Genomic DNA, 395545 nt, shown 5'->3' with positions numbered 1-395545 from the left:
AGGTAATAAAGGTTAAGGACTAAATATATTAACTTAATCTTTTGAAAAATAACAATAAATAATAAAATGTTGGATCAGGATTTTACTTGGTTAAGATCTGATTCTTAATAACTCGTAGATCAACTTTATACTAACTATTTTTTTTAATCACAGTTTATGTACAGGTTGTGCAGGTCGTTATTCATCTATTCAGTACTTTGGATCAATATGTTACTTACTAAATAGAGTTAAGTTGATTGGATCTTAATCCTTTTGAAGCATTTATGTACATTAAGATCAGATCTTTACTTAGCTAAGATCTGATCTGTACTAAGATGATGTTCGGTTATGCACAGTACTAATCTTAAATGACCCAAATAGACTTATTTGGATCATCATAATACTAACTCAAGTACTAAAAATAATTAAATTAGGTACGTTTATCTGCCTAATAAGGCTTTTCGCTTGTAAAAAAGAGCAATAACTTAGTAAAAAAGTGATCTGAAAACGTGACCTTAGTTAAATATTGATCTCAGTAGCTATTAAATCATCTTTGCATAATTAACTTAGTATACAGTTGATCTATGATCTTTTTTAATGACAGATCACTTTTATACTAACTTTAATAATTAACTTTTTGATGAGAATGTGTTGTTATAACTCGTCATAAAAAACTATACGGAAAAAACAATGTCGAGCAAGGTTAAGATTTCAGTTGAGAATCTTCCAGATACGCTAAGGGGCCAAATTCATGGTGTAGAAAGCGCCAATGATAATGAAAGCCTAGCGCTATTTACTGATAATAAAGATGTCAGAGTTCCAATTGAAAATTCTAGCCACGCGTTACGTGCTTATTCAAATACATTTAATCATTATGATTTATGGGGTCGGTTCGTCCGATCTGGACATAAGAAGTTGCCTGTAGAAGAAGCACCGAAAAGAACAATTGTAACAAGACGAATTTCTGAAAAAATTGACGGCATACAATACGACGGTGAAATAAAAATTACTCCTGCGGTTGTAAGCTCCCGCGAAGATGGCGAAGAACGAGAGTTTTTAGTTTGGCCTTCTGATCGAGAAGAAAAAGTAGAAAGGGCGTTAATCCGTTTGGCATCAAAAGGTAAAATTGTAAAAATCAATTTTAAGTCGGGTATCCAATACGCTGTTGTTTTTTCGATGAATGAGTTAGCACAAGAACTGAAAGGTGTTGGTCAGTCGATGCCTTTTCCACAAATAAAAGAATCTCTTGAAGCATTGCAAGGTTCTAAGCTTTCATTCAAATACTCTGCCACCGATACAAAAAATACGAATGTAGATGATTCATTTTACGAATCAAATATGAATTTTTTATCTTCGTTACACTTTAGTGGTAAAAAAGGCCAAGGCGGGAATGTCAAATGTGTGGCGTGCTTAAATGCATTTGTTCATAACATGATCGATAATTTAGATTATAAAGGTTATTACTTTAATCGAGCACAAGAATTAAAACGCGGTTTATCCCGTTGGATGATGCTTCGTCTTTATCACTTATGGCGATATGCGGCACCAGGTAAGACTCATCATTTCCGTTTACTTTCTATTATGGAAAAATATGGTTCGATATACGCGAATGATGAAATTACAGAGAATAAGTTAAAAGCACTTCGCCGTGATATGACGACTACAATGAAAGATTTAATCAACAAGGGTGTGATATCAGATTACACGATTGTAAATGTTAAAGATGATAAAACAGGTATTATTATTGATTACACTTATGAAATGCACCCATCTGATCAGTTTTGTGAAGAAATACTGACTCTAAACAAGCAAAATAAACGTTTAGAAATTCAAAGCGGTAAACGTATTGTAGAAGAGGCGCTTACTATTGATGGTGATCAGTTAGACGAAATTGTTTCTAAGTAAGCTATTGTTTGTATCGTGTAAAAAAGCAGTAATTTAACATAATTACTGCTTTTTTCGTTAATAGCGTTGTAAGAATAATCGTTCAACTAAGCTCTCTCGTTTGATTGTCCTTGGATCTGTTTCCTTTTTATAATAATCCGTTAAATGGCCTAATTTAACATCTTCGCTCGGATTGATTAAAATAAATGGTAACGCAGCACTGACGTGATACCTATTTTTTGCATCAAACCTGACATTAACTTGAGGACTAACCGGAGTAGGCCTGCGTATCCTCAGTTTTTCTTTATCAGATAATGATGACACACGAAGCAACTCTTTATTAACAAGCGCTCGCCAAGCTTCGGCATTAATTTTGTTTGTAACGCCATAATTCTCAGAGTTTTTTAACAGCGTAATGGCTTCAGCTTTAGTAAAAGTTTTAATTGAGTGTTTGTGCATCCAGGTAAAGCGAACAGAAAAGGGCTTATTTTGTTCAAAGTGGATTTGACGATATACCGCTAACGTTAACACATTAGGAATAGCATTATGAACAGCTTCAAATCTAGAGTCGTTATTTCCAATCTTTAAAATCATATTTTTAAATGCAAGCTTGGCTTGGTTTATCTGATTAATCCGATTAATTAAGTCGCTAGGATTCTGGGTATTAACAGCGATAATGCCTGGGTAGCGATTCAAAACACGACCGCTATGTTCATGTTCACGATAAACATGGGTTAAAGATTGGCAGCATTGATTAAAAGCATGATCTGCGAAATAGGGTTTAATAATAATTTCGTTACGGATTGTTTGCTCATCTTTAGTGAGTACTGGCGGTATGTGATAAAAGCTACAATACGGTGACTCTAATTGTTTTAATTCTTCTATTAATTCATTGGTCATCAACATGATCGAATCAAATTGACTACGAAGGTTAAATTTGTAACCCATAAGAACACATCATACTAAATCATTTTATTTGTATCTTACCTGAGGCATTTTACTTGTCTACTTTTTTTATTTTTTTCTCGATGCTGAGTATATCTTAATTAAATTAAAAGTATGATGTGTTCTTAATTGGGCTATCTTATCTAATTGTATTTGGTACAATCATCGAAATTTATTTATGGATATTAAGCATTGCAGAATACGGCTATATACTCACTTACCTTCTTGTTTTGTCTGACTCTATATTTGGCCGCTTTTAACGGAGGTCTTCACATTCCAACTATCTCAATTTTTGAGATGAGTGAACTAGAAAAAACGATAGTTTTAGAACTACGCCTACCAAAAATAATCACCGCAATTTTAGTAGGGATCTCACTAAGTATTGCCGGACATTTGTACCAATTATTACTGAGTAACCCTTTAGCAGAACCGAGCTTATTAGGGGTGAGTAGCTTATGTTCTTTATTTATAATACTCGGTGCTGCGGTTTTCACTTATTACAACTTTAAGTATGATGTGTTCTTTTTGTTTTTATTTGGCTGCATAGGCAGTGCTTTTGCTTTATTCAGTGTTTTTAAGATAGCGAAGAGATTAGGGAATTATTCAGGCTCGTCATTGATCTTAAGTGGAATATGTATCACGACAATGGCATCAGCAGTGATCAGTTGGATAATTTATTACTCTAATAATGAACAATTGCGACAATTTAGTATGTGGATGCTAGGAAGTTTTGAACACGTAAATTATTCGCTGCTTTGTTTAGTCGGTATTTTTGTAGTATTAATTACAACGTATATAGTTTCGAAACGTCACCATCTTGATCTTATCTATTTAGGTGATAAAAATGCGCGCTTATATGGCCTCAACACTCTTAAATGTCGTCGCAATAACTTAATATTAGCCAGTATTTTAACGGCATGTGCAGTGACGCTTGGAGGCATGATTACCTTTATCGGTTTACTCGTCCCTCACGCGACACGATTGATATTTGGGCACAGTAACAAACGACTTGTTCCTTTATTAATTGTTAATGGCGCTATGATTATGCTGTTAATTGAGTGGTTATCAAGAACGCTTACAATTTATCAATTGCCAATTTCTCTTATCACCACATGTATTGGCGGACCCATCTTCCTCGGCGTATTATTCTCAAATTTCAAAAATAGAGCAGGCTATGCTTAATATTGAACAAGTTGAATACACAATAAATCGTGACTTTAAAATAGGTCCAATCTCTTTGACATTGTCCACTGGGTTTTACCACTTATTAGGCCCTAATGGTTCAGGTAAAACGACTCTGTTAGATATTATATCAGGCTTAATTCCGGCTAAAAAAGGCATAATCAGCATTAGTGAAGAGCCTGTCACTTTGTTCAATACTATTAATATCAGTCAATTAAGACGTTATTTGACTCAGCAACAAGACATTCATTTTTCTCTGTCTGTAAAAGAAATGCTTTTTATCGCGCACAATGATTTAAATATACAGTCTAAAACAAATCATATAATTTTAGCGGGCCTTGATTTACTCCCATTACTGGATAAAAAGATTTGCAATTTATCTGGCGGAGAGCAACAAAGGGCACATCTAGCGCGCGTTTTACTTAATATAGACTCGCACTCACCTCAGTTACTTTTATTTGATGAGCCATACACAGGATTAGATGTAAAACATAAATACTGGTTAAATCATTATTTAAAACAACAGGCTGCGGATCACTGCATCATAATATGTCATCATGAACTTAACTTAGCACTAAATTGCAATCAAAGTGCAATAATCATGAATAAAGGGGCTATACACACTGTAGTAACTGATGCTTCAACTATTAAAAAAGATACTTTAATGCGGGTATTTTCCTTGCCTGAGGGCTCTATTAATACTTTAAATGACTCTAAGGTACAAATAATTGGTATTTAGCGACGTTTATACCTTGAAATTTGTCACCAGACCTGTAAATTCAAGGCTGAGGTAATCGGAATGAGGAAATTAACGTGGAACCTTGGAACCCAAATAGTTGGAGACAAAAACCAATTGTTCAGCAGCCAGAATACCCTGATGCTGCACAATTAGCTGAAGTTGAAAAACAACTCAATAGCGCCCCCCCTTTAGTGTTTGCTGAAGAAACACGCAGCCTTTATAAAGAGCTAGCGGCTGTTTGTGAAGGAAAAGCCTTTTTACTACAAGGTGGAGATTGCGCAGAGTCATTTTCTGATTTTAACGCTGCCAATATTCGCGATACATTTAAAACAATCATGCAAATGGCCGTTGTTTTGACGTATGGCGGGAAATGTCCTGTCGTTAAAATCGCGCGTATGGCAGGGCAATATGCCAAGCCACGTTCAACAGATTATGAAACGATTGATGGCGTTAGTTTGCCTTCGTACCGTGGCGATATCATCAATAATTTCGAATTCACGCCAGAGGCTCGAATCCCTGATCCGCAACGTTTAATGACGGCCTATCACCATAGTGCTGCAACATTAAACTTGTTACGTGCGTTTGCACAAGGTGGTTTAGCTGATTTACATCAAGTAAATCGTTGGAATATGAGTTTCGTTGCAGCGAACCCGCTTAAAGATAAATACCAACGTCTTGCTGATCGTATTCAAGACTCATTAGAGTTTATGGAAGTGTGTGGCATTAATTCAACTAATGCACCATCTTTACGTGAAACGGATTTATATACGTCTCATGAAGCACTTTTATTAGGTTATGAAGAAGCACTCACAAGACGCGATCACCTCTCTGGTGATTGGTATGATTGTTCAGCTCACTTTGTTTGGATTGGTGAACGTACTCGACAATTGGACCATGCTCATATTGAGTTTTTCCGTGGGATTAAAAACCCGATTGGTGTCAAAGTCGGCCCGGGTATGGACCCTGATGAATTAATTCGTTTAATTGATGCAGTCAACCCTGAAAACATTCCTGGTCGTTTAACGCTAATAACCCGTATGGGCGCAGATGTGCTACCTGAAAAACTGCCTGCTTTAGTCAGACGCGTGCAAGAAGAGGGACGTAAAGTAGTCTGGAGTTCAGATCCGATGCACGGTAATACCGAAAAAGCCAATACAGGCTATAAAACTCGTAGCTTTAACAATATATTACGCGAAATTAGCCAATTTTTTGCGGTGCACAAGTCTGAAGGCTCATACCCTGGTGGCATTCATTTAGAAATGACGGGTCAACATGTTACTGAGTGTACCGGTGGTGCTTATGGTTTATCTGAGCACGATCTAGCACAACGATATCGTACTCAATGTGATCCGCGCTTAAACGCAGATCAAGTATTAGAGCTCGGGTTTTTAGTTGCTGATTTATTAAAAGACGCTCGAAAAAAATCTTAACAACGAAAAAGCACCATAAGGTGCTTTTTTTAATATTTTCGCCTTTCTAAACCCGTTTCAGCTAAAATTTTTGCAGAGATCTCTTCAACGGAATAATGCGTCGAGCTTAAATAAGGAATTTTATTATTCTTATAAAGCATTTCCACTTCACGTATCTCTAAACGGCATTGACGCAGTGATGCATAACGCGAGTTGGCCATCCGTTCATGCCTAATAGCGGCTAAACGCTCAGGCTCAATCGTCAAACCAAATAATTTTTTGCGATAGGGGATTAAGGCTTTAGGTAACCTCAATTCGTCCATATCATCTTCAGTGAAAGGATAGTTGGCAGCCTTAATCCCATACTGAAGCGCTAAATAAAGGCTTGTCGGAGTTTTACCACATCGGCTTACGCCAACAAGAATAATGTCAGCTTCATCATAATCTTTTAAGTTAGAGCCATCGTCATTAGCCAGCGCGTAATTTACAGCATCAATCCTAAAGTCATAATTTTTTTCGTGGATGCTATGAGTACGATGTGTCCTCGGTACCGGCGCAACCTTCAATTCACTTTGCACTTTATCACTGATTGTGGTTAAAAAATCATACGTGATCGCATCGGCTTCATTGAGAATATCGCTCAATTCAGGGTTAACAAACGTATAAAATACCAATGGACGCTCACCTGAAATTTTTGAGCAGGCATTAATTTGAGCTTTAATTTCTAAAGCTTTTTCGACGGTTTCAACAAATGGGATGGTAATATGTTTGAATTCAACAGGGAATAAAGACAAGGTTGCATGCCCAAATACCTCTGCGGTAATCGCTGTTCCATCTGAAATATAAAAAGCAGATCGCATTTTAACTCCTAAAAATTCAACAAACATGCATGTTTATTGTTGCCAAACAAGATTAAGCAACATCGTGTGTTTACGTCGCTATGCCGCACAGTGTAGAATTAACGAGACATTTACGAAAGACATTTTTAAACGGTGTAACTCACCCATTATAAAGTGGTAAGTGTCGGTTCATGACTTATAATTTCTGTATTAACCCCGTTCAAAAACAAGGGCATGTTTAAAATGGTTGCACAAGCACGTAAATTATTTTGAGCCCCCTAACTATATAGTGAAATATATTAAATGATTTCAAATAGTAACAAACTCTCACAAGAATATATCCTCTGGTATCAAGACTTAGGCATGCATGATGTTCCACGCGTAGGTGGTAAAAATGCATCTTTAGGTGAAATGATTTCTAATTTAGCGACTGCAGGTGTACAAGTTCCTGGTGGTTTTGCAACCACTTCTGAAGCATTTAATGACTTCTTAGAGCAGTCAGGTCTCAATGCAAAAATTTATGCAGTACTCGATCACCTTGATGTTGATGATGTAAATAAGCTTGCGAAAGTTGGCGCCGATATCCGTCAATGGATTATTGATACTCCATTTCAAGCAGACTTAGATAGTGCAATTCGTCAAGCTTATAGCTCCTTGCATGGTGACGAAACTGCAGATGTCTCTTTTGCTGTACGTTCATCTGCTACAGCAGAAGACATGCCTGATGCATCATTCGCGGGTCAGCAAGAAACATTCTTAAATGTACGTGGTATCGATGCCGTCATGACGGCGATTAAACATGTATTTGCGTCATTATTTAATGACCGAGCCATTTCGTATCGCGTACACCAAGGCTACGATCATCGTGGAGTCGCGTTATCAGCCGGTATTCAGCGTATGGTTCGCTCAGATAAAGCCTCATCTGGGGTCATGTTCAGTATTGATACCGAATCTGGTTTTGAAGACGTTGTGTTTGTTACATCAAGCTACGGTCTTGGTGAAATGGTGGTACAAGGTGCGGTTAACCCAGATGAATTTTATGTCCACAAACCAACACTTGCAAAAAATTGCCCGTCAGTTGTACGTCGTAATTTAGGCTCTAAAGCCATTGAAATGGTGTATTCATCAGATTTGAGTCATGGAAAACAAGTCGAAATCATAGATATTGAGCCTGCTCGTTCTAATCAGTTTTCAATCACTGATGAAGAAGTCATGGAGCTTGCAAAACAAGCGGTTATTATCGAAAAGCATTATGGTCGCCCAATGGATATTGAGTGGGCAAAAGATGGTAACGACGGCAAGTTGTATATTGTTCAAGCTCGCCCTGAAACCGTACGCTCTAACGAAGATGCCAATGTCATGGAGCGTTATCAGTTAAATGAAACCTCAACGGTGATTGCTGAAGGACGCGCGATAGGGCACAAAATAGGTTCAGGTGTTGTGCGAGTGCTCAACGATATTTCTGAAATGGATCAAGTTCAAGTTGGTGATGTTTTAGTCACAGATATGACAGATCCTGATTGGGAACCTATCATGAAGCGTGCTGCAGCCATTGTTACTAACCGAGGTGGACGTACCTGCCACGCTGCAATCATTGCCCGCGAATTAGGTATTCCTGCCGTTGTTGGCTGTGGCAACGCAACTGATTTAATCAAAGCGAACCAACATGTGACTGTTTCGTGCGCCGAAGGTGACACAGGGTATATTTACCAAGGTGAACTAAAACACGAAGTGATCACATCTCGCATAGATGAAATGCCTTCTCTACCAATGAAAATCATGATGAATGTCGGTAATCCTGATCGTGCATTTGATTTCGCTCGTTTACCTCATGCTGGTGTGGGCCTTGCCCGCCTTGAATTCATAATTAACCGTATGATTGGTGTGCATCCTAAAGCATTAATTAATTATGATGCTCAATCTGATTCGGTAAAATCTGAAATCAATGACATGATTGCAGGCTACGAATCACCTGTCGAATTCTATATCGCCAAATTAGTGGAAGGCATAGCAACACTAGGCTGTGCATTTGCACCGGAACGAGTGATTGTTCGGATGTCTGACTTTAAGTCAAACGAATATGCAAACCTCGTTGGGGGTCGTCAATACGAGCCTGAAGAAGAAAACCCAATGATTGGTTTTAGAGGCGCTGCTCGTTATATCTCTGAAGACTTCCGTGATTGTTTTGCTCTAGAATGTGAAGCGATTAAACGAGTCAGAAATCAAATGGATTTAACAAATGTAGAAATCATGATTCCATTTGTTAGAACACTTGAAGAAGGTAAACGTGTTATTGAATTACTTGAAGAGCATGGCCTTAAACGCGGTGAAAATGGTCTAAAAGTCATTATGATGTGTGAACTACCATCAAACGCGTTACTAGCTGATGAGTTCTTAGAGTATTTTGATGGTTTCTCAATTGGGTCGAATGACTTAACACAATTAACACTTGGCCTAGATCGCGATTCTGGTTTAATTGCTCATTTATTTGATGAACGTAATCCTGCGATTAAAAAGTTATTATCAATGGCAATTCAAAGTGCAAAAGCCAAAGGCAAGTATGTCGGAATTTGTGGTCAGGGCCCATCTGATCATGAAGATTTCGCAGCTTGGTTGGTCGAACAAGGCATCGATTCTGTCTCGTTAAACCCAGATACGGTATTAGAAACTTGGTTGTACCTAGCTAAGCAACTGGCTAAATAAGAAAACAATAAAAAGGAGCTTCGGCTCCTTTTTTAACGCTTAAAAAATTTATCTAATTGTTGGCATGACACTTTAAGTAAACGTTGGCAATGACTTAAATAATCTCGCGCCTTTGGATAATAAAAAGAAAGTAAAAATAAACCAGCAATAAAAAAAATCAAAGATGGCCCTGGTACGATCACAAACATCAAGCCAAGACAAAAACACAATCCCGCCACAACAATAAAAAAATATTTTTTCATAATTATTCACTCCTTGATTGGGGTTGTTTCTTTCGTGTTTAAATTTTGTGCGAGATAAAAGCGTTTTTATCGCGGCGAGCAGTGTGTAGCCTAGTCATTCTAAGCAAATACTGCTCAACAAAGATAAATACGCTTTTAGCCGACCCCTTCGGGCAGCGTTTGTTGGGTATTTTTACTGCGTTATTGCTTTTTCGTGTAGCTCGCTATACCACAAAAGCGCTTCCTTGTATAAATGCCCAACAATTCGCTGCAAAAATCATCACGAAAGATCAACAGCCCCTAGAGTATAACCAATTAGTCATTTCCAATTGTTAAATGTTGTTACAAAACATCAATAGCTCAATTTTCATTAAATATTAACGTGATATAATAGAAAAAAATCTCAGCAACTAAACCGTCATGATTGCAAAAATAAGTCAGCAGCACCTCTTACCTCCATTGGTTTATGAGTTCATCTCTCAATTAAAAAATTCTCCTTTTACTGGTGATATCGATCACTCCTATGCGACGCGAATTGTTAATGCAACAGACAACAGTATTTACCAACAATTGCCTCAAGCAGTATTATTTCCAAAAACGTCGGCTGACATAAATACGATATTGGCTTTAGCTAATAATGAGGCTTTCCACTCAATTAAATTTGGTCCAAGAGGCGGCGGAACCGGCACCAATGGACAATCTCTCACCCCAGGTGTGGTCATTGATCTGTCTAGACACATGCGAAAAATACTCGAAATTAATGTAGAAGAAAAATGGGTTCGAGTGCAAACCGGTGTTATAAAAGATCAGCTTAATGATTTCCTAAAGCCCTATGGTTTTTTCTTTTCTCCTGATCTGTCGACCAGTAATAGAGCCACAATTGGTGGCATGATTAATACAGATGCTTCAGGGCAAGGCTCCCTCGTATACGGTAAAACAAGTGATCATGTTTTAGGTTTAAAAACATCGTTGATGAATGGAACTGAAATCAACACATACGCAATGCCAACAAAACAGGCACAAGCAATTGCTGAGCAAAGCAATCTTGAGGGGGAAATATACCGAACAGTTCTCGATATCGGGCTGTCTAAAAGAAATGAAATTATTGCAAAGTTTCCACGCCTAAACCGCTTTTTGACTGGCTATGATCTTGAACATATTTTGAGTGATGACCTAGATACATTTGATTTATCCCGGATCATTACAGGCTCAGAAGGTTCATTAGGGATTGTGACTGAAGCAAAACTAAATTTAACTCCCATTGCGCCTTTTAAAACGCTGATTAATATCAAGTACGACAGTTTTGATTCTGCATTACGAAACTCACCATTTTTAGTCGCTGCAAATGCAACGTCAGTAGAAACTGTAGATAGTAAAGTCCTTAATTTAGCTAAAGAAGATTTAATCTGGCACTCAGTATCGGACTTAATAACAGATATCCCCAATAAACAAATGCTCGGCTTAAATATGGTCGAATTTAATGCAGAGCAACAAACTGACATAGATGAAAAAGTCACTTTGTTGTGTGACAAGCTCGATGCGCTAATACAGAACGAAGAAGCAGGAGTCATTGGCTATCAGGTTTTGACTGATAAAGCTGATATTTTAAAAATTTATGCCATGCGTAAAAAGTCGGTTGGTTTATTAGGGAATACAAAAGGGCAACAAAAGCCTCTTGCGTTTGCTGAAGATACCGCCGTACCACCAGAAAATCTCGCTGATTTTATTGTTGAATTTAGAACCTTACTCGACAGACATAATTTGAGTTATGGCATGTTCGGCCATGTCGATGCGGGGGTGCTTCATGTTCGCCCGGCTTTAGATATGTGTGATCCTATTCAAGAAAAACTATTAAGAACAATTTCAGATGAGGTCGTAAAATTAACCGCCAAATACGGCGGCTTAATGTGGGGTGAACACGGGAAAGGTTATAGAAGCGAATATGGCCCAGAGTTTTTTGGCGAAGATCTGTATCTACAATTAAGAAAAATTAAAACCATCTTTGACCCAAAAAACCGGATTAACCCTGGTAAAATTTGTACGCCTCTATCATCAAATGAGCAGTTAGTGAGTGTCGATGATCAAAAACGCGCTTGGCTCGATAAACAAATTCCAACCGAAGTGAAGGCCGATTTTTCTAACGCCATGAATTGCAATGGAAATGGATTATGTTTTAATTATGATGAAAACTCTCCGATGTGCCCATCTTACAAAGTCACTGGTGATAGGCGGTTTTCGCCAAAAGGCCGAGCAAGTCTTATGCGAGAATGGTTGCGGTTGCAAAACGAACAAGACATCGATTTACTCAATACAGAGCACCAATTAGTAAACGGGCAATCACTTTCATGGTTCCAAAAATTTCAAAATAATATCGATAAAAAAGCAAACGTCTATGACTTTAATCACGAAGTGAAACAGTCAATGGATGAATGCTTAGCCTGTAAAGCTTGTACAACAGCGTGCCCAATTAAAGTCGATGTCCCAACATTCCGATCACGGTTTTTAAATTTTTATCATGCTATATATGGTCGCCCATTAAAAGATTATGTGGTCGCGAACATTGAAAAAACAGCCCCATTAATGTCTCGTGTTAATTGGCTGATTAATCCTTTTTTGAAAAACCAATTGATACAAAATCTAATCAAAAAAACCATAGGCTATGTAGATACACCGATTTTAAGTCAACCTGATTTAAAAAGTAGATTAAGTCAATCACATGTATTTAATATGTCTTCCTTGCAAGCGTTAAGTGATGAAGAAAAATCAAATACAGTCTTAATCGTTCAAGATCCCTTTACTAGTTTTTACGAAGCTGAATTAGTGACTGCTTTTATCACAGTACTTGAAAAGTTAGGTAAAAAAGTACAAGTGCTCCCATTCAAACCTAATGGTAAAGCCCAGCACGTGAAAGGTTTTTTAGAAGAGTTTAATGCCACCGCGACGACTGCAGCTCAATTTTTAAATCAAGTAAGCCAATTAAATATTCCGTTAGTCGGACTCGATGCTTCATTAGTCATGTGTTACCGCGATGAATATGTGTCTGTTTTAAAAGATCAGCGTGGAGATTTTAATGTCCTGCTGGCACATGAGTATTTACAAAACTGTCAGTTCCAAGATTTAAATAAACGCATTGGTAAACAAATAACGTTATTAAGTCACTGCACAGAAACAACCGCTTTACCTGGTGCAACAACAATTTGGAAAAATATTTTTGCCGATGTTGGTATCGAATTAAACACTCCTCAAATTGGCTGTTGTGGCATGGCCGGAACCTATGGTCATGAAAAACAAAATCAATTAAATTCAAAAACACTCTACGAGATGAGTTGGAAACAACATATTGAAAATAAGCCGATTGAAGATATTGTCGCTACCGGTTTTTCCTGCCGCAGCCAAGTAAAACGGTTTGAGAAAACTAAACCAAAACATCCAATAGAATATTTAGCGACTTATTTATAAATGAAAAGCTGAGTCTCACTCAGCTTTTTTTTGCTTGAACAGTTTGATAATAGGTTGAGTGGATAAACCATGAATTACAACACTTAATAAAATGACCGTGAAACAAATGCTCACTAAAAATTCTTTATTTGCGATTTCAGATTGATATAACATTAGCGCAAAGACTATCGATGCCATTCCTCTTGGGCCAAACCAGCCAAAAGTTATTTTTTCTTTTACACTTAACTGAGTAAAGTATAAAGAAAAAATGACAGGCAACATACGTAAAAACGTCAAAGACAATAATGCATAACAGATAATCGCAACACTAATCGTGTTAACTAATAAATTGAATGCCGTAAATCCAAAAAAACACCAAATGATGGCCGACATAAAATCAGATAGTTGCTCGGAATCTTTTACAAATTTATTTTTAGCCTGACCTTTATAAAACCAATCAAAAATCAAACCTGATATAAACACGGCTATAAATCCGCTGCCTTCAATCGCCTGTGTAAAACTATAAATAAATACCGCAATAGCAGTAAACAAAAACGGGCTAGATTTATTGATAAAATAATGTTTGTTTTCACAATAGTGAACCATTAACAGCACTATGGCCATCGAGATAAAAGCCACAAAAATTGCAATTCCAATTTCTCGAGATAATAATTCAACCGCAAGTGTTAATGGTTTACTATTCGTCTGATGTGTTGCTGCGGCTAATAAAAACAGAAAAATTGGTACACAGAGCCCATCGTTCAAACCACTTTCAGTATTAATTCCTTCACGTAAAGTAATAGGAACAGACTCTGCTTTTAAAAATGAGCGACTTAACGCAGCATCAGTCGGGGTAATAATTATTGCCACCAAGGCGGATGACAAAAAAGGCAGTGAAGTAAAAAATATATTCATCGTCAATGCAGAGAAAATAAACGTCAACGGGAGTGCAACTATTAACAGTAAAAGAGGGTAGGTGTAATTGCGTCGTAATATTTTCAAATCAGCATTAGCAGCATCGACAAACAAAACACTTGCCAGCGTTAACTCTATAATTAATTGCATTGATGAACTAAGAAAATTGATATCAATGACAGGATCAACCCACGTTAGTAGAAAACCTAACAGTACAAAAAACATGGGTCCAGTGATTTCATTATGCTCAAGTTGTCTCAAAGTGACTGAATAAACAAAAGCGGCAAAAGCGATGAATGCTAGATTTAGATATTCCACTAAATTTTCCTTGTTATTCCTGACTTAGCTCGTTCTTTTACGTTGGTTTGAATATAAATTTGGTCAGTGGTTGCGAGTTTTGCATGACCCAAATCTTCAGACAAATGTTTTAATGGCCGCGATTGTGCATCATGGGTTGCACCAGTATGTCGTAACCAATGAGCTGTCGCTGAACACAGTTGATCCGCATCATCAATGAATCCATCTTTTCTTAATGATTTTTCTGCTAAATCAAAACTTTGCTGAACGAGCCTGCGAATTTGTCGAACTTCCATGCCACCTTGTCCTCGCAATTTATGAATAATTGCATGAGGTTCATCTACTGTCGGTAAACTTGGCAAGCCTCTATAACGGCGATAACGTTTAAGATACTCTAAAAAATCGGATGATAATGTGACATCACGTAACTTATTTCCTTTACCCATTACACGTAAAAACCAAAAACCATCATTATCTTGCCAAAAATGGGACATAACAGGGGACCACTGAGGTCGTTCTGATAATTCAGAAATTCGAAGATATAAACCTTTTAAGCACGCCAATGTGAACAAGTTGCGTTCTAAGTTTGGATTTTCAGTAGCTAAATCTTTGGTTATACCAAATACATATTCCCACTGAATATCACTTAAAGTATCGGGTTGATTAATCTGAGATTGGGTAATCAAGTAGGGGCAATTTTTTTTGACTACAGGAACAAAATTAGCAAACGTTTTTTCTTCTAAAATCGCAAACTTATAAAAAACATTTAACGCAGTAAACATAGATGAAATGGTTTGTTGACTGATACGGTGAGTTTTCACCATAAATGGTCGCCATTTATCATTCGCAATCCGTTGACCATTTATATCTTTATAACGCCATTGTACAGAATCACTTATCCATGCATTATCTGGTTCAATCACAAATTCCACATAAGATTCAATGTCTTCACGTTTTAGATCAAAAACAGATTTTTCAGCAATTAACCAAGCCCATAGATGAAATCGTTCGATTTCGTTCCTAAAACGATTGAAAGTAGATTCTGACTTTCGGCCATATACATACAAAAATAAATATAAGAACTTTAATTCAGTCAAAACGGTAGGAACGGTGGAAGTTAATGATCGCAAAAATTCATTCAGTTGAGGGTATTCTGAATGTAACGTCTCATCATCTAAATGAGCTATTTGGTATCGTAACTGTTTTAAGGTATCAACGAGAGAAATGAACATAATAATCAACTGAATTTATTACTATTATCCGCTTAAAGTCCGATACTGTCTAGTATTGGACATAAATTTATATATAAAACTGTTAATACACTGCAAAGATGATCATAAAAATGCAGGCGAGATTTAAATTAGCAGGGACTTTATCATGCTAGTTTTAAATAATAGCTTATTTAACATAATCTTAATTATAAGATGTTAATATTCTATTTGAAGTGACCAACAAGCTCTCCTGTTAGTGAACCATTTGTTTGATGTGCTTTTAGGGTCAAATTAAAAAGTGAGTCTTGCCAAATAATTTCATCTTCAAAATGCTCAATTCTTTTCTCTGACAACTCAATCTTTGTTTTATATGTATCGATATGGTTAGATTTCTCAATAACAAAATTGAAATCGACTAAATTGTTTATCTTTTCAATCGTCATGGACAAGTAAAAGTTTTGAATTTTCATTATTCCATCTTGCCAATATAACACTTCGAATTCTTGATTATATTTATTAATACCTTGCTTTATATTATAGAAATTTAACCGTGGCAATACCCAACTATCGTAATCAGTGTTGATATTATTAACACCGTAATTGACCGAAATGATTGAGTACTGTCTTTCAAACTTAGATATTGGATAATAAAGTAGATATTCACTTTTAAATAAACCATTGTTTTTAAATTGATTCTTCCCATCCAGGACAACAAGTTCATCATGCTGATGAGTATCCACAATTCTAAGCTCACTAGACTGCTGTTCAATAAAAAATAATTTAGGAACAATGTATTCTTGATAAGAATAATAAAATATAGACATACTCACTAAAAAAGAAATCGCATACACATATATAAAGTTAACTGAATATACTGCGCCTTGTTTTGGTTTTCTGGCTGAATTGGTACTTGGTAAATAAACTTCAAACACGTTCACTTTTTCTGTGATCCCTTTTAGTTTATAAAAACCATGATCTTTCCAGGCGAGATTTGATTGTGATTTTAACCAACCGCTTGCACTGTCAAATACCGAATAACTCATCAAAATTTGGTCACCCTGAGCTAAATTTTCAATACGGGATGCTCTATTGACATGCCGACCAAAAATATCAAGTTGTACATCATTTTCGACGGATACCTGTCCCACATGCAAGCCAATCCGAATTGATAATGCTTTATCATCCACAGTCAGTTGCTTAATTTGCTGCTGTATAGCAATGGCCGTTTCGACTCCAACAGAAGGCTCTGCAAATATGGCCATCACTGAGTCACCTATAAATTTTATAACTAAACCACTGTATTGTTTTTCAATAATATCGCTCAATAGCTGGTCATGCTCTTGATGGATGAGACTTGAAAACTGATCCCCTTTTTTTTCGGTAATTTCAGTAAAGCCGACAATATCCGTAAACATAATCGTTAATACAGCGGCATTATGACTTTTGATATAATCAATAATATGATCATTTTCTTGCGATGATATCGGCACTGGTGCGTTAAAGTTTGGCTTCATAGATATTCGCAAAATTAAACAAGATGGTATTTAGTTTAGGATAAAATCCTGTGCGGACAATAAATACTCTCTCAATCCAATAAATGGCGTGAATTAACCTTGCTTATCTAATGTCAAAAACCTATGATCTTCGACAATTTTATTTTAGGTTTTCAACATGTCAAAGTTTGTGCTTACACCTCGCGTTTGCCACTCTACTATTCGTATTTTAGAAGATGTAGTAAACAAGCAACTTGCTTTAGATAAGGCATATTCATATCAATTTCAGAATATGGAATTGACTAGTCAAGAACACGCTGACATCACCCAAGTAGTAGGCAGTATCATACGCAAGTTAAATCTTTATTTAACAATACTTGAAATTACTTCTGATAAACTTATTGAAAATCAAGCATCTTTGTTTGTTGTCTGGTCTATTTTAAACGATTTAGCAACTCCGTCTCACATACAGCATACCGAGCAACAAGTGAGAGAATTTAACAGTCGTATTGATAGTTTAACAACAAATGTGGTGTTACAAGACGGATGCCCTGATTGGTTAGATACGCTTGGTCATGAACAATTAGCTGAACAATGGCCTGCAGAACGAGCCGCCCTTTCACTCCCACCAAAGCGCTATATTCGAGTTAATACACTTAAAGGTGACCAAGCAACACTCAAGAATCAATTGCAAGCTGAAGGTATCACCGCCATTGATGTGCCTAACTTAGCCAACGTGTTAGAAATCACCTCGAATTCTAGCTTATTCAAAAGTACTGCCTTTCAAAATGGACTTTTTGAACAGCAAGATCCAGGCTCTGTGTTAATTCTTAATGCGCTTGATGTAAAACCCGGTCACAAAGTCATTGATGCATGTGCCGGTGCAGGTGGTAAGTCATTAGGATTGGCTTCTCAAATGAAACGTAAAGGGCGTTTATTAGCGATGGATATAGAGCAACATAAGCTTGATACACTCAAAGTGCGAGCCAAAAGAGCCAGTGCAGATAATATTGAAACTCGGTTAATAACTTCAAGCAAAACAATCAAGCGTTTAAAACTAAGTACAGACAGGCTGTTACTCGATGTCCCTTGCTCAGGACTAGGTGTGCTAAAAAGAAATCCGGATGCTAAATGGCATCGGGATATGTCAGTCACCCTACCCGATTTACTTGCTTTACAAGCAGACATTTTGACTCGATACACAAAAATGTTAAAAGTTGGTGGCGAGGTTGTTTATGCAACTTGTTCTATTTTACCTTGCGAAAATCAAGATCAAATCGACAAATTTCTGGCTGAAAACCAAAACTTTGAATTACTAGCATCTGAAACTATTTCACCAGCCAATACCGGTTTTGATGGTTTTTATTGGGCTAAGTTACGTCGTATTACTGAATAACACGCATAAAAAAACCGACATGAAATGTCGGTTTTTTTATCTCTAGTGCTTTAAATAGCGACTTTGTCTGCATAACGTTTTACAAAACGTGTAATCGACTCACCATTGCATTTAATTTGTTTTGCATCGGTCTTAGATTTTACGACTGCTAAACCTTCTTTTGCTGCTGCAACACATATATTTGATTCATGTTTTTCATCTGCAGCAAATAAGCTCACTTGCTTTACTTCTGATTGAGCTTGCGAGGCGACGCGGGTGAAATTAGCTGAAAACTCATTGATACGTTGACCGTTGCAATAAAAATTTGGGTTGTAACGGCTAATATACTGGCCATTCTCACTTGCAAAATCTCGCGCTGCATTAAAACCTTGTTTAGCTGCAACAATACAGATTTGAGTATCAACAGACTCATTCATTGCAATGAAATCATGTTGGTTTGAAGCGACAACTTGTGTTGATGCTAATAATGCAGATACTGTAATTAGAGACTTAAACATTTGGAACCCTTCTGAACAGATGAACAATTTTCGACCGCATTATAGAGGTTGAAATTTAACCGTCAACTACATTGTTTAGTTATATTTATAATATTTGTTGCATTAAATAACCAATAACACCGGCGCTACATAATTTACATATTTAATACAGAATGCTCGCTTTTAAAGCCAAACAATCATCGATGTGTTGAGATTAGTTTACTTACACGATTCGATAGTAAACCTCATCTTCGTAGCTAACCTTTGATTGGTTACACATAGACCCTAGTAATTGCAACTAGGAAAATATCTTACTTGCTTTTAATTATTAACCCTGTATAGTGCGCACCTACTCCGACAGGTGCTTGTTTATTTTTTAAACGATTATTTAAGCCAAGGTCGGTATCATTTTAGAAAAAATGATAAAATAGCCGAGGTTTAAAGAGCCTGATGCACGTATTAGATAATTGATACGTTGCCATATCAAGACTGAGATTACGCATTTATAGAATGAGCATTTTGCTTAATTCATGGTGAGAAGTGCGACTGTTGATAGGTCAAGGGGATGTCTTTTAAGGGCTTTTGCCTCGTTCAATAATGAGAACGTTTACGTTTTCAATACTATAAGAGACATACATGACAGATACGACACAAGTTCGCTTTGACCAATTAAACCTACTTTCTCCAGTACTTCAAGCTATTACAGATATGGGCTACACGAGTCCTACTCCTATACAAGCAAAAGCAATTCCGTCTTTATTAGCAGGTAAAGATGTGCTCGGCGAAGCGCAAACAGGTACTGGTAAAACAGCGGCTTTTGGTCTGCCTTTATTATCACGTTTAGACGCTGATTTAAAACAACCACAAATGCTAGTTGTGTGCCCAACACGTGAGCTTGCAATTCAGGTAGCAGAAGCCCTAACTGATTTCTCTAAGCATATCCGCGGTTTATTTGTTGCAACCGTTTACGGTGGCCAATCTTATACACCACAATTACGTGATTTAGCCCGTGGCCCGCAAATAGTTGTTGGTACACCTGGCCGTATGATGGATCACATCAAAAAAGGTCGTTTAAAGTTAGATAACCTTAAAGCATGTGTTTTAGATGAAGCTGATGAAATGCTCAACATGGGCTTCCTAGAAGACATCGAGTGGATCCTTAAACAAATTCCAGAACAAACGCAAATGGCATTTTTCTCAGCAACAATGCCTGCTCCAATCAAGAAAATTACAAATCAATTCTTAACTGATCCTGTTCACGTTAAAATTGAAATCGTTAAATCTGATAAACCAAAGATTACTCAAAAATCGTGGTTAGTAAGCCGTATTGGTAAAACAACTGGCTTAGAGCGTATTGCTGAAGTTGTTGATTATGATGCGATGATTGTATTCGTTCGTACACGTAACGATACATTAGTATTAGCTGAACATTTAGTCAGCAAAGGCTTTAAAGCATCTGCACTTAATGGTGATATGCAACAGCAAGATCGTGAGCGTATTGTTGACCAATTAAAAACTGGCCGAATCAATATTTTAATTGCGACAGATGTTGTTGCACGTGGTCTAGACGTTCCGCGTATCACACATGTAATCAATTACGATTTACCACATGACTCAGAGTCGTATGTTCACCGTATTGGTCGTACAGGTCGTGCTGGTCGTGAAGGCGAAGCTATTTTGTTTGCATCACATCGTGAAGTCCGCAGTTTACACCGCTTAGAGCGTATCACAGACGGTAAGATTGAAACATTCAACATGCCAACAGCAGAAGAATTAGGTCAATCACGTATCGAACGTACTCAAGCTGCATTAACTAAATCAGTTGCTGAAAATGATTTAGAAAAATTCCAAGCTATCGTGAGTAAAATGGCTGAAGAGTCGAGTTTGACACCGCTTGAATTAGCCAGTGCTTTACTGTTTGAAAGCCAAATTGCGTTACCATTCCACCCTAAAGCTGACCCAGCTGAGCGTGAATTTAACCGCAATGATCGTTCTCGTGACCGTGATAATAGAGGTGAGCGTGGTGAGCGCCGCGAACGTGCGCCACGTCCACGTCGTGATAACGCAGATTTTGATACGTACCGTTTTGACGTAGGCCGTACACATGGTGTGCGTCCTGGTGATATCGTCGGCGCTGTTGCGAACGAGATTAAAATTGACTCAAATGATATCGGCCAAATCCGTTTATTTGATGGTCATACTCATGTTGACTTACCAAAGAATATGCCTAAACCGGCTTTTGATAAATTACAGCAAGTACTTATTCGTAAACGTAAAATATCACCAAGCTTAGTGACAGCAGAACAAGCTGCAGCAGCTGATGCCGAGTTCCGCCAACGTGCACCTCGTCAAGATCGCTCAGATCGTCCTCGTCGTGATTCTCAACCACGTCGTCGCAATGATCGTGGTGATAAAAAGCCAGTCCGCAGCTTTAAAGCTGGTGCAGAGCAAAGAAGCCGTCCAAGCTTCGAATCATAATCTCAGTGTTATAAAAAAAGCAGCGTGAAGCTGCTTTTTTTTATGCCGAAATCCACGTATTTCTAATCACTTTGATTAGATTTTTTCTTTTGTGATAAAGTAATTTTATTTGGATTGAGGGAGATAATTTGCGTTTTACTGATTCTATGACGATAAATTTCACGTAAATAATGAATCGCATTTTTCACGCAATCAACCGACAAGCGGATATCATTAATCGACGTAAATTGGTTAGGTTGATTGATTAATTCACGATATTTCTTTTCATACATAGGTTTGATCGCAAACCAATTGGTATCTAGAATTTTGGCTGGATTTTCAAAATCTTCTAACATAGCTTCGAGTTTAGAGGCATCAAAATCAGGCTCTTGAATAAAATCAATAATGGCATTGTCTAACGTATCATCAAAGCGGTAATCATTTTTAGCAAAGCAACGCTTAATATACGACACAATTAATGTCAGAAAATCATCACTTAAACAGGGGCTTTTGGCAATCAAGGTGGTCATAGACAGATTAGCCGATGCTCCAATAACTAATGCATAGCGTTTCAGCGTTGTATTTGGGAATAAATTATTCAGGTGCATTTTTAATTTATTTAAGTCCAGATACGATAATTTGTAATCTTTAGGCAATGACACAATAGAGACGACAGATGAACAGTTTTTAAAGAAATGTAATTCTTTTAAATTCTCTGCTTTATAACCAGATTCCAAATACTGCTTTAACTCTTCTTTATAATTTTGCGCCTCTACAGGTAATAAGCTGATCCCTTCAATGGCTTGAGTTTGCTTATTGAAATGTGGTAAATCGATAGACCTAAAAAATAAATCATCAATATCTAACGAGCCTTTCCCTCCATCACCTTTATTCTTAGTCTCATCGTGGACATTGTCTTCTACCACAGATTCCCCATATGCGATGGCGACAGGTCCCGCTAAACTCATAAATAAATCATTGGCATCAAGGCGGATTGTTTCCCCAATATCAATACCTGCACGTCTAAAATAATCTTGATCATAATCAGTCGTAACAGATTGCGCCGTTAAGATATTAAAAATTTGTTGGCTAATGTACTGATTTGCATGTTTTTCCATTGAGTTAACATCAATGTATTGCATTTCACTTGTGGCATCATTTTGCTCGGCATAACGCATAATGTCGTTTGAAATCAACATCATCGCATTCCAAGGACGCAAGCGGTTTTTAACTGCAGCTTGACTGTCATCAGCGTGCATATCATATGAGAAACACCACTCTTCAGCTAAATATTTACACAATAATCGACCCGCATTGATATGTAATGCCTCAGACATTTCTTTATGATCAGAAATATTCGGTAAAATACAAATCCCACTGGTAAAAATAGGTTCAAATACAAAAGCTTGGCTTTGAGATATTGCCTCTTTATATATTTTTGTATCGAAGGTTTTATTAATGTAAGAATATTGCTGAGCTAAGCCAAACTCTGACGCCATTCCAGAGCCTGTACCACCACCGGCACTAAATATATAAAAATAAAGACGTGATTGATTTGCTTTAATGCCACAAGAGTCAATTAAATAGGAATGGATTGACTTCCACTCTGCATTATTAAAATCTTCTGTTTGTTTGTTAAGAATTATTTTCGCTAAATATTGGCCAAGGATAGGCGCATTACCCGCACCACCGGCATGCACCTCTGATAAATCCATAATGCGTAGCTTATTATAGCTATTTAAAAACCCGTTTTGACTCCCTTTAGATGAAAAACGGATCCGCCCTTCGATGTCTTTATCTAAATCACCCAGCATGACTAACGGTTCAATTAAAAATACGGGCCGAAACACTTTGGCTGCTTGTAGGCGAATACTGCGTTGGATCCATTTAAGAGGTTTGTTTTCAGCTTCTTTTATTTTTGATAGATCATCATGATATTGATCTAAATAGTAATCTCGCGCATCGTGTACCAATGATGCAACATCTAGTGCAATATTAGAGCCACAGCGACCAAGACCAATTAAACACACAGAAGGAAAATTTGGGGGTAATTCAGTACTGTCTTCAGACACTTGATGGTCAGGATAGATGGCATTACGGAGTTGGTCGAGATTACGTAAAATTTTATTGATGTCTTTTTCTGTAAAATAACGTTGTACTTCATCTTCTGATCCTGTTGATTTTCCAGGATCTTTGACAATGATATCGAAATCATCACTAGCAGTTGATTGAGTGGGCGTACTTATTGGCTTTGCTGTTCTTGAAGATTTATTTAACAGAGGATTAATCGGTTTGTTTGTTGCCATAAAGTGCCACCTATTAGATTCAATTCCGTATATGAGTATTGAATATAGTTCACTTTAAGCAATAATGAGAATGTTACCAATTAATTGAGAAAAACAGCGGTTTATAACAAAAAAGGAAAGCTCAACGCTCTCCTTTTTGATCATTTACCCTTTAGGGCGAAATTTCAAACACAAGCCAGTTAAGAAATTACGCATAAATTGGTCGCCACATGGTTTAAAGTTTCGACTGCCACGTTTACGGAATAAGCCACCTAACTCAGCTTTTGTCACTCTAAAATCTGCGAACTTCATCACCTCAAGCATATCCTCTTCGCGTAACTCGAGTGCAACTCGGATTTTTTTAAGAATAATGTTGTTATTCAGTCGTACGCGTTCAGTACTCGGTACTGTTGTGGTATCGGGCTGCTCTTCTCTAACACCACGTTTATCAATAATGAGCCCATCTAAAAACTTTTCCAATACAACATCTGTACATTCTATGTACCCTTCTTCATCTTCTTTTTTAAGTAAGCAGCTAATAGAGAATGGCTTGATTTTATGTCCTGCAAGTAAAAATAAGGCTTGCATGCTGTCTTCACGAAGATTTAAGGCGTAACGTAAACGACGAAGTACTAAATTATTGATCATATAAAGCTCCAGATTTAAGGGCGCTTATTCTAGCATATACTAATTAATAATCCTCATCACAAAGCTGGCTCGTAGAAAATAATATCTGTAAAAATTCGTCTGTGTGTTGGCGCTACGATTTTTTACAAATTGCCTACATTTATAAACCTACGGTTCAGTTTAATCAGTTAGAATTAACGTATATTTAAATGACTCCTGAGTTGTATGCGCCTTATAAAATTACCGCACATAATGTGTTTTGGACTGTGCTTAGCCATTAATGGTTGTGCATCGATGCAATTTGGTGACTTATTTTCAACTTATAGCCAACAATTAACGCCCACACGGCAATTAATTAATGCCAATCAACCACAACAAGCACTCACTACACTTTCGCAGCATACTAAAGGTTCAAACAATTATCTTGTGTCGTTACTTGAACACGCTAAAACAGCGCACTTTGCAAAAAACTACGCTCACAGCGAGACTGTGTTTGCTGAAGTTATCGACATACTGAAACAAGAAGAGTTAAAAGCAGCGATTCAAATTAGCAATACCACACAGCACATTAGTGCTTTGGTGACGAATGATACCGCTCTTGAGTATACGCTCCCTTATTACGAACAAGTGATGGTGCACCATTACCAAGCATTAAATTACTTGTACATGAACAACATTGAGTCTGCAGTGATTGAAGCCCGAAAAGCTTATCAAGTACAGCAGCGGGCACTCAAAGATCAGGAACTCGATTTAGTTAATCAACAACTCACGCAATCCGTTACCTTAGATTCATTATCCAATACCTACGCTGAATTAGACCGCATAATAGGAAATGACCTTAAAGGGATCGATAACCCCTATACAGCCGTACTTTCAGCGATTTTACTCGAAAGTGCTGATGAGGCTAATAATGCTTATATTTCCTATCAATCAGCACTCGCACTTAATCCAACTAACGCTTATTTACAACAGCAAGTCGAGCGTTTGTCTTCACAGTTAGGGATCGAAGAGCATTCAACTCTTGGCAATAAGGGCATCCATGATTCAGACAATCAATTAATCGTTCTAATCGAACAATCACTGATCCCAAAAAAACAAGAACAAAACATTAATTTACCCATATACACAAGCCAAGGTGAGATGCGATTTTACAGTGTGGCATTACCTTCTTACTCACAAGCTCAACCGAGTGTTCCTATCAGTATTTCACTCAATGGATCAAACCTGAATAGCCAGCCATTAGTTGATTTTCAAGCATTGGCTGCAGCCAATTTAAAACAAATAATGCCGACTCTCATTGCCCGTCAAACCGCTCGATTGATTGCAAAAGAACAAGTTAGAAAAAAACTGGCTAAAGAAGGCGGTGACGTAGGAAATGTATTAGCAACTCTGTACAACATCGCCTCTGAACGTGCAGATACACGAAGCTGGTTAACTTTACCTGCTAACGCACAAATAATTACCAGCCCGTTGTCTGATAATACAGACGAGTTGTTGGTTCATTACCGTGGCCACAGCCATGCTGTTGCTATTAATCCAAAACATCAAGGGGTGACGTTAGTGACTATTTATACCGCCGATCAACTCTTTAATGTTGAAACTAGTTATTTATAAGGATTTTGAATGAAACTCTCTCAGCATATATTGCTCGCGACCTTTTGCGTTATCAGCTTAGGCTGTGTGCATAATCCAATCACGACTGGAGTGGGTACATCACTGATCCCCGCAACCACAAAATCATTAGATCAAGAGCAATTAAAGCAATACATCTCAATCGACAATTCAGCATTAGCCAATCGATTGCATTTAACACAGTCCTTAGCACGCTATCATAATGATTATCTACAAGTGAACGTCTCTGTGAAAAGTGATTATCATAAATCGCAAAAACTACAATATCAGTTTAGTTGGTTTGATAGCGCAGGATTTGAAATCGATGCAACCAAGCAAAATTGGCAAGCTATTGATCTTCATGGTGGACAACATACCCAATTAACTGGTTTAGCTAAAAACAAACAAGCTACACATTTTAAACTTTATATTCGTGAAGTGGCCACACAACTTCAACGCTTTTAAAAAAGGAAATTCAGATGAAACATACATACTTAATTAGCGCGCTTGCAATCAGTGTTCTAACACTATCGGGTTGTGCAAACCGTGCCGTTGTCAGTTACGGTGATGCCAATGCCGTCGAAACAACCGACATCAGTTTTGGTTCCACTGATTTACAAAAAATGGCGAATGAAATGACCGATTCAATGCTGCTTTCTCCTGTCGTCGGCACCTTAACTCAAAACAACCGCCCTGTTGTATTTGTTGAGCGAATTAAAAATAAAACCAGCGAACACATCGATACTGAATCTGTGACAGACTCTATCTCGACTAAATTGCTTCGTTCAGGAAAGTTTCGCTTTGTAGACATGACTCGTGTCGATGCAGTCAAAGCGCAACTCAATTTTCAAAACGATTCTGGAATGGTAGATCAAAATAAAGCCGTGTCGTTTGGTAAACAAACCGGTGCGCAATACATGCTGTATGGGAACCTATCAAGCATAGTGAAAACCAACAAAGATGTTGCCGATGTCTATTACAAATTCACCTTACGTTTACTCGATTTAGAAAGCGGACTCATTGAGTGGGCAGATGAAACAGAGATCCGCAAAACTCGTCAAAAAGCCAAGATTGGCTGGTAATAGGAGGAGACAATGTCTCGCGCATTGACAATCACGTTTTCATTTTTGATATGTTTGATACCAACACTGCTTGCCGCTCACCCTTATGAGCGCAACAAAGCAGTGCCAGTTGAAAAAGTATTATTTGGTTCAATTAATAGCGTTAAACACCTAACAGAACAAGAGATCCGGTATGACAAAGATAACGGCTGGCATCGATTCGGCGGAGCCTTGATTGGCGGGGCAATCGGTAATCAGTTTGGTGATGGCAGTGGACAGGTAGCTGCCACCATTTTAGGCGCAATGATTGGCAGTAATATGTCAAAGAGCCACACCCGTTCAGGACAAATTATTCAGCATCAATTGGTCGAATTGTTAATTACAACAGAACAAGATGAACAGTTTATGGTGCTACAAGATTATGATAATCGAATGGTGTTCAAAAATGGTGATAAAGTGCGTTTGGTTTATCTTACCAATGGCCTAGTGAGGGTCGATATAGCCTACTAAATAACCATCAAAATTATTAGGGGCTGTGCAACAGAGCTGTTATTCTATCGGGCTATGCGAAAGCATCTCCTTTTTACTTTAGAAAGTTAATTAAATGAAAATTTTAGTACGTAACCTTGCAAAATCTGTCACAGAAAACGAATTAACCGCCCTTTTTAGTCAATACGGAGCGGTTCAATCGTGTTCGCTGGTACTTGATTCACAAACAGGCCAATCTAAGGGGTTTGGTTTTATTACTCTACCTAAAGTGGGTGAAGCGAAAGTGGCCATTAAAGAATTAAATGGCATCAATTTATCAGGTTCTGTGATCAGAGTTAAAAAAGCAGAAGATAAACCAACTGAATAAGTTAGCCCTGACGTAGTTTTTTTGCTAAATCCTGGGTGATCATCGCCTCTACGGCATTTTTCATCGCAGGATTACGTTTTAGTAAATCTTGCAGTATATCTTGTGGCCAATACAAAATTCGTGTGGGCACTGACACGATAACATCCGCATTGGCTGCTTGCTCCAACGTGAAGCTCATTTCCCCAACAAAATAGCCATCTCGAAGTTGTACAATGGTTTTGCCATCGACGACAACATTCACCTCACCATTATAAATGAAATACAAAGCCGGGACTTTTTTACCTTGCTTAGTTAATACATCTTCTGGTTCAAAAGTTTGCCATTTACCTACTTTGATTAATTTATAAAATTCAAATGGACTAAAACGAGAAAAGATCGTTGCGTATAGCTCCTTTTCTTCTTCACTAAAGCGGATTGATTTCTCCCGATACCATAGAAGCGCAATCATCGCAGCATTAATGACCACCAACGCCCCTTCAGAGAAGATATCAAGCCAAAGGGGATCAGCCGGGATAATATAATAATAAACAACAAAGCACGCAGACGAAAAAATAGTTAATACACGTAACCAAAAAATAGAACTACAGCCAAATGCGCCTAAAGCGGCGATGTAAGCAATAAAATAAATCGTGTAACCAAACCAGTCTTGTAAAAATGCATCAAATGACATTGTGATTCCGTTTCGCAGTTGTGATTGAGTCTATATGCAAGGAAAGTTTGGTACTCAAACCCAACTAAATCCAATTTTAAATAATAAAATCAGCAATAAAAAATAAAACGTTTGTGTCCCTATCAACAAGGCTAGACATTGTAATGAATAAAAGGCATGGTAAGTTTTTCGGTTTAAAGCGTGAATGAGTATGAGCAAAAATCAGCAAACCTTTGAGCAGTTTTATCAATTCTACTTGTCGCAACACCAAAATCGAGTATGTCGTTGGTTGCATTTCATCGGCACACTTTTGCTTATTTTACTGACGGTCTTTAGCCTTTATACAACTCAATATACGCTATTATGGCTGCTACCATGCATCGGCTACGGGTTTGCTTGGATTGGTCACTTTGTGTTTGAGCAAAACAAACCGGCGACATTTAAAGCCCCGGTTAGAAGTTTACTTGCTGATTTTAGACTCTTTTTTGATATGCTCTGTGGACACTATCATTAACAGCTAGGTTTGATTTTCGACAATTCCAGCTTGCTGTTCAATGGTACTTTTTAACTCTTTAAACAAACCAAGTAAAAACAGCATTTCAGCAATAACAAATAACGGACCAATTACCAATCCCATTAAATCATCGACAAAAGCTGGTTTTTTACCTTCAAAGTAATGCCCTACAAATTGAAACACCCACCCAATGACAAATAGCGCGATACCAAGTAACAATGCATGCTCAAAGTCACTGATTACCGATGCAACCAGGCATAGTAGTGCCATAAATAACGTCATGATTACACCCAGTTTAATATCGAGTTTTATATAAAATCCACAAGTAATTACTGCGATAACCACGCCCAACTTCATGGTTAAGCCTAAAAGTGGCAACATGATTAAATTAAGTAACACTATGATGCTAAGAACGATGAGAGGGATACCAATAAAGTGCGTGTTGATATTTCGGGGATCGCGGTGATAGCGGGCATAATTAATTAAATGTTGCTGCAATGATTTCATATTTATCTACTTTAGAGTATTGATATAAATACAATAGCATTGTCTAAAAGCAGACACTGTCAGTTAGCTGACATTTAACAATAAAGTTGCCGATATTTTATGTTGAAAGGCGCATTAACGCAGGCCAGTCGAGTACTTCAATATGCTGGTAGTTGAGTTTGATAATATGCAAAGCAGCCAATTTTTTAAGACTCTGATTGCACGTTTGCCGTGATGTTGCCGCTAACTGCGAGAGTATTAATTGATTAATTGGTAATCGTGTTGTCGAGACCGTTTGTTCAGTATAATTACGTCCTAACATGAGCAACTGGCGGATCACACGCTCATGAGCTGGTAATGTTTGTAGCACTTCATAAGCACTGAAAATAAGACGTAACTTATTACTGACGAGCTGCGCAATATGCTGCCAATAAACCGGATTATCAGCAAGAAATTGGCGTAAACACAATGATGGAACGTGCAGTAGACGGCACTCGGTGATACAACGTGCGTCATGTGTGCGAGGCGCCCCATCAATTAAAGACACTTCCCCAAACCAAATCCCTTTATTAAGTACCGCTAATATCGCTTCTTCACCCTCTAAATTGATATTTGAAATGCAGATCAAACCCTCTAGCAGCACAAACAAGCCGTTGTCAGCTTCACCATTTCGAAAGACATATTCATTCATGCCCAAGGTTGTGCATTGCCCAGAACTCAATAAAAAATGTGCAAATTCTTCAGGTAAACTTGCAAACCAAGGATCTGTTTTCAGTAATGTATGCACAAATAAAAGTAGCTTCTATAAAACAAAGCCTAAGACTGTCGCAATTAACGTTATCATTCAACTGATTTATTATTTTCCAACTAAAACTAACATCAACTATCAGATGACCTTCAATACAATGACATGAGAAAAAGCTTCACAGTTAATGATCAGAGACTGGCTTAATTGGGATAGGTAAACCAAAAAAACCATTCACCTCAATTAATTTTGCTTCTTTATTCGCTTTACCAAAATCAGTTCCCTCTATTAAAGTTGTGCCATGACTACTAATACGCCAATTAAAGCGAAACACCGAACCGCGTTCGGTTGTGCGGCTATCTATTTGACTGATTAACTGAGCTGAAATAGGCCAGATATTTTCAAACCTCATCTGTGCATGAAAATCGTCAATCCATTGATTGAGCCTCTTCGCAGAATTAATTGTCACTTGCTGAGTGGTTGGATCATCGTAATAAAATGGGTCAGTAACAAGTGACTCTAGAATTATTAAGCGCTGCGCACTATCGATCATTTGCCACGATTCAACATAACGTTTTAGGTTGTCATTCAACTCTTTAGCCGCAGCTGTAGAAGAAACACACATTAAAAAAAATACACACAGAATCCGATACATAGTTATCCTAAATAAGCCACATTAGCCAGTGCAATTAAACCATTCCGATTCGGTGTTACTGTCCGTCTCGCACTAAAACGACAATAAAAAACCCAGCAAAGCTGGGTTGTTTCATAGCAAGAGTCAATTAGTGGCTTTCGATAATTCTAAGCATGCGACGAAGCGGCTCAGCTGCGCCCCACAATAACTGATCGCCAACAGTAAACGCACTGATATATTGTGGACCCATCGCTAGTTTACGAATTCGTCCAACCGGGATTGAAAGTGTCCCAGTGACGTTAACAGGCGATAAATCTTGCACGCTTTGCGCTCGGTCATTATGAATGACTTTCACCCATTCATTATGCTGCGCTAAGATTTGCTCAATTTTTTCGACCGAAATATCTTCACGTAATTTAATGGTCATCGCTTGCGAATGACAACGCATCGCACCAATTCGCACACATAAGCCATCAACAGGGATCGGCTGCTTTGAAGTACCTAATATTTTGTTCGCTTCAACTTGTGCTTTCCATTCTTCTTTTGATTGACCTGATGGCATCGGCACATCAATCCAAGGAATTAAGCTACCAGCCAAAGGCGCACCAAATTGTGACGTTGGTAAATCATCCCCAGCAATGGTTTCACTGACAATTTTATCAATTTCTAAAATGGCTGAATTGGGATCGTCCACCAGCTCAGCAACCGATTGATGAATAGCCCCCATTTGAGCGATCAACTCTTTCATATTACGCGCACCAGCACCAGAGGCTGCTTGGTACGTCATTGGGCTGACCCATTCAATTAAATCTTGCTCGAATAAACCACCAAGTGCCAATAACATCAGTGAAACAGTACAGTTACCGCCAACAAAGGTTTTCACCCCTTGTTCTAACCCTTGAGTGATCACATCTTTGTTCACTGGATCTAATACAATGATGCTGTCATCTTCCATTCGAAGCGCTGACGCAGCATCAATCCAAAAACCATTCCAGCCGCTGCCACGTAGATCTGGATAAACACTTTTAGTGTAATCACCGCCTTGGCAGGTAATAATAATATCCATTTGTGCTAAAGATGCGACGTCAGTCGCGCTGAGCAGTGGCTTAGCATCACCCGCAAGATCGGGACCGAGTTGACCCGCCTGCGAAGTGGTAAAAAATGTTACGTCAAATTGCGCAAAATCATTTTCTTGTTGCATGCGCTCCATCAATACCGAACCGACCATGCCGCGCCAACCGACTAATCCTAATTTTTTCATAATATGTCATACCCTAAAAACGAAATAATAAAACCAATTCCCGAATTGCGTGAGTTTTTAGGTAAATTGGTAAAACCAAGGTTAAGAATCTAGCATTGCACACATTATAAAACTAGGGCTTTTAAGTTAACTTTAAATTATTTCATAGAGAGTTTATTTATATCTAGCCATAGCTTTTTATATTAATGCACAAAAAAGCCCTACCGATTGGTAGGGCTAAGAAACTGCATTAGTTTTGAATGCTTCCTTGCTAAAACGAATTAGAATTCATAGCTATAGCTTAAGCTGAACTCTGTCCCTTCTTCTTTTTGCCAAAGGACTAAGCCTTCTTGTTCAATCTCTTTATCTTGGCCTAAGATATTCTTAATCTTGAATTTAACCGCTGAGTTAAAATCAGGAAAATACGAATACACTAAATCAAGTGAGTGAAACGGCTTTTCTTCCGCGTCTTCGTTACCACGTGTTCCTGGGACTATAATGCGAGGACCAGAGACGTTGTAAACTAACGACGTTGAGTGTAAGCCATTGGCTGAGTCATAACCCATCTGTAAGTTTGCCACCCACTCAGAGTGACCCACCAAACGGCGTTCGTTATTTGTAACAATGTTTGACACAGTGTCAGCTTCAAGTGCGGCTTTTAATTGCTGCTCAAAAAGTGAGTCTTGACCGTCCGTATCATCAATCCCTAAATTCACCGATGAATCAGATAACGTTAAGTTACCCGATAAAAATACCGCGGCTAGTTCATCATTGATAAAACTAAAATCGGTGAGGAAATCAAACTCGATACCAGTTAATTCACCTGATTGTGCATTGGCCGTTAACAACTGTGGTGCTGCGCCACCAACACCCGCCAATTCAACCATTTCGATGGGATTGGTAATGTCTTTATAGAATAACGCCACAGACACGTTATTACCTGTTGGCATGTACCATTCAAATCTGAAATCAACATTTTTAAGCTTAGAGCTTTCAAGAGTTGGCGAACCACGTACTAAAAACTCTGTTAATGGATCGATAAAGAAAGTCGAGCTAACATCACGCATATCCGGACGAATTGTGGTTTCGCTTAGGTTTAAACGAAATTGCATTTCTTCATCCATGATGTAGGTCACAGCTAAAGAAGGATAAAAATCATCTTCTTTAATGGCAACTTCTTGAATTTCTTCACTTGTCGCATCGAACAAATTGCTGTGCGCTTTAAACGGAACCGATACTTGAGCAAAATCTTCGTAGCGAACACCACCGGTAAAACGCCAAGTGTTATCTAAAAAGTAATCAGCCATCATGTAATACGCGTTCAACTTATGTGCGGCTGAGTATTTATCACCATCCGTTGTGCGGTCGTCGAAGATACCCGCACCTGTAGCACTGGTATAAAACCCAGCATTATCGATGTTCTGCTGTGCAAAAATGCTGTCTATACGTGAACCATAACTAAATTCATCGCTGATAGCACGGTGAGCAATACCAAATTTGGTGTTACTGGCATCACGTGTTTTCTCAGAAAAATCACCGCCCACTTTAAGTTCTAGCTCGTAGCCTTCACCATAAATCGGCAGGCCCGCATTCCAACCCCAAGTATCGACATCATCGTGAAGTTCTTGAAATTCACGGGTCACATTCGTTGCTGAGACATCTTGTAATTGCTCTGAGACAAAGACACCATCTTCATAATTACGTTGGAAGATGACATCCATTGCACCTGGAGCATTTCGGTTTGCGCGGCTTGTGCCTGCATACCAATCAACGAACAAACTGTTGAAATCAACAAAGTTATGCGTGCCTTTTATTTGGCTTGAGAACATTTCACGCTCTTCATAAGACACATCCACACGACGAAGATCACGTACACCTTCTTCAGTTTCATTGGCATCATAAAAGTCACGATTACGAACGCGGTCACGCATATCATGTAATGCGATATTTTTAAGCTCAACTTTATGGTTTGAATTGAATTCATACCCTAAATTAAGTGAGCCACTCCAACGTACATTTTGTTCCGTTGACACGCCATCGTAATACTGGGCAAAACATTTGTCTTCGCAGCCTAAACTACCTAAGTTAGTCCCACTTTTTTCTTTGTTGACTTCCCATTCGTTCTCATACGAAACAGCCGCTAACACACCAAATGTGCCAATTTCGCTTTCAAACCTATCACCCAATGAGATTGCAAAATCAAAACCAGGATCAACGTCTTTTTCATCTGGCCCCACTTGCCAATCAAGCGCACCCATCAGTGCTTGGCGTTCAGCTAACGTGGTATTGCTATCACCTTCAATGCCGCCATTCGCAAAGGCATTAATGAATGCTTGCGGTAAAGCGCGGGTGCCATCATCACGACCCATCCAATCATCATCGCCACCGTCATAAAAGTAACCCGTTGTTGAATTACTAGTGTTGTATTTAGCACCAACAGAGACTTTAAATAACGAATCACTTGGGATTGATTTGGTGCGAATATTCACATTACCGCCACCAAAGTGAGCTGGCATGTCTGGTGAAAATGACTTTTGCACACTCAAACTTTCAATGATATCTGATGGAAATAAATCTAGTGGTACCACTGAGCGAGTAGGATCCGGGCTTGGTACATACATGCCGTTAAGCTGTGTACTTGAATAACGCTCACCTAAGCCACGAACATAGATAAACTTACCGTCGACCAAGGTTAAACCTGTGATACGACGAAGAGCAGAAGCGGCATCACCATCACCAGTGCGCGAGATTTGATCCGCACCCATAATATCGGCTACGAAAGCTTGGTTCTGACGCTCTTGAAGAACGGCCCCTGCACTGCCTTTTAAACGCTGACCGACAGCAACCACTTCTTCTATTTCTTGCTCTGTCGCTTCTTCGGCGATAACGGCGCTTGTTGATAAACCCAGTAATGCATACGCAATAGCATGATTTAATTTAGTGCGAACAAGGCGTGGGGTTTTAAAAGAATTCATTAATTTACTCCGAAACATGAACTGAGAATAAAGGCCAAGGAGAACCCTTGGCCTCATCTAACGTTGGGTTACTTAAGACCTACTTTTACCCAACCTGCAGTCCAATCCGTGTTTGAATCCATCGCACCGATGTAATCAACTTTATCAAAGAATGTATTCAACGTTGATGCATCAAAACCTGTACCTAACAAGGCTGAATCCGATGCTGGCATATAGCCGTTTGACGATAAACCAAGCTCAGATGCCATTTTCACGCTATTGCCTTGCTGACCTTCAAACCAAGATTGTACATTCCCTGCGCCAATTGCTTGGCTACCAAAGTTGTTAGCCGTTTCACACGCAACCACTGAATGGCTAATCGTTAAGCTACCATCTTCAGCGCGAGGTGCCGAATCAGAACCAACACGTAGACAGTTTTTGTAGCCTTCGCCACCAGTTACTAACACGTTTTTAAGCATACCGGCAGTACCTGCACGTAAGCGGATACCGTTTGTGCCTGACGCGCCAAGAATGGTTACGTTCGCAATAGTTGGTGTGGTAAGTGGCGATGCGTTTGAGTCAAACTCAGAGTTATCCGCTTCGATACCGTTATCACCTTCAGATGAATCTTGTTTGATTAACACGTATTGAGCGTTACCTGTCCAACCGAAAGACCAATCCAAAGAGTCATCACCGATGCTTGTAAGCACTAAGTGACTGATACTTGCTGTACCACCGAAGAACTCCACACCATCGTCCAGGTTTTCATGGACGTGAATATAATCAAGCTCTGTTTTGCTACCCACACCCGCCAGTGAAATACCGTTTAGCTCATCGCCATTACCCAGTGCTTTACCCGCTTGTTTAACAACAACGTACTTCAATGTTCCTGAGTTATCTTCAGGTTGGTTACCACCAAATTGGCCTGCATCACCTTCTGCAGCCACGCCACAGTTAGCCAGTTCATCAGCAGTTGCTTCACCTGTTTGGTCGCCACATGAGTTAGCAGGAGCATTACCTAAAATAACCACACCACCCCATTGACCGATTGTTGTTTCGCCACCAATCACGTCTTGAATTGAAGTCATTACGATAGGCTGTGTTGCTGTACCGACTGCTTCGATTTTTGAACCACGACGAACCACTAAGAAGTCATCACCGTTTTCACCAATTAAGGTAGTACCAAATTGAACATGCAGTGTGGCACTATCTGTGCGGTCACCACCGACTGCTGTACGACCTTTTAAAATCCAGTGAGCGTCATTTGTTAGCGTGACATCTTGCTTAAACACCGTATCAGCAGCTAATTGATACACTGGCTTATCAGTGATCATCGGGAAGCTTGATGATACATCTGTTGCCAAACCTTGCTCTTTAGCATTGGTGATATTGGTTGGGAAATTAGGCTTGATTGCCACAGTCCAACCTTGCATCCAGTTGTTATCGCCATCAAACGCACCGATATAGTTAGTTTTAGCGAAGAATGGGTCTAAGTCAGATGCATCAACACCATTCCCTAATAAAGGAGAGCTTGATTTTGGGGTAAATCCATCCGTGCCAAGATTTAGTGCTAATGCAGACAGTGTTTGGTTGCCTGTTTGGCCTTCAAACCAAGTTTGTACATTGCCACCAGCAATCGCTTCAGAACCAAAGTTGTTATCTGTGTTACACGCAACAACTGAGTGTTCTATCGACAACTCACCCGATTCAGCATTGGCAACAGAATCAGAACCCACACGTAGACAGTTTTTGTAGCTATCAGGACCGGTTACAACAACATTGCGAAGGATACCAGCTGTACCTGCACGTAGACGAATACCGTTTGCACCATCTGCGCCGACAATCGTCACATTCGAGATAAGTGGTTTAGTCAGCGGCGTTGCATTTGAGTCAAACTCAGAGTTATCGGCTTCAATACCGTTATCGCCTTCAACAGAGCTTTGTTGGATATAGATATTTTGTGCACGTCCTGTCCAACCAAATGACCAATCCAGTGAGTCATCACCAATGTCAGTCAGTACAATATTACGCACATTAACGGTACCACCGAAGAACTCCACACCATCATCTAGATTTTGATGCACTTGGATGTATTCAACTTTAGTTTTTGAACCCACACCAGCAAATGAAATACCGTTTAATTCATCACCATTACCCAGTGCTTTACCAGCATGTTTTACAAGTACATAACGTAGCACACCTGAGTTATCTTCTGGTTGGTCGCCACCAAACTGACCTGCATCACCTTCAGCAGAGACACCACAGTTTGCCAGTTCATCCGCCGTCGCTTCACCCGTTTGGTCACCACATGAGTTAGCCGGTGCATTACCCAGTAATACTACGCCGCCCCACTGACCAATTGTTGTTTCTGAACCTAACACATCTTGAATAGATGTCATGGTGATTGGCGCGTTGGCATTACCATTGGCAATAATTTGAGAACCACGACGAACCACTAAGAAGTCATCACCGGTTTCACCAATTAATGTAGTACCCGCTTGAACATAAAGCTTAGTATTGTTTTGACGATCTCCACCTACAGCTGTGCGACCATTTAAAATCCAATGTGCATCATTAGTAAGTGTCACATCAGTCACAAACGTGGTGTTTTCAAGCAATCTATACACAGGTTTATCTGTAATAGTCGGGAATTCATTTGAAACATCGACCGCTAAACCTTGTGCTGATGCATTGGCGATATCAGTAGGGAAGCCACCATTAATAGCAACAGTCCAACCTTCCATCCAGTTATTCGTTTCACTAAATGCACCGATTTGTTTGCCATCAGCGACTAACGGAGAACCCGCTAATGGTAAATAACCATTGTCATCAAGCATTAAATCACCTGGTGACAGCGTGCTATTGCCTGCTTGGCCTTCAAACCAAGATTGTACATTGCCACCATTGATTGCTTCAGAGCCAAAGTTGTTACTTGGCGTTTCACATGCAACGACAGAATTAGTGATGCTTAATAAGCCTGATTCTGCGTTTGCAACCGAGTCAGAGCCTACACGTAAACAATTTTTATATGTTGCAGGGCCTGTTACCAATACATTTTTTAACATACCCGCAGTACCCGCACGAAGACGAATACCGTTTGTGCCATTTGCACCAACAATCGTGACATTTTCAATCGTTGGGTTAGTGAGCGGTGTTGCATTAGAATCAAATTCTGAGTTATCCGCTTCAATTGCGTTGTCACCTTCGCCTTCAGCTTGTTGGATATAGACATTTTTTGCTGAACCTGTCCAACCAAATGACCAATCAAGTGAATCATCACCAATGCTTGTCAGTACTAAGTTAGAGATACTTGCTGTACCACCGAAGAACTCCACACCATCGTCAAGATTTTCGTGAATTTGAATATAATCTAATGTGGTATTAGAACCCACACCTGCAAATGAAATACCGTTTAGCTCATCGCCATTACCCAGTGCTTTACCTGCATGTTTAACCACTAAATACTTAAGTGTACCTGAGTTATCTTCTGGTTGGTCGCCACCAAATTGACCTGCATCACCTTCTGCAGCTACACCACAGTTTGCAAGCTCATCCGCTGTCGCTTCACCTGTTTGGTCGCCACAAGAGTTGGCTGGTGCGTTACCTAGTAACACCACGCCGCCCCATTGGCCAACACTGGTTTCTTGTGCTGTTACATCTTGAATCGAGGTCATAGTAATAGGTTGAGAAGCAGTCCCCACTGACTCTACGCGTGAACCACGACGAACCACTAAAAAGTCATCGCCCGTCTCACCAATAATGGTGGTGCCTTGCTGAATATATAAGACAGCGTTATCAGCGCGGTCATTACCAACCGCTGTGCGGCCATTTAAAATCCAGTGTGCATCGTTGGTTAATGATGTATTCACCGTAAAAGTAGTGTTTTCTTTTAGACGATAAACAGGCTTATCTTTAATTGAGGGAAATTCGCTAGACACATCATCTGCTAGCTCTTTAACAAATGCGTTATCAACATCAACAGGGAAGCCAGTGGTCGCATTTTGAGAATCATCACGATCGGAAGTCTCACCCGTGCCTGTACCTGGGTTGGTAATGACATTGGTGATTGTATCGCCTTCGTTAATGGTTGTTTCACCTTCTTTAACGACTAAATCACCACCACAACCCGCTAAAGAAACGGCTGTAGCAACAAGGCTTACTCTGAATAAGTCAGATAATCTCATTTTTAACTCCATAATATAATTTTAATTTGTTAGCGCAATTTAACTGAGATACAAGGTAAGGGTTTAATGTGACGTTTGGGTTACATTTAATTAAAAGTAAGATGACAATTTTAAGTCTTTATAATTAAACTAGGGCAATAAAAAACCACCCGAAGGTGGTTTTTGGTTACGATTGTTGTTAGAACTATTATAATGCTGTTATGGTTATACTAGCTACAAACAATGACAGTATTAAGACAAACTATAAATAAGCTGTTTTTAATAATTCAGCGTTTGTTTTTTCACGTTTGACGTATTTAATCCATTGTTTGGCCAGGTTTTCAGATTTTTTGTATTTTTCCGCACGTTCGAACGCTAAAATAGATGCGTCGTAATTGGTGAGATTATATTGCGCCATCCCAAGAGCAATATACGCATTGGATTCAAGATCTAATCCACCTTTATCTAAAGCCGCACGTGCTGCATCAGCGGCTTCATCAAATAATTCTAAATTGAGATACACTTCAGCTAAACGTTGATCAAATTTACCATGGCGCTCTACCTCAGCTGCGGCAATAAAGTGGCTAATAGCGGCGCGCTCTTCTTTTGCTTGCACAAGAGCTTCTGCGATAAATGCATTGTTTTTACTATCATTTTCAATAGTGCCTGTTTTCATTCCTTGTTTCATCAACTGTGCAGACTTGTAAGCTAAGCCATTGAGCAAATACACTTGAGATAAACTACGAACGTCACTTTTTGATGTAATAAAACCACGCTGATAGGCTGTTTCTAAAGTTGAAAGTTGTTTTTTATCTTCTCCAACTTCGCCATACATTCCGCCTAATTGGACCCAATAAGCTGGTTTGTCATACAGTGCAATCATTTTCTCTAATACAGTGACAACTTGCTTAGGTTGATTCATTGAATAATAAAGGGCACGCTGTAAAACCAACCAGTTTTCTTTAGGCACTAAATTATCATTTTCAGCCAAAGCAATCGCCATGTTAATATTTTCAAGCGCTGACTTATACTCTTTTGATTGATAAAGCGCTTGCGCTTTTAGTACATAATAACTGTCTTTTTTAGGTGCGGTATTCACATCATCCCATTGATTTAAATACGCGACAACTTTGTCATATTGGCCATTCGCTAATGCAAGCTGTGCTAAACTGAACAAAGTATTTAATTTTAATGACTCTGGGATGGCATTTTGATTAACAACCGCTTCAAAAGAAGTAATCGCTTTATCTAAGTCATTTTGATTGTAATAGATGAAGCCATAAAAATTATGCATCATCGCCACTTCATACTCATTCATACTACTGGCGCGTTCTTTAATTGAATCTAAAGCAGCTAAACCAGCTGCAACATCGCCATCGTCCGCTAATTTCTGTGCGCGTGCCAATTGGCTATACACTTTTTCACGTAAGGCAGGAACGCGTACTGTCTTTCTTTCTGCCTCAGCGGCGTGTACGTGGTTGATACTGATCCCAGGCACAACCGAGACTATTGAAGGTAACCCAACACCCGCTAAAACCATTGAACAATAAAAGGCACTTAGTTTTAATGCTTTCATCTTAAAATCCTCTAACAATCGTATTTTGTTGATTAATTTAACCTATTGATAACAGCGACTGATCAGCCGCTGATTTCAAAAGTAATTCTGTTTTGTACACCGGCCACTTCAACGGCTTCACCATTGACAACCCGAGGTTTGTATTTGAACTTCATCACCGCATCTTTTGCAGCTTGATTAAAAATACTTTCTGGCTCAGCTTTCACTACTTGTGGCTCACGCACCGTGCCACTTTTTGTTACAACAAATTCAACAATCACGTATCCCTCGATGCCACGAGATAACGCACGGCGTGGGTAAACAGGTTGAACTTTTACAATCGGTAAATATTCACCATCACCAGAATCAAGGGCTAAACCACTGCCTAAATTGACATCAGCGTCCACATTAGCGGAAAAGTCGAACCCAGCAGAATCACTCGCAGCTTGGCTGTTATCCATTTGCGGTGATTCCATTGGAGGTGGCGGCTCTTTAGGCGCAGGTGGTTTTTGCGGCTTACGTTCTTTTTTCTGTACTGTTTCTTCTTTTTTCAGGCGGACAAAATCCAACACATTGCCTTTGGCTGGTTCTGTCATCGCACCTTCACCGGTTTGAATAAGGGCCTGCATACCAAAAAACAGTGCAAACGTAATGGCTGCTGCTATGACTAACGCGAGTAAATAACGCATCGGTTTCTCCACTAGTTATGACTAAGCTTCTTGAGCTGCAATCGATACATCAAACACACCCGCAGCACGTGATGCATCCATCACTTTAATTAACGTATCTGTGGTGGCTTTTTTGTCAGCTTGGATCACCACACTGCCTTGTGGGTTTTCAGCTTTTAAGCGTTCAATATTGGCTTGTACAGCGCGAATATCGATTTGACGTTTGTTGATCCAAATTTCGCCTTTATCAGAAATCGCCACTAAAATGTTGGCGCGTTCTTTTTTAACTGCTGTGGCCGCCTCTGGGCGATTCACGTCAATGCCCGCTTCTTTTACAAATGATGCGGTTACAATGAAGAAAATAAGCATGATAAAGACCACGTCTAACATCGGGGTCATGTTGATTTCTTCTGCTTCTTCTTCTTGAAAAATTTGTGCAAGTGGTGCTCTCATTGTTTTTTCCTTGATTGGCCAGTAGTAAAACTGGCCTAAAAATTCTGTAAATTTAAAGTCTTAGTGGTCAAGGACCATGCTATCTTCGAGTAATTCAGCTTCACGTTTTGTTTTACGCTGCAAGTATGTAGAAGCAAACACTCCAGATAACGCACCGACCATGCCAGCCATCGTTGGGATTGTTGCTTTACTCACACCTGATGCCATCGAACGCGCACTGCCAGTCCCGGTAATGGCCATCACATCAAATACTTCTATCATGCCGGTTACGGTACCGAGTAAGCCAAGAAGTGGACATACCGCGACCATCACATTGATAAAAGCCAAATTGTGATTAAGCTTTTGCTTAGTGCGTGATATCAATGCTTGGCGTATTTGCTCTGCATTCCAGCTATTACGCTCAGTACGATTAAACCAAGTAGCTTTGATGTGCTTTTTGTATTGACGATACCCACCAAACACAAACAGCAAACGTTCAAGAATCAATAACCACATCGCGAAGATTAAGACACCGATGACCAACAACACTTGGCCACCTGTGTCGAGGAACTCACGGATCGCATTGATTGCATCAATCAATATGACCATGATTACGCTCCTTTTTCGCTTCGCTCAGCGATGATCCCTGCGCTTTGCTCTTGCAAAATCAACAGTAAGTTTTTCGAACGTGTATTTAAAATGGTGTATAAGAATACCGTTGGGATAGCGACCACTAAGCCTAATACTGTGGTAACAAGTGCTTGCGAAATACCACCCGCCATCAGCTTAGGATCACCGGTACCAAACAAAGTAATCGCTTGGAAGGTGTTGATCATGCCTGTTACTGTCCCAAGTAGACCCAATAATGGTGCGACTACTGAGATAATCTTAATAAAGGTTAAGTTACGGGTAATTTTTGGCATTTCACGTAAAATTGCTTCAGACAATTTCAATTCAAGTGTGTCGTACGCCACATGTGGGAATTGCTCTTTGACTTTCATCACACGGCCAAGAGGATTGTCTTCGCGGATAACATCTGATTTAAGCTGGCGACGCATTTTGCCACCAATAATAAACAAGGCGATAAAACGCTCGATAGAAATTAATAAACCAATTAGTCCGACAGCTAAAATCACATACCCGACCGTACCACCTTGGTGTACTTGCTCGCTGGTATCAGGCGCTTGCACTAATAAACCTAAAATCGAACCACCTGTAGGGTCAAGGGCAAAGTCTACAAAGCCTGAATCTGCGTTTTGTAGGTTAGCCGCACTTGTTAAGTAACGGGCGACCGGCTGACGTGAGAGCTCAGAAAGTGTATCTGTAAATGCATTGTACTCAAGGTATTTACCGTTTGAGATAAGGTTAAATGCCCCAACGCGAACCACGTCTTGCTTAACTTTATCACCACCACTGACAATGACATCGGTCGTGAAATGTTTCACTTTGCCTTGTTCAGTCATTTCACGTTGTAGTTCGTACCACACAGTTTCAATGTCTTCGATAGAAGCAAGTTTTGAGCTTGAACCCATTTTTTGTGCTAATTGATCCATAAACTCACCACGGCCCGGGAGTTCTGCAGAAACAATTGAGGTTGCGAATTTATTTTTTGTATCCCCTGAAACTTGTTGTAACACACCAAACAGTTCTTTCAGTGAACCCATTCGCTTTGACAATAATTCAGTTGCATTCGCTAATTCGATTTCATTTTGTTCAAATTGGCCTTCTAAACGCTGTGAATTGCTGATCATCTCATCACGACGGGCGCGGGTTTGGCTAAGAAGTGCAGCTTGCTCAGATTGACGTGCAATGAAATCAGCTTCACGTTGTTGATTTTGAGCTGATTGCTTTGCTTGGCCTGCTTCGAGGGTTTTTAATAAGCTATCAAGATCAAGCGTAGTGTCGGCCATAACCAATGAGGAGGCGCTTAAGGTAATTGTAGCCAATGTGGTTGTCAGAATTTTTTTAATAAACATGATTTATTTCCTTACTCTGCAGCTTGAACTGGCAGGGTTAACATATCTGGGGCAAGTTGCTTACGTGCAATGCGTAATGCTTTATTGATTTGGCTAATATTTGAATCAGGTAAATCTTGGAACTGCTTGGTTTCTTTGTTCCAAATACCGGCTTGTTTGCCATCACGTGTTAAATAAATCAGGTCAAGGCGTCCAACACGCAAGAAGTCGACTTCACGCTCTTTGCCAGCGACTTCTAATAAGCTAGTGTAAGCTTCGATTGTGCGCCCGTAGTCAACTTCGACTTGGTAAGCTTCTAAAACGCGGCGAAACTTTTCGCTCGAGGCAATATCAGCACGATCCATCATGCTTTTAAGTGTCGCGACGCGTTGGCTGCGTTCATCAGCGAGGAAAGGAACATCCAATGCAACAAATTGCTCAAGACCTGCAATCATACGTAACATCAAAGGGGTGATTTGACGTTCAATAATCGCAACATCGTCCATTGATTTCGCTAGGTTATCGAGTTCGGTTAATTGATTGTTTACTTGTTTTGAAAGCTGATTATTATAAATTGCTAAACCATCAATTTCTTTATTTAGGGTTTTGTACTGCTGTAAACGAGTCTGCATGGTATCGGCAATGCCATCGATTTTTTGTTGCGATGCCGAAGCTGATTGGTTGATTTTGTCACTAGAGAGTAACACTTTATTTAATTCATCAGCCTGCACAAACATGCTCGAAGCAATGGCGCTGGCTAAAAGGAGTGGCTTTACGCACTTCATAATATCTACCCTATAAATTTGCAAAAACGTTTGCGAATGTAATTTCTGATGCGGATATTAAAGGTGTTTAATTACACTGATGTTGCGTAAAAGCTACAGTTTGATTACAGATGTCATGGAACAGACATATATTTCACGTTATTTTGCACATTGAGACAAGCAAATTTGCTCATTAGGAAGTAAGCGGTTGTAATTTTTACACTTATTTTGTGTCTCTTTTGCCACTAAAAATTATAAAACATTCATGGTTTGGACATACTTTTGCCATTTTAAATCGTTAACACACCTCATATTGGCTGTTTGTCATAAAAATTTATTACGCTAAGAGTTTCTGCGCTGTTGTTTACCCACCTGTTCAAATATTGGCTACACTTGATGACAATATTGAAAAAAAGAGAAAGCAACACTATGAAAATACGCCTGTTTACCTTGGTTTTATCGAGTCTAATTTTAGCCGCTTGCTCCAAAGCTCCACCAGTACCTAGTAGCGAGTGTGATAAAGTAGTTGCTCATGCTAAAAAGGTACTCGGAGCACAAGCTCCCAGTAACAGTGAAATGACCCAGCAATGTAAAGCGGCGACAGATGAAGCCCGTGGTTGCGTTATGCAAGCTGACAAACCAATGAAAATATTAAAATGTGACTTGTAATTATCTTCATGCTTCACATGCAACAAAGCCCGCATTTGCGGGCTTTGTTTATTATAAAATCAATCTATTAGACTTTAAATTTCAGTACCATTGCTTCAAGTTGGTCAAACTGATGCTTCAATTGAGTACATTCTGACAACGTATTATTCAGGTTGCCCTGACCTTGCGAGTTTAGTTCACTAATATAGTGAATATCTTTATCTAAGGATTGAATGGTTTGGTTTTGTTCAATCGTTGCATTGGCCACAGTATGGTTAGCTTGATCAATTTGCTTAATTGATTGTCCGACCGCCTCCACTTGTACACCCGCTTGTTGCGCAGAGATAACACTGCTTTGTGAATCTTTTTGGCTTTGCGTCATAATGGCGACGGCTTCTTGTGAACCTTGTTGCAACTGGACAATTGTATTTTCAATCTCTTGTGCTGATTGCTGAGTACGCTGCGCCAATTGGCGCACTTCATCTGCGACGACCGCAAAACCTCGGCCTGCATCTCCAGCTCGTGCAGCTTCGATTGCAGCATTTAAAGCAAGTAGATTCGTTTGCTCACTGACGCCTTTGATCACTTCAAGAATTTGGCCAATATTAACTGTGTGTTTGTTAAGCGCATCAATCGATTGCTGTGCATTTTGCATTTTGCTCGATAAATCTTCGATGGCCGCGATATTTTCACCTAAGGTTTCATGACTTTGGCTCGCTTGCTGATTTGCATCTGATGCCAGTTTAGATGCATTTTCCGCACTGCCTGCAATCTCGACCGCACTGGAAGATAATTGGTTAATCGCCGTTGCGACATTATCAGTTGATTTAGTTTGCTCACTGTACATATTAAGGGTCGATTCTGTGGATTGGATCAGTGTCTCTACGGAATGCTCTAATGAAATCGTGGTATCACGCACTTGGGTAATTGAACCATGGATTTTATCTATAAACGCATTAAAGTAGCGCGATAGCTCGCCAAATTCATCATTGTTTTCAACGGTAATGCGCTGAGTTAAATCGCCTTCGCCTTCTGCTATGTCTTTAATTGCTGCGGTCACATTGGCCATAGGACGCATCAAGTAACGCAATACAAACTGCATCATTAAAACTATCGCTACAATACCCATGACCATATACAACGTGGCCATCAACCGAAATGAGTCAACCGATGAATAAGCAATGTCTTTATCAATCACTACACCTAAGTACCAATTGACATTATTGATGCCTTTTATTTTGACAAAAGAGATCAGTTTGTCGGTTCCTTCCACTGAATGTTCGACAAACTTTGTTTGCAGTGGGATGCTCTGCCCCACTAAGTCACTGAGTGACTTGTCATTAAAACGTGTTTGAGGGTGAATAAGAATTTTATTCTCATCATTGACTAAAAATGCGTAACCATATCCCAAAAAGTCGACACTATTGACGATTTCAGTGATTTTATCTAATTGAATATCCCCTCCGGCCACACCCGAAAAGCGACTTGATTTATACACAGGCACCACTGCGGAGATTATCAAAGCATTCGTCGTTGCATCAATATAGGGCGCAGTGAACGCTGTATTGCTTTGATTAGCGACTAACTGATACCAAGGGCGTTGGCGGGGATCAAAATCAGCAGGTAATTGTAGCGTTGGATCATCTAAAATAAATTGCCCTTGAGTGGTACCAACATAACTATTTTTGAATCCACCGGCACGATTAGCCTGCACCAATTGTTTAATCGTATCGTCAGTTTCTGAGCCAGGTTGGTAGGCTAAGGCGATGGATTCAACAATCTCTAATTTTGAATTCAGCCAATTGGCAATATTATTGGACACTGATTGCGAAATTTCTTGCAGTACTTTTTCGAGTTGCACCTCTGTTTGCGAGCGCATGGATAGAAAGTTGTTAATGGTAAAAAGCCCTAGCACCAGCACTAACACCAAAGAAGCGGCGAGTGTGACCTTGGTAGTAAATTTAAATTGTTGAAACATAAGCACCCTGATTTAAAACATTATTATTATGATTGAACCGATTTAATCCTATCTAAGTATTGAGGAAGGTCAATCTATATGGGAAATAAGCATTGATAAATCGTTTTCTCTATCATAATTGTCGGTAGATGTATAAAAATCTTTAGTTTTTTAATCATTTATACACCATAACAGCAATCAGTATTTGCACTGACTCACAAATCAATACTATTATCTTATCGATAAAAATAACTTGTTGGACTCGATTGGCGTATTTAATTCTAATGCGCAAAAATATACTGCTAAAATAGCAATAAATCACGCGTCTAACGCCGATATAATTAAGGATTGAAATGAATAAAACCACTGCGATTGAACAAGTTCGCGCAAGCTACAATGTACGCCATTGGAGTCAAGGTTATTACGGTATTAATGATCAAGGTGAAGTGTATGTTGCACCCAATGCAGCACAACCTGATCAAACGGTGTCGTTGGCCTCTATTGCTGAACAAATTCAACAGCAAGGGTTATCACTGCCAGCATTGGTAAGATTTCCACAAATTCTCCATAACCGTGTACATAATTTATGTGCTGCCTTTAATGAAGCAATTGCTGCTTATAATTACCCTGAAAAATACTTATTGGTATACCCAATCAAAGTTAATCAACAACGTGAAGTCGTTGAAGAAATTTTAGCTAGCCAAGCCAATCAAGAAGTGAAGCAATTAGGCTTAGAAGCAGGCAGTAAAGGTGAATTATTAGCCGTCTTAGCGATGGCACAAAAAGCCAGCTCTGTGATTGTGTGTAATGGCTATAAAGACAGTGAATATATTCGTTTAGCGTTGATCGGTGAAAAACTCGGTCATAAAGTTAACATTGTATTAGAAAAGCTTTCTGAGCTTGATATGGTGTTAGCTGAAGCGAAAAAATTGAATGTATCACCTCGTCTTGGCCTACGTGTACGTTTAGCGTCACAAGGCAAAGGCAAATGGCAAGCAAGTGGTGGTGAAAAGTCTAAATTTGGTCTGTCTGCATCACAAGTATTAAGCGTCTTGAATAAACTCAAAGCGCTAGGGATGACTGACACTTTGCAACTTGTGCATTTCCACTTAGGTTCACAGATGGCCAATATCCGTGACGTGCGCACAGGTGTAAGTGAAGCAGCCCGTTTTTATTGTGAATTACGCCGTTTGGGCGCGCAATTAGTCTGTATGGATGTCGGCGGTGGTTTGGCCATTGATTATGATGGTACGCGCAGTCAATCAAGCAACTCAATGAACTATTCACTTGCAGAGTACGCTAACAATATCGTCTACACCATTGGCGACATTTGTAAGCAGTACGAACAACCTATGCCGATGATTATTTCAGAGTCTGGTCGTGCGTTAACTGCTCATCACGCGGTGTTGATTTCAAATGTGATTGGCACTGAGTCCTATAAAGCAGAAGACATTACAGAACCAAGTAGTGATGCGCCAATTTTACTTAAAAACATGTGGCACTCATGGGTACAATTAAATAATCGCATTGATGATCGTGCTTTAATTGAGATTTTCCACGATTGTTTAAGCGACCTTGCAGAAGTCCACAGCCAATTTGGTATGGGCTTATTGGGTCTTGAACAACGTGCATGGGCTGAACAAGTCAGCTTACGTGTCAGTTATGAACTGAGCCAACTCATGGATAGCAAAAACCGTTTTCATCGCCCCATTATTGATGAATTGAATGAGAAACTAGCCGATAAGTTTTTTGTAAACTTCTCGTTGTTCCAATCGTTACCAGACGCATGGGGCATTGACCAGGTGTTTCCTGTGTTGCCGTTATCAGGATTAACTGAAGTGCCAAAACGTCGTGCCGTTTTGTTGGATATTACTTGTGATTCCGATGGTACAGTTGATCAATATGTTGATGGACAAGGAATAGAAACCACTTTACCTGTACCAGAATGGTCGCCAGAATCCCCATATTTATTGGGCTTTTTCTTAGTCGGTGCTTATCAAGAAATCTTAGGTGATATGCACAACTTATTTGGTGATACACACAGCACAGTTATTAACATGGATGAAAACGGCCAAGCCCATATCAGCGAAATCAACGAAGGCGACACTGTTGAAGATATGCTGCGTTATGTTCACTTAGACCCAGATTCATTCCGCGCGGCGTATGCCGAATTGGCCGAAAGTAAATTGCCAGAAGATGAGCGTGAATCAGTTTTAGCTGAATTAGATTTAGGCCTAAAAGGCTACACATACTTAGAAGATATTTAACGCTTAGGAGCGGATGATTAAATGAGCCAACTGTTTCAACGTGAAGAAACGTCGTTATTCAGTAACCCTATGACTTTTTTGCGTCAGCCATTAGTGCAAAACCCACTCAATGCTGATGCCGATATTGTCGTGTTAGGATTACCGTTTGATATGGCCACATCAGGTCGCTCTGGTGCCCGTATGGGCCCAGATGCGATCAGAAGAGCGTCGGTTAATTTGGCGTGGGAAGGTAAACGTTTTCCATGGCCGTTTTCGCTCACGGAGCATTGTAAAATCATTGATGCGGGCGACTTAATCTATGCCCCAGGTGACTGTGAAGGATTTACCGAACTGGTTGAACAAGCGGCGACTGCTCTGCTTGACCAAGGTAAAACGATGCTTAGTTTAGGTGGGGATCACTTTGTTACCTTACCTTTACTGCGTGCACATGCTAAGAAGTTTGGAAAAATGGCGTTGATCCATTTTGATGCGCACACAGATACTTACAGCAACGGCAGCCGTTATGATCACGGTACCATGTTCTATCATGCTCCAAATGAAGGGATCATTGATAAGCACCATTCAGTGCAAATTGGTATTCGTACTGATTACACTGAACAAGAACATGGCTTCAATGTGATCAACGCCATGCAAGCGAATGATTTAACACCTGAACAAATTGTTGCACAAATCAAACAAACTATTGGTGATTTACCTGTGTATCTCACTTTTGATATTGATTGTTTAGATCCTGCGTTTGCTCCAGGTACAGGCACGCCAGTATGTGGTGGATTAACAACTGATAAAGTATTGAAAGTGCTTAGGTTATTAACTGACATCAATATTGTCGGCATGGATGTTGTTGAAGTTGCACCGGCTTATGATCATGCAGAGTTAACGGCACTAGCAGGTGCATCAATTGCATTAGAATTAATGCATTTGTGGGCTTTGCAGAATAAAGATATCAAATAACGCAATCCAACAAGCAAAGATGTATTGTTGAATACTATAAAAAAACCGCCGCTTGGCGGTTTTTTTTATAAAATGTGTTGCTGATATTGCTGCCAACTACTGTTTAAGATCAGTTTATTCGAATCCGCGAATGTTTGCCAAGACCACTTAATATTATCGTGTGGATTTAGTTGCTCATTAATGACTGGCAATGAAATATGCGGGTGTTGTTTAATTAACCAGTCGAAATAAAATGCCGTTGTTTTATAACCAGCATCATAATGACCGCCTGCTTTACGATGACTGACATCAATATATCCCGCTTGCATCCTAACGACGTCTGCAATGCCTTCAATGACCGGGCCAATCTCGGCGTAATTATGATCATCAAGTTGATAAGCATGCGCTATTTCATGATATAAAATGCCAACTATCTCATCGACTAGTGCTGCTTGATGATGAGATTTCTCAAATTTTGCAAGATAACCACGACTGATTTTAATCGTAGCCCCATTAAAATCTCCCTCTTTGAACGCGACACCCTCAAACTCACTTAGAATAATCCCTAAGCTTGGAAGTTGAGGGGCTGACTCAACTTTATCATAGAGCAATCGGGCCACATTAAAACTTATCTGTTTAATCAACGGCACAGTCAATGATTGCCAGATAGGATGATTGGCTTCTGTCTGATTTTTAATTTCCACATTAGGTAACTGATACCCTATCCAGCCAATATCAGATTGAAATGAGAGCGGTTTTAGCGTGATCTGCTCGCTATGACTCGCAGTTGATGTCATTAAAGCTGTAGCAAGAACAGTCAATTTTAAACACGCCAGTGACTTAATTGTTACTCTCATAATAGTGTACTCAGAGAAGGTGGACGGTTGCTAGGGGCATGACCCCATGCTTTATTTGGCTTATCACTCATCACAAAAGTCAGTTGCCCGCCGGCCATTATTTGTTGATGTGTGATAAAACTTTGCGTTAACGGCTTACCGTTCAGTGTCGCCGTTTGAATGTATTGGTGCGTATTACTTAAGTTTTTCGCTTCGACAGTAAAAACCTGTTTGTTGGGCAGCTTAAGTGAAATTTTTGGCAATTGCGGTGCACCAATGGCATAACTTAAATCACCTGGTGCCACAGGATAAAAACCCATTGCCGAGAAAATATACCAAGCAGACATCTGCCCGACATCATCATTACCGGCTAATCCATCTGGCTTATCAGATGACAAGGTATCCATAATTTGTCGGATGCGCTCTTGAGTTCGCCATGGTTTTCCTGCGTAGTTATACAAATACGCTATATGATGACTTGGTTCATTGCCATGTGCATAGTTGCCAATTAAACCGGCGATATCTTCATGCTCTTTAATCATTTCATCAGATAAATGCGTGTCAAATAATGCATCTAAGCGCTGTTCGAATTTAGTGTCACCACCGATTAAATCAATCAAACCTTGTACATCATGTGGTACATAAAATGTGTATTGATTAGCGTTTCCTTCGGTAAATGGCCCCATATATTTCGCCTCTTCTGGGTTAAATTCTGGATCCCATTGGCCTTTACTATCGCGCCCTCGCATATATCCTGTTTGCTTATCAAAGACATTTTTATATGACAACGCACGTTGGTAGTACACGTTGGCATCATTAGGTTTACCCATCGCTTCTAAGAGTCGTGCAATTGTAAAATCGTCGTATGCATATTCAAGCGTGATAGAAACTGACTCAGGCAACACATCCATTGGCACATAACCAAACTGTTTATATTCTGCTGTTGCATCATAAATCGGGCTATTGGCGGTGGCTAATACGGCTTCCAGTGCCAATTCAGTATTAAAATTACGGATCCCTTTTAAATAAGCATCTGCAATCACCGACACAGCATGATAACCAATCATGGTCCAAGTCTCGTGGCCATGAAATGACCAAATCGGCAGCATGTCATCATAACTTTGCTGATAATGGTCGAGCATAGATTGCACCATATCACCCACTCGCTGCGGATCGACATAAGTGAGCAATGGATGCAATGCGCGATAGGTATCCCACAATGAAAACAAAGTATAGTGAGTATGATCTTTGCCTTGATGGATTTCTCCATCCACACCACGATATTGGCCATTAACATCTTGATAAATTGAGGGCGCTTGCAGTGCATGATAGAGCGAGGTATAAAACTGGCGTTTTTGAGCTTCGCTGCCTTGCGCTTCAAATTTACTTAAATAGTGATGCCATTTTTGCGCTGCGTTATCCCGTACGGCTGTAAAATTCCAATCTGGAATTTCTGTTTGTAAGTTTTCAAGTGCATTTGATTTACTGACCGCAGATAAACCGACTTTGATTTTAATTGGTTGTTTAGTCGGGTTATTAAAGCTGGCGACAAACTTAATCGCTTTACCCGCAGCTTCTTTAACTTGTTTGTTTTCGATTGTTGAGTGTTTTTCTTTACCTAAACAATCCATACAACGATACCGGTTATCATCAAGATTAATAAACTGGTAGTTATCAATCGGCTGAGAGAACTCAATCGCAAAATACATCTGTCGATTGTTTGCCCAGCCATTGGTTGCTCGGTAGGCAACTAAAGTACGATTGTTAATTTTACGGATGTCACTCCAAATAACTTTATTTTTGAAGTTGTAAATGGCGCTGGTCAAATCAAGCATAATATGAGCTTGTTGTCCTTTACTGAAGGTGTATTGGTGCATACCCGCTCGCTCCGAGGTCGTAAGCTCTGCTTTAATACCACTATCGAGTAGTTCAACGCCATAATAGCCGGGGCTCGCCCATTCTTGATCATGAGAAAATCGTGAGCGATAGCCTGCATCTGGGTTATCTGCTGAACCAGGCTCAATCTGAACAGTATCAATCATCGGCATGATCAATAAGTCACCTAAGTCTGAATGCCCTGTGCCACTAAAGTGAGTATGTGAAAAACCAACAATGGTATGATCATCATAATGGTATCCTGCGCAGCGCTTATAAATTTCGGGTTGAGGATCCACACCCCGCATGACGGTATCTGTATCGGGACTCAACTGCATCATACCAAATGGTACAACTGCACCCGGAAACGTATGGCCATCTCCGCCTGTGCCAATGAAAGGATCAACCCATTGATTATTTGTGTTAGCTATCAGTGAGGACGAAAAGAAAATCGTGCCAATTGCTGCTGGTATTAAAACATGTGTTATTTTCATTTTAATTATTTAGACCGTTCCAATTTATTTAATAGTAACGTGTTTATGAATACGTATTCAATACGTAAAGTAAAAAAAGGGAACTGGAATGGGGTAACTTGGATGTAATTTGTTTTTTTTCAGTGGGTTAAATAAAAAAGAGTGCAAAGGCACTCTTTTTTATGCAAATTAATTTAACAAAATCCGACTTATTTTGTTGCTTGCCATGTCTGTTGTAACTTAGTCACATTAAACGCAAACCATAAAATGAACACATAACAGACAGCTGGGATCAAAAAGCTTATCTGGATATTGGCAGCATCAGCAACAAACCCTTGAATTAATGGAACAATGGCGCCACCTACAATTGCTAAACATAACCAGCCCGATCCTTTACTCGTTTGTGAATCTAAGCCTTCAATTGACAAGGTAAAAATTGTTGGAAACATAATTGAATTAAATAAGCCTATCGCAAGTACCGAATACATAGCAAGATTGCCGCTGGTGTTCACCGTTAGAAGTAATAAGCCAATCACCATCGCACTATTAAAGACTAATACTTTCCATGGCTTAACTGTTTGCATCAGGTAAGCACCAACAAAGCGACCAATCATCGCCCCGCCCCAATAGTAGCTAATTAACTTCGCGGCGGCGTGCTCTTCTAAGCCTGCAATACTTGGATCTGCAAAATAGTTTACTAAGAAACTACCGATGGACACTTCTGCACCTACGTAACAGAAAATACCAATGACACCCATTAATAAATGTTTGGCTTCACGCAAAGGTCGCTCTGCGACAACGTCAGTCTCATCGCCATGATGTTCATGTAGCTCAGGTAATTTTAAAAAAGCAAACACAATAGCAATCGTCAGTAACGCGCCAGCAATCATCAAATAAGGCACTTTAACCGAATCAGCTTGTGCTGCTTCGTTAATTAACGCACCTGTGCCACCAAAAAATAAAGCCGCCCCAACTATCGGGCCAATCGTCGTCCCTAATGAATTTAACGCTTGTGCTAAATTTAAACGACTTGAAGCGGTTTCGACTGGGCCAAGTGCTGCAACATAAGGGTTAGCAGAGACTTGTAAAATGGTGATACCACCAGCAAGAATAAATAAAGCCGCTAAAAACAGGCTGTATTGATGCACAGCTGCTGCGGGGTAAAACAAACAACAACCAAGTGCTGCGACCGTCAAACCAATAATCACTCCTTTACGATAGCCAACTTTACGAACCAACATGCCTGCTGGTAACGAGACAATAAAGTAAGCACCAAAGAAACAAAATTGGATCAACATCGCTTCGGTATAACTTAAATCAAAAACGGCTTTTAAACGAGGAATTAACACGTCATTTAAAACAGTTATAAATCCCCATAAAAAAAACAAAGTGGTCATTGCTGTTAGTGGTAACAGGTAATTTTTATTATTTTGAGTCTCGCCAGTTGAGAAAGACTGGTTTAAATTCACTTCACTCACATTTAACTCTCCATTAACGTAGTGACTTGATTGTACACAGCAAGGATTTAAAATCACAATAATTTTATTGGAGCGTTCCAATTAAAAGGTAAAGTAGGTATAGTTCGCCCAATTAGATGTTAATAGGGCTACTCATGCCAGACTTTCAATCCATTAAATTTTTACGCCAACATATCCAAGCAACGATGGCATTTTATGACCCTCGTAGCCTTGATCAACAAGGTGGCTTTTATCATTTTTATAAAGATGATGGCACTGTTTACAATGCACGCACCCGGCATTTAGTGTCGAGTACTCGCTTTGTGTTTAACAATGCGATGGCCTATCGCGAATTTAATCAAGATAGTTATCAATCCCGAGTTAGCCATGGCTTGAGTTACCTCAACCAGCACCACCGCCAAGCAAATGGCGGCTATGCTTGGCTACTTGAAGACAACCGTGTCACTGATGGCACAAACCATTGTTATGGCTTAGCATTTGTATTGTTAGCCAATGCCGTTGCCATTCAAGCGGGCGTTAATGATGCTATCAATGAGTTAACTGCCACTTGGGACTTACTTGAGCATCATTACTGGCAGCCAAGTCATGGTTTGTATTTAGATGAAATCAGTGATGATTTTTGTCAAACAAGTCCGTACCGTGGCCAAAATGCCAATATGCATTTATGCGAGGCGCTAATAACCTGTTATGAAGCAACAGACAATGCTGAGTATCTTGAACGAGCATTGTTACTTGCACACAACATCACTGTGCGACAAGCTCACTTAGCGGGTGGTTTAATCTGGGAGCATTATGATCAGCATTGGCAAGTTGACTGGATGTACAATATCGATAATCCGAAACATTTATTTCGCCCGTGGGGATTTCAACCAGGGCATTTAACTGAATGGGCTAAATTGTTACTCATTTTAAACCGTCATCGTCCTGCTCCTTGGTTAATCGAACGCGCTGAAGCATTATTTTTAGCTGCTCTCGATAATGCATGGGATCATGAACATGGTGGGATTTATTATGGTTTTGCCCCTGACAAATCAATTTGCGATGACGATAAATATTTTTGGGTGCAAGCTGAATCATTCGCAGCTGCGGCATTACTGGCCATTGAAACAGGCAAAGATATTTATTGGCAATGGTATGAGAAAATTTGGCAGTACGCTTGGGAGCATATGATTGATCACTGCCATGGTGGTTGGTACCGGATTTTAACCCGAGATAATCGTGCATATAGCGATGAAAAAAGTCCCGCTGGTAAAACAGATTATCATACAATGGGCGCCTGTTATGAAGTGATCCGTGCACTGAGATTAAAGGAGGCATGTTGATGAGTGTGATTTGTTTTGGTGAAGTGCTGGTTGATTTTTTATCTGATGGACAAACACCTGAATCATTTACTAAGTATGCAGGTGGTGCACCCGCCAATGTTGCTGTTGGGATCAGTAAACTCGGTGGAAAAAGTTCATTTTGCGGTATGTTAGGGAATGACATGTTTGGTGATTTTTTACATCAAGAGCTCAGAGACTTCGGAGTGAATGTCGATTATTGCGTCGCGACATCAGTGGCAAAAACAGCCCTTGCATTTGTATCACTTGATGAGCAAGGCGAACGGTCATTTAGTTTTTATCGCCCCCCAGCTGCCGATCTGCTGTTTAAAGCCGAACAATTCGATCAGCAGATGTTTGCCTCTCATGGCTACTTTCATTTTTGTAGTAACAGCCTAACAGAAAAAAGCATTCATCAGGCAACCATGGCTGGAGTTGAACTCGCCAAACAGCATGGTCTGATCATTAGTTTCGACATGAACTTAAGATTAAATTTATGGCCTCATCAACGCTATACCGCTGAACGTATCTGGCAGTGCCTATCGCAGTCTCACATTGTTAAACTCGCCAAAGAAGAATTAACTTTCTTATCGAAAAATAGTCATAAAAGTATTTCGGATGAGCAAACAATTACACGTTGTTTAGGCTTAGGTGTTAAACACCTGATCATTACCGATGGTGATCGACCCATCACCATTCATAGCCAAGATCAAATCTCTCAAATTAATGTTTCCCCTGTTGCTGCGTGTGATACCACCGCAGCCGGTGACTCCTTTATGGCGGGTGTTTTGTATTACTTAGATAAACAGGCAATTGATCACACACAGTTAAATACAACTGAGATTATTAATGCCGCAGAGTTCGGTGCAAAATGTGCAGCAGTCACTGTGACGCGCTATGGCTCATTTTCGGCGCTCCCTTCAACAAACGATCTCTAACCTCTATTTGTCATAGCCTATTGAATGTAGGCTTTTTTCATACTCAGATCTGGTGTTTGACAGCAGTTTGGGGTTTACTAAGGGTGTATTGGTTTAAACGGATTTAAATTAGCCAATTGCTAAGTCTTCAAGGAACCAAGTCCGCGTTTAAGAGCCGCGCGTTATCGCATCCCACTTTTAGTCAGTAGGTAATAAATGAAACAATATGACTATGCCAAGCAGGCATTACAATTAATTGATCTCACTAGTTTAAATGATTCAGATACTGAACAAAATATTATTGAATTATGCCACCAAGCACACACCAACGGGCTTCACGTTGCAGCGTTATGTGTTTACCCTCAGTTTATTTCATTAGCGAAAACCACCTTAGCGCAACTCGCTTTATCTCAGGTATTGATTGCGACTGTGGTCAATTTTCCAAGCGGCAATGATCCGTTAGACATGGTGATCGCTCAAACCAAACAGGCTCTTGATAATGGCGCGGATGAAATAGATTGTGTTATGCCCTATCAGGCACTGATGAATGGGGATGAGGAAAAAGTGCTCACGCTGATCCAAGCGGTGAAAAACGAGTGTGGTCAACGTACACTCAAAGTGATTATAGAATCTGGCCTGTTAGCCGATGAGACACTCATTAAACGAGCCAGTGAACTCGCCATTGAGGCTGGTGCGGATTTTATCAAAACAAGTACAGGTAAAGTGCCTATCAATGCAACGCTTTTGGCTGCCTCTGTCATGCTCAATGTGATTAAACAAAGTAATCAATCTGTTGGCTTCAAAGCCGCTGGAGGAGTTAAAACACTCGAACAAGCATGCGAGTATCTCAACTTAGCAACTGAAATTATGGGCCCGCAATGGATAAACCCTGAACATTTTAGATTTGGAGCTTCGGGATTACTGCACAATTTACAACTTGTTTTAACTGAGCGTGCCCCTGAAATCACCCAGACACCTGCAGGCGATTACTAATTAACGCCTGTCTTAACGTCTCAACGTAAAAGACCACTATTAAGTGGTCTTATTTGCTTACTTTTGTAATGTCACTGAGCACAATTTTGTTATTTGCATCGCGACTTTGCCGGATTAAATCATCACCATCAACAATGTCATCAGACTTGGCAAGGCGATCATACAAAAGGACATTCACCGTTGCCGCCAAATTCATACACCCTTTTGTAGGGATATAAACAACGTCATCACACCAAGCAAGTACGTCTTTACTTAGCGAGCCATCTTCTGGCCCAAAAATATAAAATGCTTCGTCAGGATGAGTAAATTGAGGTAAAGAAGTCGCACCTTCTATTAATTCCACCGCTACCACTTTACAGCTTGGGGTTAGAGCAAGCTTTAAATCCTCAACTCCCACTAACGGAATTGCATCGGTAATATTTTTTGTATCGGTATGAAATTTTCGCGCCCTATCAAAGCGAGTGCCAGTGTAATAAACTTCATTAACACCGTAACAACCCGCTGCGCGCATCACCGCGCCAACATTGGTCGGGCTTTTTGGATTGATCAATCCGATTGAAACATGTTTATCTGTGACCATGCTTGTTAATCCTTATCAAAGGTCGGCCAAGTGGCAATGTAATCCTGAAAATTATCCAGGTTCACTTCGTTATCTTTCACCACTTTGTCTTTGACGCTGATCCCTGCATCATGCATCGCTGTTTTGTCACCATTATGATTAAGCGGATGCCAACTTGCTAAACCTCGGCCTTCATGCAAACGACGATAGCTACAACTCTGAGGCATAAAAAATATGTCTTTTAAATTATCTTTGGTGAGTTTGACACAACTAGGGACAAGGCGTTGCCTATTTTCATAATTCGTACAGCTACATGCCGAAGAATCAAGGTATTGACATGCAATATTGGTAAAGATGATTTCTTCACCATCACGTAAGGTATCGGTAGGCGCAAATTCATCCTCTTCATCCTCGCTGTCGATAAACGAATTGAGGCAGCATTTGCCACAACCATCGCAAATGGCTTCCCATTCTTGTTGTGTCATTTCTGACAAACGTTTCTGTTGCCAGAAATTATCTTGTAACATACTGCTTAAACCTAATCGCCCCGATAAGGCGGGCATTTTAGCCCAAAGCCTTATACGGCGCAAAAATGATTGTCAGGATATGAATTAAATCTTTGGATAACCGATTTGATCGGATAAAAAACCCACAGAAGTCGCAAAATAATACGAACGATTCCAATGCATTAATGCTTTATAATTATCATACGCTAAATACATTCGACCATTCATATCATCAGGCATAACCAATGCAGCGGTAACGGACACATTGGGTAAATCAGTGCCATCGACTCGTCGCACACCTAAGGCTTGCCATTGGCTTAAGTCGCGCTCTGACACTTTCCATTCAGTTAACCACTCTTTACGTGAGCGTGTGCCACGTTTTAGCACGTATTGGTTAGCAAAAGACTCCGGTAGCTGTACTTGCCTTCCCCAGGTCAGTGAATCATTCCATCCTGCTTGTTTTAGATAATTCGCAATCGATGCAAATGCATCTAACTGATTCTGCCAAATATCTTTTTTCCCGTCTTTATCATAATCAACAGCGTAAGCCATGAACGATGTCGGCATAAACTGGGTTTGCCCCATAGCCCCAGCCCATGAACCTTTAAAGTTTTCAATATCAATATGACCCTGCTTGAGGATATCTAACGCAGCCCAGAGTTGATTTTTGTACATGGTCTCACGACGGCCATCAAAAGCTAACGTCACCAAGGATGAGATAACAGGAAAAGACCCCTGTATTTTGCCAAAATTACTCTCAAGCCCCCACAAAGCGACAATAAAGCGAGCTTGAACTCCAAACTCTTTGGCTATTTTTTCAAGATCTGTCTTATTTTCTGCGTATAATTTACGAGCTCGGTCAACTTTCCATTTCGGGACACGTTTTGGTAAATAAGTTTCCAGTGTTTCTTTTACTTCGGGCTGGTTTTTATCCGCTTTCAGTACTTTCTTTTTAAACTTAACGGTCGCGAAAGCTTGATCAATTAAAGCTTGGTCATATCCTTTTTCTAACGCTTGTGCTTTTAATTCAACAACATATTGATTAAATTTTTCTTGTTGTTCATCTGCGTTAACTGCACTTGTCAAACATAAACCTGCAGCACTAAAGACTAAGAACGCAATTTTTTTTATCACTGGTTGTTTGCTCCATTTTCTTTTCTAAGTTGGTCTAGCAGATTGTCAGTTGGCGGCGGGATTTGCAAGTAAAACCCTTTATCTGCTAATTGTTCACGCACTTTTTCGACATCAGCCACACCGAGCGCTTTTCGATCGCGAATATTGATGATCATGACTAAGATGGGTTTGCCAAATGTAGCTATTAATGCCTCAGGGACCTTCGAAAAATCATCTTTTCTTTCTACATACAGATAAGTGTCAATTTTTTTGCTACTTTTATAGACTGCCGTTAACATTCTATGCCTTTTTCGTCTTGCTTATAGGTGGTCGACACTATACCATGGAAGAATTAAAAAGTGAGAGAATTTGCGGCCGACGCGAGCGTTATATAACGATTTAATAATAAAGGTACGCAGATCATTAGAGCCCCTATGTCAGAACAAATATTCGAATTAAAAGGCAATTTATTTACCCTATCGGTATTACATTTGTATCAAAACGATAGCGCCTTACTTGCCAAACAATTAGATGAAAAAATTTCACAAGCACCAAAATTCTTTTATGGCGCACCCATCGTCATTAACTTGCAATCAGTCCAAGAGCAAACTCTCGATTTTACTGCACTTAAACAAATTTTATTGGATTTAAGACTCAACCCCGTTGGTGTCTGTAATGGCAGTGAGCAACAAAATGTCCACGCCAAAGAGGCCATGTTATCAGTGCTCAATTACGCACAAGATAACAAACCAGCAGCGCCGGTGACTTCATCCAATGCAATCGTCGAAAAAGAAGTGTACTTACCACCACAAGTGATTCAAGGCACAGTGCGCTCGGGTCAACAAGTGTATGCAAAAAACCGCGATTTAATCGTTCAAGGCTCAGTGAGTCATGGAGCTGAAGTCATCGCAGATGGCAATGTTCACATTTACGGCACGCTCAGAGGGCGTGCTATAGCTGGCGCGCAAGGATACCGTGACGCACAAATATTCTGTCAAAAATTAGAGGCAGAGCTTGTTTCAGTCAATGGAAATTACTGGTTAAGTGAATCACTCCAAGGTGCTCACTGGGGTTTACCAGCCTGTGTGCAATTAAAACAAGAAACTTTAGAAATTACCGCATTGGTTAAAGGATAACACTCATGGCAAAAGTTATTGTCGTTACTTCAGGTAAAGGTGGTGTAGGCAAAACTACATCAAGTGCAGCAATTGGCACTGGCCTAGCTTTAAAAGGGTATAAAACCGTTATTATCGATTTCGATATTGGTTTACGAAATCTAGACTTAATAATGGGCTGTGAGCGTCGTGTCGTTTATGACTTTGTCAATGTCATTAACGGTGAAGCAAACCTTAATCAAGCTTTAATCAAAGATAAACGTGTTGAAAAATTATTTTTACTTCCCGCTTCACAAACCCGTGATAAAGATGCGCTAACCAAAGATGGCGTTGAAAAAGTACTAAATGAGTTAAAAGAAACCTTCGATTTTATCGTTTGTGACTCACCAGCGGGTATTGAAGCAGGCGCGATGATGGCGCTTTATTTTGCCGATGAAGCGATTGTAACCACAAACCCTGAAGTGTCTTCGGTACGCGATTCAGACCGAATTTTAGGTATTTTACAGAGTAAATCAAAACGTGCCGAAGAAGGCCGAGAGCCAATAAAAGAACATTTATTATTAACACGTTATAATCCAGAACGGGTTGAACGTGGTGAAATGCTCTCTGTCGAAGATGTGCAAGAAATCTTAGCGATTGATTTGCTGGGTGTCATTCCAGAATCTCAAGCGGTACTCAATGCATCAAACTCAGGTCAGCCTGTGATACTCGATGGTCAATCTGATGCTGGTCAAGCATACCAAGATGCCATTGAACGTCTACTGGGTGAAGTGATTGACTTTCGCTTCCTAAGTGTTGAGAAAAAAGGTATTTTCAAACGGATTTTCGGAGGATAGCGTGGCATTATTAGATTATTTTCGCTCACCTAAAAAAGCAACGGCATCCGTTGCAAAAGAGCGCTTACAAATCATCGTAGCACATGAGCGTTCGCAACGAGGGACACCTGATTATTTGCCGCAGCTTAAGCAAGATATTCTTGATGTGATCCGTAAGTATGTCTCAATCAGCTCTGATCAAGTTCAAGTTCAATTTGAGCAAAACGAAGATGATTTGTCAGTATTAGAGCTTAACGTCACGTTGCCTGACGAACGTAAATAACCAATTATTGATAAAAAAGGGGTTGCGTAAAGCAACCCTTTTTTATTTGTCCCAATCAGCTAAACAATCCCCTAAAATCTGTTTACGCCAGCCAGTCATTAAATCCGGCATTAACGCTGTTTGTTTATCAGCTTCAGATAATTTCCAATGCCAAGACAAAAATTGATTGATTTGTTTTTTACTCGCAATCACATCCAAAGGAATGTTTGAACTATCAGCTACTTTTGCAAGCTTGTGCTTAATCAGTTTTGCAAAACGTTTATATTGTGGAAAATCGATAAGTCGTTTTATTTTTTCTGGGTAGTCCGCAGCAGGTACAGCTGACCCTCTGCTGACACAGGCAATAATTTCTTTCCCTGACTTATTGACTTCCATCGCTTCAATATCGGGTACATTACGTAATTGTGTTAATGATTGAGGGTTGCGCTTGGCTATCTCAAACATAGTATGTTCTTTTAAAATAAAGCCCAGCGCCAAGTTCTTCGTGCGTGCTTTTTCTCTGCGCCACATGGCAAGTTCCCTTAAGATAGCTAATTCTGAAGGGGCTAATTGCCAAGCATTTTTGATATCTTGATATAAGATTTGGTCAGGTGTTTGGTACGCGCGTTTACATACCAGCAATTCACTTTCACCGAGTACGACATCCAACAAATCTCGTGCGAGTATTTGCTGATAAATGAGCTCAAAACACGGCATCAAATAAAATACATCCCCTGCCGCATACTCAAGTTGTTTAGGAGTAAGTGGCCGTTGTAGCCAGTTTGTACGCGACTCACTTTTGTCTATTTCTAAACTAAGCAACTTTTCGACCATCGACGCAAACCCCACACAATTGGGCTCACCGAGTAGTGATAGTGCAAACTGAGTATCAAACATCGGACTGGGTACACATTGGCCATGTTTAATGCACACTTCAACATCTTCTGAAGGAGAGTGGAACACTTTTAGAATTGACTGTTCAGTCATCAGTTGCCAAAACTGGCTTAAGTCTAATTCACAACACGGATCAATCAGTGCCAGATGTTCACCATCAAACACTTGGATCAGGGCAATTTCTGGATAAAGCGTACGACGGCGCATGAATTCGGTATCAATTGCAAGAATCGGTTTTTTGGAAATGAGCTCGAGATACTGATCGAGTTGAGACTGTTCTGTGATGATTTGATATTGCAACGGTTCGCCCTTTTATGAAAAAGCCGGCATACGCCGGCTTTTCTTAACTTGCTTCTTTTAAGGCACGCCTTAAAATTTTACCGACATTCGTTTTAGGGAGTTCATCCCTAAATTCAACAAATTTCGGAACTTTGTAGTTAGTTAGATTTTTTCGACAATGGGCTATTATATCTTTTTCTGTTAAAGATTGGTCTTTTTTAACAACAAAAATCTTAACTTGCTCACCACTTATCTCATGAGGCACGCCCACAGCAGCAACTTCAAGGATCCCTTGATTCATCATGCAGACTTCTTCGATTTCATTTGGAAACACATTAAAGCCAGACACTATGATCATGTCTTTCTTACGGTCAACAATAAAGAAAAAACCTTCATCATCGTAAGTAGCAATGTCCCCTGTTGCAAACCAGCCGTCTTTTAAGCATTCAGCAGTGGCTTCAGGTCGTTTATAATACCCTTGCATCACTTGTGGACCTTTCACCCACAACTCGCCTGCTTCACCTTTAGCGACTTCTTGGCCATCTTCGCCCATGATTCTAATATCAGTGCTCGGTGCAGGTAAGCCAATCGAGCCATTATAGGCTTGCAAGTCGTAAGGGCTAATTGTAACCAGTGGCGCACACTCAGTTAAACCATAACCTTCAACAAGACGGCTCTTAGTAACTGTTTGCCATCGTTCTGCAACGGGGCGTTGTACTGCCATACCACCGCCTAACGATAATTTAAGGTTTGAAAAATCCAATTGTTCAAAGCCTGGCGTGTTCAATAAACCATTAAATAACGTGTTCACACCTGTAATGGCTGTAAATTTGTTATTTTTAAGTTCTTTAACAAATCCTGGCATATCACGCGGGTTAGTTATCAGTAAATTAAGCCCACCATATTTCATAAAGGTGAGGCAATTAGCTGTTAGAGCGAAAATATGGTAAAGCGGCAGTGCTGTGACAACCACTTCTTGACCTCGGTCGAGTACCTTATCAAGACAACCTGAAACTTGTTCTAAATTCGCAACCATGTTGCCATGGCTTAACATTGCACCTTTTGATACACCCGTTGTCCCACCTGTGTATTGTAAAAATGCGAGATCTTCGTGATGTAAATCTGGGCGTTGATATTTCCCTTCATCTGCATCAGCCATTAACTGATTAAACGCGATTGGCTTAGGTAATTTAAAAGGCGGCACCATTTTTTTGATGTGCTTCACCACAAAATTAACTAAATGTTTTTTAAACCCACCACACATATCACCAATTTCACTGAGCACGATATGCTTAACTTGTGTCTCAGCCAGCACTTCTTCTAAGGTGTGGGCAAAGTTCGCTAAAATCACGATAGCTTGGCTATCTGAGTCATTCAGTTGATGTGCTAATTCACGTGCAGTGTAGAGTGGATTAACATTCACTACCGTACACCCGGCACGAAGCGTGCCTAAAATAGCAATCGGAGTTTGCAATAAATTTGGCATCATAACAGCCACTTTATCGCCTTTTTTCAAGCCAAGATCATTTTGTAAATACGAAGCAAATTTCTTTGTCGCCAGATCTAATTCTTGGTAAGACATTTTTTTGCCCATGTTTGCAAATGCAGGTAACTGAGCATAGTCTGCGAAACTTATTTCAAATAGGTCTAGCAGGGAGTTGTAGTGTCTTGGATCTATTTGTTCAGGCATGCCCTCGGGATACCTTTTAAACCAGATTTTATCCACCGTTAGCCCCTCTTATTTTTATTCATTATGTGTAACCTTAAAACAACTAAGGCGATTAAACAATTGAGTATTTACTCTAAATGGTCGCATATCATCACACATTTGCATTCAAGTTACAATTAGCTCACGTTCACGTATCTATTATCCCTTGTAAGACTTGCGCTACAGCGATCGGATTATCCATATGACAATGATGCCCACCTTCAATATGAAATACATTTAATTCTTTAAATTCAGAGCCATACAGTTCGAGAGCTGTTTTCATTTGCTCAAGACCTGACTCTGCAAGAATCAGATTAACCGGCATTTGAACCTCCCTACACACAGCTTGACTTTGCGCTTGGTCAAATCTAAATCCTGAATGATGTTTTAATTTTGGGTCAATGGTCAACTTTACGCCAGTACTATCAATAAGAGAATTACGTTCCATTAATAATCGACATGATTCGAATGACAGATCACTCACTTGCATTCGTTTATTAATCAATTCAGTTAAATTTGCGAACACTCTATGTTTACTTTCTTTCGCACGGGTGCGCGCTCTCATTAAGATCGCATGACGTAACTGTGATGTGGTCTCTTGAGCAGGAGTGGTCACAAAACCAATCCCATCAATGAGCGTCAACGATTTCACCAGCGACGGGAAACATGCCGCAAAAAGGGTGATCACCATCGCTCCCATAGAATGACCAACGAGATGAATGGGTTGTTGATAGTTCATTGAAATTACTTGATATAAGTCGTCGACATAATCAATAAAATAGTAATGAGCTTGTGCATCGCGCCAATCTGATTGCCCATGACCAGGTAAGTCCAGTGCAATACAGTTGATGCCTTCGAGTGCGGAAAATAGAGGTATAAAACTGGCGCTATTGTCTTGCCAACCATGCACTGCGAGTAATGTTTCTCTCCCTTGTGCACCACATTGTTGTGCGCTGATTCTAAGATCTGAAGTGTAAAATGTGTGTTGCTGGATTCTCACGCTATTTCCTTTCATAATTTGACCAGTATTTTGAGTGTTCTAGCGATTTTTAGTTTTTATTCTTAAGGATACACCCTAAAATGCCCTGTCATTAAACAAAAAGAACATACTATGAAATACATCATTTCCCTAGGCGCGATTAGTTTATTTTCAAGCGCACTTTATGCCAATACGCCCAAAAACATTATTTATATGATTGGTGATGGGATGGGCCCAGCTTACACCAGCGCATATCGCTATTATTCGGACGATCCTGCGACTAAAGATGTCGAAACAACCATTTTTGATCATTTACTCACTGGGATGGCACGAACCTTCCCTGACGATCACACCTATGTCACTGACAGTGCTGCAGGTGCCACAGCACTTAGTACCGGTCATAAAAGTTATAATGGTGCAATTGCGGTCGATACACATAAAAAACCTCTTTTGACCATGCTTGAAATTGCCAAGCAAAAAAACATGACAACAGCCTTGGTTGCCACCTCGCAAATTAACCATGCAACTCCAGCCAGCTTTGCAGCGCATAATAGTCATCGCAAAAATTACAACGAGATTGCTGACGATTACATAGACAACAAAATCAATGCGCAATTTCCTGTCGACCTTTTGTTAGGGGGGGGTCAGAAGTATTTTATCCGAGAAGACCGCGATTTAATCGCTGAGTTTAAATCAGCTGGGTATGTATACAAAAATCAATTAGCAACACTCGACAGTCTCAATCAAATCCCAGCGATAGGCTTATTTGCAGATATTGCGTTACCGTATGTTGTTGATTCAGGCGAAAACCACCTCACCTTAATGACGAAAAAAACCTTAGAATTATTAGACAATCATAATCAAGAAGGCTTTTTTGCCATGATTGAAGGCAGCCAGATTGACTGGTGTGGACATGCAAATGATATTCGTTGTGCCATGGGTGAAATGAATGATTTTGCACAAGCCGTTACATTAGCGAAACAGTTTGTTGATAGCCACCCTGATACCTTGCTGGTTATAACAGCCGATCATTCGACCGGAGGATTAACTTTAGGCTCATTAGGTGAATATAAATGGGAAACCGAGATCATTAAAGACGTCAGTGTCAGTGCCAGTAAATTAGCAACTGAATTGGCTACCGCGCCTGATATTAACGCAACGTGGAAACAATTTGTAAAGTGGCCATTAAGCAAAGAGCAATTAGATGCGTTAAAAAAGGCAAAACAAATTGATGGTGATGCATTATTTACCGCTGTGCGAAAAGTGATTAATGACAAAAGCTATACAGGTTGGACAACTGGTGGGCACACAGCAATCGATGTGCCTGTTTTTGCCTACGGCATGGGCAGTGAGCAATTAAGAGGCCATCTCAACAATACAGATATTGCTCAAACACTGATTGACTATATTAAGCAGTAGATAATGAGGAGGGAGTTCCCTCCTCTACTTTATGCATATATATCAACGCCCACCAATTGCTCAATCTCTTCTCTACGTTCCAAATTAGCAAACGTTTTATAAAGACTAATCGCGGCATTCATCTTTTGATTAGGTTGATCATAAATAGTTGATTGTGGCTCATTAAATGGGTTTTTCTTGGCTAAGTCTAAGAGTGTATCTGAGTCAGATTTAATGTAACTTGGGCGCTCTGCCGCTGTGCTGTGTAGCAGTCGTGATTGCGGCTCAGCCTGCACTTTTTTGGGTGACGGCTGATATAATCGAACTGAATCAATATTTGAATTTACAATCAAACTCACTTTGTTTCCTCAAAGAAAGTAGGCGACTGTTTGAGTATAAATCACAATCAAACCTTGTACACCACAAAAGATTAATTACTCTCGACCAGGTAATTTCTTCCATGTTACGGTATCGCGCACATAAACAGGTTGGGCTTCTTCAGCAGATGTCACCCTACCTTGTTCAAACTGAGTGTGAGCTAAAGCAAGCATATACTGACTATTGGGCAGTAAAATTTGCTCGTCAAAAGTAATCAATTGACTCGTAATTACCTCTGGGTAGGCTTGCCAGCCAGTCCCCACAGCAATGCCTGTTACTTCAGAAAGTACAAGCTCATTTGGCTTAAGCACCCTTTCGTCATCCACAAGCGCTGCTTGACCATGTTCATCGCGTTTATAATGGGCAAAGTATATTTCTGACATGCGGGCATCAATCGCGACAAAAACATTATCAACAGCATGTTTTTCGAGCGCTTGTTGTGCCATCACTTGCATGGTTGAAATACCAACAACAGGAATGTTCGCTGAATAGGCAAGCCCTTGTGCAATTGACACACCAATGCGTACCCCCGTAAAGCTGCCTGGGCCACGGCCAAATGCAATCACATCAATATCGTGCAAACTTAAACCCGCTTGCGACAATGTTGCTTTAATGGTGGGCAGAATTTTTTGACTATGCTGCTGAGGGCATTCTTCGAAATGAACAATCATCTTTTCGCCTTGAACGGCAACAGATAAGGCTTCGGTGGATGCGTCAAACGCTAAAATATTTTGGCTCATATTACTCTATTAATGTTAAAAATTGTGCGGCTTTGTCTAAATCCCGAGTTCTGCTCATCGGTGGCAAACTTGCTAAAAATAAACCACCATACTGCTTAGTCACTAAACGATTATCGCAAATGACCAATACGCCTTTGTCTTGCTGATCGCGAATTAAGCGACCGACGCCTTGTTTTAAAGTGATCACCGCTTGTGGAAGCTGAATGTGTGAAAACGGCTCACCACCTTGCGCTTTACAGTCTCGCATTTTCGCTTGCAATAAAGGATCATCTGGTGCGACAAACGGCAGTTTATCAATAATAACACAACTTAGGCTACTGCCACGCACATCGACGCCTTCCCAGAATGAAGCTGTCCCCAGTAAAACGGCATTACCATGGCGTTGATATTTTTCTAACAAAATACGTTTTGACGTTTGTCCTTGTACAAATATCGGGTACTCAACCAAAGAACTCAACCCTTGGGCAACCAAATTCATCACACGATAGCTGGTAAATAAAACAAAACAGCGCCCTTTGGCAGCATTGATCATCGCAAGCGACACCTTCACCAAAGCATGAGCCATTTCAGGCGAATTAGCTTCAGGTAAGTAACGCGGCAAACACAGCAGTGCTTGATTCGCGTAATCAAAAGGGCTCTCAACGATAAAACTCTCAACAGGTGTTAACCCTAATGCTTGATTAAAGTGATGCAGCTCACCACTGACTGACAAAGTGGCAGACGTAAAAATCCAACCCGCATTTGAGTTTTCAATTAACTGAGCGAATTTTTCAGATATGTTAAGCGGAGTGACATGAAAGCTAACATTGCGCCGCGTTGTTTCATACCAATAACTAAAGCCGACTTCTTTTGTATCAAACATGGTTTCTAGCAAATTACGTAAACTGACACAACGATCGAATAAGTGATTAATGGAGTCAGTTCGCTCTAGGGCTAACTTAGTCACTTGATATAAAAAAGTAATATCATTGACTATCCGTTCGACTGCCCGAGTAATATTGGGGTTTTTTATTGCTTCACGCCAATCGCCTCGAATGCTATCGATTGGAAATTGGAGTCTAAAATCGGCGACACTCGACTCTAATTTATCAAGCGCTTTGCCAAGTTGGATCATGTCAAACAGTTCAGTCCGATACAATAAACGTAAATCTTTAATTAGGTCAAACAAAGACTTGGTACTGACAGTCTGGCCAAAGTATTGGCTCGCAATCTCAGATAATTGATGGGCTTCGTCAAAAATATAGGCATCCGCTGTTGGAATGAGTTCACCAAAGCCCCCCTCTTTAACTGCCATGTCAGCAAAAAATAAATGATGATTAACCACCACTAACTCCGCATCAATGGCTTTTAATCTCGCTTTTTTGATATAACAATTTTCGTATTCAGGACATTCTTTGCCTAAACAATTTTCGGCCGTTGACGTGACATATGGCAGCACTTTGGCATCTTCTTCAATGCCAATGCAATCAGCCATGTCACCGGATTGAGTTTCGGTTGCAAATTTAGCCACCATGGCTAATTCATGCATGATATCATTGTCATCTGTGGGCACATGACTCACATGTTGATTGAGTCGATGAGGGCATAAGTAATTTGCCCGCCCTTTTAATAATGCCGTCTTTTTGCCTTTGGTCAGGACGTTTAATAATTTGGGCAGATCACGGTGATAAAGTTGTTCTTGTAACGCTTTTGAACCGGTCGAAATAATGACTTTTTTGTCACTCAATAATGCAGGCGCAAGATACGCAAAAGTTTTACCTGTTCCCGTTCCTGCTTCGACAACCAATTGATGCTGTTTTAATATCGCCTTCTCAACAGCCATCGCCATATCAATTTGCGCTTGGCGAGGTTGGTACCCTTTGATTTGCAATGCCATCGGGCCAGATGCACTGAATATATCGGTTAAATTCGCCATTAAAAAGATAAGTTAGATCTTATGAAAACGCGATAGTACGTGACTCTGTTCGAGATAACCAGCTCAAAATCGATTATGCCCACGTATCTAGCTGACTGCCCTTTTCATCATCCTCTTGCTCAATTTCGCTTTTATCATCAGTTAGTTCTTTCTTTTTTAAGTCCAACTGTTTTAGTTCTTTTGACAGTTTTCTAATTTTTGCATCTTGCACACCCGCGACGATAATCGAGCGACGTTCGAGTGGCGTCACGTAAGCGATTCTGGGCAAAAAAGGTAAAATAGCATCCATAAACACACTCCTTAATACGCAATTTGTACCTTAACTATATTATCGACAGTTATAACATATTCTTTAAAGTACGTATTTTTATATTGCATAGGGAAGAAAATCATGGTTTTCTATATAGCAAGTAAACAATACTTAAACATTTATTAACAAGAGTAGATACAATGACTTTCAACCTGAACACTATTCATCATCACCATCATTCATCGGAATAGCCTTTCAGGTCTTTCGCTGAGGGGTTATTCCTTAAAAGGAACCTCCAGCGACTTGTAAAAACCAAATCATTTCGCCCCGAGGTTTCCCCTCGGGGTTTTTAGTTTTACTAATTAGGAAATGAGAAAATGACAGATTCAACACGCTTACGCATCGCAATACAAAAATCCGGCCGTTTATCAAAAGATTGCCAAGATCTCCTCAAACAGCTCGGTGTTAAACTTGAGTTACGAGAGCAACGCCTCATTGCACACGCAACCAATATGCCAATCGATGTACTCCGAGTTCGTGATGACGATATCCCAGGTTTAGTCATGGACGGGGTGTGTGATTTAGGCATTGTGGGTGAAAACGTATTAGTCGAAGCTCAAGCAGAGCGAGCTCGCCAATCTTTACCCAGTGACGTCAACAAACTTGCTAAGTTAGATTTCGGTTATTGCCGTCTGGCACTTGCTTGGCCACAAGAACTTGGCGCGCAATCAAAGCAATGGTTCGAAGGAAAGCGTATTGCCACGACTTACCCTGAAATACTGTCGCAATATTTAGCCCGTGAAAATATTAAAGCCAGTGTCGTCATGTTAACCGGTTCAGTTGAAGTAGCGCCGCGTGCAGGATTGGCAGATGCAATTTGTGATCTTGTCTCCACTGGCGCAACCCTCGAAGCGAATGGTTTAATGCAAGGCGAAACAATTTTAGAATCAAACGCATGCTTAATTCAAAATCCAGCTTTACAAGACGATGCCAAATTATCCCTCATTAATAAACTCCTGCCTCGCTTACGTGGTGTTAAACAAGCGAAAGAAAGTAAGTACATCATGTTACACGCGCCAAAAGCCCGATTAGATGAAATATGTGCATTACTGCCAGGCACTGGCCAACCAACCGTTTTAGCCTTAGCGGGCTCTGAAGAGTTAGTTGCGCTGCACATGGTCAGCTCAGAAACACTCTTTTGGGAAACAATGGAATCACTTAAAACGTTAGGTGCTAGCTCCATTTTAGTGATGCCAATTGAAAAAATGATGGAGTAAGACCCATGATACTGTGGAATGAGGTGTCTTTAACTGAGCAAGCGGCGTTATTAACGCGCCCTGCTGTAAGCCAATCAGAGGTAATTCTGGATGCAACCCAACAGATTATTACCCGTGTAAAGGAAAATGGCGATCAAGCTTTACGCGAACTTGCAGCGCAATTTGATCAACGTGATAGTGCTCGTTTGCAAGTCCCTGTCGATGAAATCAAGCAATCGGGCTCACTGCTGTCTGCACAATTAAAGTCAGCAATCGAGCAAGCTTATGCCAACATTTTAGCGTTTCACACTGCGCAGCAGCCAACAGATATTAAGCTTGAAACAACACCAGGTGTCATCTGCGAATTGAAATACCAAGCGATTGATGCAGTGGGCATTTATGTACCAGGAGGAAGCGCTCCCTTGCCTTCCTCAGTGTTAATGCAAGGTGTCCTTGCGCAGTTAAGTGGTGCAACTACGGTTGTTTTAGCCACACCAGTAAAAGGCCAAACGCCGATCAGCCCTGCTATCTTATATGCAGCTAACTTATGCGGCATTGAGACCATCATTGAAGCTGGTGGCGCAGGCGCGATTGCAGCCATGGCTTATGGCACTGAAACCGTACCAAAGGTGTATAAAATTTTCGGACCCGGCAATAGCTTTGTCACTATGGCCAAACAACTGGTATCGCAGCAAGTGCCAGGGCTTGCGATAGATATGCCAGCAGGACCTTCAGAAGTGTTAGTGATTGCTGATGAACGTGCTGATGCACAGTTTATTGCTGCTGATTTGTTATCACAGGCCGAACACGGTGCTGACTCGCAAGTTATCTTACTGTGCAATTGTGCCAAGATCATCGCGCAAACAGAGCAAGCAATTGAAGAGCAACTCACACGCTTGACCCGTGCCGATACAGCCAAAGCTGCATTAGCCAATTCGGCGTTTATATTAGTGGACTCTATTGAACAAGCATTCGAGGTCTCGGCGAAATATGGTCCTGAACACCTTATTTTACAAATTGACGATGCCGCTCGGTATGTAGCATTAGTTAAAAATGCAGGCTCAGTGTTTGTGGGTGATTATACCCCTGAATCGGCGGGTGATTATGCGTCGGGAACAAACCATGTTTTACCCACTTACGGCTATAGTCAAGTCTATTCAAGTTTGAACTTATTAGACTTTTATCGTACTTACACCGTACAAACAATCAGTAAAACTGGACTAAAAACATTATCAAACGCTATTTTGCCACTTGCAGAAGCTGAAGGGTTAGACGCTCATGCGCGTGCTGTTAGCATTCGGTTGGAGAGATTAAATAATGAATAATATGATTGAACAATTATTGCCAGACAATATTGCCAATTTAAAAGCGTATAGCTCAGCTAAAAGTGAAAAAATAACTGGTACCACGTGGTTAAATGCCAATGAGAGTCCTTTTTCACGCACAATCAATCTGTCTCTGGATTCTCTAAATCGCTACCCAGAGCCACAGCCTGAGGCTGTGATCCAAGGCTATGCTGATTATGCACAGCTCTCAACACAGAACGTGTTAATGACCCGCGGAGCTGATGAAGGGATTGAATTATTAATTCGTACATTTTGCCAACCGAAACAAGACAGCATCACAATATTCTTACCCACATATGGAATGTATAAAGTCACCGCAGACAGCCATGATGTGAAAATAAATGCGCTGACTCAACTAGAGCTACAAACCGGTTCGGTTGCGGCACTGGTTAAAGAAATTGGCTCAAGTAAATTGGTGTTCATTTGTAACCCTAACAATCCAACAGGCGAAATGGTATCAATCGAGCGCATCAAAGCAATCAGCGCGCAATTAGGCTCAAAAACATTGTTAGTGGTTGATGAAGCCTACATTGAATTTTGCCCTGAGCAAAGTGCCGTCAGCCTTATCGATGAACTGTCTAATGTCATTGTATTAAGAACCTTATCAAAAGCGTTTGCGCTGGCAGGTCTGCGCTGTGGATTCACCTTGAGTCGTCCAGAAATACTAGCCCCTATTCGCAAAGTCATTGCTCCTTACCCAGTATCAAGCGTAGTGGCAAACATTGCTGAGCAGGCATTACAACCACAAGCAATCAACACCATGCGTGAGCAAGTAAGTGAGCTCAATCAGCTCAAGCAAGACCTCGTATCACGTTGCCAACAATCAAGGGCTATTGAACGAGTGTTATCTGGCGAAGGTAATTTTGTCACAGTGAAATTAGCTAAACGCAGTGTTCTATCCATTGCTCAAGAAATGGGTTTAATCATGCGCCCATTCACTTTGTTTGGCCAAGACGACTGGTTAAGGATCAGTATTGGCAGTCAAGCCGAACTAAACCAAGTCACTATTTGGCTAGATGCCATCAATCAACAATAAGAGACGTAGTAATGAGTTTTCCATATTTATTTATTGACCGAGATGGCACCTTAATATTTGAACCCATTGAAGATAAACAAGTCGATAGTGTCGCCAAAGTAAAATTAGAGCCCGGTGTCATCCCTGCTCTATTACAATTACAAGCAGCCGGTTACCGCTTAGTGATAGTGTCTAACCAAGATGGCTTAGGAACAACGTCGTTCCCTGAAGACGATTATCTTGTGGCGCAAAACCATATGATGGATATTTTTACAAGCCAAGGCGTGCAATTTGAAGACGTGCTTATTTGCCCACACTTTACTGAAGATAACTGCCAATGTCGCAAGCCAAAAACAGGCCTAATGACCGATTATTTACGCTCAGGAAAAGTGGATTTAGCGCGCTCTTTTGTCATTGGTGATCGCCAAACCGATATTGGGCTGGCAGAAAACATCGGCTGCGAAGGGATTTTATATCAAGGGGATTGGCAAAGTATTACGACGCGCCTATTAACCCCCAACCGCAGCGCATCGATTGTCAGAAACACCAAAGAAACGCAAATAGCATTAGCTTTGAACCTCGACAGCCCCGCTAAAGGCTGCATTGAAACTGGGTTAGGCTTTTTTGATCACATGCTGGATCAAATTCGTACTCATGCCAATATTGAACTCGATATTAAAGCCAGTGGCGATCTGTATATTGATGAGCATCACTTAGTGGAAGATATCGGTATTGCACTCGGCCAAGCGATTAAAGCAGCACTTGGCACTAAGTCACAAATTGCACGTTATGGCTTTGCCCTGCCAATGGATGAATGTAAAGCAGAGGCCCAAATCGACTTATCAGGGCGTGCATCTTGTGTACTTAATGCCAATTTCAGCCGTGAAAAAGTCGGCGATATGGATGTGCAAATGGTTGAGCATTTTTTCAAAAGTTTGACCGATAACGCAGCATTAAGCCTTATTTTGTCAGTCAGCGATGGTAATTGCCATCACCAAGTTGAAGGGTTATTTAAAGCATTTTCACGTGCGTTAAGAATGGCTATCGCAAAAGATGCAACGCAAATACTTGCCAGCTCGAAGGGAATGTTATGATAGCAATTATTAATACTGGCTGTGCCAATATCAATTCTGTGCGCTTTGCATTTGAGCGACTCAACTGTGCAACCGAGGTCATTAATCGCCCTGAACAATTGAGCCAGTTTGATCGCGCAATTTTACCCGGAGTCGGCCATGCAAGTGTCGCCATGAAGCGGCTCATTGATGGTGGTTGGCAAGCTGCGATATCTGAATTCGAAAAGCCACTGATGGGTATTTGCCTTGGAATGCAACTATTATGTGAATCTACCGAGGAAGGCCACATCGATACCTTAGGGTTAATTCCTGGCAAAGTATCATTACTTGATACTGATAAGTTGACCTCGCCACATATGGGCTGGAATAGCTTAACGGTTGAACGGCCTCATGCATTAACAAAAGGTTTGTCAGATCAAGATCAAGTGTATTTTGTTCACAGCTTTGCTCATCGCTGCAATGAGGCAACATTAGTCAGTGGCGAATACGGCAATCGCTTTTCAGCCATTGTTACGCAAGATAATTTCGCCGGCATGCAATTTCACCCCGAACGTTCGGCCAAAGTGGGTGCTAAATTATTAACCAATTTTATTGAATGGCGCATATAAGCGACCACAACTAAAAGAGACGTAAACTGTGATCATTCCAGCATTAGATGTTTTACAAAATCGAATTGTTCGACTATACCAAGGCAAGTACGATACTGCGCAATTTTACCCGTTTGAGCTAAGTGCTCGTTTAGCCGAGTACGCAGGAAGCGGCGCATCTAAATTACACTTAGTAGACTTAGAAGGCGCTCGTGATCCGAGCAAAAAACAATGGCAACACATTCAAAAAGCATTAGAAGGGCTCAAAGTACCCTTTCAAATCGGCGGCGGCATTCGAAGCGGATCAGACATCAGCACTTGGCTAGCAGCCGGCGCGAAGCAAGTAGTGATTGGCTCGATGGCGATAGAGAAACGCGAGATAGTCAAATCTTGGATCAGCCAATTTGGCCCAGAAAAATTTGTCATCGCACTCGATGTGAACAAGACGAATGATGGCTGGCTTCCAGCTACGCATGGTTGGATCAACGATGCTGAATACGGATTATTTGAACTGGTCGCTTTTTATAAAAAGTTAGGTGTTAACGAATTTTTATGCACGGACATCAGTAAAGATGGCACTATGTCTGGGCCTTCGTTCCCTTTGTATCAAGATTTACTCAATGAATTTCCCGATATTAACGTGCAAGCATCTGGCGGTGTCAGTTCGCTTGATGATATTGCAAAACTAAAAGCACTCGGTGTAAGTGGAATTATTTTAGGTAAATCCTTATTAGATAACGCTTTTAGTGTTGAGGAGGCCATAGCATGCTCTCCAAACGCATAATCCCCTGTTTAGATGTTAAAAATGGCCAAGTCGTTAAGGGGGTCAAATTTAAACAACACGAAATTATCGGCGATATTTTGCCACTTGCCCAAGCCTACAGCGAAGCTGGTGCAGATGAACTGGTCTTTTATGAGATCAGCGCCAGTGTCGAAAAACGATTGTTAGATTTATCATGGGTTGAAAATATCGCACGACACATCGATATCCCTTTTTGTGTCGCCGGAGGTATAAAATCTGTCAGCGATGCAGGTCGTGTATTAGAGCAAGGCGCAGATAAAATAAGTATTAACAGCCCAGCCATTGCAAATCCAAATTTAATCAAAGAATTACATGATGAATTTGGTAAACAATGTGTGGTTGTGGGCATTGATAGCTTTTACGATAAAGACACCAACCAATACTTGGTCTATCAGTTAACCGGTGATCCTAATGCCTCATCTCGTACCCGCTATACCACCCATGAATGGGTTAAACGAGTGCAAGATTTAGGCGCAGGTGAAATAGTATTGAACTGTATGAACCAAGATGGTGTCAGGAACGGCTATGATATCGAGCAATTAAATATCATCCGTGAGATGTGTCATGTGCCGCTTATTGCCTCTGGTGGTGCTGGCACAATGCAAGACTTTGTTGATGTATTCCAACAAGCAAACGTAGATGGTGCACTCGCAGCAAGCGTTTTTCACAAAAATATTATTGATATTCCCGAACTCAAACAGTTCTTAGTAAACAATCAGGTAGCGGCCAGACTATGAAAATCGACTTAAGTAATTATCAAACAATCGACTTTGAAAAAAGTGATCTTATACCTGCTATTGTACAAGACTCTGCAACAGGCGTTATCCTCATGCAAGGCTTTATGAACCAAGCAGCCTTACAAAAAAGCCTGACTGACGATAAAGTCACCTTTTTTAGTCGTTCAAAACAGCGTTTGTGGACAAAAGGTGAGAGTTCGCAACATTATCTGCACGTAAATAGCATTCACACAGATTGCGATCGCGATTCAATACTCGTTTTAGCAACACCTGATGGGCCAACCTGCCACCTCGGCACACAAAGCTGTTTTGCGCAAGCGGCTCCTGATTTCGCTTTTCTTGGTCAGCTTAACCGAGTGATTGAATCACGTAAAACGGCCTCTGCAGACACCAGTTACACCGCATCTCTATTCGCCAAAGACATCAGTCGCAGTGCACAAAAAGTAGGCGAAGAAGGCGTTGAAGTGGCACTTGCTGCAGTTAAACGTGACCGAGAAGAGCTGATCAACGAATCAGCTGATTTATTATTTCATTTACTCGTCTTGTTACAAAAAGCCGATGTGCCAGTGACACAAGTTATCGAGAACTTACAACAACGCCATAAATAAGCAATTATCACCTGTTAGAACGAATTTTCAGCGATAACACAATGACAATTCGTTCTTTTTTAATTGAGGCAATAGCTTTTAGGCAGTGAGTTCGTTATCCTTTTAGAAAATTCCTATGGACAGTTGATTTATGCTACGTTTTATACCATTGCTTAGTTCACTTTTTATTTTAAGTGCGTGTAACGCGACTTTAACACCTGAACAACAAGCTGAAGTCGAGAAACTTTCAGCCTGTGATAAAATTAATGCATTAGTCAAAGGCTACAGTAATGAGTTTAATGGCCTTAAATCACAAAAAGTAACCAATAAATACGCCGATATTTGGCAAGCTAAATATCAATTAGTCGGTGACCAATGCCAAATCAGTCAATTTTCAGGACAACAACTCGCTTATCAATGTCAAAAAGGTTTTAATAATCAAGTAGATGCACTGGAAAGTTACAAAGAAGCCGTTGCTTTCACACAAGCTTGTTTAAGTCCTGATAATTGGAAAATGGAACAAGTTAGCAATGGGCAATCTGTACGGACTAATTTTCACCTTGAAAACTTCCCAATAATCTCCATTCATTCTGGGAAAACATTGGCTAAAATGAATAATACGTGGTCAACCAGTTTTCAAGTCGGCGCACAACCGACTAGCTACGCTAAATAAACAAATAACGACTTAATAAAAAAGGGCATCTTGCCCTTTTTTATTGTTCCATCACATAATCGGGTGCCTTCCCTTCAATCCAATATGTAAACAACTTATCAAACGTGCTGTTTCTTTGTTTCATCAAAATCCAATTTCGCATAAAAAGTTCAAAAGCAGGATCATGACTCGAAATAGGAAACGCAATTGCAACGGGTGGCAACGCAGGTTTTGGTGTCACAACGGTATATTCCGGATACAGTAACGTCCATGCTGATGCACTCGCCGCGCCAAAAATCATCGCATCGATATGCTGATAATCTTCACGGAAAAATAAACGTGGCGAACTTATTTCCCACACTTTACCTGCTTTAAAGTTTTTACTGATGATACTTTGATAAAAGAATGACTCCGGAACACCAATAATAAAATCTTTACGCTCACGAATGCTAAGCCAATCAATAAAATCACCACGACGAATATCTCTTGTCAAAATGGCTAATGATTGCTCTGTATAAGGTGTTGTTAGAGTATATTTTTGCATATTATCTGGGATAAGTGGGATCCCAGTGACAATATCAAGATATCCCTGTTCTAGCAGTGAGGCTGTTTCTTTTCGGTAAATTTTAACAAATTCTGCTTTAACGCCCAGATCAGCAGCTAAAATCGACAATACCTCAATATCAAAACCAACTAACTTGCCTTGTTTGTTATGAAATGCATAAGGTAAATCATCACGATAATAACCAATCCTTAACACACCTCTTTGTTGGATACGTTTTAAGGTATCGGTCTGTTTTGAGACAGGGATCGTTTTTGGTAATGACTTAACCTCTTGATGACTTGATTGATTATATAAAAAATCACGGTCAATAAATGCGTCATATCCTTCATAACGATGTGATAAGGCATCAAGAACAAAGCTAAGTGCATATAAAAACAAACCCGTGATGAGCGGGATAATTACCATCGCTTTAAAAAATGCCCGCCATTTAAATGTGATTCTTTTGACCAACGCCGCCGTGATCAATAAGGTCAACGACACAGTAAACATCACCGACAATAAAGCACCTAAACGACCCACTATTAAATTATCACTAACAATAAATAGCTCAAACATACTGCCTGAAATATTAAATAAATCGAGCAGTTGCGGCATAGCAACGGTCGTCGAACCAAACAACTGTATTAAACCAGAGATAATCAAGGTGTTGTAATCTGTGACTAAGATCTGCTCACCAGAAAACCAGGCCGCAAATAAAATGAACACGATGGATAACAACTTACCACCTGTCGGTAGGCTAAAGCTCATCGGCACGATAATCTCAGGGATCAGCGCTATGTCAGGTTGATCTTTCGAGTAATCTTCAATGTATTGTTTAAGCTGGCTGGTAATTACCGGCAAGACACCAAAAAAGCTGCCTGTTGCAAACGCTGTAATCATCGCTTCTTGAGAGATCCGCAAAACATGCTTATAACGAGCAGGGGTGAGAGTGGCTACCGCAGCAGGCAAAACGATAAATGTAGTAATAAACACCACGACACAGACAACCGAAATATAGACAACTAAGCCAGATACTACTTCTGCCTCAAGCGTAGATGCCGCTTTTTGGGCTATGCAAAAAACCCCTAACGGGGCGGTTTTCATCACTAATGAACTGATATTACCGACAGCGCTTTGTAGATCATTGAGCACCTCAATGGTACGGGTTTTATTGGGTAAATTGATTAATCCTATACCCATAAAAACACTGAACAGCACCACACTTGGGATCACCGTATTAGCAAAAGCTGCAAACGGGTTACTAGGAATAAACAATCTCACATAATCAACACTTTCAGTAGTTTTAGTGATAGTGGCACTATAAAAGGATGAATTGACCCAATCCGGAAACGCCAAAGGTGCCAGCATTATAAAACTAAGGGTTAACAGCAATAAACCGATTAATACCCAGCTGCCGTATTTCAAAATCGCCAACCCTTGAGGTTTAGATAATGAACCGATACCACTGATCAGCGACAGGGCGACAAAAGGCAGGGCTGTCATTTGTAAAAGCAATACAAATGCTTGCGATACCGTATCAGTACCAGGCAAAGGCGCCGTAGTAAAAGAGCCAATAATTAAACCAAGCCCCATCGAAATTAATATTTTATTGGCCAGAGTTAATGAACTTAACCAGTTAAACTTTTGAAAAATAAGATTAGATTTTAAATGCATTGACTAAATTAACTTTATTCGTTTGTTGGGTTTTTCTGCAGACATTTCAATCACAGCACCTTTTCTGAGTAATTTAAAAGGAATACGTTCGCCTCCTTTTAATGAATTCAAGTACTGCACAATACGTTCATAGTTTGATTCTTCACCAGTAATTGTAATAGGTCCAATCGCTAAGATTACATCACCACCAATTACAATGGTTTGATTTTGGATCGTCACTTCAACCACGCCCCCTTTGATACCAACTTGATCAGCAAAACTCTGTTTGGCTACTTTTTCAACTAGCAACCCTGAATCTTGCGGGAGATTAAATGCCGCAGCCATTCCAGATGACAACACCGAAAATTCCATACCAAACCAAATTAAAGGCTGATCAATTAATATGCGTTTGACCATATTACTACTGGCCGCAAAACCAAGCCCTTCATTCCCCCCTGATTGTGTTTCAATATAACTCACCACACCAATCAGTTCGCCCTTCGAATTAAACAAAGGCCCGCCAGAGTTACCTTGATTGATTGCCGCATCGGTTTGCAAAAACTCAAGTTCTCGATTTCCAAGACCAGTGTGAGTCCGTTTTCCGCTTAGGTGACCCACAGTTAAGGTATGACCTAACCCGTAAGGCGTGCCAATAACAAAGACCTCTTCGCCAATATCAGTTTGATCAGAGTCTGCGACTGTTACCGCTTTAAAATCTTCTTTGGTCGTCAATAACTTGACCAAGGCTATATCGGCACCTTGGTAAGTCGATAGGACTTTTGCCTTAAATTTGCCTCTATTTTTAACATCAACAGTGATCTCATCTGCACTATTAACAACATGAGCAGCCGTTAAAATTAAACCCTCATTATTTATCAGCGTGCCTGTACCTAAACTGCTCGAAGTCAGAGTTACTAACTCTTGTTGACCCGCCGCTGCACGTATTGCTTTTGAATCGGAATAAATAATCACAACGGAAGGATCGAGCTGTTTATACAATCCACTAAAATCTTTGGCTATTGCGGCTGTGCTAATCAATGAGATAACTAAAATTATAAAGCGCATGCTTAATCCTTTTCGTAATGAGATGAAAATGGTATCAGTTAGCTTTTGCTTTTAATAGTCAGTTCTCTAGTATGTACAGCATTACGGATTTAAAAAGAATTAAAATGAGCAATAAAAAAACAGTTGAACTCAAAACGGCTTGTATTGGTCAGTGTCACCGTTTAAAAGGCTACTGCACAGGCTGTGGGCGAACAGAAGATGAAATTTATGATTGGATTTTGCTGACACAAAAAGAACGGGATGAGATATTAAAAATGCCACGCGCCGATCAAGAAACAAACGCAATACGTGATGAGAATTAATCACGTATTGCGTATACGCACACTTATTTAATGAGCGAGTGCCCTATCCAGGCTTTGTAAAGCGCTTTTTGTTGTTCAGTCGGATCCGTCACAACTTGTACTACTTTGTCTTTATCTGATTTTTCAGCAAAAGTAAGAGTGGTTGACATCAGTGTATCGCGTCTAAAGAAATCAACTTTGACGGTTTCACCTGCTTGGTATTGAGTAAAATACCCTTTCAAATCTGCTGGTGCCTTTTGCCCATTAATTGCAACAATCATGTCATCCGTTGTGAGCCCAGCTTGCCACGCCGCGCCATTTCTCTGGACTGCGGTTAACGTACTTAATTCACTGCCTGATTTAAAACTCATTTGCGGATCAGCTACCATTGAGTGTCCTTTGGGATACACTAATTCTAGACCTATCTCGTTTAATAGAAGATCAAAGTCAATTTGAGCAGGTTCAGTAATATGAGCTTGCCACCAAGTGGAATAATCGGCTCCTGTTAACGAATTTAAAATATCGATAACGTCGTGTTCAGTAAATCCTTTAGGTAGAGCGAAATTTTTATATAACAACTGATGAACATCGCGATAACTCTTTTTACCATTTGTGCGTTTTAAAATATCAATGTCTAACGCAAACGAGACTAACGCCCCTTCCGAATAGATGTTAGTGCTGTAGTTTCGACCGTGATCGCCTCCTTGATTGATCCATTTATCAAAGCTGGTTTCGGCTGCCGATTGAATCGTTCGACCAGGAGTCGCCAAATGGCGATTAATTGATTTTGACATTTGCTTGAACATTTCTTGTTGCGTCATAATCTCAGCACGAAGTAATAAATGCTCTTCTAAATAACTGGTCGAACCCTCTGCAAGCCAAAGCAGTTTAGTGTAGTTTGGATTGATGTAGTCGTACGGCACCATTCCAGCAGGGCGATACGCTTTAACATTCCAAGTATGAATAAACTCGTGTGCAGCTGTTGAAATAAACCCTAAATAATCATCCCGCTTCTCAAAGCTCTCTCTGTGTCGTTGAATAATCGTGGAATTTAAATGCTCAGTTGCCCCTCGAGCACCTGATGTCGCGTGAACCATAAACACATAACGTTCATAAGGATAGGCATGCCAAATCTCAGTGCCCGTTTTGACTAGTTTTTTAAGATCAGACAGCATTAACTCAACGTCATAATTGCCATGCCCCCATATGACTAACTCATACTGGCGACCATCGACTTCAAATTCGTGCCACTGATTAATCCCTGTTTCGATTGGTGAGTCCACTAAGACATCATAATTGGCAGCGACAAATTGATGAGCTGAGCGACCTGAGTTCATACCTGACACACTTCGCCATTTTTTCGGGACAGACAAGTTAACTGTTACAGGTTCTTGGCGAAAACTTTCGCTGTACATAAAAAAGCCTGACGCATCTATGAACGCATGGCTGTCATCAATATGTCTTGAGCGATAACCCAGTTCATTCGCATAAACTTGATAATTCAGCGACACTTCAGTGGGTTGATCTAAATGTATTCGCCAGGTACTTTTTTCTATTTTTTCCCATTTGAGTGAGTGACCATTCTTATCATTAGCATTAAATAAACGCACACCGTTAGCCATATCAAGAATTTCATATCTGCCTGTACGCCATGCCGGTAATTTAACATCTAAGAATGATTGAGCGGTGGCAGGAAATTCTACGCGGATATCAGATAAATGATGCTCTGGTTGTGTAATCGTCATTTGATAATTGACATCAGCCATCGAATAGGCGCCAAACAACAATAAAGACACACCGCAAATTGAATGTAATTTAACCACTTTAAATTCCTGTAATTTTTATATCAAACTAGGGTATCAAGCCAATTTTCAATTTACTAGCTTGATCCACCTGCTTAATAATGAATGTGTCATGTTTTTACCTCCATTTATTCACCCAAAGCATGGAGTTCTGACTCTTTTTGCATATAATGTAAGAAGTATAAAATTATCAGCTGTAATAAAGGATTAATTTCATCAGTGGCGAATCAAACCGAGTTAGAGTCTTTACAAAAAAAATTGCGTTCTGCGGTTAAAAACCGTGAAGTAGTCGAACAAGCGCGTCAAAGCCAAGTCAGTTCTCTTGTGCAATTTGTTGCTAAACTATCTTTAACCTGCAAAGGGTTAGACCTCGAACTCGATAACCGTTTAGCTAAGTTCCGTGCAGCCATTAATAAAGGGATTGATTTTGAAATATTAAAACCGCTATTAGATGAAATTACCCTTTTACTTGCACAGCAAGAATTGCGTCAATCTGCCAATATCCGAGAGCTCCATCAAACAGTCAATGATGCGGGTAAACGTTTACAACAATCACAAGGTGTACCCGATGCACTCAGACGCAGCTTACGAAATCTTCTTACCACTGAATTAGATGATATTAAAGCCACCCAAGATTTTGTTCCGGTCCTTTCGCGTCTCGTTGATATTTATCATCAAGTACTTAATAACAAACATGGCGATATACAAGCAGCACCGCAAAGCCTTGCGCCGGAACTAGCGCAAGAATTACTCAACTTAACTAGCCAGTTGGCCTTTGAAGGCAATAATGCGCAAGAGATTGACCGCATTAAACACAAAATAGCCAGTAACAACCAACTGTCCGTTTTATTAGATTGCTGCATTAGTATTATCAGGCTCATTGTTGCGACTATTTCTCAAGAAAGGCAATCCGCGCAAACGTTTTTATTGGCCATCAATGAAACATTAGCTCTTTTGCATCAATCGTTATTAGACTCTGTTAATCGCTCCCGTGATGTCGGTCATCGTATGGCTGAATTAAATCAACAAATTGATGAAAAAATCACTCTGCTCAATAACGAAACACAAGCTGCTACCTCAGTCACTGAACTCAAAAAACTCGTCGGTCAAAAACTCGAAGCGCTGACTCTTGATATTAAATTAAAAGAAGAACTCGAAATTCAAGAAAGAGAGTCAATCAGCCAATCTCTCCATGTCATGCAAAAACGGATTGATATACTTGAAAAAGAAACAAAAACTTACCGAGACCGTTTAGCCGAACAGAAATTTAAAAGCCTGCAAGATTCACTCACTAAGTTACCCAATCGAGCAGCATTTGATGAGCGTTTACAATTTGAATACCAAAGCTTTAAACGAACTAATAAAAACCTTTGCTTAGTTGTCATTGATGTCGACCACTTTAAAAGTATTAATGATAATTATGGTCATAGTGCCGGCGATAAAACCTTACAGGTCATCGCCAGTGCGTTAAAGAAAACAATCAGAACGACTGATTTTATCGCTCGTTTTGGGGGGGAAGAATTTACTTTAATCATGCCAGATTCTGATTTAAACCAAATTATTCAACCGCTTGAAAAAATTAGAAAAAGCATTAAATCTATTCCATTTAAGTTTAAAAACACTAACGTTCAAATTACAATCTCAATTGGCGCTACGCAATTTTTGCCAACCGATAACCCACAAGAAGTATTCGATCGTGCTGATGAAGCTCTGTATTCAGCAAAGAATTCCGGTCGCGATCAACTGGTTATCAAAAAATAAACTTTACCTTCTATTGTAAGAAAACTATATTTAAATTAATTAGTTATTAAGCGATAGAAGGAAATATCCATGTTAGTACAGCTTAATCCCATCGGTAGTTTAGATTTACTTTCTCAAGTCGAAGTCGATTCTTTAACTCGCTCTTCAACCTCAGAGTTATATCGTTTATTCCGCAATTGCTCGTTAGCCGTATTGAATGTTGGTAGCCATACTGATTCGAGTGAAGAAATTTATAATAAGTATCGTGATTTTGATATCAACTTACTAAGCCGTGAGCGAGGTATCAAAATTGAACTGATCAACCCGCCAGAGTCTGCATTTGTTGATGGACAAATTATCCGAGGGATCCATGAACATTTATTTTCTGTGATCCGTGACATTTTATTTATTAACAGTAAATACGATTCTCCAAAAGCGCACATCAAAGATTCAGAGCATACCACTCATATCGTGTTTGATATGTTACGCAATGCCAATGCCCTACCAGTCAATACTGATCCGAATATGATCGTTTGCTGGGGCGGCCATTCTATCAATGAAAATGAATACCGTTACACTAAGGAAGTCGGTTACCAATTAGGTTTACGAGGGCTTAATATTTGTACTGGCTGTGGCCCTGGCGCAATGAAAGGGCCAATGAAAGGCGCCACTATTGGTCATGCAAAACAACGGATCACAGATAACCGGTATTTGGGGCTAACAGAACCAAGTATCATTGCTGCTGAGCCACCCAACCCGATAGTCAATGAACTGGTTATATTTCCAGATATTGAAAAACGGTTAGAAGCCTTTATCCGTGTAGCCCATGGCATTATTATTTTTCCAGGTGGCGCAGGTACAGCAGAAGAGCTTTTATATCTGTTAGGTATTTTATTGCATCCAGATAATGAAAAGCAGCACCTTCCCGTTATCCTTACAGGACCAAAAGAAAGCCGAGCTTACTTTGATGAGATTTGTCGTTTTGTTGAAAAAACCTTAGGAAAAGTGGCCTTAGAAAAGTTTGAAGTCATTGTCGGTGATCCGCAAGCCGTTGCAAAAACCTTAAAACAGGGTATGCAAAAAGTACGCGATTATCGAAAAGAACAAGGCGATGCGTATCATTTTAATTGGACATTAAAAATAGATAATGCATTTCAGCACCCGTTTGCCCCGACTCATGAAAATATGGCTTCACTTGACCTCCATTTGGATCAAGCTCCACAAGCATTAGCTGCAAACCTGCGCCGGGCATTTTCAGGTATTGTTGCGGGCAATGTAAAAGATGAGGGGATCAGAGAAATTAAGCAACATGGGCCTTTTTCATTGTCAGGCGATCCAAGTTTAATGAAGGACATGGATCTATTACTGCAAGCCTTCGTTGAACAAGGTAGAATGAAGCTACCTGGTAGCAAATACATACCTTGTTATAAAATAAAGACATAATGAAACAAAAATTATTAATTATTGATGCGCTGAATCTCATTCGGCGCATTTTTGCAGTAGACAGTGTACAAAATCCCGACCCAAACTTAGCGATAAAAAACTCATGTAGCCGTGTTGCACGTGCCAGCGAAAAATTAGTGAAACTGACACAAGCCACTCATGCGATAGCCGTATTTGATGGCGAGACGAGCTGGCGTCATCATTTCTACCCTCAATATAAATCATCACGGGAACCAATGCCTGCCATATTGAAGGCATCGTTAGATGAGTTTCGCCAAAGTTTCAACCAAGCCGGTATTATCAGTTTTACACCCGATAACGATGAAGCTGACGATGTAATTGCCACACTTGCTAATAAAGCGGCTCTGCAACACATTGATAGTATTATTGTCTCAACCGATAAAGGCTTTATCCCGCATTTGGCAGAGCATATTCATATCTATGATTACTTTGCAGGACACTTCCTCCATCCTGATATTTCACAAAGCAAATTTGGCGTTCAACAACAACATTTAACAGAGTTATGGGGCCTTGCGGGTGATAAAACTAACGATATCCCAGGTGTGAAGGGCATAGGAAAAAAAACAGCGCAACAAATAATTAACCAGTTTGGAGGGGTTGCCCAAGCATTAACAGACAAAACACTTGAAACACGATATTTGAGTAAACTAGAAGCTCACTTACAAGAGTTTGTTATTTCTAAACAATTAGCCACACTTAGATGTGATATTCACTTAGGCTTTAACCTTAAATCTATTCGAATTCAAAGACACTAGGGGCTGTTAATCTTTCGTGGTTAAATTTTGTTCGAGATAAAAGCGTTTTTATCGCCCCGAGCAGTGTGTAGCCTAGTCATTCTAAGCAAATACTGCTCAACAAAGAGAAATACGCTTTTAGCCGACCCCTTCGGGCAGCGTTTGTTGGCTATTTCTACTGCGTTATCGCTTTTTCGTGTAGCTCGCTACACCACAAAAGCGCTGCCTTGTAAAAGTACCCAACAATTCGCTGCAAAAATCATCACGAAAGATCAACAGCCCCTAAACTTAACTGAGAAATTGATATATCATATCCATATTGTTTATATGTTTGACACAATCAAGCGATCATCACAGGTTTTTTGAATGACCAAAAAAATCATTCGTTATATATTATTGGGTATTGGCCTTTACGTGATTTTGGCCACATTAGTAATAGTATTTTATCAAGATGATCCTGCGTCTATGAATTGGCGAGATAGGGAATCGTTCAATAATCGCTTTATCAGTAAGTTAGATTTAAAATCGGCCACGTCAATCGATCTTGTGTTTGATAAATTAGGCTCTCCAGACCTCACATTTGCTAAAAACTCGCAAGATAATACCTATCAAATTGTCTTTTACCGTACCCAACATGTCAAATCTGACGGGATCACCACTCAAGATGAGTGCACTGGGATTTTATTTAAAAATGGAATACTCCTTGCTTGGGGATTAGGTGCCTTAGCGACTTATGAAAATGGAGCAATATGACATCTTTTAATGCGACGGAATTACAACAGCTCGTCAATTCTACGCATAATGTATTACGCTTATACTATCAAAAAAATAAATGGCCAAAATTATTCCCATTACTCAGTCAGTTAGCCGAACAATATGATCAAGCCTATCAGCAAAACCCCAGAGCAATGCAATCCCAATTGTTGTTTTATATTGCTAAACAAGGTTACACAACTAACCTCATTATTAACCAAACAATTATCTGTACCGCCATCAGCAATTCTCTCGGTTATGATCCAGAAACACGCTATAGCTTAATTGGCTCTAATTTAGTTCAGTTAATATGCGCACAAAAAGAATCAAATTTATTAGCCAATCAAGAAGTTTTAACGCTACAAAGTCAGAAACTGTGGCATCAGCGTTTCAATTTAGCCATTAAACTATTAAATGCTGGGCATGTTAACAATACACTTATTTATGAAGTCTTAGCGAATTTAAGTGCCACGCAACAAAAGCTATCGAAAAATGAACTGTCTCATCTCGACAATCAATACACACAAATTATTGCACTCAGTCATTGGCTTGCCAAAAAAATTACTCCAACTAAAACAACAAAAGGCCAGTCGCTGAATGCTGTTTTACAATACGCGTACCTTCACTTCCAGAGCTCTTTTTTACGTTCTGTTATTTTATCGTTAAGCGCACATCTTCCTGATGTGCTTCCAGGCACATGTTTTAAATGGGAAGATTCATTACTCATGTATGTGTGCCAGCTCCCTAAAGGACGACACCTCACTTTTAAATTCAATAAAAATGCAATCACAGCCGATGGCAAGTGGCACCCGATCACCACTATTCCAAACCAATGCTTATCTCAACAAAGCTGTCACGACCCAAGGTTACTCTTTGCGTTATGGTTTAAACCACTCGCTCAAGTAGTCGAGCGATTTATCCAACCACAAAGCCACGCTTTAGTCGATAACAGTAATGGTCATAATATAATTGAGCAGCTTCAGACTCGCGCGCATTGGCAAACTGACACACTGTTATCTGTTTTAGCTGCTGATCCATTTACCTCACGTAGTTTATGTGAATTTGCAACCCAACAAACAACACAAACTATCAGTGAATTAAAACATGCTGTTTTGCTGTTAGGCCCAAATCGCATCCCTTTAGTTGTACATAAACTCGCTTTATTAAACCGTTTAAGTGCGATTAAATTTCCCAATTGCGATAATTTGCAGGCTCGAATTCTCAGTGCTGTTTTATTGATTGAGTCAATTGCACTACAAGGCTACGATGATTTTATTGAGTATGCCAGTATCACGTTGCTCGAAGTGGTCATTGCCCAACTAACTGGGCACCATAATCAAATTATTGGTCATACCAGTCAGGCTTCAACCTGTAGTGGACTACAACGTCTTGATATCAGCGCATTATTAATGATTGAACCTCGCTTACCTATATCAGAAAATATTGTGCTACCCAGCAATATTCCTCGTAGCTGGCAACACGCTGTGAATCACCTTGCGGACATAAAAACGGTTAAGCCCTCATCCATGTCAACCGAACTTGCTTGTTTAGTTTTAGCGATATCACAAATAAATCAGTTGTTTAGTATTCGCGTCGAGCCCTGTGCGTTAAGCAATGCGTTAGTCAATCGTGCTAATGACTTACTTAAGACCCAACTGACTGCTCAGCAATTATTATCAGAACAACAAAATGATTATGTCCTGAGCACCTCAGCCTGCTGCGTGCTATAAAATGCTTTATTTCTAAGCAATTGGTGCTATTTATCACGTTAAATCTGGAAAGTTAGCGTCAAAATTGCTATAAAGTGCGATTGAATAGTAATTCGATCAGGTTGTATATCAATTCTGATTGTCCCTTATTTCTAAAGGAAATTTAAATGGCTAAGCAAACTATTACCGTAATTAAAGGTGACGGCATCGGCCCGAGTATTATTGATTCTGCAATTGAAATTTTAACTGCAGCTGGCTGTGATTTTGACTATGAATTTGTTGATGCTGGTCTGGCTGCATTAGAAAAAACTGGTGAACTTCTACCACAAGACACGTTAGACATCATTGAAAAAAATAAAATTACACTTAAAGGCCCACTAACGACTCCTGTAGGTGAAGGCTTTACTTCTATTAATGTCACTCTTAGAAAACAATTTGGCTTGTACGCCAATGTTCGCCCGGTCAAGTCTTTTGAAGGTACTAAAGCTCGCTACGATAATATCGACATCATCACAGTACGCGAAAACACGCAAGGTATGTATTCTGGATTAGGTCAAGTCGTATCAGAAGATGGTAATGAAGCAGAAGCGATGAGTAAAATCACTCGTAATGGCGCTGAGAAAATCGTAAAGTTTGCTTACGAACTCGCTCGTCGTGAAGGGCGCAAAAAAGTAACTGCAGTACATAAAGCGAATATTTTAAAATCAACTTCAGGTTTGTTCTTAAAAGTAGCACGTGAAGTTGCTGAGCAATACCCTGATATCGAATCAGCAGAAATGATTGTTGATGCAACTTGTATGAAACTGGTTATGACTCCTGAAGAGTTTGATGTCATTGTGACTACCAACCTGTTTGGTGACATCTTATCCGACTTATGTGCCGGTCTAGTCGGTGGCTTAGGTATGGCACCTGGTGCCAACATTGGTGAAAATGCCGCAATTTTTGAAGCTGTCCACGGCAGTGCACCGGATATCGCGGGTAAAAATTTAGCCAATCCAACATCTGTCATTTTAGCTTCTATCCAAATGCTAGAATACCTCGATATGGGTGACACTGCGGAACGTATCCGCTCTGCTGTGGCTGATGTGATTAAATCAGGTGATAGAACCACACGTGATTTAGGTGGCAGTCATGGTACAACTGATTTCACACAAGCTGTTATAGACCGTTTATAATTGTCTTATATAAAAAAACCCACTTCGGTGGGTTTTTTTATACCTAAAATTCATTTCTGTAACTGGCCCGATCTTTCATTAACAACCGCCCTTAAAGATAAACCCTCCTTATTTTAAAGTAAAAATAGATAAATTATGTAAAAATACAATTTAAACCCTTTTATTTAGAATTTTTATTCTTGACCTGACTTTATTTTCGCCCTTGACATCAGAGACAAAAATCAATAAAACTACATCTGTTAATAATTAATTAAAAAATAATTACATGAATTTTAATACTGTTGCTTTAGTTTTACTCGTCGTACTGGTCACTGTGGTGAAACCAGCGGGTTAACTTGAGCAATAAATTTATCTCAAAAAACCCCGCTCAATCAGACGGGGTTTTTTTTTGCATACTACTGAGGAATGAGGATGGAAGAAAATAGCATGTCAGGAGCCGCACTCGTTGTGCGATCCTTAAAAGAGCTTGATGTAAAGTACGTATTTGGTTACCCAGGAGGCTCAGTACTCGATATCTATGATGCGCTGTTCGTGCAAGATGATGTCCAGCATATTTTAGTCCGTCATGAGCAAGCTGCAACGCATATGGCTGATGGATATTCAAGAGCAACGGGTGAAGTGGGTGTCGTCCTCGCAACCTCTGGACCTGGGGCAACAAACTGTGTTACTGGCATTGCGACAGCGTATATGGATTCAATTCCGATGGTGGTTTTAGCAGGGCAAGTGCCTAGTAACTTAATCGGTGATGATGCATTCCAAGAAACAGATATTGTTGGCTGTTCTAGGCCAATCGTTAAACATAGTTTTAACTGCCGTAATGCAGAAGAAATTCCCGCTGTACTCGCAAAAGCGTTTTACATAGCCAAAACTGGCCGTCCAGGTCCCGTGGTCGTAGAACTACCCAAAGATATCCTTAACCCTGCCCTGCTCTTTGATTTTGTTATGCCTGATGATATTGCGCTGAGATCCTACAATCCGAGTAAAAAAGGACACACAAAGCAAATTAAAAAAGCAGTGGCTGCAATCTTATCTGCCAAGAAACTCGTTGTGTATTCTGGCGGAGGGATTATTTTATCTGACACATCAGAACAACTCACTCAATTAGTCGAGTCATTAAATGCCCCCATTACCAATACATTAATGGGTCTTGGGGGAATTTCAGGTGTTCACCCAAACTTTATAGGTATGCTTGGGATGCACGGAAGTCTTGAAGCTAATAAAGCGATGGCAAATGCAGATGTAATTTTGGCTTTAGGCGCACGTTTTGATGATCGTGTCACAAACAATGTGAAGAAATTTTGTCCTAATGCAACCATTGTCCATGTTGATGTCGATCCAACTTCTATCTCTAAGACAATTGCGGCTCATATTCCAGTGGTGGGTGATTTACAAACTGTCTTATCACAATTGCAACATGCCCTTGATACAAGTCCTCTGTCTATTGATAGAGCTGCTCAAGAAGATTGGTGGCGAACAATTAATAACTGGCGTGAGCAGCAATGCCTAAATTACACCAAATCAGAGGGAAAAATAAAACCGCAAACGGTCATTGAAACACTTTACAAAGTCACCAATGGTGAAGCTTATATTAGTTCCGATGTCGGGCAACACCAGATGTTTGCCGCGCAATATTACCCATTTGATAAACCACGACAGTGGATTAATAGTGGTGGCCTTGGCACCATGGGGTTCGGTTTACCTGCTGCGATGGGTGTTAAATTAGCATTTCCCGAAAAAGAATCGGTCTGTGTGACTGGTGATGGTTCGATTCAAATGAATATACAAGAGTTATCGACCTGTATGCAGTATGGTTTGGCCGTAAAGATTATCTCCTTAAACAACCGCTCTTTAGGCATGGTAAGGCAATGGCAAGATATGATTTATTCTGGTCGTCATTCATCCTCCTACATGGAATCACTTCCAGACTTTGTCAAATTAGCAGAAAGTTATGGCCACGTTGGGATCCGCGTTGATCATCCTGATCAGCTTGAGGATGCACTTGCAACGGCCATGGCTATCACTGACAGATTAGTCTTTGTAGATATATGTGTCGACGAAACAGAGCATGTCTACCCTATGCAAATTCGTCTTGGTGCAATTGATGATATGTGGTTGAAAAAAGGAGTAAAAGCATAATGAGACGCGTCTTATCTATTTTATTAGAAAACGAGCCGGGTTCACTCTCTAGGATTGTCGGGTTATTTTCACAGCGGGCTTATAATATCGACAGCTTAACAGTCGGAACCACCGACGATAACTCGCTATCGCGTATCACTATCACAACGGTTGGGGATGATCGCATTATTGAACAAATTACCAAGCAAGTGAATAAGTTAGTTGATGTACTTAAAGTAATCGATCTCACTCAAAGTAATCACATCGAAAAAGAGCTTTTACTTATTAAAGTCCGAGCTGGGGATGAAACAACAAGAGCTGGCGTAACACGCATAGTCGATATCTTTGGTGGCGCAATCCTTGATATGGGGAAAACCTGTTATTCATTACAACTAGTTGGTAGTTCAGAAAAGCTGGCTTCTTTTATTGATACACTTCGAAATGAAACAGAGATAGTTGAAGTCGTCCGCTCCGGTGCAGTTGGAATAATGCGTGGCGATAAAGCCTTACGAGCTTAAACAAATAAAAAAGGGACTCTCGAGTCCCTTTTTTATTTAACTGCTAAACGTATAATTATACGTTAACGCTATCTTTTAAGCCTTTACCTGCTTTAAAAGAAGGGATGTTAGCAGCAGAAATTTGAATTTCAGCGCCAGTTTGTGGGTTACGGCCTGTACGCGCAGCACGGGCTTTCACTGAAAAAGTTCCAAAACCAACTAAAGCAACTGAATTGCCTTCTTTTAGAGAGTTAGAAACAGCACCGGTAAATGCATCAAGAGCACGGCTAGCAGCGGCTTTTGAAATCTCAGCATCTGTGGCGATTTTTTCAACTAATTGAGCTTTGTTCATTTCTAGATTCCTATTCTTTATTATTGTGCCTTCGCAGCCCTTATAGTTATGCATTTTTATAGCATTGGCAACCGCTATTTTCGATTTTTTAGATTTTTAGCTGTGTTTTTTTTACAAAAATGTAAAAATTTACGAACGGCTCTCTCAGCGTTACTAAAAAAGGAGCAAAGTGTATGCAAACAAGCTGAATTCATTGCAATAATAATGTATTTTTAATTCTAGCGGTCGATTTTTTTAGGTAATTTTCAGGCGTTTTATTGATCACCACCAGAATAAAATTCACAAATATGTAACATAGGTACATACTAAACACTGGCGAAAGGAGCATAAAAAATATTGCAATATCAGAAGTCATAATACCAATACATTCAAATGGGTTTAATCATTAGTCGTCTGGGATGACAAAAAGGTTGTAAAGATTACACCTTCCACTGATATTTTTTTAAGTCGACTCTATCGTTACGAAAAATAATCCCCTCTTTTTGTAAACAATTGAGCTGTTTAAGATACTTTTCGGAATCTTTTGCAAAGCTAATCTTTCCTTGGCTGTTGATTATTCGATACCAAGGTAATGTAGAGCCTTCCGGCAGATCTTTTAAACAACGTCCAACAAAACGTGCATATCCGGGTAAACCGGCTAATTTCGCGACCTGACCATAACTCGCAACAGTGCCCGCTGGTACAGCGCCAACCACTGTCCAAATGTGCGCTTGTTTAGATTCCAACTCATTACGTTCTTCTTTTTGTCGAGCCATAATAGTAGTTCTGATTATCGTACTTGATTCGATTAAGGATCACACCCGAAACGGTGGTCTCTGATTGAGTGAGTAATTCAATATCGTGATTAAATTTAGCTAAAGATGTTTTTTGTACATCTACAACCAGCGTTAACCCCCCTACATGCTTGCTAACCATTAGCGCATCACTTACCGACAAAATGGGCGGACACTCCAAAATAATCCGGTCATACTTTTTTTGTAAGGCAGTCAGCAAGTTTTCGAATCGTTTCATAGATAAAAATAACAATGGGTTCATTGGCCTTAATCCCGACGGCAGTACGTCGGCATTGATTTGTTCATTATGAAAGGTACATTGCTCAAAGTTATGCGTTTTAGCCAACAGATTCGTCAAACCGGGTCGATGCCGAGACTCGCCAAGAGCAACCGCAATGGATGGATCGCGTAAATCTGCATCAATAATAATAACGTTTTCTAATTCAGAAAATGACTTGGCTAATTGTAAACACGTCGATGATTTACCTTCGTTCGGCGTAAGGGAAGTCACGGCAATAATTTTTTGATCGCCAAGTTCTTTATCTAATGAGATTTTTGTTCGAATTGAGCGAATTGACTCTTGATAAATTTCAAACTGTTTGCCTGTTCCTATTAAGATTGGCTGACTTTTGTCTTTATTTTTATTACGAATTTTTGGCAGTTCGCCTAACACTTTATAACCATAGTGGTGCGCAATTTGACGGTAACGACGCTGGGCATCGGCAAAAAAATGGATCACTATCACCAAGATAATTGACAATACCATGCCCATCACTAACGAAATGGCTGCAATAAGCGCTTTTTTTGGTTTAATTGGAGACGAAGGTATCATCGCGGGATCGATAACGATGATATCTGTTGAATCATTAATATCTTTTAATAATTCCGTTTCCTTCTGTTTTGAGCTTAAGGATTCTAATAGTTTTAAATTCGCATCCACTGTGCGCTGTAATTTCTTAAATGCTTGCTCTTGCATAATCGCCGATTCAAGCTCAGCGTTTGCATCACGCTGCTTTTCTTCTAATTCGGTAATTTGCAGCGCTAAGTCGACTTTATTCTTAGCCATGGCTTCAATAAAAGCATTCACCTCTATCTCAAGCTGTTTATCTGTTTCACTGATTTTTAAAGCCATTGACTTGTAAACAGGGTGTTTTTCTAAATAACGCAATTTGATTTGTGATAATTGCGCACGCTGCAGCGCTTGTTGTTGAATCAGTTCTTTAATCAGTGGGGAGTTAGCCACTTCATTGATTAATAACAATTGCTCCAAATCATCATTGATCACAGCAACCTTAGTTTCAAAGCGCTCAAGCATGTCACGCTGAGTATTAAGTTCACGGATCTCCCGATAGAGTAACGCAATTTCTTGTTTTGCTATGGCGACACTGCTGCTGATATCAATCACATTGTGTGACTGGCGAAATTGATTTAATTTAGTTTCTTCAACCAAAAGTGCATCTTTCACAGCTTGTATTTTACTGTTAATCCAGTCATCGTTTTTTTCAGTGTGGGGCTGCATTAACTGGGTCTGATATTGCATGAAAGTTTGCGCCACTTGATTGGCAACCGTCGCTGTAAACGCTGCGTCCTGACTTTCAAAACTGATTTCGAGCAAGTTGGTTTTAGTGACCACCTGAATAGATAAGTGGTTTAATAAATCATCGCTGTCCCACTTTAAATGAGACGCAAATTGGTGCAGTTCCGTGGGGACGACTAATGATTCAACAATAGATTCTGCAAATTGAGCAGATTTTAGTAATTTTATCGTTGTATCAAGATCGTCACTGCTCGAAGCCATGCCGGGTACAAGTGACTGCAGAGGGTTGCTGCCTTTTGTGCCCTTTACCATCACTGTGGTGGTCGCTTTATAAATATTGGGCATGCGATCAACAATGCTAAGCCCAATAGCAAAGACCATGCTAGTTACAAGTAAAATAAACCATTTTTTAATCCAAAATAAAGAGATGAGATCAGCTAAATCAATCTCTTCTTCACTTGGTTTAAATGTCCCGGTTACCTGAGTCATCGATTAAAAAAAGCTCTTCTCAATTTTGATCACATCTCCTGGTAAAATAATAGTGTCAGCCTGAGCTAAAAATGTCGCTTTTTGTTGTCCTCGTTGAATTTGCCATTGTGTACGAGACGCCCGATCTTTCAGCCCACCAGATAAAGCGATGACTTGCTCTAAAGTAATATCAGGTTGATAGGTGTAACTCCCCGGGTTGCGCACTTCGCCATAGATGAAAAATGGCCGATAGCTTGATACTCTGATTGATACACTTGGTGACACAAGATAACCATCTTTTAACAGTGCTTCGATATGTGATTTGGCTTGCTGTTGAGTAAACCCAGATAACTGAATACTCCCTAACAAAGGAAAATCAACTTTCCCTTGCTGACTAATTTGACCAGAAAAAGCTAAGTCTGATTCTTGATAAACAGTGATGTTAACTGAATCACCCGCCCCGAGCTGATAAGCCTGATTAAACTCTGACGCTGCAACGTGTCCGATTAATAGAACAAATATTATTAGGATGACATTTGTGTAATTCACCATACATACTCCAAATTGAGATCCCATCTATTTTGTACTTTGTCGGCAAGTAGGTAATTATCTTTAGTTTTCAGTTGATTAAATGATAACTTAGCAATGATATCTTGCAATATTTGCCATTGCCAGCGAAGCTGCCACTGCCAAGAACGGTTCATTCTCGATGTGTTATCTAACTCGATTGTTTGATAATTGATTGTCGCATTTAAACTATGCTGCTGGCTGATCGCTAATTGATAGAAGACTTCCGCGCGTGTCCTCAGCTGTGTCAAAGCCTTTACAGACGTCGCAACCTCGGAGCGCTGTGACGTTAAAAAGCGCAATTGATGAAGTTCATTGATTAACCAATTGTCTTCTAATTGCCAATAAAAACCTTTGCTCTTGGAATCACCGCTTCGCTCGAACCAGCCTGTCACAAGTTTAAATTGGTGAGTACTGCCAAAATCGGTCTTAAAACCAAGCCCCATTTCATAAAGCATGCTATTGAGTGCTAAACGTTGTTCGTTTTGATAAGTTCCATGAAGTAACCAATCTGTATCTTCTGTCAATTGGTGACCATAAAGGCTATTGATATAATTTGTTTGAATATCAGTGAAAATTCCATTTGATTGAGTTTGCTTTCGAGTACTCTGACCCAGATCAAAATTCAAAAACTGAAGTTGCTGTGCTCGTCCTAACGATAATGACAGTTGGGCACTATTAAATGTTTCATCTAAGAAACGACTAGTTAAAAATTCAGCTTGTGAATCGCCATTGATTTTTAGTACATCATGGTGTCGAATGATGAAATCTATCTCTGTGCTCTCACTCAAAAATACATGTAACTGAGGCTCAAACACCACATCGTTATTATTTAACTCACTGTCATAACTGACTTGTCGGCTTGATATCGAAGCAGGCAGATACAGACCATACCCATCAAAAAGTCTTAACGTGTTTAACTGTGCCTGAGCGCTCAATAACGTTGATTGGCGTGGCTGAATTGTTGTGTTGTATAAGTTATCGTTCAGCTCTACTGCTACAGATGTCCTAAACTGATTGATTTCCTTATCCCAAACCACGTTGGCTTGACAAAAATGTGTAGACATTAAAAGCAAACAACTTACAGCAAATAAATACTTCAAAAAAAATACTCGCAGATGTTTTGTTGATTACGCTTAATTACTTGTAATAAAAATGTAATATAAACTATTTATTAATTTGGGACATTATGCGACTAAATGCTCTTATAAAACAAGTTATCAATTCTTATTTTTTCAATCAATTAAGTAGCTTAAAATAATAAAGAAGCCGAAAACTGATTGTGTCCCTATTAAATCATCCAATAAACAGTAAGTTAACAATTAGCCAATTAATAACTTTTGTACTTAAAGGATTTGGCTTAAATACAATCATTGCGCATGTAAATTTTGCAATAACTGCCAAAGCGATGTTGCCACCGCACCGTGTTCGCGATTTTTATTACGAAACACACGGATCTCAACACAGATAGCGTCATCATAATCATCGAGTAACACTTCAAATAAAACGCCCGAATCAAGTAAATGTTGGCAGGCTTTTCGGCTCATCATCGCCCAACCTGCACCGGCAACTACTAATCGAGTCAACATTGCCAGATCATCTGTTTTGATTAACTGAGAGCCTTCGACAATGTTGAGGTGCTCACTGTCAAATTCAAAGTTACTCTCTTTCAAACTCAAGGAACAATATTGTGCCAAATCACGAGAATGAGTCACGAGCCCCTGTACAAACAAACTCGGTGCAGCAACAATAACCAGCTCTAATTGACCAATAGCAAAACTATCGTATTGGCCTGTTGCTTGAAAAATATGAAACCAAGGGCCAATTCCAAGCTCGACAGATTGCTGTTTAACCTGATTAATGGCATTAAATCGACTGCCGCTATTGATCAAAAACTCTGTCGAAGGATACTGATTAAATAACTGCGTCAAACATTGATCGATATTGGCATCAACACAGCCTTCGTCATAACAAATACGATATTTGGCTTCATAACCTTGTGCTAAGCGCTTACCTAATACTCGTAACTGATTAGCATCATTTAATAATGATCGAGCTTGGCGAAAAAACAAAGCACCATGCTCTGTTAGGCAAAGCCGATACTGACTGCGGTCTAACAATAAAAAACCCAGTTCGTTTTCTAGCTTTTGAATAGACATACTCAGTGCAGGTTGTGTTTTGTGTAATATCTCGGCGGCCTTTTTAACACTGCCATAATCAACGACAGCTGCGAGGATCTTAATTTGCTCTAACGTCATAAATAATACTTATACAGATTATAATTTTATATAAATTTAATTTTACACCTTTTCACACTACTATTGCCGCTAAATTAACTATAAGTGAAATAAAAACCTATAGTTGTCATTACACTGTCCGACCTACTTGCTCCAAGGCAACGAAAATGCATATTAAAAAACAGCTTCTACTTCTTTTATTAACCATTTTTATCAGTGCGTGCAAAGATGAGCCTACCACCAGCGCAGCCCCATTGATCCGTCCTGTTAAATTATTTGAAGTTAAAAATCAAAACCAAGAAACGATGCGCAGCTTTCCAGCCGAAGTGGAGGCAAATCAAGGCTCATATTTAGCATTTAGGGTCAATGGAGAGCTAACAACCTTGCCTATTCTAGCAGGACAAGCTGTCGAAAAAGGTCAACTACTAGCAAAACTAGAACCTACTGACTTTTTATTGCAAGTGGATGATAGACAAGCTCGTTATGAACTAGCCGTCTCACAATTAGACCGGACCGCGTCTTTACTAGCTAAAGGGATTGCCAGTCAATCGGAATATGACCAAGCCAAGGCCAATAAACAAGTGGCCGAATCAGCTTTGCGTAAAGCACAAACAGATTACGAATACTCGCAATTAAAAGCGCCTTTCAGTGGCACTATCGCCAAAGTGTTTGTTAAAAATTATGAAAATATTCAGGCCAAGCAAAATATATTACGGCTAGAAACTCGTGATCTAATGGATGTCACAATACAAGTGCCTGAAAAGGTCGTTGCCAGAGTTGATAAAACACAAGACTATCAACCAAAAGTGATTTTTGATGGCTATCCAAACCAAGCTTATGATCTCACCGTCAAAGAATGGGACACGCAAGCAGATCCAAATACATTAACTTACCGGGTCGTATTTTCGTTGCCAGTACCAGACGATTTTAACTTATTGGCCGGTATGACGGGTAATGTCTATATCGACTTAGCGAAAATTACCAAAGGCCAACACGCTTATTTTTTGGTTCCTGTTGAAGCTGTCTTTTCAGAAGTAAACCCAAACACTAAAAAAGTCGAAAATGCTATCTGGCGATATGATCCTACTAGCAACCAAGTGAATAAGGTGATTGTTCAAACCGCTGAATTACATCGCAATGGCATCGAAGTCACTGGTGGATTAAATTTAGGCGACTTCATTGTCAGCGCTGGCGTGCATTCTCTGAATGAAAATCAAACAGTGCGCCCATGGCAACGTGAAAAAGGGCTGTGAGAATGAGCATTGCAAAACTGTCAATTGAGAAATCAGTCATTTCATGGATGCTCACATTACTGTTAGTAATAGGAGGGACTTTCTCGTATTTAGGATTAGGACAACTTGAAGATCCAGAATTTACTTTAAAAAAAGCCATGGTGATCACCGCCTACCCTGGTGCTTCGCCGCAGCAGGTTGAAGAAGAGGTCACCTACCCTATTGAAAATGTCATTCAGCAACTTCCTTATGTTGATTATGTGACTTCAATTTCGTCACCGGGTATGTCGCAGATCTCTGTCGAGATGAAAAGTACATACCGTAAAGAGCAGCTCAGACAAATTTGGGATGAGCTTAGACGTAAAATTAATGATTTATCGCCCTCTCTGCCACAAGGTGTTATGCCATCAAAAGTGATGGATGACTTTGGCGATGTCTACGGTGTGATGTTTGCCATCACAGGTGATGGCTATTCGTATGATGAATTACGAGACTATGCCGACTATTTACGCCGCGAATTAGTACTGGTTGATGGTGTTGGCAAAGTGGTTATGGCTGGAGAACAACAACCACAAGTATTGGTCGAGATATCGACCCATAAATTGGCTAACTTAGGCATCTCTGCCAACCAAATATTCAGTCTATTACAAAACCAAAACACCGTCTCTAATGCTGGGAAAATAAAAGTAGGCAGTGAATCGATTCGCTTACACCCCACCGGAGAGTTTAAGAATGTCAAAGAGTTAGAAAACTTGCTTATCTCGAGCCCCGGCGCATCTGAACTGATTTATTTAGGCGATGTTGCAACCGTTAGCAGAGGGTATGCAGAAGTGCCAACCAATAGAATGCATTATGGTGCGGAGCAAGCGTTAGTCCTCGGCGTGTCATTTAGTAGCGGTGTCAATGTGGTCGAAGTAGGTCAACGATTAGCGGAACACCTTAATCAATTAGAGTACCAACGCCCCCATGGGATGGACGTGCATACTATCTATAACCAACCTGTCGAGGTCGAACAGTCAGTCAATGATTTTATCGTGTCATTACTCGAAGCGGTCGCAATCGTTATTATTGTTTTATTGGTTTTTATGGGTGTGAAAAGTGGTTTGTTGATTGGGCTGATTTTGTTGATCACAGTCCTTGGTACTTTTATATTCATGAAATTATTTGCCATAGACTTACAGCGAATTTCTTTGGGCGCCTTAATCATCGCACTCGGTATGTTGGTCGATAACGCGATAGTCATCACTGAAGGGATCTTAATTGGGATACAAAAAGGACGCACTAGACTGCAAGCCGCTGTTGATATTGTCGAGCAAACAAAGTGGCCACTACTCGGTGCAACGGTAATTGCGATTACGGCATTCGCCCCGATTGGTTTAAGTGCCGATGCAACTGGCGAATTTGCCGGTAGCCTGTTTAGTGTGCTCCTAATTTCATTATTATTAAGCTGGTTCACAGCGATTACATTAACGCCTTTTTTCGCCCATTTATTATTTCGAGATACAGTAACCAGTCAACAATCAGCAGATCCGTACCAAGGGTTTATTTATGATATTTATAAACGTGTGTTACACACGAGTTTACATTATCGTAAAACCACCTTATTGGTTATGTTACTCGCCTTAGTTGTTTCGGTGGTTGGCTTTGGAAAAATCAAACAGTCTTTTTTCCCGGCATCGAATACTCCTATGTTTTATTTGGATTATTGGCGTTTTCAAGGCTCTGATATTCGTCAAACAGAGGCTGACGTAACTAAGATTGAACGATACTTGCTCGATAAACCAGAAGTCGTTGATGTGACGAGCACTATCGGCCAAGGCGCACCGCGCTTTATGCTGACCTACTCGCCAGAAAAATCGTATTCGGCGTATGCACAATTAATCATTCGCGTTCAACATGCCGAGCAACTTGAACCACTGATAGCGGACTTAAGGGCCTATAGCCAAGCGCAGTTATTAGATGCGCAAGTAAAGCTAAAACGCATGGAAATTGGCCCATCAACAGATGCTAAAATTGAAGCGCGCTTTTCTGGCCCCGATCCGATCATCCTCAGAGAATTAGCCGCTCAAGCTAAAGCTGTGTTAGCGAATGATGCGGGGGCTATGAATATCAAAGATGACTGGCGCGCACGCACAAAAGTGATCCGCCCACAATTTAATGAACAAAAAGCACGCCGTTTAGGAATAAGCAAAGCAGATTTAGATCAGCTATTACTGACCAGCTTATCAGGAAAACAGGTCGGTGTTTATCGTGAAGGCACGCAAACCTTACCCATAATCGCGCGCTCGCCGGCGAATGAACGATTACATGTTGATAGTTTGAATGACTTGCAAATTTATAGCCCGGCCCTTCAGGTGTATATTCCAATTAGTCAAATTGTTGATGGGTTTGAAACCCATTCTGAAGACAGTTTAGTGATGCGCCGAGACCGAAAGCGCACCATTACCGTTATGGCCGATCACGATATTCTCGGCAATGAGACGGCCGCAAAATTATTTGCGCGAATCAAAAGCCCAATTGAAGCCATACAGTTACCTCATGGTTACCAACTTGAATGGGGGGGCGAGTTTGAGTCTTCTTCCAAAGCAAAAACAGCTATCTTTGGTTCGTTGCCGCTAGGCTATATCGCAATGTTTGCGATTACGGTTTTATTATTTAATAGCGTTAAAAAGCCACTGGTGATCTGGGCTACTGTGCCACTTGCGATGATTGGTGTGAGCGCTGGTTTATTTGTTACGGCAAGCCCTTTTAGCTTTATGGCGTTACTTGGCTTGCTGAGCTTATCTGGCATGTTAATCAAAAATGGCATTGTGCTAGTTGATCAAATCAATCTAGAGCTCAGCCAAGGCGCCTCTCCTTATCATGCTATTTTTGATTCTGCCGTCTCTCGGGTACGTCCTGTGGCAATGGCTGCCATTACCACTATTTTAGGTATGATCCCGTTATTATTTGATGTGTTTTTCAAATCCATGGCTGTCACTATTATGTTTGGATTAGGTTTTGCGACAATTTTAACCCTAATCGTAGTGCCTGTTTTGTACGCGATGATTTTCAAAATAAAATCAGATGACATTTAGCACAAATTAACCTTTAATCGATTGAACAAATAAGTGAGTCACTGCGACTCACTTATTATTCTATAAAAAATAGACACAGCTTACTCTTATTCGCTTATCAAGCGACCTCGCTTTAACACCCCATCACTTTTAAAACAAACATTCTGGATCTGCTCAGCATTAAAAATGCGCATTACTTATCTTCAACATAGTTTTTAATATCTTCATTTATAAAACGCCCAAAACGTACCATTGGCATAATTTTAGGGATAAAAGGCGAGTTTGATGCCTTCAATGCAGCTATATCATAAATACTTTCAACCACGTGAGAGTAAAAATGCCGTAAAAGAGATGAACTATCCCGCTTTCTGCTCATTCATTCACCTTTAGGTTAATTCCACCTTAAATTATCAATAATTCACTTTTAAAACGCACTAAATCAGCACTTGTTAGATAAATACTTCAAACTGGCTTGTTAATACCTAATCAAAAAAGCAACAAAAATTTAAAAAAACCTTTGCAATTAACGCTTGAGTAACATAGGATTCTCAACTTGAAATATATTGTATACAATATATTTCAAAACACTCTGGGAATAAGGACTCATTATGACAACCAACAATAAGAACAACTTTAGACTTAAAGCCACCGCAGCAGCCATCGCCTGTATGCTCGGTACAATTTCATTGCCATCTGTTGCAAATGACTCATTTAACGGTGTTGTTAAAGGCACGATTAGTACCACTAACAATATCAATGCAGCTGGTGCCACAATAACAGTAAAACACAAAGAAAAAGGCATCACACGGACAGTCACCGCAGATGAAAATGGCCAGTACACACTTAGAAAGCTCCCGATCGGATTATATTCGATGACGATTTCAAAGCCTGGCTTTGAAACCGTTGAAGAGTTTGACTTAGATGTAAAGCTTGGCTCAGCGATTGTGTACAATGGCGTATTGATCAACGAAGGCAGTGATATAGAGCGTATTTCTGTCAATGCCAATGCAATTGCTCGTATCGATACAGCATCGTCAACAGCAGGTGTTGTTGTCACGGACTCTGAACTGGCTTTACTTCCGGTAGAATCAGGTTTTAATAGTGCGGTGTTACTTGCACCTGGTACGAACGCGACCAATGGTGGAAACTTTAACGGCTCTCCATCAATTGGTGGCAGTTCTTCAGCAGAAAACGGTTATTACCTAAACGGATTAAATGTCACCACGCTTAAAACTGGTTTAGGTTCAATTTCGCTACCTTGGGAAGCAATCTCACAAACAGAGGTTCAAACCGGTGGGGTTTCTGCTGAATTTGGCAGCGCAATTGGCGGTATTGTTAATGCCGTATCTAAGTCAGGTTCGAATGATTTTAACTTTGGTGTTGAGGCTCGAATCGATCCTGAATCATTAAACAGCCATCATGATGATCTATTTTATCGTAACGGCGATATTTACTCGAATTCTTCAGATGATGAAGCCACATTCAAACGTTTATCGGTATGGGCTAGCGGCGCGTTAGTTGAAGATCAAGTGTTTGTATATGCCCTTTTCGCACCACAACGTAATGATTACATTGCTGCAGGCAGTAACTCTTTATCTGATGGACGTTCAGAGTCTGATCGTTGGTTTGCCAAATTAGACTGGTTTATTAATGAAAATCATTCGATTGAATTCACTAGCATCAACTTTGAAAATAAAAATACCTACAAAACTTACGATTACGATTGGCAAACAGATGAGCGTGATGGTGAAGGCACCTTAGGTACAACTAAAACCGGTGGTGATGTTTTAGGTCTTAAATACAGTGGTTTAATCAGCGATGATGTATCGATTGAAGTAATTGCAGGGCGTGTAACTGACCAAACCTTTAATACCGCAGCCGATGCCCTGCCTTGGGTTGGCTCTTATTTATATGATGGCTATCGTCAATTATCAAATCATACTTCGTCAACCATCACCGAAAGTGAATTCACTCGTGACCAATTTAGAGCGGATCTCATGTGGAGCTTGGACGACCATTCATTCAAATTTGGTGTGGATTACTACGATACGCATATCGATCATCAATCAACTCAAAATGGTGAAGGCAGCGCACAAGGTTGGTGGTATGTTGAAACAGCAACAGGCTCTGACAAATCTGGTTTAGCTGCTGGGACGCCTTATATTGACCAACGCATTCGTCGTGATTTTTCAGACTCGCATGTTAAGTCGTTATCTTTTTATGCCCAAGATTCATGGCAAGCGACCGATCAGTTAGTGTTAAATCTTGGCGTTCGTTATAGCCAATTTACCAATGAAATGTCCGATGGCCAAAGCTATGTCGACGTTGACAACCAAATTGCTCCACGTCTGCAAGCGATTTATGACTTAAATGGGGATGGAGAAAGTAAATTATTTGCCACATTTGGCCGTTATTTCCAACCTGTTTCAGCCAATATGAATATTGTACAAGGTGGCTCGCGTCGTGATGAGCACTGGTACTACAACACCGATGCACTGGACATCGATGGTCATCCAGTGATCAACGCAGATGGTTCACCCAGCCGTGGTGAGCAAGTGAATTATTTCTTAGCTCAATCGGGTGAAGGTGCGCCGGGCTCTAAAGCCTCAGCAAACTTAAAATCAATGTTCTCAGATGAGTTCACGGCAGGTTATCAAACTGAAGTGTTTGAAGGGGACATGACCTTTGGTGTACGGGGTATTTATCGTGAGCTCAAACGCTCTATTGAAGATGCCGATCTGCAAACCGTCTTGCAAAATTGGTATAAAAAGCAAGGTATTGAATCTAATGGCTGGATTGATGGCTGGATTTTATTTAACCCCGGCAGTGGCTTAGATGTTAATTACGACTTCAACGGCGATGGCAATATCGATCATATTGTGTTGTCTGCTGATGAAGTGGCACAACCTCAATCTGAACGTAAATATGCGGCTCTAGAATTCACCTTAGACGGTGCAGTTAACGATCAAATCAATATAAATGCATCCTATACCTGGTCGCACCTTTGGGGAAATACAGCAGGACTTGTTAATGATGATGATGATCAGGCCGATCCGGGTTGGACTGTATCCTATGACTATGCAGGGCTTCAAGATCATGCTGCGGGTAACTTACCAAGCGATCGCCGCCATGCTTTCAAGTTATTTGGTAGCTACCAAGTAACCGATGATTTAGTGATCGGTTTAAACAGTACACTAATTGACGGTAAGCCAATTAACAAAATGGGGATCCACCCATTTGGGGTCGACTCTTGCGCCGCTGGTATGCCATGGGAATCATGCCCAAGTAATACTGAACGTGGTCATGGTGCTTCGTTTTATGACGAAAATGGCAATCCATCACCACGTGGAACCGCGGGTACAACTGATTGGGTCGCGCAGTTTGACTTATCAGCCAGTTATACATTGGATTTGTTTGAAAATAATCTGGTCTTAAAAGGCACAGTTTACAACCTATTTAATAGTGATACACAAACCACTGTCTATCAAAATGGAACTACGACAAATGATAATGGTGATGTTGTTGCCAATCCTAACTGGGGCATGACCACAGGCCGTCAAGGCGCACGTTATGTTTCTTTAACCGCTCGTTATGAGTTTTAGGGAGTAATTTAACTAAACTTACTGCCTAATTTTGTCTAGTATCGTTTCGAACCATAAGCACGTTAAAACGGTAAAAGTTGGGCAGTGAGTTTGTTTTTGGAGTGTCAGTACTAAAGAAGGGTTACAGGATGTAATGTGTTCATTTCGTGTCATGACACAACTCTTCTTTACCGCTTTCATTTGAAAGTTCCCTGAATATTACCAAGCTACTTAATTCTGAGTGGCTTTTTTATCTCTGTGTTTTATTTAATTCTTATTTGTCAGACATAAAAAAACGCAGATACACTCTGCGTTTTAAGAATTATAAACTCATTAATCTGAATTTTGATTAGTTACTGATGCTTGCCCATAGGTCATATTCATCTGAATGCTCAATTAGGCCTTTTACCACATCACCTGGCTTCAAATTCGTCTCGCCATTTAAGTACACAACACCATCGATTTCAGGGGCATCGGCAAAGGTTCGGCCAATTGCACCTTCTTCATCGACTTCATCAATCAGAATGTCCATCGTCTGACCAACGCGCTGAGCTAAACGGTTTTTACTGATAGCTTGTTGCTTAATCATAAAACGCTCAAAACGATCTTGCATTATCTCTTCAGGAACAGGCTCTGCTAATTCATTCGCTTTAGCCCCTTCGATTGGTGAATATTTGAAACAACCAACTCGGTCCAACTGTGCTTCTTCAAGCCAGTCGAGCAGAATTTGAAAGTCTTCTTCGGTTTCACCCGGAAAACCAACAATAAAGGTTGAGCGAATAACCAGTTCAGGGCAAAGCTCTCGCCATTTTTTAATTCGATCTAAAGTACGCTCAGCTTGACCCGGGCGCTTCATCATTTTCAAGACTCGCGGGCTTGCATGTTGAAATGGAATATCTAAATACGGCAGTAATTTGCCTTCAGCCATCAACGGAATAATGTTATCTACATGCGGATACGGATAGACATAATGTAAACGCACCCAAATACCCAGTTTATTCAATGCCTGACATAAATTAAGCATATCTGTTTTAACCGGCATGCCGTTCCAAAAACCTGTTTTGCCTTTAACATCAACCCCATAAGCACTGGTATCTTGGCTGATGACTAATAGCTCTTTCACGCCTGCTTGCTTTAGACGCTCAGCTTCTTGAAGTACATCACCAATAGGCCTAGAGACTAAATCACCACGCATTGACGGGATAATGCAAAAAGTACAGCGGTGGTTACAACCCTCTGATATTTTTAAGTAGGCATAGTGCTTAGGTGTCAATTTAACACCTTGATCTGGCACTAAACTCATCAACGGATTCATCGGTGGTTGAGGCGCAAACTCATGCACATGTTCCATCACATTTTCATAGGCATGCGGGCCGGTAATACCCAGTACATTTGGGTGAACTTCTCGGATTTCATCTTCTCGTGCGCCAAGACATCCCGTCACAATGACTTTGCCATTTTCTTTGAGGGCTTCACCTATGGTATCTAACGACTCTTGCACCGCGCTATCGATAAAACCACAGGTATTGACGATGACCACATCAGAATCGTGGTAGCTACTGACCACTTCGTACCCTTCAGTTCTTAATTGCGTTAAAATTCGTTCAGAATCAACTAAGTTCTTAGGACAACCTAAACTCACAAAGCCTACCTTAGAACCCGCTTTAGCCTCAATTTTAGCTGAAGACGCCTCTTGGGCAGCCAATGTTTTAGCAGGTGTTTCTAGGGTGGTGGTTTGTTTGGGATTAAAGGTTTCTACTGTCATGGTTTACCTGTTATGTGTGACGCGCAAATGCTGGGGGCGAATTATAGCCTAAACATTGCCATCAAGTAAGCTACTCTCATCAATTTGTCATCATTCCTCACTGAAGGCTGACACCACTTTAAATTGAACTTTATTTATCTATGACTCGTATCTGACAGTATGTTTTAACAATATTGAATTTGATTATGCAATTGGGTGTATTTCCTTTACCTATCTTTTTACTTCCAGGTGGCGTCACTCGCCTGAGGATTTTTGAACCTCGTTACATACGTTTGGTAAAAGAAGCAATCACCCAACAAGGCTTTGCTTTATCAACTTACAACAATGAGCCGCCATACAACAGCTCTGAACATGCTGCTTGGGTTGACATTATCGACTTCTCAACCTTAGAAGATGGTTTGTTGTCTATTGATGTCAAAGCAAAGAGCTTAGTGAGCTTACGTGACTTTACAATCGAGAAAGATCAGCTTAAAAAAGCAACCGCAAAGCAAATTGAACACTGGTCTGCAAAAGAGAACTGTGACAAATCAGCAGCGCTCGCTCAAGAGCTTGAGTCTATTTTTAATGCGAACCCAGATTTTTCTGCGCTCTATCAACAGCATGAATATGACAACCCGAATTGGGTGTGCGCGCGGTTTATAGAGATTTTGCCCTTATCAATACAAAAAAAATACGAATTTATTCAACCAAATAGCTATGGACTCTGCCTAGATTTCTTGCATACTTTGATTATCGGTGAAAAATAGGTGATCTCACTTAACGTTTATACCGTATAGGTAATTATCTAAACTAAACATGTGATTATTATGCAACTGTCTGTCGCAAACGAGGGTCAAGCAACCCCTCGTAAAAAAAGAAATCAAACAATGAGTCCAGAAGAATCACAGCAACTTAAAGATTGGCTAAGTGACATCGCTGTTCATCGCGATAAAGCAGCGTTTTCTCACATCTTTAAGTGGTTTGCGCCAAAAATTATCCGTTTCGGAATTAAGCAGCTCAACACGGAAGCTGCGGCTAACGAGCTGTTACAAGATACAATGAGCAACGTTTGGAGAAAATCCCATTTGTTTGACTCAGACAAAGGCGCAGCGACTACTTGGGTTTACACTATTATGCGTAATGTCTCTTTTGATATGTTACGAAAAGTGCGCTCGCAAAGAGAAGACTTCTTAAGTGATGATATTTGGCCAATTGTTGAAGCGGAAAATGTTGAAGAAGAAGTCTTCAATGACCACTTAATGGAAGGTCAAATAGCTCAATATTTAGAGTTACTTCCAGAGGCACAAAAACAAGTCATTCAAGGGGTTTACTTTCAAGAATTATCCCAAGAGCAGCTTGCTGAACAGCTCAATATTCCCTTAGGCACAGTAAAATCCAGACTTAGGTTAGCTTTAAACAAACTTAAACAGCAACTAGGAGACATCCAATGATTACTTTTCATCCAGAGCATGACCTCCTTTGCCAGTTTGTGGCCGCTGAGTTACCCGCTTCATTAAGCGCCGCTATTTCTATGCATGCAGAGCTTTGTCCGAAGTGTGCAAAAGAAATAGAACAACTTACTTTTCTTGCTTCTGAGCAATTTAGTCAGGTAGATACACAAGAAGACACTTCAATTTCACAAACGGACTACTCAGACCTCAATATTGACGACATGATCAATGCAATTTGCTCTGATATTGCCACAGATACACCTGTTGTTAGTGAATTGCCGCAGGTTGAAATTAAAGGTCAAGTCTATTCATTACCTAGGGCACTGCGTTCAACATCGATGTCTGGCTGGTATAAAATGGGCAAACTGAGCCGCGCTCGGATTGATTTAAACGAAGGGGCCCTTCATGCCAGTTTACTGCACATAGATAAAGAAGGCTCAGTACCACAGCATACTCATAAAGGCTTCGAGCTGACTTTATTATTAGAAGGCAGTTTTAAAGATGAGATGGGCACGTATGTGAAAGGCGATTTTATTATGCTGGATGGTGAACACACTCATAATCCCATTACTGAAAAGGGCTGTTTATGTTTTACAGTGGCGGACGATGCTCTACACTTTACACAAGGATTTTCAAAACTTCTGAATCCGCTTGGTAGTTTTATTTATTAGGATATTCTATGAAAAAGCCCCAATCTGAGATTGTTATAGGAATTAGTGCCTGCGTAGAAGGTCAGCAGGTTCGATTTGATAGAGGGCATAAGAAGTCAGACTTTTGTGTTGATGAACTAGGCAAGCACGTTAAATACCGTGCTTTTTGCCCAGAAGTGGCAATTGGTTTGCCTATTCCGCGCCCGACTATCAGACAAATAAAAAAAGGTGATTTAATTGCTGTCAGTCGCCCTGATGGATCTGGTGATGTCTCTGATTCTTTAACTGCGTATGGTCAAAAAACCGCTCAAGAGATCAGTGAGCTGAGTGGTTTTATTTTCTGCCAAAAAAGTCCAAGTTGTGGCATGGAGCGGGTAAAAGTCTACTACGAACACGGTAAGAGTTCAGAATCCACCGGAGTAGGCCTGTTCGCCAAGGAGATTATGGCGGCAAACCCATTGCTACCATGCGAAGAGAACGGTCGCTTAAACGACTTAGGCTTACGTGAAAACTTTGTGATGCGAGTCTTTACTTATAAACACTGGCAAGATCTTGTCGCTTCTGGTTTAACCAAACACAAAATGATGACTTTTCACAGCGAACATAAATACTTGTTGATGAGCCATCACCTCCCAACCTACAAGTCCCTCGGCCAACTTTTAGCGCGTGCTGATTTAACCGTGGAAGAGATGGCGGATGCATACATTACAGGTTTAATGTTGGGACTCAAACACATTGCGACGCGTAAAACTCATAGCAATACGTTGCAGCATTTACAAGGATATTTCAAGAAACAGCTTGATAAAATGCAAAAGCAAGAATTAGTACAACAGATAGATGATTACAGAGCAGGACTCGTGCCACTACTGGTACCGCTGACACTGATCAATCATTATCTCAAGCAACATCCTAAGGAATATTTAGCTGCGCAGGTGTATTTATCGCCATACCCTCAGGATTTAAAACTGAGGTATGGTTATTGATGAATGTCATTTGGTTTCGCCGCGATTTACGCATTGACGATAATCCGGCTTTAGCTGCAGCAATCCAATCTGGGCCGACACGGGCCCTTTTTATCGCCACGCCTGATCAGTGGCTACAACACGATATGGCGCCCATTCAAGTCGACTTTATCGAACGTCACCTCAATTTACTCGCTAAGCAACTGAGTCAATACAACATCCACTTAGATGTGTTAGTTTCGACGGATTTTAATCAACAAACAGCTGTTTTAAAACAATATTGTTTAGAGCATCAAGTGGAGAATCTTTTTGCTAACGAAGAGCTTGAACTCAATGAACGTCTTCGAGATAAGTCAGTTACAGACTCTGGCATATCACTTCACTTGTTTGAAGCCGATGTGATTGTTCCAAAAGGACAAGTGGTCAATGGCAAAAACGAGATGTATAAGGTCTTCACACCGTTTCGAAATGCATGGTTAAACCAACTGAGAAATCTTGGCATTGGGTTAGCGCCGCACCCAGCAAGTTTGCTAACAAATACTGATGAACCAACGGTGCAGCCAATGATTGAGCTAACTGCTAATAAACAATGCTCAAAAAAATGGCCGTTAGCCGATGTGGTATTAAAAAAAGTCCTGCCGGATTTTATTGAAACAAAACATGCAGATTACAAACAGTACCGAGACTTTCCGGCGCAAAAAGGCACATCAGGATTATCCCCCTATTTAGCCATTGGCGCTATCAGTCCAAAACGATTAGTGATTGAAGTATTACAACACAACCCACATCTGCTTGAAGATCCCAAAGCTGAGTTATTTTGTTGGTTAAATGAACTGGCTTGGCGTGATTTCTACAAACATTTATTGTTTCATGAACCAAACTTAATCAAACATCGTAATTTTCAAGATAAATATGATGCCTTAAACTGGCCAAATAACCCTGATTACTTTGAAGCATGGTGTCAAGGCAAAACAGGCTATCCATTGGTTGATGCTGCAATGCGCCAGTTAACCACAACGGGCTGGATGCATAATCGATTACGTATGGTCGTAGCAAGTTTCCTGACTAAGCACCTATTGGTTGATTGGCGGTTGGGTGAGCAATTTTTTATGCAACACCTGATTGATGGCGATTTTTCAGCGAACAATGGTGGTTGGCAATGGGCAGCGGGTACTGGGTGTGATGCCCAGCCATACTTTCGGGTATTTAACCCAATCACACAAAGCGAAAAATTTGATCCTGATGGCTCTTTCATCCGTAAATATTTACCAGAACTCAATGATATACCAATCAAACATATCCACTTGCCGCAATCATATCTTGCAGCAACCGGTCAGCTAAATTGTTACTGGGACGTCATTGTTGAGCATAAACAAGCCAGAGCAACTGCGCTTGATTTTTATAAGCATCAGCTGGGAAGTACTTAATGGGACAAACCACATCAATTACACTTGAAGCTACCGATAATTCATCATGGTTAGATGAATTTGTCGATGTTTATCAACGCTTAAATAAAGATAACCTTGCCCTACTGACCCGTATTTATCATTTTAATGTTGTATTTGAAGATCCTTTGCATCGTGTTACTGGTCGCAGTGCTTTAACTGAATATTTCGAACACATGTATGCCAATGTTACCAGCATTGAATTTGATATTACCGACCGATTTGTGTCAGGCAATAAAGCGGCTCTGTATTGGACTATGACTTATCAACATAGCCGATTAAATGGAGGTTGCCCAATACGTGTATTAGGTCATTCTCGATTAGAAATGATGGACAAAAAAGTCATCGCCCATCGGGATTACTTTGATTTGGGGCAGTTGTTGTATGAGCACATCCCTTTATATGGCACGACTGTGCGCTGGTTGAAAAAGAAGGCATCCCAATGAAAACTGTGCTCATTACAGGCGCCTCATCTGGTATTGGCCAAGCCTTGTGTGTCGAATACGCATCACTCGGTTATCAAGTCTTTGGAGGTGGTCGAAATCAAGAGCGTTTAGAGGCATTGGCGCAGTCATACCCAAATGTTGTGCCCTTGATTTGTGATTTAACCGATTTAGCAAAGATTCAATCTGCGTCTCAAGAGTTACCAGCGCTAGATTTATTGATTTTAAATGCCGGGAATTGCGAATACATCGATGATCCAATTAATTTTGATGCCCAATTATTTAACCGCGTGATCCAAGCAAACCTTATTTCTGTCGCAAACAGCCTAAGTGTGTGGCTTAAATTAGTTAAACAAGGTGGCACTGTGGCGTTTAATAGCTCAAGTGCGACTTTTTTACCGCTTCCCCGTGCTGAAGCCTACGGCGCATCAAAGGCCGCGGTCAGTTATTTAGCCAACACATTGCGCATCGATTTAAAAAGCAAAGGGATTCATGTGTCCCTTATCCATCCTGGATTTGTTGAAACGCCGTTAACTGAAAAAAACACTTTCCCGATGCCGAGTATCGTCACGGCCGAACAAGCTGCAGTGATAATCCGAAGAGGGCTGGATAAAAACAAAAACGAAATTAATTTTCCCCGCGCATTTATTTTTATAATGAAGCTGATGGCTCATTTACCTAATGTCGTGTGGCAAAAAATTGCATTAAGGATGATTTGAAAATGAAAAATATCGCCATCATCGGCAGCGGAATATCAGGCTTAACCAGCGCTTACCTTTTAAGCAAAGAGCACCAGGTAACCGTTTTCGAAAAAAATGACTATATCGGTGGTCATACTGCCACAAAAGACATCGAGTTAGAGGGCAAACAGTACGCAATTGACACTGGCTTTATTGTTTGTAACGACCGCACTTATCCGAATTTTTTAAAGCTTTTAAGTCAACTTGACGTGCCGTTACAGCCTACTGAAATGAGCTTTAGTGTCATGAACTCAGTCAATGGACTCGAATACAACGGCAACAATCTCAACAGCTTATTCGCTCAACGTCGAAATGTGTTGCGCCCGCAATTTTGGTCACTGATTAATGAAATTCTGAAATTTAACAAACAATGTAAGTCTTTATACGCCAGTAATGACATTGCCCCCCAACTCACTCTTGGCGACTTTTTGACACAACACCAATTTAGCGATTATTTTTGTCAAAATTATATTTTACCGATGGGCGCTGCTATTTGGTCAACCAGCTTAGTTGAAATGAAAGCCTTTCAACTCAGGTTTTTCGTCCAGTTTTTTTATAATCATGGCTTATTAAATGTCAATGATAGACCGCAGTGGTATGTGATACCGGGTGGCTCTCGAGAATATATTTCGCCATTGATTCGACGTTTTAAAGATAACATTGAGTTAAATAGCCAGCTTAACAGTGTTACTCGGGAAAAAGACGGCATCAGGTTAGCATTTAAAGACGGCTCATTACGCCAATTCGACGAAGTGGTGTTTGCTTGTCATTCTGACGAAGCTCTCGCGCTGTTAGCTGATGCGACAGAGGTTGAAAAAAGTGTGTTAGGCGATATTCCTTACAGTAAAAATACCGTTACACTTCACACCGATACAAGCTTATTACCTGTTCGCAAACTCGCATGGGCAAGTTGGAATTATCAGATTAATGAGCATCTTAATCGCCCAGCTTGTGTGACTTATAACATGAATATTTTACAAGGCCTGACTGCTGATCACACATTTTGTGTCACCCTTAATCAATCAGAAGAAATAGACCCGAGTAAAGTCCTCGGTGAATTTATTTACCACCACCCTGTATTTAATCATCAAAGCCTGAGCGCTCAACAGCGCCGTGCTGAAATATGCGGCAGGAATCACACTCATTTTACGGGTGCATATTGGCATAACGGTTTTCATGAAGATGGCGTTCGCAGTGCTGTCGAAATGGCCGAACGATTTGGTATCGCGCTATGATCTTGAACAGTGGTGTGTACAAAGGGCCAATCCGCCACAGGCGCTTTAGCCCAACAGCACACCAATTTAGCTATCAATTATCTATGTTTGTTATTGACTTAGATGAATTGCCCACTTTAAGTGACGCTCACCCATTATTTGGCACTTGTTGGTATCACCCGATTCGTTTTAGAGAAAAAGATTATCTTAAAAATGAACCTGGACAGTTAAAGCAACGTATAGTTAACAAAGTAACTCAATTGGGTGGTCAATGGGATGGGCATAAAGTGGTAATGATTGCACAGTGCCGTAGCCTTGGTCTTTATTTCAGCCCAATAAACTTATTTTATTGTTATGACATTGATGGTTCATGTACTTGGATGCTAGCAGAAGTCAGCAATACACCTTGGAATCAACGTCACTATTATTTGGTTAGCATTAACAGCGATAAGTTAACTGACAAAACATTCCATGTATCGCCATTTATGGCAATGCAAATGAAATACAAGTGGGTGGTGAGTTTACCGACAAGCCGGTTAAACGTTCATATTGAAAATCACCCAGATGATGAAACACACGCAAAAGTATTTGATGCGACGATGGCCTTAACCAAGCAACCATTTGATTGTTTAGCATCGGTACGAACTTGGCTTAGTTTGCCTTTCATGACACTCAAGGTGGTGAGCGGTATTTATTGGCAAGCACTCAAGTTATTTTTAAAACGTGTGCCTTTTGTCCCTTATCAACATCGTTGAGGTAACTATGGAACAAACACAACAACTTGCACTCAATAGCAACATCAGCTGGTTTAATAACAAATGCCGTAAGATTGTATTTGAATTACTCAATCAGTTAGACAATGCGGCCATCGAAATCCATGAAGGGGCTAATTGCCATGTGTTTGGTAACACACGTGCCAACCTCAAAGGTCAAATGCATATCCACGATGTGACCTGTTATATCGACTTCATCAAAGGCGGCAGTATTGCAGCAGCCGAGGGCTACTTAGCTAAAAAATGGACCACTCCTGATTTAACGTCTTTGGTTCGGGTCTTTGCTCGTAGTCAGAAACAACTCGATGAACTCGAACAAAAAGCCGGCGTTGTCGCGAAAATAAAAAATGCGCTGTTGAACTTTAAAAACGCCAACACCCAAAGCGGTTCAAAAAAGAACATTTTAGCGCATTATGATCTTGGCAATGACTTATATACCCGCTTCCTTGATAACTCGATGATGTATTCGTGTGCGTTTTATAAACACCCCGATGATTCATTAGCCCAAGCACAAACAAATAAATTAGCTGCAATCTGTGACAAGCTAGATTTGCAATCAGACGATCATTTAATTGAAATTGGCACTGGCTGGGGAGGCCTCGCCATTTATGCAGCGACCCATTATGGCTGCAAAGTGACCACGACGACGATTTCTGATGCTCAATATGAGTTCGCACAACAAAAAGTTAATGACCTTGGATTAAGTGACAAAATTACCTTGCTTAAAAAAGATTATCGTTTACTGGAAGGTCAGTATGACAAATTAGTCTCAATTGAAATGATTGAAGCGGTTGGCCATTCATTTTTACCGAGTTTTTTCAGTAAGTGTAATTCTCTTCTAAAAGATAACGGAAAAATGCTGATTCAAGCAATCACCATCGCAGATCAACGTTATGATCAATACCGTAAAAGCGTCGACTTTATTCAAAAGTATATTTTTCCAGGCGGATGTTTACCTTCCATTGCGGTGATGAGTGAGCATATTGCTAATCAAACAAATATGATGATCGACAATATCGAGGATATTGGCCTACATTACGCGCGCACCTTATTTGATTGGCGCCAACAGTTCGATAAAAACTGGGAACAAATCCAGCCATTTGGCTATGACGAGCAGTTTAAACGTTTATGGCACTATTACCTATGTTACTGCGAAGGTGCCTTTATTGAGCGGGTCATTAGTACTCATCATATTGTTGCACGCAAACCTAGTTATAAAGACGCTCACGATGAAACCGTTCTTAGTTATTAACTTTATTTTTTTTCAAGTAAGTTGGCTATTGAGTGCCAACTTTACTGACGAAGCAACTGCATTTCTGCTTTTACTTCTTTTATCTCATTTTATTATAAGTCCAAGTAAATTGGCCGATTTAAAAGTGTTAGCTATTGCTGTTATTGGTTGCTTAGTCGATCAAGGATTAATATACGCTCAGGTTATCAATGTTGGCAGTACCGCCATCCCTGCCTGGCTTATTTTACTGTGGTGTTGCTTTGCTGTTTCACTGAATCACTCATTTGCGTGGATGCAAAAATTAGCTGTTCCTTATCTTGTTTGTATTGGCGCGATAAGTGGCCCTGCAAGTTACTACGCTGCCTTATCGCTCCAAGCATTCGATACATCTGTTGCAACAAGCTATTTTTTGATTACATTTGCCATCGCATGGGCCGTATTACTGCCCATGGCCGTCAATTTTAGTCGGGTAAGCACTATGAAAATGATTAAAGAAAATAAGGAGGCATCATGCGTTTAGTTTATTGCTTATTTTCCCTGCTAATTACCTTCCCTCTCTATGCTTCTCCAACGGAGCCGTTGGTTAAAATCGGCGAAGGCGAAATGTCAGTGTTGTTTTGGTCTTTATACAAAGCAGAATTGTATGGTGCATCATCTTCATTTAATCAAAAGGAGCGTCCTTTGGCACTTAAGATTACCTACTTAAGAGACATTAAAAGAGATGATTTAATAGAGGCGACCGAAGAGCAATGGAAAAAAATTGAGCTTACTCATTCGAATATAAAAATATGGTTACAGCAATTAAAAACCATTTGGCCAGACATTAAAAAAAATGATGTACTCACGATTAGAGTCGAAGACAATTTAAGTCATTTTTATCAACAAGACAAATTGATTGGTACCGTCAATGACGCTGATTTTGGACCGGCCTTTATGGCAATTTGGCTATCAGATAACACAACTCGACCTGATTTACGTAGACAACTACTAGGAGCGACATTATGACTCGTTTCATTCGCTTTTTTGTAATTATAGTGTTCCTCAGTGGCTGTAGTAGTCAAACCCTGTCGGATTACCGAACTACCTCACCAAATCTAAGCTTAGAAGCATTTTTTGACGGTGATTTAGTTGCTTACGGGATAGTGCTAGATCGTAGCGGCACCATGATCCGTCGATTTGAAGTGGACCTAAAAGCAAGCTGGAAGGGAAATAAAGGCGAAATAAAAGAATGGTTCACTTTTGATGACGGCGAAAAAACGACCCGTATTTGGCAACTCGAAGCGCTAGGCAATGGCCAATACAAAGGTACTGCAAACGATGTCGTTGGAACTGCTTCAGGCCAAACATCAGGTTCAGCTTTGTATTGGCGTTATGATTTACTGATACCTGTAGATGGCACTGAATATCAAATCACCCTCGATGATTGGATGTATCTCATTGATGAACACCGTCTGTTTAATAAAACTGAACTGACGAAGTTCGGTTTTAAAGTCGGTGAAGTCATTCTTTACATCGAAAAGAGATAATTCATAATGAATGATTGAGTAACAAGCGCGTTAGGTTTCAGGTTGCTCAATCTCATAAATAGATTCACCAATAAGCTCAATTTTCTGCTCTATGATAGTCCGCGCATCATGTAAGCCTTGGTTGTAATAAACCGCACCAAACTCTTGACTGATGAAGTCGAGTAAAAAATCAGCATCAAATTGGCCTAAGTCATAATCAAGCTCTCGTTCAAAATATTTTTGAATTTTATCAATCAGTTGTAATTTTTTATCTTCACTCAGTGTTATTTTCGCCATACGAGCACCTCCCTGGAATAAGCGATTTGTAAAATTGTTCAGCTCTTATTTGCGTTTTAAGGTCAAAGTGCCTTTTTTGGGCTCGCGGATGACCTGACTTTTATCTAGCTTAGCGGACCTATGTTTCGTTTCAGGTGCCTCAGATTGCAGAGGCTTAGTTGATTTTTTAAAATCTGTGCGTTTATTTGGATCGACTGAACGTTCTTCTGTTTTACCCGAATCTTCTATTGCGTCATTGATCAAGGCCATTTCTTTATCGGTTAAATCTCGCCATTGACCAGGACGAAGACCTTTCAAAGTGATATTCATAATACGAGTGCGTTGTAATGTCACCACTTCATAACCAAGAAACTCACACATCCGTCTGATCTGACGATTAAGACCTTGGGTCAAGATAATACTAAATTGGCGCTCACCCGTTTGTTTGACCTTACAACGTTTCGTAACTGTGCCTAAAATTGGAATACCACCCGCCATTTTCTTGATAAACTGGCTATTGATTGGTTTATCAACTTGGACAACATACTCTTTTTCATGGTTATTTCCGGCTCTTAGAATTTTATTAACCATATCCCCTTCATTGGTTAAAAAAATCAAACCTTCAGATGGGCGATCTAATCGGCCAATCGGAAAAATTCTTTCTGAGTGATTGACCGCACGAATAATATTACTTTGAATTTTTCGCTCTGTTGTACACGTTATTCCAACAGGCTTGTTATAGGCAATAAAGACAAATTTCGGTTTATTGTTAAGAGGTCGGCCATCAATCATAACCGTATCATCAGCAGTCACTTTAGTGCCCATTTCTGGCTTGATGCCATTGACCGTCACACGCCCTTCTTCTATATATTTATCAGCTTCACGACGAGAACAAAAACCAGTATCACTGATAAATTTATTTAAGCGGGTCGTTTGACTCATGATGCACTCTCATTACTAGGATAAAAAACCACGCTATTGTAAACGAGCCTTGCCTAAAAGGCTTTATATGCGTCCAAATAATTCCAATAAATCTCTACTAAATCACTTTTAAATCAAAACAACTCAGATATTTATGTGCTAAAACGAGTATTCATCACTAACCTATATAAATAGTAATCACAAATCCCGACTAAAAGGTAATTATGTTTGATATAGACGAGAATGTACTGTCAGATTTAAAAAAAGGATTCAACCTACCGCCTAAACCTGAGTTATTAACCCAGTTACAACAGGCGATTTCGGAACAAGAGCCAAATCTTAATCATATTGCTGATATCGTTAACGGTGACGTAGCAATTGCTGCTGCGGTCATTAAAGTCATTAATTCACCTTTTTATGGCTTAGCTCGAACCGTTACAGATATTAAACAAGCGGTCATGTTCTTAGGACTTGATAGCATCAATCATTTAGTGACAGGATTTTTAATCAAACAAGCGTTTAACCAGTCACAATGCTGTATATCATTAGAACGCTTTTGGGACAGTGCCACTGAAATTGCACATATCGCAACTGTGATCGGTAAAAAAATAAAGTCACGGGTCCCGATTGAGAATTTACATTTAGTGGGCTTATTTCATGACGCTGGGATCCCTGCTATGGCCCTTAAATACCCCGATTACATTCATATTTTAGTAGCATCAAATCGGGACTATCATACTTCTTTAATAGAAAGAGAAGAGAATACCTATCAAACAAACCATGCGGTTATCGGTTATTATTTAGCAACTTCGTGGAATTTACCTACAGATATCTGCCAAATAATCCTGCGACACCATGATCACTCATACCTTACTGGCAATTGTCAGAGCATAAACGAGCTCACGTTCGCAACCTTAAAAATGGCCGAAAATCTGGTTCATATCCAAAAACGATTTGTTGCTTCACCAGATTGGCCATTTGTAAAAGAGGCAGTATTAAAGACTCTAGAGTTAGATGAAAGTGACTACTTAGATATAAAAGAAGACACTGAAGAGTTTTTAAATTGACCAAAATGAAGGTTAATTTAAAAACTAAGAACTGACAATCGTCATAATGCCAGATTGGTACCCGGGCATATCACAAAGAATATCGATACGTTCTGATTTAGGCTTTGCGTATAAAATCTCAAGTTTTGCAAACGATTTAGGCACAAAACTGACACACTTTAAACGTAAATTTTTCCTTGTTTTGCGATCTAAAAAGGCAAAAGCACTACTGTGCATCACTTGTTCACAACCATCTAATATATGCTTACTGATCATTTTATTTGTTAAGTAGTGATCTATCTTTTGAGCCGATAATTCATTTTTTAGCCCACCGAATAAACAGGTAGCGCGAATATCTAAGATAGCAACAGCGCGCACTTTTTGGGTTTCGAGATCTTCAAATAAGGCTAATAAAGCAGGTACTTTCTCATGACTGAATTTTTGAACCGGCAGTTCAGTTAAACTAATTTCTTCATGTAAAAAGCGATGTAACACTTTTTCTAACTGTGAGAGTTTTGGTAACACTAAGGCGCTGCTTTTACTGGTTTGTGTATTGAGGATTTCTTCAGTTTCAAATGCACCTTGCATCAAAGGTAATAAGGCTTTATGTAACGCCGCATCTTCAAATGGTTTACTTAATACAAAACTGGCCCCTTGCTCTAAAGCCAGTTCAATGCGCTCTTCATCACAAACCGTTGTCACAATGCCTATTTTGATTGGTAATTCACGCTTTTTGACTTCAATTAACAACTCTAAACCAGACATATTTGGCATATGCCAATCACTTAACACAATATCGGGCTGCCATTGACCAATGGATTCCAGTGCTTCGATACCATCATTCGCTTGTTTTATTTTGAGTTGTTTATAACCGAACTGTTCAAGCCCTCGGCGAACAATGGCTTGCATGGCAACACTGTCATCAACGATCAGAATTTTCACTTAACACCTACTCCTACCAGGATCAGCGACATAAATTGTACTGATTTATGATTATAGGCACTATTTTGTAATCCAGCTAAACTAAAGTTCAGTACAAACAGTTAATTATGACCGTTTCAGATATTAAGCGCGGAGAAACTATGCTACCAGATAAAGTACTCGAGATTTTAGCATTCGATTTAGGCCTCCTCATAATGAGTGGTTGGTTTTTGATATTATTATTCATGTTTAGAGAATTTCGCTTTGTCACCAGTGCTGTAAATCGCCTAACGGGTCAGTTTCCTGAAAATAACCAACAGATTGCGTTATGCCAACAATCAGTGAATGAAGCCCTTGATTCTGTTAATAGCCACACAGAGACGCTCAATCAATTGACCAATGTCCATGAAATTCTTGAAGCGCAACTAAGAGACTTACACCAAAGTCAATCGGTGAATAACAATAAAGAGGATGAAGAGAAAATCGTAAAACTCGAAAAAGAACTCGATCGTTCAAATGCACTGATAAAAAAATTAAAAGGTGAATTAATCAGCAGTAAAAAGCGCTTAGAACATACTAAAACCAAACTCTATCAGCAATATGATGCTGTCGAAGCGTTGCAACGAGAAAACAAACAATTTATGAGCGAAAACGATCAGCTTGTCGCACAAATAGAGAACGATGAAGAAAAATTGCAACTCGAAAAACAAATCAATCGTTATTCAAGTCAACAAACGCAGTTGGTGGAATTAGCCAGTGATTATAAAGCAAAACTTGCCAAACAAAGCAAAGAGCTCAATTATTTACGTCAAAAGAATCAACAACTTTCTAATGTTAACAATGTTGAAAGCACAGCAAAACTTGATGAAAAAATCATTCAATTAGAGCAACAAGTCAGAGCAGCACAAGACAAAGCGACTCAAATTGAAACAGAAAAACAATTTTTAGAAAGTAAATTTATCGAAGCCGTCACTGAACTTGATAAACTAAGAAGTTAAGCGGGCAACTTAGTGTTAATTACCCGCGAAGTCCCGATAGATTAAATCAATGCAGCTAACATTTCTTCACTATATGGTGTCAGCTCTTGTTGCTGCTTTACACGTTCAACATAATCAGGGTTTGCGATTAATGGACGGCCAATGGCCACTAAATCAAAGTCATTGTTTCCAATTGCAGCGGCAGCAGATTGGGGGGTAAATCCACCGACACCGACTAACGCACCGGTGTAATTGTCACGTAAATAACGAGAAATACGCCCGCCTAAATAATCAAACTCCATCGCGTCATCAAAAATGCCACCGTGTAAATAAGCCAAATTTCGTATTGATAACTGTGCAAGCAGATAATCAAATACATTGCGATCCCGAGCATCTGCTTCCATATTAAAGTATGCACCAGGGGAGACTCTGATAGCAGTCCGTTCGGCACCAATTGCCGTGATCACAGCATCAACAACCGCTAATGGGAATCGCGACATGTTACTTGGCGTTTGTCCATACTCATCAGTTCGATGATTACTCGAGTAATGCAAAAATTGGTCTATCAAATAGCCATTGGCGCCATGCAGCTCTACACCGTCAAAGCCAGCTTCAATAGCATTTTCTGCGGCTTTAGCATAATCATAGATAAGAGAATCAATGTCACTCTGGGTCACAGCTTTAGGTGTTTGATAAGTCAGCTCTCGCATTCTTGGTACTGATCCTTCAATGCCAATCGCAGAAGGTGCTAACACATCCCCTCCCCCAAAAAAATGGGGATGAGCAACTCGTCCAACATGCCACAACTGCGCAAAAATTTTACCACCATTGTTATGGACTGCCTCAGTGACCTTGCGCCAGCCTTGTATTTGCTTCGATGTAAACAAGCCCGGTGTATTTGGGTAACCTTGTCCATCAGGACGGATAATAATTGCCTCAGAGATAATCAAACCTGTACCAGCTCGTTTTTGGTAATAATCGGCCATCGCTTGTGTTGGCACTAAGTTATCGTCGGCCATACAACGTGTTAAAGGTGCCATCAGAATGCGATTTTTGAGTGTTAGACCTGAGCTTAGGGTAAAAGGAGTAAATAAAATATCTTGCATGTTGACTGTCCTATTTTGAATGTTCATTCAAGATACTTATTATTGAATGATCATTCAAGTACTTTTTTGAACGTTTATTCAATTTGAGGTATAGTCACACTGCTAACATAAGAGATCCACTGATGCGTAATGCCGAATTTGATAAACAAGCTGTATTAAGACATGCCATGAATACCTTTATGGAATATGGCTATGCTAAAACGAGTATGCAAAAGCTCACGCAGGCAACCGGACTCCACCCTGGTTCGATTTACTGCGCATTTGGTAATAAACAAGGGCTGCTTTTACAAGCCATTGCTCAGTACCAACAGGATAAGAATGAAGAGTTTTTAAGTTTTTTTACCAACACTGCCACCGTTATTGACAACTTGTCAGCCTATTTGCATCACATTGTTGAGCAATGCACTCGGTGTGATACGTCCAAAGTGTGTTTATTATCAAAAACACTGAGCGAAGTATCCGGTCACGATCCGACTATCATGTCTGTTCTCACCGATAATATTGAGATTTATCAACAAGCCTTAACAGCTCAGTTTTCACAAGCAATAGATAATAAAGAAATCACTTCTGATAAATCTGCGCAAGAATTGGCGCAATTTTTTGCGATGGGCATTTATGGGCTTCGTACCTATTCACAAAGTCACCCTGATCCAGAGGTGCTTGCTAGGCTTGCACAACAATTATTGGCCTGTGTCTGCCAGCGTTGATGAGTTACCCCACAATCCTCTGTAGAGAGACAACGAAGCTTGGTCTATGCTTGACTGTAATGGAAATAAGGCAAGTTCAACATGGCAAATAACGCGTTTAATGAATCAAGTTACATAAAAACACTGAAGCAAATCATAACTGCAATTCACAATAACAGCACACTTGAAGATTCTATTTATCATCAAGCTATTAATTATTTCAACACTCAAGAAGACGCCTCAGACCAACTTCACCAACGCCATCAAGCGTTGAATGAGGCACTGAGTAAAAAAGAGCAAGCGGCGAAAACCACAAAAAATGCCGAAACGGCAATAAAACAGGCCAAACAAGCACTCAAAAAGCAGCAAAAGATTCAAAGTGAAGCACGACTACAACGCTTAGCGCAGCTAAAACAGGTCGCATTGAATATTATCGATTTATGCTATGGTGATTCGTTATCAGATACCAATACACGCTTTGCAAAATGTTTAGGTGCGCAATTACTTTTAGTCCCAACACAACGAAAACAGGCAGTCCGATATAACCACCTCAGTAAGCACCTTTATCGAGCTGTGCTGAGTTTAAAGCTGTTTGATCAATTACTGGCTGAAGGGTTTATCAAAAACAAGTTTGTACTGGAATGCTACCAACACTCATTAGAACAAGGCAGCAATCAATTTAAAGAGTGTATCCAAATACCCTTAGTCATGGTCTCTTTATTACTTGATGTGGGTAATTTTCATCCTGAATCCATCACCATTTTAAAAGGACCAGAAGGCAAGCTTGATGAGTTACGCGCGCTTGACAATGAAGAACGTATCGCCCTGCTAAAAATAAATTATCAACAAACCATCAATTATTTAATTGAAGGACTTGGCGCCGATCAATACATAGGGAACTCTAAAGCAGAAAAAGCAGAGTTTGATGAATTAGAGCAACAGAAAATCATTTTTATCAAAGATTTACTCTTAAAGGCGGTCAACCCGCAACAAGGGATTGGTAATGTGATTAAAATCCCTCAAGTTTACACATCTATTGTTATGTCGAGTAAACTCAACTTTGCTTATACCACAGTGCCTAAAGCTTTTTTAATACTCGATAAAGGGGTGGAGCATGGCAGCCACAGTCAAATAGCCGTTAATACATTATTGAAAATTACAGGTATCTATCCGCAAGGTTTTGGGATCACGTATATTCCCAAAGATGATACTGGTTACGATTTGCCAAGATATGAGTATGCGATTGTTAATCGCTTATATCCTGAGGATCCCCACGTTCCTATTTGCCGAATTGTGACACGTAATCTTACTTTTATTTCATCTGGGGATGATACTGCCGTGCCAGCGACACAAAATCTCTATTATCCAGCCAACAGAAAAAAACTAGAAAAAATATCACCGCAGCGATTAAAAGAAATATTAAGTCAGCTTTGGTCTAACTTTGAGCAACGCCAAGAAGAAATGGAACTTGTGCCGCAGTGTTGGCAACCTCATGAATATTTCAGTTATGCTAAGCACCAGAATTTATGGAATAAAACAGTCCTGTAGGACTGTTCCCTCCCAAGCAAGTCTCGGTGATGATTTCAGTCCACCTCTAGCCCAGCAGCAGAACTTGCCTTGGGCTATTCAATGGTTAACCCAGATAATAATGCCATCCGCATTGATACTTATTGCCTACCCATTGAAATTCTTTAACTCTGCCATCGTGAAACTAGCCACTGACACGAGCTTTATTATCCAGCATTTAATTTATATGCATCCACATTAATCAAAATCACAGTGGTCCATAGCAGGCAACAAACTTTTTGAGCCAGCAAAAAGCTCACTGGCAATAATTGCCCGATAAGACACTGAGCCTAACATAACTTGGTTAAGCCAAGAGTGGTAATGAGCAATCCGTGTAAAGGATTGATGTTCATCAGCGCTTAATTGTGTGTTGGTGAGTCCAACTAACCGTGCACCTTTTGGATCATCAGTAAATAATAATCGCAGTGCGTTTGAGTCAGTTAAACTCTTAAATACAAGGGATTGGTCATTGTGGATTGTCAATAACCCCCCATCAATTAACAGGGGTTGATCCAGTTGGTAGTAGTGATTATTGTTGCTTGATTGCGTGTCAGTGTGCCCTGCATAAAGGTAGGTGATAAGAGCGTGCTCTTTTTTACGCTGCTGAAGAATCACGGGGGTTTGCGTTTTATTTTTTTCGGTTAATTCAATTAGAGCAATGTCATGACCGCGTTTATGCTGAAAATCAGGCTCTAAATATATCTGCTTAATATTCATGGTTTGTTGATTGAGAGTCAAAGCCGATTGGGGTGTTAAACATTGTGCCATGCTCGCCGTTGTGACTACCCATTGCTCCTCAATTAATACGCCCACTACATTTTTTTGCGCTAAACGCACCAATGCCTGTTCAATGTAATTATTGCTTAATTGATCGTTTGATGGCACCAATACCGAAGTCGCAGCCGATGTATAACCAACAAAGAGTAATAAAAAAAAACTTAATTTATTCATAACAAACCAAAAATGTAGATCAATGAATACTGAGCATAACAAGGAACGCTTTCAATAAAAGCGATATACGACGAAAAGAAGGCTCAACGGATATGTTGAGCCTGATATTTACTTGTAAAGACGGTTTATATAGTCATTGGCACTGTCAAACCAACTAAAACGTGTGGCTTTAGCTTTTTCAACCATCTGTTGCCACTTATTAGGCTGTTCTGAAAAAGTTGTTAAGGCGAGATTAAATACTGCTTTGAGCTGCGCAGTTTGGGCACCTAATGAATCACCATTAAATACAAAGCCATTTTCCATATGTGTAATGGTATCTTTGAGCCCGCCGACACCATTGACTAAACAAGGCTGTCCCGCTCGAAGGGCTAGCATTTGGCTGATCCCACACGGTTCAAACGAACTAGGCATCAAAAATAAATCGCCGATTGGGTATAAGCTATCGCTTAACGATTGACCATAACCATTCAGGAACACGATATTAGTGTGTTGACCCATTAATCGCATAAATTCATTTTCAATCTGGCTGTCACCACTTCCCAAAATAATCATCCGACCATTAACGTCAGCTAAATCATCAAGTAGTTCATCCATTACAGAATGACCATGGGTGCGTTGTCGTAATAACAACACCTTTTGATCGGTTAACCGCCCGATTGATGTCACTAATGGGCCCACTTGAGTACCCGCTTCAAGCCATTGTTTGATAAGCTCATTGGCCAAGTAATGTACTGTTTTTAGCTGAGCGTCGCGGCTCAACCAGCGCAAAACATGTTGCTGAGCATCAATTAAAAACGAAACTAACTCAGTTTTATCAGCAGCCGGTAAATCATATTCGCATCCATTAATAATCCCAATTAAACGACCTTGATGTTCAGCCTCGTTTAAATCACTTTCTAAACCTTCGCCACCAAAATAACCTTGTTGGTGGTTACTCGGCTGCAAGATTTCTTTGGCATAGGTATCGGATACAACATGTACTTTATCGGCTAAGTTAATTGCAGCCCGCATCGGATTAAAACAATGTTGATAACGGGGATCGCAAATAACTTGGCCATCGTAACTCAGAGATGGAAACCACGTTTCAAGGGATGAGTCATCATGAGCAAAAGGTCGAATGCCTTGCAAAGCAATATTATGAACAGTAAAGACTTGTTTAATATGCTGAAGACTTTGATAACGTTCGCTAAAACGTATCAATACGCTCGTCACCGCACTGTGCCAATCATGCAAATGCAACACATCTGGGATTGCCAACTGACCTAACTTTAAAGCCTCAGCAACAGCGGCATTAAACAACGCATATTTACTGGCATCGCGCGCAAAAGGGCGATTATCATTGTCATTGAGGTAAACACCTCCTCCTTGATTAAACAACGGATGGCAGAGCACGTACTGGGTTACACCGAAATCATCAACATCAAGCTTGTTCAACACCACCTGTTCTAGACGCCCTTGAAATGGCACGTTAAACGTTTGGCTTAAAATGATTGGGTAGTGATCACTAAAATAATTGTAATCAGGGATCACCACGCTTACTTGTAGACCTTGTTTGACTAACGCACGAGGTGCATCACGAACAACATCAGCAACCCCGCCTACTTTTGCGCCCTTAATAGCGTCATTTTCAGACGCTATCATTAATATCTGCATTACGTTACGACTTCCTTTTACGTTAAATTACTTCTGCTTGCTTATGTTCTGACACTTGATATTGCTCAGCTTGTTTTTGTTTAGTCGCTAAAGCCGACAACATATCACGTGTTACCAGCACGATCCCTTTTTTAGAGACTCTAAAACCATTGGCGATATCTTGCTCAACATCATAGCCAATGCACATATCGGCAGGTATTTCGCAACTACGGTCAATAATCGCACGGCGAATACGACTGTTTCTGCCTACAATCACTCCTGGCAATAACACAGCTTCTTCAATTGTGCAGTACGAATGAACATGAACCTTTGAAAATAATAATGATTTTCGCACCGTAGAACCAGAAATAATACACCCACCTGACACCGTAGAGTCAACAGCCATGCCACGTCGCTCATCGTTATCAAACACAAATTTTGCCGGAGCAAGTTGCTCTTGATAGGTCCAAATAGGCCAAGATGCATCGTATAAATCCAATTGCGGCTCTGGTGTCACTAATTCCATATTCGCTTCCCAAAAAGAGTCCAATGTCCCAACATCACGCCAATAAGGCTGTCCATGCTGGCTGGGATCACTAAAGGGAAATGCAAATACATTGTGCTCTTCAATGATGGCAGGAATGATGTCATGACCAAAATCACGCCCAGATCCTTCACGCTCGGCATCATTTTTTAGCTGCTCAAACAAAAACTCAGTATTAAATACATAATTGCCCATTGAGGCTAAACACTGATCCGGTTTACCTGGAATAGCCGAAGGCTCTTGAGGTTTTTCATCAAAGCGTTTGACACGGTTGTCGCCATCAACTGTCATCACCCCAAAGGTACCCGCAGCTTCTTCACGCGGCACTTCAATGCAACAAACTGTCATGTCCGCGCCTGTTTCTACATGCTTGGCAAGCAGCGCACCATAATCCATACGATACACATGATCCCCTGATAAAATCATCACATATTTAGGGAGCTCATGCCGGATAATATCCATATTTTGGAACACCGCATCGGCTGTACCACAATACCACTCATCACCATAACGTTGAGATGCAGGTAAAATCTCGACCGATTCACCGAGCTCTTTTTTAAAATGTCCCCATGCACGATTGACATGGCGAATTAATGAGTGTGATTTATATTGTGTTGCGATCCCGACACGACGGATCCCAGAATTAATACAGTTAGAAAGTGGAAAATCGATAATTCTGAATTTCCCCCCAAAATACACCGCGGGTTTAGCGCGCCAGTCGGTTAGCTCATGTAAGCGAGAACCGCGTCCACCGGCCAAAATTAACGCATAGGTTTCACGCGTTAAATTACTAATATAACGATTTGCATAACTAGGCATAAAAACTTCTCCATAAGTGGTAGTGCAGTGACATTACTGTTGCGCTAATTGCCAGATTTCCTGACTGTATTGTAAGATAGTGCGATCGCTTGAAAACTCACCGCTTGCGGCCGTATTCAAAATACTCAATCGTGTCCAATATTCTTTGTCTTGATAGGCTAATTCGACTTTTTGCTGGGCTTCAATGTAGCTTTCAAAATCATAGGCGACTAACCATTGGTCGTGTGGATCTCTGATTGAATCGATGATCGGTTGGAATAACCCCGGTTCAAATAAGTTAAAATGTCCGCTTTCCAGTAGCTCCATTACTTCTTGCAGCGCCGGGTTAGATTGGATGATCTGATTTGGATTATAGGTGCTGCGAATAGCAGCTAATTCATCGCTTTTTGCACCAAACAAGAAGAAGTTCTCAACACCTACGGCGTCTCTGATCTCAATATTGGCACCATCTAAGGTGCCGATTGTGACAGCTCCATTCATCATGAATTTCATGTTGCCGGTACCCGATGCTTCTTTACCTGTTGTGGATATTTGCTCAGACAAATCAGTGGCAGGGCAAATCACTTCCATTGCGCTGACATTATAATTAGGCAAAAACGCGACCCTTAAATAGGGTTTGGCGAGCGGATCATTATTGATGGCCTCTGCGACATTATTAAACAGCTTGATAATTAATTTGGCCATAAAATAGCCCGGTGCCGCTTTGCCACCGAGTAACACACAACGTGGAGTTAGATTGGCCGTATCGCCTTTTCGAATCCGTTCGTACAAGTAAATAACATGAAGGATATTCAGTAATTGACGCTTATATTCGTGTATCCGTTTGACTTGCACATCAAACATCATCGCGACATCAAACTCAACGCCACAGGCCTCTTTCACTAAGTCGACCAACTTCTGTTTATTGTGTTGTTTAACGCTCAGCCACTGTGTTTGAAACGCTTTATCGTCGTAATAACGTCTGATTTTTTCGATATCTGCAAAATGTGCAACCCATTGGTCGCCAATTTTTGACCCGATTAACTTTGCCAGCTCAGGGTTACAATGGGCAAGCCAACGTCTGGGTGTCACGCCATTGGTTTTGTTATTAAACTTATGAGGCCACAGTTGATAAAACTCATTGAAAAGTCCACCCGTTAACAGCTCTGTATGCAAGGCCGCGACACCATTGACCGAAAAGCTGCCGACAATGGCTAAATACGCCATACGAACCTGAGGGTGTGCCCCTTCTTCAATCAATGACATCGAGCGTTGTTTTTGCATATCACCCGGCCATTGACAGGCCACTTCGGTCAAAAAGCGGGCATTGATTTCATAAATGATTTCAAGCAACCGTGGTAAGAGACGCGAAAATAAACTGACTGACCACTTTTCAAGTGCCTCAGGCAATAACGTATGATTGGTATACGCCATGGTGCGCGTGGTGATATGCCAAGCTGCGTCCCAATCTAAATCATGCTCATCGACCAACAAACGCATCAGCTCTGCCACTGCAATGCTCGGGTGGGTATCGTTTAACTGAAATACATTATATTGTGCGAATTCACTAAAATCCTCGCCATGACCCGCTACCCAATTTGCCAATAAGTCTTGTAAACTGGCCGATGATAAAAAGTATTGTTGACGCAGTCGCAGCTCTTTACCATTTTCACTCGAATCATTTGGGTATAACACCATAGTGATTTGTTCTGCTAAGTTTTTACGAGCGACGGCTTCGGTATAACTACCCGCATTAAACTCAGACAAATTAAACTCATCTGTGGCCTCTGACTTCCATAATCTCAGTGTATTGACCACTTCATTTTTGTAACCGGGCACTGGGACATCATAAGGTACAGCCAGCACATCTTGGGTATTGACCCATTGGTGGTGTTTACGACCGTGTTTGTCTTGATAGACTTCAACATGACCAAAGAACTTAATCCGGCGGGTATTTTCAGGAGCTGTGATCTCCCAAGGATGCCCTTCACGTAACCAGTTATCAGGGTGTTCGACTTGGTGACCTTGCTCAATGCTTTGATTAAACATGCCGTATTCATAACGGATCCCATAGCCAATTACGGGTAAACCGAGGGTTGCGCAACTATCTAAAAAACAAGCTGCTAGTCGACCTAAACCACCATTACCAAGACCGGCATCGTGTTCGGCTTCGGCGACTTCTTCTAAGGTGGTGCAGTATTCTTGTACTGCGTGACGCACGTTCTCTTCTAAATCCAAATTAAGGACTGCATTACCCAGCGCTCTTCCCATTAAAAACTCTAGCGACAAATAAGCGACTTGTCGGGTTGGGCTTAATTGGCGCTGTTGACGAGTTGTACGACAGCGGGCGACTAACCGGTCGCGGATCGTTAATGCTAACGCATGATATAAATATAATCGCGATTCGCCGACCATATCTCGGCCAAGGGTATAATAAAAATGCCGAGTGAGATCTTCTTGCAGTGTGCTTTCGTCAATAAGTGGCCCTTCTTGCCAACTCTTCACTGTGCAAACTTTATTTTCAGATTGTGCCATCGACGTGCTCCTGTATAACAGCAGACAAAACCCAACAGCTTTTAGCTGCGACCGCGATTGTGTCAGATGAGGTAAAATCAGCGCGCAATTCTTTTACAGCAGTTGTGGTACACAATAGCTGCCATGATTGGATAGAATCGCGTGCTGGTAAGTGAAAAAAATGTGTGTCATTGGCTGCATTAAACAAAATCAATAATGCATCTTGTTGTTTGATTGATGCCCGTGGCTCAATCAAATAACCCAATTGTTGATTCGATTCGTTGGTCCAATCCCCGGCTTTCATTGCTTCACCATGAGCACTTAGCCACGTGAGCGCAAAATCAGGGTCGTTATGATGTAAAAAATCTTGTTTTTTATACACTAAAAACCGCGAACGGATTGCCACTAATTGCTTGATAAATGCATGTAATGGATGAGCATAATGGTGATTATCAAATGTGAGCCAATTGAGTTTGTTATCTTGACAATAAGCATTATTATTCCCGTGCTGGGAGTGCGCCATTTCTGATCCCGCGCATACCATCGGGATCCCTTGTGATAACAAAAGCGTTAACAGTAAATTTTTCTGCTGCTGTAATCGCATCGCTGTTATATCGATATCGTGGCAAGGTCCTTCTTGGCCATAATTTGCAGAATAATTTTCGCTGTGGCCATCTTTGTTATCTTCGCCGTTATCGAGATTATGTTTATTTTCGTACGTGACTAAATCGGCCAAAGTAAAGCCATCATGGGCGGTAATGAAGTTAATACTGGCACTCGGCCCGCGGCCATTGTGTTCAAATAAATCATTAGAGCCATGTAAACGCTGTGCAAACTCGGGCAACAACCCCGAATCCCCACGCCAAAAACGGCGCATTGTATCGCGGTATTTATCATTCCATTCTCGCCATGCAATTGGAAATCCACCGAGTTGGTAGCCTCCAGGGCCAATATCCCACGGCTCAGCAATCAATTTGACCTGACTTAAAATCGGGTCTTGATTGATGGCTTGGAAAAAGGCATGACGAGTTTTAAAACCAGAATACTGACGCCCTAAGATAGGTGCCAGATCAAAGCGAAACCCATCCACGCCCATGATCTGCACCCAATAACGCAAACTATCGAGGATCAACTGCAATACACGGGGATGATTGATATTAATCGTATTGCCACAACCGGTATCATTGATGTAATTTCGAGGGTTTTGGGTATCAAGGCGGTAGTAATTACTGTTATCGAGCCCTCGGTAACATAATGTGGGCCCAAAGCTATTCCCTTCAGCGGTGTGGTTATACACCACATCAATAATGACTTCGATGTCATGTTGATGCAGTATTTTAACCATTGATTGGAATTCACTCACATCATTATCAACCAAGTATTCACGGTGCGGAGTAAAAAAGTTAAGCGTGTTGTAACCCCAATAATTGCTGAGCCCTTTATCAACTAAAAAACGCTCACTAATAAATTCATGGCAGGGCAATAACTCAATGGTTGTCACCCCCAATGACTTGAGGTGTTCAATAAACACAGGTTCAGCGAGACCTAAAAACTTGCCACGATTAACCGAGCTAATTAAAGGATGTTGGAGCGTGGCACCACGAACATGACATTCATAAATCACGGTCTCTTGCCACGAAATCGCGGGCTTAATGCCATCGTAAGGTGTCAGTCCGATAACTTTAGATTTAGGCGTATCGGATGCACTGTCGAGCTCACGCACGGATGAGCTGTCGACTAACGACTCAGGTAACTCAACACAATGCAGATTTGACCAATTAAACTCACCTTGTAAGGAGCGTGCATAGGGATCAATTAATAATTTTTGCGGATTAAATCGATGACCAAGCTCGGGCATATACGGGCCATGGACACGGTAACCATACAGTAACCCAGCTTTTGCACCCAACACTAAACCGTGCCAAATATGCTGCTCACCTTTGATTAAAGGCAAGCGCGCGATTTCACTGTGACCGCTTGCGTCAAATAAACACAATTCGACCCGTGTTGCATGGGCTGAAAAAACAGCGAAATTAACCCCTTGTGGACTAAGTGTCGAGCCTAAGGGGTAAGGCTTACCCGCAGTAAATTCAAACACATTACTCATCACGCTTCCTTAATTAAGTAAACGCTCGCCAAAGGAGGTAGATCTATTTCAATACTGCACTGATGACCTTGCCATGCCTTATTTGTTGTCGAGTAAACGGTACTTTTAGCAAAACCTGAACCACCAAACTCGACATTATCGGTATCAAGTAACACCGCGTACTGCCCCGCTTCTGGCACACCAATCCGATATGTCTTGTAGCTCGCAGGTGTCATGTTACTTACCACAATGACCGGCGATTGGCTCAGTTTCCCATAACGGATAAAACTAAAAATACTCTGCTCGCTATTGTGTCCATCTAACCAAGCAAATCCACTGGGGTGATTGTCTTTTTCGTATAACGCAGGTGTAGCACGATAAATTCGGTTTAAACGCGCAATTAATTGTTGCATCCCTTTATGCGGGGCAAAATCGAGTAAGTGCCAATCTAACGAGGAATCATGATCCCACTCGTTATATTGTGCAAATTCACCGCCCATAAATAACAATTTTTTACCCGGATGGCTCCACATATAGGCATAAAAAGCGCGTAAATTGGCAAATTTTTGCCAATCGTCTCCTGGCATTTTATTGATTAATGACCCTTTACCATGCACCACTTCATCATGGCTTAGCGGTAAGACATAATTTTCGCTAAATGCATACACCAACGAAAAAGTCATTTCATTATGATGATGCTTTCGATAGAGCGGATCCCGTTGCATATAATGAAGTGAATCATTCATCCAGCCCATGTTCCATTTATAACCAAAACCCAATCCACCATGCTCTGTAAACTGGGTGACTCCAGGCCACGCTGTTGATTCTTCTGCGACCATCATGATGCCGGGATGACGCTGATAACTGCGCTGATTGACTTGTTTTAGCACCTCAATGGCACCTAAATTTTCACGACCTCCATGGTGATTTGGGATCCATTCACCCTCTTGGCGGCTGTAATCAAGGTACAGCATGGAAGCAACAGCATCGACACGTAACCCATCGATAGAAAAATTATCAAACCAATACATGGCGTTCGATAATAAAAAGCTTTGCACTTCGGCACGATCATAGTTGTAAATATGGGTATGCCAATCAGGGTGGTAACCTTGGCGTTTATCCGCATGTTCAAATAAATGTGAGCCATCAAACTTAGCCAAACCATGGGCATCACTTGGAAAATGCCCGGGCACCCAATCAATTAATAAACCGATGTGTTCTTTATGGCACGCATCGACAAAGTGCGCAAAATCAGCCAATGTGCCAAAACGGCTGGTTGGTGCAAACAAGCCTACAGGTTGATAGCCCCATGAACCATCAAATGGAAACTCGCTAATTGGCATAAGTTGGATGTGCGTAAACCCGAGTGATTTCACATAAGGGATCAGCTTGTGCGCTAATTCTTGATAGCTTAAATAGCGATTATTCTCTTCAGGTACACGCATCCACGAACCTGCATGCACTTCATAAATACTGATAGGTGCATCAATGGCGTTGCGCAGCTGCTTTCGCGCTTGCTCTTGTAATCGTTGTTTATCCGTTTTGGCTGCTCTGAACATGCCTTTATGAGGAATAATTGAGGCCGTTTGCGGAGGAACTTCCATGGCAAAGGCAAACGGATCGGCTTTTTCTAAACGATCCCCTTGCGCTGTTACCACACTAAACTTATAGGCTTGACCCGCTTGTAGCTGCGAAATGAAAATTTCCCATACACCCGATGCGGGGTGTTTACGCATAAAGTGACGGCAAACTTGCCAATCGTTAAATTCACCAATCACACTGACACTTTGTGCATTCGGTGCCCAAACCGTAAAACGCACCCCTTCAGTCTTTGCATTACAAGTATGCCAGTGCGCACCTAGATGCAAATACGCCTGCTCCAGTGAGCCCTCGTTAAATAAATACATGGCCTGTAAATCTAATGTGCTACTGAAACTATACTCATCAGCTTGTGTGATAGTCGCAAGCGGATACTCAATTTTCAGCTGATAATCAGACTGAAAATCGTTCACAGCTAAATCTAAGATAAATAACGCACTGCCCGCTATTTGGGTATATTGATAACTACCACTTTTAGCCACATAGTGGACTGTGATTGCACCAGGAAGGTAGACACGCAGCTGATACGCATCCGCGGATACTTGATGTGGGCCTAAAAATGAAAACGGATCATGAAACAGCCCATGTGATAATGCCTCAATTTGTTGGGCAAATTGTGCGTGCTTGACTGGTGTCTTAGCGATAGTTGCTTCTTTCATTTATAAATCCCTTAACTTTGGCAATGACGCTAAAAGTTGGTTGTTATTTAAAAGTTGATGAATGTCGAGCTGTAAACGTCTGCGCCAATTTGGGTATTCTTTATCAGTACCAGGAATATTGACTGGTAAATCGCAGTTATCGAGATCATCCAATTGAATTGTAAAAAGCTGCACAGGCGATTGGGCCAATAACCTCACCAGCTTGCTGTAAATGGTTTGGTGATCATCCTCTAGAGATACAGTGATTTGCGGATCTTCGGCCCTTAGCCATGCGATTAGCCGCTGGCGTTCTTCATCTCGTGCTTGCTCCGCCTGCTGTTGTGAGGTGGCTGAATCAAATAATCCTAAACGTGCCCGCAGTGCCAAGTCATCATAGTGCCACCATGCCCGAAATGTTGGGACATCATGATTGGCAATCATTAATAGTGCATGAGGTTTTAAATCTTGCCGACGAGAAAACTGCCCTTGGTGGTCTTTTTCAAAATAAAACAAGATGTTCGAATAAACTTGACCATTACGCAGCGCGTGAGAAATTTCGGGTGGGACTATGCCTAAATCCTCTCCTATCACTGCGCAGCTGTTTAATTGACTTTCCAATTTTAAAATGGCCAGTAATTGCTCGAATGGGTAATAGACATAACAGCCTTTGCCTTGGTGTTCTCCGTCTAAAATACACCACCACAAACGCAATAAACTCATTACATGGTCAATTCTGAGTGCACCACAATGGCGCATATTGGCCCGTATTAACGCGATGAAGTGCTGATATTGACTCCCTTTAAGCTGCTTAGGATCCATAGGAGGTAACCCCCAATTTTGTCCTTGTTCAGCCCAAGGATCAGGGGGCGCGCCAATACTCACCGCTTGATTAAACAGTGACGATTGACTGAGTGCCTCATTGCCATCTGCTGCGCATCCGACGGCTAAATCACGGATCAAACCTATGCTCATTCCTAGGTCTTTGCATAATTGCTGAGCCTGTTCAAGCTGCGAAGAGGCCAGCCATTGCAAGTAAAATGAAAAATCATCATCTTGATACGCAGGATCGGAGATATTTTGCTTTTGCCAGTTCGCATAACGCTGTAAAGCTGTTTGATGGGTTTGACAAAATTGCATAAATGCTTGTTGGCGAATTGCACAAGCCTGCTGCAAAAACTGAGCATACATCAATTTAAACAACGTTGTTTTAGCGCTCGCAACAGCGTGATAGTTAATATAAGTCGCGGCTTTTTCTTGCTGTAAAGCCTGTTGAAAGTCTTCACTTGTGTACAACGCTTGCGCTTGTTCATTATGGGTGAAATCTTCACAGCTGAGCACATCAATATAAAGCGGGTTTAAACACAATCTATCATTAGGACTGTAAGGACTGGCCCTGTCGACATCATTATCAAACAACGCATGTAAAGGGTTGAGTAAAATGTACCCAGCGCCCATAGCTGCAACCTGTTTGATAATGTGCGTTAAATCATGAAAATCTCCAATTCCGAGATTTTGCTCACTGCGCACACTATAAAGCTGTAATGACAGCCCCCAGTATTTCGCCTCTTCTTGATTAAAGGCCGTCTCAGGATAAACAATTAATTGAGCAGTCGCCTCTTGATTCAAACATTGAACCTGTAATTGGAAATACCCAAACGGTAATTTGCCCAAACAAATCTCATGAGCAGTATAGCGGCGCTCTTGATAAACATAATCACCACACACAGATGTTTCTGTACAGAGTGCCTCGCCAGAGGCCATCACACCTTGATCGTTATCAAATACCTGCCAATAAAGAGGTTGCCCTAAGGATTGAGGAGACAACTTAACCGTCACTAACCCTGTGTGTTGCTGACAAAAAACTGTTTTATCGATCAGCTCAAACCAAGGAGCCACATCCAATTGATGATTTAAATCAGCCAGTGGTGGAGTATTATCCGTTAACATTGTGCCAAGTACCGCTTCTCTGAGCGGTTGCTCAAATGTTATTTCTTCACCACTGTAGCCATTGTATTTAAGACCAATACCGTGCAGGTATAAAGATTGCTCAATCACATCCATAGATTATCTCTACCTGCAAATTAGCATTGCACAGTCGACACAACGCTGTTTTCGCTACCAAATGAGTTGGGCAAATATGCGTCTGCTTGATGATCATTTTCCCATGTTTCTTCGTTGATCAGGTATCGAAAATGAAATTGTTGCTCAAGGGGTAAGCGTACTTTGGTACGGTAGACTTTTTCTTTTTTGACAAATTTCATTGGCAGAGGCTGCCAATCATTAAACTCAGCCACCAAGGCGACTTGTTTTGCATCTGAGGCACTTAATTCAAAGGTGACTTCTGCTTTTGTTTTGAAAAAACGCTTAGTTAACATTGTCAGGCTCCTAATAGACAAACAGCTTAATTCCTTGCTACAAAAACCATTCTGATACTACAACACGCCAGGCTGATGTAAGCAAAATAACCGCGAGATGATTAACGTTATCTAACCACAACATTATTTACGGATCATGACAGTGCATGAAAATGTGTGCACGCACCATGTTAGTGCGTAAAGTGTTAAAAAAACCGTTAAATCAATAGCTCAATAAGCAGTGAGCAATTTTTGAACCAAGAATGTAGCCCTATATAGGTACAATGTAAATCTGATCGTCTATGCTAAATTCATCTAATAAATAATATTTATCAAAACATTTAATTATTTAATGTAATGCCTGCAATAATGTTTTTACACTTGTTACTGGTTTGTTCTGAAATGAGTCCTCTGACAAAAAATAACTTAAAAAATAGACATTAAATCAGTCATCTCTATCTAAGTGATCCGTTACATGTGTTTTTTTCAGTAACGCAACAATGAAAAAAACATAACAATCATATTTGAAAAATTAACGCTTAAATTTTGTTTCTAAAATCACTGATGAGTTCGTTCGCTCTACCCCATCCAAGTTTCCAATGTCGTCTAAGATTTTGCTTAATTGTTCAAGAGATTGAGCTTGCACAATGGCAATTAAATCGTGTTCGCCACTAATGGCATAAAGCGCCGTTATTTGGCTCAATTGTTTGAGTTCTAAATTTGTTTTGGTGGTTAATTTTTGTTTGACCTTAATGGAGACATGAGCAGCCACTTGCTCGCTGAGGTATTGGTTCCCGTATTCTAAAACATAGCCATTTATCACACCTGTTTGCTCCAGTCGGCTGATGCGATTTTGTACAGTTGAACGAGACACCCCAAGCGCTCGCGCTAAGTCAGAAATGCTCATCCGCGCATTCGTTCGTAATAAAGAAAGGAGAGTTTGATCTTGTTCACTTATCATAATGAAACCTAAGATGGTTATTTTGATAAATAATACTAGCAAAACTCACAATTTAACACTGCACTTTGACATTACTAGGGATGATAATGAATAAATAACAAAAATGATGTGCTTGAGGTTTGTCCTGCAACTATGTGTGAACACTAATTGCACCACCTCAACTTTCTCTTAGACAACAAAAAGGTAATGAAAATGCAAGTCACTCGCTCACTATTTGATGATGTTATGGTGCCAAATTATGCCCCTTCGGCTGTTATTCCAGTAAAAGGTAGCGGCTCACGTGTTTGGGATCAAAACGGTCAAGAATTTATCGATTTTGCTGGTGGCATTGCCGTCAACTGTTTAGGTCATTGTCACCCTGCTCTGGTTACTGCATTAAAAGAGCAAAGCGAAAAGTTATGGCACTTATCGAATGTAATGACTAATGAGCCTGCACTTCGTTTAGCAAAAAAAATGACTGATGCAACCTTTGCAGATAAAGTCTATTTTGCCAACTCAGGCGCAGAAGCCAACGAAGCAGCGTTAAAACTTGCTCGTCGTTATGCACTTGATGTTTATGGCGCAGACAAAACGGGCATCATTGCATTTAATAAAGGGTTTCACGGTCGTACATTCTTTACCGTAACTGTCGGTGGGCAAGCAGCTTACTCTGACGGCTTTGGTCCAAAACCAGCTGACATCTCACATTGTGACTATAACGATTTAGCGGCTTTTGAAGCCTTGATCAATGATAAAACCTGCGCGGTAATGATGGAGCCACTACAAGGTGAGGGTGGCATCATTTCTCCAACGGCTGAATTTGTACAAGCAGTGCGCGAGCTTTGTACCAAACATAATGCTTTACTTATTTTTGATGAAGTACAAACGGGTGTGGGCCGTACTGGCGACTTATACGCTTATCAAGGATTAGCAACCACACCTGACATTTTGACAACAGCAAAAGCCTTAGGTGGCGGTTTCCCAATTGGTGCAATGATCACAACTAAAGACATTGCAGAACATTTAAAAGTGGGCACTCATGGTTCGACCTATGGTGGTAACCCATTAGCATGTGCAGTTGCAGAAGCAGCCTTTGATACCGTCAATACACCAGAAGTATTAGCAGGTGTCAAAGAGCGCGAGCAAATGTTCCGTGATGGTTTAGCCAACATCAACGCAAAATACAATGTATTTAGCGAAGTGCGTGGCAAAGGATTACTGTTAGGTGCCGTGTTAAATACTGACTATGCTGGACGTGCACGCGATTTCCTTGTTGCATCTACTGAACAAGGCTTAATGAGCCTAGTCGCAGGTATGGACGTGATCCGTTTTACCCCTTCATTGGTGATCCCTAAAGAAGACATTATCGAAGGCTTAGCACGTTTTGAAAAAGCGGTTGCGCACGTGGTAAATGGCTAATCGTGTGGGTGGCGTCACGCCACCCATTTTTATAAGAGTCAAATAATGCAAGTAATTCGCCCTATACAACAGTCTGATTTTGCAGCTTTAAAGCAAATCGCCATCGATTCAGGCCATGGATTTACCTCGCTGCCTGTGAACGACGAAATCCTGTTAAATAAAATCACTCGCTCAGAGCAGAGCTTCAAACAAGCCGTGACACAGCCAGGTGATCAAGGTTATCTTTTTGTACTAGAAGATTGCCAAACTAAAAAAATCATCGGAACCACCGCCATCGAAGCCTCGGTTGGTTTATCTGTCCCGCTTTATCATTATCACCGTGGTAAAACAGTTCATCATTCGCCAACGTTGAATGTTTACAATACAGTGGAAACACTGACAATGTGTAATGATTACACAGGTGCAAGCGAAATTTGTACGCTCTTTCTTCACGAAGATCACCGTAAAGGGCACGCTGGGCGCTTGCTGTCTCGTATCCGCTTTTTGTTTATGGCTGAACATCCTGAGCGTTTTTCAGATACTGTCATTGCTGAGATGCGGGGCGTTTCCGATAAACACGGTCATTCCCCTTTTTGGCAATGGTTACAAGAGCATTTTTTCAGTATCGATTTTCCAACCGCAGATCATTTAATTGGAGTAGGAAATAAAGTGTTTATTTCTGAGTTGATGCCGAAATTTCCAATTTACGCTAATTTGCTCAGTCAAGAAGCTCAAGCGGTTATTGGCCAAGTTCACACCAAAACAAAGCCAGCGTTAAGATTGCTGGAAAAAGAAGGCTTTGAGCACCGCGGCTATGTCGACCTGTTTGATGCCGGCCCGACTGTCGAAGCGAAGATCAATAATATCAAAACAGTCAGAGATTCTCTCGTCGCTCCCATTGAAATTGCAGAAGTCGAAACTGAACATGCCTTTGCGGTGTGTAATCATGAGATAGCGCAATTTCGAGCCACAGTCAGCAATAATGTGCAGTACGATGCCAGCGCACAGACGCTTTTTGTATCACAAGCGATTGCTGATGCATTGAATCTTTCATCAGGCGATCTCGTTCGCTTTTGCAAATTTAACTAGGATCCAGTTATGAGTTTTCCTGTTCAGTTTATCAACAACCAATGGATTGAAGGCTTAGGGCCACAGTTTCAATCACTCAATCCTGCTAATGGCGAAGTCCTTTGGCAAGGTGCAGGCGCTAACGCAGAGCAAGTTAATCAAGCAATTTTGGCAGCGCGCGCTGCTTTTTATGAATGGGCTGATCGCTCATTCGAACAACGCATTGCTGTGTTAGAAGCATTTGCTGAGCAATTAAAGGCCAACACTCAGTCATTAGCGATTATTATTGCCAAAGAAACAGGCAAGCCCCTTTGGGAAACACGCACCGAAGTGGCTGCAATGATTGGTAAAGTGGCCATTTCCATTAAAGCAAATCAAGAACGTACCGGTGTGGTCGAAAATCCGATGCCTGGTGCAAAAGCATTTATTCGCCATAAACCACATGGCGTCGTTGCTGTTTTTGGTCCTTATAATTTCCCTGGTCACCTTCCTAACGGTCATATTGTGCCTGCGCTATTAGCGGGTAACACGGTGGTTTTTAAACCATCAGAAATGACCCCTATGGTTGCTGAGTTTACTGTGCAACTTTGGCAAAAAGCAGGACTGCCTGCTGGGGTACTCAACCTAGTACAAGGTGAACTAGAAACCGGCAAAGCACTTGCTGGAAACTCTGAAATTGACGGGTTATTCTTTACTGGTAGTTCAAATACTGGTCACTTGCTTCATCGTCAATTTGCTGGTCACCCTGGCAAAATCCTCGCTTTAGAAATGGGAGGCAATAACCCACTTATCGTGAAAGATGTTGCGGATGTGTCTGCTGCAGTCCATGACATTATTCAATCGGCTTTTGTTACCTCTGGACAACGCTGTACTTGTTCACGCCGTATTTTTATTGCTAATGATGCCAATGGCGATGCGATTTTAGACAAATTGATCAGCGCTACAAACGACATAATGATTGGTGATTCATTTGCTGAGCCTCAGCCTTTTATGGGATCAATGATATCTGAGCAAGCAGCGCTTGGCATGCTTACAGCTCAAAAAGAAATACAATCGCTAGGTGGAAAGTCGATCATCGAAATGCGTCATCTGCAAGCTGGAACAGGCTTTGTTTCACCTGGGATCATTGATGTCACGGCTATTTCTGAACTTCCTGATGAAGAGCACTTCGGGCCTTTATTAAAAGTTTACCGTTATAGTGATTTTGATCGTGCAATCGACGAAGCGAACAATACATCATTTGGTTTATCTGCAGGCTTATTAGCCGATTCAGAATCTGATTATAACCACTTTTTTAAACGTATTCGTGCCGGAATTGTTAATTGGAATCGCCCAATTACAGGTGCATCTAGTGCGGCCCCATTTGGTGGCATTGGAGCCAGTGGCAACCACCGAGCGAGTGCTTTTTATGCTGCAGACTATTGTGCTTATCCGGTTTCATCGGTCGAAGCGCCCTCTGTCAGTTTACCGACTAACCTTGCGCCGGGTTTAACACTAGAATAATAGCGATGCTATTAAGTTATTAACAATCAGGTAGGGATGCCCTGCCTTATTAAAAGGTTTTATACTATGCATAACGATGTAAATGCTTTATTTGACAATCTTTGGCAAAACTATTTAGCTGTCACCCCTTCAGCTGTCAAAGTACATGAGTTACTCGGCTCTACGCAGCAAGATGACATCATTAATGATCATATTGCGCTGCGTACATTCAACATTGAAAAAGTCGGTTTAGAAAAACTAGCCGCTCATTTTTTAGCTGTGGGTTACAAAGAGTGCGGTGAATACCATTTTGAAGCAAAAAAACTCTATGCCAAGCATTTCGAACATAGTGATCCAAAGCAACCTAAAGTATTTATCTCTGAGTTACTGATTGACCAATGCTCACCTGAACTACAAGCCATTGTTCACAACATGGTGGATCAAATTGATCAACAAGCCGTGACTGCAGATAACTTTTTATATTCAGGTACACATTGGCAAGTTGATTCAGAGACGTACAAATCATTATTGGCAGAAAGTGAATACGCTGCATGGATGTCTGCATGGGGTTACCGCGCAAATCACTTCACGGTTAACATTAATGAATTAACTAATTTTTCTACCATAGAAACGGTGAATGACACCCTAAAAGAAGCGGGTTTCGCACTCAATACATCAGGTGGAGAAATTAAAGGCTCGCCAGAGGTGTTATTAGAGCAATCTTCTACACTGGCTGATGATTGTGACGTGCAATTTAGCGACCAAACAATGTCTGTTCCTAGCTGTTTTTACGAGTTTGCCTTACGTTACCCGATGGCTAATGGCGAATTATACACTGGGTTTGTTGCTGCATCTGCCGATAAAATATTTGAGAGCACCAACGCTCGATAAACGACTTCAAATATACTTCCCTTGAAGCAATCAAAATAGCGCCAAATTCTGTCAGGCGCTATTTTTTTATCTTTAAAATTATAGGATTGGGTTATAAGCAGCCTCGCCCCAACCGACCAACTCCCCATCTTTAAACACTAATGGCGTACATTCATCTTTGGTCATTTTACCATCAGAATGAATGCTGTGCGTGGCATAAAAAAGCACTTGGTAATGAGTGTTATCTTTGGTGACAAACTCCGAAAAATTCGGTGTGCCCATGGTATTTAAAACAGCTTGGTATGATTGGCTCAACTGTAAATTAGCGATTTTATCGCGGTTTTGTTTATGTTCTTTTTGCCAAGAACTAGCACTTGAAGTCGCCCACTGGCTATCAACTTCGCCATCAGAAACAGCAACAACACAACCCGTTAATAAAGTAGAAGCGGCCAATGCGCTAAGAAGTAATCGTACTTTCATTTATCATTTTTCCATAAGTAGACGTTAAAACTTAGACTAGTCTAGCAAAGGTGATGCCATTATTTATAATCTTTATAAACATACACTTAGAGTTAACGGTGTTTGATGCAGCTTTAGAATGTAGTCAAAATCACTATTAATTGAGTTATTTCACTAGGGGCTGCTATTCTTTCGTGGTTAAATTTTGTTCGAGATACAGCGTTTTTATCGCCCCGAGCAGTGTGTAGCTTAGTCATTCTAAGCAAATACTGCTCAACAAATCATAGATTCACTGACCGTTAGTCGACAAGAAGGGAAGAAGTAAAATTTAAGGCCAATGCAGTGAGCATTGGCCTAAGTAGAAAATGACTTGTTTAAAAATTAGCTGTAAGGGTAATTGTAGCGGTGCGTGGCCCACCTATAAAAAAGGTTTCTCCAGTCCCGGTACCTGTCGATAGATAACGTTTATCAAAAAGATTATTGACTACAAAGGCAATATCTACTGATTCAAACATCGCATCTTCAAGGGATTGGCTGTATCCAAGATTGAAATCAACCACAGTGTAACTTTCAGCAGCTCCTCTTTCGCCAGTGTATTTTGCCGATAAACCTGAGCGTAGATTTCCTTGAGTGTAGTCTGTCGATATAACAAACATATCATCTACAGAATCAATGACTTTGTCTCCAGCGTTAAACCCTGGAGCATTCCCTATATAAGTCGAATCATTCATTGTATATGAACTATAAACACTCAAGTTCTGATCCACCTGATATTTCGCACTCAGCTCTAAACCTTGTGACTCAATGCCACCGACATTGATATACTGCCCATTTGTTCCAACGGTATAGTCAATTCCACCAGTGTCGCTTCCAGGGGCGATAAAGGTGATGCGATTATCAAATTCGATTGAATAAACTGTTGCACTCACTTGCCAATCTAAGTTACTAAAACGTACTCCTAAGTCTATATTTTCAGCTGTTTCTGGGACTATGTCAGTGAGTGTTGATGCGTCTCTTTCGAGCACTTCATTTTTAATTGCAGCAAAATTTTCACTGAACCCAGCAAACAATTCCAGCTCATGGGATAGTTGATAAACGGCTCCCGCGCTCAATAACACATCAGAATCACTGTTTACTCGAGTAGACGGCGTTAAGCCAAATTGGTCATGTTTTTCAATATCAACCATGTATTTTTGCGCCCCTAAATTAAGCGTAAAATCAGAAAAGTTAATACTATCTTGCACATACAATTTCAATGTATCGGTGTTGAACACATTTTTATATTGTGTCCAATAAGGAGTCTGATCAAAATGATGGTACACTCGCGCATCAATCACTTTATGCCAATCGCGCGATTCGGTGCGTTCATCATCTTCGTACCACAATCCCACTTTGATATCATGGTTTTGTAACATTACTTGGTAATCCGCTAAGACACCAAAACGGTCTTTTTTATAATGAGTATGGCGATAAGACATCACAGGCACTGCATCTGCAGGGTAACACGCACTATGCAATAAATTACCTGACTCCCACGGCCATGAATAACTTGACTCACACCCTTGTGAAGGGGATAACGCGTTCCCCGCAAGATCGATAAATCCATATTTGCTTTGCACACTGCCACCTTGATGAGTTGGCAGTCCATTTTCATCAACGGCCTTGACTAAATAAGGTGGGATCCAATCACCACGGCCGCTATTTTTGTGTAAATAAGGAGTAAACGTTAATGATGATGTGCTTGATAAGGCATAGTCAAATTTGAGATACCCTAAGGTATTTTCACGAAGTGTTGACCAACCTTCTGCGAACATCTGGTCAAAATGCGGCACACCTGTCCAGTTCCACGTCAATTGATCCCAATCTGGGGTCTGTTTAAATTGCGCTATTGAGACACTGTTATAGTTATCTTCTTCAACATCATCGAAAGATAATCGGCCTGTGATACTCAGCTGTTCAAAATCAGAAATGAACTTAAACTCAGCATGCTGTTTCGTTGTTCCTCCGTTGCTTCCTTCGCCAATCCAACGGCTAGTATCTGTTTGAGAATAACTGATATACGCGCGGGTATGACCCAATACTTGTCCTGTTTGATGACGGACAAAGTAGCGACTGGCATCATGATCGCCTGTCGTATAGGCAATGGTTGTTTGTTTTTCTGAAGAAGGATCAATACTGACAAAATTAAATGTTCCACCCAATGCTTCAAGTGACGCTGACGCTAAATCAGCAGTTCCTTGACCCACTTCGACCGTCGCCAAATTTTCAGTTTCGAGGTAACGATTAGCTTTTGCACCTCCACCATAATTTGACCCCCCGTTTGGGATCCCATCGACCGTCATACCCAGCTGCTGCTGGTTTCCATCAATAGAAAAACCACGCATAGTGATAGAAGTCGACCAATCATCGCCACCAAATGCATCGCCTTCATTAATACTAATACCTGGCAGGTTATCCATTAAGCCTAACACGCTACTGACCGTGTTTTGTTGCTGAGTCATTGATGTATCTATTTGATGATTCGCATACGATATTTTTTTGGCTATAACCGATACTTCTTCAATTTCATCTGAAGAGGCCAGCACGGCGTGTGAAGATAGAATCAATGCTATCGAGAGAGGTAACGGACGGATTTTTGGCATGCAGGCCATGAATATTTCCTTTTTAAATAGAAGGTTAGCTTTTTCAATGGCAACGATGCTAGACGCTGACTGTGACTTTTAAGTGACAAAATATTGATATTTAGATGAATCGCTCTAACCTTTAGCATTGGTAAAGCAGAAAAAAATCAGCGTGTTGTAAATGTGATGCGTCCTAAAAACCAATCAAAACAGCTGGCAGAATTTTCTCTCTTCGCATTCTGTCTGGGTATTTTTCTTGATATACTGCTTAGGAATTTATCTGGACTCTATGCATGATTTCTAAAAATCAACTTAAGCTCATCCGCTCTCTAGCGCAAAAAAAATACCGTAAACAGCATCAATTATTTTTAGTACAAGGCGAAAAGAATGTACTGGAACTCTTTGATACGCCTTTAGTGATCCATTCTCTTTTTGTCACAGAAGCATTTGCGACGTTACATCAAGCTAAGCTCGCAAATTTAACCTACACCCTGACTGATGACGCTAATCTTGCTAAAGCAAGTACTATCGTCAGCAATAATGCGGCACTCGCGGTCGTTAACATTCCACCCGCTGAATTACCCAACGACTCCCAATGGCTTATTGCTCTGGATGGCGTATCAGATCCGGGGAATTTAGGCACCATTATTCGTGTCGCTGATTGGTATGGCATTAAGCATATTATTGCCAGCGAAGCTTGTGCCGATCCGTATAATCCAAAAACAATTAGCGCCACGATGGGCTCTTTTGCCAGAGTGAGTGTGACACAAGTTGATTTACCCGTTTATTTAGCCAATAGCCGCCAACCAATATATGGCGCCTATTTAGGAGGCGAAAATGTCCATCGCACTCAATTTAGTCAAACGGGAATTTTGCTGATGGGCAGTGAATCTCATGGCATTGGAAAAGAAGCAGGCGAGCATGTGACCAACAAAATCACTATTCCTGCGTTTGGTCATGCTGAATCTCTCAATGTCGCCATGGCCACGGGAATTATTTTAGATAATATATTCAGAACATAAGCAAAGTATTGAGTCTGTTATTTATGTTTCTATCAGGTGGATTTTGTTTTTAACGCCATTCCAATCGTCAGCATCTTCGGGTGCTGATTTTACTTCTGTAATATTTGGCCATATTTCGGCAAGCTCAGCATTGAGCTCAATGAATTCTTTTTGATCTTCAGGCACCGCATCTTCTTGAAATATTGCATCAGCAGGACATTCAGGCTCGCATAGACCGCAATCGATACAAATAATTGGGCTGATCGCCAAAAAATTTGGTCCTTCAAAAAATGCATCCACAGGACAAACAGCAACACAATCTGTGTATTTACATTTAATACAGTTATCGCCTACGATAAATGCCATATTATTTTTGCCTTCACTCACGTTTAAACAGCGGACGATCATACTGATCCCGGTTAAAAATACAATAGCGCACTCCCCCTCTGTTGTAGTGTTTTTACTGATAAAACACTCAACATCCATGACAGCTGTAACGACTTCACGTAAAATAGCGGGTTATTGTGAGCGTAAACACTTTTACGCTAAGACACCATTAATGAATGAGACTTTATGATCCGCTTAACTGAAATCAAACTCCCGCTCGATCACGATGATAGCGCGCTCCCCCTTGCTATTATCAATAAACTCGATATTGAAGAATCTGCATTACATAACTTTACCGTGTTCAAACGTGGTTATGATGCCCGTAAAAAGTCCAATATTTTACTTATCTACACACTGGATATCGACGTTGATAATGAAGCTCAGTTATTAGAAAAGTTTCATAAAGACCCTCATGTCAAAATTGCCCCCGATACAGCTTATAAATTTGTCGCGACGGCCCCTGATAACCTTACTGAACGCCCAGTCGTGATCGGATTTGGCCCTTGCGGGTTATTTGCTGGGTTATTACTTGCTCAAATGGGTTTCAAACCCATCATTCTTGAACGCGGTAAAGCGGTCAGAGAACGCACAAAAGATACCTTTGGTTTTTGGCGTAAACGGACCCTTGATGTTGAATCAAACGTACAGTTTGGTGAAGGGGGCGCGGGCACTTTTTCGGATGGTAAATTGTACAGCCAAGTCAAAGATCCAAAACATTATGGCCGAAAAGTCATTAACGAATTTGTTGCCGCTGGTGCTCCTGAAGAAATTCTCTATGTAAGCAAGCCACATATTGGTACCTTTAAATTAGTGAATATGATCGAAAAAATGCGCGCTGAAATCACCGCACTGGGTGGTGAGATCCGCTTTAGCACCCGTGTTGACGACATAGAGCTGACTGATAATCAAATTACCGCTCTCAAGCTATCAAATGGTGAGACCCTTCATAGCAAACATGTTGTGTTAGCGGTTGGACACAGTGCTCGTGATACGTTCGAAATGCTCTATAACCGTGATGTGTATATGGAAGCAAAACCTTTTTCTGTCGGATTCAGAATCGAGCACAAGCAATCGATGATTGATGAGTGTCGATTTGGTGACAATGCTGGCAACCCTATTTTAGGTGCCGCTGATTACAAACTGGTTCACCATTGTGATAATGGTCGGACAGTTTACAGTTTTTGCATGTGCCCTGGCGGAACAGTGGTTGCTGCAACATCAGAACTGGGGCAAGTCGTTACCAATGGCATGAGTCAGTATTCACGCAATGAACGTAATGCCAACAGCGCCATTGTGGTTGGAATATCGCCTGATGAAGATTATCCAGGGCATCCACTTGCGGGGATTGAGCTTCAACGTCAGCTCGAAAAACAAGCTTTCACTTTAGGCGGCAGCGACTATAACGCCCCCGCACAAAAAATTGGCGATTTTCTAAAAGGACGCACGTCGGCTGAATTAGGCGATGTACAACCTTCTTATACCCCTGGCATTACATTGACTGATCTATCACATGTCTTGCCTGATTATGCCATTGCAGCTTTACGTGAAGCGATCCCTGCTTTTAATAAACAAATAAAGGGCTTTGCAAGCTCGGATGGATTATTGACAGGTGTTGAAACGCGTACGTCATCACCAGTGTGTATTAAACGAGATAAAGCTTATCAAAGCATCAATGTTAAAGGCCTGTTCCCTGCAGGTGAAGGTGCAGGTTATGCTGGGGGGATTTTATCTGCTGGTATTGATGGTATTAAAGTGGCAGAAGCCGTAGCGTTATCTATTTTAAGCAGCAGTTCGCAGGCCTAGTTCTATCTGATAGGGCACTGATAAATAGAATAAAGGGCTGATAATTTTACGTTCGTAACGTTTTTCATCTATCCTTTTTATATGATTTATCATTGAGCCCAATTGTGAAACGGATAGCACTCATTGTTTTTATTGTATTTTCAAGCGCTGCAAATGCGCTTGAAAGACAGCTTATCACTTTGTACGCATATCATTTAAAGCCGCCGTTTATAGTGGATATCGCTAACGAAAAAGGGCTTTATTATGATCTTGCAACTTATCTTAATATCAAACAAAAAAAGTATGAATTTCGTACGGTTTTTGTACCACGAAAACGCTTAGACCGTTACTTATCCAACAAAAAATTAGATGGCTTAGTGATTGGTGTCAGCCCGATGTGGTTTAATGATAAAAACGAAACTGTATACTTGTGGTCTGACTCTTTTTACCAAGACCGAGATTTAGTCATTTCATCAACAAAAAAACCAATCGATTATCAAGAGCCTAATTCACTTCTTAATACCCGTATAGCTGGGGTTAGAGGCTTTAAATATTTTGGGATAGATCCGTTAGTAAATTCTGGAAAAGTTGTCCGTGAAGATACCGTAGGTGAATATGAAGTCGTCGAAATGGTCTTAAAAAATCGTGCCGATGCAGGGATTGTCAGTGAATCCACTCTATTATATTTAAATGCACGCAATGACTGGCAAGGACAACTTTTTTATGCCACTAACCCTCATGATCAATATACGAGAAGAATTTTAATTCCTGAAAAATTTAGTGATGTCTTAAGCACTATTAACCCTTTAGTTAAAGACATTCAAACTGACTCACTCTGGCTTTCTTTTTTGGATAACTACTACAGCCAGCAAAATTTGAACTAATTTAATAAGTACGCAATAAAATGTTTTTTGTCCATACTTAACATGAATTTTTCAGCTTGATGGAAAAGCAATTAAGTCATGGATAATATTAACAAACTATACATGTGAGCCCTATATGAACCTTAAAGTATCTCAGTCACTTTACCTTGGATTTGGGTCAATAGTTGCCATTACCCTTATTCTTGCCTTGATAGTTTGGTCAATCGTCACTGAATCTGCGAAAATCGCTCAAGAAATCGCAAAAGATGATGTGCCAGGTGTGTTAGCCTACCTAAACGTGTCTGACAAAATTAGCACGATTCAAACGAATGCACTCGAATACTTAAATGGTGAAGAAGATGAAAAAATCTCCTTTGCTCAAAACAAACAAGCTTTTACTCAAGCGTTTGCGGAATTAGTACCATTGGAATCCTCCAAGCAATCTGATCGTGACAAAATGGCAAAAATAGAATCATTGGCAAACAGTTACATCAAACAATTAGACTCTGAAGTATTTATTAAATATTCGCCCCTTCGAGAACAAACAGCGATAAAACGAATCCGAGATCTCACTAAAAATGTTGGCCTGCCGCTGGAAAATCTTCTTGATCAATTGAAAGAAGAAGAATTTAATGATGCTTATAAAACCACAGATCTTCAAGAGTCATTAAATGATGATTTACCTGGCGTACGTTACTACCTTGAATTAGTAGATGAAGCAGGTGATATGATTTCATCATTAAATGCTTACATTGCTGGCGATCCTGATGCGAAAATTGCGTTTAAAAATGACTCTGAATCCTTTCAATCCTATTTAACTTTAATTAAACCACTTGAACAAAAACCGAATGAATTAGTTAATATCCAGAAAATTGAAGATTACTACTCAGAAATTAAAGTGACGGCACAGGAAGTTTTTGGGAAATATGACCCAAAACATAAAGCCGCTGCTATTGCATTAATAGATACACTTGAACATGAGTTAGTGACCCCATTACAAAAAATTCTCCAAGACTCAGCCAAAGAAGAAGAAGTCGATGCAACATCTGCTCTCACCTCTTTAAATAATAATGTCGACAATGTCATTTTATGGTTACTAATAAACGCAGCTGTTGTGCTAGCAGTGGGCTCTACCATAGCCTGGAAAATTTCAAGTATGATCAAATTCAGACTCGATGTTATTTCAGCCAAAGCAAAATCGATTGCAAATGGTGACTTAACGTCTGAGCTCATTAATGATAGCCGTACAGATGAATTAGGTGGCTTATCCCGCTCCATTGATGAAATGCAACGCTCACTCAAAGATCTCATTAAGCAAATTTCTAACGTTGCGAATCAAGTAGCGACCAGTACTGCACAAGTTGAAGAGTCCAGCTCTCAAGTCGTTCAAGGCAGCCAATCTCAGGCTGATAAGGCACATCTTATTGCTGCTGCGGTTGAACAAATGAGCATTACAGTCAAAGAAGTGGCCGCGCAAAGTGCAGATGCTGCAAATACTTCGCAAAAGGCAGGTGAAGAAGCCCAAGAAGGTGGCCGATTAATGCAAGAAACGGTCAATGGGATTAATCGTATCGCTGAGGTTGTCAATGAAACCGCTAGCACTGTAGATAGTTTAGGTCGTCGAGGTGAAGAAATTGGCGATGTAATTAAAGTCATTAATGACATCGCAGAGCAGACAAACCTTCTCGCCCTTAATGCAGCAATCGAAGCGGCCAGAGCGGGTGAATTAGGTCGCGGGTTTGCCGTTGTAGCCGATGAAGTAAGAGGGTTAGCTGAGCGCACATCTAAGGCAACAAAAGAGGTCGGCACTTTGATTAGCTCTATCCAAAATGAAACACGCCAAGCTGTGTCTCGGATGGGTGATGGTACAGAATTAGTGGCTGCTGGTGTACAACTGGCTAATGAAGCTGGTGAAGCATTATCTAAAATTGTTCAACGAACTATTGATGCTAATACAATGATCCACGCTATTGCCACAGCCAGTGATGAGCAATCATATGCTACACAAGAGATTTCACGTGACATTACCGCTATCAGTGATATTGCTAATGATTCAGTCGCTCAAACAAAAATCGGATCAAGTTCAGCCAAAGAGTTAGACGAAAAAGTCTCAGAACTTGAACAATTGGTGGCCCGCTTCAAAGTGAATTAACCTGCACTATTTTGATATCCATAAAAATGCCTGTTATCAGGCATTTTTATTTTTCTCTGCCGATAACCCAAGTCAAAGGCATAACCCAAAACAACACCTGAGAGACTGGTTGTAGTCAAAACTGATTACCTTGGCCCTGACCGTTTTCTAGCTGCTGTATATTTAGAATTAATAAATCAAACATATACTTGATATCAACTCGTTTAAGAATATTTTTTATTTGAGTCGGGTTGTTGACCTGTTTTAAATAGCTGTAATTTTTCTAGACAAATTCTAATTGAATATTTTGGTCTATTTTAAGAATATTTTTAATCAGTTTACGTTGTTGATAGCTTTGATCATTAGTCCGTATAATCAAAAATTTATCTTTATTTTTTTTGAGTAATTTTACTATTTGATAAATGAATAACTCTGCACTTAAGTCAAGTATTTCAATCACACTCATATCAAGAGTAAACATGCTTACATGTTCTCTGCTTAAGTATTGTAGTAGCGAATGTACAGCCTTTTGCTGAGAAATACTTGATAATCGACACTCTGCATTAAACACAATTCTGTTATTATTTTTATCAAACTGAAAGTTCAAATCAACTATTTCCATCAACTTAACCTTCGAATACTTAAGAAACTAATATCACTTGCAAAGTCACTAAACCAAGGCTGCTCACCAAACTGCTCAAGAAGTTGTTGAGCTGTTTTATTTCGTAATTCACTTGCTTGGATCAGTTCTAAGCCGTTTTTGAAGTCTTGCGATCGATTGGTAAGTTTCAATAGAGCTTGCCTAAAACCTGATGAATAGAGAAGCAAATGTGTATCACTTTGCAACTTAATAAGGTGGTCTTTTAATTCTATTTTATTGTTTATTCCCAAAACGAAATTATCCGGGTATAACTCGATTTCTTTGACACTGCCTTGGTTAAACAAAATAGGATCTTCGCATTGACCCCATACCTTGAGCTGCTCTTTTTCAAATTGAATGGCTTGCAGTTTTACCAAAAACTGTGACTTTAACAATTTGCTCTGCTCAACCACCATTTGATTCACGCCGCGAAGCCTACTTTCGATATTACCACTTTGATATTGCAATAAACTTTGAATCTGCAAAGTAAGGGAAGCTGTCTCTAACCCTCCTCCAGAAACTTGTCCAAAAAAGAGTAATTTTTGACCTTCTTTATCCGTTACTATTTGCCAAAAATCCCCCGCTACACTGCGAGATGCTAAGTGATTTAAACTTAATTCATAATCACCTATTCTTAGTTGGCTATTTATATGCGGCATAAATTTTTGCCGTAAAACTAATAAATTATCAACTTCGGCACCTAAATGCTTATTCTCAGCACTAAGCATACTATTTAATTGCTGTACTTTTTCATTTGCCTTAGTAAGCTGAGCAGTACGCTCAGCAACAATCGCCTCAAGATCACTGGTGAACTCACCCAAAGTTTGGCTGACTTGATTGAGTGTATTGGCTAATACCCCAAATTCATCATTACTTTTAATGATAACGCGGTGATTAAAGTCTTGTTTTGATAGCTGCTCAGCACCAGATTTTAACTTAGTTAATGGGATAGACACCCAAGCGGTAATAATGCCCGTGATTAAAAATGCGAGGGCTAAAGAGACCGCAAATGCAGTCCAACTAATGCGCTTTTGTTTTTCAATACGGTCTTGAAAAGCACCAACATCATAATCGATCCCCAAAATAGAAATGACCTCACCATTGTCTGACTTTATTGGTACCACAGCCGTTAATACTGTACCAAATTCATCGGTATACCAGTTATCTGCAACACCTATTTGGCCTTTGAATGGCAGAGTAAAAAATGCAGGGGCTTTATAGAGGTTTCCGATTGGATTGCCTCCTTCAGAGAAGTTATCTTTTTCATAATTAGAGTCGGCTAAAAAGATTAACGCCTGCTCAGGAGCCACATTAGGCACTTTAACCATCAGATACGCCCAAGCTGCTCTTGATGGGTTATCATCTAACACATTAGTTTGTGGCAACAACTGAAGAGAGCGAATTCTATTTCGACTCCCTTCTTGCACTCGGCGTAGTAACTGCACAATGTACTGAAAATCAAGCGTATTATGGAGATTTTGAGATTGCTGCTCTGTGAGAAGTAGCTCTGTTGAGCCTTCTTCTAATAAGCTAAATTGATTCACAGCCTCCAGGTAGTTTTCGGACAATTCATCATGAAGCTGCTGCTTCAATGAATGAATAATATCGCGCTCTTCTTCTTTAAAAATAAATGCTGACGTACGGGTCACATCGCCAATCGACTGTTTTAGATCATTGTGTAACGTTTGCAACGAATATTGATAAAAGTACACTAAAATGCTGCCAACTAAAGCAGTCATTAATACAATCATTAAAATACCCAGTTTAACCGCAAAAGAGACTTTCATATTCGTTCCTATAAGAAGCTAAGCCATGATCAGTAATTTAATTTGACTTGGGACCAGGCTCATACCAAACGCGCCTGGACTGACACCATTTTGCCCTGATGGACTGAGCATTTTAGTGGCTGGTAAGCCCCCGATTAACGTTTTGACACTACCAAACAAATTTCGTTGTGGCCCCATAACCATGCCTGATAAAGGGTTCATCATCAGCCCAGCATTGTCGCCGTTACTCATTGGTGTAATGGTCATTAAATTGTGATTTGGCATACACATAGTCAAGACTTTAAATTGACTAGGAATTGCTGTCATTGGCACAGCAATATTTGGGTAAGGAATGGGGGTTGGAATAGGCCCTACTGGACTTGGGATAGGTGTTAAACACACATCAGGAAACGCAAAATCCATTCCTCCCATTTGAGTCTTTGCAAACATTACTTACCCCATGTGTATCCGTTGTGCATCCACTTTGACATCTTCTTTAGCGGTGATGATTGTTTGGCGGCTACGCGCATTCCATGTGTGCTTGATGGATTGAACAAGATTGCCAATATGTGCCGTTTCGATGGTCTCAACCCATCTCATTACTTGATCGGCTTTTTGATAAACTCTACCAATAAAACAATGGCACTGCTGTGCATGTACTTGTGCTTCTTTAGTCGACATAGCAGCTTTTAAGGTTGATAGATTAAATTGTTCTGCGGTTATTGAGTGATGCTGTGAAGTTTGTTCTAGTTTTTTTGCTGACTGCTGGAGGGTGCTCTCAGTCATCAGATTCAGATCTGCACGAGCACTGATCGATACTTGACCTTTCACGCTGATATCTAAATCTCCCGAAATAGCAATTTTTGCGTTCTCAGTTGCTTGTTGCAAAATTGACAGCACAAATGTGCTATCTGAGTTTTTACAAATTAACACTAAATCGCCAATCGCAGGGGTTAACAAGCAACTTGCAGCAACCTCGGCATGATGTATTCCTTGGTCACTTTGTAATACGCAATGAGTATTTTGTATAAACTTGATCCGTGCCGTTTCAAGATTCGTCCCACTTGATTGAATTGACACGACATTATGTTGCTCATTCATTTGTACCTACCTTAAGCCTTAAATGATTCGGCCTGTGCTTTTTTAGTATCAGTTTCCAGCGCAGCTGTTCGGTTTGCTTGTTGCCAATCGGTATGGTTTTCGATGACTGCGTGCAAATTACATCGAAACAGTTCAGCTTTTTTAAAATGACTATTAGACAAGTCTGCATGAGAAAAATCTGCATACATCAGGTTTGCACCTTCAAAATTACTGCCTTTTATTTGCGCTTTGACTAATTGAGCTTGCTTTAAATTTGCACCAATAAATTTGGCTTCATTGAGTTTAGCTTCATTAAAGAGAGCCTGCTCTAAATGTGTCCAACTAAAATCACATTGAGTTAAGTTCGCCTTGATAAAAAGGGTGTTATTTAGTACTGCTTGATTAAAGTTAGCCGATGTAAGCTCAGCTTCCATAAAGCCTGTTTGTGTTAAATCACATTGAGAAAAATTACACTGCTCTAATTTTGATTCTCTAAACTGACATATCTTAAAATTCACTTTAGTAAAATCAAATGCGGTAAATATGGCATTTTGGAAAAGTACTAATTCAAGAATCGCACTATTTAAGCGAATATCAGAAAAAATAATATTGATAAAGTTAGTTCTAAAGTGCGTCGATGATTCAAGGTTTGCAGCAGAAAAATCACTATCGACAAAATTCGACTCTTTAAAATTTGCACCGGTAAAATTAGTTGAATTAAATAGACTCTTCACACAATTAATTTGGCAAAACGTCGCATAACTAAAGTTGGCATGACTCACATCACTTTCAATAAAATTAGTCTGCTTAATTGAAAGCTCGCTTAACTGTGCGTCGTTGAAAATACAGCGCATAAAATTTGTTTCATCAAGGCGTGTATTATTCAATATTGCTTGGCTGAAATCGCAATCAACAAAACTCGCCTGTGACAAATTGCTCCCAGAAAAATCTGCCCCCATAAACTCTGACTTTGAAAATACGCCGCCAGATAAATCGACATTCGATAAATCTTGCCGTTTAAAAGACTGACTATCAATCATCGGGGGAACGTCTGCTTTTCCCTTAATTTGTTTTTCAAGTAAGTGTTTATTCAAAAATGGGCCTCCAATTTTCAAACAATGTTTTTTCTAAATTAGCACCGCCAAAATCGGTTTTGGCGACAGTGGCATTTAAAAAATTGACGTTATACATATTGGCATTGTTAAAACGGCTATCTCTTAAATCTGCATTCATCAGGTTTGCTTCAAATAAGTCAGCCTTAGTGAAATTACACTGACGCAGCTTGGTTTCACAAAACTGGCTTTGCTTTGCAATACTATGATGAAAGTTCACATGATTTAAAAGTGAGCCACCAAAGTCCGAGGACGAGACATCACTTTGAACAAAGGTTGTCGCGGTTAAATCGCATTCTCTTAAATTACTCCCATGAACGGTCGCCCCATTAAAATTACAATGCTGCATTTGGCACCCACCAACAAACCGCGTATTGGTTAACATCGACTGAGTAAAACTGACGTTATCTAACTGCCCCATTACGACATTCACGCTATCTAAACAGCATTGTTTAAACATGCTATGGCTTAAAATGGGTTTGATAAAATTACTCTCAGTTAAATCACATTCTATGAACTCACATTCGGGTGAATTTAACTCTATAAATTGTTGTTTTTTGAGAGTGCAATGAACAAATCGGCAACCAATCAGCTGTGTTTCTAACCACGCATCTTGGCGTTCACTAAAGGTGCATTCAGTGAAAGTACACTGTCTAAACACAGACTTAGCAAAGGTCACCTCATCAAATTGGATTTGATTAAAATGACATGAGTCATACACTCCTGCGCCTAAATTGACTGAAGTCATTAAACACGCGGTAAAAAAAGAATGTTTGAGCTTACTATTTGCAAAATTCACAAATCGAAGATCTGTCTGTTCAAATACAAGTGATTCCAGATTGGAAAACTCAAAGTAAGCAGCAACTAGGCTGATTTGCTTAAAGCTAAGCCCTTTTATTGTGCAAAAAGCGTAGTCATAATCAGTCAGTGGCAGCTGTTCATTTAAAGCATTCACTAGGCTGTGTACTTTTTTATGTTCTTGTTGTGGATGAGGGGAGCGAGCGCGGTTGATGAAATGCGCCCCCGTTAAATAACTGTCTTTTATAAAATCGAATGCATCACTGAGTTTATTGTCAATATCTGGCGAATTCACTTTGTCTTGCAGTGTGCTCAGTTTATCTTTTTGTTCATCCGAGAGCCCAATGACTGCTGTTTGACGATTAGCGAGCATCTCAGCCATTGGCTGAGATGCTTGTTGGATGCTTGCTCTTATATTTGCTAAATCTTGCTTATTAACCCTTGGCAGTACAGGTGGTAGAGTTAATTCTTCTAGAATATTTTCAAGCTGAGCAATTGATGATTGAATACCAGGAACAAAGGCTGCCTCTTTTTTCAACCGGGCAATTTGCTGTGTCAGTTCGTCAATGGCTGCTTGTTTTTTCTGCTTTGCCATATCGACCATGGCGTTATTCATATCTTCCATTGCATCCATATTCAATGACGTCAGGTCGATATTTTGCGCGGTGATTTTTCCATCTTTTGCACCGGGCAATATTTTATCGGCTATTGCCGCGAGTTTAACCGCTTCTGCAGGAAGCGGCTGGGAATTCTTTTTAGCCCCTGTGGCATTTTTTAATTGCTCAGCTTCATCGTTTTTGCCTAATTGCCTTAATTCTTGTTCTTGCTGCTCAATTGCTTGCGCGGCTTTAAGCTCAGCGGCATCTTTTTGTCCACCAGCAAATGTCGACATATTATCGGCTAACGAAGCCTCATTTGGGATATTCTCTTGGAAAGCTTGAAAACCACATTGAATATTAATCGGCAATAAAGAGCGAGAATCAAGTAGATATTTGTAACTCAACGCCGGGTTTGTACGGTTGCAGTAGTCATCAAAGTAAAATTGCTGCGGTTTATCTTTCTCTGTTAAACCTTGATGAGCTAACAGGAGTCCTTCGATATCTTGCCCTTGTGGATGACTTACTTGCGTCGAACCCCGATGAATAACCACACCTAAATTATCATTAGGAAAAAATAAAACCGTGTCTAACTTAAATTCTAATTCTTCAAACTGTGTGATATCTGGGGGGGAGTACTGATCGATAAGCTCGATTGCTTCAATTTTTTCGTGTGGCTTTCGAACAATAAACCCACGCGGCTTAACCTTTGGTAGCACGCCTTTTAAAAGGCCTTTTTGATGGTGCATACCACTAATCGCAAAGGGTTCATCTCCATGAAGGTAACCGTCAAACCGTTGATCCTGAGCGGCCACATTAAAAAAACGCCAATCAATATCAGGAGCTAAACCGGGCATATGATTTTGCAGATACTCATCATCATATGTACCGCATAGCGCTTGTTGCATCGGCCACGACTGATCAAGAGGCAAAAATGAAGCCGGTTGATAATCATTGGCTTTAGATGTCACCGGATGATTTGCGTGTTCAATATTAGCCAGCCAATGTAAGCAAATATTATTTTTTTCTATCTCGGCGCAGCCTAACCCTTCAGTATTATAATGTTCAGTCTCACCACCAAAGGCATGTTGGTAATCAATTGGCATTGTAGTAAATGGAGTCGGCTCAGATGGGTAACTAAATGCTCCAGCGCCTTTCCAATAACGGTCGCCATAAACAACTAAGTGCTTTTTCAACCCAGCAAACTCGACCACAACATCAAGTTGCCCAGTGGGACGCTCCTGTAGCGATTGCGCTGAGCCAAAGACTAAATACTCAGCTTGATCTTTCGGCATGGCCTGATCGAGCAAGGTATTTTTACCTAAAGATTCACCAATTGCTTGCCAGAGATCTTGCTCGAGTACGGCCTCGCCAGAATCTAGCCGAAATCCCCATAAAGAAGAAAGGACAAAAAAATGTTTATGATTGTATTGAAACGTTTTATTCAATAAAGACGCTTGCAATGATTTAATTATTTTCATTCATCAATTCAATATTGTCAGTAAAGATGATGCTAAACGTAATTGACTATTGGTGAGGTCAGCATTGTGACTGGCAAGCGTTAATTGGCGATTAAGCAAATACATGACTTCTTTTTCCATTTTAATTCCTTCTTCGGCTTTGAGTTTCAGTGCCCGAGCTTCCATTTCTGTTTTTAATGGTCCGATCCAGGCTTTAATCTCTAAACCATCATCCCCTGTTTTTATTTCAGTTTCTAATGGGCAAGCAGATAACTCGATCGTGTTTGTCATGATGGCGCCTGAAATACTGACCTCATTTTTCATGCCTAACGCTTCTATCTCCACCGTATTACTCATCCCCCCGATATGGGTTGATATCTCAGTTGCGCCGACATCAATTTCCATTTTCATTTCAATTGTCGGTAAGCCATCCCCTTTGAAACTAAAAGTAGCGCCTGGCGCGGGCTCTCTGACTATTTCATACGAGACTGGAGCGCCATACGCATACACATTTGTGGTCGTCACTTTACCAACACCTGATACATCAGAAATCGTTTCTTCTTTAAAATCGCCATCTGGGGTTTGTTCTATTTCAGTACAGACGCCATTTTTCTTGTGTTCAGAGCCAACTAATTTGCCATCTTTTGTATAGGTCGCTTCATACTTCTCTCCACCATAACTATGCTCTTCTTCATCACAAATATAGCTGACAGACACACTTTTTCCATGGCTGTATTCATATGAATTTCCAATACTTTTCTCAACTCCCGTACTGCCGCCATCTAATTTTACATACACCCCATTTATCGCACCGACTTCGACCAAATGTGGATTATCTTCACTCGCTTTAGGTATCGCTAAATCATAGGGCCAATCTGTTTTATTGATCGCATTAACAGGCATGCCATCGTCGTCGGTTTCAACATGGCTTTCGGCATAACCATTACCAAATTCATAATCACAGGTATCGCCCCAAGCGTAGTTATTACCATTTTGATAAGAGAATGTGTCCGACCATACTTTCTCAATTTGGTGATCGCCCGGCTCAAACCGTTGGGCGCCGGGGATTGTTTTATTATACGAACGTGACCACGAGCCATCTTCTTGTTGTTCAAATACTTCGCCACTATCACCTAAGATATTAAACACTTCATCACTGTGGACACCACCATTGTTTCCTTCGCGCCAGTGAGCCTCTTCGTAGCCATTACCAAAGCCATATACATCTCCACCACCGTAAACGTGCTCATTACCGTCAGTAAAGATATATTTAGGGCCACAACGGCGCTCAATTAAGTAATCTCCAGATATTTCCATCTGCGTTGTGAGTGTCTCCACGGATTGACCTGCGTGATCGATCACTTGAAATTGATGTATATCTGAATAATCAGTGGCTTGACCCTGTGAAGTAAGAGTGTAGGAACTTGTGGCACTTTCTCCTAGCACTTGGGTGGTTAAACGCTGCCCACCTTGTATGTCTTTTCGCTCGATGCCTTGGGTTAACAGCACAAATCCAGAACCATCATGATTAGGCGCACCTAAGTGCATATAAGTTTGATTGGTTGGACATTCTAGCTTGATGCGGTTCTTCCCTTGTTTGTCTTCTATTTCTATTTTGTTTCCGCCAGCTGTTTTTATCATCGAATTGGTCGAGTTTTCTGCACGCACTAACGAGCTTTGTTCGCCTAAATCGGAAATAGTGCCCGCTATAACGGGCTTATCGGGATCACCGCCAATAAAACTCAATAAAACGCGGGTTCCTTTTCTAAGGGGAAAGTGCATTCCTTCATTTGTTCCGCCGTAAGGCTGAATCATTCTGATCCAATGAGATGCTTTGCCACCCTCGCGATCTTTTCGATCAAAAGGAAGTTTTATTTTGTAACGGCCATACTCGTCCAGTTCTGCATACTCTCCATCGGTCTCCGAGTCGATAATGCCATTTAATGTTCCATTAATTTCAGGTTTAGAGGCCTGTTTTAACGGCACATAATCAAATTGGTTCGAGCAAGCCGTGACCGTATTTTGATAACCAACAGGCAACGATGTTGACTCAACACTTTGGAATGCATGTAAGTTCGCCCCTTCATGACTGATTGTTTCGATTAAATACAACGGATTATTAAATACGAGCCGTGGATGGCATTGTAATGAAAACAGCAAGCCGCTCCCCATTGTTGCCAGTTCACTTTGTAAAATATATTGCTCTTTGTGGCAGCGATAAGCATTTGCATGAATTTGGCATAATTGATCCCCTTCTTCTGGCGTGAGGATATTCAATCCATAAATATTAATTTCACCGATCCCCTGACTGTCTACTTCGATTTCACCTCTAACATCGAGTGAAGGAAGGGCTTCATTGAAATCCCGTAAAATCACTTTTTTGGGAATACTCTGTTGGCGACAAATAAAAGAAGACACATAGTCAATATGATCGGTCAGCCTCATATTCGCAGGCTGATAAATAAGGGGGGCTGCTTGAACTGTTTGATGGCTTTGTAAATTATCACAAAACACTAATACAGCATTTTCTTCTTTGGCATCAAAGTAATAATATATCCCTTCTCGTTCGATGATTCGCTGCAAAAAATTCAGATGAGTCTCGCTATATTGCAGCCTAAAGGGCCAACTTCGATAGTGTTGTTTCAGATCAAACCTAAACTCAGACGCAGTTAATCCTACTTCTTCTAAAATTGTGGTAATGGTTTGCTCGACAGTTTGATCTAAATAGACCTCATTAGATTCAAATGCGCTTAAGCACCATGCCTTTGGTACTAACTTTGCTTTAAATAACACACCATCGACTACATATTGGCTTTCTTCGAACTGATTAATCACACCTTGAATAACTCTGAGTGGTTGATTATTGAAATAGAAAGTGAACTGGGCTGTTTGGTTAACTAAGACATTTGAGTCAAAATTGACGTCTGCGCATTTAAGATCAATATCAAAATGAAACAATTGCGACAGACCTTCCTGACCTTGAAAATACTGAACCTCAAAAAGGTCCGCAGCATGTCCCGTCACTTCAAATGTAAAATAATAATTGTTCATTTTCCGTCTCCCGCAATATCGCTGCGCAACTAAGTATAGTGCTAAGTATTTAAAATAATTATTTTTTCGAAAATGTTACTCCATTTGGCTAGGCTATTAAGTTCAGCATCGCTGAGGTTAATTTGAGATCTCCTGATCCTATCTCAAGAGCTTTTCGCTCAATTTCCATTTGTTTTAACACGATTGCGATGGTGTCGTTATGTAGCTTAATAGCATCTTCTTTTTTAATATCGAGTGCTTTTTGAGATAAATAAGTCCCGATAGCTTCTCCTCCTATTTCTGCTTTAGCTGTCATGCCACCGATGCCAATTTTTACATTGGTTTCTAACACTGTTTCTGAGATTTTTACTGTGTTTGCCATCAGCGTGCCATCAATTTTAATAGCGTTACTCATGCCCATTGCCTCAATTGAGACACTATTGCTCATCACACCTAAATGGGTTGCAATACTCGTCGAACCAACATCAATCACTAAAGAGGTGCTAAACGTCGGCAAACCATCTCCTTTAAATGAAAAAGCGGTACCGGGAGCAGGTTTATTGACTATTTCGTATGAAACGGGTGCTTCATACGCATAGACGCGGTCTTCCGTTTTTTTGCCAGCTCCTGACAAGTCTGTTTTTGAATAGGTGGCGAAATTTCCATCTGGAGTACTCATCCATTCTTCTGAAATTCCTCCCCCGGATTTACTTTCAAATACTTTGACCCCTTTGCCATTAAATTTTAGCTCGTGACTGGCACAACCATGGCTTATCTCGAGTGTTTTGCATTTATGGTTGACCTCTATCGACTCTTTTTCAAATGTATATTCATAGGACTTACCACTAAACGTTTTTTCAACCCACACATTGTCCACATAACGCCAATTCATCGAAGGTTTGCTGACATGTGAAAAGTCATCAGCAGGGTTTGTCATTGTGCCCCAGTAAGGCCCGCCAACCTTGAGTAAATCATGATCTTTGATTTCATTTATCTTGGTCGTTTGCGACATGTGATTTTCTGTATAGGAATTGCCTAAGTTATAATTCCAATAGCCACCAAAGTCATAAATATTGCCTTTTTGTATATTCAATGAGTCATGATGAGCCACTCGGACACGCGAATAACTTAAGTACCGCTGCCAAATAGCCATGACCTTTAAGGCATTAGCCACCCGCTCTTTCGTTTTATCCTTTAATTTTGTCAACATGGCATTGGATGACTCTAAAATAGATTCAGTAGAACGCCAGCCTGAACGAAGAAAATATTTCTCACCTATATATTGATGGAGATGATCTTGCGCCATTGTTTGAGCCATTTTTGACGCTTTAGTGGTTAACTCTTTTTTTAACGTGTACTTTTCTTCGTCAATACTGATGTGCTTTCCTTCAAGTATTCGCGCATTGAGGTCGGCTTCTTTCGCTAAAATTGGATCTAACCACTGCTGCTTGATGGTATTGTAAAAGGCAGATTCTGCTTCGGATCTTGAACTGTAAAGAGGGGTTGATTCAATCTGTTGAAACGTAGATAGGAGAGTTTGATTATAGTTATCAAATCTTTCATTATTGATAATTGTTTGAGCTGCAGCTGCTAGTTGTTGATTTCTTGCAGTTTCAGCTGCATCAACTTGCATGATTGCTTCTGAATCATAATCAATAATATTAGCCACAAAGAGATTCATTGTTTCATCAATAAGTTCCTCGGGGCTCTTACCTCGCAGCGTCGTTTGTGAACTATCGTAGTAATAATACGCACAATGCACAGCCCAATTGGTGCCAAAATTAAAATGTTTGTTTTGATTACTGGGCTCTGTTAATCCAGTTTGACCAAGGCCAGTTGCGAAATAATTAAACTGGTTACCTTGTGACCAATTATATTGATTACCTTGCGTGCGTGAAACAATATACGCCCCATCAAGTTCCTTTGAATAAGACAATTTAACTGGAGGGGTTGCGGTATCGACCAGTTTGCCATTGCTATCTTGTTCATAAAACAAAAATGCTGGCACATAACCGATATAATTTTGCCAATCACTCGCCTGTGTTAACGGTGAAGCCGCAGTAGTTTGATTAACTAAGCATTTGTATGGTTTTCCATTAAAATTGACCAAATCACCTGCTTGGTATGACTTAGCGCTGTTGTATAACTCGGAAGAATCGGTATTGGTTGCGCCACTATAGGCACTGGTTTGAATCGAAACATTACTGCCTCCTTTAATCACTTTACGCTGCACACCATTAGTGACCATCACATAACCTGAACCATCGTGATTGGGTGCACCTAAATGAAGATAGGTATTATTGGTCGGGGACTCTAATTTGATTCTATTTTTGCCTTGTTTATCTTCAAACTCAATTTTGTTACCACTGGGAGTTTTAATGACACTATTGGTTTGATTAGCATCTTTAACGATACTGATTTGCTCTGCACTATCAGAAATTGCCCCCGTAATATAGGGGCGATCGGGATCACCACCAATAAAGCTGATCAGTACGCGAGTCCCTTTTCTAAGTGGAAAATGCATCCCTTCATTGGTTCCACCGTAAGGCTGCATCATACGTAACCAGTAGGAGGCCTTCCCTCCTTCGCGATCTTTTCTATCAAAAGGAAACTTCACTCTATAGCGTCCAAATGAATCAAGCTCAGCGTATTCACCACTTGATTCTGCATCAATAACCGCATTCAGTGTGCCTTTAATTTCTGGCTTACAATCAACATAATGCGGCGCATATTCAAACTGCTTTGATAACGCAATAAAGGAGTTGCTATAGATATTTTGCTGATCATCACTGTGATTCAACATCATCCCATTAATCCCATGATGAGTGACTTGTTCAATGAGGTAATGCTCTTCATTCAATGCCGCTCTGGGGTGATGACAAAGATCAAAACTCAAACCCGGACACATTAATGCATCTTCGCCTTCACCAATATATTCTTTTTTTCGGCATTTAAACGCATTCGCATGGATGGTGGCCAACGCTTCGCCTTCTTCAGGGCTGAGTATATTGAGGCCAAATATATTAATATCGCCAATCCCGTTGCTATCTATCTCAACTTCACCGCGTACATCTAATGAAGGTGACTCTTCATTAAAATCTCTTAATGTGACTTTTTTTGGCAGGCTGTTTCGTTTGCAAATTAGATTATGGCATCGATTAAATTGTGTTGATGCATCCAAAGAAGTAGCTGGCTGGAAATTAAGTGGACTATGCTCGAGTGTTTTCAACGACTGAAGATTATCGGTAAATACGATCACCGAATGACTCTGGTTATTCTCAAAATAAAAATAGATGCCCTCCCGCAAAATAATCCGTTGAATAAAACTAAGGTGGGTTTCTTTATACTGTAGTCGAAAGGGCCATTTTCTGTATTCTCTCGATAAATCAAATCGATAATGCGTTGCTAATATGCCCGCATCTTCCATTATCATGGCAATTGTTTCTTTAATTGTTTGATCTAAGTAAATTTCGTTGGTTTCAAATTTCGCTAATGTCCAAGCTGTTGGGACTAAAGTGGCTTTATAAAGTGTTTTATCAACTAAATATTCTGTTTCTTCAAAACAACTCAGCAGCCCATTTACTTGTCTTATTTCTTGCCCATTAAAATAGATTATTAAAGTCGCGTCTTTGTTGATTGCAACGTCAGCATCGAGTTCTAAATTTGTTGAGCTAAGCGTCAGATTAAATTGAAATAACTGTGACAACGCCTCTATGCCCTCAAAGGCGTGAAGATCAAATGAATCAGTCGCAAACCCCTGACATTGAAATGAAAACGTATATCGTGACATTAATCCCTCATTGAAGTCTCAGCTGCGCTTCTATCAGTACTTGTTCTTCTTTAGCGCTCAACCAGGTATTTCGACCGAGTTGAATGTTTTTTGAATTTGATAAGCTCAACTCATAATTGCGCGAATTTTCTGTTTTTATTCTTAGTTCAACAACAAAGGGTTGAATCAAAAAGTATCGGATCAGGTATTGTAGACTTTGCCAATGTTGATCGTGATTAACCCAGTGATCAAACTGTTTTTCAGAAAGTGGCGAAATCACTATCAACAATTTTGATTGTTTTTCTTTGAGTTTATGACCAAGCAATGCACATCCACCTAAACTCAATGAATCAACACCGAGCTGACTACGTTGCACGATAGGTAAGAGTAAGGTTCTTTGCTGACATTGTTTAATTTCAACAGTTGCATTATCAAACAGCCGACTTAATAAACTTTTCAAACCGCTGACCGTGCCTTTTTGATGACGAAATAAATTAATATTGTTAATGATAAAGGCAGGATCTGGAAAATAACGTAACCATTGCTCACCTTTAAAACCAATCATGGAAAACATAAACTCATACAATTGATGTTGTACAGATTGTTGCAAGTGACCGGAGTATTTTGTTTTAGCTTCGAAATACAACTGGTATAGCCTTTGATGAATGACATCAATAAAAATACGGCTGGCGTGTAACTCTTTTTTTTGCGCTTGAATAATCTCCTCGGTAAAAAACTTTGGTAATGGCGAATTTTGTCCGTATAACCCCATTAAATTTACTTCAAGAAAGTAGATAAACTCGCTTTCATTTTGCATTTCTTTAACAATCGCAACTACTTCAGAGCGTGCGTATGACATCGCCAAATTAGGTCTGATCCGGACTTTTTTCGCTGCATCGAGCTTTTGTACCGTCGCCAATTCACATAGTTGTTTATAGGCTTGAATAAACGAATATCGACTCGCGTGCTCAATTAACTGTGTTTCACGCTCTATTACAGTGAGCCCATTAGCATTGGCCATTGCATTTGCTCCCCAGTTCTTAAATCGATGGTAACTAATTGGCAAAAGCTATTTAAAGGTGTTTGTAGGGCAAACAATTGATTAAGGACCGCAGAAAAAAGAAATTGATCGCCTATATTACTAAAATGCTCACCATTAAACCCTACTTGAATTTCTTTACCTCGGGTGATCACCCCCTGATAAAAATGATCTTTTGCGCTCACTTGCACACTTTCGATTGCTGCTATGCGAAATAAATTAGTTTTTTGTTTTGCTGATAGTTTCGTTTGCTTTGGAATGTGATGAGATAAGATTTTTTTCAACTGCTCTGCATCTTTAATTGCATTTAAACTGAGCGCTTGATCAGAAATCACTTGCCACGCGGTATGAGTGGCTACTTGGGCATGCTGAAATTCACTGCATACGGTGATATTTTCAAAATGCACTAATTCAGGGCTACTGCTGGTTGGTTTGCGTAATTGTCCGAGTGTGACTTGCTCAGCCAAGCGCCCTTGAGAACACTTTACTTTTGCCCGAAGGATTTCATCTTGCTCTAAAGGATATTTACTTGAAAAGCTAAGTCCTAGCCACGTGGACGTAATGCCATCTTGCGGGCCAAACTTGCGGTAAAAGTGATAGCCTGGTTTATCTGAATTGAGTTTTTTAGGTCGTAAGACATTTTCAAATTTTCGATTTGTTTGCCTATTTTGTTTTACGCCTTCCACTGATAATACATCCACTATCTCAAGATTAAGATCTCCTGATAGCGCATCAAATTTTGAGTAAATAGGAAATTCATGTTGAGACTCAGATAATGTTAAAGGCTCTGCAAAATGTTCAAACTCATTAACAACTGGTGATGTATAAAGATGAAAATGGCTAACGTCAATCTCAGGTAACGCCCAGTTAGGTTGATCAAATTCTACCGTTATAGAAAAAGCAACGCCCGCTCGTTGTTGCCAGCTCTGTATATCTAACTCGACACACATAAATTTTTCTGGAAACGTGAAATACTCTTGCAATAATTGATGAAGCGGAGCTGCATCATCATATTGAAAAAGCTTAGCGTCAGTATCAAAACCGATTAATTTAACCTTTTGGGCACTCAAAAGATGTTCCCCGATATCATCTTTTATAACGATCCCATTGACGTTTCGGGCAAACATTAATAACCATAAACTGGCATCGGGTAAGGCTTGGTTTAAATGAAGCCTCAGTTTACCAAACTCATAATTTGCAATATCGTTGCGACTGGCATCAAAGTCAAACTTCAAATGGATAACACGTTGGTTTTGCGAGTCATGAAGTTTATCGGCTAATTTTGTTGTCACCGTGTTCAGTTCGATGGGGAGCACTTCAATGGGCCAACTGTTTGTAAAACGACAATGTTGTTTGGAAGTGTTGTAACCCACAGGTTCAGAATCGAAACACTTTCCAGCTTCAATTAGCATGGGTTTGAGCAGATTAGTCTTTGGTTTAAACGAAAGGATTGCAGCACTGGGCAAAGGCTGCATAAGCGTCGGAGTTAACACTTGTGATAAAGATTGTATCGCTTGAGGAAATGCATTATCCACCTCTTGCTTAAACTGCGCACTTAAATACGCAACCCCTTGTAGAATCATTTCCACATCAGGGTCATTACTTTGCCTCGCTAAATGTTCAGTTAATGCAGGGTGTTGCTCACTAAATACTTGCGCCGAGCTTTTTAGTAGTTTCAATTCTTTTTGATATAGCTTATCTAATGAACTCATAGTAGCGAGACCTCAACTGTATTATCGAGCCTGACTTTAATTTGGCATTTAAACGTCGATAAATCATAGCACTGTATTTTAGCGGTAAACGCCACCAAAGCATTGCTGATAGTGTTTGATATACTGATGGTTTCAAATTGCTTTATTCTTAATTCACCCTCTAGCACCTGATTTTTGATGTAAGCAATTAACTCATCAGAGTGCCTCCCTGCCGTACTTAAATTCATTATTGGCATGCCAACATGAGGCGTAATTGCCACACTGCCTGTTCGGGTATTGAGAATATTAGCTAAATAATGACATATCGATTGTTCTATCAATAATGGTTGATCATCAGACATATCATGCTGTGAGTCTAAAAAGTTAAGTCTTTCAGTTAAACGAAGCATTATGAGTCATTCCGCCAATCGGTTTCGAATGTGATATCGCCGTGGGGACCCCAATCCCATTTTATTTTTTGATAAGCAATTGTGACTGTTTCCATAAACCTTGTTGTGTCACTGCTTGCGTTATTAGGGTTGGGCATAAAAGGTGAAATAGCCGTCAAATGCGCATGGGTCAGGATGACTTTGTAATAGAGTTCTTCGACCCCTCGCTCATTAAATCGGTACCAATGAAACTCTATATCCAATTCTTCTTTTTCTACTAGAGCTTGATAGAGTTTTGGCGTGCTTTTATCAATCTCTTTTAAAATATCAATTGGCTTATGAACAACAGAGCCATTACTAATGTTTTTATGTGTTTGAAACGGAGCACTTACGCAGTGCGAAAATGAATATAGATTGATTTTATTTTCACGTTTATTCCTTAAAGACGAACCATCAATCTGACCTTGATTCTTACCACTGACAACCATATACCCAGAGCATTCCATCATAGCTCCTTATGAGAAATATTAAGTTGTGCATCAAGGGTCACCGTTTCATTTAGAAACTTAAAATGCGGCGTAAGCACAATGTCAACATCATACCAATTCATATCCGTCGCCTCTCTCACCGTCACTGATGCATCTTTCAAAGGTCTCTGAGCCTGAACCGCTTGAGTCGGTAAGGCGACATCTGAAACAAACTGACGAAGCCAATTATTGATAAAACTATTGAGCTCCAATTTAGTATTAAATGATCCGATATTCTCTCGCGTTAATATTTTTAAACAATGAATGATCCGCAAGACAATAAATAAATACTGTAATTGAGCTTCAGCCATCGTAGTCGCGGTTTGATTCTCAAATGATTGACTGACATGATACCAAGCGACTGAATTGGCACTTTGATAGAGTAATTGCCCTGAGTAATATCGACTACAGATTGGATTAAAACCCAAACTAACCAGTTCAGCTTCTTTGGTTTCGGATAACACTAATTCGACTGGCAATGACGAAGTTGGGCAAGTTTGAAGGGGTAATGTTATTTCGCCGCCTTCAAGCCCAACCAATGCGCTACAAAAGCCGTGTGTTATAAAGCTTTTAATCAAATTATGTGTAAAAGCAAAAGCAGCATTCGTCCACAAGCAGCTCTCTAAGTTTTCACCCACTTGTTCTTTATACCAATCTAGAGTTGTTACTTCTTGAGAATACGGTCGTCTAATCATAATTCGAGGTAAGGTCAAACAAACATAGCGCGCACTTAAAGATTGTGAAAAGCTACGCCATTTTATATACAGAGGTGAGGAAAACAGTTCAGTTAAATTCGAGTGCTCGGTTATATCCTGATATTGATTGGCTCCGAACAAGCTTGCTGATGCACCGCTTATAAGTGGGACATGCGCTAATGCACATACCTCACTGATTTTTTTTAAAAAATCAATATCTGTCCCATTACGTGAAAAAGCATAATCTAGCAAAACACACCCATAGGGGATCCCACCAAACTGACCAAGACTGTCTCTATAAAGTAGTTGATATAAATCACTGTCATTTGCAGTTGAGCTATCACAGACATCTTCACGCAATTGTTCAAGGTTAAATGAGATGCAATCTATCTGACAATTATCTTCAGCTGAAGAGGCTTGAGTTAACCAAGCAACCCCTCGCCATGCAGACTCCATTTTCTGCCATTTAGGATGGTGTAAAATAGTATCTAAAATCTCGGATAAAACAGATTCTAGCTCACATACTAAGCATTCTAATTCAGCTCTTTTGACTTCAACCTGATTAAATAGTGACAATTTTAGTTGTGAGCAATGAAACTGCTTTGCATAAAAATGAAAATGAGATTGCTGTAACGCACTGCGTATCTGAGCGATCAAGTCATGTATTTCTGCTAAGTTTGGCTCATTCGTAATAATTGAATATGGCGAAAAGTCACTGAGCTTATTAATATCAAACTCTATTGTGAAATACTGGTTTTCAACATTATACAATTGACATAAACGCGATATTTCCAAATCTAAAGTAATCGAGATGTCTAAACTTGCCATCACCTTCGAAAAGCTTTCCTCTGAAATTTCAAATGGAATAAGCTGATAATCACTCTCTCTTTCAGTTAAAAGCGGAGCAATAACGAGCACCCGAAAAGGTAAGTTACCCTCAGTATTATGGATGAAAGAAATATCCTGATATTTATCCATTCATTATTTCCAACATTGAGCGATAAATTTAGGTGGCTGTGGTGGCTGCTGATTAAGTGATGATAATAGCTTGCCTGCTCCTTCTAAGATAAAACTGGCATCCAGATAGCGAATTTTGAACTGATCTAGCACATAAAATGACTCTGGAAATTCTTCTAGCTCGAAACGTTTTTTGCCCGATTTGAAATCTTCCATAAAGTGAGTAAGTCCATCTTGACCGGGATACTCTTTTACTATTTTTTTGTTCCCGATAGTGAACGATAAAGAAACCGGTCCACAGCTTTGATCCCAGGCAAAGTGTTTTTTAATAATAAAATTATTATTCACTAATGATTGTGGCCCAGAGGCACAATTGAGAACCAAGTCCGTTTGGCTCACATATAAAAGAGCACTTGGATTCAAGCTCGTCGGATTAGCTGTAATGTCGAGGCTAAACGACTCAAATTTCTGTCTCATCCCAAAATCTTTAACACGAGTCAGATAATTTAAAAAGGCGGGAGTTAGCGCAACGTAATTATCTCCTACGCGCTTGTGGCTATATCCTCCCCCTTGTTTTGCGCGTAAAAACGGTGCGATATTGCTGTCGACCATTCCCCATAAAACACCCGTCTCTCCATAGGCGTAACTATCTAATTTATAATCAGGAACACCATCAATCTCAAACAGGAACTTTTCTTGCCAAAGATCATTCAATTTACACGCTGTTTCTTGTGTCATAAAAGACTCAAGTAATTGGACGGGTCCTTTATACACTTTCCAAAAAGGTGCGGTATCAAGCCCTTCTTTGCCTATTAAACCTTGTAGGGTTGCTAAACTCGTTTGCACCGCAGCCAGAGATGTTCCGGCAGACATCGGGTTATCACTGTTCGAATAAAGCCCACTTATACTTGTATAGGACGACTGTTTTAGCTCAACGCTAAATACTATTTCAGCTAATTTTGCTTTGTAATTATCAAGCTCAGTCGCCGCTTTTTGAAGGTTTAGCTCTCTTTCTGAAGGGCCTGGGCCTGAACCATTGGCTTTATCGAGCTTTTTCTGTGTTTTCAAGCCACTTTTTGCTGATTTTGAAATAGCTTTGCCTACGGCACCTGTTTTACCAATGACTTTCAAAGCTAGCTTAGTTAAAACAGCATTTTTCTTTTTATTATTATTTACTTGGTCGTCACTCAGCGCCAACATGTCTTGGTAATAAAGTGAAAACTCCATCCATTTAGGTACATCTGCATCATCTTTGAATGCTGCTAATTGAAAGTCCACATCGTTCAATAATTTGAAATAAATATTACGGCTTGTGGTGAGGTTATTAATGACTTTTAACCATTGCGTGCGATCAGCTAGGGTGAATTGACCTTGTTCAAATTCAGATAAAAAATACCCCCAATTAGCTAAATAATTTACCCGATAATCTTGAACAAATAACGGTTTGTACTTAAGTAAATAATCATTATCTTGGCCCAGCGCTTGAGTGATATCATTAAAGAAATTATCAATGACTTCTTTCCCTGCCACGGTATACGCTTTTTGTACCTCAATCCCTGAAGTATTTGGTAACGTGCCTTGCCAGTAGCTTTGTAACGTCACATTTTTTATTGATTGATTTTCGTTAACCCAATCGACTAACCACTCCATATTGTCATTTGTTTGGCTTAATAAATTAACGACTTGTTTTTGATAATTCTGCTTTTCAGTCTCAAGGCTGGCTGAATGTCGTGAATTTAAAGAAGATGAGATAAGCGAAAAACGCAGAAGATAAACCTGATTAATATCATCTAAAATTTCATTTGGAATATCGCTGATATATCCAGAATCATAGGGCTGCGGCATCAAGGCTAATTCGTCATTATTTGCACCACTTTGCGCCGCTTTTATCAAATTGATTCTTCTCGATAAAATATTGATATAATCGACTCGTTTATCAAGTGACAATTCACTTCCTTGCATGTTGGAAGCAAACTTTTCATCAAGAGGCGAAATAATCCCATTTTCAATTTTATTGATTACATTGGCTCGCATCAGATTCAACTTAAGCGGATCGTTTCCAGTCGGTAACCAGTGGCTGATATTCAGTGAATTTAGCTGCTCAATAATTGAATAACGAAGCGTAATGTCAGACAAAAGCCCTGATTGTGAATCTAAATTCAGCTGCTGACTTTTATAATCTTCGAACACAGCATCCAGTGTGGTGATGTTTCGCTCAAATGTAAGAAAAATCAAACCAACTAAAAAAGCACTGGCACCTGCATAAGTGATATACCTTTTACGCTTCACTATATCCGATTGTGTTATCACCTTATTTTTGACTGCATCACTCCAAGTGAAGGCGCAACCCTCAAGTAAGCCATCAACAAAACAATCATCTGTGTGCTCTCGCATCACAATAAAAAGGCCATTGCACTTCGGTGCCGATTGAAAAGAGTTGTTTGCAAATAAGCGATTTAAGCACCGGGACAATGACTGCTCTATCTCATTTGCCTTAGCAGGAAGTTGAGCTGCTTCAACAGAAAACCCCTCATTAACAAGATGTGATAAAGCCCCTTGATTGAAGATTACTTTTAATTCAGCAAAATGCTCTTTGACTAACTGCTCAATTGGGATTTGATTTTCATTGATAGACCCAAACATTTTTTGCTTGAGAAATGGATCCAAATTAGCTAGCCAAGAATCAATGCCACTTAATTGCTCTAAACCAACCAACACAATATTAATTTTTATCTCTACACCGCAGTATGTTTTGATGTCTTCATATTGAGTTCTGATTAAATCAGCAAGCTTTTGCTGCTCAATGATGGTTTCAATAGCACTGACATTAATTGAGACTAATAAAGAGTCGATTGGAAACACTCTTTTAGTGCCTGCCAGACCATTTAATAATTGCAACCATTCACTTTTGGCTGCGGGATTATCTTGAGAAATCAAATATGCATCGACATCAAGCATCATAAAGTCATTAAATATATGCCAATCGATGTAGGGGTATTCGGTTAACGTGCTGTCTTTGATTTTTGGTCTATTAATTGACGAGGCTTTAACCCAGTTACCATCAGAATTATCGACTTTTAAGTGCATCACCCATTTAATGGAGTGAGCTGAGCTGATATCACTGCGTTTAATAAATGCCTGCAGTTTATTGAGGTGTTTATCGATATCTTTTTTGAATAAAAATTGAAAAGAGGAAAGAGTTTTTTTAGATGAACTACTGGAGCCTATATTAATGAGTTTTTCAACTCTATTTTTAGCCGCTACCCGTTTGAAGAAGTAGATAATTAACTTTATGCCATACCAAGTTGCGAACACCGCAACAAATGCCCAAATACCCAGCATAAGTTCAAGTTCAAGTAATACCGTTGTGGTAATACAAATACCTAATACAATGAGCCAAATAAACATCACCAACATAAACTTTAAGAAACTTTTCATTTTAAAAAACCTTGGCTTATAGCTGATTGATTAACTGAGATAATGAAGTTAAATACTCACTTCTAAACAACAAATAACTGATTAAAACAAAAGCAATGGGACCCCATACCCATACTTCATCTTTAAACTGACTAAATAGCAGGTTGTCGTCCAAGAGTTGCCTTTTTTGTGGCACTTTGTGGCAAAATAAACTCAACTCTGATTGTGTATTTAAGAGTTTAAAGTTTGCATGAATAATTTCGTCTAAACGGCTCCGCTGACCCACATCAAAATAACAACCTGTAAAACCAAAGGCTAAACAGTACAAATAAACCTCACGAATATTTTGCTCGACTTCATTAAACTCATTTAGCTGATCTAATGTTTCAAAAAAAACAGTCCCTGCAGTTTGACTCTTAAAATATTGTTTCTGGAGTGTGTTTTTAGCCCAACGTTCACGAGAGGCCCATTGTGAGTTCATTACTTTTTCATCAATAAGGGCACATAATGCAAATAAGGCTTTATCAAAATCGTCAATCTCAAAGCCTTCAGCCAACAAAGTGTTTTTGCTATGGGCTATCTGTTGAGACAATTGATCTGATAACATCTCGATATCCAAAGATGAGTCTTCTTCGAGCTTCTGATCAAGAGTGGACAGTTCTGAAAAAATAGGAATAAATGCGTCGATTAATTTCATACATTACCCCTTGACCGCAATAATTTCTATTTGAAGATCATTTGGACCATCAGGCCAAATCAAACCAACACGAGTAGTTTCTAATACCTTCTGCCACTCAAAACTATGCGTATCAAATGAAAAATAATAGCTATTGGGTGCACTGGCGACACCTAAAGGTTTTCTTGATAAATAGTGAAGTTTAACCCCAGGCAAGGCCCTTTTAATGTAAATATCAACTTGGCCATCAGCACCCATTTTTGAGTATTCCAAAATCTCATCAACTCGTGTCTCGAGGTTATCTTTACTTCTTAATCTTAGATAAAACCGGTTTGTATGAGATAAAAACTCAGGTGGTAAAGTCGCTACAAATTTCGATTCACCTTGTTGTGTTAATTCAATGAGTAATTCAGGATCAATGGTTAATTCATCGAGCAACTTACTCGCCATTTTAAAAGCTCTAGAAAAACAAGCTGTGAGGTTATTTTGATTGAATGGAATAATGGAATGCCCTTCATCAGCACTTTCTCCAAGTACAGAAATATTCCTAGAAAATAAACTTAACTGAGCAATAAGTTGACGTAACAGCATGTAAAACTGTTGTGGAGATTGCTCTTTACACTCTTCAAAATGGGCGACTTGAGGTATAAAGCCCGCAACTATATTCAGTGCCATCAATGTCGATAAACTAGCACTTGAAAGTTCAGTATGCTGACCACCTTTTAGGGAACTAAAACTTTCAAGCTGTTCAAAGCGAGCTAACAAACTTTGTTTGAGCCCTTTAATGTTATCTTGTAAAACAACCGAAGACGCGATGGATATTACGGGTGGGATGAAATCTGTATCTAAGCAAAACACGCCAGATTGGCTCGATATTGCGGCAATTTTTATGCATGCACAATGGTTATATTTGGCAAGCTCATTCTCACTGATAAGTGCCGTATCAATGTTGAGGGTTGTCAGTTGTGTTGACTCTTCTGTATCAAATAAATCAATCACTTCAGCTGCTTCATTTTCGACATACCGAGCAATACCACGATTAGGGTGACTTAAATTATTGCTATCGATTGAGATAGGGCAAACTGCGATATAAATCGATATAAGATTATTTTTGTCCGCTAAATCGGCAGTAATTGATAAAGAGTTTAATGAGCAGTTACCTGGAAATACTAATAAGGTTCCATCAGGTAAAACAGCCTCTAGTTTATGAATTTGTACTACACCATTTTGCAACGAAGGAATATCAATATTAAGGCTTGCGATCCCTGAGACTATTCCTGTTTTGATAGAGCTATACGCGTGTGCTTGAGCCAAAGTTTGCAAAGATAAATGTTGGAAATGCTGTGGTTTTAGAAATAAGCCTTGATTCCAGAACAAGGATTTTAAAGGATCCATCTGAGATCACTCCTATGATTAAAATGCTTTAGCTACAAACTTCTCAAATTCGTTTTCACCTAATTTACTGTCAATTTTAAGTTTTGCTGGTCGTATTATGTCTGGTTCTGGCTCTGAGTCCTCTGAAAACAAACCAAAAGTGAGAGTATCAAACCACGATTTTTCTACCTCTGGGGGACTGATAGTAATCACTGGTATCGTAATTATTCTGACCGATTGCTGCGGCTGCGATTGAGCAAATCCAGCAACAAGAGCAATAAATTTTGCATCTTGCTGACGCGCAAGCTCAATGGTGTATGTTTGGTTTGGCGCTAAATTAACAGTATCGATAGATATAGCATTGGGCAGCATTTCTAAAGGTTCAACCATCGCAGTTCGCACCCCATCTTGAGTTTTTAGTAACGTCGTTAAGCCTGTGATATCACTTAGTTGGATCACTCTAATTTGTGTCATATGAGCGAGATCATTAAAACTATTGAGTTCACTGCTTGCAGATAAAGTAATAATGAGTGCAGCTTCATTATATACCCATTCAACCAATTGATTATTCGGATGATTTATGTCCCAGTTCCGCCAAGCCTTAGCATTTTCAAGCCAATGGTCTTTTTGGGTTGGATCCGCGTAAGCAACAGTTTGGCTTACATTACCTGCAGCTGCATCATCACCAAAAAAAGGAATGCTACTGCAACCAGTTAACGAAACAATCATCAACAAAAGTAATATAAGCCGTTGCAAACTCAATAGTTTAATTATCATGTTGGTTTATTCACCTTCACCTGACCAATCATCAATTGCTGTAGTACCACACACAACATGATCCGCTTGGATTTGACCATAGGTAAAAATGACATTTTCAAACGGCATTAATCCATCATTTTCAGGAATCAAGATATTTGGTGAAATCGTATTGATACTAACAATTTTCGCACGCTGTAGAGTAATATTGTAATACTCTACAGGCTCACCCGCGCTCGTTTCATCAGGCGTTCTAAAAAATCTCAGAATTACTTCGAGCTCAGAGGGAGAAGTAACAGAGTTTAATAATAGCGGTGAGCTTTTATCTATAAACTTGGTAACTTCAAGGTATTCGTGCTTTCGCGTCCCAGTTACTTGACCTGTTAGGGAGTTAGTAGGCACTGACACTTTATGATTGTAAGCAAGCACTAATGCTTCTTCCTCATGATCTGATTTAAAAAATGACCCTATGCTTTCTTTAGAGCAAGACTCTTCTGTTAGACATCCTTCAGGATCATTGATAGTCATATAAATTTCTGTAGGCATTGCAAATTCCTCTAATATCGTTACAAATGTATCGAATACATTTAGTTAATTAACCACGCTCAAGCATACTGGTTAGCGACAAGGTAAAGTTCGCGCCCATGAACTTAAAGTGAGGCGTCACTTCCATTGAAACTTCATACCAGCCAGCTTCAGTATCAACTTCAGTAACTGTTAACAAAGCCTTTCTGAGTGGTCGTTGGCTACGGGTTGCAGGGGAAGGATTGTCTTGATCTGCAACGTATTGGCGTATCCATTTATTAAGTTCCATTTCTAGGTCGCTTCGACTTTTCCAGCTTCCTAAATTTTCCCTTTGCAATACTTTGATGTAGTGAGCTAAGCGATTGACAATAAATAAATACGGCAATTGTGTGCCCAGTTTGTAATTGAGTTCGGCTTGTCTACCTTCATCATCATTACTAAACTTCTTCGGCATTTGTACCGAATTAGACGAGAAAAACACTGCACTATCTGAATCTTTTCGAAGTGTAAAAGGAATAAAGCCAAGCTCTGATAATTCAAATTCTTTGCGATCGGATAATTGAACTTCAACCGGCCCGACGACTTTTGCTGTGCCGCTGTCATCAACTAAGTTGATAGACAAATCTTTTACTTCACCACCCGATTGAGGGCCGATAATATTTGGACACCAACGGTAACGTGCAAAGCTGTCGGTTAGCTTAGTCGCATATGCAAAGGCCGCATTGCCCCAAAGGTATTGATTTTGACTTGTAATACCTTCGTGATAATTAAAACTTCTTACGGGTATATTTTCGCCATAAGTTGGTCTGAGCATAAATCTTGGCATCGCCAAACCCACATTTCGTGCATCATCAGAATCTCTAAATTGGCGCCATTTAATGTATTGCGGCCCTTCAAACATAGCCTCAATTTGCTTTAAATCAGGAATTTCAGCGTAATCTTTGATACAAAAAAAGCTCGGATCAGCGGCAGCAATAAAGGGTGCGTGATTCATCGCTGCGAGGCTTGCCAGATGGCTCATCAGTGTGACATCACTATTACCATGCGTTAGGCTGTAGTCGCCTATAATGACTCCATATGGATTACCACCAAATTGTCCAAATGCGTCTGTGTACACTTTGCGATATAAACCACTTTCGGTGATATCTGCGGCGTCTTCAAAATCAGTTAAGAGTTCTTCCTGATCGACAGAGAGGATCTCGACTTTAATGTTTTCACCAAACTCAGTGCGGTCAATAAGAAATTTTAAACTTCGCCAAGGGGCTTCAAGTGACTGAAATGTCTGATGATGGAGTATTTCATCCATTTGCAGACTTAGCTTTCGATCGAGCTCATCAATCAATTGCTCTACATATCGTTTGTCTACGCGTAATTCACTGGTATCGGATTCTTGCTCAAAAATGCGGGTTAATAATGAGTGCATGCCAGTTGAAGCGATTGAATAACTGATTTCGTCATCTGGAATTTTGCTAAACGCGAGTATCCCATCAATCAGTGACGAATTTGTTGCCGTTGCTGTTGTTGCCATAACATTGTTCCTGCCAATCTGAATTTATTGAACTAAGCCAATTTCTTTTTTTAGCTCATTTCGCGACGATTCATCGGCCAACAGACGTTGAATTTGACGACGCATTTGAGGAGAGTTACCAAGAGGCCCTTTGAGAGACTTTAAGGCTTCTCTTAATTCGAGGATTTTTTTTAACTCATCTACCTGCTCAATAATCTGATCCGGTTCAAAGTCTTTTAATTTATTGATATCAAGCGAGATTTCTATCACTTCATCTGAGTCTGAAATCATCTTGTTTGGTACACTGAAATTGACCTTGAGGTTTAACTCTTCCATGACATCGTCAAAATTGTGGCTGTTAACATTAATCAGCTTACGTGATTCTGTGGTTTCTGAATCTTTGGTTTGAGTAAAATCCCCCAGAACAAGTACTTTAAAGGGAAGTTCGATGCCTTCCTTTGCAGCACCTGTCGCTGGTCGATAAGATATGTTAATTCGCTCTTTTGGAGCAACTGAACCAACACCTTTAGAACGAGATGCCATAAACGCCTCCGTGATATTAAAGACAATAAACACGACCGTTAATATGAATATACGGCCCATAAAGTTGACCGATTGTTCATTCTAAACTAGTAATGTCTAACACTATTTCGAATAGTTAAAGTTGAATTAATCATAGATAGTGGTTTTCTATTTTCCTTCCCTAATTGTAGGGGGGGCAAGAATCCAAAGGTCGAAGAATGAAAAAGATTTTAATTATTGAAGATAATCTTTCTGAATTATCCAGAGTTAATGATGCCTTACATTTTTCATACTCAGAAATCAGCATTATTCATTTCTCTAGCTTTATAGGTGTAAATAAGGTTTTAAAAAACAACGTTTTTGACATTATATTATTTAGCTTTTCCCAAGTATCGTCCACTAAATTGAATAAGATTAACTTAATAAAATCTTACCAACCCAGTGCAATATTAATTGTATTAAGTATTTTTGATAATTCTGAAACCATCACTGAAATGCTATCACTTGGCGCTGATGGTTATATTTTACAAAATGAGAGTTACAATCATTTAGTTAGGTTATTTAGAGATCTTGAGCTTGGTATTCCGGCAATGTCACCTCAAGTTTTGAAAAATCTAATTGCCTCACTTAGAAATAAACCAAATAAAGTGCTCTCAGATAACCTTACAAAAAGGGAAAATGACGTTTTAATTCAAGTTACTAAGGGTTTATCAAATAAAGAAATTGCACGAATACTGAATATTTCGTCATTCACTGTCGCCGACCATATCAAATCGCTATTTTGTAAATTGCAACTATCATCAAGAGGCGCAGTGATTGCTTATGGTCTAAATAAACAGCAACAAATTCATTAAGGGTCTTATGACTATGTATGATTATGAGACAGCAACAACCGCACAAAAAGTTGTACCGGACATATTAAAGCAAACAGATTTATTACTTCCTCCACCTCGGCCTGATGGTGAAGGATGGGAACTTATTCAAGTAGTTAAAATAGAACTAAACGAGTTATATTTACAGTTTTTTTGGCAGCGCTATATCGAAGTAACAGCCAAGAATAAAGGGACTAAAGAGGTAAAGCTGTTCCCTTCAAATATCAAATTTAATCACCAATAAAAATTTGGGCGAATTTAATATAACAGAGCTATATTTTTCAAAATTAGTTGAGATTTTGTTCTTGTTAATGTTTTTTATATAGAGTTATTAATAATATAAGGTAATAATATTATATGGAAACAACACAGTTAAAAGGAAAAGAGTATAGAATATTTCCTTTATTCGAAGCCCTTTTCATTGGATTTTCTGTCTTTTTTGCAATCTTTTTTACTACCTATTTTATCTATCATCACGCATTAAATGCGCAAAAAGGCGAAATTAAAGAAGGGTTATTACGTACAGCTCAGGTGGTTGCTACATTTATTGATGGCGATCAACACAAACTCTTTACCGATCCAAATCAAGAACACACTGATTCTTATAAAACCTCTATTCGCCCCTTTGAAGCGGCGCTCAAAGCAGATCGTTCAATTAAGTATTTATATACCGCAATTATCCGAGACAACAAAGTGTACTTCATTCTCGACCCGACTCCCGAAGGAGATGCTGATGGCGATGGTGTCGATGACAAGGCGCATATTATGGATGAATACACCGAAGCGAGTGCAGAAATAATACAAGCACTCAAACACCAGAAAGTTGTTGTATCAGAGCAGCCATATTCTGACCGATGGGGCTCGTTTGTGAGCGGTTATATCCCATTTTATGATTCTAAAGGGGATTTTTCAGGCGTACTCGGTATTGATATTGAAGCTAAAAACTATTTTGAGCGGCTTGCACCTATCAAGCGTGCAACAACCCGTACCATGGTTGCTGGTTTTTTTATTGCTTTTTTAATTGGTTCTGTCGTTTGGTTTACTCGAAACTTTGGCTTAGTTGTCAATGAAAAGCGCCTTGCAGCTTATGAGAAATTTATGGCGGAACAAAATGAAAAATCAGAATAAGTGCCGCAGTCGTGCCACTCAAAACGATTTGATAGGAAAACCCAATGTATTTATCTGATAAACTGATCGATTTTGCTTCGCAGGACATTGCGACTCCCGCTCTCATTGTTGATTTGGACATTGTGGAACGCCAGTACCTTAAGCTTTATTCTGCTTTATCATTTGTACATTGTTATTATTCAGTAAAATCTAACCCAGCAATTGAACTACTTAAAAGATTAGTCAAACTTGGTAGTAAATTTGAGGCCGCGAGTATTAATGAAATTATCTATTGCCTTGAAGCAGGAGCTGATCCTAAAAATATCCACTTCGGTAATACCATAAAAAAAACTGAGGACATCGCACGTGCCCATGCCCTAGGAATTACCAGTTTTGCATTTGATTGCGAGCAGGAATTGCTAAAAATTGCCGAACATGCCCCCCATTCAAACGTAGTGTGTCGTTTAAAAAACGATGGTAAAGGTGCTCATTGGGGTTTATGCAATAAATTTGGCTGTTCACCAGCACAATCGTTTGAATTACTGGTGTTAGCGCAATCGCTGAATATTAATCCATATGGTTTATCGTTTCATGTTGGTTCCCAACAAAAAGATCCTCAAGCATGGTCAAGAGCTCTTGAGGACGTCAAGTCTATTTTCTCAGATCTGCAACAAGTGGGGATTGAATTAGCTTTGGTTAATTTGGGAGGCGGATATCCAGCATCGGGCTATTTAACGGACGACGATCAATCCATAAATTATGATTTTGATGCATTTGCCCAAGAAATCAAAGACGCCATCGACGCTCTTTTTACAACGAGTAAAACAAAACTTAAATTTATGTGCGAGCCAGGGCGCTTTATCGTTGCGCAGGCAGGTGTGGTAAAAACAAAAATCATCTTACGCTCTACCCGCCTACTCAACGATCAAGAATTAACTTGGTTATATATGGATGTTGGTAAGTTTAATGGCCTGTTTGAAGCGACAGACATTAAATATCCGCTGTATGAATTTCAAAGCACTTGCAGTGAGCGCGTCCCCACGATTTTAACCGGACCAACTTGCGACAGTAGTGACATGCTCACTTACAAAAACCATATTCATCATTTAAGTAATCAATTAGATATTGGCCAGAGCATTTTGTTTTGCTGTGCTGGCGCCTACAGTAATAGCTATGTCTGCCGAGGGTTTAATGGGTTCGAACCTCTATCAGAATTTTATATATAAGGATTGGTGATGACAGATCAAGCAGCGACAATCACACAAACGACACAACAATCTTTTGGATTAAGCCTTTTTTCCAACGTTGCCAGCTCATTTATAGCAAGTACAGCAATGGGTATGCTCGCGATACTCGTGCCTGTTCATTTAGCAAATTTGAGTTTTTCTGACTCAACTATCGGTAATGCGCTAGCATTTGAAACCATTGCATCATTAATGATTTGCTTGCTTTTACCAAATATGTTGAGGCGACTCGGGCTCACTGTCGGTTTGTTACTTTCAGGACTAATAAGAGTACCTACAATTATTATTTTTCCTTATTTTTCAACACTGGATATATTAATTCCGACAGTTTTTTTGCATGGCATAGGCTGCTATGCATTGCTTATATTATTACAAACTTGGGTTAACTCGATTCCATTTAAAAAGAATAAGGGATTAATGATTGCCATTTACAGCACGTCGATTTCTGTTGGATTGGCGCTTGGGCCCGTGATTGTTAACTTTTTAAAAGAAAACCCAGACATACTCGCTAATTTTTCGACAAGCGTTCTCAATATAGCTTCTCCTTTAATTGGTCACGAACCGGTTGTTGATAATGCTTCAGAATTTGTAGTTGCAGCGCTATTAAGTGCAATAGCGTTATTACCCACATTGTTTCTGATCCATGTTATTCCTACCGTTGGCTTTTCTGGTAATGCAACAATCTGGCAAACCATAGTCAATTGTAAAGGTGCTATGTACTCAATCGCTATGGCTGGAGTGTCACAATTTGGTGTGGCTGCATTTATAACAATCTATGGCATGAAAAATGGCTTAAGTTTGCATGATGCCAGTTTATTATTAACCTCTTTCATGATCGGCTCATTAGTTTTAGAAGTGCCGATCGCTTGGCTTTCCGATTATTTTGACCGTCGATATTTTATTGTCTGGTGCTCATTTGCCAGTATGGTCTGCGCTGTTTATTTACCGATTGCTATCTACACTCCTTTACAGGCTTGGATCTTAGTCTTTATTTGGGGTGGGGTTATTGCTGGGATATATTCAGTGTCTCTGGCACTGGTTGGTGAAAAGTACCCAGATGATGATGAAGCTGTTGCAGCTAATGCGGGCTATTCACTCATGGAAAGCATAGGTGGAACTTTGGGCATTGTTGCTATTGGTTTTTCGATGGAAAAACTCGGCACCGATGGAATGCCGTATGTGATTATGTTTGCGAGTATTTTGTATTTTTCTTTTGCCTTAACACGATACCGAATTGAGTAATCATTACAGGCTTTTCTGGGGGGCTATTTGCCCCTTTTTGTCTTTTTACGTCATGCTGGTTCGACCTGTTTATATTTATGTCATATTGTTTGTTCAAAATATCGGGATAAATAAAATAGGTAACAACTATGACAACAATAAACCGTCGCGATTTTATCAAAGCCTCATTAATGGGATTTGGTGTGGTATCAACTACTTCACTTTTAAGTGGGTGTAATAATGATGATGTAAATGAGCAACTCAGCATCAATGACTTTGAAACATATTTTAACCACGGTGTTGCCAGTGGCGATCCATTAGCTGATCGGGCAATTTTATGGACAAGAGTCACGCCAGAAGGTAGTCCATCATCAGTGCTCGTCAGCCTAGACATTGCCACTGATGCAGATTTTAACACCATAGTGATACAAGAAGTACTCACTGCGTTAGCTTCTTCGGATTACACCCTCAAACTAGATGCAATTGGCCTAGAAGCTGGCACTCGCTATTATTATCGTTTTAAAACCAATACGGCCACCTCCGTAACAGGTCAATTCTCAACTCTTGCCGTCGGTGCGCTTAATCAAGCAAAGTTTGCCGTTGTGTCTTGTGCTAATTACCCTGCTGGGCATTTTAATGTCTATGCAGATATTGCCGTGCAAACTGATCTTGATGCAGTAATCCACTTAGGTGACTATATTTACGAATATGGTATGGGTGGGTATGCCACTGACAATGCCCAAGAGATAGGACGCAGTTTAGCCCAGGATAATGAAGGTGAGCTTTTCTCTTTAGAAGATTACCGTAAGCGTTATGCCCATTATCGCACTGATAACGCACTGCAAGCTTTACATCAGCAGCTCCCTTTCATTGCTATTTGGGATGATCATGAAGTTGCTAATGATGCTCATCAGCAAGGTGCTGAAAATCATAATGAAGGAGAAGGCGATTTTCACACTCGTAAATTGGCCGCCTTGCAGGCTTATTTTGAATGGATGCCCATTAGACCATTTGTTCAAAATGAGACTGAATCGTTATACCGACAGTTTCAATTTGGTGATTTGCTCTCGCTTTATATGCTCGATACACGGCTTGAAGCACGCAGCCCACAACTTGAATACAGTGATTATATCGACCCTGTTACAGGTCAAATTGATCAAGCTGGCTTTATAGCGGATTTATCTAATCCCAATCGTGCGCTCCTTGGCACAACACAATTGAGCTGGTTACAAAGCCAAATCGTCCAATCTGAATCAACATGGCAGGTATTAGGGCAACAAGTCCTGATGACTCGTATGGCAATTCCTGCTGAATTATTAGCTAGCCTTGCAAGCCCAAGTCCAATGATTGCTCAGCAGTTTCAACAATTAGCAGACTTGAGAGTTCGTCAGCTCAGCCAAGATCCTAGCTTAACCGAATTCGATTTAGCCCGAATTAATACACGTGCACCCTATAATTTAGACGCGTGGGATGGCTACCCAATTGAAAGAGAAATGATTTTAGCAACAGCAAAAGCCTATAACAAAAATCTTATCGTCTTAGCGGGTGATACCCATAATGCATGGGCCGGTGATTTAACTGATAGTCAAGGAGATAAAGTTGGTTTTGAATTTGCTACACCTTCGGTATCGTCCCCTGGACTTGAAAGCTACCTTAGCCTAGATGAGCCCAGTGCGCTTGCGTTTGAAAAAGGCTTAAACTTTCTGGTTGATGACTTACGTTTTTGTAATATTCGCCAACGAGGGTATATGACTTTAACTTTCACTAAGGAACTCGTAAATACTCAATGGGTGTTTGTTGATAACGTGCTCAGTAATGATTATCAGGTTAATACCAATCAAGCTGGCTACCGTGTGAAAGGTTAACCCCGACGCATTTTCAAGGTCGAGTAATAAATCATCACCTAACCATTTTTATCGTTGTTAGCCGTAAGTCCATCGTATTTTTCTCGAACTTACGGCTTATAAGTGATAGATTTCGCTAATTTTTTGAATTTAGGCGCTGATTTATGGCTGTTACTACTCCTCAACCAGCACAAAAAAATGGTGGTTTGTTTAACCGTTTTTTGGCAACCGTTGAATATTTGGGCAATATGCTGCCCCACCCCATTACCTTATTTGCAATGTTTTGTGTTGCTATCATTGTTTTTAGTGGAATCGCAGATTGGTTTGGCTTAAGCGCCATTGATCCACGTCCTGAAGGAGCTAAAGGCCGAGATCCAGATGGTGTTATTGAAGTCGTTAGTTTATTAAGCGCAGAAGGTTTACAAAAAATAGTCACAGGTTTAGTTACAAACTTCACTGGCTTTGCACCACTTGGCACTGTGCTTGTTGCTCTGCTAGGTGTCAGTGTTGCTGAGCATTCTGGTTTATTATCCGCCGCAATGCGCGGCATGGTAATGGGCGCTTCAAAACGGCTAGTCACCTTCATGGTTGTGTTTGCGGCAATTTTATCAAATACCGCGTCTGAACTCGGTTATGTCGTCCTCATTCCGCTCGCTGCAATGATTTTCCATAGCCTAGGTCGTCATCCTCTAGCTGGTTTAGCCGCTGCGTTTGCTGGGGTATCTGGTGGTTATAGTGCGAATTTATTACTCGGCACGATTGACCCATTACTCGCCGGGATCACCACCCCTGCAGCACAAATGATTGATCCAACCTACCAAGTAAGCCCTGAGGCAAACTGGTATTTCATGATGATTTCAACGTTCCTCATTGCTATTTTGGGCACACTTGTCACCGAAAAAATTGTTGAACCTAGGCTGGGCAAATACAACGAAAATGAAGCAAGTGAACCACTCGAAACGAATATCGAACACCTAAGCCCTCTAGAAAAGAAAGGTCTGATCAGTGCCGGTATCGCATTGTTATTTATGGTTATCTTACTCGCATGGACAGTTGTGCCAGATGATGGCATCTTGCTCAACCCTGAAACTGGACTGATGAAAGGTTCACCGTTTCTAAAAGGGATTGTTGTCTTCATCTTTATTACTTTTGGTATTCCTGGCTTTGTATACGGAAAAGTTGTCGGGACCATGAAAAATGATGTTGATGTGATCAATGCCATGAGTAAGAGCATGAGCTCAATGGGCATGTATATTGTGTTGGTCTTTTTTGCCGCGCAGTTTGTTGCGTTTTTTAAATGGACAAACTTAGGCACAATTTTAGCCATTAATGGCGCGGCCATGTTGCAAGCGCTTAACTTAACAGGTCCGGAAGTCTTTGTATTGTTCATCTTCATGTGTGCACTTGTTAACTTAACATTGGGATCTTCATCTGCACAATGGGCCGTGACCGCCCCCATTTTTGTCCCGATGCTAATGTTAATTGGTTATGCACCAGAGACCATTCAAGCGGCTTATCGTATCGGTGATTCAGTAACCAATCTAATTACACCTATGATGAGTTATTTTGGCTTGATACTCGCAGTGGCGACCAAGTACAAAAAAGATATGGGGATTGGCACATTAGTGGCCACCATGTTGCCTTATAGTATTGTGTTTTTCTTTGGCTGGGTGCTGCTATTTTATATTTGGGTATTCGCTGCAGGATTACCTGTTGGGCCTAATTCCCCTATTTATTACCAACCTTAAATATTTAAATGCCAGTTTTAACTGGCATTTTTTTTACGTGTTAATTTAAATTCAACTAAACATTCTTCTATGGATTGTATTGTGCATATCAGCTATGCCTATCTTTTGATTATCGCTTTGTATTCATTCCCTGTTTATTCAACGCAGTATGTTAAACAGCAGCTCGAAACACTCTACGCCACAAGTCATTTACTCACTCAACGTGATGCTGTCACTATCAGTTATGGCCACTTTGATCCACTAGAAATAATTAATCCAACTTTTAAACTCGTAAATGCTTATAACCACAAGGTTTGCATATCATCAATGGGGTGAAAGCTAAGTTTGATTTAGGTTACATTATAAATATGCAACCTGCTTTTTATCTTAAAGCCCAACGTGTGGCTTTGGCAGCTGACAGTAAAGCAGCGTTTGATGTCGATCACTTTTATAAATATGGGATCAGGGTGTTATTTGATGTCAGTCCCTATACAACGTGGTTTACTAATTTAGCGATTGGTCTCAATATTCACACAGGTAGTGTACTCGCAGGTGGCAGTATTGTGTTTTATATCGATGAATTTTAATCCACACTACTTCACAAAGTACATTTGTAAAGTAGTGTGGGCTTTTTTACATTTGCCAAGCGTAACTAAATTTTGTAAAAAACGTTCGTTGATCTTTTTCTAAATGGCGTAATGAATCATCTTGATAACCGGCATCTGAATATCCCAGATAAAACAGTGTCTGCGAATTAATTTTATATGAATAAACTAATTGAGAACCATATTCACGATTACGCTTATCAACAGGAAAATAATAGGCTGCTTGCTCACGGTCAATATCTTCAAACTGTAACACCAGTTTTAGCATACTACGCATATTAAATTTATAATACGCACGTAAATCAGTGACATTGGCGGTAAAGACACGCTGATTATCAGTCTCTAATTTGCTATATTGATGAGACAAAATAAGCTGAAGATGATCACTCACATCCCAGGTGATTGCAGGCTCAAATTCAAAAGAATCACCAAGCTCTGCATTGGTGTAATCGATTTTATTACCCACACTGGAATATAAGGTTAATTTTAAATCTTTTGTTGGGGATAACCCCGCTTGTACATAAGCAATATTTTGTAAAAAGAAATCATTAAAATAAAACTCATCGCGATGGATCAGTCCGACTCGCAAATAAGATTGAAGTTGGGATTTCAATAACACCGAGAGCTCGACTTCTTCTTCTAATGTATCACCATTTTGCGCATAGGTTTTATCCCAATCAGTTTCATATTCCCAAGAAGTCAGCAGACTGTTTTCATCTCCATACCAAGTTTGACCACCCCCAACCAAATATTTTTTATAATCACTTTTAGTGACGAATCCAAGATCCGCTCGAAAATCTTTACCCACTTCTTCGACACTCGCAAATAGCTCATAATCACGATTCTCTCGATAAAACTCCACTTTATAGGCGGTGTCGCTTTGTTGTTCATCTAAGTTAAAGGTATCTTGTAAAAACAGTGAGTTAGAGGTGTTACTGTGGGTTAACTGATATTGAACACTGTCGGTTTGATTGAACCAATACGCCCCACCTAGTGACAAAACTGAATTCTGATAATCATCAGTTTCACGGTGTGTGGCCATTAATCCTAACGAATGTTGATTACCTATATCGAGTTGATAACTACCAATCGCAACTTTTGATTCATCGTTTAGATTAACTAGTAGAGAGCCCTGATTTGAAGGCAAAATAAGGCTGGTATTTTTATCATCACTCAACATTAAGCCATAACTGTGTACATCGGTTTTTCCGGTTATTTTTACCCCAACATCCGGATCCGCAATGTTACGGGTGTACACTAAATCAAAATGGTTGTTATTAAAAAACGAAGCCCCATCTAGAAAAAACGCACGGCGTTCAGCATAAAATAATGAATAATTAGTATTAATATCAAGCTGAGCTGAATCGGCTTCAACGGTTGAAAAATCAGGGTTTAGGGTCGCATTAAGGACGGCATCTTGCGTAATACCCCAGCGCAAATCAAGGCCCAATTCGTTATCAATATCCCCTTGCTGCCACGGCCCCGGGACTGACTGTTTTTCATCATGACGCAAAGCGGTAAAAGTAGGGGTAAGTTGCAAATTACGACTGGGTGTAACGTTTTCTAAGCCTGTTATTTTGTCGAATTGGCACAAGCTACAGACTACATTCCAGTCAAAGCCTACATTCGAAGTTTGATATAACACATCACGAGGGTAATTTCGCCATACTGCGATACTCCAAGTTTGCGCTTGCTGACTCTTAGGAAAACGTAACGCAGTAAAAGGGATCCGCATTTCAACAAAATAACCTTCAGAGGTAATGGTAGCTGCACTATCCCAAATCGCATTCCACGAATCATCCTCAGCCCAACCATTGATATCTGTCATGCGCATATCACCTTGCGCCCCTAATGGATTGACATAAAATTCGTAACCTGTGCGCTCATCATTAAATGTATCGATCATCAGTGCCACATTATCATCAGCCCAGAGATCATCCCGGTCACGCAACGCAGCTCTTATTTTAGTCGGATCTGGATCATAGGCTTTAAATGCTACATATAAATATTCACCGTCTTCAAACAAATACGCATCCGTTTTAACTGGGGGGGTGCCACGCTCATTTGGCTCATTTTGATAAATCAGCGGAATATATGTGGCATGAGACCATTCAGCTTCTGATACATGCCCATCGAGGCTGATATCTGCTGATTGATGAACTAATTCAAAATGCTGCTTAGTAATACTCCCATGAGCATTGAACATGAAATTGGAAATGAAGAGAGAAAAAATAACGGCTGTCTTTGCATTAAAAAACATAAATTTCCATATAAATAGTAAGTTACGAAAAAACTGCCGCAATTCTAAATGGATTTATCTATTTTTGGAACGTTTGATCCTCGAAAATTCAACAATATATTAACCTTTAATACTTAAGGATTAAAAAAGCCCCTTGCGGGGCTGATTCATTATTGAGCACTAAGATTATTTTTTCAAAGTGAGTTTCGTTTTTTTGACCGCTGAACGAACACTCGAGATTTTCTTCCGGTTTTTAATCCGCGCTTCACCTTGCTCTTGACCACCAGGGCTATTCACCCGAGCTTTTCTGCGTCGATGAGCCGGCGTACTGTTAATGTTCTTAATGAGTGCATCGCGGTTGCTGACCTCAAAGCCAGGATAGTAAATCCGACGGATTTGATTACCAATCAGTGCTTCAATGTTTGCAAGTGTGTGCTCTTCTTCACGGCTAACAAATGACACCGCTTGACCTGATTTACCCGCACGCCCAGTACGACCGATGCGATGGACATAATCTTCAGCTAAGAAAGGTAAATCAACATTAATGACACGTTCTAACCCTTCAATATCAAGACCTCGTGCAGCGACTTCTGTGGCCACTAATACACGGACTTTTCCTTCTTTAAACTCACGCAATGCACGTCGTCTTGCACCTTGAGTTTTATCACCATGGCACATTGCCGCAGTGATCCCGTATTGATTTAGCTCTTCAACTACACTTGAAGCCGTATCGCGCATATTGACAAACACAAGGACTTGATGCCAATTTTTACGCCCTATTAATTCACTCAGAAGTTCGTTTTTACGGCGCTCTTCAACAGGGTAAACCACGTGCTGAACGGTTTCTGCGGTGGTATTATCTTTGGTCGCCTGTACAATTTTGGGTTGCTTTAATACTGAGGCTGAAAACTTCTTCATCGCACTTGGGTACGTTGCAGAAAAAAGCAGCGTTTGGCGTTCATCATTGACGGCTGCCATCAATTGTTTGATATCGTTGATAAAACCCATATCTAACATACGGTCAGCTTCATCTAGAACTAAAAAGTTAACGTGAGACAGTGACACATTACACATTTGGATGTGTTCAAGAAGACGACCCGGTGTGGCCACGATGATATCCGCGCCATCTTTGAGCTTATTAGCTTGACCTTTATGGCTCACACCGCCATAAATTGCCGCAACTTTTATGTCTAAATATTGGCCGTAACGCTCAAAGCTATTCGCGATTTGTTCAGCCAATTCGCGAGTTGGGGCCAGTACTAATACTTTTGCATTTGAGGCGATACGCTCGCTAGGATTATCAATCAGTTTTTGTAAGATAGGTAAGGCAAATGCAGCTGTTTTACCGGTTCCAGTTTGTGCATTGGCTAACACGTCATGGCCACGACGAATATGCGGAATAGCCAATTGTTGGATTGGGCTTAACTCGGTATAACCACATTCATCAATTGCTCGTAATATTTCAGGAGCAAAACTAAAAGACTTAAAATTCATTGTGTATTCCTAACGCAGTATTTCACCGCAAAGATGAAAATTTGGCCGCAAATTATACTTGAATAATAAGTCTATGTCCCAAGTTATCTTTTATAAAACGCTGTTATTGGTTAATTGACCATTTTTTTGATGGTTGGGGCATAGCCCCAAAACTCTATGCTGACAGGATAAAATTGGCTTGTTTGAGTATGGTTGCGCGAGTACCGACTAATTGCTCCGCGGCAAACCCGTTTAGCAGCGACAAACCTTGCTCAATCTGTACATCACTTAACGGCACATAAGGCAATCGAAATACAGGTTTAACTGCTGATGTCATCATTAAAGCAGTGTTAATCGCAATGGGGTTAGGTTCACAAAACAACCACGACATGAGCGACTGGCATTGTTGATTCAGCTCATCATTGCGTTCATCCATCAGGCGTCTCATCACCGCGGGAATAATGTTTGATGTGACAGAAATCACTCCATGAGAACCGTGCAGATGGCGGCTATCGTGTGATTCATCATCATTGCCTGACCAACAGGCAATGCCTTGTTGTTCATATTCTGCGATGCGTTCATTCCCTGCACATTCTTTGATGCCGATAAAATGGCGATGCTGGCTCAAAGGGACAAGTAAATCAGGCGTTAAGTCTTGCCCTGTTCGACCTGGAACGTTGTAGATAAACGCAGGTCCAATATCGAGTAAACGAGTTAAATGCTCTGTTACGCCAGTCAGTGATGAACGACCATAATAAGGATTAATTTGTAAAGCGGCATCCATTCCAGTAGCAAAACCATACTCAGTCGCTTTTATCGCTTCACGTGTATTATTACTGCCAGTATTACCTACAATAATAATCCGCGATGAAAACTGAGCGACACTGTGGGCGATAAGCATTAAATGCTCTTCCCAGTTCATTAACTGCCCTTCACCTGTTGTGCCACCGACAACAATACCATCCACTCCTGCGCTGATTTGACTTTCGACTAACGCATCGTACGTTGGAAGGTCTATCTCACCATTTTCTAAGTAAGGTGTTTTAATTGCTGTGATGAGTGACGCATTTTTAAGTTGTTCGATTGAGCGCATGATTAATATTCTATCCAAGTAAAAACTGCACACGTTTTACCATAATTCACTTTTATTTCCGAGCCCTTGAACAAATAAAGTGGGTTAATTCAGTAAATAAAATGTCAATTGAGATAAATAGAGGTTGTAAAAATCAGTAGCCTTTGCCAAAATAAATACTGTATATAAAAACAGTATTTATTATTGAGTACAATATGAGTTTATTTGAATATCTTTCTAATTATTATTTTGATCAATCAGCTTTATTACAAAGCTGTCAGATTGATGAAGACACGCTGATCAATTGGCAAGACAAGGGCTTATTCCCTAAACCGGCATATAGACTTAAGAGTCAGATTGAGTGTAGTTCTTACTATGGGCTACATCAGTGCACTGAATACTGGGATTATTACCCAAGAGGTTATGTTAAGTGGGCAAAAGTACTCAATAGCAAACCTGAACTCACTTCATCACAAGCATTTGAGCTGTTTTTTACCCAATACGGCCAGCACCTAAGTACACTGGCGCAACAAGGCATGAGCTGCTCGGATGAATCTTTCAATGAAGAGTTCGCTGAGCATGTACAAAATCAATGGCAATATTTTCTAAATGGTAAATTTGGCTTACTGACACAAAATGGGTTTATTGAAGAAATTGTCGAAATGGAAGTTGCGATCAGCCTTATCTCAGACATTACTCAGTTACACACTAAGCCAGAGTTAGATTCAGATGAAAAACAGATTATTCGCACAGCCGTCAAAAAGCTGAATAAATCTTTAAGCCATTTCGCACCTCATGAACGAGATACCAGTTATCGTAAACGATTTATCGATGACACGATAAAATTATATAACTTAAAAGCTTAGTGGCTGTGTTCAAAACGGCCGCGGCTAATTTCAAATGCCTGAAGTATTTTTTTATCTAAATCAGATAGATTATCTAACCACGCATCAACCATATCATCGTCATCATTTTCGCTCATAGATTGATAGTGCGCTAATAAGTTAATTAAATTTTCAGCTGAAATATTAGCTTCATTGATTTGAGCAAATACATCGAGCTTTTCATCTTGGGCTTTAATTGCAGCTAAACAAGTCGAGTTAAGTTCTGTACTTTGTTTGTTCATCTCACATGCTCCTTAACAAGTGTTACTTATCTTGTTATACCAGTGTTACATGAATTAGCCAGTCTAATTTCGCTTTAGACACACTGTTTGCTGCTAAAGTAAACACTTTTATAATTCTTCTGCATTTGAAATCAACCAAACAAACATAGAAACACCAAACTAGGGCGTGTTGGGCGATACGATTAATCTATTTTATGGCAGCATCCTTTGCTCGATTTATAAGGTAACTCAGTCTTTTTACATATTTATGAAAATGATATTGATTCTCATTAATAAGTAACTTATAGTTATGTTATCTTGTAACAATATAGAGCAGCACTATGAAACCCAATATTCACCCTGCTTATCAGCAAGTGGCATTTCATGATACCGCCATTGATAAATACTTTATCGTAGGATCAACAATAGCAACAGATCGCACAATTGATATCGATGGCGTGACATACCCGTACTATCCAATTGATGTGTCTAGTGAATCACACCCTTTTTATACTGGTAAACAAAAGCTCACTAAATCAGATGGCCGAGTGGCTCAGTTTAATCGTCGTTTTAAGAATATAGTGAGTTAAGAATATGAAAGTATTAAGTTCGCTTAAAAGTGCTAAATCTCGCCATAGAGATTGCCAAGTGGTAAAACGTAAAGGTCGAGTTTACGTGATCTGTAAAACGGAGCCTCGTTTTAAAGCAGTGCAAGGGAAAAAAAAGAAGCGCTGATCAACAATAAATAGTAGGCATAATTGCGTGCCTACTACTGACCAAACAATAAATCCCAAAAACTTGGCTCATGAAGCTTATGGTATTTTTTCCGCAATTTATCAATCGGTTTAAGATGTAAAATAGCTTTATCAAACTCTCCTGCTTGATTAAACGCTTGAGCTTGTTTGACAATATTCGCAACTTTTTTAAGACCTTCCAAAGAGGCTTCTTTTTTATCGTTAAAGCTAAATTGCTCACTTTGTTTGAGATAACCGAGCATATCAATTAAATGGGTTTCTAATGATTCGGGATCTGTCGCTTGAATTGCATTTTTATAACTCAGTCCCATATTTTTCATTGTTAATGACAAATCATTGTTCTGAGCGACCAGCGATTGGCTCACCAGTATCAAGACTAAAATCAAATATTTCATACATCCCCTCATGATTGAGCGGCAATTATAAGCTAAGGCAAGCAGACAACCAAGTGTAAAGCCCCTTTACATAATCAAAAAAGCCTCACCAAAGTGGCGAGGCTTGAAATAAATAACGCTATGCAATTCTCATCGACAACCATAGCGTTCAATCATTGTTGAAATGTATTACTGGTTCGCTACTTTTAACTCAGAGTGTTCAGCTAAAATATTGAGATCATAATCATATTCATCGACGCGAATTGCGCGCTCACGCTTAAGATTGTAATCGACTAACTTTTTGTGCTCATCAGCATTGATCACATTAGCAGCTAAGGCATTTTCTAGGGTTTGTGAAAAACGAACCCCTGCCTGTATTGTTTTGCTGCGTAATGCCTTTTTAACTGTTTTAAGTAAGTCTAAACAATCAAGTTTCGCTTTATATGCTTGCTCATTGATGTAATGACCGTCACCAGGAACAGATTTAACTAAATGTGTTAGTTTTTTCTTAAAACGTGTATCAAGCTGCGCTTGCTCAGCAAGCTCACGAATTAAATCATCTGATATTTTTGGCATTTTTGCACTGTAAGTCACTGTAATTAAGCGCATAAACTTACGTGTAGCACCTGATGGGAAGTTATCCAAAAACGCCAGTAAAGCGTTTTCTGCATTCATCAACGCCCAACGTGTTGCGTAATGAAAATACGGTGCAGCTTGAGCTCGCTCTTCAGCATCTACTTTTTGCTCGTAAAAACGAATACACGCCATCGCTGCATACAAGTAACTCATAACATCACCTAAACGTGCAGAAAGTAACTCTGCCTGCTTAAGCTTGCCACCGAGTACCAACAAAGAGAAATCTGCATACACCGCCAATTTGGACGCTAATTGCTGCACTGATTTTTCATATGGTTTGACTTCAGCTAATGCTGACGTTGCACCGGCAGAAAATGGTAATAAGCCTAAACGGAACGATCGTAGGCTGTTTGAAACGCTGTATCCCACTGTCTTTCTGAAGATTTTGTTAAATTCTTTATCTGCATTTTTATCATCGCTGTGAATTGCTTCAACCATAGATTGCAGATAAGGATGACAACGCATTACACCTTGACCAAAAATCATCAAATTACGCGTTAAGATATTGGCACCTTCAACAGTGATTGCTATTGGTTGCGCCACATACCCTTTTGCAAGAGTATTTTGAGGACCACACTGAATTGCCTTACCTGCTTGGATATCCATTGCAGAATCAAGGGTATCACGGCCTATTTCTGTCATGTGGTATTTAGCTATCGCGGTAACAACTGACGGTTTCAAACCTAACCCTAGCCCTTCAGTCGTCAAAACACGCATCGATTCTTGTAAAAATGTTTTGCCTGCAATGTCTGCAAGTTTTTCTTGGATACCTTCAAATTGACCAATTGATAAACCAAATTGCTCTCGCACCGCTGCATATTCACTGGCAGATTTTAATGCCACGTGGCTTGTTGAGCATCCTAAGGCCGGTAACGAAATACCACGTCCCGCACCCAAACAACTCACTAGCATTTGCCAACCACGACCGATATTCTTTTGGCCACCGATGATAAATTCCATCGGAATAAATACATTATTTCCACGAGTTGTTCCGTTATAAAAACGGATCCCCATCGGATCATGACGGTTGCCTAATTCAACACCAGGATGTTGTTTAGGGATAAGAGCACAGGTAATTCCGAGATCTTGTTTGTCACCAAGTAAACCATCTGGGTCACGCACTTTAAACGCAAGGCCTAATACCGTCGCAATTGGCGCAAGTGTAATATAACGTTTGTCCCAAGTAACATTTAAGCCAAGGACTTCTTTACCTTCATACATGCCTTTTGTGACCACACCAATATCAGGAATGCCACCAGCATCTGAACCCGCTTCAGGGCTTGTTAATGCAAAACAAGGTATATCGGTGCCGTTTGATAAACGAGGCAACCAAAATGCACGCTGCTCATCAGTACCGTAGTGCATAAGTAGCTCACCAGGGCCTAATGAGTTTGGTACCATTACAGTTACCGCAACACCTGAACTTTTCGTTGCGATTGTTGCAACTATGGTCGAATTTGCATACGGACTAAATTCACGGCCACCAAATTCTTTTGGAATGATTAATGAGAAGAAACGCTCTTTTTTCAAAAAATCTAAAATATAATCAGGTAAGTGTTTACCATTTTGGATTTCAGTATCATCAATTAGCTCTAATAGCTCAGCGACTGGGCCATCCAAAAAAGCTTGCTCTTCAGCAGACAGCTCAGCTTTTGGTACAGCGCGTAACGCAGAAAAATCAGGTTTACCCTGATAAATAGATCCTTCTAACCAAACATCGCCCGCATCAAGTGCTTCTTGCTCTGTAATAGAGATACTTGGTAATACTTTTTTTAATGTAGTTCTTAAGCTCATAATCAACTCATCCGACCAGATTTAATTAACACTATTACGTCATAATTTTGTGATTAGATCAATTACTCTAAATAATTTTTTTTACATTTAATTTAATTAAATGTAATCTAAATGAGCATTTGTTATTTATATCAGTATGTTAGCTAACTAAGATTGACTGTATTTTATTACTTGATTCTGCTTTCAATACGGTAAAATCAACTCGACTTCACTTAATGAGAGTACAAATGACCAACTACAAACACTTGTTTATTATTCTTTCCAGCATGTTTTTGGCTTTTTTCGTACAAGCAAATACTGATAAAGATGAAATAATATCGATCATGACAGCGCAAGAAACGGCGTGGAATAAGGGGCAATTAGAGCAGTATATGGCAGGGTATTGGCAATCAGAAAAGCTTCAGTTTGTTGGTAAAAATGGCATTAAATATGGATGGCAAGCGACGTTAGATAACTACAAACTCAGTTATCCGACAAAAGAGGCAATGGGTCAGCTTAAATTTGAAATATTATCTGTTGAGACAACTGAAAAAACAGCGTTTGTACTTGGAAAATGGACTCTTTACAAAGAAACACAAGATGTTTCAGGCTTTTATACTTTGTTGTGGAAAAAAATTGATGGCCAATGGAAAATTATTATAGATCACAGTAGTTAAAAATAACTGAGTCAATAAGATTGCAATTATTGACTCAGTCGATTGCTTTAACCCGGTGTACCTGCACTCATTTGAGATTGGATATAATTAGCGATGCCAATTTTATCTATTAATCCAAGATGTTGCTCTAACCAATATATATGATCTGTCTCTGTATCATTTAAGAGTGCTTGCAACATATCACGGGTCACATAATCTTGTTGCTGCTCACACACTGTCATAATATTTCTTAAACTTTCAGCGACAACTTGCTCTGCTGCTAAATCATTTTTGAGCATTTGCTCGACATTATCTCCGACATGAATCGGTGCTCGCGATGCCGTATCTGGCTTCCCTTCAAGAAACAAAATGCGCTCAATGATTTGCTTTGCATGATCGAGCTCTTCTTCGTATTCGTGACTAAGTTGCTGATGGAGTTTTTCAATACCCCAATCTTCATACAATTTACTATGAGCCAAATACTGATCCATCGATGTTAATTCGAGTGTTAGCTGCTTATTCAGTAAATCGATTATATTTTGATGGCCTTTCATGTTATTCCTCCATCATACTTTGTAAGTAATTCGCTAAGCCGATATTGTGAATTAAGGATTGCTGTGTTTCTATCCAATCAACATGCTCTTCTTCATATTCCAGAATATCATTCAATAATTCTCGACTAACATAGTCTTGTTCTTGCTCTGCCAGCGCAATAGCTGAGCGTAACAAGGTAATTTGATCGGTTTGAAAATCAAGATCACATTGCAGCATTTCTGCTGTTTCTTCTCCGATTAATAACTTTCCGAGTTGTTGAAGATTTGGTAAGCCTTCAAGAAATAAAATTCGCTCAATTAAGTCATCGGCTTGTTTCATATCTTTAATGGATTTTTTATAAGATTTTTCATTCAACTCGTCTAAGCCCCAGTTCTTATACATTCGAGCATGTAAAAAATACTGGTTGATAGACGTTAGTTCAGATGTAAGCACCTGATTTAACATAGATAGTATTGTTGGTGAACCTTTCATGATAACCCCATACATTAGAAGACGCGCTATTTATTTGTCTTAACAGCTTAGCAGTTATCTGTTTGTTTTAAATGAATTTGTTAGAACGTTTAGCAGTAAAAAGTACGATAAGCAGAGTTTATAAAATAAGCAAGTAAAGATAGAAATAGAAGTAATTACCATTAAGACATAGAGCCAAAAAAGGCTCTATAATTAGAATTATTTTTGTTTGTTTTTCCAGCTATTAAATTTGCTGTGCACGCCGCGCGTTAAAGAGGCAAAATATTCTTCCATCACATCCACACCATAAAGAATTGCCACAACCAACACAGATATTTTGATTGCTGTTAGTTCACCAGCAACATAAATCGAGACTCCAATCGCAGCGAGGACCCAGATAGTGGCTGCAGATGTGACCCCTACCACAATACCATCTTTTGCAAGCATCACACCCGCCCCTAAAAATCCAACTCCTGTCACGACCTGGCCAATGATCCGAGAGGTGTCTGTCATATCATTATTTAAAGAATTTGATGCAGCGATAAACAAATATGTGCCTAACACAATGAGAGCGGAGGTTCGAATTCCAACAGGTTTCCCCCTCAGTTGCCTTTCTAAACCAACAATCAGCCCACATAAAATCGCACTGCCCACTTTACTCCAATGAAATGGCGCGATAGATAATAACTCGAAAATTTGCACATCTACTCCAGTTTAAGATTTAACACGCTGAACTTAGGTCAATCTCACCTTCGATTCAAGCTAAATCAGATTAAAAACCGGAATCTTTACTCTATTGCACAGAACGCTTCGTCAATCATCTCGCGACACAAACCTTGCAATCAGGCACTTTGAAAATCACTCAAATTGAACAGCACAACTAGGAAGTAAAGTTACTATTAACTTTCTACCGACACCTTGGTCTCAGTGCCACTCTATTTTTGCATGAGTACATGCATTTAAATATTTGATGTTACCCAAATTGAAGCTACCAATACCGTTATGGTAGAAGCCGCTACATTTTTAGATAATAATTCCAGTGAGCTCAATTTGTCGTACACTGCTTGACGCTCACCCCAGTAAAATAAGGTGCAAGCAATCATATTTTTTGCATTTTAATCAGCAACTAGATTTCTTAATTTCAATTAATAGATAGTAGTTCTATTTGTTGCTCAATTAAGTTCAGCTGCTGCTTGAGTAAGCTTAATTTGACCTTGTTTGGCTTTTGTCTGGCTTGGATCAAAGAATACAAGCTTCGCTTTGCTAACCCAAATTCTGATGCAACATCTGAAATTAAACGTTTGTTCACGAGCACTTCGTTGATTGCTGCTTGTTGTTGCTCTATCGACACACTCATCTTTTTTCACCTTGAGCATCTTCTTTAACACCATCTTCACCAACAGGCCATTGGCTGATGTCGATTGAATACAAAGTATAAAAGTAGTCATAAATTAAGTGGGGGATATCTGACCATAGCTTCATAACGATTCTCCTAACTAAAACCATTAATAAACAACTTTTATGCCACAGCAAATAAAATATTTAATCGATTGTTTTTATTGAATTAAATATCTTTTAATTCTCGTATAAATCCATTTTAATGTTCATATAAGTGCAAATTTGACCCAAAATGAGGCAGTGATATACATATTTGTTATTGTGTTATCGCTTTAAATTATCAGCCGCTTAAATTTCTATACTAGACTTTAGTCTTAGGTGCTATTTGATTGTCGGTGGGGTGATTATTATGAAAACATCACAAGCACATTTGATTTTTAAGCTAACGGGGATTTCTTTTCTAACACTGTTTTCTTTACATTTACTCAGTTCTGAATATACCGATTGGACTCAAAAATTAGCCTGCCAAGCCAAATGTGATTCTCTAGGTTTTGGCAAGTGTGTTTACCTTAGTCACTCTCAAACTCAGCACAAAGAAGAGCAATGTCGTTGCCAAGCCAAAGAAGTGGTTTTTTTAGTGTTAAATTAGGAGGCTGTTTCAAAACAGCTCATTCACTGACAGCTATCGATACTTAGCTGAAATACTTAGTGATTACTCGCAACGGCATGCAATTGAGTCCCTTTATTTAATCTCAATTGTAATAATTCATCATCTAAGTATTCAAATATATCACTGAGCTCTGTGTATCGAGTAATGGTGGTTGAAACAATATTGATGTTTATCCAATTATAGGTTTCATAGCGACTGGATAAATTTATTTTATTCAATTTGGCAACTAAATCATTCGCGGCATGTTGATTGGTGTTGGGGCAATGGACGAGATATTGATATCCATTGCGATAAGCAAGCACCTGATCACAATCGAGCACTTGGGACAATTTGTACAATACTTCTATACCGACTTGCTCTGTTGCAGCTAAGCCAAGCTCATTTTTTGACGACTCTAAGCCATCAATATCAATCAGTAAAAAAGAACAAGGGTAATCGGATTGGCACTTCATTTTCACCACCAAACGCTCTAATGCGCGTTGGTTGGGCAATTGTGTAATGGGATCAACCATCGCAAGCTCTTCACAATACAAAGACATCAACTTCGTATCTTGCCAGCGACGGTACGCAAAAATAGCAAAAAAGAACACCATTAAGAAGATGGCTGAAAATACTTCATCTAGCTCAAGAAACTCAAACTGGCGAGAGTATGAGTAAATAGATTCTAAAAAATCAAATTGGGCAAATATTAAGAAGCATATAATAAACATGGCCCCTAATGCGATTAAATCCATTTTTGTCCGCTTGATAAGCTTTGTTTTTACAATTTCTAACAAGTAACCTCCAAAAAAATGACAGCGCTGACAATTGATAGTACTACGTTACTTTGACACTGCAAATTTTTATTTCATAAAACTCAATAGAACCAAAACTCAAATAAAAAGCAAAAAAAAGCAAAAAAAAGCGCTGATAAATCAGCGCTTTTCAAAAAACAATCGTGTTACTTAGTTAAATCATCAAAAAACTTTTTCACACCATCAAAAAAGCCCTGTTGCTTAGGTCGGTTTTTTGCACTATCACCGCCCATACTTTCTTCTAACTCACGCAATAATTCTTTCTGGCGTTCGTTTAGATTAACAGGTGTTTCGATCACAACTTTACAAATTAAATCACCTACCGAGCCACTTCGAACAGACTTCACTCCTTTTGCTCGTAAACGGAACATTTTGTCGGTCTGACACTCAGAAGGTATTTTGAGTTTTGCGCGCCCGTCTAATGTGGGCACTTCGACATCACCGCCAAGCGCCGCAGTCGTAAAGCTGATTGGCACTTCGCAATATAAATTATTGCCATCGCGCACAAAAATAGCATGTTCACGAACAGACACTTGAACATACAAATCACCAGCAGGCGCGCCGTTAAGTCCAGCTTCACCTTCACCTGATAATCGAATACGATCGCCTGTATCGACGCCAGCAGGAATTTTTACAGACAGGGTTTTGGTTTTCTCAACTCGGCCTTGGCCATGACATTTGTTACATGGATCAGAAATAATCTGCCCGCGTCCGTTACACGTTGGACACGTTTGCTGCACGGCAAAAAAGCCCTGACGCATTTGAACTTGACCAGAACCATGACACGTGCCACAAGTTGTCGGTTTAGAACCCGCTTTTGCACCGCTGCCATCGCATGGATCACACGAAACCCATGTTGGTACTTTAATTTCGACACTCTTGCCACGAACAGCTTCTTCTAAGCTCAACTCCATGTTGTAACGTAAATCTGCGCCACGTTGCTGGCGCGATTGGCGTCGCCCGCCTCCGCCACCAAAGATGTCACCGAATACATCGCCAAATATATCACCAAAGTCACCTTGACCGCCGCCAAAGCCACCATGACCGCCACCTTGTTCAAAAGCAGCATGGCCGTATTGATCGTAAGTTTGACGTTTTTGACTATCAGTTAAGATCTCATACGCTTCTTTTACTTCTTTAAATTTAGCTTCTAAGTCTTTATCACCTGCAGTACGATCTGGATGGTATTTCATCGCTAAACGTTTGTAGGCTTTTTTGATGTCACGTTCGCTGGCGTCTTTTGCTACACCGAGTACTTCGTAATAATCGCGTTTTGACATAATTTACAACTCTACCCTTTCTCAGCCCGAGGGCATTTGGCTATTTCGATGCCTCATTACCCAAGCTAGATGCGGGTAAAAACAGCCCTTCAATCTCAAATTTTACATAGACTAAGGGCGCGTTAGATCCTCAGACCTGCGCGCCCTTCGAAAAACGATTTATTTCTTGTCGTCTTTCACTTCTTCAAACTCAGCATCAACAACATCATCATCTTGCTTAGCTGATGATTGTGCCTGCTCGCCTTCTTGTGGTTGGCCAGCTTGTGCTTTAGCTTGAGCAATTTCCATTAATTTTTGTGACTTTTCCATCAAGGCCTGAGTTTTAGCTTCGATTTCTTCTTTATTGTCACTCTTAATGGCAGCTTCTAATTCAACTACAGCCGCTTCGATTGCTTCTTTATCTTCAGCAGGTAAGTCATCACCGGCTTCTTCAACTTGCTTACGTGTACCATGTACCATCGCATCGGCTTGGTTACGAATCGCCACTAACTCTTCGAATTTTTTATCTGATTCAGCATTTGCTTCTGCATCACGGATCATCGCTTCAACTTCATCATCTGATAAACCTGAATTAGCTTGAATGGTGATTTTTTGCTCTTTACCTGTATCTTTATCTTTTGCTGATACATGTAAGATACCATCTGCATCCACATCAAATGTTACTTCGATTTGTGGTGCACCACGTTGCGCAGGACGAATACCTTCTAGGTTAAATTGACCTAAAGACTTATTATCGCTTGAACGCTTACGCTCACCTTGAAGTACATGAATCGTTACCGCAGACTGGTTATCTTCAGCTGTAGAGAACGTTTGTGATTTCTTCGTTGGAATAGTAGTGTTTTTCTCGATTAATGCAGTCATTACCTGACCCATTGTTTCGATACCAAGTGATAAAGGACACACGTCTAGTAATAGTACGTCTTTTACGTCACCCGCTAATACACCACCTTGAACTGCTGCACCCATCGCAACGGCTTCATCTGGGTTAACATCTTTACGTGGTTCTTTACCAAAGAAGTCAGCCACCGCTTTTTGTACCATTGGCATACGTGTTTGACCACCCACAAGGATAATGTCATTCACATCGCTTACTGATAAATCAGAGTCTGCAAGGGCTTTTTTAAGTGGCTCAAGTGATTTCAATACTAAATCTTCAACTAAAGATTCTAGTTTTGCACGAGATAACTTCACGTTCATGTGCTTAGGACCCGTCGCATCAGCAGTCACGTACGGTAAGTTTACTTCGGTCGATTGCGCTGAAGATAATTCAATCTTCGCTTTTTCTGCCGCTTCTTTTACACGTTGCATGGCTAAAGGATCTGTTTTTAAATCGATACCTTGGTCTTTTTTGAACTCACTAACTAAGTAATTGATAACGCGGTTATCGAAATCTTCACCACCTAAATGCGTGTCACCATTAGTTGCAAGTACTTCAAATGTTTGCTCGCCTTCAACATCATCAATTTCAATGATTGAGATATCAAATGTACCACCACCTAAGTCGTAAACAGCAACAACATTGTCACCTTGCTTACGCTCAATACCGTATGCAAGTGCAGCGGCTGTTGGCTCATTGATGATACGTTTTACTTCAAGACCCGCAATACGGCCAGCATCTTTCGTTGCTTGACGTTGTGAATCGTTAAAATAAGCAGGTACTGTGATGACCGCTTCAGTCACAGGCTCACCTAAGTAGTCTTCTGCTGTTTTCTTCATTTTTTTCAGCACTTCAGCTGAAATTTGAGGAGCTGCGCGTTTTTCACCACGAGCTTCTACCCATGCATCGCCATTATCAGCTTTAACGATTTTAAACGGCATAATACCGATATCACGTTGTACTTCTTCATCTTCAAAACGACGACCAATTAAACGCTTGATTGCGAATAATGTGTTTTGAGGGTTGGTCACTGCTTGGCGCTTTGCCGGTTGACCTACTAATGTTTCACCATCAGCTGTATAAGCGATGATTGAAGGAGTGGTACGATCGCCTTCCGCATTTTCGATTACGCGTGGCTTACCACCTTCTAATACTGATACACACGAGTTCGTCGTACCTAAATCGATTCCAATAATTTTACCCATGAATCTTCTCCTACATCTAAAAACTTTGTTAATTCGGTTGTTGACTAGTTAATAGGGGTGGCTGGAGTTGAATTCAATAGAAGAAACTAAATTTTTTTTAAAAAAGTGGTGTTTTTTATCAAAACAGTCTTTTTCGTGTATTTTTACAGCAATGAAAAGCTCAAACGAGTAAAAATACACCACTCAAAGTGGTCTGACCATAAGTCTTTGTGTTATAAAATGCCTTCTTATATTAATTTTGAAGATCGTTAGCTATGAATTTTGATCAATTATTAGCGCAAACTGCTACTGACTCTGCCACTCCCCTTACGTTTCCAACTAGCTGGTGCCAAGGCCGAACGGCATTTGGTGGGATCTCCGCTGCCATGTTGTTAGCCGCCGCGCAGCGCAAAGTCAGTCATGAGTTTCGTTTGTTATCTATGAGCACCAACTTTATCGGGCCTTTATTAGCAGACACCGACTTTCACATTGAGATAGAAGTGCTCAGACAAGGAAAAAGTAGCTGCCAAATATTGGCCCGTGCTATTCAGCAGTCGCAAACGTGTGTCATGGCACAAATTTGTTTTGCCAAACACCGTCCGTCTGATCTTTCGGTTGAAAATAATCAGCAATGTGACTTACGCCCTGTCGACCCTTCGTTTGTGATCCCTTATCACTCTGGCGTGAGTCCGGAGTTTTTTCAGCATATTGATCTCAGCCCTCAGCAAGGGGCCATGCCTTTTACCGGCGCTGACACCTCACACTTAGGTGGGTGGATGAAATTTAAAATACCACCAACCCAGTTCAGTGTCGCTCACGTGTTGGCATTAACCGATGCATGGCCACCCACTATGCTGCAAATGTTCAAACAAGCCGCCCCCGCAAGTTCAATGTCTTGGTATATTGAGTTTTTAAGTGAGCCGCAATTGGAGCGCACACAGTGGTTAGGTTTTGAAGCAATTACTCACCATAGTTCAGATGGGTATGCGATTGAAGATGCTAAAATTTGGAGTGAAGCAGGGCAACTAGTGGCACTCTCACGTCAAACAGTGGCCATTTTTGCGTAAAAGGTTCTCTTATTAATAAGACACTGCCTTAAAGATAAAAAAACAGCCCACCGAATGCGTGGGCTGTTTTTTAATACTTAGTAACGACGTTTAATAGCACATGCCATTAGCATGACAATGAACCAATACAAGGTCCCACCTGACGATTCTTCCTTTTTAGGAGGCACGACAATTGGAGGCTCAATCACTTTGACGTCATCATTTTCAATACTCACGATCAGCACTTGTGGCTCAGTACTTAAATAATCACTGAACAAGGTGATACTGAACTGACGAGTACCATCCACAACCGAATTATCTAGAATATTAATCGTGTAACTATGGCTCACGACACCATTTTGCAACTCTGTAGCTGTCTCAAGTAACTCATAATCAACACCAGCTTTTGCGCTACCATCGATGGTTTTGATTGAATAAGCTAGGGTATCATCTGCACCATTGACACGCTTAATCTCGACATTCATGGTTTGTTGATTTTCATTCACGACCATTGCAGTGGTATTAAATTCAATGGTGCCTCTGATTTCGTTATCGGTAATCGTCACAATTAACTCTTTTTGCTCACCGATATTCTCACCTGTTAACAACAATTTGAATTGTCGGCTGCCATCTACCGTCTGGTTATCAATTAACGAAACAGTGACCGTTTTCGTCAGTTGCCCTTCATCAAATTGATAATTGACAGGCCCGATTGCAACAAAGTCTACATTTTCTTGAGCATCCATCGCTTCTGTATGGAGCACAAAATCCCGATTGTTCGCGTCAATAATATTTCTTGTCACGGTGATTTCAAACGAATCCATCGCTTCTGATTGCGACACTGCATTATTTGAAAACTCAATCGCTAACGGTGCAGGCTCTTTTGTAAAGGATAATTCTGTTAGGTAATTCGTTAAGATCACGCCTCTTAACGAAGCCGGTATTTCAGAGAATCTCGCTGTCGAGGCTATTACTGAACCCAATTCAATTTGGTTACTTAGCGTGACGTCCACGTCTAATTGGTCGACGTGCCAGATAGGCTTTGCCTTTGGATCCAAAGAAGTTAAATGAGTATAGAGAATATAATCGTTTTTATATTCTGGTGTATAAGAAAGCCCAAACTGCTCACTTCCTTCATGACCAATCAGTGAAGCTGAGTCTTGACTCCAGTTATCACCATAGCTGATACCTATCTGAGCGGTGAAATCTGTAAACTCTGGTGTCGATGTCCAAAACCATTCAAAATTCTCATAATACACATGACCGCCAGATCTTATATAACTTAATATATGCTCATTTTGCGTTGCAGTGAGGGCACTTTGCGATGTGTTATCAATAAATACCACAGGAGTATCCGTTGCTTGCAACGCGGGCACATCGGTCAGTGAGAGTGAATTATAACCTAATTGCAGTAACGTTTGGCTAATAGCCAAAGCACTCTCTCGCGATTGTAGACTCACAACTAATGGAATTGCTTCGGTTGGGAATTGATAGACTGTCAACTGAGCCACATTCATCGTTTGTGCATGGGTATAAACATTGACTTGCACTTGATTTTCGCCAGATGTCAAACCCGAGTACGGCAGTGAGAACTCAAACGGTGCATTGTTATCTTCTTGAATTAATTCACCATTGATATACAACGCAACCTTCGCTAAGTCCAGTTCAGATTGAACTGTAATTGGCTGTGTCTGTCTGATGATTTGCTGTTCTGTGATCCCTAACACACTAAATACAGGTAAAGACGAAATTTCGGCCTTAATCTTACTCGACTGTTCAGTAATCACCATGGAGCTGATTGAAACAGATTCAGTCGCAGCTTGATACCCTAAGCTACTCGGCGTTGTGCCTGATGCGAATGTTTGCCCTGTCTGAAAATAATCATCCGCGTCGGCTCCGAGCAATTGCTCTATTTCTTCTAAACCGTCCGCTTCAACTAAACGAATTAATTTTTGTTCGGTGTAACTATTATTATTGCTGAAACCATACTCGTTAGCCTTGGCATCAACATGCCAAATAAGTAAGCCTGTATTGTACATGTGGGAATCATTACCTTGTCTATCCCTATGTTGTACAACATAATATTCACTCAACGCATCGTTGAGCGTCAAATTAGGCATAATGATCAGTGCGTCTTTACTTTGGCTGCTGGGCGCTAATTCAATATCGTGGCTACTAGAGCCCACAACTTGTGGTGTGATCCAACCTAGCATGAACTTCGAAAATGCACCGTGATCACCCAACGTGGCATCCATCATATCTAAGCCGCCCGTACCGCCTTGTGGCCCCACAGTATCATCATAATCGTAGAAATCAGGAAGCCCTAGGCCATGCCCTGTTTCGTGGATAAGCGTTAAAGGATCGAATTCATCTGTTGCATTATTACCACTTAGCCACTGCCAAGAAAAAGCCGCAAGCTGCTTACCAGATAATGTGTATTCCGGTTCATTAAAACTGCTTTGCCAACCCCACCAAAGGGATGACCATTCACCGATCTCTCCAGTCCACACCACAGAAAAGTAATCGATATATCCGTCACCATCATTGTCATATTGGCTGAAATCATGGCCTTGTTGCTCAAGTGCCGTCAGCGCCTCTTTGATCATCTCGCGTGCATCATCTTGCTCTGCTCTGGGCTTTGATAATCGATACCAGCCCACGACATCACCTGTAATGGTCAATTGATCATAAGATGAGCGTTGATAAAAATTCTTTAGACTTTCATAAGGATATCGTTCAGGTAACCCTTCACCATAAATATGATTATAAAGTACCTCTTTGCTTTGATGACTCGGTGCTGGGGCATCCGAGAAATCAATCAACAGCGTAAATGTCTTCACTGTTCCTGTGGTTGGTAAACCTAAATGTCCAGGAATAGCAGACAATTGCGCATTCGTATTTTGTAAAGGATGCGTTAAGTACTGATTAAGAACTTGCCGAGAGCGCTGTAGTAATTGAGGCGCAATAATATGATTGCCCTTAGATTTCGCGTCGTCGATTCGCTTGGCAAGTGAGCCATCTTGCTTATATTTTTCAAGTTGTTTTTTAGTAGGGGGTTGCATTGCACTTGAATGAGTTGCAGCAAAGAAGCAAAACAGCATCCCAAGAAGAATAAATGTTTTCATAACGTGTGACCTAAACTTTAAGTGCCGATAATTTTGACAGTCAATGGAATCGATCACAATTGATAAATCTACATTATGTTAACTGATGTAAACATTCCGGTTTAAATTAAAGGTGAAGAAGCTAGATAGGAACAATGGACTTCCCAGCTCTCACTAGACAGTCTGTTGTTTCAAAAAATACGCTTCTTCGAATTTAGCAGGTGATATACCGCCTGTATGCGAGTGGCGTTTTTTTGGATTGTAAAACATTTCTATAAAGTTAAATATCTCTGTCTTCGCTTCGACTCTGGTCGAATATATCTTCTTTCTGATCACGCGCTTTTTAAACGTAGCAAAAAAGCTCTCAGCAACCGCATTATCATGACAGTTTCCTCTGCGGCTCATGGAAGGAATAAGATTATGCTCTTTCATAAACGCTAAATAATCTGCACTGCCATACTGACTGCCTTGATCGCTATGTACCAACACAGATTGTTCTGGCCGACGTTGGTAAACGGCCATTAATAATGCCCGGATAACCAAATGCTTATCCATGTTTTTATCCATCGACCAACCGACAACGCGTCGTGAGAACAAGTCGATAACTGTCGCTAAGTACAGAAAACCCTCATACGTTCGCACATACGTGATGTCACTCACCCACGCAGTATTAGGTGAGTCTGGGGCAAAATCACGCTCCAATACGTTATCTGCAATCCGTGATGGCTTAACGCCTTTGATGTATTTGCGCTTGTAACCAATCTGCGCTCTAAGGTTGTTCAGTCGCATAATTTTAGCAACACGGTGCACGCTACAAGACTCGCCCGCTTCACGAAGATCACGATGTATCCAAGGGCTACCATATGTTCCGCCGCTGGCAATATAGAACTCTTTTATCCGCTTGAGCAGGCGATTATCTTCAATCGCTCTCGTGCTCAACGGCTGTTTAAGCCATGCATAAAAGCCACTGCGATTGATTTTTAATACACGGCACATGGATAACACAGAGAACTGCTTCTGGTGATCTCGGATAAAGGCGTACTTTACTCTAGCTGGCTTGCAAAGTACCTTGCGGCCTTTTTTAAGATGTCCCTTTCCTCCGTGACCCGCTTCAACTCTGCCTCTAACTTAGCAATTCGAACCGAATCATCAGATGACTGGCGAACGGCTTTATTGCCACTTAACTGGCTTCGCCAGTGATAGAGGGATTTAGTTGAAATACCAAGCCGATCAGCAACTTCCTGAACTGAATAACCACGCTCAGTAATTTGCTTGACTGCTTCTATCTTAAACTCTTCGGTATACCGTTTGCCTTTGCTCATAAACACCTCTATTTGAAGTTACATTGTAACTGTTAAAAGTGTCTAGCAAAGTCTGGGAAGTCCACAAGGAGGTATAAACAAGGAGCAGACTTGCTCCTTGTTCAGTATGTTCGTTTACTTAAACGAGCGGCGGATCAGCTCAAACTCCTTCGCTTGGCTTTCAATTTTAATGTTTTCCAATTGAAGTAGTTCTGCTTGCGATAGGTTATTCTGAGACAACTCGCTGATATTAATTATATTTTGACTTATTTCGTTGGCGACCATGCTTTGCTCTTCTGACGCAGTAGAGATTTGAGTGGCTAAATCTGAAATATCCGTAATTGATTCATAAACAGAATCGATCACTTGTTGAGTTTGGCGTGTTTCTTCCACACAGAGTTCAGCAGATTGTTTACCTTCTGCCATCACTTTTGACCAAGACAATAACGTACTCTGAATTTCTTTAATTGAGGTATGAATTTGCTCTGTCGCACTGCGAGTTCTGCTTGATAATGCTCTAACTTCATCTGCAACAACAGAAAATCCACGTCCATGCTCACCCGCTCTTGCAGCTTCAATGGCAGCATTCAGTGCCAGTAAGTTTGTTTGATCGGCAATGCCTTGGATCTCTTGCATAATCCCACCAATTTTTTCAGCTTCATCTGACAATTGATGCGCTGAATTAGCAGAATTAGCAACTTCAACCGCTAATTCTGACACTTGTCCCATGGTGCGAGTCATGGCAGTTTTAGCTTTATTACACGCTTCTTGAGCGGAACGAGAACGCTCTGCCGTAGTCACGGTATTGCCTGCAACTTCTGTGATAGTCGCCACCATTTCTTCCACAGCTGTCGATACTTGATGAAGTTGGTCTGACTCCTCTTGAACCCCAGTGATAGTCGAGTTGGCCGCTTGTTCAAGGGTGAGAGTGGCCGTGCGTAATTTAGCCGCATTATCTTCAAGGCGCCCTAAAATTGTATTGACTTTGGCTTCATTGATTTTGATATGAAAATCAGCAAAGCTATGGGCCTTTTCACCACTAAAGACCTGCCGAGACACACTGTCATACTGACTGGATAATTGATGAAAGTACTGAGGTGTTTTAAAGAGTTCTTGTTGATAAATGAGCGCAAATAGACAAGGCAAGATCAGAGCAATAAAAGGATTTTGCAACACACCATAAAAAATAATCAGTGAAAGCGTAATCATCAATATATGCTTATGCATTACGGTTAAGGTTGGAAACAACGACCCTTTATTTTGATTGATAGCTGCATATAACTGCTCAGCGTTACGCTTGAACTCAGGTTTTAATACTGTTCTAACCGATTGAAAACCTGTTAATTTGTTATTTTCGTATAACGGAGTCACAAAAGCATCAACCCAATAGTATCGCCCATCTTTACAGCGGTTTTTTACCGCCCCACGCCAAGGTTTTTCTGATTTTAAACAATCCCATAAATCTTTAAATGCCGCTTTAGGCATATCAGGGTGGCGAACAATATTATGATTTTTACCGACTAATTCATCTTCTGTGTACCCTGCAACTCGACAAAATCCGTCGTTTGCATAAGTAATGATCCCACGAGGATCGGTGATTGAAATCAACTGCTCTGAGGCATTAAAAACAACTTCTTCATTGATTGTTGTTTGATTACGACGCATGGGGAAACCTTGAAATAATAAAAAATAATGCGCTTTCATAGTGATAATTCAGAGCCGTTTATTACTGAAACTGGCTTTTTATCACTAGATGGCATCATATTAGGCACATTTGCCACGAAAAACAAAGAGAGAGTATGGGAGAAAAATTCAAAAAAAACAATAAGACAAACAGGTGGTCAATTACGGTAACAAGCTGATCTTAAGATGAATAACTTTATTTTTTTAGCTTAGCTTTTCACATCAAACAACATTTTGATTTTTTTAGTTAAGGCCATAATATCATTCGTACGAACGGGTAAAATCATCACACTATCATCACCGGCAATAGCAGCGAGGATATGAAACTTTTTACTTTGCTTCTCAAGTACGCGAGACACAATATCCGCGCTACCAGGCAAGGTTTCGACCACCACCAACGCTTCATTAGCATGCACCCCAACCACCAATTCATTCACTTGTGTATCTAAGGTCGGCATGATCAGTTCACGTTTTAACACATAAACCGCCTGTCCCTGTGAATTTTTAAGGTTTACAGCCCCTATTTGATTCAGAATACGGGATATCTGTGGCTGACTGACATTTTCAAAACCCCGCTCATCCAAAAAATAAGCCAGTTCATAATGACTGCGAATTTGCTCAGTCTTTAACAGCTCTTTAATTGTTTGGATAAGCGGGCTTTGTTTTTTCATCTTATCGATTCATGGCATCGATAAGAAAAGCCGACAATGCAGCGCCTTCTTTTAGGGTTGTTTCTGAGCTCACTTTTCCTTGTAATGAACTATCAGTAAACGGCGCAATCTCCATCATATCCGCCCCAGTGATTGGGAAGTGTTTATTGAGTTCTGTTAGGATCAACATCGATTCATCTGGTGTCATGCCGTCGTATTCAGGCGTGCCCGTTGCAGATGCATATTTTGCATCCAGTGCATCAATGTCAAAGCTGACATACAATTCATCGACCTGATCGGCTTTGAGTTGAGCAATCACCTCATCGACAATTGCCTGCGCGCCTTTTTCGCGGATTTCATGAGCCCAATGTTGTTTCACGCCAAATGTTGATTCCCAATGAGACTTAGGTTTACCACTTGAGCGGATACCAAACTGAATCAAATGATGTGGAGCAGGTAAAAATTCGAGTATATGTGTACACCAAGAACCAAAACATAAATCAATGCCTAGACGCTCAACCAATAAATCAGTGTGGGCATCGAAGTGAATAATCGCGGTGCGAATACCACGCTCACGTTTGGCTTTTAGGTAAGACTTGGTCAGTGGATAGCTGATTGAGTGGTCGCCACCGATCCCAAAAATACCTTTATCTGGAAATTGTGCATAGAAGTCATCACATACATCTTCAGTAATCGATAATGGGCTGACAAAATAGGCTGAATCTTGGTTTTGATACAAGGCTTTTTGGCAATTGGCGATTGTCCCTTCGTTAAGGTATTTATCATGTAATAAATGAGGAATGACACGGACATCACCTAAATCAAAGCAGGTCGTTGACGGTTGTTGCTCTATCAAGGCACTTCTTAGGAATAAAGGCCCCCAGTTTGCGCCGCGTAAAATACCGCCACCGCAATCAGAGCTAATCCCAAGAATTGCAGCTTTATGTTCACTTGCAGGTAATTGATCTAAAGACGCTTGCCATAACACATCGATATTATCTGTTTGGCCGTATAATTTTTGATGCAAGGCCGCTTTTCTTTCCTGTGCAGTATTGACGGTAAATACGCCATTTCCAGGTGGGCATAAACACTGTGAGAATTTACTTTTTGTATCTAACCAATCATGACTCATAACTTGCTCCAATTTGAGGCGTATAGTTTTATATTAACTGTACGAACTAACCTGACTATTTATGCAAAAGAAAAAGAATTAAAAAAATGTGTGTTTCACACATGATTGACAAAGACACCACCTCACATCAGTAAAAGACATATCGCTAAACAATAAAAATAAGCATATATATCAGCTTGTTAAAATCAGATTATTGACGAAATGGTATATTTAGGTAATCAAAACACTTTGCATAAATACCTATTGAGTTAGCAATATACCGGATTAGGGCGCAAGTCAAACCAAGGCATATTTGTCCAACGCCGTATAATGACTGTCTATGCGCTTGCGCTGCATAAATGTTTGAATGGATAATCACAGACGCTAAAAAAGGTTCGGAATGTATTGAATCACTAAGGTTTAATTATTAATAAGATAATTGTGACCTTTACATACCTGAAGTTTAATCTGTGATTAGTGACAATTTAATCGAACTAAAACTCGTATTCGAGTGCAATACGAAAACTGTGATCTTTCCCCCTATGGCTCACCTCTGTGATAAATCCAGCTTCCCATTTTAACTGTTTTTGCCCATCAAACCGCTGCAGTCCCATAAATCCAGGTCCTATGCCAACGAAATCCTCGCCAATAAAAAGCTCAATTGATGGCTGGACTTGCGGTAACCAGCGATAGCGATATTGTGCTCTAAACTCGGTTTCAAGTTCATTGTCGATGGTATTACCCCATTCATAAACGACAAATAAATTCATTGTTAAGCTAGTACGATTAATTTCTTTTTCAAAAATCAACCCTGATGTCAGTTCCCAGATATCAACTTGGTGTTGTTTTTCTATTTCAACCAAAGCGCCCCAGTCAGCCCAGTACTGTCCTTGTTCAACGAGTTGCCAACGAGCTTCAATTTCATAGGCGTGTAAACCATAATCATCACTATTATCACGTTGACCAATTAAATACCCTTCTACAGCAAAAGTATCACTGAGCGCTTTACCATAACCAATTCGTTGAAAAAGATAGTTTTTATCCTCAATTTGACGTGAAAGAAGTCGCCACTCAAACTCTTGCTCATAGGGGAGAACATAAGGGTGATAGACTTTATCTACCACCATACCATCCGCATTGGCGACGGTATGCATCATCATCGTAAACCCTAAAAACGTGAACAATTTATAATTCATAGCGTTTCCTTAGCTTTATGCGGCTTTTGACTGATATGATAAAAATAACTTGCCATTGGTACGCCTGTTAAAAATAAAAATAACATCAGCTCCCACAACATAGGTGTTGCTTCATAACCAAACAAAGCACGCATTAAACGACCGACTTCGGAGCTTTCATCAATCACGTTATTTATGTTCCAAAGTGCCTGTTGTGCAGGAATATAATCAATTTGTACCAGTACATTTACAACGGGGATGATCTGACCAACTAAATAAAGAGTCAGTAACAGAGTAATCAACCATGGGATCCGTAAGCTCAACTGATAAAGTAAAAAGTAATACAAAATACTAAAGCTTAAACACACACCTAACCCTAGGGTTGCACCAACAATGAGCGCGTTCGTATTATCTGACTGGCTCCAATAACCGAGTATGTATATTAAAAAGTCACTGCCATTTAGAATCAAAGCCGCACACAAACCTAGCATCAAAAAGTTAAATCGACTTCGTATTGACCAATTAAACGCAATTATACTCAACACACAGGCCACATACAGTAAGCAGCGCAAGGCAATCGTCATCCACTCAAGTCCATTAAAGTCAAACCATTCACTAATTTGCGCGCTTTGTTGGACATAAAATACCGCTCCAATTAATCCAAAACCAATTGTTCCCCCCACCTTCAATACTGGCCTTGTGAATGATGCTGTTTGAGCAAGCGAAGCTAAATGATTTTGCCAAAATAGCAATAACAAAACACATAAGATGAAAATCGGCAAGGCATCACTTAAGGCGATAATAACGGTATTAAGTAACATTATGGTTGCTCTTCTTTAGACTCAACCGCAATCACAACCCCTTGTGCTGTATTTGGAGAATATTCGCCAAAAAAATGATATTCGCCTGGCTGCAAAGGCCCGATAAAAATAGAGGCCACACGATTAGCAAAAATAACTTTTTCACGATTTAAGTCAAAACTATCAAATTCTTCAGGGGTATTATCTTGATTTCGAATGATCAATTTGATCTTTTTATATGCAGGCACTTCTATCTGTGCAGGATAAAACAAGTGATCTTTCAGAATAACTTCTACCTCGTGTTTAGCATAGGCCCACAGCGGTAGAAATAACCCACTAAATACGACGGAGTAAGTTATCAAACGCCTTTTAATCACCTTTAACCTCCTCAACTAATTGGGAGTTTTTAAAACAAACGGTAATCGCTAACCCACCTAAATCACTTTCATCTAATGTAATCTGTGCATGATATAATGTAATAATATGTTTCACGATGGCGAGCCCTAAGCCGCAACCGATCACGTTCGAGTGATGCCCATCACCACCCACACGATAGAACCGGTCAAAAATACGAGTGCGTTCTTCTGTGGGGATCCCAGGCCCTGAGTCTTCGATTTTTAGCGTCACCCTTTGCGTGGTCTGTTTCAAACTAATGTGGATTTGACCGTTATCGGGGGTATATTTAATCGCATTACCAATTAAGTTTTGTAATAACGTCATAATGGTAAACTGATCAACAGGTAAAACAACATCATCCCCCTCAAAACTAAGATCATGGTTTTTTTCTAAAACCTGATTGTAAAGTGACTCTACAGCATCTTGTATCACGCCTTTTAATGCAATAAGTTGAAATTGATTTTTGAACTGTTCAGGGTGAGTGCGATTTAATAACATCATTTGCTCGACCACGTGAGACATCCGCTGAACACCTTGCTCTAATGCTTGGAGATTCTCTTTGGGATCTCCTTGCTCACTCATAAGATTGTGCATTGAAATTTTTAAAATACTTAATGGCGTGCGCAATTCGTGAGCAGCGTCAGACGCAAAATGTTTTTCACGTAAAAAAGCCCCTTGAACCCGCTCCAACAATCTGTTTAATGTCTCGACAACGGGCCTCAGTTCAAAAGAGTCCCGACTAAGCGTCACTGCAGAAAAATCATCTGCTTGTTTAGTCTGTAATTTATCTGCTAAGCGAATGAGTGGGTTTAAGCTGTGTTTCACCAAAATACTGATCATTAACGCTAATAACGGCATGCTTAAAATAAGGGGAGTGACCGCTGCAAGAGTCATATTTTCGGCTAATTCAAACCGATAGCGTTGTGGTTGAGCAACTAAGATCCAAGCATTGTCTTGATGGTGGCTAAAGGTACGCCAACGCTGGCCGGCAAAGTTTGAATGTGCGAAACCCGCTTTAAAAGCAACAATCGGCTTTTTATGTTGGCTAGCGGGCACGAGATTGAGCATTAGCTTTTCGTTCACCCAAATCTGAATCGCATAATTATTAAATTGAACCGATGCTTGCTCTAGCATAGGTCCATGCACACTGCCAACTAATGGGTTCATCGCACGAGCTAATGAGACCAACTCTTGGTCAAACAGTTCATCAGCCTGTTGCATACTCGACTTATAACCAGCAATAGCGGCACCGAAACAAACCAGTACAATACTCGCCAGCAACACCATAATTAAATGGGCTCGTAAGGACATTAGGCTTTGCCAACAATATAACCGATGCCACGCACTGTTTTGATAAAGCTATCAGGCAATTTCTTTCGTAAATGATGGATATGCACTTCGACCGCATTCGAGCTGACCTCTTCCCCCCACTGATAAAGTTTTGTTTCAAGTTGCTCTCGCGATTGGATCCGCCCAGGGTTTTCCATCAATGCTTTTAACACCATATATTCTTTTCGGGGCAATTCTAATTGCTCTTCCCTAACAGCCACAGTATTGGCGGCCAAATTAAGTACCACATCGCCAATGACTAATTGCGAGCTGGCAAATTGACCGTTACGACGCGTCATCACTCGTAAACGCGCTAATAATTCAGAGACTTCAAACGGTTTTACTAAATAATCATCAGCCCCTAAATCAAGTCCTTTAATTTTATCATCGGTGCTATCTCTCGCTGTCAAGACTAACACCGGCAACATGGCTTGGCGTTTTCGAATATGTTTGAGAATATCAATACCATCCATATCTGGTAACCCTAAATCTAGAATGACCAGATCAGATTCAGCCATATCGATTGCGATTAATGCTGAGCGCCCATTGGCACAATGATCAGCCGTGTAACCTTCATGGCGCAATGTTTTCAATAAGCCTTGTGCCAGCAGTTGATCATCTTCAACTATCAGTATTCTCATTATTTCTTCTTCAGTTTTTTATTCACTTTTACCAATAGTTGATCAATTTCTTGATGACGATACTGATCTGCTAATGGCCGCTCAGCTCTTGGAGGTGCTTGATTGGCAATTTCTAAATATATTTTAGCGTCGGAATATTTTTTTTCATCATAAAGATATTGGCCATAAAAGTAATTAGGATCAATGCCTTTTGAGTTTATTTTTATGGCTGTGCTTAATAGTTCAGCGGCTTTTTCATCATCACCAAACCCTATTGGCCAGCCTGGCACTTTACTATAAAGAGTCCCTAAACTGGTATACGCTGATCCATCCAGTGCAGTTGCATCTAACAGCAGTGCTTTTTCAAGGGCGCTCTTGGCTTCTTTGGCAAGCCCAAGTGCACCCAAGCCCCCTTTTGCTCCGGCATAGCTTGATTTAATAATGCCAAGCCAAATATACCCCTCAGCTTTATCCGAGTATGTCTGCTGAAATTGTGTTATTTCGGTGACTAACTGCTCAAACCCTTTTTGTTGGGCTTTATCAGTGAGTTCATAATTGACTGTGACCCACTGGTGCTGAATGTCGAGTAATTCACTGTGCATATCGGCTACTACATTAAATGAATAACTGGCGCAGCTGGCCAACAACAAAGAGATAACGGCTAATTTTTTCATCATCATGTCCTCAATTAAGTTCGTTTAATACACGTTTCATCACGATCAATTTTTTGGCTATCGCACTATCAATTAATGATGGAAAGAGGCCGTTTAATTTCACAAACAGCTTTTCTGGAAAACCTATCACATTGCGAGATTCGCCTGTTTTTAATTGTTTAATTAATAGTTGAGCCACCTTGTCTGGTGAATCCATCTGATTACCTAACGCAGAATTAATCGCTCGTTCAGTCCTGCCATTAATGTCGGTATCCGTTGCGCGAGGTGCGATATACAACACTTCTAATGCTTGATCACTGAGCTCTCGTTTTAGGGCTTCAGTAAACCCTCTTAAACCAAATTTACTCGCACAATAGCTACTGTGATAAGGAAACCCGATACTGCCAAATGCACTGCCAACATTGACTAACTTAGCATGGGATTTATTACGCATTTGTGGCAAAAATGCATGAGTAATTAGCATCGGAACCAATAAATTAACTTCGAGTGTTTTTGAAATATCAAGCGTCGATTGCTCGCAAAAAGCGGTGAATGCATTCACTCCTGCATTGTTAATCAACACATCTGCACCACCTAGTTGTTCAGCCAAGCTCACCAAGTCATGTCGTCCTTGCTCAGTAGTGAGATCAGCGACTAAGTGGCCATGCAGACTGCCTAATTGATTATTGAGTTGCTTGAGCTTGATTTCGTTACGACCCACCAGCAATAATCGAAACCCCTCTTTAGCCAGTGCGTTTGCCATGGCATGGCCAAGCCCACCACTCGCCCCCGTTAACACACACAGTGCAGGGTTGCTCATGCTGCACCTTCCATTGATTGAGTCTGCTCAAGAACCGTAAGCCCATGATCAGGACTTAATGCACGAAACATATCGCCATATAAACGATAAAAACGTTTCGCACTGTTAATGATTAATTGCTGCTCGTCGCTGTCAGTTATTTTATCCATCAAACTAATAAAAAACTTAACATGCTCTTGATCTAGGGATCCATGTGAACGCAAATAGCTAAATGCTTTCTCAGGTAAACCCAGCTTACCTTGTACTTTTGCTGCTGCATTATCCGCCAGAGCAATGCTTGTTCCTTCTAATACATGCACCATGCCAAAGAAACACAGCGGGTTAATTCGTGCAATAGCATCATAGGCATAAGACACCATCAACTCAGTTGCAAATAATGGCTCTGAACCACGCGCTTGCTCTTTATCATAGCCACACGCTGCAATATCATTTAATACCCATTCTTGGTGGCCTAGTTCTTCTTCAATATATTCAGCGACGGCATTACGTAACCATTCTTGCGACTCGGGTAAACGGCTGCCTACAGACATTAACAAAGGGGTGGTATGTTTAACGTGATGATAGGCTTGCTGTAAGAATGCTACATAATCATCGAGTTCGAACTGATCTGTCATACAACGTTCGATGATCGGCGCTGAAAGTAAGTACTGTTGCTCTGCGGTGGTCTGCGCCACTAATTGTTGATAAAAGCTCATAATAATTCCTCCACACATGTCTGTGGGTTACTAGATAAATAGGATGGATGATAAAGCGCATCAATTTTCTCAGAATAATAGTGCGCTATTTCTGTACGCTTAGGCCGATTATTGAGGGTATAGAGTCCCTGTTCAGCCGTCATGTCATGGGCTAAAATCAGCCGCTGTTTGAGTTGTGCATAATCGGGTAATGACAGATTGATTTTACTTAACAATTGGTCAACCTGTTCTGGGGTCACGCCTGGGTAAATCACTAATAAGACGCAACAAAAAGGTCGGCTATCGCCTATAATGACCGCTTGTTTTATTAAGCCACTTGATAGTAGTAATGCTTCAGGCCATTCTGGTTGAATATTACGACCAAAACTTGAAATAATGACGTTTTTCTTACGGCCTAACAAAGTTAACGTCCCATTGACTACCTTACCAAGGTCGCCGGTCTTAATCACTTCGGGATACCAAGAGGCGGGGTCATTTTGGTAGCCTAATTGACAATTGCCCTGAATGACTAATTCTCCCTCTTCTTCAACCACTGTGCAGTGGGGTAAAATATGCCCTGCGCTACCTAATTGATCGTTTCCAGGCGTATTGAGGCTCACAACTGAACCGCATTCAGATAATCCATACCCTTGGTACACAGGTAACCCTAGCTGGTGCGCGCAATGCAACAATGCCTCTGGAACATGGGCGCCACCCACGGCGATAAATTTCAATGATCGCGGAACCACCCAACCACTTTGCGCCGCACGTACCAATAGCATCAACAGTTCCGGGACCAATATCAGAGAATCTGGTTGATGATCAGACACGGCCTGTAGTAGCTTTTCAGGCTGAATTAATTGCGAACCGGTAAAACCAAGCGTTTCTAAACCAATCACGGTGACTGTGCCGCCAGCAAGTAAAGGTGCATAAACACCGGCGATGTTTTCGAGTAACACCGATAATGGCAGTAAGCAAAGGTGACGTGGTTTATTAATATCAAGCACGTTCGCCAAAGACTGAGCAACCCGCCATTGGTTTTCTATTGATAAACAGACTCCCTTTGGCATGCCCGTAGAACCCGATGTAAACGTCACTTTTTGGGTCTCTTTTGGACGAGCACCCAATGAAGATGAAGCGATTCGATAAAACACGAGCTCACTATTTTGTGAAAATTTAAGCTGAGTGATCGCTGCGAAAAAATGGGCATCGGTTGTTAGTAGATAATCACAAGCAGACTGATTGAGAACATGTTCACGTTGATCGTCACTAAAAAATGTCGGCATAGGCACCACAGTAATCTGTAACTGCTGTGCAGCTAAATCAAATAAAATCCATTCAAGACAATTATCTAACGCTATCGCTAAACAATGAATGTGGTGCAGCTTTAAAAACGCAACACGTTTATCTACTTCTTCTAACATCATCTGATAGGTAAGCATCACATTGTGATCACACAACGCAATATCATCTAACACATGTCGGTTCGATGTAATAATAGGGTTCATAAATTCACCAATTCTTTACAAAGTTGCGCGATTTGATCCGTTAACTTAGCCATGATTTTTAAATGAAATGGATGAGTCTCAATTAAATGCATCACATCATTCAAATCCAAGACACATACTTGCGGCAGGTTATGATAATAAGTGCCCCAGAGTGCTGCTTGTTCCCCTAGAGCACCAGAACGAGCTTGTGCGATTACAGTGAATGGCACAGCATATTTGGCCAAAATTTCACGAACTTGCGCCGTACCACAAAAGCTTAAATAGCGAAAACCGCGCTTGTATAGGCTCACCGCACTGATCATAAAAAGTGGCACAGTCATATGCCGTGCATTTGAAAATAAATTACCTAGCTCTGCTATTTGTTCACGTGCAACTGCCTTTGGTAAATATGTTTCAATGGGCAGAGGCAGATATTGCTCAATAAACAGCGCTGTTTTGGCTGAACTTAAACCCAAAGCGGCGCCTTGATTCACTTGCCCCAAATGCACTAATAAGGGTAAAAAATGGCTGATAGATGCGCCATATGCCTTATAAAAACCTTGCGCTATGAAATGCTCAACAGATTGACGTGGTGGCTGCCCATTTAATGCAACCGTAAAGCCAACTAAAGGTGAATGCTGGACTTGAACCTCGTGGTTTTTTTCTAATAAAGATTGCATCGTTTGACCCCTTCTAAACAGCGTTGATAGAAAGATAAACCGTCAAACTTAAAGGAATCTTAAGAAACAAAAAAATTGTGAAACAACACGAAAAGAAAAATTTTCTTTAAAGTTTACTATGTTGTTAACAAGCAGGACATTGGTCCTGTACGAGTGTCATCATAAATTTTAACAATAGGTACTTATTTACGTTCATTCGATATTATTAAATTGGATGTGGTACTCAGTCGCTTTATCAAAACAAATACAATTAACACTCAAGGGGATGTTATGAAAACGGTTTTTCACTTAGGCCTTAATAAATCGGATGTACAAGGCGCTACACTTGCGATTGTTCCTGGTTGTCCTGATCGTGCCTATCGGATTGCACAACAAACCGACAATGCAACGTGTTTAGTCAAAACCCGAGAGTTTCATGTTTACCTTGGCAAACTTTCTGGAAATAATATTATTATTTGTTCAACAGGCATTGGTGGACCGTCGACTTCAATCGCCGTGGAAGAACTAGCTCAGTTGGGGATTACGACTTTTCTACGTATCGGTACAACTGGCGCAATTCAACCTCATATTAATGAAGGCGATATTTTAATATCCAATGCATCGGTCAGATTAGACGGTGCCAGTCAACATTTTGCTCCCCTTTGCTACCCAGCAGTCTCTGATTTTTTCACCACCCAAGCACTCGTCAAGGCATGTAATACACAAAACATCCCTTTCCATATTGGAATAACTGCTTCATCAGATACTTTTTATCCCGGTCAAGAGCGCTACGATACCCATTCAGGCTACGTCACAAAATCATTACAAGGCAGTTTTGAGGAATGGCAAAAATTAGGCGTAATGAATTATGAAATGGAATCGGCGACGTTATTTACCATGTGCGCATCACTGGGTTTAAAAGCAGCTTGTGTTGCAGGCGTGCTGGTTAATCGTACACGCCAAGAAATCCCGACTGTTGATCATCAAGCCATCGAAACAAAGAGTATTGCTGTTGTCATAGCTGCCGCCAAGCTGATTTTTTCAGAGTAACGGCTTCATTTAAGTCTATACTCATTAACAAATACCTTGCGTTTGGGATAGTTAATGAGTCGATGGCTACTTCATGGCATTGTTTGGACTGCAATGCTGATCATTTTTGTTACGTTAATTCAGCTGGATGCCTCTTGGGCTGACTGTGAAGAAGTCATCTGGTTTGGCATTTATTTATCTTTCTTTATTGAAATATGCAGTTGTGTTAAAAAGCCTTTCTTTGTATTTTCTTTTGCTTTTTTTAGTCTAGGGTTACTGCTCGATATTCTCGATTCATACTTCGCAAGTAGTTTCCCGATAATTAATGTTCTCGACACCCCCATTAAACATATTGGCTTAATTTTAATTTGTTATTGTCTATTAAGAATCGCCAAGAGTCGGCTTAGCAAAATAGAGCAATTGCGAGTCGAAATTGAACGGCGTATCACACTTGAAAAAGACTTACGATTTTTAGCTTACCACGATGAACTGACAGGATTATTTAACCGACGTGCTTTTTTTGAGCATTTCGAGCAACAACATTTCGATCAAGCCTACCTTTATTACTTTGACTTAAACAATTTCAAAAATGCCAACGACAAATATGGCCACCACATTGGTGATGAATTATTAGCGACCTTTTCTCATTCCCTTAGTAGGCTTTATCCCAATGATAAAGCCTATCGTTTAGGAGGCGATGAATTTGTCTTAATTTGTAGTGAATTAATCGATGACATCGAGTTGTTTAAGCAGCAACTTGACCAACCTTTAGTGAAATATATGGTTTCTGTTAGTGTTGGTATGCAATGCCTGAAATCAGGAGACGATCCTGACCATGCATTGCATTTAGCCGATCAAAAAATGTATATCGATAAAGAGGCTAATCGTAGTCGCTTTATCGTTAATATGTTTGATTTTCAACCTTAAACGCCTGATTTTAAAGCCACTAAATGTAGCGGCACACTAAAATCGTAGCTATCAAGCACGGCTTTTGCGACACCTGTTTGGTTTTCTTGCCCTTTCATCTGGGCTAAATAGACCGCTTTTATGGTTGCTTGATTAAAGTCTTTGCCAGCTAATATCAGTTGGCTGATAGCGCTTTGCAGCGGTGACAAACTTGGGCTGTAAGCGGCGTTTTCGGCATAACGCCCGTAAAACTTACTGCCATCGTGACAAACTATCATACTACTTGCAAAATTGTCTGTATAAGGGACGTAACTGTGCTCAGCGTGCTGGACTAATTGAGAGACTTTAAAGCTTGCGTCATCTAATGTAAGATTTGCCCGTTGATGGGACATTAAAGCCGTCGGATTATCTAACTCTTTAGGGCCAAATGGCATAGGTAAAAATTCACTAAAGGCATGATGCTCGCCATTTAAGCTAATGATTAATGTCTCTGCATCTGCCAGCTCATTCATAAATTGCCGACAATAACCGCACGGTGCATCAGTTATGGCAAGCTTAGTTATTTTCCTTGCCCCATTTAACCACGCATTATTAATTGCAGCTTGTTCAGCATGTACAACAAGACTGAGAGCTTGTGAAGGAAACTCTAAATTCGCCCCAAAGTAAAAGTCACAATATCCCTCTTCGTTAGCATCCCCAACAGCGATTGCACCAACATTAAATTGCGAAATCGGCGCTCGAGAAAAACTAGCAGCAACCGGAAGCAATGCTTCCATTAGCTCGTCTTGACTACCATAGAGCTGCACGGCCCAATGTGCAACTTGGTCAGCGCACAGGACGCCTTTATTTGCTTTAACTTGCGAGAGAATCTCAGAAAATTGTTGTTCAGATAAGAATGATTCTGACGTTATTTGTTCTTTACACATATTGTTGTTGTCATTTTTAAAATGGCCAGACAGTCTATGTGATTTTCATCCGTATTTAAACTAATTATGCCGCTTTTTCTAACCAGTTTTTCGCTTTTTTGAAACATTCGAAGTTTTCTGCATTTAACGAAAAGCGCTTGGCATTTTGTATCAATAAATCGTGCAAATAACCATCAAATCCTACAACTCGTGCAACAGCATAGCCAGCCAGTTTATCTTTAATGGCTAAAATAACATCGATGACTTCGACGGCCGCATAACGATGACGAAGCTCAGTGACATCAATCAATAATTTTTGGCATTGGCGCGCATGTGCATAACGTGTAATCACATCGTAATTGCGGATCACGTCTGTGGATGATGCTGTGCCGGTTAACTTGACCAACACAAGGTGTAATGATTCATCGTAACTAATACTGGTAATTATATCTGACATAATTTGCTTAAAACCTCTAAAGCTAGAAAAAGGTGAACGGCAAATTCAAAGAAGAGAAGGAAACACTATTGCTTGGTAGCCCAGCTATCTTAGGTTTCCCCTTAGATCTGAAGCTTTGCGTGAGTATTTTTTCAAATACCTTGCCTTTGACTTGCGAGGACATGATACAGGCAACGATTTTAGAGTCAATACTCAAATTCCTTGCCTGCACTGGTGTTCTGAGCCTGTGGCACTGGCGCTTACACAGTTATAAAAAAATCAACCACCTTTAAAAAGCTTAGCAAACACCTAGCAAACAGTTAGTTAGCTTTTAGTGGCACTCTTGTTAGGCTGAGATAAAGCTCATCGAAATCGAATTAACACAATGGCGAATATTTTTATCTGTCAGCCCCTCACCTTCGAACACATGCCCCAAATGCCCATCACAATTAGCGCAAACAATCTCTATTCGTCGACCATCGGCATCAGGGACTCGTTTCACCGCCCCTGCGATTTCATCATCAAAACTTGGCCAGCCGCAATGTGACAGAAATTTATGCTCAGAGGTGTACAAAGGCGCTTCACACCGTTTACAGATGTAGAGCCCTTGCGCCATTAAATCTGTATATTGGCCAGTAAACGGACGTTCTGTCCCTTTTTGCTCAATCACATACTGCTCTTGTGGTGTTAGTTGTTTATATTGACTCATTTTTACCTTTTAACCTCGCGACTGCCCGATGAACAGGCAGCAAATATATTGTGATCTCATACTTACTCTATTAACCGGTATTGCGCATGCCTGCCGCGATACCAGCCATAGTGATCATTAATGCCTGATTAAGGACGCTATCATCCAAATGGGACTCCTCCCGAGAACGGCGCAGCAACTCAACTTGTAACACGTTAAGCGGATCCGTATAGGGGTTACGTAATTCAATCGACTGTTGCACCCAAGGTTGAGCGGCCAGTAAAGTCTGATTTTCGCAGTATCCTTTTACCCATTCGATTGCTTGAATTAATTCGGTTCTCAATCGTTGACCTAACACTCTCAGCTGTGGGCTGACGAGATGCTGATCATAATGTTCACTCAGCCAAGGATCAGCTTTACAAAATACCATTTCAAGCATTTCTATACGAGTACGAAAGAAAGGCCAATCACGGTTCATTGCTTCTAAAGTTTCTTTACCAAAGCGATTTTCCGCAGCTTGTAACCCACTTAGCGCACCAAGCCAGGCTGGCAACATAAGTCGATTTTGGCTCCAAGCAAATATCCAAGGGATCGCGCGTAAACTCTCTACCCCTCCATCCACTTTTCGCTTTGCAGGCCTTGAACCTAAAGGCAGTTGCGCTAATTCTTGTTCTGGCGTCGCACTTCTAAAATAAGGCACAAATGACGGCTCTTCATTAACAATGCTGCGATAATGGGCGCATGAACGTTCGCTGATCAGCGCCATCACATCTTGCCAAATCGCCTGCGGCTTTGGCGGAGGCAGCAAATTATTTTCAAGCACCGCACCTGCATACAAGGCTAAACTTTGCTCTGCCACTTGGGGTAAACCAAATTTGAAGCGGATCATTTCACCTTGTTCTGTTACTCGTAAGCCTGACTTTAGTGAACCCGGTGGTTGCGAACGAAGCGCTTGTGCCGCAGGCGCACCACCGCGACCGACTGTGCCACCGCGCCCATGAAATAAAATTAAATCGATAGCATGTTTTTGGGTAAATTTAACCATTTTATCCATGGCTTCATACTGTGCCCAACCCGCAGCCATCATGCCTGCGTCTTTGGCTGAGTCAGAATAACCTATCATCACATACTGCTGATTATTAACTTGTTGTTGATACCATGGCAGGCTAAACAATTGCGCAATTACATCAGGCCCCGCATTAAGATCATCCAATGTTTCAAACAAAGGGGCAACTGGTAACACATACGGACAACCCGACTCTTTAAGCAATAAATGGACAGCTAATACATCTGAAACCGTTCTGGCCATGGAAATAATATAAATACCAAAACGTTGGCGGTCGGTGTTAGCAATCACTTTACAGGTATCGAGCACCTCCTGCACAGGTGCACTCGGTTGCCAATTTCTTGGGATTAATGGCCGCTTAGATTGTAATTCGCTCAATAAGAACTGCTGTTTTTGTGCTTCAGACCAAGCGTTGTAATCCCCTAAGTCCAAAAATGCCGTTAACTCAGCCAAAGCATCGCTGTGTCGCTCTGAATCTTGTCGGATATCTAATTTACTTAGATATAGTCCAAAGCAATGAATTCTGCGCATCACATCAAGCAGTAACCCATCGGCTATTTGGCCCATTTTACTGCCATGTAATGAGCGGTAACATGCTTCGATAGGGCCTTGGAGCTGTGCAATATCGGTAATTAAATCACGGGCATCACTTTGGTGCCCTTTCACTTTTGCGGTTAAATGATGTTCTGTTTCACGTAGTTGCTCTCTGAGCTTGCCTAACACATACCGATAAGGTTCGTGCGCGCCTTGGCTTAAAGACTTAAGTGCGTCATCACATCGATTCATGGATAATTCACTGCTGAGCTTTTCTATATCTCGTAAATATAGGTTTATCGCCATCCAACGGCCTAAATCGAGCACTTCTTCAGTGACTTTGGCAGTTACAAATGGATTACCATCACGATCCCCCCCCATCCATGATGTGAACTGCACCGGGCTGTAATCAAGAGGCAAAGAAAAAGAGAAGGTTCGATCAACTTGAGCTGTGAAATCACGAATAAAATCAGGTACTGCCTGCCACAAGCTGTTTTCAATTACCGCAAACCCCCATTTAGCTTCATCCACGGGCGTTGGGCGTTGCTGACGAATTTCATTAGTGTGCCAAGCCTGGCAAATTAACTGCTCAATGCGGTTAACTAGATAGGTTTGCTCCGATGGTAATAAGCTATCTAGCTCAAGTGCGCCTAAGCATTCATTCATCTCACGATGCTTGTGCACAAGTGTTCTGCGAGTAATTTCAGTTGGATGTGCCGTTAGTACTAAATCGATGTTTAAGTTCAAGATCGCATCTTGTACTTCTTTTGCGGCTAAATTGGCGGACTTTATCTGGTGTAAGGATTCGATTAATGGGTGATTATTTTTATCATTTTGTCGAGAAATCGTGTGAAATTGCTCGGCCACATTAGCTAAATTCAAAAATTGATTAAAGGCGCGTGCTACAGGTAATAACTCATCATCGGTTAATTGATGCAATACTTCGATGAGTTCATCGCGACTGCTTCCCTCTTCATTTCGAGAGGCTTTAGATAACGCTCGGATCTGCTCAACCTTCGCTAAGACCGCCTCTCCTTGCGCCTCCTTAATCGTCTTACCCAAGAGTTGGCCCAATAAATTAACGTTTGACTTTAATGCACTGTAATCACTCATTCCGTATTCCTAAACAATAAAGATACAACTGAAAGTACAGAGCTTTATCTTCAGTGACAAGATATTTTATTGAATAAGAAAGATCGATTTTGTAGTTCAATCGTAGTGGTTACAGTAACGAATACTTCAGCGAGGTTTAATGAAACAGTTTACTATTTTTTATGATGGGACGTGCCCATTATGTGTGGCAGAAATGACGAAACTCGCTCGCTACAACCACCAACAATCCCTTGTTTTTGCAGACATCTATCAAGAAGATTTTCAGCAACGTTATCCACACATTGATCCTGAGCAAGCAAACACCATCTTGCATGGGCAATGGACTAACGAGCAAGTGATACTTGGATTGGATGTCACCGTGACTGCGTGGAAATTAGTCAACAAACATAATTGGTTAGTTGTTTTGCGTTGGCCATTGGTGCGATACATTGCAGATTGGTGTTATTTATTTTTTGCTAAGCACCGTTACCGTATTTCATTTTTGTTGCTTGGCCAGCGCCGTTGTCAAAGCGGGCAATGTCAACTACCCGCAACAAAATCATCAAGGAAAAATACATGACAAGTCAAAGCAATACACACAGACAGGTATTGGTGATTGGCGCATCAAGTGCCATTGCAAAGGCGTTAATCGATACTTTGCTAGATGATGAAACGGTCAGCCATATTTATGGGGTCTCTGGGCAGGCACAAACCATTAAACACTATCGTTACACGGCAATACAGACAGATTATTGCGAACAAAATATCAAAAAAATTACCAGCGATTTGAAAGAATTGCCCGGCTATTTTTCCGACGTGTTTATTTGCAATGGTGTATTGCACTCTGATCAATTCATGCCAGAAAAAAAACTAGAAGATATCAATCAAAATCAATTGAGCCAGCTTTTAACATCAAACACTGTCATCCCCATGTTATGGATTCAACATTTAATTACCCTGTGTAAATCTGAGCACACTTGTCACATCGTGGTGCTTTCTGCACGCGTGGGCAGTATTAGCGATAATCGTCTTGGGGGCTGGTACAGCTACAGAATGTCGAAAGCAGCCTTGAACATGGGATTAAAAACGGCAGCGATTGAATATGCGCGCCGAGCAAAAAACATTAAATTAGTGGCCTTTCATCCCGGCACAACTGATACCCCCCTATCCAAACCGTTCCAAAACAATCTGGCTGAGGGTCAATTATTTACACCCAGTTTTGTTGCTCGCTCATTACTCACTATCCTCAGTAATACCCGACCAGATGGCACTTTATCTTACATAGATTGGGCAGGAAAACCGATCCACTGGTAAAGATGCACCTATTATTACTACTTTTATGAAAGACTTCCCTTATGATGATAAATAAAACGCAACGCTCACAGCTAGACTCTCGCTATCGTGCCATGTTGGTTAACTCGCTATCGGGTTTTAAAAGTGCCAACTTACTCGGCACGTGTAACTTAGATGGGCACACCAATTTGGCAATTATTAGCTCTGTGTTTCACTTAGGTGCCGATCCTGCCTTAGTGGGCTTTATTATGCGCCCGCATACAGTACAACGGGATAGCTTAGAAAATATTCTAGCAACCGGTGTTTATACCTTAAATCATGTGAATGCGGATATTTGGCAACAAAGCCATCAAACATCAGCTCGCTACGATGCTAACCAATCTGAGTTCGACGAAGTTGGGCTAACAGCGCATTATCTCAATGAATGTAACGCCCCTTTTGTTAAACAAAGCCGGATTAAATATTCCGTTGAGCTGCAAAGCAGCCAAGAGCTCGTCAACGGCACTCAGCTGGTCATTGGTGAAATTATCGATATTCATGTCAATGAGGAGCTTATAAAACCTGATGGCTATATTGATATTGAAGCGGCACAAACTGTTGCTATATCAGGGCTAGATGGTTATCACACAACCAAGCAACTTGGGCGACTATGTTACGCAAAACCAAATATAGACCCTCAATTACTCGATGACAGTCACAATGATCAGGCTTAACAAAGGCTTGATCTGTTTCAAAATTGGCGTAACGTTATCACCATGAACCATTTAACAGTTCCACACGATGACTCCTGCCATTAAACAACTCGATAGCGCAAAATGCGCCTATCAAACTCATCAATATGAACATGACAGCCACCACTCATCCTATGGATTAGAAGCCGCTGAAAAACTTAAACTAGCTGCAAATCAAGTGTTTAAAACCTTAGTCGTCGAGCTCGACTCCCATCAATTGGCCGTGGCAATTTTACCAGTTTGTCAGCAATTGAATTTAAAGCGTATGGCTAAAGCGTGTGGAGTCAAAAAAGCGGCCATGGCTTCTCCTGACAAAGTTCAGCGCACAACAGGTTATGTGTTAGGCGGAGTCAGTCCACTTGGGCAAAAAAAACGCCTTCAAACAGTGATTGATGAAAGTGCTCAGCATTTTGCGCACATTTATATCAGTGGTGGGCGCAGAGGATTAGAAATTAGTTTATCGGCGTCAGATTTATCACAATTAACCTCAGCTAGCTTTGCGCAACTCACCGAATAATTAACTTAAAAACAAATAACTACAGCTACTTTGGGATTCTCCCGTACGAGTTGACTGTTAAATCACCATGCAAATTGATTTTAGCTCGGAGCGATAAAAACGCTTTTATCTCGAACAAAATTTAATCGTAAAAGGTCAGCAGCCCCTAAATAAATCAATATTATTAACAACTTTTAAAAGCGCGATATTAGCTTTAGACTACTGCATCGTTGAATAACCCTTAAGACAACTCATGAGCAATGAATACGCCCTAGCTGGAATGACCGTCATTAAACATCATTTCACTTTACCACTGGATTATCAAAAACCGAAAAGCAACACGATTACCGTCTTTGCTCGAGAATTACGCGCCAATGAACCAGAAGCTGAGCATCGACCTTTTTTAGTCTATTTTCAAGGCGGTCCGGGTTTTGCTGCGCAGCGACCCATCGACAATTCTGGTTGGATTAAACGAGCACTCAAAGAGTTTCGGGTATTACTGCTTGATCAACGTGGCACAGGGTTGTCATCGGCTATTAATTACGTCGCACTTGCCCACTTGTCTCCTCGTCAACAAGCTGATTATTTAGCTCATTTTCGGGCCGATAACATTATTAACGATGCCAGTGCAATCAAGGCTATTCTCAGCCCGAAAGAAAAGTGGAGTATTTTGGGTCAATCATTCGGTGGGTTTTGTGTCTTTCGTTACCTTAGCAGTGCACCTAATGAGCTAAAACAGGCATTTATTACCGGTGGGATCCCGCCGATTTTGGCCAATCCAAAAGAAGTGTATCAGCATACTTTTGCCAGAGTAAAAGCTAAAAATGAGCAGTTTTTTAATCGTTTTCCAGATGCGCTGCACCTTGTTTCGCAACTCGCTGAGCACATCACTCGCCACCCAGTAATTTTATCCAGTGGTGAAAAACTGAGTATAGAAATGCTGCAAAGCCTTGGGATCCATTTAGGCATGCAAGAAGGCCCTGAAAACCTCTATTACTTGCTCGAGCAAGCATTCATTGAGACACCAGCTGGCAGGCAAATAAATCCATGGTTTTTATCTCAGTTCACTCAATACCTTGATTATAATGATCAGCCTTTGTTCGCTTTATTACATGAGTCTATTTATTGCCAGCAGCACGCTTCAAACTGGGCTGCTGAACAAGTTCGCCAAGATAAACCGGAGTTTGCATATCAAAGTGATCAGCCATTTTTATTTACTGGCGAAATGATTTTTCCATGGTTCTTCGAGCAGTTTAATAACTTAATGCCTTTAAAAGGCTGTGCTGATTTATTAGCAGCTAAAAGTGATTGGCCAGCCCTGTATGATTTAGACGTATTGCAAAATAATCAGGTGCCCATTAGTGCAGCAATTTACAGTGAAGATATGTATGTCGATATGACCTTAAGCTTAACCAGTGTCAGCAAAGTGGCTAACTTGACCTACTGGCTCACCTCTGAATATGAACATAACGGCATAAAAATGGCGGGTGAGATTATCCTCGACAAACTCATTGCCCTCAACAAAGGTAATCAATTGCGTTAGGCTAAATTATTCATTGGCTTGATGGGCTAAAGTGTGGGCATTTTTCCCCCAATTTTGCCCATCAAACGGAGCAATATTCACATCATTAAGTGAAATATTCTCGAGCATTTTTAAGGCGTTTTCACACTAAGATACGGATTAGGATGACAAATTTCCATCAACTTATCTGTATTACTGACCGTTTCAAAACCAAACTGCTGATATAATCCATGTGCGTCACGAGTACACAACATAAACCGCCGTAACCCTTGTAACTTAGGATGAGACCTCACCTGTGCGAGTAATTGTTTGCTAAATCCCTGCCCACGGCATTCTTCTAAAACAAACACATCGGCTAAATATGCAAAGGTGGTAAAGTCGCTAATAATGCGGGCAAAAGCGACCTGCTTGCCATTTAAAAAGCCACCAAGACACAAAGATCCAGCCATTGATTGTTGCACTGTTTCTATTGATATTCCTTGAGCCCAATAAGAATGGGTTAAGAAGCCATGTATGACCTCGATTTGCATGTCACTGGTTTTATCGCTCACTTCAAACGCACTTTGTTTATTGGTTGTCACTATATTGAGTGTCCTTATAAATGCCTTATCCTCAGGGCTGTTTAATCGTAAAATAACATCAGCACAGTCAATATGGTTAAACCTGCTAAAAGATGATTAAACCGTTGTTTTGCAATTTCTGTCGCCAATTTCCGGTTGATCCACACACCTACCAATGTCCAAACAATATTGGCACAAAGCCCAGCTAAGCTGAAAATCACACACGCCTGAACAACCGATGCCCAATACAAAGGTGTTGGTAAACTAAATGCACTGATACACGTCATCACCATTAATAGCGATTTAGGATTGACAAACTGTGCGACTAAACCCCGCCAAAAACTAAGATTGACGGGCCCTGTGATTGCTTGTTTTTGTTTATTTTGGATCAAGGTATACGCCAACCAACACATATACGCTGCTCCGATGAATTTCATTACCACTAAAGCATTTAGCTCTAACACTAATAAACCTGCGATACCGCTGGCCATTACCACAAACAACGCAATAATCCCCACCCGAATACCCATGATAAACGGTACCGCACTTTTAAAACCCATATTGGCACCTTGCAAAGTCAGCAATAAATTATTTGGCCCAGGACTTAGGGTGGCTAACAAGCCAAATAATAACAGCGGCACCCATAAATTAATTAACTCTGTCATCTAACCCCACAATTGCACCCATACAATATCGCAAACCAAGTTCAATAAAGAATAAATTGATGGTATGTTTATAATACAATTACCACAATGAAATTATTGTACTCATGACAATTTTGGATACTCTGATCTTAGATGGCCGCCAAGCAAAATACCTGCAAGTCGCCACAGCCATTGAAGACGCGATTACAGTAGGTCAACTCTCTGCGGGTGAAAAGTTACCACCACAACGGATCTTATCGTATAAGTTAGGTGTCACAGTTGGCACCATTACTCGTGCCTATCATGAATTAGAACGAAGAGGCTGTGTGAATGCAAAAATTGGCAGCGGTACATTTGTTAAATCTGACCAAGCTCACCCAGCATTATTAACAAGCCCTTGCGAAACGCATTTTGATTTACGCAGTGCCAATGCCCCGATGCTGAACCAAATAGAATTAATGCAAACTGGGCTCAATGAGTTATTACAACAAACACCTATTCTTGCCCAGTGCTTAAGCTATCAGTCAGAAATCGCCTTTGAGTCACAACGTACTCGTTTAGCAACATGGTTATCGCACTCGAATATCCACTGTGATGAATCACAGGTTTTATTTACCTACGGTGGGCAGCACGCAATTCAGTTAACATTACAGACACTGTGTTTAGCAGGTGATACCGTATTGTGTGAAGGGCTAACATTTGCAGGCTTTAGCGCATGTTGCCAACTGCTACAGCTCAAAGCCATAGGACTGGAGATGGATCATGATGGGATCACAATAAATTCGTTAAAAGCGGCCATTAAACAAAGCCACCCAAGGGCATTATATTTAACCCCGCAGGTACAAAACCCAACATGTGTGCAGCTATCTGTGGAGCGTCGACACGCGATTGTTGCTCTATGCCGAGAAAATAACATCATGATTATCGAAGATGATGTTCAATACCTTGCACCTGAGTGCAAATTGGCGTCGTTTTACCAGTTAGCACCTGAGATTACCGTGTATATCAGTAGTTTTTCGAAAACTTTTTCTGGCGGACTGCGCATTGGGTATTTGATTGCACAATCAAGCTTGCGCGAAAAAATGCGTTTAACACTCAAAGCAAATTGTTGGACAGTACCTACATTGCAAATTGAACTAATTTGCCGATGGTTAGAACACGATAAAGTCACGCAACTTGCCGATGCAATTGCACTGGAAATGAAACAACGCCATCAAATTTTAGAAGAAGTGTTAAGTGAGTTTTCAATGATTTCTCAGCACAGTGGCTATAATGCTTGGCTCATTTTGCCGCCTCACTGGCGAGCGGTCGATTTTGAACGTTTTGCCTTACACAATAAAGTCTTGATCCGTGCTGCTGAATCTTTTGCGATTGGCCGCTTTCCAGCCCCACAAGCAATCCGCATTAGTTTATGCGCTTCAAAAAACCATCACGAGCTGCGTCTCGCGCTTGAGGCATTAAAGACATGTTTACATAGCCAGATCTCTCATCACGATATCGCCATTTAACGGATCTGATCACGCTTTTTTATCGGCGAGTATTCACGTAAACCTATGATCATCAACAAATGAGGATGTGCCAAAACGGTAGTTAAATAGACTATTGTCGATCTGTTCCAAACAACGTTTATTTCTGCATTAACGAGTAACTTGTTTAGCTCGGTAATCTTTTGGCGCACAACCATACCAACGCTTAAATGCGCGGTTGAATGAGCTTTGTTCATTGAACCCCAATAACGCGGCGATGGTGCCTAAACTATGCTGATTCATTAATAACTCGTAACGCCTTTTACGCTCCTCATCGCGTAAATCCGCAAACGAACATTGCTCATGTTTGAGTTTACGTTGTAAGGTGCGCGGTGTTAAATTCAGTGCTTGTGCGACACGCTCTTGGTTAACCCCCTGCAAATCATGCTTGCTCATCAAAATACTCAACACCCGTTGCGACACAGATTGTACCGCTTGAATATCGGCTAATTGTTTTTGCGATAATTGCGTCAGTGCTTGATGCATAAATGGGTTATCACTGGAAAATTGCACTTGTAAATAATCATGGGGGAAATCAATTTGATTAACCGTTGCCCCAGCGATCACTTGACAACCAAACCATTCACTCAGCCGCTCTTGCTCCTGCGCACTAAAGTTGTGAACAAACAATAAACGACTCGGTGTTAAGCTCGGATCTAATAAGCGCCGTACCACAGCCACCCATGCAGTCATGTTACGCAGTACTACTTGCTCAGAGCACAGCTGGTTCGGAGTCCAACAAATGGAGGCGGTGTCGCCCTCACTACTAAATTGTGCAGTGCCAATATCCGCAACTAACGAATCATACTGCAATAAGGTATCGATGGCGGCGGCGAGATCGCAACTGGACTCGATTAAATAACCCAGCACTCCGTAATCTGCCGTTCGGATATCTTGACCAAGGTGAAATCCAAATAACGAATCTTGGCAACGCTGTTTACCTAGCTCTAATATCGCATGATAATAGCGAAATGGGATCCGTGTCCCTTTAGGTAACGCACTAAATTGTGCAAAATCAATCTGCTCTAAACAAAATTGCTTACTCAATCCTAATGCTTCTAAGTAATGCAGCACACTCGCAAAATAAATATCTGAAGTTGTATTCATTAATTGTCGCCTAAAGACAAAATTGTGTCGTTTTGCCACAAGTCTGCCAGCTCTATTCACTTTATGCTAGTCCCTTAATCGGTTTATCTTTTGAGTGAATAATTAATGGCTATCGACATTGTGGTGACCCAATCGTTTGCGTGCGAGCCCGAGATTGTTTTAAACACATTATCTGAACATCAACATCTAGATCGTTTTTTTAATGCATCGTTCACCGTATTGCCCTCGCACGCACATTACACTCGTCGCCAAGTATCGATGCTTGGCTACCGTTTTATCGAGCGTGTCGAACAAGTAGACCCTTTTACACTCAATTACCATATCGAAGGAGATGGGCCGGTCAATCATCATTGTGCATCTATCAACGTAACTCCTTCAGAAACTGGCTGTCTGTTAGTTTATTCAATCCATTGCCAAGCAAAATGGTGGCAACCGAGTTGGTTACTACAAGCCATCATTCGCCATGATTTAACCCAAGCACTTCACAAACTAAAGGAGCTGTGCGATGCCTGTTGAATTACTATTATTAGCACTGAGCCCTGTATTTTTTACTTTTATTCTGTATGAGTTTTTAAAATACAAGCAGCACTACGAGCTAAAAGATTCATTCGCGAATGTGGTATTGGCGTTAATGCATCAATTTGCCGACGCCTTAGCACTGGTTGTTTTAATGCCTTTTTTCTATTGGTTACATCAATTTGCATTTTTTGAGATTGAGCTTGATGTGGCCACTGTACTGATAGCGTTTATTCTACAAGACTTTCTGTATTATTGGTTTCATCGTGCATCTCATCATATTCACTGGTTTTGGGCTGCTCATGTTGTTCATCACAGTTCAAAGAAAATGAATTTTACCACCGCATTTAGACAGAGCTTTTTTTATCCTTTAGTGGGCATGTGGCTTTTTTGGTTACCAATGATTGTGCTTGGTTTTGACCCAAAATTTGTCTTTGCAGTTGTTGCAATCAACCTCGGCTTTCAATTTTTTGTGCATACCCAAATCGTCGATAAATTAGGTGTAGTAGAATACTTGTTTAATACTCCATCCCACCACCGAGTGCACCATTCGATCAATAAAGGTTACATAGATAAAAACTTCGCTGGAGTCTTAATTATTTGGGACAAATTGTTTGGTACCTTTGCCCAAGAGCAAGACAAATCACATAACCGTTATGGAATAATTGGAGCATGTGACAGCACTCACCCTTGGACAATTAGTGTGATGCAATGGCGATTGATGAAAGAACAATTGCGTACAGCGCCAAATCTACAAAGCAAACTGAGTGTTTTGTTTGGTTATCCAAGCCACCAGCTACCACAGTTCAGTACTAAGCATGCCAATACACACAACACTTCTGATAGTACCAATGCGACTGAGGACTTGTCATAACCAAGGGCGCACTCGCTGGCAATATTGATTATATTGTTCGCCAAACATTTGTTTTAACAATCGCTGCTCCGGATTAATTTGAAAAAGCTGAATGTAGACCACAAACACTACACAGCCAGTTAGCGCTGCTAACTGGCCTAACCAACAAACCTGCGCCAATAATAAAAGTAGAAAACCTAAGTACATTGGGTTTCGGGTGTGAGCATACAGCCCGTGAGTGACTAACTGTTGGCTTTTGTTTGGCTGTGAGGGATCAACTGTGGTTGCCACACGATTAAATTGCCAAACTCCAATGGCAGGTAAACCTAACCCGCAGATCAACAACCCAGGCCACAGTTTTTCAAGCAATACAATGTCTGTATGCAGAGGCAACACCCAAACTATTAATTGATTTAATAATAAGCAAACCAGCAATACCGCCAAAGGATATACTTTTAATTCTAACCCTCTCATAAATTCACACTTCTCCTTTATACTGCCTACACTTATAAATTAAGGAACGATTGTATGTAGGGCAATTCATGCGTTTGTTGTTATTTATCTTTTTCAGTGCCACAACCTTTGCACAACCGTTAAAAATTAATATCGTTTCTGATGTGATTCAAGCAAAGGATATCAGTGATCTTGATATGAGCTTTGAATTACTTTTGCAACTTACAGAGCCTCTGATTGCGAGTAATGCAATCGAGATTGAATTTATTCCTGCCAGCCGCTTAAGAGAATGGCGAGAATTAACGAATCAATCCAATGTCTGTTTATACAATAAAGTAAAAACACCTGAACGTGAACACTTTGGTATTTTTACCGACTATCCCATCACGGCCTTTCCGCCAAATCGGCTGGCAGTACATAGCCATTTACCTCTACCTGAACAATTATCCTTACCTCAAACGATGAACGATTTTGGTTTAACCATCGGCGCAATTGAAGGCCGTGCGTATGGCCAACATATCGATCAATTCTTACTGGACAATCACGATCGGATAATCTGGATTTCAGGTAAAGATTCAGCTAAACGGCTCAGAAAGATGCTGATTCGCAAAAAAGTGGATGCTATCATTGAATTTACAGCCACCTTTTCAACTGAAAGTGAAGCTGACTTAGCAGCTTTGACTTTTCACAAGCTTGATGAAGCCTCAGAAAGTATTTTTGGTTATATCGCGTGTGCGCGCTCTTCGGTCGGACAACAAGCAATTGATTTGTTCAATGGGCAACTTGCTCTGCCCAGTAATCAAAAAATTATTATCGATGCACATTACGCCTCTTTCTTTAATCAAGAGGCCCAGTACATCGCTGAAGATATCAAAAAGAAATTCGACCAGCCTTCATCCCGTTAATCTAAATACGGGATATTATGTGCCGTGAAGTAACGCTCAAGGTTTTGAGTATGCTCAGAAAAATTCCGCCAACGGCCAATCGCTTTATTGTTGAGCGGTTCACGAACTTGGACTTTACTCGCAGTTGATACTGGCGCTTGATTTAAATGAAAATCAACACATGCATCCTGCCAAGGAAGCTCACAATAATCGAGTAAAGCACGAATTTGTTCCTCTGGATGTGCGACCAGCTGTTCATAGTGAACAAGTTTAATGGCATCTTGATGAAGGGTTTGCCAATGTAACATCAATTGATAAAACTGCTGGTAAAAGCGCCCAGTGTCGAGTAAATCAAGGGAATAGGCGTAATAAGGGTTATTAATGGTAAATAATTGGCGATAATTGCCAATACAGGTGTCCATTGGGTCGCGCAGCAAGCAAATTATTTTCGCATTTGGTAGTGATTTTCTAATTAAATCAACGTAATAAAAATTAAACGGCAGTTTATCGACAAAGTGTGCACTGTGACCGGTTACCACACGCGTTGCAGATAAATATTGTTGCCCTACTTGTGCCATATCCAATTGATAAGCTTCAGTAATAGTCTCGGTGTCCAACACTGATGGGCTTTTAGTCCCTGTCATGCGTTTTATGGTTAAGCCAAAATCTTGTAATTCGCCCGCTGAGCTCACATCTGAATGGCTTGAGAGGATACGTTCAACTAAGGTGGTGCCAGAGCGCGGCATCCCTAATACAAATATAGGTTCGCTTGTGGTGGCTCCCTGATTTTCAGTATTCCGATGTTGCTCGCTACATTGTTGAATATGAGCAAATAATTGCGTTGCACGTGTCATGTCAAAAGGGTGTTGTTTTAATTTCGCGGCTTTTGCGTTTTGTAACGCGAAAAAAGCAGCGTCATATTGACCCATATCTTGATATTCTTTAGCTAACGCATGGCCCAAATGAAGCTTGGCATCAGGATGAGATACTTGTTCAAAAGCATGATGTAAACGCGCTGTATGGTTATTTTGTTCAGTCACTTTCAACAGATCAGCTAGTGCAAAATGCGCCTGATGATGAATAGGCTCCAGTTTAATCGCTCGTTCAAAGGCCGTTTCTGCTTGCGTAAACAGCCCTAAAAACTTGGCACACACGCCTAAATTATAAAAAAAGGTCCCATTGTTATTATTGAGTTGCACCGCTTTTTCAAAAAAGAGCATCGCCTGCTCATATAAACCAATATGACTCAATGACACCCCAATAGTATCGGCAACGAGCCCAGAATCAATGTGATTGACATCAATGGCCAATGCAATCTCTTTTACCCGTCGGTACTCCCCTTTTAATGCCAGACATTTGGCCAAATAAGCGTTGTATTCAATCGAGTGATGCAAGGTTAAGGCTTTTTCAATCAGACTAATTGCTTTATTAATTTGCCCAACTTTTACATTTACCATGGCCATTAAAAAATAGCCATCAGCGTGATTAGGTTGCAAGGTAATCAGCTTAACCAGTAATGCATGCGCTTGTTTTATATCATTGATTTTGAGCGCATCAAGTGCTTGTTGATGCAATTGTGTCTGTATTGATGCCATGAAGTAGTCTACTTAAAAAAACAGCCCAATCGTTGGGCTGTTAGCTTATTATGATGATAGTTTAAAGTTCAAATTGATAATTGAACTTAATCCCCACTGTTAAAGGTCGGTTAATATAATGACCGTAGTTGCGTTGAATTTGCGCGCCATTTGTCGAAGTAATATCACCAACATCACGGCGAACCGATGTATATGTATATTTATCAAACATATTATCAACATACACTGTGGCTGACCATGCATCAGCTGTGAGCTTGGCAGAAATATTACTTAGCCCATAACCCGGCAACGTTTCACCATTGGCATGTAAGCCCACTTTAGAGATTGAATCACTTTGCGCTGTTAAACCGTAGTTGATATCAAGCGTTTTATCATTAAGCACTTCAGTTTGGTAGTTCACTCCGAGTGAGAACTGCTGTTCAGGTGAACCAGGTAAGCGATCGCCTTTTTTACCGCCATCTGTACCATCTGAGTTAAACAAGAATGGCGCATCAGAAGTCAGCTCAACTTTCGTATAAGCATAAGTGGCATAGGCCGTAAGCGAATCGGTGAGCATCGCACGAGATGATAACTCTAAGCCTTTAGAATTCGCCGTTCCTGCATTTGAGGTGTAAGGCAATTGCCCAACCACTGTGGCACCGGCAATTTGTGCATCTTCCCAATCAACATTAAACACCGCGGCATTAAAATGAAGTCGGTTGCGCATCCAGGTACTTTTTAAGCCCAGCTCATAATTGGTAGTCGTGTCTGCGGTATATAACATTTCATCTGGTTGACCACAGCCTGATTGTTTGTCCGGTAACGGATCTGGACAAGGTGCTAAACCGTTAGAGCCGCCAATTCTAAATCCTTCACTCACCGTCACATACGCCATAACGGTATCGTTAAATTGATAGTTTGCATTAAACTTGAATAAACTTCCGTCGTCTTCGGCAAAAGTATCCTCAAAATTAAGAGTAATGTCATTGGGTCCTGCACCATAAAAGAGCGTATTTAAGAGCGGGAAATCAACAGCAGATTCGGCTGATACTTCATATTCATAAAATCGAGCCCCGACAGTGACGGTCAAATCATCATTAATTTGATAACCTAACTCACCAAAAATAGCTTGTTCAGTGACTTCACTGCGATCAATAGAATAATACTCTAGATTATCAGGGCGGGTTTGCGCTGCCCCCCAATTTTCAACCGCATACTCGCCAAAGCCTGGCGTGAATTCTTTACTTGACCCATCAGTTTCGAGCTTGTTGTAAAAAACACCCGCAATCCAGTTCAAGGCGCTATCGTTTTGCGACACTAAACGAAGCTCTTGGGTGAACGTTTCTTGATGGCTTTCTTCACGAGTAAATGCTGAAAACGCTGGAAACTCTTCATAGCCATAATCTAAGCGAATCAATAAATCGGTTTGATCCCGTTGCCCAACCGCATCAAATTCAGAAAATCCAGTCGCAGACACAAGTTCAGCGAAGCCTAAATCAGCTTTTAATTCTAAACTTAATAATGAATCTTCTTTATCGCGCGGCTCTTCGTAGCGGTAAGCCGATTCATACTCGCTAATGATGTTATTTAGCCCATTATCTGGGTTAAGCGCATTATGATGGACAATCGAACGCCCTTCAGAGGCTTGTTTTTGATAAAAATAATTTAATGTCCCATCGAACCAATCAACTGGTTGCCAACGGACTGACACTCTACCTGTGGTGGTCGTTTCGCCATTTGCATCTGCGACTTGTTTAAGGTTTTGCTGGATGGCATTTTGATCTGCCCAATCTGGGTCAGGTAAAGATACCCCACCTTGTTTCACTACATAGTTGTAATCGACAAAACCCGGATCATCAAAACGATTGAAGCTGGCACGCAGCGCTAACGTCTCTTCAATAAGCGGTAGGTTAAATACAAAACCAGCTTCACTACCCAAATTATCACTTTGCGAACCTTGGAATGCATCGCCATGAATATCCAATGTCGTTAAATCCAAATCAGGCGCTTTGAGCATATAGCGAATTGCACCACCCAATGTTCCCGCGCCGTACAAAGTACCTTGTGGCCCAATAAGCACCTCAACCTGTTCAACATCGGTCAGGCGCATATCAATGGCAACTGGTATCTCATTGATGTAAGTTGCCACGGTTCCGCCATCAGAGCCTGGGCCTGATGAGTTTGTATTTAAACCACGAACAATAATAGGCGAACCAGAGCGCCCCCCTTGGTCAGTGATAGTCAGGCCTGGCACCCAACGGGCAATGTCTGCCAGCTCACTGATATTTTGTGCTTGCATTAAATCAGCATCAAGCGCAGTCACATTTAAAGGCGCATCTTGTACTGAGCCACTGCGTCTTGTTGCGGTGATTTGAATGACCTCTAATGATTTTTCATCAACGACCCCACTTTGCTCATCACTGATAGCAAGCGGTGAAGTTAACGCGGCTGTAACGGCCAAGGTCAATATACTTGGTTTGAACATAATATACGCATCCCCGTATGGATATAATTGTTGTGTTTTTGTGAATGTAGAAAACCATGAATAAATATAAATAACAAGCCAGCAAAACTGGTACATGCATCATTATTTACTACAAATAGAATTATATTCATTTAAGCGCCATTTAAACGGGTTTTTTGATGAATAGGTTTGCAAACATTTACCTTATACACTATTAATACCAACCATTTACATATGTAAAAAACAAATGCTATTTAGACAATTTTTAAACCCTTTCACTCTGCTATCCTTAATGGTAATCATATAAAAATGATCAGGGCTCTATGCGATATTTACTGACAGTATGTATGCTGATGTGCTTATTTTTAATTGCTCTGCCTTCCATCAGTGCATTAAAAGGGAGTTGGCTGCTCGACTTAGTGGTCAATTTTCAACTAACCTACGCGTTGCTTACCTTTTTTTTGTTAATCGTTACCTTTTGGTTGGTTCGATCATTATTTTTGATCTCGTTTTGTCTCTATGTTGTTTTCACTATCGTTAACTTTGCCTCACTGCTGCCTGCGGTACCAAACTTAACCGGACATAGTGTCTCTGATGATGTTTATGTGTTTCAAGGGAATCTGTCTTATTACAATGCTGATATGGATGCACTTTATGATTTTCTCGATAAAAAGAATGCTGATATTTATATTTTATTTGAAGTCAATGATACGCAAAGAGAAGCATTCGGAAAATTAGCCAATGGCCGCCCCAACCTCGGCTATGCCCAAATCGAAGGGCTTCCCGCTGGCATGGGTATTATAAGTAAATATCCAATTGTAAAACGTCACATCCACCAATTTGAAGGCAAGTCAGCGGTCATTATCGAATTAGAGCTATTAATTGATCATCAATTAGTACGCTTTTATGCGCTCCACCCGCCATCTCCTAGAACGAAAGAAAGTTGGCAAACACGCAATCAATTATTGGCAGAACTTAAAAATCTTGTTAAGCATCATCCTCAGCAAATAACTTGGATTACTGGGGATATAAATACCAGTCCATGGTCATATTACTTTCCACGTTTTGATTTTTTAACACCTTGTATCGAGCAAGTTGGGTATTACACTAGCTGGCCACATTCAAAGGCTGTTGCTTGGCTTGCAAATGTGGTTCGCATTGCCATTGATCATTGTTTTATGAGCGAACACATGACCATACTTGAATTTAAAACAGTCACAATCCCCAACAGTGATCATTTAGGCCTTGAGTATCGTTTCATACTCAACCAAAGCCGTTAAATAAATAAGTTGAATTCTGTGTTTGAACGATATTGCCTGATTAGGCGAAAGAAATTATTAAAATGGCTTGGTGTGCTTCTGCTGTGCTTACATACCCAACTTAACGCGTCGCAGCTTCCTCAAGTTAATGGTATTCATGAACTACCAAAATCAGCTCAGCACACCATTCATCAATGGATCACATTTGCCATTGATGCGACCCAAGCACAATTAGGGCCACTCGAAGCCAACTCATATGCTTTTGACATTGAGGCAAAGTGGCTCGCTAATGAGCCTGTCCCTTGGGCACAGATAAACCGCGCAAAGACAAACAGAGTCGCATTGACCATCGACCGGTTTGCAGAGCTTGAAGAATTAAAACAAGATTGGACGCTATATCACGAGTTAGCGCATCTTTATTTGCCTTTAACAGAGGCGGATTCTATTTGGCTCAATGAAGGATTTGCCACCTATATGCAACAGCACATAATGCTCAGGCAAGGGTTATTAAATCAGGTTCAGTACACGCAGCGTGTCCGCGCAGGCTTGGCTAGAGGGAAAATACAAACTCGCAAAGTTTCAGGAGCATTAAATGAAGTATCAGATAATATGTGGCACCTGAACGCCTATCAGCGGGTTTATTGGTCAGGCGTGGCCTATTTTATAGAAGCAGAAATCGCGCTACTCGATCGTAACACTAATTTAAAGGACGTTATTTTAGCGTGCAGAGCCTGTACGCAAGATTCATCAACTCTCACAGGCTCGGAGCTCGTAACTCTCTTAGATCGCTACTCTCAGAGCCAAGTTTTTAGTCGCTTATATTTCCAATATCGCACTAGAGCTGATTTTCCAGCCATTAGTGATGCTCAAATCACCCGAACCTATCAACAATGGTAAAGGTGATCAGGCACCTTTTATCATTTAAAATTCAAATGTTCGACTGACCATTAGCTGTACACTGGTATCATCATACGCATCTAAGTTGGTTTGATGCACCCCTAGTGTGAAGTCAAAACCAGACCATGCATAGTTCGCTGCAGCTTGATAATGCACATAATTATCTTTTCCTGCTTGCCACTCAAATTTGTCATCATCTAAGCTTTTTGAGTAATCAATCCCCAAGACAAAACTTAACTCATCTGACACTGGAAAGTTGTAGTTAAACATGGCAATGAAATGTCCCGCATCTGAGCCGACAAAATCAGGACTGTACCAAAAATTAAGCTCTGCATTTGATAAGGTAAATTTAGAGTAAATCTCGGTATAATTTATATCTGAGCTGTCGTCGCCACCATGATAAGTATAATGAGCAAAACCTAAATCAACCGACATCTCACTATTTAACTCAAAAGCATAACCACCATAAAAATCGACTTCAATATCAGTGTCATCACCAAAGTCAACATTAGATCCCCAAGCCCCAACGTACCAACCAGTATCATTCCACCAGTCAAGCGAGGCTTGCAAAGCAGGATCTTCATCTGTCTGGGTAATACCATTAAAGAGATAATCGTTTGTGATTGATACTGTGCTAGACACATCCGCTAATGCGCACGAACTGGCACTGAGCAGCACCAGCGTTGATATTTTTCCGATATAATTCATGTAAAAGTGTCCCATGAGGTTGTTTTCATGGCTCAGTATAGTAATAATTCTGAAAGTCGACAGAATAATCAGTAAATTAGACTAGATATCTCTATAGTTTCGATATACCTCGTTTTGTAATTCTAAATTCAAATTGTCTGGCTTGTAGCTGTCACCTATACTTATAAACACACGTGTTATATACATTAATGACCATTCATACATCACCTAAGGCGGGGCTGTGAAAAAAAGTCAATATACAGTCTTAAAATCATCATTGACTCTGCTAGCGAGCTTAGTGCTTGTTTATATTTTATTTATGCTGTCTCTCGCACAAGGAGTGGGAGTGCTGCACCAAGATATGTTTCCGCGCTATATCGAAACGTTTGATGCAAACACAATCTCAGACAAGACCAAAAAACACCCTGTGTTATCCGCTTTTTTTTGGCATTCCGATATCATTTCTAAAGATGAGACCCTTTATTTAGTCATTAAATCGAATTCAACCCAGTTACAGGCTATTCAATTAAATTTTTTGTTGAGTAAAGTGATGTTTTTTACAAATATTCCCTTACTGTTAATTTTTGTCGCTGCATTTTTAATTCCCGTATTCTTATCTTTCAGGCGTAAAAATCAGCAACATAAAACTCTAAAGCATCTTAACCAGCAAGCTCAAATGTTGTTAGATGCATTTAAAATTGATTTTTCGAGTCAGCAACATTCACCCTCAAATCTCATAAAACTTGATTTAGCAATCACTCAATTATGTGAGCGAGTCACCCAATATCAGCGTGAAACCGAAACAAACATCGTTCAAGATAAGCTAACAGGTTTAGCCGATCGCCACGCTTATTTAAGTCACCTAGAAACCCAGCTTAATCATGCGCAAAACAACCAACAAAAACAGGCATTATTGTTTATCGATTTAGATGGATTTAAACAAGTAAATGATTCATTTGGTCACAGCTTTGGGGATGAAGTACTGATCCAAGTATCCGATAGACTCAGAAACGTGATTCGGACACATCATTTAAGTCACGTGCACCCATCCAATTTGATTGAACAAAATTTATCCCGTTTAGGCGGCGACGAATTTTCGATTTTTATTGAAGAATTGACTGAGGCAGAGCGTGCTGTGGACGTCGCACAAAGTGTCTTATTTGAGATTGAGCGTGATTTCGTTTTAGGTAACAAAATAATTAAAATTGGGGCCAGTATTGGTATCGCGGTTTTTCCTGACAGTGCTTCAACCCCTTATGCGCTTTTACAAATGGCTGATGTCGCTATGTACCGCGCTAAAACAGATGGCCGTGGAATTTTCCGTATCTATTCACCAGAAATGGGCAGTAAAATGCGCCGCTATCATTATTTACTGGAAGAAATGCGCTTAGCATTAACCAGCCAAAACTTTAGTTTGTCATTTCAACCAATTGTTCATGTAGAAGACTGTAGCATTGATTACTTTGAGGCTTTGGTGCGCTGGACACACCCGGTTGAAGGCAATATCACCCCAGGCGAATTTATTCCGATTGCTGAGGAATCAAACCTTATTTTGGAACTTGGTGATTGGATTATGCAAGAAGCTTGTCGTCAAATGTCCGCGTGGTATAACGCTGGAATGCGAAAAGTGAGAATATCGGTCAATGTATCTGGTGTACAGCTCAAACACAGACCCTTACATGATTGGATCATGGCGATGTTAGGCAAAGCAGGATTACCGGCCCATGCCTTAATGCTTGAAATAACTGAGTCATGTTTTATTGAAGCATCCGATGCGGTCATCGAGCAGTTAGAATTACTCAGAAACGAAGGTGTATTAATCGCCATTGATGATTTTGGCACAGGTTTTAGTTCATTAAGTACCTTAGCTGAGCTCCCAGTGGATATCATCAAAATCGATAAGTTATTTATCGACCAAGCAAATGAAAATCCTAAATATAATAAAATACTCAACTCTATCAGCGAGCTTGGAAAAGAGTTGAACCTCAAAGTCGTGGCTGAGGGGATTGAACATGCAGAACAATTTGAACTAGTCAAAAATCTAGGCATTCAATGTGTTCAAGGCTATTTAGTCAGCCGACCTGAATCTTCACGTAATGTTGGGCATAAAGTTCTGACCCAAAACCTCAATCACATTGCAGCAACGGGTACGGGAGTGTGGTTACCACAAGAGCAAGACAAATCGGACAAAGGAGCGTATCGCAGTTATCAGATTTAAACGCCTAATCAAAGTGCAAACGACTCGCTCAGCAGGTATATAAACTTACTAACAAATTAACCGCTCGATTCGCTAGCTATGCACTCTATTGCAAGCTAAAATTACAATTATGTTCTCTAACCAGTTGATCCAAATATGATATTAAACCTTTTAAAACGCAGTGTTTTAGTTGCGACTTTATTTAGTAGCGCTGTTTTTGCGGACTTACAAAGAGGCATAGATGCAGCAAATGTTGGGGACTTTGCCACCGCCATTTCAGAGTTTGAATACCTAGCAAGCAACAATTATGCACCCGGTATTTATGAATTAGCTAAATTGTATGAAAATGGCCATGGCGTTGCGCGTAATTACCAGCAAGCCGCAGCTTTATTTCAACAAGCTGTAGACCTTAACTACGAAGATGCGATGTTTTCACTCGCCGTGCTTTACCAAGATGGTAATGGTGTAGCTCAAGATAACCAAAAAGCGGCCGATCTGTTTACCCAAGCAGCCAAAAAGGGTGTCGCCGCGGCCCAATTTAATTTAGGTGTATTTTATACCAATGGCATTGGCGTGATAAAAGACTATGAATTGGCAATTGACTGGTACACCAAAGCTGCAGCGCAAAACTACACCCTTGCGCAATTTAACTTAGCATTAATGCACTTTGAAGGACTCGGCACACAAAAAAGTATTGTGAAATCGTATATTTGGAACACGATTGCTGAGTTTAATGGTAATAAAGCAGCAAGCGACAGTCGTAAATTAGACGAACGTAAACTATCGCCCAGTGAGGTTAAACTCGCTAAAGAGCAAGCTGAAACAATTTATCAGCAAATAATGGATGGCAAATATATTGATGATGGACGACGCATTTAAGTTAAAAGGAGGCATTTAGCCTCCTTTTACACTTTTAGTATGCCCATAATGATGTCATAGCTTTGTTTAATGAAAGATTCATCACACTCTCCTCCTGCGTTCAGTGCATACTCGGCACTCACAAACAGGCTCCCCTGGATTAACTGCACTAAGTAACTAGTGTCTAGCGGCTTGTATTGATTGCATTGTTTTCCATATTCAATCATTTCATATAAGAAACCAAACAATTGCTCGATCACTTGTTGATGTACCTGATCTGAAATATCAGGTGAATCACAATACAACTTGAAAAACTGTAGTTTTTCAGGATTATCAACAAACCAGCGTAAAGCGCAGCGCCATAGAATGAATGATTCATCATCGTTGCTACCCGCCTGAGATGCGAGTATTAACGTCTCAGAAAACTGCTGTTTCAAATCAAGGTAGAGTGCGTCTATCACCCCTTGCTTAGAGTGAAAGTGATGAAAAATACTGCCATTGGCCACACCTGCATGTTGTGCTATTTTCGCCGTCGCGGTTCCATTAAAACCTTGTTGTACAAATAAGGTCAGTGCTGAATCTAAAATGGCTTGTTTTTTATCCAGTTTCATTAACGAATAAACACTCTTTTGATCACATTCATCAACAATGCACGGTAACGAATAAGTAAAGTTGCACGCGGATTAAAGCGATAACTTTTGAATACGGTTCGAGATTTAGAAAACGTATTGAACCCTTCATAACCATGATATTGCCCCATTCCAGAAGCACCAACCCCGCCAAAAGGGGCATCTTCCAGTGCGACTTGTAAAACGGTATCGTTAATTGCCACCCCACCACTGCGTGTTTGAGCTATCACTTTGTGTTGTACATCAGTATCAAAAGACATGATATAAAGCGCTAATGGATGAGGCCTTGCATTGATATACGCAATTGCATCATCTAATTCTTGGTAAGTAACAATAGGTAAGATGGGGCCAAATATCTCATTGATTAATAAATCGTTATCTGCTGGTAATTGAGTGACCAAATGGGGCACCATTCGCCGCTCAGACACATCAATACTCGGTTCACATGCAGGATAAATATTGGCTTTTTGTTCCTTGGCATTATTTAATAACTGGCTTAAACGTTCAAATTGCGCATGGTTAATCACAGCACTGTAATCATCGTCCTGCAAACCATTTGGATACATTGTTAAAAACGTCTCTTGAAATGTTGTAATAAAAGCCATTTCTTGATCTTTTGGAAGTAACACATAATCTGGAGCCACACAAATTTGGCCACTGTTGAGGCATTTTCCAAAGATAATACGCTCGACCGCATGCTTGACACTCATATTAGGCGCAATGACGACGGGAGATTTCCCACCAAGCTCTAATGTCACAGGAGTGAGATTTTTTGCCGCAGCAGCCATGACATGTCTTCCTACCGACGTTGATCCGGTAAAAAATAAATGATCAAAAGGAAGTTGCGAGAAACACTCACTGACAGCTTGCTCACCTTGTATCACAAACACATTATCTTGCAGCACGGCACATATTTTAACAATGACTTGGTTGGTTGCAGGGGTAAACTCACTCAACTTTATAGCCACACGATTACCAGCAGCAATCGCTGAAATTAAAGGCCCAAAGGTCAAATTAATGGGAAAATTCCAAGGAACCATCACGCCGACAACCCCCAATGAGCTGGGGTAAACACGTACCGTAGAGGGCAGCATTAACAAACCTGAACTACGCCGTTGTGGTTTGATCCATTTAGGCAGTTTTTTTATCGTATAATTGAGATGACTAATGGTGGGTAAAATATCAGCCATTAATGAATCGAACTCACTGCGCTTGCCATAGTCTTCATTCAAAGCACAGATCAAACTATCCTGCTCGGCTAATAGCGCCTTTTTAAGTTGTTTCAGTAAATTCACCCTTTGTGATGGAGAAAGCTCCCCCTCTGATTTAACTAGGGCCTGCATCGCTTCAAACTGCTGTTCAAGTTGTTCTATTTCTGTATTCACTGTTTGACTCATTATGAGTTGACTGATTAGTCAGTTTATATCCCAAGGATATTAATCCTTCAAGTTATTTGTCAGGCTAGTTTACTCATTTCATTATTATTAGTGCTGTCAATTCCTCTTAGTCTTGACCTCACTTGGTATATGCGAAAATATATAACCGATATTTTGGGCGCAGAATTTGGGCAACTCCAATATATCGTTGGTGAGTTAGCCTCTGGGAATTTAGTCAAAAATGCATCGAATGAAACCACTGAAATCATGCATAACCACTGTAAAAAATGAATAAAGTTGCACAAGAAAGCGATGATTTAAGAGAGCTAGCAACAGTTCTTGATAAACGTCTATCGTTTTTTAAAGTGTAATTAACAACTAGCTCATTCTGCCTTCAGATTGTTTAGCAGCTGTTGAATTAAGTTGCTAGAAACAATGTTAGTCCTGTTAATCTTCACTAACAGGACTAACAAGCATTTTAAATCAGTCTGGGCGTAACTGACTAATTGTGTATTTTGAAAAAAAGCCATAACAGCTAGGTAAAACAAACAACGTAAGCAACGTCGATGATATCAACCCACCAATAATAACACTGGCTAAGGGCTTTTGAATTTCAGCGCCGACACCTGTCGATAACAACATTGGGATTAAACCAAGTGCCGATGTTAATGCGGTCATTAATACAGGACTTAACCGTGTTGCGGCACCCGCGATAATCGCTTCGTTGGTTGAAGCATGGTTGGCAACTTGCTGATTAATACTTTGTACAAGTACCACGCCATTTAAAACAGCCACCCCAAATAAAGTGATAAATCCCACAGAGCTCGGAACTGATAAATATTGCCCAGAGAGATAGAGAGATAAAATCCCACCGATCAATGCAAACGGCACATTCAGTAAAATCAGTAAAGCTTGACCCACCGAATGAAAAGCAAAATAAAGCAGTACAGCAATCAAACACAAGGATAGAGGAATGATCCACATTAACCTTTGCTGCGCACGTTGCTGATTTTCATATTGCCCACCAATCTCAATATAATACCCAGCAGGTAAATGTAATTTGTCAGTGATTGTCGCTTGGATATCTTTTACCACATTTCCCATGTCTCGACCTTGCACATTGGCCTGTACCACAACACGTCGCTGTACATTTTCCCTTCTGACTTGCAAAGGCCCGGTGTGGTAACTCACTTTGGCAACATCTGACACTCTGACCCAAGCGCCTGCAGGAGATTGTATAATTAGCTGACCGATGTTTTCTGCACTGTCTCGATACGATTTGCCAAGTCGCACGATGATATCAGAACGTTCATTGCCATCGATCACTTGGCCGACTGTCTGACCGCCAATGCCATTTTGGATCAATGACATGAGATCTGACACCGATAATCCAAACTGATACAAAGCATCGCGATCAGGTGAAATCAATAGTTGTGCCTCTCCAGCAATTTGCTCCAGTTCCACCTCAGTTGTCCCATCAACCTGTGCCACTAGACGCTGAAGTTGTTCCCCTTGCTCGGCAAGTACAGCTAAATCAGGGCCAAATAACTTGATTGCAAGTTGCGCTTTCACCCCTGATAGCAATTCATCAACCCGTGTAGCAATCGGTTGCGAGAAGGTAAGTCGTAAGCCTGGAAATACTGCGAGCTTTTCCTTCATTAAGGCAGACAATTGCTCACGATTTTTGGCATTTGTCCAAGCTGAGTGAGGTTTTAGCCCCATATAAATCTCAATATTATTAACCGGCTCAGGATCCCCTCCAATCTCAGCTCGACCAATTCGACTGACCGCATAATCGACCTCGTCAAAGCTCAACAATAATGTTTCTAGTTCAGATGACACTGCAACCGCAGTCTCTAAATTCGCAGTCGGCGCTAAAGTGAATCTCAGATTTAAAGTGCCCTCTTCTAGTTCAGGCACAAACTCAGTCCCAATCGACATTAATATCCACACACTCCCGATTAATGCCACCACAGCTGAAGCAATTAATACTCGAGGGCGATTAATGATGATCGACAACCAGTATTGATAACGCAAAGTAATAGGAGCTAACCAGCTCTTTTTGGAGTCTACTTTGTTGCCAATCATCAGGCTCGCCAATGCTGGTACAACAATTAGCGCGACGATAACAGCGCTGATCACCGCAAAAACGATACTTTGCGCCATGGGTTTAAACAATTTAGCTTCTACACCTTCAAAGCTAAAAATAGGGATAAACACCACTAAAATAATCGCTGTAGCAAATAATATCGGTCGCGCGACTTCTTGCGCTGCTTGCCCAATTAAGTGCATTCTTTGTGCTTTGCTAAGCAGAGCGTTATCTGATGCGTGTTGCACTCGTTTAACTAAGTGTTCAACCATCACCACAGAGCCATCAACTAATAAACCAATCGCCACGGCCAATCCGCCCAAAGACATTAGGTTTGCAGATAACCCTAACCAAGACATCAACATGAGCGCCGTGCCTATCGATATTGGTATAGAGATCAACACCAACATCGTCGCACCCAAATCCAACAAAAACAGAGCAATAATCAACGTAATTAACACGCTCGCAATCAGCAATGCCTTCACCACAGTTGTAACCGCTTGCTCTATTAATTGCGATTGATTGTAAAAAGGTTTTAATCGCACTCCCTCGGGTAATGCTTGATTAATCAGCGTCAAACGCTGCTCAATTGCATTGATGGTTGTATTCGTATTGGCTCCCATCCGTTTGAGGACAATTCCAGTAACCACTTCGCCATAGGATTCGATTTCTCCTTGCGAAGTGCGCTCACTCATTGTTACAGCCCCTTGTCGGATTTCACCGCCAAGAGAAACATCAGCCACATCAGATACTCGCACAGCTGTGCCTGAAATAGTTTTAATTGCAACCGCACCGATTTGATCGATTCCTTGTGATCCGGATTCAAACCAGCCAGCACCTCTGATAATCAATTGCTCAGCGCCTTGATTTAAATACCAACCACCTGCATGTCGATTATTCTCTTCAATCGCTTCAACAACTTGTTGCTGAGTGAGTTGATACGCGAGCAGTTTATGTGGGTTAAAGGACACCTGATATTGTTTCACTTCACCACCAAAAGACAGCACTTGCGTAACCCCATCTATCGGCATTAATAATAATTTGACTACATAGTCGTTAAGGCTACGTAAATCTGTGTTGGTCAGCGCGTTATCGCCTTCATTGATTAATAGGTATTGAAAAACTTGACCTAACCCAGAGGTGTTAGGGCCGAGACTGGGAATACCAGCTGTCGTTGGGATATCATTTTTTGCCACTTGTAATTGCTCAAAGACCCATTGCCGCGCTTGATTAATATCGACACTATCTTTAAACACAACTGTGACTACGGACAAACCCGTTTTTGATATCGACCTGACTTGCTCAATCTGGGCTAATGAATACATCACTGATTCAATTGGATAGGTAATGAGTTGTTCAACTTCCTCAGCACTGTACCCGGGAGCTTGGGTATTGACCGTGACTTGAATATTCGTCACATCCGGAAATGCATCCAGATTAAGATCACGAAATGATAAGACAGCACACACCATCAAAATCACGACACCAAACAGCACAAAAAGTCGTTTTACTAACGACCATTGAATTATTTTAGCGAACATCTTGCTTCCTTAATTAATGGTTGTGTGTATCAAAATTAGCTTTTGCAAATTCAGAGGCGATAAAAAAAGCCCCAGATCCGGCATAACGAACACCAGGCGCAAGGCCACTGATTTCGACTCTATCTGCGAATGCTTCCACATATTCAACTTCTTGGCGAATGAACATGCCTTGTTCAGTCTCGACCATGAGTTGCCAATCGCCATCTGCTGCACGAGTTAAGGCACCGCGTGGTACAAGCAGTTTTTTATCTTGGCTTTGAACCCTAAACACCACATCTACAAATAATCCGCCATGTAATTGGTGGGACTGATTATTAACGTTTAAGCGAATGACTTTCGTTCGCGTAATGGGATCGATTGTATGAGATTCTTGAATGACGATGGCAGGAAACTGCTTTGAATCATAAAGAACTGTAGCTTGCATTCCTTTAGCAATACCTGTAGAGATACTTGGCGCAAAACGAGCTTCAACCCATAACTCCCGTTCATCTGACAACACCATAATTTTGTCGCCAGCGGCAACGCGCTGCCCTTGTGAAAAATCATCATTGGCCACCACGCCAGATTGCTCTGCAGTCAAGGTAAACAGGCCTAAATCTGTCATCTTGCCATTGTTTAATTGCTCAATGATCTTATCACTTAACCCTAATGCTTTAAGTTTACCCAATGAAGCATTAAATTGAGTTCGGGCACTAAATTGCTCGCTGTCACTGACGGTTCCAACGGGTAATTGCCGTATACGATGCCACGTTGCAGAGTTCACTAAATACTCAGCTTGTGATTGCGCAATTGATTCACTAAACAAAGTAACCAAAGCTTGGCCTTCATCAACATGATCACCCAGCGAAACATGACGTTTCATAATCACTGAATCTGTACGTGAAGAAACGATGTAGCTTTTATAGCCATTCGATTTAACTTCACCCACAGCAGTGAATGAATGTGTTAATGGCTCAAATGACAAGGTACGGACTGCAATATTCCCATGCTTTTTTTGCATCTGGGATAAAGTGAGTGAAACCGGCTCTTCGTCATGATGCGCATGCTCGGCTTCATTCGCTTCGTTGGCAAAAACAGCTTTTGTATTAAGTGCTAAAACCAGCAATCCGATAGGGATAATGTGAGTGAACAACAGGTATAAGGTGTCTTGGAGTGAGTGCCATACAATTGGCATCAAACCAAATGTAAATATTGGTCTTTTCATTATAATTCTCAATTAATCAAATAGTTAAAAGTATAAAACTCTAAATAAAATAGGATTAATTAAGCAATTGGAGGGCGATAAACGTTTTGGCTTATGTGTTGTTTATTCGAGTGAAAATACAAATATTTATGCTCAAACTGAACTAGTTTACAAAAAGAATGTGCACTGTGCGTATTCCACTGACTATGAGAGCCATGACAATGGCCGCAGTGATGACAATCTTGGCTATCATGGTTTAAGTTTTCTGCAAAAGCGGGTTTATCAGCGAGCACATCGTCTTGAAAATGGGCATGTGCTAATTCTAAATGAGTAGGAGGATCTTGATGAACTTGATTCGCGACCACCACAGTACTCAATGACTGCAACACAATCATAAAAATAAAGGTTAGAAGCGTAACTTTCTGTGGCATAGGACAATTTAATCTTCATCAAGTGCGACAACCTTAACCAGCAATGTCATCTCTGTCAATTGTCTCTATCGAAAATCAAATTTCCAAGGCTCGAGTTACGCTGACTCATTCTATTTTTAGGGTTGAAATCGGCTCGAATTTATTGCAGGCCGTGTAATTACTTCTACACTCAAAACAGTTGTGTTGCTTTATTTCCAACGGTATCTGAGGCTCAAAATGGCTAAATTGAAGTATGGATTGATCTTAACTGGTTTGCTTTTAACAAGTAGCGTCCTGAGTGAAGACATTGAACTGTATATTGGAGATAAAAAAGTACAATTTGACACTAAACCTCAAGTACTAATTATTTTTGATAACTCGGGCAGTATGGGCACAAAAATACAAACCGTTGCTGGATATGATCCCCTTGAAACCTACCCCGTCGTCTCTTCTTTTGACAACTCCCTGAACGAAGACTTTGTCTACTTTACCATCGGAAGCGGGGTTGATAATGAGCTCCCCCGTACAGATAAAAATAGCGACACTAAACGGTTTCACTCAAACGTCAATGGCTGTGATACCGCGCAACAATCCTTAAATAAGTATGGATTTTATACTGGTTTTATTCGTGAGCATCAATACAAAGGCAATACCGGCTCTTGGGTTGAGTTAAAAGAAAACTCAGGTGCAAGCACTATTTCTGCCCTTGATTGCCTTGATGATGTATTGGCAGAAAATGGCGACAATACTGGGATGTCGCTCAAAATTGGCGGTAAAACCTATACTTCTGCAGACTCAATTTTACAAGGTTTGCCTGTTAATGGCGCCTCAAAAAACGCAAATAACTTTTATACTGGTGATACGACTCCAACAGCTGATGAGGTAACAAGTGCAACCAATGTCTTCAATGGAGGTCAGATTGTCACCCTGTATGATCCCAATTATTTACGTTGGTACCATGCTGAAGAAAAACAAACAGTTGAACTATCACGATTAAAAGTCGCTCAAGAAGCGATTACCACGGTATTAAACGCAACCCCTATTGTCGATTTTGGTTTGATGATTTTTAACCTTGATTATAAAGGTGAAGGCGTCCGGGATGGCGGCAGGATTATAGTACCGTTTGGCAACAAAAATGATGACGTCATTGCCAAAGTACAAGCCATAGAAGCCGAAACAAATACTCCCTTGTGTGAAACGCTAACCGAAGCATTTCGTTTTTTTGCAGGTCGTAGTGTGGTGTATGCGACAGAAGATACCAACTGCTCCAAAAATAGTTGTGGTTTTAGTTACACTGGCAATACCCCAGCCTATGACACCAGCATTATGTCTGGTTCAGAATACATTTCTCCATTTAAAGAAGGATGCGGCAGTAATGCATATGTCATTTTAGTCACCGATGGTGTGCCAACCGTCGACAATGATGCCGATGGATATGTGTCTTCACTGATTGCAACAAAAACAGATCCAAGTAATGCAACCACAAACACATCCCCCTATGGGTTTAAAGTCGGAAACAGTAACAGAACGAGTTATTTACCCAATCTTGCGCACTGGATGAACAACAATGATGTCAATACTAAGGTGTCAGGTGACCAAAACGTAAGTTTATATACCATCGGCTTTGGAGAAGGCGCCGAAGATGCCGAAGAGCTTTTACTTGAAGCGGCAACAAAAGGGGGGGGTAAATATTTCCCAGCCCGTTCTTCCATCGAATTATCACAAGCGTTCAGCCGTGCATTAAGTAAAATCCTCGAAGTAAATACCACCTTTACTTCACCTTCAGTTGCAAGTAACAATTTTGACAGAACTCGCAGTTTAGATTCTGTTTATTATGCGATGTTTTTACCTCAAGAAGGCGCACGTTGGCTCGGCAACCTAAAAAAACTCAGAATTAGTGGTACGACCGTTAAAGACCAAGATAATAAAGACGCAATTAATAATGAGGGGAATATAAAAGAAAATGCGCGTACGTTTTGGTTACCAAGCGATGAATCAGCCGATGGTAATCTTGTTACCGCAGGCGGCACTAACTTGATATTGACACAAACACAAAACCGCACCATTTATACCAACATAGGCACGGGCACCCCTCTGCCTATTTTTAGTAAAACCAATGCCTCTAGCTATGCTGGCGGCGATGCCGCCCTCGCATCTGTAATGAACACCAGTGAAGCAGAGCTTGCCAACTTATTTAACTGGACTCAAGGTTATGATGTAGACGATGACAACGGCAATCAAAACACGCAAGAAAAACGTGACGATATCATGGGAGATCCCCTCCACTCCAAGCCCTTGGCGATTAATTATGGTGATGGAAATGTTCGTATTTTAGTCGGCACGAACGCGGGTTTTGTTCACATGTTCAAAGATAATGGCGACACAGTTACCGAGGAATGGTCGTTTATTCCCTATGAGTTATACGGCAATTTAGCCACATTACGTGACAACACAGGCGGGCAAAAAGTGTATGGCATGGACGGCTCGCCAGCTGTGTATTTCGATGACAAAAATGATAACGGTGTTGTTGACCCAGGTGATCGTGTTTGGGCATATATAGGCATGCGCAGGGGTGGTTCTAGCTATTATGCTCTAGATATTTCAAAGCCTGATGCGCCTTCGATGTTATGGGGATCCCCGCTCACTCCCTCTGATCCGGGTTTTAACGAACTCGGGCAGTCTTGGTCGCGTCCAAAAGTGACCTTTATTGATATTGATGGGGCCGGAAATCTACCTGTACTGGTGATTGGAGCAGGATACGATTTAAATAAAGACAATGATGCCATCACCCCCGATTCATCAGGTCGAGGCTTATATATTGTCAATGCGCAAACCAAAGCGCTACTTTGGAGCCTGACACCTGCGAGTAGTAATGGAATTAACAAACAGTTTGATGGGTTGCATAGTGTCCCAAGTGATATCGCAACGTTAGATTCTGATTACGATGGGTATACCGATAGGCTTTATTTCACCGACTCTGGTGGTGACGTATGGCGCGTTGATATGCCTGGCTCAAATCCATTTGATGGAGATACTCCTTGGACTACGATTAAACTAGCCAGTTTAAGTAGTAGCAGTAGCCCAAATGACCGACGGTTTTTCTCACAGCCCGAAGTTGCTCGCACCTACTTCAGTAAAATCACTAAGAGTACTGTGACGGAAAATGGCGAAACCACCACCACGTATGCAAGAAAAACTCAGCCATACGAAGCTATTTTAGTGGGCAGTGGTAATCGTGCTCACCCTACTTATCGCAATACATCTGATGGCTTATTTATGCTCAGAGATGAAAACACAGTCACCAAATCATTTGTAAAAAGTGAGGATATTCCAGCTGTCATCACCATCGACAAACTCATGGATATCACCAACGATCCATTTGCAAATAGCTTATCCAACGCAGATGGCTTTAAAGAACTTGAAATCGATTTAGCCGCATTTAATGGTTGGAAATACTTACTCTCAAGTGGCGAAAAATCGTTATCTAAAGCCACCGTTGTAGGCGGAATTGCATACTACACGAGCTTTTTACCATCGGAAAATAATGATTTAGAACAATGTGTACTTGATGGTGGTGGGGGCTCTTTGTATGCGTTCCATCTTCACTACGGTACAAAGGTTTACGATAATCTAACCATCGATGTCGGTAATCGTGTTCCTGATACTCCACAGCTGTTTTTTGGTGACCACGATGGTAGCAGTCAGTTTCTGTTAATTGGTGTGGGTGCCGGAGAAGATGCCAGCGGCACTGTTCAAGCTAAATCCATTGTCACTAACTTAGTCCCAACTGATCTTGACGGTGATGGCAGGATTGATCTCGTCCAACAAGGTGCGGGGTTCTTTGGTTTAAAAACTCATCGGACTTATCTCTACCGAGAGCAAAAATAATGGTGAACTTACGTTTGAAGGTAGACTTATGAAATACTCAATCGCTCTAGCTCTGTTAGTGTTCATAGTGGGCGCACATGCAAAAGATCAACGTTACGCCTACAAGTGCCATGTTGAGACGATAGATAAACATCAAGGGATCATTGATGTGATGTCAAAGGTCAATAGTGACATAGCAGCAATTAAGTTGGCTTCAAAAAGTAAATTCAGCTGGCCTCAGCAGAAAAAACAAGCCATTGCTAAAGTGTATCAATGCATTCCTGCATCGGCTAAGTTTTCAAGTGTGACTGTCAATAAACTGGATGAAAATACACTTAGGTAATAAACATAAAGGTTGCGGCATAAGCTGTCGTTAGTGTTGACAGCCGCTTGCTTCTACCTGAAGCACTGAATCGCTCACTTTAAACTGAGTTTTAAGCATTTTTTCAATTTCGAACCGGCACATTTCATCGTGCTTTTCGATAGTACAAGCATGTTTTAATACAACGTGAGCACCTACTATAAAACGCTCATCGACAGCTTTTACGGTCAAGTTATGTACATTTTCGATATGCTCAATTTTCAGCATCGCTGCTTCAATTTTCTTCAGTGATGGCAAGCGCGGTTTTGCAAAAAGCAAACCTTTCAAACAATGGTAAATCAGTTTTAAGCCTGTAAACAAAACAAATACAGAAATCAACATGCTCGACAGTAAATCAACCACCAACCAACCCGTAAAATGAATAATCACACTGGCAATAAACGTCGAAACAGTCGACAGTAAATCAAAAAAGGTATGCAAAAATACCGCATAAACATTAATGCTGTCTTTACGTCCTTTATAAAGCACCCATGCCGCCGTAGCGTGAAACAAAAAGCCAATCGCGGCAACACTCGACATCACAAAAGTATTAATCGCAAGGGTTTCCCCATGGTGATGCTCGAAAAACCGCTCACTTCCTTTAAATATAATAAAACTGCTAATAAGTAGATACAGTGTGCCGTTTATCAAACCACCTGTAAGTTCTGCTTTTTGGTAACCATCATGATAGGTTTTAGCCAACTTCACCGCGACCGCAGATGCAATTAACGCGATAAACAAGGAGCTGTTGTGAATGAATAAATGGCCAGCATCCGCCAATACCGCTAACGAATTAGCATAATAAGCGCCAAACAACTGGATGATCATAAAGGTGCACGTAATAGCGAGTGCAATTAATAAACGTCGGCGGGAAGCCTGATGAGTGGTTATATCTGTCATTAAGAAAAAAGAGGCCTTTGCCAAACAGTGTTCAATTAGTATCAATTATGGCAAGGAGTGACGTCTTGCAAATTAAATATGTTATATAGTCTCAATTGTATAAGTTAAGTAAGGCAAAAGCACTCTATATTTAGAATTTCGGCTCAAACTGTAGAAGATGGCTTTTTTTCAAACGTTTATCATGCTAAATTTCGCACATTGTATACAATTTGGAGTATAACATGACTATTGGTGTAGGTGGTTCAACCCCAGAACAAGAATTAGCAAATCTGACAGATATGACCTTGGACATTCGTCCGATCGAGGAAAGTGAGTATCAAGCACGGATCCTTCGAGCACAATCATTAATGAAACAAAACAATATCGCAGCCATGTACCTCGATGCAGGGACGAATCTATATTATTTTACTGGATTAAAATGGTATAAGAGTGAGCGAATGGTTGGCGCAATTCTTCCTGCTGAGGGAGAACTTGCTTTTATCGCGCCTTATTTTGAAGAGGGTTCATTACGCGACCACATGCTCATCCAAGGTCAATTTATTGGTTGGCAAGAGCACGAAAGCCCCTATGCTGTTTTTGCCGATACATTAACGAAGCTCAATATCACTCAAGGCCAAGTTGCTATAGATGAATCGGCTTCATTCTTCATTTTTGATGGTTTAAGAAAAGCTGCACCCGCGATGAGTTATGTCAATGCTGACATAATCACAGCAACTTGCCGCGAACAAAAGTCTGCAGCCGAAATAGCCTTAATGCAACGGGCTAAGGACATGACTCTCACGGTTCAAAAAGCGGCAGCGAGAATTTTAAAACCGGGTATCTCAACTCGTGAAGTCTCTGATTTTATTGACCAAGCACATCGTAAAGTAGGTGCAAAAGCGGGCTCGTCTTTTTGTATTGTCTTATTTGGTCTTGCCACTTCGTTTCCACATGGGGTCAAAGAAGCGCAAATATTGCAAGAAAATGACTGGGTGTTAATTGATACTGGGTGCCTAGTACAAGGATACAACTCAGATATCACTCGAACCTATGCGTATGGTCAAGCGACAGACGCACAAAAACGCGCGTGGCAAGCCGAAAAAGATGCACAAGTTGCGGCTTTTGAACAAGCACAAATTGGACATAGTTGTGGCTCTGTCGATGAAGCCGCAAGACGTGTTCTTGCCGATTATGGTTTCAGTCCTGATTATGATTTACCTGGGCTGCCTCATCGTACCGGTCACGGTTGTGGACTCGATATTCACGAATGGCCTTATTTGGTGAGAAATAACCCTAAACCACTGAGTGCCGGTATGGTATTTAGTAATGAGCCGATGCTTGTTATTGAGCATCAATTTGGCGTGCGTTTAGAGGACCACTTTTATATTTCTGAAGCGGGCCCCGTTTGGTTTACTGAGCCAGCGCATAGCGTCGACGATCCCTTTGGCTTAAACGCTTAAGCTGTTAAGGCTGAGTCGCTCCTCAGCCTTAACTTAAAAATAAATTAAATTTATCATTAAACGAGCTTTTTCACCGCACGCTTTACACCACTTGTCTTATATACATTTACTTTTCGCGAAATGATAACTAAAACATCGGCAATGAAACTTTTAGAAAAAGGCATCTTATGAAACTCTCTTTTTTAGCTGCAAGCTTAACACTGGGTGTAACCGCCCTTTCAACTCATGCAGAAACAATTAATTTCACCAATAAATTCACGGCACAAGCTGATTCATTGGTTGTCTTTGCCTCTGAAGATCAGCAGAGCACTCAATTTAAAGAGTTTGATGCATTAACTAAGGGTCAACTTAGTAAAGCGATCGCCGCCAATAAATTCGAAGGTAAGTTTGGCCAAAAAGTCGAGATTATCGCGCCTGCGAATTTAGACTACCAGCGCGTGGTCATTGTTGGTTTAGGCCAACAAACAAAACTTGATACTGCTGCAGTCACACGTTTAGGCGGGCAACTGTCAGCCAAGCTTAATCAAGATACAATCGAAACAATTCACATTGCGGCGGATAACTTAACCACGGCCAGCAATACTTCGTTTGGCGCTCAATTAGCTCACGGTATCAACTTACGTGCCTACAAGTTTGAACAGTATCACAGCAAAAAACGAACTCTGAAAACGTACGCAATCGATACTGAAACGGCTGATATCGATAAATCAGCTTACCAAAAGCTGGTTAATTTAGAAAAAGCGGTGTTTTTTGCCCGTGATTTAACTAATGAAACCGCTTCCGCAATGACACCAGCCATGTTTGCTAAAGAAGCGATGAAACTCAAAAAGCTGGGGGTCGAAGTAAAAGTACTGGAACCTAAGCAGCTCAAAAAATTAGGTATGGGTGCACTTGAAGCAGTCGGACGTGGAAGTAAAGAAGGTTCACGCTTAATCATTGCTCATTACAAAGGAAGCGATGATGCACCTATCGCATTAGTCGGTAAAGGTATCACTTTTGATTCTGGTGGCTACAGCTTGAAAACCGGAGCATCTATTGCCCGTATGAAGTCTGATATGGCAGGTGCTGCAGCGGTTCTTGCAACGGTAAAAGCATTAGCGCTGAATAAAAGTGATAAAAACGTAGTGGCCGTGATGGGAATGGCGGCAAACATGGTCTCTGAGCATTCTATTGCGCCAGGCGATGTTGTCACAACAGCTGAAGGCTTAACAGTTGAAGTCGTTAATACTGATGCTGAAGGTCGTTTAGTGCTAAGCGATGCTATGTGGTATGCCCGTGAATACTTCAAGCCAGCAATTATGGTCGATGTAGCTACATTAACAGGTTCAAAAGTCCGTGCATTAGGCAATGAGTATGCTGCTATTTTTTCTGAAGATGATCAGCTTGTAGAGCAACTCACTTATGCCGGTAAACAAGTCAATGAAAATCTATGGCGTTTACCATTAGGTTACAAAGACGCGTTAAAAACGGATATTGCAGATCTGAAAAACATCGGTTCGTATGGTCCTGGTGCTACGACAGCGGCCTCATTCTTACAACACTTTAGCGGTGATGTGCGTTGGGTTCATTTAGATATTGCTGGTAATGCACTGGCGAGCAAAGCCAAAGACGAAGTCCCAACTGGCGGTACTGGTTTTGGCGTGCGCTTATTGAATGAATGGATTGAATCTAAAGCAAAATAGATTGGTTTAGATTATTAACCGCGTTTAAAGGCAGCTTTAAGCGCGGTTAATTGACCGTGATCCATCTCTTTGTGGCATGCAAAATACAAATCACTTTTTACTGCTTCTATTCTGAAAATAGGCTGTAATTTTAGTAAGCTGGTATCAACAGTCTTTCGAAAATTAAACTGCTCTTCATTTAACACCAGTAGTTCGACTATATCCTTACGAGTATCAATCAGATCGTAAATTTTATCGAAATTATCAATCACAATGAGGTTCGATAACTCAGAAAAACCTTCATCCTTTAAATAGTGATGACTAAAGTTGTCACGCACAACGGCGATTTTGTATGCTTTTGCTTGCTCAATAGAATTAAGCGCAATATCACTGCCTTCAAGAGCATAAAACGAGGCATTAAACCCATGCAGTTTTGCCACCCATGCAAATTTATCTTCTCTTGCCGCGATGCGAGCCAGAGAAAAAACACAGGTATTGCGAACTCGCAATGCAGCATTGTAAGCCACTGACCACGGATATACCGTCAAGGTATAATCTATATTTGCAGATTGTAATGCTTGCTCCACTTTTTTGGTTGATAAGCCTATTAGCTGACCTTCAGAGTTTAGATATTGAAAGTTTGGAAAAATTTCTGTCACGATATTAATCTTGGCAAAGGTGGAGGAGCTAAATAACAGCGATAACACGCAATAAAAGAAAATTTTCATAACTGTGGATTTTAATGAATCATTATCCTCAGCATAGTTTAAAAAGAATGCTTTTCATATTAATTGTTACAAAACAATAACAACGATTCACTGCTTGCTTATTTTCATTCATACTAGCCAACTAATTGAGTTCTCCAATGGTTAATTTATGCTTATTCAAGGTCGTTGTTTATGTGGTGCTATTGCTGTTGAAATTAACGGTGACATATCAGATATCATTCACTGTCATTGTTCTTTATGCCGCAAATCAAGTGGCACGGCATACGCTACAAATGGTTTTATTAATAGCAGCGAGTTTTCTATCACTCAAGGTCAGGCTTTACTGAGTTCATATGAAGTAAAACCTGGCAAAGAGCGCCATTTTTGCTCTCGTTGCGGCTCGCCAATTTACAGCTCTAACCGTGAAAACCCGCAAAAGCTGCGCATCAGATTAGGCTTGATTGATACCCCTATCGAAGCGCGTCCTCTATCTCACAATTTTGTCAGTTCAAAAGCAACTTGGGACAACTTAGACGATACGTTACCCCGTTATGATGGCTTTGAACCTAGTAGAGAAAAATAACAAAGCCAACTAAGGGCGTTTCTCTCTTTCATTTTGAGTATTAATTTTATAAAGTGCCGCCATTCACATTCAGAACTGTCAGCGATGAAAATCAGTAAACGAATTAAGTGTATTGAACAACATATTCAAGACCATTATCAACACATATGGGATTGCTGCTGTGATCATGGCTTTTTAGGCGGATTATTACTCGAAACAAAACGCGCACCTCATATTCACTTTGTGGATATTGTGCCCAGTATTATGATCCAGCTCGAACGCCAACTCGAACAGTTCTTTCCTCTCAACACTCCTAGTGGTACATCTTGGCATGTTCACTGCCAAGATGTCGCAAGCATCGACCTTCAAGCGTTTAAACATGACGCGCATTTAGTTGTGATTGCAGGTGTTGGCGGGGAGTTAACGGCACATTTAGTCAAACATATCAGCCATGCTCACCCAGAGATTAATCTTGAGTTTTTACTTTGCCCAGTTAACCACTCTTATAAGCTCAGACACACTTTGATAAATGCTCGCCTTGGCCTAAAGAGCGAATTGTTAATCGAAGAAAAACAACGTTTTTATGAAGTCATTCACGTCAGTTCGTGTTCTGCAAAGCCCATCAGCCCTGTGGGTGATGGGCTGTGGCAATCAAACGAGGCTGCGCAGCACCACTACCTCACTAAACTCCTTAAACACTATAAAAAAAGTAGCCAGCAAAGCTCATTAGATAATGATGCTTATCTTGCGTATCAATCGCTCTATCATCAGCTTAACAACGCCCTTTAGCGATGTACTCATTTCATTTATACTGGCCACATTGTTGATTATTATTGAAACTATGCAATTACTTAAACAAACCCGCCATCCTGATGCGATTTCTTGCCCCGCATCAACAGTGCTGCGCACCGCTACCCGCGCGATTGTAATGCGAGGTGAGGACATATTACTTCTTTACACAAAACGGTATGACGATTATTCACTCCCAGGTGGAGGCGTGAACGAAGGCGAATCGCTATCTGATGGTCTAAAACGAGAACTGGCCGAAGAAACAGGCGCATCCGACATTGAGATATTAGAAGAATTTGGCTTATACCGTGAATGGCGACCTTGGCATAAAGCCCCCTACAAAACGGTGCAAATGGACTCTTATTGTTATGTGTGTCGCATTGCAGAGACCTTAGCAGAAGCGCAATTTGAGGCGCACGAAATTAATAATGGAATGAAAGCGTTATGGATTAACATTCACCATGCTATCGCTCACAATCATCACATTATCCAACACAGTGACCGTAAAGGACTCTCCATAGAACGCGAAACTTATTTGTTAGAGCTTATCGCTTCGCAGTTATTAAAAACAGGATCAGCATGAGTAAGAAATTTTATGTGGTGTGGCAAGGCATAAAACCAGGGATTTATCAAAACTGGGCCGATGCAAAGCAGCAAATTGATGGGCAAAAAAACGCTCAGTTTATGGGTTTCACGTCTGAGCAAGAAGCCAAAAAAGCATTCAGCGCACCTTATAGTCACGCGCTCAAAGCCCGTAGCAAAACCGCCCCGACAACGAAGAAATCACCTGCCCATGTCGACAAAGCAAAGTCTGCACACCCGATCCACATTTACAGTGATGGCGCATGCTCGCCAAACCCTGGTAAATCTGGAACAGGCATTGCTATCTACCAACAAGGAACACTGACTGATTTATGGTATGGGTTATACAATGCCAATGGCACAAATAATACCGCTGAGTTATTAGGTCTCTTGATGGCTTTTCGTATGGCTGAAAATTTTATCAGTCGAGGTTTGACTGTAGATGTACTGTCTGACTCTAAATATTCCATTGATTGTATTACAAAATGGGCCGCTGGTTGGCAAAAAAAAGGCTGGACTCGCGGTAAAGGAGAAGAAATTAAAAACCTGCCTCTGATTCAAGAATGCTTTGCGCTTTACCTAACACTTAAAGATAAAATCAGTGTCAGTTATGTCAAAGGCCATGCCAATATCGAAGGCAATGAACTCGCTGATAGAATGGCTGTTTATGCAAGAAATCAAAAACAAGTCGAATTAATTCCCTATAAAGCAAGTTTAGATATTCAAACAATCCTTGCGATGCCTTCTGGTTAACATAATTAATTCAACAACTTACTTAAATTTAACATCTCTTTAGTTCAAATTTAAGTAAAAATCAAGGCTCCACAGGCACAAAATATAGACTATTTCATCGATTTCTTTATAATTGTTTCAGATTTAACAACGAAAGCGATGGCCTAAATGGAATTTTCAAGCGAAGAACTTGCTTTTTTTAAACATGTTTTTCGAGATAATGACCCCCAGTCAAATCTCGAAAATCATAAACTCACCGTGCAAACTCACGTACCCAATAACTTGTCTGCCATTTTAGAAAATGCCAAGCTCAGCTTGCTAGCTGAGATCAGTCATTATCAGTTATGGTTTCCGTTATCACTGCAAGTAGATGAATTTGGAGAGTTTAAAACCAAGCTAGGCACGCCTGAAGTCATTGATGTCAATGGAATTGAACGTAGCTGGCGTATTGATGCCCCAGAAAATGTCACCATCTTTGATGAACATAACCAACAAAAATATGACGTGCTTTCACTTTCAAGTACCGGTGTCACCCTAAGGCCACAAGATACAACGTATTTACAGCAATCCTTAGATAAGCAATCGCTGCACATTAATTTGCCCGACCTCGGCTCGGTGAAGCTAAAACTTGAACCCGTCAGAAGTCAAGACAACACAATCAGTGCTCGTTTCCAACAACTTGATGCTGGCCGTGAGCGCTTACGAAAGTTTCTTTTCAATGTACACCGTAGCCGTTATTCGCATTTGTATCATGACTTAAAATAACGCATCGCTGTTATATAGCCACTTCGCAGTAATTGGGGTAGACTCTGCGGCCAACCAAAAAGGGCTAAATATGATCGAACAATTACGTACCCACTTAGAGCAGCTTGGTGAACCTTTCGTCGAAAAAAATGCTGCATTTAAAATTAAAGTCATTCCCGTTTTTTGTGCGATATCAATCAAAAAAGATCATAAAAATGAGGGGAAACTCACTTTTTATTCGAATCAATTAGTCGAAATTTTACTTATCTGCCTGTTTTTACTATTTGGCTTGGCCATTTTCAATCCCCAAGAAGGCTTAACTCAAGGCCCGATTCAGTTAGCTATTTCTGCGCTGATGAGCCTAAATTTACTCATTAAACAAATCGCCATTGAGTCACTGAAAACTCGCCTTTTTCATTGCCACATAATGAATAATCAAGTCGTTGAAAACGAAAAAAAATCAGCAGAAATACACTAAATTAGTTATAGTGACGTTCAGTAAATGATCAATCAGCTAGCGACCATGATAAAGCCAGTAAACGCGCCAGAAAATTATATTCCATTGACGAAAGTAGACATAAAATCCCTTTGCCAAGAGTCCTTGCCCGCTGAATGTCATGCTGAATTCTCTGCATTTTGCTTGCTGTTAGAACACACCCTTCACTACGAACACTATCAATTACTCAATACACTGAAAGAAAATTATGCGCCTTTTGATCCAAACAAGGACACCCTCGATTTACAGCAATTAACTGATGAACAACGAGATGTGGCGCAAACACATTTCAATCATGCGTTTACCCAAGTGTTAAATAAAGCCAATTTTGAACAAATCACCGCGGATGACTTAACACAAGCTCTCAATGAAGAAAGCTTGTTTAAAGTCCGCCTAGAAGTCAATTTTGACGACTTTGCGCATATGGTTTTTTACCGTCGTGGTGAGCAACAAAAAACAGAAACCATCCGCTCATGGTGGGGATTGCGTAAACAAACAATCCAATTTACTAATTATGATCGGGTTGCTGTTTATATTCAGTTTAAAGATGCAGCCTATTTTGCCAAAACCAAACGCACATTACTTGGCTTTGAACCGGGTGCCACGATTATCAAATTATTTCAAAATGTGCCAAAAGCTGATTTAGAAATGCTGTTTCCTAACTCTCAAGTAAGAATGCGCCCCATTGATAAGCTGGTCATTGGTGGTTCAGCTATTATTGGTGGAGCCGTTGTATTAATTACTAAATTGGGCGCATCGTTATTATTACTGTTTGCGTTGTTTTCGTATTGGTTTGGTTTATCTGATCAGCCGGTCACTTTGAACCAACAACAATTAATCGCTCTTGGGATAGGCTGTGCTATTTTTGGCAGTTTTATTTTTAAAGAGTGGAGCAAGTTTAAAAACCGTAAAATTAAATTTATGAAAGCGCTTGCTGATAATTTATACGTAAAAAACTTAGATAATAACGCTGGTGTTTTTCATCATTTACTTGATAACGCACAAGATGAAGAATTTAAAGAAGCACTCCTTGCATATTCTGTGCTTGTAAAAGCGAATAGAAGCATGACCGCACAAGAAATTGATCAATCTATTGAAGATTGGCTCAAACAAAAGACCGGCGTAGATATTGACTTTGAAATTGATGATGCACTTCACAAACTCACCCGCTTATCATTAGTTATTCAACAATCCGAGCATTTTTATGCCCATCCACTCAGTGAGGCTAATCGTATTCTCGATACACAATGGGATAAGGTATTTGAATTTTAGTGATGGGATCCGTTACTATGCACTTTTAAGTCAACATTCCCCTACGCATGACTGAACCTCATACCAAGCAAAAAATCACTATTTTTGATGTTGCCCATGAAGCAGGTGTATCTAAATCCACCGTGTCATTGGTGTTAACTGACAGCGACAAAACATCCGATAAAACTAAACACAAAGTGCTCGCTGCCATTGATAAACTAGGGTATGTCTATAATCGTGATGCTGCCTCTTTACGCAGCAAACGCTCGAAAATTGTCGGGGTGTTAATCAACGATTTAACCAACCCCTACTCCGCTCAACTTGCTGTCGGTTTAGAGCGACACCTTCATCAACTAGGCATGTTACCTATGCTGATTAATAGTGATGAAAACTATCAGCGTCAAAAAGACACCGTGCGTACGTTACGTGAGTATAACGTCGCAGCCATAATTATGTGCCCAGCCCCTGGCACAGAAACCAACTGGGTTGATCAGTTAATTAGCTCCGGCTTACCTGTCATCAATATTATGCGAGAAGTGCCCTATTCAAATGCTCCAACTGTATTACCAGATAATCAAAAAGGCAGCCACCAAGCGACCAACCATCTGATTAATCAAGGGCTTAAAAATATTGCGTTTTTAGGTGGGACTGAAGATATTTCAGACTTTCATGAGCGACTCAATGGGTTTCATACCGCGATTAAACAAGCCAATATCGACGCAGGTCAATGCCCAGTGATTCAAGCACCCACGAATCGCCAAGGTGGCCGTGAAGGGATGAATCGTTTACTTGAGCACCATCCTCAATTACAAGGCGTTGTCTGTTTTAGCGATGTGATTGCGTACGGTGCCATTGAGAGCCTAAAAACCAGCCAGATCAGTGTCGGCGATCAAATTAAAATTATTGGCTTTGATGATTTGGCTGACTCAAGCTTAATGAGCCCAGCACTGACCACAGTTCGTATCGATGCAGACGAAATTGGTAAGCGTACTTGCCAAGTTTTATCCGAAATTTTACAAGGCACTCAACCTCCTGTTCGCACTTTAGTCGATGTGAACTTGAAAGTACGTGCCTCAGGTTAACCTCTCTCAATTAATGAATGAATCAATTACCATGAAAAAAGTGCTTGTCATTGGCTATGTGTGGCCTGAACCTAATTCGTCCGCTGCCGGATACCATATGATGTCCTTGCTGAAATTATTCAGACAGCAAAACTGGCAGGTCGAATTTGCCTCACCAGCCCAAACAACCGAGCATATGGTGAACCTTGCTGACGAAGGCATTACTCAACAAACCATTAGCCTCAACTGTGATAGTTTCAATGACTATATTACGGCATTCAATCCAGATATCGTGATGTTCGATCGTTTTATGATGGAAGAACAGTTTGGTTGGCGAGTCGACAAATATTGCCCTCATGCCATTAAAATTTTAGATACTGAAGATTTGCAGTGCTTGCGCGATGCTCGCCTTCAAGCGCATAAACAACAACGCCCATTTACTCCGGCTGATTTACATAGTGATCTCGCTAAGCGCGAAATAGCCGCGATTTTACGTTGTGATCTGTCCTTAATCATCTCAAGTTTTGAAATGCAATTACTAAACGATGTGTTTCATATTAATCCGCAACTTTTACACCATTTACCTTTTATGGTCAGCGCAGACAAAGTGCCTTCTAACACTCTTGAATTTGAACAAAGACAGCACTTTATGACCATTGGTAACTTTCGCCATGCGCCAAATTGGGATGCAGTGCTCTATTTACAGCAAATTTGGCCACTGATAAAAAAACAATTACCCCATGCTGAGCTGCATATTTATGGCTCTTACCCGCCCCCCAAAGCAACCGCGCTGCATAATCCCAAAACAGGATTTCTGATTAAAGGATGGGCCGAAAACGCCTATCAAGTGATGGAACAAGCCAAAGTGTGCCTTGCTCCGATTCGATTTGGTGCAGGTATCAAAGGTAAATTACTCGATGCAATGATAATGGGCACCCCAAGTGTGACCACCTCTATCGGAGCAGAGGGCATGCACAGTCAATTACCTTGGGGTGGCGCAATTGCAGACGAGCTCAGCCACTTTGCTGATGCCGCGGTATCTTTATATCAAGATGCTGACCTTTGGCACAAAGCCCAGCAACAGAGCAAGCAGATACTCAATACATTTTATCAAGCTGATGTTCTTGGGCCCAACCTTATCCAGCGCATTGAACAACTTAATGCCAATATGGCGGCGCATCGCCATGAAAATTTTCTCGGTGCTATGCTCAAACATCATACGATGGCGAGCACAAAGTATATGTCTCAGTGGATAACTGAAAAAAATAAGAAAGTCATCAATTAAATATTAAAATTAGTTAAATAAACATGGACAGCAGAATTAATCACACTACAATCCGCTGCGTGAATTGTTCTGCCGTTTATTTAAGCCTTAATGGCTATTTTAAGTAGCGGAGCACTTAATTTAGACTTTATTACTTCGACTGGGAACCGTGTTGAAAACTGCGACATTTACCGAAAAAAGAAAATTCATAGTTAAACTAGGCAAAATGCTCCATAAATATGGTACGCCTGCCTACCGTCTTGAAGCGCACCTCACTGATGTGACGACTTTTTTAGGTCTTAAAGCGTCATTCATTATCATCCCAACTGCACTGACGTTTGTCATTTGGACAGATGGACATGAAGATGAATACACCCATGCTGCACGCGTCAATCCTGGCGACCTCGATTTAGGATCTTTATCACGCACTGATGAGTTAGTTGATCAATTATCCAAAGGCTTGCTGACGCTTAAAGAAGCCGATCAGCGCCTTGATGAAATTGACCAGATGCCCAATCCCCATAATAAAGTAACTATTGGTGTGGCTTTTAGTATGTCATCGGGTGCATTTGCCATGTTAATGGGCACCAGCTGGAACGATGTATTCTGGTCTGCATTAATAGGCATTTTGGTGTATCTGTTTGTAGTGTGGTCTGCTCGCTCTAAACGGGTCGCGCATATGCTTGAGCCCCTTGTCGCAATTGTGTCTGCGTTTGTCGCCTGTACGGTTGCAGCCTATATCGATCCGGCAATTAATATTCGGCTCGTAGTGTTATCTTCGATTATTGTATTTATACCGGGTTTAGCGCTGACGCTAGGTCTGGCTGAATTATCTGCACGCCATTTGGTGTCAGGTACAGCCCGAGTCATGGATGCGCTCATGTTGCTATTTAAGCTCTATTTTGGTGCTTTTTTAGGGGTTGCATTCGGCTTAGCGGCATTCGGTGAAGTCGAGTTTATAAAACCTGAGCCTATCCCAAAATGGACTGCGTGGCTCGCAATTGCAATATTATGTTCGAGTCTAATTGTCATTTTTAGAACCAAAGCCAAACATATAGTATGGTCAATCGCAGCCGGTTTTATTGCATACGGCGCAAGTTTATGGGGCGCCATTTACTTTGATTATGCATTAGGTGTATTTGTAGGTGCATTTGCGGTTGGTGTTTATAGCAACTTATTTACTCGCATTGCCAATGCGCCTGCGGTTATTGTGGCTATGCAGGGATTAATTGTACTGGTACCGGGTAGTAAAATTTATATTGGCTTAAATTCTTTGATTTCAGGGCAAAACTTTGTCAGTGCCGATCATATTGGCCAACAAACCTTTTTGATTCTGATGTCGCTAATTGCAGGCCTCATTTTTGCCAACGTGGCACTGCCACCTAAGAAAATCCTTTAAAACCACCGCCCTCTTACTTCAGGTTAGAGGGCGAGCACTTCTCACTTTCTCAAGTCGCTGATAAATTTTCGGTTATAGCTAAATTTAATCGAAAATACACATTCGAAACATTCCTTTTTTTTCGTTGTCGACTAGCCTTATGAAGAAGCCATTTATATGGTTAATTTTTTAAAGGCTGATCTATGCATACGACCCTACAACGACCTTTTTTTGCTTTTTTCGCTTTGTCGTTTCTGCTGCTCCCATTACTTCTTTGGGCAGATCAACCTGCTCAACCATCAAGAAATACGCTCTTACAGCATGCTAATCTGTTATTAAAACAAAAAAAATTCTCAGAACTTTATGCTTATCTTCTTCCTTATGAATTAAATTATGCTGGCAATGAACACTATGATTATTTACTGGGTCTAGCGGCATTAGAATCAGATAAAGCCAATATTGCAGTGCAAATATTGCAACGAGCTATCGATATGGATGCCATGTTTTCTGGTGCTAGAATGGCATTAGCGAGGGCCTATTACAGCACTGGCAATTATGAACGCGCCCGTCATCATTTTGAGCTTTTACTGTTACAAAACCCACCAGCACAAGCACAAACTGTGATTCAACAATATTTGATGAATATTAATCTTCAAGCGAAAAAATATACTCCTCATTTTTATACGTTTATCGAAGGGACGCTGGGATATGACACCAACGCGAATGCATCTACTGAGCAAGATTTATTTTATGGATTCAAATTAGACGATAAAAACATCGAAACAGCGTCAAGCTATGCATCCTTTAATGCCGGCTCCTATTATTCACACCCTATCACCGCACAATCTCGATTTGCAGCATCGGCAAACGCAGGGCACCGCGCCAATCCTTCCGCTTCTTATGTTGATTTAACTTACTTAAGTATTGATGGACAATTTCATCACAAATTCGAACCTTTTTCTGTTTATGGTTTTTTAAGAAGCTCTGCCACCTTAATTGACAATGATTTTAATCAACAAACCCTTGAGTTACACAGTGGAATAGACTTCGCTGCCAGCTCAGCAGTTAACTTTAATCTCCATTTAAGTGTCGCGGAGCAACAATTTACGGATGAGTTAAGTGTCCAAGATGCCATGAGTTATGCCATTTGGCTAACTTCAACTAAAACAACCAAAAGTAATTCACTTGTTGGATTTTCAATCGGAATGGCTACCGATGACACCACTCAAACAGATAGTCCTTATTCAAATAATAAAGTAAGTGCACGCTTGTTTTATCGGATCCCAGTATCTAACGCACTCAGAGCGAATCTCGAATTGGCTTCTTATCACACCGATTATGATACAGAGCCCGGTTTTTTTGGCGAAGTCCGAAAAGATAAACGCAATCGCGGCTCAGCAGCCCTGACTTGGCTAAACTTTATTGGTGAGCAGTGGCAAATGACAGCTCGATTGTCAGTCACCGATCATCAATCAAGCGTTTCTTTGTATGAATTTAAACGAGCTGAATTGGGTATTTCTGTTCGCAAAACATTTGAGTAAGGATTTTTTATGAATAAGATTGCCTTCTTCCTTTGCATCGTCTGTTTTAGTTGTGTTAATTCAGTCAGTGCCAATGCGGGTAAAGTACTCTTCGCAATTGGGGATGTGCAGATTAAAAATGCCCAAACAATCAAAGTCAGCAAAGGGGATAATGTAAACGAAGGTGACACCATTATCACCGGAGATAAATCTCGCGCTCAGCTGCTGATGTCTGATGGTGCGAGAGTGTCAATCAGAGCCAACTCACAGTTAACCATTAGTCAGTACCAATACTCTGCACAAGGGCAAAGCCAAGTATCAACAACTCAAGCCAAAAGCAGCATGAGTTTATTAAAAGGTGGTTTTAGAACCATCACAGGGGCTGTCGCATCTGGACCTGATAAATCCGGTTACGAAGTAAAAACGGCCGTTGCCACAATTGGGATACGCGGCACTGATTACACCATTCTTTATTGTGATGATGACTGCTTATCACTGGATCAAAAAAATAATCAGCCAATAAAAAATGGCTTGTATGCCGGGGTGAGTAAAGGCGCTATAGTCCTCAATAATTCTGCAGGACAACTACTTCTTAACCCTAGCGAATCGGGTTTTGTGCAAACGAGTTTTGTCGCACCAGTTAAATTGTTAGGCCCTCCAAGTAGTTTATTTGGAGAAACAACCGCCACTCAAAAATCCCAAGACGAAGAAGAGGCCGAAGCAGACGCATCTGATGAGGTGTCTACAGAGGATATAATTGTCACTGAAATAGCCTCTGTTTCTAATGAAGTACAAATATCGGCTCCTATTAGCAAACCTAGCAGCGCAGCAGAAACAGATACGACCAATAACCCTACAACAAATACAAACGATATCGTTATTACCAAAGTCATAAAGGACGATAATGGCGATGATGTTGCGATAGACGGTGGCGAAGCGCCAGAAATTGTCGCTTCCAGCCAAACGGTTATCGCCACTTCTAATCTCTTAGCAAACGAAGCGATTGCCCAACCGATCAATGATGCTAAAGACAATCAATTTGATAATAACGGTAATTTAACTCAATTTAGTACTTTGTTATCAGAGCAAGTCGCTCAATTATCAATAGGGACAGCCTCACAAAAAAACGTAGGTTACGATGCAGTCTCCGGCTTTCGCTGGGGTCGATGGAGCAATGGCACTGCCACTATTAACGGAGCTAATTTAAATTTAACACAGCAAAGCATTCATTGGCTCAGCAATGAATCTTTTGACCCTAGTATTGCTTTAACTAAAACAGGCCAAGTTAGCTATAGTTTAATTGGTAACACAGATCCGACTAACAACCATGGCGATCGCGGGATTTTAGGCAATGCTACATTTTCTGCTAATTTCACCAATCAAACAGTGAGCAACGAATTATTGATTGGGATTAGAGGCTTAGTTTGGCGAGCGGTTGGTCAAGGTTCGATTAGTAATGGGTTTAATGCCTTTAGTGGCACTTATGACCAAGTGGTAATTGATGCTGTTAGTGGCGGGAGTGGGCAATTTAGTGGTTTTTTTAGTTCTAGCAAAACAACCGATAACTTGCCAACCGCTGCCGGACTTGTCTATAGCATCATGAATCCATCGGCTGAGGACATTGTATCTGGCACAGTGGTGTTCTCTAATCCGCAGTTTAAAAATAGGTAATATCAAATGTGGTATCACACCTTAACAAAAACGCGTCACTTCAGTTATCTTACCGTCATTTTTGCCTGTCTAACCGGATGTGGTGGACAGAGCGAGTCGCAAAATCAATTACCTATTCAGCACGTAGAACCAACGTCTATTACTGTAGTAGGAAGCGCTGCTAAAGGTGCCCTCATTAATGCAAGTATTAAAGTGTACGCCCTCGATGAAGGTGGCAATATCAGTGATCCTACCCCCGTTTTTGAAACAACCACCAATGAATTGGGTGAATTTACCCTTGCTATCCCTGTCAGTAATCAGCCCCGCTTAATCAAGTCCTTTGGTGGGAGCTATATTGATGAAGCCGATCAAGAGCCTGATATATCACTCAAACGAAAAATCACCTTCACACCAGAGCAAGGGCTATCTTCGGTATTGCTGCCCAACCAAACATCAGTCGCAATTACAATCGCCTCAACTGCGTTAATCGCCAAAACAAAAATAGAAAGTACCAGTAATAATTTTTTTGAGACCTTAAGACTGAATCAAACAAATGCTGCAAATGCTTTTGGATTTAATATCATAGATACCGTCCCAGCTGATACCCTTACGCCTTCAACCACTGCAACAGTCACACAAATGCAATACGCATTAGTGCTCGGTGGGCTGGCAAACCTAGCCAATCGGTTTGCTTTAGAGCTAGGTTTTTCAGAGCCCAATTTCTCTATTATTGAAGCGATTATCCATGATTTTTCGGATGGTATTGTCGATGGTCAGTATCAAGGAGTGCCATTAGAGTATTTAAACAAATATGGTGAACAGCAAGCACTGCCACAAGATATCAGCTTAAATGAGCAAATAAACCGCTTTCAAAACAATAACAGCAACAACTTCTCGCAAACTCCCTCAATCACTATTAATGAACAGTTGCTTCAACAACCACAAATAACAAATTACCCCCCTGTGGTGAGCGTCAATCAAGATCTAGAAGTCGAAGGCCTCAAAAGTGCCACTCTTGTCGCTACTGTATCAGATCAAGATGGGACAGTTGATGCAATTAACTGGAGTCAAACCTCTGGGCCTACGCTTTTATTCGCTGGCAATAATACTGAACAACTCACCATCACTGCTCCTGATGTACTAACTAACTCCAAGGCAACGTTACGTGTCAGTGTTGTGGATGACAAAGGTGCGATATCATCCGAGAGTATTGAGGTATCGATAATTGCTCGTAACCGCGCGCCGAGTATTTCACTACCTGATAGCTTTGAAATAACAGAACAAACATCGACGACCATTACAGCCACAATCACCGATAACGATGGCACCATTTCAAACATTCAATGGCAACAAACTGCAGGGCCAAATGTTGAATTACAAGGTGTAGACTCCGCCACAATTCGCTTTACATCACCCATAGTGACCACCAATACACCCATGAGTTTTGATGTAACGGCAACCGATGATGACGGCGATTCAACCACACAAAGTATCACAATAACAGTGACCCCTTTGAATATTCCTCCCAATGTGTCAGCAGGCTCACCTCAGGTTATTTTTTCTGAACAATCTACGACTCTTACGGGCGAGAGTTCTGATAGTGATGGCTCTATTGTCTCAACAATATGGCAGCAAACGAGTGGCCCTGCGGCTGCAATTATTTCTCCATCGTCTTTAAGTACACAAATTATTGCCCCAACAGTGACTGCTATCTCTGATTTAACCTTTAATTTGCAAGTCACCGATAATGAAGGCGCTTCTAGTAGCGCAGATGTCTCAATCATAGTCAAACCCATCATTCCACCGAATGTGTTTGCTGGTGAGGATCAAGTGGTTGAATCTAACGCATCAGTCAGCTTACAAGGTGTAGCCTCTGATGCAGATGGGCAAATCGTATCCGTATCTTGGATTCAAACTGGCGGTGTATCTGTCTCTTTATCGGCCACTGACTCACTTGCCACAAGCTTTATCGCGCCGATTGTTACTGCTAACCAACTGCTGACATTTAATTTAACGGTGACTGATGATATCGGAGCCACAGCTGTTGACTCAGTCAACATCACCGTCGAACCACCAAATCTCGAACCGCAAGTCAGCGCTGGCAGTGATCAAGTGATCCATTCAGGTTTGTCAGTCACCTTATCCGGTGATGCAACCGATCAAGATGGCACCATCGCCGCTGTGCAGTGGACGCAAAACACGGGCCCGACGGTGGTGCTTTCAAGCCCGACCGAAACAACGACAAGTTTTACCGCTCCCATCGTCAGTGCTAATCAGCAATTGAGCTTTACCCTCACTGCGACCGATGATGACGGCGCAAGCAAATCAGCCAATGTCAGCGTGACCGTCGAACCACCTAATAAGGCACCGAGCATCATTTTGGATAGTTTTCAGAGTGTAAATGCAAATCAAAGTGCGAGTTTATCAGCAACAGTAACGGATACTGATGGTAAAATCAGCAGCTACCTCTGGCGTCAAACATCAGGGACATCAGTCTCCTTAAGTGGAGAAACCACACCAAACGCAAGCTTTACAGCACCCAATGTGAGCCAAGATACATCCTTAACTTTTGAGTTATCAGCCACTGATGATGATGGCTTAACTTCAACAGCCTCAACCACTGTTAATGTGGTGGCACAAAATACCCCACCAACGGTCAATGCAGGCCCAGATCAAGCTATTCATGGCGGACGTGTGATTAGTTTAGTTGGCTCGGCCACAGATGATGGTGCAATTAGTTCGTATGAGTGGTCTCAACTTTCAGGCAACATTAGCGTGACATTTTCATCTCCTACCAGTGCAATTACCACTATCAATTCTGCATCTGTAGAATCGAATGAAGTCATAGTGTTACAACTAAAAGCAACGGATAATTTAGGGTTAATTGGCACTGACACAGTTAGCATCACGATTTTACCACCCAATTTAAACCCAATAGCGAATGCTGGGTTTGATACCACTGCGATTGGCAATCAAATCATCACTTTGTCTGGCACGGCTTCGGATACAGATGGCACAATCGCAAGTACAGTGTGGACTCAAGCGGCAGGTACGAGCGCTACGATCAGTAATATCAACGCATTATCAACTCAAGTCACTATTCCTAGTAATAGCTCAGGAGAAGTATTAACGTTTAAATTAAGAGTGACTGACGATGATGGGGCCACGGCAGATTCATCCGTTGATGTGATTGTTTACTCACCAATTCTAGCTTGGCAATTTAACGCCACTCAAGCAATTCATTCTTCACCTGCAATAGATAATAACGGCAACATCATTTTTGGTAATGATGGCAGCCAAATCTATTCAATTGCCCCTGCAGGTACAACCAATTGGACTTACACAGCCGGTGGAGCTATTAAAGGCTCTGTAATGCTAGATGATACAGATAATATTTATGTCGGATCTGGAGATGGCTCTGTTTATAAACTCTCATCTGCAGGTGAAAAAGTTTGGAGCTTTGCAACCTCTGACCCAGTGAATAACCCCGTGACGCTTGTTAATAGTAATGAAGTGTATGTGTCTTCGAGCAGCAATACATACGTCATATTGACTGACGAAAGCGGCACACCTGATCAGCTTGGTGATCTCAGTTATTCAAACACACTTTCTGCTGGCATCACTGCATTACCGGGTGTGGTTGATGCTAACGCACAGCTTCTTTATCCAGCAAGTGATCAGGTAATAAATAAAATTGAATTATCGAGTACACCCATTGTTACCTCAACATTTATGACCCCTAGCGCAACCATTTTGTCTGGGCTTTCATTATTAGATGAAGGCTCTGCAGGCTATTTCATCGACAGTACCGGGGTGGTGACCTATTTTGAAGATAGCGATGGACTTATCACCCAAACAATGCAAATTCCCTTATCAGATACTAGCAGCGCCCCTATCGTAATCGGCTTTGATAACGATATCTATTTTGGTACTCAAAATGGTTACTTTTATAATTATACCCTCAATAACGCCGGTAATAGCTCAAATTGGCAAAGCAATCTTGGCAGTGCCATAACCAGTTCCGCCTTGCTATTGAGTGATGGTGAAGTGGTCAACTCAGTGATTGTTGGGGCTGAAGATGGCTACTTGTATAGCTTAAACGCACAATCAGGTAATGTTCAGTGGAAATTTAAAACGGGTGATGCCATTAAGTCTGCGCCTGTATTTTATAACAATACACTGTATATCACCTCTACAGATGGTCAGTTATATGCTATTTCACTAACGGGTCACTCTTTGGCCACAAGCCCTTGGCCCATGTACCGCCGCGACCCCAAACATCAAGCTAATATCAATATCGGTGTTCAAGCAGGAATGAACTAAGTGACAGCTGATACAGTCAAAAAATATTTATCACGCATTGTCATTTCAGCATCTGTATTCATCATGTTAGCGATTCATACTAGTGGCCATGTGAATTGGTCAATCATTACCAAAGTCGAAAACTATTTATATGATCTTCGGCTTTTGATGACAATGGAACAAAGTGTCGATCAACGCGTAGTCATCATCGATATTGATGAAAAAAGTTTAACCGCTCAAGGTCAATGGCCTTGGTCCAGAGATAAACTAGCCACCCTTATCAATACACTCTTTGACCACTACCAAATTAGAAGTATTGGCTTTGATGCGGTATTTGCAGAAGCGAGCTCCACAAATTCGCTCAGTACCTTACAGTACTTATTCGACCAAGGCATTATTAGCCAATCTGAGTTGGAAAATTTAACGCTTGATTTAGACAATGATCAAAAATTTAGTGAAGCCTTGATTGCTCGTGATGCCGTAATGGGCTTTGTTTTCAAGCATAGCACTTATGACCAACAACAAAATGGCGAATTGCCAATACCATTAGCGCCAATTGACTTACTAAAAGATGTAAAATCAGATCTATATCACGGCACAGGCTACGCTGGTAATTTACCTATTTTACAACAGGCAACTGGTTATGGCGGCTTCTTCGACTACATTCGCGATGACGAAACATTAAGAAAAGTTCCTCTAATTCAATATTTTGAAGAGGGAATTTACCCATCACTGGCCTTTGAATTAGCCCGTGTAAGCTTGGACTTACCCTCCATCGAATTTCAACTTTCAGGTAACATCCACTCACCAACTCGCTCCCTTGAATACATTAAACTCGGCGATTACCGCATTCCGGTCGACCAAACAGGTTCAATTTATGTGCCTTTTAGGGGCCGCCAAGGCAGTTTTGCTTATATTTCAGCAACTGATGTCATCACCCACTCAGTCCCTCTTGAACAACTCAACAACAAAATAGCCTTACTTGGCACCAGCGCATCTGGTTTACTTGATTTACGTTCTACGCCTGTGGGTAAAAGCTATATTGGCGTTGAAGTACATGCCAACATTGTTTCTGCGATTCTTGAACAGCGCTTTAAGCACGCGCCGGGTTACCGCTTGGCGATCGAATTACTGAGTTTATTTGTTCTTGGATTACTGATGACCTTTATCTTCCCTTTTTTACAATCAGTGGGAGCCGCGGTCTTTTTAATCGTGCTCAGTGCTTTATATACCACACTCAATTTTTATTTTTGGCACTGGCAGAATTTAATTTTAACCCTCGCACCGCCGCTGTTTTTTATTTTGATCAGTGGATTCTTACACTTAAATTATAATTTTTTTGTTGAACAAAAAAATAAACGCCGACTATCCAAAGTTTTCAGCCAATACATTCCACATGAGTTAGTCACCGACTTTGACACCAATCAAGCTGAAATGTCATTAGCCGGTGAAAACCGCATTATGAGTGTGTTGTTCACAGATGTGCGCAACTTCACCAACATGTCAGAAAAAATGACACCAACTGAACTCACCATTTTAATGAATGAGTTTCTAACGCCCATTACCCATAGTATCCATCAGCAAAAAGGCACCATAGATAAATACATGGGCGATGCCGTGATGGCGTTTTGGGGCGCACCGATTAACGATGAAGAACATGCTGCCCATGCGATTTATGCTGCTTTAGACATTATCCAGCAAATGGATAAATTGACCCGAGAGTTTGCAGCAAAGGACTGGCCTGAAATTAAGGTTGGTATCGGGATCGCCAGCGGCGAAATGAGCGTCGGCAATATGGGCAGTGAATTTCGTATTGCTTATACAGTCATGGGTGACACAGTGAATTTAGGATCTCGTTTAGAGGGGATCACAAAAGTGTATGGCGTGGATATTATCGTCAGCGAATCAACTAAACTTGCCGCGCCGCAGTTCTTATATCGCACGGTCGATAAAGTCAAAGTGAAAGGAAAAGATCTCCCCGTGACCATCTTTGAGCCTTTAGGCGAAATAACACAACTTGAACGCCTATGGGCTGAACATATCGCCAAATACGAAGCAGCTCTTGAGTTATACTGGCAAATGCAATTTTCAGATGCACAACAAGCATTTGCTAATTTACATCAAACGCACCCTTGCAAATTAACCGAAATATATCTCGAGCGCTGCGCGCTTTATCACACTTCCCCGCCCCAATCCCCTTGGGATGGCTCATTCACGCATACCAGTAAATAGCCACGGGTTTGTTTAACCGTTCATTAATTGTTTGAGTAACGCTTCACATTCACTGATCTTCATAAATTGAGGCACAGGGTAATCTGGATGAGCCTCCGCTAATATTAATTTTGCCAACATAGGTATATCACTTGATGCTATTTGCGGGAACCCTGCGGGTATATCCATACTGCGATTGAGCGATTCGATGCGCAAAATCACACTTTCAGCGGCTTGTTCAATGGACATAGTTGACTCACTAAGACCACTTCGATAGGCAATATCAGCCACTTTAGGGTGAATGCTTGCTCCATACCAACGCAAAATATGCGGTAAAATCACTGCATTGGCAAAACCATGCGCCAATCCATATTTTGCACCTAAATTATGAGCAAATGCGTGAACGTAACCGACTGATGTTCGTGTAAATGCTTCGCCAGCATAAAAAGAGGCGAGCAACAATTGTTCTCGATGTTCACGCTCTTTGAGGTTTGCCATACACAATGGTAAATGAGCAAAAATCATCTCGCAGGCACTCAACGCCCGCTCATCGCTAAATGCCAAGCCGTTGATCCCAATATAAGCTTCAATTGCATGTGTTAACGCATCCATGGCTGTGGTTGCCGTCAATGATGCAGGCAATTGCGTGGTGAGTTCAGGTAATAACACCGCTATTTTTGGCATCAAACATAAATCTGATACTGCATACTTTTGATGTGTACTTGGATCAGTAAAGACAGCCGCAACGGTTGTTTCTGAGCCAGTTCCCGCGGTCGTCGGAAGTGCATGCAAAGGTGGCAAGGCCTTAAGGATCTTAAATAATCCTTTCATTTTTAATAATGATTGCTGAGGTTTAACCGCTCGAGCACCAATCAGTTTTGCACAGTCAATCACTGAGCCTCCACCTATGGCAATCAACGCCTCGCAGTGATGTTGCCTATACACAGTCACACCTGACTCAATTGTCTCAATACTCGGATTAGGTTCAACATCACTATAAACATGATAAGCAATATTTAGCTCATCTAATAAATCACAAACAGGATTAATCACGCCCAATTTATATAAGGTCGCATCAGTAATAACTAACACTTGTCGGTATTGATGGTGTGTTAAATACTCGCGCCATTGCTCAAACGCGCCATGTCCATGCATAAGTAAGGGTTTTGGAAAAGGATAAACACGTACAAATAATCGTAACCCTGCATGGTATAAACGGTAAAAAAAATGTCGTAACACTGTCATAGAAAGCCTGTTAAATAGGGGTTGTTATTTATACTGCGATGAACAATACCATCTCAATATATAAACTGTATGTGCAAGATGATTATTCAATCGCATCTAAAAGAATCATGCCTGAGTCAATGTATCTCAAAATGGTCTGTATGGTGAGATTATTTTACAAACAAACCAGATTGTCATAATCATGTAACATGAATAAATGACAATAATCAGTATAGAAAATACACTCTCACACACATAGGCAAAACAGTGACTCGTTATATTGGTTTTTCAGAACAACATTTACCTGCAGTGGCCCATTGTCAGGGCAAAGCATTTGACTGCCAAAAAGACGACCCATTTTTGCTGACTCTTGATTACCAGCGTAAAAGCTATCACGTTGATCAAGCTAACCAGTTTGTATTTCATTTCTTATTGTCTGATGACGCAATGCCAGGAGACGTGGTGATCATCAGCGCGAACGCTCTAGAGGATCGTAAAGCGCAATTTCATGGTGAAGTGCGCTTAACACTTGGCGATGTTAATCTAAAATATGTCGATATCACTTTAAGTGGTCAAGGGATCAGTGGCGAGTATGTCATTCAGCAACTTTGGCAACGCAACAATAAAATTTTACTATTAAAAAACCAAACAGCTCAGCTGCATGTCACTAAGCGAGCCAGTTTTGAATGTAAAGAATCATCGCGTTCATCGCGCTTACTCAAGCGGATCTCCCATTTTTTACGTTAAACTTCTAAAAATTTGCCCATTGTTAAAAGGTTTTGTCACTAACAGTTTGATAAATTAAAGTAAGTCGCGCAAAATTAAGACCTTCGTAATTAGCGTAAGTAGCTATGGAACAGCAAATTGCTTGTCCACAATGTGATTTATTAATTGAATTGGCCCCGCTGTCTGTCAATCAACGTGCTCATTGCCCCCATTGTGGCTATCAAGTATCACGTGGTAATTTTCACCAAAATACTACAGTGATAGCGTTTGCGCTCAGTGCATTAATCATGCTGTTAAGTTCTTTGTTTTATCCATTTATCTCTTTTAGTAATCAAGGGCTCACTCAAACCATTACCCTGCTCGATGCTGCAAAAATTTTATTCAATTACCACACACCGTTATTGGGAGCCTTGCTTGATTTATGCATCATTTTGCTGCCATTATTTGTGTTAATAAGCCATATCCTGATGCATATGGGATTGTTGCAGGCTCTGCCAAAATCGTATAGCCGCCGGATATTAAAAACAAATATCACCCTAGTACCTTGGGTGATGTCAGAGATTTTTTTGATTGGTGTGCTGATCAGCATGGTCAAAATCATGGCAATGGCGCAAATCAGTTTTGGCTTGAGTTTTTGGTCATTTTGTCTTTTTGTCATTTTATATTTAGCGTGTCTGCGCAGAGTCAACTACCCACTCTTGTGGCAACAAATAGAGGCATCAACCCCCATTTCAGCAATTAACGTCCCCAGAGCCATTGATCAACAACTCAAAGCATGCCATGTTTGCCAGCAACTGAGCTCACTCAGTATTTGCCCTCGCTGCCACAGTAAAATGCATTTTCGTAATCCTCAATCAATACAACGAGTGATGGCCTTTCTACTGACCTCATTATTACTGTATATTCCAGCGAACTTTTTTCCGATTATGCACACTGTCGTGTTGGGTCAAGACGAGCCATCCACCATAATCGGTGGCATTATTATTTTGTGGAAAATAGAATCATATCCAATTGCTATCATCATTTTCATCGCAAGTGTTATAGTCCCAATTGCAAAAATGATTGTTTTAGCCAGCTTATGTTTTCATGTCTCTTACCGAGAGCACTATAACCACAAACAAGCCACTAGGCTGTATCAAGTGACGGAATTCATAGGCAAATGGTCAATGTTGGATGTGTTTGTGGTCATTATTTTGGTTGCGCTGGTTCAATTAGGCAATTTAATGTCAATCACACCTGGCAGTGGTGCATTATTCTTTTGTGCCATGGTGATCACATCAATGCTTGCAGCGCATGCATTTGATCCTCGTTTAATATGGGATTCGCAAACAAAGGAACGCAATGACCCAATCAGCTGAAATTAAACAAACAGAACGTTTTTCATTCGTTTGGCTTTTACCCCTTGTCACTGTGTTTATTGGCATATGGATGTTATACAAATATCAGGTGGACCAAGGTGAAACAATTTTCATTAAAATGCCTTCCGCAGAAGGGATCACCAATGGTAAAACAGAGATAAAAGTCCGCAGTGTAAAGGTTGGTATCATTAGTCACACTCGCCTTTCTGACGATCAAAAAGGTGTCATCGCACGGGCTGAAATTGATAAAAATTACGTCCATTTACTCAATGAAGATGCAAAATTATGGTTAGTGAAGCCCCGCATTGACGAAACGGGCATTACTGGAATGACCACGCTCTTATCTGGGGTGTATATTGAGTTCTTACCCGGAGAAAGTGAGTTCACTTCGCACCATTTCAAACTGCTCGAAGATCCCCCATTAATTGCTAATGATATTGAAGGCGGCCGCATTAAATTGCTTAGCCGAGATGCAGAAGTCATTGATGTGGGCAGCAGTGTTTTTTATAAAGGCTATAAAGTGGGCCAAGTTGAAACCGCTACATTTGATTGGCAAGAACAAACCATGCGTTATGGTGTCTTTTTAAGAGCCCCTTATCAAAATTTAGCCACCCTCAATAGTGTGTTTTGGATACATTCAGGTCTCGAGGTAGATTTAAATGCTGATGGGATCAGCATTAAAACCGGTTCGTTAAGTACCATGCTCAACGGTGGGATTTCATTTGCAGTGCCAGAACGCGAAAAGCCCGGAGAAATCGTTAAAGACGGCCATATTTATTCACTCAGTCAAGATTACAAAACCGCGTTAGAGCAACGCTATTTTGAGCATGATTATTACATCATTGAGTTTGAGCAATCGATTCGTGGACTAAAAGTCGGGGCACCTGTTGAATATCGCGGTACCCGAGTCGGTACTGTTGTAGAAACTCCGGCAATCTTAGTCGTAGATGGCACGCCTGCTCATTTCATGTCAGATAATACTGCAGTCCCTGTGATGATAAAAATTGAATATCGTCGTATCTATCACCAAGCAAAAGTCGCCAAAGATTTCTGGCAAAATAATGCGCAGCTATGGATAGAACGAGGCCTCAGAGCATCTTTAAAACCAGGCAACCTCTTAACAGGTGCTGTGTATGTAGATTTAGATTTCTATCCTGATCCAGATCCTTATCAAGTGAGAAACCTAGGTAATTATCAAGTATTTCCGAGTGTTTCAAGTGGCTTATCAGTGCTAACGAATCAAGTGTCAGAAACATTAGCAAAAATTAATAAACTCAATGTTGAGCAATCACTTATCCAACTCAATAGTGCCATGAATGAATATCAACAACTGGCAACCGATATGCGCGCTTTTATCAACACTCAGCAAACCCAAAGTATTCCTGCTGAATTTGCCACCAGCCTAGATAAAGTGTCGACTTCTATGACTCAATTTGATCTCACCATGAAGCAATTTGCTAAAACAATGGCCGATTACCAACAAGGTTCGCCTATGTATCACGATTTGAATAGCACCATTGAAGAATTAAAGAAATTGACTGAACAACTTCAGCCTCTCACCCAGTCACTGAACGAGCAACCGAATATGCTGATTTTTGATAAAAATGCCCCCGAAGACCTACAACCAAGGAGTAAGCAATGATTGCTCATCGTTTTATGCGTCACTTACTGTTCACTCTTTGCAGCGGGCTATTACTAAGTGGCTGCAGCTCACCTTCGTCAGAAATCGAATATTACCAATTTGCTCAAAACCTGCCGATCAATCAACCCATTGTTGCGCCTGCATCCACAGCTTTAGTCCTTGCAGATCCAATACTCTTTGGTGCGATCAGTAATCGTGGCATTGCCATGAAACATTCCGCTAACCAAATGCGCAGTGCTCGCGCGCATTTGTGGGATCAACCTTTAGATGGCATGTTGTTAAATAGTGCCGAGCAGCAATTAATTGCAGCCTTACCAGATGTGTTTGTCAGTAAAAAGCGCTCTGCATTGCCCTATTCAAACCAACAACATCATTATGAATTGCAATGGGAACTCACTGAGTTCAATGGTGGCCTCACACACAATGCAGAAATTTCAGGGTTATGGCGAATTATTAAATTCAACAATGGCTTAGCCAATGTGGTACTACTGAATCAATATTTCAACGTCTCGGTCGATTTAACACAAGACGGGTATAGCGGCTTAGTTCAAGCTCTTGAACAAGCTTGGCAACAAGTTGTACTGCAAAGTGCAAAAGAATTCGAGCAGCACATCATTCACAACAATTAAAAGCGGCAAGTAAACAATGCGCTCACTTGCCAAATTGATTAGCCTACCGCGGGGATGACACCTAACATCTGTAATCCTTGCGCACTAATGATTAACACTCCCATCACTGCGACAAACGCTAAAGCAGGCGTCCCGCCGATGACTTGGTAACCATCCGGTGTACTCGAACATCGTCTTTGCTTCCACACCATCGCAACAGGCAAGAAAATAGCCAACACCACCAAAGCAATAGCTGCGTAACCTAATGCCATGATAAATCCTTGCGGATAAAATAACGCAAAGCCCAATGGGGGTAAAAAAGTCACACTCGCCGTTAATAATCTGTCTTGTTTGCTATTTGATTTTTTCAGGGTGTCACTAAAAAAGTCAAACAAACCCAAGCTCACACCTAAAAAGGACGTTGCCAATGCTAAATCTGCAAAAATAGTGACTGCTTGGCTGATTGCAGGGTTGTTCACTAATGTCGATACTGCGCCAATAAAGCCAGCTAGCCCTTCACTGTCTAACAATTGATTCTGACTCATCATCCCTTGGCTAACAATTTGCCAAACAAGATAAATACACAAAGGCAAAGCCGCTCCAGTGATCATGACTTTACGCAACACTTTGACATCTTTGCCAACGTATTTGACCACCGAGGGGATAGAGCCATGAAAACCAAACGAAGTAAACACCACAGGAAGAGCTGATAAAATAAGCCCTTGCTCAACAGGTAGTTCGAGTAAATGCTGCATTTTGACATGAGGCGTTAGCATATAAAACATCGCAATTAACACCACAATTTTAATGCTAAATAACACGCGATTCACTTTATCGACTGTGCCGGTGCCAAGCGTAATAATAAAGCCAAATAGGAGAGCAAAACCAATCGCCCCCACTTGCGGTGCCAATTGCCACGAAAACCAATTGTTGAGATTTCCCTGTAATTGCGAGCCACCGCCTGTGATATACGCAGCGCATAATGCATAAAATAGAAAAATCATCGCAAAATTAGCAAGTACTTGCCCGCGACGACCCAATAACTGTTTTGCTAAGGTATTTAAAGTGGCGTCCACTTCAGCGTGTTGGTGCACTTCAATCATTAACAACGCTGTGTACGTCATTAATAACCAAGTGGCTAAAATAACCACTATTGAGGTCGAAAATCCCAGTCCTGCTGAGGCGATAGGTAACGCCAGCATGCCTGCACCAATCGTGGTTCCCGCAATAATTAGCATACTGCCAATCGTTTTATTCTTACTCACACAATACGCCTTGTTACAACATACGACTAAATAGAGCGGTCAACGTAAACGTAAAGCTCAAAAAAATAAAGTAAATTAAGTTAAATCACCACACTTTGTTGTAATAATACTTTTACAAACAGCTAACAACAAAGCTCATTTCTCAATATTAGTATTTGGATATCAAAATGTTAGTGAGCACTTAACGTCGATGCAGTTTCTGAAAGCGTACGCGGTAAGTGCTGTTTAAACTGTCTTTTTAACAGCACATAACTGATTAACGCTTGAAAAATCACAGATCCAGCAGATACATACCACACTTGTGCAAGAGTAAACTCGCCTTGCGACGTTAAACCAATGGCCACAACAGTAAACAGACTGATCCTCGCCGCCGTGCTGTAAAGCCCAGGTAGGGTATTACCAAGCGCTTGAAACATGCCCGAACACGTAAAGACGATTCCACTTGGAATAAAGTTTAAACAAATAATACTTAAAAAGGTGGCGGCCACAGCAATGACCTGAGCATCGCCTGAGAAACCTTGCACCAACCCTGCTGGGATACTAAAACACACCAACGTGAGCACAGCCATCAGGCTGCAAGTTAGGACTGATGACCAAAAAAATGTGTCGCGAACACGATCAAAGTGCTGTGCACCGAAATTCTGCCCCGCTACGGCAGGAGCTGCAAACGCAATAGCCATTGCCGGTAAAAACAAAGACTGCATAATACGAGATCCCAGACCAAAGCCAGCCTGTGCATCTGCACCAAAGCCTTGGATCAACCAATATATCAATGCCATATAAGCAAACATTAAGAAAAACTCACCGCCCGCAGGTAAACCAATCGCCAGTAAACGCTTCACAATTTGTTTATTAAAACGCCAAAGAGGCCACAGCAACGAGATAAACTTTTCAGTTCTCACAAAATAAACGCACAACATCACTACAGCAGCAACGACCGATATAGAACTTGCCAAACCTGCACCTGCAACCCCCATCGCAACACCACTTCCCCACCCTGCAATCAAAATTGGTGAGAGGATAATATTGATAATAATTGACAGCGTTTGCACCAACATGGTCGGTTTTACAATCCCAGTACCTCGCAATGCGGCACTCACCGCAACCAAAGGAAACTGCAAAGCCATTCCCGGTAAAAACCAATATAAATAGTCAAGCCCAGCCGCCAACGTTTGCGGATCAGAAGTTAAAGTCATTAAATAAAATGGTGCACCCAGATAACCAATCACCATGACTACCAAAGCACAGAGACTCGCAAGCATCATACTTTGATTAAAAATAGCATTCGCGTCGGCATTATCTTTGCGTCCCACCGCATGAGAAATCAGCGCCATCGTGCCGACATTAAGAATTTGTGTCAGCGCAAAAATCAAAAACATCGCATTACCCGCCAAACTGAGTCCAGCCAAAGCGCTATCTCCAAGTTGACCTACAAAATATAAATCAACTAAAAAATAAAGCGTTTGGATCAGCATTCCAATCATCACCGGCACTGCCATAGTGATTAAATGCTTGGGTATCGAGCCTTGGGTTAAGTCATTCATGAATTGGGTCGCAGAAATATTATTGAGTTGCGCAATTTAACAAATACCGACTCTTATGACTAACCTTATCTTTAAAAAATTATTAAGGTTTGATTCAGTTTCAATCACTTAGAATGATTTCGTCCATTTGGATGTATACTTTCCCTTATACAATTGTTGATGTTCACAAGTCGGTGACTTAACTGTCACCGACTTTTTAAACCCCATACTAAAGAACTAAAAAATTTCCCTAATCCATATTTGCTGCACAATTTGCAGTTTTAATATCCTTATTCGCTCAATAAGGATGTCACTCAGATGCAAACGATGGACTTTTTAATCAATCAAAAAATAATTTCAACCCTCGATTCCCTTGGCTTTCCGATTTTTTGTAATACCTTGTATCAAAATAATGAGTTAGAGCAGCTAGAAGATTTATTCAGCTTATTAGAAATGATGCTACTAGATCCAAGTTTGACACCAGCTATTAAACACAAAATCCAACTTGCATTAAGCATTTCAAATAATGGTATCGTAGACCCGCAGTCCTTAAATCAGATAAAATAACAACAGTCGGCGAATACTTAACAACGCCATTTAAAATAAAGGATTAACTCGATTGGAAAAAATACTCATAGTGGAAGATGATCTCAGTATTGCGCAAGGATTGATTTTATTTTTCCAAGCACATCAATTTGATACCCTCCATATTGATGATGGTGATGATGTTATTAATGCTGTAAAACGATTTGAACCAGATCTGATTATTCTAGATTTAATGCTGCCAAACAAAGATGGCATGCAGTGCTGCCATGAAATACGTTCATTTTCAAATGTGCCAATTGTAATGCTCACCGCCCTTGCTGAGCAAAAAACAAAATTACAAGGTCTCAACTTGGGTGTAGATGATTACATTTGCAAACCATTTGACGCGATGGAAGTCATTTTACGAGTGAAAGCGATATTAAAAAGAAGTATCGGGACTGTTCAGTATCAAAGTATGACTCTTAACTCTGATACTTTTGAAGTGCTCACGCTTCAAGGACACGTTTTACTCTCTAACTCAGAGTTTACCTTATTCGAATTGTTATTTAAGCATGGTGAACGTGTTTTCTCACGCGATAGCATTATTGAGCAGGCTTACCCCCAATGCCATGAAATCAATGATCGCACCATTGATAGTCATGTAAAGAACATCCGCAAAAAATTCAAAGCACAACTCAATTTTATCGCCCCAATTGAATCTATCTATGGTGCGGGATACCGTATTAATATTGAGCAGTTTAAACCATTATCTGTAAAGGCTTAATCACGTGCGCATTACCAATCTAATTATCTTCATCTGCGTGTTCTTTTCGACTTTTATTTGGGGAAAAACGACGCTACTCGATGACATTGATCTCAGTAACAGCGCAGCCCTCCCCCAATTAATGCAACTTGCTGAAGGGGCTAACGGCAAAAATAAAGCGGCCATTCAATTAAAAATAGCCAAGTATCATTGGTTAAACGGCAACTATCCCTCTGCGATTAAGATTCTCGATGCATTAATTACCAGTGATAACGCCCATACTGTAGTACTTTCTTGGTTTGAACGCAGTTTACTAGAAAAAAATCGTACCAACTACAGTCAAGCAGAACAAATTATGCTCTCTCATATATTGCCGTTATTGAATGAAGAAGCGGCACTTTTTTCTCTTAGTGAACAAGCTAACTTTTATCGAATGACAGGTGTGTATCAACGTAATTTAGCCAAACTCCCGCAAGCAGAACATCATTATAATCTAGCACTTGCACTGTACATTCAGGCAGAAAATAACGACGGTTTAGCTAAAATTTACAATAATCTTGGGGTCCTTTATGAAACACAGCGAAAACTCGATTTAGCCATTGAATATCAGCTCAAAGCCATGTCATTACTCAACCAAGGAGATAACTTAGCCGAGATTGCTTCCAATGCCTTTAATCTAGGCGAGTTATATCGTCAAACAAACGATTCTGAGCGGGCACAAGCACTATTTCAACAAGCCTTAGCTATTGATATTAAGCGTAACAACCACGCAGACATAGCCTTTGATTATCGTAGTTTAGCGAGTCTTGAAATAGAAAAAAAACAATACCAACAGGCGCTTAAGTATAATAATCTCGCATTAGATAACTTAAAAAAAATTGACGCAAAACGCGCGATTGCACGAACCTATCTGCAAAGCGAACGGATTTATGAGAAATTAAACGATAGCTCAGCACAAAAAACAGCGCTCGATCAAGCTGAACACTTTGCTCTCCTTGCCGGTGAAAAGCTTACCCTTAGGTATATCCATAATAGTTTTGTACACTATTATTTATCCCAAGATTTGCTTTCACTAGCGTTAGAGCGCGCCTATTTAGCACTTGAAATATCTACTGCGATAGAGAGTGACCTCTTATTACAAGACGATCATCGTTCGCTTGCCAACGTCCTAAAATTACAACAACACTTTGAAGCAGCTTACACGCATCTCGAAAAAGCCAATGAATATCGGCAGAAACTAAATCAACAATCGAGCATCGAACAACGAGAAAAAAATAAAAAAGACATCAATCTATTACAAGAGCAACTTAAAGTTAAAGAGCTCGAACAAACAGAACAATATCAGCTAAAACTGATTGCTAAAACCCAAGCAGATAAAATGAAGGTCATTGCCTTATTTATCATCGTCAGTTTATTGCTCATTATGGCTCTTTTTGTGGTGTTACAACGTAAAAAAGTGGCGGCTTTACAAAGCAAATATAATGAAAAATTACTCAAACACAAAGATCAGCTGTTGGCGGATATTTCTCATGAGCTGCGGACTCCATTGACGTCATTAAAACTGCAAGTCGATGCGTTGCAATACAATCTAATTTCAGATGTACAAACCAGCTATAGACACATCAGTCAAAAAGTGATGGATATCAATCGTCTCATCTGCGATATTTATGAGCTCGCCCAGTCAGAAAGTAGCGACTTACACCTGACAATGCACCAACACCATGTCGCAACTCTGCTCAATGCATGGCTCAACGAGTTTGCTGAATATGTACAAGGCCATGGTTTTGAATGGCAACAAGACATTCGCTTAGAGGACCAACATTGTGTTTGGGATCAAGCCAAAATTAAACAAGTTTTACTTAATTTAATTGCAAACAGCTGTCTTTATACCGATAAACCAGGTTCAATTAACTTGTCGGCCTATTGTAAAAAACAGCATCTCATTATTTCCGTTAACGACACGAGTCCTGGCGTGGAAAAAGAGCATTGGCAAAAAATATTTAAGCGCTTATATCGGGTTGAAAAATCCCGTTCACGACAACTCGGAGGCTCAGGGTTAGGCCTCGCCATTTGTAAAAACTTAGTGGAAGCTCATCAAGGCACAATCCGAGCAACAGATAGTCCTTTAGGTGGATTAAAAGTCTCGATCAAACTCCCTATTGCGAGTTAAACAATCATGTTTTTTACACTGCAAATAACCACCGCAGGTAGAGTTATTATCGAGCGTTCAGCTGACTGTATAGCATTTGCAATCACGCAAAAAGCGTACAATCAAACAAATGCACCATGAAAACCGAGCGGTAAATAATACGGCAACTGCGTCATCGCAAGTGGTCCATGGCTAATTTTTTTCGCATCAAAAACCGCAAGCCCTGTTTTGGCCTGTTTGAAATCGAGCCAAGTATGGATTAAGTACCCTTCACCTTCTTGGCTGTGCCCTGCTTTTGCAATAAAAAGTGGCTCTTCAACACTGGCATGCTGACCAAAACTAAAATGATCACGAAGGCCCGTGTCAGTATCAATACGCGCGATAGAATCAAATTCAGCATTGTTTTTGGCATTTTCAATGGTGATCCCAAACTGATATCGACTGGGCTCACTGACAAAACGCTTATCAAATTGTACAAACTCTAAGTGGTGATCCATCACAACCGTACGTGTTCGGTTACGGGTTAAATCGACTCGTACCTGATAAGCTTTTGCCGCTTGATAGCTCTTGGCGTGTTGCCCTGTTTGAATATTGGCCATCACATCCGTCATAATCGCGGCATCTGGATACCAACACAGATTAATCACTAACTCATTGCCAACTTGCCAGCTGTTACCAAAATGAAACGAAAACCCAGCCTCAAGTTCAAGGGTCGTCACCACTGATAAATCGTTTTTATCGATGATCAATAACCGGCTACCTAACGATGCTTGCCATTTAAAGCGCTCCATATAAGTCACGCCTTCACGGCGTAACATCGGCGGTAAATAAAAGATTAAGTACTTATCAGTCACCGTAAAGTCATGAATATAGCTGTGATGTGGCAGCGCGACGAGCTTATAGCGTTTGACCGCACCTTGGGCACTTAAGTGATACAACACCATGGCAGCTTGTTCGCCAAATGACACATCACCAAAATTCCAAATCGACCGATCGGCATCATGATGTGGGTGAGCAGAAAAAGGTACTCCTTGAAGATCAGCACCAAACGCAACAGGGCCTTTAGTTGCTAAATCGGATTGCGCCACCCGATAAGGCGTACCCGCCTCCCACATAGCCCATAACTCGCCTTGAATCGGCAATAATGATGTATTGGCGGTATTAATGGATTGCGGCCCTTTAATTCCCTTAGGATTTGCCACTTTAGAGCCTGCCCCATGGTACAAAAACCGACCGGCCTGGGTTTCTTCCGTGTATTTCGCTGTCTGAGTAAATTTGCCTTGATGAGTCACCCCTTCTTTAGACAAACTAAACTGATTAATAAACCCATCACCATCAAACCAATGTGTGTAGCGCTCGCCTCCTCGCTCCTGGCGACCTGGTCCATTACGAAACAGCGTACGGCCTTCAAGTTCTTGGGGTAATTGCCCCGACCAAGATGAAAAATGAGGCTTGATATCGTCTTTTAATCCTTGCCAACCCAATAAACGGGGATCATTTTGCAGCGCCATCGAGAATTTATCTTGCTGACTTGGCTCAGCAAATAACGATGGACATTGACTGGCCAAAGCCGCAACACTGCCATACTGAAACGATTTTTGTAAAAATTCTCGCCGCTGCATCCTTGCCTCCTTAATTTAATGAAATGTTTAACACTTGACCGAGCTTGGTTTGTTGAAAACGAAGTTGCTCAAAACGTGGTGGGCCCATTAAGCTCGGATTATTACTAAATCCATAGGGTTCATTTGGAATGCCAATCAGGTTTCGGTTAAGCTTTTTATTACCATCTAAATCCTGATACACCATCACCGCGTACTCACCTTCTGGCACATCAGTGAAATGGATCAGCATGTTTTTTTCCGTTACTGCTTTGATATCCGTTTTAAATGCTTGATGATTTTTCATCCCTGTTGCTGAATCGTATACCACCACCAGCACCTCACCTTTGATTTGTTCAAGACCCGAAAGCCGAATTGATAAGTCGCTACTTAACGCTGTCGAACAATACAACATGGCACCCAGTGATAATAAAGTGCGGCCAACAAAACCTGGAATATACATAGTGGATCCTTTTGAGTTACCTGTGTCACTAGCCCCGTGCTAACGACCGATATAAACAGTCTACCTAGTCGGTTCATCGCTGACAGGTGACAAAAGTCATGTTTTTATAAATTATTTAAAGTCATTATGTTAGAAGACATGTCAGCGTATTTTTGCCTTGCTATTTGAGATCAAGGCTCAGTAAACTAAGCCCATCATTTTTTGCTTGGTCCGTGTAATGCTTCACTTAAAATCATCGATAAACTGGTTACTCACCTTAGCTGGAGTACTCGGCTGTGGGGCGATCCTCGCGGGGCTCGCAGGAGCGGATCACGACCTGCTAACGATTAATGTGATTAGTTTGTTTGCACTGTTTATCACAGGTTTTTTGCTTGTTAGCCTCACCGATGGGATCCCATCGGTTTCGAATTCACTTGCTGGTGCTATTGTATTGCAGTGTTTATGTGCCTTTGCCATCGCATACATAATCAACAGCGATATTCTCTATATTTTGTTAGTGATTATCGCAGGTCAAATCCCGTTTATTTTTAAGCAAACTGTTGCGTTAGCTGTATTGGTATGTAACCACTTACTGTTAAGTCTAATGCTTTATTTTCACGGCGTAGAATTGACCTCTTTTTGGCAGTTTCTTCTCCAAAGTAGCCTGTTTTTTGCCTTTCAGATTTTTGCATTTGCTGCCAGCCGCGTGGCCGTAAATGAAGCCATCGCAAATAAACAACTGACACTACTAAACGCAGAATTAGTCTCAACACGGGCACTACTGAGCGACAGTATCCGCCAAAGTGAACGGCTAAAAATTAGCCGAGATTTACATGACATTTGTGGTCATCAGCTCACGGCGTTAATTCTCAATTTAGAGTTTGCAGCCAAGCAAACCGAACAACAATCAGGCATTGCAAATCAGACTTTGTTGCAATCAAAAGAACTCGCGCGCGCGTTATTGAATGAAATTCGCGATATAGTCAAGACGATACGACACCACGACCAACTGGATTTATATGCCGCTTTAAATGAGATAAAACAGGTGTTACCAGGCACTAGCCTTAACATTGAGATTGAACAATCCGTTACTATCGAGTCCCATACTGTAGCTGAATGCATCTTACGGATTTGCCAAGAAGCCATCACCAATGCCATCAAACACAGTGCGCTGCGCGACATCACTGTTTCGATTTCGCGCCAAGATGACTCGTTAATTGTACAAATCAGTAATAGCCAACTTCATCAGCATTTGGTGAAATTTGGCAGTGGCCTGACATCGATTTCTGAGCGCGCAAGCCAATTGGGTGGCACGCTCTCCCTTACACAAACCCCATCACAGTTTGTGCTGTGTGTGACCCTCCCCCTGAACGACTCACGAGGTACTCTATGATTAATGTTGCCATTGTCGATGACCAAGCGCTGGTGCGCCAAGGTATTGCCAATCTGATTTCACTCAACCAAAAAATGCATGTTAGTTGGCAATTGAGCTCTGGCATCGGGGTCTGCGAGGCATTGCTCGCACAACCCGTTGATGTACTGTTAATGGATATTCGTATGCCTGAACAAAACGGCATCGACACGGTAAAACAAATAAAAGAGCAAAAAATTGCCTGTAAAGTGATTATTTTAACCACGTTTGACGATCCACAATTATTCGTCGATGCTATGCAAGCGGGTGCAAATGGTTTTTTACTCAAAGATGTCGATACAGACAAACTCCACCATGCCATCGAGCAAGTGCATCAAGGTCATACTCTCGCAGAGCCGGTATTACTCAATCAGCTTAATGAAGCACAACTATCAACCTTCTGCGATAACAACATAGAACCCTTAAGTGAGCGAGAAATCGAAATCTTAAAACTCATTGCTGGAGGCTTGTCGAACAAAGAAATTGCCCAAGCCATTTTCTTAGCCGAAGGCACAGTGAAAAATCATGTATCGAGCATTTTGGCCAAGCTCAACACACGCGATCGCACCCGAGCGGTCTTAAAAGCATTGAGTGCAAAATTGATTTAATGCCATTAACTTTCGCACAACAGCGGCTAAGCTGATAAACTGCGCAGCCTTTTGCAGTGCTGAGTCGAATTTCAGTCTGTGTGATTGCCTTTGACTGGAGTGGTATATGTCTAAATTTTTCTATCGTGGTAAGCCTGACATTATGGGTAAACATAACCAAGGGACATATCAACCTAACCCTAAAGTAAAATTTGGCAGTGCAGAACACCCACTGCAACTAACAGTACAAACTAAGCAACGCCACGATGAAGTGCAAGCCATGGCTGAACAACATCAACTGATAGCGCAAATCAGTATTGATGCCACTTTGCCGGAAGATATTTCGGCCCTGACACTCACCGTCAATAAACCAACCACACAGATCGTTGAAAAAACACCTGAACGCAATGATCCATGCACTTGCGGCAGTGGTAAAAAATACAAAAAATGCTGTGCGTAACGCATTTTATACGGGTTTACCTTCACTGCCGATTATGGCTAGTGTTTCACTCTGACTCAGTTATAGTGTGATGAACAGAGACACTATGTAGTGAACACATTCCTTGAGAAAGCTTGATACTGGTATATGCCAAAAAGCCCGTTTAGCGCGGGATCCCCGTTTTGATGGGCAGTTTTTTATTGCGGTAACCAGCACTAAGATTTACTGCCGCCCGATCTGCCCCGTCGCGCCACCCAAAGAACACAATGTCCGATATTATCAAACTGCGGTGCAAGCAGCCGACGCAGGATTTCGCCCTTGCCTTCGCTGTCGCCCTGATAGTGCGCCGGGTTCCAGTGCTTGGCGAGGGGTGAACACCACCTTAGATCGAGCCATCAAACTCATCAATCAAGGGGCACTGCAACAGGGTTCAATCCCTGATTTGGCTGAGCGCCTAGGGATCAGCGACCGTTATTTACGCTTGTTGTTCGAACAACACTTTGGCTTATCCCCGAAAAAATATGCCTTATACCAGCAATGTCTGTTTGCAAAACAACTATTGCATCAAACTCAGCTCTCCATTACTGATATTGCATTAGCCAGTGGCTTCAATAGTATCCGGCGCTTTAATGATTGCTTTATCCGTGAACTGAGCCTCACTCCGAGTCAAACCAGAATGAAACAACCCACAAAAAATGAGTCATTACAGCTTTTTTTAGCTTATCGCCCACCTTTTGATGTCGATAAAATGCTGCGCTTTTATCAGGCTCGCCTAATTGAGGGCCTTGAGTGGGCAACGGATAACAGCTACGGGCGCACCTTTGAATGGCAAGGTGCCAAAGGGCAATTTACCCTCACTCACATTGCCGATAAACATCAGTTCTCCCTGACTATTGATATTGATGATCTGACATATTTGAGCACTGTGGTTGATAATATTCGCCGCCTTTTTGATCTCGATGCAGACTTAGTGGCAATTGAAACCGATTTAACAAAGGCAGTAAATGGCCAACTTGCGCTTTCGTCAGGGATCAGATTGCCCGGCATTTGGTCAATGTTTGAAGCTGGGATCCGAGCCATCTTAGGCCAGCAAATTTCGGTGAATGCGGCCAAAAATTTAGTCCAGCAAGTGGTGGTCGCATTAGGAGAGCCAATGGGTGAATGTTATTTATTTCCAACACCCGAATCGATTGTTAACAGTGATCTGGCCTTTTTAAAAATCCCTGGGTCACGAAAACAAACCCTCATCAACTTGGCCAGCCATTATTTAGCCCATCCTCAGCCAGACGAGAGTCAGCATTGGCTTGCCCTCAAAGGGATTGGCCCATGGACAACGGACTACGCAAAAATGCGAGGTTTGAGCGATCCTGATATCTTTTTAGGGGGCGATTTAGGGGTAAAAAAAGCCCTGCTTCAATCAGACTCTGTATTTGAAGCCGCTCACGCCTCCCCTTGGCAAAGCTATTTAACTTTTCAATTATGGAACCAATTATGAGCAATGCATCCCGTTACCTTCAATATCTCGATACACCACTGGGTCGCTTAGAAATTGCAGCGAATGAGCAAGGACTCACCCATGTCATTTTTTGTGGCCAGCACGCAGAGCAAGCGACAAACAAGAATGCCGTGACACAACAGGCGACGGTACAACTCTTGGAGTATTTTGCAGGAAAGCGCCGCGAGTTTGATTTACCCTTAGCCCCAATTGGCACAGTGTTTCAACAAAGTGTGTGGCGACTCTTGGCAACCATCCCCTTTGGACAAAGCCGCAGTTACGGCCAACTTGCCGAGCAATTAAATAATCCCAAGGCAGTGCGCGCCGTTGGGGGAGCCAATGGCCGTAATCCGCTGACCATTATTGTGCCTTGCCATCGCGTCATAGGTGCCAACGGCAAATTAACTGGTTACGCAGGAGGCGTCGAGCGAAAACGTTGGCTGCTTCAGCATGAAGGATTGCCAACAGATTGTCAGCTCAACAAAGATGAACTGGCAGCAGTGATCCACACACGCCAAGCCAAAACTCAGTTTTTAACTTAATTTTAGCGCCCATTGGTTGCCGAGCACGTTATACTAGCGGCTATTATGATTTAAACGAAGAAACAGATGATTACGTTTAGTACTAATGTTGGTGACATCACCATCGAACTCGATATGAACACCACCCCAGTGACAGCGAAAAACTTTTTGAAATATTGCCAAGATGGTTTTTACCAAGGCACTATTTTTCACCGTGTCATTAAAGGGTTCATGATCCAAGGTGGCGGTTTTACGGCAAAAATGAAAGAAAAACCAACACGCGCTCCAATCGTTAATGAAGCCAATAAAGGGCTGAGCAATGTCATTGGCACCATCGCTATGGCTCGCACAGATGCGCCGCACTCAGCATCCGCGCAGTTTTTTATCAATGTGGCAAACAACGACTTTCTTGATCACCTTGCTACCACCAATGATGGCTGGGGATATTGCGTATTTGGCAAAGTGACCGCCGGAATGGAAGTCGTCACCCAGATAGAAAAAGTAAAAACAGCCATGGTAGCTGGGCACGAAGATGTGCCATTTGACCCTATCGTGATTGAAAACGTCACCATCCACAGTGAATCATAAATAAAACAATGAGCAGATCGCAGCCTTGTTGCTCTCTGCTCATCACTCTACACAATAGATTACTCCAACAGCACTTTAGGTTTGGCATATAACTTTCGCCATAACCACTCTGCAGGGCCTTGTTTAAAAAAGATAAAATAGACATTTGCAAATACGATCTGCAACAAAGAAAACCCTAACACCCAATATAAGTAATCTAAACGGCTGTAATCGAGGGCTAAATCAGTCCACCAGACCCGAAACACTAAGGCAAAAAACACCGACTGGGCCAAGTACAGTGTTAAAGACATTTTTCCGACAGGAATCAACACTCGACAGAACGCACTGCCCCGATTAACCAGATAAATTATACAATGCGCATACATCAGCGCCCCTGCTAACCCACTGAATATCGACAAATGTGAGCTTAATAATCCTTGCGACCTAAACCAAGCATCTATGGAACTCACACTCAGCATAATACACAGCAGCATCACTAAGACACGAGTGGAGAGACCCGTCTGAAAAAACTGGCTTTTATACAGTGCCATTCCAAACAACATGATCCCACCAATACACCAAAGAGATAACACAGGTACCATCAACACGGCCAAGCCTGTATAAATGAATTGAAGCAAGACTTGCTCCAGATAACTCGAATGCAAAGTTTGATAGCGGGTGATGAACTCTTCCGAGTAACGCTGTGGCGTATCATCAGCAATAAACGCAAACACGATGGATATCACCGCGCCAATCAACAAATACTGCGCGCTGCGCTTAAATAATTGCACTGTGCTATCGGCAAGGTAACGGCATACATACAAAGCACATAACGCATAAGTCACTAAAATATCGCCAATAAATACAAAGCAACCGTGTAGCACACCTAACACTAACAGCCAATTTAAACGCGACTGCATGATATTTTCCACATCGAGCCCTTTTGTTTGCAGAGCTTGGAATTGGATCATCAAACCGACCCCAAACAATAAACTAAACAAACTGACAAACCGCCCCTCAAAAAAATAAAGGTTCAATACTTCAATTATCTCATCGCTAATTGGGGGCTGTGCAAATGGGCTATAGCCCATGTCCATGACTGCAAGGTGATAAATATTTAAAAACAAGATCCCTAAAATAGCGAGACCTTTTAAAGCATCAACTGATTGAATACGCATGAATTGGTTAATTAATAGAATGATGAGGTTATCTTAGCGGTTATCGGTTAGGGGCTGTTGATCTTTCGTGATGATTTTTGCAGCGAATTGTTGGGCATTTATACAAGGCAGCGCTTTTGTGGTGTAGCGAGCTACACGAAAAGGCGATAACGTAGTAGAAATACCCAACAAACGCTGCCCGAAGGGTTCGGCTAAAAGCGTACTTATCTTTGTTGAGCAGTATTTGCTTAGAATGCTAGGCTGCACACTGCTCGCCGCGATAAAAACGCTTTTGTTTCGAACAAAATTTAACCACGAAAGATTAACAGCCCCTAGTAATAAAACTAAAAATGATTGCAGGTCAATTACTTGCATGAGCGGCAACGAGCAGATATTTATTCATACAAACAGCTCGCTCCACGGTAACCGGGTAAATAAACATGCTTTTGAAAAGTCAGACCGAGTTTTTCCAATACCCGTTGTGAACCAATATTATCGGGCGATGTAATGGCCAATACTTTATCAATTGAGAGCTCTTTTTTGGCATACGCTAAAACGGCTTTTGCAGCTTCTGTGGCATACCCTTTGCCGGCAACCGTCTCTAACAACGCATAACCAATATCAGGGAAGTCAAAAAAATCGCGTTTGACTAAACCACATACGCCAATAGGTTGCGCAGTACTTTTTTCTACCAGCAAATACAGGCCAAAACCTAATTTTTCATATTGGCTTAAATAACTAGTATGAATATGTTCTTGCGCCGAAAATAAATCAGTGACCCCTTTGTCGCCAATATTGGCTTTAAATGAGGCTTGATTAACCAGCTTAAGTATAAATGCTGCGTCTTCTAAACACACCGCTCTAAAATTAAGCCGTTCGGTGGTCAAAAAGTAATGATCCATTTTCGTTCCTTTAAACGTTCCCGTTTATTATGACGTCTTAGCTTAGCGAAAATATCACAACTTGAATATGACTATTTTTTGCTGAATAACGACCCTACAAACCTAAAATTCGCTCTATTTAACATAACTTGAATAAATCATTAAAAAAGACAACGCGGGAAATCACCCGCGTTGTCTGCAAAGCTCTATTGCAATGAATGCATCAGCGCTAAAAATTTATTGCTGATATCTCATGTGTTGTTTAAGCTCAGCTAAATCTTTTATTTCAACCGCCCCTTTAATCGTAGCAAAGTCGGTTTCTTTAAACTTAGTTCCACGCATTTGCACATTGATACGCGCAGCTTCACTGTTGCCCATGGTTTCCTTATAAAACGTCTTAATGTCCTCTAAGGTCACTTTTTCAACTTCAGCAATCAATTGCGCACGGCTATCAAAAGCAAAGTTTTCACGATACCAATCACCTAATAATGGCGATAGCTCATCGCCAAGATTTTTCGGTTGTTCTTTTAAACCCACTAATGTCGCGTTTTTAAGCTGCTCAAAGGTTTCTTGTGTGACTTTATTAAGCTCTGCAACATACTCAGTTTTAAAGGCATCAAACCGTGCTTGCATGTCCTTTGGCCCTTTGACTGGGGTTTGAATATACAACCCTAAACCTGCAAACTCATCAATTGGGCGAGCAAAACCACCAACAGCATAAGCAAGTTGCTCTTCGGTACGTAATTTATCAAATGCAACGGTTCTAAAGTGGCTTTGTAAAATTCTCGCTCGGGCTTTTTGTTTGTATCCCGCTTGCGGGTGGATCACCACATCAACAATCGCCACATCAGCGACATCAATGTCTTTTTTAACGACATACACTTCACCTGTGCGCGGGAGCCATGCTGTATCTTTGCTATAAGCCGAGATCTGATGCCCAGCAGGAAGTAACGCTTGTAACTGCTTGGCAATACGGCTGACATCCTGTTGATCATAATTACCAAAAACAAAACTACGGATTTGATTACGCTTAAATGTTTGGTTAATAAACGCATTTAAATCTGCGACCGTCAGTGATTGCGCTGTACTGATCAACACTTCGTTCGAATAGCTGTTATTCGAGATAAGGTTATTAAACTCATCAAACGCCTGATAAAACGGGAATTGTTTTCCTTGATTTGCGACAGAACGACTAAAACGGTCAATCGCTTGGGCGAAGCCTTGCTGATCGACGGCTACATTCAATGCCGCTAAACCTTGTGTCAGTAGCTCACTTTGCTTATCGGTAAAACCATTAATAGTCAGTACTAACCCATTTGAGGCAGAAAGCCCTAAATTCATTCCCGCAATGCTGGCTTCGGTGCTAAGGGCACTTTGCTGTAAATTGTATAAATCAGCCCAAATTGAGTACAACACTTGAGCTTTAGCGCCCGAGTCCGCTAAATCACTGTTAAGGTAGACTTTCAGTAAACCTTTAGGTTGATGCGCAAACTGCTCACTGGCAACTTGCCAGATTTTGACGCCCGATTGATCAAATACAACCTCAGGTGTAGTGGCAGCACCTGGCAACGTTTTAATGGCAAAATCTTCTGGCAACATACGGTTGACGGCTGGAAGATTCATCGCAACTTTTGCAGGTTGCTGCCAAGACGTAATTTCATCCGCGGTTAGGTCAGCTAAGCGATACTCACCATCATAAAAATGCAGTTGGCTATCGGTTTGCTCTTGCTGGCTGATATACCAAATTTTTAACGCTGCAGGAGTGAGCTGATTTAAGACCTCAGTCACCGCTTGTGCATCAAACTTGGCATAATAATATCCAGCATTGATTACATTATTCAGCGGGTATTTTTGCATGCTATCAGCTAAGTTTGAGACATAACCAAACTCATCCCCTTTTTCCAAAAAGGTGAACTGATTGTTTAACGAGGTGCGAATTTCATCAAAATATTTATCGTCGATACCTTGAGTGCGAATTAACTCAATGTATTGCATCACAATCGCCACGATTTCATCGCGATTCGCCATCCCTTGATCGGTTAACTCCAAATCAATTGACAGGCTTCCGTAGTTACCATACATATCGGGAGCAGCACTTGAGGTCAGTTGTGATACCCAGCCTTTGTCACGCAAAATTTGCGCCGGTGTACCAGGCATTTCTGAGCTCAATAAATAAGCGATAAAACGGTTTGGTTTAACTGCATAATCGGCCTGATTGTTTTCGATGGTAAAATCGAGTTTTAACTGTTTTACATCTTCATTAGGCTTGTAAAAAACTCGTTTGCCAGCAACTTTGCTTAAATCAAGCGTTTGGGTAACCGTCGGTTTTTCTATTTTTTTATTTTCGATGTCGGAAAAATATTTTTTAGCTAAGGTTTCCATTTCAGCCAGCGGCAAGTTAGAAATCATCGCTACTTTCATGATATTCGATGAATAATATTGATTGTAAAAATCAACTGTTTCTTGATGCAAGCTGCTGTTTTCTTTATCACCTAAGGTTTCTAAATTACCAATTAAGAAACGATTTGCAGGATGGTCGCCCATTAAGTTACGACTGAGTTTAAACTGACCAAAAAAATCCATTTCGCGGCGCATTGACCATTCTGCATTCACTGCGTTTTTTTCTTTATCAGTGTATTCAGGATACAATTTTGGTGCTTTGAAAAAATCAGCAAAACGATCGAGTGCATTGTCGTAGGCATCATTGTTCACTTTAAACATGTAGTTAGTGATATCAAGCCAAGTGTAAGCGTTATGAGCGCCACCGTTTTTAGTCATAAATTCAGAATACTCTTTGGTATCTGGATAACGTTCTGTGCCTAAAAACAGCATATGCTCAAGGTAATGCGCCATGCCTTGTTGCGTCATCGGATCATGTAAAAGACCGACACCCACACTCAGTGCCGCCGCTGATTTTTCAACTGAAGGATCTGACACTAAGATAATTTCAATCTCATTGGCTAATTTTAGTGTTTGATAAGCTCGCTTATCATTAGGGCTGACCACCAAAGTATCGGGTACGAGTGAAGCCTTTACAGACTGTTGTGTCGGTGTTGAGTTGCATCCAGCTAAAACAGCCAGTGCAATGGCGCTAAGGGTTAGCATTTTTTTCATGTTGAGTTCCTGAATAAAGAGAGTGTGACATGGATGTGGTCATCATAAAAAAGGCGCACTTATTTGCCTACGGTTTATTTTGCTTGTTTGTAACAGTTTGTGAATAACGGTTAAAACTTAGCTTCAACAGCTTAAAGACTGTACTATAGGGCTTACCTACATTTTTTAATAACAATAAAAAGCGAGATAAATAATGGAAAAATGGTTATTTCTAGCCGTATTAACTCAAGTATTGCTGACGTTTGTGGTGATGTTCATTATGGGAAGGCGTCGCTTTGCTGCCGCTAAAAACAAACAAATTGAGCTCAGTGCATTCAAAACCATGTCTCTTGAAAGTGCACCTGAACCTGTTATTGCCGCAGGGCGAAATTTTTTAACTCAGTTTGAATTACCTGTGTTGTTCTACGTTGCCATTCTGATATGTTTACAGTTGAATTTAACTGGTTGGTTTTCTGTCGGATGTGCGAGTGTATTTGTTATCAGTCGTATTATCCACAGTGTCATCCATCTAGGGCACAACGATGTAGTAAAACGCTATAAGAGTTTCGTATTTGGTGCGTTTGTTTTACTGGTGTGGTGGATTGGCATGGCAGTGCAATTAATGTTGCGCTAGTCCTTCCAAGTAAACTATGCAGAGCGCATGCGCTCTGCAGATTCATACTTATTTAAAACGACGTAATGCCACTAAGCCCAGCGCCCCCATCAACCACATGCCAAAACTGCCCGAACCAGAAGAAGAGCTTGGCTTTGTGGGCTCAGCTTTAATCAAGGTATTTTCAACCGGCGTGATACCCGCATTTGTGGCGCTGGCTGGATCATCATCGAGTACGGTGACACTCATTACTTTAACTAGGTTTTCCTCCGCAATATCAGTATTATCACTACATTGTATGCTGGTGTAATTGATTAATGGTGATGGTGACGAAAAGTTTAAAAGTTGTGAAGAATCACAAATTGTTAGATTCATAATACTTTCTACAACAGCCATATCCGCAGCTACAACTTGACCAAAAACAGTGAAACCACCATTTTGTTGATCAAGGTTCAATGAGTTATTAGGGTCATTATTATCTGTTAAATTAATAAACCATTGGTTTGTCGCACTATTTGGATTATTCGCTTGTTTAGCCATAGCGATGGTGCCTTTGACGTTTGAATGCTTAGGTTCATTCGTCACCGCAGGATCGGTGGCAACAGGCGTTAATGGCAACTTATCTTCAAAAGTGAACCCGCCTCCTTGCATCACAAAACCAGTAATTGCGCGGTGGATCACTGTATCATCATAGCTACCTTTATTAGCATAATTCAAAAAGTTCGCGACTGTCGCAGGTGTGGTTTCATCAAATAAATGAAGCTTAATATTACCCTGGTTAGTGTTCAGTTCCACCAAGGTCGCGTGAGCTGTGGCACTGTAAACAGCGCCGGTTAATAGTGCACTGGCAAGTAATGTATGAGGTAAACGCATCAGTAAATCGGTCCCTAAACTAAAAAATATCGTTGTTTTTTTGCAGAATACCGACTTAGATTCAAAATAACTAGCGTGATTACACTTAATAACAAAACAATGTTGCATTTTATTGATGTAACTTAACCTTTACGTAACAGATTAAACAATTTCTATCTTCCCTTTATTTCTGTAATGGCATTGTTTAGGCTTTAGCTCGCTCAAAAATAACACTAATAGGAGCCAATAATGACAACAACCCCCATTTGTGAATTTGGTTTACATAAAGGCCAACACTACAGCCAGTTACCCGTTTCATTTTTAAATTGGATGATCGCCAATCAACACAAACATGCAACACTGGCAAAAAATGAGTTAACTCGGCGCCACCAAGTGCTTAAAACAAATAACGCTTGTATTGAGTAAATTTACTTTTTTCAAGTAAAGCTATTTCAGCCCAGTGTCATAACATACACATACAAACTGCAGTAACATTGCTATTACCAACGTAAAGCTATCAGGTTTGCAATACCTAATAGTCGTTTTAATAACAATAGGTTTTACAATGTTACATACTCGCCTGCCTTTATTTGTATTTACGGCATCATTGCTTGGCTTAGTCAGCTGCGCCAATGACTCAGGTTTGCCAACAAGTGCCTCTTCTGAGTCAGTTAAACGCTTCACGCTTTTACATACCAACGATAACCATGGCCGTTTTTGGCATAACGAAGAGGGTGAATACGGCATGGCTGCCCGTAAAACCTTAATTGATCAGTTAAGATCACAAGCCGAGCAACAAGGTCACGCGGTGCTCTTGCTATCAGGAGGCGACATCAACACCGGCGTTCCAGAATCTGATATGCAGTTTGCAGAGCCTGACTTTAAAGGCATGTCTTTACTGGGTTACGATGCCATGGCACTGGGCAATCATGAATTTGATAACGCTTTGGATATACTCGCCAAACAACAAGCCTGGTCTAACTTTCCTTTTTTATCGGCCAATATTTTTCAAAAATCCACTGGCGAACATGCTTTTCAACCCTATGAAATATTTGAAAAACAAGGTTTAACCATTGCGGTAATTGGTTTAACCACAACAGACACATCAAAAATTGGCAACCCTGAATTTATTGGTCATTTAGAGTTTGCTGAGCCTAGTCGCGTTACTGCGCAAGTCATCGATACATTAACCAATACCACACAGCCAGATATCACCATTGCTGTGACACATATGGGCCATTATATTGATGCTAATCATGGTATTAATGCCCCTGGCGATGTCACCTTAGCCCGTAATTTACCTGCTGGTATGCTCGATATTATTGTTGGCGGTCACTCTCAAGAACCCATTTGTATGGAAGCCGCTAACGTTGCAAAAAGTGATTTCCAACCAGGTGATGCCTGCCAACCTGATCAACAAAATGGTACTTGGATTGTCCAAGCCCATGAGTGGGGAAAATATGTCGGTAAAGCTGAATTTGAATACCAAAATGATCAACTAACACTGATGAGCTATGAACTTATTCCGGTGAATATGCAGCGTGAAACACGCCATGCCGATGGTTCAACAAGCAAAGCGCTCGCTCAACCAGAGATTGCAAAAGATCCACAGATGTTGGCTTTTTTACAACCGTATCAAGATAAAGGCGACAAGCAGCTTTCTGTTGCCGTTGCCAAGCTCGATGGGCGATTAGAAGGTGAGCGTAAATTTGCGCGCTTTGAGCAAACTAATCTTGGGCGATTAATTGCCGCAGCGCAGATGGAACGTGTAAAAGGCGATTTTGGCATCATTAGCGGGGGTGGGATTAGAAGTTCAATCAAACCCGGCGAAGTCAGCTACAAAGATATACTCTCTGTTCATCCGTTCAAAAACCGTATTACCTACGTCGATATGAAAGGTGATGAAGTGGCTGATTACTTAAGTACCATAGCGAGTTTTCCGCCAGATTCTGGTGCTTATTGCCAGTTTTACGGTGTAGAGCTCACGCTCATACAAGGCAAAGCAGAGAATATTCGTATTCAAGGGCAACCCCTTGATGTGAATAAAACCTACCGTTTTAGCATCAACAGCTATAATGCAGCCGGTGGCGATGGTTACCCTAGTTTGAAACAACACCCAGGTTTTGTTGCCACTGACACTACAGATGCGGAAGTGTTAAAGCACTTTTTTATTAAACATCAACGGGTTAATGCTGCCGATTACGCACCGCAAGGTGAAATCCAGTATCAATAATCATTCACTGTAGATTCTAACTTTATAAGGGGCATCATGCCCCTTATTTATTTTACCGCCGCGCTTAGCGCCCGATTATTTCAAAATGCTCTTCAAGTACTTTATTTAACCCATAGTGATGAAGCTTAGAGCGAGAGCCTTCCCCATGCGCTTTTGGCGGATAATACAGCTCTTTTTCTTCAGGGTTTTCAGCCAACACTTCATCCAAAGCGGCTCTAATCTCACTTAAGGTTTTTTCTAAACTATTGGTAAAATTTGGCCGCTTTCTGACCGTGTGGCCAAGTTCAACTAAACGATAAAAATATTTATTGGCTAATTCGACTAACTCGATAGGCACATCTTTATTTTGATTTAGCGTCACATCTTTGTTATTTAAGCAATATTCAAGTAAAGCGATGTAAAAACACAGTGGTTTGTTTGCCAGCGGCACCGCTTGTTCAGTAATACTGTTCACTAAGGTTTTATCTTTTAAATTGAGTTGCAGCACCAAAGGGATCACCGGCTCTATCACTGAGTGACTCTCGTGATCGGGCGCGCGCCAACGCATAACGTGTTGTCGGCTCAACCACAGTAACAAACCTGCAATCAATATGGGCCAAAGAGACATATGCGCACTGATTGCAAGCGGCTCAAACACAACTTGGCCAATAACATGGTTATCGGGCGTCACTAAGTGAAACGTATGAGACGCTATCATTGCTGAGCCGGGTGCTTTCCCTGTCACTTTTTGTAACTGCGTAACACGCAGACCAAAGTCATGTTCAGCCAAATAGATATTCAGCTCGGTCAGATATGCGACAATCGCTTCGGGATTGCCCATAATATGGAAGCGTTCATTAGGCAATGATAAACGGGGTAAATCCAACGCAATGCGATTCTTGACCTGTTCCAACGCTGATTGCTCACGTTGTTGATAATCCCACACGGCACCGGCGCTATAACTCAGTTGTAAAGGCAAATAAAAACACACAAAAGCGATTAAAAACTTAGCTTTATTGTTCATCAGACATCTCCAATAACGAACCATTGTCACCGCACACTAAGTATTTTTCAGCTTGATGGAAATAACTCGACATCTGCTGCTGCGCTAAACTCAAGAGCGTTTTTTGCACCGCACAATATAAATCCGTATTGCGCTGCTCCATTTTTAAATACCATTTACTGCCACTGATGTTATCACTGATTGGCGTAACGTAATTATGCGAAAAACGCTCTTGATCATCTTCTTTCCAATAGGAAGAAATCAAGTCCACTTCTCCTGAAGCCAGCAACGCTCGCAGCGCATCATGAGAATTTGCATAACGGACATCTAAGTTTTCTATGTTTAAATCAAGCTTTTTCAACTGTGCTTTAGGTAAAATATGCCCCGAGCGGCTGGTTGGGTATTCAAGCAAACCAATGCGTTTATCTAAAAAGTAAGCTTTATCAAGACGTGGCTTTTCTTTCAGTGAGATAAAAAAGGCGCGATAACTGGGGTAACCAAGCACAGCCTGATAGTTGTAAGTAGATTCAACCATAAAAGCCTCGACAATGTTTTCTTTAGCTAAGATCAGATCAGCAAAGCCTTTACCCAAAAACTCGATTGAATCACTGAGCTTGTAGCCCCAAAACACTTCGACTTCACCAAACTGGCGTCCCACCACATCGTTTAAACAAAGTTTGTCTGCAATCTGATTTGCCAACTCTTCAGAGGGAACATACACCACTAAGGTATCTTTAATTCCAGCCTCTTTGACTTTGCATACAGTCGACACATTGAGTAGCACAGGGATCGGATTGATATTTGTGCTATTGAACCGTGCAGAAATAAAAAAAACACTTATTATTGATAGAAACAAAAATGTAACAATTGTAATTTTTGAGATTGAAAAAGTATAAAAGCGCACTGGTTTGACCAACTTATTAAAAACCTATTGCCATTTGAACAATTATTCTTACTTATATCAATAGGTAATTTTACCAGTATTAGCTAAGCTTTTGTTTTTATAGCTTTATTAACAAGTAATTATGAATACTATTGAGTCCTTTCTATTTGATTTCAAATAAGGACAATTTACCTCACACAAATACTTAACACTTTGATAAATGAGCGCATGAAAAGCACAATAAAAATTACCGCGACTGTCATATTTTCGACATTTTTAACCTTCAGTATGATGAGCAAATCATATGCTTGGGCACAAAATGGTCACCGCGTTGTAGGTCAGATAGCAGAGAATCATCTGACTGACACCACCAAAATGGCCATTCGTCATTTACTCGAAGGTGACAAGTTACCAGAAGTCACGACTTGGGCTGATGAAATGCGCTCTAACCCTGATACGTTTTGGAAAAAAGAGTCAGGCAAATGGCATTACATCAATATGAGTAGTGCAGCAGAGTTTAAACCAAAGCAATACCGCATTACCGCTCACAAAGGTGAAGTAACGGATGCGTACGCTGCAATTTTGAAAAGTATCGCAGTACTTAAAAGTGAAGATACAACTCTTGATAAAAAACGTTTTTACTTTCGTTTTTTAACCCATTTAGTCGGCGATATCCACCAGCCAATGCATGTGGGTCGCAAGCATGACCACGGCGGTAACAAAATAAAAGTAAAGTATTTCGGTCAAGATACCAACTTGCACCGTTTATGGGACAGAGATTTAGTAGAAGGTGAAAACTTATCATTTTCAGAATTTGCTTACTTCATCGATACCAATAACAAAGAGCTGATTGCTGAATATTTAAACAGCGAGCCAAAAGACTGGGTTATGGAGTCATTCCACATTGCTCAAACATTATACGAAATAGAAGATGGTGACTTTTCTTATGCCTATGTGTACGAGCAGAGCAACACCATGAAAACCCGCTTATTACAGGGCGGAATAAGATTAGCAGGTGTGTTAAATGCCATATTTGACCCAGCTGCAATACCTTTGGTGAATGCTTTAAGCACGCACCAACACACTGAAGTTAATAATTAATATAAAGCTAACTTTTAAAACTATAGTTACACGGGAAACTACTAGATGAAAACTCAACTACGCAAAAAGGCACTCACACTTGCTGTTGCTGCCTGTTTAGGTGTAAGTGGCGCAGCCATGGCGAATGACACGGCGTCTGCAGTGAAAGGTCAAATTACTGGCCCTAACGGCAACCCTGCAGCGGGTACTAAAATTACCATCATTCACGTACCATCAGGCTCTACTAAGAATGCAGTGGTCAATGAATCAGGTCTATTTAGTGCAAAAGGTCTGCGCGTTGGTGGTCCATATCAAATCATCGTTGATTCAGATAAATTTGAAGACACTATGCTTGAAGATGTCTACCTAACACTTGGTAACACTTACCCTGTAAACGTAGCATTGAATGCAAAATCTGACATCGAGCAAATTGTTGTTACTGGTCGTCCTATCAGCTCATTCGCAGGTGGTACGGGTCCTTCTGCAAACTTCGGTTTAGAGCAATTAGAAAACGCTCCAGCGATTAACCGTGACTTAAAAGATATCGTGCGTGCCGATCCACGTATTTTCATCGACGAAAGCCGTGGCGATGATGCAATTCAATGTGGTGGTGGTAACCCACGTTTTAACAGCTTAACGCTTGACGGCGTGCGCATGAACGATAACTTCGGTCTAAATGACAATGGTTATCCAACTGTTCGTACTCCTTTTTCTTACGATGCGATTGACCAAGTAGCCGTAGAGCTTGCACCGTTTGATGTAAACTATGGTGGTTTCACATCATGTAACTTCAATGCGGTTACTAAGTCTGGTACTAATGAAGTACACGGCCGTGTTTTCTTCGATTACACCAACGACTCAATGACTGGCGACAAAATTGAAGGCAAAGACATCCCACAAGGTGATTTCTCTGAAAAACGTTATGGCTTCTCTGTTGGCGCACCGCTAATCGAAGATAAATTATTCATCTTTGTCGCCTATGAAGAACTTGAAGGTGTTGAGTTATTCGACTATCCGAAACTAGGTAATACTGCAGATGACTCTGTTTCGACGGCTGATTTAGCGCGCATTGTGCAAATTGCAAAAGACAAATACAACTACGATGCCGGTACAACACCAACAAGCATGCCAGTTGATGACCAAAAGTTACTTGTAAAACTTGACTGGAACATCAATGACGATCACCGTGCAAGTGTAGTTTACAACTACAACGATGGTTTCAAATTATCACAATCTGACGATTGGGCCGTCACACTCGACAGCCACTTCTATGAGCGTGGTGCAGAGTTCACGTCTGTTGTGGGTTCTGTGTACTCAGATTGGACTGATAACTTTTCAACTGAAGTGCGCATTGGTAAGTCTGACGTAGACATGCGTCAAGAGTCTTTAGATGCAGCAAGCAGCTTCGGTGAAGTACAAATTCGTCATAACGGCCAAACTGTATTCTTAGGCCCTGATGACTCGCGTCAATCAAACGACTTAGATTATGATACAACGACTTTCAAAGTTGCGGGTACTTACTACTTAGGTGAGCACGAAATCACCGGTGGTTATGAGTTTGAAGAAGTCAACGTGTTCAACTTGTTTATGCAACATACTCAAGGTGAATTCCGCTTTGATTCAATCGACGACTTTGAAGCAGGTCAAGCAGCGCGTGTTTATTACAACAACTCTGCCGGTACTAATAACCCAGATGACGTAGCGGCGAACTTTGGTTTTGCACAGCACACTTTTTATCTTCAAGATGAATACAACTTCATGGATTATGATTTAAGTGTGACTTTTGGTCTTCGTTATGACAAGTTCACTAGCGATGACAAACCAAACTACAACGCAAAGTTTGAACAGCGTTACAATTTTGATAACCAAAAGAACATGGACGGCATTGACCTATTGCAACCACGTTTTGGTTTCAACTGGCAGGCTGCTGAAAACTTAGAAGTCCGTGGTGGCTTTGGTCTTTACTCTGGTGGTAACCCGAATGTTTGGGTATCTAATGCCTACTCTAACGACGGTGCCACACAAATTGGTCTTCAAGAACGTGGGGTAGACTTATTCAACACACCTATGGTCGGTGGCGGTTTACCTATCTATGAAGTACCACAATCAATGTACGATGAAATCGCTAATACCCCAATCGGTGGCGGTGATGGGTCAGTTAATGCCATTGATTACAGCTTCGAGATCCCATCTGAGTGGAAATACGCGATTGGTGGTACCTACTTCACTGAAGATAACTATATTATTACCTTAGATTTATTACATTCACAAAAGCAAGACAGTGCAATTGTGTATGATATCGGACTTGAAGATTCAGGTAATGTCGGCCCTGATGGTCGCCCGCTTTATCAACGTAAAGATGGCCGTTCAGGTGAATACATTTTATCGAACGTGAAAGGCGATGATGGTCAATCAACGGTTCTTTCTGCTGCACTAAGCAAAGAATACGATAACGGCATTAACTTTACTGTCTCTTATGCATACACCAATGCAGAAGACGTGAACCCAATGACGAGCTCTACATCAGGTTCTAACTACGGTAACTTAGCAGTCACCAATCCAGGTAATCCAGGCCTTGCAACATCAAACTACGAAGTTCCACACCGTTTCACGTTCCAACTTGGTTACAAGCATGAGTTCTTCGATGGTTACAACACCCGCTTTAACCTATTAGGTCAAGCAAGTGAAGGCCGCCCTTACTCATATACTTTTGAAGGCAGTGACCGTAACTTCGGTGACGACAACTGGAATGGTAATCGTCAGTTAGTGTACATCCCACTGGTTGATGACCCTAAAGTGGTTTACAACATGAGCCAAGATGAAATCAATGACATGAATGCATGGATTGAGTCTGAAGGCCTAACACGTGGCCAAACACTTGACCGTAACAGCCAAAATGCAGATTGGTGGGTGAAGTTTGATGTACGTATTTCACAAGACCTTCCTGGTTTTATGGATGGACATAAAGGCCAAGCGTACTTCACCATTAAAAACGTTGGTAACTTGTTAAACGATGACTGGGGTGTGTTAAAAGAAGGTGCATTTGTGGGCAATCGTATGATTGAAACTAGCATCAACGATAACAACCAGTTTGTTTACGAAGGCTTTAACAAGAACAATGCTCAACAAGACGTGAAGAACTATGGTTCTTTATGGCAAATGCGCATTGGTGTGAACTACACATTCTAATTTAAATACGCAATTTAAATACCAAAAGACCTAAGCATGCTTAGGTCTTTTTTTGTGTGTAAAACGAAGGCGCGTTGATTTTTTGGTTAATTTGGCTCGGACAGCGTTTGAATCGCGGTTATTTTAAAGCGTCGAGTCGTTGCTCAAGTGTCTCAATAGTATTCATCAACCCTTCATATTGCTCGGACGTGAGCGCAGCCAGCAAAGTCTCTTCCCACTCTTTAGCGAGCGGCACGAGTTCCTTGTAAAGTGTCCAGCCTTGTTCGCTGAGGCTCAGTACACTGGCACGCTTATCGACTGGATCCGGTTGCTTAATCACATAATGCTTGTCTTGCAGTATTTTAATGGTGCGAGACACCGTTGATTTATCCATCGCCGCACACTCTCCGAGCTCTTTAGCATTGCTCGCTGGTCGCTGTGCCAAATTGACCAAAATGCGCCATTCAGGGATACTCAATTGATATTGCTGTTGGTACACTTTGGCGAATGTTTCACTGACATGACTGGTTAATTGGCTTAAGCGATAAGGTAAAAAAGACTGTAAGTCTAATATTTCATTTTTAGCAGGACTCATCATCCGATCTTATCTATTTAACGATGTTGCGACATTAACACTCACAAGATAAATTGCCAAACTCCTCTTTCTCAAACCACGACGCAGCGCATCATCTTAAGGGGTTTTTTACAAAATTTCACATTCCAGCCGCCCAGCAATTGAGAATAGTTATCAATAAGATATAGCGTTTCAGTCTTTGATTATCCCTTTTATTGCATAAATATTACTTTATTTAACAATCAATATCGGTACTATACCCCCACCTCAAAAATGACAGCGATGTCAAAATATCTCTAGTAACTTAAAATATGATAAAAATTAATCACCTGCTTGGAAAAATGCTGATCCCAACCAAGCTTAGAATAAGTGTTGTACTGGCGTGTTTTATTATCATCGGTACGCAGCTTTCTGCTGCATTTAAACTCAAAGACAGTATTATTTATGAGCGTCAACAAAAAGCACAATACTTAGTGACAGCGCTCACATCCCAAATCAATGCAATTGCCCGCCAGTCAGATACATCAACCCCGAAAAAACAACAAAAAGTACGCGATTTACTCGCTCAAACCCGTTATGGCGACTCTGGCTATTTTTTTCTATTTGATGAAAATGGCAACATGGTCACCCACCCTATTAAACCTGAACTCAATGAACAATCTATGGTTCATCATCACCAAACGTTTATTTCTAGCGCGTTTCGTCAATTTGTTGATGTCGCTAACCAACGTGGCTCTGGTTTTGTTACTTACCAGTGGCCAAAACCGGGCTCGAATGAACAAGAACGCAAGTCGTCGTTTATTTACAAGCTCAATCATTGGGGCTGGGCCATCGGCACGGGGATTTATTACGCCGATGTCGAAACACAGTTTAATGAGCGTGTTATGACCATTTTAATTGAAGCCTTGTTCTACATCTTTTTATTAATTGTTGTGTCTAATTTAATCGCACGTAATATCATCAAACCACTCACTAAACTCACTCAGACCATGACGGTAATAGCTGAGCAAAAAAATCTCACGATAGCACTTAAAACCGCTGGTAAAGATGAGCTCACCCTGATGGCTAAAGCGTTCAATGCCATGACGCAACATTTTCGCGCTGTGCTGCAAACAATTACCGGCAACACCCATTCTTTAGCTTCACAAGCAGAGGAACTCGCTTGCATCACCAGCCAAATTCAAACCGGAATTACGGAACAAAATCAGGGAACCGAAGCTATTTCGATTAAAGTCACTGATTTAGATAATTCAGCCAAACAAGTATTTGAACAAACACATTGTGCACTTAATACCGCGCAGCGCAGTGCCAAATTAACTCAAGATGGCTTAGCACAACTGCAAGAAAACGTCTCAGCGATTCGCCAAGTCGCTAGAACAGTGGGTCAAGCACAACAAACGGTATTAAAATTACAAAGCTCATCTGAGCAAATTGGTGAGGTACTCAACGTGATCAAACAAGTGGCAGACCAAACCAATTTGCTGGCGCTCAATGCTGCTATCGAGGCAGCCCGAGCCGGTGAACAAGGTCGTGGTTTTGCGGTTGTCGCCGATGAAGTGCGCTCTTTAGCGATGCGCACCCAACAATCAACCGATGACATACAAGCAATTATCCATCAATTACAAGCAGGCGTCAGTGACACTGTCACCCAAATGACTCACAGCCAACAGGCCGCACTTGCAGGGATTGCTATCAGTGAACAAGGCGAAGTAACCTTGCAACACATCGATCGTGCTGTGCGCGAAATGAGTGACATCAACACCGATATTGCTGCGGCCAGCCAACAGCAAACCATGGCAATTTCTGATATCGCCAATGAGATGCTGCAAATCGCCACCATTGCCAAACAGACCGAAGTGGGCGCAGCTCACACCCAAGAGGCGAGTATTGAACTCAGTGCAATGTCCCATAAACTGAGTCAATTAGTGACTGAATTTAAAGTTTAAGCAATTGAAAAATATAATTTTATAAAAAGTTAGATGCGGGGCTGTTGATCTTTAGTGGTTAAATTTTGTTCGAGATAAAAGCGTTTTTATCGCGGCGAGTAGTGTGTAGCCTAGTCATTCTAAGCAAATACTGCTCAACAAAGAGAAATACACTTTTAGCCGAACCCTTCGGGCAGCGTTTGTTGGGTATTTTTACTGCGTTATTGCTTTTTCGTGTAGCTCGCTACACCACAAAAGCGCTGCCTTGTATAAATACCCAACAATTCGCTGTAAAAATCATCACGAAAGATCAACAGCCCCGCTCATAATTTAAAAATATTCACTATGAACCTTGAATATACTCTCACGTGAGAGTATATTCATATCATCTTGACACTCACAGATGAGCAATCCCATGACCGCACTTAATTACATGACTGGATTTGGTAACGAATTCGAAACAGAAGCATTATCAGGTGCCCTGCCTGTCGGCCAGTTCAGCCCACAAAAAGTAAAATACGACCTCTATGCTGAGCAGTTTAATGTCACTGCATTTACGGCGCCTCGTGCTGATAACCGCCGTAATTGGTTTTATCGTATTCGCCCATCTGTGATCCAAGGTGATTATCAAGCAATCGATAATGGTTTAATTCGCACTGCCCCCATTACCGAAGCCGTTACCCCTCCAACTATGTTCCGCTGGGATCCGGTTGCTATTCCAAGCGAAAAAACTGACTTTATCGATGGCTTAAAAACCATGGCAGCCAATGGCAGTGCCCAAGGTCAAGCGGGTGTCGGTATTCATGTGTACGTGGCTAATCAATCCATGCAAGGGCGCTATTTTTATAATGCCGATGGCGAGCTTTTATTTGTGCCTCAGCTTGGTGCCTTGGTGCTTCACACTGAATGTGGCAAGCTGGCAATCAAACCCGGCGAAATCGCGGTGATCCCGCGCGGTATTAAGTTCAGCGTAGAATTACTCGATGAGTCGGCTCGTGGTTATATTTGTGAAAACTACGGCAATCCTTATGTTTTAGCCGAACGTGGCCCTGTCGGTGCCAACGGTTATGCCAATGATCGTGATTTCCAATACCCTGTGGCGGCTTTTGAAGATCTTGAAGGTGACTTTGAGCTTGTTGCAAAATTTAACGGCAATTTATTTCGCTGTGATATCGGTCACTCACCGCTTGATGTGGTTGCATGGACAGGAAATAGCGCGCCATACAAATATGATTTAAGCCGCTTTTGTACCATGAACACCGTCAGTTACGACCATCCCGATCCGTCTATCTTCACCGTGCTCACCTCACCATCCGGCACGCCGGGTGTGGCCAATCTTGATTTTGTGGTGTTTCCGCCACGTTGGATGGTAGCAGAAAATACCTTTAGACCGCCTTATTATCACCGTAATATCATGAGTGAATTCATGGGCTTAATTGAAGGTGTGTATGATGCTAAAGAAAAAGGCTTTGTCCCAGGCGGCATGAGTTTACACAACTGTATGTCACCGCATGGCCCAGAAGCAGACGTATTTGAAAAAGCCTCTAATGCCGACCTTAAACCACAACGCTACGAAAACACCATGGCCTTTATGTTCGAATCGCGTTATGTTATTTCACCAACTAAGTTCGCACTTGAAGGGGATCACTTGCAAAAAGATTACGCCAAGTGCTGGCAAAAAATTGAAAAGAAATTCACCGGTCAAGCATAAGGAGTAATCAATGAAACTTTACAGCTATTTTCGCTCATCAGCCGCCTATCGGGTGCGTATTGCACTCAATTTGAAACAGATTGACCATGAGCTTATTCCGGTTAATTTACTCAAATCAGAGCAACAAGGTGATGAATACGTCAGTAAAAACCCGCAAGGTTTGTTGCCCGCCCTTGAAACAGAGCAAGGTGTGCTTGCACAATCATTGGCGATTTTAGAGTGGCTAGAAGAAACCCAGCCTAATACTCCAGCACTGCTGCCAGCCGATCCGTGGCAAAAAGCGCAAGTGCGTAACGTGTGTTATGCCATCGCTTGCGATATTCACCCGATTGATAATTTACGAGTATTAAAATATTTAAGCAGTGAGTTGGGTGCAGATGACGATACTAAAAATACCTGGTATCGCCATTGGATTGAAATAGGCTTTGCCAAAATTGAAAGCCAACTTGGCAATGGACCATTTTGCTTTGGCGACAAACCGACTCTTGCGGATTTATGTTTAGTGCCGCAAGTATTCAACGCCCACCGCTTTAAAGTCGATATGAGTCAATTTCCAAAAATTGCAGCCATTTATCAGCATTGCAATACCATACCAGCCTTTATTGACGCCGCGCCCGAAAACCAAATCGACGCAGCATAGTCATTCAAACCCCAATAACAATGCCAATACAAGGCATTGTTATTGCGGAAAATAGACTCTGCATCACGTACTTATCCGTCAATACAGTACGTGATGCACATCCACATCGTGACATTAGGTGTTGCATTTCCTAATTCTGGATCCGCGTAATATAGCCTGAGCCTCTATTTTCACGGTTATATAAAAGTAACAGCGGCGCCTTTTTGGCTAGCGCTTCGTGCCGTTTATTCAGAGCTTGCTGTCGATTTTTGCATCGCGGTTATCACCCACATTCAAAAATATCCTACCGTATCAAACTGATAATCAAACTTTACTTCTATGGCAATTAAAAATACCAAGCAACTTTATTGCTCGGGTGCATCAGCTGTGTATGTTTTATCGCCATTTTTTAATGATCAATTGATTGACTTGAATGGATCTATATTTATAATAACCACATTCGAACACCATTCGAATGTGGTTATTTGGTTATGTCTTAAGGATCATCATGGCGCCAGCTCCAAAATTTAGCATGCAAGAACAAGAAGATATCATTCTTAATGCTGCTGCTAATTGCATCGAAAAAACATCATTACTCGATTTTACAATGTCGGCAGTAGCCAAAGAAGCCGCTATCTCGATGGGCTCAATCTACAAGCATGTTCAATGCAAAGAAGACATCATTTTTGCCCTCGCTATTCGTGTTTTCAAACACTACAGTATGATTTTTAAAGAAATCCTCGAGCTTCCACTCACAACACCCGAGCGGATCATGGGCATTACTTTATTGAACCCAATGAAAATGCAACTTTACCCATTTGATACTCACTTAGATGCTTTTGTGGCCAATGAGTTAGTGGTAACGAAAACCTCTCCCTTGTGGACAGAGCGAATGATTAGCGCGCATCAACATTGTGAAGAAATCTTCTATCAAACAATGAAACAGGCGGTGCAAAACAACGAGCTTATCTGTGATGATGAAAATGAAATCGAAGCAATGATTGATGAAATTAATCTTGGTGGCTGGTCATTAACCGTGGGCTATCAAAATGTCGAAAGGATCACACAAATTCGCCAAATTGCACTAGGCACAGCGCAATTACATGAACCGGTCGCTAGCGATTCTGCGATTGTGCGAATTTTTACACGCTTGATTAACTCTTACCAATGGCAAACGCCGCTCGATAAAGCGGGCATTGAAAAAACAGTGCAATTATTGATTGCTCGTAATTTACGCTAATTTAGGAAATGACTATGCATATTCGTCGATGGGCCTTGGCCCTTTTTATTACCGTTGGCACCATTGCGGGCTTGAGCTTTTTAAAATTTCAACAAGTCCAAGCAGCGATTGCATTTGGTGAATCATTCCCTGAGCCTTCAGCAACGGTACAAACTACGGTGACCAAAAAGGAGTCTTTTTCAGCTCAATATAAAGTCACAGGTCAAGCCCGTGCCTTGCAGGTTGTTGCATTACAAAATCAATTATCAGGAAATATTGTCAGTGTTAACTTCAATGCCGGTGATATTGTCGAAGCAGGCCAAGTGCTACTGTCTTTGGATACCAGTGAAGAAGAAGCGCAGCTCAATGCAGCCAAAGCCACTTTTGCTTTAGCTAAGTCAACTTTAGAGAGAAATCGACAAATGTTAATCGGTAAAAAAGTCAGCCAACAAGTGGTTGATTCTGCCTTAGCCGATTATCAAATTGCCATTGCGAACATCGATAACCTCAACAGTATTATTAATAAAAAACAGGTCATTGCACCTTTTCGGGGCCGAGTGGGCATTGACACTTTTGAAGTCGGTCAATTTTTACCGAACAACTCCCCCATCACTACGTTAATTGCTCAAAGCAATCAAATTTGGGTTGAGTTTAAACTTCCGCAGACAAAAACACGTCTTGCGATTGGCGATCAAGTATGGGTTGAGCAAATCAATCAACACAAAACGAATCCAAAAATCAGCGCTAAAGTTGTGGCGAAACAAACACAAATGGAGGCCAATTCGCGTCATCAAACTTATCGCGTTGTGCTCGACAACAGTGACGATGTGATTGCTCATAATGAATTACTGAATATTTATATCACTCAGCCTGCGCAATCGGTCATTATGGTGCCAAATTTGGCGATCACCCGTACAAGCCAAGGTGATTTTGTCTATCAATTACGTCAAGATGACACCAACACTCTCAGAGCGCATAAATTGGCGGTTGAACTTGGCCCACGTCTTGGCGACAATCAAGCCATTATATCGGGTCTTGAAAGCAACATGCTCATTGCCACTATCGGTGCATTCAAATTAAGCCAAGGGTTATTAGTGTATCCGCAAACAAGCGACACCGATGACACCCACGTCCCTCTCACACAATCGCCTGAGGGTTTGTAATGAGCGCTTTACACGAACATCAAAAATCGGTGATGGACATCTTTGTTACACGCCCGTTGCTGGCCATTGTACTCTCTTTATTGATTATGTTGGGCGGCATGTACTCTGCCTCGCATATTTCGGTTCAACAATTCCCCAAAATTGAAAGCACTTCGCTGGTTATTGATACTGTGTATACCGGTGCATCTGCGCAGGTGGTCAAAGGGTATATCACTGAACCGATTGAGCGAATTGCAGCCACTGTGCCAGGCGTGGATTATGTCGACTCAGCCACCATTGCAGGTAGCAGTAAAGTCACTGCGTGGTTGTCTCTTAATTACGATACCACTGCCGCTTTAGCGGAATTATCGGCGAAATTGAGCCAAATAAAGTTTGAGCTGCCACAAGGCGCGCAAGATCCAGCCATTTCGATAGTCAGAGCGGATCGTCAGAATGCGTTATTTTATTTAGATATTGCAGCAAAAGGGATCCCCCGTCACGAAGTGACTGATTATTTCAGCCGAAACGTTGTCCCTTATTTAAGTGATATTTCAGGTGTGCAAAAAGTCACCTTAGAAGGGGGTCGTAATCCCGCGATGCGCATTTGGATTGATCCCGATAAATTAGCGGTATTTGACCTAAATGCCAATGATGTTATGGCGGCTTTACGTGCAAACAACACTATTGCCACCCTTGGCTACAGCGAAAATGGCAGGCAGCGTGTTGATCTGATGTCAAACACTATTCTTAGCACTGTCGATGAGTTCAAACAATTGGTCGTAGCAACCCGCGACGATGTCCAAATCCACTTAGCGGATGTCGCTGAAGTTGAAGTCAGTGAAGAAGAAGGCATTGTTGATGCTCGTCTAAATCATGATCAGACCATTTTTATTGCTGTGTGGCCTTTACCTGGTTCTAATGAAATTGAAATTGGCGATGCGCTCTATGAAAAACTCGACCAGCTCAATCAGCGCCTTCCTAATGGCATGCAAGTGGGCGTCGGTTATGACGGTACTTTGTACATGCGTGACGCCATTAAAGAAATATTTACGACATTAGTCGAAACCGTTTTATTGGTCGGCATAGTAATCATCGTGATGATGGGGAGTCTCAGAACGGCATTAGTGCCATTAGTGACCATTCCAATCTCAATTTTAGGCGCAATTGGGGTGATGTCTTTGGTCGGTTTTTCATTAAACCTGTTAACTATTTTGGCCATCGTGTTATCGGTTGGTTTAGTGGTTGATGATGCAATTGTGGTTGTCGAAAATGTCGCCCGTCACATGCGTGAAGGCAAAAGTCGCTTTGAAGCGGCCCTGCTCAGCAGTCGTCAATTACTGGTGCCCGTCATCGCGATGACGCTCACTTTGGCGGCCGTGTACGCACCGATTGGATTTTTGTCGGGTTTAACTGGGTTTTTATTCCGTGAGTTTGCCTTTACACTCGCTGTAGCCGTGTTAATTTCAGGTGTGGTCGCCATCACACTTTCGCCCATTATGAGTGCATATGTCTCCCCTGTAGGTGGTCGTGAAGGAAAACTCACTCGCGCAATCAACCATGGCTTTGACCGCTTACAACAACGCTATATCAAAGCTTTGGATCGCTTGTTTACTTGGCGTGCCCAAGTCATGTTTTGTGCCATTATTTTTAGCTTACTGGTTGTGCCTTTTTACATGTTATCTCAGCAAGAGTTGGCACCTGTCGAAGACCAAAGTGGTATTAATGTCGTCGTCACGGCTCCACCTGAGGCTTCATTGGCGTATACCACCAACCACATGCACCGAGTGGTTGATGTGATGAATTCAGTCGATGGAAGTAAGTTTACTTGGCAAATCGTCTTTAAAAACGCAGGGTTTGGCGGCGTTGAATTAAAAGAATTCGACCAACGTACACAAAGCGTGCATGAGATATTACCTGAGTTATTCGGAAAATTAGGATCAGTCAGCGAATTAAATCTATTTCCTGTTTTGTCCCCTGCATTACCGACTGCCGGACAGTTTGATCTTGAAGTGGTCTTTCGAGGCAGTGATAGCTACGAGCAAATGCGTGAGTACGCCGAACAAATCATGGCGCAAGCATACCAAAGTGGCAGCTTTATGTTCGTTGATACTGATTTAAAGATTGATTTACCTCAAAGTCAGCTGATTTTCGATAAAGTCATGATGGCCGATCTGGGCTTAACCGCCGCGTCCGTCAACGACCAACTGAGTGTGTTGTTATCAAATAACTACGTCAATCAATATAATGATAACGGTAAAGCGTATCGAGTGATCCCTGTGGTAATGGGCGAAGATAGATTTAATCCAGAATTGATCCTTGATTTAGAGATCACCACAGCCAAAGGTGAAACCGTGACGTTGTCCTCTTTTGCTGAGGTACAACCAATGGTCGGCCCTCGTGTATTAGGATCATTCAATCAACAGCAATCGTTCAGAATTTATGGCGGGGTGTTACCTCATATCACCAAAGAGCAGGCTTTAGCTCAGATTGAAGCCGTTGCCCGCGAGATTTTACCAGCCAATTACTCAATTGATTATGCAGGTGAATCACGCGAAATGCGCAAAGAAGGCAATACCATGATTACGGTATTACTGATTTCACTTGTGGTGGTGTATTTTGTCTTAGCGATTCAATTTAATAGTTTTCGTGATCCCTTGGTGGTCTTACTTGGCTGTGTACCATTGGCGTTGTCTGGTGCGTTGATGTTGGCATTTTTAGGTTTGACGTCTATCAACTTGTATTCGCAAATTGGTCTTATCACCCTGATTGGTCTTATCGCTAAAAATGGCATCCTGATTGTTGAGTTTGCAAATCATATGCAGTTGACCGGAATGGAAAAACTGGCCGCAGTGAAAGCAGCCGCGAGCACTCGTTTGCGCCCAATTCTGATGACAACCGCCGCAACTGTATTGGGACACTTCCCTTTAGTGCTGGTCACGGGTGCAGGTGCTGAAGCGCGAAACAGTATCGGAATCATTTTAGTGGCAGGTATGATCATTGGCACAGTGTTTACCTTAATTGTCCTGCCGATTTTATACCACTGGCTCGCGACAGATCATCGAGCGCAACTGCAAGATGATGCACAAGCCGACAGAGTCGATAACCAATTCCAACAATCGACCTAACCATGAAAAAAGCCAAGCTGTTTTAAGCTTGGCTTTTTGCTTAGATAATATTGAGCGCTGACTAAAATCGTGAACACACACATAATTAATAAGAGTAGACCAGCATATCTGAAGCCTTAAACGTCTATATGTTTATTACTCGGATATTTTTTTACCAAACTTATCCATTTTGCAATCACATTTTGGGCAAGTCCAGCCGCCCCACATTAGTTGCTGAATATTTTTTGGTATGCGTAGAGCTGGCATTTTCTCATCACATTTTGGACAGAAAACCTTATTTAAATTAATTTCCATTTGTGAACGTTCTGTATCTGACATAATTAACTTCCTTATTTAAATTTAAACTCAAAATTTGAAAAACATATAAACGCCGCCATAAGGGGCAATAAAACAGTAAAGAGTGAGGCACTCATAATTCCTGAGCCTGCAGCTATATCTGAAAGTATAACCCTTGAACCTACAGTTTTATTTTCTGTATAAAACCCAGTATTCCCTAAGGGTAATTCTTTCTAATCTGATGCAGCAAGCAGGTGCAACTTTTAGCTGGCTAAAGTTAGGAGCGAAGCGACGGGAGCCAACTTAAAATTGTCCCGTTGACTTGGTTTGTTAGCTATTTTTCAACTTACAAGCAAATACATAGCAAATACATGACACTCATAAATATCTCACTGATTTTAATTAATATAAATAAAAATACAACAAAGGATTTCTAAGGGGAATTGGATATTTGGATGCATCACTTCACGTAGAAATGATTAGACTTTGCTAATGCAGGTAACTCACAAGGTTAATGAGGATATATCAATAAAAAGTTGGTTGTAATCGCTATTTTAGTCATGATAAAGCTAGGCCGTTGCCCATTTTATTGAAATAAAAATAGAGTTTTTAAAACTTAGCCGACTCCGCGATACCAGCTTTGCTGATGCTGATGAGCACATTGTCTGAGTGCACTCGGTTGGCCTGCGAAATTGCTATATTGCCGCCTGAAGTTATGTACAGCTTCAAGCCAGACCGCAGTTTCAATCCCCAATTCCACTAATATTTTGGGTTGAGTTTTGCAGATAGCACCGCGCTTTTTGGGGTCAAAATGTCGGCCACTCCAATCGGCAAGCTCTAAGTAATCCAGTAACTTAAAAGGAATGGTTTGGTTGTTTGCGTTACTGCCAAACGCCATAAGCTGCTTTGGTTGTGGTGTGATTTGTTCCGTGTTTTCTGACGTGGACTGTTTTTTATAATGCTGAATGCGCTCTTGAATTGACGTAAAATCGCTGCCTTGCAGGCTTTTCGCCATTTTGGCTCTGATTGGGTTTAAATCGACGTACATCATACAACTGAGTACTGCTTGCTCGTCCAATAATGCTTGTGATTTAAATCTGCCCTCCCAGAATCGGCCTGTGCAGTTGTCTTCTTTATTGGCTTCTCTGGCTATAAATTCATTTAGGTTTCGCATGTACCAACTGATGTCGTAAAGCCGATTTCGCCACACTTCGACCGTTTTATCGACGCTGTACATATACAAGCAAATACATGACACTCATAAATATCTCATTGATTTTAATTAATAAGAGCAAATACGTGACACTCATAAATATCTCATTGATTTTAATTAATATAAATAAAAATACAACAAAGGATTTCTAAGGGGAATTGGATATTTGGATGCATCACTTCACGTAGAAATGATTAGACTTTGCTAATGTTGGTAACTCACAAGGTTAATGGAGGTATATCAATAAAAAGTTGGTTGATAATCGCTATTTCAGCCATGACAAAACTAGGCCATTGCTTATTTCATTGAGATAAAAATAGAGTTTTTAAACTCAACCGACTCCGCGATACCAACTTTGCTGATGCTGATGAGCACATTGTCTGAGTGCACTCGGTTGGCCTGCGAAATTGCTATATTGCCGCCTGAAGTTTTGTACTGCTTCAAGCCACACAGCAGTTTCAATCCCCAATTCCACTAATATTTTGGGTTGAGTTTTGCAGATAGCACCGCGCTTTTTGGGGTCAAAATGTCGGCCACTCCAATCGGCAAGCTCTAAGTAATCCAGTAACTTAAAAGGAATGGTTTGGTTGTTTGCGTTACTGCCAAACGCCATAAGCTGCTTTGGTTGCAGAGTAACTTGTTCGGTTTTTTCTAACGTGGACTGCTTTTTGTAATGCTGAATGCGCTCTTGAATTGACGTAAAATCGCTGCCTTGCAGGCTTTTCGCCATTTTGGCTCTGATTGGGTTTAAATCGACGTACATCATACAACTGAGTACTGCTTGCTCGTCCAATAATGCTTGTGATTAAAATCTGCCCTCCCAGAATCGGCCTGTGCAGTTGTCTTCTTTATTGGCTTCTCTGGCTATAAATTCATTTAGGTTTCGCATGTACCAACTGATGTCGTAAAGCCGATTTCGCCACACTTCGACCGTTTTATCGACGCTGTACATATACAAGCAAATACATGACACTCATAAATATCTCATTGATTTTAATTAATATAAATAAAAATACAACAAAGGATTTCTAAGGGGAATTGGATATTTGGATGCATCACTTCACGTAGAAATGATTAGACTTTGCTAATGTTGGTAACTCACAAGGTTAATGGAGGTATATCAATAAAAAGTTGGTTGATAATCGCTATTTCAGCCATGACAAAACTAGGCCATTGCTTATTTCATTGAGATAAAAATAGAGTTTTTAAACTCAACCGACTCCGCGATACCAACTTTGCTGATGCTGATGAGCACATTGTCTGAGTGCACTCGGTTGGCCTGCGAAATTGCTATATTGCCGCCTGAAGTTATGTACAGCTTCAAGCCAGACCGCAGTTTCAATCCCCAATTCCACTAATATTTTGGGTTGAGTTTTGCAGATAGCACCGCGCTTTTTGGGGTCAAAATGTCGGCCACTCCAATCGGCAAGCTCTAAGTAATCCAGTAACTTAAAAGGAATGGTTTGGTTGTTTGCGTTACTGCCAAACGCCATAAGCTGCTTTGGTTGTGGTGTGATTTGTTCCGTGTTTTCTGACGTGGACTGTTTTTTATAATGCTGAATGCGCTCTTGAATTGACGTAAAATCGCTGCCTTGCAGGCTTTTCGCCATTTTGGCTCTGATTGGGTTTAAATCGACGTACATCATACAACTGAGTACTGCTTGCTCGTCCAATAATGCTTGTGATTTAAATCTGCCCTCCCAGAATCGGCCTGTGCAGTTGTCTTCTTTATTGGCTTCTCTGGCTATAAATTCATTTAGGTTTCGCATGTACCAACTGATGTCGTAAAGCCGATTTCGCCACACTTCGACCGTTTTATCGACGCTGTACATATACAAGCAAATACATGACACTCATAAATATCTCACTGATTTTAATTAATATAAATAAAAATACAACAAAGGATTTCTAAGGGGAATTGGATATTTGGATGCATCACTTCACGTAGAAATGATTAGACTTTGACATCACCGTATAGGCCGCAATATCAATGGCAAACACTTGCGATAGCCGCTTAAATCGCTCGACTAACCACGCACGTCGGTGTTCAAAGTTTTGACCTGAATACTTATCAAATCCCGCTAAAAAAGCCCTGCGAACACACCGACTAATGCAGTGATAATAAGGAGTGGAGTCTAAATCAATTAACGACCGTCTTGCTTGTGCCATGTGAGCCACCAAAACATGAAGTGATTAATTAAAATTAGACCCTCTATTGTGATTTTTCAATGAGATATTTATGGGTGTCATGTATTTTACCCGAGCTTGCGAGCGTCCTTAGATGATTTTTTAGGTGGTTTCCGCAATGAACTCAAGTCAAATAGTTTCCTAAGATCATTTAGATCATCTGTTGCCTTTGAATATTCTTCAAAAACTTCAACGATATCTCGAGAGTGTTTTCCTGTTTCTTCGTACTTTGATAAAGACTTCGCAAAACCAATTCCAGATTTAGCATTAACAATTTCCTCTATAATAATTTCAACAGGAAGGCCGTATTTTTTATTTAGAAAACGGCCCAAGTCACTTGTTTTAACTTGTTCTATTCGATGTAAATCATCTAATCGTTTGTGTTCTGATTTTATTATTTCACTTGATTTATCAGGAGAAACAAATTGCATAACAGATTCCAAGTAAGTCTTCAGAGTTGTATTTATTTCTTTTAATCCATCAACTTGATGAGATAGCTCAGTAAATTTCTTTTGTTCAGACATTCTCTGTAGAAGATCACGAAATAAACCTGCCCATTGTTCTCTGAGCCAACTTTCAATATCCGAAAACTTTTCAAAAGTTTTAGTTGCATTATTTCTAGGGAGAGAAAGGATTTTTTCAATAAATTTGAATATATTCACTGAATCAACATGCGCATAAGATATATTCTCATTTTTCTTATTACGTAAATATGTTTGGTATTCAGAATAAACACTACTTTCAATTAAAATATAGGTTGGTACATCACGCTTGTTAGCCTCTTCAAATTCTTTTTTTGTAACACTCTCGTATCTATCAAAGAACTCTTTATCTTTTTTTCTGTCTCCTTCACTAGTTTCAGAGCCATATCTTCCGCCAACAATTAAAACAAAAATATCGGTGCTAGAGATCTCTTTGTAACAAGATTCATCTAACGGCATATCTGGTGCGTAAGCAATATTTCCTTTTTCTGACAATACAGTTTCATACCCCAAGGATTCAATAAATATATCCATAGAGGCTCTGACATGCTTTAAATCATAATATGTTGAACTAATAAAAACCCGAGGATTTGCCAAAGTACACTCCTTTGTTGATGATCATCTAACGCCTCGTTAAGCGGCGAAAAATAGTTGGCTAAAATGTTGAACGGAGTGAAAACAACCAACTGTTTTTTGTCCGTTTGAATGCCTTGTTAGCAGTATTATGCGTCGCAAGTTACTGTTTTGCTGGTTTCAATTTCCCTACCGCTATCATCCGTTTCTTTTACGATAATAGTATAAGTTGTTAGCTTAACTTCCTTACCAACTTCATTGACATAGTTATACCTTGAACAAAAATCTGATGTTGCTTTTTCTACCTCAGAATAGTGAGATACAGGTTGAGTTGAACAACCAGTCAAAGTAAATACTAAAGAAAAACCTAATGTGCAGATTACACCTAATTTCATTACATATCCCTGTACTGCTAACGCTTTGCTAAGCGGAAAATAATGGTTGGCTAAAATCGCGAAGCGATGGCCAACTGTTATTTTTCCGTTTAAGCAACTTGTATGGATAATAAACCCATCAAATTATTCTTTTAAACCGAGTTCGGGTATTGTGAGACCCAGGCTTTAGCTGCAACTAAAGCTCTCTTTTGTGGTAGTTCGATTAAGCGATGGATCCTCTGTTGAGAGACCGATAACAAGAATGAACGCCACAAAAGACTCCAAGCATCACACTCGAATAGTCTACTGGGTCTCGAACCCGCATTATGCAAGCAAGAGTTAGCTTATTATGAAAACAAATACTAATCAAAACATTAATGTCGGTGTCGATACCGGCAAATTTCAACTCGATATTTATATTCGCCCTCTTGATATCTATTTCACCGTTAAGAACGATGAAAAAGGGATTGCAGAGGCTATTAAAAAAATCAAAATACACTCTCCAAACCGCATCATTATTGAAGCCACTGGCCGCCTTGAAATGCCCTTTATTATTGCATGTGCAAAGGCCAATTTACCCTTTGTCATTGCCAACCCAATACACATAAAACGCTTTGCTGGCGCCATTGGTCAACGCGCTAAAACCGACAAGCTAGATGCACAGTTGATTGCACATTATGGCGAAGCAATTAAACCCACACTCTCCACCCTAAAGCCTGACATCATGCAGATTATGAGTGATTTGGTTGCCAGAAGAAATCAGCTGTTAGTCATGCAAACGATGGAAAAAAACCGCCTGCAAATTTTACCAAAAGAGCTGATTTCAACCATCAAACCTATTTTAACAGCCTTTAAAAATCAGATTGAAAAAATTGAAAATAAAATTCTAAAACTCATTGAATCATGCCCTGAATATTCAGCCAAAAACACGATCCTACAAAGCATGAAAGGCATTGGTAAAATTGCCGCTGCCTCCATCATCAGTAACTTACCTGAGCTTGGCTATATGTCGAATAAAGAAGCCGGTGCATTGGTTGGCGTTGCGCCTATGAATCGCGAAAGTGGCCGCTATAAAGGGCTTCGAAAAATTCAAGGTGGGCGGCATCAAGTACGCACCGTTTTATACATGGCGATGATGTCAGCCATCCAATCAAACCCTGTTTTTAAATCAACTTATCAGCGATTAGTTGCTGCTGGGAAACCGAAAAAAGTAGCGCTTATTGCGTGTGTCAGGAAGATGATTGTGATCTTAAATTCGATGCTCAGAGACGGAGTTATGTGGGAAGCGCCAAAAGTTTAAAATTAGCTATTGACGCCATAGTCTCTTGTATATATGCAACACATTCTTGAACTTTTTCAGATTGTAACCTTTTAGAACGAGTATAAAAGTTAAGTTTCCCGCAGGAATCTATGAAATCACGAAAATTTTCCCCAATTTTTTCAAATGAAATATTATTCGTCACAACTTAACCTTTATTCACGACATCTAATATCGATGACTCTAACTTATCAAGACCATTAATATCACCTTCATAAGAAATCTCAGTAGTTTTAGTCGTTTTAGTCTCTTTATATAAAACTTTCAGCTTGATTTTCGGGGGAGCTGGGTTGCCTTTAAAAAAATCAGTAAGGTAGTTTGATACTACCCCACAAAATACGGAAATTAGCTCAGAGTTCCCTGTAACTAAAGCTGATGATAGTAAAATGGCTGGACCAAACCACTCTCCCGAGCGTTGCTCAACTAACATTTGAGGCTCAGAGAATAACTCTATATCTAAGTCATTACGGGCATACTTCCAAAAAGAAAGTGCTGTTGATGAATATTTATTTCTGTCTTCATTATTAAAGCTTACAGGCATCATTGTGAAAGACCCCTTATCAAATTCAGATCCTTCTAATTCTATTTCAGAGATTGCAATACTCAATTAAATGCTCCTATAGCCCTAACGCTTCAATAATACGTGCAGCAAGTTTGGCAGTTTCTTTGCGTTGTTTGCAAAAGAAAATGAAAAACTTGCGGAGTCGTATTTCATTGACTTGTTCTGTGGCAGCCAGACTTTAGTCGTTTTGGCTGCGTAGATTGGAAAACTCGAAGGAAAATGGCACTTGAGCGAGACTTCATATCCTAAAGCTTAGCACTAATGTCTGTTTGTAAACCCCGCTGGTTTCAACAGCATTAGTGCTAAGCTTTAGGGATTGAAATAAAGTATAGTCCCGTCAAGTTTCTTTGTTAGATTTTATAGCACTTAAAACAAGCCATTTTATACTGATTAAATATACAGTAAAAAATCCTGTGTACGCTATAATATCTAGGGTTTCCAATTCCATCAGAACAATTTAATATCGAGCGATTGGGTCGTTTTTCTGCCATGAACCGTCTCGAGTTTCTACTTCAGGAATTTTTATCACATTGGATAACATATTGCTACAAAAAGCTTTCTACCTCTAAGGCTAAAATTGCTTTGGGGTGAAAACGACCCAATCGCTCGTTTTCTTGACTATACGAGAAACTCACTAACACTGTATATACATGCACACATGGAAAAACACCTAAAAGCCGAAAGTATCTTATTGATTTTAAGCAATTTGTATTGTAAAAAATACAAATCGTATCAAAATTACTGATAGATTTAATAACTTCTGTCTAGGAATCATTGATTGTACAAATCACAAACAAACTCTGTCACGACATAACACCACTGCTGCAAAACATATCGGCATCAAAACTTCAGTTGAAACCTTTAAAGTGACTAACAGTCGCTTTCTTTTTTCCCTTTCGATAACGCAATAAATGGCTGTGCTGTGTTAAAAGGCTGCTCTAGCATAGGTAAGTGGCCGACATTGTTGAGTATATCGATATGAGCATCTGGCAACACTTGTTTCAACCCTAGTGCGCCAGACACATCTAAAATACGGTCTTTATTGCCCCAGGTAATTAAGACTGCGCCTTGGTAGTTGTGTAACGCTTTTTCGAGTGATAACGCTGAATATGTACCATCATGATTGATTGGATGTATTTGGTTAAAAATTTTTGTATTCAGCTCAATTCTTTGTTCAGCCATGGTCGCGAGATACGCGATCACGATGGTGGGTACAAAGGGTCTTTTGACGAATAAGTTGGCGAACAATGCACTAAACTCAGATCCATTGCGAGGTAATATGATGGGATGCTGCCCTGCGTTTATCGCTTTAAACATCTCACTTTCATCTGAGTTTTCAACGCCCAAAGGGCTAATTAGCCATAAATTTTTAATTTGATTAGGGTACATTGCAGCAAAATGCCCTGCGAGGTAGCCACCCATTGAGCTCCCCGCAAGGTGGAACTCTGTCAGTTCGAGTGCATCAACTATCTTTTTGAGTCGACTAATTTGGCTCTTTACATCGTAATCTTGTGTTATCTCACTGCTACTGTTGCCAAAGCCCGGTAAATCAATGGCTATCACGTCAAAATGGTCGCCTAAATAACCCGCAATTCTATTCCAATGATCTTTGTCACCTCCAAAGCCATGTAACAGCAATAATGGCTCGCCCGAGCCACCTCGCAGATACTCAATTTCAAAGTCATCGATGGTTAAACGATCGACATAAAGGCGAGCAATACTTCTCTCAATGCTGATTAAAAACTTAAACAAGGTGGCTGTAGGCGTGATGATATACATCACCAAACACACCACAATGATCAAACTAATAACAATGAGTAATAGGTTCAGCATACGCTTCCTTATTGATGATGATTATTGCTGTGAGGTAAGCATGCCAAGGCATTGCTCTGTTGACAAAGCGAGCTTGAAAATACACCAAGTTTGTTCGCTTGTTTTTGTTTTAGCTAGTTTCCCCGAAATAAAAACACTTCTAGAATTCAGTCTGCCTTGTTATTATAAAAATACCATTATATTACAGGATGTTGTATGTTTTTATCGATTAAACATTATCCCGAAATAGCACGCCATGTTAACAGTGAGCGAATGCTGAGGATCACGCGCAAGCATTTACAAAAGCCTAAGAGTTTTTGGTTGATTGATACCAGTGTATTTTTGCTGCTAATTTATACCTGCTTTTTCATTGAATTAAGCCAAAGTTTATCATTTTTAACTCGCTTAGCGGCACTGGTTATTAGCTTTGTGGTGGTTAAACAATTCATAAAGCTGTGGTCAATCAATACATGGCAGCGGCAACAGTTTTTGGCTGTATTAGCCTCGCTCACTAAACAAGCGAATCAATCAGAGATAGCTTACCAACAAGCCAATTTCAATCAGCTGTGGCGAGATAGTCAAGTGAACAAACGCTATCGCGTGCGTTTAGATATGCCCGTTACCCAGCCTTTACTTGAGTTTGGGTTTATTGGTTTAACCGCAAGCGATGAAAAAGCCATGATCCGCTGGTTTGATAAAAACGAAAACGGTATTCCTACAGAACGAGAAATCATTATTCAAATTCTCAACGAAGCGATTGTGCCCGCACATTTTAGTGCCGGTTTGGCTGTAAGGTTAACGCTCAGTGAGAGACCCATCACAGCTAAAATCACTGAAGTACTCAATGATCCAAATAAATCTGAGCCTGAATATTCACTAGAGTCAGCTGTACCATTTGAAGAACAAGCGGTGCAACTCCCCTATGGGCAACTGATGCATATTGTCCGCTTTGCTTGTGCTCCAGAAGTCTTGCCAATGGTCGCGAACATTAAAGCGATGCAGCACAGTGATGTTTATCAAGCGGAGCTTGTCCATTGTTTTGAGCCACAACTGGTGGCACTCAAAATTGCGATTAAACCAGCACAACGGCAACTGTTATGTGGTGACCAACTTCGACTCACATTTGGTGATACTGTTTTATCTCAGCTTGAAATTGTGTCAATTTGTGCACCTTTTATTAAGCCCAGATATGCAGAGTACTAAAGCGCTCTCAAAGACTGCGTATCTTCAATAGTCACTTCGATAGTTGTTATGATTGCGACACACGTTCACGTTACTGTGTTACAAAAAGCCCTTTTTCATCATTGAACAAGGGCTTTTTTTGAGTGAAATACCGGGTTTAGTGGCCGACTTTATCGCCTTCAAACCCAATTACTTGCGCATTGGCCCAGTTGGCACAAGCAACTTGTTGTGTGGCGCCTTGGCTGTACGTGCGCAGGCTCAGCTGTTTGACACCACGAATATCAAGCTCGGGTTTTACCACCGCTGGCGGGGTGATTTCGCCGCTATCAAATAACAGTTTGTTATCTGCATAAACCTGAAAATTCACTTTTGCTCCTGCTTCGCAGCTGTCATCAATGCCCACATCGGCTCTAAACGTCTGCCAATGACCCGACAGGGCATAATCTATTTGGCTGTGGCCATCAACACCGAGCCCTTTGTTAAAACCAAGCCCGTTCATTTTCATGGCATTGCTTTTAGTTGGATGCCAAGCTTTGTCTTTTTGCACGCCTTTTTTACTTCCGGTGGTTGCGTTATTCCATGCAGCCGCCGATAAATACACGCGCTGTTTGCCACGCTTTGGCTGTGGTTGCTCAAGTAATTTAAATTCACCGATTGCAATGGGAGTCACTTGCATTGGAATAAACGCATTAAACGCTTCACCGGTGGGTTTATCGTCTTTATTTGCCGTAACAAAGGTGCCTTGATCGTGGGTGCTGACAATTCTAAAGCGTAGTAAGCTGCCAGGCTTGGCATCAAAGGTGACTTTTTGGCTTTCTTGTAATCGGGCTAAACTGCCTGTTGCAATTGGCTCGCCCCATTGGCCGTTGACATCACTTAGATACACTTCGTAGTCTTTAACTTGTGAGTATTTCCAGTGTTTGTCATTACGTGGTGCAATCTCAAAGCCTTCAACCATACGGCGCTCGCCCATGGCTAACACAAATTCATGCGGCCCTGTTTTTAAACTTTGGTCGCGGATGGTTCTAAACCAAGTATCTGGGTTGTTATCAAAGGCATTTGATATTGGGTGACCCGGCTCTTCAAGGGGGCGATTTAAAATCAGTAAACTATCGGCCGAAATCGCGTTGCCGTAATCGGGCATCGCTGGATAAGCCGGTGTTGCAGCAAGTGTTAACCCATCGTTCACACGAAGTGTCACGTTATACTGCTGATTAACCGCCACTTTTTTTGTCTTAACATGCACCACTCCAAATTGGGTCTGTGCATCGTAAAACCAGACATTTTGACCTTGTTCAAAGGCCGTTTGCGTGGAAACCTGTGTTAGGGGCTTGCCGTCTAATTCGACGCTGTCTGGCAAAACACGGGTATGCAGTTGTAACTGATAGACCCGCTCAGTCTCCATACCTTGATATTGCCCTTGAACAGCGCCAATGTTGACCGTGATATCACCCGCTTTATTTTGAGGTGCAACCACCTTAATCAGCTGTTTACTAAACGCCCCTTGTTGATACTGGCGGGTATGACCATCATCTTCATAAATTTCGAACGATGACTGACCAAATGGGTAGATATCGAGTGTTAAGGTATCTTTTGCTACTTGCCCATCATATAAAGCTTCTGGATACATAGGCAAAATAGCGCCCGCTTTGACTAACAGCGGCAGTTTATCCAGCGTGACTGGGTAATCAATTTCTCGACCTTCTTTGGGAGCTTCTGTGACTGTGCCATCCCAATAGTCAATCCACTGCCCTTTTGGTAAATAGATGTCTTCACGCCAGCCATTGCTGCCCGCTTGCGAACGAAACACTGGTGCAACCAATAAGCTTTCGCCTAAGAAAAACTGATTTTTATATTGCTCGGTAAATGCATATTGATCATTGGGGTGATCCCACATTAAACCACGTACAATGGGCGCTGCGGTTTGTTCAGCTTGATGCGCTAAGGTGTACATATACGGGGTTAAGCGCATTTTTAGCTTGAGGTATTTGCGGTTAATTGAGCGATATGGCTCGTCAAACCACCACGGATGTTTACGCGCCGCTTTTGACCAGCCCGACATCCCCATTAATACCGGCGTAAAGGCTTTCCATTGTAAGTCACGCATGTAGGTTTCTGGACTGCCGCCAAAAATACCGTCAACATCACCTGTTGCATACACTTGCCCCGATAAGCCCGAGCCAATTAAAGTCGAAACATGCCAACGAATATAATCCCAACTGCCAGATTGATCGCCAGTCCATGTTACTGCATAGCGCTGAATGCCCGCCCAGCCCATCACTGTCCACAAAAATGGTCGTGAGTCTGAGTTATCTAAAATCCCTTGCGCTGCACTTTGATTCGCGTCAAGTGCAAACTGATAGCCTGCACCTGTCCATGCGACATCAAGCTTTTGCGCACGGCTACCCGCCTCGCCCACCTCCCACGCAATTTTATCCACGCCATCTTCGGTCCACAGGCCGGTTTTAAAGCCGAGTTCACTCAGTCCTTCAATCACTTCGGGTAAATTGGTGTACCCACAGCCGTAACCATCGTTGGGTAAAATCCAGCCGCCAGGCATGTCGTGTTCGCGGTACTTTTTGGCAACTGATTCAATCACATCTGGGGTCGTACCGGTTGGACCATCACTCCAGCCATCAGGTACTGTGCCTGGTTTTTTAATATTATCGCCATCGTTATAACAATCAGCATCGCCGTATTCAAAGGCCCAGCGCGGAATGAGCGGCGCTTTACCCGATACATCTGTGTATGCATCTAACACCTCAGCAATTGAGTCGCCAACAAAATAATAGGCATCAAAGCGGTTTTCTTTATGCTCAGCAGTGAGGTAATCATCGGAACGAAAATCATACTGGCCATTGCTCCATGTATTGCGCAGTACACCATAGCCTTCGCTGCTCATATAAAACGGTGCAGGGCTCGGCCTGTCGCCTTCTTCCCATCCTCCTGAGTAAGAAATATCAAGAATTTCACCTTTAAACTCAAAGGCGCCATTTTGCTGGCCGCCACCCATGAAATACTCGTTTTTATGGGTCGTCAGGGTTTGATAACTTGATTTTTCGGTCAGTTCTATTGGTTTTACTTCTTGCCAGATTGGGGTGGCGTTATCTGGACGGTATAACTCAAAACGCAGCGGCTGTTGATAAACACGCAACGACAGTGTGTTAGTTGTCACTAAGGTATAGTCTGTTTGCTCAGTGACATTCATTTCAACCTGAGCAAAATCAGTTTGAGAAATAATACTCGCCGCTTTATTTTCAGCCTCACTTAACGTGCTGCTTCCCGCCCAAATACGAAAAATATCATCCCTCAAAAATGAAACTCGTACCTTTTCATTATCTTGTGTGACGATATCAAGTTGGTTCGCTTGCTCGGTTAATGTGTGAATTGCACCCAAAGGCTTAGCTAATGAATCAGGGCTGATGACAATGCTCGACAGTGCTAAAGCCATGGCTGTTGCTGGAAAGTGTTTCATGTAAGGCCTAATCAGCTTAAAATGCTGCTTTATTTTTAATTATATTGACGACATAAACACAGCTTTAGGCTCATCAAAGCACTGACTATGCAGTCATTTATTTGGAACGAACTAATACTGCACAGAGTTTCAATCTGAGTCAAAAGATTGCGATTAATAAGTAGGTGATCAGACCATTGTGCTAAAGTCATTAGCATGACTTTGAACTTCTCAACGAGGTGTTTGATGAAAGTAAATTCCGCATTAGCGTTCTTCTTTGTTACGTTTGCAGTCAGTAGCACACCGACTCAAAAAGACAGTGTGATTATTGCGCCTTCTTCGACTGAAGCTGTTTGTTGGTATCAAGATAAACGTTTTAGTGAAGGAGCGATTATTATGATGGAAACAACTCGCGTCATTTGCACAGCACGTAATCAGTTTGAAAGTAACGGTCGCCTTGCGTGGCGGATGATTAATGATCAAGGGCAAATCCTTTACCCAACTAACCAAACAAAAAAAATTATCGTCCGTTAGAACTCAAGACTTGAATGATTCATTTATCCACTGCTCTCTGGTATAATACAGGGGTCTTTTTTCAACCATAAAGCGTTATGAGTAACCCACAAGCAAATAATCAATTACACGGCATCACATTAGAAAAAATTGTTACCACGTTAGAGCAACAATTAGGTTGGGCCGAAATGGCCAAGCATGTGAATGTGAACTGCTTTAGGAATGATCCTAGTGTGAAATCGAGCCTGAAATTTTTACGAAAAACGCCATGGGCACGCTCCGCGGTTGAACAACTCTATTTAGATACATGCCAATCAAACTTTGTATGGCCAAGTATCAAAAAATAACGTCCTTATCGGACGTTATTTTTTTGTCTGTTATTTACCCAGCGCTAATTTCAACACTTGAGCATGTTCAATTAAGTCAATTCCTAAATCGGTTAAGTACCCACCATCAACTTGGTCAATGATACCTTTATCAAATAACCGCTGTGCAGCTTCTTTCACCGCAGGCTCTGCATCGTTATGAACTTTTAGACCTTGCATCATGCTATTGTCTGGGAATTTTAGTAATAAATTTAACTCATCTACCATTTTTGCATTAAATAACATAGTACTAGCACCTGATCCTTTCTTATTGTTAGTTATAAGGTAGCCCGTTTGACTTCAAAATAAAAGCCAATGTTTTGCGCTTTTTCGAGCTTTTGTTGATCTTGCTCTATTCCTGAAGCTCTTTTTTTCATTTTTAGTAGCAATATCAAACCAGAGAGCTACCTTTTATAGATACGGACAGATAAAGGAACGCCATGATGGACAGCTTAAACCACCGCTTTGCAATTGTTGATGACTCCCCTGCCATTTTGCTTGTCTTAGAAGCTCACCTCAAACAACAAGGCTATCAACATATTGACACTTTTACCGATGCAACCCTTGCCTTTGAGCGCATAAGTAAAGATTTAAATTATTATCAAGCGGTGTTTACGGATCTGAATATGCCGGATATGGATGGAATGACGCTCATTCGTTTACTCGGGCAACAAGGTTTTACTGGTGGTGTGGTGATTATTTCGGAGATGGAAAAAAAGGTGATCGCACTGGCCTCTGAGTTAGCTAAAGAGAACAAAACACATCTGATCGGCAATATTTCAAAACCAATAGACAGCGCAAAACTCAATTTAATCTTAAGCAAATTAAACGCCTTCCTTGATAAGAAAGTGCTCGATTTAGGTCAAATGACTGAACAAGAGCTCATCAATGCCATTAAAAAGAATATGATTACCCCCTATTATCAGCCCAAGATTTGCAGTAAAACGAACCTTGTTGAAAGTGTCGAAGTGTTAGCCCGCATTGCCAATGATCACAGCCATTTAATGCTCCAGCCCAAATCATTTATTCCCACAGCAGAAAAATTCAGTCTAATCGATTCTTTTTCATTTCAATTATTTGATAAGGCGATGGCAGATTACCATCATCTAGCAAAAAGCTTTGGTTCACAGTTAAAAATCGCGGTCAATGTCTCCCCAACACAACTGGATAACTTAGATTTCCCAAGTCAGCTTGATTCGTTACGTGAACATCACGGTTTAAACCCAGCGCATATTATTATTGAAATTACCGAAGAGTATGCACTTAAAACAACCACACAGTTAGAAACGCTTAACCGTTTAAGAATGCGCGGCTATTTGATGTCTTTGGATGATTTTGGCACTGGTTTTACCAACTTAACGCAACTGAGAACGCTGCCTTTTACAGAAATTAAGATTGACTGTAGCCTCATCAGAAACATTCAGTCAGACAAGTTTTCTCAAGTTATTGTTGAGTCCCTTAAGCAAATTGCCAAAGAGCAACACTTTACATTGGTTGCTGAAGGTATTGAGCAGTTTAGCGAATTAGAATATCTGCAAAATGAATTCGAAGACCCCATTTTATTGCAAGGCTATTTAATTTGCCGGCCAAAACCCTGTAATGAAATGGTTCATTGGTATAAAAATTGGCTCAATCATACCGTTAACTGATGACACTGCCTTTATTCGGTCTTTACCAATATTGCTCTACAGTGAACTGACCCGGTTGTTGGCGACGATTTCGTGCATAACCTTGAGCGGTTAATATTTGGCAGACCTCTTTTACCATCTCTGGATTGCCACCTACCATAAACTGACTGTCTTCTATATTCATTGAAGTGGTAAAATAACGCGCTAACGTACCATCAATTAAACGTTCGGTAATTCGCCCTGTAAGTCCCGCACTATTTTCTTCTTGAGATACCACACTAACAAACTGTAATTGAGGGTGTGCGTGTTGCAATTGTGTGATTAACGATTGATAGCTTAAATCCTCTGTTTTTCTGACACCATGCACTAAATAAACCTGCTGGTATTGCTGCCATATTTGAGTGCTTTGCAACATAGACAAAAAAGGCCCTATCGCGGTACCCGTCGATAACAACCAAATCTGTTTACTTGGCGGCACTTCATCAAGGGTAAAAAAACCACTGGCCTGCGGATTGATCCAGACGCTATCTCCCTCTTTTAACTTTGATAGCAGTGGACTTAAGCTGCCTTGTTCAACATCAACTAAGTAAAATTCTAAATTTGGATCATCAGGCGCGTTAACGTAAGAATATGCCCGAGCAAAACGTTTACCATCAGTATCTAGGGCTAACTTGGTAAATTGCCCAGCTTTAAAAGGCGCGACTTCAGCTTTGACCGTTAAGCTAAATAATGTTTTGGTCCACCATTTTATTGCGCTGATCTGCCCGAGTTGCCAATTAGCCATCCTCACTCCCTATTAATCCTGAATTCTCTGAGGTTTAAGCATAGTGTATTTACACCATTTTGGCGCTGTGTGTACTATTTTGGCATTATCTGGGCTGAGGCATGTTTGAAATCATCTCCTTTGAAGACAGGATCAATTTTCTATACGGGTTGGTTACATATAACAAATGATTTATAACCTCACGTTTTATTTAAGGTTTTCAAGGTGAACCTTGAACTAGATCAAACTTTCGCTTGTCTCAAATTAGAAAAAATTTAAACCTGATCTAAATCAATTTCCCCATAGTAAAAGTTAAGTAAGGTGCTGTTATTGTTTATAAATGAGCCGCATTTACCATGGAAACCCCTTTAAACCGTAGTGAAGCACCACACACCCATGATTCAGTCATTAGCATGGATCCGCAACTTGAATCAGCATTTGAGCGTTTATTGGATGATAAAAACACTCAAATTGAAGCGCTCAACAACCATATTTTACAGTTAAACAAACGTCAAAAAATGCAACAAGCGCATATTGAGATTGTGGAGCAACAATGGCAGCTCAGTAACAATAAATTAGAAACACTGTTAAATGAACAGGCGCAGATTACCCCTTCAACTAGCCCAGAACTCACGAAACTCGAACAAGAAAATATTGAGTTAACCAATCAACTTGAAGAGTTACAGATGAGCCACAAAGTGTTGCACCATCATTGCCGTGATTTAAGTGAGCGCAACCAACATCTTCATCAAACACTTAAAATCAGTGAGGAACAACAACATAAAATCAATACCTTGTTTAATAAACAAGCGGCTGATTTGATGCACTTAAAAAATGATTTCGATAAAGCAAACCAACTAAATCAACAATACGAAGCTCAGTTACGTCGATATAAAGAAGAAAATAAGATGTTGATGGGTAATTATTACGATGGTGTGATGAACAAAACTAAAAAGCTGTCGAAGAATCTACCGAATTAAACCTGTAGAGTCAGTGTGAACTGTATTCATTTTTCATACAAACTTATCCAGTTGGCTCAATAAAGCGGCATAAAAAAAGGGCCTAAAAAGGCCCTTTGCTCTAGTATCGTTCAAATTTTTTGTCGGTCTTAACCCCTTAAGACTTAGACATTCCCTTTCGGGATCACTTAATTAAACCAATCTCAATTAAGCGTTCAGTCAAATAATCATTTGACGAAATTGGCTGTGGATATCGATTAGGATTATCCTCAGTCACACACGTATCCAAAGTTTCAATCATAAACTCTGGGTTTGGGTGTAAGAAAAACGGCACTGAGAATCGGCTGTGTTTGGCCGCATCACCCGGTGGATTAACCACACGATGGGTTGTTGACGGTAGCACATTATTCGTCAACCTTTGCAGCATATCCCCGATATTTACAACAATCGTGCCTGGGATTGTTGTTACTGGGATATACTCACCATCACGAGTGAGGACTTCCAAACCAGCCTCCTCAGAACCGACAAGCAGTGTAATAAAGTTTATATCTTCATGTGCGCCTGCTCTGACAGCTGGCGTCTCTCCATCTAAAATAGGTGGATAATGAAGTGGACGTAAAATCGAATTACCATGGTCAATTTTATCGTCAAAATAATGTTCTTCTTGCCCTAAGTACAATGCTAAAGCGGATAATACTTGACGACCAAGCTCATCGAGTGCTTGATACAACGCATAGACATCAGCTTTAAACTGCGGCACTTCAACAGGCCATACATTTGGATACAGTCCTTCAATATCCAATGCCGTATCTAACTCTCGTCCGACATGCCAAAACTCTTTTAAATCTGGGTGTGGATTGTCTTTTGCTTTTTCAATCCCAAGGCCAGTATAACCACGAGCACCGCCAATATTAACGGCGCTGTATTGCTCTTTCACATCGTGTGGCAGCGCAAATAAAGTACGGATAGCTTCGTACGCTTTAGCGACGAGATCTGTATCAATACCGTGGCCAACAATGCCACAAAAGCCGAACTCACTGTACCCTTTGCCTAACTCGGCAACAAAATTCGTTTTATCTGAGTTAAAACGCGATATATCTAATGTTGGAATCGTTCTAATTGTCATTAAATGTCCTTAACATAGCTGACCTTATCCTAGTGATAGGAAAAAGCCGGCGATGGCGGCACTCATCAGATTAGCCATAGACCCTGCCATGACCGCTCTGAGCCCTAGGCGGGCGATATCCTTGCGACGACTAGGTGCCATGCCACCTAATCCGCCTAGTAGTATTGCTATCGATGATAAGTTCGCAAAACCACACAGAGCAAACGTGATAATTGCTTGTGTATGGGCGCTTAACGTATCGCGATAATTAATGAAGTCTAAATAAGCAACAAACTCATTTACAACTAATTTTTGGCCAATGAAACTACCCGCAATAATCGCTTCATTCCACGGCACACCCAGTAACCATGCTACTGGTGCAAATACATAACCTAAAATTTCTTGTAATGTCAGAGTTGGATGATCAAACCAGCCACCAATGCCACCTAACAATCCGTTAAGTAAAGCGATTAATGCAACAAATGCGAGTAACATCGCACCTACGTTCAATGCCAAATGCATCCCGTTCGCCGCCCCTGATGCCGCAGCATCAATCACATTCACTGGCTTGTCTTCATTTTCATCGATATCCGCTAAGGTATCTTTTGGTGATTCTGTCTCAGGCACCATCATTTTTGCCATTAAGAATCCACCCGGTGCAGCCATAAAACTTGCAGCGATTAAATACTTGAGCTCAACACCAATAATGACATAACCCGCCATCACAGAACCTGCAACGGTTGCAAGGCCACCGACCATGACCGCAAATAACTCTGATTTTGTCATCGTTGCGATAAAAGGCTTAACGATAAGCGGCGCTTCGGTTTGACCAACAAAAATATTAGCGGTCGCTGACAGCGACTCTGTGCGTGATGTTTTAAGTAATTTTTGTAAGGCACCACCTAAGATTTTAATAATCCAGTCCATAATGCCGATATGGTAGAGCACCGCAACAAGCGCAGAAAAGAAAACGATGACTGGAAGTACTTGAATCGCAAAAACAAAGCCCAATGTTTCTTGATTCGCTAATGAACCAAACAAAAAGCCAATTCCATCATTGGCATAACCAATAACCGAAGACACAGCCGCAGACATAGCAACCAGTGCATTTTTGCCTGCTTCAAAAAATAACACAAACCCACCAATCACAAACTGCATGGCAAATGCAATACCGACAGTTCTGATACTGATTGCTTTTCGGTTAGTCGAAGCCGCAAACGCGACCAACAGCAACGACACAATACCAACTAAACTCATGAACGTAGTCATTTATAAAAACCTATTATTATTGTTGTAAAAGTTGTTTTATTTTACTTTTGATGATGTCGATGGCGACTCGGTTTTTGCCACCACGTGTGACCACGAGGTCTGAGTTATGCTTTGACGGTTCGATAAACTGATAAAACATCGGTCGAACGGTCGATTTATACTGATCAATCACAGATTGCAGGCTCCGGCCCCGCTCTTCCATGTCTCGTTTCATACGACGCATTAAACAAATATCCAGTGGCGTATCAATAAACACCTTAATATTAAATTCGTTGCATAGTTTAGGATCAGATAACAATAAAATACCTTCAACGATTAATATTTTGGCTGGCGATACTCGGCGCGTTTTATCACTACGCGTGTGTTGACCATAATCATAAATAGGCACTTCAACACTTTGCCCCTGACGCAACTGATTGAGGTGCGTTAACATCAATTCATGTTCGAATGCTTCAGGATGGTCGTAATTGGTTTGTGTACGATGAGCAAATGGCAAATGAGATTGATCGCGGTAGTAGGCGTCTTCTTCGATAATAGCAATCGCACCAGGTTCGAGCTCATTGACCAATTCATTATAAATTGTTTGGCTAAACAGTGATTTACCAGACGCTGATGCACCAGCAATCGCTATAATAGTTCGAGTCACAAGTATTCACACCTAAGAGAAGTTAACAAAAAGTAGCTAAACAATACCAAAAAAGAAAAAAAGAATCTCAATTGACAATTTTAAAGCGGCAAATTTATCGTTTTTGCCCTCTTACAAACAGGACAAATGTCCTGTACGACAAAATCAACAAAATCATAAAGTAGTAATGTGATTGAAGCTTTCAGACAAAGGTTTCCTTCGCTAATGATTATAGCCAGTGACTAGACTCTGGCTGCAATCGATAAGCAATAAACTTTGGCTATACTGAGTTATTGGCAGCAAACAAATCGTAATTTACCCCTTTTAAGGATAAGCATGGCAAGAGCATTAATTTTAATGGCGGACAGTTTAGGCATTGGTGCCGCTCCTGACGCACATTTGTTCGGCGACACAGGTGCCAACACCTTTGCTCACCTGCTTGCCGCTTATCATGGTGAGACTGGACAAAAACTTGCTTTACCTAACTTAGCCAAGCTTGGTTTAATTGAAGCTTGCCAGCGCGCCAGTGGCACTGTGTGCCAAACTGCGCCAGCGCCTGCGCCAATTGCAGCCTTTGGTTATGCCAAAGAGCTTTCAACAGGTAAAGATACACCGTCTGGCCATTGGGAAATGGCGGGGGGGCCAGTCTTATTCGATTGGGGTTATTTCCCAAAAACAGTGCCTTGTTTTGCGGATGATTTTATCGACGAACTTATAAAACGCACTAACATTCCAGGAATTTTGGGCAATTGTCATGCCTCTGGTACCACCATTTTAGAGCAACTCGGTGAAGAGCATATTCGTACAGGCAAGCCAATTTGTTATACCTCGACCGATTCCGTATTTCAAATTGCGGCACATGAATCACATTTTGGTTTAGAAAAACTCTACGAAATGTGTGAAGTTGCCCGTGAGCTACTCGATGAAATGAATATAGGCCGTGTGATTGCCCGCCCATTTTTAGGCGAAAGTTCAAATGAGTTTGCACGTACGGGCAATCGTCGTGATTACGCCGTATTACCTCCTGCGCCAACCGTGCTCGATAAGCTCAAACAAGCTGGAGGGCAAGTAATCAGCATAGGTAAAATTTCAGATATTTATGCTCATCAGGGGATTACTGAAAAACATAAAGCTTCAGGGTTAATTAACTTACTCGACAAAACAGCTGAGGTCTTCAGTCATGCGGCATCCAACAGCCTTGTATTTACAAACTTAGTCGATTTTGACGAAAAGTTTGGCCATCGGCGCAATGCCGTCGGTTATGCCGAAGCCCTTGCGCAATTTGATGCGTATTTACCGAGATTACTGAATTTATTAGGCGAGGATGATTTATTAATTATCACTGCCGATCATGGTTGCGATCCAACCTGGCCAGGGACCGATCATACCCGTGAATACGTGCCCGTTTTGGCATACAGAAAAAACATGTCTCCCATTGACTTGGGTGAACGAAACAGTTTTGCAGACATCGGCCAAACCCTTGCCCAGTGGTTTGACTTACCTGCAATGGAATATGGCGAAAGTTTCGCGCAATCACTTAATAAAGCAATTTAACAGGATAGGTTTATGAGCACTCCTCACATCAACGCAACGTTAGGCGATTTTGCCGAAACAGTTTTAATGCCTGGCGATCCATTACGCGCAAAATACATCGCAGAGAACTTCCTTGACGATGCCAAACAAGTGACTGGTGTACGCAATATGTTCGGTTTTACTGGTACATACAAAGGTAAGCCTGTCAGCATCATGGCATCGGGCATGGGGATCCCATCGATGTCAATTTACGCTCGTGAATTAATTTGCAGCTATAACGTTAAAAACCTTATTCGTATTGGCACATGTGGCGGTATCGGTTCAGATATTAAAATCCGTGATGTGATCTTTGCTCAAGGTGCTAGCACAGATTCAAATGTTAACCGTGCACGTGTGCGTGGTTATGACTTTGCTGCAATTGCCGACTTCGGTTTACTTGAAAATGGCGTCAATGCAGCCCGCAATCTAGGTGTGAATGTTAAAGTGGGTAATGTGTTTACGACCGATACTTTCTATCAAGCCGACTCTACTTTTTATGCTGACTTAGATAAATTAGGTGTGCTCGCTGTTGATATGGAAACTGCCGGTTTATACGGTGTAGCTGCTGAGTATGGTGTCAAAGCCATGGCTTTATTTACTGTCAGTGACCATGTAATCACGGGTGAAGCAACCCCAGCCGAAGAGCGTCAAAACACATTCAATGAAATGGTTAAAATTGGCCTAGAATCAATTTAATAATTAATTATTGTACCTTCTAACAGTTGTAACCAAAGCCGCAGGATGCGGCTTTTTTCATGCCTTTTAATTGGCAATCAGCTCTGTTGAGTAAGCCACTTATTGAGCACTTTATGTAGAACACCCTCTTCTATAGGCTTACTCACGAAATCATTCATGCCAGCATCAAAACATGCTTGTTGATCTTCTTTAAACGCATTGGCTGTTAAGGCAACAATAATCGGATCGCCGTATATATCAGGATCTGAGCGCATCGCTTGGGTTGCCGTATAACCATCCATCACTGGCATTTGGCAATCCATTAAAATGAGTTTATAACGACTGTGTTTTTGCATGCTTAATGCTTGCTCGCCATTTTCTGCCAAATCAACATTCGCACCGACAGCTTGTAACATGGTTCTGGCAACAAGCTGATTAATTGGATTGTCTTCAACGAGTAACAATGTTTTTCCAGTTAAGTTCAAAGCATTACTTTTGGCTGGATCCGTGGCTAAAGAATTTTCCGCTAGCTTCATCGGTAATGTCACCGTAAAACAGCTTCCCACTCCTTCTTGGCTCTCTAGTGCGATATCTCCCCCAAAGAGCCGAGCTAAGCGCAAGCAAATTGCAAGGCCAAGTCCTGTGCCACCATACTCTCGCGTAGTAGATACATCGGCCTGACTAAACTCACTAAACAATTGGCTTTGCTTTGCTTGTGCAATGCCTATCCCTGTATCACTCACACTAAATGTTAGAGCTTGGTTGGCATACTCGGCGCGAATGGTTACCTGACCTTGTGCTGTAAATTTGCCGGCATTAGTTAATAAGTTAGTGATAATTTGCCGTAGCCTTACAGAGTCACTCACGACCCTTTCTGGTAAAGACTCAACCCCTTCGACGTTTAATTCAACCCCAGGTTGCAACGAGGAGATTTGGAACATATTGGCAGAATCTTTAAATACTTGCCTTAATTGAAAAGGTGTATTTTCTAATTCAAGTTGCCCTGCTTCAATTTTAGAAAAGTCTAAAATATCGTTTAAAATTAACATTAATGCTTGGGCTGAATTCTGAGTTAATGTCAATTTTTCGTATATATCTTCAGGTAATTGAGGGTTCTTTAGCATAATATTTATCATGCCAATAATGCCATTCATCGGTGTGCGGATTTCATGACTCATATTGGCTAAAAAAATCGATTTTGCTTGATTTGCCTGCTCAGCTGATTGCACACTTTGCATTAATTCAAAGGTTTTCTTTTCGACTTCAATCGCTAATTCATGGTTGAATTCGCTCAATTTTTCGTTGAGCTGTTCGTTTTCTTTATTTGATTTTTCTAATTCAGTAAAACTAATATGTAAACTGCGTGCCATTTGTATAAACTGTTGATGCAGCGCATCAATTTCTTGCCAACTTTGCTGCGTTTCTGTAACTACGGGTCTCAAATCTTGTGGGTTAAACCCATGCATCTGATTGCTTAATGACTCTATGGGTGATACTAACCATCGACTTAAACGCATAATGAACAAGACAACCAATGACGTGACTAGCGTCATCACTAACATCGCTTTGAGCCATGACCAAGCAGCCAGAATATCGATATGTGATTTGTTCAACATCAGTACGACACGCCAATTATAATGCGCAGTCGGCTCTATGGTGCTGTAGTATGAATTCATTTGATTATCAATAAAGACAGGACTGCTCGCAGTATTGATAAAGGCGCTTAACGTCTGATCTGTCAGTGTATCGAGTACTTGATAATGTAAGTTTTGTGATTGATACACCACTTGATTTTGACTATCAATCACAAGTAGTTCCACACTATGATCAAACAGCTGAGGTTTAAATGATGCGAAGGCTTCTAAATTTAACGATCCTTCTATAACGCCTTGAAATTTCCCCTCATGATAGACGCCTTTTGAAATAGCAACGATTGGATCATTACCAAAACCTCGCCCTTCAAATGCATGGGATACAAATACATTGTCACTTTTAGATGCCTCGATGTAGTAATCACGATCTGCGACACTCATATTGAGTCCATCCAACTTGTCTAAAAACGCTTCTGGTGCAGCTGAAATCAACTTTCCTTTCTGGTCAGTCGCTAAGCTAGTTAAAAATGCAGGGTAATATCGTACTAAGCTGTTGATAGCTTGCTGTGTATTTACGCCATCGACTACAGCTTGCGCCTGAACATTGATGGCTGTGGCATGTTCATGTAAATATCGTTCAACACCTAAAGCTATATCTTTTGCTTTAACCGTGAGTTGCGATCGAACATGAGTTTCTACATTTTGGTGATTGTAGTTAATCAAAATGACCGTGATTACTAAGAGTGACAAGCCAACTAACACGCTGACGGTATAGCGTAACAAGCGAACTAAGGGCGTTTTAAATTCAGAGTTTGAAAAATAATGCTTGGAATAAAAACCAACAACATCTGCTATAGCTAAACAGACTATCGCATTTAATAAATATTTCACTAAGGCAGTTAATAAGCCTAATGGGGGAATTTCTCTTACCCAGTAACCTATTAACGCTAAAATGGGCAGCCCAATCACCAACCAAAAGACAATCCCCCAACCGAGTAAAGGCTGCCGACGCTTTATACTAAAATATGTTAGCCACAGAATTTCCAGTAAAAATGGGATCCCTGGCCAAGCATGATCCCACTTTAACCATAAAAAATTAGCGGCAATTAAACTAGCGATAAAGCCGTATCGAGGTCCGTAAATTAGCAAGGCATATAGAGCAAAGGCTTGGCCAAATAGGAACTCTGTACTCGATAAAAAGTAAAATGGGAGTAAGTTAACGCCCCCGCCTATCAAACCTAAAATAATGGCTTTACTGAGGTGATGGGGTATGATTGATTTTGTTTCTAACACGCAGCCTAACTCACCCTACATAAACACCAGCATAGCTGGGACTCGATGAAAAATTTCTTTGTATGATTAAGATTAACAGACTTCTTCTTTTTTTCCTGATTTATTCCATTGTTTTAAAAACGAATTGCACCACGTAAAGCCTTTGTATGGCTCTTTTGTGTTTTTTTATCCATACGCCTTTTTTGCGAGTTTCGAGTCGGCTTTGTATTGCGTCGCACTTTTTCAACTTTGGTCGCTTCGCTAATCAATAGCCTTAACCGTTCAAGTGAGTCTTGCTTATTTTTTGCTTGGTCACGATATTGTTGCGCTTTAATAATCACAACGCCCTCTTTACTGATCCGGCTGTCCGAATAAGCAAGCAAACGTTCTTTATAAAAAGCAGGCAGCGATGATCGCTGTATATCAAACCTAAGATGAATGGCGCTTGATACTTTATTTACGTTTTGACCACCCGCGCCTTGCGCTCGAATAGCCGAAAATTCTAACTCCCACTCTGCAATAACAATATTCGCGGTAATTTGTAGCATACAACCTCTTTCACTGTGGGAGAAATACAAAAAAGGCCATACTTCTCAGTATCGCCTTTTTTAGTTCAAGCAATTAAGCCTGAAGGTCTAAACCAAATTGGTTTAGTCGAGTACTAATTAAAGTACTACGATTTCCTCAGCTTGAGGACCTTTTTGACCTTGAGTTACTTTGAACTGTACTTTTTGGCCTTCAACAAGAGTTTTGAAACCAGTACCAGTGATAGCACGGAAGTGAGCGAAAACGTCTGGACCGTTTTCTTGCTCGATGAAACCAAAGCCTTTAGACTCGTTGAACCATTTAACTGTACCAGTAGTAGTTGTAGACATAATCTTATCCTATTAAATCAAAAATAATAAAGTCTCATTATTGAGACAATTCGGCTGGAAGTGCTGCCATTACTTTTTTAAAAACAGGACATCGGTACTGTAAATAAAACATCAAAATGGTGTGCATAAATACTAGACTTACTTTCAGACAAGACACATTATATATAACTTTACTCAACAGTCAAAGGGTATCCCAAATTAAATTCCTTTGCTTTGTACCCAAATAAAACCAACCCTAGATTCACGCTTGCTTATTGATAATATTACAAAAATATGAAGGTTTCTATTTGCTCATTGTACCAGTAGTTTTATTAATCGACTGCTTTGCATTCCTAATCCGCAAACGGTTATTTCTTTACAATTTTTTCTCAAGAGCGCATGATCATTACTATCAATTCCCTTTACACACTTTAAACGCATGATGAAAATTTGGGTCGATGCTGACGCTTGTCCGACTGTGATCAAAGATATTTTATATCGCGCTGCAATTCGCACACAATGTGAAACCACATTAGTTGCAAATCAAGCACTTAAAGTTCCTCCTTCGTTATATATTAAAACCTTACAAGTCGGTGCTGGATTCGATGTCGCTGATAACGAAATTGTAAAGCGTTGCCAGCCTGGTGATTTAGTCATCACCAGTGATATCCCGTTAGCGGATGAAGTCATTACAAAAGGAGCGGCAGCGCTCAGCCCTCGCGGGGAGCTCTTTACCACTGAAAACATCAAGTCTCGGTTAAATGTTCGCGACTTCATGGACACATTACGTGCAAGTGGCATTCAAACTGGCGGGCCGGCTCCTTTAAACCAAACAGACAGACAAAATTTTGCTAACCATTTAGACCGGTTATTACAACAGGCCAAATAACACTCTTTTGTATTCGTTATTTGGTAAATTAGCCTGCGGTAATCGTGTAGCCAAGTCAATCCGACTAAACTGCGGGCTTTTTTGGAGTTTGATTGATGTGTTCTAATGCATGTTGCATTGCTTCTATGAGGCTTTTGTCGACAGCTTTATTACACGCAAAGCCCAAATATGATTCTTTTAACACCTTTACGACATGATATTTTGATGTGGTGATGCCTGCACGTTTAAACTGAAAACGCGCAATGCTTTCTCCATAAGCAATCGCATCAACTCGCTGTAGCGATAGCATTTTCACCATTTCAAATCCAGTGCTTAAAAAGACAAAATGATCCTCACTTACTCCTTGTTCACGCAACAGAATATGACCGATATCATCCCGTACCACACCTATTTTTAATTGTGCTGCAGGCAATTGCTCATACCTTCCATCATCGAGGGCAATGAGTGAGATTCGGTTAGTCACAATTGGCCCAATAAAGTAAAATTTTCTCGCTCTTTCTTTGGTGTAAGTCATAGAAAATAAACATCTTTTGGGCTTATCCTCTAAATATCGGTAAGCACGTGGCCACGGGTAAATATCAATATCATCACGTGAAAAGTTAATATTCATATAGGCAAACATAGCCAATAATTTATCGATCGTGACCCCTGTTATGTGTCCATTTTCAAGATAGTTGTAAGGTGGGTAATCTTCGGTCATCCATGTAATTTCATGAACTTGTTGAGCTAATGGTATTTGTGATGCATTCAGTGCCACACTGCACATCAGTAGCCCACACACAAAGAAGATGCGCATATTCAGTATCCAATCACACATAATACTTAAGTATAGACGGCTGTCTGAGCACGTGATGCTGTTAACATTGAATTTTCGGCACATCTTGCCAACGAGTTGTATAGTGAGGTGATAAAAAAGCGCGTTTCATATGCCAATTTGTTCGCATCTGTTGTGATGCACTGTACAAAGTATCTTGACCAAAACGTTGGTTAATTCCATCAATACAACGCATTAAAGGTTCATTTTCATCATGCTGATTAAACAAATCACCTTGATAAAACTGCCCGCTCATTAATTCAATCGCCCCGATCCCACATTTATAAAACTGAACATTCGGCTGATATATCACCGTTAGTGCACGTTCAATTGCCTCTGCGAAAGTCTGAGTATTGGCCGTTGCTACAGTAAATTGATGGACCAAACTTTTTTTATAATACGGCTCTTGATGTACAGAGCTGCTCGCAAATATCAATAACTGCTTTGCTAATGACCGCTGTTTTCGCAGTTTTCTTGCTACTGTCGCCCCATGATTCATTAATGCAGATCGTAATGCTTGATAATCGTTTATCCGCTCACCAAAACTGCGGGTCGAGAAAATTTCTTTTTTGATCTGCGGTACTTCATCCCACTCTAAACAAGCTTCACCATTGAGCTCTGCGACCACCCGCTCCATCACTACACCAAACTGTTGTCGCATCCGTTTTGAGGGTTGCTGTGCTAATTGCCATGCATTATCAATTCCTATTAAGTTCAATCGCTTACCTAATCTACGCCCTACCCCCCAGACATCAGTCACCGCCATACGAGTTAAAATAGCTTTGCGGTTACTCTCAGTATTAATGATGGCGACACCAGTAAATCCGCTCAGCTTTTTTGCTGCATGATTGGCCGCTTTCGCGAGCGTCGCTGTTGAACCAAAACCGACCCCCACAGGCAGCTTTGTTTCACGCCACACGCGCTGGCGAATACGCTGACCATATTCCATCCAATCTTTGATGCAATATTGGTAACCACTAAACTGTAAAAAAGCTTCATCAATCGAATACACATGATGGTCATCACCAAATTCAGCTATCACATTCATCATCCGCTCACTTAAATCGGCATACAGCTCGTAGTTTGATGAGCGAATCACCACCTGATGCTGCGCCAAATAATCCTTAACCTGAAAGTATGGTAAAAATTTAGGTATATTAAGTTGTCGGGCAATCGGGCACACCGCACAAATACAGCCATCGTTATTGGTTAATACCACGACCGGTTTTTTACGTAGGCTCGGATCAAACACTTTTTCAGCACTGGCATAAAAGGCCACAGCGTCCACTAACGCAAACATGCCAATAACTCCCGCGTTGCTTTGTGAATGCGGATAGAACGTGTAACCACACCTTCAATTTGGAACTCATCATTACTAGTCAGTAACACAGGAGGAAAAGCATTGGATGCGGACAACAACTGACGATTCACTTTATCGATAATTTTACACACAAAGCAGCCATTAAAGTTAGCGACGATCACATCCCCTTGGTTAACGGGTTCAGCCCTGTCAACAATCAGCAAATCGCGATCGAAAATGCCAATATCTTGCATTGAATGTCCCGATGCCAAACCGATAAACGTCGCATTCGGGTGAGTGATCAATAATTGATCTAATGACAACCCAAGCTCTTTATATTCTGCCGCTGGCGACTCAAAACCTGTGATACCCGCTTCAATAAGAATAGGAATAACACGCATAACACCACCTAAAACACTGTATATTTAAACAGTATAAGTCTCATTACTTATTCGGTCGAGTTTAAATCGTAAAATTTCGTCAATTGACGTCCGACATCATGAGAACTGAGCAAATTAACACAAGGTGGTTGCTGATTATTTATGCTATGTTAAAAAGAAAAAAGGTGCGAAATGGCGGCTAAAAATGTAGAAATACTTATTATCGGTGGTGGGATCACAGGCGTTGGTATCGCACAAATGGCTCGCGCACAAGGCTATAATGTGCAACTACTTGAACAAGGTGACATTGGCAGGCAAACCTCAGCCAATTCAAGCAAACTGATTCATGGTGGTCTACGTTACCTCGAAACAGGTCAGTTTCATTTAGTCTATAAAGCGCTGAAAGAACGTGCAGCCTTACTTCATCTTGCCCCTGATTTAGTCAAACCAGTTCCCTTTTATATTCCCGTATATAAAACCAGCCAACGGCCCGCTTGGCTGGTTCGCCTAGGTTTGAGCCTTTATGCATTATTAAGCCTTTTTAACAAATTAGGCCGCTTTCGCACTCTCCCTCGTTCGCAATGGTCACAACTTACAGGGCTGACCACCACAGATTTAGTCGCCGTTTTTCAGTATTGGGATGCACAAACCGACGACACATTGCTCACACAAGCCGTGGCCCGAAGCGCCACATTTTTAGGAGCCGATATTCAACACCATGCACAATGCCAAACCATTACCCAAAATTTTCATGGTTATCATGTCGAGTATCAACAACAAGGTGAGACACATCACACTCAGGCTAAAGTAGTCATTAATGCAGCTGGCCCTTGGGTCAATCATGTTCTTGGCAATGTCATCCCTTCTGCATTAAGTGAAGATATTGACTGGGTGCAAGGGGCTCACATATTGCTTGATATTCCAGAGCCCACTGGCATTTTATATTTAGAGTCACACCTCGATGAGCGGGTTATTTTTGTCATGCCGTGGTACGGGAAAACACTGATCGGCACCACAGAAACCACCTTAACAACGTTAGCCAAGCGCCCAAGTATCACCGATTCAGAACAAGCATACTTGTTGGCAATCTATCATCATTACTTCCCCGAGGCGGGGAATGAAGAACAACTAACAACACAGATACTCGAGACTTTTTGCGGTGTTCGAGTGCTCCCTAAACAACAAGGCCAAGCATTCTCGCGAGCCCGAGACACCTTGATGCACAGCCCAAGAAACCACCCCAAATTAATGAACATTTACGGCGGTAAACTCACGACATTTAGAACGACCGCATCACAAACTTTGGAGTTTCTAACTCGCCATTTAGGGCCCAGACAAGCGATTGCTGATATTAATCAATTACCTTTACAATAACAGCCATTACAGACTGAACTACATGAGGAGTCATAACCGTATGAATCCTCTTGAAATCAAATAGAATCAATAGAAGAAAAAAATGAGCCAATTGTTCTCTCCTTTAGCCCTTGGGCCTATCACTCTGAGCAACCGCATTATTATTGCCCCCATGTGCCAATACAGCGCCGAAAATGGGCTGGCTACTGCTTGGCATACCAATCATTGGTGTCAATTGCTCCAATCAGGTGCTGGGCTATGTATTTTAGAAGCCACTGCAGTGAGTCCTGAAGGGCGGATCAGCGACCTCGACTTAGGTATTTGGCATGATGACTGTGCAAACAGTATCGAACAGCAATTAAGGGCGGGTCGAGCATGCAGTAATATGCCGATATTTATTCAACTGGCTCATGCAGGGCGAAAGGCGTCAACCCGAGCACCTTGGCTCAAATATGGGGCCCGCGATGCAAACGATCCACGCGGTTGGCCTGTTCTTTCCAGTTCAGCGCTCGCGTATAGCCCAGACTTTCAAACTCCGACGGCAATGACAGGGCAAGATATCGAGCAGTTTATTCTAGATACCGTTTCTGCAAGCCAACGAGCCGCTGATATCGGCTTAAATGGTATTGAACTGCATGCCGCACCTGGCTATTTATTACACCAATTCTTGTCGCCCTTGAGTAATCAACGGGATGATCAGTACGGGGGAAGTTTAGCAAATCGCTGTCGATTATTGCTCGATGTATTTGATGCAGTTAAACAGCAAGTTGGCAAAACATTGGCGGTTGGTGTCAGGCTTTCTGCAACTGATTGGGTTGAAGGGGGCTGGGATCTGGCGCAAAGCCTCTATTTAAGCAAAGCCTTAGAAAGCCGAGGCTGTGATTTCATTCATGTCTCAACAGGCGGATTAAGTCCGGCGCAAAATATTCCCGCCGCACCTTTATTTCAAGTGCCTTTTGCCAGCGCCATTAAAGCCCATGTCGCCACCCCCGTGATTGCGGTAGGTTTAATTACCGAGCCAACACAAGCTGAAACAATCATAAAAGACCAACAAGCCGATGCAGTCGCGTTAGCTCGCGCCCTTATTTACCAACCACGCTGGCCTTGGCACGCCGCCGCAGAACTGAGCGCTCAACTCCCTATCCCGCCTCAATATCTACGGTGTGTGCCACCCGCTATTCACAATTAATCATCTGTTATGCGTCACTGGTCGTAAAACCATGACGCAACCGATACAATCACTTACTATAACGTCATCTCAATCAACACAAAGAGTATTTATGGTTAATTACATCTTGATCGCCATTATTGTCGTAATGTGCATTTTATTTTTTAAAAACTCTCAACAAAACAAAGAGCAAGCTGCCGAAAACATTGTAAAAGAGCAACGTTTTTTAGCCGAAAACCGTGAACAAGAAGGAGTGATGGAAACACCTTCAGGCTTACAATACCTGCTACTAAAAGCTGGCGAAGGCACACACAAACCCAGTGCCTCGAATAAAGTGAAAGTCCATTATCATGGTACGTTAATTGATGGCACTGTCTTTGATAGCTCAGTTGATCGGGGTGAGCCAATCAGCTTTGGTCTTAACCAAGTCATCCCGGGCTGGACTGAAGGATTACAATTGATGAGTGAAGGGGATAAAATGCGCTTATTTATTCCACATAAACTTGCTTATGGTGCACGCAGTGTCGGTAAAATCCCCGCGGCTTCTTTGCTTATTTTTGATGTTGAATTACTGGCAATTCAGTAAATAAAAACAGACAAGAAACAAGGGAAAGAACCGTTTAGCGTGTTCTCTCCCCTTATCTACTGTTTGATTTTTATTCTTTGATTTCGGCTAAACCAAGCACATCCGTGATAGCCGTTTAAACAAGGAAAAAATAGCCAAATGCACTAAGCAAAAAAGCCAGAAAAGGGGATATAAAAAGCCCTAACTGCGCGCGCTTTATCTGCGTTTTATTTGCTACAAATTCGTTATCGTGAGCTTGATCAAACTGCCCAGAACGCACCGCTTCCATAGCAGCCACCCTTGCCCACTTATTCTGTGATGCCTGATCATGACGCGTCGATAAAAATCGCTGCCAATCATCTGGATAAGCGTGCTCAATATACCGACTCATTTTAACAGCCAATAATCGCAGGCGGGCTATACACACAACAGAAAACAACACTAACAAAATTAAAAAAGCAATAAGTTCATTCATAACAACAACCTATAAAATTTCAGTTGCCATCATGCCAATAAAGTAGGCCTCTGTAAATAAACAAATGTACCGATAAAAAAGCCCGTCAATGATCACTACGGGCTGTTTAATCAATAACGTCTATTTTACTTCCCTACTGACATGAAATCGTCGCCGTTTTGGCGTGTTCAGGTACAATTGCAACATGCTTGAACTCGACACTGCCAGGCTGAGCACTTTGTAAGGCAAAGGGTGCAAAAATCTTGTTCATGGTCGCACCTTGCTGTTTAAAGCACGCTAAATCAACACTGATGCTCTGCCAACCTTTACCAACGTTTTGATTAAGTGTATCCGCAATGTCGACTGCCACAGAGCAAGGAGATCCACAACGCATAGTCAATGCTATCGGTGCATTAAATGGCTGCGACACGCGCATTAACATTGTCAACGCGCTATGCGATTCATCAAATCCCCGTAAATCAAACGGAAAATTATCATGAATTTCAACTCGGCCAGTTTGCTCACCGGTAAACGTGACTAAACGCGCATCTTCTTGAATTTCATCATCAATTGACTTAATTTCAAGTGCTTGGTTACGTTCAATACTACTGGCAACAGCTTTCATGCCTTGCTGATCAAATAAGCTCATTCGCCACGGTGCTTTTACCGATTTATCGAATAACACCAAAGGTTGATTATTGCTACTAATCGCCTGACTTTGTTCATTTAAGTTATCATCCAGTACATTACGATCCCCATAAGCTAGACCAAAGCCATAAGGTAACAAAGGCACTTGCCCATCATGTTTATTTACTGTTGCTTGCAACTCTGTTTTGGGCCATGAAAAAGACAACTTACCTTTAAAATCATGTTGTATTTCACCTGTGGCTGAACGAAGTAACACATCGGCGACGGCATCTCCTTCGCTACCCAGTAACCAAGCTGCTACAAACGCATCAGACGCATTGAGCTCTGCATTAACCCACAAAGGTCGCCCACTAATAAAAATAGACACCACAGGAATTCCCTGCGATTTTAAGTGTTGGAGTAACGCAAGATCACGTTTGCTTCCTCGTTGATATTCCAAGTTATCTAAATCACCATTTCCTTCTGCATAAGGCTCTTCACCAAACACCACAATTGCAACATCTGGGCGCTGCTGATACTGACCATCGACACTGAGCTCCACTTGGCCGCCCGCCTGCTCGACTTGCTGTTTGAAACCATCATAAATAGAGCTGCCACCAGGAAAATCAGCATTGGTATTTCCGGTCCCTTGCCACGAAATCGTCCAACCACCAGACTGCTTGCCAATATTATCAGCGCCATCACCGGCCATCAGAATGCGCTGATTAGGCGCAAGTGGCAGCAGCTGCTGTTTGTTTTTTAATAACACTAAAGATTCACGAACGGCTTGTTTAGCCACAGAACGATGTTCATCCGCACCAATTAAGGCGGTTTTTCCTGAGTAAACACGTTTTGCTGGGCTTGGTTTATCAAATAAACCCGCACGAAACTTAACACGTAAAATACGACTCACCGCATCATCAATGCGACTCATGGCTATCTCACCAGCTTCTACCTGCGCTAATGTATTATGAAACAACGGCTTCCAAGCTTGTGTCGGCACCATAAAAATATCCAAACCGGCATTTATCGCTTGCGGACAACTCTCATTTGAACAACCCGCCACTTGGCCATGACCATTCCAATCACCCACAACAAATCCATCAAATCCCATTTTATTTTTTAACACCTGCGTCATCAGGTATTCATTGCCATGATTTTTTTTACCATGCCAACTATTAAAGGAAGCCATAACAGATTGTGCACCTGCGCTGAGTCCTCCGACATACCCTTGGGCATGAATATCAAACAAGGTTTGCTCATCAACCAGAGTATTGCCTTGATCATCGCCTCCTTCAGTGCCACCATCGCCAATAAAATGTTTCACAGTACTGATCACCCGTTTATCAGACAAAAAGTCACCGTCAGCATGGCCCTGTAAACCTTTAACGATTGCAGCAGCATAATCACGAACAATCGCGGGATCTTCTGAATAACCTTCATACGTCCGTCCCCAGCGGTCATCTCGCACCACAGCTACAGTAGGTGCAAACACCCAATCAATGCCCGTTACCATGACTTCGGTTGCCGTCACTTCGGCTATCTTTTCAATTAATTGCGGGTTATTCGCCGCCCCCAAACCGATATTATGAGGAAATAACGTCGCGCCAATGACATTATTATGGCCATGTACCGCATCTGTACCCCACATAGTCGGGATCGCGCTGCCATCCAGGGAGTCATCAATCGATGCTTGGTACAAATCATCCGCCAATTTAATCCAATCTTGTGGCGTTGCATGTTTGTTATTATTGGGAAACGCCCCACCGCCATTGAGATACGAACCAAACCCATATTCGCGCATATCTTCAATGGTGATATCACGTATTTCAGGCTGAATCATTTGGGCTATTTTCTGTTTCAGCGTCATTGATGCCAACAGTGTCGCAACTTTATCTTCGATAATAGGATCCGGTTTAACTGCAATATCCAACTGCGGCCAAATCGTTAAGTCACCTTGAACTGGGGCCGCATCGGTATTTTTGGCGACATCTGAAGCGGTGGGCTGACAACCCAAAGACAGCGCACTTAAGCCACCTACAAGTAATGCAGGCATCCACGGTGAAATAGATTTATTCATACGTATAATTTCCTATTCTATCTAAACTTTTGATACGACACGGCTGCCAAACACACCATAATACGCGATGTATAAATAACAAATCACTGGCAAGGCAAAGGAGAGCTGCACCCCAAACTGATCCGCTAGCACCCCTTGCAATAGTGGCACAATTGCACCACCTACAATCGCTAAACACAACAACCCTGAACCCTGACTGGTATGGTGCTTTAATTGATTAATAGCCAGGCTAAAAATAGTTGGGAACATAATTGAATTACATAAACCAACCAATAAAATCGCCCACATGGCCAATGCACCCGATGCCAACAAGGTCACCACTAATAATGCCACCGCCATGATAGCGTTAAAGGCCAGCATTTTACCTGCATCAATTTTATGCAATAAACCAGCACCAATAAAACGCCCAACCATCGCACCTCCCCAGTAATAAGCAATATACTGAGCGGCCTGATGTTCAGATAAGCTGGCAATGGTCTCTAAGCTCAAAAAACTGACCAAGAAACTACCAATTGCTACCTCAGCGCCCACATACAGAAAAATAGCTCCCACACCGAGTACTAAATGGCGATGCTGCCAAACGGTTGAATCAGTGACACTGACGGGATCGGGATCAGTTTGTTGCTGTAAATCCGGTAGTTTCAACCATGCAAAAATAGCCGCCAAAACTAATAACGCTGATGCAAGCAGCAAATAAGGCAACTTCACAACATCCGCAGATTGTGCGCTGCTGAGTGCTTGGCTCGCTTGATCTAAAATCAATAATGCGCCAAAAAAAGGGGCCACTGTGGTACCTAGCGAATTAAATGCTTGCGTCAAATTTAAGCGTGCTGATGCTGTTTTAGCCGGCCCTAGATTACTCACATACGGATTTGCCGACACTTGCAATAACGTCACCCCTGATGCAAGTACAAATAAAGCAAATAAAAATACCGGATAACTAAAAACTGCCGCAGCCGGATAAAACAAAGCACAGCCAATAGCAGCAATCACTAATCCTAAAACAATGCCCTTTTGGTAACCTACTCGTTTAATCAAATACCCAGATGGCACTGATACAAGAAAGTAAGCACCAAAAAAACAAAATTGCACCAGCATCGCTTGGCTGTAACTCAGATCAAATACCCCTTTCAAATGGGGGATCAAAATGTCATTTAAACAGGTAATAAATCCCCACATAAAAAAAAGCGTCGTCAATGATGTCAGCGCAAACGTGTAATTAGGTGCTTGCTCAGAATGAGCGTGTGCGGGCATGGGCGACAAAGTATTAGCCATAATAAAGCCTCTTAGCGTCAGTGAGATCAACTGAATATATGCTTGATTTGTTGTAAAAGTAATTACACAAATTCAGTTGATATTTAATTTATAAAGCACTAACCTCAAATGTAAGCGCTTTCATTTAGCTTTTAAATCTAATGGCAAAATACCAATAACACAAGGCATTTTGTAAGCGCTTACAAAATAAAATAATTGATTACAGGTATTCTTGACTGATGAAGAAACTCACTCTGCCCCATGGTTCTGCCATGAATACAAAAGCATTTACTTATGGTGTAGCCACTGCGGCATTTCAAATTGAAGGCGCTGCAGAATTCAGATTGACCAATATTTGGGATACCTTTTGCGCCCAGCCAGATAACATTGCTGACGGTTCCGATGGGCTTGTCGCCTGTGATCACTATCATCAATGGCAGCAAGATCTCGACCTTATTAGTGAGCTTGGCGTAGATGCCTATCGTTTTTCAATTTCTTGGACCCGAGTAATCAATGAAGACGGCAGCTTAAATCAACTAGGGGTCGATTTTTATATTCGAATATTAAATTGCCTAAATGAACGAGGCATTCAAGCTTTTGTGACGCTCTATCACTGGGATCTTCCACAATACTTAGAAGACCAAGGGGGTTGGCTCAATCGAGAAACAGCGTATCACTTTGCGCATTATGCCGATCTGATCAGTCAGGCATTCGCAGGGCGAGTCACTAGCTATGCCACACTTAACGAACCCTTTTGTAGCGCCTATTTAGGTTATGAAATTGGCATTCACGCCCCCGGCATAAAAGGAAAACAATACGGTAAAAAAGCAGCTCATCACTTACTGTTAGCACATGGTTTGGCCATGCTGGCCCTGCAAAAAAACAGCCCTAACAGCCAAAACGGTATCGTGCTTAACTTTACTCCGGCTTACCCTGCAACAAACATTCCCGAAGATATCCATGCGGCACATTTTGCCGATGAGTATTTTAACCACTGGTATATTCAGCCGATTATGGAGGGTCAATATCCAGATATAATCAATCAGTTGGCAAATGATCACCTACCTGTTATTCAACCAGGAGACATGGCCATAATAAATCAGCCACTTGATTTTATTGGTATCAATTATTATACCCGCGCCGTGTACCAAGCTGATAAACAGCATGTTTTTAAAGAGCTCCCAGCGCAGCCGCCTCTCACCGATATGGGATGGCAGATTTACCCTGAAGCATTTAGTCATTTGCTGATCTCATTACATAATCGCTACCCACTGCCACCGATTTATATCACTGAAAATGGCGCAGCTATGCCCGATAAACTGATCAATGGTGAAATTAATGATAGCGACCGTATTGACTATTATCAGTCTCACCTTAATGCTGTAGAGAGTGCCATCACACATGGCGTTAATATTAAAGGATATTTTGCTTGGAGTTTGATGGATAATTTTGAATGGGCCGAAGGATATTTAAAACGCTTTGGCATTGTTTATGTCGACTACACAACACAGACTCGAACCATCAAAGCCAGCGGCCATGCATATCAAGAGTTAATCAAGCAACGCGTCTAAACTCAAAAGAACTATCAATAAGGTGACAGCCAACATGCTGACAAAAAAAGAAAAAATAGCTTATGGGCTGGGAGACACCGCCAGCAACATCATTTTTCAAACAGTCATGATGTTTTTATTGCTGTTTTATACCGACGTAGTCGGCTTGTCGCCCGCTGTGGTGGGGGTCTTGTTTTTGGTCGTGCGGGTTGTTGACGCCATTACCGATCCGCTTATGGGTGCATTAGCGGATAAAACCCATTCAAAATGGGGGCAATTTCGGCCTTACTTGCTTTGGCTAGCGCTACCCTTTGCGCTAATAAGTATTTTAGCGTTTAGCACACCTGATTTTACAGGCAATAGTAAAATCATTTATGCCTTTGTTACCTATACCTTATTGATGCTTGCCTATACCGCTATTAATATTCCATATTGCGCCTTAGGGGGGGTATTGACCGCAAATAAGTCAGAGCGTGTTAGTGTGCAAGCATATCGCTTTGTTTTTGGCATGCTCGGAGGTGTGATTGTTGCCGCCTGCACTATGCCGATGGTGGCCTATTTTGGACAAGGGGATAATGCCAAAGGGTATCAAATTACCATGGTGGTGATGAGCACACTTGGCTTGGTGCTTTTTTTATTGTGTTTTTTAGGCACCAAAGAGCGGATTGCGGCCCCTGATACACCAATAAAATTTAAAGCGGGCATCGCGGCACTGTGGCAAAACGATCAATGGCGTATTCTGTGCATCGCGGCATTATTTTTACTGACCGGACAAGTGTTAAAATTTAGTTTAGCGGTCTATTACGTCAAATACTTCCTCGGTCGCGAAGATTTAATCACTGCCTTTATGACCGCCGGAGTATTGGCCAGCATGCTCGGTTGTGCACTGGCACAACCATTGGCTAAGCGCGTCTGTAAAATCAAAGCGTACATTTGGCTGCAGAGTATCGCAGCTGTCATGTGTGCATTTGCGTATTTTGTACAATCTCATCAAATTGCACTGGCATTTCTAGCCTTTATTTTATGGAAATTTTTCTTAGACATGGCCACGCCATTACTGTGGGCAAAAATGGCCGACACTATCGATTATGGCGAATTTAAAACCGGCCAGCGAGTCACAGGTTTGGTCTACTCGGGGGTGATATTTTTCATCAAACTCGGCGTCGCAATTGGCGGAGCCTGCGCCGGTTGGTTATTAGCTTGGTACGATTATCAACCTGATAGCAGCCAAACCACAGCCACCTTAGATGGGATCGTTTTATCATTTACTTTATATCCCGCACTCGGTTCAGTGTTGGTTGCACTCATTATGACCCGTTATACCCTAACAGAACAAAAAGTCAGCGAGCTGCATGATCAATTACCACAAAACAGTGATCTTCGTGCTCAACATGATAAGCTAGCGACCAGTTAAATTTTTATTAATCCATCTATAACAGGGACTTCCATGGCGACGATTTATGATGTGTCCGTATTGGCAGGAGTGTCATTAGCCACAGTATCACGGGTAATGAACAACAGTGGAAATGTCAGCGACAAAACGCGTAAAAAAGTCGAAGCCGCCATGGACGAACTTGGTTATCGCCCAAATACTGTTGCACAGTCTCTGGCTTCAAACCGCAGTAATAGTATTGGTATTTTGGTGTCTGAGCTATATGGCCCTTATTTCGGTCAAATGATGAGTGGCATCGAAGCCGAAGTGCGTGCTGCAGGCAAACACGTCATCATCACAACGGGTCATTCCGAAGCGCAAAAAGAACAAGCTGGCATTGAATTTTTACTCAGCCGTAAATGTGATGCACTCATTTTACATGTCGAAGCCGTCAGCGATGACTACCTGATTACTCTATGCAAACAAAGTGTGCCCGTGTATTTGGTTGGCCGCTTCGTGCCTGAATTAGCTGAGCGCTGTATTAGTTTAGATAACCGTTTGGGCGGGTATCTTGCGACAAAAACGTTGCTAGAGCATGGCCACCGCGATATCGCGTATATTTCAGGGCCATTATTTAAGCCCGATGCTCGCCATCGACTAGAAGGTCATAAACAAGCGCTGGCGCAGTACAACATCATATTTGAAAATACGTTATTTTTCGAAGGTGACTTTAATGAAACCGGCGGTGAGCAAGGCATGGCCGCTTTTGCAAATACGGGACGCCCATTTAGTGCACTATGCTGCGCGAATGATGAAACAGCCGCAGGTGCGATGGAATATGGCCGTAAACTCAACCTTGACCTACCGAATCAACTTTCCGTGATTGGCTTTGATAACATAATTGTTGCTAACTATTTATATCCGCGTTTGACCACCATCGAAAATCCTATTATGGCAATGAGCCAAATGGCGGCAAAACTGATGTTAAAGCAAGTTTACCAACAAAAAAATGGCTCTATTCAGCATGTATTTGAACCTAAAGTCATCATGCGCGATTCATTGATTCGCCATACTCAGTAGTGGTGATCTTAGATAGCACAGCCATTAGGTACTTTGCTATACTGACAGTTCATCGGTTTACTATGTGACCTTTTATGGGCTTTTGTTTTATTGTATTTCAACCTTGCTTTGCACGACGACATTGTCTCTCATTCGTGTTCGGCTTGTGGGTGATGACGCTTACCTATAGCAATGGGGTCTATAGCACTGAAGTCATCAACCAAACAACTCAACAGCTGCCAGTACCCACAGAAATAAAAATAACCAGTACCACTCCAGCAAGCTTTGCATATTACCTTGAACTCATCCAGCAATCCCTTATTAAAGCTGGCACACCGCTCAAAATTAATTATCAAGGCAAATTGAACCAACAACGACAAGATAAATATTTCTCAGAAAATAAACTTTCTTTAATCATTCGATTACAATCAAGTCTCTTAGATTCCAATTATTTACGGGTTAATGTTGGCTTAACTCGGGAGTTAATTGGCAAGCGTGTTTTACTTATTTCACCTGAGCATCAACGTATATTCGATAATATTCACACAAAACAAGATCTAATCAACGCAGGACTCACTGGTGGGTTTGGTGAAGGCTGGTTTGATGCAACTGTTTGGCAATATAATCAGTTGCCTTATATCGAGTTTAGTGGTGATAAGAGCAAAATTTTCAATATGCTAGCCAGTGGCCGACGTCACTTTGAGTACTTTTCAAGAGGGGTCAACGAAATCCTACACGAACACGCTCGCTACCCAGATCTCGTCATTGAGCAGCACTTATTATTTGAGTACCACAATGACTTTTTTATTTACGTCAATAAAGACAACCCACAGTTACACTCACTTCTAGAATCAGCACTTATCCAAGCTGACACATCAGGACTAATGGATGAACTGATGATGAAACATTGGGGTAATTTAGAAGAACGTTTAAACTTGCTGCAACGGCGACATATCGACTTGAAGATGCCGCCGATTTAGATCGTGACAGAGTTTTATCTCGTATCATTTGCTTGATTTGCAAGATCCCGTATCATCACGCCAAATTACGCTGGAGGCCATTTAATTGATGCACACTTTATCGCCCAATCAACATATCCAAGCGATTGTCAAAGCCATAAAATTTGAAGAGAAAAAGCTCAGAGCGCGGCATACTTTTTTAGCTCATCAAAATACCTTAGGTCTGATAATCGTCCTGACTTCACTCGGTGCCCTAATCGGCTTAGGTACCTTGTATTATTTAGCGGTTATTCCGGCTTGGTTGTGCATTATTGCTGCCGCAATCGTGACGTCAATTTCTCATGAGATGGAACACGACCTCATTCATAAACAATACTTTGGCAAGCACCCTATCATGCATAACTTACTGATGCTGATTGTCTGGTGTATGCGCCCTAATACAATCAATCCATGGTTTCGCCGTAAAATACATTTACACCACCACAAAGTATCAGGGACCGATCAAGATATCGAAGAACGCCTCGTTGGCAATGGTACTAAAAACCCATTTATCCGCGCAGTGATTGTCTGTGATGGTTTATTAAGCCTAATGATTTCAGGCTTACGGATGCAAAAAGAAATCAAAGGTTTTCGATTTTTGACGATTTTTAATGCTGGTTTCCCTTTAGCGACCGCTTATTTTGTTATGTTATACGGATTTCTTGGGTTTCATTTACTCAACTTTTTAGCCATCCCCATTGATTATCCGCAGTGGTTGCTCAGCAACATACCATGGATTAACCTCGTGATGGTCACCTTAATTTTCCCCAATGTGTTACGCTCAGCGAGCTTAAACTTGGTCACTTCTTCAATGCACTATTACGGCGGAGTGAATAACTTACTACAGCAAACACATGTGTTAACTCACTGGGCCTTTGCGCCTTTTCAGCTATTTTGCTTCAATTTTGGCGCCACACATACGATTCATCATTTCATTCCCAATCAACCTTTTTATATTCGCCAATGGATCAGCAAACAGGTTCTACCAATCATGGCAACACACGGTGTGCGCTTTAATGATTTAGCCAGTTTAAAATACGCCAATTTATATCGATAAAAAAAGCCCAATCGATTAATCGATTGGGCTTGTTCATAACCGCCGATTAGAAGTTATATGTTAATGATAGATACAGCCTTCTAGGTGTTTGAAAATCAAGTGGCACATGGAAGTCAGGATTAATTTGCGTCGAGTCTCGCGCAAAATCACCTTGTGATTCCAATCCAACCGTTTGCTGTGAATTAAACACATTAAGTAAACGCGCACGTAATGCTAATTTATCACCAGCCCATTTTGGCGTGTAACGAACTGATAAATCAGTATTAAATGTCCAAGGTGTGCGCCCATACTGACCCTTAGATGTTAACTCACGTTCACCATTTTCATTTCGACAATAAAAAGATGACGCCGAGTAACGGGCTAAGCGATCATAAGTGATATCCTCAGGTGTATTTGACGGGTACCCTTCAAACTGTTCATACGGCACATAACCTAAACAGTTTTTAGCTTGACCTGAGGTCGCATTAAAGCTCACTGACATAATGACTTCTGGCGTCACTTCATACGAACCATAGACTTTAAACGCATGGCGACGGTCATTAGGCGTATAGCCATAGGTATTTTCTTGAAATAAACGATGATCGAAGTCTTGAGTAATGCCCGGATCATCTTGGCCCAAACCAGAGTTTACATACCCTTCGACATTCCCTTGTGATTTGGACCAAACATACGACCCACCCAGGTTCCAACCATCAATAAAACCACGGTTAAATGACAATTCTAGAGCTTTATAATCACGATCATACTCAGGTAGGCCTAAGTACGAATTTGGCACCACGACATCTTCAAGGGTATCATCATTATTCGTGTCTACCTGGAAATCCAGATCTTCTCCTGGATTCAAGACGATACAAGTTGGTATATCGTGCCAATCCATATCGGTATAACCTTGATCGAGGGCCCACTGATAGATATCACCCGGGCTACAAAAATCATCCATACCATTTTGAATTTTACGGTAGATCCCCTTGATCCCGACCGTCCAATCATCATCAATTTGTTGCTGATAACCTAAAATAAATTCATCTTGGAACATAGGACGTAAATCTTGTGCCACAATAGAGCCCGGATTGGGTGATTGTTTATTTTCCACATTCGCCTGGCCTATATCTCCAGTGATGTTCGGCACCCAAGTACGAGGATCTTGACCATCAAAATAATGATAAGAAACATCGCGATACGATACTCCTGACAAACGCTCGTTAGTATTACCAGGTACAGGAATGAAATAACGGCCTAAGCTAGCAAACAGTTTTTTCTCAGAATTACCGTCAACATCCCAAGAAAAACCTAACCTTGGAGCCAGCTCATTTTTAGCATCCACAAATGCCGCTCCATCGGCATTTTCGTTTTTAAAGCTTTCCCATCGTAGGCCTGCATATAACATCAAATCGTCATTAAACTGCCAACTATCCTCGATATAAACAGCCGAGTTTGTTGATTTATATTCAGCAGATAATTTCGCGCCGTCCCAAATACGGACATATTCTTGCCCGGGCTCTAGTTCAACACCATTAACTTTGGTATAGCTGTGATTGGGTGCCCCTACTTTGAAGTAGCGGTAGTACTTTCTATCATCCCCAACATAAACCCAACCTCGGTCGACACTAGACAAACGCTCTTCATCAAAACCAAAGCGAATAGCGTGATCACCTAGTTGATATTCTCCATCAATGCGGATTGCTGTGCGGGTTGAATACTCTTCAGGTGTATCTGGATCTAAAATCGACACAGTGCCTTGTGTCCAACATCCGCGTTGCACTAAACCACGGGCGTTATCGCGAGAATCCCAAATTCGATTACAACTGGTATCGACACCATCGGGTACTTCAGGCGAATCTTTATCATTGACGGACTTCAAGTCCCCTAACATTACAGATAATGAAAAATCATCCGTAATTGCGCCAGTATATTTCGCAATTGCGATATGACCGCCACTTTCACGTTCAAATTCACGGCGCACTTCTCCGTGTTGACCCGTATATGTCAGGCGATAATCGGGATCTTCTATTGAATGCGGATTGTCATAGATGATACGGTCTTCAATTTTTTTGTTATACACCCCAGTGAATTCAAAAATATGGTCGTCTGTTAAATACCAATCAAGCTTTACTAATCCTTGAGGAGAGTTACGTTTTACGTTAAGACTTTCATCGTTGTAGTAATAGTTATCTTCATTGTGAAAGCCTTCAAATGTGGCAAACACAAATAATTTATCTTCAATTAACGGTCCGCCTGCGGTGAGCACATAACTGGTTGCATCATAGGTATTGGCTTTTCGATACTTTAGATAATGATCACCATACGGATCGGCTAATGTGTCTTCATTGCGGGTTTTCACATCTTTAGGCTCTGCACGAAGTGCATCAAGGTTAGTATGAATGGACGCAGAAAATTGCCACTCATTAGTACCTGATTTTGTTACTTGATTGACCACCCCACCGAGTGAGCGGCCATACTCAGCGCCATATCCTCCGGTTTTAACTTGTTGTGAAGCAATGGCATCAAAAGGAATATTCGCAAAAGAAAGTAGCTTACGGTTATCTGTGATATCAAAACCATTAAGGTAATAACCATTTTCAGCCACAGACGAACCACCAAATGAAGCCAGGTTGCCAAATCCTGAATCACCTTTCACTGTACCAGGCGCTAATAAAGCGACCGAAGTTAAATCACGGCCAACAGGTAATAACTCAAAGTCATCGGCGGAAAACACACTGGTCGATTCTACTGACGTGGTATCTATTGAAGCGACTCGCGCACCAACCACAGTGATACGTTCAGGCCCTTCTTGCAGTAATGTAATATTCGAACCTGTGCCAACATTCACTGCAACTTGCGCTGAGTTACCTTTATTATCAATTACCGAGTAACGCCCAACGGGTAAGTTTTTAATATTAAAACGCCCATCAGCGCCAACAGTCACTTGCCTAGATAGCCCGGTATTCTCATTTTTAATGGTTATTACTACGCCGGATTCAGCTTTCCCATACACCGAACCAAATGCATTATTAGCATAAGCTTGAGGCAGTGTGCATAAACACGATGCCACTGCCAGCGCTGTCATTGAACGCTTAAATGTCCATTTTACTTTCATAATGTTCCCATCTTATTGTTATTAAAGTGATGTAAAACAACATGATAACCTCACAAGTCTGAGTATAATGATTACACACTTGAATACCAATTAAAGTTCCACAGACAAAAAAGTAACAAAAAGGAAACAATTTTAAAACATTTTAGGGACAAACGGCGGATTAAAGTAGACTAAAGTGTAATAAAACAAGAATGATTCGAACACAAACAAGGCTACGAACCATTCTTCAGCTTGCTGAACTGATCACTGAAGAGTCGCTCACGTTGTTCAATATAATTTGTTATCTCCAAGCGACACTTCTAATTCATTATTTATTTTTACTGGTCCGCCGACCATTTCATCATACGGGCTTGATTGACGTACCACTTGTTTTTTAGCTTTGACGTGCTGACAAAGCTGCTGCAAAGACAATAAGTTATGGCTTTTCAAACGCTGATTTTTTTCATCCGTTATCATGTATTCTTGCCCTTCGACAACCGCACTGACGTTATAAAGAGCTAAATCGAGAGAATGAAAAACAAGTTTTTCGACCTCAAAATATTGTTCTAATTTACTGAGTTTCATGTCTTTCTCCTACCAAACTTTCATCAATACGATGCAAAGTTAACAGGGGATCGCTCTGGCCCCCTCATCTTGATTGTTTAAAAAACTCTCAACTTAGCAACCAAGGTGAATTTATAAGTTATCACTCCCCGCATCGGTCGGTTGTTTATCTCTAAATTAGTCGAAATGAAAATCATCAGGATAAGAGACACAAAGGGTTGACCTTAATAAAGAGTCATCCTCACTTTATCTACTCAGGTAGCCATTCACCTCAAAAGCATTGCCTCGAAAAGAAATATCAATAAGAATCGGAAGGTAACTGTTCAGGGTCACAATAGTACCTAATTTATAATAATTAACATTCAAGGGAACCCAATGAAAAAGAATTTAATTGCAGCTGCCTTAGCTGCAACATTTATGGCTGGTTGTTCACAACCAGAGCAAACCGCGAAACAACCTACCAAACAAGAAACAGCCGCGCCTGCAAAAGCAGAGTTAGGCAGCTTTGGTGTTGATTTAACCGCGCGTAACGAAGCGATTAAACCAGGCGATGACTTTTTTATGTATGCCAGTGGTACTTGGTACGACAACTATGTCATGCCGGCCGATAAAACACGTTACGGTGCATTTGCAGGTCTTGCTGAGCGCAGTGAAGAACGTGTAAAAGTCATCATTGAAGAAATTGCAGCTCGCAGCGATCTTAATGCTGAAGAGCAAATGATTGCTGATTTTTATAACGCTTACATGGACACCGAGACGTTAAATAAATTAGGTGTTTCACCAATCAAAGCACTCTTAACACAAATCAATGCGGTCAAGACCACGGATGATCTAACAGCTGTATTTGGCCAGTCGTGGTTAAACGGCGTAAGAACACCAATTGGTGGCGGCATGTGGTTTAACCGTTTAGACCCTAATAAATACGAAATGTCATTAGGCGCAGGCGGGTTAGGCTTGCCAGATCGTTCTTATTACCTAGAAGATGCAGAACGTTTTGTTAAGACACGTGCTGCCTACGTTGCGCATATCGCAGACATGCTGAAATTTGCCGGTATTGACAATGGCACTGAGCGCGCACAAGCAATCTTGGCACTAGAGACACAAATTGCACAAGGTCATTGGCCACGAGAAAAGCGCCGTAACCGCGACTTAACCCTTAACCAAATTGCCCGTACAGACTTAGCGACTAACTACCCAGGCTTTAACTGGGACGTATACTTTGAGCAAACTGGCTACCAAGTGCCACAACTTAATGTATCACAACCAGAGCCAATCAAAGCCATGATTGATCTGATCAATAACCAAGATATCGCAGTCTGGAAAGATTACCTGACTTACCATGCACTTAGCGGTAATGCAGGCTTATTATCGGAAGACATCTTCAACACCAACTTTGCTTTTTACGGCAAAGAGCTCAGTGGTCAACAAGAGCCGCGTCCTCGCTGGAAACGTGCAATTAGCCAAATGTCAGGCACGGAATCCCTAGGTTTTGCCATTGGTAAAGTTTATGTGAGTCGTTATTTCCCTGAGTCATCAAAACAACAAATGTCTGAGCTAGTCGAAAACCTTCGCACAGCATTAGGCGAGCGTATTGATAACCTAGATTGGATGGGCGCAGAAACGAAAGTGAACGCACGCGCGAAACTGGCGGCATTCGTACCTAAAATTGGTTATCCAGATGAATGGCAGTCGTTTGATGGTTTAACCATTACGAATAATGACCTAATGGGCAACATCAAAAACATGCGTGAGTTCTTCCAAGCACAAGATGTCGCAAGAGAGCTCCAAAAAACTGATCGCAATCGCTGGGGCATGACACCACAAAGAGTGAACGCTTACTACAACAGCTCATTCAACGAAATTGTGTTCCCTGCAGCAATTTTACAACCGCCATTTTTCGATCCAAATGCTGATCCAGCGGTGAACTACGGTGGCATTGGTGCCGTGATTGGCCACGAGATGGGCCATGGTTTTGATGATCAAGGTTCAAAATCAGATGCGCAAGGGATTCAGCGTAACTGGTGGACAGATTCAGATCGCGCTGCGTTCGATGCAAAAGCCGACCAGTTAGCTGCACAGTACAGCCAATACGAACCCATTGAAGGCAACTTTGTTAATGGTCGTAACAGCTTAGGTGAAAACATTGGCGATGTGGGTGGCCTCGCGATGGCGTATCACGCATACCAGCTGAGCTTAGACGGTAAAGAAGCGCCAATTATCGACGGATTAACCGGTGACCAACGCTTCTTCCTCGCATGGGCACAAGTGTGGAAAGAAAAACGTACTGAACAAAGCATGTTAAACCAGCTTCGCGCCGGTACTCATGCGCCAGGTCGCTTCAGAGCCCAAGCACCACGTAATCACGATGCATGGTACAAAGCATTTAATGTGCAACCAGGCGATGCGTTATATCTTCCAGAAGATCAACGTGTTCGTATTTGGTAAAGCAAAGTAGTGAGACTCATTGATTGGTTTTATCAACCTCGATGAGTTATCTATTGCACAAATAAAACAACCCGCTTTAGCGGGTTGTTTTTTATCTATTCGGCCTTAAAAGTCGCTGCTATTACCCCATCAGCAATGAGCTTAAACAGTTAGATCTTAACCTTATGTTTTTTGATATACCAAAGCACCACTGGTATTTCGATAATCGCAAATGTCACCAGCGTAAACCAAAACCAGTTCACGTCGATTATAAACAGATTAAACAAACGCTCTGAACCCCAATATTGCGAACCCACCACAAAAAATGCAAAGCCCGAGGTAAACAAATCATAAAATGAAATTTTATTAAAACTGTTCCCAGCCAACTTCGGATAAACAGACAGATAAGCGACTAAAATAATCACCAGATTCAATAAAATAATTGATAACTCAGCAGAAAACATTCAACAATATACTCCAAAAAATTTCTCAAAAAGAATGTCAAAAATAAAATGTGCCATAAATCATGCCGACAAACATAATTGACTTTCACAATACTGAAAGCTCTGCCTGTCATAAAAAGCATGTCGATATTAGCACTGAGATAGTTGCACCGTCCCCTGATAGACCAAACACTATTGGCAAAAAAATTATCTTTCGGTGCGAAGATCATCTCGATTGCGATGTTAATGAAATTGAAAAGCTTGTGCTAGTCAAAAAGCGATTTGCCGCTTCCTTGCTAATCCCATCGTTCACTCCTTGAACTTAGAATTTGAAATGATTTTGAAGAAACTAAAGCTTAGACAAACCACCCCAACATGCAAACTGGAGTGGGTGTCCATTATTTCTTTTTAAACTATGGCAAATTAACTTTTATTGGAATAGATTTAAATACATTATCGTTTGATTTATTATGATAAAGAAACTGAAGCGTAATCTTCGATTTTTTCTTGAGTGATAACATTAAACTTAGATCTTCCTTTAATATATATAAGCCAATAATTTTATTTGGTTTTAACCAATATCTATCTTTGAATGTTGTGTCAAAGTTTGGAGAAAAATAAAGTATATTCAATTCATTTCCCTTATCATCCATTGCTTTAAAACATAAATTTCCGATAAACGAACAGTCTGTAATAACAAGCCTAGATTCCATTAAAATTGGATCTTGAGAAGTATTTCCAATCAATAGTTTAAGCTTATCACTTTCTTCTAAAATGCTAACTTAAAATTCATTACTAAAAACGAAAGTAGGTATAATAAATAGTAAATAGTAAAATATTTTTCTTAGCATGATAAACCTTGACTGTCTAAAGTTGCTTGGCTAGTGTAACTACAAAAAGTAGCTCTTCTATTTTTAATAAAATCTATATTTTCAGTATTTATCCCGAAACGGCCTGCTGAATCAAGCTATGCTTGATATGCGCGCATTTCCATCATATATAATGTTTCCCCCTGATATTCAAGTCCAGAAACAGAACCAAACTTGACATGCTGTATTTCATGATAAATAGTTGAACCTAATACTGATAAACTTTCAAAAGCATCACGACCGATAAGTATTCTTCCATTTTTTACAATACCATAATCATTCAATTTAGATGAGAATTCGGGATACCAAAATTTCCCCTTATCTAAAACATCTATTCCAAAGTAATTTATTGTTAAGTTAATAGCTTGCTGATGTAAACCTTCTTCCATTAATAATTTAAAATATTTATTGCATGCAAATTGGAGTGGGTGTCCATTATTTCTCTTATAATTTTAACGATAGATACTTGAACACTGATTAATAAAAGATTGTAAAGATAAAATATATATCTACTAGCTAGGCTTACAATTTATTTTCAGAGCCTATTTTATTCTGGCTTTAGAGCCTATTATTCTGGCTTTAGAGCCTATTTTATTCTGGCTTTAGAGCCTATTTTAACTTTGCCACAACCAGACTGAATATCTATTTTTTCTTTTTGTATGAGGGTAAACTCACCTTCACTTTTGGACTTCAATTTGTACTCGTAAGCAACATCACTTCCCTCGAAAAGTGCAGTAAATAAACCACCACTACAGTTAAAAACCCTCGGTCATTATAAGTATTTTTAGTACTAAATTGGTCAACACCTTGTGGATAGTAAGTGATTTCAGGGCGAGAGAGCGCATCATACGTTTGACTTTGTGCGAAGCTGTGGCGGTTTTTTCGATTTTATACAAAGCGGTCCAATTCAGGCAAGTTGAACCGCCGTGAATGAAGTTAAGCTAAAAATTTTTACGGTGTAAATAATCGACTGAATTATTTATTCACCGAGCGTTTTTGACAGGTAAAAGAAATTATCTTCTTCACTATCTAGCACAAATCCATTACGTTGATACAAATGCACCGCAGGGCTAATTTTAAACACCCGCAGCCGAAGTTGTTTCACGCCCGCTTGTTTCGCCAACGTTTCAACATAAGCTAAGGCCTGTGCACCCATGCCTTTATTTTGAAATGCTGGGCTGACTTGTAAGTCACGTATGTAGCAACCACTGTCATCAAATGCTAAACGAATAGCACCGACAACCTGATCACTGTACAAAATGTCCCAATTTTCTAATCCTTCGATTTGCTCGCAGATTTTACTGACTTCCCAGTCAACTGAGTAATGTTGGTAATACACTCGCATATTATCGAATGTCATTTGAGCTGACTGAGCTAAATTAGCCGTTGTTTGAAATGAAATCACCCTTACTCCTGATACTTAACCAAACGGTAGAACACACCGAGAGATCCTAACTGACTCAATTGTGTATTTGAGCAATAAAATCATACTTTACCGGCCTTGTCATCAGACGCCGGATAACAACGGCACTTTATCAAAGTCATCTCAAGCACTCTCTCCTGTGGCCTATCGCAGATTTTATACAAAATAACCTTCTAACGTTGCTATCAACAAGCACAGCCTTTATGCTGCGCATTCAACGCTTTTACTTCCTGATTAGTTTTTTAATCATCTATTTTTTAAGGTAAATACATGACTCAAGTTTCAACAATTGGCACTGCTGGCGTAAAGTGGGGCGAGACAGAAAAACAACAATGGCTGGCATTACAAGCGGTGAAACGCAGCTATTTTGATGATGTTGTTAGCCAAATTGATGCGCTTCGTTCTGAGTTTACTGTTGAACAATATGGCGAGTTAGCGTATCCGGAGCTGGCTCCTGCCACCACACATTACCCATTGTTTGTGATAAAACCCACCGTATGGCAAGCCGATAAGCCAACGGTGCTAGTCACAGGTGGTGTTCATGGCTACGAAACCAGCGGTGTGCATGGTGCTTTGGCTTTTGCGAAAACGGCCGCCGCACAATACGCTGATGCGTTTAATATCGTGATTGCACCGTGTGTCAGCCCTTGGGGATATGAAACCATCAATCGCTGGAATCCAACTGCAACCGATCCGAATCGTTCTTTTTATGCCAATAGCCCAGCGCAAGAATCTGTGGCATTGATGAAAATGGTCAAGGAGTTAGGGGTCGATTTAGTGGCGCATTTTGACTTACATGAAACCACTGACTCTGACAACACAGAGTTTCGTCCCGCTCTGGCCGCTCGCGATGCCCAAACCCACGATAACTGGAACATCCCCGACGGCTTTTATTTAGTCGGCGACAGTGAAAACCCACAAGCAGAGTTCCAAGCCGCTATTATTGCTGGCGTGGCTAACGTTACGCACATTGCACCAGCTGACGATAAGGGTGAAATCATTGGCGCGCCACTTGAGCAATTCGGGGTGATTAACTACGCAAAAACCAAACTGGGACTGTGCGGCGGATTAAGTAATGCGACGTATAAAACCACCACAGAAGTCTATCCAGACAGCGCCACTGCCACACCACAAGAGTGCATTGCGGCGCAAGTTGCCGTTATCACTTCTGGCTTAGGGTTTATTTTACAGCAGTGATCTTAGATGAGCAGATTGCATGCGGCATTTTCCGCTACGCAGTCTGCTCAATCCGCCGTTTAAAACTCGCTTTTACTTGCTATCGGTTTGTATCTTTGTAAACTGCCCCCATATTAAGTGGCATAGTTGTTCACATTCATACACTCGGTTTCTTTTTTTGGTAACCAATATCTAAGGTATTATGAAAGCTGTTTGGCGTACGATAAGTTTATTATTAGTGAGTATTGCATTGTTCTTTTGCGAACAAATCAATGACCGCACTGCGCTTGAGCACGCCTTTACCGAAAGCTTTGCCGCACAACTACACAGTCAATATAAACATGCTGCGCCGTTACCCAATCTAGACCTTTCTAACTCATCAGAGCGCCCTATACAACTTGCTGTAAGCAACGTTAACGAACAACAACCTGCTGCGGCAATGATTCCTGAAATACGCTCAGCCAGTCCATCCACTTTTTTATACCCAAGCCAAGTGAACCCGATTTACTGGTTAGTGATTGAATTTTTTATCTGGGTCTTTGCTCTGCTATCAATGCTCATCTTAATTGCCCATCGGCCAATTCCATTATGGTTTATTCATATTTACCGCCGAGCCAAATCCCGCATTAGTGGTTGGCACGAATCAAACCGACTCTACAGCGGCTGCCACACTAATTATTCATAACCTTTTCTTTTAAATAAATTTAATCGATTTAACTTGCAGTGCGCGTCAATAAACGTTGCACCTTGCCAGTGAGATATCCTTATTTTTGCTATCTGCAATTACATGTTGAGCGTTATCGCTATTGCATGCTTGTTGATGGCGCAAAAAGAGAAACATTATGAATTCGTTGCCCAACTTTTCAGCCAAGCAGGCTGATGTAAACCGCACCCAACCACGCAAATGGTTACCCACTTTAGTGATGATTTTCACTTTATTACTTTTAGCTATTTGCGCGTTGCCCAATCTTTATCCAGAACAAAATAACCTTATCGTCAGTGCCACCTCTCCCCAAACAAGCAGCCTGTCGCTAATAACACTCAAAGACAAATTAAATCAACAAGGGTTTACTGTCAGCCAGGCTAAGCAAGCTGGTAATACCTTGCAACTGACTTTGGAAAATAGTAACCAAAATGCAGCAGCATTAAACTGGCTTCATCAGCATTATCCTACTGATTTTGAATCAAAAATAGTCAGCAAAGCAACCAGCCCATATTGGCTTCAGGCATTAGGCTTAGCGCCTATCAAACTGGGCCTCGACCTAAACGGTGGCGTGCTGTTTGTATTAGAGGTCGACAGCGATCACGCCCTGAATGAGCGCATCACCCAAGTTAAGCAGCAAACAAAAAGCGCTTTACGTCACCATCAGGTGCGCGGCGCACGGATTGAGCTCAATAATGCGCAGCAGGTTGTGATTCATGTCAGTCAAGCCAATGATAACCTCGCTTTAGTCATCAAAGATTTAAAACAAACCTTTACTGATTTGAGCAGTGAAACAAACAGTAGCGGTGTTAACTTGTTTTTCAACCCGCAAGCTCAGCAAGCATTTCATCAGCAAGTGATGCAACAAGCCATTACCACACTTCGTGGGCGCATTAGCGAATTAGGGATCACCGAAGCGGTCACTCAACGACAAGGGAGCCATAAAATTCGCGTTGAGCTACCTGGCGTTCAAGATCCGACTGCTGCCAAACGCATCATTGGCGCGACTGCTTCCCTTGATTTTCATGCACTCCAGACTATCGGTGGCACTCGTTATACTCTGGAGGATGGCAGCAGCCTTTCACTTAATCCAAACGTAGTGTTATCGGGCCAACATATTCAAGGAGCACAAGCGAGCCGAGATGAAATGGGAAAACCCGCCGTGCAATTGCAACTCGACGGCATTGGCGCAACTAAAATGACTGCTTTTTCCAAAAAGAACGTCGGCCAACCTATGGCAACGGTGTTTTCTGAATACTACAAAGATCAACACGGCAACAGTGTTAAAAAAAGCAAGGTAATCAATGTGGCTACGATTACCTCCGTACTCGGGAGTCGTTTTAGCATCACCAATATGCACAGCCCTCAAGCGGCACAAGAATTAGCGTTATTACTCAGAGCTGGTTCATTAATTGCGCCTGTGACCATTGTCCACCAGCAAACCATTGGCCCAAGCCTTGGCCAAGCCAATATCGAAAATGGCTTTGCTGCTTTAGCACTCGGTCTCGCGATTACATTTGCCTTTATGGCGCTGTGGTATCGCAAAATGGGCTGGATAGCAAACACTGTCTTGCTACTTAATTTAATCTGCTTGATTGGTTTAATGTCGTTATTGCCGGGTGCCGTATTGACACTGCCCGGCATTGCCGGACTCGTGCTGACCATAGGCATGGCGGTGGATACCAACGTGATTATTTTTGAACGAATTAAAGAAGAACAAACCTTAGGCCGCAGCCCATTGCTGGCTCTCAAAACAGGTTATAACAAAGCATTCCATTCAATCGTCGATGCCTACATCACCACACTCCTCACTGCGGTTATCTTGTATTCAATCGGTTACGGTCCAATCAAAGGGTTTGCACTCACTCTTGGCCTCGGCATTTTGACCAGTCTTTTCACTGGAGTATTTGTTGCCAAAACACTGAGCTTTTGGCTCTATCGCGCCCCAAAAAACAGCCCTACTCGTGCTCACTCAGCTGGAGAAACATTATGATTTTTAAACAATTAACCGCTCAATCTTTCCCTACCAAACTTCGTATCATCGGGCTGTGTCTGTCGTTTTTATTGATGAGCATAGCGGTGTTTGGCTTAATGACACATAAGCTCAATTTTAGTATCGAGTTTAATGGCGGATTTATCACTGAGTTTCAATCTGAGCAGCCGCTTGAGCGCAGCGAAGTCGCACATTCAATTGCCCAGATACTCGGCAAAGCACAATCGCAAGGTCTAAAAGTCAGCAGCGCCGATCAGCACCACTTTATTGTGCGGCAAAACCTCGACGCTAGCGGTCAATCAGAGCAAGGCTGGTTTGCAGAGCTCAATCAGATTCATCAAGAGCAACTGACCTTACTGGAAGCAAATTTCATCGGGGCGCAAGTGGGGGAAGAGTTATTCGAACAAGGTGGGCTGGCAATGTTCAGTGCAGTAATCATGGTGCTGATTTACTTGGCGCTACGTTTTGAGTGGCGCTTAGCCGTCGGGGCGGTTGCGGCTCTATTTCATGATATTGTGTTGGTGCTTGGCATATTTGCTTGGTTGCAAATAGAGTTTGATCTCACCGTTTTGGCCAGCCTGCTCGCCATAATCGGTTATTCTTTAAATGACTCTATTATTGTCGCAGATCGCATGCGCGAATTAATGCGCACCACTACACAACCTGAGGGGCCAAATCCTTTAGGGCAAATCATCAATCAAGCGATATCTTCAACCCTCAGCCGCACCTTAATCACGTCAGGGACGACCCTTGCAACCATAGCATCAATTTGGTTATTAGCGGGGCCACCGCTTGCGGGATTTTCGTTGGCACTGTTTAGCGGTATTGTGGTTGGCACTTTATCGTCAATTTGTATTTCAGCAACCTTACCCCAACTACTAGGTCTGAATGCAAACCACTATCAAGAGCGGGACAAGATTGAGCAGTGTGAACAAATGCTGATGCCTTAGCAGTAAAAAAAGGGAAATCAAATGATTTCCCTTTTTTGGCGTTCTTCCCGTGAACGTTAGTTCAAACAGGGTATGCCTTACATCGTGCTCTGCTTGACAAATTTAAGCGTCATACGGTCAGATTCACCCAGCGTTTGATACTTAGCGCGGTCTTTTTCGCCAAGCGCAAACGTCGGAGATAAAGACCAGACGCCTTTTTCATGTTGTGCATTATCAAGAGGGTTGGCATTGACTGATGACTCAGCTACGAACTTAAATCCAGCCTCCTCAGCCATTTTGATCACCACACTGTAACACTCTCGATCATATCCAGCACTGACTATCTATCATCAACATTTCCAGCGATTACTTTTATATTCCGTGTTTATTAATTACAAGGCGCATACCAAGTCATTGAATAGACACCGGGTTGATTGAAATAGTATTGGCACATCTGAACTTCTCTATCTTGGCCTGGTGGAATATGAGGTATGTCATTTACATCAACCTGACTTGACTCAAATGTTCCAGAACTAATGTGTTTAAATCGTTTTAAACTATTTTGTAAACATTCATTGTCAATAAAAGCTGTACCAAAATTACCTGAAAGAACAGAGAGTGATTTTCCACCAATTCTAGAAGCGCCAGGTATCAGCTTCATATTCATTACCGGTATGTTGTTTGCGTCAAGACCATGATAGTCGAAAGTAAAGACTAATCTATCTGAGACACTTGCATTTACTTCTGTTTCTGAGAATTCAGCAATATAGGAGACTGTTTGATTAGAATCGTTTTTTGAAATAGATGCGGAAACATTAACTCCTTTAAATACACCGCCCATTGCTCCATTACTCAAGACCATGTTACTACCAAGTAACTTTTCGGATAATTGTCTGTGATTAGGGGTACCAAGTCCAGTCGCTAACTCAACTTCAGCTTTTTGGAAAATATGATCCATAAGATTCGGATTAGTCAATGCTTTTGCAGCCGTTGTATCAGGGCATTGTTCACCGGTAGACATCACATCTGAACGATTACTTGTCAATTCAGGGATAGAAGACGGCACAACATATAGATTATGACTGAATACAAACTGTTTAAACTCTTCCCATGTTTGATATAACTCTTGATAACTAGCTACGTTTAGAGGCTGGTTGTTTTCAGTAATCTCTAAAGTGTGGGGGTAGATAATAGTTCTAGACGCTTTCAGTGTATAAACATGCCTTCCATTACCAACTTGAATTATTTCAGGGGGAGAAGGAAAACAACTGGATTGATTGCACTCAACAGTTGGACCTAAACCAGAGTCTCGCAAAAATGTTTTTGCAGCATTAATGTTGGAGCATGACTCGCAATATAAACCAGTCTCTATATTGGCAACTGCGTCATTTGAAAAGTATGTTAATAAGAGAAGTGATGCAAGAAACCTTTTTTTCATTTCATTTTAGTCCTTTAAAATTAAAACAAACTACAAACTACAAACTATAAAGTCAATAATTTTTGAGAAGACCGAACGTTGACTTAAGTTACGATTCAGTCCTCACTTTTTGTGCTCTTATTCTCGCTTTACTTTGCCTTTTTGCTGCGCTATCCCGCCTTACCCTATTAATTAATAAGGTTTACACTTTTATTTCAAAATCAGGTGAGCAGTGCTGTTATCACCGATTACTGGACTTCCCAGACTTTGCTAGACACTTTTAACAGTTACAATGTAACTTCAAATAGAGGTGTTTATGAGCAAAGGCAAACGGTATACCGAAGAGTTTAAGATAGAAGCAGTCAAGCAAATTACTGAGCGTGGTTATTCAGTTCAGGAAGTTGCTGATCGGCTTGGTATTTCAACTAAATCCCTCTATCACTGGCGAAGCCAGTTAAGTGGCAATAAAGCCGTTCGCCAGTCATCTGATGATTCGGTTCGAATTGCTAAGTTAGAGGCAGAGTTGAAGCGGGTCACGGAGGAAAGGGACATCTTAAAAAAGGCCGCAAGGTACTTTGCAAGCCAGCTAGAGTAAAGTACGCCTTTATCCGAGATCACCAGAAGCAGTTCTCTGTGTTATCCATGTGCCGTGTATTAAAAATCAATCGCAGTGGCTTTTATGCATGGCTTAAACAGCCGTTGAGCACGAGAGCGATTGAAGATAATCGCCTGCTCAAGCGGATAAAAGAGTTCTATATTGCCAGCGGCGGAACATATGGTAGCCCTTGGATACATCGTGATCTTCGTGAAGCGGGCGAGTCTTGTAGCGTGCACCGTGTTGCTAAAATTATGCGACTGAACAACCTTAGAGCGCAGATTGGTTACAAGCGCAAATACATCAAAGGCGTTAAGCCATCACGGATTGCAGATAACGTATTGGAGCGTGATTTTGCCCCAGACTCACCTAATACTGCGTGGGTGAGTGACATCACGTATGTGCGAACGTATGAGGGTTTTCTGTACTTAGCGACAGTTATCGACTTGTTCTCACGACGCGTTGTCGGTTGGTCGATGGATAAAAACATGGATAAGCATTTGGTTATCCGGGCATTATTAATGGCCGTTTACCAACGTCGGCCAGAACAATCTGTGTTGGTACATAGCGATCAAGGCAGTCAGTATGGCAGTGCAGATTATTTAGCGTTTATGAAAGAGCATAATCTTATTCCTTCCATGAGCCGCAGAGGAAACTGTCATGATAATGCGGTTGCTGAGAGCTTTTTTGCTACGTTTAAAAAGCGCGTGATCAGAAAGAAGATATATTCGACCAGAGTCGAAGCGAAGACAGAGATATTTAACTTTATAGAAATGTTTTACAATCCAAAAAAACGCCACTCGCATACAGGCGGTATATCACCTGCTAAATTCGAAGAAGCGTATTTTTTGAAACAACAGACTGTCTAGTGAGAGCTGGGAAGTCCATACAGTTTATCTTATAAAGTAACTAATTTACTAACGGGTGTTACATGAATGCTCATCAGAAATATTACATAGTAAAACAAACAGATAGCGAACCTTTGAACTGGAAAATAGTTAATGAGATTTTAGATAAATACCCTAATGATCTAAATTGGATAGGCTCATTAGTGCTATATAAGTCTCAAGGGATTTATTCTAAATAGCTTGATATGAAAGTGATTAGCAACGGTGTTTTCTGAATACTGCAAAGATCAACACGGCAACAGCGTTAAAAAAGCAAAATCATCAATGTAGCTAAGATTACTTCCGTACTTTTGGAGTCATTTTAGCATCACCAATATGCGCTGCCCTCAAGCGGCACAAGAATTAGCGGTATTGTGGTTGGCACTTTATCGTCAATTTGTATTTCAGCAACCTTACCCCAACTACTGGGTCTGAATGCAAACCACTATCAAGAGCGGGACAAGATTGAGCAGTGTGAACAAATGCTGATGCCATAGCAGTAAAAAAAGGGAAATCAAATGATTTCCCTTTTTTGGCGTTCTTCCCGTGAACGTTAGTTCAAACAGGGTATGCCTTACATCGTGCTCGGCTTGACAAATTTAAGCGTCATACGGTCAGATTCACCCAGCGTTTGATACTTAGCACGGTCTTTTTCGCCAAGCGCAAACGTCGGAGATAAAGACCAGACGCCTTTTTCATGTTGTGCATTATCAAGAGGATTAGCATTGACTGATGACTCAGCTACGAACTTAAATCCAGCCTCCTCAGCCATTTTGATCACCACACTTTGTTTGATATAACCCGAATTGCGATTTTTTTCAGCATCGAGTTCTTCAGGCAAACGGTGGTCAACCACGCCAAAAATACCGCCAGGTTTAAGTGCTTTAAACGATGATGCGAGTGCAATTTTCAATGCCTCATCACCATTCATGTAAAAATTGTGCAAGTTTCTAAATGTGAGCACTGCATCCACACTGCCTGCTGGCGCCATATCGGTGGCGTGTTTAGGATGAAAACCGGTTAATTTAGTTTTCTCCATGCCTTTTGTATTGGCGATTTTTGCTTGGTATTTAGGAAGGTGTTTATTGAAGTACTCCACATCGGTGCCAGATGGAAAGTGCGCCGCATAAAACGTGCCTTTGTCTGCCAACATCGGCGCTAAAATTTCACTGTACCAGCCGCCGCCAGGCCAAATTTCCACTACAGCCATATTCTCTTGGATACCAAAGAAGTTCAGTGTTTGTTGCGGGTTACGAAACTCATCACGCGCTTTATGACTAGC

The 395545-nt window shown here is 40.9% G+C and carries 341 protein-coding genes, 2 pseudogenes and 1 riboswitch (1 of these 344 running past the window's edge); of the genes and pseudogenes, 166 read left to right on the top strand and 177 right to left on the bottom strand.

The genetic code is table 11. The features are described from left to right. Positions 1-669 precede the first annotated feature (669 nt). Entirely contained in the window at positions 670-1884 is a 1215-nt protein-coding gene (locus PULV_RS21825) for a replication protein A (protein ID WP_086743363.1), read from the top strand. 57 nt (positions 1885-1941) lie between these two features. On the opposite strand, the gene PULV_RS21820 is transcribed toward PULV_RS21825, so the two are convergent. After that, a complete protein-coding gene (locus PULV_RS21820; RefSeq protein WP_193332662.1) occupies positions 1942-2811 on the bottom strand; it encodes a DNA replication terminus site-binding protein in 870 nt (289 codons plus the stop codon). Between the two features lie 189 nt (positions 2812-3000). On the opposite strand from PULV_RS21820, the gene PULV_RS21815 reads away from it, so the two are divergent. The 3 genes from PULV_RS21815 to PULV_RS21805 all read left to right on the top strand — a co-directional run bounded on the left by PULV_RS21815 (position 3001) and on the right by PULV_RS21805 (position 6159). Further along, positions 3001-3990 (top strand): FecCD family ABC transporter permease, encoded by a 990-nt coding sequence (locus tag PULV_RS21815; RefSeq protein WP_319609092.1) that lies wholly within the window; start codon positions 3001-3003, stop codon positions 3988-3990. After that, on the top strand, positions 3983-4729 hold the full coding sequence (locus tag PULV_RS21810; RefSeq protein WP_193332660.1) for an ATP-binding cassette domain-containing protein: 747 nt from the start codon (positions 3983-3985) through the stop codon (positions 4727-4729). Before PULV_RS21815 ends, PULV_RS21810 begins: the two co-directional genes overlap by 8 nt. Before the next feature lie 74 nt (positions 4730-4803). Then, on the top strand, positions 4804-6159 hold the full coding sequence (locus tag PULV_RS21805) for a class II 3-deoxy-7-phosphoheptulonate synthase (RefSeq protein WP_176365150.1): 1356 nt from the start codon (positions 4804-4806) through the stop codon (positions 6157-6159). 29 nt (positions 6160-6188) lie between these two features. On the opposite strand, the gene ppsR is transcribed toward PULV_RS21805, so the two are convergent. Further along, entirely contained in the window at positions 6189-6998 is an 810-nt protein-coding gene (ppsR, locus tag PULV_RS21800; protein ID WP_086743368.1) for a posphoenolpyruvate synthetase regulatory kinase/phosphorylase PpsR, read from the bottom strand. A gap of 282 nt (positions 6999-7280) precedes the next feature. On the opposite strand from ppsR, the gene ppsA reads away from it, so the two are divergent. Continuing rightward, entirely contained in the window at positions 7281-9680 is a 2400-nt protein-coding gene (gene ppsA, locus PULV_RS21795; protein WP_193332659.1) for a phosphoenolpyruvate synthase, read from the top strand. 32 nt (positions 9681-9712) lie between these two features. Here ppsA and PULV_RS21790 read toward each other — a convergent pair whose 3' ends face one another. After that, the gene (locus PULV_RS21790; protein WP_086743370.1) at positions 9713-9922 is read right to left on the bottom strand and encodes a PGPGW domain-containing protein; all 210 of its coding nucleotides are present in this window, start codon (positions 9920-9922) and stop codon (positions 9713-9715) included. A gap of 399 nt (positions 9923-10321) precedes the next feature. On the opposite strand from PULV_RS21790, the gene ydiJ reads away from it, so the two are divergent. Continuing rightward, positions 10322-13360, top strand: a complete 3039-nt coding sequence (ydiJ, locus tag PULV_RS21785; RefSeq protein WP_193332658.1) for a D-2-hydroxyglutarate dehydrogenase YdiJ — start codon at positions 10322-10324, stop codon at positions 13358-13360. 15 nt (positions 13361-13375) lie between these two features. Here the strand turns inward: ydiJ and PULV_RS21780 are convergent, their stop codons facing one another. The 3 genes from PULV_RS21780 to PULV_RS21770 form a co-directional block, all read right to left on the bottom strand. Further along, entirely contained in the window at positions 13376-14572 is a 1197-nt protein-coding gene (locus PULV_RS21780; protein ID WP_193332657.1) for a cation:proton antiporter, read from the bottom strand. Further along, the gene (locus PULV_RS21775) at positions 14572-15783 is read right to left on the bottom strand and encodes a tyrosine-type recombinase/integrase (RefSeq protein ID WP_086743373.1); all 1212 of its coding nucleotides are present in this window, start codon (positions 15781-15783) and stop codon (positions 14572-14574) included. Before PULV_RS21775 ends, PULV_RS21780 begins: the two co-directional genes overlap by 1 nt. A 203-nt stretch (positions 15784-15986) precedes the next feature. Next, positions 15987-17276: an adenylate/guanylate cyclase domain-containing protein gene (locus tag PULV_RS21770; RefSeq protein WP_193332656.1), complete on the bottom strand. Its 1290-nt coding sequence runs from the start codon at positions 17274-17276 to the stop codon at positions 15987-15989. Positions 17277-17433: 157 nt separating this feature from the next. Here PULV_RS21770 and PULV_RS21765 point away from each other — a divergent pair, with 157 nt between their 5' ends. Further along, a complete protein-coding gene (locus PULV_RS21765; RefSeq protein ID WP_193332655.1) occupies positions 17434-18651 on the top strand; it encodes an RsmB/NOP family class I SAM-dependent RNA methyltransferase in 1218 nt (405 codons plus the stop codon). A 50-nt stretch (positions 18652-18701) separates the two neighbouring features. On the opposite strand, the gene PULV_RS21760 is transcribed toward PULV_RS21765, so the two are convergent. Then, a complete protein-coding gene (locus tag PULV_RS21760) occupies positions 18702-19148 on the bottom strand; it encodes a hypothetical protein (RefSeq protein WP_193332654.1) in 447 nt (148 codons plus the stop codon). A 615-nt stretch (positions 19149-19763) separates the two neighbouring features. Between PULV_RS21760 and PULV_RS21755 the strand changes: the two genes are divergently transcribed. Further along, positions 19764-21605 carry a DEAD/DEAH box helicase gene (locus PULV_RS21755; RefSeq protein ID WP_086743377.1) on the top strand — a complete coding sequence of 614 codons (1842 nt, stop codon included), beginning with the start codon at positions 19764-19766 and terminating at the stop codon, positions 21603-21605. 62 nt (positions 21606-21667) lie between these two features. Here PULV_RS21755 and PULV_RS21750 read toward each other — a convergent pair whose 3' ends face one another. Further along, positions 21668-23890 carry a hypothetical protein gene (locus PULV_RS21750; RefSeq protein ID WP_086743378.1) on the bottom strand — a complete coding sequence of 741 codons (2223 nt, stop codon included), beginning with the start codon at positions 23888-23890 and terminating at the stop codon, positions 21668-21670. 144 nt (positions 23891-24034) lie between these two features. Next, a complete protein-coding gene (locus PULV_RS21745) occupies positions 24035-24517 on the bottom strand; it encodes a YehS family protein (protein ID WP_193332653.1) in 483 nt (160 codons plus the stop codon). 204 nt (positions 24518-24721) lie between these two features. Between PULV_RS21745 and PULV_RS21740 the strand changes: the two genes are divergently transcribed. From PULV_RS21740 to PULV_RS21720, 5 genes are all read left to right on the top strand, one after another. Further along, the gene (locus PULV_RS21740; protein WP_193332652.1) at positions 24722-26110 is read left to right on the top strand and encodes a COG3014 family protein; all 1389 of its coding nucleotides are present in this window, start codon (positions 24722-24724) and stop codon (positions 26108-26110) included. A gap of 9 nt (positions 26111-26119) precedes the next feature. Next, entirely contained in the window at positions 26120-26572 is a 453-nt protein-coding gene (locus PULV_RS21735; RefSeq protein ID WP_086743381.1) for a YcfL family protein, read from the top strand. 14 nt (positions 26573-26586) lie between these two features. Next, entirely contained in the window at positions 26587-27189 is a 603-nt protein-coding gene (lpoB, locus tag PULV_RS21730; protein WP_086743382.1) for a penicillin-binding protein activator LpoB, read from the top strand. 12 nt (positions 27190-27201) lie between these two features. Continuing rightward, positions 27202-27678: an outer membrane lipoprotein gene (locus tag PULV_RS21725; protein WP_086743383.1), complete on the top strand. Its 477-nt coding sequence runs from the start codon at positions 27202-27204 to the stop codon at positions 27676-27678. 94 nt (positions 27679-27772) lie between these two features. Continuing rightward, positions 27773-28024 (top strand): RNA recognition motif domain-containing protein, encoded by a 252-nt coding sequence (locus PULV_RS21720; RefSeq protein ID WP_086743384.1) that lies wholly within the window; start codon positions 27773-27775, stop codon positions 28022-28024. Between the two features lies 1 nt (position 28025). Here PULV_RS21720 and PULV_RS21715 read toward each other — a convergent pair whose 3' ends face one another. Beyond that, positions 28026-28694, bottom strand: a complete 669-nt coding sequence (locus PULV_RS21715; RefSeq protein ID WP_086743385.1) for a cyclic nucleotide-binding domain-containing protein — start codon at positions 28692-28694, stop codon at positions 28026-28028. Positions 28695-28878: 184 nt separating this feature from the next. Here PULV_RS21715 and PULV_RS21710 point away from each other — a divergent pair, with 184 nt between their 5' ends. Continuing rightward, positions 28879-29187: a DUF962 domain-containing protein gene (locus PULV_RS21710; RefSeq protein WP_086743386.1), complete on the top strand. Its 309-nt coding sequence runs from the start codon at positions 28879-28881 to the stop codon at positions 29185-29187. Between the two features lie 3 nt (positions 29188-29190). Here PULV_RS21710 and PULV_RS21705 read toward each other — a convergent pair whose 3' ends face one another. The 12 genes from PULV_RS21705 to PULV_RS21650 all read right to left on the bottom strand — a co-directional run bounded on the left by PULV_RS21705 (position 29191) and on the right by PULV_RS21650 (position 44804). Further along, on the bottom strand, positions 29191-29694 hold the full coding sequence (locus PULV_RS21705) for an Mpo1 family 2-hydroxy fatty acid dioxygenase (RefSeq protein WP_086743387.1): 504 nt from the start codon (positions 29692-29694) through the stop codon (positions 29191-29193). 97 nt (positions 29695-29791) lie between these two features. Next, positions 29792-30460, bottom strand: coding sequence for a Crp/Fnr family transcriptional regulator (locus tag PULV_RS21700; protein ID WP_193332651.1), 669 nt, complete (start codon positions 30458-30460; stop codon positions 29792-29794). Positions 30461-30602: 142 nt separating this feature from the next. Next, positions 30603-31073 carry a hypothetical protein gene (locus PULV_RS21695; protein WP_086743389.1) on the bottom strand — a complete coding sequence of 157 codons (471 nt, stop codon included), beginning with the start codon at positions 31071-31073 and terminating at the stop codon, positions 30603-30605. Positions 31074-31200: 127 nt separating this feature from the next. Continuing rightward, a complete protein-coding gene (gene asd, locus PULV_RS21690; RefSeq protein ID WP_193332650.1) occupies positions 31201-32313 on the bottom strand; it encodes an aspartate-semialdehyde dehydrogenase in 1113 nt (370 codons plus the stop codon). Positions 32314-32573: 260 nt separating this feature from the next. Next, entirely contained in the window at positions 32574-35267 is a 2694-nt protein-coding gene (locus tag PULV_RS21685) for a TonB-dependent receptor domain-containing protein (RefSeq protein WP_086743391.1), read from the bottom strand. A gap of 68 nt (positions 35268-35335) precedes the next feature. After that, entirely contained in the window at positions 35336-39430 is a 4095-nt protein-coding gene (locus PULV_RS21680) for a hypothetical protein (protein ID WP_193332649.1), read from the bottom strand. A 241-nt stretch (positions 39431-39671) separates the two neighbouring features. Then, on the bottom strand, positions 39672-40985 hold the full coding sequence (locus tag PULV_RS21675) for a tetratricopeptide repeat protein (protein WP_086743393.1): 1314 nt from the start codon (positions 40983-40985) through the stop codon (positions 39672-39674). A gap of 62 nt (positions 40986-41047) precedes the next feature. Beyond that, positions 41048-41653 (bottom strand): energy transducer TonB, encoded by a 606-nt coding sequence (locus PULV_RS21670; protein ID WP_086743394.1) that lies wholly within the window; start codon positions 41651-41653, stop codon positions 41048-41050. Between the two features lie 21 nt (positions 41654-41674). Beyond that, positions 41675-42085 (bottom strand): ExbD/TolR family protein, encoded by a 411-nt coding sequence (locus PULV_RS21665; protein WP_086743395.1) that lies wholly within the window; start codon positions 42083-42085, stop codon positions 41675-41677. A 60-nt stretch (positions 42086-42145) separates the two neighbouring features. Next, on the bottom strand, positions 42146-42673 hold the full coding sequence (locus PULV_RS21660; protein WP_086743396.1) for a MotA/TolQ/ExbB proton channel family protein: 528 nt from the start codon (positions 42671-42673) through the stop codon (positions 42146-42148). 2 nt (positions 42674-42675) lie between these two features. Next, positions 42676-43974, bottom strand: coding sequence for a MotA/TolQ/ExbB proton channel family protein (locus tag PULV_RS21655; protein ID WP_405127515.1), 1299 nt, complete (start codon positions 43972-43974; stop codon positions 42676-42678). A gap of 77 nt (positions 43975-44051) precedes the next feature. Next, on the bottom strand, positions 44052-44804 hold the full coding sequence (locus tag PULV_RS21650; RefSeq protein WP_086743398.1) for a DUF3450 domain-containing protein: 753 nt from the start codon (positions 44802-44804) through the stop codon (positions 44052-44054). A gap of 408 nt (positions 44805-45212) precedes the next feature. On the opposite strand from PULV_RS21650, the gene PULV_RS21645 reads away from it, so the two are divergent. Then, positions 45213-45452 carry a hypothetical protein gene (locus PULV_RS21645; protein ID WP_193332647.1) on the top strand — a complete coding sequence of 80 codons (240 nt, stop codon included), beginning with the start codon at positions 45213-45215 and terminating at the stop codon, positions 45450-45452. A gap of 67 nt (positions 45453-45519) precedes the next feature. On the opposite strand, the gene PULV_RS21640 is transcribed toward PULV_RS21645, so the two are convergent. Further along, entirely contained in the window at positions 45520-47409 is a 1890-nt protein-coding gene (locus PULV_RS21640) for a methyl-accepting chemotaxis protein (protein WP_193332646.1), read from the bottom strand. A 332-nt stretch (positions 47410-47741) separates the two neighbouring features. Between PULV_RS21640 and speA the strand changes: the two genes are divergently transcribed. After that, positions 47742-49655, top strand: a complete 1914-nt coding sequence (gene speA, locus PULV_RS21635) for a biosynthetic arginine decarboxylase (protein ID WP_086743401.1) — start codon at positions 47742-47744, stop codon at positions 49653-49655. Between the two features lie 21 nt (positions 49656-49676). Next, positions 49677-50606: an agmatinase gene (speB, locus tag PULV_RS21630; RefSeq protein WP_086743402.1), complete on the top strand. Its 930-nt coding sequence runs from the start codon at positions 49677-49679 to the stop codon at positions 50604-50606. Between the two features lie 65 nt (positions 50607-50671). Here the strand turns inward: speB and PULV_RS21625 are convergent, their stop codons facing one another. The 3 genes from PULV_RS21625 to PULV_RS21615 all read right to left on the bottom strand — a co-directional run bounded on the left by PULV_RS21625 (position 50672) and on the right by PULV_RS21615 (position 55247). Then, the gene (locus PULV_RS21625; protein WP_193332645.1) at positions 50672-51442 is read right to left on the bottom strand and encodes a basic secretory protein-like protein; all 771 of its coding nucleotides are present in this window, start codon (positions 51440-51442) and stop codon (positions 50672-50674) included. Further along, the gene (locus tag PULV_RS21620) at positions 51439-53790 is read right to left on the bottom strand and encodes a GH92 family glycosyl hydrolase (RefSeq protein WP_193332644.1); all 2352 of its coding nucleotides are present in this window, start codon (positions 53788-53790) and stop codon (positions 51439-51441) included. Before PULV_RS21620 ends, PULV_RS21625 begins: the two co-directional genes overlap by 4 nt. Before the next feature lie 188 nt (positions 53791-53978). After that, entirely contained in the window at positions 53979-55247 is a 1269-nt protein-coding gene (locus PULV_RS21615) for a sugar MFS transporter (RefSeq protein WP_193332643.1), read from the bottom strand. A gap of 134 nt (positions 55248-55381) precedes the next feature. Here PULV_RS21615 and PULV_RS21610 point away from each other — a divergent pair, with 134 nt between their 5' ends. From PULV_RS21610 to deoC, 3 genes are all read left to right on the top strand, one after another. Further along, positions 55382-56569, top strand: coding sequence for an AGE family epimerase/isomerase (locus PULV_RS21610; protein ID WP_193332642.1), 1188 nt, complete (start codon positions 55382-55384; stop codon positions 56567-56569). Then, positions 56569-57504, top strand: coding sequence for a carbohydrate kinase family protein (locus PULV_RS21605; protein ID WP_193332641.1), 936 nt, complete (start codon positions 56569-56571; stop codon positions 57502-57504). Before PULV_RS21610 ends, PULV_RS21605 begins: the two co-directional genes overlap by 1 nt. 195 nt (positions 57505-57699) lie before the next feature. After that, complete coding sequence (deoC, locus tag PULV_RS21600; protein ID WP_193332640.1) at positions 57700-58476, top strand: deoxyribose-phosphate aldolase; 777 nt, start codon at positions 57700-57702, stop codon at positions 58474-58476. Between the two features lie 49 nt (positions 58477-58525). Here the strand turns inward: deoC and PULV_RS21595 are convergent, their stop codons facing one another. From PULV_RS21595 to PULV_RS21580, 4 genes are all read right to left on the bottom strand, one after another. Next, the gene (locus PULV_RS21595) at positions 58526-59056 is read right to left on the bottom strand and encodes an RNA methyltransferase (protein WP_193332639.1); all 531 of its coding nucleotides are present in this window, start codon (positions 59054-59056) and stop codon (positions 58526-58528) included. 5 nt (positions 59057-59061) lie between these two features. After that, positions 59062-59562 carry a YcgN family cysteine cluster protein gene (locus tag PULV_RS21590; protein WP_086743984.1) on the bottom strand — a complete coding sequence of 167 codons (501 nt, stop codon included), beginning with the start codon at positions 59560-59562 and terminating at the stop codon, positions 59062-59064. An 84-nt stretch (positions 59563-59646) separates the two neighbouring features. Further along, the gene (locus PULV_RS21585; RefSeq protein ID WP_086743410.1) at positions 59647-60675 is read right to left on the bottom strand and encodes a lytic murein transglycosylase; all 1029 of its coding nucleotides are present in this window, start codon (positions 60673-60675) and stop codon (positions 59647-59649) included. Further along, positions 60672-60953, bottom strand: a complete 282-nt coding sequence (locus tag PULV_RS21580; protein ID WP_193332638.1) for a YcgL domain-containing protein — start codon at positions 60951-60953, stop codon at positions 60672-60674. Before PULV_RS21580 ends, PULV_RS21585 begins: the two co-directional genes overlap by 4 nt. Positions 60954-61088: 135 nt before the next feature. Here PULV_RS21580 and minC point away from each other — a divergent pair, with 135 nt between their 5' ends. The 3 genes from minC to minE are packed head-to-tail and all read left to right on the top strand — an operon-like array spanning position 61089 to position 62867. Beyond that, on the top strand, positions 61089-61790 hold the full coding sequence (minC, locus tag PULV_RS21575; RefSeq protein ID WP_086743412.1) for a septum site-determining protein MinC: 702 nt from the start codon (positions 61089-61091) through the stop codon (positions 61788-61790). Positions 61791-61795: 5 nt separating this feature from the next. Further along, positions 61796-62605: a septum site-determining protein MinD gene (gene minD, locus PULV_RS21570; protein ID WP_086743413.1), complete on the top strand. Its 810-nt coding sequence runs from the start codon at positions 61796-61798 to the stop codon at positions 62603-62605. 1 nt (position 62606) lies between these two features. Continuing rightward, complete coding sequence (gene minE, locus PULV_RS21565) at positions 62607-62867, top strand: cell division topological specificity factor MinE (RefSeq protein WP_086743414.1); 261 nt, start codon at positions 62607-62609, stop codon at positions 62865-62867. A 42-nt stretch (positions 62868-62909) separates the two neighbouring features. On the opposite strand, the gene rnd is transcribed toward minE, so the two are convergent. The 3 genes from rnd to PULV_RS21550 all read right to left on the bottom strand — a co-directional run bounded on the left by rnd (position 62910) and on the right by PULV_RS21550 (position 66727). Next, the gene (rnd, locus tag PULV_RS21560) at positions 62910-64040 is read right to left on the bottom strand and encodes a ribonuclease D (RefSeq protein WP_193332637.1); all 1131 of its coding nucleotides are present in this window, start codon (positions 64038-64040) and stop codon (positions 62910-62912) included. 43 nt (positions 64041-64083) lie between these two features. After that, entirely contained in the window at positions 64084-65745 is a 1662-nt protein-coding gene (gene fadD, locus PULV_RS21555; RefSeq protein ID WP_086743416.1) for a long-chain-fatty-acid--CoA ligase FadD, read from the bottom strand. Between the two features lie 130 nt (positions 65746-65875). Further along, entirely contained in the window at positions 65876-66727 is an 852-nt protein-coding gene (locus tag PULV_RS21550) for an alpha/beta hydrolase (RefSeq protein ID WP_193332636.1), read from the bottom strand. 111 nt (positions 66728-66838) lie between these two features. Between PULV_RS21550 and PULV_RS21545 the strand changes: the two genes are divergently transcribed. Further along, positions 66839-68125: an alkaline phosphatase gene (locus tag PULV_RS21545; RefSeq protein WP_193332635.1), complete on the top strand. Its 1287-nt coding sequence runs from the start codon at positions 66839-66841 to the stop codon at positions 68123-68125. 29 nt (positions 68126-68154) lie between these two features. Here PULV_RS21545 and PULV_RS21540 read toward each other — a convergent pair whose 3' ends face one another. The 4 genes from PULV_RS21540 to PULV_RS21525 all read right to left on the bottom strand — a co-directional run bounded on the left by PULV_RS21540 (position 68155) and on the right by PULV_RS21525 (position 71426). Next, positions 68155-68463 carry a hypothetical protein gene (locus tag PULV_RS21540; RefSeq protein WP_193332634.1) on the bottom strand — a complete coding sequence of 103 codons (309 nt, stop codon included), beginning with the start codon at positions 68461-68463 and terminating at the stop codon, positions 68155-68157. Between the two features lie 75 nt (positions 68464-68538). Continuing rightward, entirely contained in the window at positions 68539-69222 is a 684-nt protein-coding gene (tsaB, locus tag PULV_RS21535; protein WP_086743420.1) for a tRNA (adenosine(37)-N6)-threonylcarbamoyltransferase complex dimerization subunit type 1 TsaB, read from the bottom strand. A gap of 1 nt (position 69223) precedes the next feature. Then, complete coding sequence (locus PULV_RS21530; RefSeq protein WP_193332633.1) at positions 69224-71137, bottom strand: ATP-dependent DNA helicase; 1914 nt, start codon at positions 71135-71137, stop codon at positions 69224-69226. 73 nt (positions 71138-71210) lie between these two features. Then, positions 71211-71426, bottom strand: a complete 216-nt coding sequence (locus tag PULV_RS21525; RefSeq protein WP_193332632.1) for a hypothetical protein — start codon at positions 71424-71426, stop codon at positions 71211-71213. Positions 71427-71764: 338 nt separating this feature from the next. Between PULV_RS21525 and hisG the strand changes: the two genes are divergently transcribed. The 9 genes from hisG to PULV_RS21480 all read left to right on the top strand — a co-directional run bounded on the left by hisG (position 71765) and on the right by PULV_RS21480 (position 79463). After that, the gene (gene hisG / locus PULV_RS21520) at positions 71765-72664 is read left to right on the top strand and encodes an ATP phosphoribosyltransferase (RefSeq protein ID WP_086743423.1); all 900 of its coding nucleotides are present in this window, start codon (positions 71765-71767) and stop codon (positions 72662-72664) included. Positions 72665-72669: 5 nt separating this feature from the next. Beyond that, positions 72670-73968: a histidinol dehydrogenase gene (gene hisD, locus PULV_RS21515; protein ID WP_193332631.1), complete on the top strand. Its 1299-nt coding sequence runs from the start codon at positions 72670-72672 to the stop codon at positions 73966-73968. Further along, on the top strand, positions 73961-75025 hold the full coding sequence (gene hisC, locus PULV_RS21510; RefSeq protein WP_086743425.1) for a histidinol-phosphate transaminase: 1065 nt from the start codon (positions 73961-73963) through the stop codon (positions 75023-75025). Before hisD ends, hisC begins: the two co-directional genes overlap by 8 nt. A gap of 11 nt (positions 75026-75036) precedes the next feature. Next, positions 75037-76098: a bifunctional histidinol-phosphatase/imidazoleglycerol-phosphate dehydratase HisB gene (gene hisB / locus PULV_RS21505; protein WP_193332630.1), complete on the top strand. Its 1062-nt coding sequence runs from the start codon at positions 75037-75039 to the stop codon at positions 76096-76098. Next, on the top strand, positions 76095-76685 hold the full coding sequence (hisH, locus tag PULV_RS21500; RefSeq protein ID WP_193332629.1) for an imidazole glycerol phosphate synthase subunit HisH: 591 nt from the start codon (positions 76095-76097) through the stop codon (positions 76683-76685). The genes hisB and hisH overlap by 4 nt, the downstream gene beginning before the upstream one ends. 28 nt (positions 76686-76713) lie before the next feature. Beyond that, complete coding sequence (locus PULV_RS21495; RefSeq protein ID WP_193332628.1) at positions 76714-77448, top strand: 1-(5-phosphoribosyl)-5-[(5-phosphoribosylamino)methylideneamino] imidazole-4-carboxamide isomerase; 735 nt, start codon at positions 76714-76716, stop codon at positions 77446-77448. Beyond that, positions 77430-78203 (top strand): imidazole glycerol phosphate synthase subunit HisF, encoded by a 774-nt coding sequence (gene hisF / locus PULV_RS21490; protein WP_193332627.1) that lies wholly within the window; start codon positions 77430-77432, stop codon positions 78201-78203. Before PULV_RS21495 ends, hisF begins: the two co-directional genes overlap by 19 nt. Further along, entirely contained in the window at positions 78200-78811 is a 612-nt protein-coding gene (gene hisIE, locus PULV_RS21485; RefSeq protein WP_086743430.1) for a bifunctional phosphoribosyl-AMP cyclohydrolase/phosphoribosyl-ATP diphosphatase HisIE, read from the top strand. Before hisF ends, hisIE begins: the two co-directional genes overlap by 4 nt. A 130-nt stretch (positions 78812-78941) precedes the next feature. Then, entirely contained in the window at positions 78942-79463 is a 522-nt protein-coding gene (locus PULV_RS21480) for a hypothetical protein (protein WP_193332626.1), read from the top strand. A gap of 40 nt (positions 79464-79503) precedes the next feature. On the opposite strand, the gene PULV_RS21475 is transcribed toward PULV_RS21480, so the two are convergent. Both PULV_RS21475 and PULV_RS21470 read right to left on the bottom strand, forming a co-directional pair. Continuing rightward, positions 79504-81660: a cation:dicarboxylate symporter family transporter gene (locus tag PULV_RS21475; RefSeq protein WP_193332625.1), complete on the bottom strand. Its 2157-nt coding sequence runs from the start codon at positions 81658-81660 to the stop codon at positions 79504-79506. A 3-nt stretch (positions 81661-81663) separates the two neighbouring features. Beyond that, complete coding sequence (locus PULV_RS21470) at positions 81664-82704, bottom strand: S1C family serine protease (RefSeq protein WP_193332624.1); 1041 nt, start codon at positions 82702-82704, stop codon at positions 81664-81666. A gap of 104 nt (positions 82705-82808) precedes the next feature. Between PULV_RS21470 and PULV_RS21465 the strand changes: the two genes are divergently transcribed. Beyond that, entirely contained in the window at positions 82809-83006 is a 198-nt protein-coding gene (locus PULV_RS21465; protein ID WP_086743434.1) for a DUF1289 domain-containing protein, read from the top strand. 23 nt (positions 83007-83029) lie between these two features. Here PULV_RS21465 and PULV_RS21460 read toward each other — a convergent pair whose 3' ends face one another. After that, positions 83030-84751, bottom strand: a complete 1722-nt coding sequence (locus PULV_RS21460; protein WP_086743985.1) for a M61 family metallopeptidase — start codon at positions 84749-84751, stop codon at positions 83030-83032. A 255-nt stretch (positions 84752-85006) separates the two neighbouring features. On the opposite strand from PULV_RS21460, the gene PULV_RS21455 reads away from it, so the two are divergent. The 8 genes from PULV_RS21455 to ilvN all read left to right on the top strand — a co-directional run bounded on the left by PULV_RS21455 (position 85007) and on the right by ilvN (position 94995). Further along, complete coding sequence (locus PULV_RS21455) at positions 85007-86548, top strand: GGDEF domain-containing protein (RefSeq protein WP_086743435.1); 1542 nt, start codon at positions 85007-85009, stop codon at positions 86546-86548. 69 nt (positions 86549-86617) lie between these two features. Then, positions 86618-87970, top strand: a complete 1353-nt coding sequence (ppnN, locus tag PULV_RS21450; RefSeq protein WP_086743436.1) for a nucleotide 5'-monophosphate nucleosidase PpnN — start codon at positions 86618-86620, stop codon at positions 87968-87970. Beyond that, a complete protein-coding gene (gene xni, locus PULV_RS21445; protein WP_086743437.1) occupies positions 87970-88746 on the top strand; it encodes a flap endonuclease Xni in 777 nt (258 codons plus the stop codon). The genes ppnN and xni overlap by 1 nt, the downstream gene beginning before the upstream one ends. A 345-nt stretch (positions 88747-89091) precedes the next feature. Beyond that, on the top strand, positions 89092-89478 hold the full coding sequence (locus tag PULV_RS21440; protein ID WP_086743438.1) for a DUF3192 domain-containing protein: 387 nt from the start codon (positions 89092-89094) through the stop codon (positions 89476-89478). Then, positions 89475-91208: a hypothetical protein gene (locus PULV_RS21435; RefSeq protein WP_193332623.1), complete on the top strand. Its 1734-nt coding sequence runs from the start codon at positions 89475-89477 to the stop codon at positions 91206-91208. The genes PULV_RS21440 and PULV_RS21435 overlap by 4 nt, the downstream gene beginning before the upstream one ends. A gap of 146 nt (positions 91209-91354) precedes the next feature. After that, positions 91355-92362, top strand: a complete 1008-nt coding sequence (locus PULV_RS21430) for an isocitrate dehydrogenase (RefSeq protein WP_086743440.1) — start codon at positions 91355-91357, stop codon at positions 92360-92362. A 411-nt stretch (positions 92363-92773) separates the two neighbouring features. Continuing rightward, positions 92774-94498, top strand: a complete 1725-nt coding sequence (locus PULV_RS21425; protein WP_086743441.1) for an acetolactate synthase 3 large subunit — start codon at positions 92774-92776, stop codon at positions 94496-94498. Beyond that, on the top strand, positions 94498-94995 hold the full coding sequence (gene ilvN, locus PULV_RS21420; protein ID WP_193332622.1) for an acetolactate synthase small subunit: 498 nt from the start codon (positions 94498-94500) through the stop codon (positions 94993-94995). Before PULV_RS21425 ends, ilvN begins: the two co-directional genes overlap by 1 nt. 55 nt (positions 94996-95050) lie before the next feature. Here the strand turns inward: ilvN and PULV_RS21415 are convergent, their stop codons facing one another. From PULV_RS21415 to PULV_RS21390, 6 genes are all read right to left on the bottom strand, one after another. Then, complete coding sequence (locus tag PULV_RS21415; protein WP_086743443.1) at positions 95051-95326, bottom strand: HU family DNA-binding protein; 276 nt, start codon at positions 95324-95326, stop codon at positions 95051-95053. 419 nt (positions 95327-95745) lie between these two features. Beyond that, the gene (locus PULV_RS21410) at positions 95746-96081 is read right to left on the bottom strand and encodes an MGMT family protein (RefSeq protein ID WP_086743444.1); all 336 of its coding nucleotides are present in this window, start codon (positions 96079-96081) and stop codon (positions 95746-95748) included. Then, complete coding sequence (locus PULV_RS21405; protein WP_086743445.1) at positions 96056-98125, bottom strand: GumC family protein; 2070 nt, start codon at positions 98123-98125, stop codon at positions 96056-96058. Before PULV_RS21405 ends, PULV_RS21410 begins: the two co-directional genes overlap by 26 nt. Positions 98126-98128: 3 nt before the next feature. After that, a complete protein-coding gene (locus tag PULV_RS21400; protein ID WP_176365153.1) occupies positions 98129-98656 on the bottom strand; it encodes a polysaccharide biosynthesis/export family protein in 528 nt (175 codons plus the stop codon). Beyond that, the gene (locus PULV_RS21395) at positions 98650-99738 is read right to left on the bottom strand and encodes a hypothetical protein (RefSeq protein WP_086743447.1); all 1089 of its coding nucleotides are present in this window, start codon (positions 99736-99738) and stop codon (positions 98650-98652) included. The genes PULV_RS21400 and PULV_RS21395 overlap by 7 nt, the downstream gene beginning before the upstream one ends. Positions 99739-100041: 303 nt before the next feature. Then, positions 100042-100929, bottom strand: coding sequence for a LysR family transcriptional regulator (locus PULV_RS21390; RefSeq protein WP_193332621.1), 888 nt, complete (start codon positions 100927-100929; stop codon positions 100042-100044). Between the two features lie 146 nt (positions 100930-101075). Between PULV_RS21390 and PULV_RS21385 the strand changes: the two genes are divergently transcribed. Both PULV_RS21385 and PULV_RS21380 read left to right on the top strand, forming a co-directional pair. Further along, entirely contained in the window at positions 101076-102161 is a 1086-nt protein-coding gene (locus PULV_RS21385) for an efflux RND transporter periplasmic adaptor subunit (protein ID WP_086743449.1), read from the top strand. A gap of 2 nt (positions 102162-102163) precedes the next feature. After that, positions 102164-105217, top strand: a complete 3054-nt coding sequence (locus tag PULV_RS21380) for an efflux RND transporter permease subunit (RefSeq protein ID WP_193332620.1) — start codon at positions 102164-102166, stop codon at positions 105215-105217. Positions 105218-105389: 172 nt separating this feature from the next. Here PULV_RS21380 and PULV_RS21375 read toward each other — a convergent pair whose 3' ends face one another. Next, a complete protein-coding gene (locus tag PULV_RS21375) occupies positions 105390-105572 on the bottom strand; it encodes a hypothetical protein (RefSeq protein WP_193332619.1) in 183 nt (60 codons plus the stop codon). 232 nt (positions 105573-105804) lie between these two features. Between PULV_RS21375 and PULV_RS21370 the strand changes: the two genes are divergently transcribed. Next, complete coding sequence (locus PULV_RS21370) at positions 105805-108798, top strand: TonB-dependent receptor (protein WP_193332618.1); 2994 nt, start codon at positions 105805-105807, stop codon at positions 108796-108798. A gap of 328 nt (positions 108799-109126) precedes the next feature. On the opposite strand, the gene rimO is transcribed toward PULV_RS21370, so the two are convergent. Continuing rightward, positions 109127-110542: a 30S ribosomal protein S12 methylthiotransferase RimO gene (gene rimO, locus PULV_RS21365; protein ID WP_086743452.1), complete on the bottom strand. Its 1416-nt coding sequence runs from the start codon at positions 110540-110542 to the stop codon at positions 109127-109129. 185 nt (positions 110543-110727) lie between these two features. Here rimO and PULV_RS21360 point away from each other — a divergent pair, with 185 nt between their 5' ends. From PULV_RS21360 to PULV_RS21300, 13 genes are read left to right on the top strand one after another with little or no spacing between them, the layout of a single operon-like run. Next, the gene (locus PULV_RS21360; protein ID WP_086743453.1) at positions 110728-111288 is read left to right on the top strand and encodes an LON peptidase substrate-binding domain-containing protein; all 561 of its coding nucleotides are present in this window, start codon (positions 110728-110730) and stop codon (positions 111286-111288) included. A 60-nt stretch (positions 111289-111348) separates the two neighbouring features. Further along, positions 111349-111972, top strand: a complete 624-nt coding sequence (locus PULV_RS21355; protein ID WP_086743454.1) for a sigma-70 family RNA polymerase sigma factor — start codon at positions 111349-111351, stop codon at positions 111970-111972. Next, the gene (locus PULV_RS21350; protein WP_193332617.1) at positions 111969-112643 is read left to right on the top strand and encodes a ChrR family anti-sigma-E factor; all 675 of its coding nucleotides are present in this window, start codon (positions 111969-111971) and stop codon (positions 112641-112643) included. The genes PULV_RS21355 and PULV_RS21350 overlap by 4 nt, the downstream gene beginning before the upstream one ends. Before the next feature lie 8 nt (positions 112644-112651). Next, the gene (locus tag PULV_RS21345; RefSeq protein ID WP_193332616.1) at positions 112652-113605 is read left to right on the top strand and encodes a YbgA family protein; all 954 of its coding nucleotides are present in this window, start codon (positions 112652-112654) and stop codon (positions 113603-113605) included. Then, a complete protein-coding gene (gene phrB, locus PULV_RS21340; RefSeq protein WP_227009479.1) occupies positions 113605-115011 on the top strand; it encodes a deoxyribodipyrimidine photo-lyase in 1407 nt (468 codons plus the stop codon). Before PULV_RS21345 ends, phrB begins: the two co-directional genes overlap by 1 nt. After that, positions 115011-115475, top strand: a complete 465-nt coding sequence (locus PULV_RS21335) for a nuclear transport factor 2 family protein (RefSeq protein ID WP_193332614.1) — start codon at positions 115011-115013, stop codon at positions 115473-115475. The genes phrB and PULV_RS21335 overlap by 1 nt, the downstream gene beginning before the upstream one ends. Further along, positions 115472-116191: an SDR family NAD(P)-dependent oxidoreductase gene (locus PULV_RS21330; protein WP_193332613.1), complete on the top strand. Its 720-nt coding sequence runs from the start codon at positions 115472-115474 to the stop codon at positions 116189-116191. The genes PULV_RS21335 and PULV_RS21330 overlap by 4 nt, the downstream gene beginning before the upstream one ends. A gap of 2 nt (positions 116192-116193) precedes the next feature. Then, on the top strand, positions 116194-117447 hold the full coding sequence (locus tag PULV_RS21325; protein WP_193332612.1) for an NAD(P)/FAD-dependent oxidoreductase: 1254 nt from the start codon (positions 116194-116196) through the stop codon (positions 117445-117447). Next, positions 117444-118181: a DUF1365 domain-containing protein gene (locus PULV_RS21320; RefSeq protein WP_086743461.1), complete on the top strand. Its 738-nt coding sequence runs from the start codon at positions 117444-117446 to the stop codon at positions 118179-118181. The genes PULV_RS21325 and PULV_RS21320 overlap by 4 nt, the downstream gene beginning before the upstream one ends. 7 nt (positions 118182-118188) lie before the next feature. Beyond that, positions 118189-119451: an SAM-dependent methyltransferase gene (locus tag PULV_RS21315; RefSeq protein WP_193332611.1), complete on the top strand. Its 1263-nt coding sequence runs from the start codon at positions 118189-118191 to the stop codon at positions 119449-119451. Further along, on the top strand, positions 119429-119950 hold the full coding sequence (locus PULV_RS21310) for a DUF2878 domain-containing protein (protein WP_086743463.1): 522 nt from the start codon (positions 119429-119431) through the stop codon (positions 119948-119950). The genes PULV_RS21315 and PULV_RS21310 overlap by 23 nt, the downstream gene beginning before the upstream one ends. Continuing rightward, complete coding sequence (locus tag PULV_RS21305; RefSeq protein WP_193332610.1) at positions 119941-120435, top strand: chalcone isomerase family protein; 495 nt, start codon at positions 119941-119943, stop codon at positions 120433-120435. Before PULV_RS21310 ends, PULV_RS21305 begins: the two co-directional genes overlap by 10 nt. Next, complete coding sequence (locus PULV_RS21300) at positions 120432-120956, top strand: DUF3833 domain-containing protein (protein ID WP_086743465.1); 525 nt, start codon at positions 120432-120434, stop codon at positions 120954-120956. The genes PULV_RS21305 and PULV_RS21300 overlap by 4 nt, the downstream gene beginning before the upstream one ends. Before the next feature lie 30 nt (positions 120957-120986). Here PULV_RS21300 and PULV_RS21295 read toward each other — a convergent pair whose 3' ends face one another. Together PULV_RS21295 and rluF are read right to left on the bottom strand one after the other, a co-directional pair. Then, positions 120987-121232 (bottom strand): DUF2164 domain-containing protein, encoded by a 246-nt coding sequence (locus PULV_RS21295; protein ID WP_086743466.1) that lies wholly within the window; start codon positions 121230-121232, stop codon positions 120987-120989. 45 nt (positions 121233-121277) lie between these two features. Next, positions 121278-122153 carry a 23S rRNA pseudouridine(2604) synthase RluF gene (gene rluF, locus PULV_RS21290; RefSeq protein ID WP_086743467.1) on the bottom strand — a complete coding sequence of 292 codons (876 nt, stop codon included), beginning with the start codon at positions 122151-122153 and terminating at the stop codon, positions 121278-121280. A gap of 203 nt (positions 122154-122356) precedes the next feature. Between rluF and PULV_RS21285 the strand changes: the two genes are divergently transcribed. Then, entirely contained in the window at positions 122357-123199 is an 843-nt protein-coding gene (locus PULV_RS21285; RefSeq protein ID WP_086743468.1) for an HDOD domain-containing protein, read from the top strand. A gap of 24 nt (positions 123200-123223) precedes the next feature. Here the strand turns inward: PULV_RS21285 and PULV_RS21280 are convergent, their stop codons facing one another. After that, positions 123224-124120 (bottom strand): response regulator, encoded by an 897-nt coding sequence (locus PULV_RS21280; RefSeq protein ID WP_086743469.1) that lies wholly within the window; start codon positions 124118-124120, stop codon positions 123224-123226. Positions 124121-124227: 107 nt separating this feature from the next. Here PULV_RS21280 and PULV_RS21275 point away from each other — a divergent pair, with 107 nt between their 5' ends. Continuing rightward, positions 124228-125097, top strand: coding sequence for a hypothetical protein (locus PULV_RS21275; RefSeq protein ID WP_193332609.1), 870 nt, complete (start codon positions 124228-124230; stop codon positions 125095-125097). Between the two features lie 41 nt (positions 125098-125138). Here PULV_RS21275 and PULV_RS21270 read toward each other — a convergent pair whose 3' ends face one another. After that, positions 125139-126182, bottom strand: coding sequence for an alkene reductase (locus PULV_RS21270; RefSeq protein ID WP_193332608.1), 1044 nt, complete (start codon positions 126180-126182; stop codon positions 125139-125141). Positions 126183-126304: 122 nt separating this feature from the next. Here PULV_RS21270 and PULV_RS21265 point away from each other — a divergent pair, with 122 nt between their 5' ends. Beyond that, the gene (locus tag PULV_RS21265) at positions 126305-126889 is read left to right on the top strand and encodes a TetR/AcrR family transcriptional regulator (RefSeq protein WP_086743472.1); all 585 of its coding nucleotides are present in this window, start codon (positions 126305-126307) and stop codon (positions 126887-126889) included. An 81-nt stretch (positions 126890-126970) separates the two neighbouring features. Further along, on the top strand, positions 126971-128416 hold the full coding sequence (locus tag PULV_RS21260) for a hypothetical protein (RefSeq protein ID WP_193332607.1): 1446 nt from the start codon (positions 126971-126973) through the stop codon (positions 128414-128416). A 216-nt stretch (positions 128417-128632) separates the two neighbouring features. On the opposite strand, the gene PULV_RS21255 is transcribed toward PULV_RS21260, so the two are convergent. The 9 genes from PULV_RS21255 to PULV_RS21215 form a co-directional block, all read right to left on the bottom strand. After that, complete coding sequence (locus PULV_RS21255; RefSeq protein WP_193332606.1) at positions 128633-129385, bottom strand: trypsin-like serine protease; 753 nt, start codon at positions 129383-129385, stop codon at positions 128633-128635. Between the two features lie 108 nt (positions 129386-129493). Next, positions 129494-131038: a glycogen synthase gene (locus PULV_RS21250; protein ID WP_193332605.1), complete on the bottom strand. Its 1545-nt coding sequence runs from the start codon at positions 131036-131038 to the stop codon at positions 129494-129496. Between the two features lie 22 nt (positions 131039-131060). Then, the gene (glgC, locus tag PULV_RS21245; RefSeq protein WP_193332604.1) at positions 131061-132380 is read right to left on the bottom strand and encodes a glucose-1-phosphate adenylyltransferase; all 1320 of its coding nucleotides are present in this window, start codon (positions 132378-132380) and stop codon (positions 131061-131063) included. 33 nt (positions 132381-132413) lie between these two features. Further along, on the bottom strand, positions 132414-134894 hold the full coding sequence (locus PULV_RS21240) for a glycogen/starch/alpha-glucan phosphorylase (protein WP_193332603.1): 2481 nt from the start codon (positions 134892-134894) through the stop codon (positions 132414-132416). Then, positions 134881-136980: a glycogen debranching protein GlgX gene (glgX, locus tag PULV_RS21235; RefSeq protein WP_086743478.1), complete on the bottom strand. Its 2100-nt coding sequence runs from the start codon at positions 136978-136980 to the stop codon at positions 134881-134883. Before glgX ends, PULV_RS21240 begins: the two co-directional genes overlap by 14 nt. After that, positions 136980-139217: a 1,4-alpha-glucan branching protein GlgB gene (gene glgB, locus PULV_RS21230; protein ID WP_193332602.1), complete on the bottom strand. Its 2238-nt coding sequence runs from the start codon at positions 139215-139217 to the stop codon at positions 136980-136982. Before glgB ends, glgX begins: the two co-directional genes overlap by 1 nt. Then, positions 139218-141257: a 4-alpha-glucanotransferase gene (gene malQ / locus PULV_RS21225; RefSeq protein ID WP_193332601.1), complete on the bottom strand. Its 2040-nt coding sequence runs from the start codon at positions 141255-141257 to the stop codon at positions 139218-139220. Positions 141258-141277: 20 nt separating this feature from the next. Further along, positions 141278-141571, bottom strand: a complete 294-nt coding sequence (locus PULV_RS21220) for an isoamylase early set domain-containing protein (RefSeq protein WP_193332600.1) — start codon at positions 141569-141571, stop codon at positions 141278-141280. Between the two features lie 511 nt (positions 141572-142082). After that, positions 142083-142511, bottom strand: coding sequence for an Lrp/AsnC family transcriptional regulator (locus PULV_RS21215; protein ID WP_193332599.1), 429 nt, complete (start codon positions 142509-142511; stop codon positions 142083-142085). Positions 142512-142703: 192 nt separating this feature from the next. Here PULV_RS21215 and PULV_RS21210 point away from each other — a divergent pair, with 192 nt between their 5' ends. From PULV_RS21210 to PULV_RS21195, 4 genes are all read left to right on the top strand, one after another. Next, positions 142704-143909, top strand: coding sequence for an aspartate aminotransferase family protein (locus tag PULV_RS21210; RefSeq protein ID WP_193332598.1), 1206 nt, complete (start codon positions 142704-142706; stop codon positions 143907-143909). Positions 143910-143954: 45 nt separating this feature from the next. Beyond that, entirely contained in the window at positions 143955-144977 is a 1023-nt protein-coding gene (astA, locus tag PULV_RS21205) for an arginine N-succinyltransferase (protein ID WP_193332597.1), read from the top strand. Positions 144978-144986: 9 nt separating this feature from the next. Continuing rightward, positions 144987-146459 (top strand): succinylglutamate-semialdehyde dehydrogenase, encoded by a 1473-nt coding sequence (astD, locus tag PULV_RS21200; RefSeq protein ID WP_193332596.1) that lies wholly within the window; start codon positions 144987-144989, stop codon positions 146457-146459. A 66-nt stretch (positions 146460-146525) separates the two neighbouring features. Then, the gene (locus PULV_RS21195) at positions 146526-147329 is read left to right on the top strand and encodes a DUF1338 domain-containing protein (RefSeq protein ID WP_086743486.1); all 804 of its coding nucleotides are present in this window, start codon (positions 146526-146528) and stop codon (positions 147327-147329) included. Between the two features lie 78 nt (positions 147330-147407). Here PULV_RS21195 and PULV_RS21190 read toward each other — a convergent pair whose 3' ends face one another. Then, entirely contained in the window at positions 147408-147788 is a 381-nt protein-coding gene (locus PULV_RS21190; protein ID WP_086743487.1) for a DUF3192 domain-containing protein, read from the bottom strand. A gap of 353 nt (positions 147789-148141) precedes the next feature. Further along, positions 148142-150418, bottom strand: coding sequence for a TonB-dependent receptor domain-containing protein (locus tag PULV_RS21185; RefSeq protein WP_193332595.1), 2277 nt, complete (start codon positions 150416-150418; stop codon positions 148142-148144). Between the two features lie 263 nt (positions 150419-150681). Here PULV_RS21185 and PULV_RS21180 point away from each other — a divergent pair, with 263 nt between their 5' ends. Then, complete coding sequence (locus PULV_RS21180; protein ID WP_086743489.1) at positions 150682-151410, top strand: RNA methyltransferase; 729 nt, start codon at positions 150682-150684, stop codon at positions 151408-151410. A gap of 21 nt (positions 151411-151431) precedes the next feature. Here the strand turns inward: PULV_RS21180 and fdxA are convergent, their stop codons facing one another. Further along, positions 151432-151755 carry a ferredoxin FdxA gene (fdxA, locus tag PULV_RS21175; RefSeq protein WP_086743986.1) on the bottom strand — a complete coding sequence of 108 codons (324 nt, stop codon included), beginning with the start codon at positions 151753-151755 and terminating at the stop codon, positions 151432-151434. 207 nt (positions 151756-151962) lie between these two features. On the opposite strand from fdxA, the gene PULV_RS21170 reads away from it, so the two are divergent. The 3 genes from PULV_RS21170 to PULV_RS21160 all read left to right on the top strand — a co-directional run bounded on the left by PULV_RS21170 (position 151963) and on the right by PULV_RS21160 (position 156573). Beyond that, a complete protein-coding gene (locus tag PULV_RS21170; protein WP_086743490.1) occupies positions 151963-153579 on the top strand; it encodes an NAD(P)/FAD-dependent oxidoreductase in 1617 nt (538 codons plus the stop codon). Positions 153580-153683: 104 nt separating this feature from the next. Next, positions 153684-154442 carry a transporter substrate-binding domain-containing protein gene (locus PULV_RS21165; RefSeq protein WP_176365155.1) on the top strand — a complete coding sequence of 253 codons (759 nt, stop codon included), beginning with the start codon at positions 153684-153686 and terminating at the stop codon, positions 154440-154442. Positions 154443-154557: 115 nt separating this feature from the next. Next, positions 154558-156573, top strand: a complete 2016-nt coding sequence (locus PULV_RS21160; RefSeq protein WP_086743492.1) for a methyl-accepting chemotaxis protein — start codon at positions 154558-154560, stop codon at positions 156571-156573. A gap of 262 nt (positions 156574-156835) precedes the next feature. Here PULV_RS21160 and PULV_RS21155 read toward each other — a convergent pair whose 3' ends face one another. The 20 genes from PULV_RS21155 to tssB form a co-directional block, all read right to left on the bottom strand. Continuing rightward, positions 156836-157174 carry a hypothetical protein gene (locus tag PULV_RS21155; RefSeq protein ID WP_193332594.1) on the bottom strand — a complete coding sequence of 113 codons (339 nt, stop codon included), beginning with the start codon at positions 157172-157174 and terminating at the stop codon, positions 156836-156838. Then, positions 157174-158979, bottom strand: a complete 1806-nt coding sequence (locus PULV_RS21150) for a HAMP domain-containing protein (RefSeq protein ID WP_193332593.1) — start codon at positions 158977-158979, stop codon at positions 157174-157176. The genes PULV_RS21155 and PULV_RS21150 overlap by 1 nt, the downstream gene beginning before the upstream one ends. 18 nt (positions 158980-158997) lie before the next feature. Next, entirely contained in the window at positions 158998-159408 is a 411-nt protein-coding gene (locus PULV_RS21145; protein ID WP_086743495.1) for a DUF4150 domain-containing protein, read from the bottom strand. A gap of 3 nt (positions 159409-159411) precedes the next feature. After that, on the bottom strand, positions 159412-160059 hold the full coding sequence (locus tag PULV_RS21140; RefSeq protein ID WP_193332592.1) for a DUF3540 domain-containing protein: 648 nt from the start codon (positions 160057-160059) through the stop codon (positions 159412-159414). 11 nt (positions 160060-160070) lie between these two features. Next, on the bottom strand, positions 160071-161132 hold the full coding sequence (locus PULV_RS21135) for a pentapeptide repeat-containing protein (RefSeq protein WP_193332591.1): 1062 nt from the start codon (positions 161130-161132) through the stop codon (positions 160071-160073). Then, a complete protein-coding gene (locus PULV_RS21130) occupies positions 161125-164025 on the bottom strand; it encodes a DUF2169 family type VI secretion system accessory protein (RefSeq protein WP_193332590.1) in 2901 nt (966 codons plus the stop codon). Before PULV_RS21130 ends, PULV_RS21135 begins: the two co-directional genes overlap by 8 nt. 3 nt (positions 164026-164028) lie before the next feature. Continuing rightward, positions 164029-167055, bottom strand: a complete 3027-nt coding sequence (gene tssI, locus PULV_RS21125) for a type VI secretion system tip protein TssI/VgrG (protein ID WP_193332589.1) — start codon at positions 167053-167055, stop codon at positions 164029-164031. A gap of 88 nt (positions 167056-167143) precedes the next feature. Then, positions 167144-170824 (bottom strand): type VI secretion system tip protein TssI/VgrG, encoded by a 3681-nt coding sequence (gene tssI / locus PULV_RS21120; RefSeq protein ID WP_193332588.1) that lies wholly within the window; start codon positions 170822-170824, stop codon positions 167144-167146. Between the two features lie 7 nt (positions 170825-170831). Continuing rightward, positions 170832-171824 (bottom strand): type VI secretion system baseplate subunit TssG, encoded by a 993-nt coding sequence (gene tssG, locus PULV_RS21115; protein WP_193332587.1) that lies wholly within the window; start codon positions 171822-171824, stop codon positions 170832-170834. Then, positions 171797-173554 (bottom strand): type VI secretion system baseplate subunit TssF, encoded by a 1758-nt coding sequence (gene tssF / locus PULV_RS21110; RefSeq protein ID WP_193332586.1) that lies wholly within the window; start codon positions 173552-173554, stop codon positions 171797-171799. Before tssF ends, tssG begins: the two co-directional genes overlap by 28 nt. Continuing rightward, on the bottom strand, positions 173551-173943 hold the full coding sequence (locus tag PULV_RS21105; RefSeq protein ID WP_086743503.1) for a GPW/gp25 family protein: 393 nt from the start codon (positions 173941-173943) through the stop codon (positions 173551-173553). Before PULV_RS21105 ends, tssF begins: the two co-directional genes overlap by 4 nt. Continuing rightward, complete coding sequence (gene tssD / locus PULV_RS21100) at positions 173943-174431, bottom strand: type VI secretion system tube protein TssD (protein ID WP_227009451.1); 489 nt, start codon at positions 174429-174431, stop codon at positions 173943-173945. The genes PULV_RS21105 and tssD (PULV_RS21100) overlap by 1 nt, the downstream gene beginning before the upstream one ends. Beyond that, the gene (tssC, locus tag PULV_RS21095) at positions 174428-176122 is read right to left on the bottom strand and encodes a type VI secretion system contractile sheath large subunit (RefSeq protein ID WP_193332585.1); all 1695 of its coding nucleotides are present in this window, start codon (positions 176120-176122) and stop codon (positions 174428-174430) included. Before tssC (PULV_RS21095) ends, tssD (PULV_RS21100) begins: the two co-directional genes overlap by 4 nt. Before the next feature lie 3 nt (positions 176123-176125). After that, the gene (locus PULV_RS21090; protein ID WP_193332584.1) at positions 176126-179539 is read right to left on the bottom strand and encodes a type VI secretion protein IcmF/TssM N-terminal domain-containing protein; all 3414 of its coding nucleotides are present in this window, start codon (positions 179537-179539) and stop codon (positions 176126-176128) included. Between the two features lie 16 nt (positions 179540-179555). Next, positions 179556-180215 carry a type IVB secretion system protein IcmH/DotU gene (gene icmH / locus PULV_RS21085; protein ID WP_086743507.1) on the bottom strand — a complete coding sequence of 220 codons (660 nt, stop codon included), beginning with the start codon at positions 180213-180215 and terminating at the stop codon, positions 179556-179558. Between the two features lie 3 nt (positions 180216-180218). Next, entirely contained in the window at positions 180219-181589 is a 1371-nt protein-coding gene (tssK, locus tag PULV_RS21080; protein ID WP_193332583.1) for a type VI secretion system baseplate subunit TssK, read from the bottom strand. A gap of 18 nt (positions 181590-181607) precedes the next feature. Further along, positions 181608-182345 (bottom strand): type VI secretion lipoprotein TssJ, encoded by a 738-nt coding sequence (locus PULV_RS21075; RefSeq protein ID WP_086743509.1) that lies wholly within the window; start codon positions 182343-182345, stop codon positions 181608-181610. A 6-nt stretch (positions 182346-182351) separates the two neighbouring features. After that, positions 182352-182870, bottom strand: a complete 519-nt coding sequence (gene tssD, locus PULV_RS21070; RefSeq protein WP_086743510.1) for a type VI secretion system tube protein TssD — start codon at positions 182868-182870, stop codon at positions 182352-182354. A gap of 49 nt (positions 182871-182919) precedes the next feature. Next, entirely contained in the window at positions 182920-184377 is a 1458-nt protein-coding gene (gene tssC, locus PULV_RS21065; protein WP_193332582.1) for a type VI secretion system contractile sheath large subunit, read from the bottom strand. Positions 184378-184401: 24 nt separating this feature from the next. Then, on the bottom strand, positions 184402-184899 hold the full coding sequence (tssB, locus tag PULV_RS21060) for a type VI secretion system contractile sheath small subunit (RefSeq protein ID WP_086743987.1): 498 nt from the start codon (positions 184897-184899) through the stop codon (positions 184402-184404). A 197-nt stretch (positions 184900-185096) separates the two neighbouring features. Here tssB and PULV_RS21055 point away from each other — a divergent pair, with 197 nt between their 5' ends. The 9 genes from PULV_RS21055 to PULV_RS21015 all read left to right on the top strand — a co-directional run bounded on the left by PULV_RS21055 (position 185097) and on the right by PULV_RS21015 (position 193480). Further along, positions 185097-185732, top strand: a complete 636-nt coding sequence (locus PULV_RS21055) for a response regulator transcription factor (protein ID WP_193332581.1) — start codon at positions 185097-185099, stop codon at positions 185730-185732. A gap of 7 nt (positions 185733-185739) precedes the next feature. Beyond that, a complete protein-coding gene (locus PULV_RS21050) occupies positions 185740-185994 on the top strand; it encodes a hypothetical protein (protein WP_140372842.1) in 255 nt (84 codons plus the stop codon). 113 nt (positions 185995-186107) lie between these two features. Next, positions 186108-186878 carry a PDC sensor domain-containing protein gene (locus PULV_RS21045; protein WP_086743514.1) on the top strand — a complete coding sequence of 257 codons (771 nt, stop codon included), beginning with the start codon at positions 186108-186110 and terminating at the stop codon, positions 186876-186878. A 44-nt stretch (positions 186879-186922) separates the two neighbouring features. Further along, entirely contained in the window at positions 186923-188083 is a 1161-nt protein-coding gene (locus PULV_RS21040; protein ID WP_086743515.1) for a type III PLP-dependent enzyme, read from the top strand. Positions 188084-188092: 9 nt separating this feature from the next. Next, entirely contained in the window at positions 188093-189343 is a 1251-nt protein-coding gene (locus tag PULV_RS21035) for an MFS transporter (RefSeq protein ID WP_086743516.1), read from the top strand. A gap of 128 nt (positions 189344-189471) precedes the next feature. Continuing rightward, positions 189472-191187, top strand: coding sequence for an alkaline phosphatase D family protein (locus PULV_RS21030; RefSeq protein WP_193332580.1), 1716 nt, complete (start codon positions 189472-189474; stop codon positions 191185-191187). 143 nt (positions 191188-191330) lie between these two features. Beyond that, a complete protein-coding gene (locus tag PULV_RS21025; protein WP_193332579.1) occupies positions 191331-192914 on the top strand; it encodes an AbgT family transporter in 1584 nt (527 codons plus the stop codon). Between the two features lie 81 nt (positions 192915-192995). Next, a complete protein-coding gene (locus PULV_RS21020; protein ID WP_193332578.1) occupies positions 192996-193229 on the top strand; it encodes a hypothetical protein in 234 nt (77 codons plus the stop codon). Continuing rightward, complete coding sequence (locus PULV_RS21015; protein ID WP_193332577.1) at positions 193226-193480, top strand: Solitary outer membrane autotransporter beta-barrel domain; 255 nt, start codon at positions 193226-193228, stop codon at positions 193478-193480. Before PULV_RS21020 ends, PULV_RS21015 begins: the two co-directional genes overlap by 4 nt. Positions 193481-193526: 46 nt before the next feature. Here PULV_RS21015 and PULV_RS21010 read toward each other — a convergent pair whose 3' ends face one another. The 3 genes from PULV_RS21010 to dapA all read right to left on the bottom strand — a co-directional run bounded on the left by PULV_RS21010 (position 193527) and on the right by dapA (position 198303). After that, positions 193527-195758 (bottom strand): carbohydrate binding family 9 domain-containing protein, encoded by a 2232-nt coding sequence (locus PULV_RS21010; protein ID WP_193332576.1) that lies wholly within the window; start codon positions 195756-195758, stop codon positions 193527-193529. A gap of 165 nt (positions 195759-195923) precedes the next feature. After that, positions 195924-197231, bottom strand: coding sequence for a DEAD/DEAH box helicase (locus PULV_RS21005; protein ID WP_086743522.1), 1308 nt, complete (start codon positions 197229-197231; stop codon positions 195924-195926). Positions 197232-197385: 154 nt separating this feature from the next. Further along, positions 197386-198303: a 4-hydroxy-tetrahydrodipicolinate synthase gene (gene dapA, locus PULV_RS21000; protein ID WP_086743523.1), complete on the bottom strand. Its 918-nt coding sequence runs from the start codon at positions 198301-198303 to the stop codon at positions 197386-197388. 194 nt (positions 198304-198497) lie between these two features. Here dapA and PULV_RS20995 point away from each other — a divergent pair, with 194 nt between their 5' ends. Next, positions 198498-199148, top strand: coding sequence for a DUF6058 family natural product biosynthesis protein (locus tag PULV_RS20995; protein ID WP_086743524.1), 651 nt, complete (start codon positions 198498-198500; stop codon positions 199146-199148). Here PULV_RS20995 and PULV_RS20990 read toward each other — a convergent pair. Beyond that, positions 199145-199408, bottom strand: coding sequence for a hypothetical protein (locus tag PULV_RS20990; RefSeq protein ID WP_086743525.1), 264 nt, complete (start codon positions 199406-199408; stop codon positions 199145-199147). The genes PULV_RS20995 and PULV_RS20990 overlap by 4 nt on opposite strands. A 320-nt stretch (positions 199409-199728) precedes the next feature. Between PULV_RS20990 and PULV_RS20985 the strand changes: the two genes are divergently transcribed. Then, positions 199729-199977: a type B 50S ribosomal protein L31 gene (locus tag PULV_RS20985; RefSeq protein ID WP_086743526.1), complete on the top strand. Its 249-nt coding sequence runs from the start codon at positions 199729-199731 to the stop codon at positions 199975-199977. Positions 199978-199981: 4 nt separating this feature from the next. Beyond that, positions 199982-200122, top strand: coding sequence for a type B 50S ribosomal protein L36 (ykgO, locus tag PULV_RS20980; protein ID WP_086743527.1), 141 nt, complete (start codon positions 199982-199984; stop codon positions 200120-200122). A gap of 34 nt (positions 200123-200156) precedes the next feature. Here ykgO and PULV_RS20975 read toward each other — a convergent pair whose 3' ends face one another. Beyond that, positions 200157-200537, bottom strand: coding sequence for a cytochrome b562 (locus PULV_RS20975; RefSeq protein ID WP_193332575.1), 381 nt, complete (start codon positions 200535-200537; stop codon positions 200157-200159). 168 nt (positions 200538-200705) lie between these two features. Beyond that, positions 200706-202946, bottom strand: a complete 2241-nt coding sequence (locus PULV_RS20970) for an acyl-CoA dehydrogenase (RefSeq protein WP_193332574.1) — start codon at positions 202944-202946, stop codon at positions 200706-200708. A gap of 227 nt (positions 202947-203173) precedes the next feature. Here PULV_RS20970 and PULV_RS20965 point away from each other — a divergent pair, with 227 nt between their 5' ends. Next, entirely contained in the window at positions 203174-203602 is a 429-nt protein-coding gene (locus PULV_RS20965; protein WP_227009449.1) for a YybH family protein, read from the top strand. Between the two features lie 47 nt (positions 203603-203649). Here PULV_RS20965 and bfr (PULV_RS20960) read toward each other — a convergent pair whose 3' ends face one another. The 5 genes from bfr (PULV_RS20960) to PULV_RS22105 all read right to left on the bottom strand — a co-directional run bounded on the left by bfr (PULV_RS20960) (position 203650) and on the right by PULV_RS22105 (position 206068). Beyond that, on the bottom strand, positions 203650-204135 hold the full coding sequence (gene bfr / locus PULV_RS20960) for a bacterioferritin (RefSeq protein ID WP_086743530.1): 486 nt from the start codon (positions 204133-204135) through the stop codon (positions 203650-203652). A gap of 1 nt (position 204136) precedes the next feature. Next, positions 204137-204607 (bottom strand): bacterioferritin, encoded by a 471-nt coding sequence (gene bfr, locus PULV_RS20955; protein ID WP_086743531.1) that lies wholly within the window; start codon positions 204605-204607, stop codon positions 204137-204139. Positions 204608-204805: 198 nt separating this feature from the next. Beyond that, on the bottom strand, positions 204806-205288 hold the full coding sequence (locus PULV_RS20950; protein ID WP_193332573.1) for an MgtC/SapB family protein: 483 nt from the start codon (positions 205286-205288) through the stop codon (positions 204806-204808). A gap of 439 nt (positions 205289-205727) precedes the next feature. Then, positions 205728-205943 (bottom strand): hypothetical protein, encoded by a 216-nt coding sequence (locus tag PULV_RS20945; RefSeq protein ID WP_086743533.1) that lies wholly within the window; start codon positions 205941-205943, stop codon positions 205728-205730. Continuing rightward, positions 205940-206068: a hypothetical protein gene (locus PULV_RS22105; RefSeq protein ID WP_264372495.1), complete on the bottom strand. Its 129-nt coding sequence runs from the start codon at positions 206066-206068 to the stop codon at positions 205940-205942. The genes PULV_RS20945 and PULV_RS22105 overlap by 4 nt, the downstream gene beginning before the upstream one ends. Positions 206069-206333: 265 nt before the next feature. On the opposite strand from PULV_RS22105, the gene PULV_RS20940 reads away from it, so the two are divergent. Then, on the top strand, positions 206334-206573 hold the full coding sequence (locus PULV_RS20940) for a hypothetical protein (RefSeq protein ID WP_140372844.1): 240 nt from the start codon (positions 206334-206336) through the stop codon (positions 206571-206573). 56 nt (positions 206574-206629) lie between these two features. Here the strand turns inward: PULV_RS20940 and PULV_RS20935 are convergent, their stop codons facing one another. From PULV_RS20935 to dnaK, 3 genes are all read right to left on the bottom strand, one after another. Further along, positions 206630-207328, bottom strand: coding sequence for a diguanylate cyclase domain-containing protein (locus PULV_RS20935; RefSeq protein WP_193332572.1), 699 nt, complete (start codon positions 207326-207328; stop codon positions 206630-206632). A 206-nt stretch (positions 207329-207534) separates the two neighbouring features. After that, on the bottom strand, positions 207535-208668 hold the full coding sequence (gene dnaJ, locus PULV_RS20930; protein WP_086743536.1) for a molecular chaperone DnaJ: 1134 nt from the start codon (positions 208666-208668) through the stop codon (positions 207535-207537). Positions 208669-208827: 159 nt separating this feature from the next. Further along, positions 208828-210750: a molecular chaperone DnaK gene (gene dnaK / locus PULV_RS20925; RefSeq protein ID WP_086743537.1), complete on the bottom strand. Its 1923-nt coding sequence runs from the start codon at positions 210748-210750 to the stop codon at positions 208828-208830. A 254-nt stretch (positions 210751-211004) separates the two neighbouring features. Here dnaK and PULV_RS20920 point away from each other — a divergent pair, with 254 nt between their 5' ends. Continuing rightward, positions 211005-211796 (top strand): thioesterase family protein, encoded by a 792-nt coding sequence (locus tag PULV_RS20920; protein ID WP_086743538.1) that lies wholly within the window; start codon positions 211005-211007, stop codon positions 211794-211796. A gap of 77 nt (positions 211797-211873) precedes the next feature. On the opposite strand, the gene PULV_RS20915 is transcribed toward PULV_RS20920, so the two are convergent. The 15 genes from PULV_RS20915 to PULV_RS20845 all read right to left on the bottom strand — a co-directional run bounded on the left by PULV_RS20915 (position 211874) and on the right by PULV_RS20845 (position 228258). Next, complete coding sequence (locus PULV_RS20915) at positions 211874-214900, bottom strand: M6 family metalloprotease domain-containing protein (RefSeq protein WP_193332571.1); 3027 nt, start codon at positions 214898-214900, stop codon at positions 211874-211876. A 153-nt stretch (positions 214901-215053) separates the two neighbouring features. Next, a protein-coding gene (locus PULV_RS20910) for an IS3 family transposase (protein ID WP_193330725.1) occupies positions 215054-216201 on the bottom strand; the annotation gives its coding sequence in 2 pieces (ribosomal slippage) (positions 215054-215967 and positions 215967-216201; 1149 coding nt in all). Between the two features lie 114 nt (positions 216202-216315). Beyond that, a complete protein-coding gene (locus PULV_RS20905) occupies positions 216316-217845 on the bottom strand; it encodes a methyl-accepting chemotaxis protein (RefSeq protein ID WP_193332570.1) in 1530 nt (509 codons plus the stop codon). A 227-nt stretch (positions 217846-218072) separates the two neighbouring features. Beyond that, positions 218073-218534, bottom strand: coding sequence for an arginine repressor (locus tag PULV_RS20900; protein WP_086743540.1), 462 nt, complete (start codon positions 218532-218534; stop codon positions 218073-218075). 1 nt (position 218535) lies between these two features. After that, a complete protein-coding gene (locus tag PULV_RS20895; RefSeq protein WP_193332569.1) occupies positions 218536-219645 on the bottom strand; it encodes an arginase family protein in 1110 nt (369 codons plus the stop codon). Between the two features lie 473 nt (positions 219646-220118). Next, positions 220119-220820, bottom strand: a complete 702-nt coding sequence (locus PULV_RS20890; RefSeq protein ID WP_193332568.1) for a hypothetical protein — start codon at positions 220818-220820, stop codon at positions 220119-220121. Next, the gene (locus PULV_RS20885; protein WP_086743543.1) at positions 220817-221620 is read right to left on the bottom strand and encodes a hypothetical protein; all 804 of its coding nucleotides are present in this window, start codon (positions 221618-221620) and stop codon (positions 220817-220819) included. Before PULV_RS20885 ends, PULV_RS20890 begins: the two co-directional genes overlap by 4 nt. Beyond that, positions 221620-221976 (bottom strand): cupredoxin domain-containing protein, encoded by a 357-nt coding sequence (locus tag PULV_RS20880; protein ID WP_193332567.1) that lies wholly within the window; start codon positions 221974-221976, stop codon positions 221620-221622. Before PULV_RS20880 ends, PULV_RS20885 begins: the two co-directional genes overlap by 1 nt. Continuing rightward, complete coding sequence (locus PULV_RS20875) at positions 221969-223306, bottom strand: sensor histidine kinase (protein ID WP_193332566.1); 1338 nt, start codon at positions 223304-223306, stop codon at positions 221969-221971. Before PULV_RS20875 ends, PULV_RS20880 begins: the two co-directional genes overlap by 8 nt. After that, complete coding sequence (locus PULV_RS20870; RefSeq protein ID WP_086743546.1) at positions 223306-223965, bottom strand: response regulator; 660 nt, start codon at positions 223963-223965, stop codon at positions 223306-223308. The genes PULV_RS20875 and PULV_RS20870 overlap by 1 nt, the downstream gene beginning before the upstream one ends. Continuing rightward, positions 223965-224618, bottom strand: a complete 654-nt coding sequence (locus PULV_RS20865; RefSeq protein WP_193332565.1) for a tetratricopeptide repeat protein — start codon at positions 224616-224618, stop codon at positions 223965-223967. Before PULV_RS20865 ends, PULV_RS20870 begins: the two co-directional genes overlap by 1 nt. Positions 224619-224628: 10 nt before the next feature. Further along, on the bottom strand, positions 224629-225417 hold the full coding sequence (locus tag PULV_RS20860) for an SDR family oxidoreductase (RefSeq protein WP_086743548.1): 789 nt from the start codon (positions 225415-225417) through the stop codon (positions 224629-224631). Continuing rightward, a complete protein-coding gene (locus PULV_RS20855; RefSeq protein WP_193332564.1) occupies positions 225414-226112 on the bottom strand; it encodes a TenA family transcriptional regulator in 699 nt (232 codons plus the stop codon). Before PULV_RS20855 ends, PULV_RS20860 begins: the two co-directional genes overlap by 4 nt. Further along, entirely contained in the window at positions 226109-227599 is a 1491-nt protein-coding gene (locus PULV_RS20850) for an AMP-binding protein (protein ID WP_193332563.1), read from the bottom strand. The genes PULV_RS20855 and PULV_RS20850 overlap by 4 nt, the downstream gene beginning before the upstream one ends. Beyond that, positions 227596-228258 (bottom strand): thermostable hemolysin, encoded by a 663-nt coding sequence (locus tag PULV_RS20845; protein WP_193332562.1) that lies wholly within the window; start codon positions 228256-228258, stop codon positions 227596-227598. The genes PULV_RS20850 and PULV_RS20845 overlap by 4 nt, the downstream gene beginning before the upstream one ends. Positions 228259-228528: 270 nt before the next feature. Here PULV_RS20845 and udp point away from each other — a divergent pair, with 270 nt between their 5' ends. Further along, entirely contained in the window at positions 228529-229287 is a 759-nt protein-coding gene (gene udp / locus PULV_RS20840; protein ID WP_086743990.1) for a uridine phosphorylase, read from the top strand. A gap of 54 nt (positions 229288-229341) precedes the next feature. Further along, on the top strand, positions 229342-230193 hold the full coding sequence (locus tag PULV_RS20835; RefSeq protein WP_086743552.1) for a GGDEF domain-containing protein: 852 nt from the start codon (positions 229342-229344) through the stop codon (positions 230191-230193). On the opposite strand, the gene cdd is transcribed toward PULV_RS20835, so the two are convergent. The 4 genes and pseudogenes from cdd to ppc all read right to left on the bottom strand — a co-directional run bounded on the left by cdd (position 230190) and on the right by ppc (position 234914). Then, positions 230190-231098 (bottom strand): cytidine deaminase, encoded by a 909-nt coding sequence (cdd, locus tag PULV_RS20830; protein WP_193332561.1) that lies wholly within the window; start codon positions 231096-231098, stop codon positions 230190-230192. The genes PULV_RS20835 and cdd overlap by 4 nt on opposite strands. Positions 231099-231162: 64 nt before the next feature. After that, complete coding sequence (locus PULV_RS20825) at positions 231163-231534, bottom strand: hypothetical protein (protein WP_193332560.1); 372 nt, start codon at positions 231532-231534, stop codon at positions 231163-231165. 71 nt (positions 231535-231605) lie between these two features. Continuing rightward, a riboswitch (cyclic di-GMP riboswitch) is annotated at positions 231606-231689 on the bottom strand. A gap of 182 nt (positions 231690-231871) precedes the next feature. Then, a pseudogene (locus PULV_RS20820) lies at positions 231872-232222 on the bottom strand (methionine-R-sulfoxide reductase); the annotation flags it as partial. A gap of 70 nt (positions 232223-232292) precedes the next feature. After that, entirely contained in the window at positions 232293-234914 is a 2622-nt protein-coding gene (gene ppc / locus PULV_RS20815; RefSeq protein ID WP_086743556.1) for a phosphoenolpyruvate carboxylase, read from the bottom strand. Positions 234915-235053: 139 nt separating this feature from the next. On the opposite strand from ppc, the gene PULV_RS20810 reads away from it, so the two are divergent. The 5 genes from PULV_RS20810 (at position 235054) to PULV_RS20790 (ending at position 238956) form a co-directional block, all read left to right on the top strand. After that, on the top strand, positions 235054-235473 hold the full coding sequence (locus PULV_RS20810) for a thiol-disulfide oxidoreductase DCC family protein (protein WP_086743557.1): 420 nt from the start codon (positions 235054-235056) through the stop codon (positions 235471-235473). Beyond that, the gene (locus tag PULV_RS20805) at positions 235470-236207 is read left to right on the top strand and encodes an SDR family NAD(P)-dependent oxidoreductase (protein WP_193332559.1); all 738 of its coding nucleotides are present in this window, start codon (positions 235470-235472) and stop codon (positions 236205-236207) included. The genes PULV_RS20810 and PULV_RS20805 overlap by 4 nt, the downstream gene beginning before the upstream one ends. Before the next feature lie 41 nt (positions 236208-236248). Then, entirely contained in the window at positions 236249-236899 is a 651-nt protein-coding gene (locus PULV_RS20800) for a flavin reductase family protein (protein ID WP_086742103.1), read from the top strand. Positions 236900-236966: 67 nt separating this feature from the next. Continuing rightward, a complete protein-coding gene (gene ybaK, locus PULV_RS20795) occupies positions 236967-237434 on the top strand; it encodes a Cys-tRNA(Pro) deacylase (RefSeq protein WP_086742104.1) in 468 nt (155 codons plus the stop codon). A gap of 232 nt (positions 237435-237666) precedes the next feature. Beyond that, entirely contained in the window at positions 237667-238956 is a 1290-nt protein-coding gene (locus tag PULV_RS20790) for an alpha/beta fold hydrolase (protein ID WP_193332558.1), read from the top strand. Positions 238957-239066: 110 nt separating this feature from the next. On the opposite strand, the gene PULV_RS20785 is transcribed toward PULV_RS20790, so the two are convergent. Then, positions 239067-239465, bottom strand: a complete 399-nt coding sequence (locus PULV_RS20785) for a GNAT family N-acetyltransferase (RefSeq protein ID WP_193332934.1) — start codon at positions 239463-239465, stop codon at positions 239067-239069. Positions 239466-239557: 92 nt separating this feature from the next. Next, the gene (locus PULV_RS20780; RefSeq protein ID WP_193332557.1) at positions 239558-240160 is read right to left on the bottom strand and encodes a LysE family translocator; all 603 of its coding nucleotides are present in this window, start codon (positions 240158-240160) and stop codon (positions 239558-239560) included. A 104-nt stretch (positions 240161-240264) separates the two neighbouring features. On the opposite strand from PULV_RS20780, the gene PULV_RS20775 reads away from it, so the two are divergent. Next, complete coding sequence (locus tag PULV_RS20775; RefSeq protein WP_193332556.1) at positions 240265-241647, top strand: aminotransferase-like domain-containing protein; 1383 nt, start codon at positions 240265-240267, stop codon at positions 241645-241647. 129 nt (positions 241648-241776) lie between these two features. Here the strand turns inward: PULV_RS20775 and PULV_RS20770 are convergent, their stop codons facing one another. Beyond that, entirely contained in the window at positions 241777-242772 is a 996-nt protein-coding gene (locus PULV_RS20770) for an AraC family transcriptional regulator (RefSeq protein WP_086742109.1), read from the bottom strand. A gap of 105 nt (positions 242773-242877) precedes the next feature. Between PULV_RS20770 and PULV_RS20765 the strand changes: the two genes are divergently transcribed. Together PULV_RS20765 and PULV_RS20760 are read left to right on the top strand one after the other, a co-directional pair. Beyond that, positions 242878-243288 carry an SRPBCC family protein gene (locus tag PULV_RS20765; protein WP_193332555.1) on the top strand — a complete coding sequence of 137 codons (411 nt, stop codon included), beginning with the start codon at positions 242878-242880 and terminating at the stop codon, positions 243286-243288. Then, positions 243278-244162 carry a sterol desaturase family protein gene (locus PULV_RS20760; RefSeq protein ID WP_193332554.1) on the top strand — a complete coding sequence of 295 codons (885 nt, stop codon included), beginning with the start codon at positions 243278-243280 and terminating at the stop codon, positions 244160-244162. The genes PULV_RS20765 and PULV_RS20760 overlap by 11 nt, the downstream gene beginning before the upstream one ends. On the opposite strand, the gene PULV_RS20755 is transcribed toward PULV_RS20760, so the two are convergent. Then, complete coding sequence (locus PULV_RS20755; protein ID WP_193332553.1) at positions 244157-244615, bottom strand: methyltransferase family protein; 459 nt, start codon at positions 244613-244615, stop codon at positions 244157-244159. The two genes, PULV_RS20760 and PULV_RS20755, sit on opposite strands and share 6 nt — an antisense overlap. Before the next feature lie 68 nt (positions 244616-244683). On the opposite strand from PULV_RS20755, the gene PULV_RS20750 reads away from it, so the two are divergent. Next, positions 244684-245499: an ABC transporter substrate-binding protein gene (locus PULV_RS20750; RefSeq protein WP_193332552.1), complete on the top strand. Its 816-nt coding sequence runs from the start codon at positions 244684-244686 to the stop codon at positions 245497-245499. Here the strand turns inward: PULV_RS20750 and PULV_RS20745 are convergent. Continuing rightward, the gene (locus PULV_RS20745) at positions 245496-247073 is read right to left on the bottom strand and encodes a tetratricopeptide repeat-containing sulfotransferase family protein (RefSeq protein ID WP_193332551.1); all 1578 of its coding nucleotides are present in this window, start codon (positions 247071-247073) and stop codon (positions 245496-245498) included. The genes PULV_RS20750 and PULV_RS20745 overlap by 4 nt on opposite strands. A 61-nt stretch (positions 247074-247134) precedes the next feature. Further along, positions 247135-249537 carry a TonB-dependent receptor gene (locus PULV_RS20740; protein WP_193332550.1) on the bottom strand — a complete coding sequence of 801 codons (2403 nt, stop codon included), beginning with the start codon at positions 249535-249537 and terminating at the stop codon, positions 247135-247137. A 332-nt stretch (positions 249538-249869) separates the two neighbouring features. Between PULV_RS20740 and PULV_RS20735 the strand changes: the two genes are divergently transcribed. Together PULV_RS20735 and PULV_RS20730 are read left to right on the top strand one after the other, a co-directional pair. Then, the gene (locus tag PULV_RS20735; RefSeq protein WP_193332549.1) at positions 249870-250796 is read left to right on the top strand and encodes an endonuclease/exonuclease/phosphatase family protein; all 927 of its coding nucleotides are present in this window, start codon (positions 249870-249872) and stop codon (positions 250794-250796) included. Positions 250797-250868: 72 nt separating this feature from the next. Continuing rightward, positions 250869-251672 (top strand): M61 family metallopeptidase, encoded by an 804-nt coding sequence (locus PULV_RS20730; RefSeq protein WP_193332548.1) that lies wholly within the window; start codon positions 250869-250871, stop codon positions 251670-251672. 24 nt (positions 251673-251696) lie between these two features. Here PULV_RS20730 and PULV_RS20725 read toward each other — a convergent pair whose 3' ends face one another. Beyond that, positions 251697-252380, bottom strand: a complete 684-nt coding sequence (locus PULV_RS20725; protein ID WP_193332547.1) for a TorF family putative porin — start codon at positions 252378-252380, stop codon at positions 251697-251699. Between the two features lie 298 nt (positions 252381-252678). On the opposite strand from PULV_RS20725, the gene PULV_RS20720 reads away from it, so the two are divergent. Together PULV_RS20720 and PULV_RS20715 are read left to right on the top strand one after the other, a co-directional pair. Continuing rightward, positions 252679-254577: a putative bifunctional diguanylate cyclase/phosphodiesterase gene (locus PULV_RS20720; protein ID WP_193332933.1), complete on the top strand. Its 1899-nt coding sequence runs from the start codon at positions 252679-252681 to the stop codon at positions 254575-254577. 135 nt (positions 254578-254712) lie between these two features. Next, a complete protein-coding gene (locus tag PULV_RS20715) occupies positions 254713-255435 on the top strand; it encodes a tetratricopeptide repeat protein (RefSeq protein WP_086742118.1) in 723 nt (240 codons plus the stop codon). Between the two features lie 26 nt (positions 255436-255461). Here PULV_RS20715 and PULV_RS20710 read toward each other — a convergent pair whose 3' ends face one another. From PULV_RS20710 to PULV_RS20690, 5 genes are all read right to left on the bottom strand, one after another. Then, complete coding sequence (locus tag PULV_RS20710; RefSeq protein WP_086742119.1) at positions 255462-256025, bottom strand: TetR/AcrR family transcriptional regulator; 564 nt, start codon at positions 256023-256025, stop codon at positions 255462-255464. Further along, positions 256025-257428: a coniferyl aldehyde dehydrogenase gene (locus PULV_RS20705; protein ID WP_227009448.1), complete on the bottom strand. Its 1404-nt coding sequence runs from the start codon at positions 257426-257428 to the stop codon at positions 256025-256027. Before PULV_RS20705 ends, PULV_RS20710 begins: the two co-directional genes overlap by 1 nt. Positions 257429-257902: 474 nt before the next feature. Beyond that, a complete protein-coding gene (locus PULV_RS20700) occupies positions 257903-261049 on the bottom strand; it encodes an efflux RND transporter permease subunit (protein ID WP_193332545.1) in 3147 nt (1048 codons plus the stop codon). 13 nt (positions 261050-261062) lie between these two features. Continuing rightward, positions 261063-262253, bottom strand: a complete 1191-nt coding sequence (locus PULV_RS20695) for an efflux RND transporter periplasmic adaptor subunit (protein ID WP_193332544.1) — start codon at positions 262251-262253, stop codon at positions 261063-261065. Between the two features lie 59 nt (positions 262254-262312). Then, positions 262313-262663: a hypothetical protein gene (locus PULV_RS20690; RefSeq protein ID WP_193332543.1), complete on the bottom strand. Its 351-nt coding sequence runs from the start codon at positions 262661-262663 to the stop codon at positions 262313-262315. 216 nt (positions 262664-262879) lie between these two features. Between PULV_RS20690 and PULV_RS20685 the strand changes: the two genes are divergently transcribed. Then, positions 262880-266530: a pilus assembly protein gene (locus PULV_RS20685; protein WP_193332542.1), complete on the top strand. Its 3651-nt coding sequence runs from the start codon at positions 262880-262882 to the stop codon at positions 266528-266530. 28 nt (positions 266531-266558) lie between these two features. Further along, entirely contained in the window at positions 266559-266852 is a 294-nt protein-coding gene (locus tag PULV_RS20680) for a TapY2 family type IVa secretion system protein (protein WP_086742125.1), read from the top strand. A gap of 30 nt (positions 266853-266882) precedes the next feature. Here the strand turns inward: PULV_RS20680 and PULV_RS20675 are convergent, their stop codons facing one another. Next, positions 266883-267770 carry a cation diffusion facilitator family transporter gene (locus PULV_RS20675; RefSeq protein WP_086742126.1) on the bottom strand — a complete coding sequence of 296 codons (888 nt, stop codon included), beginning with the start codon at positions 267768-267770 and terminating at the stop codon, positions 266883-266885. A 221-nt stretch (positions 267771-267991) separates the two neighbouring features. On the opposite strand from PULV_RS20675, the gene PULV_RS20670 reads away from it, so the two are divergent. Further along, complete coding sequence (locus PULV_RS20670; RefSeq protein ID WP_193332541.1) at positions 267992-269209, top strand: M24 family metallopeptidase; 1218 nt, start codon at positions 267992-267994, stop codon at positions 269207-269209. 167 nt (positions 269210-269376) lie between these two features. Continuing rightward, positions 269377-270891: a leucyl aminopeptidase gene (locus PULV_RS20665; RefSeq protein WP_193332540.1), complete on the top strand. Its 1515-nt coding sequence runs from the start codon at positions 269377-269379 to the stop codon at positions 270889-270891. A 14-nt stretch (positions 270892-270905) separates the two neighbouring features. Here the strand turns inward: PULV_RS20665 and PULV_RS20660 are convergent, their stop codons facing one another. After that, positions 270906-271529, bottom strand: a complete 624-nt coding sequence (locus PULV_RS20660; RefSeq protein ID WP_193332539.1) for a type 2 periplasmic-binding domain-containing protein — start codon at positions 271527-271529, stop codon at positions 270906-270908. Between the two features lie 217 nt (positions 271530-271746). Between PULV_RS20660 and PULV_RS20655 the strand changes: the two genes are divergently transcribed. The 14 genes from PULV_RS20655 (at position 271747) to PULV_RS20590 (ending at position 290140) form a co-directional block, all read left to right on the top strand. Next, on the top strand, positions 271747-272160 hold the full coding sequence (locus PULV_RS20655) for a GFA family protein (protein WP_193332538.1): 414 nt from the start codon (positions 271747-271749) through the stop codon (positions 272158-272160). A gap of 84 nt (positions 272161-272244) precedes the next feature. Further along, entirely contained in the window at positions 272245-272928 is a 684-nt protein-coding gene (locus PULV_RS20650) for a tRNA (adenine(22)-N(1))-methyltransferase (protein ID WP_193332537.1), read from the top strand. Beyond that, on the top strand, positions 272873-273511 hold the full coding sequence (locus tag PULV_RS20645) for an NUDIX hydrolase (RefSeq protein WP_319609073.1): 639 nt from the start codon (positions 272873-272875) through the stop codon (positions 273509-273511). Before PULV_RS20650 ends, PULV_RS20645 begins: the two co-directional genes overlap by 56 nt. Beyond that, complete coding sequence (locus PULV_RS20640) at positions 273508-274263, top strand: ribonuclease H family protein (RefSeq protein WP_193332535.1); 756 nt, start codon at positions 273508-273510, stop codon at positions 274261-274263. The genes PULV_RS20645 and PULV_RS20640 overlap by 4 nt, the downstream gene beginning before the upstream one ends. A 147-nt stretch (positions 274264-274410) precedes the next feature. Further along, the gene (locus PULV_RS20635) at positions 274411-275007 is read left to right on the top strand and encodes a hypothetical protein (RefSeq protein ID WP_086742133.1); all 597 of its coding nucleotides are present in this window, start codon (positions 274411-274413) and stop codon (positions 275005-275007) included. Positions 275008-275077: 70 nt separating this feature from the next. Further along, the gene (locus tag PULV_RS20630; RefSeq protein WP_193332534.1) at positions 275078-275464 is read left to right on the top strand and encodes a hypothetical protein; all 387 of its coding nucleotides are present in this window, start codon (positions 275078-275080) and stop codon (positions 275462-275464) included. A 24-nt stretch (positions 275465-275488) separates the two neighbouring features. Then, positions 275489-276754: a TMEM143 family protein gene (locus PULV_RS20625; RefSeq protein WP_227009447.1), complete on the top strand. Its 1266-nt coding sequence runs from the start codon at positions 275489-275491 to the stop codon at positions 276752-276754. 47 nt (positions 276755-276801) lie between these two features. Continuing rightward, a complete protein-coding gene (locus PULV_RS20620; protein ID WP_193332533.1) occupies positions 276802-277815 on the top strand; it encodes a LacI family DNA-binding transcriptional regulator in 1014 nt (337 codons plus the stop codon). Between the two features lie 31 nt (positions 277816-277846). Next, a complete protein-coding gene (locus tag PULV_RS20615) occupies positions 277847-279079 on the top strand; it encodes a glycosyltransferase (RefSeq protein ID WP_193332532.1) in 1233 nt (410 codons plus the stop codon). Between the two features lie 151 nt (positions 279080-279230). Further along, positions 279231-280457, top strand: a complete 1227-nt coding sequence (locus PULV_RS20610) for a threonine/serine exporter family protein (RefSeq protein ID WP_086743156.1) — start codon at positions 279231-279233, stop codon at positions 280455-280457. Between the two features lie 182 nt (positions 280458-280639). Further along, entirely contained in the window at positions 280640-281977 is a 1338-nt protein-coding gene (locus tag PULV_RS20605; protein WP_086742136.1) for a tetratricopeptide repeat protein, read from the top strand. A 9-nt stretch (positions 281978-281986) separates the two neighbouring features. Next, on the top strand, positions 281987-283627 hold the full coding sequence (locus tag PULV_RS20600; RefSeq protein WP_193332531.1) for a FecR family protein: 1641 nt from the start codon (positions 281987-281989) through the stop codon (positions 283625-283627). A 6-nt stretch (positions 283628-283633) separates the two neighbouring features. Continuing rightward, positions 283634-287929: a PKD domain-containing protein gene (locus PULV_RS20595; protein WP_193332530.1), complete on the top strand. Its 4296-nt coding sequence runs from the start codon at positions 283634-283636 to the stop codon at positions 287927-287929. After that, positions 287930-290140 carry a CHASE2 domain-containing protein gene (locus PULV_RS20590; protein ID WP_193332529.1) on the top strand — a complete coding sequence of 737 codons (2211 nt, stop codon included), beginning with the start codon at positions 287930-287932 and terminating at the stop codon, positions 290138-290140. It abuts the gene before it with no gap. A gap of 12 nt (positions 290141-290152) precedes the next feature. Here the strand turns inward: PULV_RS20590 and PULV_RS20585 are convergent, their stop codons facing one another. Continuing rightward, the gene (locus PULV_RS20585; RefSeq protein WP_193332528.1) at positions 290153-291364 is read right to left on the bottom strand and encodes an iron-containing alcohol dehydrogenase; all 1212 of its coding nucleotides are present in this window, start codon (positions 291362-291364) and stop codon (positions 290153-290155) included. 246 nt (positions 291365-291610) lie between these two features. Here PULV_RS20585 and PULV_RS20580 point away from each other — a divergent pair, with 246 nt between their 5' ends. The 4 genes from PULV_RS20580 to PULV_RS20565 all read left to right on the top strand — a co-directional run bounded on the left by PULV_RS20580 (position 291611) and on the right by PULV_RS20565 (position 295698). After that, the gene (locus PULV_RS20580) at positions 291611-292090 is read left to right on the top strand and encodes a hypothetical protein (protein ID WP_193332527.1); all 480 of its coding nucleotides are present in this window, start codon (positions 291611-291613) and stop codon (positions 292088-292090) included. 104 nt (positions 292091-292194) lie between these two features. Beyond that, a complete protein-coding gene (locus PULV_RS20575) occupies positions 292195-293427 on the top strand; it encodes a paraquat-inducible protein A (RefSeq protein WP_086742142.1) in 1233 nt (410 codons plus the stop codon). After that, the gene (gene pqiB / locus PULV_RS20570; RefSeq protein WP_193332526.1) at positions 293411-295069 is read left to right on the top strand and encodes an intermembrane transport protein PqiB; all 1659 of its coding nucleotides are present in this window, start codon (positions 293411-293413) and stop codon (positions 295067-295069) included. Before PULV_RS20575 ends, pqiB begins: the two co-directional genes overlap by 17 nt. Then, positions 295066-295698, top strand: a complete 633-nt coding sequence (locus tag PULV_RS20565) for a PqiC family protein (protein WP_193332525.1) — start codon at positions 295066-295068, stop codon at positions 295696-295698. Before pqiB ends, PULV_RS20565 begins: the two co-directional genes overlap by 4 nt. A gap of 38 nt (positions 295699-295736) precedes the next feature. Here the strand turns inward: PULV_RS20565 and PULV_RS20560 are convergent, their stop codons facing one another. Together PULV_RS20560 and PULV_RS20555 are read right to left on the bottom strand one after the other, a co-directional pair. After that, positions 295737-296942 (bottom strand): aromatic amino acid transport family protein, encoded by a 1206-nt coding sequence (locus tag PULV_RS20560; RefSeq protein ID WP_193332524.1) that lies wholly within the window; start codon positions 296940-296942, stop codon positions 295737-295739. Between the two features lie 170 nt (positions 296943-297112). Further along, a complete protein-coding gene (locus PULV_RS20555) occupies positions 297113-298486 on the bottom strand; it encodes an MATE family efflux transporter (protein WP_193332523.1) in 1374 nt (457 codons plus the stop codon). A 297-nt stretch (positions 298487-298783) separates the two neighbouring features. Between PULV_RS20555 and PULV_RS20550 the strand changes: the two genes are divergently transcribed. The 3 genes from PULV_RS20550 to PULV_RS20540 are packed head-to-tail and all read left to right on the top strand — an operon-like array spanning position 298784 to position 301923. Next, positions 298784-299032, top strand: a complete 249-nt coding sequence (locus tag PULV_RS20550; protein ID WP_086742146.1) for a hypothetical protein — start codon at positions 298784-298786, stop codon at positions 299030-299032. Positions 299033-299084: 52 nt separating this feature from the next. Further along, on the top strand, positions 299085-299774 hold the full coding sequence (locus tag PULV_RS20545; protein WP_086742147.1) for a response regulator: 690 nt from the start codon (positions 299085-299087) through the stop codon (positions 299772-299774). Positions 299775-299778: 4 nt separating this feature from the next. Beyond that, positions 299779-301923 (top strand): ATP-binding protein, encoded by a 2145-nt coding sequence (locus tag PULV_RS20540; RefSeq protein WP_086742148.1) that lies wholly within the window; start codon positions 299779-299781, stop codon positions 301921-301923. A gap of 101 nt (positions 301924-302024) precedes the next feature. Here the strand turns inward: PULV_RS20540 and PULV_RS20535 are convergent, their stop codons facing one another. Then, positions 302025-303524 carry a carotenoid oxygenase family protein gene (locus PULV_RS20535; protein ID WP_193332522.1) on the bottom strand — a complete coding sequence of 500 codons (1500 nt, stop codon included), beginning with the start codon at positions 303522-303524 and terminating at the stop codon, positions 302025-302027. Between the two features lie 10 nt (positions 303525-303534). Beyond that, entirely contained in the window at positions 303535-303963 is a 429-nt protein-coding gene (locus PULV_RS20530) for a DUF2141 domain-containing protein (RefSeq protein WP_086742150.1), read from the bottom strand. Positions 303964-304180: 217 nt separating this feature from the next. On the opposite strand from PULV_RS20530, the gene PULV_RS20525 reads away from it, so the two are divergent. From PULV_RS20525 to PULV_RS20500, 6 genes are all read left to right on the top strand, one after another. After that, positions 304181-305335 (top strand): sensor histidine kinase, encoded by a 1155-nt coding sequence (locus PULV_RS20525; protein WP_086742151.1) that lies wholly within the window; start codon positions 304181-304183, stop codon positions 305333-305335. Further along, positions 305332-305961 carry a response regulator gene (locus PULV_RS20520; protein WP_193332521.1) on the top strand — a complete coding sequence of 210 codons (630 nt, stop codon included), beginning with the start codon at positions 305332-305334 and terminating at the stop codon, positions 305959-305961. The genes PULV_RS20525 and PULV_RS20520 overlap by 4 nt, the downstream gene beginning before the upstream one ends. Positions 305962-306067: 106 nt before the next feature. Beyond that, on the top strand, positions 306068-306400 hold the full coding sequence (locus PULV_RS20515; protein ID WP_086742153.1) for a PBPRA1643 family SWIM/SEC-C metal-binding motif protein: 333 nt from the start codon (positions 306068-306070) through the stop codon (positions 306398-306400). A 103-nt stretch (positions 306401-306503) separates the two neighbouring features. Further along, on the top strand, positions 306504-307874 hold the full coding sequence (locus PULV_RS20510) for an AlkA N-terminal domain-containing protein (protein ID WP_193332520.1): 1371 nt from the start codon (positions 306504-306506) through the stop codon (positions 307872-307874). Then, a complete protein-coding gene (locus PULV_RS20505; RefSeq protein ID WP_193332519.1) occupies positions 307871-308416 on the top strand; it encodes a methylated-DNA--[protein]-cysteine S-methyltransferase in 546 nt (181 codons plus the stop codon). Before PULV_RS20510 ends, PULV_RS20505 begins: the two co-directional genes overlap by 4 nt. A 66-nt stretch (positions 308417-308482) precedes the next feature. Beyond that, positions 308483-308983, top strand: coding sequence for a peptidylprolyl isomerase (locus PULV_RS20500; RefSeq protein WP_193332518.1), 501 nt, complete (start codon positions 308483-308485; stop codon positions 308981-308983). 59 nt (positions 308984-309042) lie between these two features. On the opposite strand, the gene PULV_RS20495 is transcribed toward PULV_RS20500, so the two are convergent. From PULV_RS20495 to PULV_RS20480, 4 genes are all read right to left on the bottom strand, one after another. After that, a complete protein-coding gene (locus tag PULV_RS20495) occupies positions 309043-310140 on the bottom strand; it encodes a DUF418 domain-containing protein (protein WP_193332517.1) in 1098 nt (365 codons plus the stop codon). Positions 310141-310173: 33 nt separating this feature from the next. Continuing rightward, positions 310174-310494: a hypothetical protein gene (locus PULV_RS22125; protein ID WP_319609070.1), complete on the bottom strand. Its 321-nt coding sequence runs from the start codon at positions 310492-310494 to the stop codon at positions 310174-310176. A 20-nt stretch (positions 310495-310514) separates the two neighbouring features. After that, positions 310515-311021 (bottom strand): GNAT family N-acetyltransferase, encoded by a 507-nt coding sequence (locus tag PULV_RS20485; protein ID WP_193332516.1) that lies wholly within the window; start codon positions 311019-311021, stop codon positions 310515-310517. Positions 311022-311237: 216 nt separating this feature from the next. After that, complete coding sequence (locus PULV_RS20480; RefSeq protein ID WP_193332515.1) at positions 311238-314114, bottom strand: insulinase family protein; 2877 nt, start codon at positions 314112-314114, stop codon at positions 311238-311240. Between the two features lie 193 nt (positions 314115-314307). On the opposite strand from PULV_RS20480, the gene PULV_RS20475 reads away from it, so the two are divergent. Then, on the top strand, positions 314308-314727 hold the full coding sequence (locus tag PULV_RS20475) for an MAPEG family protein (protein WP_193332514.1): 420 nt from the start codon (positions 314308-314310) through the stop codon (positions 314725-314727). 48 nt (positions 314728-314775) lie between these two features. Here the strand turns inward: PULV_RS20475 and PULV_RS20470 are convergent, their stop codons facing one another. Continuing rightward, the gene (locus PULV_RS20470) at positions 314776-315579 is read right to left on the bottom strand and encodes a peptidylprolyl isomerase (protein WP_193332513.1); all 804 of its coding nucleotides are present in this window, start codon (positions 315577-315579) and stop codon (positions 314776-314778) included. A 228-nt stretch (positions 315580-315807) separates the two neighbouring features. Here PULV_RS20470 and PULV_RS20465 point away from each other — a divergent pair, with 228 nt between their 5' ends. Together PULV_RS20465 and ushA are read left to right on the top strand one after the other, a co-directional pair. Beyond that, the gene (locus tag PULV_RS20465) at positions 315808-315984 is read left to right on the top strand and encodes a hypothetical protein (RefSeq protein ID WP_176365089.1); all 177 of its coding nucleotides are present in this window, start codon (positions 315808-315810) and stop codon (positions 315982-315984) included. Positions 315985-316123: 139 nt separating this feature from the next. Continuing rightward, positions 316124-317791, top strand: coding sequence for a bifunctional UDP-sugar hydrolase/5'-nucleotidase UshA (gene ushA / locus PULV_RS20460; RefSeq protein ID WP_193332512.1), 1668 nt, complete (start codon positions 316124-316126; stop codon positions 317789-317791). 64 nt (positions 317792-317855) lie between these two features. On the opposite strand, the gene PULV_RS20455 is transcribed toward ushA, so the two are convergent. Together PULV_RS20455 and PULV_RS20450 are read right to left on the bottom strand one after the other, a co-directional pair. Beyond that, a complete protein-coding gene (locus PULV_RS20455; protein WP_193332511.1) occupies positions 317856-318794 on the bottom strand; it encodes a hypothetical protein in 939 nt (312 codons plus the stop codon). Continuing rightward, positions 318784-319545 carry a type 2 periplasmic-binding domain-containing protein gene (locus PULV_RS20450; RefSeq protein ID WP_227009446.1) on the bottom strand — a complete coding sequence of 254 codons (762 nt, stop codon included), beginning with the start codon at positions 319543-319545 and terminating at the stop codon, positions 318784-318786. The genes PULV_RS20455 and PULV_RS20450 overlap by 11 nt, the downstream gene beginning before the upstream one ends. Positions 319546-319884: 339 nt before the next feature. Here PULV_RS20450 and PULV_RS20445 point away from each other — a divergent pair, with 339 nt between their 5' ends. Both PULV_RS20445 and PULV_RS20440 read left to right on the top strand, forming a co-directional pair. Continuing rightward, positions 319885-320757, top strand: coding sequence for a S1/P1 nuclease (locus PULV_RS20445; protein ID WP_193332510.1), 873 nt, complete (start codon positions 319885-319887; stop codon positions 320755-320757). A gap of 45 nt (positions 320758-320802) precedes the next feature. Further along, on the top strand, positions 320803-323925 hold the full coding sequence (locus PULV_RS20440) for an outer membrane beta-barrel protein (RefSeq protein ID WP_193332509.1): 3123 nt from the start codon (positions 320803-320805) through the stop codon (positions 323923-323925). Positions 323926-324043: 118 nt separating this feature from the next. Here the strand turns inward: PULV_RS20440 and PULV_RS20435 are convergent, their stop codons facing one another. After that, positions 324044-324499, bottom strand: a complete 456-nt coding sequence (locus tag PULV_RS20435; protein WP_193332508.1) for a MarR family winged helix-turn-helix transcriptional regulator — start codon at positions 324497-324499, stop codon at positions 324044-324046. A 290-nt stretch (positions 324500-324789) separates the two neighbouring features. Here PULV_RS20435 and PULV_RS20430 point away from each other — a divergent pair, with 290 nt between their 5' ends. The 6 genes from PULV_RS20430 to PULV_RS20405 all read left to right on the top strand — a co-directional run bounded on the left by PULV_RS20430 (position 324790) and on the right by PULV_RS20405 (position 334219). Then, positions 324790-326424 carry a methyl-accepting chemotaxis protein gene (locus PULV_RS20430; RefSeq protein WP_193332507.1) on the top strand — a complete coding sequence of 545 codons (1635 nt, stop codon included), beginning with the start codon at positions 324790-324792 and terminating at the stop codon, positions 326422-326424. 394 nt (positions 326425-326818) lie between these two features. Beyond that, a complete protein-coding gene (gene hmgA / locus PULV_RS20425) occupies positions 326819-328114 on the top strand; it encodes a homogentisate 1,2-dioxygenase (RefSeq protein WP_193332506.1) in 1296 nt (431 codons plus the stop codon). A 10-nt stretch (positions 328115-328124) separates the two neighbouring features. Further along, positions 328125-328754, top strand: coding sequence for a maleylacetoacetate isomerase (maiA, locus tag PULV_RS20420; RefSeq protein ID WP_086742167.1), 630 nt, complete (start codon positions 328125-328127; stop codon positions 328752-328754). A gap of 487 nt (positions 328755-329241) precedes the next feature. Next, positions 329242-329973, top strand: a complete 732-nt coding sequence (locus PULV_RS20415; RefSeq protein WP_086742168.1) for a TetR/AcrR family transcriptional regulator — start codon at positions 329242-329244, stop codon at positions 329971-329973. 14 nt (positions 329974-329987) lie between these two features. Next, on the top strand, positions 329988-331115 hold the full coding sequence (locus tag PULV_RS20410; RefSeq protein WP_193332505.1) for an efflux RND transporter periplasmic adaptor subunit: 1128 nt from the start codon (positions 329988-329990) through the stop codon (positions 331113-331115). Continuing rightward, the gene (locus PULV_RS20405; protein WP_193332504.1) at positions 331115-334219 is read left to right on the top strand and encodes an efflux RND transporter permease subunit; all 3105 of its coding nucleotides are present in this window, start codon (positions 331115-331117) and stop codon (positions 334217-334219) included. The genes PULV_RS20410 and PULV_RS20405 overlap by 1 nt, the downstream gene beginning before the upstream one ends. Before the next feature lie 135 nt (positions 334220-334354). Here the strand turns inward: PULV_RS20405 and PULV_RS20400 are convergent, their stop codons facing one another. From PULV_RS20400 to PULV_RS20370, 7 genes are all read right to left on the bottom strand, one after another. Then, positions 334355-334537 (bottom strand): hypothetical protein, encoded by a 183-nt coding sequence (locus PULV_RS20400; protein ID WP_193332503.1) that lies wholly within the window; start codon positions 334535-334537, stop codon positions 334355-334357. Positions 334538-335111: 574 nt separating this feature from the next. Then, positions 335112-335732 carry an alpha-amylase family glycosyl hydrolase gene (locus PULV_RS20395; RefSeq protein ID WP_405127508.1) on the bottom strand — a complete coding sequence of 207 codons (621 nt, stop codon included), beginning with the start codon at positions 335730-335732 and terminating at the stop codon, positions 335112-335114. Between the two features lie 307 nt (positions 335733-336039). After that, positions 336040-336474, bottom strand: coding sequence for a hypothetical protein (locus PULV_RS20390; RefSeq protein WP_405127509.1), 435 nt, complete (start codon positions 336472-336474; stop codon positions 336040-336042). 445 nt (positions 336475-336919) lie between these two features. Then, positions 336920-337540 (bottom strand): alpha-amylase family glycosyl hydrolase, encoded by a 621-nt coding sequence (locus PULV_RS20385; protein ID WP_405127508.1) that lies wholly within the window; start codon positions 337538-337540, stop codon positions 336920-336922. Positions 337541-337643: 103 nt separating this feature from the next. Further along, on the bottom strand, positions 337644-337877 hold the full coding sequence (locus tag PULV_RS20380) for a hypothetical protein (protein WP_405127507.1): 234 nt from the start codon (positions 337875-337877) through the stop codon (positions 337644-337646). 86 nt (positions 337878-337963) lie between these two features. Further along, complete coding sequence (locus PULV_RS20375; RefSeq protein WP_193332502.1) at positions 337964-338974, bottom strand: DUF4062 domain-containing protein; 1011 nt, start codon at positions 338972-338974, stop codon at positions 337964-337966. A gap of 125 nt (positions 338975-339099) precedes the next feature. Beyond that, complete coding sequence (locus tag PULV_RS20370; protein WP_138605525.1) at positions 339100-339345, bottom strand: hypothetical protein; 246 nt, start codon at positions 339343-339345, stop codon at positions 339100-339102. Between the two features lie 328 nt (positions 339346-339673). Between PULV_RS20370 and PULV_RS20365 the strand changes: the two genes are divergently transcribed. Further along, a complete protein-coding gene (locus tag PULV_RS20365) occupies positions 339674-340624 on the top strand; it encodes an IS110-like element ISPtu2 family transposase (RefSeq protein ID WP_193331717.1) in 951 nt (316 codons plus the stop codon). 166 nt (positions 340625-340790) lie between these two features. Here the strand turns inward: PULV_RS20365 and PULV_RS20360 are convergent, their stop codons facing one another. Both PULV_RS20360 and PULV_RS20355 read right to left on the bottom strand, forming a co-directional pair. Then, entirely contained in the window at positions 340791-341249 is a 459-nt protein-coding gene (locus tag PULV_RS20360) for a hypothetical protein (protein ID WP_193332501.1), read from the bottom strand. An 825-nt stretch (positions 341250-342074) separates the two neighbouring features. Then, a complete protein-coding gene (locus tag PULV_RS20355) occupies positions 342075-343037 on the bottom strand; it encodes an alpha/beta fold hydrolase (protein ID WP_193332500.1) in 963 nt (320 codons plus the stop codon). 195 nt (positions 343038-343232) lie between these two features. Here PULV_RS20355 and PULV_RS20350 point away from each other — a divergent pair, with 195 nt between their 5' ends. Further along, entirely contained in the window at positions 343233-344219 is a 987-nt protein-coding gene (locus PULV_RS20350; RefSeq protein WP_193332499.1) for a hypothetical protein, read from the top strand. 136 nt (positions 344220-344355) lie between these two features. Here the strand turns inward: PULV_RS20350 and PULV_RS20345 are convergent, their stop codons facing one another. After that, the gene (locus PULV_RS20345; RefSeq protein WP_193332498.1) at positions 344356-347673 is read right to left on the bottom strand and encodes an NPCBM/NEW2 domain-containing protein; all 3318 of its coding nucleotides are present in this window, start codon (positions 347671-347673) and stop codon (positions 344356-344358) included. Positions 347674-347898: 225 nt separating this feature from the next. Between PULV_RS20345 and PULV_RS20340 the strand changes: the two genes are divergently transcribed. Continuing rightward, positions 347899-348186, top strand: a complete 288-nt coding sequence (locus tag PULV_RS20340; protein WP_176365235.1) for a DUF1496 domain-containing protein — start codon at positions 347899-347901, stop codon at positions 348184-348186. Positions 348187-348263: 77 nt separating this feature from the next. Continuing rightward, positions 348264-348512, top strand: coding sequence for a VF530 family protein (locus PULV_RS20335; protein WP_086745569.1), 249 nt, complete (start codon positions 348264-348266; stop codon positions 348510-348512). Positions 348513-348542: 30 nt separating this feature from the next. Here the strand turns inward: PULV_RS20335 and PULV_RS20330 are convergent, their stop codons facing one another. Next, complete coding sequence (locus PULV_RS20330; protein WP_086745568.1) at positions 348543-348776, bottom strand: TIGR02647 family protein; 234 nt, start codon at positions 348774-348776, stop codon at positions 348543-348545. 194 nt (positions 348777-348970) lie between these two features. On the opposite strand from PULV_RS20330, the gene PULV_RS20325 reads away from it, so the two are divergent. Next, positions 348971-350179, top strand: a complete 1209-nt coding sequence (locus tag PULV_RS20325; RefSeq protein WP_227009445.1) for an EAL domain-containing response regulator — start codon at positions 348971-348973, stop codon at positions 350177-350179. A 22-nt stretch (positions 350180-350201) separates the two neighbouring features. On the opposite strand, the gene PULV_RS20320 is transcribed toward PULV_RS20325, so the two are convergent. Further along, the gene (locus PULV_RS20320) at positions 350202-350942 is read right to left on the bottom strand and encodes a ferredoxin--NADP reductase (RefSeq protein WP_193332497.1); all 741 of its coding nucleotides are present in this window, start codon (positions 350940-350942) and stop codon (positions 350202-350204) included. Between the two features lie 335 nt (positions 350943-351277). Here PULV_RS20320 and PULV_RS20315 point away from each other — a divergent pair, with 335 nt between their 5' ends. Further along, positions 351278-351901, top strand: a complete 624-nt coding sequence (locus tag PULV_RS20315) for a hypothetical protein (protein WP_193332496.1) — start codon at positions 351278-351280, stop codon at positions 351899-351901. A gap of 163 nt (positions 351902-352064) precedes the next feature. On the opposite strand, the gene PULV_RS20310 is transcribed toward PULV_RS20315, so the two are convergent. The 3 genes from PULV_RS20310 to udk are packed head-to-tail and all read right to left on the bottom strand — an operon-like array spanning position 352065 to position 354900. Next, the gene (locus tag PULV_RS20310; protein WP_193332495.1) at positions 352065-353006 is read right to left on the bottom strand and encodes an isopenicillin N synthase family dioxygenase; all 942 of its coding nucleotides are present in this window, start codon (positions 353004-353006) and stop codon (positions 352065-352067) included. A gap of 24 nt (positions 353007-353030) precedes the next feature. Then, positions 353031-354254, bottom strand: a complete 1224-nt coding sequence (locus PULV_RS20305) for a NupC/NupG family nucleoside CNT transporter (protein WP_193332494.1) — start codon at positions 354252-354254, stop codon at positions 353031-353033. A 16-nt stretch (positions 354255-354270) separates the two neighbouring features. Next, the gene (gene udk, locus PULV_RS20300) at positions 354271-354900 is read right to left on the bottom strand and encodes a uridine kinase (protein WP_193332493.1); all 630 of its coding nucleotides are present in this window, start codon (positions 354898-354900) and stop codon (positions 354271-354273) included. A 315-nt stretch (positions 354901-355215) separates the two neighbouring features. On the opposite strand from udk, the gene PULV_RS20295 reads away from it, so the two are divergent. Beyond that, entirely contained in the window at positions 355216-356433 is a 1218-nt protein-coding gene (locus PULV_RS20295; protein WP_193332492.1) for a phosphopentomutase, read from the top strand. A gap of 12 nt (positions 356434-356445) precedes the next feature. After that, on the top strand, positions 356446-357147 hold the full coding sequence (deoD, locus tag PULV_RS20290; RefSeq protein ID WP_193332491.1) for a purine-nucleoside phosphorylase: 702 nt from the start codon (positions 356446-356448) through the stop codon (positions 357145-357147). A 77-nt stretch (positions 357148-357224) separates the two neighbouring features. Here deoD and PULV_RS20285 read toward each other — a convergent pair whose 3' ends face one another. The 3 genes from PULV_RS20285 to PULV_RS20275 form a co-directional block, all read right to left on the bottom strand. Beyond that, positions 357225-360011, bottom strand: a complete 2787-nt coding sequence (locus tag PULV_RS20285; RefSeq protein ID WP_193332490.1) for an ATP-binding protein — start codon at positions 360009-360011, stop codon at positions 357225-357227. 113 nt (positions 360012-360124) lie between these two features. Further along, positions 360125-360538 carry an alternative ribosome rescue aminoacyl-tRNA hydrolase ArfB gene (gene arfB, locus PULV_RS20280; RefSeq protein WP_193332489.1) on the bottom strand — a complete coding sequence of 138 codons (414 nt, stop codon included), beginning with the start codon at positions 360536-360538 and terminating at the stop codon, positions 360125-360127. Between the two features lie 117 nt (positions 360539-360655). Then, positions 360656-360865, bottom strand: a complete 210-nt coding sequence (locus tag PULV_RS20275) for a cold-shock protein (protein WP_009836930.1) — start codon at positions 360863-360865, stop codon at positions 360656-360658. A gap of 421 nt (positions 360866-361286) precedes the next feature. Between PULV_RS20275 and PULV_RS20270 the strand changes: the two genes are divergently transcribed. Next, complete coding sequence (locus PULV_RS20270) at positions 361287-361733, top strand: YaiI/YqxD family protein (RefSeq protein ID WP_193332928.1); 447 nt, start codon at positions 361287-361289, stop codon at positions 361731-361733. A 64-nt stretch (positions 361734-361797) separates the two neighbouring features. Here the strand turns inward: PULV_RS20270 and PULV_RS20265 are convergent, their stop codons facing one another. From PULV_RS20265 to PULV_RS20255, 3 genes are all read right to left on the bottom strand, one after another. Then, positions 361798-362490 carry a substrate-binding periplasmic protein gene (locus PULV_RS20265; protein ID WP_193332488.1) on the bottom strand — a complete coding sequence of 231 codons (693 nt, stop codon included), beginning with the start codon at positions 362488-362490 and terminating at the stop codon, positions 361798-361800. 100 nt (positions 362491-362590) lie between these two features. Continuing rightward, entirely contained in the window at positions 362591-363847 is a 1257-nt protein-coding gene (locus PULV_RS20260; protein ID WP_193332487.1) for a Y-family DNA polymerase, read from the bottom strand. Next, positions 363835-364248: a S24 family peptidase gene (locus tag PULV_RS20255; RefSeq protein WP_193332486.1), complete on the bottom strand. Its 414-nt coding sequence runs from the start codon at positions 364246-364248 to the stop codon at positions 363835-363837. Before PULV_RS20255 ends, PULV_RS20260 begins: the two co-directional genes overlap by 13 nt. 171 nt (positions 364249-364419) lie before the next feature. Between PULV_RS20255 and PULV_RS20250 the strand changes: the two genes are divergently transcribed. The 3 genes from PULV_RS20250 (at position 364420) to PULV_RS20240 (ending at position 367334) form a co-directional block, all read left to right on the top strand. After that, entirely contained in the window at positions 364420-365601 is a 1182-nt protein-coding gene (locus PULV_RS20250) for a glycerol-3-phosphate dehydrogenase/oxidase (RefSeq protein ID WP_193332485.1), read from the top strand. An 82-nt stretch (positions 365602-365683) separates the two neighbouring features. Next, positions 365684-366769: an NADH:flavin oxidoreductase/NADH oxidase gene (locus PULV_RS20245; protein ID WP_193332484.1), complete on the top strand. Its 1086-nt coding sequence runs from the start codon at positions 365684-365686 to the stop codon at positions 366767-366769. A gap of 91 nt (positions 366770-366860) precedes the next feature. After that, positions 366861-367334: an FKBP-type peptidyl-prolyl cis-trans isomerase gene (locus PULV_RS20240; protein ID WP_193332483.1), complete on the top strand. Its 474-nt coding sequence runs from the start codon at positions 366861-366863 to the stop codon at positions 367332-367334. Between the two features lie 115 nt (positions 367335-367449). Here PULV_RS20240 and PULV_RS20235 read toward each other — a convergent pair whose 3' ends face one another. From PULV_RS20235 to PULV_RS20225, 3 genes are all read right to left on the bottom strand, one after another. Then, positions 367450-367788, bottom strand: coding sequence for a hypothetical protein (locus PULV_RS20235; protein ID WP_086745550.1), 339 nt, complete (start codon positions 367786-367788; stop codon positions 367450-367452). Between the two features lie 133 nt (positions 367789-367921). Then, the gene (locus tag PULV_RS20230) at positions 367922-370474 is read right to left on the bottom strand and encodes a glycoside hydrolase family 3 protein (protein ID WP_193332482.1); all 2553 of its coding nucleotides are present in this window, start codon (positions 370472-370474) and stop codon (positions 367922-367924) included. 21 nt (positions 370475-370495) lie between these two features. Then, a complete protein-coding gene (locus PULV_RS20225) occupies positions 370496-371749 on the bottom strand; it encodes a sugar MFS transporter (protein ID WP_193332481.1) in 1254 nt (417 codons plus the stop codon). Between the two features lie 218 nt (positions 371750-371967). Between PULV_RS20225 and PULV_RS20220 the strand changes: the two genes are divergently transcribed. From PULV_RS20220 to PULV_RS20200, 5 genes are all read left to right on the top strand, one after another. Then, on the top strand, positions 371968-373299 hold the full coding sequence (locus tag PULV_RS20220) for a GH1 family beta-glucosidase (RefSeq protein WP_193332480.1): 1332 nt from the start codon (positions 371968-371970) through the stop codon (positions 373297-373299). 34 nt (positions 373300-373333) lie between these two features. Next, positions 373334-374692 (top strand): glycoside-pentoside-hexuronide (GPH):cation symporter, encoded by a 1359-nt coding sequence (locus PULV_RS20215; RefSeq protein ID WP_193332479.1) that lies wholly within the window; start codon positions 373334-373336, stop codon positions 374690-374692. Positions 374693-374725: 33 nt separating this feature from the next. Then, positions 374726-375730 (top strand): LacI family DNA-binding transcriptional regulator, encoded by a 1005-nt coding sequence (locus tag PULV_RS20210; protein ID WP_086745546.1) that lies wholly within the window; start codon positions 374726-374728, stop codon positions 375728-375730. A gap of 149 nt (positions 375731-375879) precedes the next feature. Continuing rightward, positions 375880-376689 (top strand): hypothetical protein, encoded by an 810-nt coding sequence (locus tag PULV_RS20205; protein WP_193332478.1) that lies wholly within the window; start codon positions 375880-375882, stop codon positions 376687-376689. 88 nt (positions 376690-376777) lie between these two features. Beyond that, positions 376778-377764 carry a fatty acid desaturase gene (locus PULV_RS20200; RefSeq protein ID WP_193332927.1) on the top strand — a complete coding sequence of 329 codons (987 nt, stop codon included), beginning with the start codon at positions 376778-376780 and terminating at the stop codon, positions 377762-377764. Between the two features lie 46 nt (positions 377765-377810). Here PULV_RS20200 and PULV_RS20195 read toward each other — a convergent pair whose 3' ends face one another. Both PULV_RS20195 and PULV_RS20190 read right to left on the bottom strand, forming a co-directional pair. Continuing rightward, positions 377811-380861 (bottom strand): TonB-dependent receptor, encoded by a 3051-nt coding sequence (locus PULV_RS20195; protein WP_193332477.1) that lies wholly within the window; start codon positions 380859-380861, stop codon positions 377811-377813. A gap of 267 nt (positions 380862-381128) precedes the next feature. Beyond that, positions 381129-381425: a DUF6482 family protein gene (locus PULV_RS20190; protein ID WP_193332476.1), complete on the bottom strand. Its 297-nt coding sequence runs from the start codon at positions 381423-381425 to the stop codon at positions 381129-381131. A gap of 354 nt (positions 381426-381779) precedes the next feature. Here PULV_RS20190 and PULV_RS20185 point away from each other — a divergent pair, with 354 nt between their 5' ends. Further along, entirely contained in the window at positions 381780-383849 is a 2070-nt protein-coding gene (locus PULV_RS20185; protein ID WP_193332475.1) for a M13 family metallopeptidase, read from the top strand. A gap of 149 nt (positions 383850-383998) precedes the next feature. Here PULV_RS20185 and PULV_RS20180 read toward each other — a convergent pair whose 3' ends face one another. From PULV_RS20180 to PULV_RS20165, 4 genes are all read right to left on the bottom strand, one after another. Next, on the bottom strand, positions 383999-384292 hold the full coding sequence (locus tag PULV_RS20180) for a hypothetical protein (RefSeq protein WP_086745540.1): 294 nt from the start codon (positions 384290-384292) through the stop codon (positions 383999-384001). 392 nt (positions 384293-384684) lie between these two features. After that, the gene (locus PULV_RS20175) at positions 384685-385017 is read right to left on the bottom strand and encodes a hypothetical protein (RefSeq protein WP_193332474.1); all 333 of its coding nucleotides are present in this window, start codon (positions 385015-385017) and stop codon (positions 384685-384687) included. 221 nt (positions 385018-385238) lie between these two features. Next, positions 385239-385529: a hypothetical protein gene (locus PULV_RS20170; RefSeq protein WP_086745537.1), complete on the bottom strand. Its 291-nt coding sequence runs from the start codon at positions 385527-385529 to the stop codon at positions 385239-385241. Positions 385530-386119: 590 nt separating this feature from the next. Beyond that, positions 386120-386545, bottom strand: coding sequence for a GNAT family N-acetyltransferase (locus PULV_RS20165; protein ID WP_193332473.1), 426 nt, complete (start codon positions 386543-386545; stop codon positions 386120-386122). 288 nt (positions 386546-386833) lie between these two features. On the opposite strand from PULV_RS20165, the gene PULV_RS20160 reads away from it, so the two are divergent. The 4 genes from PULV_RS20160 to secF all read left to right on the top strand — a co-directional run bounded on the left by PULV_RS20160 (position 386834) and on the right by secF (position 391385). Further along, positions 386834-387760, top strand: a complete 927-nt coding sequence (locus PULV_RS20160; RefSeq protein WP_193332472.1) for a M14 family metallopeptidase — start codon at positions 386834-386836, stop codon at positions 387758-387760. A 181-nt stretch (positions 387761-387941) separates the two neighbouring features. Further along, positions 387942-388424, top strand: coding sequence for a hypothetical protein (locus tag PULV_RS20155; protein WP_193332471.1), 483 nt, complete (start codon positions 387942-387944; stop codon positions 388422-388424). 238 nt (positions 388425-388662) lie between these two features. Next, the gene (gene secD / locus PULV_RS20150; protein WP_227009476.1) at positions 388663-390435 is read left to right on the top strand and encodes a protein translocase subunit SecD; all 1773 of its coding nucleotides are present in this window, start codon (positions 388663-388665) and stop codon (positions 390433-390435) included. Then, positions 390432-391385: a protein translocase subunit SecF gene (gene secF, locus PULV_RS20145; protein ID WP_193332469.1), complete on the top strand. Its 954-nt coding sequence runs from the start codon at positions 390432-390434 to the stop codon at positions 391383-391385. Before secD ends, secF begins: the two co-directional genes overlap by 4 nt. A gap of 77 nt (positions 391386-391462) precedes the next feature. On the opposite strand, the gene PULV_RS20140 is transcribed toward secF, so the two are convergent. Together PULV_RS20140 and PULV_RS20135 are read right to left on the bottom strand one after the other, a co-directional pair. Continuing rightward, positions 391463-391660, bottom strand: a complete 198-nt coding sequence (locus PULV_RS20140) for a hypothetical protein (RefSeq protein ID WP_227009444.1) — start codon at positions 391658-391660, stop codon at positions 391463-391465. A gap of 92 nt (positions 391661-391752) precedes the next feature. Further along, complete coding sequence (locus tag PULV_RS20135; RefSeq protein ID WP_193332468.1) at positions 391753-392802, bottom strand: hypothetical protein; 1050 nt, start codon at positions 392800-392802, stop codon at positions 391753-391755. A gap of 295 nt (positions 392803-393097) precedes the next feature. Between PULV_RS20135 and PULV_RS20130 the strand changes: the two genes are divergently transcribed. Then, positions 393098-394245, top strand: a protein-coding gene (locus PULV_RS20130) for an IS3 family transposase (RefSeq protein WP_193330725.1) whose coding sequence is annotated in 2 segments (ribosomal slippage) — positions 393098-393332 and positions 393332-394245 — 1149 coding nt in all. Because the reading frame shifts where the segments join, the coding sequence is not laid out codon by codon here. Between the two features lie 383 nt (positions 394246-394628). Next, positions 394629-394760, top strand: a pseudogene (locus PULV_RS22075) (protein translocase subunit SecF); the annotation flags it as partial. A 77-nt stretch (positions 394761-394837) separates the two neighbouring features. Here PULV_RS22075 and PULV_RS20125 read toward each other — a convergent pair. Then, positions 394838-395545, bottom strand: partial view of a class I SAM-dependent methyltransferase gene (locus tag PULV_RS20125; protein WP_193332467.1) — the 3' portion only. 114 nt of this gene lie beyond the right edge of the window; 708 of the gene's 822 nt are visible here — the last part of the coding sequence; its start codon lies off the right edge, out of view — the gene reads right to left on this strand; the stop codon is at positions 394838-394840.

The sequence above is a fragment of the Pseudoalteromonas ulvae UL12 genome (assembly GCF_014925405.1).
GTDB lineage: Bacteria > Pseudomonadota > Gammaproteobacteria > Enterobacterales > Alteromonadaceae > Pseudoalteromonas > Pseudoalteromonas ulvae.
This window is presented reverse-complemented; position numbering and strand designations above follow the sequence as displayed.

Excerpts from the sequence above, each read along its gene's own strand:
- PULV_RS21825 (WP_086743363.1), top strand. The coding sequence starts at position 670 with ATGTCGAGCAAGGTTAAGATTTCAGTTGAGAATCTTCCAGATACGCTA.
- PULV_RS21820 (WP_193332662.1), bottom strand. The coding sequence starts at position 2,811 with ATGGGTTACAAATTTAACCTTCGTAGTCAATTTGATTCGATCATGTTG.
- PULV_RS21810 (WP_193332660.1), top strand. The coding sequence starts at position 3,983 with ATGCTTAATATTGAACAAGTTGAATACACAATAAATCGTGACTTTAAA.
- ppsR (WP_086743368.1), bottom strand. The coding sequence starts at position 6,998 with ATGCGATCTGCTTTTTATATTTCAGATGGAACAGCGATTACCGCAGAG.
- ppsA (WP_193332659.1), top strand. The coding sequence starts at position 7,281 with ATGATTTCAAATAGTAACAAACTCTCACAAGAATATATCCTCTGGTAT.
- PULV_RS21790 (WP_086743370.1), bottom strand. The coding sequence starts at position 9,922 with ATGAAAAAATATTTTTTTATTGTTGTGGCGGGATTGTGTTTTTGTCTT.
- ydiJ (WP_193332658.1), top strand. The coding sequence starts at position 10,322 with ATGATTGCAAAAATAAGTCAGCAGCACCTCTTACCTCCATTGGTTTAT.
- PULV_RS21775 (WP_086743373.1), bottom strand. The coding sequence starts at position 15,783 with ATGTTCATTTCTCTCGTTGATACCTTAAAACAGTTACGATACCAAATA.
- PULV_RS21770 (WP_193332656.1), bottom strand. The coding sequence starts at position 17,276 with ATGAAGCCAAACTTTAACGCACCAGTGCCGATATCATCGCAAGAAAAT.
- PULV_RS21765 (WP_193332655.1), top strand. The coding sequence starts at position 17,434 with ATGTCAAAGTTTGTGCTTACACCTCGCGTTTGCCACTCTACTATTCGT.
- PULV_RS21760 (WP_193332654.1), bottom strand. The coding sequence starts at position 19,148 with ATGTTTAAGTCTCTAATTACAGTATCTGCATTATTAGCATCAACACAA.
- PULV_RS21755 (WP_086743377.1), top strand. The coding sequence starts at position 19,764 with ATGACAGATACGACACAAGTTCGCTTTGACCAATTAAACCTACTTTCT.
- PULV_RS21750 (WP_086743378.1), bottom strand. The coding sequence starts at position 23,890 with ATGGCAACAAACAAACCGATTAATCCTCTGTTAAATAAATCTTCAAGA.
- PULV_RS21745 (WP_193332653.1), bottom strand. The coding sequence starts at position 24,517 with ATGATCAATAATTTAGTACTTCGTCGTTTACGTTACGCCTTAAATCTT.
- PULV_RS21740 (WP_193332652.1), top strand. The coding sequence starts at position 24,722 with ATGCGCCTTATAAAATTACCGCACATAATGTGTTTTGGACTGTGCTTA.
- PULV_RS21735 (WP_086743381.1), top strand. The coding sequence starts at position 26,120 with ATGAAACTCTCTCAGCATATATTGCTCGCGACCTTTTGCGTTATCAGC.
- lpoB (WP_086743382.1), top strand. The coding sequence starts at position 26,587 with ATGAAACATACATACTTAATTAGCGCGCTTGCAATCAGTGTTCTAACA.
- PULV_RS21725 (WP_086743383.1), top strand. The coding sequence starts at position 27,202 with ATGTCTCGCGCATTGACAATCACGTTTTCATTTTTGATATGTTTGATA.
- PULV_RS21720 (WP_086743384.1), top strand. The coding sequence starts at position 27,773 with ATGAAAATTTTAGTACGTAACCTTGCAAAATCTGTCACAGAAAACGAA.
- PULV_RS21715 (WP_086743385.1), bottom strand. The coding sequence starts at position 28,694 with ATGTCATTTGATGCATTTTTACAAGACTGGTTTGGTTACACGATTTAT.
- PULV_RS21710 (WP_086743386.1), top strand. The coding sequence starts at position 28,879 with ATGAGTATGAGCAAAAATCAGCAAACCTTTGAGCAGTTTTATCAATTC.
- PULV_RS21705 (WP_086743387.1), bottom strand. The coding sequence starts at position 29,694 with ATGAAATCATTGCAGCAACATTTAATTAATTATGCCCGCTATCACCGC.
- PULV_RS21695 (WP_086743389.1), bottom strand. The coding sequence starts at position 31,073 with ATGTATCGGATTCTGTGTGTATTTTTTTTAATGTGTGTTTCTTCTACA.
- asd (WP_193332650.1), bottom strand. The coding sequence starts at position 32,313 with ATGAAAAAATTAGGATTAGTCGGTTGGCGCGGCATGGTCGGTTCGGTA.
- PULV_RS21685 (WP_086743391.1), bottom strand. The coding sequence starts at position 35,267 with ATGAATTCTTTTAAAACCCCACGCCTTGTTCGCACTAAATTAAATCAT.
- PULV_RS21680 (WP_193332649.1), bottom strand. The coding sequence starts at position 39,430 with ATGAGATTATCTGACTTATTCAGAGTAAGCCTTGTTGCTACAGCCGTT.
- PULV_RS21675 (WP_086743393.1), bottom strand. The coding sequence starts at position 40,985 with ATGAAAGCATTAAAACTAAGTGCCTTTTATTGTTCAATGGTTTTAGCG.
- PULV_RS21670 (WP_086743394.1), bottom strand. The coding sequence starts at position 41,653 with ATGCGTTATTTACTCGCGTTAGTCATAGCAGCAGCCATTACGTTTGCA.
- PULV_RS21665 (WP_086743395.1), bottom strand. The coding sequence starts at position 42,085 with ATGAGAGCACCACTTGCACAAATTTTTCAAGAAGAAGAAGCAGAAGAA.
- PULV_RS21660 (WP_086743396.1), bottom strand. The coding sequence starts at position 42,673 with ATGGTCATATTGATTGATGCAATCAATGCGATCCGTGAGTTCCTCGAC.
- PULV_RS21655 (WP_405127515.1), bottom strand. The coding sequence starts at position 43,974 with ATGGCCGACACTACGCTTGATCTTGATAGCTTATTAAAAACCCTCGAA.
- PULV_RS21650 (WP_086743398.1), bottom strand. The coding sequence starts at position 44,804 with ATGAAGTGCGTAAAGCCACTCCTTTTAGCCAGCGCCATTGCTTCGAGC.
- PULV_RS21645 (WP_193332647.1), top strand. The coding sequence starts at position 45,213 with ATGAAAATACGCCTGTTTACCTTGGTTTTATCGAGTCTAATTTTAGCC.
- PULV_RS21640 (WP_193332646.1), bottom strand. The coding sequence starts at position 47,409 with ATGTTTCAACAATTTAAATTTACTACCAAGGTCACACTCGCCGCTTCT.
- speA (WP_086743401.1), top strand. The coding sequence starts at position 47,742 with ATGAATAAAACCACTGCGATTGAACAAGTTCGCGCAAGCTACAATGTA.
- speB (WP_086743402.1), top strand. The coding sequence starts at position 49,677 with ATGAGCCAACTGTTTCAACGTGAAGAAACGTCGTTATTCAGTAACCCT.
- PULV_RS21625 (WP_193332645.1), bottom strand. The coding sequence starts at position 51,442 with ATGAGAGTAACAATTAAGTCACTGGCGTGTTTAAAATTGACTGTTCTT.
- PULV_RS21620 (WP_193332644.1), bottom strand. The coding sequence starts at position 53,790 with ATGAAAATAACACATGTTTTAATACCAGCAGCAATTGGCACGATTTTC.
- PULV_RS21610 (WP_193332642.1), top strand. The coding sequence starts at position 55,382 with ATGCCAGACTTTCAATCCATTAAATTTTTACGCCAACATATCCAAGCA.
- PULV_RS21605 (WP_193332641.1), top strand. The coding sequence starts at position 56,569 with ATGAGTGTGATTTGTTTTGGTGAAGTGCTGGTTGATTTTTTATCTGAT.
- deoC (WP_193332640.1), top strand. The coding sequence starts at position 57,700 with ATGAAACAATATGACTATGCCAAGCAGGCATTACAATTAATTGATCTC.
- PULV_RS21595 (WP_193332639.1), bottom strand. The coding sequence starts at position 59,056 with ATGGTCACAGATAAACATGTTTCAATCGGATTGATCAATCCAAAAAGC.
- PULV_RS21590 (WP_086743984.1), bottom strand. The coding sequence starts at position 59,562 with ATGTTACAAGATAATTTCTGGCAACAGAAACGTTTGTCAGAAATGACA.
- PULV_RS21580 (WP_193332638.1), bottom strand. The coding sequence starts at position 60,953 with ATGTTAACGGCAGTCTATAAAAGTAGCAAAAAAATTGACACTTATCTG.
- minC (WP_086743412.1), top strand. The coding sequence starts at position 61,089 with ATGTCAGAACAAATATTCGAATTAAAAGGCAATTTATTTACCCTATCG.
- minD (WP_086743413.1), top strand. The coding sequence starts at position 61,796 with ATGGCAAAAGTTATTGTCGTTACTTCAGGTAAAGGTGGTGTAGGCAAA.
- PULV_RS21545 (WP_193332635.1), top strand. The coding sequence starts at position 66,839 with ATGAAATACATCATTTCCCTAGGCGCGATTAGTTTATTTTCAAGCGCA.
- tsaB (WP_086743420.1), bottom strand. The coding sequence starts at position 69,222 with ATGAGCCAAAATATTTTAGCGTTTGACGCATCCACCGAAGCCTTATCT.
- PULV_RS21530 (WP_193332633.1), bottom strand. The coding sequence starts at position 71,137 with ATGGCGAATTTAACCGATATATTCAGTGCATCTGGCCCGATGGCATTG.
- PULV_RS21525 (WP_193332632.1), bottom strand. The coding sequence starts at position 71,426 with ATGGATGCTATTTTACCTTTTTTGCCCAGAATCGCTTACGTGACGCCA.
- hisG (WP_086743423.1), top strand. The coding sequence starts at position 71,765 with ATGACAGATTCAACACGCTTACGCATCGCAATACAAAAATCCGGCCGT.
- hisD (WP_193332631.1), top strand. The coding sequence starts at position 72,670 with ATGATACTGTGGAATGAGGTGTCTTTAACTGAGCAAGCGGCGTTATTA.
- hisC (WP_086743425.1), top strand. The coding sequence starts at position 73,961 with ATGAATAATATGATTGAACAATTATTGCCAGACAATATTGCCAATTTA.
- hisB (WP_193332630.1), top strand. The coding sequence starts at position 75,037 with ATGAGTTTTCCATATTTATTTATTGACCGAGATGGCACCTTAATATTT.
- hisH (WP_193332629.1), top strand. The coding sequence starts at position 76,095 with ATGATAGCAATTATTAATACTGGCTGTGCCAATATCAATTCTGTGCGC.
- hisF (WP_193332627.1), top strand. The coding sequence starts at position 77,430 with ATGCTCTCCAAACGCATAATCCCCTGTTTAGATGTTAAAAATGGCCAA.
- hisIE (WP_086743430.1), top strand. The coding sequence starts at position 78,200 with ATGAAAATCGACTTAAGTAATTATCAAACAATCGACTTTGAAAAAAGT.
- PULV_RS21480 (WP_193332626.1), top strand. The coding sequence starts at position 78,942 with ATGCTACGTTTTATACCATTGCTTAGTTCACTTTTTATTTTAAGTGCG.
- PULV_RS21475 (WP_193332625.1), bottom strand. The coding sequence starts at position 81,660 with ATGCATTTAAAATCTAATCTTATTTTTCAAAAGTTTAACTGGTTAAGT.
- PULV_RS21470 (WP_193332624.1), bottom strand. The coding sequence starts at position 82,704 with ATGCGCTTTATAATTTTAGTTATCTCATTGATTAGCACAGCCGCAATA.
- PULV_RS21465 (WP_086743434.1), top strand. The coding sequence starts at position 82,809 with ATGAGCAATAAAAAAACAGTTGAACTCAAAACGGCTTGTATTGGTCAG.
- PULV_RS21460 (WP_086743985.1), bottom strand. The coding sequence starts at position 84,751 with ATGGCTGATGTCAATTATCAAATGACGATTACACAACCAGAGCATCAT.
- ppnN (WP_086743436.1), top strand. The coding sequence starts at position 86,618 with ATGTTAGTACAGCTTAATCCCATCGGTAGTTTAGATTTACTTTCTCAA.
- xni (WP_086743437.1), top strand. The coding sequence starts at position 87,970 with ATGAAACAAAAATTATTAATTATTGATGCGCTGAATCTCATTCGGCGC.
- PULV_RS21440 (WP_086743438.1), top strand. The coding sequence starts at position 89,092 with ATGACCAAAAAAATCATTCGTTATATATTATTGGGTATTGGCCTTTAC.
- PULV_RS21435 (WP_193332623.1), top strand. The coding sequence starts at position 89,475 with ATGACATCTTTTAATGCGACGGAATTACAACAGCTCGTCAATTCTACG.
- PULV_RS21430 (WP_086743440.1), top strand. The coding sequence starts at position 91,355 with ATGGCTAAGCAAACTATTACCGTAATTAAAGGTGACGGCATCGGCCCG.
- PULV_RS21425 (WP_086743441.1), top strand. The coding sequence starts at position 92,774 with ATGGAAGAAAATAGCATGTCAGGAGCCGCACTCGTTGTGCGATCCTTA.
- ilvN (WP_193332622.1), top strand. The coding sequence starts at position 94,498 with ATGAGACGCGTCTTATCTATTTTATTAGAAAACGAGCCGGGTTCACTC.
- PULV_RS21415 (WP_086743443.1), bottom strand. The coding sequence starts at position 95,326 with ATGAACAAAGCTCAATTAGTTGAAAAAATCGCCACAGATGCTGAGATT.
- PULV_RS21410 (WP_086743444.1), bottom strand. The coding sequence starts at position 96,081 with ATGGCTCGACAAAAAGAAGAACGTAATGAGTTGGAATCTAAACAAGCG.
- PULV_RS21405 (WP_086743445.1), bottom strand. The coding sequence starts at position 98,125 with ATGACTCAGGTAACCGGGACATTTAAACCAAGTGAAGAAGAGATTGAT.
- PULV_RS21400 (WP_176365153.1), bottom strand. The coding sequence starts at position 98,656 with ATGGTGAATTACACAAATGTCATCCTAATAATATTTGTTCTATTAATC.
- PULV_RS21395 (WP_086743447.1), bottom strand. The coding sequence starts at position 99,738 with ATGTCTACACATTTTTGTCAAGCCAACGTGGTTTGGGATAAGGAAATC.
- PULV_RS21390 (WP_193332621.1), bottom strand. The coding sequence starts at position 100,929 with ATGACGTTAGAGCAAATTAAGATCCTCGCAGCTGTCGTTGATTATGGC.
- PULV_RS21385 (WP_086743449.1), top strand. The coding sequence starts at position 101,076 with ATGCATATTAAAAAACAGCTTCTACTTCTTTTATTAACCATTTTTATC.
- PULV_RS21380 (WP_193332620.1), top strand. The coding sequence starts at position 102,164 with ATGAGCATTGCAAAACTGTCAATTGAGAAATCAGTCATTTCATGGATG.
- PULV_RS21375 (WP_193332619.1), bottom strand. The coding sequence starts at position 105,572 with ATGAGCAGAAAGCGGGATAGTTCATCTCTTTTACGGCATTTTTACTCT.
- PULV_RS21370 (WP_193332618.1), top strand. The coding sequence starts at position 105,805 with ATGACAACCAACAATAAGAACAACTTTAGACTTAAAGCCACCGCAGCA.
- rimO (WP_086743452.1), bottom strand. The coding sequence starts at position 110,542 with ATGACAGTAGAAACCTTTAATCCCAAACAAACCACCACCCTAGAAACA.
- PULV_RS21360 (WP_086743453.1), top strand. The coding sequence starts at position 110,728 with ATGCAATTGGGTGTATTTCCTTTACCTATCTTTTTACTTCCAGGTGGC.
- PULV_RS21355 (WP_086743454.1), top strand. The coding sequence starts at position 111,349 with ATGCAACTGTCTGTCGCAAACGAGGGTCAAGCAACCCCTCGTAAAAAA.
- PULV_RS21350 (WP_193332617.1), top strand. The coding sequence starts at position 111,969 with ATGATTACTTTTCATCCAGAGCATGACCTCCTTTGCCAGTTTGTGGCC.
- PULV_RS21345 (WP_193332616.1), top strand. The coding sequence starts at position 112,652 with ATGAAAAAGCCCCAATCTGAGATTGTTATAGGAATTAGTGCCTGCGTA.
- phrB (WP_227009479.1), top strand. The coding sequence starts at position 113,605 with ATGAATGTCATTTGGTTTCGCCGCGATTTACGCATTGACGATAATCCG.
- PULV_RS21335 (WP_193332614.1), top strand. The coding sequence starts at position 115,011 with ATGGGACAAACCACATCAATTACACTTGAAGCTACCGATAATTCATCA.
- PULV_RS21330 (WP_193332613.1), top strand. The coding sequence starts at position 115,472 with ATGAAAACTGTGCTCATTACAGGCGCCTCATCTGGTATTGGCCAAGCC.
- PULV_RS21325 (WP_193332612.1), top strand. The coding sequence starts at position 116,194 with ATGAAAAATATCGCCATCATCGGCAGCGGAATATCAGGCTTAACCAGC.
- PULV_RS21320 (WP_086743461.1), top strand. The coding sequence starts at position 117,444 with ATGATCTTGAACAGTGGTGTGTACAAAGGGCCAATCCGCCACAGGCGC.
- PULV_RS21315 (WP_193332611.1), top strand. The coding sequence starts at position 118,189 with ATGGAACAAACACAACAACTTGCACTCAATAGCAACATCAGCTGGTTT.
- PULV_RS21310 (WP_086743463.1), top strand. The coding sequence starts at position 119,429 with ATGAAACCGTTCTTAGTTATTAACTTTATTTTTTTTCAAGTAAGTTGG.
- PULV_RS21305 (WP_193332610.1), top strand. The coding sequence starts at position 119,941 with ATGCGTTTAGTTTATTGCTTATTTTCCCTGCTAATTACCTTCCCTCTC.
- PULV_RS21300 (WP_086743465.1), top strand. The coding sequence starts at position 120,432 with ATGACTCGTTTCATTCGCTTTTTTGTAATTATAGTGTTCCTCAGTGGC.
- PULV_RS21295 (WP_086743466.1), bottom strand. The coding sequence starts at position 121,232 with ATGGCGAAAATAACACTGAGTGAAGATAAAAAATTACAACTGATTGAT.
- rluF (WP_086743467.1), bottom strand. The coding sequence starts at position 122,153 with ATGAGTCAAACGACCCGCTTAAATAAATTTATCAGTGATACTGGTTTT.
- PULV_RS21285 (WP_086743468.1), top strand. The coding sequence starts at position 122,357 with ATGTTTGATATAGACGAGAATGTACTGTCAGATTTAAAAAAAGGATTC.
- PULV_RS21275 (WP_193332609.1), top strand. The coding sequence starts at position 124,228 with ATGACCGTTTCAGATATTAAGCGCGGAGAAACTATGCTACCAGATAAA.
- PULV_RS21270 (WP_193332608.1), bottom strand. The coding sequence starts at position 126,182 with ATGCAAGATATTTTATTTACTCCTTTTACCCTAAGCTCAGGTCTAACA.
- PULV_RS21265 (WP_086743472.1), top strand. The coding sequence starts at position 126,305 with ATGCGTAATGCCGAATTTGATAAACAAGCTGTATTAAGACATGCCATG.
- PULV_RS21260 (WP_193332607.1), top strand. The coding sequence starts at position 126,971 with ATGGCAAATAACGCGTTTAATGAATCAAGTTACATAAAAACACTGAAG.
- PULV_RS21255 (WP_193332606.1), bottom strand. The coding sequence starts at position 129,385 with ATGAATAAATTAAGTTTTTTTTTATTACTCTTTGTTGGTTATACATCG.
- PULV_RS21250 (WP_193332605.1), bottom strand. The coding sequence starts at position 131,038 with ATGCAGATATTAATGATAGCGTCTGAAAATGACGCTATTAAGGGCGCA.
- glgC (WP_193332604.1), bottom strand. The coding sequence starts at position 132,380 with ATGCCTAGTTATGCAAATCGTTATATTAGTAATTTAACGCGTGAAACC.
- PULV_RS21240 (WP_193332603.1), bottom strand. The coding sequence starts at position 134,894 with ATGGCACAATCTGAAAATAAAGTTTGCACAGTGAAGAGTTGGCAAGAA.
- glgX (WP_086743478.1), bottom strand. The coding sequence starts at position 136,980 with ATGAGTAATGTGTTTGAATTTACTGCGGGTAAGCCTTACCCCTTAGGC.
- glgB (WP_193332602.1), bottom strand. The coding sequence starts at position 139,217 with ATGAAAGAAGCAACTATCGCTAAGACACCAGTCAAGCACGCACAATTT.
- malQ (WP_193332601.1), bottom strand. The coding sequence starts at position 141,257 with ATGGATGTGATTGAGCAATCTTTATACCTGCACGGTATTGGTCTTAAA.
- PULV_RS21220 (WP_193332600.1), bottom strand. The coding sequence starts at position 141,571 with ATGTTAACTAAGCGTTTTTTCAAAACAAAAGCAGAAGTCACCTTTGAA.
- PULV_RS21215 (WP_193332599.1), bottom strand. The coding sequence starts at position 142,511 with ATGATAAGTGAACAAGATCAAACTCTCCTTTCTTTATTACGAACGAAT.
- PULV_RS21210 (WP_193332598.1), top strand. The coding sequence starts at position 142,704 with ATGCAAGTCACTCGCTCACTATTTGATGATGTTATGGTGCCAAATTAT.
- astA (WP_193332597.1), top strand. The coding sequence starts at position 143,955 with ATGCAAGTAATTCGCCCTATACAACAGTCTGATTTTGCAGCTTTAAAG.
- astD (WP_193332596.1), top strand. The coding sequence starts at position 144,987 with ATGAGTTTTCCTGTTCAGTTTATCAACAACCAATGGATTGAAGGCTTA.
- PULV_RS21195 (WP_086743486.1), top strand. The coding sequence starts at position 146,526 with ATGCATAACGATGTAAATGCTTTATTTGACAATCTTTGGCAAAACTAT.
- PULV_RS21190 (WP_086743487.1), bottom strand. The coding sequence starts at position 147,788 with ATGAAAGTACGATTACTTCTTAGCGCATTGGCCGCTTCTACTTTATTA.
- PULV_RS21185 (WP_193332595.1), bottom strand. The coding sequence starts at position 150,418 with ATGGCCTGCATGCCAAAAATCCGTCCGTTACCTCTCTCGATAGCATTG.
- PULV_RS21180 (WP_086743489.1), top strand. The coding sequence starts at position 150,682 with ATGATTTCTAAAAATCAACTTAAGCTCATCCGCTCTCTAGCGCAAAAA.
- fdxA (WP_086743986.1), bottom strand. The coding sequence starts at position 151,755 with ATGGCATTTATCGTAGGCGATAACTGTATTAAATGTAAATACACAGAT.
- PULV_RS21170 (WP_086743490.1), top strand. The coding sequence starts at position 151,963 with ATGATCCGCTTAACTGAAATCAAACTCCCGCTCGATCACGATGATAGC.
- PULV_RS21160 (WP_086743492.1), top strand. The coding sequence starts at position 154,558 with ATGAACCTTAAAGTATCTCAGTCACTTTACCTTGGATTTGGGTCAATA.
- PULV_RS21155 (WP_193332594.1), bottom strand. The coding sequence starts at position 157,174 with ATGGAAATAGTTGATTTGAACTTTCAGTTTGATAAAAATAATAACAGA.
- PULV_RS21150 (WP_193332593.1), bottom strand. The coding sequence starts at position 158,979 with ATGAAAGTCTCTTTTGCGGTTAAACTGGGTATTTTAATGATTGTATTA.
- PULV_RS21145 (WP_086743495.1), bottom strand. The coding sequence starts at position 159,408 with ATGTTTGCAAAGACTCAAATGGGAGGAATGGATTTTGCGTTTCCTGAT.
- PULV_RS21140 (WP_193332592.1), bottom strand. The coding sequence starts at position 160,059 with ATGAATGAGCAACATAATGTCGTGTCAATTCAATCAAGTGGGACGAAT.
- PULV_RS21130 (WP_193332590.1), bottom strand. The coding sequence starts at position 164,025 with ATGAAAATAATTAAATCATTGCAAGCGTCTTTATTGAATAAAACGTTT.
- tssI (WP_193332589.1), bottom strand. The coding sequence starts at position 167,055 with ATGAACAATTATTATTTTACATTTGAAGTGACGGGACATGCTGCGGAC.
- tssI (WP_193332588.1), bottom strand. The coding sequence starts at position 170,824 with ATGTCACGATATACGTTTTCATTTCAATGTCAGGGGTTTGCGACTGAT.
- tssG (WP_193332587.1), bottom strand. The coding sequence starts at position 171,824 with ATGGCCAATGCTAATGGGCTCACTGTAATAGAGCGTGAAACACAGTTA.
- tssF (WP_193332586.1), bottom strand. The coding sequence starts at position 173,554 with ATGAGTTCATTAGATAAGCTATATCAAAAAGAATTGAAACTACTAAAA.
- PULV_RS21105 (WP_086743503.1), bottom strand. The coding sequence starts at position 173,943 with ATGCTTCGTTTAACTGAAAGACTTAACTTTTTAGACTCACAGCATGAT.
- tssD (WP_227009451.1), bottom strand. The coding sequence starts at position 174,431 with ATGATGGAATGCTCTGGGTATATGGTTGTCAGTGGTAAGAATCAAGGT.
- tssC (WP_193332585.1), bottom strand. The coding sequence starts at position 176,122 with ATGGATAAATATCAGGATATTTCTTTCATCCATAATACTGAGGGTAAC.
- PULV_RS21090 (WP_193332584.1), bottom strand. The coding sequence starts at position 179,539 with ATGAAAAGTTTCTTAAAGTTTATGTTGGTGATGTTTATTTGGCTCATT.
- icmH (WP_086743507.1), bottom strand. The coding sequence starts at position 180,215 with ATGAAATTAATCGACGCATTTATTCCTATTTTTTCAGAACTGTCCACT.
- tssK (WP_193332583.1), bottom strand. The coding sequence starts at position 181,589 with ATGGATCCTTTAAAATCCTTGTTCTGGAATCAAGGCTTATTTCTAAAA.
- PULV_RS21075 (WP_086743509.1), bottom strand. The coding sequence starts at position 182,345 with ATGATAATTAAACTATTGAGTTTGCAACGGCTTATATTACTTTTGTTG.
- tssD (WP_086743510.1), bottom strand. The coding sequence starts at position 182,870 with ATGCCTACAGAAATTTATATGACTATCAATGATCCTGAAGGATGTCTA.
- tssC (WP_193332582.1), bottom strand. The coding sequence starts at position 184,377 with ATGGCAACAACAGCAACGGCAACAAATTCGTCACTGATTGATGGGATA.
- tssB (WP_086743987.1), bottom strand. The coding sequence starts at position 184,899 with ATGGCATCTCGTTCTAAAGGTGTTGGTTCAGTTGCTCCAAAAGAGCGA.
- PULV_RS21055 (WP_193332581.1), top strand. The coding sequence starts at position 185,097 with ATGAAAAAGATTTTAATTATTGAAGATAATCTTTCTGAATTATCCAGA.
- PULV_RS21050 (WP_140372842.1), top strand. The coding sequence starts at position 185,740 with ATGACTATGTATGATTATGAGACAGCAACAACCGCACAAAAAGTTGTA.
- PULV_RS21045 (WP_086743514.1), top strand. The coding sequence starts at position 186,108 with ATGGAAACAACACAGTTAAAAGGAAAAGAGTATAGAATATTTCCTTTA.
- PULV_RS21040 (WP_086743515.1), top strand. The coding sequence starts at position 186,923 with ATGTATTTATCTGATAAACTGATCGATTTTGCTTCGCAGGACATTGCG.
- PULV_RS21035 (WP_086743516.1), top strand. The coding sequence starts at position 188,093 with ATGACAGATCAAGCAGCGACAATCACACAAACGACACAACAATCTTTT.
- PULV_RS21030 (WP_193332580.1), top strand. The coding sequence starts at position 189,472 with ATGACAACAATAAACCGTCGCGATTTTATCAAAGCCTCATTAATGGGA.
- PULV_RS21025 (WP_193332579.1), top strand. The coding sequence starts at position 191,331 with ATGGCTGTTACTACTCCTCAACCAGCACAAAAAAATGGTGGTTTGTTT.
- PULV_RS21010 (WP_193332576.1), bottom strand. The coding sequence starts at position 195,758 with ATGTTTTTTAATGCAAAGACAGCCGTTATTTTTTCTCTCTTCATTTCC.
- PULV_RS21005 (WP_086743522.1), bottom strand. The coding sequence starts at position 197,231 with ATGAATTTTAAGTCTTTTAGTTTTGCTCCTGAAATATTACGAGCAATT.
- dapA (WP_086743523.1), bottom strand. The coding sequence starts at position 198,303 with ATGCGCTCAATCGAACAACTTAAAAATGCGTCACTCATCACAGCAATT.
- PULV_RS20995 (WP_086743524.1), top strand. The coding sequence starts at position 198,498 with ATGAGTTTATTTGAATATCTTTCTAATTATTATTTTGATCAATCAGCT.
- PULV_RS20990 (WP_086743525.1), bottom strand. The coding sequence starts at position 199,408 with ATGAACAAACAAAGTACAGAACTTAACTCGACTTGTTTAGCTGCAATT.
- PULV_RS20985 (WP_086743526.1), top strand. The coding sequence starts at position 199,729 with ATGAAACCCAATATTCACCCTGCTTATCAGCAAGTGGCATTTCATGAT.
- ykgO (WP_086743527.1), top strand. The coding sequence starts at position 199,982 with ATGAAAGTATTAAGTTCGCTTAAAAGTGCTAAATCTCGCCATAGAGAT.
- PULV_RS20975 (WP_193332575.1), bottom strand. The coding sequence starts at position 200,537 with ATGAAATATTTGATTTTAGTCTTGATACTGGTGAGCCAATCGCTGGTC.
- PULV_RS20970 (WP_193332574.1), bottom strand. The coding sequence starts at position 202,946 with ATGAGCTTAAGAACTACATTAAAAAAAGTATTACCAAGTATCTCTATT.
- PULV_RS20965 (WP_227009449.1), top strand. The coding sequence starts at position 203,174 with ATGACCAACTACAAACACTTGTTTATTATTCTTTCCAGCATGTTTTTG.
- bfr (WP_086743530.1), bottom strand. The coding sequence starts at position 204,135 with ATGAAAGGCCATCAAAATATAATCGATTTACTGAATAAGCAGCTAACA.
- bfr (WP_086743531.1), bottom strand. The coding sequence starts at position 204,607 with ATGAAAGGTTCACCAACAATACTATCTATGTTAAATCAGGTGCTTACA.
- PULV_RS20945 (WP_086743533.1), bottom strand. The coding sequence starts at position 205,943 with ATGAGTGTGTCGATAGAGCAACAACAAGCAGCAATCAACGAAGTGCTC.
- PULV_RS22105 (WP_264372495.1), bottom strand. The coding sequence starts at position 206,068 with ATGAAGCTATGGTCAGATATCCCCCACTTAATTTATGACTACTTTTAT.
- PULV_RS20940 (WP_140372844.1), top strand. The coding sequence starts at position 206,334 with ATGAAAACATCACAAGCACATTTGATTTTTAAGCTAACGGGGATTTCT.
- PULV_RS20935 (WP_193332572.1), bottom strand. The coding sequence starts at position 207,328 with ATGGATTTAATCGCATTAGGGGCCATGTTTATTATATGCTTCTTAATA.
- dnaJ (WP_086743536.1), bottom strand. The coding sequence starts at position 208,668 with ATGTCAAAACGCGATTATTACGAAGTACTCGGTGTAGCAAAAGACGCC.
- dnaK (WP_086743537.1), bottom strand. The coding sequence starts at position 210,750 with ATGGGTAAAATTATTGGAATCGATTTAGGTACGACGAACTCGTGTGTA.
- PULV_RS20920 (WP_086743538.1), top strand. The coding sequence starts at position 211,005 with ATGAATTTTGATCAATTATTAGCGCAAACTGCTACTGACTCTGCCACT.
- PULV_RS20915 (WP_193332571.1), bottom strand. The coding sequence starts at position 214,900 with ATGAAAACATTTATTCTTCTTGGGATGCTGTTTTGCTTCTTTGCTGCA.
- PULV_RS20905 (WP_193332570.1), bottom strand. The coding sequence starts at position 217,845 with ATGCGTCGTAATCAAACAACAATCAATGAAGAAGTTGTTTTTAATGCC.
- PULV_RS20900 (WP_086743540.1), bottom strand. The coding sequence starts at position 218,534 with ATGAAAAAACAAAGCCCGCTTATCCAAACAATTAAAGAGCTGTTAAAG.
- PULV_RS20895 (WP_193332569.1), bottom strand. The coding sequence starts at position 219,645 with ATGAGTCATGATTGGTTAGATACAAAAAGTAAATTCTCACAGTGTTTA.
- PULV_RS20890 (WP_193332568.1), bottom strand. The coding sequence starts at position 220,820 with ATGAATTATAAATTGTTCACGTTTTTAGGGTTTACGATGATGATGCAT.
- PULV_RS20885 (WP_086743543.1), bottom strand. The coding sequence starts at position 221,620 with ATGTTACTTAATACCGTTATTATCGCCTTAAGTGATGCCTTGCCGATT.
- PULV_RS20875 (WP_193332566.1), bottom strand. The coding sequence starts at position 223,306 with ATGTCCTTACGAGCCCATTTAATTATGGTGTTGCTGGCGAGTATTGTA.
- PULV_RS20870 (WP_086743546.1), bottom strand. The coding sequence starts at position 223,965 with ATGAGAATACTGATAGTTGAAGATGATCAACTGCTGGCACAAGGCTTA.
- PULV_RS20865 (WP_193332565.1), bottom strand. The coding sequence starts at position 224,618 with ATGAAAAAATTAGCCGTTATCTCTTTGTTGTTGGCCAGCTGCGCCAGT.
- PULV_RS20860 (WP_086743548.1), bottom strand. The coding sequence starts at position 225,417 with ATGAGCAACCCTGCACTGTGTGTGTTAACGGGGGCGAGTGGTGGGCTT.
- PULV_RS20855 (WP_193332564.1), bottom strand. The coding sequence starts at position 226,112 with ATGAGCTTTTATCAACAATTAGTGGCGCAGACCACCGCAGAGCAACAG.
- PULV_RS20850 (WP_193332563.1), bottom strand. The coding sequence starts at position 227,599 with ATGAACCCTATTATTACATCGAACCGACATGTGTTAGATGATATTGCG.
- PULV_RS20845 (WP_193332562.1), bottom strand. The coding sequence starts at position 228,258 with ATGCAATCTTTATTAGAAAAAAACCACGAGGTTCAAGTCCAGCATTCA.
- udp (WP_086743990.1), top strand. The coding sequence starts at position 228,529 with ATGAAAACGGTTTTTCACTTAGGCCTTAATAAATCGGATGTACAAGGC.
- PULV_RS20835 (WP_086743552.1), top strand. The coding sequence starts at position 229,342 with ATGAGTCGATGGCTACTTCATGGCATTGTTTGGACTGCAATGCTGATC.
- cdd (WP_193332561.1), bottom strand. The coding sequence starts at position 231,098 with ATGTGTAAAGAACAAATAACGTCAGAATCATTCTTATCTGAACAACAA.
- PULV_RS20825 (WP_193332560.1), bottom strand. The coding sequence starts at position 231,534 with ATGTCAGATATAATTACCAGTATTAGTTACGATGAATCATTACACCTT.
- ppc (WP_086743556.1), bottom strand. The coding sequence starts at position 234,914 with ATGAGTGATTACAGTGCATTAAAGTCAAACGTTAATTTATTGGGCCAA.
- PULV_RS20810 (WP_086743557.1), top strand. The coding sequence starts at position 235,054 with ATGAAACAGTTTACTATTTTTTATGATGGGACGTGCCCATTATGTGTG.
- PULV_RS20805 (WP_193332559.1), top strand. The coding sequence starts at position 235,470 with ATGACAAGTCAAAGCAATACACACAGACAGGTATTGGTGATTGGCGCA.
- PULV_RS20800 (WP_086742103.1), top strand. The coding sequence starts at position 236,249 with ATGATGATAAATAAAACGCAACGCTCACAGCTAGACTCTCGCTATCGT.
- ybaK (WP_086742104.1), top strand. The coding sequence starts at position 236,967 with ATGACTCCTGCCATTAAACAACTCGATAGCGCAAAATGCGCCTATCAA.
- PULV_RS20790 (WP_193332558.1), top strand. The coding sequence starts at position 237,667 with ATGAGCAATGAATACGCCCTAGCTGGAATGACCGTCATTAAACATCAT.
- PULV_RS20785 (WP_193332934.1), bottom strand. The coding sequence starts at position 239,465 with ATGCAAATCGAGGTCATACATGGCTTCTTAACCCATTCTTATTGGGCT.
- PULV_RS20780 (WP_193332557.1), bottom strand. The coding sequence starts at position 240,160 with ATGACAGAGTTAATTAATTTATGGGTGCCGCTGTTATTATTTGGCTTG.
- PULV_RS20775 (WP_193332556.1), top strand. The coding sequence starts at position 240,265 with ATGACAATTTTGGATACTCTGATCTTAGATGGCCGCCAAGCAAAATAC.
- PULV_RS20770 (WP_086742109.1), bottom strand. The coding sequence starts at position 242,772 with ATGAATACAACTTCAGATATTTATTTTGCGAGTGTGCTGCATTACTTA.
- PULV_RS20765 (WP_193332555.1), top strand. The coding sequence starts at position 242,878 with ATGGCTATCGACATTGTGGTGACCCAATCGTTTGCGTGCGAGCCCGAG.
- PULV_RS20760 (WP_193332554.1), top strand. The coding sequence starts at position 243,278 with ATGCCTGTTGAATTACTATTATTAGCACTGAGCCCTGTATTTTTTACT.
- PULV_RS20755 (WP_193332553.1), bottom strand. The coding sequence starts at position 244,615 with ATGAGAGGGTTAGAATTAAAAGTATATCCTTTGGCGGTATTGCTGGTT.
- PULV_RS20750 (WP_193332552.1), top strand. The coding sequence starts at position 244,684 with ATGCGTTTGTTGTTATTTATCTTTTTCAGTGCCACAACCTTTGCACAA.
- PULV_RS20745 (WP_193332551.1), bottom strand. The coding sequence starts at position 247,073 with ATGGCATCAATACAGACACAATTGCATCAACAAGCACTTGATGCGCTC.
- PULV_RS20740 (WP_193332550.1), bottom strand. The coding sequence starts at position 249,537 with ATGTTCAAACCAAGTATATTGACCTTGGCCGTTACAGCCGCGTTAACT.
- PULV_RS20735 (WP_193332549.1), top strand. The coding sequence starts at position 249,870 with ATGTGCTTATTTTTAATTGCTCTGCCTTCCATCAGTGCATTAAAAGGG.
- PULV_RS20725 (WP_193332547.1), bottom strand. The coding sequence starts at position 252,380 with ATGAATTATATCGGAAAAATATCAACGCTGGTGCTGCTCAGTGCCAGT.
- PULV_RS20720 (WP_193332933.1), top strand. The coding sequence starts at position 252,679 with ATGCTGTCTCTCGCACAAGGAGTGGGAGTGCTGCACCAAGATATGTTT.
- PULV_RS20715 (WP_086742118.1), top strand. The coding sequence starts at position 254,713 with ATGATATTAAACCTTTTAAAACGCAGTGTTTTAGTTGCGACTTTATTT.
- PULV_RS20710 (WP_086742119.1), bottom strand. The coding sequence starts at position 256,025 with ATGAAACTGGATAAAAAACAAGCCATTTTAGATTCAGCACTGACCTTA.
- PULV_RS20700 (WP_193332545.1), bottom strand. The coding sequence starts at position 261,049 with ATGTTCGCTAAAATAATTCAATGGTCGTTAGTAAAACGACTTTTTGTG.
- PULV_RS20695 (WP_193332544.1), bottom strand. The coding sequence starts at position 262,253 with ATGAAAAGACCAATATTTACATTTGGTTTGATGCCAATTGTATGGCAC.
- PULV_RS20690 (WP_193332543.1), bottom strand. The coding sequence starts at position 262,663 with ATGCCACAGAAAGTTACGCTTCTAACCTTTATTTTTATGATTGTGTTG.
- PULV_RS20685 (WP_193332542.1), top strand. The coding sequence starts at position 262,880 with ATGGCTAAATTGAAGTATGGATTGATCTTAACTGGTTTGCTTTTAACA.
- PULV_RS20680 (WP_086742125.1), top strand. The coding sequence starts at position 266,559 with ATGAAATACTCAATCGCTCTAGCTCTGTTAGTGTTCATAGTGGGCGCA.
- PULV_RS20675 (WP_086742126.1), bottom strand. The coding sequence starts at position 267,770 with ATGACAGATATAACCACTCATCAGGCTTCCCGCCGACGTTTATTAATT.
- PULV_RS20670 (WP_193332541.1), top strand. The coding sequence starts at position 267,992 with ATGACTATTGGTGTAGGTGGTTCAACCCCAGAACAAGAATTAGCAAAT.
- PULV_RS20665 (WP_193332540.1), top strand. The coding sequence starts at position 269,377 with ATGAAACTCTCTTTTTTAGCTGCAAGCTTAACACTGGGTGTAACCGCC.
- PULV_RS20655 (WP_193332538.1), top strand. The coding sequence starts at position 271,747 with ATGCTTATTCAAGGTCGTTGTTTATGTGGTGCTATTGCTGTTGAAATT.
- PULV_RS20650 (WP_193332537.1), top strand. The coding sequence starts at position 272,245 with ATGAAAATCAGTAAACGAATTAAGTGTATTGAACAACATATTCAAGAC.
- PULV_RS20645 (WP_319609073.1), top strand. The coding sequence starts at position 272,873 with ATGATGCTTATCTTGCGTATCAATCGCTCTATCATCAGCTTAACAACG.
- PULV_RS20640 (WP_193332535.1), top strand. The coding sequence starts at position 273,508 with ATGAGTAAGAAATTTTATGTGGTGTGGCAAGGCATAAAACCAGGGATT.
- PULV_RS20635 (WP_086742133.1), top strand. The coding sequence starts at position 274,411 with ATGGAATTTTCAAGCGAAGAACTTGCTTTTTTTAAACATGTTTTTCGA.
- PULV_RS20630 (WP_193332534.1), top strand. The coding sequence starts at position 275,078 with ATGATCGAACAATTACGTACCCACTTAGAGCAGCTTGGTGAACCTTTC.
- PULV_RS20625 (WP_227009447.1), top strand. The coding sequence starts at position 275,489 with ATGATCAATCAGCTAGCGACCATGATAAAGCCAGTAAACGCGCCAGAA.
- PULV_RS20620 (WP_193332533.1), top strand. The coding sequence starts at position 276,802 with ATGACTGAACCTCATACCAAGCAAAAAATCACTATTTTTGATGTTGCC.
- PULV_RS20615 (WP_193332532.1), top strand. The coding sequence starts at position 277,847 with ATGAAAAAAGTGCTTGTCATTGGCTATGTGTGGCCTGAACCTAATTCG.
- PULV_RS20605 (WP_086742136.1), top strand. The coding sequence starts at position 280,640 with ATGCATACGACCCTACAACGACCTTTTTTTGCTTTTTTCGCTTTGTCG.
- PULV_RS20600 (WP_193332531.1), top strand. The coding sequence starts at position 281,987 with ATGAATAAGATTGCCTTCTTCCTTTGCATCGTCTGTTTTAGTTGTGTT.
- PULV_RS20595 (WP_193332530.1), top strand. The coding sequence starts at position 283,634 with ATGTGGTATCACACCTTAACAAAAACGCGTCACTTCAGTTATCTTACC.
- PULV_RS20585 (WP_193332528.1), bottom strand. The coding sequence starts at position 291,364 with ATGACAGTGTTACGACATTTTTTTTACCGTTTATACCATGCAGGGTTA.
- PULV_RS20575 (WP_086742142.1), top strand. The coding sequence starts at position 292,195 with ATGGAACAGCAAATTGCTTGTCCACAATGTGATTTATTAATTGAATTG.
- pqiB (WP_193332526.1), top strand. The coding sequence starts at position 293,411 with ATGACCCAATCAGCTGAAATTAAACAAACAGAACGTTTTTCATTCGTT.
- PULV_RS20565 (WP_193332525.1), top strand. The coding sequence starts at position 295,066 with ATGATTGCTCATCGTTTTATGCGTCACTTACTGTTCACTCTTTGCAGC.
- PULV_RS20555 (WP_193332523.1), bottom strand. The coding sequence starts at position 298,486 with ATGAATGACTTAACCCAAGGCTCGATACCCAAGCATTTAATCACTATG.
- PULV_RS20550 (WP_086742146.1), top strand. The coding sequence starts at position 298,784 with ATGCAAACGATGGACTTTTTAATCAATCAAAAAATAATTTCAACCCTC.
- PULV_RS20535 (WP_193332522.1), bottom strand. The coding sequence starts at position 303,524 with ATGCAGCGGCGAGAATTTTTACAAAAATCGTTTCAGTATGGCAGTGTT.
- PULV_RS20530 (WP_086742150.1), bottom strand. The coding sequence starts at position 303,963 with ATGTATATTCCAGGTTTTGTTGGCCGCACTTTATTATCACTGGGTGCC.
- PULV_RS20525 (WP_086742151.1), top strand. The coding sequence starts at position 304,181 with ATGCTTCACTTAAAATCATCGATAAACTGGTTACTCACCTTAGCTGGA.
- PULV_RS20520 (WP_193332521.1), top strand. The coding sequence starts at position 305,332 with ATGATTAATGTTGCCATTGTCGATGACCAAGCGCTGGTGCGCCAAGGT.
- PULV_RS20515 (WP_086742153.1), top strand. The coding sequence starts at position 306,068 with ATGTCTAAATTTTTCTATCGTGGTAAGCCTGACATTATGGGTAAACAT.
- PULV_RS20505 (WP_193332519.1), top strand. The coding sequence starts at position 307,871 with ATGAGCAATGCATCCCGTTACCTTCAATATCTCGATACACCACTGGGT.
- PULV_RS20500 (WP_193332518.1), top strand. The coding sequence starts at position 308,483 with ATGATTACGTTTAGTACTAATGTTGGTGACATCACCATCGAACTCGAT.
- PULV_RS20495 (WP_193332517.1), bottom strand. The coding sequence starts at position 310,140 with ATGCGTATTCAATCAGTTGATGCTTTAAAAGGTCTCGCTATTTTAGGG.
- PULV_RS22125 (WP_319609070.1), bottom strand. The coding sequence starts at position 310,494 with ATGCAAGTAATTGACCTGCAATCATTTTTAGTTTTATTACTAGGGGCT.
- PULV_RS20485 (WP_193332516.1), bottom strand. The coding sequence starts at position 311,021 with ATGGATCATTACTTTTTGACCACCGAACGGCTTAATTTTAGAGCGGTG.
- PULV_RS20480 (WP_193332515.1), bottom strand. The coding sequence starts at position 314,114 with ATGAAAAAAATGCTAACCCTTAGCGCCATTGCACTGGCTGTTTTAGCT.
- PULV_RS20475 (WP_193332514.1), top strand. The coding sequence starts at position 314,308 with ATGGAAAAATGGTTATTTCTAGCCGTATTAACTCAAGTATTGCTGACG.
- PULV_RS20470 (WP_193332513.1), bottom strand. The coding sequence starts at position 315,579 with ATGCGTTTACCTCATACATTACTTGCCAGTGCACTATTAACCGGCGCT.
- PULV_RS20465 (WP_176365089.1), top strand. The coding sequence starts at position 315,808 with ATGACAACAACCCCCATTTGTGAATTTGGTTTACATAAAGGCCAACAC.
- ushA (WP_193332512.1), top strand. The coding sequence starts at position 316,124 with ATGTTACATACTCGCCTGCCTTTATTTGTATTTACGGCATCATTGCTT.
- PULV_RS20455 (WP_193332511.1), bottom strand. The coding sequence starts at position 318,794 with ATGAACAATAAAGCTAAGTTTTTAATCGCTTTTGTGTGTTTTTATTTG.
- PULV_RS20445 (WP_193332510.1), top strand. The coding sequence starts at position 319,885 with ATGAAAAGCACAATAAAAATTACCGCGACTGTCATATTTTCGACATTT.
- PULV_RS20440 (WP_193332509.1), top strand. The coding sequence starts at position 320,803 with ATGAAAACTCAACTACGCAAAAAGGCACTCACACTTGCTGTTGCTGCC.
- PULV_RS20435 (WP_193332508.1), bottom strand. The coding sequence starts at position 324,499 with ATGAGTCCTGCTAAAAATGAAATATTAGACTTACAGTCTTTTTTACCT.
- PULV_RS20430 (WP_193332507.1), top strand. The coding sequence starts at position 324,790 with ATGATAAAAATTAATCACCTGCTTGGAAAAATGCTGATCCCAACCAAG.
- hmgA (WP_193332506.1), top strand. The coding sequence starts at position 326,819 with ATGACCGCACTTAATTACATGACTGGATTTGGTAACGAATTCGAAACA.
- maiA (WP_086742167.1), top strand. The coding sequence starts at position 328,125 with ATGAAACTTTACAGCTATTTTCGCTCATCAGCCGCCTATCGGGTGCGT.
- PULV_RS20415 (WP_086742168.1), top strand. The coding sequence starts at position 329,242 with ATGGCGCCAGCTCCAAAATTTAGCATGCAAGAACAAGAAGATATCATT.
- PULV_RS20410 (WP_193332505.1), top strand. The coding sequence starts at position 329,988 with ATGCATATTCGTCGATGGGCCTTGGCCCTTTTTATTACCGTTGGCACC.
- PULV_RS20405 (WP_193332504.1), top strand. The coding sequence starts at position 331,115 with ATGAGCGCTTTACACGAACATCAAAAATCGGTGATGGACATCTTTGTT.
- PULV_RS20400 (WP_193332503.1), bottom strand. The coding sequence starts at position 334,537 with ATGTCAGATACAGAACGTTCACAAATGGAAATTAATTTAAATAAGGTT.
- PULV_RS20395 (WP_405127508.1), bottom strand. The coding sequence starts at position 335,732 with ATGTACAGCGTCGATAAAACGGTCGAAGTGTGGCGAAATCGGCTTTAC.
- PULV_RS20390 (WP_405127509.1), bottom strand. The coding sequence starts at position 336,474 with ATGATGTACGTCGATTTAAACCCAATCAGAGCCAAAATGGCGAAAAGC.
- PULV_RS20385 (WP_405127508.1), bottom strand. The coding sequence starts at position 337,540 with ATGTACAGCGTCGATAAAACGGTCGAAGTGTGGCGAAATCGGCTTTAC.
- PULV_RS20380 (WP_405127507.1), bottom strand. The coding sequence starts at position 337,877 with ATGGCACAAGCAAGACGGTCGTTAATTGATTTAGACTCCACTCCTTAT.
- PULV_RS20370 (WP_138605525.1), bottom strand. The coding sequence starts at position 339,345 with ATGAAATTAGGTGTAATCTGCACATTAGGTTTTTCTTTAGTATTTACT.
- PULV_RS20365 (WP_193331717.1), top strand. The coding sequence starts at position 339,674 with ATGAAAACAAATACTAATCAAAACATTAATGTCGGTGTCGATACCGGC.
- PULV_RS20355 (WP_193332500.1), bottom strand. The coding sequence starts at position 343,037 with ATGCTGAACCTATTACTCATTGTTATTAGTTTGATCATTGTGGTGTGT.
- PULV_RS20350 (WP_193332499.1), top strand. The coding sequence starts at position 343,233 with ATGTTTTTATCGATTAAACATTATCCCGAAATAGCACGCCATGTTAAC.
- PULV_RS20345 (WP_193332498.1), bottom strand. The coding sequence starts at position 347,673 with ATGAAACACTTTCCAGCAACAGCCATGGCTTTAGCACTGTCGAGCATT.
- PULV_RS20340 (WP_176365235.1), top strand. The coding sequence starts at position 347,899 with ATGAAAGTAAATTCCGCATTAGCGTTCTTCTTTGTTACGTTTGCAGTC.
- PULV_RS20335 (WP_086745569.1), top strand. The coding sequence starts at position 348,264 with ATGAGTAACCCACAAGCAAATAATCAATTACACGGCATCACATTAGAA.
- PULV_RS20330 (WP_086745568.1), bottom strand. The coding sequence starts at position 348,776 with ATGTTATTTAATGCAAAAATGGTAGATGAGTTAAATTTATTACTAAAA.
- PULV_RS20325 (WP_227009445.1), top strand. The coding sequence starts at position 348,971 with ATGATGGACAGCTTAAACCACCGCTTTGCAATTGTTGATGACTCCCCT.
- PULV_RS20320 (WP_193332497.1), bottom strand. The coding sequence starts at position 350,942 with ATGGCTAATTGGCAACTCGGGCAGATCAGCGCAATAAAATGGTGGACC.
- PULV_RS20315 (WP_193332496.1), top strand. The coding sequence starts at position 351,278 with ATGGAAACCCCTTTAAACCGTAGTGAAGCACCACACACCCATGATTCA.
- PULV_RS20310 (WP_193332495.1), bottom strand. The coding sequence starts at position 353,006 with ATGACAATTAGAACGATTCCAACATTAGATATATCGCGTTTTAACTCA.
- PULV_RS20305 (WP_193332494.1), bottom strand. The coding sequence starts at position 354,254 with ATGACTACGTTCATGAGTTTAGTTGGTATTGTGTCGTTGCTGTTGGTC.
- PULV_RS20295 (WP_193332492.1), top strand. The coding sequence starts at position 355,216 with ATGGCAAGAGCATTAATTTTAATGGCGGACAGTTTAGGCATTGGTGCC.
- deoD (WP_193332491.1), top strand. The coding sequence starts at position 356,446 with ATGAGCACTCCTCACATCAACGCAACGTTAGGCGATTTTGCCGAAACA.
- arfB (WP_193332489.1), bottom strand. The coding sequence starts at position 360,538 with ATGCTACAAATTACCGCGAATATTGTTATTGCAGAGTGGGAGTTAGAA.
- PULV_RS20275 (WP_009836930.1), bottom strand. The coding sequence starts at position 360,865 with ATGTCTACAACTACTACTGGTACAGTTAAATGGTTCAACGAGTCTAAA.
- PULV_RS20270 (WP_193332928.1), top strand. The coding sequence starts at position 361,287 with ATGAAAATTTGGGTCGATGCTGACGCTTGTCCGACTGTGATCAAAGAT.
- PULV_RS20260 (WP_193332487.1), bottom strand. The coding sequence starts at position 363,847 with ATGTTTGCGTTAGTGGACGCTGTGGCCTTTTATGCCAGTGCTGAAAAA.
- PULV_RS20255 (WP_193332486.1), bottom strand. The coding sequence starts at position 364,248 with ATGCGTGTTATTCCTATTCTTATTGAAGCGGGTATCACAGGTTTTGAG.
- PULV_RS20250 (WP_193332485.1), top strand. The coding sequence starts at position 364,420 with ATGGCGGCTAAAAATGTAGAAATACTTATTATCGGTGGTGGGATCACA.
- PULV_RS20245 (WP_193332484.1), top strand. The coding sequence starts at position 365,684 with ATGAGCCAATTGTTCTCTCCTTTAGCCCTTGGGCCTATCACTCTGAGC.
- PULV_RS20240 (WP_193332483.1), top strand. The coding sequence starts at position 366,861 with ATGGTTAATTACATCTTGATCGCCATTATTGTCGTAATGTGCATTTTA.
- PULV_RS20235 (WP_086745550.1), bottom strand. The coding sequence starts at position 367,788 with ATGAATGAACTTATTGCTTTTTTAATTTTGTTAGTGTTGTTTTCTGTT.
- PULV_RS20230 (WP_193332482.1), bottom strand. The coding sequence starts at position 370,474 with ATGAATAAATCTATTTCACCGTGGATGCCTGCATTACTTGTAGGTGGC.
- PULV_RS20225 (WP_193332481.1), bottom strand. The coding sequence starts at position 371,749 with ATGGCTAATACTTTGTCGCCCATGCCCGCACACGCTCATTCTGAGCAA.
- PULV_RS20220 (WP_193332480.1), top strand. The coding sequence starts at position 371,968 with ATGAAGAAACTCACTCTGCCCCATGGTTCTGCCATGAATACAAAAGCA.
- PULV_RS20215 (WP_193332479.1), top strand. The coding sequence starts at position 373,334 with ATGCTGACAAAAAAAGAAAAAATAGCTTATGGGCTGGGAGACACCGCC.
- PULV_RS20210 (WP_086745546.1), top strand. The coding sequence starts at position 374,726 with ATGGCGACGATTTATGATGTGTCCGTATTGGCAGGAGTGTCATTAGCC.
- PULV_RS20200 (WP_193332927.1), top strand. The coding sequence starts at position 376,778 with ATGCACACTTTATCGCCCAATCAACATATCCAAGCGATTGTCAAAGCC.
- PULV_RS20195 (WP_193332477.1), bottom strand. The coding sequence starts at position 380,861 with ATGAAAGTAAAATGGACATTTAAGCGTTCAATGACAGCGCTGGCAGTG.
- PULV_RS20190 (WP_193332476.1), bottom strand. The coding sequence starts at position 381,425 with ATGAAACTCAGTAAATTAGAACAATATTTTGAGGTCGAAAAACTTGTT.
- PULV_RS20185 (WP_193332475.1), top strand. The coding sequence starts at position 381,780 with ATGAAAAAGAATTTAATTGCAGCTGCCTTAGCTGCAACATTTATGGCT.
- PULV_RS20180 (WP_086745540.1), bottom strand. The coding sequence starts at position 384,292 with ATGTTTTCTGCTGAGTTATCAATTATTTTATTGAATCTGGTGATTATT.
- PULV_RS20170 (WP_086745537.1), bottom strand. The coding sequence starts at position 385,529 with ATGGAAGAAGGTTTACATCAGCAAGCTATTAACTTAACAATAAATTAC.
- PULV_RS20160 (WP_193332472.1), top strand. The coding sequence starts at position 386,834 with ATGACTCAAGTTTCAACAATTGGCACTGCTGGCGTAAAGTGGGGCGAG.
- PULV_RS20155 (WP_193332471.1), top strand. The coding sequence starts at position 387,942 with ATGAAAGCTGTTTGGCGTACGATAAGTTTATTATTAGTGAGTATTGCA.
- secD (WP_227009476.1), top strand. The coding sequence starts at position 388,663 with ATGATTTTCACTTTATTACTTTTAGCTATTTGCGCGTTGCCCAATCTT.
- secF (WP_193332469.1), top strand. The coding sequence starts at position 390,432 with ATGATTTTTAAACAATTAACCGCTCAATCTTTCCCTACCAAACTTCGT.
- PULV_RS20140 (WP_227009444.1), bottom strand. The coding sequence starts at position 391,660 with ATGGCTGAGGAGGCTGGATTTAAGTTCGTAGCTGAGTCATCAGTCAAT.
- PULV_RS20135 (WP_193332468.1), bottom strand. The coding sequence starts at position 392,802 with ATGAAAAAAAGGTTTCTTGCATCACTTCTCTTATTAACATACTTTTCA.